The sequence below is a fragment of the Amycolatopsis deserti genome, assembly GCF_014653945.1.
GTDB lineage: Bacteria > Actinomycetota > Actinomycetes > Mycobacteriales > Pseudonocardiaceae > Amycolatopsis_E > Amycolatopsis_E deserti.
In genome coordinates this window covers 966,270-1,346,353 of the sequence record NZ_BNAU01000002.1, presented here as the reverse complement: position 1 = coordinate 1,346,353, position 380,084 = coordinate 966,270, and the positions used below count along the sequence as shown (strand labels likewise).

At 71.6% G+C, this 380,084-nt stretch carries 365 protein-coding genes, 6 tRNA genes, 1 pseudogene and 1 riboswitch (1 of these 373 only partly in view); of the genes and pseudogenes, 230 read left to right on the top strand and 142 right to left on the bottom strand.

Going from position 1 to position 380,084, the window contains the following annotated elements; all coding sequences use genetic code 11:
* Positions 1-148: 148 nt before the first annotated feature.
* A complete protein-coding gene (locus IE290_RS14750) occupies positions 149-3,292 on the bottom strand; it encodes an AfsR/SARP family transcriptional regulator (protein WP_229874484.1) in 3,144 nt (1,047 codons plus the stop codon).
* Positions 3,293-3,369: 77 nt separating this feature from the next.
* Here IE290_RS14750 and IE290_RS14745 point away from each other — a divergent pair, with 77 nt between their 5' ends.
* The 4 genes from IE290_RS14745 to IE290_RS37850 all read left to right on the top strand — a co-directional run bounded on the left by IE290_RS14745 (position 3,370) and on the right by IE290_RS37850 (position 8,051).
* On the top strand, positions 3,370-4,107 hold the full coding sequence (locus IE290_RS14745; RefSeq protein ID WP_191245077.1) for a Stp1/IreP family PP2C-type Ser/Thr phosphatase: 738 nt from the start codon (positions 3,370-3,372) through the stop codon (positions 4,105-4,107).
* Positions 4,108-4,627: 520 nt separating this feature from the next.
* Entirely contained in the window at positions 4,628-5,149 is a 522-nt protein-coding gene (locus IE290_RS14740) for a DUF2087 domain-containing protein (protein WP_191245076.1), read from the top strand.
* A 423-nt stretch (positions 5,150-5,572) separates the two neighbouring features.
* Positions 5,573-7,396: a glycoside hydrolase family 2 protein gene (locus IE290_RS14735; RefSeq protein WP_191245075.1), complete on the top strand. Its 1,824-nt coding sequence runs from the start codon at positions 5,573-5,575 to the stop codon at positions 7,394-7,396.
* Positions 7,397-7,871: 475 nt separating this feature from the next.
* A complete protein-coding gene (locus IE290_RS37850; protein WP_229874483.1) occupies positions 7,872-8,051 on the top strand; it encodes a hypothetical protein in 180 nt (59 codons plus the stop codon).
* Positions 8,052-8,223: 172 nt separating this feature from the next.
* Here the strand turns inward: IE290_RS37850 and IE290_RS14725 are convergent, their stop codons facing one another.
* Both IE290_RS14725 and IE290_RS14720 read right to left on the bottom strand, forming a co-directional pair.
* Positions 8,224-8,604 carry a peptidase inhibitor family I36 protein gene (locus IE290_RS14725; RefSeq protein WP_191245074.1) on the bottom strand — a complete coding sequence of 127 codons (381 nt, stop codon included), beginning with the start codon at positions 8,602-8,604 and terminating at the stop codon, positions 8,224-8,226.
* Between the two features lie 193 nt (positions 8,605-8,797).
* A complete protein-coding gene (locus IE290_RS14720) occupies positions 8,798-9,871 on the bottom strand; it encodes a LacI family DNA-binding transcriptional regulator (RefSeq protein ID WP_191245073.1) in 1,074 nt (357 codons plus the stop codon).
* Between the two features lie 66 nt (positions 9,872-9,937).
* Here IE290_RS14720 and IE290_RS14715 point away from each other — a divergent pair, with 66 nt between their 5' ends.
* The 9 genes from IE290_RS14715 to IE290_RS14675 all read left to right on the top strand — a co-directional run bounded on the left by IE290_RS14715 (position 9,938) and on the right by IE290_RS14675 (position 25,974).
* Entirely contained in the window at positions 9,938-11,125 is a 1,188-nt protein-coding gene (locus IE290_RS14715) for an MFS transporter (RefSeq protein WP_191245072.1), read from the top strand.
* A gap of 20 nt (positions 11,126-11,145) precedes the next feature.
* Entirely contained in the window at positions 11,146-13,155 is a 2,010-nt protein-coding gene (locus tag IE290_RS14710) for a bifunctional copper resistance protein CopD/cytochrome c oxidase assembly protein (protein WP_191245071.1), read from the top strand.
* 170 nt (positions 13,156-13,325) lie between these two features.
* Complete coding sequence (locus IE290_RS14705; protein WP_191245070.1) at positions 13,326-13,823, top strand: single-stranded DNA-binding protein; 498 nt, start codon at positions 13,326-13,328, stop codon at positions 13,821-13,823.
* A gap of 98 nt (positions 13,824-13,921) precedes the next feature.
* Positions 13,922-15,598, top strand: coding sequence for an energy-dependent translational throttle protein EttA (gene ettA / locus IE290_RS14700; protein ID WP_191245069.1), 1,677 nt, complete (start codon positions 13,922-13,924; stop codon positions 15,596-15,598).
* Between the two features lie 52 nt (positions 15,599-15,650).
* On the top strand, positions 15,651-18,443 hold the full coding sequence (locus IE290_RS14695) for a hypothetical protein (RefSeq protein ID WP_191245068.1): 2,793 nt from the start codon (positions 15,651-15,653) through the stop codon (positions 18,441-18,443).
* A gap of 631 nt (positions 18,444-19,074) precedes the next feature.
* Positions 19,075-24,024, top strand: coding sequence for an NAD-glutamate dehydrogenase (locus IE290_RS14690; protein ID WP_191245067.1), 4,950 nt, complete (start codon positions 19,075-19,077; stop codon positions 24,022-24,024).
* A 10-nt stretch (positions 24,025-24,034) separates the two neighbouring features.
* Complete coding sequence (locus IE290_RS14685; RefSeq protein WP_229874482.1) at positions 24,035-24,457, top strand: acyl-CoA thioesterase; 423 nt, start codon at positions 24,035-24,037, stop codon at positions 24,455-24,457.
* Complete coding sequence (locus IE290_RS14680) at positions 24,454-25,098, top strand: DUF8010 domain-containing protein (protein WP_191245066.1); 645 nt, start codon at positions 24,454-24,456, stop codon at positions 25,096-25,098. The genes IE290_RS14685 and IE290_RS14680 overlap by 4 nt, the downstream gene beginning before the upstream one ends.
* 39 nt (positions 25,099-25,137) lie before the next feature.
* On the top strand, positions 25,138-25,974 hold the full coding sequence (locus IE290_RS14675; RefSeq protein ID WP_191245065.1) for an LLM class F420-dependent oxidoreductase: 837 nt from the start codon (positions 25,138-25,140) through the stop codon (positions 25,972-25,974).
* A 41-nt stretch (positions 25,975-26,015) separates the two neighbouring features.
* On the opposite strand, the gene IE290_RS14670 is transcribed toward IE290_RS14675, so the two are convergent.
* On the bottom strand, positions 26,016-26,399 hold the full coding sequence (locus IE290_RS14670) for a globin (RefSeq protein WP_191245064.1): 384 nt from the start codon (positions 26,397-26,399) through the stop codon (positions 26,016-26,018).
* 16 nt (positions 26,400-26,415) lie between these two features.
* A complete protein-coding gene (locus IE290_RS14665; protein ID WP_191245063.1) occupies positions 26,416-27,372 on the bottom strand; it encodes a mechanosensitive ion channel family protein in 957 nt (318 codons plus the stop codon).
* Between the two features lie 373 nt (positions 27,373-27,745).
* On the opposite strand from IE290_RS14665, the gene IE290_RS14660 reads away from it, so the two are divergent.
* The 3 genes from IE290_RS14660 to IE290_RS14650 all read left to right on the top strand — a co-directional run bounded on the left by IE290_RS14660 (position 27,746) and on the right by IE290_RS14650 (position 29,646).
* A complete protein-coding gene (locus tag IE290_RS14660) occupies positions 27,746-28,243 on the top strand; it encodes an HNH endonuclease (protein WP_191245187.1) in 498 nt (165 codons plus the stop codon).
* Positions 28,244-28,904: 661 nt separating this feature from the next.
* Complete coding sequence (gene ctaJ, locus IE290_RS14655; RefSeq protein ID WP_017987644.1) at positions 28,905-29,174, top strand: aa3-type cytochrome oxidase subunit CtaJ; 270 nt, start codon at positions 28,905-28,907, stop codon at positions 29,172-29,174.
* Positions 29,161-29,646, top strand: coding sequence for a DUF5130 family protein (locus IE290_RS14650; RefSeq protein ID WP_191245062.1), 486 nt, complete (start codon positions 29,161-29,163; stop codon positions 29,644-29,646). Before ctaJ ends, IE290_RS14650 begins: the two co-directional genes overlap by 14 nt.
* A 625-nt stretch (positions 29,647-30,271) precedes the next feature.
* On the opposite strand, the gene pepN is transcribed toward IE290_RS14650, so the two are convergent.
* Positions 30,272-32,833 (bottom strand): aminopeptidase N, encoded by a 2,562-nt coding sequence (gene pepN, locus IE290_RS14645; RefSeq protein WP_191245186.1) that lies wholly within the window; start codon positions 32,831-32,833, stop codon positions 30,272-30,274.
* A gap of 132 nt (positions 32,834-32,965) precedes the next feature.
* Here pepN and IE290_RS14640 point away from each other — a divergent pair, with 132 nt between their 5' ends.
* Positions 32,966-33,577, top strand: coding sequence for a mycothiol-dependent nitroreductase Rv2466c family protein (locus IE290_RS14640; RefSeq protein WP_191245061.1), 612 nt, complete (start codon positions 32,966-32,968; stop codon positions 33,575-33,577).
* On the opposite strand, the gene IE290_RS14635 is transcribed toward IE290_RS14640, so the two are convergent.
* Positions 33,564-34,241, bottom strand: a complete 678-nt coding sequence (locus IE290_RS14635; protein ID WP_191245060.1) for an MBL fold metallo-hydrolase — start codon at positions 34,239-34,241, stop codon at positions 33,564-33,566. The genes IE290_RS14640 and IE290_RS14635 overlap by 14 nt on opposite strands.
* A complete protein-coding gene (locus tag IE290_RS14630; RefSeq protein WP_191245059.1) occupies positions 34,238-34,915 on the bottom strand; it encodes a 2-phosphosulfolactate phosphatase in 678 nt (225 codons plus the stop codon). The genes IE290_RS14635 and IE290_RS14630 overlap by 4 nt, the downstream gene beginning before the upstream one ends.
* 46 nt (positions 34,916-34,961) lie before the next feature.
* Here IE290_RS14630 and IE290_RS14625 point away from each other — a divergent pair, with 46 nt between their 5' ends.
* Together IE290_RS14625 and IE290_RS14620 are read left to right on the top strand one after the other, a co-directional pair.
* Positions 34,962-35,432 (top strand): ribose-5-phosphate isomerase, encoded by a 471-nt coding sequence (locus tag IE290_RS14625; RefSeq protein ID WP_191245058.1) that lies wholly within the window; start codon positions 34,962-34,964, stop codon positions 35,430-35,432.
* A complete protein-coding gene (locus tag IE290_RS14620) occupies positions 35,432-36,241 on the top strand; it encodes an Fpg/Nei family DNA glycosylase (RefSeq protein WP_191245057.1) in 810 nt (269 codons plus the stop codon). Before IE290_RS14625 ends, IE290_RS14620 begins: the two co-directional genes overlap by 1 nt.
* A 42-nt stretch (positions 36,242-36,283) precedes the next feature.
* Here IE290_RS14620 and IE290_RS14615 read toward each other — a convergent pair whose 3' ends face one another.
* Both IE290_RS14615 and IE290_RS14610 read right to left on the bottom strand, forming a co-directional pair.
* Complete coding sequence (locus IE290_RS14615) at positions 36,284-37,075, bottom strand: hypothetical protein (RefSeq protein WP_191245056.1); 792 nt, start codon at positions 37,073-37,075, stop codon at positions 36,284-36,286.
* Between the two features lie 46 nt (positions 37,076-37,121).
* Positions 37,122-37,907: a class I SAM-dependent methyltransferase gene (locus tag IE290_RS14610; protein WP_191245055.1), complete on the bottom strand. Its 786-nt coding sequence runs from the start codon at positions 37,905-37,907 to the stop codon at positions 37,122-37,124.
* An 84-nt stretch (positions 37,908-37,991) separates the two neighbouring features.
* Here IE290_RS14610 and IE290_RS14605 point away from each other — a divergent pair, with 84 nt between their 5' ends.
* Both IE290_RS14605 and IE290_RS14600 read left to right on the top strand, forming a co-directional pair.
* A complete protein-coding gene (locus IE290_RS14605) occupies positions 37,992-38,861 on the top strand; it encodes an LLM class F420-dependent oxidoreductase (protein WP_191245054.1) in 870 nt (289 codons plus the stop codon).
* A gap of 11 nt (positions 38,862-38,872) precedes the next feature.
* On the top strand, positions 38,873-39,319 hold the full coding sequence (locus tag IE290_RS14600; RefSeq protein ID WP_191245053.1) for a nuclear transport factor 2 family protein: 447 nt from the start codon (positions 38,873-38,875) through the stop codon (positions 39,317-39,319).
* 332 nt (positions 39,320-39,651) lie between these two features.
* Here the strand turns inward: IE290_RS14600 and IE290_RS14595 are convergent, their stop codons facing one another.
* The 3 genes from IE290_RS14595 to IE290_RS14585 all read right to left on the bottom strand — a co-directional run bounded on the left by IE290_RS14595 (position 39,652) and on the right by IE290_RS14585 (position 40,837).
* Positions 39,652-40,191, bottom strand: a complete 540-nt coding sequence (locus tag IE290_RS14595; protein WP_229874481.1) for a YdcF family protein — start codon at positions 40,189-40,191, stop codon at positions 39,652-39,654.
* Complete coding sequence (locus tag IE290_RS14590; protein ID WP_191245052.1) at positions 40,184-40,732, bottom strand: AAA family ATPase; 549 nt, start codon at positions 40,730-40,732, stop codon at positions 40,184-40,186. Before IE290_RS14590 ends, IE290_RS14595 begins: the two co-directional genes overlap by 8 nt.
* Before the next feature lie 34 nt (positions 40,733-40,766).
* Positions 40,767-40,837 (bottom strand) — tRNA-Gly (locus IE290_RS14585).
* Between the two features lie 82 nt (positions 40,838-40,919).
* Between IE290_RS14585 and IE290_RS14580 the strand changes: the two genes are divergently transcribed.
* Both IE290_RS14580 and IE290_RS14575 read left to right on the top strand, forming a co-directional pair.
* Positions 40,920-40,996 (top strand) — tRNA-Pro (locus IE290_RS14580).
* Between the two features lie 72 nt (positions 40,997-41,068).
* Positions 41,069-41,689, top strand: a complete 621-nt coding sequence (locus tag IE290_RS14575; protein WP_191245051.1) for a flavin reductase family protein — start codon at positions 41,069-41,071, stop codon at positions 41,687-41,689.
* Positions 41,690-41,814: 125 nt separating this feature from the next.
* Here the strand turns inward: IE290_RS14575 and IE290_RS14570 are convergent, their stop codons facing one another.
* Entirely contained in the window at positions 41,815-42,774 is a 960-nt protein-coding gene (locus IE290_RS14570; RefSeq protein ID WP_191245050.1) for a DNA polymerase domain-containing protein, read from the bottom strand.
* An 87-nt stretch (positions 42,775-42,861) separates the two neighbouring features.
* Here IE290_RS14570 and IE290_RS14565 point away from each other — a divergent pair, with 87 nt between their 5' ends.
* The gene (locus IE290_RS14565; RefSeq protein ID WP_191245184.1) at positions 42,862-43,953 is read left to right on the top strand and encodes a serine/threonine-protein kinase; all 1,092 of its coding nucleotides are present in this window, start codon (positions 42,862-42,864) and stop codon (positions 43,951-43,953) included.
* Here the strand turns inward: IE290_RS14565 and IE290_RS14560 are convergent, their stop codons facing one another.
* Positions 43,954-44,412, bottom strand: coding sequence for a GNAT family N-acetyltransferase (locus IE290_RS14560; protein WP_191245049.1), 459 nt, complete (start codon positions 44,410-44,412; stop codon positions 43,954-43,956).
* 85 nt (positions 44,413-44,497) lie between these two features.
* Between IE290_RS14560 and IE290_RS14555 the strand changes: the two genes are divergently transcribed.
* Both IE290_RS14555 and IE290_RS14550 read left to right on the top strand, forming a co-directional pair.
* A complete protein-coding gene (locus tag IE290_RS14555) occupies positions 44,498-45,031 on the top strand; it encodes a DUF1360 domain-containing protein (RefSeq protein ID WP_191245048.1) in 534 nt (177 codons plus the stop codon).
* Positions 45,032-45,090: 59 nt separating this feature from the next.
* On the top strand, positions 45,091-46,473 hold the full coding sequence (locus IE290_RS14550; protein WP_191245047.1) for an aldehyde dehydrogenase family protein: 1,383 nt from the start codon (positions 45,091-45,093) through the stop codon (positions 46,471-46,473).
* 41 nt (positions 46,474-46,514) lie between these two features.
* Here IE290_RS14550 and IE290_RS14545 read toward each other — a convergent pair whose 3' ends face one another.
* Complete coding sequence (locus IE290_RS14545) at positions 46,515-47,534, bottom strand: esterase/lipase family protein (RefSeq protein ID WP_229874479.1); 1,020 nt, start codon at positions 47,532-47,534, stop codon at positions 46,515-46,517.
* A 121-nt stretch (positions 47,535-47,655) separates the two neighbouring features.
* On the opposite strand from IE290_RS14545, the gene IE290_RS14540 reads away from it, so the two are divergent.
* Positions 47,656-48,324, top strand: coding sequence for a QsdR family transcriptional regulator (locus IE290_RS14540; RefSeq protein WP_229874478.1), 669 nt, complete (start codon positions 47,656-47,658; stop codon positions 48,322-48,324).
* 12 nt (positions 48,325-48,336) lie between these two features.
* Here the strand turns inward: IE290_RS14540 and IE290_RS14535 are convergent, their stop codons facing one another.
* A complete protein-coding gene (locus tag IE290_RS14535; RefSeq protein ID WP_191245181.1) occupies positions 48,337-49,332 on the bottom strand; it encodes a LacI family DNA-binding transcriptional regulator in 996 nt (331 codons plus the stop codon).
* A 178-nt stretch (positions 49,333-49,510) separates the two neighbouring features.
* Between IE290_RS14535 and IE290_RS14530 the strand changes: the two genes are divergently transcribed.
* From IE290_RS14530 to IE290_RS14515, 4 genes are read left to right on the top strand one after another with little or no spacing between them, the layout of a single operon-like run.
* Positions 49,511-50,800, top strand: coding sequence for an ABC transporter substrate-binding protein (locus IE290_RS14530; RefSeq protein ID WP_191245046.1), 1,290 nt, complete (start codon positions 49,511-49,513; stop codon positions 50,798-50,800).
* Positions 50,801-50,819: 19 nt separating this feature from the next.
* Positions 50,820-51,800, top strand: a complete 981-nt coding sequence (locus IE290_RS14525) for a carbohydrate ABC transporter permease (protein WP_191245045.1) — start codon at positions 50,820-50,822, stop codon at positions 51,798-51,800.
* Positions 51,797-52,639: a carbohydrate ABC transporter permease gene (locus IE290_RS14520; RefSeq protein ID WP_191245044.1), complete on the top strand. Its 843-nt coding sequence runs from the start codon at positions 51,797-51,799 to the stop codon at positions 52,637-52,639. The genes IE290_RS14525 and IE290_RS14520 overlap by 4 nt, the downstream gene beginning before the upstream one ends.
* Positions 52,636-54,045, top strand: coding sequence for a GH1 family beta-glucosidase (locus IE290_RS14515; RefSeq protein ID WP_373300452.1), 1,410 nt, complete (start codon positions 52,636-52,638; stop codon positions 54,043-54,045). The genes IE290_RS14520 and IE290_RS14515 overlap by 4 nt, the downstream gene beginning before the upstream one ends.
* Positions 54,046-54,052: 7 nt before the next feature.
* Here IE290_RS14515 and IE290_RS14510 read toward each other — a convergent pair whose 3' ends face one another.
* From IE290_RS14510 to IE290_RS14495, 4 genes are all read right to left on the bottom strand, one after another.
* Positions 54,053-54,538, bottom strand: a complete 486-nt coding sequence (locus IE290_RS14510) for a type III secretion system chaperone family protein (protein ID WP_191245042.1) — start codon at positions 54,536-54,538, stop codon at positions 54,053-54,055.
* Positions 54,539-54,566: 28 nt separating this feature from the next.
* Positions 54,567-55,286: a PP2C family protein-serine/threonine phosphatase gene (locus IE290_RS14505; RefSeq protein ID WP_191245041.1), complete on the bottom strand. Its 720-nt coding sequence runs from the start codon at positions 55,284-55,286 to the stop codon at positions 54,567-54,569.
* A gap of 85 nt (positions 55,287-55,371) precedes the next feature.
* The gene (locus IE290_RS14500) at positions 55,372-57,189 is read right to left on the bottom strand and encodes an ArnT family glycosyltransferase (protein WP_191245040.1); all 1,818 of its coding nucleotides are present in this window, start codon (positions 57,187-57,189) and stop codon (positions 55,372-55,374) included.
* Positions 57,186-58,679 (bottom strand): sensor histidine kinase, encoded by a 1,494-nt coding sequence (locus IE290_RS14495; RefSeq protein WP_229874477.1) that lies wholly within the window; start codon positions 58,677-58,679, stop codon positions 57,186-57,188. The genes IE290_RS14500 and IE290_RS14495 overlap by 4 nt, the downstream gene beginning before the upstream one ends.
* A 156-nt stretch (positions 58,680-58,835) precedes the next feature.
* Between IE290_RS14495 and IE290_RS14490 the strand changes: the two genes are divergently transcribed.
* Complete coding sequence (locus tag IE290_RS14490) at positions 58,836-59,414, top strand: hypothetical protein (RefSeq protein WP_191245039.1); 579 nt, start codon at positions 58,836-58,838, stop codon at positions 59,412-59,414.
* Positions 59,415-59,545: 131 nt separating this feature from the next.
* On the opposite strand, the gene IE290_RS14485 is transcribed toward IE290_RS14490, so the two are convergent.
* Positions 59,546-60,124: a helix-turn-helix domain-containing protein gene (locus IE290_RS14485; protein WP_191245038.1), complete on the bottom strand. Its 579-nt coding sequence runs from the start codon at positions 60,122-60,124 to the stop codon at positions 59,546-59,548.
* Between the two features lie 78 nt (positions 60,125-60,202).
* On the opposite strand from IE290_RS14485, the gene IE290_RS14480 reads away from it, so the two are divergent.
* Complete coding sequence (locus IE290_RS14480) at positions 60,203-61,396, top strand: MFS transporter (RefSeq protein ID WP_373300451.1); 1,194 nt, start codon at positions 60,203-60,205, stop codon at positions 61,394-61,396.
* On the opposite strand, the gene IE290_RS14475 is transcribed toward IE290_RS14480, so the two are convergent.
* Complete coding sequence (locus IE290_RS14475) at positions 61,354-61,761, bottom strand: MarR family winged helix-turn-helix transcriptional regulator (protein ID WP_229874476.1); 408 nt, start codon at positions 61,759-61,761, stop codon at positions 61,354-61,356. The genes IE290_RS14480 and IE290_RS14475 overlap by 43 nt on opposite strands.
* A gap of 51 nt (positions 61,762-61,812) precedes the next feature.
* Between IE290_RS14475 and IE290_RS14470 the strand changes: the two genes are divergently transcribed.
* Complete coding sequence (locus IE290_RS14470) at positions 61,813-62,142, top strand: SRPBCC family protein (protein ID WP_191245037.1); 330 nt, start codon at positions 61,813-61,815, stop codon at positions 62,140-62,142.
* Between the two features lie 4 nt (positions 62,143-62,146).
* Here IE290_RS14470 and IE290_RS14465 read toward each other — a convergent pair whose 3' ends face one another.
* Positions 62,147-63,694: an FAD-binding oxidoreductase gene (locus IE290_RS14465; RefSeq protein WP_191245036.1), complete on the bottom strand. Its 1,548-nt coding sequence runs from the start codon at positions 63,692-63,694 to the stop codon at positions 62,147-62,149.
* 219 nt (positions 63,695-63,913) lie between these two features.
* On the opposite strand from IE290_RS14465, the gene tig reads away from it, so the two are divergent.
* From tig to IE290_RS14440, 5 genes are all read left to right on the top strand, one after another.
* On the top strand, positions 63,914-65,302 hold the full coding sequence (gene tig, locus IE290_RS14460; RefSeq protein ID WP_191245035.1) for a trigger factor: 1,389 nt from the start codon (positions 63,914-63,916) through the stop codon (positions 65,300-65,302).
* Between the two features lie 142 nt (positions 65,303-65,444).
* Entirely contained in the window at positions 65,445-66,059 is a 615-nt protein-coding gene (locus tag IE290_RS14455; RefSeq protein WP_167098251.1) for an ATP-dependent Clp protease proteolytic subunit, read from the top strand.
* A 26-nt stretch (positions 66,060-66,085) separates the two neighbouring features.
* A complete protein-coding gene (locus IE290_RS14450) occupies positions 66,086-66,715 on the top strand; it encodes an ATP-dependent Clp protease proteolytic subunit (protein ID WP_094007766.1) in 630 nt (209 codons plus the stop codon).
* 227 nt (positions 66,716-66,942) lie between these two features.
* On the top strand, positions 66,943-68,238 hold the full coding sequence (gene clpX / locus IE290_RS14445) for an ATP-dependent Clp protease ATP-binding subunit ClpX (protein ID WP_191245034.1): 1,296 nt from the start codon (positions 66,943-66,945) through the stop codon (positions 68,236-68,238).
* A 42-nt stretch (positions 68,239-68,280) separates the two neighbouring features.
* Entirely contained in the window at positions 68,281-68,682 is a 402-nt protein-coding gene (locus tag IE290_RS14440) for a hypothetical protein (RefSeq protein ID WP_191245033.1), read from the top strand.
* A gap of 592 nt (positions 68,683-69,274) precedes the next feature.
* On the opposite strand, the gene IE290_RS14435 is transcribed toward IE290_RS14440, so the two are convergent.
* Entirely contained in the window at positions 69,275-70,207 is a 933-nt protein-coding gene (locus tag IE290_RS14435; protein WP_191245032.1) for an alpha/beta hydrolase, read from the bottom strand.
* A 74-nt stretch (positions 70,208-70,281) separates the two neighbouring features.
* Between IE290_RS14435 and IE290_RS14430 the strand changes: the two genes are divergently transcribed.
* Entirely contained in the window at positions 70,282-71,178 is an 897-nt protein-coding gene (locus IE290_RS14430; RefSeq protein WP_191245031.1) for an LLM class flavin-dependent oxidoreductase, read from the top strand.
* A gap of 3 nt (positions 71,179-71,181) precedes the next feature.
* Here the strand turns inward: IE290_RS14430 and fdhD are convergent, their stop codons facing one another.
* On the bottom strand, positions 71,182-72,018 hold the full coding sequence (gene fdhD, locus IE290_RS14425; protein WP_191245030.1) for a formate dehydrogenase accessory sulfurtransferase FdhD: 837 nt from the start codon (positions 72,016-72,018) through the stop codon (positions 71,182-71,184).
* A 99-nt stretch (positions 72,019-72,117) separates the two neighbouring features.
* Here fdhD and IE290_RS14420 point away from each other — a divergent pair, with 99 nt between their 5' ends.
* Together IE290_RS14420 and IE290_RS38225 are read left to right on the top strand one after the other, a co-directional pair.
* Positions 72,118-73,476 carry an L-lactate MFS transporter gene (locus IE290_RS14420; protein WP_191245029.1) on the top strand — a complete coding sequence of 453 codons (1,359 nt, stop codon included), beginning with the start codon at positions 72,118-72,120 and terminating at the stop codon, positions 73,474-73,476.
* Positions 73,473-73,607 carry an MFS transporter small subunit gene (locus tag IE290_RS38225; RefSeq protein ID WP_268246345.1) on the top strand — a complete coding sequence of 45 codons (135 nt, stop codon included), beginning with the start codon at positions 73,473-73,475 and terminating at the stop codon, positions 73,605-73,607. The genes IE290_RS14420 and IE290_RS38225 overlap by 4 nt, the downstream gene beginning before the upstream one ends.
* Here IE290_RS38225 and IE290_RS14415 read toward each other — a convergent pair.
* On the bottom strand, positions 73,604-74,338 hold the full coding sequence (locus tag IE290_RS14415) for an SDR family oxidoreductase (RefSeq protein WP_229874475.1): 735 nt from the start codon (positions 74,336-74,338) through the stop codon (positions 73,604-73,606). The two genes, IE290_RS38225 and IE290_RS14415, sit on opposite strands and share 4 nt — an antisense overlap.
* 70 nt (positions 74,339-74,408) lie before the next feature.
* Between IE290_RS14415 and IE290_RS14410 the strand changes: the two genes are divergently transcribed.
* Positions 74,409-74,804: a MarR family winged helix-turn-helix transcriptional regulator gene (locus tag IE290_RS14410; RefSeq protein WP_191245027.1), complete on the top strand. Its 396-nt coding sequence runs from the start codon at positions 74,409-74,411 to the stop codon at positions 74,802-74,804.
* Between the two features lie 82 nt (positions 74,805-74,886).
* Here the strand turns inward: IE290_RS14410 and IE290_RS14405 are convergent, their stop codons facing one another.
* A complete protein-coding gene (locus IE290_RS14405; RefSeq protein WP_191245026.1) occupies positions 74,887-75,546 on the bottom strand; it encodes a GntR family transcriptional regulator in 660 nt (219 codons plus the stop codon).
* 66 nt (positions 75,547-75,612) lie between these two features.
* On the opposite strand from IE290_RS14405, the gene IE290_RS14400 reads away from it, so the two are divergent.
* A complete protein-coding gene (locus tag IE290_RS14400) occupies positions 75,613-76,032 on the top strand; it encodes a VOC family protein (RefSeq protein WP_020420765.1) in 420 nt (139 codons plus the stop codon).
* Complete coding sequence (locus IE290_RS14395) at positions 76,029-76,784, top strand: SDR family NAD(P)-dependent oxidoreductase (RefSeq protein ID WP_191245025.1); 756 nt, start codon at positions 76,029-76,031, stop codon at positions 76,782-76,784. Before IE290_RS14400 ends, IE290_RS14395 begins: the two co-directional genes overlap by 4 nt.
* Here the strand turns inward: IE290_RS14395 and IE290_RS14390 are convergent.
* Complete coding sequence (locus IE290_RS14390; protein WP_191245024.1) at positions 76,781-77,242, bottom strand: MarR family winged helix-turn-helix transcriptional regulator; 462 nt, start codon at positions 77,240-77,242, stop codon at positions 76,781-76,783. The two genes, IE290_RS14395 and IE290_RS14390, sit on opposite strands and share 4 nt — an antisense overlap.
* A 94-nt stretch (positions 77,243-77,336) precedes the next feature.
* Between IE290_RS14390 and IE290_RS14385 the strand changes: the two genes are divergently transcribed.
* Together IE290_RS14385 and IE290_RS14380 are read left to right on the top strand one after the other, a co-directional pair.
* Positions 77,337-77,894, top strand: a complete 558-nt coding sequence (locus IE290_RS14385; protein WP_191245023.1) for a YceI family protein — start codon at positions 77,337-77,339, stop codon at positions 77,892-77,894.
* A 70-nt stretch (positions 77,895-77,964) separates the two neighbouring features.
* Positions 77,965-78,462 carry a VOC family protein gene (locus IE290_RS14380; protein WP_191245022.1) on the top strand — a complete coding sequence of 166 codons (498 nt, stop codon included), beginning with the start codon at positions 77,965-77,967 and terminating at the stop codon, positions 78,460-78,462.
* On the opposite strand, the gene IE290_RS14375 is transcribed toward IE290_RS14380, so the two are convergent.
* The 4 genes from IE290_RS14375 to IE290_RS14360 are packed head-to-tail and all read right to left on the bottom strand — an operon-like array spanning position 78,459 to position 83,643.
* Positions 78,459-80,765, bottom strand: a complete 2,307-nt coding sequence (locus IE290_RS14375) for an FdhF/YdeP family oxidoreductase (protein ID WP_191245021.1) — start codon at positions 80,763-80,765, stop codon at positions 78,459-78,461. The two genes, IE290_RS14380 and IE290_RS14375, sit on opposite strands and share 4 nt — an antisense overlap.
* Positions 80,766-80,770: 5 nt before the next feature.
* Positions 80,771-82,174 carry an MFS transporter gene (locus IE290_RS14370; RefSeq protein WP_229874474.1) on the bottom strand — a complete coding sequence of 468 codons (1,404 nt, stop codon included), beginning with the start codon at positions 82,172-82,174 and terminating at the stop codon, positions 80,771-80,773.
* A gap of 4 nt (positions 82,175-82,178) precedes the next feature.
* Complete coding sequence (locus tag IE290_RS14365; protein ID WP_191245020.1) at positions 82,179-82,616, bottom strand: MarR family winged helix-turn-helix transcriptional regulator; 438 nt, start codon at positions 82,614-82,616, stop codon at positions 82,179-82,181.
* Between the two features lie 40 nt (positions 82,617-82,656).
* Complete coding sequence (locus IE290_RS14360) at positions 82,657-83,643, bottom strand: hypothetical protein (protein ID WP_191245019.1); 987 nt, start codon at positions 83,641-83,643, stop codon at positions 82,657-82,659.
* Between the two features lie 251 nt (positions 83,644-83,894).
* Here IE290_RS14360 and IE290_RS14355 point away from each other — a divergent pair, with 251 nt between their 5' ends.
* Positions 83,895-86,519, top strand: coding sequence for a valine--tRNA ligase (locus IE290_RS14355; RefSeq protein WP_191245018.1), 2,625 nt, complete (start codon positions 83,895-83,897; stop codon positions 86,517-86,519).
* Between the two features lie 339 nt (positions 86,520-86,858).
* Here IE290_RS14355 and IE290_RS14350 read toward each other — a convergent pair whose 3' ends face one another.
* The 4 genes from IE290_RS14350 to IE290_RS14335 all read right to left on the bottom strand — a co-directional run bounded on the left by IE290_RS14350 (position 86,859) and on the right by IE290_RS14335 (position 90,093).
* Positions 86,859-87,350, bottom strand: a complete 492-nt coding sequence (locus IE290_RS14350) for a DinB family protein (RefSeq protein ID WP_191245017.1) — start codon at positions 87,348-87,350, stop codon at positions 86,859-86,861.
* 10 nt (positions 87,351-87,360) lie between these two features.
* Positions 87,361-88,410 carry an SMP-30/gluconolactonase/LRE family protein gene (locus IE290_RS14345; protein ID WP_229874473.1) on the bottom strand — a complete coding sequence of 350 codons (1,050 nt, stop codon included), beginning with the start codon at positions 88,408-88,410 and terminating at the stop codon, positions 87,361-87,363.
* Positions 88,411-88,570: 160 nt separating this feature from the next.
* Positions 88,571-88,900: a DUF4180 domain-containing protein gene (locus tag IE290_RS14340; RefSeq protein WP_191245016.1), complete on the bottom strand. Its 330-nt coding sequence runs from the start codon at positions 88,898-88,900 to the stop codon at positions 88,571-88,573.
* A gap of 26 nt (positions 88,901-88,926) precedes the next feature.
* Positions 88,927-90,093, bottom strand: coding sequence for a PucR family transcriptional regulator (locus tag IE290_RS14335; protein WP_229874472.1), 1,167 nt, complete (start codon positions 90,091-90,093; stop codon positions 88,927-88,929).
* Positions 90,094-90,208: 115 nt separating this feature from the next.
* Here IE290_RS14335 and IE290_RS14330 point away from each other — a divergent pair, with 115 nt between their 5' ends.
* Both IE290_RS14330 and IE290_RS14325 read left to right on the top strand, forming a co-directional pair.
* Entirely contained in the window at positions 90,209-91,738 is a 1,530-nt protein-coding gene (locus IE290_RS14330) for a long-chain-fatty-acid--CoA ligase (protein ID WP_191245014.1), read from the top strand.
* Between the two features lie 39 nt (positions 91,739-91,777).
* Complete coding sequence (locus tag IE290_RS14325) at positions 91,778-92,215, top strand: ATP-binding protein (RefSeq protein ID WP_191245013.1); 438 nt, start codon at positions 91,778-91,780, stop codon at positions 92,213-92,215.
* On the opposite strand, the gene IE290_RS14320 is transcribed toward IE290_RS14325, so the two are convergent.
* Positions 92,204-93,070, bottom strand: coding sequence for an SGNH/GDSL hydrolase family protein (locus tag IE290_RS14320; RefSeq protein ID WP_191245012.1), 867 nt, complete (start codon positions 93,068-93,070; stop codon positions 92,204-92,206). The genes IE290_RS14325 and IE290_RS14320 overlap by 12 nt on opposite strands.
* Before the next feature lie 88 nt (positions 93,071-93,158).
* Between IE290_RS14320 and IE290_RS14315 the strand changes: the two genes are divergently transcribed.
* From IE290_RS14315 to IE290_RS14300, 4 genes are read left to right on the top strand one after another with little or no spacing between them, the layout of a single operon-like run.
* Positions 93,159-93,875: a GntR family transcriptional regulator gene (locus IE290_RS14315; protein ID WP_191245011.1), complete on the top strand. Its 717-nt coding sequence runs from the start codon at positions 93,159-93,161 to the stop codon at positions 93,873-93,875.
* A complete protein-coding gene (locus IE290_RS14310) occupies positions 93,872-94,867 on the top strand; it encodes an ADP-ribosylglycohydrolase family protein (protein ID WP_191245010.1) in 996 nt (331 codons plus the stop codon). Before IE290_RS14315 ends, IE290_RS14310 begins: the two co-directional genes overlap by 4 nt.
* A gap of 1 nt (position 94,868) precedes the next feature.
* Entirely contained in the window at positions 94,869-96,311 is a 1,443-nt protein-coding gene (locus IE290_RS14305) for a purine-cytosine permease family protein (RefSeq protein ID WP_191245009.1), read from the top strand.
* Positions 96,308-97,198 carry a PfkB family carbohydrate kinase gene (locus IE290_RS14300; RefSeq protein WP_191245008.1) on the top strand — a complete coding sequence of 297 codons (891 nt, stop codon included), beginning with the start codon at positions 96,308-96,310 and terminating at the stop codon, positions 97,196-97,198. Before IE290_RS14305 ends, IE290_RS14300 begins: the two co-directional genes overlap by 4 nt.
* Here IE290_RS14300 and IE290_RS14295 read toward each other — a convergent pair.
* Both IE290_RS14295 and IE290_RS14290 read right to left on the bottom strand, forming a co-directional pair.
* Positions 97,189-98,355: an acyl-CoA dehydrogenase family protein gene (locus IE290_RS14295; RefSeq protein WP_191245007.1), complete on the bottom strand. Its 1,167-nt coding sequence runs from the start codon at positions 98,353-98,355 to the stop codon at positions 97,189-97,191. The two genes, IE290_RS14300 and IE290_RS14295, sit on opposite strands and share 10 nt — an antisense overlap.
* Positions 98,352-99,572 carry an amidase gene (locus IE290_RS14290; RefSeq protein WP_191245006.1) on the bottom strand — a complete coding sequence of 407 codons (1,221 nt, stop codon included), beginning with the start codon at positions 99,570-99,572 and terminating at the stop codon, positions 98,352-98,354. Before IE290_RS14290 ends, IE290_RS14295 begins: the two co-directional genes overlap by 4 nt.
* Positions 99,573-99,644: 72 nt before the next feature.
* Between IE290_RS14290 and IE290_RS14285 the strand changes: the two genes are divergently transcribed.
* Positions 99,645-99,920 carry a DUF2277 domain-containing protein gene (locus IE290_RS14285; RefSeq protein ID WP_094007741.1) on the top strand — a complete coding sequence of 92 codons (276 nt, stop codon included), beginning with the start codon at positions 99,645-99,647 and terminating at the stop codon, positions 99,918-99,920.
* Here IE290_RS14285 and IE290_RS14280 read toward each other — a convergent pair.
* Positions 99,908-100,504 carry a class I SAM-dependent methyltransferase gene (locus IE290_RS14280; protein ID WP_191245005.1) on the bottom strand — a complete coding sequence of 199 codons (597 nt, stop codon included), beginning with the start codon at positions 100,502-100,504 and terminating at the stop codon, positions 99,908-99,910. The genes IE290_RS14285 and IE290_RS14280 overlap by 13 nt on opposite strands.
* A 74-nt stretch (positions 100,505-100,578) precedes the next feature.
* On the opposite strand from IE290_RS14280, the gene folC reads away from it, so the two are divergent.
* The 9 genes from folC to IE290_RS14235 all read left to right on the top strand — a co-directional run bounded on the left by folC (position 100,579) and on the right by IE290_RS14235 (position 108,651).
* Positions 100,579-102,048: a bifunctional tetrahydrofolate synthase/dihydrofolate synthase gene (gene folC, locus IE290_RS14275; protein ID WP_191245004.1), complete on the top strand. Its 1,470-nt coding sequence runs from the start codon at positions 100,579-100,581 to the stop codon at positions 102,046-102,048.
* Complete coding sequence (locus tag IE290_RS14270) at positions 102,045-102,437, top strand: DUF4233 domain-containing protein (protein ID WP_229874471.1); 393 nt, start codon at positions 102,045-102,047, stop codon at positions 102,435-102,437. Before folC ends, IE290_RS14270 begins: the two co-directional genes overlap by 4 nt.
* A 113-nt stretch (positions 102,438-102,550) precedes the next feature.
* On the top strand, positions 102,551-102,916 hold the full coding sequence (locus IE290_RS14265) for a DUF4260 family protein (protein WP_191245003.1): 366 nt from the start codon (positions 102,551-102,553) through the stop codon (positions 102,914-102,916).
* Between the two features lie 61 nt (positions 102,917-102,977).
* On the top strand, positions 102,978-104,519 hold the full coding sequence (locus tag IE290_RS14260; RefSeq protein WP_191245002.1) for an alkaline phosphatase D family protein: 1,542 nt from the start codon (positions 102,978-102,980) through the stop codon (positions 104,517-104,519).
* 53 nt (positions 104,520-104,572) lie between these two features.
* A complete protein-coding gene (gene ndk, locus IE290_RS14255) occupies positions 104,573-104,983 on the top strand; it encodes a nucleoside-diphosphate kinase (protein ID WP_017987723.1) in 411 nt (136 codons plus the stop codon).
* 68 nt (positions 104,984-105,051) lie between these two features.
* Positions 105,052-105,807: an IclR family transcriptional regulator gene (locus tag IE290_RS14250; RefSeq protein WP_191245001.1), complete on the top strand. Its 756-nt coding sequence runs from the start codon at positions 105,052-105,054 to the stop codon at positions 105,805-105,807.
* 57 nt (positions 105,808-105,864) lie between these two features.
* A complete protein-coding gene (locus tag IE290_RS14245) occupies positions 105,865-106,776 on the top strand; it encodes an ABC transporter ATP-binding protein (protein ID WP_191245175.1) in 912 nt (303 codons plus the stop codon).
* Positions 106,776-107,579, top strand: a complete 804-nt coding sequence (locus IE290_RS14240) for an ABC transporter permease (RefSeq protein ID WP_191245000.1) — start codon at positions 106,776-106,778, stop codon at positions 107,577-107,579. Before IE290_RS14245 ends, IE290_RS14240 begins: the two co-directional genes overlap by 1 nt.
* A gap of 244 nt (positions 107,580-107,823) precedes the next feature.
* Positions 107,824-108,651, top strand: a complete 828-nt coding sequence (locus tag IE290_RS14235; RefSeq protein ID WP_191244999.1) for an ABC transporter permease — start codon at positions 107,824-107,826, stop codon at positions 108,649-108,651.
* Between the two features lie 286 nt (positions 108,652-108,937).
* Here IE290_RS14235 and IE290_RS14230 read toward each other — a convergent pair whose 3' ends face one another.
* Positions 108,938-110,248, bottom strand: a complete 1,311-nt coding sequence (locus IE290_RS14230) for a S8 family peptidase (RefSeq protein WP_229874470.1) — start codon at positions 110,246-110,248, stop codon at positions 108,938-108,940.
* A gap of 524 nt (positions 110,249-110,772) precedes the next feature.
* Here IE290_RS14230 and IE290_RS14225 point away from each other — a divergent pair.
* The 5 genes from IE290_RS14225 (at position 110,773) to proB (ending at position 117,545) form a co-directional block, all read left to right on the top strand.
* Positions 110,773-114,120 (top strand): ribonuclease E/G, encoded by a 3,348-nt coding sequence (locus IE290_RS14225; RefSeq protein ID WP_191244998.1) that lies wholly within the window; start codon positions 110,773-110,775, stop codon positions 114,118-114,120.
* 155 nt (positions 114,121-114,275) lie between these two features.
* Positions 114,276-114,590, top strand: coding sequence for a 50S ribosomal protein L21 (gene rplU / locus IE290_RS14220; RefSeq protein WP_094007728.1), 315 nt, complete (start codon positions 114,276-114,278; stop codon positions 114,588-114,590).
* A gap of 15 nt (positions 114,591-114,605) precedes the next feature.
* A complete protein-coding gene (gene rpmA / locus IE290_RS14215; RefSeq protein ID WP_094007727.1) occupies positions 114,606-114,863 on the top strand; it encodes a 50S ribosomal protein L27 in 258 nt (85 codons plus the stop codon).
* A 118-nt stretch (positions 114,864-114,981) separates the two neighbouring features.
* Positions 114,982-116,439: a GTPase ObgE gene (gene obgE / locus IE290_RS14210; RefSeq protein ID WP_191244997.1), complete on the top strand. Its 1,458-nt coding sequence runs from the start codon at positions 114,982-114,984 to the stop codon at positions 116,437-116,439.
* On the top strand, positions 116,436-117,545 hold the full coding sequence (gene proB / locus IE290_RS14205) for a glutamate 5-kinase (protein ID WP_191244996.1): 1,110 nt from the start codon (positions 116,436-116,438) through the stop codon (positions 117,543-117,545). The genes obgE and proB overlap by 4 nt, the downstream gene beginning before the upstream one ends.
* On the opposite strand, the gene IE290_RS14200 is transcribed toward proB, so the two are convergent.
* Together IE290_RS14200 and IE290_RS14195 are read right to left on the bottom strand one after the other, a co-directional pair.
* Positions 117,542-118,831 carry an MFS transporter gene (locus IE290_RS14200; RefSeq protein WP_191244995.1) on the bottom strand — a complete coding sequence of 430 codons (1,290 nt, stop codon included), beginning with the start codon at positions 118,829-118,831 and terminating at the stop codon, positions 117,542-117,544. The two genes, proB and IE290_RS14200, sit on opposite strands and share 4 nt — an antisense overlap.
* Positions 118,832-119,738: 907 nt before the next feature.
* A complete protein-coding gene (locus tag IE290_RS14195) occupies positions 119,739-121,844 on the bottom strand; it encodes a RecQ family ATP-dependent DNA helicase (RefSeq protein WP_191244994.1) in 2,106 nt (701 codons plus the stop codon).
* A gap of 242 nt (positions 121,845-122,086) precedes the next feature.
* Here IE290_RS14195 and nadD point away from each other — a divergent pair, with 242 nt between their 5' ends.
* The 7 genes from nadD (at position 122,087) to IE290_RS14160 (ending at position 128,938) form a co-directional block, all read left to right on the top strand.
* Positions 122,087-122,680: a nicotinate-nucleotide adenylyltransferase gene (gene nadD, locus IE290_RS14190; protein ID WP_191244993.1), complete on the top strand. Its 594-nt coding sequence runs from the start codon at positions 122,087-122,089 to the stop codon at positions 122,678-122,680.
* A gap of 73 nt (positions 122,681-122,753) precedes the next feature.
* Positions 122,754-123,143 carry a ribosome silencing factor gene (gene rsfS / locus IE290_RS14185; protein WP_191244992.1) on the top strand — a complete coding sequence of 130 codons (390 nt, stop codon included), beginning with the start codon at positions 122,754-122,756 and terminating at the stop codon, positions 123,141-123,143.
* Positions 123,140-123,751, top strand: coding sequence for a histidine phosphatase family protein (locus IE290_RS14180; RefSeq protein WP_191244991.1), 612 nt, complete (start codon positions 123,140-123,142; stop codon positions 123,749-123,751). Before rsfS ends, IE290_RS14180 begins: the two co-directional genes overlap by 4 nt.
* Before the next feature lies 1 nt (position 123,752).
* The gene (gene octT / locus IE290_RS14175; RefSeq protein ID WP_191244990.1) at positions 123,753-124,487 is read left to right on the top strand and encodes a diglucosylglycerate octanoyltransferase; all 735 of its coding nucleotides are present in this window, start codon (positions 123,753-123,755) and stop codon (positions 124,485-124,487) included.
* A gap of 10 nt (positions 124,488-124,497) precedes the next feature.
* Entirely contained in the window at positions 124,498-125,361 is an 864-nt protein-coding gene (locus IE290_RS14170) for a DegV family protein (RefSeq protein WP_191244989.1), read from the top strand.
* A 473-nt stretch (positions 125,362-125,834) separates the two neighbouring features.
* A complete protein-coding gene (locus IE290_RS14165) occupies positions 125,835-126,590 on the top strand; it encodes a ComEA family DNA-binding protein (protein WP_191244988.1) in 756 nt (251 codons plus the stop codon).
* On the top strand, positions 126,587-128,938 hold the full coding sequence (locus IE290_RS14160) for a ComEC/Rec2 family competence protein (protein ID WP_229874469.1): 2,352 nt from the start codon (positions 126,587-126,589) through the stop codon (positions 128,936-128,938). The genes IE290_RS14165 and IE290_RS14160 overlap by 4 nt, the downstream gene beginning before the upstream one ends.
* Before the next feature lie 13 nt (positions 128,939-128,951).
* Here IE290_RS14160 and thrC read toward each other — a convergent pair whose 3' ends face one another.
* Positions 128,952-130,217, bottom strand: a complete 1,266-nt coding sequence (gene thrC, locus IE290_RS14155) for a threonine synthase (RefSeq protein WP_191244987.1) — start codon at positions 130,215-130,217, stop codon at positions 128,952-128,954.
* A 13-nt stretch (positions 130,218-130,230) separates the two neighbouring features.
* Positions 130,231-130,363, bottom strand: a riboswitch (SAM riboswitch).
* Between the two features lie 136 nt (positions 130,364-130,499).
* Here thrC and holA point away from each other — a divergent pair.
* Positions 130,500-131,480, top strand: coding sequence for a DNA polymerase III subunit delta (holA, locus tag IE290_RS14150; RefSeq protein ID WP_191244986.1), 981 nt, complete (start codon positions 130,500-130,502; stop codon positions 131,478-131,480).
* A gap of 329 nt (positions 131,481-131,809) precedes the next feature.
* Here holA and rpsT read toward each other — a convergent pair whose 3' ends face one another.
* Positions 131,810-132,070, bottom strand: a complete 261-nt coding sequence (rpsT, locus tag IE290_RS14145) for a 30S ribosomal protein S20 (protein WP_191244985.1) — start codon at positions 132,068-132,070, stop codon at positions 131,810-131,812.
* 151 nt (positions 132,071-132,221) lie between these two features.
* On the opposite strand from rpsT, the gene IE290_RS14140 reads away from it, so the two are divergent.
* Both IE290_RS14140 and IE290_RS14135 read left to right on the top strand, forming a co-directional pair.
* On the top strand, positions 132,222-133,085 hold the full coding sequence (locus IE290_RS14140) for an EamA family transporter (protein ID WP_191245172.1): 864 nt from the start codon (positions 132,222-132,224) through the stop codon (positions 133,083-133,085).
* Between the two features lie 22 nt (positions 133,086-133,107).
* Complete coding sequence (locus IE290_RS14135) at positions 133,108-133,488, top strand: VOC family protein (RefSeq protein WP_191244984.1); 381 nt, start codon at positions 133,108-133,110, stop codon at positions 133,486-133,488.
* A 342-nt stretch (positions 133,489-133,830) separates the two neighbouring features.
* Here the strand turns inward: IE290_RS14135 and IE290_RS14130 are convergent, their stop codons facing one another.
* The gene (locus tag IE290_RS14130) at positions 133,831-134,430 is read right to left on the bottom strand and encodes a class I SAM-dependent methyltransferase (RefSeq protein ID WP_191244983.1); all 600 of its coding nucleotides are present in this window, start codon (positions 134,428-134,430) and stop codon (positions 133,831-133,833) included.
* A 102-nt stretch (positions 134,431-134,532) separates the two neighbouring features.
* Between IE290_RS14130 and lepA the strand changes: the two genes are divergently transcribed.
* Positions 134,533-136,383, top strand: a complete 1,851-nt coding sequence (lepA, locus tag IE290_RS14125; RefSeq protein WP_191244982.1) for a translation elongation factor 4 — start codon at positions 134,533-134,535, stop codon at positions 136,381-136,383.
* Between the two features lie 6 nt (positions 136,384-136,389).
* Here the strand turns inward: lepA and IE290_RS14120 are convergent, their stop codons facing one another.
* Together IE290_RS14120 and IE290_RS14115 are read right to left on the bottom strand one after the other, a co-directional pair.
* The gene (locus tag IE290_RS14120; RefSeq protein WP_191244981.1) at positions 136,390-136,833 is read right to left on the bottom strand and encodes a pyridoxamine 5'-phosphate oxidase family protein; all 444 of its coding nucleotides are present in this window, start codon (positions 136,831-136,833) and stop codon (positions 136,390-136,392) included.
* Between the two features lie 327 nt (positions 136,834-137,160).
* Positions 137,161-137,700, bottom strand: coding sequence for a TetR/AcrR family transcriptional regulator (locus IE290_RS14115; protein ID WP_191244980.1), 540 nt, complete (start codon positions 137,698-137,700; stop codon positions 137,161-137,163).
* Between the two features lie 155 nt (positions 137,701-137,855).
* Here IE290_RS14115 and IE290_RS14110 point away from each other — a divergent pair, with 155 nt between their 5' ends.
* From IE290_RS14110 to IE290_RS14100, 3 genes are all read left to right on the top strand, one after another.
* Entirely contained in the window at positions 137,856-138,239 is a 384-nt protein-coding gene (locus IE290_RS14110; protein WP_191244979.1) for a DUF5360 family protein, read from the top strand.
* 101 nt (positions 138,240-138,340) lie between these two features.
* Complete coding sequence (locus IE290_RS14105; protein ID WP_191244978.1) at positions 138,341-139,393, top strand: nitronate monooxygenase; 1,053 nt, start codon at positions 138,341-138,343, stop codon at positions 139,391-139,393.
* Positions 139,394-139,450: 57 nt separating this feature from the next.
* Positions 139,451-139,522: transfer RNA gene (locus IE290_RS14100), tRNA-Val, on the top strand.
* A gap of 157 nt (positions 139,523-139,679) precedes the next feature.
* Here IE290_RS14100 and IE290_RS14095 read toward each other — a convergent pair.
* Positions 139,680-140,129, bottom strand: coding sequence for a hypothetical protein (locus IE290_RS14095; RefSeq protein ID WP_191244977.1), 450 nt, complete (start codon positions 140,127-140,129; stop codon positions 139,680-139,682).
* A gap of 379 nt (positions 140,130-140,508) precedes the next feature.
* Between IE290_RS14095 and IE290_RS14090 the strand changes: the two genes are divergently transcribed.
* Together IE290_RS14090 and IE290_RS14085 are read left to right on the top strand one after the other, a co-directional pair.
* Positions 140,509-141,330, top strand: coding sequence for an HTD2 family dehydratase (locus IE290_RS14090; protein WP_191244976.1), 822 nt, complete (start codon positions 140,509-140,511; stop codon positions 141,328-141,330).
* Entirely contained in the window at positions 141,330-142,118 is a 789-nt protein-coding gene (locus IE290_RS14085) for an HpcH/HpaI aldolase/citrate lyase family protein (protein ID WP_191244975.1), read from the top strand. The genes IE290_RS14090 and IE290_RS14085 overlap by 1 nt, the downstream gene beginning before the upstream one ends.
* Positions 142,119-142,163: 45 nt before the next feature.
* Here the strand turns inward: IE290_RS14085 and IE290_RS14080 are convergent, their stop codons facing one another.
* Positions 142,164-143,336, bottom strand: a complete 1,173-nt coding sequence (locus tag IE290_RS14080) for a CaiB/BaiF CoA transferase family protein (protein ID WP_191244974.1) — start codon at positions 143,334-143,336, stop codon at positions 142,164-142,166.
* 427 nt (positions 143,337-143,763) lie between these two features.
* Here IE290_RS14080 and IE290_RS14075 point away from each other — a divergent pair, with 427 nt between their 5' ends.
* Both IE290_RS14075 and IE290_RS14070 read left to right on the top strand, forming a co-directional pair.
* Complete coding sequence (locus IE290_RS14075; RefSeq protein ID WP_191244973.1) at positions 143,764-145,188, top strand: MmgE/PrpD family protein; 1,425 nt, start codon at positions 143,764-143,766, stop codon at positions 145,186-145,188.
* A 66-nt stretch (positions 145,189-145,254) separates the two neighbouring features.
* Positions 145,255-146,649 (top strand): MmgE/PrpD family protein, encoded by a 1,395-nt coding sequence (locus tag IE290_RS14070; RefSeq protein ID WP_191244972.1) that lies wholly within the window; start codon positions 145,255-145,257, stop codon positions 146,647-146,649.
* A gap of 48 nt (positions 146,650-146,697) precedes the next feature.
* On the opposite strand, the gene IE290_RS14065 is transcribed toward IE290_RS14070, so the two are convergent.
* Both IE290_RS14065 and IE290_RS14060 read right to left on the bottom strand, forming a co-directional pair.
* Positions 146,698-147,921: a CoA transferase gene (locus IE290_RS14065; RefSeq protein WP_229874468.1), complete on the bottom strand. Its 1,224-nt coding sequence runs from the start codon at positions 147,919-147,921 to the stop codon at positions 146,698-146,700.
* Between the two features lie 88 nt (positions 147,922-148,009).
* Entirely contained in the window at positions 148,010-148,873 is an 864-nt protein-coding gene (locus IE290_RS14060; protein WP_191244971.1) for an alpha/beta fold hydrolase, read from the bottom strand.
* Between the two features lie 137 nt (positions 148,874-149,010).
* On the opposite strand from IE290_RS14060, the gene IE290_RS14055 reads away from it, so the two are divergent.
* A complete protein-coding gene (locus IE290_RS14055) occupies positions 149,011-149,877 on the top strand; it encodes a helix-turn-helix domain-containing protein (protein ID WP_191244970.1) in 867 nt (288 codons plus the stop codon).
* 34 nt (positions 149,878-149,911) lie between these two features.
* On the opposite strand, the gene IE290_RS14050 is transcribed toward IE290_RS14055, so the two are convergent.
* Complete coding sequence (locus tag IE290_RS14050) at positions 149,912-150,613, bottom strand: GntR family transcriptional regulator (RefSeq protein WP_191244969.1); 702 nt, start codon at positions 150,611-150,613, stop codon at positions 149,912-149,914.
* A gap of 235 nt (positions 150,614-150,848) precedes the next feature.
* On the opposite strand from IE290_RS14050, the gene IE290_RS14045 reads away from it, so the two are divergent.
* Both IE290_RS14045 and IE290_RS14040 read left to right on the top strand, forming a co-directional pair.
* Positions 150,849-151,745 carry an alpha/beta hydrolase gene (locus IE290_RS14045; protein ID WP_191244968.1) on the top strand — a complete coding sequence of 299 codons (897 nt, stop codon included), beginning with the start codon at positions 150,849-150,851 and terminating at the stop codon, positions 151,743-151,745.
* Between the two features lie 150 nt (positions 151,746-151,895).
* Positions 151,896-152,168: a hypothetical protein gene (locus IE290_RS14040; protein WP_167115482.1), complete on the top strand. Its 273-nt coding sequence runs from the start codon at positions 151,896-151,898 to the stop codon at positions 152,166-152,168.
* A gap of 242 nt (positions 152,169-152,410) precedes the next feature.
* Here IE290_RS14040 and IE290_RS14035 read toward each other — a convergent pair whose 3' ends face one another.
* Complete coding sequence (locus IE290_RS14035) at positions 152,411-153,727, bottom strand: MFS transporter (RefSeq protein ID WP_191244967.1); 1,317 nt, start codon at positions 153,725-153,727, stop codon at positions 152,411-152,413.
* A 489-nt stretch (positions 153,728-154,216) separates the two neighbouring features.
* Between IE290_RS14035 and IE290_RS14030 the strand changes: the two genes are divergently transcribed.
* A complete protein-coding gene (locus IE290_RS14030) occupies positions 154,217-155,359 on the top strand; it encodes a CaiB/BaiF CoA transferase family protein (RefSeq protein WP_191244966.1) in 1,143 nt (380 codons plus the stop codon).
* 242 nt (positions 155,360-155,601) lie between these two features.
* Here IE290_RS14030 and IE290_RS14025 read toward each other — a convergent pair whose 3' ends face one another.
* Positions 155,602-156,573 carry an AraC family transcriptional regulator gene (locus tag IE290_RS14025; protein ID WP_191244965.1) on the bottom strand — a complete coding sequence of 324 codons (972 nt, stop codon included), beginning with the start codon at positions 156,571-156,573 and terminating at the stop codon, positions 155,602-155,604.
* Between the two features lie 190 nt (positions 156,574-156,763).
* On the opposite strand from IE290_RS14025, the gene IE290_RS14020 reads away from it, so the two are divergent.
* The 12 genes from IE290_RS14020 to IE290_RS13965 all read left to right on the top strand — a co-directional run bounded on the left by IE290_RS14020 (position 156,764) and on the right by IE290_RS13965 (position 171,030).
* Positions 156,764-156,973: a hypothetical protein gene (locus IE290_RS14020; RefSeq protein ID WP_191244964.1), complete on the top strand. Its 210-nt coding sequence runs from the start codon at positions 156,764-156,766 to the stop codon at positions 156,971-156,973.
* Between the two features lie 14 nt (positions 156,974-156,987).
* A complete protein-coding gene (locus IE290_RS14015; RefSeq protein ID WP_191244963.1) occupies positions 156,988-159,027 on the top strand; it encodes a hydantoinase/oxoprolinase family protein in 2,040 nt (679 codons plus the stop codon).
* Between the two features lie 5 nt (positions 159,028-159,032).
* Positions 159,033-160,949: a hydantoinase B/oxoprolinase family protein gene (locus IE290_RS14010; protein ID WP_191244962.1), complete on the top strand. Its 1,917-nt coding sequence runs from the start codon at positions 159,033-159,035 to the stop codon at positions 160,947-160,949.
* Between the two features lie 35 nt (positions 160,950-160,984).
* The gene (locus tag IE290_RS14005) at positions 160,985-161,713 is read left to right on the top strand and encodes a hypothetical protein (RefSeq protein WP_191244961.1); all 729 of its coding nucleotides are present in this window, start codon (positions 160,985-160,987) and stop codon (positions 161,711-161,713) included.
* Positions 161,713-163,185, top strand: coding sequence for an aldehyde dehydrogenase family protein (locus tag IE290_RS14000; RefSeq protein WP_191244960.1), 1,473 nt, complete (start codon positions 161,713-161,715; stop codon positions 163,183-163,185). The genes IE290_RS14005 and IE290_RS14000 overlap by 1 nt, the downstream gene beginning before the upstream one ends.
* Positions 163,182-164,768: a class I adenylate-forming enzyme family protein gene (locus IE290_RS13995; protein ID WP_191244959.1), complete on the top strand. Its 1,587-nt coding sequence runs from the start codon at positions 163,182-163,184 to the stop codon at positions 164,766-164,768. The genes IE290_RS14000 and IE290_RS13995 overlap by 4 nt, the downstream gene beginning before the upstream one ends.
* Entirely contained in the window at positions 164,765-165,556 is a 792-nt protein-coding gene (locus IE290_RS13990) for an SDR family NAD(P)-dependent oxidoreductase (protein ID WP_191244958.1), read from the top strand. The genes IE290_RS13995 and IE290_RS13990 overlap by 4 nt, the downstream gene beginning before the upstream one ends.
* A 123-nt stretch (positions 165,557-165,679) precedes the next feature.
* Positions 165,680-166,207, top strand: coding sequence for a cupin domain-containing protein (locus tag IE290_RS13985; protein WP_191244957.1), 528 nt, complete (start codon positions 165,680-165,682; stop codon positions 166,205-166,207).
* Positions 166,208-166,221: 14 nt separating this feature from the next.
* The gene (locus IE290_RS13980) at positions 166,222-167,592 is read left to right on the top strand and encodes a phenylacetate--CoA ligase family protein (RefSeq protein ID WP_191244956.1); all 1,371 of its coding nucleotides are present in this window, start codon (positions 166,222-166,224) and stop codon (positions 167,590-167,592) included.
* Between the two features lie 2 nt (positions 167,593-167,594).
* Entirely contained in the window at positions 167,595-168,638 is a 1,044-nt protein-coding gene (locus IE290_RS13975; RefSeq protein ID WP_191244955.1) for a zinc-dependent alcohol dehydrogenase family protein, read from the top strand.
* A gap of 40 nt (positions 168,639-168,678) precedes the next feature.
* Positions 168,679-169,887 (top strand): acetyl-CoA C-acetyltransferase, encoded by a 1,209-nt coding sequence (locus tag IE290_RS13970; RefSeq protein WP_191244954.1) that lies wholly within the window; start codon positions 168,679-168,681, stop codon positions 169,885-169,887.
* A 24-nt stretch (positions 169,888-169,911) separates the two neighbouring features.
* Positions 169,912-171,030: an NDMA-dependent alcohol dehydrogenase gene (locus IE290_RS13965; RefSeq protein WP_191244953.1), complete on the top strand. Its 1,119-nt coding sequence runs from the start codon at positions 169,912-169,914 to the stop codon at positions 171,028-171,030.
* 53 nt (positions 171,031-171,083) lie between these two features.
* Here the strand turns inward: IE290_RS13965 and IE290_RS13960 are convergent, their stop codons facing one another.
* The 4 genes from IE290_RS13960 to IE290_RS13945 are packed head-to-tail and all read right to left on the bottom strand — an operon-like array spanning position 171,084 to position 174,600.
* Entirely contained in the window at positions 171,084-171,533 is a 450-nt protein-coding gene (locus tag IE290_RS13960; protein WP_191244952.1) for a MaoC family dehydratase, read from the bottom strand.
* On the bottom strand, positions 171,533-172,273 hold the full coding sequence (gene fabG / locus IE290_RS13955; RefSeq protein ID WP_191244951.1) for a 3-oxoacyl-ACP reductase FabG: 741 nt from the start codon (positions 172,271-172,273) through the stop codon (positions 171,533-171,535). Before fabG ends, IE290_RS13960 begins: the two co-directional genes overlap by 1 nt.
* Before the next feature lie 9 nt (positions 172,274-172,282).
* Positions 172,283-173,431: an acyl-CoA dehydrogenase family protein gene (locus tag IE290_RS13950; RefSeq protein ID WP_191244950.1), complete on the bottom strand. Its 1,149-nt coding sequence runs from the start codon at positions 173,429-173,431 to the stop codon at positions 172,283-172,285.
* Entirely contained in the window at positions 173,428-174,600 is a 1,173-nt protein-coding gene (locus IE290_RS13945; protein ID WP_191244949.1) for an acyl-CoA dehydrogenase family protein, read from the bottom strand. The genes IE290_RS13950 and IE290_RS13945 overlap by 4 nt, the downstream gene beginning before the upstream one ends.
* A 128-nt stretch (positions 174,601-174,728) precedes the next feature.
* Between IE290_RS13945 and IE290_RS13940 the strand changes: the two genes are divergently transcribed.
* The 5 genes from IE290_RS13940 to IE290_RS13920 all read left to right on the top strand — a co-directional run bounded on the left by IE290_RS13940 (position 174,729) and on the right by IE290_RS13920 (position 180,376).
* A complete protein-coding gene (locus tag IE290_RS13940) occupies positions 174,729-175,385 on the top strand; it encodes a GntR family transcriptional regulator (RefSeq protein WP_229874467.1) in 657 nt (218 codons plus the stop codon).
* 87 nt (positions 175,386-175,472) lie between these two features.
* Positions 175,473-177,170 (top strand): CoA-transferase, encoded by a 1,698-nt coding sequence (locus IE290_RS13935; RefSeq protein ID WP_191244947.1) that lies wholly within the window; start codon positions 175,473-175,475, stop codon positions 177,168-177,170.
* A complete protein-coding gene (locus tag IE290_RS13930) occupies positions 177,167-177,988 on the top strand; it encodes an enoyl-CoA hydratase/isomerase family protein (RefSeq protein ID WP_191244946.1) in 822 nt (273 codons plus the stop codon). Before IE290_RS13935 ends, IE290_RS13930 begins: the two co-directional genes overlap by 4 nt.
* Entirely contained in the window at positions 177,985-178,875 is an 891-nt protein-coding gene (locus IE290_RS13925; protein WP_191244945.1) for an HpcH/HpaI aldolase/citrate lyase family protein, read from the top strand. Before IE290_RS13930 ends, IE290_RS13925 begins: the two co-directional genes overlap by 4 nt.
* A gap of 31 nt (positions 178,876-178,906) precedes the next feature.
* Positions 178,907-180,376, top strand: coding sequence for an aldehyde dehydrogenase (locus IE290_RS13920; RefSeq protein ID WP_191244944.1), 1,470 nt, complete (start codon positions 178,907-178,909; stop codon positions 180,374-180,376).
* Between the two features lie 60 nt (positions 180,377-180,436).
* Here IE290_RS13920 and IE290_RS13915 read toward each other — a convergent pair whose 3' ends face one another.
* From IE290_RS13915 to IE290_RS13895, 5 genes are read right to left on the bottom strand one after another with little or no spacing between them, the layout of a single operon-like run.
* Positions 180,437-180,967 carry a nuclear transport factor 2 family protein gene (locus IE290_RS13915; RefSeq protein WP_167115410.1) on the bottom strand — a complete coding sequence of 177 codons (531 nt, stop codon included), beginning with the start codon at positions 180,965-180,967 and terminating at the stop codon, positions 180,437-180,439.
* 1 nt (position 180,968) lies between these two features.
* Positions 180,969-181,748 (bottom strand): SDR family NAD(P)-dependent oxidoreductase, encoded by a 780-nt coding sequence (locus tag IE290_RS13910; RefSeq protein WP_191244943.1) that lies wholly within the window; start codon positions 181,746-181,748, stop codon positions 180,969-180,971.
* A complete protein-coding gene (locus tag IE290_RS13905; RefSeq protein ID WP_191244942.1) occupies positions 181,745-182,494 on the bottom strand; it encodes an SDR family NAD(P)-dependent oxidoreductase in 750 nt (249 codons plus the stop codon). Before IE290_RS13905 ends, IE290_RS13910 begins: the two co-directional genes overlap by 4 nt.
* Positions 182,491-184,416, bottom strand: a complete 1,926-nt coding sequence (locus tag IE290_RS13900) for a flavin-containing monooxygenase (RefSeq protein WP_229874466.1) — start codon at positions 184,414-184,416, stop codon at positions 182,491-182,493. The genes IE290_RS13905 and IE290_RS13900 overlap by 4 nt, the downstream gene beginning before the upstream one ends.
* A gap of 11 nt (positions 184,417-184,427) precedes the next feature.
* Complete coding sequence (locus IE290_RS13895) at positions 184,428-185,981, bottom strand: class I adenylate-forming enzyme family protein (protein ID WP_191244940.1); 1,554 nt, start codon at positions 185,979-185,981, stop codon at positions 184,428-184,430.
* Positions 185,982-186,188: 207 nt separating this feature from the next.
* Between IE290_RS13895 and IE290_RS13890 the strand changes: the two genes are divergently transcribed.
* The 18 genes from IE290_RS13890 (at position 186,189) to IE290_RS13805 (ending at position 209,264) form a co-directional block, all read left to right on the top strand.
* Entirely contained in the window at positions 186,189-186,668 is a 480-nt protein-coding gene (locus IE290_RS13890) for a MaoC family dehydratase (protein ID WP_167115395.1), read from the top strand.
* A gap of 28 nt (positions 186,669-186,696) precedes the next feature.
* Positions 186,697-188,640 carry an AMP-binding protein gene (locus tag IE290_RS13885; protein ID WP_229874465.1) on the top strand — a complete coding sequence of 648 codons (1,944 nt, stop codon included), beginning with the start codon at positions 186,697-186,699 and terminating at the stop codon, positions 188,638-188,640.
* Positions 188,637-189,797, top strand: coding sequence for an acyl-CoA dehydrogenase family protein (locus IE290_RS13880; protein WP_191244938.1), 1,161 nt, complete (start codon positions 188,637-188,639; stop codon positions 189,795-189,797). The genes IE290_RS13885 and IE290_RS13880 overlap by 4 nt, the downstream gene beginning before the upstream one ends.
* Positions 189,797-190,915, top strand: coding sequence for a zinc-dependent alcohol dehydrogenase (locus IE290_RS13875; protein ID WP_191244937.1), 1,119 nt, complete (start codon positions 189,797-189,799; stop codon positions 190,913-190,915). Before IE290_RS13880 ends, IE290_RS13875 begins: the two co-directional genes overlap by 1 nt.
* On the top strand, positions 190,912-191,808 hold the full coding sequence (locus IE290_RS13870) for an alpha/beta hydrolase (RefSeq protein WP_191244936.1): 897 nt from the start codon (positions 190,912-190,914) through the stop codon (positions 191,806-191,808). The genes IE290_RS13875 and IE290_RS13870 overlap by 4 nt, the downstream gene beginning before the upstream one ends.
* A 233-nt stretch (positions 191,809-192,041) precedes the next feature.
* On the top strand, positions 192,042-193,052 hold the full coding sequence (locus tag IE290_RS13865) for an ABC transporter permease (RefSeq protein ID WP_191244935.1): 1,011 nt from the start codon (positions 192,042-192,044) through the stop codon (positions 193,050-193,052).
* Between the two features lie 30 nt (positions 193,053-193,082).
* Positions 193,083-194,156: a sugar ABC transporter substrate-binding protein gene (locus IE290_RS13860; RefSeq protein ID WP_191244934.1), complete on the top strand. Its 1,074-nt coding sequence runs from the start codon at positions 193,083-193,085 to the stop codon at positions 194,154-194,156.
* 22 nt (positions 194,157-194,178) lie between these two features.
* Positions 194,179-196,344: an ABC transporter permease gene (locus tag IE290_RS13855; RefSeq protein ID WP_191244933.1), complete on the top strand. Its 2,166-nt coding sequence runs from the start codon at positions 194,179-194,181 to the stop codon at positions 196,342-196,344.
* On the top strand, positions 196,341-197,420 hold the full coding sequence (locus IE290_RS13850) for a hypothetical protein (RefSeq protein WP_191244932.1): 1,080 nt from the start codon (positions 196,341-196,343) through the stop codon (positions 197,418-197,420). Before IE290_RS13855 ends, IE290_RS13850 begins: the two co-directional genes overlap by 4 nt.
* 4 nt (positions 197,421-197,424) lie before the next feature.
* On the top strand, positions 197,425-198,912 hold the full coding sequence (locus IE290_RS13845) for a sugar ABC transporter ATP-binding protein (protein WP_191244931.1): 1,488 nt from the start codon (positions 197,425-197,427) through the stop codon (positions 198,910-198,912).
* 1 nt (position 198,913) lies between these two features.
* Positions 198,914-200,392 carry an aldehyde dehydrogenase family protein gene (locus tag IE290_RS13840; protein ID WP_191244930.1) on the top strand — a complete coding sequence of 493 codons (1,479 nt, stop codon included), beginning with the start codon at positions 198,914-198,916 and terminating at the stop codon, positions 200,390-200,392.
* Positions 200,393-200,405: 13 nt separating this feature from the next.
* The gene (locus IE290_RS13835) at positions 200,406-201,524 is read left to right on the top strand and encodes an NDMA-dependent alcohol dehydrogenase (RefSeq protein WP_191244929.1); all 1,119 of its coding nucleotides are present in this window, start codon (positions 200,406-200,408) and stop codon (positions 201,522-201,524) included.
* 39 nt (positions 201,525-201,563) lie between these two features.
* Positions 201,564-202,139, top strand: a complete 576-nt coding sequence (locus IE290_RS13830) for a hypothetical protein (protein WP_191244928.1) — start codon at positions 201,564-201,566, stop codon at positions 202,137-202,139.
* 114 nt (positions 202,140-202,253) lie between these two features.
* Complete coding sequence (locus IE290_RS13825) at positions 202,254-203,339, top strand: helix-turn-helix transcriptional regulator (protein WP_191244927.1); 1,086 nt, start codon at positions 202,254-202,256, stop codon at positions 203,337-203,339.
* 87 nt (positions 203,340-203,426) lie between these two features.
* The gene (locus IE290_RS13820) at positions 203,427-205,493 is read left to right on the top strand and encodes a hydantoinase/oxoprolinase family protein (protein ID WP_191244926.1); all 2,067 of its coding nucleotides are present in this window, start codon (positions 203,427-203,429) and stop codon (positions 205,491-205,493) included.
* 14 nt (positions 205,494-205,507) lie between these two features.
* The gene (locus tag IE290_RS13815) at positions 205,508-207,421 is read left to right on the top strand and encodes a hydantoinase B/oxoprolinase family protein (protein WP_191244925.1); all 1,914 of its coding nucleotides are present in this window, start codon (positions 205,508-205,510) and stop codon (positions 207,419-207,421) included.
* A 12-nt stretch (positions 207,422-207,433) separates the two neighbouring features.
* Positions 207,434-207,694 carry a hypothetical protein gene (locus IE290_RS13810; RefSeq protein ID WP_191244924.1) on the top strand — a complete coding sequence of 87 codons (261 nt, stop codon included), beginning with the start codon at positions 207,434-207,436 and terminating at the stop codon, positions 207,692-207,694.
* A 4-nt stretch (positions 207,695-207,698) separates the two neighbouring features.
* Positions 207,699-209,264 carry a class I adenylate-forming enzyme family protein gene (locus tag IE290_RS13805; protein ID WP_191244923.1) on the top strand — a complete coding sequence of 522 codons (1,566 nt, stop codon included), beginning with the start codon at positions 207,699-207,701 and terminating at the stop codon, positions 209,262-209,264.
* 1 nt (position 209,265) lies between these two features.
* On the opposite strand, the gene IE290_RS13800 is transcribed toward IE290_RS13805, so the two are convergent.
* Together IE290_RS13800 and IE290_RS37845 are read right to left on the bottom strand one after the other, a co-directional pair.
* The gene (locus IE290_RS13800) at positions 209,266-210,393 is read right to left on the bottom strand and encodes a low temperature requirement protein A (protein ID WP_191244922.1); all 1,128 of its coding nucleotides are present in this window, start codon (positions 210,391-210,393) and stop codon (positions 209,266-209,268) included.
* Positions 210,394-210,407: 14 nt separating this feature from the next.
* Positions 210,408-210,626, bottom strand: coding sequence for an MmyB family transcriptional regulator (locus tag IE290_RS37845; RefSeq protein ID WP_229874464.1), 219 nt, complete (start codon positions 210,624-210,626; stop codon positions 210,408-210,410).
* Here IE290_RS37845 and IE290_RS38545 point away from each other — a divergent pair.
* Both IE290_RS38545 and IE290_RS13785 read left to right on the top strand, forming a co-directional pair.
* Complete coding sequence (locus tag IE290_RS38545) at positions 210,588-211,319, top strand: alpha/beta hydrolase (RefSeq protein ID WP_373300450.1); 732 nt, start codon at positions 210,588-210,590, stop codon at positions 211,317-211,319. The genes IE290_RS37845 and IE290_RS38545 overlap by 39 nt on opposite strands.
* Positions 211,320-211,368: 49 nt before the next feature.
* Positions 211,369-212,055: a nitroreductase gene (locus IE290_RS13785; protein ID WP_229874462.1), complete on the top strand. Its 687-nt coding sequence runs from the start codon at positions 211,369-211,371 to the stop codon at positions 212,053-212,055.
* Positions 212,056-212,066: 11 nt separating this feature from the next.
* On the opposite strand, the gene IE290_RS13780 is transcribed toward IE290_RS13785, so the two are convergent.
* From IE290_RS13780 to IE290_RS13765, 4 genes are read right to left on the bottom strand one after another with little or no spacing between them, the layout of a single operon-like run.
* Positions 212,067-213,380 (bottom strand): PucR family transcriptional regulator, encoded by a 1,314-nt coding sequence (locus IE290_RS13780; RefSeq protein ID WP_191244921.1) that lies wholly within the window; start codon positions 213,378-213,380, stop codon positions 212,067-212,069.
* A gap of 34 nt (positions 213,381-213,414) precedes the next feature.
* Complete coding sequence (locus tag IE290_RS13775) at positions 213,415-214,848, bottom strand: phytoene desaturase family protein (RefSeq protein WP_191244920.1); 1,434 nt, start codon at positions 214,846-214,848, stop codon at positions 213,415-213,417.
* Complete coding sequence (locus tag IE290_RS13770; protein WP_191244919.1) at positions 214,845-216,671, bottom strand: DUF3556 domain-containing protein; 1,827 nt, start codon at positions 216,669-216,671, stop codon at positions 214,845-214,847. The genes IE290_RS13775 and IE290_RS13770 overlap by 4 nt, the downstream gene beginning before the upstream one ends.
* Positions 216,672-216,696: 25 nt before the next feature.
* On the bottom strand, positions 216,697-218,154 hold the full coding sequence (locus IE290_RS13765) for a class I adenylate-forming enzyme family protein (RefSeq protein ID WP_191244918.1): 1,458 nt from the start codon (positions 218,152-218,154) through the stop codon (positions 216,697-216,699).
* Positions 218,155-218,445: 291 nt separating this feature from the next.
* Here IE290_RS13765 and IE290_RS13760 point away from each other — a divergent pair, with 291 nt between their 5' ends.
* The gene (locus tag IE290_RS13760; protein WP_229874502.1) at positions 218,446-219,255 is read left to right on the top strand and encodes an SDR family oxidoreductase; all 810 of its coding nucleotides are present in this window, start codon (positions 218,446-218,448) and stop codon (positions 219,253-219,255) included.
* Between the two features lie 172 nt (positions 219,256-219,427).
* Here IE290_RS13760 and IE290_RS13755 read toward each other — a convergent pair whose 3' ends face one another.
* The 3 genes from IE290_RS13755 to IE290_RS13745 are packed head-to-tail and all read right to left on the bottom strand — an operon-like array spanning position 219,428 to position 221,321.
* Entirely contained in the window at positions 219,428-220,129 is a 702-nt protein-coding gene (locus IE290_RS13755; protein ID WP_191244917.1) for a DsbA family oxidoreductase, read from the bottom strand.
* Positions 220,126-220,602, bottom strand: a complete 477-nt coding sequence (locus IE290_RS13750; protein ID WP_373300449.1) for a TIGR03618 family F420-dependent PPOX class oxidoreductase — start codon at positions 220,600-220,602, stop codon at positions 220,126-220,128. The genes IE290_RS13755 and IE290_RS13750 overlap by 4 nt, the downstream gene beginning before the upstream one ends.
* Positions 220,599-221,321 carry a DsbA family oxidoreductase gene (locus IE290_RS13745; protein WP_191244916.1) on the bottom strand — a complete coding sequence of 241 codons (723 nt, stop codon included), beginning with the start codon at positions 221,319-221,321 and terminating at the stop codon, positions 220,599-220,601. The genes IE290_RS13750 and IE290_RS13745 overlap by 4 nt, the downstream gene beginning before the upstream one ends.
* Positions 221,322-221,455: 134 nt before the next feature.
* Here IE290_RS13745 and IE290_RS13740 point away from each other — a divergent pair, with 134 nt between their 5' ends.
* Positions 221,456-222,034 (top strand): glycine-rich domain-containing protein, encoded by a 579-nt coding sequence (locus tag IE290_RS13740; protein WP_191244915.1) that lies wholly within the window; start codon positions 221,456-221,458, stop codon positions 222,032-222,034.
* On the opposite strand, the gene IE290_RS13735 is transcribed toward IE290_RS13740, so the two are convergent.
* From IE290_RS13735 to IE290_RS13720, 4 genes are all read right to left on the bottom strand, one after another.
* A complete protein-coding gene (locus tag IE290_RS13735; protein ID WP_191244914.1) occupies positions 222,019-223,437 on the bottom strand; it encodes an amino acid permease in 1,419 nt (472 codons plus the stop codon). The two genes, IE290_RS13740 and IE290_RS13735, sit on opposite strands and share 16 nt — an antisense overlap.
* A 97-nt stretch (positions 223,438-223,534) precedes the next feature.
* Positions 223,535-224,008 (bottom strand): carboxymuconolactone decarboxylase family protein, encoded by a 474-nt coding sequence (locus IE290_RS13730; protein WP_191244913.1) that lies wholly within the window; start codon positions 224,006-224,008, stop codon positions 223,535-223,537.
* A gap of 65 nt (positions 224,009-224,073) precedes the next feature.
* Positions 224,074-225,045, bottom strand: a complete 972-nt coding sequence (locus IE290_RS13725; RefSeq protein WP_191244912.1) for an alpha/beta fold hydrolase — start codon at positions 225,043-225,045, stop codon at positions 224,074-224,076.
* 103 nt (positions 225,046-225,148) lie between these two features.
* Complete coding sequence (locus IE290_RS13720) at positions 225,149-226,114, bottom strand: quinone oxidoreductase family protein (protein ID WP_191244911.1); 966 nt, start codon at positions 226,112-226,114, stop codon at positions 225,149-225,151.
* A gap of 44 nt (positions 226,115-226,158) precedes the next feature.
* Between IE290_RS13720 and IE290_RS13715 the strand changes: the two genes are divergently transcribed.
* From IE290_RS13715 to IE290_RS13705, 3 genes are read left to right on the top strand one after another with little or no spacing between them, the layout of a single operon-like run.
* A complete protein-coding gene (locus tag IE290_RS13715; RefSeq protein WP_191244910.1) occupies positions 226,159-226,359 on the top strand; it encodes a hypothetical protein in 201 nt (66 codons plus the stop codon).
* Between the two features lie 10 nt (positions 226,360-226,369).
* Entirely contained in the window at positions 226,370-226,753 is a 384-nt protein-coding gene (locus tag IE290_RS13710; RefSeq protein WP_191244909.1) for a guanyl-specific ribonuclease, read from the top strand.
* A gap of 10 nt (positions 226,754-226,763) precedes the next feature.
* Complete coding sequence (locus IE290_RS13705) at positions 226,764-227,120, top strand: barstar family protein (protein ID WP_094008780.1); 357 nt, start codon at positions 226,764-226,766, stop codon at positions 227,118-227,120.
* Here IE290_RS13705 and IE290_RS13700 read toward each other — a convergent pair.
* Positions 227,117-227,890 (bottom strand): enoyl-CoA hydratase-related protein, encoded by a 774-nt coding sequence (locus tag IE290_RS13700; RefSeq protein ID WP_191244908.1) that lies wholly within the window; start codon positions 227,888-227,890, stop codon positions 227,117-227,119. The two genes, IE290_RS13705 and IE290_RS13700, sit on opposite strands and share 4 nt — an antisense overlap.
* A 120-nt stretch (positions 227,891-228,010) precedes the next feature.
* Between IE290_RS13700 and IE290_RS13695 the strand changes: the two genes are divergently transcribed.
* The 3 genes from IE290_RS13695 to IE290_RS13685 all read left to right on the top strand — a co-directional run bounded on the left by IE290_RS13695 (position 228,011) and on the right by IE290_RS13685 (position 229,669).
* Positions 228,011-228,457, top strand: coding sequence for a hypothetical protein (locus tag IE290_RS13695; protein ID WP_191244907.1), 447 nt, complete (start codon positions 228,011-228,013; stop codon positions 228,455-228,457).
* Complete coding sequence (locus IE290_RS13690) at positions 228,454-228,975, top strand: DUF3558 family protein (RefSeq protein ID WP_191244906.1); 522 nt, start codon at positions 228,454-228,456, stop codon at positions 228,973-228,975. The genes IE290_RS13695 and IE290_RS13690 overlap by 4 nt, the downstream gene beginning before the upstream one ends.
* 175 nt (positions 228,976-229,150) lie before the next feature.
* Positions 229,151-229,669 (top strand): DUF3558 family protein, encoded by a 519-nt coding sequence (locus IE290_RS13685; protein WP_191244905.1) that lies wholly within the window; start codon positions 229,151-229,153, stop codon positions 229,667-229,669.
* Positions 229,670-229,672: 3 nt separating this feature from the next.
* Here IE290_RS13685 and IE290_RS13680 read toward each other — a convergent pair whose 3' ends face one another.
* From IE290_RS13680 to IE290_RS38540, 11 genes are all read right to left on the bottom strand, one after another.
* Entirely contained in the window at positions 229,673-230,551 is an 879-nt protein-coding gene (locus IE290_RS13680) for a TIGR03854 family LLM class F420-dependent oxidoreductase (RefSeq protein WP_191244904.1), read from the bottom strand.
* Between the two features lie 181 nt (positions 230,552-230,732).
* A complete protein-coding gene (locus IE290_RS13675) occupies positions 230,733-231,452 on the bottom strand; it encodes a sirohydrochlorin chelatase (RefSeq protein ID WP_191244903.1) in 720 nt (239 codons plus the stop codon).
* Positions 231,449-232,336, bottom strand: a complete 888-nt coding sequence (locus IE290_RS13670; protein ID WP_191244902.1) for an ABC transporter permease — start codon at positions 232,334-232,336, stop codon at positions 231,449-231,451. Before IE290_RS13670 ends, IE290_RS13675 begins: the two co-directional genes overlap by 4 nt.
* Positions 232,323-233,123, bottom strand: a complete 801-nt coding sequence (locus IE290_RS13665) for an ABC transporter ATP-binding protein (protein WP_094008786.1) — start codon at positions 233,121-233,123, stop codon at positions 232,323-232,325. The genes IE290_RS13670 and IE290_RS13665 overlap by 14 nt, the downstream gene beginning before the upstream one ends.
* A gap of 10 nt (positions 233,124-233,133) precedes the next feature.
* Positions 233,134-234,138, bottom strand: a complete 1,005-nt coding sequence (locus IE290_RS13660) for an ABC transporter substrate-binding protein (protein WP_191244901.1) — start codon at positions 234,136-234,138, stop codon at positions 233,134-233,136.
* Between the two features lie 81 nt (positions 234,139-234,219).
* Positions 234,220-235,521 (bottom strand): sulfate adenylyltransferase subunit 1, encoded by a 1,302-nt coding sequence (locus IE290_RS13655; protein ID WP_191244900.1) that lies wholly within the window; start codon positions 235,519-235,521, stop codon positions 234,220-234,222.
* On the bottom strand, positions 235,521-236,435 hold the full coding sequence (cysD, locus tag IE290_RS13650; RefSeq protein WP_191244899.1) for a sulfate adenylyltransferase subunit CysD: 915 nt from the start codon (positions 236,433-236,435) through the stop codon (positions 235,521-235,523). Before cysD ends, IE290_RS13655 begins: the two co-directional genes overlap by 1 nt.
* A 9-nt stretch (positions 236,436-236,444) precedes the next feature.
* Positions 236,445-237,149 (bottom strand): phosphoadenylyl-sulfate reductase, encoded by a 705-nt coding sequence (locus IE290_RS13645; RefSeq protein ID WP_191244898.1) that lies wholly within the window; start codon positions 237,147-237,149, stop codon positions 236,445-236,447.
* Complete coding sequence (locus IE290_RS13640) at positions 237,146-237,316, bottom strand: Insertion element protein (RefSeq protein ID WP_191244897.1); 171 nt, start codon at positions 237,314-237,316, stop codon at positions 237,146-237,148. The genes IE290_RS13645 and IE290_RS13640 overlap by 4 nt, the downstream gene beginning before the upstream one ends.
* On the bottom strand, positions 237,313-239,013 hold the full coding sequence (locus IE290_RS13635; protein WP_191244896.1) for a nitrite/sulfite reductase: 1,701 nt from the start codon (positions 239,011-239,013) through the stop codon (positions 237,313-237,315). The genes IE290_RS13640 and IE290_RS13635 overlap by 4 nt, the downstream gene beginning before the upstream one ends.
* A gap of 132 nt (positions 239,014-239,145) precedes the next feature.
* Positions 239,146-239,217 (bottom strand): putative leader peptide, encoded by a 72-nt coding sequence (locus IE290_RS38540; protein WP_354708697.1) that lies wholly within the window; start codon positions 239,215-239,217, stop codon positions 239,146-239,148.
* A gap of 157 nt (positions 239,218-239,374) precedes the next feature.
* Between IE290_RS38540 and hemW the strand changes: the two genes are divergently transcribed.
* Positions 239,375-240,559, top strand: coding sequence for a radical SAM family heme chaperone HemW (gene hemW / locus IE290_RS13630; protein ID WP_191245166.1), 1,185 nt, complete (start codon positions 239,375-239,377; stop codon positions 240,557-240,559).
* 128 nt (positions 240,560-240,687) lie between these two features.
* The gene (locus IE290_RS13625; protein WP_229874460.1) at positions 240,688-241,158 is read left to right on the top strand and encodes a GNAT family N-acetyltransferase; all 471 of its coding nucleotides are present in this window, start codon (positions 240,688-240,690) and stop codon (positions 241,156-241,158) included.
* Here IE290_RS13625 and IE290_RS13620 read toward each other — a convergent pair.
* A complete protein-coding gene (locus tag IE290_RS13620) occupies positions 241,142-241,612 on the bottom strand; it encodes a MarR family winged helix-turn-helix transcriptional regulator (protein ID WP_191244895.1) in 471 nt (156 codons plus the stop codon). The two genes, IE290_RS13625 and IE290_RS13620, sit on opposite strands and share 17 nt — an antisense overlap.
* Before the next feature lie 86 nt (positions 241,613-241,698).
* Here IE290_RS13620 and IE290_RS13615 point away from each other — a divergent pair, with 86 nt between their 5' ends.
* From IE290_RS13615 to IE290_RS13585, 7 genes are all read left to right on the top strand, one after another.
* Positions 241,699-242,340: an FMN-dependent NADH-azoreductase gene (locus IE290_RS13615; protein ID WP_191244894.1), complete on the top strand. Its 642-nt coding sequence runs from the start codon at positions 241,699-241,701 to the stop codon at positions 242,338-242,340.
* A gap of 79 nt (positions 242,341-242,419) precedes the next feature.
* Positions 242,420-242,914, top strand: a complete 495-nt coding sequence (locus IE290_RS13610; RefSeq protein ID WP_191244893.1) for a SigE family RNA polymerase sigma factor — start codon at positions 242,420-242,422, stop codon at positions 242,912-242,914.
* An 11-nt stretch (positions 242,915-242,925) separates the two neighbouring features.
* Entirely contained in the window at positions 242,926-243,804 is an 879-nt protein-coding gene (locus IE290_RS13605; RefSeq protein ID WP_191244892.1) for a hypothetical protein, read from the top strand.
* A 340-nt stretch (positions 243,805-244,144) separates the two neighbouring features.
* Positions 244,145-244,957, top strand: coding sequence for a siderophore-interacting protein (locus tag IE290_RS13600; protein WP_191244891.1), 813 nt, complete (start codon positions 244,145-244,147; stop codon positions 244,955-244,957).
* Between the two features lie 1,064 nt (positions 244,958-246,021).
* Positions 246,022-246,097, top strand: a tRNA-Gly gene (locus IE290_RS13595).
* A gap of 1 nt (position 246,098) precedes the next feature.
* Positions 246,099-246,173: transfer RNA gene (locus tag IE290_RS13590), tRNA-Val, on the top strand.
* A 59-nt stretch (positions 246,174-246,232) separates the two neighbouring features.
* Positions 246,233-247,423 carry a cytochrome P450 gene (locus tag IE290_RS13585; RefSeq protein WP_191244890.1) on the top strand — a complete coding sequence of 397 codons (1,191 nt, stop codon included), beginning with the start codon at positions 246,233-246,235 and terminating at the stop codon, positions 247,421-247,423.
* 590 nt (positions 247,424-248,013) lie between these two features.
* Here IE290_RS13585 and IE290_RS13580 read toward each other — a convergent pair.
* Genes IE290_RS13580 through IE290_RS13560 form a run of 5 tightly spaced genes read right to left on the bottom strand, consistent with a single transcriptional unit; the run spans position 248,014 to position 253,581 of the window.
* A complete protein-coding gene (locus tag IE290_RS13580) occupies positions 248,014-249,555 on the bottom strand; it encodes an FAD-dependent oxidoreductase (RefSeq protein WP_191244889.1) in 1,542 nt (513 codons plus the stop codon).
* Positions 249,556-249,566: 11 nt separating this feature from the next.
* Positions 249,567-250,388 (bottom strand): carbohydrate ABC transporter permease, encoded by an 822-nt coding sequence (locus IE290_RS13575; protein WP_191244888.1) that lies wholly within the window; start codon positions 250,386-250,388, stop codon positions 249,567-249,569.
* Positions 250,381-251,268 (bottom strand): carbohydrate ABC transporter permease, encoded by an 888-nt coding sequence (locus tag IE290_RS13570; RefSeq protein ID WP_229874459.1) that lies wholly within the window; start codon positions 251,266-251,268, stop codon positions 250,381-250,383. The genes IE290_RS13575 and IE290_RS13570 overlap by 8 nt, the downstream gene beginning before the upstream one ends.
* Before the next feature lie 9 nt (positions 251,269-251,277).
* Positions 251,278-252,561: an ABC transporter substrate-binding protein gene (locus IE290_RS13565; RefSeq protein ID WP_191244887.1), complete on the bottom strand. Its 1,284-nt coding sequence runs from the start codon at positions 252,559-252,561 to the stop codon at positions 251,278-251,280.
* Positions 252,562-252,588: 27 nt separating this feature from the next.
* Positions 252,589-253,581, bottom strand: a complete 993-nt coding sequence (locus tag IE290_RS13560; protein ID WP_191244886.1) for a LacI family DNA-binding transcriptional regulator — start codon at positions 253,579-253,581, stop codon at positions 252,589-252,591.
* 60 nt (positions 253,582-253,641) lie between these two features.
* Here IE290_RS13560 and IE290_RS13555 point away from each other — a divergent pair, with 60 nt between their 5' ends.
* Positions 253,642-254,874, top strand: a complete 1,233-nt coding sequence (locus IE290_RS13555; RefSeq protein ID WP_191244885.1) for a serine hydrolase domain-containing protein — start codon at positions 253,642-253,644, stop codon at positions 254,872-254,874.
* On the opposite strand, the gene IE290_RS13550 is transcribed toward IE290_RS13555, so the two are convergent.
* The 8 genes from IE290_RS13550 to IE290_RS13515 all read right to left on the bottom strand — a co-directional run bounded on the left by IE290_RS13550 (position 254,856) and on the right by IE290_RS13515 (position 263,808).
* Positions 254,856-255,791, bottom strand: a complete 936-nt coding sequence (locus tag IE290_RS13550; protein ID WP_191244884.1) for a helix-turn-helix domain-containing protein — start codon at positions 255,789-255,791, stop codon at positions 254,856-254,858. The two genes, IE290_RS13555 and IE290_RS13550, sit on opposite strands and share 19 nt — an antisense overlap.
* Positions 255,792-255,803: 12 nt before the next feature.
* The gene (locus tag IE290_RS13545) at positions 255,804-256,772 is read right to left on the bottom strand and encodes an alpha/beta hydrolase (protein WP_191244883.1); all 969 of its coding nucleotides are present in this window, start codon (positions 256,770-256,772) and stop codon (positions 255,804-255,806) included.
* A 92-nt stretch (positions 256,773-256,864) separates the two neighbouring features.
* On the bottom strand, positions 256,865-257,860 hold the full coding sequence (locus tag IE290_RS13540) for a TIGR03842 family LLM class F420-dependent oxidoreductase (protein ID WP_191244882.1): 996 nt from the start codon (positions 257,858-257,860) through the stop codon (positions 256,865-256,867).
* Positions 257,861-257,870: 10 nt separating this feature from the next.
* Positions 257,871-259,256 carry a dihydropyrimidinase gene (gene hydA, locus IE290_RS13535; protein ID WP_191244881.1) on the bottom strand — a complete coding sequence of 462 codons (1,386 nt, stop codon included), beginning with the start codon at positions 259,254-259,256 and terminating at the stop codon, positions 257,871-257,873.
* A gap of 10 nt (positions 259,257-259,266) precedes the next feature.
* A complete protein-coding gene (locus IE290_RS13530; RefSeq protein ID WP_094008853.1) occupies positions 259,267-260,109 on the bottom strand; it encodes a nitrilase-related carbon-nitrogen hydrolase in 843 nt (280 codons plus the stop codon).
* The gene (locus IE290_RS13525; protein ID WP_191244880.1) at positions 260,060-261,625 is read right to left on the bottom strand and encodes an NCS1 family nucleobase:cation symporter-1; all 1,566 of its coding nucleotides are present in this window, start codon (positions 261,623-261,625) and stop codon (positions 260,060-260,062) included. The genes IE290_RS13530 and IE290_RS13525 overlap by 50 nt, the downstream gene beginning before the upstream one ends.
* Positions 261,626-261,787: 162 nt before the next feature.
* Entirely contained in the window at positions 261,788-262,156 is a 369-nt protein-coding gene (locus IE290_RS13520) for an SSI family serine proteinase inhibitor (RefSeq protein ID WP_191244879.1), read from the bottom strand.
* A 35-nt stretch (positions 262,157-262,191) separates the two neighbouring features.
* Positions 262,192-263,808: a PucR family transcriptional regulator gene (locus tag IE290_RS13515; RefSeq protein ID WP_191244878.1), complete on the bottom strand. Its 1,617-nt coding sequence runs from the start codon at positions 263,806-263,808 to the stop codon at positions 262,192-262,194.
* 101 nt (positions 263,809-263,909) lie between these two features.
* Here IE290_RS13515 and IE290_RS13510 point away from each other — a divergent pair, with 101 nt between their 5' ends.
* The 19 genes from IE290_RS13510 (at position 263,910) to IE290_RS13420 (ending at position 280,864) form a co-directional block, all read left to right on the top strand.
* Complete coding sequence (locus tag IE290_RS13510) at positions 263,910-265,208, top strand: aspartate aminotransferase family protein (protein WP_191244877.1); 1,299 nt, start codon at positions 263,910-263,912, stop codon at positions 265,206-265,208.
* Positions 265,205-266,695: a CoA-acylating methylmalonate-semialdehyde dehydrogenase gene (locus IE290_RS13505; RefSeq protein ID WP_191244876.1), complete on the top strand. Its 1,491-nt coding sequence runs from the start codon at positions 265,205-265,207 to the stop codon at positions 266,693-266,695. Before IE290_RS13510 ends, IE290_RS13505 begins: the two co-directional genes overlap by 4 nt.
* An 87-nt stretch (positions 266,696-266,782) precedes the next feature.
* Positions 266,783-267,808: a heat-inducible transcriptional repressor HrcA gene (gene hrcA / locus IE290_RS13500; protein ID WP_191244875.1), complete on the top strand. Its 1,026-nt coding sequence runs from the start codon at positions 266,783-266,785 to the stop codon at positions 267,806-267,808.
* Between the two features lie 36 nt (positions 267,809-267,844).
* Positions 267,845-269,005 (top strand): molecular chaperone DnaJ, encoded by a 1,161-nt coding sequence (gene dnaJ / locus IE290_RS13495; RefSeq protein ID WP_191244874.1) that lies wholly within the window; start codon positions 267,845-267,847, stop codon positions 269,003-269,005.
* Positions 269,005-269,757 (top strand): 16S rRNA (uracil(1498)-N(3))-methyltransferase, encoded by a 753-nt coding sequence (locus tag IE290_RS13490; protein WP_191244873.1) that lies wholly within the window; start codon positions 269,005-269,007, stop codon positions 269,755-269,757. The genes dnaJ and IE290_RS13490 overlap by 1 nt, the downstream gene beginning before the upstream one ends.
* Before the next feature lie 537 nt (positions 269,758-270,294).
* The gene (locus tag IE290_RS13485; protein WP_094008862.1) at positions 270,295-270,654 is read left to right on the top strand and encodes a histidine triad nucleotide-binding protein; all 360 of its coding nucleotides are present in this window, start codon (positions 270,295-270,297) and stop codon (positions 270,652-270,654) included.
* Between the two features lie 90 nt (positions 270,655-270,744).
* On the top strand, positions 270,745-271,839 hold the full coding sequence (locus IE290_RS13480) for a PhoH family protein (RefSeq protein ID WP_094008863.1): 1,095 nt from the start codon (positions 270,745-270,747) through the stop codon (positions 271,837-271,839).
* A 2-nt stretch (positions 271,840-271,841) separates the two neighbouring features.
* Positions 271,842-272,390 (top strand): rRNA maturation RNase YbeY, encoded by a 549-nt coding sequence (gene ybeY, locus IE290_RS13475; RefSeq protein ID WP_191244872.1) that lies wholly within the window; start codon positions 271,842-271,844, stop codon positions 272,388-272,390.
* A gap of 11 nt (positions 272,391-272,401) precedes the next feature.
* The gene (locus IE290_RS13470; RefSeq protein ID WP_191244871.1) at positions 272,402-273,739 is read left to right on the top strand and encodes a hemolysin family protein; all 1,338 of its coding nucleotides are present in this window, start codon (positions 272,402-272,404) and stop codon (positions 273,737-273,739) included.
* Positions 273,732-274,064: a cytidine deaminase-like protein gene (locus tag IE290_RS13465; RefSeq protein ID WP_191244870.1), complete on the top strand. Its 333-nt coding sequence runs from the start codon at positions 273,732-273,734 to the stop codon at positions 274,062-274,064. The genes IE290_RS13470 and IE290_RS13465 overlap by 8 nt, the downstream gene beginning before the upstream one ends.
* Positions 274,061-274,954: a GTPase Era gene (gene era / locus IE290_RS13460; RefSeq protein ID WP_191244869.1), complete on the top strand. Its 894-nt coding sequence runs from the start codon at positions 274,061-274,063 to the stop codon at positions 274,952-274,954. The genes IE290_RS13465 and era overlap by 4 nt, the downstream gene beginning before the upstream one ends.
* Positions 274,955-275,025: 71 nt before the next feature.
* Positions 275,026-275,772 carry an RDD family protein gene (locus IE290_RS13455; protein WP_191244868.1) on the top strand — a complete coding sequence of 249 codons (747 nt, stop codon included), beginning with the start codon at positions 275,026-275,028 and terminating at the stop codon, positions 275,770-275,772.
* 4 nt (positions 275,773-275,776) lie between these two features.
* Positions 275,777-276,193, top strand: coding sequence for a DUF2752 domain-containing protein (locus tag IE290_RS13450; RefSeq protein ID WP_191244867.1), 417 nt, complete (start codon positions 275,777-275,779; stop codon positions 276,191-276,193).
* Positions 276,194-276,205: 12 nt separating this feature from the next.
* Positions 276,206-276,961 carry a DNA repair protein RecO gene (gene recO, locus IE290_RS13445; protein ID WP_191244866.1) on the top strand — a complete coding sequence of 252 codons (756 nt, stop codon included), beginning with the start codon at positions 276,206-276,208 and terminating at the stop codon, positions 276,959-276,961.
* A 37-nt stretch (positions 276,962-276,998) separates the two neighbouring features.
* A complete protein-coding gene (locus IE290_RS13440; protein ID WP_191244865.1) occupies positions 276,999-277,817 on the top strand; it encodes an isoprenyl transferase in 819 nt (272 codons plus the stop codon).
* Positions 277,814-278,218 carry a hypothetical protein gene (locus IE290_RS13435; RefSeq protein WP_191244864.1) on the top strand — a complete coding sequence of 135 codons (405 nt, stop codon included), beginning with the start codon at positions 277,814-277,816 and terminating at the stop codon, positions 278,216-278,218. The genes IE290_RS13440 and IE290_RS13435 overlap by 4 nt, the downstream gene beginning before the upstream one ends.
* Before the next feature lie 544 nt (positions 278,219-278,762).
* A complete protein-coding gene (locus tag IE290_RS13430) occupies positions 278,763-279,773 on the top strand; it encodes a permease (protein ID WP_191244863.1) in 1,011 nt (336 codons plus the stop codon).
* Complete coding sequence (locus IE290_RS13425; protein WP_191244862.1) at positions 279,770-280,129, top strand: hypothetical protein; 360 nt, start codon at positions 279,770-279,772, stop codon at positions 280,127-280,129. Before IE290_RS13430 ends, IE290_RS13425 begins: the two co-directional genes overlap by 4 nt.
* Positions 280,130-280,141: 12 nt before the next feature.
* The gene (locus IE290_RS13420; protein ID WP_191244861.1) at positions 280,142-280,864 is read left to right on the top strand and encodes a TIGR03943 family putative permease subunit; all 723 of its coding nucleotides are present in this window, start codon (positions 280,142-280,144) and stop codon (positions 280,862-280,864) included.
* On the opposite strand, the gene IE290_RS13415 is transcribed toward IE290_RS13420, so the two are convergent.
* The 3 genes from IE290_RS13415 to IE290_RS13405 form a co-directional block, all read right to left on the bottom strand.
* On the bottom strand, positions 280,861-281,277 hold the full coding sequence (locus IE290_RS13415; RefSeq protein ID WP_191244860.1) for a nuclear transport factor 2 family protein: 417 nt from the start codon (positions 281,275-281,277) through the stop codon (positions 280,861-280,863). The two genes, IE290_RS13420 and IE290_RS13415, sit on opposite strands and share 4 nt — an antisense overlap.
* A 70-nt stretch (positions 281,278-281,347) precedes the next feature.
* Positions 281,348-281,776, bottom strand: a complete 429-nt coding sequence (locus tag IE290_RS13410) for a Fur family transcriptional regulator (protein WP_191244859.1) — start codon at positions 281,774-281,776, stop codon at positions 281,348-281,350.
* Entirely contained in the window at positions 281,773-282,156 is a 384-nt protein-coding gene (locus IE290_RS13405; protein WP_094008877.1) for an ArsR/SmtB family transcription factor, read from the bottom strand. The genes IE290_RS13410 and IE290_RS13405 overlap by 4 nt, the downstream gene beginning before the upstream one ends.
* A 172-nt stretch (positions 282,157-282,328) precedes the next feature.
* Here IE290_RS13405 and IE290_RS13400 point away from each other — a divergent pair, with 172 nt between their 5' ends.
* Positions 282,329-283,714 (top strand): glycine--tRNA ligase, encoded by a 1,386-nt coding sequence (locus IE290_RS13400; protein ID WP_094008878.1) that lies wholly within the window; start codon positions 282,329-282,331, stop codon positions 283,712-283,714.
* 336 nt (positions 283,715-284,050) lie between these two features.
* Here the strand turns inward: IE290_RS13400 and IE290_RS13395 are convergent, their stop codons facing one another.
* Together IE290_RS13395 and IE290_RS13390 are read right to left on the bottom strand one after the other, a co-directional pair.
* The gene (locus IE290_RS13395) at positions 284,051-284,560 is read right to left on the bottom strand and encodes a GNAT family N-acetyltransferase (RefSeq protein WP_191244858.1); all 510 of its coding nucleotides are present in this window, start codon (positions 284,558-284,560) and stop codon (positions 284,051-284,053) included.
* Positions 284,557-285,105 (bottom strand): helix-turn-helix domain-containing protein, encoded by a 549-nt coding sequence (locus tag IE290_RS13390; RefSeq protein ID WP_191245163.1) that lies wholly within the window; start codon positions 285,103-285,105, stop codon positions 284,557-284,559. Before IE290_RS13390 ends, IE290_RS13395 begins: the two co-directional genes overlap by 4 nt.
* A gap of 116 nt (positions 285,106-285,221) precedes the next feature.
* Here IE290_RS13390 and IE290_RS13385 point away from each other — a divergent pair, with 116 nt between their 5' ends.
* From IE290_RS13385 to IE290_RS13345, 9 genes are all read left to right on the top strand, one after another.
* On the top strand, positions 285,222-286,139 hold the full coding sequence (locus IE290_RS13385) for an ABC transporter ATP-binding protein (RefSeq protein ID WP_191244857.1): 918 nt from the start codon (positions 285,222-285,224) through the stop codon (positions 286,137-286,139).
* On the top strand, positions 286,136-286,864 hold the full coding sequence (locus IE290_RS13380) for an ABC transporter permease (protein WP_191244856.1): 729 nt from the start codon (positions 286,136-286,138) through the stop codon (positions 286,862-286,864). Before IE290_RS13385 ends, IE290_RS13380 begins: the two co-directional genes overlap by 4 nt.
* 14 nt (positions 286,865-286,878) lie before the next feature.
* The gene (locus IE290_RS13375) at positions 286,879-287,994 is read left to right on the top strand and encodes a sensor histidine kinase (protein WP_191244855.1); all 1,116 of its coding nucleotides are present in this window, start codon (positions 286,879-286,881) and stop codon (positions 287,992-287,994) included.
* Complete coding sequence (locus IE290_RS13370) at positions 287,991-288,596, top strand: response regulator transcription factor (RefSeq protein WP_191244854.1); 606 nt, start codon at positions 287,991-287,993, stop codon at positions 288,594-288,596. Before IE290_RS13375 ends, IE290_RS13370 begins: the two co-directional genes overlap by 4 nt.
* Before the next feature lie 25 nt (positions 288,597-288,621).
* Positions 288,622-289,254 (top strand): YdcF family protein, encoded by a 633-nt coding sequence (locus IE290_RS13365; RefSeq protein ID WP_191244853.1) that lies wholly within the window; start codon positions 288,622-288,624, stop codon positions 289,252-289,254.
* Positions 289,255-289,919: 665 nt separating this feature from the next.
* Positions 289,920-291,170, top strand: a complete 1,251-nt coding sequence (locus tag IE290_RS13360; RefSeq protein ID WP_191244852.1) for a deoxyguanosinetriphosphate triphosphohydrolase — start codon at positions 289,920-289,922, stop codon at positions 291,168-291,170.
* Entirely contained in the window at positions 291,170-292,063 is an 894-nt protein-coding gene (locus IE290_RS13355; protein ID WP_191244851.1) for a YwqG family protein, read from the top strand. Before IE290_RS13360 ends, IE290_RS13355 begins: the two co-directional genes overlap by 1 nt.
* Before the next feature lie 69 nt (positions 292,064-292,132).
* Positions 292,133-293,245 (top strand): serpin family protein, encoded by a 1,113-nt coding sequence (locus IE290_RS13350; RefSeq protein ID WP_191244850.1) that lies wholly within the window; start codon positions 292,133-292,135, stop codon positions 293,243-293,245.
* Between the two features lie 10 nt (positions 293,246-293,255).
* Positions 293,256-295,040, top strand: a complete 1,785-nt coding sequence (locus IE290_RS13345) for a glycosyl transferase (protein ID WP_191244849.1) — start codon at positions 293,256-293,258, stop codon at positions 295,038-295,040.
* Here IE290_RS13345 and IE290_RS13340 read toward each other — a convergent pair.
* A complete protein-coding gene (locus tag IE290_RS13340; protein ID WP_191244848.1) occupies positions 295,037-295,480 on the bottom strand; it encodes a MarR family winged helix-turn-helix transcriptional regulator in 444 nt (147 codons plus the stop codon). The two genes, IE290_RS13345 and IE290_RS13340, sit on opposite strands and share 4 nt — an antisense overlap.
* Positions 295,481-295,545: 65 nt before the next feature.
* On the opposite strand from IE290_RS13340, the gene IE290_RS13335 reads away from it, so the two are divergent.
* On the top strand, positions 295,546-296,715 hold the full coding sequence (locus tag IE290_RS13335; RefSeq protein ID WP_191244847.1) for an MFS transporter: 1,170 nt from the start codon (positions 295,546-295,548) through the stop codon (positions 296,713-296,715).
* Here IE290_RS13335 and IE290_RS13330 read toward each other — a convergent pair.
* Positions 296,696-297,358, bottom strand: a complete 663-nt coding sequence (locus tag IE290_RS13330; protein ID WP_229874458.1) for an imine reductase family protein — start codon at positions 297,356-297,358, stop codon at positions 296,696-296,698. The genes IE290_RS13335 and IE290_RS13330 overlap by 20 nt on opposite strands.
* A 131-nt stretch (positions 297,359-297,489) precedes the next feature.
* Between IE290_RS13330 and IE290_RS13325 the strand changes: the two genes are divergently transcribed.
* Positions 297,490-297,777, top strand: a complete 288-nt coding sequence (locus tag IE290_RS13325) for a MerR family transcriptional regulator (RefSeq protein WP_229874457.1) — start codon at positions 297,490-297,492, stop codon at positions 297,775-297,777.
* A 71-nt stretch (positions 297,778-297,848) separates the two neighbouring features.
* On the top strand, positions 297,849-298,418 hold the full coding sequence (locus IE290_RS13320; protein ID WP_191244846.1) for a carboxymuconolactone decarboxylase family protein: 570 nt from the start codon (positions 297,849-297,851) through the stop codon (positions 298,416-298,418).
* Here IE290_RS13320 and IE290_RS13315 read toward each other — a convergent pair.
* Positions 298,378-299,322 carry a sigma-70 family RNA polymerase sigma factor gene (locus IE290_RS13315; RefSeq protein WP_191244845.1) on the bottom strand — a complete coding sequence of 315 codons (945 nt, stop codon included), beginning with the start codon at positions 299,320-299,322 and terminating at the stop codon, positions 298,378-298,380. The two genes, IE290_RS13320 and IE290_RS13315, sit on opposite strands and share 41 nt — an antisense overlap.
* Positions 299,323-299,373: 51 nt before the next feature.
* Here IE290_RS13315 and dnaG point away from each other — a divergent pair, with 51 nt between their 5' ends.
* From dnaG to IE290_RS13280, 7 genes are all read left to right on the top strand, one after another.
* Entirely contained in the window at positions 299,374-301,260 is a 1,887-nt protein-coding gene (gene dnaG, locus IE290_RS13310) for a DNA primase (RefSeq protein WP_191244844.1), read from the top strand.
* Between the two features lie 3 nt (positions 301,261-301,263).
* Entirely contained in the window at positions 301,264-301,785 is a 522-nt protein-coding gene (locus IE290_RS13305) for a hypothetical protein (protein WP_191244843.1), read from the top strand.
* Between the two features lie 15 nt (positions 301,786-301,800).
* Positions 301,801-302,556 carry a trans-aconitate 2-methyltransferase gene (locus IE290_RS13300; protein WP_191244842.1) on the top strand — a complete coding sequence of 252 codons (756 nt, stop codon included), beginning with the start codon at positions 301,801-301,803 and terminating at the stop codon, positions 302,554-302,556.
* A gap of 17 nt (positions 302,557-302,573) precedes the next feature.
* Complete coding sequence (gene lexA, locus IE290_RS13295) at positions 302,574-303,230, top strand: transcriptional repressor LexA (protein ID WP_191244841.1); 657 nt, start codon at positions 302,574-302,576, stop codon at positions 303,228-303,230.
* A gap of 833 nt (positions 303,231-304,063) precedes the next feature.
* Positions 304,064-305,809, top strand: coding sequence for an HsdM family class I SAM-dependent methyltransferase (locus IE290_RS13290; protein WP_191244840.1), 1,746 nt, complete (start codon positions 304,064-304,066; stop codon positions 305,807-305,809).
* A gap of 272 nt (positions 305,810-306,081) precedes the next feature.
* On the top strand, positions 306,082-306,942 hold the full coding sequence (locus IE290_RS13285) for a restriction endonuclease subunit S domain-containing protein (RefSeq protein WP_191244839.1): 861 nt from the start codon (positions 306,082-306,084) through the stop codon (positions 306,940-306,942).
* Positions 306,942-310,073 carry a type I restriction endonuclease subunit R gene (locus IE290_RS13280; protein WP_191244838.1) on the top strand — a complete coding sequence of 1,044 codons (3,132 nt, stop codon included), beginning with the start codon at positions 306,942-306,944 and terminating at the stop codon, positions 310,071-310,073. Before IE290_RS13285 ends, IE290_RS13280 begins: the two co-directional genes overlap by 1 nt.
* A 245-nt stretch (positions 310,074-310,318) precedes the next feature.
* Here IE290_RS13280 and IE290_RS13275 read toward each other — a convergent pair.
* Positions 310,319-310,391 (bottom strand) — tRNA-Asn (locus IE290_RS13275).
* A 143-nt stretch (positions 310,392-310,534) separates the two neighbouring features.
* Here IE290_RS13275 and IE290_RS13270 point away from each other — a divergent pair.
* The 3 genes from IE290_RS13270 to IE290_RS13260 all read left to right on the top strand — a co-directional run bounded on the left by IE290_RS13270 (position 310,535) and on the right by IE290_RS13260 (position 312,154).
* Positions 310,535-310,777 carry a hypothetical protein gene (locus tag IE290_RS13270; RefSeq protein ID WP_191244837.1) on the top strand — a complete coding sequence of 81 codons (243 nt, stop codon included), beginning with the start codon at positions 310,535-310,537 and terminating at the stop codon, positions 310,775-310,777.
* A gap of 674 nt (positions 310,778-311,451) precedes the next feature.
* Complete coding sequence (locus tag IE290_RS13265; protein WP_191244836.1) at positions 311,452-311,892, top strand: hypothetical protein; 441 nt, start codon at positions 311,452-311,454, stop codon at positions 311,890-311,892.
* A 58-nt stretch (positions 311,893-311,950) separates the two neighbouring features.
* Positions 311,951-312,154: a helix-turn-helix domain-containing protein gene (locus IE290_RS13260; protein ID WP_191244835.1), complete on the top strand. Its 204-nt coding sequence runs from the start codon at positions 311,951-311,953 to the stop codon at positions 312,152-312,154.
* 175 nt (positions 312,155-312,329) lie between these two features.
* Here the strand turns inward: IE290_RS13260 and IE290_RS13255 are convergent, their stop codons facing one another.
* The 8 genes from IE290_RS13255 to IE290_RS13220 form a co-directional block, all read right to left on the bottom strand.
* Entirely contained in the window at positions 312,330-313,232 is a 903-nt protein-coding gene (locus tag IE290_RS13255) for a sugar phosphate isomerase/epimerase family protein (RefSeq protein WP_191244834.1), read from the bottom strand.
* A gap of 21 nt (positions 313,233-313,253) precedes the next feature.
* A complete protein-coding gene (locus IE290_RS13250) occupies positions 313,254-314,174 on the bottom strand; it encodes a multicopper oxidase domain-containing protein (RefSeq protein WP_191244833.1) in 921 nt (306 codons plus the stop codon).
* 27 nt (positions 314,175-314,201) lie between these two features.
* Complete coding sequence (locus IE290_RS13245) at positions 314,202-315,797, bottom strand: OmpL47-type beta-barrel domain-containing protein (protein WP_229874456.1); 1,596 nt, start codon at positions 315,795-315,797, stop codon at positions 314,202-314,204.
* 68 nt (positions 315,798-315,865) lie between these two features.
* Positions 315,866-319,420, bottom strand: a complete 3,555-nt coding sequence (locus IE290_RS13240) for a ThuA domain-containing protein (RefSeq protein ID WP_191244832.1) — start codon at positions 319,418-319,420, stop codon at positions 315,866-315,868.
* Between the two features lie 41 nt (positions 319,421-319,461).
* Positions 319,462-319,686: a response regulator transcription factor gene (locus IE290_RS13235; protein ID WP_191244831.1), complete on the bottom strand. Its 225-nt coding sequence runs from the start codon at positions 319,684-319,686 to the stop codon at positions 319,462-319,464.
* A 213-nt stretch (positions 319,687-319,899) separates the two neighbouring features.
* Positions 319,900-320,592 carry a hypothetical protein gene (locus IE290_RS13230; protein WP_191244830.1) on the bottom strand — a complete coding sequence of 231 codons (693 nt, stop codon included), beginning with the start codon at positions 320,590-320,592 and terminating at the stop codon, positions 319,900-319,902.
* Positions 320,589-321,389 (bottom strand): ATP-binding cassette domain-containing protein, encoded by an 801-nt coding sequence (locus IE290_RS13225; RefSeq protein ID WP_191244829.1) that lies wholly within the window; start codon positions 321,387-321,389, stop codon positions 320,589-320,591. Before IE290_RS13225 ends, IE290_RS13230 begins: the two co-directional genes overlap by 4 nt.
* Entirely contained in the window at positions 321,386-321,724 is a 339-nt protein-coding gene (locus IE290_RS13220) for a PadR family transcriptional regulator (protein WP_191244828.1), read from the bottom strand. Before IE290_RS13220 ends, IE290_RS13225 begins: the two co-directional genes overlap by 4 nt.
* Positions 321,725-321,790: 66 nt before the next feature.
* Between IE290_RS13220 and IE290_RS13215 the strand changes: the two genes are divergently transcribed.
* A complete protein-coding gene (locus IE290_RS13215; protein WP_191244827.1) occupies positions 321,791-322,411 on the top strand; it encodes a hypothetical protein in 621 nt (206 codons plus the stop codon).
* Positions 322,412-322,427: 16 nt separating this feature from the next.
* On the opposite strand, the gene IE290_RS13210 is transcribed toward IE290_RS13215, so the two are convergent.
* Genes IE290_RS13210 through IE290_RS13200 form a run of 3 tightly spaced genes read right to left on the bottom strand, consistent with a single transcriptional unit; the run spans position 322,428 to position 325,494 of the window.
* Positions 322,428-323,450 (bottom strand): FecCD family ABC transporter permease, encoded by a 1,023-nt coding sequence (locus IE290_RS13210; protein WP_191244826.1) that lies wholly within the window; start codon positions 323,448-323,450, stop codon positions 322,428-322,430.
* Entirely contained in the window at positions 323,447-324,478 is a 1,032-nt protein-coding gene (locus IE290_RS13205; protein ID WP_191244825.1) for a FecCD family ABC transporter permease, read from the bottom strand. Before IE290_RS13205 ends, IE290_RS13210 begins: the two co-directional genes overlap by 4 nt.
* Positions 324,479-324,483: 5 nt before the next feature.
* The gene (locus IE290_RS13200) at positions 324,484-325,494 is read right to left on the bottom strand and encodes an iron-siderophore ABC transporter substrate-binding protein (protein ID WP_191244824.1); all 1,011 of its coding nucleotides are present in this window, start codon (positions 325,492-325,494) and stop codon (positions 324,484-324,486) included.
* Positions 325,495-325,667: 173 nt separating this feature from the next.
* On the opposite strand from IE290_RS13200, the gene IE290_RS13195 reads away from it, so the two are divergent.
* From IE290_RS13195 to IE290_RS13185, 3 genes are read left to right on the top strand one after another with little or no spacing between them, the layout of a single operon-like run.
* Complete coding sequence (locus IE290_RS13195; RefSeq protein WP_191244823.1) at positions 325,668-326,270, top strand: hypothetical protein; 603 nt, start codon at positions 325,668-325,670, stop codon at positions 326,268-326,270.
* Between the two features lie 21 nt (positions 326,271-326,291).
* Positions 326,292-326,624 (top strand): roadblock/LC7 domain-containing protein, encoded by a 333-nt coding sequence (locus IE290_RS13190; RefSeq protein ID WP_191244822.1) that lies wholly within the window; start codon positions 326,292-326,294, stop codon positions 326,622-326,624.
* Positions 326,625-326,657: 33 nt separating this feature from the next.
* Positions 326,658-327,062, top strand: coding sequence for a hypothetical protein (locus IE290_RS13185; protein WP_191244821.1), 405 nt, complete (start codon positions 326,658-326,660; stop codon positions 327,060-327,062).
* Between the two features lie 239 nt (positions 327,063-327,301).
* On the opposite strand, the gene IE290_RS13180 is transcribed toward IE290_RS13185, so the two are convergent.
* The gene (locus IE290_RS13180) at positions 327,302-328,504 is read right to left on the bottom strand and encodes an FAD-binding protein (RefSeq protein ID WP_191244820.1); all 1,203 of its coding nucleotides are present in this window, start codon (positions 328,502-328,504) and stop codon (positions 327,302-327,304) included.
* Positions 328,505-330,547, bottom strand: a complete 2,043-nt coding sequence (locus tag IE290_RS13175; protein WP_191244819.1) for a DUF6351 family protein — start codon at positions 330,545-330,547, stop codon at positions 328,505-328,507.
* 219 nt (positions 330,548-330,766) lie between these two features.
* Between IE290_RS13175 and IE290_RS13170 the strand changes: the two genes are divergently transcribed.
* From IE290_RS13170 to IE290_RS13140, 7 genes are all read left to right on the top strand, one after another.
* Positions 330,767-331,546 (top strand): ABC transporter ATP-binding protein, encoded by a 780-nt coding sequence (locus IE290_RS13170; RefSeq protein ID WP_191244818.1) that lies wholly within the window; start codon positions 330,767-330,769, stop codon positions 331,544-331,546.
* Positions 331,539-332,246 carry an ABC transporter ATP-binding protein gene (locus IE290_RS13165; protein WP_191244817.1) on the top strand — a complete coding sequence of 236 codons (708 nt, stop codon included), beginning with the start codon at positions 331,539-331,541 and terminating at the stop codon, positions 332,244-332,246. The genes IE290_RS13170 and IE290_RS13165 overlap by 8 nt, the downstream gene beginning before the upstream one ends.
* Entirely contained in the window at positions 332,246-333,124 is an 879-nt protein-coding gene (locus IE290_RS13160) for a branched-chain amino acid ABC transporter permease (protein ID WP_191244816.1), read from the top strand. Before IE290_RS13165 ends, IE290_RS13160 begins: the two co-directional genes overlap by 1 nt.
* A 2-nt stretch (positions 333,125-333,126) precedes the next feature.
* Positions 333,127-334,179 carry a branched-chain amino acid ABC transporter permease gene (locus tag IE290_RS13155; RefSeq protein WP_229874455.1) on the top strand — a complete coding sequence of 351 codons (1,053 nt, stop codon included), beginning with the start codon at positions 333,127-333,129 and terminating at the stop codon, positions 334,177-334,179.
* A 10-nt stretch (positions 334,180-334,189) separates the two neighbouring features.
* Positions 334,190-335,494, top strand: a complete 1,305-nt coding sequence (locus tag IE290_RS13150) for an ABC transporter substrate-binding protein (RefSeq protein WP_191244814.1) — start codon at positions 334,190-334,192, stop codon at positions 335,492-335,494.
* 76 nt (positions 335,495-335,570) lie between these two features.
* Entirely contained in the window at positions 335,571-336,164 is a 594-nt protein-coding gene (locus tag IE290_RS13145; RefSeq protein WP_191244813.1) for a TetR/AcrR family transcriptional regulator, read from the top strand.
* 167 nt (positions 336,165-336,331) lie between these two features.
* Positions 336,332-336,736, top strand: coding sequence for a hypothetical protein (locus IE290_RS13140; RefSeq protein WP_191244812.1), 405 nt, complete (start codon positions 336,332-336,334; stop codon positions 336,734-336,736).
* 33 nt (positions 336,737-336,769) lie between these two features.
* Here the strand turns inward: IE290_RS13140 and IE290_RS13135 are convergent, their stop codons facing one another.
* Complete coding sequence (locus IE290_RS13135; RefSeq protein ID WP_191244811.1) at positions 336,770-337,156, bottom strand: MerR family transcriptional regulator; 387 nt, start codon at positions 337,154-337,156, stop codon at positions 336,770-336,772.
* A gap of 50 nt (positions 337,157-337,206) precedes the next feature.
* On the opposite strand from IE290_RS13135, the gene IE290_RS13130 reads away from it, so the two are divergent.
* A complete protein-coding gene (locus IE290_RS13130; RefSeq protein ID WP_191244810.1) occupies positions 337,207-338,079 on the top strand; it encodes an NAD(P)-dependent oxidoreductase in 873 nt (290 codons plus the stop codon).
* Entirely contained in the window at positions 338,076-338,498 is a 423-nt protein-coding gene (locus IE290_RS13125; protein ID WP_191244809.1) for a PPOX class F420-dependent oxidoreductase, read from the top strand. Before IE290_RS13130 ends, IE290_RS13125 begins: the two co-directional genes overlap by 4 nt.
* 3 nt (positions 338,499-338,501) lie before the next feature.
* Here IE290_RS13125 and IE290_RS13120 read toward each other — a convergent pair whose 3' ends face one another.
* Positions 338,502-339,422 (bottom strand): MBL fold metallo-hydrolase, encoded by a 921-nt coding sequence (locus IE290_RS13120; RefSeq protein WP_191244808.1) that lies wholly within the window; start codon positions 339,420-339,422, stop codon positions 338,502-338,504.
* A 141-nt stretch (positions 339,423-339,563) separates the two neighbouring features.
* Here IE290_RS13120 and IE290_RS13115 point away from each other — a divergent pair, with 141 nt between their 5' ends.
* Positions 339,564-340,133, top strand: coding sequence for a CGNR zinc finger domain-containing protein (locus IE290_RS13115; protein WP_191244807.1), 570 nt, complete (start codon positions 339,564-339,566; stop codon positions 340,131-340,133).
* 73 nt (positions 340,134-340,206) lie between these two features.
* Positions 340,207-341,073, top strand: coding sequence for an NAD(P)-dependent oxidoreductase (locus tag IE290_RS13110; protein ID WP_191244806.1), 867 nt, complete (start codon positions 340,207-340,209; stop codon positions 341,071-341,073).
* Positions 341,074-341,121: 48 nt separating this feature from the next.
* Here the strand turns inward: IE290_RS13110 and IE290_RS13105 are convergent, their stop codons facing one another.
* A complete protein-coding gene (locus IE290_RS13105) occupies positions 341,122-341,307 on the bottom strand; it encodes an antitoxin (protein WP_191244805.1) in 186 nt (61 codons plus the stop codon).
* 153 nt (positions 341,308-341,460) lie between these two features.
* On the opposite strand from IE290_RS13105, the gene IE290_RS13100 reads away from it, so the two are divergent.
* The 9 genes from IE290_RS13100 (at position 341,461) to IE290_RS13060 (ending at position 348,309) form a co-directional block, all read left to right on the top strand.
* The gene (locus IE290_RS13100; protein WP_191244804.1) at positions 341,461-342,285 is read left to right on the top strand and encodes an isocitrate lyase/PEP mutase family protein; all 825 of its coding nucleotides are present in this window, start codon (positions 341,461-341,463) and stop codon (positions 342,283-342,285) included.
* A 34-nt stretch (positions 342,286-342,319) separates the two neighbouring features.
* Positions 342,320-342,964, top strand: a complete 645-nt coding sequence (locus tag IE290_RS13095; RefSeq protein ID WP_191244803.1) for an SDR family NAD(P)-dependent oxidoreductase — start codon at positions 342,320-342,322, stop codon at positions 342,962-342,964.
* 225 nt (positions 342,965-343,189) lie between these two features.
* On the top strand, positions 343,190-344,287 hold the full coding sequence (locus tag IE290_RS13090) for an alpha/beta hydrolase family protein (protein ID WP_229874454.1): 1,098 nt from the start codon (positions 343,190-343,192) through the stop codon (positions 344,285-344,287).
* 14 nt (positions 344,288-344,301) lie between these two features.
* Complete coding sequence (locus IE290_RS13085) at positions 344,302-344,937, top strand: GNAT family N-acetyltransferase (protein WP_191244801.1); 636 nt, start codon at positions 344,302-344,304, stop codon at positions 344,935-344,937.
* Between the two features lie 9 nt (positions 344,938-344,946).
* On the top strand, positions 344,947-345,327 hold the full coding sequence (locus tag IE290_RS13080; protein ID WP_229874453.1) for a DoxX-like family protein: 381 nt from the start codon (positions 344,947-344,949) through the stop codon (positions 345,325-345,327).
* Positions 345,324-346,124 carry a BtaA family protein gene (locus tag IE290_RS13075; RefSeq protein WP_191244800.1) on the top strand — a complete coding sequence of 267 codons (801 nt, stop codon included), beginning with the start codon at positions 345,324-345,326 and terminating at the stop codon, positions 346,122-346,124. Before IE290_RS13080 ends, IE290_RS13075 begins: the two co-directional genes overlap by 4 nt.
* Complete coding sequence (locus IE290_RS13070; RefSeq protein WP_229874452.1) at positions 346,121-346,852, top strand: DUF2071 domain-containing protein; 732 nt, start codon at positions 346,121-346,123, stop codon at positions 346,850-346,852. The genes IE290_RS13075 and IE290_RS13070 overlap by 4 nt, the downstream gene beginning before the upstream one ends.
* The gene (locus IE290_RS13065) at positions 346,852-347,538 is read left to right on the top strand and encodes a class I SAM-dependent methyltransferase (protein WP_229874501.1); all 687 of its coding nucleotides are present in this window, start codon (positions 346,852-346,854) and stop codon (positions 347,536-347,538) included. The genes IE290_RS13070 and IE290_RS13065 overlap by 1 nt, the downstream gene beginning before the upstream one ends.
* Positions 347,539-347,907: 369 nt before the next feature.
* The gene (locus IE290_RS13060) at positions 347,908-348,309 is read left to right on the top strand and encodes a hypothetical protein (protein WP_191244799.1); all 402 of its coding nucleotides are present in this window, start codon (positions 347,908-347,910) and stop codon (positions 348,307-348,309) included.
* Here the strand turns inward: IE290_RS13060 and IE290_RS13055 are convergent.
* Positions 348,272-348,958 (bottom strand): response regulator, encoded by a 687-nt coding sequence (locus IE290_RS13055; RefSeq protein ID WP_191244798.1) that lies wholly within the window; start codon positions 348,956-348,958, stop codon positions 348,272-348,274. The genes IE290_RS13060 and IE290_RS13055 overlap by 38 nt on opposite strands.
* A complete protein-coding gene (locus tag IE290_RS13050; RefSeq protein WP_191244797.1) occupies positions 348,951-350,027 on the bottom strand; it encodes a sensor histidine kinase in 1,077 nt (358 codons plus the stop codon). The genes IE290_RS13055 and IE290_RS13050 overlap by 8 nt, the downstream gene beginning before the upstream one ends.
* A 130-nt stretch (positions 350,028-350,157) precedes the next feature.
* Between IE290_RS13050 and IE290_RS13045 the strand changes: the two genes are divergently transcribed.
* Both IE290_RS13045 and IE290_RS13040 read left to right on the top strand, forming a co-directional pair.
* The gene (locus tag IE290_RS13045) at positions 350,158-350,835 is read left to right on the top strand and encodes a hypothetical protein (protein ID WP_191244796.1); all 678 of its coding nucleotides are present in this window, start codon (positions 350,158-350,160) and stop codon (positions 350,833-350,835) included.
* Between the two features lie 38 nt (positions 350,836-350,873).
* Complete coding sequence (locus IE290_RS13040; RefSeq protein WP_191244795.1) at positions 350,874-351,536, top strand: HAD family hydrolase; 663 nt, start codon at positions 350,874-350,876, stop codon at positions 351,534-351,536.
* Between the two features lie 2 nt (positions 351,537-351,538).
* Here the strand turns inward: IE290_RS13040 and hisS are convergent, their stop codons facing one another.
* Positions 351,539-352,825: a histidine--tRNA ligase gene (gene hisS / locus IE290_RS13035; RefSeq protein WP_191244794.1), complete on the bottom strand. Its 1,287-nt coding sequence runs from the start codon at positions 352,823-352,825 to the stop codon at positions 351,539-351,541.
* Between the two features lie 257 nt (positions 352,826-353,082).
* Here hisS and IE290_RS13030 point away from each other — a divergent pair, with 257 nt between their 5' ends.
* Positions 353,083-353,349, top strand: a complete 267-nt coding sequence (locus IE290_RS13030) for a hypothetical protein (protein WP_191244793.1) — start codon at positions 353,083-353,085, stop codon at positions 353,347-353,349.
* Between the two features lie 29 nt (positions 353,350-353,378).
* Complete coding sequence (locus IE290_RS38405; RefSeq protein WP_308431346.1) at positions 353,379-354,284, top strand: hypothetical protein; 906 nt, start codon at positions 353,379-353,381, stop codon at positions 354,282-354,284.
* Positions 354,285-355,032: 748 nt separating this feature from the next.
* Here the strand turns inward: IE290_RS38405 and IE290_RS13020 are convergent.
* From IE290_RS13020 to IE290_RS13005, 4 genes are read right to left on the bottom strand one after another with little or no spacing between them, the layout of a single operon-like run.
* Positions 355,033-356,169 (bottom strand): epoxide hydrolase family protein, encoded by a 1,137-nt coding sequence (locus tag IE290_RS13020; RefSeq protein ID WP_191244792.1) that lies wholly within the window; start codon positions 356,167-356,169, stop codon positions 355,033-355,035.
* Positions 356,170-356,199: 30 nt separating this feature from the next.
* Positions 356,200-358,272: a xanthine dehydrogenase family protein molybdopterin-binding subunit gene (locus tag IE290_RS13015; protein WP_191244791.1), complete on the bottom strand. Its 2,073-nt coding sequence runs from the start codon at positions 358,270-358,272 to the stop codon at positions 356,200-356,202.
* Positions 358,269-359,240 (bottom strand): FAD binding domain-containing protein, encoded by a 972-nt coding sequence (locus tag IE290_RS13010; RefSeq protein ID WP_191244790.1) that lies wholly within the window; start codon positions 359,238-359,240, stop codon positions 358,269-358,271. Before IE290_RS13010 ends, IE290_RS13015 begins: the two co-directional genes overlap by 4 nt.
* On the bottom strand, positions 359,237-359,740 hold the full coding sequence (locus IE290_RS13005; protein WP_191244789.1) for a 2Fe-2S iron-sulfur cluster-binding protein: 504 nt from the start codon (positions 359,738-359,740) through the stop codon (positions 359,237-359,239). The genes IE290_RS13010 and IE290_RS13005 overlap by 4 nt, the downstream gene beginning before the upstream one ends.
* Before the next feature lie 86 nt (positions 359,741-359,826).
* Between IE290_RS13005 and IE290_RS13000 the strand changes: the two genes are divergently transcribed.
* The 6 genes from IE290_RS13000 to IE290_RS12975 all read left to right on the top strand — a co-directional run bounded on the left by IE290_RS13000 (position 359,827) and on the right by IE290_RS12975 (position 366,913).
* On the top strand, positions 359,827-360,537 hold the full coding sequence (locus IE290_RS13000) for a GntR family transcriptional regulator (RefSeq protein WP_191244788.1): 711 nt from the start codon (positions 359,827-359,829) through the stop codon (positions 360,535-360,537).
* Between the two features lie 61 nt (positions 360,538-360,598).
* A complete protein-coding gene (locus IE290_RS12995; protein WP_191244787.1) occupies positions 360,599-361,405 on the top strand; it encodes an N-acyl homoserine lactonase family protein in 807 nt (268 codons plus the stop codon).
* Between the two features lie 11 nt (positions 361,406-361,416).
* Positions 361,417-362,694 carry a hydroxyacid-oxoacid transhydrogenase gene (locus tag IE290_RS12990; RefSeq protein WP_191244786.1) on the top strand — a complete coding sequence of 426 codons (1,278 nt, stop codon included), beginning with the start codon at positions 361,417-361,419 and terminating at the stop codon, positions 362,692-362,694.
* Positions 362,695-362,698: 4 nt separating this feature from the next.
* Positions 362,699-363,067 (top strand): FmdB family zinc ribbon protein, encoded by a 369-nt coding sequence (locus IE290_RS12985; RefSeq protein WP_191244785.1) that lies wholly within the window; start codon positions 362,699-362,701, stop codon positions 363,065-363,067.
* Positions 363,064-365,889, top strand: a complete 2,826-nt coding sequence (locus IE290_RS12980) for an FAD-binding and (Fe-S)-binding domain-containing protein (RefSeq protein ID WP_191244784.1) — start codon at positions 363,064-363,066, stop codon at positions 365,887-365,889. The genes IE290_RS12985 and IE290_RS12980 overlap by 4 nt, the downstream gene beginning before the upstream one ends.
* A gap of 523 nt (positions 365,890-366,412) precedes the next feature.
* Complete coding sequence (locus IE290_RS12975) at positions 366,413-366,913, top strand: DinB family protein (RefSeq protein WP_191244783.1); 501 nt, start codon at positions 366,413-366,415, stop codon at positions 366,911-366,913.
* Here IE290_RS12975 and IE290_RS12970 read toward each other — a convergent pair.
* Both IE290_RS12970 and IE290_RS12965 read right to left on the bottom strand, forming a co-directional pair.
* Complete coding sequence (locus IE290_RS12970; protein ID WP_191244782.1) at positions 366,886-367,212, bottom strand: DMT family transporter; 327 nt, start codon at positions 367,210-367,212, stop codon at positions 366,886-366,888. The two genes, IE290_RS12975 and IE290_RS12970, sit on opposite strands and share 28 nt — an antisense overlap.
* Positions 367,209-367,862, bottom strand: a complete 654-nt coding sequence (locus IE290_RS12965; RefSeq protein WP_191244781.1) for an FMN-dependent NADH-azoreductase — start codon at positions 367,860-367,862, stop codon at positions 367,209-367,211. Before IE290_RS12965 ends, IE290_RS12970 begins: the two co-directional genes overlap by 4 nt.
* Positions 367,863-367,952: 90 nt before the next feature.
* Between IE290_RS12965 and IE290_RS12960 the strand changes: the two genes are divergently transcribed.
* Together IE290_RS12960 and IE290_RS12955 are read left to right on the top strand one after the other, a co-directional pair.
* Entirely contained in the window at positions 367,953-368,570 is a 618-nt protein-coding gene (locus IE290_RS12960; protein ID WP_229874451.1) for a TetR/AcrR family transcriptional regulator, read from the top strand.
* Positions 368,571-368,613: 43 nt separating this feature from the next.
* A complete protein-coding gene (locus IE290_RS12955; RefSeq protein WP_191244779.1) occupies positions 368,614-370,221 on the top strand; it encodes a sigma-54-dependent Fis family transcriptional regulator in 1,608 nt (535 codons plus the stop codon).
* Positions 370,222-370,223: 2 nt separating this feature from the next.
* On the opposite strand, the gene IE290_RS12950 is transcribed toward IE290_RS12955, so the two are convergent.
* A complete protein-coding gene (locus IE290_RS12950) occupies positions 370,224-370,568 on the bottom strand; it encodes a DoxX family protein (protein ID WP_191244778.1) in 345 nt (114 codons plus the stop codon).
* Between the two features lie 114 nt (positions 370,569-370,682).
* Between IE290_RS12950 and IE290_RS12945 the strand changes: the two genes are divergently transcribed.
* The 3 genes from IE290_RS12945 to IE290_RS12935 all read left to right on the top strand — a co-directional run bounded on the left by IE290_RS12945 (position 370,683) and on the right by IE290_RS12935 (position 374,655).
* Positions 370,683-372,182, top strand: coding sequence for an aldehyde dehydrogenase family protein (locus IE290_RS12945; RefSeq protein ID WP_191244777.1), 1,500 nt, complete (start codon positions 370,683-370,685; stop codon positions 372,180-372,182).
* 11 nt (positions 372,183-372,193) lie between these two features.
* Complete coding sequence (locus IE290_RS12940; RefSeq protein WP_191244776.1) at positions 372,194-373,309, top strand: NDMA-dependent alcohol dehydrogenase; 1,116 nt, start codon at positions 372,194-372,196, stop codon at positions 373,307-373,309.
* Positions 373,310-373,716: 407 nt separating this feature from the next.
* Positions 373,717-374,655: a hydroxymethylglutaryl-CoA lyase gene (locus IE290_RS12935; protein WP_191244775.1), complete on the top strand. Its 939-nt coding sequence runs from the start codon at positions 373,717-373,719 to the stop codon at positions 374,653-374,655.
* A 38-nt stretch (positions 374,656-374,693) separates the two neighbouring features.
* Here IE290_RS12935 and IE290_RS12930 read toward each other — a convergent pair whose 3' ends face one another.
* Entirely contained in the window at positions 374,694-375,335 is a 642-nt protein-coding gene (locus tag IE290_RS12930; protein ID WP_191244774.1) for a TetR/AcrR family transcriptional regulator, read from the bottom strand.
* Between the two features lie 64 nt (positions 375,336-375,399).
* On the opposite strand from IE290_RS12930, the gene IE290_RS12925 reads away from it, so the two are divergent.
* Both IE290_RS12925 and IE290_RS12920 read left to right on the top strand, forming a co-directional pair.
* A complete protein-coding gene (locus tag IE290_RS12925; RefSeq protein WP_229874450.1) occupies positions 375,400-376,620 on the top strand; it encodes an alcohol dehydrogenase catalytic domain-containing protein in 1,221 nt (406 codons plus the stop codon).
* Positions 376,621-376,651: 31 nt separating this feature from the next.
* A pseudogene (locus IE290_RS12920) lies at positions 376,652-376,777 on the top strand (transposase); the annotation flags it as partial.
* Between the two features lie 11 nt (positions 376,778-376,788).
* Here the strand turns inward: IE290_RS12920 and IE290_RS12915 are convergent.
* Positions 376,789-378,381, bottom strand: coding sequence for a long-chain-fatty-acid--CoA ligase (locus IE290_RS12915; RefSeq protein WP_229874449.1), 1,593 nt, complete (start codon positions 378,379-378,381; stop codon positions 376,789-376,791).
* Positions 378,382-378,443: 62 nt separating this feature from the next.
* Entirely contained in the window at positions 378,444-379,073 is a 630-nt protein-coding gene (locus IE290_RS12910) for a TetR/AcrR family transcriptional regulator (protein ID WP_229874448.1), read from the bottom strand.
* A gap of 93 nt (positions 379,074-379,166) precedes the next feature.
* On the opposite strand from IE290_RS12910, the gene IE290_RS12905 reads away from it, so the two are divergent.
* On the top strand, positions 379,167-380,084 hold the 5' portion of the coding sequence (locus IE290_RS12905) for an acyl-CoA synthetase (protein ID WP_191244772.1). Its footprint extends 657 nt past the window's final position; 918 of the gene's 1,575 nt are visible here — the first part of the coding sequence; the start codon lies at positions 379,167-379,169; its stop codon lies off the right edge, out of view.

Here is a 380,084-nt window from a genome sequence, read left to right as displayed (position 1 = left end):
TCCGGCAACTCCCCGCCGGGCTGCGCTTCCGCCCTGTCCTTGCTGGCCGCGCGGCTAGCCCGCCCCCTTGCTTCCGCCGGGCTCTGCTCCCGCGCATCCTGCCGCCGGGCTACGCCCGCCGGACCGGCTCCATCGCGGCCCGGCCAGGTCATCCCGCCCGGTCGTCCTGTCCATGGCCGGTCCGAGCGAGCCGCGCGATGATCTCCTCGTAGGGCCGCGCCGCGCCGCGGTCGTAGGCGATCGCGAACGCGTCGGCGCCCAGCAGCTTCTGGCACCCGGCCGCGACGCCCGCCACGTCCTGATCGCCCGGTCGCGTCGCGCCGCGCAGCGCTACCGCCATCCCCAGCTGCTCGGCGGCCCCCTCGGCGTCGCCGTCGAGCAGGGTCGTCCCGGCCTGCCCCTCCAGCGCGTCGGCGATGCTGGAGCGGAAGTGCTGCGTCAGCGTCATGTCCAGCGCCTGCCGGTGCCGCGCACGCGCCTCGGCCAGGTCGCCCGTCGCCTCCGCGAGCCGGCCCAGCGCGGTGAAGGTCTGCGCGCTCGCCGCGTCGCTCTGCCAGTCCGCGCCCACCGTCTCCAGCGCCCGCTCGTAGTGCTCCCGCGCCCGCGCGAAGTCCCCGCGGTGCCGAGCCAGTTCGCCGAACCCGCGTTCGGTGAGGGCCAGCACGGTCGACGCCCCCGCGCGCCGCGCCAGGTCCGCCGCGCGGTGGTAGCCGGCTTCGGCGTCGGTCAGGTCGCCGTCGCGCAGCAGCCGGTCCGACCGCCGCGCCCCCAGTTCGGCCAGCTCCTCGGTCGCGTTGAGCTGCCCGAGCAAGGCCATCGCCTCGTCGGTGAGCGCCAGCGACCGCTCCCGGTCACCCCGCAGGTCCGCGAGCTCGGCCAGCCCGTCGAGCACCTGCGCGGTGCCCCAGCGGTCGCCGATTTCGCGGAACAACTCGAGTGACCGGCCGAACGTCTCCTCCGCGCCCGGGGTGTCGCCGTTCAACAGCCGGATGTAGCTCGCCGAGAAGTGGTGCAGCGCCTGGAACCACGGATCGTCGTCGTCGAACATGGCCTGTTCCAGCGCGTTCGGTTGCCTCGCCGGCTCCGGCGGCCCGGCGAACAGCGCCCAGTAGACGAGCAGGTACGGCTGGCGCAGCGGCCAGACCGGCGACGCCATGATCGATTCCACGCGCCGCAAGTGCTCGTCCAGCCCGGGCGGTTCCGCGGGTGCGGCGTTGAGCACGCACAACGCGTACTCCTCAGCCAGATCGCCGGGCGGTTCCGCGCCGAGGTTGACCAGCAGGCGCGCGGCCAGGGGTGCGATCTCCGTGCGCACGCCCAGCAGCCGCCAGTACGACGACAGCGCGCCGACGAGCCGCAGCGCCAGGCCGGTGTCTTCGTCGACCGCCCAGCGCAGCGCGCCATGCAGGTTCGCTCGTTCGGCGGTCAGGCGGGCGAGCCACTCGATCTGCTCGGTCCGGCGCAGGTGCGGGTCGGCGGTCTGGGCTAGAGCGAGGAAGTGCTCGGCGTGCGCGCGAGCCACCGCGTCCCGTTCACCCGATTCGTCCAGTCTCTCGACGCTGAACGCCCGGATCGTCTCCAGCATCCGGTACCGGTCGCCGGACATCTCGAGAAGTGACTTGTCGACAAGGCTGTCGAGGAGGTCTTCGGTGTCCGCTTCGGACAGTCCACACACGTTCGCGACCGCGTCCGTCGTGGCACCGCCGGCGAAGATCGCGAAGCGCCGCACCAGGTCCTGCTCGGCCGCTTCGAGGAGGTCCCAGCTCCAGCCGACGACCGCGCGCAACGTCTGGTGCCGGGGCGCGGCGGTGCGGCTTCCCCTGGACAGCAGGCGGAACCGGTCGTCGAGACGCGCCTCGAGCTGGTCCAGGGGCAGATTCCGCAGACGCGCCGCGGCTAGTTCGATGGCCAGGGGCAGCCCGTCGAGAGCGGCGCAGATCCGCAGCACCCGCTCGGCCGAGTCGTCGTCGAGCCGGAAGCCGGGGCGCACGGCGGCGGCCCGTTCGGTGAACAGCCGCACCGACTCGTAGCGGGTGGCCTCGGCCGCGCTGGTCCCCGGTGGTGGGGAAGCGAGCGGCGGCACGGCGCACAGGGCCTCGCCGGTGATGCCCAGCGGTTCGCGGCTGGTGGCGAGCACGCGCAGTCCGGGAGCCGACGAGAGGAGCCGGTGGACGAGCTTCGCGGCGTCGGCGATGACGTGCTCGCAGTTGTCGAGGATCAACAGCATGCGGCGGTCGGTCAGCGCCACCTCGATGCGCGCGACCGGGTCCGGCGCGACGCCGGCGGCGGGGAACAAACCGGTCTCCCGCAGGCCGAGCGCGGTGAGGACGGCTTGGGCGACGTCGGTGCCACTGGTGACGGGTGACAGGTCCACGAAGCAGACTTCGCCGTCGGCGCGGGCACCGGCCTCGATGGACAGACGGGTCTTCCCCGCACCGCCGGGGCCGGTGAGGGTGACCAGCCGGCCGCCGGCGAGCAGGCCGGCGATGCGGTCCAGTTCCGGTTCGCGGCCGATGAAGCTGGTGAGCTGGGCGGGGAGCTTCGGCGGTTCGGGCACCGGCTCGGCGCGCAGCACGGCGACGTGGGCGGCGGCGAGTTCCGGGGACGGGTCGGCGCCGAGTTCGTCGGCGAGCGTGCGGCGGGCGTCCTCGAAGACGGTGAGCGCTTCGGCGTGACGGCCGTTGGCGGCGAGCGCGCGCATGAGCAGGACGCGGGGCCGTTCGCGGAGGGGGTGGGCGGCGCACAGCTGGGTGAGTTCGTCGATCACCGCGCGGGACTGGCCGAGGGCGAGGTCGGCTTCCGCGCGGTCCTCGAGCGCGGTGGTGCGCAGCTCGTCCAGGCGCGTGGCCTGCGCTTCGGCGAAGGGGGCGTCGCGGATGTCGGCCAGCGCCGGGCCGCGCCAGAGGTCCAGTGCTTCGCGAAGCAGCTTCGCCGCGCGGGCGGGTTCGTTGCCGGTGAGGGCTTGACGGCCGTCGCGGGCGAGCCGGGTGAAGCGGTGCAGGTCGACGCGATCGGGTTCGACCGCGAGCCGGTAGCCGGCGGGCTGGGACTCGATGCGGGCCTCGGCGCCGAGCTTGCGGCGCAGGCGGGACACCTGGGCCTGCAGCGCGTTGGCCGCGTCGCCCGGCGGGTCGTCGCCGTAGAGGCCGTCGATGAGCCGGTCGGTGCCGACGACGCGACCGGCGTCGAGCAGCAGGAGCGCGAGGAGGGAGCGTGGGCGTGGCCCGCCGAGGGGCACCGGGTCGCCGGCCGCGGAGCGCGCCTCGACAGGACCCAGGACGGCGAACCACACCCCGTGATTGTGGCGCATGGCGCCTCGGACGGGGTGAGGCTGTGCCGCGGTTCGCGGGCCGCTGCTTTACTTCACGTATGGAACCTGGGCCGCTGACGATTTCCTACGCCGTGGCTTCCGACGTCGGACAGCGACGCGAAGCGAACGAGGACTCGGTCTACACCAGTCCGCGTCTGCTCGCCGTCGCCGACGGGATGGGTGGTCACGTCGCCGGTGAGGTCGCCAGTTCGGGCGCGGTCGCCGCGATCGCCGCCCTGGACGAGCGCCTTGAGGCCGAGTCCGCGAAGGCTGACGTGGAGGCGCTGGCGGAAGCCGTGTCCGACGCGGGGCGGCGTCTGCGGGCGCTGGTCGAGGAGGACAGCCGGCTGCAGGGCATGGGGACCACGCTGACGGTCCTGGCGTGGGACGGGGCGTCGTTCGCGGTGGCCCACGTGGGTGACTCGCGGGCGTACCGGCTGCGCGAGGGCGAGCTGGTGCAGGTGACGCGGGACCACACCGTGGTGCAGGAGCTGGTGGACCAGGGGCGGATCTCGCCGGAGATGGCGATGAGCCACCCGCAGCGTTCGGTGCTCACCAGGGCGCTGCAGGGCGCCGGCGAGCCCGAGCCGGACCTCTTCGTGTTGGACACCCGAGCCGGCGACCGATACCTCATCTGCTCCGACGGCCTCTCGGACGTGGCCACGCCGGAGCAGCTGACGGAGGTGCTGACGGCGGTCACGGACCCGGAGGAGGCCGTGCAGAGGCTGGTCGAGCTGGCCAACGCCGGCGGCGGCCCCGACAACATCAGCTGCATCGTGGCGGACGTCGCCGCCTGACGGCGGTCTGGTCTTCCGGGTTGCGCTCGGACGGTGCTGCTCGTGGGCAGCCGGTTGGCGTGAGGTACTGGAGCGGCTCGGGGGTCGCTCGACTGCTTCGAGCCTGGACGCCGCGTGATCGGGGGATGTCGGGGCCTTGGCTAGCCCGCCATGGTTGCAGTCGCGTCGCGCTCCCGCCCGGACGGCGGTGAGTCAGCGGCGAGCGCACGCGAGATCCGTGGCCCCGCGGTGCCGCGCTCCGTGCGGCCCGGGCCCGGCTCCACTGGAACCCCGACGGACGACCCCGCGGCTCCAGTGGAGCCCGATGGGACTGTGGCCCGGCTGACGCGGCGACCGCTGCCGCCCGAGCATGGTGGCGTGTCGCATCAGCTCCTGCGTGAGCCCAGGTGGCTGCGGCTGTCGCTGCCTCTGAGGCCGATGGTGGGCGGCGTTGCCAGCCGGTAAGTAGGCGGCAGGTGGGGCCGGATCTGGATCTTGAAAACCGGTTCGCACGTCGGGTGGACGCAGGTACGGTCGGGCCATGGCCTCACCCGAAGCGCTGGTCTCCGCGCTGGCGGACCCCGAACGCCTGATGCTCTTCGCCCGGATCTGCACCGCCCCCGACGGGCTGCCGGCTGCCGAGGACCGGCACACCGCGAAACTCGCGAAGCGCCTCATCTCGGCGGGGATCGTCACCGTCGCCGAGAACCGCTACCGGGCCGTACCGGAAGCCTTCCGCGACTCGCTCGCCAAGCCCGCGTCCGATCCGCTCGAAGCGCTGTTCAGGCACGGCAGGCTCACCGCGATCCCTCGTCCGGGCAAGCTTCGCCAGGCACTGCTCGCGAAACTCGCGGAGCGGTTCGAGCCGGGACGTGTCTACACCGAGCCGGAGGTACGCGAAAAACTCGCCGCGATCCACGACGATCACGCCGCGCTTCGCCGCTATCTCGTCGACGAAGGCTTCCTCGAGCGCAGCAACGACGGCCGCGCGTACGGCCGCCCAGCCGAAGCCCGACCGGACGCGAAGGCCGACACCCGACGCACCCGCGCAGCCGGAGCCTGACCGGACGCGGAGGCCGAGGGCGAGCGTGCCTGCGCAGCCGGAGCCTGACCCGGCGTGGGGGCCGACGGCCGGCGTGCCCGCGCAGCCGGAGCCTGACCCCACGCAGAGCCTTGCGGCCGGCGCGCCCCTGCCTGAGCGCAGCGGTCAGGCGCGGCTAGCGTCGTGTCGGCCCAGGGACGGCGTGGCGCGGGTCGCGTTGTCCAAGGGGAGGGGGCGCGGGGCCCGGTCGTCTCAAGGACGGGGTGGCGCTGGTCGCGTTGCTGCCAGGGGTGGCGCGGGCAGGGTGCGCGCCCGCCCGGTGTTCATGGCGTGGCCGGGCGTCCGGCCTGTGCGCGGCGCGAAGCCGCCCCGGTTGTCGCGGCGTGGAGGCGGTCAGATCGTGGTGCGATGCTCGATCCTCCTTCCTGTCGTAGGGTTTTCGCCATGATCGCCGCCGACCCGGACCGTCTCTGCCCACGACCGCAACTCGTCCGGCCCGAGTGGTTCGACCTGGGCGGCCCGTGGGGCTTCGCCTTCGACGACGACGATCGCGGCCTCGACGGCGACTGGTTCGCCTCGGCCGATCCCTTCGATCGGACGATCACGGTTCCGTACCCGCCGGAGTCGGAACTTTCCGGCGTGCGCGCGACGGAACCGCACACCGTCGTCTGGTACCGGCGCGAGTTCGATGCCCCGCCGATCCCCGACGGTCACCGGCTGATCCTGCACTTCGCCGCCGTGGACTACGCGGCTTCGGTGTGGATCAACGGAATCCTCCTGGGCAGCCACGAAGGCGGGCAGACGCCGTTCTCCTTCGACATCACCTCGGCTCTGCGGGCCAGCGGTCCACAAGTCATCGTTCTCCGGGCAGAAGACCGGCCGGACGAAGGCACCCAGCCCCGGGGCAAGCAGGACTGGCACCACGATCCGCACGACATCTGGTACCACCGCACCACGGGCATCTGGCAGCCGGTGTGGGCGGAGGTCGTGCCGGCCCTCCACCTCCGCGAACTGCACTGGACGCCGGACCTCACCCGGGCTTCGGTCTCCTGCGAGGGCGAGCTTTCCGCGGCCCCCGGCGAGGCCGTCACAGTCCGCGTGGTGCTGCGGCACCGTGACGAGATCCTGGCCGAGCAGTCCGTGCGCGTCGACCGGCGACGGTTCCGGTTCGACGTCGCCGTGCCAGCGCTGCGGCACGGTCAGGACCGGTCCCGCCTGTTGTGGTCTCCGGAGAACCCGGTACTGATCGACGCCGCGGTGGAGCTGCACGCCGCCGAAGCGCCGACCGACGCCGTGTCGAGCTACCTGGGCCTGCGCGAGGTCGGCGTGGCCGACGGTCGCTTCCTCCTCAATCACCTCCCGTACTACCCGCGAATGGTTCTGGAACAGGGCTACTGGCCGCAGTCACACCTCGCCGCGCCGGACGCCGTCGCACTGCGCCGGGAAGTCGAGCTCATCAAGGAACTCGGTTTCACCGGCGTCCGGGTGCACCAGAAGGCCGAGGATCCGCGGTTCCTCTTCTGGTGCGACCGGCTCGGCCTGCTCGTCTGGGGCGAGACCGCGAACGCCTACGAGTTCGCGCCCGAAGCCGTCGAACGGCTGACCCGGGAATGGCTGGAGATCCTGCGCCGGGACCGCAGCCACCCCTGCATCGTCACGTGGGTGCCGGTCAACGAAAGCTGGGGCGTTCCGGACATCGCCACGGCACCCGCTCAAGCCCACTTCGTGCGATCTCTCTATCACCTCACCAAGAGTGTCGATCCCAGCCGGCCCGTCATCGGCAACGACGGCTGGGAGATTCCGGAAGCCGACATCCTCGGCGTGCACGACTACGCCCCGACGGGCGAGGCGTTGTCCACTCGCTACGGCGACACCGACACGTGGCGCCGCACCCTGGCCGAGCGCCGGCCCGGTGGTCGCCGCCTCCTGCTCGGCGACCTGGCTCCGGGCCGACCGGTCATGCTCACCGAGTTCGGCGGTCTCTCCTACGTTCCCGCCGAAGACGAGAAGTGGTTCGGCTACTCCACCGTGGCTGACGACGAGGAGCTGGTCGCCCGGCTGGACCAGCTCGTCACCGCCGTCCTCTCGTCCCCGGCACTCGCCGGTTTCTGCTATACCCAGCTGACCGACACCGAGCAGGAACGCAACGGCCTCCTCACCGCCGACCGCACACCGAAGGTCGATCCGGCCCGGATTCGGGCCATCCTCACCCGTCCCGCGGCGGCCGTGCCTCCGGAGGAGCTGAACCCCTACCGGGAGCGCGGCTGACCGAGGAGGTCCTTGGTCCTCGGCCATGGGCTAGGAGTGTGCCAACCTGGGCCTGCCGTCGATCACGATGATCCTCCTCACCTACTGAACCAACTGTTGAACATGTGCCATTCGAGGGCAGCAAAACCGAGCGCCGGAAGTGCTGCCGCGGCCGGCATCGAGAACGTGGAGGAGTCGGTCACGGAGCCCCACCAAGCGGCCGTTGGCGGAAACCTTCGTCGGTCCCGTCGTTTCCCGATCAGTGGTAGGGCCAACTCGCCGCCGTGTTGGCGAACGCCGCCACAGGGTGCGTACCAGCGATCGTCGTATCTCAGGTTCCGCAGGTGTCTCGGTGTGCCTTCGACGCCGTGCCCGCCGGAGATCCCTCGACCTCGCTCTACGTCAGTTGTTCCTCGCTGCCCCAGCAGGGCACCGGCTACCTGGACCGCCCCGCTGCCGACGTGCCGGCACAGGTCGACTAAGCGACGGCCAGCAGTTGACAAGCACCCGTCCGGCCGGCGCCGAGGCCGCGCGCGACTGGTGGGACGACACCACCTGCACGCTGCTGCTGGCCGGCGGGCACGTGCTGTCCGGCCTCCAAGTCACGGCAACCACGCAGACGCGGGTGGCGGACGCGGTGAAGGGCCAGGCCGCGGAGAAGCCGCCGTCCAGCTGAGGTCGGCCCGAGAGATGCCCCAGCCGCGACTTGGGTGACCCGCGGGCGCGCCGTGTGCCTGCGCCGCGCCCGCGGGCGGGAACCGCGGGGTGCGGGTCCCGGACCGGCGTCCGCTCGGACTCACGTCCCCAGGAGCGAGCGGACACCGGTCCCGTCTGCGGGGGAATGCGGCCTAGTAGTCCCAGATCTGGATGGCCCGCACGACGAACGGCGCGTGCGGCACGAACGTCCCGCCACCCGGGTACGTCGTGAAGTCGCCTTCGGTGGAGCAGTCTTCGCCCTGGTACACCGTCACTTCGCGGTCCAGCCGGTTCACGAAGGAACGCGCGTCACCGTTGAGCGGGATGCATTCGCCCGGGTTGGCTGTGCGCAGGTCGAGGAACTGCACCGCCCCGCCGTAGAACTCCTCCGACCACGCGCAGAACTCACCCTGCTCGCAGCCATACCCCACGGGCGGAGCGGTTTCCGCCTCGGCGATACCTCCCGCGGTCAGCAGTCCCAGTGCGGCCAGCACGAGCACTCTGGGCAGGTACGCGCGAACTTTCCCGAACATTTCTCATCTCCCCTGTGAGTCGGTTTCCCGCATTGCGCGGTTCCGGGATCCACAATGGCCGGTGTGGGAAAGCTTGTCAGCAGGGATTTCTACTTCTGTGGATAAGTAGGTTCCGTTAACTCGATCGAGACCACCGAACCGCGGTTGTCCACAGGTTCGCCAACTCGTCCTTGCCGAGCGGGCGAATTTTCTGCTATTTGGCGGGACCCGTGGAACCACGCACCACGAGTTCGACGTCCAATGTGGTCGCCTTCGGCGCGCGGTGCCCGGCGAGCAGGTGCAACGCGAGTTCCCCGGCGAGCTGTCCCTTGCGCACGAGGTCCTGCCGCACCGTCGTCAACGGCGGATCCGACCACGCCGCCGGCGGTGTGTCGTCGAACCCCACGATCGACAGGTCCTCGGGCACGCACAGACCACGCTGCCGCGCCACCGCCAGCGCCGCCAGGGCCAGCTCGTCCGACATGCACAACAGCGCGGTCGGTTCGCGGTCGAGCAGGCGCGCCGCACCGGGCATCGCCTCCTCCCGGGACAGCCCCGACACCTCCCAGATCGGCACCGGGTCCGGGTCGATCCCGGCCCCCGCCAACGTTTCCAGGTATCCCGCGAGCCGCTCCCGGTTGTCCAGGAACCGGCTCTTCGCCGCCTCGGCCGCGCTCAGGGGACCACCCCGCGGCTCGGACAGGCACTGCGCGGACAGGATCGCGAACCGCCGGTGTCCCAGTTCCAGCAGATGCCGTGCCGCGGCCGTCGCGCCCCCGCGGTCGTCCGTCGAGACCCGCGCCGATCCGGGCACGATCGGCTGGTCGATCACCACCAGCGGCAACCCACGTTGCTTGACCGCCCGCAGCGCCGGCGCGTTGTCCGCCAGCGAGTAGGCCACCGCGAGGTCCGCCTGCGCCGCCAGCACCCGGTCCGCCCGCGGTCCGCCGTCGTGTCCACCGGGCAGGAGCAGCAGCGCGTGACCCTCCGGATCCACCCGGCTCGCGAGCGCGTCGAGCGTGATCGACAACGCCGGATCGGAGAACGCCGCCGACAACCCGGTGTCGAGCATGAAGGCGATCGCGCCCGACCGCTGGGTGGCGAGGCTGCGGGCGGTCGGGTTGGGGCCTGCGTAGCCGAGCCGCTTCGCCACGCGCAGCACTTCGTCGCGCAGGTCGGCCGAGAGCTGGTCGGGGCGGTTGTACGCGTTGGACACCGTCGCCCGCGACACGCCCACCGCGCTGGCGACGTCGTCGAGCGTCGGGCGGCGCCGACGGGTACCGGTCATCGCCGCAGTCTAGACCGAGGCGGAAACCGGTTGACCTTCTGAAGCGCTTAAGTCATTGTGGGACGGGTGATTCGGGTCAGCGATCGAGTAGCGGTGTTCGTGGTCTTCGCGCTCAACGGCGCGGTGTACGGGTCGTGGGCGCCGCGTGTGCCCGCCCTCGCCGAGCAGGTCGGCGCCAGTCCGGGCGCGCTGGGCCTGGCGTTGCTCGGCGGCACCGCGGGGCTCCTCCTGGCGGCTCCGCTGTCCGGCCGGCTGTCGGAGCGCTTCGGGGCGCGCGCCGTCATGCTCACCGCGACGCTGGTGTCCTGCGTCGTGCTGCCGCTGACCGGGCTCGCCGGTTCGGTGCTGTGGCTCGCGGTCGCCCTGTTCGGCCTCGGGTTCGCCAACGGCGGGCTGGACGTGGCGATGAACATCGGCGGTGTCAGCGTCGAGCGGCGCACCGGCAAGGCGATCATGCCGGTCTTCCACGCGGGGTTCAGCTTCGGCGGCCTGGTCGCGTCGGCGGCGGCCGGGCTCGCCGCGGCACAGCACTGGTCGCCGGAGCGGCACTTCCTCGTGGCCGCCATCGTGACCGCGGCCGTGATGCTGGTCGTCTACCCCGGCCTGCCGCGGGCGGTGCCCCGGTCCGAGCGGCCCGCACGCGCGGCGACCACGGCGCCCACCCGCCGGCCGGTGCTGTGGCTGCTGGCCGCGGTGCCGTTGTGTTCCGCGATGGCCGAAGGCGCCAGCTCCGACTGGTCCGCGCTGCTGCTGGTCACCGAGCACGGCGCGGGTCAGGGCGCCGCGGCGCTGGCCTTCACCGCGTTCTCGCTGGCCATGGCTGTGACCCGGCTGGCAAGCGCGTGGGTGCAGCGCCGACTCGGGGCCACCCGCACCCTCGCGATCGGCGCGGTCGTGGCCGGAGCGGGACTGCTGATGTCCGCGCTGGTCCCGGTCGCCACGCTGGCGTTCGCCGGGTTCGTCCTGGCCGGAATGGGTCTGGCCGCCGCCTTCCCGGTCGCGCTCAGCCTGGCCGGTGAGGCGGGCAAGCGAGCGGACGGCAGCGGCGGGGAACGGGAGATCGCGTTCGTCACCACCGTCGCTTATACCGGGTTCCTGGCCGGTCCGCCGCTGATCGGCGGCATCGCCCAGCTGACCTCCCTGTCCGCTTCGTTCGTGCTGGTAGCGGTTCTCGCGGCGCTCATCGCCCCGGCCGCGGCCGGCGCGAGTCGCGCAGGTCACCGTGAACGGACCGCTGCCGAACTCCCCGTTTGAGCCGGGCCTACCCTCGACGTGTGCCCTCCGAAGTTTCCGAGCCCGCGACCCGGCGCCGGGTGAGCGTCCTCCCGCTGCTCCTGGTGTGCGGGTTGCTGGCGGCGGTGGTGGCCGTCGCGCTGCTCGCGCTGTCGGGCGGGGCCACCTACCAGATCGCCGGCCTGCCCGAGCCCGGCCTTGTCACCCAGTACGGCGTCGGCGTGGTCCGGGTGCTCGCCGACGCGGCGTCGGTCGTGTGCGTGGGGTCCCTGCTGCTCGCGACGTTCCTGGTGCCGCCGCAGAAGTCCGGCGTGCTGGCCCGAGACGGGTACGCGGCTCTGCGTGCCGCGGGGATCGCCGCGTGGGTGTGGTTCTTCGCCGCGCTCGCTTCGGTCCTGTTCAGTGCGGCGGACGCGGCGGGCAAGCCGGTCACCGAGTTGTTCTCACCGCAGGTCCTGCTGGACCTGGTGGATGCGATCGAGCAGCCCAAGGCTTGGCTGTGGACGGCGGCGATCGCGCTCGTGCTGGTCCTCGGCTGCCGTCTCGCGCTGTCCTGGGGCTGGACCGCGGTGCTGTTCGGGCTGTCCGTCATCGGGCTCGTCCCGGTCGCCGTGACCGGCCACTCGGCCAGCGGCGGCTCGCACGACCTCGCCACGAACAGCCTGCTCTACCACCTGATCGCCGCGTCACTGTGGGTCGGCGGCCTGGTGGCGCTGCTCGCGCTCGGCTGGCGGCGCGGCGAGCACCTCTCGCTCGCGGCGAGGCGTTTCTCCCGGCTCGCGCTGGTCTGCTGGATCGTGATGGCCCTCTCCGGCGTGATCAACGCGCTGGTCCGGCTGCCCCTGTCCGACCTGCTCACCACCGAGTACGGCCTGCTCGTCGTGGCGAAGATCGTCGCGTTGCTGGTGCTCGGCGTGTTCGGCCAGCAGCAGCGCAGCCGCGGGGTGCGCGCAGTGGTCGACGGCCAGGGTGGGGGGCAGTTGCTGCGACTGGCCGCGGTCGAGGTGCTGATCATGTTCGTCACGATCGGCATCGCCACCGCGCTGGGGCGCACCCCGCCGCCGCAGGAAGCCGTACAGCCGTCGACGACCGAACTGCTCATCGGCTACGACCTGCCCGGCGCGCCGACCCTGCCGCGGCTGCTGTTCGACTGGCGCTTCGACCTGGTCTACGGCACGGCGGCGATCGTGCTGGCCGCGCTGTACCTGGCGGGTCTGCGGCGGCTGCGGCGCAACGGCGTCGAGTGGCCGGTGGGGCGGACGGTGGCGTGGCTCGCCGGGTGCTTCGTGCTGCTGATCGCCACGTCGTCGGGCATCGGGCGCTACTCGCCGGCGATGTTCAGCGTGCACATGGGCAGTCACATGCTCCTGTCGATGATCGCCCCGGTGCTGTTCGTCCTGGGCGGGCCGGTGACGCTCGCGATGCGGGCGTTGCCGGTGGCGGGCCGGGACGCCCCGCCGGGGCCGCGCGAGTGGCTGCTGGCTGCGGTGCACTCACCGGTGGCGCGCGTGCTCACCCATCCGATCGTCGCGCTGGCCTTGTTCGTCGGCTCGTTCTACGCGCTGTACTTCTCCGGCCTGTTCGACGCGGCGCTGAACTACCACTGGGCACACCTTCTGATGAACGCCCACTTCCTCCTCGCCGGGTACGTCTTCTACTGGCCGGTGATCGGCGTCGACCAGGCTCCGCGGCGGCTGCCGCACCTCGGCCGCCTCGGGATGATGTTCGCCGCCATGCCGTTCCACGCCTTCTTCGGCGTGATCCTGATGTCGAAGCAGACGATCATCGGCGACAACTTCTACCGCGCGCTGCACCTGCCGTGGGTGTCCGACCTGCTGGCGGACCAGCGGCTCGGCGGCGGTATCGCGTGGGCCTCCGGCGAGGTTCCGGTGCTGCTGGTGCTGATCGCGTTGCTCGTGCAGTGGTCGCGGGCGGACGCGCGTGAGGCGAAGCGGAAGGACCGCCGGGAGGAGGCCAGCGGCGACCAGGAGCTGGCGGCCTACAACGCGATGCTCAAGCAGATGGCAGAACAGGGCAAGCCCCGCCCCTAGCACACGGCACCGACAGTTTCGGGGCCACGACCGGTTTTCGCCACGAGTTGTCCACACGGCCCGAATTCATCCACAGATTTCGGCCGATTTCGCCTTCGCTCTCCCAACCGCTCGTTCCCGGGGCCACTCTGGTGTCAGGCCGGTGACGACGAGCGAGAAGGAGAGCGGCGATGGCGATCGGGGAGACGATGGTGACCCTGGTGGGCACGATCACCAGCGACATCACGGTCAAGCGGGTCGGGCAGGACCGGCACGAACTGGCGATCTTCTGGGTGCGCAGCGACGAGCGCCGGTTCGACCGGCACAGACAGGAGTGGGTGCCGGGCAGGCGGTTCTCGGTGCGGGTGGTGTGCCGCCGCGCGCTGGCGGCTTCGGCGGCGGAGGCGTTGCGCCGGGGGGATCCGGTCGTGGTCAACGGGCGGCTGCACACCGGCGATCCGGACATCGACGGGTCTCGTGCTCAACTTGAACTCGAGGCTTTCGCGCTCGGGCCCAACCTCGCCCAGTGCAGCGTCTCGCTAAGGCGGGGTCTGCGGGCCGAACCCGATGTGCCGTCCCAGATCCCGTTGTGGGACTCTGCCGGCCTCGCCGCCGAAGCCCTGGAGAACCGGCCCGTCGGAGCACGCGCGCCGGCGCTGGCCGGGCCGACGGGAGGGCAGGGCCCGTGACGCGCCGGACGTTCTCCACGGTGACGGGGGGTTGACTGTCCGTCGCGGGATGGTGACCGGCGTTCGGCCGCGCGTGACACGGCTCTACGATCGTGGGCATGGCCGAGTTCATCTACACCATGAAAAAGGTGCGCAAGACCGTCGGGGACAAGGTCATCCTCGACGATGTCAGCACCGCGTTCTACCCAGGCGCCAAGATCGGCGTCGTGGGTCCGAACGGTGCCGGCAAGTCCACCGTGCTGAAGATCATGGCGGGACTCGATCAGCCGAGCAACGGCGAGGCCTTCCTCCAGCCGGGCGCGAGCGTCGGGATCCTCCAGCAGGAGCCGCCCCTCAACGAGGACAAGACCGTCCGCGGCAACGTCGAGGAGGGCCTCGGCGAGATCAAGGTGAAGCTCGACCGCTTCAACGAGATCGCCGAACTGCTGGCCACCGACTACAGCGACGAGCTGATGGAGGAGATGGGCCGGCTGCAGGAGGAGCTCGACCACGCCGACGCCTGGGAGCTGGACTCCCAGCTCGAGCAGGCGATGGACGCGTTGCGCTGCCCGCCGCCGGACGAGCCGGTCACCCACCTCTCTGGTGGTGAGCGGCGCCGGGTGGCGCTGTGCAAGCTGCTGCTGTCGAAGCCCGACCTGCTGCTGCTCGACGAGCCCACCAACCACCTGGACGCGGAGAGCGTGCTGTGGCTGGAGCAGTTCCTCGCCAGCTACCCGGGCGCCGTCCTCGCGGTCACCCACGACCGGTACTTCCTGGACAACGTCGCCCAGTGGATCATGGAGCTCGACCGCGGCCGGGTCGTCGGCTACGAGGGCAACTACTCCACGTACCTGGAGAAGAAGCGCGAACGCCTCGAGGTCCAGGGCAAGAAGGACGCCAAGCTCGCGAAGCGCCTGAAGAACGAGCTGGACTGGGTGCGGTCCAACGCCAAGGCGCGCCAGACCAAATCGCGGGCCCGGCTCGACCGCTACGAGGAGATGGCCGCGGAGGCCGAGCGCACCCGCAAGCTGGACTTCGAGGAGATCCAGATCCCGCCGGGGCCGCGGCTGGGCAGCGTGGTCGTCGAGGTCTCGCACCTGAAGAAGGGCTTCGAGGACCGCGTCCTGATCGACGACCTGTCGTTCACGCTGCCGCGCAACGGCATCGTCGGCGTGATCGGCCCGAACGGTGTCGGTAAGACGACCCTGTTCAAGACCATCGTCGGGCTGGAGAAGCCGGACGACGGCGAAGTCAAGATCGGCGAGACGGTCAAGCTGTCCTATGTGGACCAGAATCGGGCCGGCATCGACCCGAAGAAGACGGTGTGGGAGGTGGTGTCCGACGGGCTCGACTACATCAACGTCGGGCAGACCGAGATGCCGTCGCGCGCCTACGTCAGCGCGTTCGGGTTCAAGGGCCCGGACCAGCAGAAGCCGTCGGGCGTGCTCTCCGGTGGCGAGCGCAACCGGCTGAACCTGGCTCTGACCCTCAAGCAGGGCGGGAACCTGATCCTGCTGGACGAGCCGACCAACGACCTGGACGTCGAGACGCTGGGCTCGCTGGAGAACGCGCTGGAGCAGTTCCCCGGCTGTGCCGTGGTCATCTCGCACGACCGGTGGTTCCTGGACCGCGTCGCGACGCACATCCTCGCGTGGGAGGGCACCGACGAGAACCCGGCCAAGTGGTTCTGGTTCGAGGGCAACTTCGAGGGCTACGAGAAGAACAAGGTGGAGCGGCTCGGACCGGACGCGGCCCGGCCGCACCGGGTGACACACCGCAAGCTCACGCGCGACTGAGCGGGGAAGCCCCGTGCTAGCACGCTCGAGCCGACACGGAAGCGGAGTCCCCTTGGTAGCCACCCAGCACAGCCGATCCGGTTCCCGTTCGCAGGACGGCGGCCGGAGCGCGGAGATCGCGGCGGTCGAGCGGCTGCTCGGCCAGGCGGCCGACTTCGAGCTGCGCGCGCCCGAGCTGGCGCTCGTGCTCGGTGAGCGGGCCGCTGCCCTGGCCGAGGCGGCCGGTGCGGAGGAGCTGTGGGTCCGTGGCGAGGGGCTCGCGGTGTCGGCGCGGGTTCGTCTCGGTCTGCGGGCGCCGACGGTGGGCCGTGCCGTGGCTGCGCTGCGTGCCGCGGAGGACACGGGGCAGACGACGCTCGCGGCCCAGTTGCGCACCGACCTCGCCGTGTGTGCGCGCAGTGTCGGCGCGCCCCTGACCGGGCTCGCGGCGCTGCGGCCGGTGCTGGACGCGGCTGGTTTCGGCGGTGCGCGCAAGGCGGCGGCGCTCAGCCAGCTGGTCGGGTGCCTGGCGCAGTTCGGGCGCAAGCTGGAGCTCGACCGGACCCTCGCCGAGGCCGACCGGCTGTGCGGGGCGGACGACGACCTCGACGGTGACGGACGGCTGCTGGCGCGGTCGCTGCTGCGGGTCGCGGTGTCGGCGCACCGGCGTCGTCACGGGGACGTCATCGGCGCGGCCGACGCGGCGCGGACGGGGCTGGGATTCCTCGAGCAGTTGGAGGACGCGCAGCACGACGGCGGTGTGGTGCGGATCCGGCTGGTGCTCCAGCTCGTCTGCTCGCTGCTCGACCGCGGGGACGGCACCAACGCGCTGGACTTGGCGCAGCCGGTGCTGGACGAGCCGGCCCGTGCGGCGTCCGTCGCGCCGGCCGGGTGGCTCCGGATGGCGATCGCCACGCGGGTCCTGCTGCCCTCCGGCAGCGTGGAGGCGGCCGCTCGGATGTTGCGTGACGCCGTGCACGCCACCGAGCGGCACGAGCTGCACGCGCTGACCGCGCGCCTGTGGACCGAGCTGGCGCACGTGGAGGAGCGCCTCGGCCGCTACGCCGAGGCGATCGAGTGCCTGCAGCTGGCGCGCGCCGCCGAGCACATCCACGCGCGGGCCCGGCGTCAGGCGATCGGTCTGCTGGCGGGCGAGTTCGGTGGCGACGGGCACGCCGATGTCGATCTCGACCACGTCCTGGGGTCGGTGCCGGCGAGCGAGGTCGCGACGGCTTCGGTGGCGGTCGCGCCGTTGTCGGTGCCTGAGCCGACGGTGCCGGCGAGCCGGGAGCCGAGCACCGAGGCTTCGAGCGAGGAAGCGGAGACGCCCCGGCCGCGTGAGGCGGCGGAGCAGGCACGGCCGCAGAGCGCTCGGCCGAGCTGGTCGCTGGCGCCCGAACCCGTCGACGAGCGGCCGGCGGAGGTCGCGAAGACCGCGCCTGTGGAAGACGTACGGGCTTCACGGTCGAACGACACCGGTCCGGCATCCCGGTCGCAGGAGCCGGGTAGGGCTTCGCGTTCGGACGAAGTCGCGACGGCTTCACGGCCCGAGCAGCGGGAATCCGCGAAGCCGGCGGACGAGAGCGTGGCGTCACGGTCCGAGCGGGCGAATGCCGCGACGGGGTCGCCGTCCGACGTGGTGCGGTACCGGCGGTCCGAACCGGTCGCGGACGTGGTTCTGAAGGCGCTGTCGGATCGATCTCGTGCGGGATCGGCGGGGCGTCGGCGGGCCGAAGACAAGGCAGACGAGGTTTCGTCGCGCGACGAAGTGTCGTCGGAGGCCGTGGCGGTTTCGCGCTCGGAGCGCGCCGATACGCGGGCGTCCCGGAAGACGCGGCACGATTCGGAGCACGGATCGGTCGCGGCGCGAAGCGTGCTGGACAGGCTGGGCGTCAGCACCGGCGCGAGCGGCGGTCGCCGCCGCGCGCCCGGAACAGGCGAGCCGGGACGTCCCGAGGCCGGCGGACGCCGCCGCGCGGAGGACGACACGCCTCACGACAGCGCGACGCGCGCGGAGACGAGCGGCGAGTCCGTGCCCGAGGACGTGGGCAGGGACTTCGCCGGACAGGACTCCGCTGGCCGCGACGACACGAGCCGGGAATCCATCTCGCGTGACGCTGCCGGTCGGGAGTCTGCTGCCCGCGAGTTCGCCGGGCGCGCGGATGCCGACCAGGGTTCTGCTGCCCCCGAGGACGCCAGCCGTGAGCTTGCCGGGCGCGGGGGCGCGAGCCGTGAGTTCGACGGGCGTGAGGAAGCGGGTCGGGAGTTCGGCGGGCGCGGGGATGCGGGCCGGGAGTTTCGCGAGCGCGAGGAGGCGAGCCGTGAGTTCGCCGCCCGGGACGACGGTGGCTCCTCCGGTGAGTCGTGGTTGAGCGCGGAGGCGGAGCCGGTCAGCCGTGCCGACGCCGCTCCGGCTGCGCGGGCGGACAGCGCTTCCGAGCCCGACGTTCGCGGGGAGAACGGGTCTGCGCCGAGCATGCCGGTCATCGACAACTGGCTGCCTCGACTGCGGCTGCCACCGTCGCTGGCGCCGTGGGATGACTTTTCGGACACGGACAGCGAACCGGCCACCGGCACCAGCACGTCGGAGACGCCGTTCACGACCGCGCCCGTGCTGCAGGACGACGACCTCGGCGAGCCGTTCCGCACCGAGCTGACCGGCGTGCCGGACGACGACCTGCCCGAGGACGCCGGACTCGCCGACCTGCTCGCCCGCGCGCTCGCCGAGCACCAGGCGGGCACCGCGAGCGCGGCGGCCCTCGTGAAGCGGCTCGGCAACCAATCGTCGTCCGAGCCGCGGCCGGTCAACGGCCACGGGCGCAACGGCAGCGAGCCAGGCAACGGCCGCCACCGCGGCGACGGCTGACCTCCGCCGACGCGCCGCGGCGGTGAAGGTCAGCCGCGATGGCGGTGCGTCCGGGCGACTTGGCGACGGGGGCGTTGAGGTCGCAGGGTTTGGGCCGGCGGGGATGCGGTGGCGGCTGAACTTCTGCGTGGCATTGCGGTGATGGTTGGCCGCCGCGACGGGCGAGGGCTGGCGGCGTTGGGGCAGTTGTGCTCGCTGCGGCTGGTCGGTGGGCGGTCATAGGCCGGGGGAGACTTCGCCGCCGCGGCGACCGGCTCAACGGTCCATGCGGTTGGCGGTAGTGGCGCAACGGACGTGCACGGCTGGGCACGCGACCACAGTCGGGACGGCTGGGTTGTCGAGCCCGGGCCGTGGCCGCTTGATCGATGCTGTAGCGCTCGTCGGGGTACGGTTGTCGCCGCGAGGGGCCGAGTTGAGCTTTGATTCACCGGGCGCCAAAACGCGTTTCGGGACCCCCGCCGGAGGCGATCCCCCCGGTGTGGAACGCCACTCCACCACCCCGCGGCTCCGCCTCGATTGTGCATCGATTCTACGATCCGGCAGTCGGGCGTCAGCAGGTTTTTCGAGCTGGTTATGGTGGTGTTCGTTCAGCGTCACGCGCGCGATCAGACTCGGTGGAGAGTTGCCTGAGATGAGCTCGACAAGAGTGTCCGTCCGCCCCGGAACCACGCCCGGAACCGACCGCCTACGACCTGCCAGCCCGGAGCAGATCCGGGACGAGCTGATCGAAGCCGCGGCCCGGCACGCGCCGGACATCGCCGACCTCATCCGCCTCTACTACCGCCACATCCCGGCCGACGAGATCCTCGGCGACGACCCCGTCGACCTCGTCGGCGCCGTTCGGTCCCACCAGGAGTTCGCGCGCAACCGCGTGCCGGGCGCCCCCGCGGTCCGGCTCCTCAACCCGACCACCGCCGAGGACGGCTGGACCCGCGACGCCACCGTGGTCCAGATCGTCACCGACGACATGCCCTACCTGGTCGACTCGATCACCGCCAAGCTCGCCCGCGACGGCGTCCAGGTCCAGCGCCTCGTCCACCCCATCGTCGCCGTCACACGGGACATCACCGGCGAGCTCAGCAAGGTCCACCCGGCCGCCGACGTCGCCGACCCGCCCGAGGGCGCGATGGTCGAATCCTGGATGTACGTCGAGATCGACCTGATCACCGACCCCAACCGCGGCCGCGAGCTGAGCACCCACCTCGCCTCCGTGCTCGGCGACGTCCGCGAGGTCGTCGAGGACACCGACAAGATGATCCAGGCCGCGGAAAGCCTGGCCGCCGAGCTCGACGCCACCCCGCCGCCCCTGCCCGCCGACGAGGTCGCCGAGGGCGCCAACCTCCTCCGCTGGCTCGCCGACGGCCACTTCATGTTCCTCGGCTACCGCCGCTACGAACTGGTCGAGGACCCCGACCCGGGCACCGACGAACCCGCCCTGCGCGCCGTCCTCGCCTCCGGCCTCGGCGTGCTGCGCCAGGACAGCCTCGCCGCCCGCAGCCTCACCGCCGGCCCGGACACGGCCGCCACCGCGCTCGCCCCGCACCTGCTCGTCCTCACGCAGGCCAGCGCACCGTCCACAGTGAACCGTCCGGTCTACCCGTACTACGTGGGCGTCAAGACGTTCGACGAGCGCGGCAACGTCACCGGCGAGCACCGGTTCCTCGGCATGTTCACCACCTCCGCGCTGCACGAGGACGTCCTCGACGTCCCGGTCGTCTCGCGCAAGGTGTGCGAGGTCATCCACCGCGCCGGCTTCCCCATGGAGTCCTACTCCGGCCAGCGCATGCTGGAGGTCCTGCAGAACTGGCCGCGCGCCGACCTGTTCTCCGCCGACCTCGACTCGCTCTACTCGACCGCCATCGGCGCCATCACCCTGTCCGACCGGCGCCGCCTGCGGCTGTTCCTGCGCCGCGACACCTTCGGCCGCTTCTACTCGTGCCTGGTGTTCCTGCCGCGCGACCGCTACACCACCCGCTCGCGCCTGGCGATGCAGGAGGTCCTGCTCGCCGAACTCGAAGGCACCCACCTCGAGTACGGCACCCGCGTCGGCGAGACCGCGCTCGCCCAGGTGCACTTCATCGTCCACACCGACCCGGCCACGCGCGTCGAGCCGGACGTCCTGCGCATCCAGGAGCGGCTCAACGCCGCGGTGCGCAACTGGGACGACCTGATGGTCGAGGCGATCCTCGCGGAACGGCGGGAAAACGCCCGCACCACCGCGGTCCTCGGCGAGGAGTCGGCCGGTGAGCTGGGCCAGCGCTACTCGGGCATCTTCCCCGAGGCGTACAAGGAGGACTTCACCGCCACCGAGGCGCTGGCCGACCTGCGCAAGCTGGAGAGCCTGACCGGCCAGGACGACCTGGCGATGTCGTTCTACACGCCCGAGGGCGCCGAGCCGGGGGAGCGGCGGTTCAAGCTCTACCTGCTCGGCGAGGGCGTCACGCTGTCGGCCGTGCTGCCGGTGCTGCAGCGGATGGGCCTGGAGGTCGTCGACGAGCGGCCCTACGAGCTGCGCCGCTGGGACGGCACCCGGTCCTGGGTCTACGACTTCGGACTGCGCATCGGCCTGACCGACCTCGGCGACGCCGAACACGACCTGCGCGAGCGCTTCCAGGACGCCTTCGCCGCCGCGTGGCGGGGCGACTGCGAGGTCGACGACTTCAACGCCCTCGTGCTGCGCGCCGGGCTGTCCTGGCGCCAGGCCGCGGTGCTGCGCGCCTACTCGCGCTACCTGCGCCAGGCCGGCACGCCGTACTCGCAGGAGTACATCCAGCGCGCCGTCCTCGCGCACACCGACATCGCCAAGATGCTGGTCAAGCTGTTCGAGCACCGCTTCGACCTGACCACGGACCCGGCCGCGGACGAGCAGACCGAAGCCCTGGTCGGTGAGATCTCGGCGATGATCGACGCCGTCACCAGCCTGGACGAGGACCGCATCCTCCGCCGCCTGCTGTCGGTCATCTGCGCCACGCTGCGCACCAACTACCGGGTCACCGACGCCGACGGCCGCCCCCGCCCGTACCTGGCGCTCAAGCTGGACCCGCAGAGCGTGCCGGACCTGCCGGAGCCGCGGCCGCGGTTCGAGATCTTCGTGTACTCGCCGCGCGTCGAGGGTGTGCACCTGCGCTTCGGCTCGGTCGCCCGCGGTGGCCTGCGCTGGTCGGACCGCCGGGAGGACTTCCGCACCGAGATCCTGGGCCTGGTCAAGGCGCAGGCGGTGAAGAACGCCGTGATCGTGCCGGTGGGCGCGAAGGGCGGGTTCGTCGTCAAGCGCCCGCCTGTCCCGACCGGCGATCCGGGCGTGGACCGCGACGCGCAGCTGACCGAGGGCATCGCCTGCTACCGCATGTTCATCTCCGGCCTGCTCGACCTGACCGACAACCTCGTCGAGGGCCGCACGGTCCCGGCCAAGGACGTCGTGCGCTACGACGGCGACGACAACTACCTCGTGGTGGCGGCCGACAAGGGCACCGCGACCTTCTCCGACATCGCCAACGAGGTGTCCGCGGACTACGGCTTCTGGCTGGGTGACGCGTTCGCCTCCGGCGGGTCGGTCGGCTACGACCACAAGGCCATGGGCATCACCGCCCGCGGCGCTTGGGAGAGCGTCAAGCGGCACTTCCGCGAGCTGGGCGTGGACACCCAGACCCAGGACTTCACGGTCGTCGGCATCGGCGACATGGCCGGGGACGTGTTCGGCAACGGGATGCTGCTGTCCGAGCACATCCGGCTGGTGGCCGCGTTCAACCACCTGCACGTCTTCCTCGACCCGAACCCGGACGCGGCGGCGTCGTTCCGCGAGCGCAAGCGTCTGTTCGAGCTGCCGCGCTCGTCGTGGGAGGACTACGACCGCTCGCTGATCAGCGAGGGCGGTGGCGTTTTCTCCCGCAGCGCCAAGACGATCCCGGTGTCGCCGCAGGTGCGTCAGGCGCTCGGCCTGGCCGACGATGTCACCCAGCTCGCCCCGGCCGACCTGATCCGCGCGATCCTGCTGGCCCCGGTGGACCTGCTGTGGAACGGCGGCATCGGCACCTACGTCAAGGCCGAGACCGAAACCCACGCCGACGCCGGGGACAAGGCCAACGACGCGGTGCGCGTCGACGGCAACCAGCTGCGGGTGAAGGTGGTCGGCGAGGGCGGCAACCTGGGCCTGACCCAGCGCGGCCGCATCGAGTTCGCCCGCGCCGGCGGCAAGATCAACACCGACGCGCTGGACAACTCGGCCGGGGTGGACTGCTCCGACCACGAGGTCAACATCAAGATCCTGCTCGACCACCTGGTCAGCAGCGGCGCACTGGACCGCGAGCAGCGCAACGAGCTGCTGCACGAGATGACCGACGAGGTCGGCCGCCTGGTGCTCGCGGACAACTACCACCAGAACGCGGTGCTCGGCGTGAGCCGGGCCCACGCGGTGCCGATGCTCCCGGTGCACGCCCGGCTGGTGGCGAACCTGGAGAAGGCCGGGGCACTGGACCGCAAGCTCGAGGCGCTGCCGAGCAAGCAGCAGTTCCAGGCGCTGGAGAAGGCCGGGCAGGGCCTCACCTCGCCGGAGCTGGCGACCCTGCTCGCGCACGTGAAGCTGGAGCTGAAGGACGAGCTGCTGGCCAGCGACCTGCCGGACGCGGAGGTGTTCGCCCGGCGGCTGCCCGAGTACTTCCCGAAACCGCTGCGCGAGCGGTTCGCCGACCGCATCGGCGAGCACCCGCTGCGCCGCCAGATCATCACGACGCTGCTGGTCAACGAGGTCGTCGACGGGGCGGGCGTGTCCTACGCCTACCGCCTGGCCGAGGAGATGAACGCGACCGCCACCGACGCGGTGCGCGCGTACACGATCGTCACGCGCGTGTTCAACCTCAACGCCCTGTGGGCCGACATCAACGCGCTCGACAACGCGGTGCCCACCGAGGTGCAGGACGAGATGATGCTGGAGTCGCGGCGGCTGCTGGACCGCGCCGCGCGCTGGTTCCTCGCCAACCGGCCGCAGCCGCTGGCCGTCGGCGCGGAGATCTCCCGCTTCGGTCCGGTCATCGCCGAGCTGGCGCCGAAGGTCGACGCGCTCCTGCGCGGCCGCGAAGCCGAGGCCGTGCGCGAGCAGGCCGACCGCTACGCCGAGGCCGGGGTGCCGCGTGAGCTGGCGCTGCGCGTCGCGGTCCTGCTGGACGCCTACGGTCTGCTCGACGTCGTCGAGGTGGCCGAGCTGGCGGTGCGCGAGGCCGGGGTGGACGCGGAGAGCAGCCCGGAGGAGGCGTCGCGGCTGTACTACGCGCTGTCCGCCCACTTGGACGTCGACCGGCTGCTCACCTCGATCAGCGCGCTGGAGCGCGGGAACCGGTGGCACGCCCTGGCCCGGCTTGCCCTGCGCGACGACGTGTACTCGTCGCTGCGGGCGATCACGCTGGACGCGTTGCGGCACAGCGATCCCGAGGACGAGACGGACTCCAAGATCGCGCAGTGGGAGAAGGCGAACGCCTCCCGGCTGGCGCGGGCGCGGGTGTCGCTCGACGAGATCAACCAGTCGGGACGGCTCGACCTCGCGACGCTGTCGGTCGCCGCGCGACAGCTGCGGAGCACGGTGAGGTAGGAATATCGGGGTGTACGTAGCGAAGGTGCGGCCCCGCTGGTCGGACATGGACGTGTTCGGGCACGTCAACCACGCGAACATGGTGACGTTGCTCGAAGAGGCACGCGTGCCGTTGTTGTTCGACGAAGCGGGCCGCGCCGGGCTCGCGGAGTTCGCGAAGGGCATGGTCGTGGTCAAGCTGGCCGTGCACTACCGCGCCCCGGTCGTGGTGGACGGGCAGGAGATCCGGGTGGAGATCTCGCTGAAGGACCTCAAGTTCGCGTCGCTGACCCTGGACTACCGGGTGCACGACGGTCCGGACGCCGAGTCGCCGGTCGCGGTAACCGCCGAGACCGTCCTCGCGCCCTACGACGTCACCACCAACCGCCCGCGCCGGCTGACCGCGGAGGAGCGGGCGTTCCTGCAGAGCCGGCTTACGGAGGCGGGCGCGTGACCGAGCTGCGCGTCCCCGACCGGGGCGACCGCGAGACGCTCGGGGCCTTCGTGGCCCGGGCGGTGCGGCTGGACGGCCAGGCCGCGGTGCGGCTGCGCAACCGCGGCGGTGCTGTCCCGGGCATCGTGGAGGCCTGGGTGTCCACCCCGTTCGATTGCCTGGCCACCCGCGCGGTGCACGGCGAGGTCGAACCGGGCGACGTGACGGTGTCCGGCAACGAGCTGCTGGCCGCCCTCACGGTCGCCGGTGGCGAGCGGATGGACCCGGGGCCGCCGCGGGACCTGCTGTGGCACAGCGAACTGCCGGCCACCGGCCAGTGGCAGCTGGTCGACGAGCTGCCCACGAAGGTCATCAGCGACCTCACCGACCGCGGGGTCGCGCTGGCCCGGGAGAACGCCGGCCCGCACGGCACCCCGCCGGCGTCGCTGATGGACCAGGCCGTGCTGACCGTCAGCGAGGGCGACCTCGAGGTGAAGGTCCAGATGCGCTGCCTGTTCGCCCTGTCCGGAATGGGGTTCTTCGATTCGTCCATTCCGGACGACATCATCCGGGTGACGGCGACGAACTCGTGGATGCGCCTGGACGCCCGTTACGGCGCGGTGGTCCGGCGGCGGCACGCGCTGCTTCCGCTGCTGTTCTGACTTGCGCTGGAGCTGCTCCAGGTCGCTAGGGTCACGGCTATGCGCTTCGCGTTCAAGACCTCACCGCAGAACACCGAATGGTCCGACATGCTCGCCGTGTGGCAAGCGGCCGACGACATCGAGATCTTCGAGTCCGGCTGGACCTTCGACCACTTCTACCCGATCTTCTCCGACCCGACCGGCCCGTGCCTGGAGGGCTGGGTCACGCTGACCGCGCTGGCGCAGGCGACCAAGCGGCTGCGCTTGGGCACGCTGGTCAGCGGCATCCACTACCGGCACCCGGCGCTGCTGGCGAACATGGCCGCGACGCTCGACATCGTGTCGAACGGGCGGCTGGAGATCGGCATCGGCGCGGGCTGGAACGAGGAGGAGTCCGGCGCCTACGGCATGGAACTCGGCACGGTCAAGCAGCGCAGCGACCGCTTCGAGGAAGCCTGCGAGGTGCTGGTCGGCCTGCTCACGCAGGAGACGACGACCTTCCAGGGCGAGTACTACCAGCTCACCGACGCCCGCAACGAGCCGAAGCCGATCCAGCGCCCGCACCCGCCGATCGTGATCGGCGGCAGCGGCGAGAAGCGCACCCTGCGCACCGCGGCGCGCTTCGCCCAGCACTGGAACTTCGTCGGCGGCACGCCGGAGGAGTTCGCCCGCAAGCGGGACGTGCTGCACCAGCACTGCGCCGACATCGGCCGCGACCCGAAGGAGATCATGCTGTCCAGCCACGTGCGGCTGGGCACCGACCTCGACTACGCCAAGGTCGCCGACGAAGCCGCCGCGCTCGGCGAGCAGGGTCTGGACCTCGCGATCGTCTACCTGCCGCCGCCGCACACCCCGGACGTGCTGGAGCCGCTCGCGAACGCGCTGGCCAAGCTCTGAGGCCGACGGCCCCGTGCCCGCTCAGGCGGGCGCGGGGCCGGTCAGACCCAGCTGTTCATCATGCTGTGGGCGGCCATCTCGAGGTAGTTCCACAGCTGGGTCTCCAGCGGCTCCGGCAGCCCGGCCTCGTCGACCGCGATCCGCATCGCGCGCAGCCAGGCGTCGCGCTCGATGGGGCCGATCTTGAACGGCGCGTGCCGCATCCGCAGCCGCGGGTGTCCGCGCTGGTCGGAGTAGGTGTGGGGGCCACCCCAGTACTGCATCAGGAACAGCCGCAGCCGGTCCTCGGCCGGCCCGAGGTCCTCCTCGGGGTACATCGGCCGCAGCACCTCGTCCTTCGCCACCTCGGCGTAGAACCGCGCGACGATCTTGCGGAAGGTCGGTTCCCCGCCGACGGCTTCGAAGAAGGACTGGGGGTCGCTCATACCGGTCACCCTTCCATCATGCCGTGGTCGCGGTGGAGAGGAAGCCGGCTTCCTCCAGTGCCGTGAGGCAGGCCGCACGCAGCTGCCGCTGCACGGCCCACTGCCGGCCCGGCCGCACCTTGACCGTCAGCCGCAGCTCGATGCTCTCCGGGGTGACCTTCTCCACACCGAGCACCTCGGGCTCTTCCAGCAGGTCGACCGACAGCGGCTCGGTCGCGGCCGCGGTGTGGGCGGCCTCGGTGAGCACGGCGGTGGCGCGCTCGACGTCGGCGTTGTAGCTCAGCGGCACGTCCACGAGGGCGATCGCGTAGCCCTGGCTGGAGTTGCCGACCCGGGTCACCTCGCCGTTGCGGACGTACCAGACGGTGCCCTTGACGTCGCGGATCGTGGTGATGCGCAGGCCGACCGACTCGACCGTGCCGGTGGCCGGCCCGATGTCCACGACATCGCCGACACCGTACTGGTCCTCCAGCATCATGAACATCCCGGACAGGAAGTCCTTGACCAGGTTCTGGGCGCCGAACGCGAGCGCGATGCCGACCACACCGGCCGAGGCGAGCAGCGGCCCGAGGTTGATGCCCAGCTCGCCGAGGATGTAGATCGCGGCGAGCCCGAGCACGACGAACGAGGTCAGCGACTTGAGCACCGACCCGATCGTCTTGGCCCGCTGGCGGCGCCGCTCGGCCACGACCGGGCCGAGGATGTCGGGGGCGCGCTCGCGCAGGGGACGCAGGATGGTGGGCAGCTTGCCGCCGTTGCCGCGCGGCATGGTGGTGACCCGGTCGATCAGCTTGTGCAGCAGGAACCGGATGATCATCGCGACGAGCAGGATCAGGATGATCCGCAGCGGCTTGGCGATCAGCCAGTTGGCGGAGGCCGCCAGCCACTCGTTGTGCGTGATCTGGAACACTTGATAGCACCAGGTGCCCGGTTGGTCGATGCACTCGGGTGCTTCGTTGAGCAGCGGCGTCACGGGGCTCGGGGATCCCTTTCTGGCCGTTTTCGCCCGTCGTCACGCAGACGTCGAACGAATTTCACAGGACACGTCTTCTAACACAGGTGCGCATCGGGTGTGATCTGTGGTCGACTATGGCTGCACCGGTGGAGGTGGTCGAGTGCCAGACCGACAACCGATCCCCCTCGGCGCCCCCGACCAAGCGGTGGGCGGGCAGGCGCCGGAGGTAGCCCTGTGTGCTCATCAGGGTCAGGGGCCGCCCGGCGGCGGACCTCAGCCCAGTGGGCCACCCCCAAGAGGCGGCCGCGTGAGCCGACCCTCGGGTCAGCGTAGAGGGCGGGATCCGGCCGGTCCGACCACCCCCGGGGCTTTTTCCATGGGCCGCAGGCGCGTGCTGCTGCTCAACGCCACGTTCGAACCGCTGACCGCGCTCCCGCTGCGGCGGGCTGTGGTGCTGGTCATGTGCGGGAAGGCGGAGGTCGTGCACGGCGACCCGGGTGGCCTGACGTTGCACGCGGCGACGCTGTCGCTGCCGGTGCCGTCGGTGATCCGGTTGTCGACCTACGTGCGGGTGCCCTACCGGGCGCAGGTGCCGCTGACGCGGGCCGGGCTGATGCACCGGGACCGCTACAAGTGCGCGTACTGCGGCGGGCGGGCCGAGACGATCGACCACGTGCTGCCGCGCAGCAAGGGCGGTCCGCACAGCTGGCAGAACTGCGTGGCGTGTTGCGCGAAGTGCAACCGCCGCAAGGCCGACCGGCTCCTGGAGGAGCTGGGCTGGCAGTTGCGGGTGGTGCCGACGGCGCCGCGGGGCCCGCACTGGCGGTTGCTCGTGCACTCCGGGGACGCGGATCCGCTGTGGAAGCCCTACCTCGGCGTGGCGGCCTGATCGCGCGCACACCGGCGCCCCGGCTGTGGTGGTGAGCCGGGGCGTTCCGACGTCTTCGTCTTGGTGGTGGTTCGGGGTCAGTTCCGGGCGGGGACGGGTCTCAGGCGGCGGTGACGCGCGTGCCGCGGGTGACTCGGGTGCCCCGCGTGACGCGGGTGCCCATCGTGACTCGCGTGCCACGGGTGACTCGCGTGCCGCGGGTCACGCGGGTGCCGGCGGTGACGCGGGTTCCCCTGGTGACGCGGGTACCGCGGGTGACTCGGGTACCGGCAGTGACCCTTGTGCCACGCGTCACACGCGTGCCCCGCGTGGAGCAGCCGTTCGCCGTGTCGATCAGTGACGGAGCGTGGTCGTCGTTGGTCTGAGCGAGGGTACGGAGCAGGTACATGATCTGTCCTCCAGGGACCTGTGCGTTACTCATTGGGAAGGGGAGCGGGGCGCAAGGCCCGTACAGGTGAAAAAGCTACGAGGAACTGGGCCACCGGACAAGGCAATCGCGCCGGGTGCGGCCGGCTGTACGTTGAGTTGCAACCTTTCGTCCGACCGCTCTTCAGCCCATCGCGCCAACGGCGTCGCTACGCTCGGCGGACGGCGGCCCCCACGCGACGAGCGGTCGCGACCGGCTTCGGCGGTCCAGGGCTCGTCGGGCTACTCTTCACGCGTGAACATCGGAGAGACGATCCTGATCTTCGCGCTGATCCCGGCCGCGATCTACGGGGTGATCAGCGTGCTCACCCTGCGGTCGAAGCTGACCGGCACGCCGCGCTACCGGCCCGGCCAGGCCTGGGAGTACCCGCCGATGTGGTGGAGCGGCAACCCGGAAGGTATCGGGACCGTGCACGACACGCACTCCGGCGAACCGGTGGAGAACAGGGACGCGAGCGGGAACGCGCGCGTGACGGCGGCAGGAGGAGCCCGTGGCAGCTGGTGAGCTGACCCGACAGCCAGGATCGGACGAGGAGCTGGAGATCGGGGTCGCCATTACGGCGACCGGTCGCCGCTCGGTGGCCCGGATGTACGAGCCCGCTGCTCCATCCAGCCCATTCAGCACCGTCCAGTTGGCCCGTCTGGACGAAGCCTTGACGCTGGCGAGCCGGGAGACCGGGCTCGACTTCAGCGTGTACCTCGGCGAGCTGGGCTCCGAGAGCCGGGCCCGCGCGGAAGAGCTGCACGCGCGGATCGAGCCGAACTCCGCCAACGCCGTGCTGATCGCGGTGTCCCCGGGCGAGCGGGTGGTGGAGATCGTGACGGGCTCCGACGCGATCCGCCGCTTGCCCGACCGCGGCGCGAAGCTGGCCGTGATGAGCATGGTGGCGTCCTTCAAGGAGGGCGACCTCATCGGCGGGCTCGTCTCGGGCTTGCGCATGCTGGCCGACCAGGCCGGCTCCGCACCCAAGCACTAGGGCAACAACAAGGGGGCGGTCGCGCAGCGGCCGCCCCCCTTTTTTTTGCGCCGCGAGGCGCTTTGAACACAAAGCGGAGCTGGGTGTTCATCCCGTCGCCTGACACCGGAACGATCACCTTGAGCCAGGGCCGCAACCCAGGCACCCGCCGGCGGCCGAACATGCCAACCTTGCGGCCCTGGCTCAAGGTGATATGCACAAACCGCAGGCGACGGGATGACCACCCGGCTCCCACCCACCCGAGGTGAGACGACAACGGTCCCCGTCATCCCGGAGCCTGCCCGTCCGGCGAGGACATCCCTTGATCTTTAAACCGGCGCCTTGAGCAGGCGAAGAGCCCGCCCTGCGGGCGGGTTCCAAAGAGCGCCTTACGGCGCCGAAAGGTCACCTTACGACCACCCCCGCCCCCGATGCCTGATTGTGTTTCGGTCGCCGAGCAGGCGTGTCAAGGCGGGAAAGAGTACCTTGACACGCCTGATCGGCGACCAAAAGCAGGCTGTGGATCGGGGGCGGGGGAGGTCTGGTTGGGGTAGTCGGTCTTCTTGCGTTGCCGGCTTGCGGTGTCGAAAGCAGAAAAAGAACTAGGGCGCCGAGCCATGTCGGCCCGGCGCCCTTCTCCCTTTTCTCAGCCCTCGTCGAATTCCCGTGCCGCCAGTGCTCGCACGATGCCGGCCCGGCCCTCCGAAACCAACCGCCTCAGTGCGGCCGGGTGCTCGCCCGCCAGCCACTCGTCCGCGGCCTGCACCGTCGCATGCTCAACAGCCCAAGCCGGGAACAGCCCGACCACCGTCGGCTGGGCCCGTTCGCTCGACCGGCGCGACCAGACCTCGTCGATGGCGGCGAAGTACGTGCTCACGTAGCCCGTCAGCAGGTCCTTCTGCCCGGGGTGGGAGAAGCCGCCGATGATGGCGTTGCTCGTCGCGTTCGGGAGGTCGTCGTCGTAGACCGCGCGTTGCCAGGCTTCCGCCTTCGCCTCGGGGGTGGGCCGCAGGGCGCGGGCGTGTTCGGCGTGGCGGCGGCCCGTCGCCGTGTCGTCGCGGGCCAGTTCGGCGTCGATCTCCTCGTCGGCGGCCCGGCCGTGGGCCACCAGCGCGTTCAGCAGGCGCCAGCGCAGGTCCGCGTCGACCACCAGGCCCTCCAGCGGCTCCGAACCGTCGAGCCAGCCGGCCAGCACGTCGAGCGTCGCGTCGTCCAGGACCGAACCGGTCAGCGAGTTGACGAACGCGAGCTGGTGGTCCGAGCCCGGCTCGGCGCTGCGGGCCAGCTCCAGCAGCCTGCGCGTGAACTGCGGCCAGCCCTCGGCCGCCGCCCACGACGGCTGCGCGTAGGAGTTCAGCGCGGTCTGCGCCTGCAGCAGCAGCCGCTGCACGACGCCGACCTCGGTCTCCGCGTGGATGCCGTGCAGCACGATCTGCAGGAAGTCCCGCGCCTTCAGCTCGGCCTCGCGGGTCATCTCCCACGCCGCCGACCAGCACAGCGTGCGCGGCAGCGGCTCGGTGATGTCGGCGATCCGGTCGACCAGCGTGGTCAGCGAACCGGCGTCCAGGCGCATCGTGCAGTAGGTCAGGTCGTCGTCGTTGACCAGCACCAGCCTGCCCGCCGGCTGGCCCACCAGGTCCGGCACCTCGGTGCGCTCGCCCTCGACATCCAGCTCCACCCGCTGCTTGCGCACGAGCTTGCCGTTCTTGTCGTCGTAGATGCCGACCGCGATGCGGTGCGTGCGCAGCTCACCGGCGCCCGGCTTGGCGCCGGTCTGCAGCACCGCGAACGACGTGAACCGGCCCTCGGCGTCGGTCTCGAACTTCGGCCGCAGCGAGTTCAGGCCGGTGGTCTCCAGCCACTGCGCGCTCCAGCCGGACAGGTCGCGGCCGGAGGCCTCCTCCAGCGCGCTGAGCAGGTCGGCCAGCGTCGCGTTGCCCCACGCGTGCTTGCCGAAGTACACCCGCAGCCCGGCCAGGAAGTGGTCCAGCCCGACGTAGGCGACCAGCTGCTTGAGCACGCTGGCGCCCTTGGCGTAGGTGATGCCGTCGAAGTTCACCTCGACGGCCTGCAGGTCCACGATGTCGGCCGCGATCGGGTGCGTCGAGGGCAGCTGGTCCTGCCGGTAGGCCCAGGACTTCTCGATGTTGGCGAAGCTGGTCCAGGCGTGCACGTACTCGGTCGCCTCGGCCTGCGCCAGCACGCTGGCGAACGTGGCGAACGACTCGTTCAGCCACAGGTCGTCCCACCAGCGCATGGTGACCAGGTCGCCGAACCACATGTGCGCCATCTCGTGCAGCAGCGTCTCGGCGCGCCGCTCGTAGGCGTAGCGGGTGACCCGGCTGCGGAAGACGTAGTCCTCCAGGAACGTCACCGCGCCCGCGTTCTCCATCGCGCCCGCGTTGAACTCCGGCACGAACAGCTGGTCGTACTTGCGGAACGGGTACGGCGTGTCGAACGCCTTGTGGTAGAAGCCGAAACCCTGCTTGGTCTCGGTGAACAGCCGCTCGGCGTCCATGTGCTCGGCCAGCGACGCGCGGCAGTAGATGCCCAGCGGGATCGTGCCGTGCTCGTCGGTGTACTGGTCGTGCCACTCCGCGTACGGGCCGGCGATCAGCGCCACCAGGTAGGTGGAGATGCGCTCCGAGGTCGCGAAGACCGTGCGGGTGGCGCCCTCGGCGGTCTTCTCGGTGCTCTCCACCGGCGCGTTGGACACGACCTTCCAGTCGCTGGGCGCGGTGACCGTGAGCCGGTAGGTGGCCTTGAGGTCGGGCTGGTCGAAGCAGGCGAACATGCGCTTGGCGTCGGCCGTCTCGAACTGCGTGTACAGGTACACGGCGTCGTCGACCGGGTCGACGAACCGGTGCAGGCCCTCGCCGGTGTTCATGTAGCGGCAGTCGGCCTCGACGACCAGCTCGTTGGTCGCGGCCAGGTCCGGCAGCTCGACGCCGTTCTCCTCGGTGTAGCCGGAGACGTCCAGCGCCCGGCCGTTCAGCGTCGCCGAGCGGACGGAGCCGGCGACGATGTCGACGAACGTGCTCGCGCCCGGCTTGGTGGCGGCGAACCGGATGGTGGTCTTCGAGTCGAAGCTTCTCTCGCCCGGGCCGCCGTTACCGTCCGTGAGGTCGAGGGCGATGTCGTAGGACTCGACCTCGAGCAGCTCGGCACGCTGTTTGGCTTGGTCACGGGTCAGGTTAGGGGCGGGCACAGGCACCTCGGAAACGCTCGCGGTTGTCATTCTCGGTGATCCCGCTATCCAATCATGTCCGGGCGGGGAACAAGTGCACTCCGCGCGCTGTTGGCCGGATTGACAGCCCCGGCATCCACAGGGAGAACACCCATGACCGCAGAGCGCACACGCGTGGACTTCTACTTCGACCCCGTCTGCCCGTTCGCCTGGATCAGCTCACGCTGGATCCTCGAGGTGGAGAAGCAGCGCGACCTCGACCTGAACTTCCGCGTCATGAGCCTCGCGGTCCTCAACAGCGGGCGCGACCTCCCGGCGGAGTACAAGGAGCTGCTCGAGAAGGCGTGGGGCCCGGTGCGCGTGGCCACGGCGCTCGCGCAGGAGAAGGGCGAGGCGATCCTGCGCGACTTCTACACCGAGTTCGGCACCCGCTACCACAACCAGGGCAACAAGGACATCCCCGAGGTCATCCGCCAGGCGCTGGAGGCCGTGGGCGCTCCCGCCGACCTCGCCTCGGCGGCCGACTCCGCCGAGTACGACGACGCGCTGAAGAAGAGCCACCACGAGGGCATGGACCCGGTCGGCATGGACGTCGGCACGCCGACCATCCACATCGACGGGGTCGCGTTCTTCGGGCCGGTGCTCAGCTCGATCCCGCGCGGCGAGGACGCCGTGAAGGTGTTCGACGGTGCCCGGCTGCTGGCGAGCTACCCCGACTTCTACGAGCTGAAGCGCACCCGCACCGGCGAGCTCAACTTCGACTGAGCTCGTCCCGCTGGGCGGCCACGAAATCCGGGCCCACCGGGTCGCCGTGCCCCGGCACGATCGTGGCGGGGCGCAGGGCGAGCAGCCGGTCCAGCGCTGCGGGCCAGCTCGCCGGGTGCGCGTCCGGCCCAACCGACGGCGGCGCGCCCTGCTCGACCAGGTCACCGGCGAAGAGGATCCCGGCGTCCGGCACGTGCACGGCCACGTCGTGGTCGGTGTGCGCCACGCCGGGGTGGACCAGCTGGACGACCCGGCCGCCGAGGTCGAGCTGGACGCGGTCGGTGACCAGGTGGTCCGGCAGCACCAGGCGGGCCGCGGCGAGCCGGTCGGCTTCGGGTTTGCCCGCGAACCGGCGCACCCACTCGGTCCGGTCCGACTCGCCCTCGCGTTCCAGGGCGTCGCGGCAGCGTTCGTGCGCCCACACCGGGCAGGGCAGGAACGCCGCGGTGCCGAAGTGGTGGTCGAAGTGGGCGTGGGTGATCACCACCGTCCACGGCAGGGCGGTGATCTCACGGATCTCGGCCGCGAAGGCCGCGCCCTGCACCTCGTCGCCGCCGGTGTCGATCACCAGGCACCGCTCGGTGCCGACGACCAGCCCGAGCGTCTGGTCCAGGTGCTCGTAGCGCCGGGCGTGCACGCCGTCGGCGAGTTCGAGCCAGGTCACGCGGCCTCCAGCAGGTCGTCGACGAGGACGGGGACCGTCGCGCTGACGTCCACCGCGGCGGCGAGCTCGACGTCCCGCCGGTGGCCGTTGCAGGCGAGTTCCCGGCCGGAAGCACATCCTCGCAGGGCTTCGCCGATGTCGGTGCCGCGGTAGGCGGTGGCGGCCAGCAGAGCCTCGGGGGAGGCGGAGCGGCCGGACAGGGCGGCGGCGATCGCGCCCGCGCCGAGCAGGTCCTCCACGCACGGGCGCAGCGGCCCGGCGGACGCGGTCGTCGTGATGTTGATGCCCCAGCGTTCGCCGGCCGGGATGATGCCGATCGGGCGCGCGCCGGCCAGCCGGTCCGCGGCGGCCGCGACCGCGGTGGCGTTGCGCAGGCAGCCCACGAGCACCGTCGCGCCCGTCTCGGCGACCGCGGCGCACAGGGTCGCGCCGTTCGGGGACGGCAGGTCGAGCAGTCCCGGATCCGGCCCGACCGCGGCCGGCCGCGGCACCCGGCCGCCGCGCCACCGCAGCGGGCGCACCCGGCCACCCCGGCCCGTCACGAGGTCCACCGTCGTGCTGAACGACAGGACGTCCACGACGACCAGCACCGCGCACTCCCGCCCCAGCCCGGCGACCCCCTCCGCGCCCCACTCCACCCGCAGGTCATGCCCGTCCTGGGCGAACACGTCCACACCCCCCAGCATGCCCGGCTGCGGCCCGGATGCGAGACTCCAACCCGTGCGCGTCTACTTGGGATCAGACCACGCCGGCTTCGAGCTGAAGAACCACCTGGTCGAGTACTTGAAGGGCCAGGGCCACGAGGTCACCGACATCGGCCCGGCCGTCTACGACGCCGCCGACGACTACCCGGCCTTCTGCATCGAGACCGCCCGCCGAGTGGTGGCGGACGAGGGCAGCCTGGGCATCGTCATCGGCGGTTCGGGCAACGGTGAGCAGATCGCCGCGAACAAGGTGAAGGGCGCCCGGGCCGCGCTGGCCTGGAAGCCGGAGATCGCCGCGCTCGCCCGCGAGCACAACCACGCGCAGCTGATCGGCATCGGCGCCCGCATGCACACGGTCGAAGAGGCCACCGCGATCGTCGACACGTTCCTGAACACCCCGCCGTCGGAGGACGCGCGGCACGGCCGTCGCGTGCAGCAGATGCTCGACTACGAGCGCACCGGCACGCCGCCGCCGCTGCCTGCCTGATGCCCGAAGGGCACACCCTCCACCGGCTCGCCCGCCTGCACCAGCGGCGCTACGCGGGCGCGCCGGTGGGCGTCTCCAGTCCGCAGGGCCGCTTCGCGAGCGAGGCGGCCCTTTTGGACGGTCAGGTGATGCTCAAGGCGGAGGCCTACGGCAAGCACCTGTTCCACGACTTCGGCCCGCTCGGGTCCGTGCACGTCCACTTGGGACTCTACGGCACGTTCACCGAGGCCAAGCTGCCGGAAACCCCGCCGGTCGGGCAGGTCCGGTTGAGGCTCACCGGCCGGACACATTGGACGGACCTGCGCGGACCGACCCGGTGCGAGCTGCTGACCCCGGACGAGGTCGACGCGATCAAGGCGCGCCTCGGCCCGGACCCGCTGCGCCGCGACGCCCGCCCGGACGAGGCGTGGCGGCGGATCTCGGCGTCCCGCACGTCGATCGCCGCGCTGCTGATGGACCAGAGCGTCGTTTCCGGAGTCGGCAACGTCTACCGGGCCGAGGTGCTGTTCCGGCACCGGATCAACCCGATGGTGCCCGGCCGGGCGCTGGACCAGGTGCAGTGGAAGGAGATGTGGACCGACCTCGTGACGCTGATGCGCAAGGGCGTGCGGATCGGCCGCATCGACACCGTGGACGACGAGCACCTGCCCGAGGTCACCGGCCGCGCGCCGCGGCAGGACCGGCACGGCGGCGAGGTCTACGTCTACCGGCGCACCGGGCAGCCGTGCCTGGTCTGCGGCTCGCCGGTCGCGCACACCGAGCTGGCCGGGCGGAACCTCTACTGGTGCCCGGTCTGCCAGGCGGCGTAGAAAAGCGGGCCGGACTGCGCGTCCGGCCCGCTGTGCGGTGAATCAGAAGTCGCCGAAGCCGCCGAAGTCCCCGCCACCGAAATCGCCACCGCCGAAGTCGCCGCCCATGTCTCCGCCGAAGTCTCCGCCCGCGTCGCCACCGGCGTCACCCATGTCACCGCCGGCGTCGCCGATGGCGTCTTCCTGGCCGGCGTCGTAGCCGGACTCCCACGCCTCGGCGCTGGCGATGCCCGCCATGCCGCTGAACATCGCGCTGAACAGGAACATCGAGCCCAGGCCCCACGCGCCGGCCACGAGCGCCGGCTTCCACCACGGCTCGCTGTACCAGCCCTGCGGCACCGGGCGCCCGGCCACGCGGCCGCCGGGGTAGTAGTACGGCGTGTTGTCGCCCGGGTTCGGCGAGGCCTCGTAGTGCCTGCCCTCGACGTCGACGCTGCGGTGCTCGGTGACCTTGCCGGCGCGCTCGCGCTCGGTCTCCTCGGGCAGCTTGGGGCCCGGGTCCATGCCCATCGCCTCGCGGGCCGCGCGCACGTAGTAGAGGCCCTCCAGGGCGGTCTCCTTGACGAGCTTGGCCTGCTCGGCCGTCTGCGCCTGCTCCAGTTGCGAGCCCGCCGCGTTGTAGCGCTCGGACGCGTCGGCCAGCGCCTGCTTCGCCGGCTCGTTCGAACCCACGAGGTTCAGCACCTGCCCGCCCAGGCGCTCGACCAGGCGCCGCGCGTCGGCCTTGGCGTCGTCGAGCTGGCGCCGCCGGGTGGCGGCCTGAGCCTTCGCGAAGTAGGCGATGCCGCCCACGATGAGGACGAGGAGCACGATCACGGTGATCGTGGTGCCCATGGCTTACTCCCGGAAGTTCGGTGTCTTGAACCGGACAACGCGGACGCTACGCCGTTGGTTCCCAGGTTCCGCACAGCACGCGCACGGGCACTTCCTCCCTGAACACGCCCCCGGGTTCGGCGGCCAGCAGCTCAGCCCGCAGATCGGCGTCGAAACCGCGCCGACCTGCGGCGTCGAGCTTCTCCAGAGCCCTGGCGGAGTAGAAGGCGCCGACCACTTCGTCGAGGCTCAGCCGTTCGGTGTGATCAAGACGATGTTCCCGCACCCGGCTGAACCCGGCCCGGTCGAGCAGCTCGCGGTAGTGCGCGCGCTCGTCCTCGCTGCTGCCGCACGCCGGGAACTCCAGCGCGCCCAGCCAGCGGCCGGACACCTGCCGGATCGCCGTCGCCCACCGGCTGTGCTGCGTCCACACCGGCGTGCCGTTGGCGATCACCGCGACCCCGCCGCCGGGCCGCAGCAGCCGGGTCAGCGCGGCGAACAGCGGGCCGGGATCCATCCAGTGCAGCGCCTGGCCGATGGTGACCAGGTCGAGGCTGCCCGGGCCGAGCAGCGGCTCCAGGGCCGGCACGTCGGTGTCCGCGCCGACCACCCAGACGACGTTGGGGATCTCCGCCGCGCGGGCCTGCGCGAGCATGTCGGGCGAGGGGTCCATGCCGATCACCGCGCCGGCCCGGGCGGCCATCGGCGCGGTCAGCTGGCCGGTGCCACAACCCAGGTCGAGCACCCGGCCGAGCGGGAACTCCGCCGCCAGCAGGTCGAAGACCTCCGGCCGGTACCCGCGGCGGAACCTCGCGTAGTTCGACGCCACCTCGCCGGCGAATTCCTGGATCATCCGCCCAGTCTGTGACCTGCGGGAATCGCGGGGCAAGCGGTTCCGCTCTCGACGAAAACTAGAACACGTTATAGTCTCGGGCGCATGAAGTTCACCCTCTCGGTCGCGATGAACCCCCTGGACCAGTTCACCGAGTTGGCGCGCACCGCCGAGGAGTGCGGCTTCTCCTCGATCGCACTGCCGGACTCGCTGTTCTACTCCGAGCACGTGTCCGCCGAGTACCCGTACACGCCGGACGGCAGCCGGTTCTGGACCGCGGACACGCCGTGGGCGGACCCGCTGGTGGCGGTCGCGACGATGGCCGCGGTGACCGAGCGGATCGAGTTCTACACGTCGGTGCTCAAGCTCGGCTCGCGCAACCCGGTGCTGCTCGCGCGGCAGGTCGGGTCGGTCGCGGTGCTGTCCGGCAACCGGTTCGGGCTCGGGCTCGGGGTGGGCTGGTCGCCGGAGGAGTTCGAGTGGTGCGGCGCGCCGTACGCCAACCGCGGCAAGCGCGTGGACGAGGCGATCGAGGTGCTGCGGCTGATCCTGGACGGCGGGATGGTCGAGTACCACGGCGAGTACTTCGACTTCGACAAGCTTCAGATGAGCCCGGCGCCGTCGGAGCACGTGCCGTTCTACATCGGCGGGCACACCGAAGTGGCGTTGAAGCGCGCCGCGCGGGTGGGCGACGGCTGGTCCTCGGCGATGATGAAGTTCGACGACCTGCGCTCGACGATCGCGCGGCTGGCGGAGTTGCGCGCCGAGTACGGGCGGGCCGACGTGCCGTTCGAGATCCAGGCGGTGTGCATCGACCGGTTCGGGCTGGACGGCTACCGCGCGCAGGCCGAGATCGGCGTGACCGACATCGTGACGCAGCCGTGGGTGTTCGAGGGTGTCGGGTTCGGCGATCCGATCGGCCCGAAGAAGGACGCGATCCGCAAGTTCGCCGACGAGATCATTTCCCGGTTCTGAAGGGGTGTGCCATGGGTGTTCAGGTGTGCTGGGACGTCGATGCCGAGCAACCGCCGGCGCGGGTCGCGTCGTGGAAGTCGATGAACGCGACCTGCCGCGGCGCCAAGGACGAGTGGCTGGCGTTGTTCGCTGCAGACGCGGTGGTCGAGGACCCGGTCGGCAAGTCGATGTTCGACGAGGAGGGCCGCGGGCACCACGGGCACGAGGGGATCGCGGCGTTCTGGGAGCTGACGATCGCGAAGGTCGAGCGGTTCGAGTTCGTGATCAAGGATTCCTTCGCGGCGGGTGACGAGGTGGCGAACGTCGGCACGATCACGACATACCTGCCCGGCGGGTACCGGGTGGATACCGAGGGCGTGTTCGTGTACCGGGTGGGTGCCGACGGTCTGGTCCGGTCGATGCGGGCGTTCTGGGAGACCGAGCGCGCGATGGCGACGGCGCGGCAGGTGTCCGGGTAAACAGTGGGGGCGCCTGCGTAAGCGGTGCGTTACCGGCGGTGTGGCTGTGGTTCGTTGTGCTGACGCCCGGCGAGGATGCCGCGCATGCACGGCAGATCGCCTTTGGAACTGTGCGTCTACTGGGGCTGGCTCCCCGACAGCGAGGCCGGGGCCACCCACTGGGTCTCCCCAGCGCGCGACTACCACCCGAGGACGGGGCTGAGGTCCAACTGCGGGAGGCGCTGCATCCCGTCCGACCGGACCCACGCGTGGCGCAAACTGCCGCGGTGCCGGGAGTGCGTGTCGTCACTGGCTGTCCCGGGCTGACCGGCTGGGCGCATCCCGGGGAACCGCTAGACCAGGCGCTTGGTGAAGCCGGCGTCGATGAGGCGTTGCAGGGCGGCCCGGACGGTCGCGGGGAGGGGTTGCGGGATGGCGAAGCCGCGCTCGGCGTAGACGGTGATGCATTGTGCGGGCTTCGCGGCGCAGACGATGTCGACCTCGGGCCAGAGCCTGCGGCAGGTCGCGTAGGCGCGGCGTTGCTGGTAAGGGCGCGAGATGAGCGTGACATCGCGGATGTCTTGATCGCGGAGCAGTTCGCGGGTGAAGGTGATGTTCTCGCGGGCCGGCACCCCTCGGGCGCACGCGTGCTCGGCGAAGTGGACGGCTTCCCCACGCGGGAACAGGTCGACGGTGGTGGGCGCGTTGGCCCCGGTGAAGACGACCAGCGGAAACCGCCCCGCGTGGTAAAGCTCCGCGGTATAGCCGGCGACGCCGAGATCATGACTCCCGAGCCCGATGCCGACGTCGGCCCGCCGGGGCTCGTGGTCCAGGTGGTGGTAGCGCCAGAGGATCTCGACGTCGGCGCGCAGCTGTTCGTCTGCCTCACTCAAGGTTGCGCAGCAAGGCTTGGTAGGTCCGGTCCACCTGACCTTCCTCGATGTGGACGATCCGCGCTGCCGGCCGTGCGGCGATCACCGCCATCAACCGGTCGTACATCACCGGCAAGTCGTCGAACCCGCCACCGCGCTCGATCATCTCCTGGGCCTCGACGTGCAGTGGATCCGCCGCCGCCCGCGTGCGCTCCGCGAAGCGCCTCAGCGTGTTCTCCTTGCTGTCGAGCAGCACGATCTCGTGGAACGTGGCGTCCACCTCGCGCGCCAAGCCGTCGAGCTGTTCGATGAACGTCGTCCGGCCCAGGAACTGCGGAACCACCACATCGTGGCCGGATGTCAGGTGGGCGCGTGCGGCAGCGAGCGCGACGTCGCGAGCAAGCCGGCCGGCGGTACGCGGGTCGTCGCGCCAGCGGCTGATCAGGCTCCGCAGACGGTCGTCGTCGAGGTTCAGCGCCAGCGGGTGCTCGTCCACATACCGCCCGGCGAGGGTCGACTTGCCACACGCGGGTGGCCCGTTGAGCAAGATCAGCCGCGGCACCTGGCGACCGTACCAACGAACAGAAGACACCGAGAGCGGGCGACGGGAATCGAACCCGCACCACCAGTTTGGAAGACTGGGGCTCTACCATTGAGCTACGCCCGCATGCACCCGCATCGCACGGGCGCGTCTGCGAGTCTAGCGGCTCACGCTAGAGTGATCGCACCGCCCCGGCCTCTGGGGCGACCGGGATGTGGCGCAGCTTGGTAGCGCATCCGCTTTGGGAGCGGAGGGTCGCAGGTTCAAATCCTGTCATCCCGACCACACGGTCGGCCGGTTCTCGTGGCAGGACCGGTTCGGCCGCGGCCGACACGTTTCGTTCCTAGCGTGGGCGGCATGAAGGCTTTGACGGACGGGCACGTCGTGATCAGCCCGAAGATCCTGTACTTCGGCACCCCGGTGGTGCTGCTGTCCACCGAGAACGCCGACGGCAGCGCCAACCTCGCACCCATGTCCTCGGCCTGGGCGCTCGGCCAGGTGGTCGTCCTCGGGCTGGCCGCGGCGTCGCACACGGTGGCCAACCTCCGGGCACGTCCGGACCTGGTGATCAACCTGCCGGGGCCGGACCAGTGGCGGGCGGTGGAGCGGCTCGCCCCGCTCACCGGGGCGGACCCGGTGCCGGACCACAAGCGCGGCGCGTTCCGGCACGAGGCGGACAAGTTCGGGGCGGCCGGGCTGCGGCCGGTGGACTCCGACCTGGTCCGGCCGCCGCGGGTGGCGGACTGCCCGATCGCGATGGAAGCGCGCGCGGTCGAGGTGGGCGAAGGGTGCACGGGCGGTTTCGTCGTGGTGCAGGCGGAGGTGCTGCGCGTGCACTGCGAGTCGCGGCTGGTGGTGCCGGGGACGCAGCACATCGATCCGGGGGAGTGGAGCCCGCTGATCTACAACTTCCGGCACTACTTCGGCCTCGGGCCGGAGCTGGGGCACAGCTTCCGCTCGGAGACCCCGCGCGGCTAGGAGCACTGGCCGGGCAGACGTGGGCCGGACCAGTGGCGGGCGGTGGAGCGGCTCGCCCCGCTCACCGGGGCGGACCCGGTGCCGGAGCACAAGCGTGGCACGGCACGAGGCGGACTCCGGCCTGGTCAGGAGCCCTGCTCGCGGCGGGCGCGGGCCCGGCGTTTGCCCTCGTGCATCGCCTGGACGCGGGCGATCGGGATGGTCCGGCCGTGCTCCACCAGCTCCTCCGGCAGCTCCTGCGGCTCCGGCAGCGACTCGGTCCACGGGTCACCCGAACCGAGCAGCCGGAGGGCCTCGCGCAGGGTGAAGTCCCTCGGGTGCACGTTGTCGAGGTCCTCCCACGGCACGGGGAACGACACGGGCAGTCCGGGGCGCACCCGCGGGCTGTACACCGCCACGACCGTCGCGCCGCCGGCGCGCGTCGAGTCGAGGAAGACCTTGCCCCCGCGGTCCTCGCGGATGAACGCCGTCGTCGCCAGGTCCGGGTCGAGCTTCTCGGCGCGGGCGGCCAGCGCCCGGGTCGCCGCGGCGGCCTGCTCCGCGTCGGCGCCGCGCACCGGCACGAAGATGTGCACGCCCTTGGACCCGCTCGTCTTCACCGCGCCCGCCAGCCCGCAGTCGGCCAAGGCCTGGCGCACCAGGTGCGCCGCGCGCACGGCCAGCCCGAAGGCGTCCGACCCCTCCGGCGGGTCCAGGTCCAGCACCAGGTGCGTGGGCCGCTCCAGGTGCCCCGCGGTGCCCAGCGTCGGGTGGTACTCGATCGCCCGCTGGTTGCCGAACCACAGCAGCGTCCGGCGGTCGTTGCACAGCGCGTACGACACCTGCCGGTGCGAACTCTCCGCCCACATGCTCACCCGCGGCACCCACTCCGGCGTGTACTTCGGCAGGTTCTTCTGCATGAACGGGTCCTGGGCGCGCAGCAGCCGGACCACCGACAGCGGCCGGTCCCGCAGGGCGGCGATCATCCGGTCGGCGACCGCGTCCAGGTAGTCCACCAGGTCGCGCTTCGTGGCGCCGGCGTCGGCGAACAGTGACTGGTCCAGGTTCGTCAACGACACGCCGTCCCGCACCTCTGCGCTGCTCATCGCCCCACTCTTGCCGATCGGTGTCGTCCAGGCCACTCCTGGCGGGGTTTGCCCGTACCCGCGCAGGGGTAGCGATTCCTCGTGGACATGGGCGAGCGGTACCGGCTCGAGGAGCGGATCGGTGGCGGTGGCAGTGCCGACGTGCACCGCGCGTGGGACCGCGTCGCCGAACGCGAGGTCGCGGTCAAGCTCTTCCACGCCGGCCCGACGCCCGCCCAGCAGCGGAGGCAGGCGCAGGAGTTCCGCATCCTGGACCGGCTGCGGCACCCGGCGCTGGTGCCGCTCTACGACTCCGGCGTCCGCGACGGGCGCGTCTTCTTCGTGATGCGCCTGGTCGACGGCCCGACGCTGGCGGACCGCATCGCCGAGGGACCGCTCAGCGTGGACGAGACGATCGAGCTGGGCGCGCGCCTGGCGGACGCCCTGGCTTACGTCCACCGCGCCGGCATCACGCACCGTGACGTCAAGCCGGCCAACATCCTGCTCGCGTCGGACGGGGCCGTGCTCGGCGACTTCGGCATCGCGCAGGGCCATGACAGCACCCGCTTCACCACGACCGGCACCGTCGTCGGCACCGCCGCCTACATGGCGCCCGAGCAGGTCCGCGGGGAACCGGTCGGACCGTCCGCGGACGTCTACTCGCTGGCACTGGTGCTGCTGGAGTGCCTGTCCGGGCGGCGCGAGTACCCGGGCTCGCTCACCGAGTCCGCGGTGGCGCGGTTGCTCCGCCCGCCCGCGGTGCCGGACGGCCTGCCGCCGCACCTCGCGGACCTGTTGCGGCGCATGGGAGATCGCGACCCGGACGCACGGCCGCCGGCGCGGGAAGTGGCGGCCGTGCTCGGCGGGGTGACGCGGCCGCTGGCCGTGGTGAGGCCGCGTCGCCGGCTGGCGGTGGCCGCCGGGTCCGCGGTGACGGCCGCCGCGGCCGCTCTCGCGTTCACGCTCCTCAACGGCTCCACCGCGGAGGTCCCCGCCGCCTCCGTTCCGGCGCCCGCACCGGTTTCGGTGGCCCCGCCGCCGGTGACGAGCGACGCGCCGGCGCCGGTGGCGAAGACGGCCCCGGTCACCCAGGCCGAGGAGACGCCGGCCGGGCCGGACAGCCGGGGCAACGGCAAGGGCAAGGGTCAGGACAAGAACGAGGGCAAGGGGCCGCAGAAGAAGCCGCACAAGGACAAGTGATCAGACCGCCTTGCTCATGTGCACCAGAGCCCCGTCGAGGAACGGCTCCTCGCGGTCGACCCGGTAGCCCAGCCGCCGGTAGAAGCGGATGTTCTCGGTGAACAGCGCGTTGGTGTAGAGCCGCACGCCGTGCAGGCCCATCGACTGGGCCAGCAGGTCCGCGTGCCGCATCAGGAGCCGCCCGTATCCCGCGCCCTGCGCCGCGGGCCGGACGGCGACGTTCTCGATCAGCAGGTGGTCCACCGCCGGGATCATCTCGATCAGCGCGACCAGCTGGTCGTCGTCGTAGAGCAGATCGATCTGGTGCGCGGTCACGGCCTGCCGGTAGTCGGTCTGCATCGGCAGGGGTTCGCGCCGGATGAGGTCCACCCACTTCGCGTACGCGGCGTGGACCAGATCCCGGATCGCGTCGGCGTCCTCGGGCGTCGCGCGTCGGAAGAGGTATTTGTGTTGCGGCATTTCTCCTCCTTCGCGGCCGGGCGGTTGCCCGCGCACCCCGGGGGTACCCGGTGGCCGCACGAACAGCCGAGCATCAGGAGAGCGTATGGCGCAACACGCGGTACTTCGGGACCTCGCCGCCGCGGGTCGCACCGAGGCCGACGCCTACCGGGGGAACCACGACCGCCCGCTGGGCGGCTATCTGGTCGTCATGCTCGTCTACGCCTCGCTCGTGGCGGCGGCGGCGCTCGCGGCCGTGCTCACCGGCCGGAAACTGCCCCGTGACCTGCGGGTGTCCGACATCGCCCTGATGGCGATGGGTACCCACAAGCTGGCCCGCACCATCAGCAAGGACGCTGTCACCAGCCCCCTGCGCGCCCCGTTCACCCGATACGCTGACACCGGCGGCCCCGCCGAGGTGATGGAGGAGGTGCGCAAGCCCTCCGGGCTCCGGCACAGCATCGGCGAACTGCTCAGCTGCCCGTTCTGCCTCGACATGTGGGTGGTGACCGGGTTCACCGTCGGCCACGTCTTCGCACCCCGCCTCACGCGCCTGGTCGCGGCCGCGCTGGCCGCGCTGACCGGCGCCGACTTCCTGCAGCTGGCCTACGCGAAGGCGCAGCAGATCGCCGAGGGCTGACCGCACCCGGGTGTCGCGGGGGAAGAGCAGGGGTACTCGCACCGCGGACAGGAGGTGCGATGACTGAGCTGATGACCCGGGAAGACCCGGCCATCGAGGTCCACGACCCCGCGACCGGTGAGCTGGTGGGACGCGTGCGGAGCGCGACCGAGCAGCAGGCCGCCGAGGCGGTGCGCGCGGCGCGATCGGCGTTCGCGGCCTGGGCGCGGACGGCGGCGGGGGAGCGGGCCGCCGCGCTGAAGGCCGCGGCGGCCGAGCTGCGTGAGCGGGCGGACGAGCTGGCCGCGATGAACCACCGTGAGACCGGCAAGCTGCTCGACGAGGCGCGCGAGGGCGTGCTCGCCGGAGCGGGCACCCTGGAGCAGTACGCCGAGCTGGGCCCGGCCCACCGCGGGCGCAGCCTGCAGGGCGGCTGGGACGCGACCGACCTGATGGTGCCCGAGCCGCGCGGGGTCGTGGTGGCGCTGACGCCGTGGAACGACCCGGTCGCGGTCGCTTGCGGGCTGCTCGGCGCGGCCCTGGCGACCGGGAACGTGGTGGTGCACAAGCCGAGCGAGCGGTGCCCGCACGTGGGCCGGATGCTGACCGAGCTGCTCGCGCGGCACCTGCCGGCGGACGTGCTGACCTGCCTGGACGGTGACGGCCGGGTCGGGGCGTGGCTCGCGGAGTCCGCGGACGTGGACGTGATCGCGCACGTCGGCAGCACCGCGACCGGCCGGTCGGTGGCGGTGGCCGCGGCGCGGACCGGGGCGAAGGTGCTGCTGGAGAACGGCGGCAACGACGCGCTCATCGTCGACGCCGGGGTCGATCCGGCGTGGGCGGCCGCGCAGGCCGCGCTGGGGGCGTTCGCGAACGCCGGGCAGATCTGCGTGTCGGTCGAGCGGATCTACGTGCACCGCGCGATCGCCGACGAGTTCCTGGACGCGCTCGTGGCCGAGGCGCGGAAGCGTCCGGCGGAGGTGCCGATGGCGCCGCTGGTGGACGAGCGTCAGCGCGAGCACGTGCACTCGCACGTCGAGGACGCGGTCTCGCAGGGCGCTTCGCTGCTGGCCGGCGGGACGGTGCCGGACGGGCCGGGCGCGCACTACCCGGCGACCGTGCTGAGCGGGTGCACGCCGTCCATGCGGGTGCTGACGGAGGAGACGTTCGGGCCGGTCGCGCCGGTGCGCGTGGTCGACAGCTTCGACCAGGCGCTCGAGGAGGCGGCCGACGACCGGTACGGCCTGACGGCGACGGTGCTGACCGAGTCGATGGCGCACGCGCAGCGCGCGTGGCGGGAGCTGCCGGTGGGGACGGTGAAGGTGAACAACGTCTTCGGCGGCGCGCCCGCCGGGGCGGCCCATCCACGCAAGGCCAGCGGCGAGGGATTCGGTTACGGGCCCGAACTGCTGGACGAGATGACCGTCACGAAGGTCGTCCACATCGGACCGGTGGGCGGTTAGGCGGGGGTCCGGCCCCGCCCTGGGGCGGGACCGGACGCGCGTCAGCGGGTGGCGAAGACGTACGGCTTGAGCGGCGGCTCCGCGGGCACCCGGCTGTGCAGGGCGAGCTGCTCGGCGATCACACCGGTCAGCGCCGCGTAGTCGGTCGCGAACCGCGCCGGATCGACTCCGGGCATGAACAGCTGTCCGCACGCTTCGCGGGGCACGCGGCCGGGGTCGGCCGGACCGGGATGCGTCAGGGCGTCCATCGCGATCGCGTACGCGGCCGGGTCGTAGGTGCCGACGGCGAGGTGCTCCCCGGCCACGTTCGCCGGGCACACGTCCTGAACGGCCACGTTGGTGATCCGCCCGCCCCCGCCGCGGAGGCTGGTGGTGCCGCTGTCGTCCAGGTTGGGCTGCACGAACTCGTCGGTGCGGGTGTAGACCGCCGTGTAGGAGATGCCCGGGAAGGTTTCCTGACCGGAGTTCATCGCCCTGGTGTATGCCGAGTTCAGCGTCTGCTGCCACAGCGCGGGTGCGCACCCGAGGACCGGCGGGCACATCGCGTTGATCACGACGCTGCCGTGGTTGGTCGCCCCGAGTCCGACGTAGTCGTCGACCATCGGGCGCAGGTCCGGCCAGAACCGCAGCGCGAAGCGGGGTTCGGTGCCGCCCTGGCTGTGGCCGACGACGTCCACCTGGCGTCCGCTGATCCGGTGCACGTGCCGGATCGCGTTGACCACGTACTCGGCGGAGACCTGGGCGTCGGACATCGCCTGGTCCGGCAGGGTCACCGCGCAGTAGGGCCGGCCGAGCTGGTCCAGCGCCCGGAACCAGTTCCAGCCGAAGTCCTGCTGGGGGGTCAGGGTCGTGCCGGGCACGAACAGCACCACGTCTTCGGTCGCCGCGGCCGCGTTCGCCGTGCAGGTGATGCTCTTCGCCAGCTCCGCGGCGGGCACGGTGAGCACCGGTCCGGGGCGGTCCACCGGCGCAAAGGACGGTGCGGCGGCCGCGGGCGCCGGCACGGCGACGGCTACGGCGATCAGGGCTGCCGCCGCGAGAACACGGTGAAGGCGCATCATCGCTGCCTTTCTGTCCACATCGGATCCACTTCGGGTGCCGGGAACGATAACCGCGCACCGGCGTCCGTGCAACACATTCGAAAATGTTGCAGGAGACGTCCTGTCGCCGTAGAGTGCCGTTGTGAGCACAGACGTGTCCTGGAGCAGGCTGGCGTCGGACGCTGCGGTGGAGTCCGCGCGCCGGGAGCCGTTCACCAGGCTGTCCCGCGAGCTCTACGCGGGACAGGAGAGTCGCCACGCCGGGCCGCGCCAAGCCCTGCGGGCGGCGCGGCGCACCTTCCTCGCCGGTGAGCGGGTCGACATGGGGACGCTGGCCGCGGAACTCGGGGTCGACCGGGCGACCCTGTTCCGCTGGGTGGGCAACCGCGACGAGTTGCTGTCCGAGGTGATCTGGTCGCTGTGCCTGCCGACCTGGCAGGGCGCCGTCCGCGGCGCCGAGGGGACCGGGGTGACGCGGGTCGTGTCGGTGTTCCACGCCTTCAGCGCCGCCATCATCGACGCCGGGTTCTTCCGGGCCTACCTCCGCCGGGAGCGGGACCGCGCGCTGCGGCTGCTCACCACCCGGGCCGGTGTGCACCAGACCCGCGTGATCGCGCTGTTCGAAGGACTGCTCCAGGCCGAAGAGGCCGATTCCGGTCTCCGGTTGCCGCTTCCCGCGCGCGACACGGCGTACGTGATGACCCGCATCGCGGAGTCGTTCATCTACGCCGATCTGATCGTCGGGGAGGAACCCGACGCGGCGAAGGCGGCCGCCGCCGTCGCGGCTCTGCTCGGCCCAGCCCAGTCCTGAGTGGACACCGATCTACGCCGATTCGCGCAGGGTCAGCGACACCGGCAGCACCTGCCGCCGCGGGGGGAGCGTTTCGCCGGCCAGCAACGAAGTCAGCGTCGCCACCATCTGGCGCACCTGGGCGGCCGGGTCCTGGTGCACCGTGGTCAGCGGGGGGTTCATCGCGGCGGCCAGGGCCGGGTGGTCGTCGAAACCGACGACCGCGACGTCGGACGGGACGCGGCGGCCCGCGGCGCCCAGTGACTGCAGCACCCCAGCGGCCATCACGTCGCTGGCGACGAACACCGCGTCCAGCTCAGGCTCCCGCGCCAGCAGGCGGTCCATCGCCTCCCGGCCGCCGTCCAGGGTGAAGTCGGCCTCCTCGGCCAGGCCCGCCGACTCCAGGCCCGCGTCGGCGAGGGTCTTGCGCCACCCGGACAACCGGTGGACCGCCGCGGTCTGGTCCTGCGGGCCGGCGACCGTCGCGATGCGACGGCGGCCCCGCGAAACCAGGTGCTTCACCGCGAGCCGCGCGCCGGACTCGTTGTCGAAGTCGATCACGTGCACCCCGCGTGCCACCCCGCCGGCCGGACCGCCGAACACCACCGGCAACCGCAGCAGCCGCAGCGCTCGCGGCAACGGGTCCGCCTGGTGCGGCGCGAACACCAGCGCGCCGTCGACGTGCCCGCCTTCCAGGAAGCGCATCGTCCGCGTCAAATCGTCGCGCCCGTCGCAGAACATCAACACCATCTGGATCCCGGTCGCGGCCAGCTCCTGGTAGCCGGCGCGCATCACCGCCGTCCGGTACGGGTCCCCGAGCAGGACCTCCTCCGGCTCGGACAGCACCACCGCCACCGCGCCCGTCCGCCGCGTCACCAGCGACCGCGCCGCCTGGTTCGGCGAATAGCCCAGATCGGCCGCCGCCGCGCGCACCGCCTCCCGGGCACGCGCGCTGACGTTCGGGTCGTCGTTCAGCGCCCGGGACGCCGTCGAGCGGGAGACCCCGGCGAACGCGGCGACGTCCTCCAGCGTCGGACGGCCCTCGTGGTTGCCGTGTGCGGTCACCGGGTCACCTTCCGCCAATGATGGGAGCGCTTCCAAGGATAACCTATCTTGACACCGCTCGTGACTAGGGACACACTCAACCCCGTTCTGGGAGCGCTCCCAAAATCTCCCTCCCTGGAACCCCACGAGTTAGGGAAACGACGTGCGACATCTTCACAAGGGCGTGAGCTTCGCGATCGGCCTGGCGGTGCTCGGCGCGAGCCTGGCCGCCTGTGGCGGCGGCTCGTCCGGAACCTCCGGCGACGGGCGGATCGAGCTGTCCATCGGCACCTTCACCGAGTTCGGGTACGAGGACCTGATCCCCGAGTACGAACGCCTGCACCCCAACATCAAGATCACCCACCACAAGACCGGCGAGGGTGGCCCCTACCACCAGAACCTGATCACCAAGCTGGCCGCGGGCAACGGGCTGGAGGACGTGGTCGCGGTCGAGGAGGGCCACTTCTCCGACATCATCGACAAGTCGTCCAAGTTCAACGACCTCACCGAGATCGGTCCCAAGGACGTGACCGCCGACCGGTGGCTGAACTGGAAGTACGAGGCCGGCAAGGACAAAGACGGCAGGCTGATCGGCTACGGCACCGACATCGGCCCGCTGGCCCTGTGCTACCGCAAGGACCTGCTGCAGGCCGCCGGGCTGCCGTCCGACCCCGAGGGCGTCAAGTCGCTGTTCGCGACCTGGGAGTCCTACTTCGCGGCCGGCGACCAGTACGTGGCGCGCACCGGCGGCAAGGCGTGGTTCGACGCCTCCTCGCAGCTGTACAACTCGATGGTCAACCAGCTCGAGACCGGCTACCTGGACCGCAACGACAACCTCACCATCGAGACGAACCCGGGCATCAAGGCGGCCTGGGACCGCATCACCGGCGCGATCCAGCGCGGCCAGTCCGCCAAGCTCATCGCGTTCGGCAACGAGTGGAAGACCGGGTTCCAGCAGGGATCCTTCGCCACCACCGTGTGCCCGTCGTGGATGCTCGGCGTGGTCGAGGAGAACGCCGGCCCGGGCAACGCGGGCAAGTGGGCGGTCACCGACGCCTTCCCCAACGGCGGCGGCAACTGGGGCGGGTCCTACCTGACCGTGCCCAAGCAGAGCCAGCACCCGAAGGAGGCCGCGGAGTTCGCGGCGTGGCTGACCGCGCCGGAGCAGCAGCTCAAGGCGTTCCAGGCGCGCGGCAACTTCCCCAGCCAGACGCAGGCGCTGTCCTCGCCGCAGCTGCTGCAGCAGACCGAGCCGTACTTCGGCGACACCAAGATCGGCCAGCTCTACTCCGAGCAGGCCAGGAAGGTGACCCGCGCGCAGTACAAGGGCCCGGGTGACGGCCAGATCCAGGAGAACGTCACCAGCCCGGCCCTGCAGGCGGTCGAACAGGGGACACCGCCCGACCAGGCCTGGCGGCAGGTGGTCGACGAAGCCAAGAAGATCGTGAAGTGAGCCGAGGGGGAACGGGCCGATGACCACCGTGGCCGAGAAACCGCCGAGGCAGGACGTGCCGCCGGAACCGGCGAAACCGACGCTGCGGCAACGCCTCTCGCGCTGGGACGTCAAGTTCTCGCCGTACCTCTACATCACGCCGTTCTTCGTGGTGTTCGGCCTGACCGGCCTGTTCCCCCTGCTCTACACGGGCTACGTGTCGCTGTTCGACTGGGAGATCGGCGACGACGACCCGAAGTTCGTCGGGCTGCGGAACTTCGCGACGCTGCTCGGCGACCCGCAGTTCTGGAACGCGGTCGTCAACACGATCTCGATCTTCGTGCTCTCCAGCGGGCCGCAGCTGGTGATCGCGGTCCTGCTCGCGGCGCTGCTGTCGCTGCGGCTGCGCTTCCCGGCGAGCTGGCGGGTCGGGATCCTGCTGCCGTACTCGGCCAGCCTGGTCGCGCTCGGCATCATCTTCGCGAACCTGTTCGGCCCGCGGTACGGGCTGGTCAACGCGATGCTGGAGGCGTTCGGGCTGGACCGGGTGGAGTGGCAGGCCAACCGGTTCGCCAGCCACCTGGCGATCGCCACGATGGTCAACTGGCGCTGGACCGGCTACAACGCGCTGATCGTGCTGGCGGCGATGCAGGCGCTGCCGCGGGACGTGTACGAGGCGGCGGTGGTCGACGGCGCCGGCGCGGTCCGCCGGTTCTTCTCGATCACGTTGCCGATGCTGAAACCCACGCTGATCTTCGTGGTGATCACCTCGACCATCGGCGGGCTGCAGATCTTCACCGAGCCCAAGCTGTTCGACGCGATGCCCGGGTCGAACAACGGCGGTTCGCAGCACCAGTTCCAGACGCTGACGCTGTACCTGTACCAGTCCGCGTTCGAGGGCTTCGACCTCGGCTACGCGTCGGCGATCGCGTGGCTGCTGTTCCTGCTGATCGTCCTCATCGCGCTGGTCAACTTCCTGATCACCCGGCGGGTCGCCGCGACGACGGGACTGAAACGATGACCGTACTCCGACTTCCCCGGCGGCGGGGCGGATCGCACTTCTTCGTCTACGCCACGCTGATCGCGTTCGTCGCCGGTTCGTTGTTCCCGTTCTACTGGTCGTTCCTGGTGGCCAGCCGCGACACCGGCATGCTGTCGGACCACCTGCCGCCGCTGCTGCCGGGGGGCAACTTCTGGGCCAACGCCGGCCGCGTGTTCGACGCGGTGCCGTTCTGGAAGGCGCTGGGCAACAGCCTGATCGTGGCGGGCACGGTGACGCTCACGACGGTGCTGTTCTCCGCGCTGGCCGGGTTCGCCTTCGCCAAGATGCGCTTCCGCGGGTCCAACGGGCTGTTCGTGTTCATCGTGGTGACGCTCGCGGTGCCCACGCAGCTGGGCGTGATCCCGCTGTTCATCATGATGTCGGAGCTCGGCTGGGCCGGGCACCTGCAGGCGGTGATCGTGCCGAACCTGGTCACCGCGTTCGGGGTGTTCTGGATGCGGCAGTACATCGTGGACGCCGTGCCGTACGAGCTGATCGAGGCGGCGCGGGTGGACGGGTGCAGCGTGTTCGGCACCTTCGTGCACGTCTGCCTGCCCGCGATCCGCCCGGCGGCCGCGGTGCTCGCGATGTTCACGTTCATGATGTCGTGGAACGACTTCCTGTGGCCGCTGATCGTGCTCGACGCCGGCAACCCCACCGTGCAGGTGGCGCTGGAGAAGCTGCAGAGCGGCCACTACGTCGACTATTCGCTGGTGCTGGCCGGGACCACGCTGGCGACCATTCCGGTTCTGATCGTCTTCCTGCTGCTCGGGCGCCAGATCGTGTCCGGGATCATGCAGGGTGCGGTGAAAGGGTGAGCATGTCGGTTCTGGGTGAAGAGGTCACCGCCGGGCTGGAGTTCCCGCCCGGGTTCGCGTGGGGGGCCAGCACGGCGGCCTTCCAGATCGAGGGGGCGACCACTGTGGACGGTCGCACCGACTCGATCTGGGACGCGTTCTGCCGCCGTCCGGGCGCGGTCGCGGGCGGTGACACCGGGGAACCGGCGGCCGACCACTACCACCGGTTCCGCGACGACGTCGAGTTGATGGCCGAACTCGGGCTCGGGGTGTACCGGTTTTCGCTGGCCTGGTCGCGCGTGCGGCCGGACGGCGGCGCGGTCAACCCGAAGGGGCTGGACTTCTACGAGCGGCTGGTGGACGCGTTGCTGGAACGGGGGATCACGCCCTGGGCCACGCTGTACCACTTCGACCTGCCGCAGGCGCTGGAGGAGCGCGGAGGCTGGGCCACGCGCGACACGGCCTACCGCTTCGCCGAGTTCGCCTCGTCGGCGGCGGAGCGGCTGGGGGATCGCGTCCCGTTCTGGTCCACGTTGAACGAGCCGTGGTGCTCGGCGTTCCTGGGCTACGCCAAGGGGATCCACGCACCGGGGCGGCAGGAGCCGCGGGCGGCGGTCGCGGCCGCGCACCACCTGCTGCTCGCGCACGGCCTCGGGCTCGCCGAGATCCGGCGCGCGGCGGACGTCCAGGCCGGCATCACGCTGAACCTGTACCCGGTGCGGGCGGCTTCGGATTCGGCGGCGGACCTCGACGCGGCGCGGCGCGTGGACGGGTTGCAGAACCGGTTGTTCCTCGACCCCGTCCTGCGCGGCCGGTACCCGGAGGACCTGCTGGCGGACCTGGAGCCGTTCGGCCTCGGTTCCTGTGTCCGCGACGGCGATCTGGCGCTGATCGGGGCGCCGATCGACCAGATGGGGATCAACTACTACCGCGGCTACGAGGTGACCGGCACGCTGCGGCCGGGTGTCGAGCCGGGCGGGCTGGAGTGGGTGGGCGCGGACGGGATCGGCTTCGTGCCCGACGCCGCGGCCTCGGTGACGCACTCGGGCTGGTCCGTGCAGCCGGAGGGGCTGACCGAGACGCTGGTGCGGGTGCACCGCGAGTACCCGGCGGTGCCGTTGTACGTCACGGAGAACGGCGCGGCCTACGACGACTCCGTGCGGCCGGACGGCTGGATCGACGACGTCGACCGGGTCGAGTTCCTGGCCGCGCACCTGCGGGCGGCGCACGCGGCGCTCGCGCAGGGGGTGGACCTGCGGGGGTTCTCGTACTGGTCGCTGCTGGACAACTTCGAGTGGGCGGAAGGCTATTCGAAGCGGTTCGGCCTGGTGCACGTGGACTACCGGACGCAGGTCCGCACGCTGAAGCGCAGCGCCCACTACTACGCAGACGTGATCCGCGACAACGCGGTGCCGGTCACCTCGTGACGGCGCCTCATCGCTCGTCGTCGGGCTTCGTGTCGCCGTCGAGGTCGGCTGCCAGACCGAGGTGTTCGACGAGCCACTTGTCGAACTCCATCGACGCGCGGATCCAGCTGACGGTGCTGTTGACGAAGTGTTCCAGCGCGACGCCGGTGCCGATCAGCATCGACTCCTCGCCGATCAGGCGCACCGTCCCGTCGTCGTCGGTGTGGGTGTAGACCTTGGGGAACAGCGTGCGGCGGTTCCAGTCGTCGATCGCCTCCAGCAGCATCGGCTTGAGCTCGATGGGATGGGGGCGGTCGTAGAAGGTGCGAACGGAGTAGGTCTGCTGCTCCTGCTCGCCCCGGAAGAGGAAGTAGATGCGGTAGTGCTCCCACGGGGCGCCGAGGTCGCCGTCTTCGTCGACGGCGTGCTTCAGCTCGATCTGGTCCAGGAGCTGCTCCACCAGGCCCTGGTCGGGCACGACGAGGTCCGGGGCCGGGGACGGATCGTTGGTCATCGTGCGGATCCTTCCGCATGCCGCTGCCTCACGCCGGGGTGGCCGTCGGCAGCGGGGTGGTCGTCAGGTCGGGCAGGGCGGGCGCCAGGTCGGCCATCAGGGCGGTCGCGTTGTCCAGGCCGCCCGCGGCCAGTGCGGCATCCACCAGGGCCCGCGCGCTGTTCGACGGCACCCGCAGCAGCTCGGCCATAGCGGCGCGGGTGAGCGGCTTGTGGACGCCGTCGCTGGTCAGGAGGAGTCCCGCCGGGCCGAAGACCTCGGCGTGGCCGAACTCCGCCGGCCGCGCCGTCCGCACGCTGGTCGTGACCAGGTGCTCCATCCTGGGGGTGGGCACCTGGCCACGATCGCGGAAGTACTGGGCCAGCGTGTGGTCCCTGGTCAGCTGCCGCAGCGAGTCGCCGTTCCAGGCGTAGGCCCGCACGTCGCCGACCCACCCCACCCGGTAACCACCGCCGAACGGGGTCGCGACCACCAGCACGCAGTCGCCGGCCGCCTCCGCCCGCACGGCCCGCTGGGCGGCGGCCAGCGCGGCCGCGGGGCCCTGCGACGCCGGCACCTGGACGGCGGTGGACACCGCGACCTGGGCGGCCCGCGCGGCGGACCGCTCGTCGCCGACACCGTCGGCCAGGGCGAACACGACCTCCCCGGTGCTCGGGTCGGTGTAGGCCGCGGTGGCGTCGGCGTTCACCGAACGCGGGCCGCGGGCGGTCGCGGTGGCCCACACGGGGCTGGAGGCGAGGCGGTACATGGTGACCTCCTTCGTGCTGTTATACCTCCACTGTCCGCACCGCGCCTGAGGTCAGCCTGTGATCGGTGTGAACCCGGGCTGTGAGTCAGCTCAGCACGTACACGGTCACCCCGTCCACAGTGGTCGCCGCATAGTTGGTCGCCACCCACTCGGCGATCTTCTCGGCCTCGTCGCTACCGCCGGTGCTGTTGATTTCCCGGGGTTCGCCGAGGAAGTAGTGGATCCGTCCGCTCGCGACGTACCGCTGGAACTGCTCCAGGGTGGGCGACGGGTCGGTGCCGTTGAACCCGCCCAGCGCCATCACCGGGAAGCCGGACGCCAGCTGGTAGCTCGCCGCGGGGTTGGAGCCCACCGTGGCCGCCACCCACGTGTAGTTCTCCGCGTCGGCCTGCAGCAGTGCGGTGATCTCCGCTCCCGGTGTCGTCGTGGTGAGCAGGCTGCCGCCGCGCGGACCGCCGAACCTGCCGCTGCCCGGGCCGGCTGAGGGGATCGCCCCGGAGTGCGGCGTGGCCGCGGTCGCGACGGTGTACGCGCCGGACCCGAGCAGTGAAGCGATCAGCGCCAGCACCGCGACCCCGCGCGCACCGGCGCGCGACAGCCGGTCGGACACCAGGATCAGTACCGCGTCCGTCAGCCCGAGCACCAGCACCACGTACCGCAGCCACGTGGATTCCGAGCTCAGCAACAGATACGCGGTCAGTGCCGTGAGGACCACACCGCTGGACAACAACCCGGACGCGATCGGATGCGCCCGCGCCCGCCACAACCGCACGCCGCCGGTGCCGACGAGCGCGGCGACCGCCGGGGCCAGCGCGACCGTGTAGTACGGGTGGATGATCCCGTTCATGAAGCTGAACACGCCGCCGGTGACGGCCAGCCATCCGCCCCACAGGATCGTCGCGGCGCGCGTGCGGTCCGTGCGTGGCGCGCGCCAGGTCAGCCAGACCAGCGCGCCGGTGGCGATCGCGGCCGCGGGGAGCAGCCAGGCGATCCCGCCGGCCATCTCGCTGCCCAGCAGCCGCGCCCAGCTGCCGCTGCTCTGCGCGCCACCGAGACTGCCGACCTCGTTCCCGGTGATCCGGCCGACGCCGTTGTAGCCCAGGGTCAGTTCGAGGATGCTGTTGGTCTGCGAACCGCCGATGTAGGGCCGCGCCGACGCCGGCCACAGCTCGACGACCGCGAGGTACCAGCCGGCCGAAACCACCAGCGCGCCCAGCGCGCCGAGCAGGTGCAGCAGCCGCCTGCCCATCGACGTGGGCGCCGCGAGCAGGTAGGCGATGCCGAACGCGGGCAGCACCAGGAACGCCTGCAACATCTTCGCCAGGAACCCGAACCCGACCGCGACCCCGGCCAGCGCGAGCCACTTCGGGCTCGCCTTCTCCAGCGCCCGCACCACGCAGTACGCGCCGAGCACGAGCAGCAGCACCAGCAGCGCGTCCGGGTTGTTGAACCGGAACATCAGCGCAGCCACCGGGGTCAGCGCGAGCACTGCACCGGCCAGCAGACCCGCGGCCGGCCCGGACACCCGCCGCACGGCCGCGAACAGCGCCCACACCGAGCCGACCCCCATCAGCGCCTGCGGCACCAGCACGCTCCACGAGCTGAGCCCGAACAGCCGCACCGACAGGCCCATCACCCACAGGGCGGCGGGCGTCTTGTCGACGGTGATGGCGTTGGCCGCGTCGCTGGAGCCGAAGAACCAGGCCTGCCAGCTCTGCCCACCGGCCTGCGCGGCGGCCGAGTAGAACGCGTTGGCCCAGCCGGACGCGCTCAGTCCCCACAGGTAGAGCACGGCGGTGCCCAGCAGCAGCCCGGCCAGCGCCGGACGCACCCAGACCGGCAGGGGCGGGCGCGGACTGGCGGGGGTCGGGGGCGCGGAGTCACGCTCGGCGAGGGCCGTCATGAGTTCACCTTCACCGGCCGAGCTGGGCGGTCGTTGTGGCGTTCCTGTGGGAAACCTGTGCGCGGCAGCCGCACCTCGAACTCGGTGCGACCGGGTCTGCTCTGGACGCCGACCGTGCCGTGGTGCGCGTGCACCACCGCGGCGACGATCGCCATGCCGAGACCGGTGCTGCCGGCCGCGCGGGAACGCGACGAGTCGCCGCGTGCGAAGCGTTCGAAGACGTGCGGCAACAGGCCGGGTGCGATGCCCGGGCCGTCGTCGGTGACGGTCAGGACCGCGCCGCCGTCCGCGGACACGGCCAGCCGCGTGGTCACGGTCGTGCCGGGCGGGGTGTGGGTGCGGCCGTTTGCGAGCAGGTTGCCGAGCACCTGGTGCAGGCGCTGGGCGTCGCCGGTCACCACGACCGGGTCCGGCGGCAGTTCGAGCCGCCACCGGTGCCGCGGTCCGGTGATGTGCGCGTCGCCGACCGCGTCGGCCACCAGGCGGGTCAGGTCGACCTCGGCCACGTCGAGCGGGCGGCCCGCGTCCAGGCGGGCGAGCAGCAGCAGGTCGTCGACCAGCGTCGTCATGCGGTCGGCCTCGGACTCGACCCGGCTCATCGCGTGCGCGATCTCCGGCGGCACGCGCCCGCCGCCGCGCCGGGTCAGCTCGGCGTACCCGCGGATCGCGGCCAGCGGCGTGCGCAGCTCGTGGCTGGCGTCGGCGACGAACTGGCGCACCCGCATTTCGCTGTTCGCGCGGGCGTCGAGCGCGTTGTCGATGTGCACGAGCATCCGGTTCAGCGCGTAGCCGACCTGCCCGACCTCGGTCGACGGATCGGTGTCGGTCACCGGGACGCGCACCGACAACGCGACGTCTCGGCGGTCCAGCGGCAGCTCGGTCACCTGCGACGCCGCCGCGGCCACGCGGTCCAGCGGGCGCAGGGTCCGGCGTACGACGAACGCGCCCACGAACCCCGCGCCCACGACGGCGATCGCGGCGACCGCGGCGAGGATGATCCCGACGGTCAGCAGCGTGTCCTCGGCCTGGTCCATCGGCAGGCCGAGGATCAGCACGACGCCGTCGTCGATCGTCGCGATCACCCGGTAGTCGCCGCCGGACAGCGAGATCGTGTGCGCGTGACCGTCGACCGGAATCGCCAGCAGGGCCGCGGCGTCGGCGGCCGGCAGAGCCTGGGCTTCGTTCTCCGGCGAACCCGGGATCTGGGCGAGGGTGGCCGCCACCCGGACCTGACCACCGGCGACCTGCGCGTACAGCGTGCCCTCCGCCGTGCCCGGGATGTGCAGCGGATCGTCACCGGCCGGCCCGTCGAAGTGCCGGGTCCGCTCGACCGCCTCACGCACCTGAGCGTCGACCTGCTGGGTGAGGAACCGGCTCAGCGCGAACTCGCTGATCACGCCGACCACCAGGCACACCACGGCGAGCAGCGCGACGAGCGCCGCGATCAGCTTGGTCCGCAGCGGGCGGACGCGCCGCGGTCGCGTGTTCATCCCACGACGATCCGTCCGGATCGTGTGGAGTCCTTGTGGGGTTCCTGTGCGGCGGCTGTATCCGGCCGGGCACAGAAATCCTTGGGCGCTCACACAGTCCGCGCACAGCGGAGCCGCTGAAGCTGGTCATCGACCCACCAGCGGAAGGAACCCACGATGACCACCGAACAGCAGACCGCCCCGCAGTCCCGGGAATGGGGCGCCCAGCAGCCGCCGCGGAAGTGGTCGGCGCGCCGGACCGTCGCCGCGGCCGCCATCGCGGTCGGCGTCGCGAGCGCGGGCGGCGTGGCGATCTACGCGGCGAGCGGGTCTTCCGGCTCCTCGACCACCGGCCAGGGCGGGCCCGGCGGCATGGGGATGCCCGGCGGCTCGCCGGGCGGGTTGGGGAACGCGCTGCACGGCGAGTACGTCGTCTCCGACGGCAACGGCGGCTACACCACCGAGCTGATGCAGACCGGCACCGTCACCGAGATCAGCGCGACCTCACTGACCGCCAAGAGCGACGACGGCTACACCAAGACCTACAGCATCGACAGCGGCACCGCCGTCGGCGGCAACGCCGATCTCAGCAGCATCGCCAGCGGCGACACGGTCACCGTCGTCGCGTCGCTCTCCGGTGACACGGCCACCGCGGACACGCTGACCGAGGGCGACCAGGCCGGCACGGGCGGCCCCGGCGCCCAGCAGGGCGTCCTCCCACGCCGCGACGACAGCACGGAGTCAGGTTCGAACTGACCGGGGCGTGCGGCGCGGCAGGTGTGCTGTTACGTCGCACCGCGCAGCGTGATGGCCGTGGCCGCCCGGATCGGTCACCCACGCGAACGAGCGGCCCGCCTCTGCCCGACATCGGCCTTGCGGTTGCGCCGCTAACGCGCCCGTGTGCGCAGGTGGATGCGTTCGCCCTGGCGGCCGAACAGGCTGAGCACCTCGACGCCGCCCCGGCCGGCCGCGCCGAACCAGTGCGGGATCTGGCAGTCGAACTCGGCCGCCTCGCCGGCGCCCATCACGAAGTCGTGCTCGCCCAGCCGGACGCGCAGCCGCCCGCGCAGGACGTAGAGCCACTCGTAGCCCGCGTGCGTGCGCAGGTGCGGCTCCTCGTCGTGCGCGGGGATGATCATCTTGTACGCCCGCGGCTCACCCTGGTGCCGCGACAACGGGATCAGCACCCGGCCGTCCTTCCGCGTCGGTTCCTGCGGCACGCGCGGATCGACGATCCGGGGCGCGGCGACGATCTCGTCGAGCGGGATGCCCAGTGCGGCGGTGACCGGCAGCAGCAGTTCGAGGCTCGGCTTGCGCTGCCCCGATTCCAGCCGGGACAGGGTGCTCGTGGAGATCCCGGTGGTCCGCGCGAGATCGGTCAGGCTGACGCCCTTCCGTTCGCGGGCGCGCCGCAACCGCGGAGCGATCTGCTCGATGACGGCGCCGACGGCCGGTTGTGAGTCCACGGCACGCAGTGAACCAAGGCTTCCCGGTTTCGGCAACGCCGGTTGTCGAAACCGGCCGGATCTCCGGATGCTCGCGACATGGAGACGATGCTTGCCACACGCACCCGGAACCGCCTGCCCGCCGGGGTCCACCTGCTGGGGTTCAGCCTCTTCGCGATGGGCACCGCGGAGTTCCTGCTGGCCGGGGTGCTGCCCGCGGTGGCCGCCGACCTGGACGTCCCGCTGTCGGCTGCCGGGTTCCTGATCACCGCGTTCGCGCTCGGGGTGGTGCTCGGCGGGCCGCCGTTCGCCGTGCTCAGCCTGCGCTGGCCCCGCCGCACCACGCTGGTGCTGACCCAGGCCGTCTTCGCCGGCAGCGTCGCCGCCGGGCTGCTCGGCGGCTACCCCGTGCTGCTGGTCAGCCGGGCGATCGCCGGCGTCGCCTACGCCGGCTTCTTCGCGGTGGCCTCGGTGACCGCGATCAGCCTGGTGACACCGGACCGGACCGCCCGCGCCTCCGGCGTCGTGGTGAGCGGGCTCAGCGTCGCGATGGTCGCCGGCGGGCCCGCGGGCACGCTGCTGAGCCACTTCACCGACTGGCGCGGCGGCTTCTGGGCGGTGGTGGCGCTGACCGTCGCCGGGATCGGCGGGTGCCTGCTCGGCATCCCCGCGGCGCCGAACCGGGTCACCCGGCCGAGCGTCTCGCGGGAACTGGCGACCATGCGGAAACCGGCGCTGTGGGGCCTGTTCGCGATCACGATCCTGACCACGGCCGCCTACATGATCACGTTCAACTACCTGGCGGCCATGCTCACCGTGCCCGAGGTGTGGATCCCGGCGATCCTCGCGCTCTTCGGGGCCGGGGCGTTCGCCGGGCTGTCGATCGGCGGCCGGGTGTCAGACCGGCGTCCGCACCTCGCGCTGCTGACCGGGGCCGCCGCGATCGTGGTCCTGTCGGTCGTGATGGCCGCCGTGGTCGGGCACGGATGGCTGGTGGTGCCGGTGGTCTTCCTGCTGGGCGTGGCGGCGTTCGTGCTGAACCCGGCCGTCTACGGGCGCGTCTTCGCGGTGGCGGCGGACGCGCCGACCCTCGCCGGCGCGACCACCGTGTCGGCGTTCCAGCTGGGCATCAGCATCACCCCGGTCCTGGCGGCCGCGGCACTCACCCGCGGCGCCCCGCTCACCGCGGTGTGCTTGATCGGTGCCGCGCTCGCGGCGGCCGCGGTGCCGCTGATCCTGCTCGACCGGCGTCAGGACTCGTCCGCGAGCCGGGCCAGCATCGCGCGGAACTGACGCTGCTCCGTGGGGCTGAGCGCGCCGAGCAGGTCGTCCTCCAGAGCGCGGATGTCGGCCCGCGCGGCGGCGTGCCGGGACTCGCCGGCCGGTGTCAGCCGCACGATGTGCGAGCGCCGGTCGGCCGGGTCCCGTTCGCGGACGACCAGTCCCGCCTCGGCGAGCTCGTCCAGCAGGCCGATCAGGCGGGTCTTGTCGTAGCCGATCGCCTTCGCCAGCGCGAGCTGCGACGTCGCCGGGCGTTCGGCCAGGCTCGACAGCGCCGCGTAGGCCCACATCGAGAGCCCGTGCGCACGCAGCACCGGCTCTTCCGCCTTCATCAACCGCCGCACGATGCGCGCCAGCGAAGCGCCGAGATCCGTCACGCCCAGAATCGTAGAGTGACAAAACAATACGCAAGAGCGTACGATCTGCTAATGCAGACAATCACCGAGTCCATCTCGATCGCCGCCACGCCGCACACCGTCTTCGATCTCGTGTCCGACCCCGGCCAGCTGCCCAAGTGGGCGCCCGGGGTGGACGCCACGCGCGTCGACGTCCGCGCCTCCCGCGAGCACGGCACCGTCGACTTCTTCGCCACCGACAACCCGAGCCTGGGCGTCTACACCCGCGTGCTGCCCAACGGCACGGGTGCCGAGTACCAGTTCACGATGTTCTTCCCGGACGGCACGCCGGAGACCGCGATCACCGAGCAGGCGTCGGTCGTGCGAGGTGAGCTGGAGACCGTCCGCGCGCTCTGCGAATGACCGCTCAGGGCCGGTGGAAGTGCTCCACGTGCACGACGTCGTCCGGCACCCCGTGCTCGGTCAGCGCGTCCCGCACCGGCCCGGCCACCTCGGACGGCGCGCACAGCAGCCACTCGTCCACCTTCGCCGGGTGCAGGCGCGCCTCCAGCAGCCCCCGGATGCGCCCCGGGTCCAGCCCGCCCGGCACGTACCGCTCGTACGAGATCGCCAGCGCCTGCCCGATGCTGTCGAACGGCCGCGACCCCCGCGAGTACCGCAGCGACGGGTCGCGCTCGTCGGTCCGGTAGTGGGTCACCCGCAGCCGCCCCTCGAAGCGGCGCGTGTACTCCGACAGCTCGGCCGAAAACAGCGTGTCGTCGCCGGACCGGTTCACGTACAGCAGCGTCACCCGGCTGCGGGGCGAGGTCTCGAGCAGGTGCACCACCACCGGCAGCACCGGGGCGATCCCGGAACCCGCCGCCACGGCCACCACGTGCCGCGGCTGTGAGCGCAGCACGAACGTCCCGGACGGCGGCCGCGCCAGGACCCGGTCGCCGAGCCGCAACCCCATCGCGTACTCGGAGAACCGCCCGCCCGGCACCCGCTTGATCGCCACCAGCAGCTCCGGCTCGTCCGGGCACGCGCAGATCGCGTAGCTGCGCTCCACCGGCTCGCCGTCGATCTCGGCCCGCAGCACCAGGTGCTGTCCCGGCGCGAACCGGAACACCTCGCGCAGCCCGTCCGGCACCGCGAGGGTGACCGCGACGGCCTCCCCGGTCAGCCACCGCACGCCGGTGACGGTCAGCGGGTGGAACTCCGCGGGCGCGGCCTCGGCGGCCGAGGCCGGCGGCTCCGGCGCACGCGGCGCGGGGATCGCGGCGTAGCGGTAGAACGGCTGGCTGGGCCGCTCGGCGTGCATCTGGTGGTAGCCGGTCGGCCGCCGCCGGGGGCGCCAGTCGTGGCACCACGAGACGAGCGTGAGCGCGAGCCGCTGCGGCACCAGGTAGACCACCGCCAGCTCCCAGCCGTGCCCGGTGCCCACCACCGCGGCCAGCACGCACGGCAGGAACACGAGCATCCCGAGCATCTCGGCGCTCTCCGCGGTCGGCCGCCCCGGCGTGGACAGGTAGCGCCACGCGTACCAGAGGTCGACGGTCGCCCAGCGCGCCGGCAGCGTCCAGGCCGGGCCGCGCGTGTTCCACGGCGTGAGGTGTTCCGGCGAGCCGGACCGGTGCTGGGTCAGGTGCACGTACCGGGCCGCGGGGAAGCCGCCGAACGGCGACACGAACGGCAGCGTCAGACGGCCGAGCACCTCGTTCACCGACGTGAGGCTGCCCGCCGCGTGGTGCGCGGCCTCGTGCAGCACGGTGAAGAGGGTGACCACGGCGAGCGTGTGCAGCGGGACGGTCACCCACGCCGGTGAGTGCCAGACGAGCGCGAGCAGGGTCGCCCAGCCCCACAACGCGAGCCCGGCGACCAGCAGACCGACGGTCGGCACCACCACCGGCGGCAGGCGCGTCCGGGACTCCGCCAGAGCCTGCGGAACGCCCTGGACCTGGGCATCGGCTGTCACTGACCGGGCTCCTGGGGACGGCGGGACGGCTGGACCACGACGGTAGACAAAGCGTGTGGAAATGTAAACGGAGAGTCCGCGACCGGACCGCGCGGGCGGGGAAGCAGGGTCCGGCCGGTGCTGTCAAGTCGCTGGCCTAGACTCGGCCTTTGGGCACCGCCGTGCCCGCTTGTCGGCTACCACCCGAAAACCAGGTTTTCACGGCTCGAGGAGAACACGTTGAAGAGCACCGTCGAGCAGCTCAGCCCGACGCGAGTCAAGATCAATGTCGAGGTGCCGTTCGACGAACTCAAACCGAACTTCGACCGCGCCTACTCCAAGATCGCCCAGCAGGTCCGCATCCCGGGCTTCCGCCCCGGCAAGGTGCCCGCTCGCGTCCTGGAGAGCCGGATCGGCCGCGCGCCGGTGCTCGATGAGGTCGTCAACGAGGCCATCCCGGCGAAGTACCTGGAGGCGGTCCGGGCGGGCGAGGTGCGCACCCTCGGCCAGCCCGACTTCGAGGTGACCAAGCTCGAGGACCGTGAGGTGCTGGAGTTCACCGCCGAGGTGGACATCCGCCCGGAGATCACCCTCCCCGACTTCAGTGGCCTCTCGGTCAGCGTCGACGACGTCGAGGTGACCGACGAGGAGGTCGAGGCCGAGCTGGACAACCTCCGCGCCCGCTTCGGCACCCTCAAGGGCGTCGAGCGCCCCGCCCAGGACGGCGACTTCGTGTCGATCGACCTGTCGGCGACGGTCGACGGCCAGGAGGTCGAGGAGGCCGCCACCAGCGGCCTGTCCTACGAGATCGGTTCCGGTCAGCTGGTCGACGGCATCGACGAGGCCATCATCGGCGCGAACGAGGGCGAGACCAAGACCTTCACCACCAAGCTGGTGGCGGGTGAGTACGCCGGCCGCGACGCCGAGGTGTCGGTGACCGTGCAGAGCGTCAAGGAGCGCGAGCTCCCCGAGGCCGACGACGAGTTCGCCCAGCTGGCGAGCGAGTTCGACACCATCGACGAGCTCAAGGCCGACCTGCGCGAGCGGCTGGCCAAGATGAAGAAGGTCCAGCAGGGCGTGCAGGCCCGGGACAAGATCCTGGACGAGCTGCTGGAGACCGTCGACGTCCCGCTGCCGGAGAAGGTCGTCGAGGCCGAGGTCGAGAACCGCAAGCACGACGCGATCCACGACCTGGACCACAGCGAGGAGAACCTCGCCAAGGTGCTGGAGACCCAGGGCAAGACCCTCGAGGAGTTCCACGCCGAGCTGCAGACCGAGGCCGAGAAGGCGGTGCGCACCCAGCTGCTGCTCGACACCGTCGCCGACGCCGAGCAGGTCCAGGTGGGCGACGCCGAGCTGACCGAGCGGATCATCTACCAGGCCCAGCGCTTCGGCATCAGCCCGGACGAGTACGTGCAGCGGGCCCAGCAGTCCGGCCAGCTGTCCGCGATCTTCGCCGACGTCCGCCGCGGCAAGGCGCTGGCCTCGATCGTGCGCAAGGCGACGGTCACCGACGCCTCCGGCGCCGAGATCGACCTGAGCGACCTCTTCGGCGACGAGGAGGAGGCCCCCGCGGCCACCACTGAGACCGAGGTCACCGAGGAACCCGCGGCTGCTTCCGAGAAATAAAGCTGTCAGCGAACTTGGGCGGTACCGGGCATGCCGGGCCGCCCGAGTTCGTTAGGGTCGGTTACAAGATCTCAGCATCTTCGACAGTGCACAGTGGATCTCCCTCCCCGGGAGAGCCACAGCGGTGAAAAGGCAGGCAGACGTGACGCAGCACAAGGCAGAGGCACGCAGCTCGACCGCGGGCCTCAATCTGACCGACTCGGTGTACGAGCGGCTGCTCCAGGAGCGCATCGTCGTCCTCGGTTCCGAGGTCAACGACGAGGTGGCGAACCGGATCACCGCGCAGCTCCTGCTGCTGTCCGCGGAGGACTCCGAGTCGGACATCCGCTTCTACATCAACTCGCCGGGCGGCTCGGTGACCGCCGGGTTCGCCATCTACGACACGATGCAGCTCATCGAGCCGGACGTGGCGACCTACGCGATGGGCCTGGCCGCCTCGATGGGGCAGTTCCTGCTGTCCTCGGGCGCCCCCGGGAAGCGTTACTCGCTCCCGCACGCGCGCATCCTGATGCACCAGCCGTCGGCCGGTGTCGGCGGCACCGCGTCCGACATCGCGATCCAGGCCGAGGTGTTCGGCAAGTGGAAGCAGGAGCTGGCCCGGATCACCGCCGAGCAGACCGGCCAGACGGTCGAGCAGATCATCGCCGACGGCGACCGGGACCGCTGGTTCACCGCCGAGGAGGCGCGGGAGTACGGCTTCGTCGACCACGTCCTCACCCGGGAGAACCAGCTCCCGTCCAGCAACGGCAGCCGCTGACCGGGCCTGACGAGGAGAAAGCTCTCATGAACAACTTCCAGCTTCCGCAGTCCCGGTACATCCTGCCGTCGTACGTGGAGCGCACCAGCTACGGCGTCAAGGAATCGAACCCGTACAACAAGCTGTACGAGGAGCGGGTCATCTTCCTCGGCGTGCAGGTGGACGACGCGTCGGCCAACGACGTGATGGCCCAGCTGCTGCACCTCGAGCACGAGGACCCGGACCGCGACATCACGATCTACATCAACTCGCCGGGTGGCTCGTTCACCTCGCTGATGGCGATCTACGACACCATGCAGTTCGTGCGCCCGGACATCCAGACCGTCGCGCTGGGCCAGGCCGCCTCCGCGGCCGCGGTCCTGCTGGCGGCCGGCACCAAGGGCAAGCGGCTCGCGCTGCCCAACGCCCGCGTGCTGATCCACCAGCCGGCCACCGAGGGCACCTACGGGCAGGTCTCGGACCTGGAGATCCAGGCCAACGAGATCCAGCGCGTGCGCCGCCTGATGGAGACCACGCTGTCCAAGCACACGAACAAGACCGCCGACGAGGTCCGCGCGGACATCGAGCGGGACAAGATCCTCACGGCCGAGCAGGCCAAGGAGTACGGCATTATCGACGAGGTGCTGCCGTACCGCAAGGCGTCGCAGATCGGCTGAGTCCTGGCCCCGGGACTCTGACCCGGGCCGGTGCGTGTCCTACCCGGCACGTCCCGTCCCCCGGTTTAGGGTCTCGGGGCGCCCGGCGCCCGCTGGTCCTCCCACGCGGGGCTCCGGGCGGGTACCGTCTAGGGGCAGCGGCCATTTTTCCCGCTGGCTCGGCGGTGAGGGCAGGAACACGATCAGGTGTGCCGGCAGGTGCACCGGAGGGGAACAGGTCAACGGTCATGGCACGGATCGGCGACGGCGGGGACCTGCTGAAGTGTTCTTTCTGCGGGAAGAGCCAGAAACAGGTGAAGAAGCTCATCGCCGGACCTGGCGTCTACATCTGCGATGAGTGCATCGACCTGTGCAACGAGATCATCGAGGAAGAGCTGGCCGAGGCCGGCGACGTCAAGCTCGACGAGCTGCCCAAGCCGCTCGACATCCACGAGTTCCTCGACCAGTACATCATCGGCCAGAGCGACGCGAAGCGGACGCTCGCCGTGGCGGTGTACAACCACTACAAGCGCATCCAGTCCGAGGACAAGACCGGTCCGAAGGACGCCAAGGACGAGCCGGTCGAGCTGGCGAAGTCGAACATCCTGTTGCTCGGGCCCACTGGCTGCGGCAAGACCTACCTCGCGCAGACCCTGGCCAAGATGCTCAACGTGCCGTTCGCGATCGCGGACGCCACGGCCCTGACCGAGGCCGGGTACGTCGGCGAGGACGTCGAGAACATCCTGCTGAAGCTGATCCAGGCGGCCGACTACGACGTCAAGCGCGCCGAGACGGGCATCATCTACATCGACGAGGTCGACAAGATCGCCCGCAAGTCGGAGAACCCGTCGATCACCCGGGACGTGTCCGGCGAGGGTGTGCAGCAGGCGCTGCTGAAGATCCTGGAGGGCACGACGGCGTCGGTGCCGCCGCAGGGCGGGCGCAAGCACCCGCACCAGGAGTTCATCCAGATCGACACCACGAACGTGCTGTTCATCGTGGCGGGCGCGTTCGCGGGCCTGGAGAAGATCATCAACGAGCGGGTCGGCAAGCGCGGCCTGGGCTTCGGCGCCGAGATCCGCACGAAGGCCGAGATCGACGAGAGCGACGTCTTCTCCGACACGATGCCCGAGGATTTGATCAAGTTCGGGCTGATCCCGGAGTTCATCGGCCGTCTCCCGGTCGTGGCGAACGTGACGCACCTGGACAAGCACTCGCTGGTCCGCATCCTCACCGAGCCGCGCAACGCCCTGGTGAAGCAGTACAAGAAGCTCTTCGAGATGGACAACGTCGAGCTGGAGTTCACCAAGACGGCGCTCGAGGCCATCGCCGACCAGGCTGTGCTGCGCGGCACGGGTGCCCGCGGGCTGCGTGCGATCATGGAGGAGGTGCTGCAGCCGGTGATGTACGACATCCCGAGCCGCACCGACGTCGCCAAGGTCGTCATCACCGAGCAGACGGTCCGGGAGAACGTCAATCCCACGATCGTGTCGCGTCAGCCGTCGCGCCGCCGCAGCAGCGAACGTGGCGAGAAAACGGCCTGATCTGCGTGAAGGTGGCCCCTCCGCGCTCGCTAAGCTAGTCCGATGACCGTGGAGGGGGCTGGTCCCCGTTCGGGTGCCGGCGAGGGCACCGCTCCGGCCGAGGCCGGGGACACCGTCGTCCCGGAGGGGCGGGACGACGTGCGTGGCATCAGTGATCTGACTTTCCGGATCATCGCGCCGTACCTGAGCAGTGCCGTGCTGTACAAGGTCATGCTGGTACTGCTCGGGCTGATGACGGCGGCCTGCGTGATCGCCGCCCCGGTGCGACTCTCGGCGCTGCCGCTCATCCCGCTCCCGGTGCTCGGGGTGGGCTTCTACGCGCTGCGCCAGGTACGCGCCGCAGGCGGCGAGTACCGCCCCCTGTTGCGCTGGTCATGCCTACTCTTCGCGGCAACGCTGTTCGGGCTGTGGCTGCTCTCGGTGGTGGGCCGCTGGGTCAGCTGACCCAGAACGACCGGCAACGAACCGCGAGCCGGCAACGGGAGTGGGCCAGCCCCCAACCAGGGGCCGCACCACCAACGAACCGCCGGCCGGCAACGCAAGAAGGCCGACTACCCCAACCAGACCTCCCCCGCCCCCGATCCACAGCCGATCTTTGGTCGCCGATCAGGCGTGTCAAGGTACTCTTTCCCGCCTTGACACGCCTGCTCGGCGACCGAAACACAATCAGGCATCGGGGGCGGGGGTGGTCGTAAGGTGACCGTTCGGCGCCGTAAGGCGCTCTTTGGAACCCGCCCGCAGGGCGGGCTCTTCGCCTGCCTCAAGTCACTTCTAAAGATCAAGAGATGTCCTCGCCGGACGGGCAGGCTCCGGGATGACGGGGAATGCAGGCACGTCACCTCGGGTGGGTGGGAGCTGGGTGGTCATCCCGTCGCCTTCCGGTTTGTGCGTATCACCTTGAGCCAGGGCCGCAAGGTTGGCATGTCATCTCGCGCTGGCAGCGGATGTTGCGGCCCTGGCTCAAGGTGATCGTTCCGGTGTCAGGCGACGGGATGACCACCCAGCTCCGGGTGGGTTCAAAGATCAAAAGATGGCGCTATGCGCCTGGGTGGTGCCTTCCCAGGAAGCTCACCATGCTCGGCACCACGGTGCGGTTGAACGAGTCGCCGTGTTTGCCCTTCGCCGTGTAGCCGATCTCCGGCTTCGTCTCCGCGATGAAGCGCCGTGCGCCGCTGATGAACGCGTCTTCCGTGCCGCACCACACCGCCGTCGGAATGCCGGCCGTGGCGTTCAGGTTCTTCAGCGGGTCCATCGACGCCCAGTCGGCCTCGTCGTGGAATGCGTTGCGCTTCGCCATCTCCGGCCACGACAGGATCAGCGCCGGCGCCAGCAGGGCCAGCGCCCCCACCGGCTGGCGCCGCTCCGCCCGGCGGCGCGCGTACAGCAGCGAGCCGAAACCGCCCATCGACATCCCGGTGCACGCGAACGGCTGCCCGTCGACGCCGCCGAGACCGCGTTCCCGCAGCCACTGCGGGACCTCCTCCAGCAGCATCCCCATCGGATCGTCGCCGGGGGTGTTCTCGTGCCAGTAGTTGTCGCCGCCGTCGACCGCGACGAACCCGAACGGCCGGACCCGCTTCCGGGCGACCTGGCTGGCCAGCTCGGCGAGCGTCCCGGTCGGGGCCGCCGTCCGGGCCCGTCCATGCAGGCCGTGCAGCAGGAGCGACATCGGCAGGTTCCGCGGCGGCGACTTCGACGGCAGCAGGATCACCAGGTCGACCATCCGGTTCCGGTACCGCGACCACACCCGCTCGACCTTCGCGACCCCGATCTGCGTCGCCGGCGAGGACGACGCCACACCCAGCGCCCGCTGCAGCGCCTCGCTCACCGGCAGCACCCCGGTGGCGGTGCCGGCGGCGAACGCGGCGATCCCCAGGCCCGAAGCGCCCGCGATCAGCACCGAACGGCGGCTGGGCCGCCTGCGCGGTTCGGTCGCTTCGTCCTCGTTCACCTGGCCTCCCGGCGCCATTGAACATCAGTCCCGCTACCCATGTCGTGGGAAGTGCCGGAACCGATACACCAGACGGGACTAGTCTCGTGATCATGCGGTTCGCGATTTCCATTCCCCAGTTCGTGGCGGACGGGACCTTCGACCCGGACGCCTTCCGCGCCTACCTCCGGCGGGCCGAGGACCTGGGCTTCGAGAGCGGCTGGACCCAGGAACAGGTCCTCGGCAAGTTCCCGCACCTCTCCGCGAACGAGACCATGGCCTACGCCTTCGCGTGCACCGAGCGCCTGCGCCTGGGCTGCGCCGTCTACGTGACCCCGCTGCACGTCCCCGCGCACCTGGCCAAGAGCCTCGCCACGCTCGACCAGCTCAGCCGCGGGCGCCTCGAGGTCGGCGTCGGCAGCGGCGGGCGCAACCGGCCGTTCGCCGCGTTCGGCCTCGACGGTGAGGCGCACGTCGCCCGGTTCACCGAGGGCATCCGCCTGCTCAAGGCCCTGTGGACCGAAGACGAGGTCGACTTCGACGGCCGTTTCTGGCAGCTCGAAGGCGCCGCGATGGAGCCCAAGCCGTTCCAGAAGCCCGGCCCGCCGCTGTGGTTCGGCGGCAGCCACCCGAACGCCCTCGCGCGCGCCGTGAAGCACGGCGACGGGTTCTTCGGCGCCGGCTCCTCGACCACCGCGGCCTTCGCCGAGCAGGTCAAGACGCTGCGCGAGCTGCTCGACGGGCGCGAGGACTTCCAGATCGCCAAGCGCGTCTACATCTCGATCGACGACGACGGGGACGCCGCCCGGCGCCGCGCCGCCGACGGTCTCGCCGGCATCTACGGCAAGCGCGGCCTCGAGGCCGTCGCCGTGGCCGGGACGCCCGAGGAGTGCGTGGCCGGGGTCCAGGAGGTCGCCGCCGCGGGCGCGGAGCTGATCCTGTTCACCCCGTTCGCCGACCAGGCCGAGCAGATGGAACGCGTGGCCGCGGAGGTCATGCCGCGGATCTGACGCTCACACCCCGGCCGGCTCCAGCACCCGCTGGTCACCGGTGTAGAGGTTCATGCTGGTACCGCGCAGGAAACCGACGAGGGTCATCCCGTTCTCCTCGGCCAGCTCCACCGCCAGCGACGACGGCGCGGACACGGCCGCGAGGAACGGGATCCCGGCCATCGCGGCCTTCTGCACCAGCTCGAACGACGCCCGCCCGGACACGAGCAGCCCGCAGTCCGACAACGGCACCCGGCCCTCCAGCAGCGCCCAGCCCAGCACCTTGTCGACCGCGTTGTGCCTGCCCACGTCCTCCCGCACGGCCAGCAGCGACCCGTCCGCCCGGAACAACCCGGCCGCGTGCAGGCCGCCCGTGCTGGCGAACACGCGTTGCTGCGCGCGCAACGCCTCCGGGAGCCCCGCGAGCACCTCAGTGGTCACGGCGAACGCCGACTCCCCGGGCGCGAAGCGGGTCTTGAGCTTCACCGCGTCCAGGGCGGCCTTGCCGCACACCCCGCACGACGACGTCGTGTAGAAGTTGCGCTCCACGCCCGTCTCCGGCGGCGCGACGCCCTCGGCCAGGGTGAGGTCGAGGACGTTGTAGGTGTTGCGGCCCTGGTCGTCGACGCCGTCGCAGTACCGGGCCGTGAACACGTCGTCCCGCGAAGCGATCACGCCTTCGGACAGCAGGAAACCGTGCGCCAGCTCGACGTCGTGGCCGGGCGTGCGCATCGTGACGGCCAGGGCCTTGCCGCCGACCCGCAGCTCCAGCGGCTCCTCGGCCGCCAGCAGGTCGGCGCGCCGCGTCCGCCCGCCGTCGGTCAGCTTCCGCACCGGTCGTCGCACCGTCACGCGCCCCATCGGGCACTCCATTCCACTCATCGACGACAGGAGCTTGCCGTGCCGTCGCGCATCTAGTAAGAAATTGCAGGCTCAATCACCAGCGTAGGGGAGCCCGCCGTGGCCGTCACTTTCCTCGACCGTTCGCACAGCATCGCGCCACCGGACTGGAGCCGGTGGCTGATCCCGCCGGCCGCCCTGTCGGTGCACCTCGCGATCGGCCAGGCGTACGCGTGGAGCGTGTTCAAGCCGCCGCTGGAGAAGGCGCTGGGCCTGTCCGGCACGCTGAGCGCGCTGCCGTTCCAGCTCGGCATCGTCATGCTCGGGCTGTCCGCGGCCTTCGGCGGCACGCTGGTGGAGCGCAACGGGCCGCGCTGGGCCATGTTCGTGTCGATGACCTGCTTCTCCACCGGCTTTCTGGTGTCCGCGCTGGGCGCCTTCACCTCCCAGTACTGGCTGGTGGTGCTCGGCTACGGCCTGATCGGCGGCGTCGGCCTCGGCATCGGCTACATCTCGCCGGTGTCGACGCTGATGAAGTGGTTCCCGGACCGGCCGGGCATGGCGACCGGGATCGCGATCATGGGTTTCGGCGGGGGAGCTCTCATCGCCTCGCCGTGGTCGAGCCAGATGCTGGAGTCGTTCGGGTCCACGCCCAGCGGCATCGGCACCTCGTTCCTGATCCACGGCGTGGTGTACGCGGTGTTCATGTCGCTCGGGGTGTTCCTGGTGCGGGTGCCCGCCGAGGGCTGGAAACCGAAGGGCTGGGACCCGGCGGCGGCGAAGGCCCGCTCGATGATCACCACCGCGAACGTGTCGGCGGCCAACGCCATCAAGACGCCCCAGTTCTGGTGCCTGTGGGTCGTGCTGTGCTTCAACGTGACCGCGGGCATCGGCATCCTGGAGAAGGCCTCGCCGATGATCACCGACTTCTTCCGCGGCACCTCGGTGCCGGTCGGCGCGACCGCGGCCGCCGGGTTCGTCGCGCTGCTGTCGCTGACCAACATGCTCGGCCGGTTCGTGTGGTCGTCCACTTCGGACATCGTCGGGCGGAAGAACATCTACCGGTGCTACCTCGGCGTCGGCGCGCTGCTGTACCTGGTGATCGCCCTGGCCGGCAACTCGTCCAAAGTGGTCTTCATCCTCGCGGCCATGGTGATCCTGTCCTTCTACGGCGCGGGTTTCGCCACGATCCCGGCGTACCTGAAGGACATGTTCGGCACCTACCAGGTAGGCGCCATCCACGGCCGCCTGCTCACCGCGTGGTCGGTCGCCGGCGTGCTCGGCCCGCTGATCGTCAACGCGATCGCCGACAGCCAGAAGCGCGCCGGCAAGCAGGGGCCGGACCTGTACACCACGTCGTTCTACATCATGATCGCGCTGCTGGTGGTCGGCTTCATCGCCAACGAGCTGGTGCGCCCGGTGAACGCGAAGTACCACGAGCCGGAGAGCGCGGACGCCGCGCGCGAGGAGGCGAAATGAGCACGCCGGAGCAGAGCCCCGCGCGCCGCCGGGTGTGGCTGTTGACGCTGGCCTGGCTGTGGGTGGGCGTGCCGTTCCTCTACGGGCTCTACGAGCTGATCCTCAAGGTGATCAAGCTGTTCGGCGGCTAGAACAGCCCGCCGCCGGCGTGGATCGTCTGGCCGGTGATCCACCCGCCGTCCGCCGAGGCGAGGAACGCCACGACCGACGCGATGTCCGACGGCTCGCCCAGCCGCCCCAGCGGGGTCTGTGCGACCGTCGCGGCGAGACGGTCCGCGCTCATGCCCGCTTCCAGCGCGTCGCTGCGGGTGGCGCCGGGCAGCACGCTGTTCGCGGTGATCCCGCGTGGGCCGAGTTCCTTGGCGGCCGCCTGCACCAGCTGGTCCCCGGCCGCCTTGCTGGCCGCGTAGACGCCCGAGTGCGGCCGTGTCGTCACCACGGTCCCGCTGGAGATCACGATGATGCGGCCGCCGTCCCGGAGCCGGCGGGCGGCTTCGCGCAGCGCCGTGAAGGTCGCGCGGGTGTTGGTGGCGAAGACCAGCTCGAAGTCCTCGTCGGTGGCCTCGGCGAGCGGCGCGAACCGCGCGATGCCGGCGTTGGCGACCAGGATGTCCAGCCCGCCGTAGATCTCCTCGGCGGCGTCGAAGAGCCGCACGACCTGGGCCGGGTCGGCGACGTCGGCCTGGACCGCCGTCGCGTGGCCGCCGTTGTTCTCGATGGTGGCGACCACCTTGGCCGCCGCGTCGGCGTCCGAGCGGTAGTTCACCACTACGCGGGCGCCCTCCTCGCCCAGCCGCTCGGCGATGCCCCGCCCGATTCCCCGCGAACCGCCCGTCACCAGGGCCACCTTGTCCGTCAGCACAGTTCCTCCAGATGCTCGATAGTCGAGATGCTCGACTAATTGGTCGAGGATGTCAACTATGCTGGGCGGCATGGAGGGTCTGGCCGGCGCGGTCGCCGCGCTGCACCGCGAGGCGGCGGTGCTCTACGCGGGCATCGCGCGCGAGTTCGACCTGACGAGCCAGCAGACGCAGCTCCTGTGCGCCCTGTCGAGGCGCCCGTCGTTCGGCGACCTGGCGGCGCTGCTGGGCTGCGACAAGACGAACGTGACCGGGATGGTCGACCGGCTCGGCAAGCGGGGCCTGCTGGCGCGCGAGCCCGACGAGAAGGACCGGCGCATCAGCCGCGTCGTGCTGACCCCCGCGGGGGAGGAGCTGCGGGCCCAGATCCGGCGGCGGTTCGCGGACCTGGTGGGGGAGCGTTTCGCGGCGTTGACGGCCGAGGAACGGGCGCGGTACGCGAGCTTGGTCGAGGTGCTCGCTGGTTGAGCACCCGGACCGGCGGGCTGGTCGCGCGGCCGGCGAGCGCGGCCACCGGCAGGCGCTCCGCCGAGCCGCCAAGCGCGGCCGGTCAGGTGCGCAGGCTTTCGATCAGTCCGCGGCACGCTGACTGCACGTGCTCCTCCGCCAGGTCGCCCAGCCCCTCGGTCCGGCCGGCGCGTAGCAGCGTCGCCAGTTCGCGGTGCTCCTCCACCACCCGGGTCCGGTAGTGCTCGTGCGACAGGCGCACCCGGTGGGCCTGGAACAGGTGCACCTGCGACCGCACCGCCTCCCACGCGCTGGTCAGCCTCCCGTTGCCCGCCATCGCGTACACGCAGTCGTGGAACTCGATGTCCAGCGCCACCAGCCGGTCGCCGTCCGCCGCGCCGCGCACCTCCCGCTCCATCGCCGCGACCAGGCGGTCCAGCTCGTCGAACTGCTCCGGCCGTCCGCGCGCCGCCGCGGTCAGCGTCGCCAGCCGGTCCAGTGCCGCGCGCACCGCGTAGACCTCGGTGATGTCGGTCTCGCTCAGCTCGATGATCCGCGTTCCCCGGTGCCACTCGCTGTGCACCAGCCCCTCGCGCTCCAGGATCGCCAGCCCCTCGCGCACCGACCCGCGGCTGACCTGCAGCGACGCGGCCAGTTCGACCTCCCGCAGGGCGCTTCCGGGCGCGAAGCGGCCGGACAGGATCTCGTCGCGGATGCGGTCGGCGGCCTCCTCGGCCAGACCGCGCCGCCGGGCGGGTTGCATGTTCGAATGTTGACATTACGACATGTGCCAGGTCAAGCTGGTGCCACCGACGAAGAAGGAGGCCACATGACCCGCCCCGCGTTCCACCTCGCGATCCCGGTCGACGACCTCGGCCGCGCCCGGGAGTTCTACGGCGGGGTGCTCGGCCTGTCCGAGGGCCGCTCCGACACCAAGTGGGTGGACTGGAACTTCCACGGCCACCAGGTGGTCACCCACGTGGTGGAAGGTGCCCGCAACGAGGCCGGCCGCAACCCGGTCGACGGCCACGACGTCCCGGTGCCGCATTTCGGCCTGGTCCTGACCGTCGAGGCCTTCCACGAGCTGGCCGGCCGCCTCAAGGACGCCGGCACGCAGTTCGTCATCGAGCCGTACCAGCGCTTCGCGGGCGAGCCGGGGGAGCAGTGGACCATGTTCCTGCACGACCCGGCCGGCAACGCGCTGGAGTTCAAGGCCTTCCGCGACGAGTCCCAGCTGTTCGCCAAGTGAGCCGCGGCGTTCTCGTCACCGGCGCGTCGGCGGGCCTGGGCCGCGCGATCGCCACGGCCTTCGCCGAGCGCGGAGACCGTGTGGCGGTGCACTACAACTCCAACCAGGCCGCCGCGGAAGCCACGCTAGTGGCACTGCCCGGCGACGGCCACGCGCTGGTCCAAGGCGACATCCGCGAGGCCGAGCGCATCGCCGAAGCCGCCGAAGACGCGCTCGACGGGGTCGACGTCCTGGTCAACAACGCCGCCGTGGTGACCACCACCGAGACCGCGCACCCGCTCGCGGACACCACGTTCGAGCACTGGCGCGAGGTGTGGCGCCAGTCGGTCGAGGTGAACCTGCTCGGCGCCGCCGACATCACGTTCTGCGTCGCCCGGCGCATGATCGCCCGCGGCGCGGCCGGACGGGTGGTCAACGTCGGTTCGCGCGGCGCCTTCCGCGGCGAGCCGGACCACCCCGCCTACGGTGCGACCAAGGCCGCGCTGCACTCGCTCGGGCAGTCGCTCGCGGTGCACCTCGCGCCGCACGGCATCGCGGTCAGCACGGTCGCGCCGGGGTTCATCGCGACCGAGCGGGTCGCGGACTGGCTGACCGGCGAGCGCGGCGACGCGCTGCGAGCCCAGTCACCGTTCGGCCGGGTCGCCCAGCCGGAGGAGATCGCCGCGGCCGTGGTCTACCTCGCCTCGGCCGAGGCCGAGTGGGCCTCCGGCGCCATCCTCGACCTCAACGGTGCCTCCTACCTGCGGTCCTAGGAACAGCCCTCCGGGCGAACCGCCTTCAGGATCCGCTCCGAGATCGCCCGGAGGGCTTCCACCTGCTCGCGGGTGAGCACGTCGAACACCAGCTCCCGCACGCTGTCCACGTGGTGCGGCGCGGCCTGCTCGATCGCCTCCCGGCCCTCCCGCGTCAGCACGATGACCGCGCCGCGCGCGTCGTCCGGACACTCCTCGCGCGCCACCAGCCCGCGGTTCTGCATGCGCCGCAGGTGGTGTGACAGCCTGCTCTTCTCCCAGTCCAGCGCCCTGGCCAGTTCGAATACCCGCACCCGTCCCTCTGGCGTGTCCGTGAGCTGGACCAAAACCTCGAAGTCGGGCAGCGACAGCTGGGAGTCCGCCTGCAGACGGCGGCCCAGCGCGGCGTTCAGGTGACTCTGCATCTTGACGTACGCGCGCCACGCCTGCTGTTCGCCGTCGTCGAGCCATCGGGTCATGCCATCGAGTATAGCGGGAATAGTTGACGCGTCATCTAAGTTGTGCCAGTGTGTCGATGACACGTCAACCAGACCTTCGCGGGAGGAACCCGAAATGAGCACCCAGACCAGCTACGCGAACCTGACCGGCGAGTACACCCTGGACCCGACGCACACGCGGATCGGCTTCGTCGCCCGCCACGCGATGGTCACCAAGGTGCGCGGCGCGTTCAACGAGTTCACCGGCACCGCCCACATCGACGGGGACGACCCGGCCAAGTCGTCGGTGACGGTCGCCATCAAGGCGAACAGCATCGACACCCGCAACGCCGACCGCGACGCGCACCTGCGTAGCAACGACTTCCTGTCGATGGACGAGCACCCGGAGATCACCTTCGTGTCCACCTCGATCCGGCAGACCGGCGACGCGAGCTTCGACGTGACCGGTGACCTGACCATCAAGGGCGTCACCAAGTCCGTCACCGTCCCGTTCGAGTTCGAGGGCACCGCCCAGGACCCGTTCGGCAACACCCGGATCGGCTTCGAGGGCTCGACCACCATCAACCGCAAGGACTTCGGCGTCACCTGGAACGCCGCGCTGGAGACCGGCGGCGTCCTGGTGAGCGACAAGGTCACCCTCGAGTTCGAGATCTCGGCGATCAAGGCCGCCTGACGCGGATGCCGGTGGTGCCCGGCGGGTACGCCGGGCACACCACCTCCGCCACGAGAAAGGAACGCAGGCCATGACCTCCGTCGACCTCGACGCGGTCCGCCGGGAGCGCGACCGCATCCGCGACGCCCACCTCAAGCCGGCCGGGCAGCGGCCGCCCTCGTCCGCCCGCGGCCTGCACCACACGGCGCTGATCAGCAGCGACGTGGAGCGGACCGTCCGCTTCTACCAGGACCTGCTGGAGTTCCCGCTCACCGAGCTGATCGAGAACCGCGACTACCCCGGGTCGTCGCACTTCTTCTTCGACATCGGCAACGGCAACCTGCTGGCGTTCTTCGACTTCCCGGGCCTGGACGTCGGGCCCTACGCCGAGGTGCTCGGCGGGCTGCACCACATCGCCATCTCGGTCGACCCGCGGCGCTGGCAGCGGCTGGTCAGCAAGCTCGAGGAGGCCGGCGTGGAGCACGCGGTGCACAGCGACGTCTCGGTGTACTTCCGCGACCCGGACGGCGCCCGCGTCGAGCTGATCGCCGACCCGCTCGGCGAGATGTACGGCAGCCAGGTCCTCTAGGACGCGGCCTCCAACCGGAGCACGATCGCCTTCGAGACCGGCGTGTTGGACTTCTTCGCCACCGAGTCCAGCGGCACCAGCGCGTTGGCCTCCGGGAAGTAGGCCGCCGCGCAGCCGCGGGCCGTCGGGTACGCCACGGTCCGGAAGTGCTCCGCCCGCCGCTCGCTGCCGTCCTCCCACTCCGACACCAGGTCGACCAGCTGCCCGTCGGCGAAGCCCAGTTCGGCCAGGTCGTCGGGGTGCACCAGCACCACCCGGCGCGCGTCCTCGATGCCGCGGTAGCGGTCGGACAGGCCGTAGATCGTGGTGTTGTACTGGTCGTGGCTGCGCAGCGTCTGCAGCAGCAGCCGGCCCGCCGGCACCCGCGGGAACTCCAGCTCGCTCGTGGTGAAGTTCGCCTTGCCCGTCGAGGTCTGGAACGACCGCGAATCCCGCGGGGGGTGCGGCAGGACGAACCCGTCCGGCTGCCGCACCCGCGCGTTGTAGTCCTCGCACCCGGGCACGACGGCCGCGATCCGGTCGCGGATCAGGTCGTAGTTCCCCTCGAAGTCCCGCCACGGCACGGCGTGGTCGTCGCCGAACAGCTCGCGCGCCAGCCGGCAGATGATCGCCACCTCGGACAGCAGGTGCTCGCTCGCCGGCTTCAGCCGCCCGCGCGAGACGTGCACGCACGACATCGAGTCCTCGACCGTGACGAACTGCTCGCCCGCGGCCTGCGTGTCCCGCTCGGTGCGGCCCAGCGTGGGCAGGATCAGCGCGGTCCGGCCCGGCACCACGTGCGACCGGTTGAGCTTGGTCGACACGTGCACCGTCAGCTCGCACGAGCGCAGCGCGCGCTCGGTCAGCTCCGAATCCGGCGTCGCGGCGGCGAAGTTGCCGCCCATGCCGAGGAACACCTTGCCGCGGCCGTCGCGCATCGCGCGGATCGCGTCCACCGTGTCGAACCCGTGCTTGCGCGGCACCGGGATGCCGAACTCCTCCTCCAGGCTGCGGAGGAACTCCTCGGGCATCTTCTCCCAGACACCCATCGTGCGGTCGCCCTGCACGTTGGAGTGCCCGCGCACCGGGCACAGACCCGCGCCCGGCTTGCCGATCATGCCGCGCGCGAACGCCAGGTTGCTGATCTCCTGGATCGTCGCGACCGCGTGCCGGTGCTGCGTCACGCCCATCGCCCAGCAGTAGACGGTGCGCTCGGACGCGGCGATCATCCGCGCGATCCGCTCGATCTGGCCGCGGTCCAGGCCGGTGGCCTCGTCGATCGCCGCCCAGTCGATCTCGCGCAGGTTCTTGGCCCAGTCGTCGAAGCCGTGCGTCGAGGAGTCGACGAAGGCGCGGTCGACGATCGTGCCCGGCGCCTCCTCCTCCCACGACAGCAGCAGGTGCCCGATCGCCTGGAACAGCGCCAGGTCGCCGCCGAGCCGGATCTGCGCGAACTCGTCCGCCAGCGGCGTGCCCTTGCCGACCACGCCACGCGGGTTCTGCGGGTTCTTGAACCGCATCAACCCGGCCTCGGGCAGCGGGTTGACCGCGACCACCTTCGCGCCGCGGCCCTTGGCCTCCTCCAGCGCGGACAGCATGCGCGGGTGGTTGGTGCCCGGGTTCTGGCCGACGACGACGATCAGGTCGGCGTGGTGGATGTCGGCCAGGCTGACCGAACCCTTGCCGATCCCGTAGGCCTCCGACAGCGCCGCACCGGACGACTCGTGGCACATGTTGCTGCAGTCCGGCAGGTTGTTCGTGCCGAACGAGCGCACCAGCAGCTGGTACAGGAACGCGGCCTCGTTGCTGGTGCGGCCCGAGGTGTAGAAGATCGCCTCGTCCGGGTTGTCCAGGCCCTTGAGCGCGCTCGCGATCAGCCGGAACGCGTCGTCCCAGCCGATCGGCTCGTAGTGCGTCCCGCCCTCGCGCAGCACCATCGGCTCGGTGAGCCGGCCCTGCTGCCCGAGCCAGTAGTCGGTACGGCCGTGCAGCTCCTCGACAGAGTGCTGGGCGAAGAACTCCCGGCCGATGCGGCGTTTCGTGGCCTCCTCGGCGACCGCCTTCGCGCCGTTCTCGCAGAACTCGGCGAACTTGCGGTGCTCACCGTCCTCGGCGCGGGGCTCCGGCCAGGCGCAGCCGGGGCAGTCGAAGCCGTCGCGCTGGTTGAGCAGGCGCAGGGTCTTCACCGTGCGGCCGGTGCCCATCTGCTCGACACCGCGCAGGAGTGACACCGCCACTCCCGGGATGCCGGCCGCCCACTCCTTGGGCTTGTGCACTTCGAGGGCGGCTTCGTCGATGTCGGCGCGAGGAGCGTTGCGTGTCACGTCCACTATCTTGCGTGAGCGGCCGCCGCGGGTCGAGTACCGGATTTCGGAAGTTTCCGGTCGGCCAGCGTCACGGCGGACAGCACGACCCCGATCACGATGAGCGCCGTCGCCAGTTCGTGCAGGCCACGCGAGGTGGCCTCGTCGCCGAAGCACAGGGCGATCAGCGTGGACGAGGCGATCGCGCCCAGGTACTGCGCGGTGCGGAACAGGCCGCTCGCGGTGCCGATCACCTCGGGCGGCGCCTGGCCGTAGAGGACGGTCTGGTTGGTCACGCTCGTCAGGCCCTGGCCGAGCCCGAACACCGCGGCGAGCACGACCAGCGCGCCGATCCAGGTCCCGTCGTCGACGAACAGCAGCAGCACCGACCCGGCGAGCAGGGCCAGCGAGTTGACGATCAGGCGGCCCTTGAGCCGCGTCGGCTTGCCCGCGAAGGCGGCCGCCAGCACGGCGACGACCGACATCGGTGTCAGCAGCGCGCCCGCGGCCGACTCGGTGAGCCCGCGCGCCGACTCCAGCCACTGCACGTAGCCGAACATGATCGAGTAGACGATGAGGAACGCCAGCGACTGGCGCAGGTAGGTGCGCAGCAGCGGGCCGTTCCCGGCGAGCATCCGCAGGTCGACGAACGGTCGGCGGGCGCGCAGCTCGACCCGCACGAACAGGGCGCCCAGCACCAGCGCGACGCCGAGCAGGTACAGGTCGGACACCGCGGGCGCCATCACGTAGAGGAGCACGGCGAGCAGGGTCGCGGAGAACAGGGCGATGCCGGCGGCGTCGATCGGCTCGCGCGGGCCGGTGCGCGGCGGGTCCTTGGGCACCCAGACCAGCGCGAGCACGAACGCGACCGCGGCGAGCGGGATGTTGGCCGCGAAGATCGCCGGCCAGCCGGCCAGGCCGATCAGAGCGCCGCCCAGCGTCGGGCCGACGACCATGACGGTCTGCGCGGACATCGCGAGGATCGACAGGACGCGGCTCGGCACGCCGCCGCCGGTGGCGTCCGCGCGTTTGCGCAGCACCGCCATCGCGGCCGGGAAGCCGGCGCAGGTGCCGATCCCGAGCACCACCCGGACCGCGACCAGCCAGCCCAGCGAGAACGCGAGCAGCCCGCCGACGCCGGCCGCCATCACGGTCAGGGCGCCGGCCAGCAGCACGCGCCGCGCCCCGAACCGGTCGACGAACAGCCCGACCACCGGCTGCCCGACGGCCGTGGCCAGGTACAGCGAGGTGATCAGCCAGGCGGTCTGCCCCGGCCCGGCGCCGAACGCCTGGCCGATGGGCACCAGCGCCACGGCGATCAGGGTGGAGTTGATCGGGTTGAGCAGCGCGCTGGCCACCAGGGGCAGGACCAGGCGCGGCGGGTAGGAGGTGCGCGTGGGCTGTTTCGTCCGCGGGGCCGTCGTCACCACTTCCTCATCGCTGCGCCAGCTTCGCGAGCAGGGGCAGCGCTTCGTCGATCGTGCGGCGTTCCTCGGCCGTGAGGTCGTCGGTCAGGGCGCGGGCCAGCCACTCCTCGCGGTGCTGGTGCACGCCCCGCACGGTCTTCTCGCCCAGCTCCGACAGGGCGACCAGCACGCGGCGCCCGTCGTGCGGGTCGCGGGTGCGGCTGAGGTAGCCCAGCTCGTCCAGGGCGCCCAGCGTGGCGGCCATGGACTGCTGCCGGACGTGCTCGGCCGCCGCGAGCTGCGCCTGGGTGGCCGGACCGTCCCGGTGCAGGCGCGCGAGCACCGCCGACTGGGAGGGCGTGAGGACACCCGCGTTGTCCACCTGGCGCAACCGCCGGTGCAACTGCCCGACGACGGCGCGCACCGCTCCAGCCAGGCGCGCCGCGTCGTTCGGTACCCGGGTCATATGGACAGGCTAGACTGTTGAGTCTGAGCTGTCGAACCGGCTACTCGCAGCCGCCGGTGAACTCGGGCATCGGCTTCGTCACGTCGTACATCGCGGTCTCGTCGAAGCCGACGGCCTCCGGGGCGTCCGGATACGGCTCGCTGTACGCCGGCGCCAGGAAACCGCGCTTCGACGGCTCGCAGGCCATCGAGTAGACGACGCCCTGCGTGCTGGTCACCCACAGACCGCGGTCGTTCTTCTGGTGGGTGGTTCCCCGGACCAGTTCGAAGTCCGCCTCGTAGCGGAGGAACACGTCGATGTCGCTGGGGCTCAGGATCGGGGCGTGGCTGCCGGGGTCGAACGCGTAGGCGACCGAGTAGTCGGCGTGCAGGGCCAGGGTGTTCGCGTCGCGTCCGGGAGCCGCGGTGATGGTGCCGGTGATCCGCGGGCCGGCCGGGAGCAGCCGGTAGCCGTCCTCGGCGAAGCTGACCACCTCCCGGAGACCTTCGGTGCGGTCGTCGATCGCCTTGGCGAAATCCGGCCGGGCGTTCGGGGCCAGCAGGTTCAGCAGCAGCGATCCGTCGTGACCTTCGATGGTGCGGCGGTCGAGACGGCCCGCGCGGATGACATCCTTCACCTGGCCGACGGCGTTCTGCACCTCGCCGGCGGAGAACTTGCCGACCGGGCCGGGCGGTGGGGTCACCAGGCCGTCGACCGACTCGCTCCAGGTTTCGGCCGGCGTGCCGTCGAAGGGGCGCTCCAGGTTTACCCGGGCGAGGTCCGGCAGCACGCTCGGCGCCGTCGGGCGCAGTTCGGCCGGTGGGGGAGCGCTGCCGTCGTAGTGGGCGGACGTCGAGCGGCCCCACTGGACGAACCCGAACACGGCCCCGGCCACGACCACGAGCGACACGCCGGTCCAGGCGAGCCGCTTGCCCATGCGGGCCCGGCGGCGCTGCCTGCGCAGGTCGACCCACGCCTCCTTCACCGCGTGCCGCTGCCAGTCCGGATCCCGCAGATCCGGGTGCTGCCCGATGTCGTAGTCGTCCACTTCGGACCCGCCCTTCCGGTTCGATCTCGCCTTGTGATCGACCGGCGCCGGAGATCGTTACCGGGTCCGCGGCAGTCGTGACGCAGATCGTCGACCGGCGCGAGCTTGCGGTGCCCGGGGGGCCGGCTCGCACGTGCGGCAACGGCGGCTTCCGGTGCGTGATCGCCGCGGACGCCCGCTGAGGCCGGCGCCCCGCGCCGGGAGGCGATGCGAATGCGGCGCTGAATACCCGGTTCGTACACTTACCGGTTGTGACGGAGAACGCCCCTGACCAGCAGCCCGCCCTCCCGGCCGCGTGGAACCCGGCCGACGAAGAAGCCGCCCTCTACCAGCGGTGGGTAGACGCGGGCTACTTCACGGCCGACGCCGGGTCGGACAAGCCTCCGTTCACCATCGTGCTGCCGCCGCCGAACGTGACCGGCAGCCTGCACATGGGGCACGCGCTCAACCACACCCTCATGGACGTGATGACGCGCCGCCGCCGCATGCAGGGCTACGAGGTGCTCTGGCTGCCGGGCATGGACCACGCGGGCATCGCGACCCAGAACGTCGTCGAGCGCGAGCTGGCCAAGTCCGGTAAGTCCCGCCACGACCTGGGCCGCGAGAAGTTCGTCGAGCGCGTCTGGGAGTGGAAGGCCGAGTACGGCGGCAAGATCCTCGGCCAGATGCGCCGCCTCGGCGACGGTGTGGACTGGTCGCGTGAGCGCTTCACCATGGACGAGGGCCTGTCCCGCGCCGTCCAGACCATGTTCAAGCGCCTCTACGACGACGGCCTGATCTACCGCGCCGAGCGCATCATCAACTGGTGCCCGCGCTGCCTGACCGCGCTGTCGGACATCGAGGTCGAGCACTCCGAGGACGAGGGCGAGCTCGTCTCGATCCGCTACGGCGAGGGCGAGAACTCGATCGTCGTGGCCACCACACGCGCCGAGACGATGCTCGGCGACACCGCGGTCGCCGTCCACCCGGACGACGAGCGGTACAAGCACCTGGTCGGTACCGAGGTGGAGCTGCCGCTGACCGGCCGCCGCATTCCGATCATCGCCGACGAGCACGTCGACCCGGAGTTCGGCACCGGCGCGGTCAAGGTCACCCCGGCGCACGACCCGAACGACTTCGAGATCGGCCGCAGGCACAACCTGCCGATGCCGACGATCATGGACGAGCGTGCCACGATCACCGCGCCGGGCCCGTTCCAGGGTCTCGACCGGTTCGAGGCGCGCCCGGCGATCGTCGCCGCGCTGCGCGAGCAGGGCCGGATCGTCGCGGAGAAGCGGCCGTACCTGCACGCGGTCGGGCACTGTTCGCGGTGCGACACGGTCGTCGAGCCGCGGCTGTCGCTGCAGTGGTGGGTCAAGGTCGAGCCGCTGGCCCGCGCGGCCGGTGACGCGGTCCGCGACGGGCGCACCAAGATCCACCCGCCGGAGCTGGAGAAGCGCTACTTCGACTGGGTCGACAACATGCACGACTGGACGATTTCGCGCCAGTTGTGGTGGGGCCACCGCATCCCGGTCTGGTACGGCCCGAACGGCGAGACCGTGTGCGTCGGCCCGGACGAGCAGCCGCCCACGGGCGAGGGCTGGACCCAGGACCCGGACGTCCTGGACACCTGGTTCTCCTCGGGCCTGTGGCCGCTGTCCACGCTGGGCTGGCCGGAGCAGACGCCGGACCTGGCGAAGTTCTACCCGACCACCGTGCTGTCCACCGGCTACGACATCCTGTTCTTCTGGGTCGCCCGGATGATGATGTTCGGTCTGTACGCGGGCGAGGACGTCCAGCCGTTCGACCACGTCTACCTGCACGGGCTGATCCGCGACGCGCAGGGCAAGAAGATGTCGAAGTCGCGCGGCAACGTCATCGACCCGCTGGACTGGATGGACAGCTACGGCGCCGACGCCACCCGCTTCACCCTCGCCCGCGGTGCGAACCCCGGCGCGGACATGGCGCTAGCCGAGGAGTGGGCCGCCGGCTCGCGCAACTTCTGCACGAAGCTGTGGAACGCCACCAAGTTCGCGCTGATGAACGGCGCGACGGTGGCGACCCCGCTGCCGCCGGCCGCCGAGCTGTCCGAGGCCGACCGCTGGATCCTCGGCCGCCTCGCCACCACGGTGTCCGAAGTGGACGACCTGCTGGAGGACTTCCAGTTCGCCAAGGCCATCGACCGGCTCTACCACTTCACCTGGGACGAGCTGTGCGACTGGTACCTGGAGCTGGCGAAGGTCCAGATCGCGGGTGACCGGGCCGAGAGCACGCGCGCCGTGCTCGGGCACGTGTTCGACACCGTGCTGCGGCTGCTGCACCCGGTGATCCCGTTCATCACCGAGAAGCTGTGGCAGGCGCTGACCGGCGGCGAGTCGATCGTGATCGCGTCCTGGCCGAAGCCGGACACCTCCTACGCCGACGCCGCGGCCGACGCCCGGATCGCCGACGTGCAGAAGCTGATCACCGAGATCCGCCGGTTCCGGTCCGACCAGGGCCTCAAGCCCGGCCAGCGCGTCGCGGCGCGGGTGAACGGCGAGGGCTTCGGCGACGTGTCCGGGCACGAGGAGGCGGTGCGGGCGCTGGCGCGGCTGACCGCCCCCGAGGACGGGTTCACGGCGTCGGCCTCGGTCGAGGTGAGCCTGTCCACCGGGAACGTGCACGTCGAGCTGGACCTGTCCGGCGCGGTCGACGTGGCGGCCGAGCGCAAGCGGCTGGAGAAGGACCTGGCCGCGGCGCAGAAGGAGCTCAAGCAGACCGAGGGCAAGCTCGGCAACCAGGCGTTCCTGGACAAGGCGCCGGCCGAGGTGGTCGAGAAGATCAAGGTGCGCCGCGACGCCGCGGCGGCCGACATCGAGCGCCTGACCGCGCGGCTGGGTTCCCTGCCCGCGGCGTGAGTCGCACGGGCCGTCCGCGGGCGGCCCGTGCGCTCTTCGGGGGCTGGGTGATCCGGTCGAGAAGTCGGCGATGGTCTCCGGGCGCGAGACGTGCGGGGAGTGCTCGCTTTCGATCTCGACCGGTTCGGTGCCGAGGCGTTCGCGCGCCGCGCGGCGCATCCAGCCGCCACCGCCGACGTCCGGCACGGCCGCGCCGATCCAGACGAGGTGGCGGGTCTCCAGCCCGGCGGCGATCGCCGGGAGCAGCAGACCGGGCCCGGCGCCGGTAGCGCCGCGTTCGCGGTGGGCGGAACGATCAGCGCGCCGCTTCCCACCCGGACGGCCTCGGCTCGCCCCCCGTCAGCGGCCGGTGGAGCCGTCGATCTGCTCGCGCAGGATGTCGGCGTGGCCGGCGTGCCGGGCGGTCTCCTCGATCATGTGCACGAGCACCCAGCGCATCGACGGTGGCTCGGTCTCCCGCAGCGAACGGACGCCCGGCCGGTCCAGGTCGGCGCACCCGGCGACGATCTCGTTGCAGCGCTTCACCATCGCGCGGTACTCGGCGACCAGTGAGTCCGTCGTGTCGGCCGCGGCGGGCAAGGCGTCGTCGTCCCACAGCTCGACCTCTTCGCCCGCGTAGGCCCACACGAACCAGTTGTGCTCGACCGCCGTCAGGTGCTTCACCAGCCGCAGCAGGCTCGTGCCGGAGGGGACCCCCGCGGCGCGCGCGGCCTCGTCCGGCACACCGGTGGCCTTGGCGATGATCGCTTCGCGCAGGTAATCGAGGAAGGCCACCAGTGTGGTCTGCTCGTCCGCGTTCAGGCTCGGGGGACGAAAGTCGCCGCGTGTCATGGCACTCACCCTAGGCGGGCGGGAAGACGAGGATGCTCTCGCCACCGTTGGTGGCGGTGCCCAGGTACGCCGACCCTGCCGCGACACCGTCGGGGATCGTCGTGCCGTCCGGCAGCGGCGTCGCGCGGCCGGTGCTCAGCGAAACGCTCACCGGCGTGTCTTCGCTGCCCGCCGTGCCGTACGCGGTGCCGTCCGCGGCGACCGCGGTCAATTCGATCGCCCGCCGGCCCGCGGTCTCGGCGAAGCACTGGCCCTGCCCGGTCCGCAGGTCGAACGCCGCGAACCCGGCGACCAGGAATCGGCCGGACACCACCGGGGTGAGGCCGGACGGGCCGTGCGCCGCCGAGTCGAGGTCGCACACCACGGAGCCGCGGACCCGCCCGGTGGCGCCGTCGTGCAGCGCCCACAGCCACTCCGTGGGGTCCTCGGTCGGCCAGCCGGCGAGGATCGCCTCGCCGTCCGGGGACGCGACGATCTCGACGTTGCGGAACCCCTCGTTCGGACTCGCGCCGGCCGGCACCACGTCGTCGCTGATCCACCCGCCCGGAACCCAGAACGCCTGGAAACCCTGCACCAGCGGGCCGTTCGCGGTCATCGCGACCACGTTCACCCGGTCGGTGCACGACCCGATGGCATGCGGGCAGTCCTTCGGCGGCCGCAGTTCGCCGTCGTCCTCCGGGTAGCTCGTCATGCTGCCGTCCGCGACGCGCACCACCGTGACGCCGTCGCCGTTCTCGAGGAAGACCCGGCCGTCGGACTGGGCCCAGTAGTCACCGACCGCGACGGGCAGGCTGATCTCCCGTTCGGCCGTGACCGGACCGGACGAGTCGGTGCCGTAGACGTAGAGGTGCGTGCTCCGCGCGGGTTTGTCCACGCCGTTGTCCTCGCCCGCGCCGGTGGTGGCCAGTACCGCGTACTCGCGGCCCCCGTCAGTGGTCACGAACACCGTCGAGTCGAGATCGCCCTCGGGTTCCGGCACCGGCGCGCTGCTCCACCGGATCGCCCCGGTGACGGCGTCGTGCGCGACCACGTGCACCCCGTCCGGGCCACTCGCGCGCACGAGCAGCAGCCCGGCCCGCGGCGCACCCGTGGGGTGGGCGAACTCGACGTCCTGGTCCGCGCTGATCGACCAGCCCCGGGCGCTGTCGAAGGCCGCGTCGTCACTCCCAGTTGATCATCGGAAACCGCGGGTGAGACGTCGATGTGGCGGAAACGGTTCCTCAGGCGGCGGGCCGGAGCCGGGCCTCCAGCGCGTCCACATCGGACAGGAACCACACCTGCCTGCCCCGGTTCGACTCCCGCACGTACGCGGCCAGCGCCTCGCTCGCCGCGGTGAACCGCTCGATGTCGCCGACGATCGCCAGCCGGAACCCGTAGTTGAGGAACTTCTGGGTGACCGCGCCGGCGATGCCCGTGCTCAGGTCGAAGAACCCCGGGTCCAGCTGCTCCACCGGCAGGACGACCATCTCGACCTCCTGGCCGTAGAGCTGCCCCATCGCCTCGATCGCATCGGCCTCGGACGCGATCCGGCTCTCAATCACCTTGTACATACGTTCAAGGTAGCAGATAGGGAAGATTAGGGAAGCATGCGTAAGGCTTGCAGGGCTGCGGACAGCTCCGCGACCGCCGCGGGGTCCGCCAGCTTCCGCCCGGTCAGCTCCTCGATCCGCCGCAGCCGGTACCGCACGGTGTTGGGGTGGCAGAACAGCCGCCGCGCCGCCTCACCCGCCGATCCACCCGAGCCGAACCAGCACTCCAGCGTGTCCAGCAGCGTCGCGCCGTCACCCAGCTCCAGCACCGGGCCGAGCACACGGGCGGCGACCTGCCCGGCTTCAGCGGGCGCCGCGGCCATCAGCACCGCGAGCGGTGTGTCGGCGAACTGCGCGACCTCGCCCTCGCCGAGCCCGCGCAGCGCCAGCCGCGCGAACTGCAGCGCCTGCGGTGTCTCCCGCAGCGCGGAGTACAGCGGGCTGACCCCCGCGCGCGCGTTCGCCCGGCGCAGCAACGCGAGCACACCGTCCACAGTGGCCGATGCGGGTAGCGACAGCACGCCGATCTGCTGGTTCGGCTGCAACCGCCAGGCCGACCGGATGTCGGAGGCGTCCAGCCGGGAGGCGATCTCCGGCAGGGCTTCCCGGCCGGGTGCGGGCGTCGCCGCCGCCACGACCAGGAACCGTCCTTCCACCGGTAGCCGCAGCGCGTGCGCGGTTTCCCACAGCGACCGCTGGTCGGCGATCTCCCCGGACAGCAGCGCTTCGACGAGCACCGACCGGCGGTGCTCGTCGCGCAGCATCATCTCCGCGACGGCGTCGCGGTAGGCCGCGGTCATCGCGTCGGCGACGTCCCCGGCCAGTTGCCACACCTCGGCGACCATGTCGACCAGGGCCGCGTCGTCGATCGCCCCCGTCGCGCGGGCCTCGGCGGCGATCGCGGCCCACAGCGCGCCGAACCCGACCCGGAAGGCGGCCAGCACCTCGGGCAGCGGCGCGGCCTGCCAGGCCCGCTCGCGCCCGGTGGCGTGCGCGGCGGCCAGGTCCGGCGGCTCGCCCGCGATCAGGGCGTGCAGGATCAGCCGGAGGTTGTCCTGCACGGACGCGGCCAGCGAGCTGTCCGGCACGTCGTCGCTGACCACGTAGAAGTCGATCTCGTCCCGGATCCGGGCGGTCATCTCGGCGGCGAACGAGTCCAGCCGTGCCAGCAGGGTCGCCGCCACGGTCGGCAGGCCGGGGGCGGTGCGCGACACGTCCCCCATTGTTCCCCATGACAACGAGGAAGGGGTGCTGGTTGTCCGCGCGGACATGGGCCGGGCGGGCGGTGGGCACGCACGATGGTCGGAACGAGCTAGCGGAGGACATTCGATGACGAATCTCGCGCACATCCTGGCCAACACCGCGCGGCGGCAGCCGGACGCGCCCGCCCAGCGCCTCGGCGAGACGGTGCTGACCTACGCCGGTCTGGACGAGGCCGCCGCCAAGGTCGCCGCCCAGCTGCGGGCCGACGGGCTCCAGTCCGGTGAGCGGGTGTGCGTGATGCTGCCGAACGTCCTGCCCTTCGCCGCCCTCTACTACGGCATCCTGCGTGCCGGCGGCGTGGTCGTGCCGATGAACCCGCTGCTCAAGGCCCGCGAGGTGGAGCACTACCTGACCGACTCCGGCGCCGTGCGGCTGTTCGTGTTCACCGGGGTCGCCGAGGAGGCGGGCAAGGCCGCCGCCGCGGCCGGGGTGCCGTGCACGGTCGTCGACCCGGCGGCGTTCCTGACCGGGTTGACCGCCGAACCGCAGCCGGAGATCGCGCCGCGCGAGGACGACGACCCGGCGGTCATCCTCTACACCTCGGGCACCACCGGGCGGCCCAAGGGCGCCGTGCTCACCCACGCCAACCTGCGCAGCAACATCACCACCGTCGCGAGCACCCTGATCGACCTGCGGCCGTCCGACGTGGTCATGGGCTGCCTGCCGCTGTTCCACACGTTCGGGCAGGCCTGCGCGCTCAACGCGGCGGTCTACCGCGGCTCGTGCCTGGTCTTGGTGCCGCGGTTCGAGCCGGCCGCCGTGCTCGACGCGATCGAGCGGTTCGCCGTCACCGTCTTCGAAGGCGTGCCGACCATGTACGGCGCGCTGCTGCAGCACCCCCGCGCGGCCGAGATCGACGCGAGCGCGCTGCGGGTGTGCGTGTCCGGTGGCGCCGCGCTGCCGGTCGAGGTCCTGCACGGGTTCGAGAAGGCTTTCGGGTGCGCGATCCTGGAGGGCTACGGGCTGTCGGAGACCTCGCCGGTGGTCACCTTCAACCACCCGGACCGGCCGCGCAAGGCCGGGTCGATCGGCACCCCCATCGACGGCGTGCGGGTGCGGCTGCTGGGCGCCGACGGGGCGGAGGTCGCGCCCGGCGAGATCGGGGAGATCGCCGTGCAGGGCCCGAACGTGATGCGGGGTTACTGGAACCTGCCGGAGGCCACAGCAGAGGCGATCCCGGACGGCTGGCTGCGCACCGGTGACCTGGCCCGGCAGGACGAGGACGGCTACTACTTCATCGTCGACCGGAAGAAGGACCTCATCATCCGCGGCGGCTACAACGTGTATCCGCGGGAAATCGAAGAGGTCCTCTACGAACACCCGGCGGTCGCGGAGGCCGCGGTTGTCGGCGTGCCGCACCCCACCCACGGCGAGGAGGTCGCGGCGGCCGTCGCGCTCAAGTCCGGGGCCGCCGCGACAGCCGATGAGCTGCGGGAATACGTCAAGGAGCGGGTCGCCGCCTACAAGTACCCGCGCCAGGTGTGGCTGGTTCCGGAACTGCCGAAGGGGCCGACCGGAAAGATCCTGAAACGGCAGATCGGCGCGATTCTCCCGGAAAGGCCCAAGGACCCTTCAGCGGTTCCCACGCAAGTGTGAAGATGGGCGGACCTGTAGGTGCTCGAGTGGGGAAAGCCGATGGACACCACGCCCAGGCCGTCGGGGTGCACCGAGACCAGCCTGCACTGCCGCTGGCCCGCCTCACCGCGTGACATCACCGCGCTGCGGTACGAGCTCGTGCGGTGGGCACACGACCTCGACCTCCCGGGCCACCTCGCGCACGCGATCGGTCTCGCCGGCTACGAGGCGCTGGCGAACTCGGTGACCCACGCCTACCCGGAGGGCATCGACGGGCCGGTGGAGCTGCACGCGAGCCGGGACCACGACCTGATCGCGGTCACCGTCATCGACCGCGGCCGCTGGAAGATGCCGCCGCGGGGACGCTCGATGTCCGACGGTCGCGGCCTCCAACTGATCCGCGGCCTGGCCGGGCACGTCGAGGTCAAGGCGACCGACGAGGGCACCACGGTGTCGATGACGTGGCAGCTCCCGCACGCCGAGCGGTCAATCGCGTAGCTGCGCGTACGTCACCGCGGCGACGCCCTGCATCCCGGTGAAGAACGGGTGGTAGTTCGCGGCCCACGGCTTGAGGTCCTTGCCGTTGATCCACGCCTGCCCGGGCGGGGCGCACGCGTCGTGGCCCAGCGACGGGGCGAAGGTGTCCACATAGGACGCGTCACCGTCGTCGGCGACCGCCTTTTCCAGCGCCGCGTTGAGTTCTTCCTCGACGCTGTTGAGCCACGGGTAGTCGCCGTCGGCGAAGGGCAGGACGTCCGGGCAGGTGCCGGTCGGCGGCGCGATGCGCGGGTAGCCGATCACCAGCACCTCGGCGTTCGGCGCGCGGTCGTGGATCTCGCCGAGCACCGCGGTCACGTTGGCCTGGGTCTGCGGCAGCCGGGCCTTGATCGTGTCGACCCCGTTGACGGTGAAGTGGCGCTCGCACGGGTTGCCGGCCGGATCGGAGGCGCGCAGGCCCGGGCAGGTGTCGATGATCGTGCCGAACACGCCGTAGTCGTTGCCGCCGATGCCGAGCGTGACCAGGTCGGTGTCCGGCCGCAGGGCGTCCAGCTGCGGCGGGTTCGGGCCGAGCAGCACGTCCTGCGGGGCGACCATGTCGTGGGTGTCCGCGCCGCTGCACGAGACGTCGGTGAACGAGCCGACCCGCAGCGCGACCGCCAGCAGCGACGGGTAGTTGCCGGTGGAGCGGAAGCAGCCGACCGGGTCGAGGCGCTGCAGCGGGATCAGCGGGCCGGCCGTGTAGGAGTCACCGAGGGCGACGTAGTGCCGGTACCGGGGCGCGGCGGAGGCTGTGAGCGTCGAGGCGAGCAACGTGCAGGCGGCGACCAGGAGAACGAGCATGCTGCGGCGCATGACTTCTTCTTAACCCCTGCCGCAGCGCGCTGCCGCCGCCATTCGGGTGGGCTCGCGCGCGGCCACCTGTCCGGGGTAATGTACAGGTATGGACAGGACTGAACAGGTCGGCTTCTCGAAGCGGCATCGGCTGGTCGCCGATCTCGCGGAGCAGATCAGGTCGGGCCGGCTGGCGCGCGGCGAGCGGCTGCCCGGCGAGCACCAGCTGGCGGAGCGCTACCAGGTCAGCCGGGGCACGGTCCGCAGCGCCCTGTCCGAGCTGCAGCGGCGCGAGCTGATCGCCACCGAGAGCGGTGTCGGCTCGTTCGTCACCTTCGACGGCGTCGAGCTGGACCAAGCCGTGGGCTGGGCCACCGCACTGGCCCGGTCCGGCTTCGAGATCACCACCGACCTGCTGGCGATCGAGCACGTGCGAGATGACACGCTCGCCGAGCGCTTCGGGGTCGAGTCGTTCGTCTCCGTCCGCCGGTTGCGCCGCGACCAGGCCGCCGGCCCGGTGTCGCTGGAGGTCGCGCTCGTGCCCGGCACCGGCGCGCTCGCCGGGCTGCCCGAACGGGGCCTGGTGCGCGGTTCGCTGACCGCCACGCTCGCCGACGCCGGTCTGCGTGCCGAGGGCGGTGAGCAGTGGATCGGCACCGAGGCGCTCACCCCGGAGACCGCGGCGCTGCTGGAGCGGCCGGCCGGCACGCTGTTCCTGCGTGCGGTCCGCACGAGCACCGACGCGGCGGGCGGTCTCGTCGAGCACGTCGTCAGCCTCCTGGACCCGGCGCGGTTCCAGTTCCATCTCACGTTCGGCCGCCGGTGAGCGCGCGGGACCGGGCACTCGGTGCGTTCGCCGGGCTCGCCCTCGGTGATGCGCTGGGCATGCCGACGCAGTCGATGTCCCGCACCGAGATCGCCCGCCGCTACGGACGGATCGACAGTCTGGTGGATGCCGTCCACGACCAGCCGATCGCGCCCGGCATGCCCGCCGGATCGATCACCGACGACACCGAACAGGCCCTGCTGCTGGCGCGGCTGCTCGTCGACGGCGGCGGCCGCGTCGAACCGCTCGTGTTCGCCCGCGCGCTGCTCGACTGGGAAGCGGACATGATCCGGCGCGGCTCGGCCGACCTGCTCGGCCCGTCCACGAAACGGGCCCTGGACCTGCTGCAGTCCGGCGCCGACCCGGCCGAGGCCGGGCGCGGGGGAAGCACGAACGGCGCGGCCATGCGCATCACGCCGGTGGCGATCGCGACTCCGCCGGACCTGGACCGCCTGCTCGACGCGGTCACCGAAGCCAGCCTCGTCACGCACAACTCGAGCCTCGGCATCGCCGCGGCCGCGGCCGTCGCGGCGGCCGTCTCAGCGGGGGTGGACGGCGCGTCCCTGCCCGAGTCGCTCGACCACGCCGAAGCGGCTGCGGACCTGGGCGCCCACCGAGGCGCCTGGAGCGCGGGCGGAGACATCGCGGCCCGCATCCGCTGGGCCCGCGGCTGGGTGTCCGGAATGGACTCCACGGCCCTCGCCGACGCGGTCTACCAGGTGATCGGCACCTCGGTCGCGGCCCAGGAGTCGGTCGTCGCCGCCATCGCGCTGGCACACGCACTGGGCGACCGGCCCGCCGACGCCCTCACCCTCGCCGCCGGTCTCGGCGGCGACACCGACACCGTCGCCGCGATGTGCGGCGCGATCCTCGGCGCGCAGCACGGCTTTGACGGGCTGCCCGCCGAACCGGTCGGCACCGTCCTCACGGTCAACCGGCTGGACCTCGGCCCCGTCGTCGACGGGCTGCTGGAACTTCGTGGAAGGAAGTGACATGGCGACTGACACCGCTGTCGAGTCCCGCGCGGGCGCACTGGAGACCCGGGGCATCGAACCGGTCCCCGAAGCCGAACGCACCGGCAGGCCGGGGCAGCTGTTCTGGGTGTGGTTCGCCGCGAACATCTCCATCCTCGGGCTGCCGCTGGGCGCCACGCTGGTCGCGATCCAGGGACTCACGTTCTGGCAGGCCGCGATCGTCGCGTTGATCGGATCGGTCGGCTCGTTCGCGATCGTCGGCGCGGTGTCCATCGCTGGTCGCCGCGGGGGAGCGCCGGGCCTGACGTTGTCCCGCGCGGTGTTCGGGGTACACGGCAACGCGGGGCCGACCGTGGTGTCGCTGCTGTCGCGGCTGGGCTGGGAGACGGTCAACACCACGACCGCCGCGTTCGCCCTGTTGTCCTTGTGCGCCATCGTGTTCGGCACGGATTCGGACGCGAAAGCCGCACCGGTGCTGACCATCGTGTGCATCGCGGTGTTCGTCGCCTGCACCGTGGTGGTGTCCGGGCTCGGGCACGCGGTGCTGGTCGCCGTGCAGCGCTGGGCGACCTGGATCTTCGGCGCGCTCAACATCGTCGTCGCGGTGAACCTGGTCGCCACCATCGACTGGAGCGCGGTCGCCGCCGCGGAGCCCGCCTCGGTCGGCGCCATGATCGCGGGGGTCGGCACCATCGCGGCCGGCACCGGCATCGGCTGGGCGAACGCCTCGGCCGACATGTCGCGCTACCAGTCGCCCGCGGTGCGGGGCGGGTCGCTCGTGATGTCCGCCGCGACGGGCGCGGGGATCCCGCTGGTGCTCCTGATCGGCCTGGGCAGCCTGCTCTCCGCCGGCGACCCCACGCTCGCGCAGGCCGACGACCCGGTCGCCGCGATCCGGTCGATGCTGCCCGCGTGGATGGCGGTGCCGTACCTGCTGGCCGCGTTCGGCGGACTCCTGCTGTCCAACCACCTGTCGGTGTACTCGGCGGGACTGACCACCCTGACCCTGGGCATTCGCATCAAGCGGGTGTACGCGGTGGTGGTCGACGTGATCGTCACCTTCGCCGGGGCCGCCTACTTCATGCTGGTCGCGGACAACTTCTACGGGCCGTTCATCGCGTTCATCAGCCTGCTCGCGGTGCCGATCACCGCATGGGTCGGCGTGTTCGGCGTGGACATGCTGCGCCGTCGCCACTACGACCCGGCGGGGCTGATGGACCTGCGCCGCACCAGCGTGTACTGGTACCGCGCCGGAATCGAGCCGCGCGCGGTGGCGGCCTGGGCCGCCGGGATCGTGGCCGGGTACCTGTTCACCACGGCCGGCACCGGCGAGGACGTGTGGTTCACCGGGCCGTTCGCCAACACCTGGCCCGGGCAGAACGGGCTGGGCTGGCTGATCACGCTCGTCGTCGCCGGTGGCCTCTACGCGCTGCTCGGCGGCGCGCGGACGGCGTCGCGATGAGCAGGCTCGTCCACACCGGCCAGGTCGTCGTCGACCTCGTACTGCGCGTACCGGAGCTGCCGCGGCGCGGCGGTGACGTGCTTGCCTCCGCGATGGACTTGACTCCCGGTGGCGGTTTCAACGTGATGGCCGCCGCCGCGCGCTCCGGGGCCGACGTGGTCTACGCCGGCGCCCACGGGACGGGGCGGTTCGGGGACGCGGTTCGCGCGGCACTGGCGGCGGAGGGCATCGCGGCGGCCCAGGTTCCGATGTCCGGCGTGGACACGGGGGTGTGCGTGGTGTTGGTCGATTCCGGCGGTGAGCGGACGTTCGTGACCGGGACCGGCGCGGAGGGCATGCTCGCGCCCGGTCGCCTCGACGACGTGACGGTGGCGGCGGACGACCTGGTCTACGTCAGCGGATATTCGCTGGCTCACGCGACGAACCGGGCGGCGCTGGCCGCGTGGTTGCCGTCCGTGCCGGGCCGGGTGCTGCTCGACCCCGGCCCGCTCGCCGCCGACCTGCCTCTCGACGTCGTGCTGCCGCACGTGGACATCCTGAGCTGCAACGCCGCCGAGGCGCGAGTACTGACCGGAAACGACTCGCCGGCGGAGGCCGCGCGGGCGCTCGGTGGAACCGTCATCGTCCGCGACGGCCCCGCCGGGTGTCTGCTCGCCGTGGACGGCGAGGTGCGGGTGATCCCAGGGTTCCCGGTCGACCCGGTGGACACCAACGGCGCCGGCGACGCGCACTGCGGGGTCCTCGCGGCGGAGCTGCTGGCGGGCGCGGACCTGCACACCGCGGCGCGGCGGGCCAACGCGGCCGCGGCGATGGCCGTGCGCCGCCGGGGCCCCGCGACGGCCCCCCGCCGCTCGGAGATCGACGAGTTCCTCGCGGCTCAGCGGTAGGCGCTTTGCCCGGTCAGCAGCTGCCCCAGCACCAGCGTGTGGATCTCCTCCGTGCCTTCGTAGGTCAGCACGCTCTCCAGGTTGTTGGCGTGCCGCAGCACCGGGTACTCCAGGCTGATCCCGTTCGCCGCCAGGATCGTGCGCGCCGTGCGGGCGATGTCGATCGCCGTGCGCACGTTGTTCAGCTTGCCGAAGCTGACCAGCTCGGGCGGCAGTTCGCCGGCGTCCTTGCGGCGGCCCAGGTGCACCGCGAGCAGCATGGCCTTGTTCAGCTCCAGCGCCATCCCGACGAGTTTCTGCTGCGTCAGCTGGAAACCGCCGATCGGGCGGCCGAACTGCTCGCGCGTCGCGGCGTAGTCCAGGGCGCTCTCGTAGCACGTCCGGGCCGCGCCGAGGGCGCCGAACAGGATGCCGAACCGCGCCTCGGACAGGCAGGACAGCGGGCCCTTCAGCCCGGTCACGCCGGGCAGCACCGCGTCACCGGGCAGGCGCAGGTCGTCGAACGACAGCTCGGCCGTCGCGGACATCCGCAGCGACAGCTTGTGCTTGATCTCCCGCGCGGTGAACCCCGGCGTGTCCGTGGGCACCACGAACCCGCGCACGCCCTCGTCCGTGCGCGCCCAGACCACAGCGACGTCGGCGAGGGTGCCGTTGGTGATCCACATCTTGGAGCCGTTGAGGATCCAGTCGCCGCCGTCGCGCTTGGCGAACGTGCGCATGTCGCCCGGATCGGACCCGCGGTCGGGCTCGGTCAGGCCGAAGCAGCCGATCGCCTCGCCGCGCGCCATCGACGGCAGCCAGCGGTCCTTCTGCTCGTCCGACCCGTACTTCCAGATCGGGAACATCGCCAGCGAGCCCTGCACGGACACGAAACTGCGCAACCCGCTGTCGCCGGCCTCCAGCTCCAGGCACGCCAGGCCGTAGGCGGTGGCGCTGGTGCCCGCGCAGCCGTAGCCGGTCAGGTGCATGCCGAGCAGGCCCATCTCGCCGAGCTGCCCCACCAGGTGCCTCGGGAACGTCGCGTCCTCGAACCACTGGCCGGCGTGGTCGGCGACCTCCTTGCGGACGAAGGTCCGCACCGTGTCCGCGATCTCGCGCTCCTCCTCGTTCAGCAGGTCGCGGATGCCGAGCAGGTCACGGGGGTCGGGCTTCGTCATGAGGGCGTTCTTCCTGTGCGGGCCCGGGCCAGGGCACGGGCGGGTGGACCGGCTTCGATCGCTCCGCCGAGCAGGCAGAGCAGGGCCTCCTGCCGCCGGGGTCCGACGAGCTGGGCGCCGACCGGGAGACCGTCGCCGGTCAGCCCCGCCGGGACCGTCAGCGCGGGATGCCCGCTCACGGAGGCTAGTGCGGTGAGCCGGTAGTAGGCGTTTTCGAGTGACTCCGCTCGCCCGCCGAGTTCGACCGTGTCGGTGTCGGCGGGCGCGGCGGTGACCGGCAGGGTCGGCATCAGCAGGGCGTCGACCTCGGTGAACACGGCGTCCACCTCGGCGGCGATCTCGGCGGCGCGGGCACGGGCGGCGTCGTAGTCGTCCCGGCTCACCTCGGTGCCGGCCTTGAGCTGCCCGATCGCGCGGCCGCGCAGCCCGGACGGGTCGTCCTGATAGGCCTGCCACCACAGCTGGGCGGACTCGTAGAGCATCGTGGTGAACCCGGTGGTGCGGGCGTGCCGGTGGCCCAGCGGCAGCTCGACCGGCACGATCACCGCGCCCGCCTCACGCAGCGTGTCCGCGGCCGACTCGACGACCCGCAGCACCTCGGGGTCGATCTTGGTGCCCCACAGGTGTTCCGGCCAGCCCAGGCGCAGCCCGTCGACGGTGTCCGGCGCGGGTTCGGCGGTCCCGGCGAGGATGCGGTGGACCCGCAGGCAGTCGGCCGCGGTCCGCGCGATCGGGCCGACCGTGTCCATCGACGGCACCAGCGCCGTGACGCCGCGCATCGGCACCGTGCCGTGCGTCGGGCGCAGCCCGGCGACCCCGCAGAGCGCGGCCGGGATGCGGATCGAGCCGCCGGTGTCGGTGCCCAGCGCCACCGGCACGTCCCCGGCGGCGACCGCGACCGCCGAACCGCCGCTGGACCCGCCCGCGTCCCGGTCCGGGGCCCACGGGTTGCGGCAGCCGGGCGTGCGGACCGACCAGGCGAGTTCCGGCACCGTGGTTCGGGCGACCGGGACGTACCCGGCGGCGCGCAGCCGGGCGACCGGCTCGGCGTCCTCGGTCGCGTCGTGGTGCCCCAGGCCGGGCGTGCCGTTGCGCGTCGTCTGGCCGGCCACGTCCAGGAAGTCCTTGACGGCGAAGGGGATTCCGGTTTCCGGTAGGGGAAAGCGTTCGACGTAGGCGCCGAAGTCGGTCGACAGCGCGTACACCTCCTCGTGCACGGGGGACTTTCCCGAGAGCTTGCCCGATCAGTGTGACCCCGTCGAGAGCGCGGCGCGCGTAGTCTCGGCCACATGTGCCGAAACATCACCGTGCTCCGCGGGCTGGAGCCGTCGGCGACGGCGGAGGAGATCGAGGCCGCCGCGCGCCAGTACGTGCGCAAGGTGAGCGGGGTGCAGACCCTGTCCGACGCCACGCGCGAACCGTTCGAACGGGCCGTCGCGGAGATCGCCGAGATCACCACGCGGCTGCTCGGCGAGCTGCCCGCGCGCCGCCAGCCCCCGGCGACGGTGCCCCCGCTGCGGCGGCCCGAGGTGCGCGCCCGGATCGCCGCCCGTCAGGCCCGGTAGAGCAGCAGGTAGCGGAAGAACAGCAGCGGCCGCACGCTCGATCCGGGCAGCAGCCGCGCCGAGTCGCGGCGCACCTGGGTCATCGTGGTGTCCCAGTCCTTGACGGGCGCCGTCGCGACCGGGTCCGGGCCGCCGTTGAGCCGGTCCCCGGCGGCGACCACCAGCCTGGCCGCCAGGTTGACCGGCGGCGCGAGCAGGCCCCACTTCACCCAGTCGGCGGCCGAGCGCGGCTTGGCCAGGCCGAGCACCGCCAGGACCCCGCCCGGGTTCAGCGCCGCACGCAGCTTCGTCACGGTCTCGAACGGCATGTGGTGCAGCGACGCCAGGCACGAGACGAAGTCGTAGCGCCCCAGCTCCGCCGTCGTGACGTCCTCGTGCCGGTAGGTGATGGTCTCCGGCCCCAGCGCCCGCGCGGCCGCGATCATCTCGCCGGACGGGTCGATGCCCTCCACCGTCAGCCCGGCCGCGGTGAGCCTGCGGGCGAAGCGCCCGGCGCCGCAGCCCACGTCGAGCGCCATGCGCGCCCCGGCGGGGACCTGCCGCAGCAGCAACCGGTGGTAGGCGTGGTTGTGGTCGAACGGCATGCAGCCCAACCTGCCAGGACCCGCGAAAGTAGACTCGGCGGGGTAGTCAACCCCCGGCCGAAAAGGGAGAACGCGTGACATCGGGCGAGGACGAGGAGTACCCGGCGGAGCTGTCCAGCGGTGGCAACTTCGTCGCCGGGCCCCTGCCCGACGACCCGGCCGAGATCGACCCGGTCGACCTCGAGGAGATCGAGCGTCAGGCCCGCCGCGAGCTGCTGCGGGTCGAGGCCGAGCTGAACCAGCGCTGGCCGGAGACGAAGATCGAGCCCTCGCTCGACCGCATCGCCGCGCTGATGACCGTGCTGGGCGACCCGCAGAAGACCTACCCCGTCATCCACGTGGCCGGCACCAACGGCAAGGGCTCGGTCACCCGCATGATCGATGCGCTGCTGTCCCGGCTCGGCCTGCGCGTCGGCCGCTACACCAGCCCGCACCTGCAGCTGGTCACCGAGCGGATCGCGGTCGACGGCGCCCCGATCGCCGCGTCGAAGTACGTCGACATCTACCGCGACATCCAGCCCTACATCGGCATGGTGGACAACGCGGGCGGCCCGAAGATGAGCAAGTTCGAGGTGCTCACCGGCATGGCGTTCGCCGCGTTCGCCGACGCCCCGGTCGACGCCGCAGTCGTCGAGACCGGCATGGGCGGCACCTGGGACGCCACCAACGTCGCCGACGGCCAGGTCGCCGTCATCACCCCGATCGGCCTCGACCACACCGACTACCTGGGCGACGACCTGGGCAAGATCGCGGGCGAGAAGGCCGGGATCATCAAGCCGGGCAGCGTCGCGATCCTCGCCGAGCAGGAGCCCGAGGCGCAGCGCGTCCTGCTGGAGCGCACCGTCGAAGTGGACGCCACCGTCGCCCGCGCGGGCAGCGAGTTCGGCGTGCTGCGGCGCGAGATCGCGGTCGGCGGTCAGATGCTGAGCCTGCAGGGCCTCGGCGGCGTCTACGACGAGATCTTCCTGCCCCTGCACGGCGCCCACCAGGCGAACAACGCGCTGCTGGCGCTGGCCGCGGTCGAGGCGTTCTTCGGCGCGGGCAAGGACCGGCGGCTGGACCTCGACGCCGTGCGCGAGGCGTTCGCGGCGGTGGAGAACCCCGGCCGCCTGGAGCCGGTCCGCGCCGCGCCGACCGTGCTGCTCGACGCGGCCCACAACCCGCACGGCGCGCGGGCGCTGGCCACCGCGATCGAGGAGGAGTTCGCGTTCCGCAGGCTCACCGCGGTGATCGGCGTGCTCGAGGACAAGGACGTGCGCGGGGTGCTGGAGGCGCTCGAGCCCGTCGTGTCCGACGTGGTGGTCACCAAGAACAGCTCGCCACGCGCGATGCCGCTGGACGAGCTGAACGAGCTGGCCCTGGCGGTCTTCGGGGAGGACCGGGTGGTCGCCGAACCCAGCCTGGACGCGGCGGTGGAGACCGCGGTAGCGCTGGTCGAGGAGAGCGACGGCGGCGAGCCGCTGGCCGGCGGCGGGGTGCTGATCACGGGTTCGGTCGTCACCGTCGGGGACGCGCGGACGTTGTTCGGGAAGGAGCCCGCGTGAGCGAGGAGAAGACGGTCCGGCCCCCGGCGAAGGACCCGATGAAGTCGTTCCGCGGCGTGATGGCGGGCACCCTGATCTGCGAGGCCATCACGGTCGGCCTGGCGCTGCCGGTGATCGCCAACCTGGGCGGCGGCGTGGGCACCCTCGCCGGCTGGGGCGTCATCGTGATCGCCGTCCTGCACGTGCTGCTGTGCGGCGTGCTCAAGCGGCGCTGGGCGGTGCCGGCCATCCTGGTCCTGCAGGTCGCGCTGGTCGCGTACTTCGTCGACCAGGTGGCGATCGGCATCATCGGCCTGCTGTTCCTGGCGTTCTGGCTGTGGGCGCTGTGGCTGCGCAACGACGTGGCGCGCCGCATGGCCGAGGGCCGTCTGCCCAGCCAGCAGCAGTAGCAGCGATCCGAACCGAGAGCGGTGCTCTTGACAAGGGTGCTCCGCTGAGTCACGCTGGTCTTCGTGAGAGCACTGCTCTCGAAATGGACAACTGATCTCGGAGGAGTGTTCCCATGAAGCGCATCGCCTGGGCCGTCGCCGCGGTGTTCCTGCTCGCGTTCGCCGTGTTCGAGGTCGTCAAGCACGGCGGCTGGACGGTCGGGGCCCTGCTGCTCGGGCTGATCGGGCCGGACCTGACGTTCCTCACCGGCATCGGTGCCGAGCAGGTCGAGCGCGGTGTGCTGCCGCGGCGGGTCGTGCCGTTCTACAACGCGGCGCACCACTGGGCGGGGCCGGCGGTACTGCTGGCGGTCTGCACCTTCGTGACGAGCCCCGCCGCCTTCACCCTCGGCCTGGCCTGGCTGGCGCACATCGCGGTGGACCGCGTCTTCGGTTACGGTCTGCGCACGGCGGATGGCCGTCAGCGCGCCACCGCGTGAGTTCACCGTCCGGACAGCCGGAGTTGGCCCGTCGGCCCCCGGGCCCGCATAGAACTCCGGCATGACCGAACAGACTCGCCGCTCCGCCCTCCGAACCGGCCTCGTCGGCGCCGGTGTCCTCGCCGCCGGGGTCCTGGGCAGCCCCCTCGCCGGCGCGGCCCTCGTCCGCAAGGACCGCCCGGTGCTGACGCACGGCATCCAGTCCGGCGACGTGACTCCGGACTCGGCACTGGTCTGGACCCGTGCCGACCGGCCGTCCCGGATGATCGTCGAAGTATCCCGCGACCCGTCCTTCCGGCACGCCCGGACCGTCCGCGGCCCGCTGCTGACCCCGGACACCGGCGGCACCGGCAAACTGCGGATCTCCTCGCTCGCGCCGGGCACCGAGCTGCACTACCGCGTCACCGCCGAATCGCTCGACGGCCGGGCGAGCAGCGAGCCGCTGACCGGCACCTTCAAGACCGCGCCCGTGGGCCGCAGCGACGTCCGACTGACGTGGTCCGGCGACGTGGCGGGTCAGGGCTGGGGCATCAACCCCGACATCGGCGGCATGACCGCCTACGCCGCGATGCTCGCCCGCAATCCGGACCTGTTCCTGCACAGCGGCGACACGGTCTACGCCGACGGCCCGCTCACCGAGACGGTGACGCTGCCCGACGGCCGCGTGTGGCGCAACATCGTCACCCCGGAAAAGACGAAGGTCGCCGAGACGCTCGACGAGTACCGCGGGCAGTTCGCCTACAACATGCTCGACGAAAATGTGCGCGCGTTCACCGCCGCCGTCCCCAGCTACGTCCAGTGGGACGACCACGAGGTGACCAACAACTGGTACCCCGGCGAGATCCTGGACTTGCCGCAGTACACCGAAAAGCGCGTCGACGTGCTCGCGGCGCGGGCGTTCCAGGCCTTCCACGAATGGCAGCCGATCGACCCGAAGCGCGCCGTGGACGGCCGCGTGTACCGCAGCTTCACCTACGGTTCGCGGCTGGAGGTGTTCGTGCTGGACATGCGCACCTACAAGGACGCGAACACCTCCGATCCGCGTAAGCCCGGTCAGATCCTCGGCGAGAAGCAGGCGAAGTGGCTCGTCGACGGCCTGTCCCGCAGCCGCGCGACGTGGAAGATCGTGCAGGCCGACCTGCCGATCGGGCTCGCCGTGCTGGACGGCTCGACCGGCATCGAGGGCGTGGCGAACAACCTGCCCGGCGCGCCCGCCGGCCGCGAGAGCGAGATCGCGTGGGTGCTGCGTGAGCTGGCGAAGCGGAAGGTGCGCAACACCGTGTGGCTCACCGCGGACGTGCACTACACCGCGGCGCACCACTATTCGCCGGACCGCGCCGCCGTGGGAGATTTCGACCCGTTCTGGGAATTCGTTTCCGGCCCGCTGCACGCCGGCGCGTTCGGCCCGAACACGCTCGATCCGACTTTCGGCCCGCAGGCCGTTTTCGTGCACGCCCCGCCCGCCGCGAACACCTCGCCGATGGCCGGTTTCCAGCATTTCGGCGAAATCAACATCGACGGCGGTTCCGGGGGACTGCGTGTCGATCTTCGCGACGGCACGGGCGCCTCGCTGTGGTCGACCACCCTGGAACCGCAGCGCTGACCAGGCCAGTAGGCTTCGGGCAATCGTGCACGTGATGAAGGAGAAACACAGTCGTGAGTGAACGCACGCTGGTTCTGGTCAAGCCCGACGGCGTACAGCGCGGCCTCGTCGGCGAGGTCATCTCGCGCATCGAGCGCAAGGGGCTGAAGCTGGCCGCGCTGGAGCTGCGCACCGTCGAGCGTTCGGTCGCCGAGGAGCACTACGCCGAGCACAAGGACAAGCCGTTCTTCGGTGACCTGCTGGAGTTCATCACCTCCGGCCCGGTCGTCGCGATCGCGGTCGAGGGCGTGCGGGCCATCGCGGCCTTCCGCCAGCTCGCCGGCGGCACCGACCCGGTGGAGAAGGCCACCCCCGGCACGCTGCGCGGGGACTACGGCCTGGAGACCCAGTTCAACCTGGTGCACGGTTCGGACTCGCCGGAGTCGGCCGAGCGCGAGCTGAAGCTCTGGTTCCCCGACCTGTGAGTGACGGCGGGGGCTTCCGGTGGGGTTGATCCTTACCGGAAGCCCCTCCGGGGATTTACCATCTCCGGATGCCCGCCAACGAAGGCGATGTCCCGAAGTCGGTGCTGGCGCGCGGCCTGATGCTGCTGGACGCGTTCGAACCCGCCGACGCGTCTCTCTCCCTGGCCGAACTGTCCGCCCGCACCGGCCTGCCGAAGGCCACCGCGCACCGGCTGGCCGCCGAACTCGTCCGCTGGGGCGGGCTGGAACGCGTCGGCGCCGGCTACCGGCTGAGCATGAAGCTGTTCGAACTCGGCCAGCGCGTGCCGCGGCGCCGTGAACTGCGCGAAGCGGCCCTGCCGTACCTCCAGGACCTGTACGAGGCCACGCACGAGAACATCCACCTCGCGGTGCCGGACGGCGGGCACACGCTGTTCCTGGAGAAGGTCACCGGCCACCGCTCGACGCGCATCGGATCGCGCGTCGGCGGCCGGATGCCGGTCCACTGCACCGCGACCGGCAAGGTGTTCCTCGCCCTCGGACCGCCGGAGTACTTCCGCCGCGTGACCGCGGCCGGGCTGGCGCGCAAGACGCCGCGCACGATCGTCGCGCCGGGGCTGTTGCGCCGCGATCTGGACCGCGCCGTGGAGCGCGGGTACGGGGTCAACCACGAGGAAGCCGAGGTCGGGGTCGCCGCGGTGGCCGCGCCGGTGTACGACCGGCGGCGACGGCTGATCGCCGCCGTGTCGATCACCGGCAGCGCCGAGCGCCTCGACGTGGAACGGCTGGCGCCCGCGGTGCGCACCGCCGCGTCCGCGCTGACGCGGGAGCTGGCCGCGTCGTAAAGCGATCGAAAACTGTCGGTGGTCGGTCGTACTGTGCTGGGTGTGGACGAACCGAGCATGGTGCAGGCCAAGGCACTGGTGAAGCGCTTCGGCGACTTCGAGGCGGTGCGGGGGATCGACGTCGAGGTCCGGCGCGGGGAGGCGTTCGGCTTCCTCGGGCCCAACGGTGCCGGCAAGTCGTCGACGATGCGGATGATCGCGTCGGTGTCCCCGCGCTCCGACGGCGATCTGACGGTGCTCGGCATGGATCCGAACGTCGACGGCCCGCGCATCCGCGCCCGGCTCGGGGTGGTGCCGCAGCAGGACAACCTCGACAACGAGCTGACCGTGCGGCAGAACCTGCAGGTGTACGGCCGCTACTTCGGGCTGTCCCGGGCGCACGTGCGGCGCAAGGCGGTCGAGCTGATGGAGTTCGCCCAGCTCTCCGACCGGGCCGAGGACGAGGTCGAGCCGCTGTCCGGCGGCATGAAACGGCGGCTGACCATCGCCCGCGCGCTGGTCAACGATCCGGAACTGCTGCTGCTCGACGAGCCGACCACCGGTCTCGATCCCCAGGCGCGGCACCTGTTGTGGGACAGGCTGTTCCGGCTCAAGGCGCAAGGCGTCACGCTCATCATCACCACGCACTACATGGACGAGGCCGAGCAGCTGTGCGACCGGCTCGTGGTCATGGACGGCGGGCGGATCGTGGCCGAGGGGTCGCCGACCGAGCTGATCCGGCGCTACTCCACGCGCGAGGTGGTGGAGCTGCGGTTCGCGCCGGGGGAGGAGGTGCCGGCGGATCGCGTGGCGGATCTGGCCGACCGCGTCGAGGTGCTGCCCGATCGGCTGCTGCTCTACACCGCGGCCGGGGAGGCGGCGCTGGAGCAGGTGCACCAGCGGGGCGTGCGGCCGCTGGCGTCGCTGGTGCGGCGGAGCTCGCTGGAGGACGTGTTCCTGCGCCTGACCGGACGGACGCTGGTGGACTGATGAGCATTTCGTCGACGGGCCGGGTGGTGCCGGCGTGGCAGGGCGCGTGGCTTCGCGTCGAGGGATACTGGGCGTGGTACCGCCGGTACTGGAAGTCCAATGTGTACTCGACCGGCCTGCAACCGCTGCTGTTCCTGCTGGCGATGGGGCTGGGCTTCGGATCGCAGGTGCAGGCCGGTCCGGCCACCGGCGGACTGTCCTATGTGCACTACATCGCGCCCGCGCTGCTGGTGTCGGCGGCGCTGCAGAACGCGGTGGGGGAGTCGACGTACCCGGTGCTGTCCGGGTTCAAGTGGCAGAAGGACTACCTGGCCGTCACGGCCACGCCGGTCACGCCGGGGCAGGTGCTGGGCGGGCACCTGATCTGGGTGACGCTGAGGCTGCTGCTGGCCGGCGCGGTGTACGCGGTGATCGCGGTGCCGTTCGGGGCGTGGCTGAACGCGGGCGCGGTGCTGGTGGTGCTCGTCGGCGCGGTCACCGGCCTGGCGTGCGCGGCCCCGGTGACAGCCCTGGCGGCGACGACCTACGACGAGGGCGTCCGGTTCAACGCCGTGTTCCGGTTCGTGGTGATGCCGATGACGTTGTTCGCGGGCACGTTCTTCCCGATCGAGCAGATCCCGCCGGCGCTGCGCTGGCTGGCGTGGATATCCCCGCTGTGGCACGGAAACGAACTGGCCCGCGGCGTGACGCTGGGCGGCCTGGGGTGGCTGCCCGCGCTCGGGCACCTGGCGTTCCTGGCGGCCCTGTTCACCGTCGGAGCGCTCCTGGCACGCCGTTACTTCTACCGGCGCCTGGTGGTGTGACGATGCGCGCCTGCTCCCCACGGACCACCCCCGCCCGAACCACGCGAGAGCCCCGGGCGGCCTGCTGCCGTCCGGCTCCCGGCCGTGCGATCCCTCCAGCGCGGCTCATCGCCCGGCCGGGGCCGCAGCCGGCCGGCCACCTCCCAGCGGAGGCCCGTGCCCCGGTGATCCTCCAGCCTCGACCTTCGCCGCGGCCTTCCCGGACGACCACCGCCCGACTCCGCCCAACGACGCGAGAGCACCGATGACGACCCTGACCCGAACCCACCGCCGCGGCCTCCTGCTCCGCGTCCTGCCGCCCGGCCTGTACGCCGGCCGCGCCAGCAAGCTCGTCGAGCGCTCGGTCCTCGCCTACTCGCGCATGTGGCTGGTCTTCGCCTCCGGCGTGCTCGAGCCGCTCTTCTACCTCGTCGCCTTCCAGATCGGCTTCGGCAGGCTCGTCGGCGACGCCACCGGCCCGGACGGGCAGCCGATGAGCTACGTCGCGTTCGTCGCGCCCGCCCTGCTGGCCTCGTCCGCCATGAACGGCGCCATCTTCGACAGCACGTTCAACGTGTTCTTCAAGTTCCGCTACGCCAAGACCTACGACGCGATGCTGGCCACCCCGATCGGCCCGCTGGACATCGCGATCGGCGAGATCTCCTGGGCCGTCCTGCGCGGCGGCCTCTACTCGGTCGCGTTCTTCGCCGTGATGGCCGTGATGGGCCTGGTCACCTCACCGTGGGCGCTGCTGCTGATCCCGGTCGCGCTGCTGATCGCGCTCGCCTTCGCCGCGATCGGCATGACCTGCGCGACCTTCCTCCGCTCGACGTCCCAGTTCGACTACATCCAGCTGGCCGTCGTCCCGATGTTCCTGTTCTCCACCACGTTCTACCCGCTGTCGGTCTACCCCGGCGCGGTGCAGGTCGTCGTGCAGTGCTCCCCGCTCTACCACGGCATCCAGCTGATGCGCGAGCTCGCCGTCGGCGCCCTGCACCCGGGCATGATCGGCCACGTCGCCTACCTCGTGGCGCTGGCGGCCCTCGGCATCTGGGGCGCGGCGCGCCGCCTCAGCGGACTGCTCCTGCGTTGAGACCCGGTCCGCTGTCGCGCGGAAGCGCTGGACCACCTTGCACCCCGGCATGGTCGGCCACGTCGCCTACCTCGTCGCACTGGCTGTCCTGGGCATCTGGAGCGCAGCTCGCCGAGTCAGTGGGCTGCTCCTGCGCTGAGCCGTGCTGGGTGAGGGGTAGCCCGCCGGGCGTGGCACTGGCCGCGCCCGTTGCCGCGCGGTCGCCTCGGGTCGCCCTGCGCCCGGCATGGCCGGTCAGGTCGCCTACTTGGTGGCGCGGTCCTGGCCATCCGGGGCGCGGCCACCGTCAGCCGGCGCTGACGCGCACCATTCCGTGCCCGTAGAACCCGTTGTAGCCGGTGTACCCGGCGCAGAACGCGTCCTGCCGCCCGTCCCCGGTGAGGTCGTAGTCCGCGGGGCACGGCACCGGCCGCGCCCGTTCCGCCAGCGCCCGTCGCAGCTGCCGGGCCGTCGACCCGGGCCGCTCGGCCGCGAGCACCGCCGCCGCGCCGGCCACGTGCGGCGCCGCCATCGACGTGCCGCACAGTTCGCCGTACCCGCCGGGCGTCGTGGACAGCACGCACGAGCCGCCGTCGCCGCCTGGCGCGGTCAGGTCCACCACCCCGAGCCCGTACGAGCTGTACCGGGCCTTCACCTCGTCCGGCCCGACCGCGGACACGGTCACCACGTCCCGCACCGCCGCCGGGAGCGCGTCGCATCCGCCCGCTCGGGACGCCGGCGTCAGTTCCACGGCGTCGTTCGTCGCGGCGGCCACGTTCACCGTGCCCCGCGAAGCCGAGTACGCCACCGCCCGGCTGATCGCTTCGCGCACCACCTCGCGCGCCGGTGACCAGGTGCACGACGGGCCCCACGTGTTGATCGCGAAGCTGCTGTTGGTGACCGCCATCCGGTGCTCGGCCGCCCACATCAGCCCGCACACCACGGCCTCCGGCGTGACCAGCCCGCGGTCGTCGATGACCTTCACCGACGCCACCCGCGTCCCCGGCGCCACCCCGGTGATGCCCCGGCCGTCGTCGGCCGCCGCGATGATCCCGGCGACGTGCGTGCCGTGTCCCGACGTCGTGGCCCGCCACGCGCGCTCGTTCGGGTCGGCGACCCCGCCGACGCAGCCCGCCGAGTCGTCCCGGTCCACCGCGGCCGCGAGATCGGGGTGGTCCGGATCGATCCCGGAGTCCAGGACACCGACCACGACGTCCGGGCTGCCGGCGCCGGGACCGCCCACCGCGGCCAGGTTCCACTGCTCACCGGAGCGGTCGGCGGCCGGCACGTCCGACGGCGTGGTTGCCCGCAGCCCCGGCCGCACCGACCGCTGCCCGGTCCGCCGCTCGTCCTGCGCGCTGTAGACCCGGCCCGGCCCCATCCGCGGCGCGAAACCCGGGTCGCCGGAGGTGGCGACACCCACCCCGATCTGCGGGTAGTAGCCGGTCAGGTCCCCGCACGCGGCGCTCACCTGGTCGCGGGCCGCCGCCGACGGCGTGTCCCGGTCGAAGACGACCAGGTAGCGCACGTCGCGCCCGCTGTCCGCGCACGCCCGCTCCGGCTCCGCCGCCGCGGTCCGGACCGGCGTCATCACCAGGACGGCGCACGCCGCTGCCACCAGTGATCGTCCGAAGCCGGGCAACGGGGACCTCCAACAGGGCGAACAGCGGCCGGGGGCCGTCGGCTTCCTGCCGCACGCTAAGCCACCCCGCGCGGCGCCGACAAGCGCGACGCGCAAGTTCGCCCGGCCGTGGTCACGCGCGTGTTGGCACCGAGTACGCCGCACCGGACGCACCGTGTGGGATACTCGGCTTGGCTGCTTCCGCCGACACGCCCGCGACCTGCGGTCCGTCCGGGGGTTGCGGTCCGGAGACAGGCTGGAAGAGCGCCAGGTCGTCGCCGCCAGGAACCACCTGGGTGGCTCGACGAGCAGGCAGGCGGGCGGGAACCGCCGGCTCGGACGGCCCGTCACCGAGCGGACCTGCCATCGGCGGGTGCCGGACCCCGGCACCGTCGGGGCGAGACGAGGCACAGGATTCCCGCCGGCGGTGACCACCCCGGCGGACCAGACAGGAAGGGCCCCTGTGCGGCCGCGTCCGCCAGCCCAAGCGGCTGGGACGCGCCCGGGGGCGGAGGAGATGTATGTCGAACGCGGACACACCCGCCGAGAACACCGGCGGGAACACCGCCCTACCCGCAACCGGCCCGCTGGGCGAGTTGCCGCCCCGCGTCCGGGTGCACGCCCTGGCGAAGCTGCTCGGCTCCAACAGCCGGGCCGTGCTGGCGAAGCTCACCGAGCTGGGTGAGACGGCGCGCAGCGCCCAGTCGAGCGTGCCGCGGGAGGTCGCGGTCAAGGTCGCCGAGGCGCTCGCCCCGGCCGAGGAGCAGGCGGCCGAGCAGGCGGCCGCCCCGGAGGCGGTCGCCCCCGCCGAGGACGCCGTCCCGGAGAGCACGCCCGAGCCGGTCGTCGAGACGCCGGCCACCCCCGAGCCCGCCACCCAGGCGACGCCGGAGCCCGAACCCGAGACCACACCCGCCGCCGCGGCGCCCGAGCCGGTCGCCGAGCCCGAGCCCGCGCGGCAGCCGAAGCGCCCGCCGCACATGCCGGTCTTCGCGGCCCCGTCTCCGGTGTTCCTGCCGCCGGAGGCCGGTGCCATCGAGGAGCCCGCGCCCAAGGCCGAGCCGGTCGCCGAGGCCAAGCCGGACGAGGACGCCGACGAGGGCGAGGACGGCGCGGGCCGCCGTCGCCGCCGCCGGGGCCGTCGCGGCCGTGGCCGGGGCAAGGGCGGCGACGAGAACGCCACCGAGACCGGCGAGATCACCGAGGCCGAGGAGCCCAGGCCGGCCGAGGAGGCCGCCAAGGCCGAGGACGAGGACACCGCCGACGAGGGCGAGCCGTCCGAGGACACCGACGAGACCGAGGGCTCGAGCCGGCGCCGTCGCCGCCGTCGCCGCCGGAAGGGTTCGGACGGCGACGCCGCCGAGTCCACCACCCCCGACGACCCGCCGAACACCGTCGTCCACGTTCGCGAGGCCAAGGCCGAGGACAAGAACGGCAGCAGCTCGGACGGGGTGCGCAGCGTCCGCGGCTCGACCCGCCTGGAGGCCAAGCGCCAGCGCCGCCGCGACGGCCGCGAGGCGGGCCGCCGCCGCGCGCCGATCCTGTCCGAGGCCGAGTTCCTGGCCCGCCGCGAGTCGGTCGAGCGCACCATGGTCGTCGCCGAGCGCGGCGAGCACACCCAGATCGGCGTGCTCGAGGACGGTGTCCTGGTCGAGCACTTCGTGACCTCCCAGGGCAGCGGCTCGATCGTCGGCAACGTCTACCTGGGCCGCGTGCAGAACGTGCTGCCCTCGATGGAGGCCGCGTTCGTCGACATCGGCCGCGGCCGCAACGCCGTGCTCTACGCCGGCGAGGTCGACTGGGACGCCGCCGGCCTGGAGGGCAAGTCCCGCAAGATCGAGCAGGCCCTGTCCACCGGCGACAACGTGCTGGTGCAGGTCACCAAGGACCCGGTCGGGCACAAGGGCGCCCGGCTGACCACCCAGATCTCGCTGCCCGGCCGCTTCCTGGTCTACATGCCCTCGGGCGGCGCCACGGGCATCTCGCGCAAGCTGCCGGAGAACGAGCGGCGGCGGCTCAAGGACATCCTCAAGCGGATCGTCCCCGAGGACGCCGGCGTGATCATCCGCACCGCGTCGGAGGGCATCAGCGAGGAGGAGCTGGAGCGCGACGTCCGGCGGCTGAAGGCCCAGTGGGAGGTCGTCAAGGAGAAGGCCGACGCGGCGTCCTCCGGCAAGAAGTCCTCCGCCCCGGTGATGCTGTACGAGGAGCCGGACCTGCTGGTCAAGGTGGTCCGCGACCTGTTCACCGAGGACTTCGTCTCGCTCGAGGTCCAGGGCGACACCGCGTGGGAGACCATCCGCGCCTACGTCGAGCACGTCGCGCCGGACCTCACCCCGCGGCTCAAGCGCTACGTCGGCACCGGTGACGTGCTGGCCGAGCACCGCATCGACGAGCAGCTCACCAAGGCGCTGGACCGCAAGGTGTGGCTGCCCTCGGGCGGTTACCTGGTCATCGACCGCACCGAGGCGATGACGGTGATCGACGTCAACACCGGCAAGTTCACCGGTTCGGGCGGCAACCTCGAGGAGACGGTCACCCGCAACAACCTGGAGTCGGCCGAGGAGATCGTGCGGCAGCTGCGGCTGCGCGACATCGGCGGCATCATCGTGATCGACTTCATCGACATGGTGCTGGAGTCCAACCGCGAGCTGGTGCTCAAGCGGCTGACCGAGTGCCTGGGCCGGGACCGCACCCGTCACCAGGTCGCCGAGGTCACGTCGCTGGGCCTGGTGCAGATGACGCGGAAGAAGATCGGCACCGGCCTGCTCGAGGCGTTCTCCACGACGTGCGAGCACTGCAAGGGCCGCGGCGTCATCGTCTCCACCGAGCCGGTCAAGTCGGGCAACGGCGGCAACGGCGGCGGTCACCAGCACGGCGGCGGTGGCGGTGGTTCGCGCCGGTCGCGGGGCCGGGCCAAGGCCGAGGAGCCGCAGGCGGAGAAGACGCCCGAGCCGTCGCCGGTGCAGCGGGAGAGCACGATCTCGGCCGTCGAGGCGATGGCCAAGGCCGCGAAGATCGCCTCGACGAAGACCGAGGGCGGCGAGAAGACGGACACGAGCGCCGAGAACGGCGCGGCTCCGGCCGACGTGGCCCCCGCCGAGGCCGCCGTGCCGTCCACCTCGTCCCGGCGCCGGTCCGGGTCGAGGGCACGCCGCGAGGCCGCGGCCGAGCCCGAGGTGACGACAGGAGCCGAGGCGGCCCAGCCCGAGGCCCGGACCCAGCCGACCGCGACGGTCCAGCCCGAGACGGCGCCCCAGCCCGAGCGGGAGACCGAGCCCGAGAGCGCTGCTCGGCGCACCGGGCAGGCCGCGACCGCCGCGCAGGCTCAGCCTGCGACAGCGGGTCAGCCCGCGGCCCAGGCCGGACCGGGGGAGACGGCGGAGCCCACGGCGCACGCCCGCGCCGAGGCGCAGCCGCAGCCCGAGGCCGAGCCCGCTGCACAGGCCGGCACCGCGGCGCAGGCCCGGCCCGAGGCCGCGGCCCAGCAGTCCGCGGGCGCGCCCGACTCCACGGCGCAGGCTCAGCCCGAGCCGCAGGCCGAGCCCGCGGCCCAGGCCGAGGCGCACCCCGGTCAGCCGTCCACCGGCGAGCAGGCGAAGCCCGCCCGCTCCCGGACGCGACGCGTCGCCCGCAGGCCCGCGGCGCCGCCGGAGCCCGTCCAGACGTCCGCCGAGCCGGCTCAGCCCGTCACCGTCCCGGCCGGCCCCGTGGCGACCACCACGGCCGCCACCGGACCGGACGACGCGACCGAGGCGTCTCCGGAGGTCAGCGTGCCCACCCCGGCCACCCGGACGGCCAGCAGGCGCCCGCGCCGCGCGGCGTCCCGCCCGGCCGGCCCGCCGGTGCACGCGTCGGACCAGAGCTGATCCACCTTCGTGAGCCCCGGTGTCAACCGGCACCGGGGCGTCACGTAACCTGTAAGACGGCCCGTCCCCGGACGGGCTATGGCGCGATCACCGGACCGCACACAGCGGGACGTGGCGCAAGCCCTCACCCATTGTCGAGTTAGCAGGAGACTTCCGTGTCGGCGTACGCGATCGTCAAGACCGGCGGCAAGCAGTACAAGGTGGCCGTCGGCGACGTCGTCGAGGTCGAGAAGCTCGAGGGCAAGCCGGGCACCGAGCACTCTTTCCCCGCCGTGCTGTACGTCGACGGCAGCGATGTCACGGCGGATGCCGAAGCACTCGCGAAGATCTCGGTCACCGGCAAGGTCGTCGAGCAGACCAAGGGTCCCAAGATCCGCATCCACAAGTTCAAGAACAAGACCGGGTACCACAAGCGGCAGGGTCACCGTCAGCAGCTGACCCGCGTCGAGGTCACCGGAATCACGAAGTAAGGAGCTGCAGGAGCCATGGCACACAAGAAGGGTGCGTCCAGCTCCCGCAACGGGCGCGACTCCAACCCCCAGTACCTCGGCGTCAAGCGCTACGGTGGTCAGCTCGTGAACGCCGGTGAGATCCTGGTCCGCCAGCGCGGCACCAAGTTCCACCCCGGCCTGAACGTCGGCCGCGGCGGCGACGACACGCTGTTCGCCCTCTCGGCGGGCACCGTGGAGTTCGGCTCGAAGCGTGGCCGCAAGACGGTCAACATCGTCCCGGCCGAGGCCTGAGGGTCCGGCTAGACAACCCAGCACCTTCAGCGAGGGGCGGGCCCGGAACAGATCCGGTCCCGCCCCTTGTTGCTGAAGATGGCTGATATCCCTCCGAAAAACGAGAAGAGGCTTCACGATGGCGTCCCGGTTCGTTGACCGCGCGGTGATCCACGTCGCCGCGGGCGACGGCGGGCACGGCTGTGCCTCGATCCACCGCGAGAAGTTCAAGCCGCTCGGCGGCCCCGACGGGGGCAACGGCGGAAACGGCGGCGACGTACGGCTCGTCGTCGACCCGAACGTGCACACGCTGCTCGACTTCCACTTCCACCCGCACGCGAAGGCCACCAACGGCCGCCAGGGCCAGGGCAGCCACCGCGCCGGCGCGGCCGGCGAGACCCTGGAACTCAAGGTGCCCGACGGCACGGTCGTGATGTCCGAGGACGGCGAGGTCCTCGCGGACCTGGTCGGCCCGGGCACGACGTTCGTCGCCGCCCAGGGCGGGCGCGGCGGCCTCGGCAACGCGGCGCTGGCGTCCAAAGCCCGCAAGGCGCCCGGCTTCGCCCTCCTCGGCGAGCCCGGCGAGCAGCGCAGCCTGGTGCTGGAGCTGCGCTCGGTCGCCGACGCGGGCCTGCTCGGTTTCCCGTCCGCGGGCAAGTCGTCGCTGATCTCGGTGCTGTCCGCGGCCAAGCCGAAGATCGCCGACTACCCGTTCACCACGCTCGTGCCGAACCTCGGCGTGGTCAACGCGGGCGACACCGTGTTCACCATGGCGGACGTGCCGGGCCTGATCCCCGGCGCCAGCGAGGGCAAGGGCCTCGGCCTGGACTTCCTCCGCCACATCGAGCGCTGTGCCGTGCTGGTGCACGTCGTCGACTGCGCCACCTACGACCCGGGCCGCGACCCGGTGTCCGACGTGGACGCCCTCGAGGCCGAGCTGGCGCGCTACACCCCGGCACTGGGCGGCGACCTGGACTCGCGGCCGCGGGTCGTGGTGCTCAACAAGATCGACGTGCCCGACGCCGCCGAGCTGGCCGAGATGGTGCGCCCCGAGTTCGAGTCGCGGGGTCTGCCGGTGTTCGAGGTCTCCACGGTGACCCGCCAGGGCCTGCGCGAGCTGACGTACGCGCTGGCCAGGGAGGTCGAGAAGTACCGGGCCGCGCAGCCGGCGGCGGAGCCGACGCGGATCGTGCTGCGGCCGGTGGCGGTCGACGACTCCGGCTTCACCATCGAGGAGGACCCCGAGGAGCCGGGCGGCTTCATCGTGCGGGGCGCGCGTCCCGAGCGGTGGATCCGGCAGACCGACTTCGGCAACGATGAAGCCGTGGGCTACCTCGCCGACCGGCTCAACCGGCTGGGCGTCGAGGACGCGCTAGCCAAGCGCGGCGCGGAGCCGGGCTGCCCGGTGACGATCGGCGACATCACGTTCGAGTGGGAGCCGTCCACGCCGGGCGTGGCGGCGCACATGACCGGCCGGGGCACCGACGTGCGGCTGGAGCAGAACAACCGCGTGTCGGCCGCCGAGCGCAAGGAAGCCCGGCGCATCCGGCGCGACGGGCCGGACCAGCCCGAGGACGAGGACGCGACAGCACGATGAGCGTGGCCCGCAAAGCCGTCGCGGCGGCCGAACGGCTGGTCGTCAAGGTCGGTTCGTCGGCGCTGACCACCGCAGGCGACGGGCTCGACGTGACGCGGCTGAACGCGCTGGTCGACGCCATCGCGGCGCGGATCGCGCGGGGCAGCCAGATCGTGCTGGTGTCCTCCGGCGCGATCGGCGCCGGGCTGGCGCCGCTAGCGCTCGGCAAGCGCCCGCGGGACCTCGCCACCCAGCAGGCCGCCGCGAGCGTCGGTCAGCTGCAGCTCGCGCACGCCTACGCGGAGTCGTTCGGGCGGTACGCGCTGACCGTGGGCCAGGTGCTGCTCACGTCCGACGATGTGGTGCGGCGCGCGCACTACCGCAACGCGCAGCGGACGTTCTCCCGCCTGCTCGCGCTGGGCGCGGTGCCGGTGGTCAACGAGAACGACACGGTGGCCACCGAGGAGATCAAGTTCGGCGACAACGACCGGCTGGCCGCGCTGGTGGCACACCTGATCGGCGCCGACGCGCTGGTCCTGCTGTCCGATGTGGACGGCCTGTACGACGGGGATCCGCGGTCCGGCTCGACGCGGCGCATCCCCGAGGTCACCGGGCCCGCGGACCTGGAGGGCATCGCCGTCGGCATGTCCAGCTCGGGCCTCGGCACCGGCGGCATGGTGTCCAAGCTGGCGGCGGCGCGCACGGCGGCGTCGGCGGGAATTCCGGTGCTGCTGGCCGCGGCTTCCGACGCTGCCCGGGCGTTGTCCACCGCCGAGGTCGGCACCGCGTTCCGGGCGGCCGACAGCCGGCTGTCCGCGCGCCGTTTCTGGCTCGGCCACGCGGCCGGGACCCGCGGTCGCCTGCATCTCGACGACGGTGCGGTGGCCGCCGTCGTGCGGCGCCGCCGGTCGCTGCTGGCCGCCGGAATCACCGGTGTGGACGGTGACTTCGAGGCGGGCGACGTGGTGGAGCTGGTCGACCCGGCGCAGCGTGTGGTCGCGCGCGGCGTCGTGGCGTTCGACGCGGGGGAGCTGCCCGAGCTGATCGGCCGGTCCAGCCACGAGCTGCCGGAGGAGCAGCGCCGCGAGGTCGTGCACGCCGACGATCTGGTGCCCTTCCGCCGTTAGCGCAGTTCGGAGCCCTTCGTCTCGGGCAGGGTGAGGAGCACCAGGAACGCGATCACCGCGCCGGCCGCGACGTACCAGAAGAACAGGATCGACGCCCCGGCGGCGGAGAGCGCGCTGATGACCAGGGGAGCGGTGCCGCCGAACACGGCGACGGTGAGGTTGTACCAGGCGCCGATGCCGAGGCCGCGCAGCTCGGTGGGGAACAGCTCGCTCATGATCGCCGGGGCGAGGCTGGACAGCGCCGCGTAGAGCCCGAGGCCGACGCAGAAGACGACGAGCAGGTTGCCCAGGCCGGGTTTGACCAGTGTGGACAGCGGCACGATGAGGATCGCGGTGGCCGCGGACCAGACGAACAGCTGGGGCTTGCGCCCGATGCGGTCGGAGAGCGCGCCGAAGGGGTACTGGAGCGCGACGAACAGCGCGGTGCCGATGGACAGGGCGAGGAAGACGTCGACGTCGTTGACGTGGCGGGTCTTGACCGCGAACGGCGTGAGGGCGCTGAAGAACGTGTAGTAGCACAGCGTCGAGAGCATGCTGATGCCGACGAGCTGGACAACGGCCTTGGGGTGTTCGCGCAGGGTGGTGAGCAGGGGGCGGCGGACGCGCTGGGCGCGGCTCTTGTTCTGCTCGAACTGTTCGGTCTCGGACAGGCTGCGGCGCAGCCACAGGCCGACGATGCCGAGGACGCCGCCGAGCAGGAACGGGATGCGCCAGCCCCAGGAGCTCATGTCGGCCTTGTCCACGGTGCGGGCGAGGACGAAACCGAGCACCGAGGCGAGGAGCACGGCGGAGCCGGTGGAGATGTAGAAGAAGGACGAGTAGCGGCCGCGCCACTTCGGGGGCGCGATCTCGCCGAGGTAGGCGGAGGCGTTGGAGACTTCGCCGCCGAGGGAGAGCCCCTGCGCGATGCGGGCGAGGAGCAGCAGGATCGGGGCCAGCCAGCCGACCTGTTGGAAGGTCGGCAGGATCGCGATGACGATGGAGCCGCCCGCCATGAGCGTGATGGTGAGGATCATGGCCGGCTTGCGGCCGCGGACGTCGGCGAACCGGCCGAGCAACAGGCCGCCGAGGGGCCGGAAGAAGAAGGCGAGCGCGTAGGTGGCGAAGGTGTTGATCTGGGCGAGCAGGTCGTTGCCCGCGGGGAAGAACGCGGTGGCGAAGTAGATGCTGAACGTCGCGTAGATCGTCCAGTCGAACCACTCCAGCGCGTTGCCGACGCTGGCCGCGAACAACTTCCGGACGGGCAGCCGGTGCCGGACTTGCGTGCCCACCTTCGACTCAACCACGGCGTACCTCCACGTTCACCCGATGGGGTGGGACAATGCCACACCTCGGCCCAGACCGAAAGATCGCTTTCCGCCCGGAAGGGGCTGAGCTGCACTTTTCTGCATGGGCGTGCGCGAGTGACACCCACGCGGCGGATGCATCACACCCCCGCCCGGGGCGCTCGCCGCGCGCTGCCGGAATGATGCCGGCGCCGGTGAGCGTGCCGCCCGCGGCGGGCTGGGGGAGGCGCTGTGCGGCCTGGCGCAGGTCGCGGGCGCACCGCGCCCTGCGGTGGGTGCGCACCGCGCGTTGCTCGGACGATGTTGGCGCTGGTGAGCGTGCCGCCGGCGGCGCGGCTGGGGGAGGCGCTGTGCGGCCGGGCGGAGGTGGCGGGCGCACCGCGCCCCGCCGTGAACGCTCGCCCCACGCTGCCCGGACCACTCAGTCGCCGATTACCGCGCCGCTGCGGCGCGGTCGAGGAGGCGCCGTGCAGCCCGGCGCAGGCGGTCGTGACACGCTGGGCGCCTAACACGGCTGGCCTACACGCTGCCCGCCTGGCGCGGGTGGTCTCACCCAGCGCCCCGGCCGGCGCCGATGGCGATCAGACCGCCCCGGCCGTCCCCGGTCGGCCCAGCCGGCGTTGACCCGTTGCCTCTTGGCGCGGGCGGCCTCCACATCGTGCCTGCCTAGCGTGGGTGACTATCGCGGCGCCCGGCCGCATCGCCGGCCTGTAGCCTAGCGAACCCGAATTGCCACGGCCGCTCGCGGCCGCGATGTGCGGACGCCCGGGAGGCTGGCACACCACGCACCGCACCGAAGGTGCACGGGTGGCCGGGCGGAAGCCCACCACCGCCCTCCAGTTCCGGGATCCCTGCCATGCCTGCGAAACAGCCGATTACCGATATCTCATCAATCCCATTCCTCCCCTCAGTTCGTGCTCGCCAGTGCGAACGGCAGCACGGCCGGCGCCCCGCCCTGGCGCAGCAGCCGCGCGGCCAGCGTCATCGTCCAGCCGGTGTCCACCAGATCGTCCACAAGCAACACCGGACCATCCACAGCGGACAACTCGGCGGCCACATCACCCGGCACCGCAAGCAATTGCCACAGATCCGCCACCCGTTGCGCGCTGTTCGCCCGTCGAGGTCGGCCACCCCGGCTTTCCAGCGCGCCGAGGAAGCGCAGCCGCCCGATGTGCGCTAGCCGGGTCGCGAGGTCGTGCACCAGACGCGGCCTGGTCGCGGACGGCAGCGCTACCACGGCCACCGGTCGCTGCTCCCACCGCCAGGCCGCCAGAACCTGAACACACGCCTGGAAAACCGCCTCCGGAACCGCACCGTCCGTCGCCCGCTCGCCGACCAGCTCCCGCAACGGGCCGCCCCACCCGACGTCCGTCAGCCGGCCCAGCGTCCGCCCCGGCTCGGCCAGCTCGCCCTTCCCGATCCGTCCGGACAGCGGCACGTCGAGCGACCCCATGCCCGTCGGCCACTGGCGGCGCGGGCTCACCTCGACCCCCGGCCGCCGGAGCCGCTCATCGGTCTTCTCGACCGCCTCCGCCGATACCGTCAGGTCCCGGTGCTCGCCGGTGCAGTTGTCGCACCGCCCACACGGCTCGGCGAACGGGTCGTCGAGCTGGCGGCGCAGGAACTCCATCCGGCACGACGTGGTGTCCTGGTACTCCAGCATCGCCTGTTGCTCCGCCCGCCGCGCCTGGGCGACGCGCTCGTACCGTTCGCGCTCGTAGTGCCAGTCCTGCCCGGTCGCCTCCCAGCCGCCCTTCACGCGCCGCACCGCGCCGTCCACGTCGAGCACCTTCAGCACCATCTCCAGCCGCGACCGGGACAGTTCGACCATCGGCTCGAGCGCCACCGTCGACAATGGCCGGTCGGCGTACGCGAGCGCGTTGAGCACCTGGTTGACCCTCTGCTCGTCCGGGAAGGCGAGCGAGGAGAAGTACCGCCAGATCTCGGCGTCCTCCTGACCCGGCAGCAGGATCACCTCGGCCCGGCGCACGCCACGCCCGGCGCGCCCGACCTGCTGGTAGTAGGCGATCGGCGAGGACGGCGCTCCGACATGGACGACGAACCCCAGATCCGGCTTGTCGAAACCCATGCCCAGCGCGGAAGTCGCCACCAGCGCCTTGACCCGGTTGGCGAGCAGGTCGTCCTCCGCCGCCTCGCGTTCGGCCGGATCGGTCTTGCCCGTGTACGCCGCGACCGGGAACCCGCGCTCGCGCAGCATCTCCGCGATGTCGTGCGCAGCCGCGACGGTGAGCGTGTAGATGATGCCGGACCCCGGCAGCTCGCCGAGCCGGTCCGCGAGCCAGGCCAGCCGTGCCTGCGGGGTGGGCAGCTTCGCCACCGACAGGTGCAGGCTCTCCCGGTCGAGCGGCCCGCGCAGCACCAGCGTGTCGCCGCCCTGCCCGAGCCCGAGTTGCTCGGCGACGTCGGTGACCACCCGGTCGTTGGCGGTCGCGGTGGTCGCCAGCACGGGCACCCCCTCCGGCAGCCCCGCCAGCAGGGTGCGCAGGCGCCGGTAGTCGGGCCGGAAGTCGTGGCCCCAGTCGGAGATGCAGTGCGCCTCGTCGACCACCAGCAACCCGGCCGTCGTGGTCAACTTGGGCAGCACCGTGTCGCGGAAGTCCGGGTTGTTCAGCCGCTCCGGGCTCACCAGCAGCACGTCGATCTCGCCGGCCGCGATGCGCGCCTGCACGTCGTCCCACTCCTGCTGGTTGGCCGAGTTCATCGTCGCCGCGTGGATGCCGGCTCGCCCGGCGGCGGCGATCTGGTTGCGCATCAGCGCCAGCAGCGGCGAGATGATCACCGTCGGGCCCGCTCCGCGCTCGCGCAGCAGGGCGGTGGCCAGGAAGTACACGGCCGACTTGCCCCAGCCGGTGCGCTGCACGACGAGGGCGCGCCTGCGGTGGGCGACCAGCGCTTCGATGGCTGTCCACTGGTCGTCGCGCAGGGTCGCGCCGTCCCCGGCCAATGCCCGGAGCAGCGTTTCGGCTCGTTCGCGCAGGAGGTGAAGGTCCACGGGTCCACGTCTACCCCAAGGCTCCGACGAAACCGAGCCGAGTACCGCACGAGTGGACCAGTCGTCGAGTAATGTGACGCAGAACACAACGAATGCTCGCATCAGGACACCCGAACGGCGGAGTCTCCTGGCTGTCGGGGCCTCCGGAGGTTCCCCTCGAACCGCCGGCGGAGCGAAGTGCGCGGGTGCTGTTACCGGGGAGCGGGGCAGTACCCGCGCACTCGCGCTTCTACGATCCGTTCATGTCACCACGCCGAATCGGGGTCATGGGCGGCACTTTCGACCCCGTCCACCACGGCCACCTCGTCGCGGCCAGTGAGGTGCAGTCCCGGTTCGACCTCGACGAAGTGATCTTCGTGCCGACCGGCCAGCCGTGGCAGAAGTCCGGCAGGCAGGTCACCCGGGCCGAGGACCGCTACCTCATGACGGTCATCGCCACCGCCTCGAACCCGGTCTTCTCGGTGAGCCGGGTGGACATCGACCGCGGCGGCGAGACCTACACCGTCGACACCCTGCGCGACCTGAAGGCCGAGTACCCCGAGGACGAGCTCTTCTTCATCACCGGCGCCGACGCGCTCGAACAGATCCTGACCTGGCACAACGCCGACGAGCTGTTCACGCTGGCGCATTTCATCGGCGTCACCAGGCCCGGGTACAAGCTCAACGACCACCACCTGCCCAGCGGCAAGGTGAGCCTGGTCGAGGTCACCGCGATGGCGATCTCGTCGACCGGCTGCCGGGACCGCGTCGAGCACGGCGAACCGATCTGGTACCTGGTGCCCGACGGCGTGGTCCGGTACATCGACAAGCGGGGGCTGTACCGCAAGCCCGCCTGACACGCCGCCGGGGCCGTGGACGGCGGCAGGTACCCTCGGTGGACCGACGGTCTCAGGATGAGGGAGCACAGGAGTGGCAGCGACGTCCCAGGCACGAGACATCGCGACCGTGGCGGCACACGCCGCCGCGGACAAGAAGGCCACCGACGTGGTGGTGCTGGACGTCTCCGAGCAACTCGTCATCACCGACGTGTTCGTCATCGCCTCGGCGCCCAACGAGCGCCAGGTGGGGGCCATCGTGGACAACGTCGAGGAGAAGCTGCGGGAGGCCGGGCACAAGCCGGTCCGCCGCGAGGGCGCGCGCGAGGGCCGCTGGGTCCTGCTCGACTTCGTCGACGTCGTGGTCCACGTGCAGCACGACGAGGAGCGCTCCTTCTACGGCATCGAGCGGCTCTGGAAGGACTGCCCGCGCATCGAGGTCGACGGGCTCACCGAGGCCGTCGACGCCGGGGACGCCTCGTGAGCTTCCGCCGCCTCGTGATGTGGCGGCACGGGGAGACCGACTACAACGCCGCCGGGCGCATGCAGGGCCACCTGGACTCGGCGCTGACCGAGGTGGGCTGGAACCAGGCCCGCTTCGCCGCGCCCGCGCTCGCGCGTTTCCAGCCCGACCTGGTCATCTCGTCCGACCTGCACCGGGCCATGGACACCGCGACCGTGCTCACCGAGGCGATCGGGGTGCCGCTGCGCATCGACAAGCGCCTGCGGGAGACCCACCTGGGTGAATGGCAGGGCCTGACCGGCGCCGAGGTCGACGAGGGCTGGCCCGGCGACCGCGCCATCTGGCGCGTGGACGCCACCTGGGCGCCCCCGGGCGGCGAATCCCGCGTCGAGGTCGCAGAGCGCGCCTCCGAGGTCGTCAACGACCTGCTGGCCGGCGACGACCCGGGTGAGACGGTGCTGCTGGCCGCGCACGGCGGCTTGATCACCGCCCTCACCGGCAAGCTCCTGGACCTGCCGGTGGAGGCGTGGCCGCAGCTCGGTGGGATCGGCAACTGCCACTGGGTCGAGCTGGGCCTGCGCGACGACCGCTGGCGGCTGCACGCCTACAACGCCGGAATGCTCGGCTGAGATGCCGCGGCTGCTGGTCTTCGGTGACTCGCTGAGTTTCCAGGGCCCGGAGAGCCCCTGCGCGGCCGACGAGCCGCGTCTGTGGCCGAACATCGCCGCCGCGGCTCTCGGCGGGACCGCGGACCTCGTGGCGTCCGCGGGCTGGACCGCGCGCGACGCGTGGTGGGCGATGATCGGCGACCCCCGGGTGTGGGCCGATCTGAAGCACGCCGACGCCGTGGTGCTGGCCGTCGGTAGCATGGACACGCTGCCTTCGCCGTTGCCGACCTACCTGCGCGGTGGCCTGCGGTACCTGCGGCCGGCGCGGTTCCGGCGCACCGTCCGGAAGGCGTACCTGGCGGCCCAGCCTCGGCTGGCGGTCGCGTTGCGCGGACGCCCGCGGGTCCTGCCGGCGAAGCTGACGGTGCACTACCTCGACCGGGCGGTCTACGCGCTGCGCATCCTGCGGCCGGAGATGCCGATCGTGGCCGTCCTGCCCAGCGTCCACCGTGCCTCGTCCTACGGCAACGTGCACACCGGGCGGGAAGAGACGGCCGCCGCCATCGCCGCCTGGTCGCGGCGGGTGGGCGTACCGCTGCTGAACCTGGCCGAGGTGGTGGGGGAGCACGTCCTGAGCGGGCGCGGCAACCCGGACGGCATGCACTGGGGCTGGGAGGGGCACGCGCTCGTCGGCAAGGCGATGGCAGGGTTGATCGGTCCGCTCCTGGCCCCCGGCGGATCGCCGGCCGGCACGTAGGCTGGCGGTCGTGCCGGTCGCCGTCATCACGGATTCCACCGCCCATCTGCCTGAGGGCTTCGCCGAGCGCTACGCCCTGCGCGTCGTCCCGCTGCACGTGCTCATCGACGGGCTCGCGGCACTGGACGGCGTCGAGGTGGGGGCGTCGGCGCTCGCCGAGGCGCTGGGGCAGCGCCGGATCGTGACCACGTCCCGGCCGACGCCCGGCGAGTTCGCCGCGGCGTTCCGGGAAGCGCTGGAGGAGGGCGCGGACTCGGTCGTCTCGATCCACCTGTCCAGCGAGATCTCCGGGACCTGGGAGTCCGCGGTGCTGGCGGCGCAGGAGGTGGGGCCGGACCGCGTGCGGGTCGTCGATTCGCGCGGGACGGCGATGGGCCTCGGGTTCGCGGCGTTGCACGCGGCGCGCGCGGCGTCGGCCGGCGCTTCGGCGAAGGAGGTCGAAGCGGCCGCGACGGCGGCGGTGCGTTGCTCGGAGACGCTGTTCGTGGTCGAGACCCTGGAGTACCTGCGGCGCGGCGGGCGGATCGGCGCGGCGGCGGCGCTGCTGGGCACCGCGCTGGCCATGAAGCCGGTACTGCACCTCGACGACGGCCGGATCAAACCGCTGGAGAAGGTGCGGACGATGAACCGCGCCATCGCGCGCCTGGTCGAACTCGCCGAGGAGGCCGCCCGCGGGGAACCGGTGGAGGTCGCCGTGCACCACCTCGCGTCACCGGAGCGCGCGGTCGAGCTGGCGAACCGCATCGAAGAGCGGCTGAGCGTCACCGAGGGCTGCGTGGTGTCCGAACTGGGCGCGGTGATCGGTGCGCACACCGGGCCTGGTGTGGTCGGCGTTGTGGTGCAACGAAATCCGGGTGGACCGGGAACTACTTGACGAGGAACGTGGCAGTCGCCATCAGGGCGGAAACGGCTGTCCTTCAAATCCCACAAGTGGGAAAAACTGAAGATGCTCGTCAAAAGGCAGAGGACGACCAAGGTGGTTTCCGTTCTGGGGTGACCCGGAACAATCTCCTAGTTGCAGCCCATCAACAGACCGTTCGCGTTGTTCCGGCAAGGCGTTCTTCTGCGTGATCTCCCCATGAGAAGCAAGAGCAGGAATGGACGGAGATCAGATCCGGGTTCTTTCGTGTTGTGCTGATCCTCTTCCGCGCTACCTCTCGTGCTCTCGGGGAAGTTGGCTGCGCGGTCGGAGTAGCCGAGACGCAAACGTTCCAGCCTGCCACGTGTCACCGACAGAAAGCCGCGCCACCGCGGCGGAACGCGCCACTTGTCCACAGACCCCCACTTGTCCACAGCCTCCTCGATTCCCGCTTCTCCCTCCTTCCCGCGCCCCCTAGCGTCGAATGCGTGTTCGAACGATCAGCCCCGGAATCGCCGGGCATTCCCGTCAACCGCAGGCTCGAGCAGCTCGCCGGTCACGCCCTCACGGCCGACCAGGACACCGGGCCACCGGGCGCCGTCGGACGGCTGGTCGAGCGCTGGGTGCCGTCCTCGCTCACCGGCAGCCCGCAGCGGCGTCGCCTGACCACGGTCCTCCTGGCGCTCGTCGCGGTCCTGGTGCTCGTCGGCACCTCGATCGCGCTCCTCGGTGGCAGTCCGCCGGTCGAACACGCGCCGGTGCTGCCCGCGGCTCCGGACCGGCCCCCGCCGGTCGCCGCGTCCGCGAGCCGGGTCGCCGAAAGTTCGCTGGTGATCAGCGTCGTGGGCAAGGTGCGCAATCCGGGATTGGTCACCGTCCCCGGCGGCGCACGCGTCGCGGACGCCCTGCGCGCGGCCGGAGGCGCGATCGAGGGCACCGACGTCACGGCGCTGAACCTCGCGCGGAAGCTGACCGATGGCGAGCAGATCTACGTCGGCGTGCCGCCACCACCCGGCGCGTCGCAACCGGCCGCGGCCGGCGGCGCCCCGGCGCTCGTGGACCTGAACACGGCCACGGCGGAACAACTCGACGCGCTGCCGGGGATCGGTGAGGTCACCGCCCAGCGCATCATCGACTGGCGCACCCAGCACGGCACCTTCCGATCCGTCGACGAGCTGCGCGAGGTCGAGGGCATCGGCGAGACGCGGCTGTCCAGGCTGCGGGACCAGGTGACGGTGTCGTGATCACCGAACCCGTTGTGCGGCACGACTTCCGTCTGGTACCAGCCGCGCTGACGCTGTGGCTCGGGGCGTTGCTCGGTCTGTTGTGGACGTGGTGGCTGGCCCTGGCAAGCGGCGTCGCGGCAGTGCTGGTGTCCGTGGTGCTGCTGATCAGGCTGCGTCCGGGCCGGTCGCGCTGGTGGCCGGGTGCGGCTGCGCTGCTCGTGGCCGGTCTCCTGCTGGCCGGGCCGCTCGGCCTCCGCCTGAGCCGGGCGGAGCACGATCCCCTCCGCGGCCTCGCGCAGCGCGGCACCGAGGTGACCCTGCACGTGCTGGTGACCGAACGACCGAAACCGGTCCGTTCGGCCGGATACGCGGATCAGCAGGCGGGGCCGAGGTCGGTGGTGATCGCGGCTGAGGTCCTGCACGCGGAACGCGGCGCGCAGCCGGTGGTTTCCTCCGGCAGGGTCGCGCTCCTCGCGCCGTTCGCGACCTGGAGCGAGGTCATCCCCGGCCAGGAGATCACCGCGAGCGGTGAGCTGGCGCCGCCTCGGGACGCCGATCTGACCGTGGCCGCGATCTATGTGCGCGGACCGCCTGCGGAGGCCACGGAGGCCCCTTGGTGGCAGCGGGCCGCCGAGTCGATGCGGGACGCGCTCCGGCAGGCGTGCGCCGTCCTGCCGGAGGAGCAGGCCGGGCTGGTGCCGGGTCTCGTCGTGGGCGATACGAGCGGGCTGTCCGAACGGCTCGACCGCGAGTTCACCGACGCCGGGCTGACGCACCTCATGGCCGTCAGCGGGTCCAACGTCGCGATCGTGTGCGGCGCCGTCCTCCTGCTGTTGCGGCTGCTGCGAGCGGGGCCACGGCTGTCAGCGGCATTGTCCGGGTTGGCGCTGGCCGGGTTCGTGGTCCTGGCGGGCGGCGAGCCGAGCGTTCTGCGGGCCGGGGTCATGGGCGGGATCGCCCTGCTGGCGCTGGCGTTGGGGCGGGAGCGATCGGTCGTGCCCGCACTGGCCGCGGCGACGTGCGTGCTCGTGGCGTGGGATCCGGCGATGGCTGTGAGCTTCGGATTCGCGCTCTCGGTGATCGCGACGGCCGGGCTGGTGCTCCTCGCGCCGCGGTGGGCGGAAGTCCTCCAGCGACGTGGCGTTCCGCCGGGTTTCGCGGAGGGGCTGGCCGTGCCCGCGGCGGCGTTCGTGGTGACCGCCCCCGTCGTGGCCGGGATGGCCGGACAGCTGAGCCTGGTCAGCGTGGCGGCGAACGTGCTGGCCGCGCCGGTCGTCGCCCCGGCGACGGTGTTCGGAGCGCTCGCGACGGTCGTCGCCACCGCGTGGCCTGCCGGTGGCGAAGTGGTCGTCCGGCTGGCCGGGCCGGAGGCGGGCTGGTTGATCCTCGTGGCGCGGCGGGCGTCGGAGGTGCCCGGGGCGGTGCTGGCGTGGCCCAGCGGCTGGTGGGGCGGGTTCCTCGCGCTGGTGATCGCCGTCGCCGTGGTGCTGGCGCTGCGCCGGCGGCGGTTGCGGGTGTTGCTGGCGCTGGTGCTCGCCGGGGTGCTGCTGGTCGTCGTCCCGGGCAGGGTGATCACGCCCGGCTGGCCGCCGCCGGGTTGGGCGGTCGTCGCGTGCGACGTCGGTCAGGGCGACAGCCTCGTGCTGGCCACCGGGGAGCCCGGACGGGCGATCGTGGTGGACGCCGGGCCCGAGCCGGGGCCGGCGGACCGGTGCCTGGACCGGCTGGGCGTCGAGCGGGTGCCGCTGGTGGTGCTGAGCCACCTGCACGCCGACCACATCGGCGGGCTGGACTCGGTGTTCGAGGGGCGCTCGGTGGGCGCCATCGCGGTGGGGCCCGGGCGGCAGCCCGACTGGGCGTGGCGGCAGGCCGGCCGGATCGCCGCGCGGCACGGGGTGCCGCTGCTCGAACTGGACCTGGGGCGGCGGCTCGAGTGGCCGGCGCTGAGCCTCGAGGTGCTGGGTCCCCGATACGTGTCGGAAGGAGAGGACGACGACGGAACACAGATCAACAACGGCTCGGTCGTGCTACGGGCGCACACGGCGGCGGGCGGAGTGCTGCTGACGGGTGATGTAGAACTGGCCGCCCAGGCCGACCTGCTGGCCGCCGGAACGGATCTGCACGCCGAGATCCTGAAGGTGCCGCACCACGGCAGCAGGTTCTCACTGCCCCAGTTCCTGGCCGCGGTGTCCGCGCGGCTGGCGCTGGTGAGCGTCGGCCCGGGCAACCGTTACGGCCACCCGAACCGCACGACACTCGACACCCTGACCACGGACGGCGCGCTCGTCGCCCGCACGGACACCGACGGCGATACCGCGGTGATCCCCGATCAGTCCGGTCCGGCGCTGGTGCGCCGGGGGAAGTGAGGTGGAACTTTGATCAGAGACCCAGCGCCGCGTGCACGGCCGCCGCCGACGGCGGGACCGTCGCCTTCGGGCCGACCTCGTTCTCGATCGCGTCCAGGGTCTTCAGGCCGTCGCCGGTGATGAGGAGGACGGTCTCGGCGTCCGGGTCGATCTTACCGGCCTCGATGAGCTTCTTCGCCGTCGCGACGGTGACACCACCGGCGGTCTCGGTGAAGATGCCCTCGGTGCGGGCCAGCAGGCGGATGCCCTCGACGACCTCTTCGTCGGTCACGTCCTCGATCGCGCCGCCGGTGCGGCGGACGGTGTCGAGCACGTACGGGCCGTCGGCGGGGTTGCCGATCGCCAGCGAGCGGGCGATGGTGTCCGGCTTGACCGGCTGGACGACGTCGTGGCCGTTGCGGAAGGCCGTGGAGACCGGCGAGCAGCCGGCCGCCTGAGCGCCGAAGACCTTGTACGGGGTGTCGTCGACCAGGCCGAGCTTGGCGAACTCGCGGAAGCCCTTGTCCACCTTGGTCAGCTGCGAGCCCGAGGCGATCGGCACGACGATCTGCTCGGGGATCCGCCAGCCGAGCTGCTCGGCGACCTCGTAGGCCAGCGTCTTCGAGCCCTCGGAGTAGTAGGGGCGCACGTTGACGTTCACGAACGCCCAGTTCTCGTGCTCGGCGGCCAGCTCGGTGGCCAGGCGGTTCACGTCGTCGTAGTTGCCGTCGACGGCGATGAGGTTGCCGTCGTACACCGCGGTGGTCAGCACCTTCGCGCGCTCGAGCGAGGACGGGATCAGCACCACGGACTGCCAGCCGGCGCGGGCGGCGGCCGCGGCGACGGCGTTGGCCAGGTTGCCGGTGGACGGGCAGGCCAGGGTGTCGAAGCCGAACTCGCGAGCCGCGGCCAGGGCGACGGCGACGACGCGGTCCTTGAACGAGTGGGTGGGGTTGCCGGTGTCGTCCTTGACCCACAGGCTCTTCACGCCGAGAGCCTTGGCGAGCCGGTCGGCCTTCACCAGCCTGGTACAGCCGGGCTCGGTGTTCGGGATCTCCTCGACGTTCGAGGGCACCGGGAGCAGCTTCTTGTAGCGCCAGATGTTGCGCGGGCCGGCCTGGATGTCCTCGCGGCGCACGCGGCCGAAGTCGTAGGCGACCTCGAGCGGCGAGAAGTCCTCGGCGGAGACGAACTCCGGGGCGAGCGGCTGGCGGTGCCCCTCTTCCTTGGAGACCAGTTCCACGGCCGGGCCGAGGTCGACGGTGCGGCGGGTGGTGGCCGAATCGAGGGCTGCAGTCATCGCGAGGTTCCTTTCCTCATCTGTCCCGCTGACGCGGGCCGGAATTGGCACCGTGATCGTCAGCTACCTCGCGGAATCGAGATGACAGGCTGACGCCGGTTGCCGGGGCTTCGTCGGGCCGTTCCCTCTGCCCCTCTGGATGAGCGGTATTCGATTGTGGTGGCTCACGCGCTCGCGCGATGCCTGGTTGACAACATACGGCACACCGCGCGGGCCACGCCATGCCCCTGCGGGTTTCATCACGCTCCGGAGCTGTCGGTGGGCCGTGGGAGGATCTGAACCGTGACCGCGCCGGCAACCACCTCCGCCCCCCTGCAGCTCGTGCTCGGCGAAGAGGAGCTGCTCGTCGAACGCGCCGTCCGGGGCGCGCTGGAGCAGGCCCGCCGGGAGGACCCGACGGCCGAGATGACGAAGGTCCGGGTGCCCGACCTCACGCCGCCCGCCCTCGCCGAGCTGGTCAGCCCGTCGCTGTTCAGCGAGGGGCGGGTCATCGTGCTGGAGGGCGCGCAGGACATCGGCCAGGAGCTGGCCGACGCGGTGCTGGCCTACGCGAAGATGCCGGCCGACGGCGTCGTCCTCGTCGTCGTGCACACCGGTGGCGGGCGCAGCAAGGCGGCCAAGTCGCTGCCCGCGGCGTTGCGCAAGGCTGGCGCCCAGGTCACCGAGTGCCCGAAGATCACCCGGCCGGCGGATCGGGAGTCGTTCGTCCGCAACGAGGTCCGGCAGGCCGGCGGCAAGATCGACCCGGCGGGTGTGGCGGCGCTGATCGACGCCGTCGGGTCCGACCTGCGCGAGCTGGCCGCGGCGGCGTCGCAGCTGGTGGCCGACTCCGGCGGGCGGGTCGACGAGGAGGCCGTGCGCCGCTACCACCGCGGCCGCGCGGACGTGACCGGCTTCGCCGTGGCGGAGAAGGCCGTCGCGGGGGAGCGTGGCGCGGCGCTTGAGGCGATGCGGTGGGCGCTGCAGATCGGCGTGGCGCACGTCCTGATCGCCGACGCCCTCGCCGACGCGGTGCGCACCATCGCCCGGGTGTCGGCGGCGGGGCGCGGCAACCCGAACCAGATGGCCGGTGAGCTGGGAATGCCGCCGTGGAAGATCCGCAAGGCGCAGGGCCAGTCCCGCGGCTGGACGCAAGCCGGCCTCGCCGAGGCGATGGCCGTGGTGGCGAGGGTGAACGCCGAGGTCAAGGGCCAGGCCGCGGACCCGGCCTACGCGCTGGAGCGAGCGGTGCTGGAGCTCGCCGCTGCCCGCGACAAGCGCTGAGCCGGACCGTCACCGCGGTTTCGAGCGCTAAGTGGCGGCCCCGGGGCAACGTGCGAGCAGGGCGAACCCGGCGGGGTTCGAGTCCGGTCACCGTGGCTTCGAGTGTTGGTGCGGCGCCCTGCGATTCCACCTTGCACGGGGGCTGCGCCGGAAGAGCGAGAGGTCCGTCACGTGCCCGGACAGCCGCAAACGGCGGCGAGCCTAGGTGGAAGCAGCGGGCGTTACTGCGTGGGCCTGCGGGCAGTGGGGATGGCGGCCGCACGAACGGCGATAACCAGCAAAAAAGGGCGGGCACCCTGCCGGATGCCCGTCCCTCGGAAAGATCAAGCTCAGAGCTGGTTGACGCGCTTGGCCATCGCCGACTTCTTGTTGGCGGCCTGGTTCGCGTGGATGACGCCCTTGCTGGCGGCCTTGTCCAGGGCGCGAGCGGCCACCTGCTGCAGCTCGACGGCCTTGGCCTTGTCGCCCGACTCGGCGGCCTCGCGGAACTTGCGGATCGCGGTCTTCACCGAGGACTTGACCGACTGGTTGCGCAGGCGCGCCTTCTCGTTGGTCTTGATGCGCTTGATCTGGGACTTGATGTTGGCCATGAAGGCGCTCCTTCGATCTGTCGGTGGGTTCGCTGCCGCGCTGTACCGGCCCCGGCGTGCGGGTTTCCTCCCTGGCGGAATGCCACACGGCAACGACCGTCAAGGTTAGCAGGGCGCTACCGTGGCACTCGCACTGGCTGGGAGGGGGCAGGTGAACGGCACCGCGCTCGGGTTCGTCCTCGTCGCCGCCGTGGTGCACGCCGGGTGGAACCTCGCCGCCAAACGGGTCGATGCCGGGGCCCGCTTCGTGTTCCTCTACTACACCGTCTCGGCGGTGATCTGCGCCCCCGTCGCGGTCGTCGCACTGGTGGCCGAGGGGCAGCGTCCACAGTGGACCTGGTTGCCCGCGGCGCTGGTCACCGCGGTCTTCCACATCGCCTACGGCGTCGTGCTGCAGCGGGGTTACCGGGTCGGTGACCTGTCCGTCGTCTACCCGCTGGCGCGGGGGAGCGGTCCGCTGCTGTCCGTGCTCGCGGCCGTCGTCCTGCTCGGCGAGCGGCCGGGGTGGCTCGGGCTCACCGGGGCGTTCCTGGTCGTGGCCGGGGTGCTGGTGATCGGGCTCGGCGCGCGCTCGGCGGGGGACGCGCGTGCCCGCCGGGCCGGGGTCTGCTACGGGCTGCTCACCGGCGTCACCATCGCCGCCTACACGCTCTGGGACGACCACGCCGTCAACGCCGTCGCCGTCCCGCCGCTGCCCTACTTCGCCGCCGGGGCGGTGCTGCAGAGCCTGCTGCTCGCGCCCGCAGCCCTGCGAGCGGGCGGCCGGATCGGGGCGCTGTGGCGGTCGCACTGGCGGGAGGCGGTGCTCGTGGGGGTGCTGTCGCCGGTCGCCTACGTGCTGGTGCTGTACGCGATGCGCATGGCGCCGATCAGCCTGGTCGCACCCGCGCGGGAGGTGAGCATCGTGCTGGGCGGGCTCGCCGCCTGGCTCGTGCTGGACGAGCCGCACCCGGTCCGCCGCCTGGTCGGCTCGGTCGTGGTCCTGGCCGGGATCGCCGCGATTGCGGCTTCCTGACCGGGTGGGGTAGGGAGGAGGTATGGACGTGCTGAGCAGCCGCGTGCTGATCCACCCCCGCGACCCCGAGAAGACCACGGCGTTCTACCGGGACGTGCTCGGCCTGGCGATCTACCGCACGTTCCCCGGCGGCACCGTGTTCTTCACCGGCCAGGGCTACCTGGAGGTCGTCGGCCGCGGCGAGAAGGGCACCAGCCCGGACGTCGAGCTGTGGTTCCAGGTCCGCGACCTCAAGGCCACGCTCGCCGAGCTGGCCGAGCGGGGGGTCCAACCGGACCGCGAGGCCCGCCGGGAACCGTGGGGCCTGGACGAGGCGCGCATCTCCGACCCGGACGGCACGTCGATCGTGCTGGTGGAGATCCCGCCGGACCATCCACTGCGGACGGACATCCGCGCGCAGTGACTCCCGCGGAGGGTGCCGGGAGGGCAATTCGGGGGCTCCTGTTGCCGGTCGGGGGAGGGGAGTGGCTGCGTGGGGTGACGGGAGGGCCCTTCGGGGCTCCTGCTGACGGTCGGGGGGCGTGGCGGCCGGATCCGCTGCGGTGACGGTGGGCGGCCGACCGACGTCCCTAGGGGCTCCTTCCGCCGATCGCGGGGGAGGAGCACCGCGCCGGGTGTCGAAATGTGGTGGCGGGGCAGATGGGTGCTGTGAGTGGCTGGAGTTGGCTCGGCTGGAACGGTGTGTGCGGAGTGGTGGCGCGGCCCCTGCAGGGCTCTGGCCGGCGTCGGTTCTCAGTGAGCCCGGTCAGTCCGGGCGTCGTGCGCGGAGTTGGGCTGCCAGGGGCGCGGTGACGCCCGGGGGTTGCCACACCCACGTCTGCAGGTCGGTGAACCCCGCCGCCACCAGCTCCGCCGCCAGCGCGTGCCTCGGCACCGGCAGCCACTTCTCGTGCGCGGACAGGATCAGCCGGCCACCCGGGCGCAGCACCCGGAGCGACTCCAGAAAGCCGGCGTGCCGGTCGTCCCACAGTTGGACGTTGTTCACGCTCATCACGACGTCCACGGAAGCCGGCTCCAGGCCCGTCCGCTCCGCCGAGCCGCGCGCCAGCCGGACGCGGCCGGCCTCGATCTCCGCCGCGCAGCGGGCCTGGGCCAGCGCCAGCATGTCCGGCGACGGATCGACCCCGTGGGCCACCGCGGCCCGCTGGCCGGCCAGCCGCAAACCCACCCCGGGACCCGGCCCGACCACCAGCACCGTCTCGTCCGGGGTGAGCCTCGCCACGTCCACCACGTGCCGTTCCGTCGCGCCGTTCGCGTGCGCCATCACCGTCCCGCCGATGCGGCCCAGCAGGCCACGGGGGTGACCGAAGGCCCGGTCGAGGATCTGCTCGAAGGTTGTGCTCATACCTCCAGGTCAGCACTCGCCACCGCTCACCGGCATCGGGGATGACCCGGAAATCGGGCATGGGAACATGGAGGTGTACCCCACGACGAGCCGAGGACCCGAGTGAGCACGTTCGCCGACCAGACCTTCACGCCGCCGGAGCAGATCCGGAACTTCTGCATCATCGCCCACATCGACCACGGCAAGTCCACCCTGGCCGACCGGATGCTGCAGCTCACCGGCGTGGTCGAGGAGCGGGCCATGCGCGCGCAGTACCTCGACCGGATGGACATCGAGCGCGAGCGCGGCATCACGATCAAGGCCCAGAACGTCCGCCTGCCCTGGCAGGTCGACGGCCGCGACCACGTCCTGCACCTCATCGACACCCCCGGCCACGTGGACTTCACCTACGAGGTTTCCCGGGCGCTGGAGGCGTGCGAGGGCGCGATCCTGCTGGTCGACGCCGCCCAGGGCATCGAGGCCCAGACCCTGGCCAACCTGTACCTGGCGCTGGAGAAGGACCTGCACATCATCCCGGTCCTGAACAAGATCGACCTCCCCGCGGCCGACCCCGACAAGTACGCCGCCGAGCTGGCGCACATCATCGGCTGCGACCCGTCCGAGGTGCTGCGCGTCTCGGCGAAGACCGGCATGGGCGTGCCGGACCTCCTGGACGAGGTCGTCCGCCAGGTGCCGCCGCCGGTGGGCGACGCCGACGCCCCGGCCCGCGCGATGATCTTCGACTCGGTCTACGACACCTACCGCGGCGTCGTCACCTACATCCGCGTCGTGGACGGCAAGATCACGCCGCGCGAGCGGATCCGGATGATGTCCACCGGCGCCACCCACGAGCTGCTCGAGGTCGGCATCATCTCGCCCGAGCCGAAGCCCAGCGCGGGCCTCGGCGTGGGCGAGGTCGGCTACCTGATCACCGGTGTGAAGGACGTCCGCCAGTCCCGGGTCGGTGACACCGTCACCTCCGAGCGCAAGGGCGCCACCGAGCCGCTGGCCGGCTACCGCGATCCCAAGCCGATGGTGTTCTCCGGCCTCTACCCGGTCGACGGCTCGGACTACCCGGAGCTGCGCGAGGCGCTGGAGAAGCTGCAGCTCAACGACGCCGCTCTGACCTACGAGCCGGAGACCTCGGTCGCCCTGGGCTTCGGCTTCCGCTGCGGCTTCCTCGGCCTGCTGCACCTGGAGATCACCCGCGACCGGCTGGAGCGCGAGTTCGGCCTGGACCTGATCGCCACCGCGCCCAACGTGGAGTACCGAGTCATCCAGGACGACGGCACCGAGGTGCACGTCACCAACCCGTCCGACTGGCCGACCGGCGTGAAGATCGCCGAGGTGCACGAGCCGCTGTCGAAGGTCACGGTGATCGCGCCGTCGGAGTTCATCGGCGCGATCATGGAGCTGTGCCAGAGCAAGCGCGGCAACCTGCTCGGCATGGACTACCTGTCGGAGGACCGCGTCGAGCTGCGCTACAACCTGCCGCTCGCCGAGATCATCTTCGACTTCTTCGACTCGCTGAAGTCCCGCACCCGCGGGTACGCGTCGCTGGACTACGAGGAGGCCGGCACGCAGGTCGCCGACCTGGTGAAGGTCGACATCCTGCTGCAGGGCGAGCCGGTCGACGCGTTCTCCGCGATCGTGCACAAGGACGCCGCCTACGGCTACGGCAACAAGATGGCGGGCCGGCTGCGCGAGCTGATCCCGCGGCAGCAGTTCGAGGTGCCGATCCAGGCCGCGGTGGGGTCGCGGATCATCGCGCGCGAGACGATCCGCGCCATCCGCAAGGACGTGCTGTCCAAGTGCTACGGCGGTGACATTTCGCGGAAGCGCAAGCTGCTGGAGAAGCAGAAGGAAGGCAAGAAGCGGATGAAGAACATCGGCCGGGTCGAGGTTCCGCAGGAGGCCTTCGTCGCCGCGCTGTCCACCGACGAGCCCTCGGGCGACAAGGGCAAGAAGAAGTAGCGCCGGTCAGGCGGTGCCGGTGATCCGGGCCGCCTCGACGAACACCGCGCACCGCCGCTCTTCGGCCATCACCCGGTCGTAGGTGTCCCAGTCGTCGTGGGTGCCGCCGGCCGCGGTGAAGATGTCGCGCAGCAGGCGGGGCAGGCCGGCCGGGTCGAAGCCCGCGTCCGGGTGGTCCGGGCCGATCAGCCGCGCCGGGCCCTGCACCGCGGCCCACACCCAGCCGCGGCGGAACACGATCGTGGCGTTGCCGCGGTCGCGCAGCAGCTCCAGCTTCTTCGCCCTGCCGTGCGCCACGAACGCGACCGCCGGACGGCCGGACACCGGATCGTCGAGGACCCCGGCGTTGACGACCGAAGCGTGCACCGTGCCGTCCGCCCGCGCGACCGCGACGGTGGCGAGACCGGTTTCCTGGGCGGCGAGCGAGCGGACGGCGTCGAGGTTCGTCATGGGGTCAAGCTAGCGCCGCGCGCGCCGCCGGAACAGCGCGCCGGCGATCGGCACCGCGACCAGGGTGATCCCACCCGACCACACCAGCGCCGGCCACACCGAGTACTCGGCGGGGCGCCCCGCAGCAGGTTCCGGACGCTGTCCACCACCAGCGTCGCCGGCTGGTGCTCCACGACCGCGCGCAGCCCGCCCGGCATCGAGCTCGGCGGCACGAACGCGCTGCTCAGGTACGGCACGAAGACCAGTGCCATGCGCGCGGCATGTGATCACCGAGCGAACGGCGCCCCACGGAGTCGTGAAGGGTCTGCCTTGTCAGTTCTTCATCGTTCAGGTGTCGTGGTTTTGGATCAGTGTTCGAAGGCGCTCTATGACCTGCTGGCGGGCTTTGCCCCGCGCGGGCGCAAGGTCGAGGGTGTCGGCAAGCCAGAGGCCGTCGACGGCGAAGCGTATGGTCGTGGCGACGTCGCTCGCCAGGCCGTCATCGTTCAGCCGGTGCTGCCAGCGTTGGTAGCGATCGCGGAGCGTTTCGAGTGCTCGTGGGTTGACGACTGCGGCCGCCAGTAGCGCGATCACGGGCTGTGAGGCCGGCCCTCCCTGCTGTTCGGCTGAACGCAGATAGGCCAGTGTCGCCGCTCCTGGCTCATCCCCAGCGGTGGCGATCAACTCGTCGAACGAGGCAACGTACCGCGCGATCAGCCCCTCGATGAGCAGTTCCTTGGACGCGAAGTGGTAGAAGAGGCCGCCCTTGCTCACGCCGGCCTCGCGAGCGACCGCCGCGATCGTCACCGCGTCTCCGCCATCACGTACCAGCACGCGCTCGGTCGCGTCCAGCACGCGATCGCGTGCGGATCGGGCTTGATCGACCACTGCGTCACCTCTCCGATCGACTCTCCCACTACTGTACCGGACGTCCGGTACAGTACGGTGGTCAGCGTGCACGGGGGGTTCTCATTCGACGTGATCAGGTGCCGAGGTCTTCGCCGGGCTCTCCAGATCAACGAACGCCTCATCGGAGGGACACCGTGAAAACTCGCAAGGTCTTTCTCGTCATCACGGATCTCGGTCTCGTCGTCTATTGGACGCTCACCGCTTGCGGCATCATCTCGGTCGGTGAGGGAGAGTGGCTCAAGGCGTGGAACTGGTCGTTCTTCCCGCTCGACCTGTTGGCGATCATCGCCGGACTGACATGGTCACTCCTGCCGAAGCAGCACAAATGGGCGACCCCGACGTACGCGACCGCACTCGCGTTCACCCACGCGGCGGGACTCATGGCGATCAGCTTCTTCGTCCTCTACGCCACCTGGGATGCCTCGTGGTGGCTGGTCAACCTCTGGCTCGTACTCATGCCCCTCGGCCTCGCGATCGCCTCCATGCGAAAGCGGGCAGGGCAGCCAACTACCGCCTGAGCGAAGCCAAGGCCTCTTCGGTCCGGCCTCAGTTCGGGGTGCAGCGCCTGCTGGACGGGCTCGAGGCGTACGCGCGCGGCCGGAAACCCTAGGGTGGGGGCATGTTCGAAGAGTTGCGTGTCCCCGTCCTGGTGGCGCCGATGGCCGGTGGGCCGACGACGCCGGAACTGGTCGCCGCGGTGGCCGAGGCCGGCGGCTCCGGGTTCCTCGCTGCCGGGTACCTGACCGCGGACGCGCTCCGTGAGCGGATCACCCGGACGCGGGAGCTGACGGACCGGCCGTTCGGGGTCAACCTGTTCGTGCCCGGTGCGGAGTCCGGTGTGGACCTCGCGCCCTACGTGCGGCGGATCGAGGAGGAGGCGCGGCACTACGAGGTCGAGCCCGGCGACCCGCGCTGGGAGGACGACGACTACCCGGCGAAAGTCGATCTCCTGGTGATGCAGGGGATCCCGTTCGTGTCGTTCACGTTCGGGCTTCCGTCCACTGAGGACGTGCGGCGGCTGCAGGGGGCTGGCTCGCGAGTGATCGTGACGGTCACCACTCCGGAGGAGGCCGTGCGGGCGGCCGAGATCGGTGCGGACGCGCTGTGCGTGCAGGGGTTCGAGGCGGGCGCGCACCGCGGGTTGTTCGTCGACGACCCGGAGCACCCGGCCGGGGGAGAGGTGTACGGGCTGCTGGCGTTGCTGCGGCTGGTCGGGACCGCGGTCGACCTGCCGCTGATCGCCGCGGGCGGTCTGGTGCACGGCGCGGACGTGGCCGCCGTGCTGGCCGCCGGGGCCGACGCGGCGCAGCTGGGCACCGCGTTCCTGCGCGCCGACGAGGCCGGGACGCAGCTCGCGCACCGCAAGGCGCTGGCCGAGGGCGGGCGGGTCACCGCGATCACGCGGGCGTTCAGCGGCCGCCCGGCGCGGGGCCTGGTGAACCGGTTCCTGACCGAGCACTCGCCGTACGCGCCGTCGGCGTATCCCCAGGTGCACCACCTGACCAAGCCGGTGCGGGCGGCCGCGCACGCCGCCGGCGATCCGGAGGGCGTGAACCTGTGGGGCGGGCAGACGTACTCGGTCGCGCCGGAGGGCCCGGCGGCGGAGATCGTGGCCCGCCTGCAGGCCGAAGCGAACGCGGCGCGGGACCGCGTGACCCGGCGACTGGGGTAGGTGCACTGGGGTAGGTGCACGGGGGCCGGCCGGGATCCGCTAGGATTTCGGCACACCGGGCGATTAGCTCAGGGGGAGAGCGCTTCGTTCACACCGAAGAGGTCACTGGTTCGATCCCAGTATCGCCCACCGGATGTTTCAGCTGTTCAGACGGCCTGTCGACGATCATCGTCGGCGGGCCGTCGGTGTTTGCGGGGAGCAGGTGGGAGCCTGGCGAAGGGGTGACCCGCGGCCTGCTCCCAGCGTCGTTGCAGAGCGGTCAGCGTCGACTCGACCATGACGTCAGTCAGAGGTCATCTGTGACCGGCGAGTTCCAGCTGCCCCGCACTTCGTGCAGGGCGCCGAAGTCGGGGTCGATTTCGATGCGCGGGTCCTCGTCGGGGTAGGTGCAGCTCCACTGCAGCCCGGCCCAGCGCATCGACTTCGTCGGTGCCGGCGTGGGTTCGTCCGCGCCGATCAACGCGTTTCTCGTCCCCGCGGATCGTCGTGGCTGAGCCGGTCGGTGAGGAAGGTCGCCCAGGAGCGCCATCACGCTCGATGCGCTCGCGCACCATCGCGTCGTCCCCGTCGCTGATTTCCAGTCCGGCGGGTCGTCCAGCGGCAGCGAGGGATGGTTGACCACAGGCGCGATGACGGCCGGTTCGAATGTCATGGGGAGCGCGAAGTGGCCGGTGAAACACAGCCCGATCGCTCCCACGCCAGGCCCGCCGCACTCGGCCAGCGCCGTCCTGGCCAAGCCTCGAAGCCAGGTTGTGGGCGGATCCACGCTCCACTAGCGAGGGTATAAAATATTTCTAAAGGGATGAGGCAAGCGAGGGGCAAACCCGCCGACGCGGCCGGAGCCGAACTCCCACCGGTTGACGCAGTAATCGTGGACGAGTGCGCCGGCGGGCCCGCGACCCGGGCGTCCGAGACCACTTGTGACGGGTCTAACTACTCCACCTGAATTCCGGAGAATAGGGTTGAGCCACCGAGACGCGACAGCGAGCGTGCCGTGAGTGGCTCCGACACGACCGATGTGGACTCCGCTCGGCGGCGCTCGGGAACGATCCGGCCGGGACACGCCGTCGTCCGCCATCTCTCGTCAACTGTCACAAGATCCGATGAGGAAGGTCATGTCGTCAGCAGACATCGTCGAACGCACCGAGCTCCTGCTACCCGGGCCCGCATTGGCGCTGGGCGCGCTGCTCGACGTCCCGGTTCCCGACCTCGACGGCGGTGAGGGGTTGCCGCCGCTGTGGCACTGGCTGTACCTGCTGGAACGGCCCGCGCAGGCCGATCTGGGACCGGACGGGCACCCGGCGCGCAACTGTGTCCCGGCGCCCCCCGGGCCGGGTCGCCGCCGGATGTGGGCCGGTGGCCGGGTTCGTACTCGAGGGGCACTGCGGTGCGGCGTGCCCGCGACGCGGCGCACCCGGGTGCTGTCGGTTCAGGACAAGCAGGGCCGGACGGGGCCGCTCACGTTCGTCGTCGTCGAGCACCTGATCGAGCAGGACGGCCGGATCGTGGTGGACGAGCAGCAGGACATCGTCTATCGGCCGGCGACCTCGGGTGCCGCGTCCGAGACGGAAGAGGGGGAGGTGGTTCCTCCCGGGCCCGGTGAGTGGGCGATCGAGGTGTCGCCGACGTTGCTGTTCCGCTTCTCGGCGCTGACCTACAACGCGCACCGCATCCACTACGACCGGGACTACGCCCGCGACACCGAGGGCTATCCCGGGCTGCTGACCCACGGCCCGCTCCAGGCGCTGGCGATGGCCGAAGTCGCGCGTGCCGCCGGCTGCGGCGGCGACCTGGTGTTCGACTACCGTCTGGTCTCGCCCCTGTTCGACCACCAGGGGATGGTGGCCGGCGCGGTGCCGGAGGGGGACCGGACCACCACTTCGGTGCGGGACATCTACGGCCGCCGGACGGCGACTGGAACGGTCCGGAGCGCCTGATGCTGACAAGTGCGAGGAGTTTCCTGTTCGTGCCCGGCCACCGGCCGGACCGGTTCGCCAAGGCTGCCGCCTCCGGTGCCGACGTGGTCGTGCTGGACCTGGAGGACGCCGTCGGTCCCGAGAGCAAGGCGGAAGCCCGGGAGCACGTCCGGTCCTGGCTGGCGGATGGGCATGAGGCCGTGGTCCGGATCAACGGATCCGGAACGCCGTGGTTCTCCGACGACCTCACCGCGGTCGCGGGGCGGGCTCGCGCCGTGATGGTGCCCAAGGCCGAGGACCGGGCGGTGCTGAACCTGGTCGCGGACCGGTCGGGTACCGAAGTGATCCCGCTGATCGAGACGGCGACGGGGGTGTTGCTCGCCGCCGAGGTGTGTGCCGCGGACCCGGTCGTGCGGCCCGCGTTCGGCAGCATCGATCTGGCGGCGCAGATCGGTGTCGACCACCGCTCGCACGCCGCGCTGCGGCACGCGCGGTCGGCGGTGGTGCTCGCCGCCGCGGCGGCCGGACGCGGCGCCCCGATCGACGGGGTCACCACCGCCCTGGACGACGAGGCAGTGCTGCGCGCCGACCTGGAGCACGCGATCGAGCTCGGGTTCACCGGCAAGCTCTGCATCCACCCCCGCCAGGCGGGCCCGGTGAACGCCGCCTTCACCCCGACGGAAGCCGAGATCCGGTGGGCCGAGGAGGTGCTGGCTTCGGTGACCGACGGGTCGGTCGCCGTCCACAACGGTCAGATGGTGGACCGTCCGGTGATCCTGCGCGCCCAGGCGATCCTGGCCCGGGCGTAGCCGCAGGGGCGAGCATCGAGGAAGCCCTCGATGCTCGCCCCGCCCTCAGGACTCCACGTACAACACGCCGGCCGCGACGAGCTCGTCGATCTCGGCGTCGTCACAGATCTCGGACGCGACCTCGCGGCTGTGCTGCCCGACGCGGGGGGCGTCGCCACCACGCTCCGGGCGGGCCCCCTCGAACCGCCAGGGAGGCCGGACCAGCGATACGCCGTTCCGCTCCGGCTCGATCAGATCGAGCCATTTCACCTGCGGGTGCTCGATGTAGCCGGACATGGTCAGCACCGGCGCGAACGGGACGTCGTACTCGGTGAGCCGCTTCTCCCACTCGTCCTTCGGTTTCGTGGCGAACTCGGCCTCCACGATCTTCACCAGCTCGAAGTAGTTCCGCTCGCGGTGGCGGAACTCGGCGAACCGCGGGTCCTCGGGGAGGTCCGGCCGGCTCATCGCGGCGCACAGCGACCGCCAGAACTTCTGCGACGACGACAGGTGGAGCGCGAGGAACTCGCCCGAGGCGGTCTTGACGCAGAAGTTCTGGGCCTGCGGATGCCTGCTCTGCCGGTCCGGGTCGGTCCCGGTCTCGAAGTACTGCGTGATGGCGTCGGTGGTCAGCGTGCTGACCGCCTCCATGATCGAGGTCTCGACGTGTTGTCCGGTGCCCGATGAAGCGCGACCGACCAGGGCGGCGAGCACGCCGGTCGCGGTGGCGAGGCCGGTGACGAGGTCGGCGCAGAGCCCGCCCGCGAGCTGGTAGTTCCCGGCATCGCTGAACAGGGAGTAGAGGCCCCCGAAGGCGTGGCCGATCGTGTCGTAGGCCGGGCGTGAGGCGAGCGGCCCGCCGCTGCCGAACCCGGTCACCGATCCGTAGACCAGGTCCGGCCGCAGGGCGCGGCAGTCGTCCGGCCCGAGCCCGAGCGCGGCCAGCTTGCCGGGCCGCATGTTCTCCAGGACCACGTCGAACCGTGGGATCAGCTTCTTCACCAGCGCCACACCCTCCGGGCGCTTCAGGTCGACGGCCAGGCTGCGCTTGCCCGCGTTCACCTGGATGAAGTACACGCTGCGGTTGTTGTCCCGGCGCCGGAAGTCCTCACCGTCTCCCGGTTTCTCGACCTTGACGACCTCGGCTCCCAGCGCGCACAGGAGTGAGGTGCCGTAGGGAAGGGAGATGTACCCGCCGATCTCCAGGATCCTGATGCCCGTGAGCGGCTTGTGCTGCATGGTGGACCTCGCTCCGATGAGAAGTACGCTCGTCAGCAATACTAAGTAAAATATATTTCAGCGACAAGGGTGGCCACCCTGCGCCGCCGCCGCGGTGTGCGACGCGGGTCGTCGGCGAGCTCCCGTGGGGAAGCCCTGCCGGGGATCCCTGCCGGGGAGCCCCACCGGGAAGTCCCACTGGGAGCCCCACCGGGTAGTCCCGCTGGGGAGCCCCGCTGGGGAGCCCTGTCGGGGAGCCCTGCCGGGGAGCCCTGCCGGGGAGCCCTGCGGGGGCCTTGGCGTCATCCTGAGTCGTCCCGGGCGAGCTCCGCCGGGGAACTTCTCGCCATCGTGAGCCGGCTCGTGGATCCGCCGGCGGCCGCCATCCCTTGACAGTCACCCCGGGTTGAGTTTACATAAAATATATTAATGTGAGAACGGAGAAGCGATGTCCCAGACCCTCGTCGAGCGCCTGGCCGAGTTCAGCAGCCGCAGCGGGTTCGCGGCCCTGCCGGACGACGTGGTCGAGGAGTGCAAGCGGATCCTGCTGGACTCGCTCGGATGCGCGCTGGCCGCGGTGGCCGAACCCGGTGCGCGCAAGGCCATCGAGTTCGCGTCGCTGCTCGGCGGCGCGAGCGGCGACGCCACGCTGATCGGTACCGCCGACAAGGTCTCGATCTTCGGCGCCGCGTTCGCCAACGCCGACCTCGTCAACGCCCTCGACATGGACGCCGTCGTCCCGCCGGGTCACGTCACCCCGTACGTGGTGCCCGGTGCCCTGGCCGTGGCCGAAGCGGGCCACCGGCCGGGGAAGGACCTGATCGCGGCACTGGCTGTGGCGCACGAGATGTCGTACCGGATCGGCAAGGCGACCGACTACCTGCGCGACATCAAGGACGGCGAGGTCACGATCCCGCCGGTCTACGGGTACAGCAGCACGGTGTTCGGCGCGACCGCCGCGGTCGCGATGGTGAAGGGACTGTCCGAGGAGACGCTGGCCCACGCACTGGGCATCGCGGCCAGCACCGCCCCGGTCAACGCCATGCGGGCGTGGATGATGCACACGCCGAGCACGACGATCAAGTACATGCTCGCGGGGACCCTCCCGCAGACGGCGCTGACCGCCGCGCACCTGGCCGAGTTCGGGCACCGCGGCGATCTGCGGATCCTCGACGACGCGGAGTTCGGCTGGCCGCGCTTCATCGGCACCACCCGCTGGGAACCCGAGCGGATCACTGCCGATCTGGGCAGCGACTGGAAGTTCGTCACCGAACAGGCCTACAAACCGTACCCGCACTGCCGGATCCTGCACGCCCCGCTCGACGCGCTGCGCGAGATCGTCGAGACCCACGACCTCGCGCCGGAGGAGATCGACTCCATCAAGACGTGGGGGGAGCCGTTCGTGCAGCAGCCCGTGTGGCTCAACCGCACGATCGCCGAACCCCGGGACGCCGAGTTCAGCATCGCGCACGGGCTCGCGGTGGGGGCGCACCGGGTACCGCCGGGCAGGGACTGGCTGGACCCGGAACTGGTGCACAGCCGGTCGGTCCTCGAGCTGATGGAGAAGGTGTCCTACGAGCCGCACGCGGACTACGTGTCGGCGATCAGCGGCCACCCCGCGGCGCGCCCGTCCCGGGTCGAGGTGACCGCGCGCGGGAAGACGTTCGTCGGGGAGCGCAGCTACCCCAAGGGCGTGCCGTCGCCCGACCCCGCCACGCGGATGACGACCGAGGACCTGGTCGCCAAGTTCCGGCACAACGCCGACGGCGTCCTGCCCGAATCGAACGTGGCGGCCGTGGTCGACGCGGTCCTCGGACTGGAGGCGGTGGCGGACGTCAGCACGCTCATGGACTGCGTGCGCCCGCCCCGGTAGCTGTTCCACACATCGGTACGTCACCGCACCAGCGCGTGGTGCGTTGCGAAGGAAAGTGAGAAGCCCATGCCGGAAGCCCCGCCGCTCGAAGCAGCCGTGGTGCACCTGGTCGACGAGCTGCGCTACGAAACACTCCCGGCCGAAGTGGTCCGCGGCGCGCGGCGGCTCCTGCAGGACCAGCTGGCTGTTCAGGTGGGTTGCGCCGCGTTGCCCTGGAGCCAGACGGTCCTGCGGCTCACGCGGGCGTCGCACGCGCCCGGGTCGGCCCGGGTGACCGTCGCCGGTGACCGGATGAGTGCCGCCGACGCGGCGTTCGTCAACGCCTCGTTCGGCCACGGCTTCGAGTACGACGACGCCCACCGCGCGAGCTCGAGCCACCCCGGCAGCTGCGTGGTCCCCACCGCGCTGGCCGTGGGGGAGGAGATCGGCGCGACGATGCGCGAGGTGCTGCTGGGCATCGTCGCCGGGTACGAGGTCTACACCCGGCTCGGTGTGCTCGCCGCGCCGGATCTGCTGGAGCGCGGGTTCCACCCGCACGCGGTGCTCTCCGCGTTCGGTGCCGCCGCCGTGGTCGCGAAGATGCGCGGTTTCGACCGCGAACGGATCCACCACGCGTTGTCGATCGCGATGAGCCACTGCGCCGGAACCACCGAATACACCTCGTCCGGTGGGTCCGTGAAGCGGGTGCACGCCGGCATCGGTACCCGCAACGGCATCCGCTCGGCGGAGATGGCCGAGGCGGGCATCACCGGTCCCGCGGAGTTCCTCAGCGGTGGCAAGGGCTTCTACCGCACTTTCCTCGGGCGTTCCGCGGGGGAGGACGCCGCCGCCGCGTTCGCCCCGGGCCGGCCGTTCGAGATCACCCGCATCTGGATCAAGCCGTACTGCTGCTGCGGCATCAACCACGCCTACATCGACGGCGCGCGCCGGCTGGCGGACCGCGCCGCGGAGATCGACACCGTCGAACTGGGGATCCAAGCCGGCGGGAACATCATCGTCGGCAACCGCAACGCGCACGCGTACTCCCCGCAGTCGATCGAGAACCTGCAGTACAGCCTGCCGTTCCAGTTCGCCCTCGCGGTGCTCGGCCGGGGCAACGGCTTCACCACCCACCACGACTTCCTGGCCGGACGACTCGACCTGTCCGACGGCAGCGAGGTGGACAAGCTCGCCCGGCGCGTCCACATCACCCCGCGGCCGGAGCTCGATGCGGCCCACCGCGGCAAGTGGGTCGCCGACATCACCGTCACCTACACCGACGGCACCCGGGAGAACCTGTTCGTCGACAGCCCGCTCGGCACGGCCGAGAACCCGATGTCGCAGCACGACCTCGACGCCAAGTTCCGGGATCTCACGCTGTCGGCCCTGGGAGCTGAGCGCAGCGCAGCGCTGCTGCGGGCCATCGTCGAGGACGATCCGGCGATGCCCGCGGCGACGCTGGCCGCACTGTTGATCGCCTGACCCGCCCGGCCGGGGCCCGTCCTCACGCCGGGCCGGGCCCCGGCCGTCTCAGGCGCCGCGCGGTTCGATGACGCCTTCGCGGACCAGCCGGTCGATGTCGCGCTCGTCCAGCCCGATCTCCTCGCGCAGCAGCTCGTGGGTGTGCTCGCCGACCGCGGGCGCGGGCACCGCCGGCGCCCGGTTGTCACCGACGACCAGCGGCGATCCAGGAGCGAGGTGGCGCCCCACGCCCGGCTGGTCCAGCTCGTTGAACAGGGGGTTGTCGCGCAGGAGGCCGGAGGAGGCGAGTTCGGTGAAGGTGCGGAACCGCGACCAGACGACGCGGGTCTCGCTCAAGGCGGCTGCCACCTCCGCGTAGGGGCGCGTCGCGAACCAGTCGCCCAGCACCGCCGCCAGGAGGTGCCGATGGCGGTACCGGTCGCCCTCGTCGTCGAAATCGGCCGACCGAGAGGTCTCGATCGCCTTGATCACCTCGGCGGATTCGGTCATGGCGACCAGGTCGCGCCAGTGCCGCGGGGTGAGCGCGACGACCATGACCCGGATGCCGTCCGCGGTGAGGAAGTCCTTGCCGAAGGTGCCGTAGACGAAGTTGCCGTCCGGCTCGCGTGCTTCGCCGGTGATCTGGGCCTGGGCGAGGTAACCCAGGTTGCCCGTGACGCCGAGGGCGACGTCTTCCAGCGCGACGCGCACGTTCTGCGGCCGGCCGGTCCGCGCGTGTTCGCGGACCGCGCTGAGCAGGCCGACCGCCAGGTACAGCCCGGCCGCGACGTCCCAGGCCGGCAGCAGGTGGTTCACCGGCGAGTCGCCGCCCGCGGGGCCGGTGGCCAGCGGGAACCCGCACTCGGCGTTCACGGTGTAGTCGACGGCCGAACCACCGTCCTGGCGACCGGTGAGCAGGACGTGGATGAGATCGGGACGTCGCGCGCGCAGATCCGCCGGTGACACGACCCGTTCGGAGTTCGTGAGCACGATTCCACGTTCGGCCGCCAGACGGGCGACGAGATCCTTGCCTGCCGGTGCGGACAGGTTCACCGCGATCGCCCGCTTGCCCTTGTTCAGGCCCGTCCAGTAGAGGCTCGTGCCGGTCGGCGCCAACGGCAGCCGGGTCCGGTCGGCCGCACCGCCGAGCGGCTCCACCCGGATCACGTCGGCGCCCAGCTGGGCGAGCGTCATCCCGCACAGGGGCGTCGCCACGTAGCTCGACAGTTCCACTATCCGCAGTCCGGCGAGCGGGGCGGGGTTCGGGGTGCTGCTCGGGTTCGCTGCGCTCACTGCGGTGACCTCGCGTTCGGGTGCAGGACTGAGGGTGACGGCCTGCCATACTATATATTATGTATCAAAGCGCGGAAAGGTCGGCCGACTACGGCACCCGCTTGGCGAGGAATTCGCACAGGCGCGCGGTGAAGACGTCGTTGTCGTCGCCCGCGATCATGTGTCCCGCGGCGACCTCGACGAGCTCGGCCGAGGGGATCAGCTCGAGCAGTTCGGCCGCCGCGGCCGGCGGCACGATGTCCGAGTGCCGGCCCCGGACGAGGAGTGTGGGGATGGTGACGTGCCGGGCGGCCTGCGTCAGGCGCGTTTCGTCGGAGTTGCGGGCGTCCGCGGCGAAGGTGAGGAAACCGGGATCCCAGTGCCAGTACCAGCGGCCGTCCGCGCGCCGGCGGAGGTTCTTCCGGAGGCCGTCGAGATTGCGGCGGGTGCCCCGGCGTGGCCGGTACGCGTCGACCGCGGCCGCGGCCTCGTCGAGCGAGCCGAACCCGTTCGGCGCGCTCTCCAGGAACCTGCGCACTCGTGCCTGGCCGGTCCGGTCGACCCGGTGGGTGATGTCCACCAGCACCAGGCCGGCGAGCAACCCGGGGCTTTCGCCCTCGGCCGCCAGCGCGGTCCGGCCACCCAGCGAGGCGCCGACGACCACCGGCGGCGCGCCCAGCTGGTCCACGACGGCGTGCAGATCGGCGACGAAATCGTCCAGCCCGTACGCGCCGGCGGGGGACCATTCGCTGTCGCCGTGGCCGCGTGCGTCCATGGCGATGGCCGGCCAGCCCTCGGCGGCGAGTCGCTCCGCCGTCCGGCTCCAGGACCGCCGGGTCTGTCCGCCGCCGGGCAGCAGGAGCACCGTCCGCCGCTCGGCACCCGAGGGCGCCCAGCGATCGGCGGCCAGCGTGACGCCCTGGTGTCCGGCGAACCGCACGTGCTCGCGTCGAACGGTTTCCCCTGGTGTCACCGCCGCCTCCCGTGTGTCGACTTCACTCGGATGATACCAAAAATATTAAGTATTCCTGGGTCTGTTGAGTGTGACAGTCGAACGGGGGAGAGGTTCTTCCCTCCCGTGGCGCCCTGGCATCCGCCACACTGGACGACATGCCACGGAATCCTCGGGCGAGCCAGCTGGGCGAGTTCCTCAAAGCGCGCCGTGCGGACCTGACGCCGCGGGCGGTGGGGCTGCCCGCCGGCGGCAACCGCCGGGTGCGGGGACTGCGCCGTGAGGAGGTCGCACACCTGGCGTCGATCAGCGTCGACTACTACAGCCGGCTCGAGCAGGGCCGGATACAGGCTTCGGTGCCGGTGCTGGACGCCCTCGGGCGCGTACTGCAGCTGGGTGACGACGAGCGCGCCTACATGTTCGAACTCGCCGGCAAGGAAGCGGCCCGGCCGCGCCGCCGCAGTGCGCAGAAGGTGGAGCCCCAGCTGCGGCGCCTGCTCGAGGACCTGCCCACCACGCCGGCGGTGGTCCTCGGTCGCCGGATGGACATCCTGGCCTGGAACCCGATGGCGGCCGCCCTGGTCATGGACTTCTCGAGCATCCCCGCGAAACGGCGCAACTACCTGCGCCTGGTGTTCACCGAACCGTCCCTGCGGGCGCTGTACCCGCGGTGGGAGGACGTCGCGTCCATGTGCGTCGCACAGGTGCGCATGGAGGCCGCGCGGCATCCGAACGACCCGCAGCTCGCCGAGCTCGTCGGTGAACTCGCGGTGCGGGACGAACAGTTCCGCCGGTGGTGGGCCGGGCACCACGTGACCACGCGGACGGTGGGCACGAAGCTCATGCGCCACCCGGTGGCCGGTGAGCTCACCCTGGACTGGGACACGCTGACCTGCACGACCGACCCCGACCAGCAACTCGTCGTCTGGACGGCCGAACCCGGCACACCGTCACACGACGGCTTGCGGATCCTGGCGTCCTGGGCCGCGGACGCGCGGCACCTCACGGCCGGGCGTCCGGAGTGACCCACCGGCCCGGGCCGGTGCTGTCGTGGCCGGATCAGGCGCTGGAGGTCTCGGCCCACACCCCGCGCTTGCGCAACATCTCGACCAGGTGTTCGCCGCTGTCGAGGATGTGCTCGGCCATCAGCGACTGCGCCTTCCGCGCGGCACGCTTGCGAATGGCCTCGAGGATGAGCGGATGGGCCTCCTGGCTGCCCGTCACGGTGCCTTCGATCTCGGCGTAGAAGCGGTTCGGCAGGTGCTTGACCACGGAGTTCAGCAACCTGGCCAGTCGGTGCGAGTCGGCTGCGAGGTTGATCTCCCGGTGGAACTGGTGACCGATTTCGGCCACCCGGTCCTCGCGTCCCTCGGCGAGCGCCTTCATGAACTCGTCGACGTTGGCCTCCAGGCGCGCCAGCCCGTCCGCGGTGATCTTGCGAGCGGCGCGGGCGGTCAGCTCGCCGGCGAGCTGAGCCTGCGTCCAGAACAGGTCCCGCACGTCCTGTTCGCTGAACGGCGCGACCACGAACCCGCGGCGCGGGACCAGTTCGACGAACCCCTCGCTGCGCAGTGACAGCAGACCCTCGCGCACCGGGGTGTTGCTCACTCCGACGGCTTCCGCGATGGGCTCGAGCCGGAGGAACTCGCCCGGCCGCACCTCGCCCGAGATGATCAGCTCCCGCACGTACGAAGCCACTTCCTCGGGCAGTTGCTGCCTGGCCGGCCCTCGTCCGCGCATCGGCATCACGTTCTCCGTCATCGTCACTCCCGTCCGGCCACCGGAACCCGCACCTGGTCGATGGTAACGCACCGGCGATACATCATACTCAATACGCGATGTTGGCCGGCCTCCCGCCGCTGAGGGGGACGGTTCTGTCCTGGGATGACGTTGGTCCTTCTCCCGTCCGGCCGGATCGGAGACCGTGGAACCACGGGTGCTGCGAACCGGCACCCGCACGAGATCCCAGACCCGTCACCCGGAGGTGACTTCAGCCATGAAGACCGACGTGCGTTTTCCCAGCAACGGCCTGATGGTGGCCGGGCACGTCTACACGCCGGACACCGCGACGCCGGAGCGGCGGCCGGCCGTCGTGGTCGGTCACCCGACCACAGGGGTCAAGGAACAGGCCGCCGGGCTCTACGCCCGCCGCCTGGCCGAGCGCGGCTTCGTGACCCTGGCGTTCGACGCGGCGTACCAGGGGGAGAGCGAGGGGGAGCCGCACGGCCTGGAAGACCCCATCCAGCGCGCGGACGACTTCCGCAACGCGGTGTCGTACCTGACCACCCGGGACGACGTCGACCCGGCGCGGATCGGCATCCTGGGCATCTGCGGTTCGGGTGGTTACGTGGTGTACAGCGCCCAGACCGACCGCCGCATGCAGGCGGTGGCCACGGTCAGCGCCGCCGATGTGCCGGCCTGGCTCACGGGCGGGGACGACAAGGCCTTCGACCAGTTGCTGGACGCGGCCGCGGAGGCCCGGAACGTGGAGGCCGCCGGTGGCGAGGCGCCGACGATCTCGCTGCTGCCCGAGGCGCCCGACGAGTCGACGCCCGAGGCGATCGCCGAGTTCGTCGACTACTACAAGACCCCTCGTGCCCAGCACCCGCGGGCGACGAACAAGATCGCGGTCCGCAGCGCCGACAAGCTGGCGCAGTTCGCGGCGTACCGCGATGTGGACAAGATCGCGCCGCGCCCGCTGCTGATGATCGCCGGCACCAGGGCGATGACGCTGCCGGTCAGCCAGGACGCGGTGTCGCGGGCGGGTGACAACGCGGAGCTCGTCCAGATCGAGGGCGCCAGCCACGTCGATCTGTACGACAAGGAACCGTACGTCACCCAGGCGATCGAGAAGCTGGACGAGTTCTTCACCAAGAACTTGAGCAAGGGCTGAGCGGGTCACGAACCGCGACCGTGATCACGGCGACCGGGGCGACTGCGCCGCGGTCGCCGTGAACCACGTCTGGCCGGGGTTGACCCTTACCGCTTACCTCCATAAAATATAAAAAATTCTGCTGCGGCTGCGATCGAGGCGGAGGCGAGCATGAGCCCGGGAACACGCCAGGACGAGGCCCTGAGCCGCCGGGCGCTCGCCATGCTGCGGGCGGCCGCCACCGGCCGGGCCGAGATGGTCCTGAGCAGTGAACCCGACATGTTCTTCGACGGGCTGCCGTGCTGCGATCAGTACACCGCGCACCTGCTGGCCCGGCGCGGTCTGGTGGCACCGGCGCACCCGGGGCGTGTCGGGCAGCGGGTCCGCGCCCTCGTGACTTCGGCGGGCATCGCCGCGCTGGAGTCCGTGCGCGACGCCGCTTGACGCGGGTCGCCGACCAGGGGCAGTGGGGCTTGATGGCGCTGAGCGCGGCCCTGGGCTCGCCACCCGCCGCCACCAACGTCCTGGCCGAGTAGAGGCGGGCGCACCGAACCAGATGAACAGTCTCGGCCGGGCCGCGGTTGCAGGTTCCGCGGCCCGGCCGAGACTGGGTTCCAGTGATGAACGGCGGCCGGGGCGACCCGGTGGATCCACTCACCGAGCCGGCCCCGCCATCGCCGCCGGGACTACTTCAGGGCCACCTTCTCGGCCGGCTGGTCCATCTCGGCGTGCCGGGTCTCGCGCAGGGCGAGGGTGCATCCCAGGCTGATCAGGCAGAGCACGGCGAGGAACAGGCCGAACGCCCATCCGCCGAAGGACGCCGTGATGGCGGCCGCGACCAGCGGGGGCACTGCGCCGCCGAGGACGCCGGCCACGTTGTAGGTGAAGCCGGTCGCGCTGTAGCGGTACCGCGTGCGGAAGAGCTCCGGCATGAACGCCCCCACCGGGCCGTAGGCGAACCCGGCGATGAAGGTGGTCACGCACGAACCCACGGCGAACGTGACCGCCGAAGCGTTGTCCAGTATGGGGAACAGCACGAGGGCCCACACCAGCGCGACGGCGTTGCCGGCCAGGATGATGCGCCGTCGGCCGACCCGGTCCGAGATCGCCGCGCCCAGCACGATCGCGATCCCGAACACCGCGCCGGAGAGGATGCCGATCGACAGGACCGTGGGGCGGCTCAGCTTCAGCACGTGGGTGCCGTAGTTGATGAGGTACCCGACGGCCAGGTAGTAGAACGCGAACACCATCACCAGGACGCCCGAGGCGAAGACGATCTCGCGGGGCTGGCTCTTGAGGGCCTCCACGAACGGGGCGCCGGAGGTGCCGCCCCGCGCGACCTCGCCCTTGAACACCGGCGTCTCGTCCACCGCGAGCCGGACGAACAGCCCGACCGCCACCAGGATGAAACTCGCCAGGAACGGGATGCGCCAGCCGTAACTGGCGAACGCGTGCTCGCTCATGGTCGCCCCGGTCAGCAGGAACGTCGCGCTCGCCAGGACGAAACCGATCGAGCCGCCCAGTGAGCCGAACATCGACCAGAAACCGCGCCGCGACCGCGGAGCGCTCTCCGCCGCCATCAGCGTCGCGCCCGTCCACTCGCCGCCGAGCGCGAGTCCCTGCAGGACCCGCAGCACCACGACGAGGATCGGGGCCGCCACCCCGATCTGGTTCGCCGTCGGCATCAGCCCGACCAGCGCGGTCGCCAGTCCCATGATGAGCAGCGTGGTGACCAGGGTCCGCTTGCGGCCGAGCCGGTCGCCGAAGTGTCCGAAGAGGATCGACCCGAGCGGGCGGGCCACGAACGCGACGCCGAGCGTGGCGAACGAGGCGACGGTGCCGGCGGCCGAGCCCAGGGCGGGGAAGAACACCTTGGGGAAGACCAGGGCAGCCGCGGTCGCGAAGATGAAGAAGTCGTAGTACTCGATGACCGTGCCGGTACCGCTGGCGATCGCGATACGCCGCATCGTCCGGGCCGGCACGCTGCCTTCGGTGGCCGTCATTGGACACCTCTCTCACGGTGTTGGGGGTGGGGAGCGGGCGGAGCCGCCCGATAGAAGGAACGATCGTGCATGAAATTTCATATGTCAAGGCTGGAAGCCCTGGTACATCGGTTGACAATATTATATTTCGTGCACGAGCATGGCGCTTTGACGCAGGACGACACCGCGAGGGAGCAGACGATGACGCCCGAACCGCACGCCCGTCGCGAGGGGGGCGCCAGCTGCGAGGATGCTCCGGTGGGCGGGTCGTACGCCGGTGGTGAGGGCGCTCCGGTGGGTGGGCTGCACGCTGGCCGTGAGGACGCCCCGGTGGGTGGGCTGCACGCTGGCCGTGAGGACGCCCCGGTGGGTGGGCTGCACGCTGGCCGTGAGGACGGCCCGGTGGGTGGGCTGCACGCTGGCCGCGAGGACGCCCCGGTGGGTGGGCTGCACGCTGGCCGTGAGGACGGCCCGGTGGGCGGGCCGCACCCAGGTCGTGAGGAAGCGCCCGTGGGCGGGCCCTTGTCCGGGGTGCGGGTCGTCGCGTTGGCGGGGATGGGTCCGACGCCCTTCGCGAGCATGCTCCTGGCGGACATGGGCGCGGAGGTCGTGCGGGTCACGCGTCCGCCGAACCGGCGCGCCCGCGCCCTCGGCCAGACCGACGGGCTGCGCCCCGAGCACGACCTCGCCAACCGGGGCGTCGGGGCCGTCGCGGCGGATCTGAAGAGTGCCGAGGGCGTCGAGGACGTGCTGCGCCTGGCCGGCGCCGCGGACGTGTTCATCGAGGGCTACCGGCCCGGGGTGGCCGAACGCCTCGGGCTCGGACCGGAGGTGCTGCTGCGGCGCAATCCGGCGATCGTCTACGCGCGGCTGACCGGCTACGGCCAGACCGGTCCGCTCGCGCGCGAGGCGGGTCACGACATCAACTACGTGGCGCAGACCGGTGCGCTGCACGCGATGGCGCGGGCCGGCGAGGCTCCGCGGCCGCCGATCAACCTGCTCGGCGACTACGCGGGCGGGGCGCTGGTCGCGGCGTACGGCATCGTGTGCGCGGTGCTGGAGGCGCGGTCCTCGGGGCGTGGCCAGGTGGTCGACGCCGCGATGGTCGACGGGGTCGCGCTGCTGACGGCGAAGATCCAGGGCCTGCGGGCGGCCGGACGCTACAGCGACGACCCGGGCACCAACTACCTGGACTCGGGCGCGCCGTTCTACGACACCTACCGGTGCGCCGACGGGCGTTACCTGGCGGTCGGGGCTCTCGAACCCGACTTCTACCGGGAGTTCGTGGCCCGGCTCGGCGTCGGCACGGAGGACTGGCCCGCACAGGACGACCGGGACGCCTGGCCCCGGTTGCGGCAGCTGATCGCCGCCGCCCTGGCGCGCAAGTCCCGCGACGAATGGGTGGAGATCTACGCGGGCACCGACGCGTGCGTGACCCCGGTGCTGACCTTCGACGAGGCGGCCGACCACCCGCACAACGCCGGGCGCGGGGTGTTCACCCGGGTCGGCGACGTGCTGCACCCGCGCCCGGCGCCCCGGTTCAGCCGGACACCGGCCCGCGAGCCCCAGGCGCCGTCGGCGGACGAGCTGGACCTGCGCAAGCTGGTCCACGAGTGGTCGGAGGCGCGGGGGCTGGGGGACCGCTCGGCCTGACCGCGGGTCATCGGGCGGGTGGTGTCCGAGTGGCCGGGTGGAGGTCCTACTGCGTTCCAGAGTGGTCGGCTGCGGTGCGTGGGCTGGGGGCCGCTCGGTCTGAGCGTGCGTGATCGTCGGGTGGTGTGGGAGGGCAGTTGCCCGAAGCGTTCCCGGTGGAGTGGCCGGGTGGAGGTCCTACTGCGTTCCAGAGTGGTCGGCCGCGGCGCGGGGGCTGGGGGACCGCTCGGCCTGACCGCCGGTTATCGCCGGGCGGTGTCGGAGGGTAGTTGCCCGAAGCGCTCCCGGTATTGGCGGGCGAACCGGCCGGGGTGGAAGAAGCCCCACCGCGCCGCGATCTCGGTGACCGTGCCGGGAGCGCCGCCGAGCAGCTCCAGGTGCACCCGGTCCAGGCGGACGCCGCGCAGGTACGCGGTCGGGGACATGCCGACCACCTCCTGGAACCCGGCCTGCAGGGCGCGGGCGCTGACCCCGGCCATCGCGGCGAGGTCGGCCGTGGTGATCTCGTCCCCGGGGTGGTTGTCGATGTAGTCCACGACCTCGCGGATCTTCGACAGCCGGGTGTGCGCGGGCTTGCTGTGCAGGGCCGGGCTGATCTGGCTGGGCAGCGTCATCAGCAGCTGGGTCATCAACGCGGACTCCAGCTCGTGGCACGCGGCCGGGATCGTCCCGATCCCACCCGGACGGGTGAGTTCGGCGTACAGAAAGCCCGCGGTGGCGACGAGGGCCTGGCCGGGACCGGAACCGAGCCCGAACGTGAGGTCGAAGCGGATCTCGCCCCCCGCCGTGTGCCCGGTGAGCTTGGCGGCGTGCGCCTCGAGGAGGTCCTTGGGCAGCTTGACGTGGTACTGCCAGGAATCGGCGCTCCACTGCACCATCACCGGCGCCTGGGGGACGAACGCCACGCCGGCCTCACCGGCGACGAAGCTCCGGCGAACGCCGTTCTGCTCGACCGTGCTCCGGCCCGTCACCGGCAGGTTGACGTGGTAGCAGAGCCGCATCGGCGGCCCGAGGATCGTGGTGTCGGCGCCGTAGGACATCCGCCCGATGGTCAGACGCGGAGACGGCGCGAGCTCGAGCCGGAAGTTCAGGTCCCGGCTGTTCGCCACGTGGACGTCGTGGCTGGCGAAGGTCCGGCTCACCTGCTCACGCGCGATGTCGAGGTCGTCCGTGTGGAAGGTGAGGGGAGCCTGGCCGTCCTGGGTGTCGGGCATGGTTGCCTCCTCGCACTCCGTCGTGCCGGCGTTGAATATATCATATTCTCCGCCTCCTGCCGACGGCTTCGGAAAGTGGATGCCCGCCTTCGCGCAGGGGATGGTGGTCCGCGTCACCCCGGTCCTACGTTCTCCAACGAGCGCGAGGACGCGCGGTCACCACCGAGCACACCAGTGGAGTTGTGCGGATATGAACGAAATTCGAGAGAACCCGGTTCTCGAGCGGATCCCGGTCGACGGTCCCTGTCCCCGGTGCGGAGCTGAGGAGCTGCGGCGCTATCCCGTGGTGTCCGAGGGCGGCTGGTTCCAGGTCGTCAAGTGCCAGAGCTGCCTGTATTCGGTCGATCGCGAGCCGTGGTCACGCCTCGGTCCGATCCAGCTGCTGTCCGATTCGCTGTAACGGAGGAGCCGACGATGATCGCAGTGGATGTGGGCGGCACGTTCACCGACGTGGTGGCCCTGCAGGACGGACGGATCCGGACCGCGAAGGTGTCCACCGACTACACCGACGTCTCCGGGCCCGTTCTGGCCGGCGCGGCGACGCTCGGCGTCGAGGGCGCCACGGTGTTCAACCACGCCAGCACGCACGGCCTGAACGCCGTGATCACCCGGCGCCTGCCCAAGATCGGGTTCCTCACCACCGAGGGGCACCGGGACATCCTCGACATGGGACGGGTGTGGCGGCCGGCGGCGGCCATCCTGGACCCGCGCTGGCGCCGCAGCTTCGGCGACGCCGGCCGGCCCCTGGTCCAGCGGTACCTGCGCCGGGGCATCCGCGAGCGCATCACCGCCGACGGCGGGGTGCTGTTCGAACTGGACGAAGCCCAGGCGCGCACCGAGCTGGACGTGCTGCGGCGCTGCGGCGTCACGGGCGTGGCGATCTGCCTGATCAACGCCTACGTCAACCCGGCGCACGAGGTGCGCCTGCGGGAGCTCGTGCGCGAGGTCCTCGGTGATGTCCCGTGCTCGATCTCCAGTGACGTCTCCCCGCTGGCCAAGGAATACGCGCGGGCGTCCACGACGGTGATCGACACCTTCATGAAGATCATCTACTCGGATTACACGGCACGACTGGAGAAGGGGCTCGCCGAACTCGGCTTCACCGGGCAGCTCAACTTCGCCGACTGCGCGGCCACCCTCGTCCCCTCCGGACGGGCGATGGAGCACCCGTTCCGCATCGTCTTCTCCGGTCCGGCGGCGGGCACCGTCGCGTGCGCGCACTTCGGCGAGCTGATCGGGGAGAAGGACCTGCTCTGCGCCGACGTCGGCGGCACCTCGTGCGACATCAGCGTCGTGACGGGCGGGGAACCGTTCGTCAACACGACCTTCGAGCTCGAACACGACCTCGTCGTCAACGCGCTGGCCAACGACATCTCCAGCATCGGCGCCGGCGGCGGCAGCATCGTCGCGATCGGACCGGCCGGCGAGATCCAGGTGGGGCCGGACAGCGCGGGAGCCGCGCCCGGCCCGGCGTGCTACGGCCGCGGCGGCACCCTGCCGACCACCACCGACACCTGCCTGATGATCGGCATCATCGACCCGCAGGGGTTCGCCGGCGGCGAGATGACGCTGGACCCCGCGTTGTCCCGCCAGGCGTTCGAGGCGCTGGACTCGGAGTTCACGCTCGCGCAGCGCGTCCGCTACGCCTACGAGATGGCCGTGAACAACATGGCCGAAGGCGTGTTCAACATCGCCATCAAGAACGGCGTCGACCCGCGCGACTACAGCCTCGTCGCCTACGGGGCGGCCGGCCCGATGCTGCTGCCCGCGGTGCTCGACACGGTGCACTGCAAGCAGGTGATCGTGCCGCCCAACCCGGGCCTGTTCTCGGCTCTCGGCCTGCTCTCCGCCGACCAGGTCTTCACCGCCAACCGGAGCGCCTACCTGGTGCTGACCCCGGAGGCCGCGCCGCGGATCGACGCCCTCTTCGCCGAGATGGAGGCGCAGCTGGCCGAACGCCTCGACCCCGGGACCCGGGTGACGTTCCACCGCAGCATGGACGCCCACCTGGTCGGCCAGAGCTGGGAGACGCCGTTCGTCCCGGTGCCGGCGGGCACCATCGACGGTGCCGCGATCGGCACCATGATCTCCTCGTTCCACGACACCTACGAGGCCCGGTCGGGCAACCGGTTCGAGATGCTGCCGGTCGAGGGAGTGACCTTCCGCGTGCGGGCGGTGCTGGACACCCCGAAGGTGACCTACCCGGAGATCCCCGGACGCGACGGCGAACCGCTCGTTCCGGCCCGCACGACCGTGCTGCGCTACCTCGGCGACCTCGACGCCGACGGCGAGGGCGCGCAGGAGGCCGCGGTGTACGACCGGGCGGCGTTGCGCGCCGGTGACGTGCTCGACGGTCCGGCGGTCGTCCACGAAGGACTGTCCACGACGCACGTGGGCGCGGGTCAGCGGGCCACCGTGGGCCGGTACGGCGAACTGATCATCCGGAGGAAGTGAGTCCCATGACCGAGCCCGCGCGCCTGCGTGAAATCTCCGACGACGAGTTCACCGCCGCCTACGGCAGTGACCGCTTCACCTCGGCGGTGATCCTCAACCGCCTGCGGTACGCGGTCGAGCACATGTCCACCGGCTTCATGCGGGAGGCGTTCTCGCCGATCATCCGCGACTGGTACGACTTCGCCTGCACCATCAGCGGTCCGCCGGAACGCGGTTACCCGATGGCCGTGGTCAGCAACAGCCTGGTGGTGTTCCTCGGCACGCTGGGCGACGCCGTGCGCAACGCCGTCGAGGAGTTCGGCCCGGAGAACCTGTCCCCGGGCGACGTGCTGATCTGCAACGACCCCTACCGCGGCGGCACCCACGTCAACGACGTCTGCTTCATCCGCCCGGTGTTCGCCGGCGGGAAGATCGTCTCGTTCGTGAACATGCGCGCCCACCAGCTGGACATGGGCGGCACCGTGCCCGGCGGGTTCTCCGCCACCAAGTCCAATGTGTACGAAAACGGGCTCGTCATCCCGCCCGTGCTGCTGTGGTCGCGGGACCAGCCGGTGCGCTCGACGTTCAGCCTGATCTTCGACAACACCCGCTGGGGCGGCATGCTGCTGCCCGACTTCAAGAGCATCCACCAGCAGCTCAAGCTCGGTGAACAGCTGGTGCTGGAGAACATCGAGCGGTACGGGCTGGACGCCTACCTGGGCACGCTGACCTACGCCTGTGACACCTCGGCCGAGCGGATGCGCGACGCGATCGCGCTCGTGCCCGACGGCGACTACACCGGCTCGGCCCTGATCGACGCCGACGGCCTGGACGACACCGTCGACTACACGGTGCGGGTGACCCTGCGCAAGCGCGGGCAGCACATCGAGGTGGACCTGTCCGGCACCTCGCCGCAGGCGCGCACCTGCATCAACTGCGGGGTGCTGGACGCCAAGACCGCCGTCGGCGTGGCGCTGACCATGCTGCTGGACCCCGAGGTGCCGTTCACGTCGGGCACCTGGCGCACCATCGACCTCGCCACGCCACCCGGCACGCTGGTGTCGTCCCTGCCCCCGGACGGCGGGATCATGATGTTCTGGGAGGCCTCCGGCGCCGTGGTGTCGGCGATCTTCGACGCGCTCAACCCGGTGCTCGGCGAGAAGGGCGTGGCCGGCGACTACGGCTCGACCAACACCCACAACGCCTCCGGGGTGACGGCCGGCGGAACCCCGTGGACGAGCGCCACCCAGTGCGGCGGCGAGCACGGCCCGTGGGGCGCGACGAAGGAAGGCGACGGCGACAGCTACACCGTCCTGTTCTTCCTGAACAACCTCGACCCGGCCACCGAGACCATCGAGCACGACGCACCGGTGGTCATGCTCCGCAAGGAACACGCGATCGACACCGGCGGGGCCGGTGAGTTCCGCGGCGGCGCCGCCAACCTCAAGGACACGTTGTGGCTGTCCGAGGCGAGCCACTACCTGTCGCCGTTCCGGACGAAGGTGCCCAGCGGGGTGGGTGCGAACGGCGGCAAGGCCGGACCGAACGGCGCCATGTGGTTCTTCCCGCCGCGCGAGGACGCACGGGAGCTGCTCGGCACCTCCGCCGAGGTGTACGCCGGGAGCATCCCGGTCGCCGGGGTGCTCGATCCGGACAGCAAGGCACCGGACCCGGAGGGCGTCTACCACTACTTCGCCAGCCGGCCGGTGTGGCGGACCGAACCCGGCACGGTCCTGCGCTGCCTGACCAACGGCGGTGGCGGGTGGGGCGACCCGCTCGCCCGCGACCCGGAACGCGTGCTCGCCGACGTGCGCAACGCCTACGTCAGCGTCGAAGGCGCGGCACGCGACTACGGCGTCGTGGTCGTCGGCGACCCCCACCACGACCCGGAGGGCCTGCGCATCGACGAGCAGGCCACCGCGGAACTGCGCGCCCGGCGCTGAAACCCGGTGCACCCCAACGACGACGAGGATCGACGATGACTGCAACTGTCCCTGCTTTCGACGACCGGAACCTGTTCTTCGCCTTCTCCACCTTCACCGGCGAGCGCGCCACCTTCGACAAGTGGTACGACGAGGAGCACATCCCGCAGGTGATGGACTCGCCGGGGATGGTCGGCGCCCAGCGGTTCGTGGTCGCGGACACCAAACCGCTGCCCGGCACCGAGCCGGTCGACTTCGGGCACGCCGCCCTGTACGAACTCGACGGCAGCCCGGCGCGCTTCCGCGAGGAGGTGAAGCGGATGCTGATGTCGGGGGAGATGGTGCTGCCGGACTTCATGGTCCAGCCGTTCACGGCGCTGTTCCTGCGCCCGGTCAGCGAACCGCACCACTCGGAGCGCCACGCGGCGCTGGACAGCCTCGACGACCGGCACCTGTGGCTGGTGTTCAGCCACCGGCCGGAGGATGCCGCCGCCTACGACAAGTGGTACGACGAGGAGCACATCCCGCAGATCCTGTCCGCGCCCGGTTTCGTGCGCGCCCAGCGGTTCGTGCTCTCCGACGTCAAGCCGCTGCCCGGGGTGGTGACCCCCGAGGTCAGCCACCTGGCGATCTACGAGACCACCGGCCCGCTGGACCCCATGCGGGAGTCGGTCAAGCGGCAGCTGATCTCCGGCGAGATGGTGCTCCCGGAGTTCATGCGGCCGCCGTTCGGCTCGATGTTCCTGCGCCCGGTGAGCCCGTTCTTCCCGGCGGCGGGTGCGTGATGGACGTCGCCGGGGTGACCGTCCCGCACGCCGACGAGGTGTTCGTGGCGGGGGAGTGGGTGCCTGCCGACGGCGAGTACCGGATCGTCTCGCCGAGCACCGGGCGGCCGGTCGCGACGGTCGGCCTGCCCTCGGTCAAGCACGCGCAGGCCGCGGTCGAGGCCGCCCGCACTGACGGGCTGGCGTCGTGGGCGGAGATGCCCGTGGCCGGCCGGGTCGAGATCTGCGCCCGGTTCTGCGCGGCCATGGAGGCGCGCCTGGACGACATGGGCACGGTCTGGGCGGTCGAGTCCGGGATGCCGGTCCGCTACAGCCGCACCCTGCACCGCTTCGCCGCGGTGGGGGCGTGGCGGACCCTGCTGGACAGCGCCGAGGACATCCTGCGCGACACGGTCCGCGGATCGGCGCTCGGCGACGTCGTGGTCCGCCGCGAGCCGGCGGGCGTGGTGGCCGCCATCATGGCCTACAACGGGCCGCTGGTGACGATGGCGAGCAAGGCGCTGCCCGCGCTGCTCGCGGGCTGCCCGGTGGTGGTGAAGGCGGCGGTCGAGTCGCAGCTGATCATGCGGATCATCGCCGAGTGCGCGGCCGGCGCCGGGTTCCCGGCCGGCGCGCTGAGCATCCTCTGCGGCGATGTGGAGATCGGCCGTGAGCTGAGCGCGAACCCGCACGTCGACATGGTGTCGCTCACCGGCGGCCGGGCCGCCGCCCAGCAGATCATCGAGTCCACGCGCCACCGGTTCGCCCGCACGCACCTGGAGCTGGGCGGGAAGTCCCCGGCGCTGATCCTCGACGACGCCGACCTCACGGTCGTGCTGAAGACGCTGGTGCCCGGCGCGACCAGCGGCGCCGGCCAGATCTGCGCCGCGCTGTCCCGGATCCTCGTGCCGGAGCGGCGCCACGACGAGGTCGTCGAGCTGCTGCGGCAGGCGTGGGAGGGGCTGCGCATCGGGGACCCGCTGGACCCGCGCACGCAGATCGGCCCGGTGGCGGCGCCCTCGGTGGTCGAGCGTGCCGAGGGGTTCGTGGCGCGGGCCGTGGCCGACGGCGCGCGCGTGGTGGCGGGTGGCCGGCGGCCTGCCGGGTTCGACGCCGGGTGGTACTTCGAGCCGACGCTCGTGACCGACGTGGCGCGGGACTCCGACCTGGCCCGCAACGAGGTGTTCGGGCCGGTGACGGCGGTGCTGACCTACCGCGACGACGAGGACGGCCTGCGCCTTGCGAACGACACCAGCTACGGCCTCGCCGCGAGCGTCTACACGGCGGATCGTGACAAGGGCGTCGCCTACGCCCGCCGGATCCGGGCCGGCTCGGTCGCGGTCAACGCGTTCGGCCCGGCGCTCACCGCCCCGTTCGGCGGGATGAAGGGGTCGGGCTGGGGACGCGAGGCCGGGCCGGAGGGGATCTGCGAGTTCACCGAGCTCAAGCAGATCCTGCTCGGCCCCTCCGGCGGAACGGGGAGTGCGGGATGAACTTCAGCTGGATCCTGGACTCGGTGATCGCCCGGGTGCCGGCGGCGGGCCCGGACCGGATCGCGTTCAGCTTCGACGGCCGGGACCGGATCACCTACGGCGAACTGCACGACAAGACGCTGCGGTACGCGCGGGCGCTGCGGGAACTGGGCCTGCGCAAGGGCGACCGGCTCGGTCTGCTGCTGTTCAACGACGCGGAGTACCCGCCGCTGTTCCTGGCGGCCGCGCGCCTGGGCGTGATCACCGTCCGGCTGAACTTCCGGCTCGCTCCGGCGGAGCTGGCGTTCGTCCTGGCCGATTCCGGGACCTCCGTGGTCGTCGTCCACAGCAGCCTGACCGGCCGCCTCGACCCGGTGCGCGACCAGGCGGGCGTGGGCACGTACGTGGTGCTGCCCGACTCGGGCGACCCGGTGCCGGACTGGGCGCGGCCGTTCGAGGTGTTCCGCGAGGCGGAGCCGCTCACCCCGGACGAGCTGCCCGAGGTGACCGGGGACGACCCGATGAGCCTGCTCTACACGTCGGGCACGACCGGCAGCCCGAAAGGTGCGGTGTGGACTCACGGCAACACCGTGGCCATCGCGACGGCGCAGGCGCTGCGGTGGCAGTTCGGCGAGGAGACCGTCTCGCTCGTGCCGGGTCCGCTGTACCACGCCGGCGGGTTCGAGGCGTTCGTCGCACCGGCGCTGCTGATGCACGGCACGGCGGTCTTCCTGCCCTCCGGGAACTTCACCGTCGACCGGCTGCTGGCGGTGTTGCGGGCGGAGCGGGTGACCGACTGCCTGCTGTTCCCGTTCATGCTCAACGAGCTGCTGCACCGGGACGACCTGGAACGGGTGCTGCCGCCGTCGCTGCGCCGGTTCATCCTCGGCGGCGACATGGTCATGCCCTCGGTCGCCGAGGAGGTCAAGCGCCGGCTGCCGGAGGTAAAGCTCACCCAGGTCTACGGGCTCACCGAGGGCGGCGCCATCGCCACCACGCTGGAGGACCGGGACTTCCTCGCCCAGCCGAAGAGCATCGGCCGCCCGCTGCCGCTCGCCCAGGCGCGGGTCGTCACGCCGGAGGGCCGGGAGGCCGCGGCGGGCGAGGTCGGCGAGATCGAGGTCCGGTCCCCGGCGGTGAGCCAGGGGTACTGGAACCGCCCGGACGCCACCCGCGCCACCTTCCACGACGGGTGGTGCCGCACGGGCGACCTCGGGTACGTCAACGCCGACGGTTTCCTGCACCTGTCCGGCCGCGCCAAGGACATGATCCGCAGCGGCGGGGAGAACATCTACCCGGCCGAGGTGGAGAAGGTCCTGGCGGCCCACCCGCAGGTGCTGGAGACGGCGGTCGTCGCGGTCCCGGACTCCCGCTACGGCGAGGTCGGGTGCGCGATCGTGGTGCCCGAGGCCGGGCAGCTGCCGGAACCGGACGCGCTGCGCGCCTTCTGCCGGGAACGGCTGGCCGGCTACAAGGTCCCCAAGTACTTCCTCATCTCGGACGAGCTACCCCGCAACGCCTCCGGCAAGATCCTCAAGTACCGGTTGCGCGAGGCGTTCGCCCACATCGAATCCGAATTGAACGGAGAGAAGACGCCGACATGAGCAGGAAACCGGAACTGGTCCTGGTGAGCGGAGCCGCCGGGGGCGTGGGTTCGGCGACGGCCCGCCGCTTCGCCGCGGACGGGGCCAAGGTCGCCCTCACCGACATCAACGCCGACCGGCTCAAGGAGGTGGCCGACGAAATCGGCGGCCTCGCACTGCCCGCCGACGGCACCCAGCGCGACGCCGTGCACGAGGTGGTGCAGCAGGCCGTCGCGGAACTGGGCGGGCTGGACGCGGTCGTGGCCGCGCAGGGCGCCGCGATCTCCGGCGGGGCGAGCCCGAAGGGCGACCCGGCGTGGTTCTCGGCGTTCGACGTGAACCTGCACGGCGGTTTCTTCCTGGCCGGCGAGGTCATGCCGCACCTGGTGCGGCGCCGCGGATCGCTGGTGATGATCGCCTCCACGGCGGGGCTGTTGTCCGGCCCGCCCGGCACCGCCGGTTACAGCGCCGCCAAGGCCGGGGTGATCGGGCTGGTGCGGTGGCTGGCCCGCGAGTACGGGCCCAAGGGCGTGCGCGTGAACGGGGTGTGCCCCGGCTGGGTGCGCACCCCGCTCGGTGAGGGAGCGATGACCTACCTCGCCCAGCGCGAGGGGATCACCCTGGAGCAGGCCTACGAGCGCGTCGCCGCGCACGTGCCGCTGCGCCGGGTCGCCGAGCCGGCGGAGATCGCGTCGGTGTGCGCGTTCCTCGCTTCACCGGACGCCTCGATCGTGACCGGGCACGTGCTCGTCGCCGACGGCGGGGGAGCGGTGGTCGACCCGGCGACGATTGAGTTCGACCCCGCCTGAGCGGCGCCGGCGGCAGCAGTTCGCCGAGTTCGACGGGCGGCGTGCCGTCGGCTGGTGACGTTGACATGCGCTCGCAGGACATAATATATTTAATTTCAAGACAGCGGCACAAAGGAGTGGGCGATGGCTGGTGAACACACGAACGTGCGGGCGCGCCGGGTCGTGACCGGGGTCGACGAGAACGGCCGGTCGGCCATCCTGGTGGACGAGGACACCGCCACCCGCGTGGCGCTGCCCGGGTTCACCGTGAACGACGTGTGGCGGGTGGACCGCCTGCCGTCCCATGTGGACGACGGCGACACGCTGACCGGGGAGGTGGAGCTGGACCCGCCGGCGAACGGCCTGGTGGTGCGGCTGGCCACGTTCCCGCCGGACAGCGAGATCGACCCGGAAACCTACAGCGCTTCCATCGACGCGCTGCACGGTGAGGACGCCAACGCCGGCGACGCGGAGGTCATGGGTATGCACGCCACCGAGACGGTCGACGTGGTCACGGTGGTGTCGGGTGAGCTGTACGCGGTGTTCGAAACCGGCGAGACGCTGTTGCGGCCCGGTGACACGATCATCAACCGGGGCAACAAGCACTCCTGGAGCAACCGCGGTGACCAGCCGGCCACCGTCGTGACCACCATGCTCCCGGCCAAGCGCTGACCAGGGGCGGCGCAGTGCACACCTTCCCCCGCCAGCCGCACTCCGGCGAGCACTGGAGCGCGGCCGAGACACTCCCCGCGGAGCAGGCGCGGCGCGTGCAGGACGAGCGGCTCCGCGAGCAGATCGCCTACCTGGCCGCGCACAGCGAGTTCTACCGGGCCAAGTTCGCCGAACACGGCGTCGATCCGGGCGGCATCACCACCGTCGACGATCTCCAGGGCCTGCCCTTCACCGAGAAGCAGGAGCTGCGCGACAGCCTGGCGGCCGCACCCCCGCTGGGCCGGCACGTGGCCGCGCCCGCCGCGGAGATCGTGCAGATCCAGGCGTCCTCGGGCACCACGGGCAGCCCGTCCTACGTCGGGCTGACCGCGAGCGACGTGGGCACGTGGTGCGAGCTGGGGGCGCGCGCCCTGTACGCCAACGGGTTCCGGCCCGGCGACCGGGTCCTGCACGCCTTCGGGATGAGCAAGGGGTTCGTCGGGGGCCTGCCGATCGTGCAGATCCTGCAGTACATGGGTGTCGTCGACATCCCGATCGGGGCGGAGGCCGGCGCCGAGCGGCTGCTGCGCGTGCAGGCCGACCAGCGCCCGTCCGGGATCATCGGCACGCCTTACTTCCTGGCCCACCTCGCCGAACAGGCACCCGGCGTCGTCGGCCGCCCGGCCACCGAACTCGGCGTCCGCACGATCAGCGTCGGCGGTGAACCCGGTGGCGGGCTGCCGAGTGTGCGCGGCAACCTGGAACGCCTCTGGGGCGCCACCGTGCGCGAGATGCTCGGCGGCACCGACATCGCCTGCACCTACTGGGGCGAGTGCGAGGCCGGGGACGGCATGCACTTCCTGTCCCCGGACCTGATGATCGCCGAGCTGATCGACCCGGACACCGGACAGCGCGTCGAACCCGTCGAAGGGGCCACCGGCGAGCTGGTCTACACCGCGCTGCGGCGGCGGGCCTCGCCGTTGCTGCGCTTCCGCACCCGCGACCACGTGGTCGTCACCGGGACCGGCTGCTCGTGCGGCCGCACCGGCTACAAGGTGCGCTGCGTCGGCCGCACCGACGACATGCTGATCGTGCGCGGCATCAACGTGTTCCCCTCGGCCGTCAAGGACCTGGTGCAGCGGTTCGTCCCGGCGGCGACGGGCGAGATGCGCATCCGCGCGGACTTCCCCGGGCACACCACGCAGCGGCCGCTGCCGCTGGTGGTCGAGCACGCCGCGGACCTGCCGCCGGCGCGTCAGGAGGACCTGCGCGCGGACCTGGAAGCCCGCCTCCGCTCGGCGCTGAACGTCAAGTGCCTCGTCGAGCTGGTGCCCGAGGGCTCACTGAAACGACCGGACCACGTCAAGGTCGCCCTCGTCGAACGCGTGGCGACCCGGAAGGACTGAAGATGCGCGGAGTGGTGTTCAACGGTGAACGCGAGCTGGAGATCGCCTCGTTCGACGACCCGGTCCCCGGGCCCGGCGAGGTCGTCCTGGAGATGAAGGCCTCCGGGATGTGCGGCAGCGACCTCAAGTTCTACCGCGCGCCCGCGGGCGAGGCGCTCGCGGCGTTCGGGCTCTCCGGCGACGGGGCCCGGATCATCGCCGGCCACGAGCCGTGCGGGGTCGTCGCGGCGGCCGGCCCGGACGTCACGCGCTTCCGCGAAGGCGACCGGGTCATGGTCTTCCACTACGACGGGTGCGGTTTCTGCGACCTGTGCCGCACCGGCTGGACGCAGATGTGCGAGCGGGGTGCGGCGATCTTCGGCGCGACCGCGCACGGCGGCCACGCCGACTACCTGAAGGTCCCGGCGCGCACGCTCGTCCCGCTCCCGGACGAACTGAGCTTCACCGCCGGCGCCGCCATCTCCTGCGGGACCGGCACCGCCTTCGGTGCACTGGTCCGGCTGGACCTCACCGCGCGCGACACCATCGCGATCTTCGGCCAGGGCCCGGTCGGGCAGTCCGCGGTGCAACTGGCCGCCGCGATGGGGGCCGAGGTGATCGCGGTGGACATCGCCGCGGAGCGGGTGGCCAAGGCGACGGAGTTCGGCGCGGCCCACGCCATCGACTCCAGCGCGAGCGACCCCGTCGAAGCCATCCGCGAACTCACCGGCGGCAAGGGCGTGACCCGCGCACTGGACTGTTCGGGCGCGCCGGCGGCCCGCGCCGCCGCGGTCCGCGCCGCCGCGCGGTGGGGCCGGGTCGCGTTCGTCGGGGAAGGCGGTGAGGTGACGCTGAACGTCAGCCCCGAGGTCATCCGCAAGCAGCTGACCATCCTCGGCTCCTACACCTTCTCCATCGCCGGGCAGGCGGACTGCGCGCGGTTCGTCGCCCGGCACGGCGTCGAGGTGGACAAGCTGTTCACCGACCGGTGGCAGCTCGCCGACGCCGAGCGCGCCTACCGGGAGTTCGACAAGCAGACCGGCGGCAAGGCGGTCTTCGAGATCTGACCCGCCCACCACCCCATCCGGACACCATCGAGGAGAACCCGTGCGACGCGCCGCGATCGTCAGCCCTCTGCGCACCCCCGTCGGCTCGTTCGGCGGAGCGCTGCGCGACCTGCCCGTCGAAGACCTCGCGGCCGCCGTGGTCCGCGAGGTGGTCGCCACCTCGGGCGTCGATCCGGAGCGGATCGACGACGTGGTCTTCGCCCAGTCCTACGCCAACTCCGAGGTGCCGTGCGTGGGCCGCTGGGTGGCCCTGCACGCCGGGCTGCCGATCGGCGTGCCCGGCATGCAGCTCGACCGCCGCTGCGGCGGGGGACTGCAGGCGCTGGTGACGGCGTCGATGATGGTCCAGACCGGTGCGGCGGACGTGGTCCTCGCCGGCGGTGTCGAGTCGATGAGCCGGATCGAGTACTACTCGACCGCGACCCGGTGGGGCGCCAGGGCGGGCACGGTGCAGCTCTACGACCGGCTCGACCGGGGCCGGGAGCGGTCGCAGCCGGAGGCGAGGTTCGGCCGGATCTCCGGGATGATCGAGACGGCGGAGAACCTGGCCGCGGACTACGGCATCGACCGGGACCGGGCCGACGCCTACGCCGCGCGCAGCCATCAGCGCGCCGCGGCCGCCTGGAAGGACGGCCGGTTCGACGCGGAGGTGGTGCCGGTCGAGGTGCCGCGGCGCAAGGGCGACCCGCTGCTGGTCACCACCGACGAGGGCGTGCGCCCCGACGCCACGCCGGAGTCGCTGGCCCGGCTCCGCCCGGTGACCCCCGGCGGCACCGTCACCGCGGGCAACGCCAGCCAGCAGAACGACGCGGCCGCCGCGTGCCTGGTCGTCGCCGAGGACCGGCTGGAGGCGCTCGGCCTGGAACCACTGGGATACCTGGACGCGTGGGCGGCGGCGGGCTGCGATCCCGCCCGGATGGGCATCGGGCCCGTCCCCGCGGTCGCCAAGCTGGCGGCGCGCACCGGCACCGGCACCGCGGCCCTGCTCGACGGCGTGGACCTGGTGGAGCTCAACGAAGCGTTCGCGGTGCAGGTGCTGGCCGTCCTGGAGGGCTGGGGCTGGCACGACCACGACCGGCTCAACGTCAACGGCTCGGGCATCTCGCTCGGCCACCCGATCGGCGCGACCGGCATGCGCATGGTCACCACGCTGCTGCACGAGCTGCGCCGCCGTGGCGGCCGCCGCGGCCTGGCGACGATGTGCATCGGCGGTGGGCAAGGTCTGGCGGCGACGCTCGTCGCCGCCTGAACGACGACCGAAGGAGACCAGACTGTGCTGACCCGTGGGGCGATCGTGCGCGAGGCGCCGGGCGAGTACGAGGTCGTCGACCTCGAACTGGACGACCCGCAGCCGGACGAGGTCCAGGTGAAGGTGGTGGCGTCGGGGCTGTGCCACTCCGACGACCACATCGCGACGGGGGACATCCCCGTCGGCACGTACCCGTTCGCCGGCGGCCACGAGGGCGCTGGTGTGGTGACCAAGGCGCACCCGAACCGCAAGGGGATCAAGGAGGGCGACCACGTCGTCTTCCTCGCGGTGCCGGTGTGCGGGCACTGCCGGTTCTGCGCCTCGGGGCGGCAGGCCCTGTGCGACCTGGGGGCGGGAATCCTCGCCGGCCCGCGCTGGACGGACGGCACCTACCGGCTGCACACCGCGGACGGCACGCCGGTGGGGCAGATGTGCGGCATCTCCACGTTCGTCTCCACGACCACGGTGTCGCTGGACTCGGTGGTCAAGATCGACGACGACATCCCGCTCGACAAGGCCTGCCTGGTCGGCTGCGGCGTCGGGACGGGGTGGGGGTCGGCGGTCAACGCCGCCGCGGTGCAGCCGGGCGACACGGTGATCGTGATGGGCGCCGGCGGCATCGGCGTCAACGCGCTGCAGGGCGCGGCGCACGCGGGCGCGACGACGATCATCGCCGTGGACCCGGTCCCGTTCAAGCGGGAGAGCGCGCCGACCTTCGGCGCCACCCACGCGGTGGAGACGATGGACGAGGCGGCCGAGCTGGCCCGCCAGTTCACCAACGGGCAGGGCGCCGATTCGGCGATCCTCACCGTGGGCGTGCTCACCGCCGAGCACGTGGGGCAGGGGCTCGCCGCGATCCGCAAGGACGGCACGTGCGTGGTGACCGCGATGGCCCCGCTGGCCGAGGTCGGCGCGCAGGTGGCGCTCGGCGATCTCGCCCTGTCGCAGAAACGCCTGCAGGGCACGCTGTTCGGCCACTCGAACCCGACCTGGGACATCCGCCGCCAGCTGCAGCTGTACCGGGACGGCGCGCTCAAGCTGGACGAGCTGGTGACCCGGACCTACACCCTCGACGAGGTGACCCAGGGCTACCGGGACATGCACGAGGGCAAGAACATCCGGGGCGTCATCCGGCACGACTGACGGCGCGGGAGAACGGGCCGGGACACCTCGCGCGTCCCGGCCCGTTCGCGTGTTCAGACCACCAGCAGGAGCATTTCGGCCACGCACGCCGGCTTGGCCGCGCCCTCGGCGGTGACCGCGTACCGCACCGTGAGGGTGGCACCGGCCGGGCCCTCGCGGACGTCGGTGAACGTCGCCGTCGCGGTCAGGCGCGATCCCACGGGCACCGGCGTGGGGAAGCGGACCTTGTTCAGGCCGTAGTTGATCCGCGTGGTGCCGAAGTCCAGCCGGAACAGCCGCTGCCCGAACCACGGGAGCAGCGACAGCGTGAGGAACCCGTGCGCGATGGTGGTGCCGAAGGGGCCGTTCGCGGCACGCTCGGGATCGACGTGGATCCACTGGTGGTCGCCCGTGGCGCCGGCGAACGCGCCGATCCGGTCCTGGTCGATCTCCAGCGGCTCGCTGGGGCCGAGCTCCTCGCCGAGCGCGGCCTTCACCTCGTCGATCCCGGCGAACACGCGCATCACATGAACCGTCCGCCGGTCACTTCCAGCACCGTGCCGGTCATGTAGGAGGACAGGTCGCTGGCGAGGAACAGGGCGACGGAGGCCACTTCGGACACCTCGCCGGCACGCCGCATCGGGATCTCGGCCATCTTCTGGTCCCACACCTTCTGCGGCATGGCCTCGGTCATCGCGGTGCGGATCAGGCCGGGCTGGATCGCGTTGACCCGGACCCCGTGGTGGGCGAGTTCCTTGGCCGCGGCCTTGGTCAGGCCGACGATCCCGGCCTTGGCCGCCGAGTAGTTCGTCTGGCCGGCCATCCCGACCTTGCCGGACAGGGAGGAGATGTTGACGATCGCGCCGCGCTTGCGTTCCCGCATGATCGCGGCGGCCTTGCGGGTGCCGTTCCAGCTGCCCTTGAGGTGCACGTCGATCACCTGGTCGAACTGTTCCTCGGTCATGGTCCGCATCGTCGCGTCGCGGGTGATGCCGGCGTTGTTGACCATGACGTCGACGGGCCCGAACGCCGACTCCGCGGCCGCCAGCAGGGCGTCCACGTCGTCGGCCACGGTCACGTCGCAACGGACGCCGCGCGCGACGTCCGGGCCCCCGATGCGCTTGGCGGCGAGGACGGCCGCGTCGCCGTCGAGGTCGCCGATCACCACGCGGGCCCCGTGGGCGGCGAACAGCTCGGCGATGGCGAACCCGATGCCCTGGGCGGCGCCGGTGACGACGGCGGTCCGGTCGGTCAGCAAGGACATGTCTCTCCCTCAGATCCGGTTGCGGGCGATGAGCTGGGCGGCGATGACGTTGCGCTGGATCTCGTTGGTGCCCTCGCCGACGATCATCAGCGGAGCGTCGCGGAAGTAGCGTTCGACGTCGTATTCCTTGGAGTAGCCGTACCCGCCGTGCACGCGGATGGCGTCGAGCGCGACCTGCATGGCCGCTTCCGAGGCGAACAGCTTCGCCATGCCGGCCTCCATGTCGGCCCGCTCGCCGGCGTCGAGCCGCTCCGCGGCGTCCAGGGTCAGCAGCCGGGCCGCGCGCATGCGGGTGGCCATGTCGGCGAGCAGGTTGCCCACGGACTGGTGCTTCCAGATCGGCTTGCCGAAGGACTCCCGCTCCTGGGCGTAGCGGACCGCCGCGTCGAGCGCCGCCTGTCCCACGCCGAGGGCGCGCGCGGCGACCTGGATGCGGCCGACCTCCAGGCCGCGCATCATCTGCGCCCAGCCCTGGTGCGGGGTGCCGCCCAGGACCGCTTCCTCCGGCACCGTGCGGCCGTCGAACACCAGCTCGCACGCCTCCACGCCGCGGTAGCCGAGCTTGGGCAGCTTCTTGGAGATGGTCAGGCCCTCGCCCGGCTCGACCAGCAGCACGCTCATCCCGCGGTGGGCCGGCTTCGCCTCGCGATCGGTGATGCACAGCAGCCCGATCAGGCCGGAGTGGGCGGCGTTGGAGATCCACGTCTTCGACCCGGTGATCGACCACCCGCCGTCGACCGCGACGGCGTGGGTGCGCATCGCCTGCAGGTCGCTGCCGCCGCCGGGTTCGGTGAGCGCCATCGTCGCGCGGATGGTCCCCTCGGCCATCTTCGGCAGGTACTTCTCGCGCTGCTCCGGGGTGCCGAACGTCTTGATCAGGTAGGTGATGACGGAGTGCCCGCCGATGGCGCCGGCCAGGCTCATCCAGCCGCGGGCCAGCTCCTCGGTCACGCGCGCGAAACAGGCGGTGGAGACGTCCACGCCGCCGTACTCGGCGGGCGCCAGGAGCCCGAAGAACCCCAGCTTCTTCATCTCGTCGATGAACTCGCCGGGGTAGATGTCGTCCTCCTCGAACTCGCGCACCCGCGGGCGCACCCGCTCGTCGACGAACTCCGAGACGAGAGCGACCATCTGCTCCTCGTCCTCGTTGAGCTTCATCGTCCCGTCCTTTCGTTGCGGATGAGGGCGCCACCGATGATGAGGCGCTGGATCTCGCTGGTGCCTTCGTAGAGGCGCAGCAGACGCACGTCGCGGTAGATGCGCTCGACCGGCACCTCGCGCATGTACCCGGTGCCGCCGTGGATCTGCACCGCCAGGTCGGCCACCCTGCCCGCCATCTCGGTGCAGAACAGCTTCGCCGCGGAGGGGCCGACACGGCGGTCCTCCCCGGAAACGTAACGCCGCGCGGTGTCCCGCACCAGGGCGCGGCCGGCCATCACGCCGGTCTGCTGGTCCGCGATCATCGCCTGGACCAGCTGGAAGTCGCCGATCGGGGTGCCGCCCTGGGTGGCCGAGGCGGCGTAGGCGACGGATTCGTCGAGCGCGCGCTGAGCGGTGCCGACGGCCAGCGCGGCGATGTGCACACGTCCCCGCGCCAGCGAGGTCATCGCCGCCCGGTAGCCGGCCGCCTCGTCCCCGCCCACCAGGGCCGAACCGGGCACCCGGACGCCGGAGAACACCACGTCCGCCGTCCAGGCGCCCTCCTGGCCCATCTTGCGGTCCTTGACGCCGACCTCGACCCCCGGCGTGCCGGCCGGCACCAGGAACACGGCGATGCCGGGCCCCGTCTCGTCGGCCGGACGGGTGCGGGCGAACACGACGAACAGATCGGCGATCGGGGCGTTGGTGATGAAGCGTTTCTGCCCGTCGATGACCCAGTCGTCCCCGTCGCGGGCGGCCCGGGTGCGCAGGCCGGCCGGGTTGGACCCGGCGCCCGGCTCGGTCAGGGCGAAGGAGGCCACCACCTCGCCGGAGGCGATGCGCTCCAGCCACTCCGCCTTCTGCCCGGCGGTGCCGAAGTTCACCAGCACCTGCCCGGCGATGCCGTTGTTGGTGCCGAACATCGACCGCAGTGACAGCGACGTGTAGCCGAACTCCATGGCCAGTTCGACGTCCTGGGTCAGGTCCAGGCCCAGGCCACCCCACTCCTGGGGGATGGCGTAGCCGAACAGGCCCATTTCCGCGACTTGTTTGCGCAGGTCGTCCGGTATCGCATCGGTTTCGGCGATCTCCTGCTCGCGGGGCACGACCTTCGTCCGGACGAAGTCGCGCACCAGCTCCAGGATCGGTCGGAAGTCCTCGTGGCTCACGGCCGGGGGAGTGGTCATGGAAAATATTTTATCACGTCGCTCGGTGCTGCTGAAGTAAAATATATTATGATGTGTATCCGCGGTGGTCGACGGAAGGCAGGGCGGACATGGTACTGGACAACTCGGTCTTCCCGAGGTCGCGGCGGGTGGCTCTCCCGGCCAGTCTCAAGGAAGCCGCCGCCCAGGAGATCCGCCGGCAGGTCTTCGCCGGGGTGCTGCGCCCGGGGGTCCGGATCGACCAGGACGCGGTGGCGGAGCGGCTCGGGATCAGCAAGCTCCCGGTCCGGGAGGCGCTGATCGCGCTCGAGGTCGAGGGGATCATCGAGGTCGTGCCACGCCGCGGGGCGTTCGTCGCCAGGCTGTCCCGGGAGGACGTCCGCGACCAGTACTGGATGCTCGGCGTGATCTCCGGCCTCGCGGCCGAGCGGGCGGCCGCGCGGATGTCGCCGGCCAGCCTGGAGGCGCTCGACGAGATCGCCGCGCGGATGGAGACGGAGGTGTCGAGCGAGCGGCTGGACTTGCTCAACTTCGAGTTCCACCGGGTGATCAACCGGGCCTCGCGCTCGCGCCGGCTCGTTTCGGAGCTGAAGGTGCTGGGCAGCGCGATCCCGCACGGGTTCTACGAATCGCACGCCCAGTGGTCGGCCGCGGCGCACGCCGACCACCGGGAGATCATCGACGCGCTGCGGGCGGGGGCCGGGGACGTGGCCCGCAAGCTCACCGAGGACCACTTCCTGCGCGGCGGGAACCGCGCGGTGGCGCTGCTCGAGGAGCGCGGGTTCTGGGACGACGCGGCCGGGTGAGCCGGAGTGTGGCCCAGCGCACTCGTCGAAACGTAAAATATATTATATGGTCAGGCGGCGAACGTGGCGAGGAACGGGGGTGCCGGCTTGGCGACCGACTTCTGCCGGCTGGACGAGGCGGTGGCCCGCCACGTCCGGCCGGGCGACGCGATCCACGTGATGATGGGCCACTCCCGGTGGAGCGCCCTGGTCCGGGAGATCGCGCGGCAGCACTGGGGCAGGCCGTCGGCCTTCACCCTGATCATGGCGAGCCTGTCCTCGCTCGGGGCCGTGCTGTTCCGCGCCGGCTGCCTGGAGCGGGTCGTCACCGTCTACTCGGGAGACTCGTTCCCCGTGTTCACGCCCAACCCGGTCTTCCAGCAGGCCTACGGCTCTGGCGCGGTGCAGGTGGAGAACTGGTCGTTCCTGAGCTTCATCCAGCGGCTGCGGGCCGCCGCCACCGGGGTGCCCGCGGTGGTGACCGGTTCGGTGCGCGGCTCGTCGATGGCCGCCAACGACGCCTACGACGAAGTGGACACCCGGTTCGGCCGGGTCGGCCTGGTCGCGCCCCTGGCCCCCGACATCGCGGTGGTGCACGCCGCGGTGGCCGACCGGCAGGGCAACCTGGCGATCGCCCCGCCGATGTTCGAAGGCTCGATCGGTGCGTTCGCCGCCCGGCGCGGGGTGCTCGCCACCGTGGAGAAGGTGGTCGACGATCTGCGTGCCTGGTCGCCGCTGGTGCGGATCCCCGCCCACCGGGTGCTCGCCGTCGTGGAGGCGCCGTTCGGTGCCCACCCGGGCGGCGTGTTCGCCGGTCCGGCGGGGGCCGCGCTGCCGGTGCGGGGCTACGCCGAGGACGTCCCCTTCTGGATCGATGTGCGCACCGCCACCCGCTCCGAGCGGTTCGACGACTGGATCCGCGAGTGGATCCTCGAACCCGCCGATCACGAGGCATACCTGGCGAAACTCGGCGGCGACCGGCTGGCGGAGCTGGTGCGAGCGGCCGGCGGGCCGTCGCTGGTGCCGCGCGGCGACGGCCACGGCGGACCGCCGACCCCCGCCGAGCGCGCGGCGGTCTGGCTCGCCGACCTGCTGGGCGAGCGCATCGCGGCCACCGGCGCGGCCGCCGTGCTGGCCGGGGCCGGGCTGGCCAACCTCGCGGCGTGGGTCGGCGTCGCGCGGGCGAAAGCCGCCGGTCACGAGGTCGCGCTGGCCGCCGAACTCGGGCTGTGGGACTACACCCCCACCCCCGGCGACCCGTTCATCTTCAGCTTCGCCAACTTCCCGACCGCCTCGATGCTGCTGGACACCGAGCAGGTGCTGGGCACCCTGGTCAACGGGCCGCGCACCCGCTCGATCGCGTGCGTCGGCGCGGCCGAGATCGACCGCCACGGCAACATCAACACCACCAAGATCGCCGGCGGCCCCCACCTCGTCGGGTCCGGCGGCGCGAACGACGTCGTCACCAACGCCGACGAAACCCTCGTCGTCGGCACGCTGAGTCCCCGCCGGTTCATCGAGCAGTGCGACTACGTCACCAGCCCCGGCGCGCGCGTCCGCGCCGTGGTCACCGACGCCGGCACGCTGACCATGCGCGACGGCGACCTGGTCCTCACCCACATCGCCCCCGGGCCGGAGCCGCTCGCCGAGCGGATCGCCGCCGTGCGCACTCGCTGCGGCTGGGACCTGAAGGTGGCCGAGGACGTCCGCGAGCTGCGGCCGGTGACCGCCGAGGACGTCGCCGAGCTGCGCGACTACGACCGGGAGGGGCTCTTCCTCGGCCGCGACAGGAAAGGAAGCACATGAGCCGCTACGCACGTTTCCCCCACCTGCGGGTGGAGGGCCCCGACGAACACGGGGTCATCGAGCTGGTCCTCGACGCCCCCAATCTCAACGCGGTGAGCGAAGCCGCCCACGCGGACCTCGCCGACATCTGGCGCGAGTTCGACCGCGACCCCGACGTGGCCGCCGTCCTGCTCCGCGGCGAGGGCAAGGCGTTCTCCGCCGGCGGCTCGTTCGACCTGGTCGAGAAGCTGTCCACCGACTACGACACCCGCACGCGCACCATGCGCGAGGCGCGGGACCTGGTCTACAACGTCATCGACTGCTCGAAGCCGACGGTCTCGGCCATCCACGGTCCCGCCGTGGGAGCCGGGCTGGTCGCCGGGGTGCTGGCCGACGTGTCCGTGGTCGCCCGGAGCGCGAAGATCGTCGACGGCCACACCCGCCTCGGCGTCGCCGCCGGTGACCACGCCGCCGTGTGCTGGCCGCTGCTGTGCGGCATGGCCAAGGCCAAGTACTACCTCATGACCTGCCGGCCCCTCACCGGCCAGGAAGCCGAGCGCATCGGCCTGGTCTCGCTCTGCGTCGACGAGGAGTCCGACCTCCTGCCCACCGCCAGGGAGATCGCCCGCGAGCTGGCCACCGGGGCGCCCACCGCGATCCGCTGGACCAAGCAGTCCCTCAACGCCTGGTACCGGCAGATCGCCGGGGCCATCTTCGACTCCTCGCTCGCGCTGGAGTTCTACGGCTTCGCCGGGCCCGAGGTGCGCGAAGGCCTCGCGTCCCACCGCGAGCGCCGCAAGCCCGACTTCTCCCGTCCCGTCAAGGAGGACATCCGATGAAGCCCTACCGTTCCCTGCTGTTCGTCCCCGGCCACAAGCCCACTTGGGCCGACAAGGCGCTCGCCTCGGGTACCGACGCGGTGATCCTCGACCTCGAGGACTCGGTGCCCGCCGGGGACAAGGCGGACGCCCGCAAGACCGTCGCGGAGACGCTGGACCGGCTGGCCGACGCCGCCCGGGCCGACCTGTGGGTCCGGCCCAACAGCTCCGTCAGCGGCCTGCTCGGGGCCGACCTGGAGGCCGTGGTGCGACCGGGGCTGGCGGGGCTGTTCCTGCCGAAGGTGTTCGACGCGCAGGAGATCGTGCGGATCGACGCCGTGGTGTCGCACCTGGAGGAGCGGGAGGGGCTCGCGCCGGGCTCGGTCGGGCTGATCGTGAGCTACGAGACCGCGGTGTCGATGGCCCACTGCGAGGAGATCGCCACCGCCAGCCCGCGGGTGGCCAGCCTGCTCGGCGCGACCGGTCCCAACGCCGACGTCGGGCGTGAGCTCGGGTTCGAGTTCACCCCAGCCGGGCTGGAGACCCTGTACCTGCGCAGCCGCATCGTCCTCGCCGCCCGCGCGGCCGGCCTGCACCACCCGCTCGCCGGCGTGTGGCAGGACATCCGGGACCTCGACGGGTTCCGCCGCTTCTGCGAGGACAACCGCGGGCTCGGCTACCGCGGGATGGTCTGCATCCACCCCTCCCACGTCGCGGTGGCCAACGAGGTCTTCACGCCGTCGCCGGAGAAGGTGGAGTTCTACCGGCGCATGATCGACGCGTTCCGCAAGGCCGAGGCCGAAGGCAGCGCGGCGGTGGACTTCGAAGGCCAGCACATCGACCTCGCCCACGTGAAGACGGCCGAAGGCGTCATCGAGCTCGCCGAAGCCGTGGCGCGGCACGGCTGATCCCACTCCCCACCGTTCAAAGGAGAACGACATGGTCTGGCAAGGAAACTACGCGAAGCTGTTCATCGGCGGCCGGTGGGTGGACCCGGCGACCGACGAGAAGATCGAGGTGATCTCCCCGTTCACCGAAGAGGTCGTGGCGCGCGTGCCCGCGGGGTCGAGGTCCGATGTGGACCGTGCGGTGGCCGCGGCGCGGGAGGCGTTCGACCGCGGCCCGTGGCCCGGCATGAGCCTGGCGGAGCGCAGTGACGTGCTCCGGCGGGTCAGCGCCGCGCTGGCCGAGCAGCAGGACACCGTGGCCGCGCTGGTCAGCGACGAGATGGGCTGCCCCATCAGCCTCTCCCGGACCATGCAGTCCGCCGGCGCGCGGCTGCTGCTGGACAGCTTCCTCGAGCTGGCGCCGCGGTACGAGTGGACCACGGTGCGGCGCTCGGCCACCGGCAACGCGCTGGTGACGCGCGAACCGGTCGGCGTGGTGGGAGCGGTGATCCCGTGGAACGCGCCGCTGCTGGTGACGATGCTGAAGCTGGGGCCCGCGCTGCTGTCCGGGTGCACGGTCGTGCTGAAGCCGTCGCCGGAGGCGCCGCTGGACTCCTACCTGTTCGCGGAGATGCTGCAGTCGGCCGGGCTGCCGGACGGGGTGGTCAACATCGTGCCCGCGCACCGCGACGTGAGCGAGTACCTCGTCACCCACCCCGGCGTGGACAAGGTGTCCTTCACCGGCTCCACGGCCGCGGGGCGGCGGATCGCGGCACTGTGCGGGCAGGACCTGCGGCGGGTGACGCTGGAGCTGGGCGGCAAGTCCGCCGCGGTCATCCTCGACGACGCCGACCTCGACCTGGCCGTGCAGCAGATCCGGGCGCTGTCGTTGCGCAACACCGGCCAGGCGTGCAGCAACAAGACCCGGATCGTGGTCTCGCGCACCCGGGAGCGGGAGCTGCTGGAGCGGCTGACCGCGATGGTCGCGGAGATGCCGATCGGGGACCCCGCCGATCCGGTCACCCAGGTCGGCCCCCTGGTGAGCGCGCGGCAGCGGTCCACTGTGGAGAGCTACTTCGAGATCGGCCGCGGCGAGGGCGCCAAGGTGCTGGTCGGCGGTGGCCGCCCGGCGGGACTGGAGCGCGGCTGGTTCGTCGAACCGACCATCTTCACCGACGTCGCCCCGGACATGCGCATCGCGCAGGAGGAGATTTTCGGCCCGGTGCTGTCCGTGCTGTCCTTCGACACCGAGGACGAGGCCGCCGCCATCGCGAACAACTCCACCTACGGGCTCAACGGCTCGGTGTTCACCGCCGACCCCGAGCACGCCCTGGCGTTCGCCCGCCGGATCCGCACCGGCACGGTCGAACTGAACGGCAACGTCGTCGGGTTCCACGCGCCCATCGGCGGGTTCAAGTGCAGCGGGATCGGGCGTGAGGCCGGTCTGGAGGGCTTCGACGCCTACGTCGAGATCAAGTCCTACGGCCTGCCGCCGGAGATGGCCGAGGCGCTGGCGTCCTGAGCTACGGGAAAGGGGCGGAACGGCCGTGGGCCGTTCCGCCCCTTTCCCGTGCCCGTCGGGTCAGTCGTGCATCAGCGCGTCGCGGCCCGCGCCGGTGACGAAGTCGCCGTCACGCCGGCCGCCCTGGACGAAGGCGCCACTGGCCACACCGGACAGCGCCCACGGTTCGAGCACGGTCGAGCCGCTCCAGTCGTGGATCATCTGGCGGTAGGCGATGCGCCAGGTCCCGTCCCGCCGCTCGACGCGGTCGACGTACCGGCCGCAGAACACGTTGACCTGGTCGCTGCCGGTCTGCTTCTGGAAGGTCAGCACGATGGCCTCGGAGAACGCGCGGTCGCCGTCGACCTCGACGAGGTGGTTGGTGACCGCGTGCGTGGTCCACTCGGTCGTGGCGAGCTTCGCCGCGACGATCCGGTCGGCGAACTCCCACGCCGGGCCGGCGTCCGCGCCGTGGTTGTCGTAGGCGTCCGGCCAGAACGCCTCCTTGACGAGCGCGGCGTCGCACCGGTCGATGCCGCGGCAGTAGGTCAGCAGCAGGTCGGCGATCGCCTGCTTGGCCGACAGCTCCTCCAGTCGCGCGTTGGAGATCACGTCATGCCTCCTCGGGCCGGGGGGACAGCTCCGCCCCGTAGTAACCGGCGGTCCAGCCGCCGTCGACCGGGACGACCGTCCCGTTGACGAAGTCCGAGTCCGGACCGCTCAGGAACACCACCGGCCGGGCGATCTCCTCGGGCCGCGACCAGCGCCGCATCGGCGTGTTCGCGCGGATCGAGGAGGTCATGCCGGGGCTGGCGAAGAAGAAGCTCGTCATCGGGGTCTCCACGACGCCGGGGGCGACGGCGTTGCACCAGATGCCCCGGTCGCCGAACTCCACCGTGATGTTCTTCGTGAGCATGATCAGGCCGGCCTTGGCGGCGCTGTAGGCCGCGCGGTCGCGGAACGCGGCGAGCCCGGCCATCGAGGCGATGTTGACGATCTTGCCCCGGCCCTGCTCGGCCATCAGCGGGATCGCGGCCCGGCACAGCACGAACGGGGCGACCAGGTCGACGTCCAGCGTGCGCCGCCACTGCGCCGGCGTGAGCTCGAGCATCGGGGCGACCTGGCGGACCCCGGCGTTGTTGACCAGGATGTCCAGCGACCCGAACTCGTCCCGCACCCGCGCCGGCAGGGCCGCCGCGGCGTCGTCGTCGGCGAGATCGGTGACGAAGGTGGCCGCGCCGTCGCCGAGGCCGCTCGCAACCTCGTCCAGCGCGGACCCGTCGACGTCGGTGAGCGCGACCCGCGCCCCGGCCTCCCGCAGCGCGCGGCAGATCGCCACGCCGACACCGCCGGCGGACCCGGTGACGAGCGCGACCTTTCCCTCCAGTGTCATGACGCCACCCGCAGCGCCTGGCCGGTGACGTGCCGGCTGTCGCCGGAGGCGAGGAACAGGATCACGTCGGCGACCTCGTCCGGCTCGCCGTCCCGGCCCAGCGGCCGCCGCGCGCGGTAGGCGTCGACGTACTCGGCGGCGACCCCGGCGGTGAGGCGCTCGTTCCAGATCAGGCCCGGGATGACCGCGTTGCAGCGGATCCCCCACTGGGCGCCCTCCACCGCCAGTGCGCGGGTCAGCCCGAGCACACCGGCCTTCGCCGCGGCGTAGGCGACCTCACCGAAGGGCACCGGGGCTTCGGCCGCGAGCGAGGAAATGTTGACGATGGCCGGGGCGGCCGATTTCCGCAGCAGCGGCCAGGCCGCGCGGGCGTGCAGGAAGTGCGAGGTCAGCGACGTGTCCAGGACCCGGCGCCAGGTGTCCAGGCCGGTGCCGGGGAACTCCGCCAGCAGGTTGAGCCCGACGCTGTTGACCAGGACGTCCAGCCGCCCGTGGACGTCGGCGACCTCGGCGAGCAGCGCGTCGACCGCGTGCTCGTCGGCCGCGTCGGCGACGCGGGCGAGCACCCGGTCGCCGTGGCCGGACTGGGCCAGCTCCGCCTGGAACTTCGCCAGCCGCCGCTCGCTCACGTCGGTGATCACCACGGTGGCGTCCTCGGCCAGCAGGCGCCGGGTGACGGCCGCGCCGATCCCCGCCCCCGCGGCGGCGTTGACCAGCGCGACCGTGCCGGTGAACCGGTTCGTCATCGCGGACCTCCTGCTCCGGGGCCGTCGAGGTGGTAGTCCGACAGCACGGCCTCCTTCGTCATCTGCCACCAGTCGATGACCCGCCACGGGTTGGCCACCACCACGCGGCCGCGGGAGTTGCGGTAGTAGGTGGTGAACCCGGGCTGGGTCCAGATCATCCGCTCGTGCGCGGCGTCCACGTCCTCGTTGTACTTGTCGCTGACCTCGGCGCGGACCTCGGCGACCGTGGCGCCCGCGTCGAACATCTGCCCGAGCAGGCTCAGCACGTACCGCATCTGGCACTCGAGGTAGAAGATCAGGCTGCCGCCGTGACCGGCCTGGGTGTTGGGGCCGTAGAGGCAGAACAGGTTCGGGAAGCCCGGCACCGTCGTGCCCAGGTAGGCACGCGCGTCGTCGCCGTGCCAGACGTCGCCGAGGGTGCGGCCGCCGCGCCCGGTCAGCTCCACCGACGACAGGAAGCGCACCACGTCGAACCCGGTGGCGAACACGATGACGTCCAGCTCGACCTCGCGTCCGGACACCAGCCGGATGCCGTGCTCGGTGATCTCGGCGATCGAGTCGGTCACCAGCTCGACTTCGTCCCGCTTCAGCGTGCGGTACCAGCCGTTGTCCAGCAGGATGCGCTTGCCGAACGGCGGGTAGGACGGGGTGACCTTCTCGACCAGGTCGGGACGGCCCGCCAGTTCGGCGGAGATGTACCGGGTGAAGAACCGGCGGTGGCCCTCGTTGATCGCGTTGATGGACCGGTCCTGGTGCGGCCAGTCCGGGTCCTTCTGCAACGCCTGGTAGAGGGTGTCGTTGAGCACCCAGGCCAGCCGCTGCCGGTACCAGGACCGGTACAGCGGGACCTCGCGGAGCAGGAACCGGACCGGATCCGGGACCGGCACCCGGAACTTCTCGAACGGCGCCACCCAGTGGGCCGACCGCTGGAACACGGTGAGGAACTCCGCGGTACCGGCGATCGCGGGGACGACCTGCATCGCGCTCGCGCCGTTGCCGATCACGCCGACGCGCTTGCCGGCCAGGTCCAGGCCCTCGGGCCAGGTCGCGGTGTGGCACCACGTGCCGGCGAACCGGTCGAGCCCCGGCACGTCCGGCAGCTTCGGCTTGCCGAACGCGCCGACCCCGCTGATCAGGATGTCGGCCCGCAGCACCTCGCGGGTGCCGTCCGGGCCGGTGATCTCGACCGACCACTGCCGGCCGGCTTCGTCCCACCGGGCCGCGGTGGCCCGGGTGGAGAAGCGGGTGCAGCCGGGGATGTCCCATTCGGCGGCGACCGATTCCAGGTAGGCGTGGATCTCGTCGCGGGTGGCGTAGTAGTACGGCCAGTCGGCGACGACGCCGGAGAAGGAGTAGAGGTGGCTCGGCACGTCCACGCCGCAGCCCGGATACCGGTTGTGCCACCAGGTCCCGCCGACGCGTTCGCCGCTCTCGATGATCGTGCAGGCGATGCCGGCCTGCCGCAGGTGGTGCGCGGCGAGCATGCCCGAGATGCCCGCGCCGATGACGATCGCGGAGAACCCGTCGGGGGGCCGCGGCACGTCCGGCAGGGCGGGCGCGGCGTTCAGGGCGGTGCGCAGGTCGTCGGCGATCATCGGACCGTATTCGGCGGGGATCTCCTCGCCCATCGCCACGGACAGCATCCGGGTCAGCAGGGACTCGTCCGGCTCCGGGATCGCCATCGGGCGTCCGTCGTGCCAGGCGATGATCGCGTCCGCTGCGGCGTGCCGGATCTCTTCCTGCACGTCCCCGGGGAGGCCGCCGGAGTCGTTTTCGCTCAGCCCGCGGCCCCGCGTGGGCCGGTAGGGGTCCGCCAGCCACCGCGTGTCCCCGGTCAGCTGGACCAGGACCATCAGCAGCGTCGGCACGTTCGCGTCGCGGACGGCTCGCCGGACCAGGTCCGCGAAGTCCTCCTGCGGCATGCGGTGCTCCTTCATCCGTTGACCAGCCGGGCCCGGCCCTGCCAGTACCGTTCCTTCACCGCGCGGCGCATGATCTTGCCGGTGCCCGTCTTCGGCAGTTCGCTGACGAACTCGACGCTGCGCGGGCGCTTGTAGGCGGCGATCGCGCGCAGGCAGGCCCGGTCGATCTCGTCCTGGGTCACCGTGGCCCCGCCGCGCGGGACGACCACCGCGTGCACGGTTTCGCCCCACCGCTCGTCGGGGATGCCGACCACGGCGACCTCCGCCACGCCGGGCACCGTGTAGATGGCGTTCTCGACCTCGGCGGGGTAGACGTTGAACCCGCCGGAGACGATCATGTCCTTCTTGCGGTCCACGACGTGCAGGTAGCCCTCGGACAAGCGCCCGACGTCGCCGGTGGCGACCCACCCGCCATCGAGGATGGCGGCCGCCGTCTCGTCCGGGAGGTTCCAGTACCCGGCCATGCGGGCGTCGCCGCGCAGCTGGATCTCGCCCTCCTCGCCGTCCTCGGCGAGACGGCCACCGGGGGTGACCAGGCGCATCTCGATGAACGGGCTCACCCGGCCCGCCGACCCGAGGCGGGCGGGCAGCTCGCCGTCCGGGTCGAACACGTGGTCCGGTTTGGACAGCCAGGACGACCACGGCATCTCGGTGAGCCCGTAGGACTGGACGAAGACCGGGCCGAACAGCTTGATCGCCCGCGCCAGCCGGTCCGGCGCGATGGGGGAGCCGCCGTAGAGCACGGTGTGCACGCTGGAGACGTCGGCCTCGCCCGCCTCCAGGACCGGCAGCAGCATGTTGATCATCGTCGGGACCAGGGGCAGGACCGTCGCGCGGTGCTTCTCGACGACGCGGAGGTACTCCGCCGGCTCGAACCGGCCGAGGGCGATCTGGCGGGCGCCGCGCGTGAACCCGGCCAGCATCGCGTATCCGCTGAGGTGCGTGAGCGGGGCGGTGTGCACGAGGACGTCGCGATCGCCCAGCCCCGGCAGCTCGACCAGCACGTTCCGGATGATCGACAGCAGGCTGTGGTGGGTGTGGATGACGCCCTTGGGGCGCCCGCTGGTGCCGGACGTGTAGGGCATCCACGCGATGTCGGCGGGGGAGACCTCGGCGGGTTCGGCTTCCTCGCCGCCGAACAGCGAGCCGTAGGGGACGCCCGGCCCGTCGCCGTCGAAGTTCACCAGCGTGACGTCCGCGCCCACCGCGCCGGCGATTTCACCGGCGCGTTCACCGTCCACGACGACGATGCGCGCCCCGGCGTCGGCGACGATGTCGGCGATCTCCTTCGGGTGCAGCCGGTAGCTGAGCGCGACGCGCACGAACCCGCCGATCGCCAGCGCGTGGTCCAGGGTGAAGCACTCCGGCCGGTTCTTGGTCAGGACGACGATGCGGTCCCCCTGGACGGCACCCAGGTTTCGCAGGCCGGTCACCAGGAGCCGCGCGTCCCGGCCCAGCTCCGCGTAGGTGGTGGTCGTCCCGGACGCGTCGACGACGGCGGGCAAGTGGGCGAATTCGGTGTAGCCGCGGCGCAGCACCGAGGCGACGGTGGGGCCGGAGTCCATCCGGGCACCTCCTGTGTGTGAACGGGTTCTCCGGGCGTGGTGGGCCGTCCGCGGGGGAGCCGTGCCGGAATGGCAAGATACTATATTTAATACTTTGTTAGAGCAAGGTGATCGGGCGGTTGCCGGGCTCCCGGGCCGCCGGGGTTGACCCAGGCTGCGCCGACATGTAAACATAAAATATATTTTCCGTAAGGAGTGGAGGCTAGCATGCCCGGCCTGTATTTCGAGGAGTTCGAGCCCGGCGCGGTGATCGAGCACGCGACCCGGCGGACGGTCACCGAGGCGGACAACGTGCTGTTCAGCACGCTGACGCTGAACCTCGCCCCGCTGCACCTCGACGCGGAGTACAGCAAGAACACCATCTTCGGCCAGCGGCTGGTCAACAGCCTGTTCATCCTGGGCCTGGTCTCCGGCGTCACGGTTCCGGACACCACGCAGGGCACGACGCTGGGCAACCTCGGCTTCCAAGAGGTCAAGTTCCCGAACCCGGTGTTCCACGGCGACACCATCCGCGCGCGCACCGAGATCGTGAGCAAGCGCGAGTCCAAGAGTCGCGGTGACTCGGGCATCGTCGTCTTCCGGCACCTGGGCATCAACCAGCGTGACGAGATCGTCTGCGACGCCACCCGCGTCGGCCTGATGCTCAAGCGGTCGGCCGCGGATCAGGCCGCCACCGCCGCGTCGTGACCGGCGCCCGACGAGGAGAACCATGCCAGTGACCGAAGACACGGGCACCGCGTACGCCTGGGTGCCCGGCGCGGCGGAACGCGAGCGCAGCCGCCTCTTGGCGGCGATGCGGCGCTGGGGATACGACAGCGTCGAGGAGTTGCACCGGGCGTCGGTCGAGGACCCCGAGTGGTTCTGGCGCGCGGTGGTCGAGGATCTCGGCGTCGCCTTCGACGAGCCGTTCGAGCGGGTCCGCGACGACAGCGAGGGCAAGCCCTTCCCGCGCTGGTTCCCCGGCGGCCGGGTCAACGCCGCGGAGCTCTGCGCGCACCGCCACGCGGTGGGCGAGCGGGCCGGCAAGACCGCCGTGGTCTACGAGGGCGACAGCGGGCAGCGACGCTCGCTGACCTACGCCCAGCTGTCCCAGCAGGTGTGCCGGTTCGCCGCGAACCTGGCGCGTCTCGGCGTCCGGGCGGGCGACCGGGTGGTGCTCTACGTGCCGGTCGTGCCGGAGTCGGTGGTGGCGTTCCTGGGCATCGCGATGATCGGCGCGGTGGCCGTTCCGGCCTTCACCGGTTACGGCGCCGAGGCGCTGGCCACGCGCCTGCGGGACTCCGAGGCGGTTCTCCTGGTCACCGCCGACGGCACCACCCGGCGCGGCAAGCGCGTGCCGCTGAAGGAGGTCGCCGACGAGGCGCTGGAATCGGCGCCCTCGGTCCGGCACGTGGTGGTGGTCCGCCACCTCGCGCACGGCGTGGAGATGCGTGCCGGGCGCGACGTCTACTGGGACGAGCTCGAGGCCGATCCGGAGCCGGTCGGCACGGCCGCCACGGAGTCCAACGACCCGCTCGCGATCGTCTACACCTCCGGCACCACCGGCAAGCCGAAGGGGATCGTGCACTCCCACGCCGGCCTGGCGGTGAAGGCCGCGGTCGACTTCGCCTACGGCTTCGACGTGCACGACGACGACGTGGTCTCCTGGATCACCGACATGGGGTGGCTCGTGGGCCCGCTGCTCATCATGGGGCCGCTCCAGCTCGGGGCCACGATCGTGATGATCGAGGGCGTGCCGGTCCACCCGCACCCCGGCCGGATGTGGGACATCGTCGAGCGCAACGGCGTCACCGTGCAGGGCATCGCGCCCACCGCCGCACGGGCGATCATGGCGAGCGGCGACGGGTCCTTCGCCGATCTGGGCACGCTGCGCTCCTTCGTGTCCACCGGGGAGGCGTGGGACGAACCGACCTGGTGGTGGTTGTTCAAGGAGGTCGGGCTGTCCACCCGCCCGATCATCAACTACAGCGGCGGTACCGAGGTCGGCGGCGGGCTGCTCGTCGGCTACCCGTTCCTGCCGATGAAACCGGCCTCGTTCAACGGGCCGCTGCCGGGCGTCGACGCGGCCGTCCTGGACGCCGACGGCGCCCCGGTGGTGGGTGAGGTCGGGGAGCTGACCGTGCGCAACACGTTCCCCGGCATGACGCACGCCTTCTGGCGCGATCGCGACCGGTACCTGGAGACGTACTGGAGCCGCTGGGACGGCGTCTGGGTGCACGGTGATCTGGCCAGTGTGGACGGTGACGGCACCTGGCGCATCCACGGCCGCTCCGACGACACGATCAAGCTCTCCGGACGCCGGGTCGGCCCGGCGGAGATCGAGACGGCGTTGCTGAAGGACAGCCGCATCGCCGAGGCGGCGGTCATCGGCGTGCCGGACCAGCAGCGCGGCCAGCGGGCCGTCGCGTTCGTGGTGCTGCGCGAGCGCGCCGTCGACCAGGCCGATCTGGAGGCGACCGCGCTGCGCAACGCGGGCCGCTCCTTCGCGCCCGTGCTGCACGTCGTGCCGACGCTGCCGAAGACCAAGAACGGCAAGATCATGCGCCGCGCCATCCGGGCCCGGCACCTGGGCGAGCCGGTGGGCGACCTGTCCTCGCTCGACCCGGCCACGCCGCTGACCGACATCCCCGTTTCCGCCGAGCAGGAGGACCACCGATGACCGCGGAAGAGAGCAGCGTCGACATCGTCCGGAAGGCCACGCGTGAGCTGGCGCGGAAGTTCGACAACGACTACTGGCTGGAGAAGGACCGCAAGCACGAGTACCCGTGGGAGTTCGTCAAGACCTTCGCCGAAGGCGGCTGGCTGGGCGCGATGATCCCCGAGGAGTACGGCGGGATCGGGCTCGGGCTGACCGAGGCCGGCGTGATGATGTCCGAGATCGCCGCGTCCGGTGCCGGCATGAGCGGCGGCTCGGCGATCCACTTCTACGTCTTCCCGCCGGCGCCCATCGTGCGGCACGGCTCGGAGGAGATGAAGCGGGAGTGGCTGCCGAAGCTCGCCAGGGGTGAGATCCTGATGGCCTTCGGTGTCACCGAGCCGACCGCCGGGGTGGACACCTCGCGCATCAAGACCAAGGCCACCAAGATCGACGGTGGCTGGGTGGTCAACGGCCAGAAGGTGTGGATCACCAACGCGCAGAACGCGCACAAGATCCTGCTGCTGGCCCGCACCTCGCCGCGCCGCGAGGACAAACCGCTGCACGGGATGACGCTGTTCTTCACCGACCTGAACCGCGAGCGGATCACCGTGCGGGAGATCGAGAAGCTCGGCCGTGCCGCGATCGACTCCAACGAGCTGTTCATCGACAACCTCGAAGTCGGCGACGACGAGGTGGTCGGCGAGGTCGACAAGGGCTTCTACTACCTGCTCGACGGCCTGAACCCGGAGCGCACGGTGGTCGGGCTCGAGGGCATCGGCCTCGGCCGGGCGGCGCTGGAGCTGGCCACCAAGTACGCCAACGACCGCGTGGTGTTCGACCGGCCGATCGGCAAGAACCAGGCGGTGGCGCACCCGCTGGCCGACGCGTGGATCCGGCTGGAGGCGGCCGAGCTGATGTGCATGAAGGCGGCCGAGCTGTTCGACGCGCACCAGCCCTGCGGCCCCGAGTCGGCGGCGGCGAAGTTCCTCGGCGCGGAGGCGGGCTGGCAGGCGTGCGACCGGGCGCTGTCCACGCACGGCGGCTTCGGGTACGCGAAGGAGTACCACATCGAGCGGCTGTGGCGGGAGGTGCGGTTGCTGCGCAACGCGCCGTTCTCGCAGGAGATGGTGCTGAACTACATCTCGACGCAGGTCCTCGGCCTGCCGCGGGCCTACTGATGACCACGGCGCGGGCCGCGGTCCAGGTGGCCGACCGCCGCTACGAGATCCAGGAGTTCCCCCTGCCGCGGATCGGGCCGGACGAGGCGCTGCTGCGGGTCGACGCCTGCGGCATGTGCGGCAGCGACGTCGAGCAGTACGACGGCGGGTTCGCCGCGCTCGGTGTCGCCTACCCGCTGATCCCCGGCCACGAACCGGTCGGGACGATCGCCGAGATCGGGGCCGAGGCGGCGCGGCGGTGGCGGGTGCGGGTGGGCGACCGGGTCGCGGTCGAACCGGTCCTGGGCTGCGGTTCCTGCCGCGCCTGCCTGACCGGGAACTACCGCCGCTGCGTCAGTTCGCGTCACGGCGCCGCGATCAACGCCTACGGCTACCTGCCCACGAGCGCCGGACCGGGCCTGTGGGGTGGCTACGCGGAGTACCTGTACCTCGACCCGCGGACCGTGCTGCACAAACTGGACCCGGACCTCCCGCTCGAGCTGGCCGCGCTCTACCAGCCGATGGCCGCCGGCCTGCGGTGGTTCGCGTACGACTCCGGCCTGCGGGCCGGGGACACGGTCGTGGTCCTGGGCTGCGGGCAGCGCGGCCTGGCCGGCGTGGTCGCCGCACGGGAGGCCGGCGCGGGCCGCGTCATCGTGACCGGGCTCGCCCGGGACGCGCACAAACTCGAGCTCGCCCGCACGCTCGGCGCGGACGTCACCGTCGTCGCCGACACCGAGGACACCGTCGCCGCGGTCGCCGAGGCCACCGGCGGCGAGGGGGCGGACGTCGTCGTGGACGTGACCGCGGTGGCGACCCAGCCGATCGTGGACGCCGTCGAGATCGCCAAGCCGGGGGCGACGGTCGTGCTGGCGGGGGTGAAGGGGTCGGGCGCGACGGTGAGCGGGCTGGCCCCGGATCGGATCGTGACGAAGGAGCTGACCGTGAAGGGCCTGTGGTCACAGGACATCCGCGCGTTCGAGCCCGCGCTGCGGCTGATCGAGTCGCGGCGGTACCCGCTGGAATTGCTGCACACGCACACGTTCGGTCTGGAGCAGGTGCCGCTGGCCGTCGAGACCCTCGCCGGCCGCGTGCCAGGGGAGGACGCTGTGCACGTGATGATCGCGCCGGGCGCGTGACCACGGTGGACGGCGTGCCGGCACGCCTGCTGGAGTTCCAGCGCACGCTCAAGGTGCGCGACGGGGAAACGGTCCGTGACCTGCTGGCGTCCTTCGACGGCTACACCAACGCCGACGGGCCCCGGGTCGCGGCCGTCACGCATGGCGTTCCCCTGCGGGAGATCGCCGGCTGGCGGGTGACCGCCGACGTGTACCTGCCGTTCGGGGATCCGCCGTTTCCCACGCTGCTGTTCCTGCACGGCGGCGCTTGGGTGCTCGGCGCGCCGGCCAGTCACCGCAGGCTGGCGGCCGATCTCGCCGCGCTGGGCCTGCTCACCGTCGTCCTCGACTACCGGCGTGCGCCGCGGCACCGGTTCCCGGCGGCGGTCGAGGACACCGTGCACGCCCTGGGCTGGGTGCGGGAGCACGCCGCCGGTCTCGGCGGCGATCCGGCACGGGTGCTCGTCGGGGGCGATTCCGCGGGGGCGAACCTGGCCGCCGCCGCACTGGCGTCCGGCCACGGGGCGGGGGTCGCGGCGGCCCTGCTGTGCTACGGCATCTACGACGTCCACCGCGCGCTGCCCGTGCTGGCCGACCTCCTCGGCGGTGCCGAGGTGGACACGCAGCAGTACCTGGAACCGGCCGACGCGCGGCGGCTGACCGACGATCCGCGCCTGCACCCCGAGCGGTACTGCGCGGATTTCCCGCCGTCGCTGGTGCTGGCCGGGGAGGACGATCCGCTCTTCGGCGAGTCGGTCGCGCTCACCGACCGGCTGGCCGCGGCCGCCGTCCCGCACCGGTTCGTCCCGGTGCCGGGCGCGCCCCACGGGTTCCTGCAGCTGCCCACCCACCCCGGGCACCGTCGCGGGCTGCGCGCCGTCGCCGGCTTCCTCCGGGAGCACGTCGAGCGGTGACGCGCAGTCACCGCCGGAATCCCCGCGATCGCGGGGATTCCGGCGGTGTCCACAATGGAACAGCGCGCGGCCGAGGTCCCACGTTCGGGTGTACCGCGCAGGGGCCACTCCGACGGCCTTGACCATAAAATATTTTCCATATACCTTTCCCGGCAATCCGGCAGCGGCGACCGCGCCGCGAGTCCCCTCATCCGGAAACTCCACGCGACACGATTGGCAGGTCCACAATGGCAGTGGCTGCGGCGGACGCGAGGCCCGGCCTGTCCCTCCGTGACCGGCTCGCCCGCGCCGAACAGGGGTTCTTCGTCCTCGTCATCACGGTGGTGCTGTGCGTGGCCGGCGCGCTGACCACGGAGGGTTTCCTCACCGGCGGCAACTTCGCGAGCCTGCTTCGGTTGTCGGCCGCGTTCGGGATCCTGGCGATCGGCCTGGCCATCGTGATCCTCGGCAAGGGCATCGACCTGTCGGTCGCCGGTGTCGCACTCGGGTGCGCGCAGGCCACGCTCGCGTTCATGTCCGGCGGTATGTCCGAATGGCAGGCGATCCTGCTGATGGCCGGGCTCGCGCTGGTGATCGGCGTCGTCAACGGTCTCCTGGTCGCCTACCTCGAGGTGCCCGCGCTGTTCGCGACGCTGGCCACGGGCCTGCTGACGATCGGCGGCGTCGACATCTTCCTGCTCGACCAGAACTTCTACGCGCTGCCACCGGGATCGGCGATCTCCGCGCTCAGCAACGGTTCGGTTCTGGGCGTGCCCCGGCCGGTGCTGATCGCCGCGGCCGTCTTCCTGCTCGCGTGGTTGTTCGTGACCTTCACCGCGCCGGGCCGCCTGATCCGCGCGATGGGGGACAACTTCGCCACCGCGCGCTCGACGGGCGCGCCCGTCCGGCCGCTCCAGATGCTCACCTACGTGCTCTCCGCGCTGCTGGCCCTGCTGGCCGGGTACGTGACGGTGTCCATCCAGGGCAGTGTCCAGACCACGGTCACCTCGTTCGATCCGCTGTTGTTCACCGCGCTCACCGTGACCGTGATCGGCGGGGTCTCGCTGTCCGGCGGGCGCGGCACGATCCTCGGCGTCCTGGCCGGCGCGTTGTTCGTGGGCGTGCTCAACAACCTGCTGATCCTGCACGGCCTGAGCACCGCCATGCAGGACCTCGTCCGCGGCGGCGTGCTGATCGCCGCGATCGCGCTGGACGCCTGGCTGCACCCGCGGGACGAGGAGACCGCGAAGACCGACGAACTGTGAACCACCACCGATGATCAAGGAGCTTCAACGATGAAGAGGAAGATCACCGCCCTGCTGGCCGCGGCCGCCGCGGCCGTCGCGATGACGGCGTGCACCACCGGCAGCAGCGGTTCGTCCGGGAGCGCGCCGGGCGGCGGCAACCAGGCCTTCGGCGACAGCGCCCAGCTCTTCGACGCGAACCAGAAGGCGCACGACGTCATGAAGGGCAAGCGGGTCGCGTTCGTGCCGATCCTGTACAAGGGCTACAACCTGACGCAGAACTGGGGCGCGTCGATGCAGCGCGCGTTCGACAACCTCGGCGCGCAGTTCCAGGTCTACGACGCCAACTTCGACCCCGACAAGATGGTCAAGATCGTCAACGACCTGATCTCGCGGAAGGAAGCCGACGTCCTGATCCTGCACAACACCGACGTCGGCGTGCTCACCAAGCAGATCGAGGACGCGCGCAAGGCGGGCATCTACACCATCGTCGTCAACATGATGTCCAGCCAGCTCGGTGACGCGTTCATCGGCGTCGACGTGGTGCACGCGGCGCAGGACATCACCAAGCGGGCCATCGCCGACTGCGACCAGCGCGGCGGTGCCAAGCGCCTGGCGATCATCGACGGCCCGGGCAACGACGCGGCGTCGCTGCAGTGGTCCAAGGGCGTGCACGACGTGGCCGACCCGGCCGGCTACGAGGTGGTCGCCACCGCCCACACCCAGTGGCAGAACGCGGCCGCGCAACAGGCGGCGGCGTCGATCACGCAGCAGCAGAAGGACAACCTGTGCGCCTACATGGTGACCTACGACCTCAACTCGGTGGCCGTCGGTGACGCCGTGTCCGAGGCGGCGGCCCGCGGCGTGATCCGGCCGAACTCCATCGGCGTCTACACGATGGCCGCCGACACGCTGTGGTGCGACGCGCTGCGGGCGGGCAAGGTGACCGCCTCGGTCGCCTACGACGTCCAGGGCGTTGGCGCGGCGGCGGTGGTGACGGCGCAGCAGCTGATCCAGACCGGTGTGGCGCCGGGCAGCACGCACAGCGTCGCCTACGTCTCGCACGCGGTGGTGGACCGCTCGAACGTCGACAACACGACCATCGCCTGCTACAAGGGCCAGTGATCCGGGGACGAGGACCAGGCCGATGAAGATCAAATCCCGCTCGGGCGTGGACGCGTTCGCGCTCACCGGACAGGGCCCCGGTGCCCGGTTCGCGCCGCTGCGCACCCTGTCCGACCTGTTCGGAAAACGCTGGATGGAAGGCGCGGTCCCGCTGACCCTGGCCGTGGTGCTCAGCGTCATCGTGTGGGGGACCACGCCCGTGGGCGGGGTGGACGTCCCGCTCATCCTCGACGAGGCGACGGAGAAGGGGCTGCTCGCCATCGGGCTCACCGTCGTGCTCGTGGGCGGCGGGATCGACCTGTCGGTCGGCTCGATCGTCGGCCTCGCCTCCCTGGGCGCGATGGTCGCCTCGCGGGCCTGGAACTGGCCGATGGCGCTGGTGGTGCCCGCGACGATCGTGGCCGGGGCCGGGCTGGGCGCGGTGAACGGGTTCCTGATCGCCCGGCTCAAGATGCGGCCGTTCATCACCACCCTGGTGACACTGGTGGCCTTCGGCGGTGCGGCGGCGGCGCTGCAGAGCTCCTACAGCTTCGAGCTCGGCCTGCCCAAGGACGACCTCGTGTGGGACTTCCTGGGCGAGGGCACGGTGGCCGGCATCCCGACCGGGTGGTTCATCTTCCTCGTCGTGCTGGTCGTCGTCCACGTGGGACTGACCCGGTCGCGCTGGGGCTGGTGGGTGATGGCGGTCGGCTCCGACCGGCGCTCCGCCCGCCGCAACGGGATCCCGGTGGACCGGGTCACGTTCTGCGTCTACCTCCTGTCCGGGGCGCTCGCCGGCACGGCCGGGCTGCTCACCGCCGCCCGCCTGGGCCGGACCGACGCCGACGTCGGGCAGGGCTGGGAACTGGTGGCGCTGACCGCGGTCGTGCTCGGCGGGGTCAGCCTCAAGGGCGGCCGCGGCTCGGTGCTGCGAGCGACCGTCGGCATCCTCGTCGTCGGCGTCATCCTGCAGGCCACCGTGGCGCTGGGGCTCGAAGGCTCCTACTACACCGCGATCCTCGCGGCCGTGCTGCTGCTGTTCGCGATCCTCGACCTGAAGTGGGGCAAGTACCGCGAGCGCACCGCGGAGAAACTCAAGATCGACCCGGGCCGGATCACGCTGGGACCGCTGGTGGACGTCACCGAGCCGGGCACCGTGTGGACGATCAACAACCGCCTCACGGACGCGCCGACCATCGGCCTTGGCAAGATCGAGGGCGCCGAGGACTGCGCGGTGGACCCCGCCGGCAACCTCTACTGCGGTGACCGCCGCGGCTGGATCTGGCGGTTCCCCGGCCCGGACCACGCCGAAGGCGAGATCTTCGCCCGCACCGGCGGGCTCCCGCTCGGCCACGCGTGGGACCGCGAAGGCCGCCTCGTGGTGGCGGTCGGCGGGATGGGCGTCTACCGGATCCACCCGGACGGCGAGACGGAACTGGTCGCCAACAAGGTCCGCCGGAGCCGCCTGTCGCTGCTCGACGATTCGGGTCTGCGAGCGGTCGACGACCTCGACGTGGCCCCGGACGGCTCCCTGTACGTGTCGGACTTCTCGGCCCGGTACAACGCCGCCGAGTACATGGTCGAACTGGTGGAGTCCCGGCCGAACGGGCGTGTGGTGCGCGTCGACCCGGACGGCGGCACCGAGGTGGTCGCCTCCAACCTGGTGTTCCCCAACGGGATCTGCACCGCCCACGACGGACAGTCGGTGCTGATCGCCAGCACCACGCTGTGCCGGGTGGACCGGCTGTGGATCGCCGGCCCGAAGCAGGGACAGCTCGAGCCGGTGCTGGAGAACCTGCCCGGCCACCCGGACAACATCAACCGGGCCTCCGACGGCAACTACTGGATGGCCTTCGTGTCGATGCGCACCCCGATGTCGGACCTGCTGGTGAAGTACCCCGCGTTCCGGCGCCGGATGACGCAGGAGGTGCCGCTGGACAGCTGGGTGGTCCCGCAGCTCAACGTGTCGTGCGTGCTGAAGTTCGACGAGCGCGGACAGGTGCTGAAGGTCCTGTGGGACTCGACGCTGGCGAACTACCCGATGGTCACCTCGATCAACGAGCGCGCCGGGCGGCTGTACCTGTGCGGGGTCAACAACAACCGGGTCGGCCGCCTCACCCTCGACCCCGAGGACGTCGGGCCGATCGACCCGGCCGCGGTGCCCGGCACGGCCGGTGCCGCCCGGCCCCTGGCGGAGGTGGAGCGGTGAACCGGACGGTCGCGGCGATCAAGGAATGGATCAACCCGGCGTGGGCGCGGCACCGCACGGTGCCGCCGATGGAGGCTGGGCTGCGCCCCAACAGCCGCCTGGACGAGAGCAGGGTGCTGCTGCCGGACGGCGCCTACGAGCCGGACGACGTGGTGCCCGCCTGGGGAGCGCTCGTGTTCTCCAGCGGCAACCGGGTCTGCGCCCTGCGGGACGGGCAGGTGCGGACGGTGGCCGAGTTCGGCGGCGCGGCCGGCAGCCTAGCCGCGGTGGGCGAGGCGGTCGTGGTCGCGGTCGAGGGCACCGGACTGGTCGCGCTGGACGCGTCCGGCTCCGCCGAGGAGCTGTGCACGGACGACGCGGTGTCGTCGTGCGTCACGGACATCGCCGCGCTGCCGGACGGTTCCCTGCTGCTGACGGTCGGTTCGATCCAGGAGCGGGCCGACGGGTGGGCGCGGGCCCTCGTGCGCGGCGACCGGTCGGGCCGGATCGTGCGGGTGGACGGTGCGGCGGCGCGGGTCGAGGCCGAGGGCCTGGCCTGGCCGTCCGGGATCGAGCCGGCACCCGGTGGCGACGTGCTGGTGTCGCTGAGCCTGGACCACCGGATCGAACGGCGGGCCGTGGCGTCCCTGTCCGGCCGGGCGCGCCCGTTCGTGGCGAACCTGCCGGTCTACCCAGGCCGCCTGGTGGCGGCGGGTGACGGCTGGTGGGCGGCCGCGCCCTACGTGCGCAACCGCATCACCGAGCTGCTGCTGGACGAACCCGAGGTCCTGGCGGACATGACGGCGACCGTCGCGCCGCGCGACTGGTTCGTGCCGCGGCTGCGCAGCACCAATCCCTACACGGACACGCCGCAGATGGGGCAGCTGCGGGTGCTCGGCGTGCTCAAGCCGTGGGCGCCGGCCCGCTCTTACGGGCTGGTGTTCCGGATGGACGCCGGCGGCCGCGTCGCGGAGAGCCTGCAGTCCCGGGTGGACGGTGAGCGGCACGGGGTCACCGGAGTGGCGGTGCGTGGCGGGGAACTGGTGGTCGCGGCTCGCGGCTACCGGAACCTGCTGGCGGTCGACGATGAGGAGTGACGAGATGGAGCCGGTCATCAGGCTCGACGGCGTGAGCAAGCGCTACAGCGGCACCTACGCGCTGCGTGACGTGAGCTTCGACGTCCGCCCCGGGGAAATCCACGCTCTGCTGGGCGAGAACGGCGCGGGCAAGTCCACCCTGGTGAAGATCATCTCCGGCGCGATCACGCACGACGCCGGCACCCTCTCCGTCGACGGGGTGGAGCGGCGGTTCGCGACGCCGAAGGACTCCGCCGCGGCCGGGATCGCCATGGTCTACCAGGAGGGGTCGCTGGTCGAGTCGATGACCGTGGCCCAGAACCTGTTCCTGGGCCAGGAGAAGGTGTTCAACAACCTCTCGCACCTCAACATCGTGGCGCGCGAGCTGCTGGAATCGCACAACTTCCACATCCGGCCGGAAGTGACCGTCGGCGCGCTGGGTGTGGCCCAGAAGCAGATGGTGGAGATCGCGCGCGCGGTGCACCGCAGGGCCAAGGTCGTCATCCTGGACGAGCCGACCTCGTCGGTGACGCCGGAGGAGCGGCTGCAGCTGTTCCTGTCGATGCAGCGGCTCAAGCGGGACGGCATCGGGGTCATCTTCATCACCCACATGCTCGACGAGGCGTTCAGCGAGGCCGACCGGATCACGGTGCTGCGCGACGGCGCGGTGCAGGGCACGCTGTCCAAACCGGAGTTCGACCGGGAAGAGGTCGTCCGGATGATGGTGGGACGCGACGTCGAGTACGGCCGCGTGCCGCCGGGCCGGGCGCCGGACCCCACGCCGGTGCTCGAGGTGGAGGACGTCACCCTGCTGCCGGTGGTGCGCAACATGTCGTTCTCGGCCTGCCCCGGTGAGATCGTCGGGATCTACGGGCTGGTCGGCGCGGGGCGCAGCGAGGTCGCGATGATCGTCAGCGGCATCATGAAGCGGCGGCGGCTGCGCGGTGGCAAGGTCCGGGTCGCCGGGCGCGAGGTCCGGTTCCGCACGCCGCGGCAGGCCCGCAAGGCCGGCGTCGTCTACATCACCGAGGACCGCAAGGCGTCCGGGTTCTTCAGCCACTTCAGCATCGCGGACAACATCCACCTGGGCCACATCTGCGGCTCGGCGCGCCTGCCGTTCCTGTTGCGGCCGGGGGAGCGCAAGTCCCTCGCGAAGCGGTTCGTGGAACGGTTCCAGGTGCGCACCCTGCAGCCCGACCGGGCGAAGCTCGTCGAGCTGTCGGGCGGCAACCAGCAGAAGGTGGTCCTGGCGAAGGGCCTGACGCGCAAGCCGCTGGTGGCGATCATCGACGAGCCGACCCGCGGCGTGGACCTCGGCACGATCGTGGAGATCCACGCGATGATCCGGGCGCTCGCCGACGAGGGCGTGGCCGTGGTGGTGATTTCGTCCTACCTGCCGGAGATCCGCGCGCTGTCCGACCGCATCCTGGTGGCGCGGCAGGGCAGCATCGCGGCCGAGTTCGACCCTGCCGAGGCCGACGACCAGCGGCTGATGTTCGCGGCGGTGCACTGACATGACGCGTACCGGTACGCACCCCGTCCGGCTGGTCGACCCGGGACGGATGCTCATCGGCGGATCCTGGGTTCCGGCGGCTTCCGGGAAGACCTTCCCGGTCCTCGACCCCGGCACCGGTGAGGTCGTCGCGGAAGCCGGCGAGGGCGACCTCGCGGACGTCGACGCGGCGGTGCGAGCGGCCCGCGGGTCGTTCGAGGACGAGCGCTGGCTGCGGTTGTCCGGCGCCCAGCGGGCGGTGGTCCTGTGGCGCGTCGCCGACCTGATCGAGGCGAGCGCCGACGAGCTGGCCCGGCTGGAGAGCCTGGACGTGGGCATGCCGGTGTCCCAGGCGCGGATCATGGCCGGTGAAGCGGCCAACCAGTTCCGGTACTTCGCCGGCTGGGCGGACAAGATCGACGGCCGGAGCGTCCAGGTCGGCACGGCCGAGCGGCGCCTGCACGGGTACACGCTGCGTGAGCCCGTCGGCGTCGCCGGTCTGATCGTCCCGTGGAACGCGCCGATGATCGCGGTGTCGCAGAAGCTGGCCCCGGCTCTGGCCGCCGGGTGTTCGTGCGTGCTGAAGCCCTCGGAGGAGGCGCCGCTCACCACGCTCGCGCTCGGACGGATCCTGCTCGAGGCCGGCGTGCCGGACGGCGTGGTCAACATCGTCACCGGGTACGGGCTGCCGGTCGGGGCGGCGATGGCCGCCCACGACGGCATCGACAAGGTGAGCTTCACCGGTTCGACGGAGGTCGGCAGGCAGATCGTGCGCGCCGCCACCGGCAACCTCAAGAAGGTCTCCCTCGAGCTGGGCGGCAAGTCCCCGGTCGTCGTGCTGCCCGACGCGGACCTGGCCGCGGCGGTTCCCGGCATCGCCATGGGCGTGTTCTGGAACTCCGGGCAGATCTGCACGTCCGGCACCCGGCTGTTCGCCCATCGGGACGTGTTCGACGAACTCGTGCACGGGATCGCGGAGTACGCGGGCGGTCTCAAAGTCGGGTACGGCACGGAGCCGTCCGTGGATCTGGGGCCGCTGATCTCGCAGCGACAGCTCGCCCGCGTCAGCCGGTACGTCGAAGGCGGGATCGAGGCGGGCGCACGGGTGCTGACCGGCGGATCCCGCATCGGGGACAAGGGTTTCTTCTTCCAGCCCACGGTGGTCGCCGGCGTCGACCAGTCGATGCGCATGGTGCGCGAGGAGATCTTCGGGCCGGTGCTCGGCGCGATGGCGTTCGACGACGTCGACGCGGCGGTCGCCGCGGCCAACGACAGCGACTACGGGCTGGCCGCCAGCGTGTGGACACGGGACGTCGCGCGCGCCCATTCGATCGCGCGCCGGCTGCGGGCCGGCCGGGTCGGCATCAACGTCCACCGCGCCGGCGGGGTGCAGATGCCCGTCGGGGGCTACAAGCAGTCCGGCTGGGGCCGGGAGAACGGACCCGAGGCGATCGGGGAATACCTCGAGACCAAGTCCGTGGTCACGCTGCTCGACGCATGAAGGAGGTCAACGGGTGTACACACGTGGAGCGGTGATCCGGCAGGCGCCCGGTGAGCTGGAGGTGGTCGACCTGGAGCTGGACGACCCCTATCCGGACGAGGTGCAGGTGCGGCTCGTCGCCTCGGGGCTGTGCCACTCGGACGACCACCACGCCACGGGGGACATCCCGGTCGGCACCTACCCCTTCGCGCTGGGGCACGAAGGTGCGGGCGTCGTGACGAAGGTGGGGCCGAACACCAAGGGCATCGAGGAAGGCGATCACGTCATCTTCTCCGCGATTCCCTCGTGCGGGCACTGCCGGTGGTGCGCCGCCGGAGCGTCGAACCTGTGCGACCTGGCGGCGGGCATCCTGGCCGGCCCCCGGTTCACCGACGGCACCTACCGCCTGCACACCACCGATGGCACGCCGGTCGGCCAGATGTGCGGTATCTCCACCTTCACCGAGACGACGACGGTGTCGCTGGCGTCGGTGGTGAAGATCGACCCGGACATCCCGCTGGACAAGGCGTGTCTGGTCGGGTGCGGGGTCAGCACCGGCTGGGGCTCGGCGGTCAACTCCGCCCGCGTCCAGCCGGGGGACACGGTGATCGTGATGGGCATCGGCGGGATCGGCGCGAGCGCGCTGCAAGGTGCCGTCCACGCGGGTGCGTCGAACGTCATCGCGGTGGATCCGGTGGCCTTCAAGCGGGAACAGGCGCCGGTGTTCGGGGCCACCCACGCGGTCGAGTCGATGGCGGAGGCCACGGAGCTCGCCAAGCAGTTCACCAACGGGCAGGGTGCCGACGCCGCCGTCATCACGGTCGGGGTCATGCGGCCGGAGTACGTCGGCCAGGCGCTCGGGGCGGTCCGCAAGGCGGGCATCGTGGTGACCACGGCGGTCGGGCCGCACCGGGTCAGCGACGTGCCGCTCGACCTGTTCGAGTTGACGCTCTTCCAGAAGCGACTGGAGGGCACGTGTTTCGGTGCCACGAGCGGGAACCGGGACGTCCACCGGCTGCTCCGGCTCTACCAGGAGGGCACGCTGAAACTCGACGAGATGATCACCCGGACGTACACACTGGACGACATCGCGCAGGGGTACCGGGACATGCACGAGGGCAAGAACATCCGGGGAGTCGTGCTGTTCGACTGAGGGCCCGGCGCGTGGCGCTGCGAAGGGAAACGCTGTCCGATGGCACCGGACCACCGACGACTGCGGGACAAGCTGGCCATCCTGGGTGAGGTCGTCCTCCCCGGGCTGGCGGCCGACGTCCCCGGCGAGGACGTGATCGCGGCGATGCTCGCGCGCTCGCCGCGCATCGTGGAGTCCGCCCTGCGAGCGGTTCCCGCCGAGGACACCGGGGCCTACCTGGCCACGCTGCGGGAGGCGCGCCCCGAGGAGTTCGACGTGCTGCGCTCGTTCGTGCTCGGCACCTACCTGACCTGCCCGTCGGCCTGGCGGGTGCCGCCCCGCCCGGCCGTGCCGACGGCGCGGCACCCGCATCGGAGGGCAGCGGAGAAGCCGGTGAAGCCTCCGGTGCCGCGGCGACGGGTCGGTGTCGAGCGGTGCCAGTGCTTGTGCGCGCCGCTGGGGCACGACTCGTCGGAGTGCCGCGGGATCGCCGCGGACGGCTTCCGGCTGCCGTTGCCGGGCACGCGGGGCGCCGTGGTGCCGGCGTGCCCGGCCTGCTGGGCAGCCGCTTCCCGCTCCGCACGGGGAGAGCCGGCTTCGCCGGCCGGTCGTTCCGCGTGGCGGCGGAGACGGTGATCGCCGGGGAACAACCGGCGTGCCCGCGGCCCGCGTTTCCCGGGTCTGTCGGCCGTGACCCATGACATATATTATATGGTCGGCAAGGGTGCCGAACGTCGAGGTGGGCCCACCATGGATGCGAACACGGCTGTCCAGGCGGCGGAGCGAACGGGCGTCGCGGAACGGTACCGCGATCTGTGCGCCGACGCCTCCGCGGCGCTCGGCATCGACGTCCCGTCGCCCCGGTTCGACCTGCCGTGGGAGAACCACGCGAGACCGGTCCTGAGCAGGATCTGGAACGCCGCGATGGGGGAGACCCTGCGGTCCCTGGACGGTACCGGGTCGGCGCGGCAGCGGGAGCTCGTCGACCTGCTCGGCCGGATCCGCGAGGTCGAGGCCGAGTTGGCCGAGGCCCGGCTCGCCGAACGGCACGTGCTGCTGCGGCGCGTGGCCGGGGCGCTGGCGTCCGTCCGCGACGCGCGCACCGTGGACGAGCTCCTCGGCCGGGTCCCGGAGGCCGGCTGCCGCCTGGGCTTCGACCGCGTCCTCGTGTCGCGGGTGGAGGATTCGGTGTGGCGGCTGCACACGATGTGCGTCGTGCGCGAGCCGCGCTGGGCGGACGAGATCGTGGCCGTCGGCAAGGCCTCCCCACCGCAGCTCGACGGCCGGCTCGTCGAAGCGGACGTGGTCCGCCGGGCCGAACCGCGCCTGATCTTCGACGCGCAGCACAGCGACCGGGTCGACCGCGACCTCATCCGGGTCACCAGGTCCACCTCCTACGGTGTCGCGCCGCTGACCGTCCACGGCGAGGTCGCCGGACTGCTGCACGGCGACTGCTACCACCAGCGCCGCGACGTCGACGCCACCGACCAGGCGCTGCTGTCCGTCATGGCGGAGGCGCTCAGCCACTCGCTCGGACGGCTGATGCTGATGGACGGCGTGGCCGTCCTGCGGGGCGCCGCGGAGGCGCTCATGACCAACCCGGCCGCGGTGCGCGGGCCGGTGCCGCCCGCGCCACCCGCCGCGGCGGATCTGACCGCGCGCGAGGTCCAGGTGATGGAGCTGCTCGCCGCCGGGCACTCCAACCGGCACATCGCCCGGCAGCTGGTGATCTCCGAGCGCACGGCGAAGACCCACGTCACCCACATCCTCCGCAAGCTCGGCGTCACCAGCCGGGCCGAGGCCATCGCCTGCTGGCTGACTGCCCGAAGGTCGTAGGAAACCTCCGCCCCCCGGACGATGCCCCCGGTGTGATCCCGGTCGCAGACTGGGCGCCTCGGATCGGACGAGGCCTGGAGGCAAGACGTGACCGAGCAACGAAGCTCAGCCGACTGGCTGGTCGGGATCGACGTCGGGGGAACCTTCACCGACATCGTCGGGCTCAACCGGAACACCGGCGAGATCCGCGACGGCAAGGTGCTTTCGACGCCGGAGCAGGAGAAGGGCGTGCTGCGGGCGCTCGCCGCGATCGACGTGGACGTCCCGGGTGTGGCGGAGATCGTGCACGGGCACACCGTCGGCATCAACGCCCTGCTCAGCCGTGCGGGAGCGCGGACCGGCCTGCTCGCCACCCGGGGACACCGCGATCTGCTCGACATCGGGCGGATGCACCGCGAGTTCGGGGACCGGTTCTACGACCCCACCTGGCTGCGGCCGCACCAGGAACGCCCCGTCGTCGAGCGGCACAACCGGATCGGCATCCCGGAGCGGATCGCCTACGACGGCACGGAACTGCTCGCATTGGACGAGGACGCGGTGCGGGAGGCGGCCCGCGCGCTCGCCGCCCGGGGTGTCGAGGCGGTCGGCGTGTGCTTCCTGAACTCCTACCGCGACCGCGGGCACGAGCGCCGCGCCGCCGAGATCCTCGCCGAGGAGATGCCGCACGCCTACGTCCAGACCTCGGACCTGTACCCGGTGACCAAGGAGCACGAGCGGACCACGACGGTCGCTCTGGACGCCTACGTCGGGCCCGCCGTCGTCGGGTACCTGCGGCGCCTCACGGTGGCGCTGGCGGAGCGCGCGTTCGGCGGGACGTTGTGGATCATGATGACCAACGGCGGTGTCGCCACGGTCGCCGACGCCGGCCGGGCACCGGTCTTCCAGCTGGTGTCCGGGCCGGTGGGCGGCGTGACCGGCAGCATCCGGCTGGCGCGGGACGCCGGCCGCGGGAACCTGCTGACCATGGACGTCGGCGGGACCAGCACGGACGTGGCCGCCATCGTGGACGCGCGGACCCCGCTGACCGACCTGTGGACGCTGGAGACCGGCCTGACGCTCACCATGCCGCTGGTCGACGTAGAAAGCGTCGGCTCGGGCGCGGGCAGCATCATCGGTCCCAACGCTCTCGGCCGGATCGCGGTCGGCCCCGCCTCGGCCGGCTCGAACCCCGGCCCCGCCTGCTACGGGCGCGGCGGCACCGAGGCCACGCTCACCGACGCCTGCCTGGTGCTGGGGGTCCTGCAACCCGACCTGTTCGCCGGCGGCCGGATCACGCTCGACGTCGAAGCCGCCCGCGCGGCGCTGGCGCGCACCGGCGAACGGTGGAACCTCTCCGCCGAGGACCTGGCCGAGGCCGCCTACCGGGTCGCGTGCGAGGACATCGCCGCCAAGATCCGGACCATCTCCGTCTACCGTGGACTGGACGTGCGCGACTTCGCCCTGCTGCCGTTCGGGTCGGCCGGGCCGATGCTCGCCGACCGCGTGGCGCGGATCCTCGGCGTGGACACCGTCGTCGTCCCCACCACGCCGGGGCAGTTCTCGGCACTCGGGCTGCTGCAGAGCGACCTGCGCACGACGCGGGCGCAGTCGCTGATGATCCCGCTCTCCCCGGACAACGCCGCGGTGATGGAGGACGGGTTCGCCGCGATGGAACGCGCCCTCACCGAGGAGCTGACCGCGCAGGGGGTGGACATCGAGGGCCTGACCTTCGACCGCGCCCTCTTCGGCATGTACCGCGGGCAGACGTGGGACAACCGGCTCCCGCTGCGGCGGGACCGGGTGACCGCCGCGGGCGTGCCGGAGATCGTCGCCGACTTCCACGCCTTCTACCAGGAGTCCTACGGGTTCTCCGCCACCGAGATCCCGGTCGTCGTGTCGACCCTGGAGGTGACCGCGGTGATCCCGCGGCCGCACAAGGTCCCGCCGTCGGCCGCCGAGGACGGCGAATCCCTGCTGGGACACCGGGATCTGCGGATCCCCGGCGCGGGGGACACCGTGCGCGTGCCCGTCCACGTCCGCGAACGCCTCCAGCCCGGAGAGGTCGTGGCGGGCCCGGCGATCGTGTCCGAGAAGTTCGCCACGACCGTCGTCCTGCCCGGCCGCCGCGCCCGCATCGACGACGACCGCCTGCTGATCATCGAGAACCACGGCTGAGGAGCGCGACGAGCATGACCACCACCACGGAACCGGCGGCCGAGTTCGAACTGGACATCCTGCGGTACGGCCTGATCGAGGTCGCCCGCGAGATGAACGAGGCCCTGATGCGCAGCGCCTTCTCGCCCGTGTGCCGGGACATCCTGGACTGCACCACCGCGATCCACATCCGCAGCGGTGACGCGTGGGAGACGGCGGCGCAGTGGGAGGGCTGCATGCAGCACGCCTTCACCTCGCCGCACATCGTGAACTTCGTGATGGACGAGTTCGACCTCGACACACTGCAGCCCGGCGACGTCATCTTCGTCAACGACCCGTGGCGCGGGACGATCCACCAGTCCGACGTGAACCTGCTCCGCCCCGTCTTCGTCGACGGCCGCGTCGAGTTCATCCTGCACTCGACCTCCCACCTGGTCGACCTCGGCGGGCCCATCCCCGGCGGGTTCTCCAACGGCACGCAGACCGCGTTCGAGGAGCAGATCAAGCTCCCGCCGTCGCTGCTCTACGCCAACGACGTCCCGGTGCGGCCGTTGTTCAACTACATCCTGGAGAACAACCGGGTGCCCCAGCTGGTCCTGGGCGACCTGCGGGCCCTGCACGGCTGCCTGGTGGTGGGGGAGCGGCAGCTCCAGGCGCTCGTCGCCCGCGGCGGCCTGGACCGGGTCAAGGCCGCCGGCCGGTACGCGATCGAGGCGACCGAGGCGAGCATGCGCCGCGGTATCGCCGGCATCCCGGACGGTGACTACACCGTCGAGGACTTCCTCGACGAGGACGGCGTGACCGACGAGCCCATCCCGGTGCGGGTCACCGTGAAGGTCCGCGGGGACAGCATGGAGATCGACTTCTCCGGCTCGGGACGGCAGCCGCTGGGCAACTGCGGGACCGCGTGGTGCGAGGCGGTCCGCTGCATCGAGGCCGTCAAGCTCATGGCCGATCCGGGCACGCCGGTCAACAGCGGCACGCTGCGGCCGATCGAAACGCTGCTGCCCCAGGGCAGCGTGGTCTGCGTGCTCCCGCCGTCCAGCTGCTCCAACCACGCCGACATCGGGGCCCGGTGCATCAACGCCGTCGCCGGCGCGCTCAGCGAGGCCATCGGCGACCGCTCGATCGCCTGCGACACCGGCACCGCGCTGGTCATCAGCCTGGGCGGCATCGACACCCGGCCCGGTCACGGCGGCACGCCGTGGGGCGCGTTCGCCCTCACCGGCGGTGGCTGGGGCGGCACGTGGAAGGAGGACGGGATCTCCTTCTGCGTCACGCCGATCGGCAACTGCCGCACCTCGGTGCAGGAGCACGTGGAGATCGAGAGCCCGCTGATCGTCGCCCAGCACGAGATGGTCGCCGACACCGCGGGCGCCGGGCGGTACCGGGGCGGTCTGGGCTCGGTGTACACCCTGACCGCCCAGGCCGACACGATCGTCACGGTCACCTGCGACCGGGTCCGGGTCGGCGCGCCGGGCGCGGCCGGCGCGGGTGCCGGCGCACCCGCGTTCGGGTGGTACATCAAGGACTTCGACCTCGCGCGGCACGCCGACCCGCTCGACCTCCGCCCCGCGGAGCCGCTGTTCGGCATGTTCGACGCCGACGGCAGGCCCGATCCCAACCACGGCGGGTTCTGCCGCGGCGCGCGGTACTCCACCGGCAAGTTCTCCGGGCTCGTGCTCAAGGCCGGCGACGCGATCCGCTTCCTCATCGGCGGCGGCGGTGGCTGGGGCGATCCCCTCGCCCGCGACCTCGGCCGGCTCGAACGCGACCTCCGCGACGGTCTCTACAGCCCGGAGTTCGCCGTTCTCGCCTTCGGTGCCGTCCTCGACGGCGAGCGGATCGACCGCGACGCGACCGCCCGGCGCCGGGCCGAACTGGCGGCGCTGCGCGCGGCGGGCACCTGGAGCGTGCCCGTCGCCACCCCCCTGAACTGGATCCTCTAGGAGGCACCGCACATGTCCGTCGACCGACTCCTCTTCCCGCGCCCGGAGACCGAGCGGGTCTCCGTGGCACGGCAGCCCGTGGACGCCACCTGCCCGTCGTGCGGGAGCGGCGACGTCGCCCGCTACCCCGTGGCCAACTACCTCGGACCGCGCATGGTGGTGAAGTGCCAGGACTGCTTCACCCACCTGTCGGTGACCCGGCCCGAGCCGGAGGACCACTGGCCGGCCTGGCGGTCGCCGACGCGCGACTGGGCGCCCTCGCGGCTGGGGTGACCCGATGTCCCCTACCCCACTGGCCCAGGTCTACGCGCGCGCCTACCGCGAGCACGCGGACCGCCCGGCGATCCGCGACGAGCGCCGGACGCTGACCTACGGAGAACTGGGCGCCCGGGCCCGGCGGATCGCCCGGGCGTTCCGCCGGCTCGGCGCGGCCCCCGGTTCGCGCGTGGTCATCGTGTCGCCGAACCGTTGCGAATGGACCGAGGCCTACCACGGGATCGCGCTCGGCGGGTACGTGCGGACCGGGCTGCTGACCCGCCTGCACCCGGCCGAACTGGCCCGCATCGCCGCCGACGCCGAACCGGTGGCCGTCCTCGTGGACGGCGAATGGCTGTCCCGCAACGGCACGGACTGGGTGCCGCCCGGCGTGCGGGACGTCGTGGTGCTGGGGGAGGGCGACGTTCCCCCGGGGTGCATCCCGTTCGAGGAGTTCGTCGCGTCCGGCACCGACGACGAACTGCCGCTCCCGGAACCGGAATCCGACGCCTGGCTGCTCTACACGTCCGGCTCGACCGGGCAGCCGAAGGGGGTGCGGGTCCCGCATCGGGCGGTGGGCGCGTTGATCCGCAACGCCCGCGAGGTCCTGCCCGGCCTGGGACCCGGGGACGCGGCTCTGCACACCGCGCCGGTGAGCCACTTCAGCGGCGGTATCGCCGACGTCGTCACCGCCTGTGGCGGGCTGAACATCCACGAGCGGGGGTTCGACGCGGCCCGGGTCGCCGACGCGGCGCTGGGCGGCGAGGTCACCGTGCTGCCGCTCGTGCCCACGATGATCACGATGCTGGTGGAGGAGCTGTCGGCCCGGGACGCGCCGCGCGGCCGCGTCGGCGGCGTCCGGGTCCTGCCCTACGCCGGCTCGGCCATCCAGCCCGGCGTCGCGGCGCGGGCCCGCGCCTGGTTCGGCGACGCGATGCAGCAGCTCTACGGCGCCAGCGAGGCGCAGCTGCCCATCACGACCTTGCGGCCGGAGGACCACGTGGAGACCCGCAACGCGCGGGGCCTGCCGCGGCTGGCGTCGGCCGGCCGGGTCACGCCGCACGTCGAGCTGGAGATCGTCGACGCGGCGCGGCGGCCGGTGCCGCCCGGCGAGACGGGGGAGATCCGCACCCGTGGCGAGCACGTCAGCGCCGGTTACTGGCGCCGGCCCGAGGAGACGGCGGAGACCTTCGCGGGTGGGTGGGCGCACACCGGTGACGTCGGGTACCTCGACGAGGACGGGTTCCTGTTCATCCTCGACCGCCGCAAGGACATGATCATCACCGGCGGGTTCAACGTGTACCCGCGGGAGATCGAAACCGTCATCTCCGACCTGCCCGGGGTGCGGGAGGTCGCGGTGGTCGGCGCTCCCGACGACCGGTGGGGTGAGGCCATCACCGCCTTCGTGTCCCCCGGGAGCGCCCTGTCCGCGGCGGAGGTGCTGACCCACTGCCGGGCCCGGCTGGGCGGGTACAAGGTCCCGAAGTCGGTGATCTTCCTCGACGAACTGCCCAAGACCGGCACGGGGAAGATCGAGAAGCGCCTGCTGCGGGAGCAGCTGTGGCGCGGCCGGGAGCGGCGGGTCTGACTCACCTCGCCCGGGCCCGCACGAGGTGGGCGGCCGGTACGACGAGGACGACGACCAGGAGCGTCACTACCCCGAACGCCGGCAGCCAGTACGCGGCCGCGGCGACGATTCCCAGGGCGGCGGCGCCGAGGGCGCGGGGCAGCCACCCGGTGCCCGGTTCGGCCCGGAAGTAGACGGCCTGCGCCGCGAGGTAGACGAGCGGGCCGACGGCCACCAGCACACCGGCGATCCCGGCGGCCGGGTCGTGGGCGTGGACGAGGACCAGCTCCATCCCCGCGGCGAACACGACCAGCCCGGCGACCACCCCGTAGACCACGTTGATGCCCAGGTGCACCGACCGGATCGGGTCGGCGCTCTCGGCCGCGTGGCTGACGACCTCCTGCTCGGACCGTCCGAAGTAGATCGCCCAGAGGCAGACCAGCGCGACGAAACCGCCCAGGGCCAGCAGCGGGGTCAGGGCGTCCTGGGCGTGGTCGGCGAGCACCCGTCCGAGGGTGAGCACGGTTTCACCCAGCAGGATGATGAGGAACAGCCGCAGCCGTTCGAGCATGTGCTTGGCGTCGAACGGGAGGCGTTCGGTCCGGGTCGTGCGACCGGGCATCGGGTGCGCGGTCCAGGTGCCGAGCAGATCGATGAGCGCGCCGGCGGCCCACCACCAGATCCGGGACTCGGGGCCCGACACCGCTCCGGCCACCCAGAAGGGCGCGGACGCGCCGATCCAGATCAGCACGCGCACGAAGTGCCGGCGCAGTTCGGGCGCGGGCGAGGTCGCCGCGGCGTAGGCACCCGGGCCGGCGAGCGCGAGCAGCATCGGCACGACGAAGACCCACGGCCCGGAGTCGAACGCGTGTTTGATCCCGGCGTTCATGAACAGGCCGAGACCCATCACCAGGAGGGTGATCGCGCGGGTGGCCGCGCGCTCGATGTCGAGCAGGGTGACCTCGAAGGACGTGAACGCCCAGACCCCGCACACGGCGACGAGGGCGATCAGCGTCTCGCCGGCGCCCCGCCAGGTCAGGTGCTCGATCAGGTGGTGCGTGAGCTGGCCGATGGCCAGGACGAACACCAGGTCGAAGAAGAGCTCCAGTGGTGAGACGTCCCGGTGGACCCGTGCGTTCGGCGCCGGCATCCGGTCATTGTCGGTCAGTCGGCGCGGGCGCGCTCGCCTGGCGGTGACGGCGCGGTCGCGATCCAGCTCGCGAGGAGCTGCAGCGCCTCGGCCGAGGGGGACCCGGGCTCCGCGGTGTAGCCGATCAGCGTCAGGTTGGCCGCGCTGGTGATCTCGAGCGCTTCGAAGCGCAGGGTGAGGTCGCCCACCACCGGGTGGTGGAACTGCTTCGTGCCGCGCCGGTGGGCCCGCACGTCGTGGGCGGCCCACCGCGTCCGGAACTCCGCGCTGCGCCCGCCCCAGCGCGTTGGCGCCGACGAGGTCGAGGTGGCCGTTCTGGACGATCGCCGGGGCGCCGGCCATCGAGTCCATCAGCGCCTGCACGCCGTCGGGGACCCGTTGCCGCGCGGCGCGCGGCTTCACCGTGCGCGCCCCGGCGCGGCGGGTGGCGGCGCACACCAGGTCGAACAGGTGGGCCGTCTCGATGTCGTCGAGCTGCAGCGCCCTGGCGATGGCGTGCAGGACCTCGTCGGACACGCCGGAGATCGGGAACCGCCGGGCGGAACCGAATCCAGGGAGTGTCCAGTGCAGACGATCACCTTCCCCAACGGCCCGATCGGCATGGCGGGCAACCTGTACCTGCCGCCCGCGTGGAGGACGTGCGCGCCGCGGTCGACCACCTGCAGACCGTCGATTACGTCGCCGCCGGGCGCATCGGTGTGCTGGGCGTCTGCGCCGGCGGCGGGTACGCCGTCACCGCGGCGATGACCGACCACGCGGCCGGCTCCCTGTGGCACACCACGGAGCTGCACTCGCGGGTGCGGTCGGCGGAGAAGCTGGTGGTCGTCGAGGGCGGCACCCACATGGACTTCTACGACGTACCGGAGTACGTCAAGCGCGCCGTCGAGGAGGCCACGCCGTTCTTCGAGGAGAACCTGGCCGGGTAGTGGCGGCGGTCACGGGACGAAGTGGCAAGTATAATATATTGTGTTGCTGGTGAGGAGTTCCCTGACCACCACCGGGTTCGACCGGCTGCTCGGGCAGCGCTGGAGTTGCCGTGCCTTCCTGCCGGATCCGGTGCCGGACGCGGTGATGCGCGAGATGTTCGGGACCGCCCAGCGGACCGCGTCGTGGTGCAACACCCAGCCGTGGCAGGTGTACGTCACCTCGGGCGAGGCGACCCGGCGATTCGCGCGCGGTCTGACCGAGCACGCGAAGACCCACGAGCCCGCGCCGGACCTGCCGATGCCCGCCGGATACCACGGGGTGTACCAGGAGCGCCGGCGCGGCGCGGGGTACGCGCTCTACCGGAGCCTCGGGATCCGGCGGGAGGACCGCGACGCGCGGGAGGCGCAGCGCCTGAGGAACTTCGAGTTCTTCGGCGCCCCGCACGTCGCGGTCGTCACCACCGACCGCGAGCAGGGCGTCTACGGCGCGATCGATTGCGGCGGCTACGTGGCGAACCTCCTCAACGCCGCCACCGCGCTCGGCGTCGCCACGATCCCGCAGGCCGCGATCGCGATGCACGCCGACCACGTCCACCGGTGCCTGCGGATCCCGGCCGAACGGCTGGTGGTCTGCGCGGTCTCCTTCGGCTACGCCGACACCGAGCACCCGGTCAACGGGTTCCGCACCGACCGCGCCCAGCTCGACGACGCGGTGGTCTTCCTCGGCGGCGACTGACCGGGCGGTCGTCAGCCGCCGCGCGCCGGGGAGCCGGCGGGAATCAGCAGTGACGGGCCGAGCCAATGGCATGCCGTCAGGGCGAGTTCGACGTCGAGCCGGTCGTCGCCGATGGGGGCGCCCCGTTCTTCTTCGGCCTTCAGCACGCGGTACTTCACCGAGTTCTTGTGCAACGTCAGGCGTTCGGCGGCCGCGGTGTAGCTGGATCCCGCGGTCATGAAGCTGAGCAGGGTCTCGCGGAGGCGAGCGTGGTAGGGGTCGTCGAGGGCGAGCTTGCCGAGGGTGGCGTGCACCAGGGTCCGGGCCTGGTCCAGGTCGGCGCACATCAGCGCGGCCGCCCGCACCCCGGGATCGCCGTAGGAGGTCACGGTGTGCGCCGCGGGGCCGGCGACCAGCGCCACCCGCTGCGCCAGCAGCGCCTGCCGGTGCGTCTCGCGAAAGCCGTTCACGTCCGCTGCCGGCTTGCCGAGCGCCGCCGCCACTCCCGGCGCCGTCCCGCGCAGGATGCCGGCGACGGTGGCCGGATCGACCGCGGGCACCGGGCCGTCGAACGGCAGCCAGCCCCAGCCGCTGGTGCGGTCGCAGGCGGCGAACAGGGGGCGCCCGGTACAGCGCAGCGCCCGGCCCACCGCGCTCACCGTGCGCTCGAGCCCGGACAGGTCGTTGTCGCCGCTCTCGCTCTCGCCCCGGCGCCAGACGACGACTCCGAGGTGGTGCTGGCGCAGCGGGTGCCCGATCGCGGCTTCGGCGGATTCGAGGTCGAAGTCGCGGCCGTCGAGCAGCTCGCGGATCCGCACCGCCCGCAGCGTGCTGCGGTTCTCCAGCCACCGTTCCCGCTCGTCCTCGTAGACGGTGGTGACCTGCTGGGAGATCCAGTCGATGTAGCTGAAGGTCACCTCCACGAAACGCTGGGACACGCGGAACGCGATGCCGGTGTCGGCGATGCGGCGCTCGATCTCGGCGAAGCACAGCTTGAGCAGGTGATCCTGGCCGAGCCGGTAGGCCCGGACCAGGGCGTAGACCGGCACGCCGCGCTGCGCGAGGCGGCGCGCGTACTCCACCGCGGCCGACGGCGGTTCGACGTTGGCGACGGGGATGTCGTGCTGCAGGATGTGCAGGATCGTGTCGACGTTGCTCTCGATGCTGGCCCGGAGCAGGTCGACCAGGCGCTGATCACCGCGCAGGGCGTCGATCCGCTCGGCCAGCTGCACCCGGATGCTGTCGGTGATGTCACCGAGCCGCGGGTTGAGGTCCGTGGCGACGGTGACCACCCACCGCGCGACGTCCCCGTCGGCGGTCCCGTTACCCGACGGCCCGGACCTCACCGCATACCTTCCTCCCAGGTGGTGGGAGACCCCATTATGCGGCAACGCGGCCGTCCCCGCGGCGCAGGTCGCGCAGCGCACGCGCCGCGGCGTGGGCACCGCACATGCCGTGCGCACCCGGACCGGGCGGAGTCGCGGCGGAGCAGACGTACACGCCCGGGACGCCCGTCGCGTAGGGGTCGAGGCCGATCCGGGGACCGAAGACCAGCTGCCGGACGTCCTTGCTGCCGGTGATGATGTCACCGCCCACGTAGTTGGGGTTGTACGCGGCGAACCCGGTCGCCGACCGCACCGCCGTGCCGACGATCCGCTCGCGGAACCCCGGCGCGAACCGCTCGATCTGCGCGACGATGGCCTCGGTCGCGTCACCGGTGTACCCGTGCGGCACGTGCGCGTAGGTCCACACCGGATGGACGTCCCCCGCCGACCGCGCCGGGTCCGCCAGGTACTGCTGCCCCACCAGGACGAACGGGCGCTCGGGCATCCGTCCCGCGTGGATCTCGCGTTCGGTGGCGGCGATCTCGCGGTACTCCCCGCCGAGGTGGACGGTGCCGGCCCGTCGGGCGTCCGGATTGGTCCAGGGCACCCCGCCCGCGACGGCGAAGTCGGCCTTGAACGCGCCCGGCCCGTGCCGGAACCGCCGGTAGGACCGGGCGACACCGGGCGGGAGGCGGTCGCCGAGGATGTCGGCGACCGCACCCGGTGCCAGGTCGAAAACCGTGATGTCGGCGGGCGGCAGATCACTGGCCGCGGACACCCGGACGCCCGTCTCGATCTTGCCGCCGAGGTCGGCCAGCAGCGCGGCCATGGCCGCGGTGATCGACCGCGACCCGCCCGCCGCCACCGGCCAGCCGTACCGGTGCCCCGCGGTGATGATCCCCACCCCGATCGCCGAGGTGAGCGGGAGGTGCAGCGGCCGGAACGCGTGCGCCGCCACCCCGCCGAACAGCGCCCGGGCCCGTTCGGTGCGGAACACCCGCGCGAGCAGGGAGGCGGGGAGCAGGGTCGGCGCGCCGAACCGCGCCATCCGCAGCGGGTGCTCGGGCAGCCGGACCAGCGGCCCCATGATGTCGGAGGACCAGTCGTCGAACGTCTCGGACGGCCGGAACAGCACCCGCCACCGCGGCCCGTCGGCGCCCAGACCCTCGGCCGTGCGCTCCAGCGAGGTGTGCAGGACGCCGGCGTCGCCGTTGTCCAGCGGGTGCACGCAGTCGATCTCCGGCCACCGCCACTCCAGCCCGTACCGCTCGAGGCCGAGCTCCCGCAGGAACGGCGAGCCGGCTGCCATGGGGTGGAACGCCGAGCAGTGGTCGTGCAGCAGACCGGGCAGGATGGCCTCACTCGACCGGGTACCACCGCCGATCTCCGCCGCGGCTTCCAGCACGGTGACGTCCACACCCGCCCGCGCGAGGGCGGTGGCGGCAGCGAGCCCGTTGGGCCCGCTGCCGACCACGACGGCGGTGGTCATGCCGGCGTCCCAGTGCGGTGCTGCGGGGTGCGGCGCTGCGGGGTGGCCTGCGCCGTCTGGTCGCCGTCCGCGGCCCGTGACCACTCCACCTGCAGCGGGATGGGCCCGTTCGGCAGCCAGGGCTGCTCGGCGACGGCGTCGGCGACCTTCCACGTGCCGCGCTCGATCACGCCGACGGCGACGTCGATGACCTTGTAGTGCTGGACCCGGCTGTGGATGGCCTGGGATTCCACCCACACCACGAGGAACTCGCCGGGTTCGAACCCGCACCGCCGTTGCAACGCGGCCAGCATGTCCTCGTTGTGCATGTGACCGTCGCCGAAGTTGAAGCCGAGCAGCGAGTTGCACGCGAATTCGGCCTCCCGGATCGTCCACCGGTCGATGTCGGGCAGGTGCTTGTACAGCAGGGAGAACAGGCCGCGTCCCTGGCTGTGCATCGAGCGCCACGCGATGGTCTGCTGCATCGTGATCTCGGCGATGGCGGGGGCGTAACCCATGCCCTTGAGCTGGTCGATCTGGTTCCGCGTCGGACGGCGCACGGCGTCGAGCTTCTCCTCGGCGCCCGGAGCGAACGCCCACAGCGCCGACGCCCAGTTGCCCGCGTACTGCCGCATCGACGGCAGGAACGAGACGAGGTCGGGCCGCAGGTTGCCCAGAACCGGGAAGAACAGCAGGCCGGCGGCGATCGCGGCGGTCAGCCAGGGCGAGGACATGTCGCCGATCCCGTAGCCGGCCTCGTTGGGGAAGCCCCAGAACAGGAAGATCGCGGCGAAGGCGAACAGGATGTTCCACTCCAGCGGGACCGCCAGCGGGAACGTCGAGGTGATGAACAGGTGGAACAGCACCATCATCGCGACCGCGGCGAGCGTCAGGACCCGGTTGGTCGACAGCAGCAGGATCAGCGGCGTGATGATCTCGACGCAGGTGCCGCCGACGTGGGCCAGCAAACCGGCCACTTTGGACGGACGGATGTCGCGCGGGAAGTCCCGGTAGTGCGCGCGCTTGAACCACTTCGCCGGGATGCACGGGCTGTTGCTCACCATCGGCGGGACGACGTTGGAGAAGTGCTTGCCGAACTTCGACACCCCGGCGCCGATCCACACGACCACGATCAGCAGCTTCAGCGCGACGATCATGTCCACGAAGGGCAGGGCGACGAAGAACACCATCGCGGGCAGGTACTGCTCACCCCGGGCCGCCAGGAAGATCACCTTGTCCCGCAGGCCGAGCAACACCAGCGCGGCGATCGCGACGGCGACCGGCACCGGGTTCACCAGGCCGGACGTGTTGCCGGGCAGAGCGGCCGACAGCGTCGCGCTGGGCCGCCCGGGGGTGAGGATGGCGGCCAGCAGCGCCCCGAGCACCGTGAGGTAGAGCAGCACGTCGAACACGGTGCGGCGATCGCCGGAGGTGAACGGCACTCGGCGCCAGGGGCGGACGCGGATCGTGCCGGGGCGGGTCCAGAACAGCACGCCACCGGTCATCGGCTTGAACTTGCCCGCGAGCGGCCCCCACGAGCCGGCCACGCCGACGGTCTCCAGCAGCACCGTCCACAGGATCAGCTTCTGGTACACGATGGGCTCGTTCCACCAGGTCGCGACGTCCCAGAACGGACCGAGACCGGACGACCAGGTCGCCGCCGCCGCGCCGGCGACCACGTGCAGCACGAGCACCTTCACGGCGTAGATCAGGTGGAACAGCTTGGGGGAGCCGAAGCCGTACTCGACCCAGTGCAGTGACAGCGCCTTGATGCGCTCCCGCAACGGTTGGCCGAGAAAAGTCTCGACATCGACCGGCGGGAAGTCCGGTTTGGTGAGTCCCACGTTTCTCTCTCCTTTGAGCGAATTCTTATCGGGCGACCGGAAGTGCGCTGCGCAGCGCGGGTTTGTCGATCTTTCCGACCGGGTTCCTCGGCAGGGCGTCGACGATCGAGATGCGCGCCGGGAGCTTGACCTTCGTGAGGTCGCGCCGGCAGTGCTCGAGCAGTTCCTCCGCGGTGGCGGTCGCGCCGGGGTAACGGACGACGAAGGCCACCGGCACCTCGCCGTAGACCGGGTGTGGTTCGCCGATGACGGCGGCTTCCAGCACGGCGTCGTGGCGGCACAACGCCGCCTCGATCTCCTTGGGGTAGATGTTCTCGCCACCCCGGATGATCATGTCCTTGATGCGGTCGACCAGGACGAGGTAGCCGTCCTCGTCGAGGTATCCGACGTCTCCGGTGTGCAGCAGGCCGCCGCGCACGGTTTCCGCGGTGGCCTCCGGCCGGTTTAGGTAGCCGCGCATGACGTTGGGTCCCGCGATGACGACCTCGCCGGCCTGTCCGGTGGCGCACTCGCGGCCCGCCTCGTCGACGATCTTCACCTGCTGCCCGGGCAACGGCGGGCCGACCGTGCCCAGCTTGCGGGGACCGTCGAGGGGGTTGCAGGTCGACGCGCACGTGCCCTCGGTGAGCCCGTAGCCCTCGACGATGACGATGCCGAACCGGTCGGCGCACCGTTCGAGCAGCTCGCGTGGCATCGGCGCGGCTCCGCACACGGCGAAGCGCACCGACGTCAGGTCCGCCCGGACGTGGTCCGGGAGTTCGGCCAGCCGCGCGTAGATGGTCGGCACGGCGGAGAAGTAGGTCGGCCGGTGCTCTCGCACGGCCGCCAGGAAGGTGTCCGGCGCGAACCGGGGCAGGATCGTGATCTGGGCGCCGACGAGCATGGGCGCCAGGAAGCTCACGCACAGCGAGTTGACGTGGAACAGGGGCAGCACGAGCAGGCAGTGGTCGTCGGCGCCCAGGTGCAGGTGGCCGGCCAGCATCGACGTCATGGCCCGCAGGTTGGCGTGGTCGAGCATGACGCCCTTCGGACGGCCGGTCGACCCGCTGGTGTAGATCAGCAGCGCGATGTCCGCGGGATCGGAGCGCGCCGGCGACCCGGTGCCGGCCGGGAGGGTGGCCAGATCCCGCACGTCCAGGACCGGCACGTGGTAGCCGGCCGGGTCCCGGTCCGTCACCAGCAGGGCGGCCCTGGAATCGTCGAGCTGGTACCGCGCTTCGGTCACCGTGAACGCGGGGTTCAGCGGAGTGGCGACCGCCCCGATCTTCCAGGCCGCGAGGATGACGAGGAGCAGTTCGACCCGGTTGGGGAGCATGATCGCGACGACGTCCCCGTTCCCGATGCCGCGCTCCGCCAGTTGTTCGGTGATCGCCTCGACCCGGAGGTTCACCTGGCCGTAGGTCAGTTCCGTCTGGGGATCGCGCAGGCACGGCCGGTCCGCCGCGGCCGCAGGCCGGTTCCACGGGAAGTAGCCGATGCTCATCGAAACACCTCACAGTCACGTCTTCGTGTGAGGCAAGACACTAGGAGCGGATCCGAGCCGCACGACATGGCTCGTGCCGACCAAGTTGCCCGCGGCCTTTGTCGATCAGAACCAAAACTGCCCGTCGCGGAGGGCCCGGGCCGCGGCGAGGTGGCCGCGACCGACAACGGCGGGCCGCGGCGTTGTCGGTTCGAACCGTGGAGGCGGACCGGCGGCGGCCGCATGATGGGGGAATCGCCGAGGAGAAGGAGGAATTCCGTGCCGCGTGACTTGTCGGGCCAGACGGTGATCATGTCCGGTGGCAGCCGGGGCATCGGCCTCGCGATCGCGGTCCGGGCCGGGCGGGACGGCGCGAACGTCGCACTGCTGGCGAAAACCGGTCAGCCGCACCCCAAGCTGCCGGGCACGGTCCACACGGCCGCCCGGGAGATCGAGCGGGCGGGCGGCAACGCGCTGCCGATCGTCGGAGACGTCCGGGACGACGACGCCGTGCTCGAGGCGGTGGAACGCACGGCGCTCGCATTCGGCTCGATCGACGTGTGCGTCAACAACGCGAGCGCGATCGACCTGTCGGCGACCACCGATCTGACGATGAAGCGGTACGACCTCATGCAGGACGTCAACGCGCGGGGAACCTTCTTGCTCAGCAAGGCGTGCCTGCCGCACCTGCGCAAGTCGGCGAACCCGCACATCCTGAACCTGTCGCCGCCACTGAACCTGTCGCCGCGGTGGGCGGGCCGCCACCTCGGGTACACCATCGCGAAGTACGGCATGAGCCTGTGCACCCTGGGACTGGCCCACGAGCTGGCGGGCGAGGGCATCGCGGTGAACTCCCTGTGGCCGCGCACGACGATAGCCACCGCGGCGGTCGAGCACGTCGTGGGCGACAACGCGATGCTGGAGCGATCACGTTCCCCGCGGATCATGGCCGACGCCGCCCACGCGATCCTCACCCGCGACGCGCGGAGCTGCACGGGGAACTTCTACCTGGACGACGCCGTCCTCGAACAAGAGGGCATCACCGACTTCTCCCGCTACGCGCTCGGCCCGGGCGAGGATCTGGAGCCCGACCTGTTCCTCGATTGGACGAGGGCCGGATGACTCCCCACTTGGCTCCCGGTCCGCGATCGAGCAGCCACCTGGGGTTGACCGCAGGCGCACGGCCGGAGTCGGTCCATCAGGAGGTTCAGCAGGCGAGCCGCCATCGCTTCGTGCCCGGGCGATTCGACCCGCTCCTGGTCGCGAGCCACTCTCCGAAGCGGGAGTGAAGTGGTCACCCCATGGCCTTCTTCAGCAGCGTTTCCGTCCAGTCCGAGTCGTGCTCGTCCACGACGGGGAAGCCGGACGCCCACGGGCCTTCCCAGTGCACGGTGATGCCCGGGTTGTGCACACCCGTGCCGTCCGGCGTGAACAGGTGCGGGCTGCCGGTCACCTCGTCGGTCCGCGCGATGGCGTAGTCGGTCATCACGTCCGCCCGGTGCCGGCCGGAGTCGAGCGCCTCGGTCAGCGCGCCGACGTCGACCGTGCCGGTCTCGGCGGCGACCTCCAGGATGACGGTGCGATGGCCGATGGTGCGGTTGTCCACCCAGAACGCCCGGCGCAGCGCGCGGTCCAGGTCCTCGGCCGGCCCCAGGCCCTGCGCCTTGGCCGCGGCCACCGCCTCGTTGGCGAGCAGCACGGTGTTCGGGTACAGCCAGTCCGCCGCGGTCCACAGGCGGAACCCGGCCGCCGGTTCGATCGCGCCGAGACCCACGGCCTCGCTGTCGGTACCCGGCCTCGGGTGCGGACCGTTGAACAGTTCCAGCGGGAACGCGTGGTGGTCGATCCGGACCCGGTCCTGCAGCCCCAGCCGCTCCCGGGCCACCCGGAGGCGGTGCAGGGCCACGTGCGCGAACGGGCAGAGCAGGTCCGACCAGACCTGGATGGTCCCCGCGGCGGCCGCGGGACGGTGGACGGTCGACGGTGCGTCGGTCATTCGGCTTCCTCGTGTTCGGTTCCAGGTGGGTTGGTGGTGAAGCGCGCCGGCCGCAGGAGCACCGCGGTGCGGCGGTCCTCGGCCATCGCGCGGTCGTATTCGTCCAGGTCCGGGTGCACCCCGCCGGCGGCGGTGTAGATGTCGCGGAGCAGGAGGCGTGGGTCCGGCAGGCCGGGCAGAACGTCGTCGGGGCCGGCCAGCTCCACCGGGCCGGACACCGACACCCACTCCCAGCCGGACCGGAACACCAGCGTCGCATGTGGACGTTCGCGCAGGTTGGCGAGCTTCGCGGTACGGCCGCGGGAAACGAACGCGACCACGGTCTCACCGGTCACCGGGTGCGGCAGGATTCCCGCGTTCACCACGGAAACACCGGGCCGGCCGTCGGCCCGGGCGGTCACGAGCACGGCGAGCCAGCGCTCCGGACGGGCGAGTTCCGCCACCATCCGGAGGCCGTCAGCAGTGGTGATCACGCCAGGCTCGCCGCCTTCTCCAGCAGTACCCGGTAGATGTCCGGCTCGTCCGAGTCGATCACCGGGAACCCGACGCCGAAGCCACCGTTCACCCAGCGCGCCGAGACGCCGGGATTGGCCGCGTTGGTGCCGTCGGCCAGGAACAGGTGGGGGCTGCACACGACCCGGTCGTCGCGCGCCGACTCGAACTGCTCGATGACGGCGGCGCGCGCCTCGCCCCGGTCGAGCCGTCCGGCCAGGTCCGGCACGTCGACCACACCGGTCTCGGCCGCCACGTCCAGGATCACGTCGCGCAGTGAGATGCACCGGCTCTGCGCCCAGAACGCCTTCCGCAGCGCGCGATCGAGCTGCTCCGAGACGTGCAGGCCCTGCTGCTTCGCGGCCTGCACGGCTTCCAGCGCCGGCAGCATGGTCACCGGGTACCGCCAGTCCTTCTCCTGCCACAGCTGCCAGCCGGCGTCCGGCTCCAGCGCGCCGAGCACGGCGACCTCCGAGTCGACCCCGGGCCGCTCGTTGACCCCGCGGTTGAACAGTTCGAGCGGGAAGGCCCGGTGGTCGAAGCGCACCTGGCCGGTCAGGCCGAGCCGTTCCCGCGTCTCGTGCAGCCGGTGCACCGCGACGTGGGCGAACGAGCAGTTCAGGTCCGAATAGACCACAATCACGTCCGGCGAGGCGGGCAATCGGGGATCGCCGGGCGGGACGTCGACCGAGGGGATCATCGTGTGCTCCTTCCGTCGTGTCGCAGCGTACCGCATTTACGTGCGTGCGCACACAAATATATTGACGGCCGACGGGTTCACCCCATCGGCTGAAAGAAGTGCGCCAGTCCGCCGGAGAGCGCACCCTTTCGAGCATGGCGTTCGGAAAAGCCGTTGCCGTGGCGGCTGTCCTGATCACGGCGGCCGCGCCGGTGGACGGGGCCGAACCCGCCCACGGGGAGCAGGCCTTCACCGTCAGCGGCACGTTCACCGCGCCCGAGGGCGTCACCTCGGTGTTCGTCGCCCTGTGGGGCGCGGGCGGTGGTGGGGAGAAGCTCCCGGAAGCCACGACGGAAACGCCGGGAAGCGCCGGTGGTGGTGGCGGGGGAGCGGCGTGGTGCTCCGTCGCGGTCACCCCGGCCACCGAGTACACCGTGACCGTCGGCGTAGGCGGGCCGGCCGGGGCGGCGGGCAGTGACTCCAGCCTGGGCGTCGCCGGCAGCCCGCCGCTCGTCGTGGCCCGTGGCGGCACGCCCGGGACCGCCGAGGCGCCCGGCCGGGGAGGCACCGCCGACTGCGGCACCTCGCCCGGCCTCGCGGCGCCCGGCAGTGACGCGACCGCGGAGCGGCCCGGCGCGGCGGGGGTGATCCCGAGCGCCCCGCCGGGCGGGATCGGCGCGGGGGGCGCCGCCGGCATGCCCGGCGCGCCCGGGTACGTCTACCTCTGGTGGTGATCCGCCAGCTTCGAATGCCGCCGGCCGTAGGCGAAGTACACCACCAGCCCGATGACGAACCACACCGCGAAGCGCAGCCACGTCTCCGGCTTCAGGAACGTGATCAGCCAGATCGAGAACGCCACGCCGATCGCCGGCACCACCGGCATCCCGGGGCAGCGGAACGTGCGCGGCAGGTCCGGGCGGCGGTACCGCAGCACCACGACCGCCACGCACACCACCACGAACGCCAGCAGGATCCCGATGTTCGTCAGCTCCGCGGCCTCGCCGATCGGCAGCAGCCCGGCGATCACCGCCGCAGCGGCGCCGAGGATCCACGTCATCCGGCTCGGCACCTTCTTCACCGGGTGCGTGCCGGAGAACCACTTGGGCAGCAACCCGTCGCGGCTCATCGCGAACCCGACGCGCGTCGCGCCCAGCAGGAACGTGAACAACACGGTCAGGATGCCGAGGATCGCGCCGACCGCGATCACCCCGCCGAGCCAGCGCAGCCCCACCGACTCGAACGCGCTGGAGAACGCGGCTTCCGAGTCGATGTCGGTGTAGGGCACCATCCCGGTCAGCACCAGGCACGCCAGCACGTACAGCACCATCGAGATCGCGAGCGAGTACAGGATCGCCTTGGGCATGTGCTTCTGCGAGTCACGCGACTCCTCGGCCGCGGTGGACATGGCGTCGTAGCCGAACACCGCGAAGAACACCGTCGCCGCACCGGTGAACGCGCCGCCGACGCCGAACGGGAAGAAGTCGGACCAGTTGCCGGTGTTGACGTGGAACGCGCCGACCACGATCACCAGCACCACGAGCGCGACCTTGAGGTACACCAGCAGCGTCTCGAACCGCGCGGCCGAGCGCATGCCCTGATTCAGCACGAACGCGATCAGCAGGCACAGCAGCACCGCGAACAGGTTCACCTTGTACGAACCCGCCGCCACGCCCTCCGGCTCGGTGCCCGGCGCGCCGGACATCCACAGCGGCAGGTGGATGTCCAGGAAGCCGAGCAGATCGTTGAAATAGCCGGAGATGCCGATCGCGACCACGGCGACGATCGCGGTGTACTCCAGCAGCAGGTCCCAGCCGATTAACCAGCCGACCAGCTCGCCGAGCACCGCGTATCCGTAGGTGTAGGCCGATCCGGCGCGCGGGATCAGCCCGGCGAACTCGGCGTAGGAGAACGCCGCCGCCGCGCTGGCGATCCCGGCCACCAGGAACGAAATGAGCACGGCCGGCCCGGCCGTCTGGTTCGCCACCGCGCCCGCGAGCGAAAAGATGCCCGCGCCGATGATCCCGCCCACGCCGATCGCGGTCAGCTGCCACAGGCCCAGGGTCCGCTGGAGCCCGCCGCCCTCCACGGCCTCGATCTGTTCGACGGGTTTGCGCCGGAACAGCTCGTGTACGGCCACCGATGTCCCCAATCACTCGTCCGGGTAATGACCGGATCACGTTACTAGGGCGGGGCCCGCCCCGGGACCTCCGAAGGTCCCGGGGCTTTGCGCCGGCTCAGTGGAACTGGCCGGGGCGGTAGTCGCCGGCGGGGTTCTGGACGATGACGTTGATGCGGTTCCACGCGTTGATGAGGGCGATGGCGGCGACCAGGGCGGCGAGCTGCTCCTCGTCGTAGTGCTTGGCCGCGTTGGCCCACACCTCGTCGCTGACACCGCCGGCCGCGTCGGCGAGGCGGGTGCCCTCCTCGGTCAGCTCCAGGGCGGCGCGCTCGGCCTCGGTGAACACGGTGGCGTCGCGCCAGGCCGCCACCAGGTTGAGGCGCGTCGGCTCCTCGCCCGCCGCCACGGCGTCCTTGAAGTGCATGTCCGTGCAGTAGCCGCAGCCGTTGATCTGGCTGGCGCGCAGCGTCAGCAGATTCCGCGTGCTCTCGGGCACGGTCGATCCCTCGAGCACCTTGCCGGCGGCGAAGATGTGCTTCAGGAACTTGCCGGCGGTCGGGCTGGCGAAGAGGTTCAGACGAGCGTCCACGATGAACTCCTGTTCCGGTTGGGGTTTCTATCTCCCTGACGGAACGGCGCGAGCGGATGTGACAGCTAGCCCGCGGCGGCCTTCTGCGTGAGCCCGGTGGTGCGGCGGCGCGATTTCTTGTGCACCGCACCGGCCCGGAAGTAGCTCAGCAGCTCGGCGATCGCGACCGGGTCGTCCAGCTGCGGGCAGTGCCCCCACTCCTCGCGCAGCATCAGCCGGCTGTGCGGCACCAGCGCGTGCAGCCGGCGGCCCGCGGCGGCCGTCACCAGCCGGTCCTTGCCGCACGCGACCACCAGCAGCGGGACCTTGATCGATTCCAGCCCGTCATAGGCCTCGGCCAGCTCGGCGACCAGCTGGCGGGCCTGGTCCAGACGAGTGGTCGTCGAGCGGAAGTCCGGGAACAGCCCGGTGAACCGCGACACGTGGGCGATGTCCGCGGCCGACCGGTCGGCGTAGAGCAGCCACGGCACCACGAGACCGGCGATCGTCCGCACCACGAAGCCGGGCACCGGCAACGGCAGCGACGCCGCCAGCCGCAACGGCAGCGGGTACTTCCCGACGGTCCGGACCAGCCAGGAGTCGACGAACCCGGGCGCGGCGATGGACACCACCCCGGCGATCGGCAGCTGCTCGCGGCAGGCCGCGCGCAGGCTCATCGTCCCGCCGAGCGAGTTGCCACCCAGCACGACCTTGCCGCGGTCGGCGTAGAACCGCACGACCTCGGCGACGAACGCGTCCAGCTGGGCGAGCATCGCGCCGGGGCGCAGGGGGTCGGCTTCACCGAAGCCGGGCAGGTCGACCGCCACCGCGGGGACCCCGGCGGCGGCCAGTTCGGTCAGCGCCGGGCGCCAGGTGTCGGCGCTGTCGCAGTAGCCGTGCAGCAGGACGAGTCTTCCGGTGCCCCGCTTGGGTTTGGGACCCACTTCCAGCACCCTGGTGCGCACGCCGGCGAAACTCCGGTGGCCGGCCCGGATGTCCTCCGGGCCGGCGAGCCGTGAGCCCGGCGCCGCCTCGATTTCCCGCTGCACTGCGGTCATGTACCCAGGTTAGCGAGTAAATCTCGGGTTCCGCTCAGTAGACGTGGGTCACAAACCGGTATCGGCGCCATGTCAACAAGGCGTCTTCGCAGGTCAGAGCGATTCAGCGGGTGAAAACGATCTTCCCCGCGGTGGCGCCCTCCTGCATCAGCCGGAAGCCTTCGGCGGCCTCCGCCATCGGCAGCTCCTTGCCGATCTGCGGCTTGATGCCGGTCAGGTCGAGGTAGCGGAGCATGTCCTCCAGCTCGTCGCGGGTGCCCATGGTGGACCCCACGACCCGCAGCTGCAGGAAGAACACCCGCTGCAGGTCGGCGCTGGGGTCCGGGCCGCTGGTCGACCCGGACACCACGACGATCCCGCCCGGCTTCAGCGACTTCAGCGAGTGGCCCCAGGTCGCCTTGCCGACGGTCTCGAACACGCCGTCCACCCGCTCGGGCAGCCGCGCGCCGGTCTCGAACGTCTGGTGCGCGCCGAGCTGCTCGGCCAGCGCGCGCTTCTCCTCGGACCGGCCGGTCACCCACACCCGCAGGCCCGCGGCCCGGCCGAGCTGGATCAGCGCGGTCGACACGCCACCGGACGCGCCCTGCACGAGCATCGTCTGCCCGGGACGCAGACCCGACTTCACGAACAGCATCCGGTACGCGGTCAGCCACGCGGTGCCCATCGTGGCGGCCTCGGCGAAGGACAACCCTGCCGGCTTCGGCACCGCGTTGCGGGCCGGGACGATCACGTAGTCGGCGAAGGTGCCCTGGTGCTTCTCGGTGAGCAGCGTGCGCTTCGGGTCGAGGGTGTCGTCACCCTGCCAGCCCGGCGCGTTGACCACGGAGTGCAGGACGACCTCCGTGCCGTCCTCCAGCACGCCGGCCCCGTCGCAGCCGAGGATCATCGGGAACTGGTCCGGCTTGATCCCGACCCCGCGCAGGGTCCAGATGTCGTGCATGTTGAGGCTGGCGGCCTTGACGGCGACCTTCACCCAGCCGGACGGCACCTCCGGGTCCGGCCGCTCGCCGACGGTCAGCGCGTCGAGCGGGTTTTCCGGGTTCGGTTCACGAGCGTAGACGGCGAACATGCCTGCAACGTACCTCGCCGGGGCCGCTGGCGTACCCTGGTCAGGTGTTCGACGGCCTGGCCACCTGGTGGGACAACGCGGAACTGTGGCTCGCGCAGCTGTGGTTCCCGCTGCAGTTCCTGCTGGTCATCGCGGTTCTGGCGCCGCTGTGCGTCGGTGTGGCGTGGCTGATCGACCGGATCGTCGACCGGGTGGCCGCGTGGTTGCGGCCGGGCCGCGACGAGGACGTTTCGAGCCGGTCCTAAGGTGTCGCTGGTGTCAAGCAGGAGGCGGATCACCGTCGCGCTCGTCGGGCTCATCGTGCTCGTGTTCGGTGGGTGGATCGTGCGCGAGACCACCACGTCGACCGAGCCCGCGACCGGGCTCACCGCGCTGTCCAGCCTGCCCCCGGAAGCCGGCCAGACCTGGCGCCTCATCCAGGCGGGCGGGCCGTTCCCGTACCGCAGTGACGGAACCGTGTTCGAGAACCGGGAAAAGCGGCTCCCCGCCAGGGAGAGCGGTTACTACCATGAGTACACGGTGCCCACGCCCGGGAGCCCGGACCGCGGGGCCCGGCGGTTGATCACCGGGGCTCAGACCGAGCTGTACTACACCGGTGATCACTACGCTTCCTTCGTCCAGGTCGACCCGTCGAAGTAGCGAGAACCCCATGTCCTCTTCCCAGACGATCGTCGAGCAGGCCCGTGCCCGCGGCGCCTACTCGCACCTCATCGGCAGCCGGCCGGCGGACAAGATGTCCGCCCTCGACGCGATCGCGTCCGCGTTGTCCTTTCCGGACTGGTTCGGCCGCAACCTGGACGCGCTGTACGACTGCCTGACCGATTTGTCGTGGTTGCCCTACGGGGAGCACGTCCTGGTGTGGGCGGGGTCGGACCTGCTCAAGGAGGCCGATCCCAAGGCGTACCTGGCGATCCGCAGCGTGCTGTCGGACGCCGAGCGCGCGCTGGCGCCGGGCGGCGACCGGGCCGACAGCCGCCGGCTCACGGTCGCCCTCACCGACGACTAGTCCTGCGGGACCCAGTTCGGCTTGCGCTTCTCGGCGAAGGCGCGGATGCCTTCCTGGCCCTCCTCGCTCGCGAAGAACCGGGCGGAGAGCTTGAGCATGTCCGGGAAGCCGTCGGCCGGGGTGGCCGGGCGCGGGCTGGCGAGCAGCTCCTTGGTGGCGGCGAGCGCGGCCGGGCCGCCGAGGGCCAGGGAGCGGACGTAGCGGTCGGTCGTCTCGTCGAGGTCGGCCGGGTCGACGGCCTTGTTGATCAGGCCGATCTCGGCGGCGCGCGCGGCGTCGAACACGTCACCGGTGAGGAAGAGTTCCTGCGCGGCGCGCGGGTTGACCCGGGGCAGGACGGTGAGCGAGATGACGGCCGGCACGACGCCGATGCGGACCTCGGAGAACGCGAAGGTGACGTCCGTGGTGGCGACGACGATGTCCGCGGCGGCGACCATGCCGACCCCACCGGCGCGCGCGACGCCGGACAGCTTGGCGACGACCGGTTTCGGGCTCGTCCAGATCTGCTCGAGGATCCGCGGGAACTCGTTGACGCCCTGATCACCGGCCCCGGCGCCGCGCGCCTCCTTGAGGTCCATGCCGGCGCAGAACACTTTGCCCGTGTGGGTGAGAACGATCACGCGGACGGCGTCGTCGTCCTTGGCCTTGGCCAGCGAGCCGGACAGTTCGCGGCGCAGCTGGGCGGACAGGGCGTTCCGGTTGTGCGGCGAGTCGAGGGTGATGGTCGCGACACCACTCCGCACTGAGTAATGCACCAGTTCATCAGTCACGGGCTCACCATAGTTGGGGTGATGCCGCCGGGGAGCCCGGTTGTGAGCGGGTGCGCACCGGGACGGTGACAGTCGGTCAGGGGCGCGCTACCGTGCTCCGGGAACGGGGAGGGATCGGTTTTGGCGGAGAACGGGGCGCCGGCGGGGGCCGCGCAGATCGCCGGCGTGTTCGGCGGCGAGGAAAACCTGAACAACATGCACGCCGACGCAAAGCGCATGCTCGCCGACGCGAAGGCAGGCCGCTGGGCGGTGGACGAGGAGACAGGCACCCACCTGCGGCGCGCGGTTGAGCAGATGGAAGACCGGATGAACACGCTCAGCCAGCGGATCTACCGGCTGCAGATCGCGCCGAAGTTCGGCAACGACGACTACGCCAAGCGAGCGGCGGCACACTTTCTCGCGGCGATGGACTCCGACGAGCAATCTCTCGTCCGGGTCTTCCAGGCTGCGAAAGAAATGCTCGGCGACCTTCGTCAGGCCATCGAGATCGCGATCAGCAAATACGACGCTTCGGACGAGACGGCCAGGCAAGCGCTCAACACCTTCAAGGACCAGGACTCGCGGTGAGTATCAGGACTCGTATCGCCCATGCTGTGACAGGTGTTGCCTGTCTGATTCTTGTCGCCACCGGATGTACCACCACAGTCCCCGGTACAGCATCGCCGGCGTCCGTCACGAACACCACTTCAGGCGCGGATGTGTTTGCCGGGCTCGACGCTTGCCGAGTGCTGGATCAGCTCAACTCCGGACAGGGCTTCGAGCCGGGCGAGAACAAGAGCAGGCGCAACGAGTGCACCGCCTCGAAACCCGGTTCCGCAGCGAACAGCCTCGTGTTGGATCCGGTTCAGGGCCTGAGCGAGTTCGCGCAGTCCAACAAGACGGTCGTGGAAACCTCGATCAACGGACGTGCCGCGATGCAGGCCGACATTCCGACTGGCGGATGCGCAATCGCGATCGAGGTGGCGGAACACGCGCGCGCTGTCGTGCTCTTCACCCTGTCGAGTGGTACGAGAGACCCGCAAGCCTGTGTCGACGCTCGGGCTTTCGCCGAGCGGCTTGAGCCACTCTTGCCCAAGGTGCCGTGAGTATCAGTTCTGGCGGGTTATCAGCTCATCCGCGAAGCGGCGCCTGATCGCACTGGAGCTTGATAATGACGTATAAGCTCGGCAGGTTGCGGCGCATTCCTGAACGCGATGGACTCAGACGATCGCTGTGAGGCTATCGAGAAATGCGATCAGCAAGCAAGGAACAGGATGTCCGGTGACCATCAACGTTCGCATCGTTCAGGCTGTCACGGGCGCGTGTCTGGCATTGGCCACGGCTGCTTGCACCAGCACGGTCACCGGCACGCCGTCGCCCGCTGCAGGCGCGAGCCCGACCGTGCACGCCGACGTGTTCGCCGGTCTCAACGCGTGCCGAGTCCTGGAGCAACTCACCGCGGGGCAGGGCTTCGGTCCGGGAGAGAACATCAGCCGACGCAACGAGTGTGACGTTTCCAAGTCCAGGTTTGGGACGTACGGTCTCGCCCTGGATCCGGTGCAGGGGCTTCGCGAGTACCGCGAGGCGAACGATGCTGTGACGGAGACCTCGGTCAACGGGCGGGATGCCCTGCAGGCCGCCATCCCCACAGGTGGATGCTCCCTCGCGGTGGAGGTGGGTGAGCATGCTCGTGCCATGGTGCAGGTCGCGCTGATCAGCAGCCCCCGTGATCCGCAGGCCTGCGTCGACGCTCAAGCTCTCGCTGAGAAGCTCGAACCTCTGCTGCCCAAGGTGCCGTGAGCGTCAGTTCTGCCGGGGCATCAGCTCCTCGGCGAAGCGGTCCACGAAGGCCTCATACGGCGAACTCCCGCGGTGGTAGATGACGAACTTCGTCAGGCCGGCTTCCAGGTGCGCGTCCAGCAGGCGGTGCAGCTCCGCCCAGCTCGAGGCGATCACGTCGGCCGGGTTGGTGTCCGGGCGGCGTTGGCGCACCGCGGCGGCCAGATCGGGCGTGATGCCGTTCTCGGCGAGGAGCAGGCTCATTCCGTAGTGGTCCGGCTCGATCGAACGGCCCGCCGACGCCGCGGCGGATTCGATCGCCTCCCGGGCGCGGCGGGCGTCCGCCGGGGACAGGAAACTGCCCAGCCACCCGTCGGCGTACTGGCCGATCCTGCGGTACGCCGCGGGCGCGCTGCCGCCGAGCCAGATGTCCACCGGTCGCTCCAGCCGCGGGCCCAGCGCGACCTCCGACAGCTTCCAGAACTCGCCGGCGAACTCGCCTTCACCGGACAACGCCGCGCGCAACAGCCTCAGCGACTCGTCGAACACCGCGGCCCTCGCACCGGCCGGGACTTCGAACAGGTCCCACTCGCTGCGGCGCGCCGGGCGCAGGCCGAACACCGGCAGCACCCGCTTGGGCGCCAGCGCGGCCAGCGACGCGATCTGCTTCGCCACCAGCACCGGGTGCCGGCCGGGCAGCACCGCCACCGACGTGCCCGCCTTGAGCCGCGACGTGCGGGCCAGCGCGTGCGCCATCCCGACGAACGGGTCCACCGCGTCGGAGTACACCTGCTCGGAGAACCACACCGAGTCGACCCCGGCGGCCTCCAGACGGTCCACGACTTCCGGGAGCCGCGCGGGCGGCATCTCCGCCCCGAGCCCCACCCCGATCCGGATCTTCACACCACCACGTTACGGGTCGCGTCGCTCGGGTGGCAGCGGTCCAGGTGGTGGAATGCCGCGCCGGTTCTGCCTGGGGGCGGCCAACGTGGTGGATGCTGCTGTGGCAGAGGGTGCGCGACGGCGGGGTGAGGTCGGGAATCGGGTGGTGGCGTGGGGCAGGGGAACCGGGCGCGGCCGTCAGTCAGGCGGAGCGCGCCATGCCGGCCAGTGCGGTGGCGTACCGCTCCAGCACCAGCGACGCCACCCGCGGATCACCGGCCAGGCAGTCGGCCAGCACCACCGACGGCTCGGCCTCCCGCGCCAGCGCGGCGATCCGGTCGGGCAGCAACCCGGGCGCGAGGAACCACGACGCCACCGCGATCCGCGTCGCTCCGCGGGCCCGCAGTTTCGCCACCGCCGCGGGAACATCCGGCTTCGCGGCGCTCGCGAATGCCGCCACCGCCCGGAACCCGTGCCGGGACTGCCAGCGGCGGGCCAGCGCCGAGACCGCCTCGTTCGCCGCGGGGCGGGAGGAACCGACCGCCGCCAGCACGACCCCCAAACCGGGGTCCGTCACGTCGGCCACCGCAGCCAGCCGGTCGAACGCCACCGCCTCCAGGTCCGCCCCCAGCACGTCCGCGATCGTGACCCGCAGCCCCGGCACCTGCGCCACCAGCGCCGGCAGGTCGACCCGCGCGTGGAAAGCACTGCCCAGCAACAACGGCACCACGACCGCCGACCGGTGACCCGAACGCACCAGGTCCCGCAGCACGTCCGTCACCAGCGGCTCGGACAGGTCCAGGAACGACACCCGCACGTCCACCGAGGGCGCCGCGGCCGCGACGCGGTCAACCAGCGCCCGCACGGTCGCCGCCGACCGCGGGTCCCGGCTGCCGTGCGCGACGGCGACCAGCGGGATCACAGCGACCCCAGCCCTCGCGCCCGCAGCACGGTCCGCTCCAGCGGCCGGAACACCAGCAGCTCGATCCCGACGCCGACCAGCAGGATCAGGAAGATCGCCGCGATCACGGTCGACATGTCGTTGAGGAACCGGCCATCGTCGAGGTAGGCGCCGAGTCCCTTGCCCAACAGCGGCGACGTCGCGATGATCTCCGCCGCCATCAGCGACCGCCACGAGAACGCCCAGCCCTGCTTCAACCCGGCCAGGTACCCCGGCAGCGCCGCGGGCAGCAGGATGTGCCGCGCCGTCGCGAGCCGCCCCGCGCCCAGCACCTTGCCCACGCGCGGCAGGATCGGCGGGATCTGGTCGATGCCCGCCACCAGGCCGTTCGCGATCGACGGCACGCTGCCCAGCAGCAGCACCACGTACATCGCGGCCGGCTCGACACCGAACCACAGCACCGCCGCCGGCACCCAAGCCACCGACGGCAGGCTCTGCAGACCGGACAGGAACGGCCCGATCCCGGCCCGCACGATCTTGACCTTCGCGACCAGCAACCCGAGCGGCGTGGCGATCACGATCGCGACCAGGAACCCGAGCACCGCGCGGTGCACCGACGTCCACACGAACCCGAACGCGTCCCCGCTGGTGAACCGGCTCCACAGCTCGTCCCACACGGCCACCGGCGCCGGCAGCTGGTACTCCGGCCAGAACGCGGCCGCCCACAGCGCCTGCCAGATCGCGATCACCAGGACCAGGAACGCCACCGGCGGCAGCGCCGACCGGACGAACCGCCGCCAGCCGCCCTTCTTCGCGGCCGGCTGGACCGGCGTGTCGAGGGCGTCCAGACCCGCTTCGACCGCCGCGGCGTCCGGTTCGGCGGTCGAGCCCTCAAGCGGCGGCATGGCTGCTGATCACCTCACGCAGGCGTCGGTTGATCACGTCGACCGCGTTGACCTCGTCCTGCCCGGCCAGCCCGTCGACGCGCCACTGCTGCACGACCTTGCCCGGCCGCGACGACAGCAGGACCACCCGCTGCCCGAGCCGCACCGCCTCGCGCACGTCGTGGGTCACGAACACCACCGCGCTGCCGGTCGCCTCCCAGATGCGCAGCAGCTCGGCCTGCAGCACGTCGCGGGTGATGGCGTCCAGCGCGGAGAACGGCTCGTCCATCAGCAGCAGCGACGGCCGCTCCTCGCCGTCCTCGGTGTAGGTGGCCGAGGCCAGCGCGCGGGCCAGTGCCACGCGCTGGCGCATGCCACCGGACAACTCGTGCGGCCGCTTGGCGCCGGCCCCGGACAGCCGCACCAGCTCCAGCAGCTCGCCGGTGCGGGTGCGGCGTTCGGCGCGGCCCATGCCGGCCAGCTTCAGCGGCAGCTCGACGTTCGCCGCGGCGGTCAGCCACGGCATGAGCGCCGCTTCCTGGAACATGACCGCCGGCCGGGACGTCGTCAGCTCGATCTCACCCGCGGTCGGCCGATCCAGGTTCGCGATCAGGTTCAGCAGGGTGGTCTTGCCGCAGCCCGAGGCGCCGAGCAGGCAGACGAACTCGCCCGGCGCGACGTCGAGGTCGACCCCGGCGAGCGCGGTCACGGCGTCGCGGCCCTGCCCGAAGCTCTTGTGCACCCCGGACAGCCGCACGGCGTGCCCGGTCGCGGGCTCCACCGGCGGACGTCCCAGCGTGGCGGTCATGAACAACCTCCTACTTCTTGTCCAGGCCGGACGCGCTGACGGCCGGCTTCCCGGCCTGGGCGAGCACGGTGTTGAGCAGGGTCAGATCGGCGAACCCGGCGACGTCGGGGGCCTTGTCCTTGACGCCGGCGGTCACCTGGTCCTGGGCCAGCTGCGGGAACTGCCCGGCCAGCGGGTCGGTGGTCAGCTGGATGCCCTGCCACGCGCGGTCCAGCACCGGGCCGGCCAGCGCCTTGCCGGTGAGCTGCTGCAGCTGGTTGTTCACCGCGGTCTTCGCCTTGGCCGGATCGGACGCGGCGAGCGCGTTCGCGTCGAGCAGGCCCTGCAGGATCGCGGTCACGGTCGCCGGGTGCTCCTGCAGGAACTGGGTGCGCACGATCAGCACGGTGGTCGGGAACTGCCCGCCCGGCCACAGGTCCTTCTCGTCGACCAGGACCTTCGCGCCCGCCTCGAGCACCAGGCGCGACGCCCACGGCTCGGGCAGCCACGCGCCCTGGATCGCGCCGGACTTGAACTGGTCCAGCGTCAGGGCGTTGTCGATGTTCTGGACCTTGACGTCGCTGAGCTTCTGGTCGGAGATCCACTTCTTCAGCGCGACGTCCTGCGTGTTGCCCAGCTGCGGCGAGGCCACGGTCTTGCCCTGCAGGTCCTGCGGCGTGCCGATCTCCGGCTTGACGACCAGTTGCGCGCCGCCCGAGGTGGCGCCCGCGATCAGCCGCACGGCCTCACCGCCGGACTGCGCGTAGGCGTTGATCGCCGGGCCGGAGCCGATGAAGCCGATGTCCAGCGAACCGCCCAGCAGGGCGTTGACCTCTTCCGGGCCCGCGTTGAACTTCGTCGGCACCAGCTTGGTGTTCCCGAGGTGCTGGGCGAACAGGTTCTGGTCGAGCCCGATCAGGGCCGACGCGTGCGTGACGTTCGGGAAGTACCCCAGGCGCACCTCAGTGGCCGGGCCCTGGTCGGCCGCCGGCGTGGTCGCTTCCGAACGGTCCGCCCGTGAACACCCGCTCACCACTGCCAATGCGGACAACGCCACTGCTGCCAGAGCCAGAACACGAGTTTTCACGGGCGGACCTTTCGGTTGGGGGATGGGGAGTTACGGGCCGGGGGAGACCACGTCCCGGTCGCTGCGCAGCACGGGAAGCGGCGCACCGACCATCCCGGCCGCCAGCGTGGTGCCGTCGGCCGGGTCGATCACCAGGAAGGCGCCGGTACGCCGGCTGACCTCGTATTCGTCGACCGGGAGCGGTTCCGCGACGCGGACCTTCGCGCGGCCGATCTCGTTGAGCTGCAGCGTCTCCGGGTAGTCCACTGTGGACAGCTTCTGCTCGTCGAAGCGGGAGACCAGCTCGTCCACGAACGCCTGCACCGTGCGCGCGCCGTGCTTGACCAGCACGCGGGCGCCCGGGCGCAGCGGCTTCTCCGACAGCCAGGCCAGCGTCGCGTCCAGCTCGTCGGTGGGCACCGGGGCGGTCGCGGCGGCCGCGATCACGTCGCCGCGCGCGATGTCCAGGTCGTCGGCCAGCACCAGCGTCACCGAGCGGCCGGCGGCGGCCTCGGCCAGCTCGCCGTCCGGGGTGTCGATCCGCTCGACCTTGGTGCGCAGGCCCGCGGGCAGGACCACGACCTCGTCACCGGGACGCACCGTTCCCGCCGCGACCTGGCCCGCGTAGCCGCGGTAGTCCGGGTACTCGGGCGTGCGCGGCCGGATGACGTACTGCACCGGGAAGCGGAACGGGGCGTCGTGCGGATCCGGCGCGACCGGCACGGTCTCCAGGTGCTCCAGCAGCGTCGGGCCGGAGTACCACGGGGTGTGCGCCGAACGCTCGACCACGTTGTCACCCACCAGGGCGGACACCGGGATCGACAGCACCGATCCGTCGGCGTAGCCCAGTGACGTGGCGTGGTCGGTGAACTCCTTCGCGATGACCCGGAAGGTCTCCTCGTCGTAGTCCACCAGGTCGATCTTGTTGACCGCGAGCACCAGGCGCGGCACGCCGAGCAGCGCGAGCACCGCGGCGTGGCGGCGGGTCTGCTCGATCACGCCCTTGCGCGCGTCCACCAGCAGCACGGCCAGCTGCGCCGTGGAGGCGCCGGTGACCGTGTTGCGGGTGTACTGCACGTGCCCCGGGGTGTCGGCGAGCACGAACGACCGCTTCGGCGTCGCGAAGTAGCGGTAGGCGACGTCGATCGTGATGCCCTGCTCACGCTCCGAGCGCAGGCCGTCCACCAGCAGCGACAGGTCCGGAGTGGACAGACCGCGGTCGACGCTGGCGCGGGTGACCGCGTCCAGCTGGTCGGCCAGCACCGACTTGGTGTCGTAGAGCAGACGGCCGACGAGCGTCGACTTGCCGTCGTCGACGCTCCCGGCTGTGGCGAGCCGCAGCAACGAGCTCATCAGAAGTACCCCTCCCGCTTGCGGTCCTCCATGGCGGCCTCCGACAGGCGGTCGTCGGCCCGGGTGGCGCCGCGCTCGGTGAGCCGGCTCGCCATCACCTCGGCGATCACTTCTTCCACGGTGGACGCCGTGCTTTCCACCGCGCCCGTGCACGAGCCGTCGCCGACCGTGCGGTAGCGCACCGTCAGCTCCTTGACCTCTTCGCCGTCACGCGGACCGCCCCACGGTCCCTCGGTCAGCCACATGCCGTCGCGCTTGTACACCTTGCGCTGGTGGGCGTAGTAGATCGAGGGCAGCTCCACCTTCTCGCGCGCGATGTAGTTCCACACATCGGCTTCGGTCCAGTTGGAGAGCGGGAACACCCGCACATGTTCCCCCGGACGGTGCCGTCCGTTGTAGAGGTTCCACAATTCGGGACGCTGACGGCGCGGGTCCCACTGGCCGAACGCGTTGCGCAGGCTGAAGATCCGCTCCTTGGCCCGCGCGCGCTCCTCGTCGCGGCGCCCGCCGCCGAACACCGCGTCGAACTTGTGCTCGGCGATGGTGTCCAGCAGCGGCTGCGTCTGCAGCGGGTTGCGGGTGCCGTCGGGACGTTCGGTCAGGCGGCCGTCGTCGATCCAGTCCTGCACGTTCGCGACGATCAGCCGCAGGCCGTACTTCTCCACGACGTGGTCGCGGAACGCGATGACCTCGTCGAAGTTGTGGCCGGTGTCCACGTGCAACAGCGGGAACGGCACCGGCGCCGGCCAGAACGCCTTGATCGCCAGGTGCAGCAGCAGGGTCGAGTCCTTGCCGCCGGAGAACAGGATCACCGGCCGGTCGAACTCGCCCGCCACCTCCCGGAAGATGTGGATGGCCTCGGATTCCAGTGCCGCCAGGTTGTCGGTCGCGGCGTCGGTCGCGGCTGTCGTCATTTCCTCTCCCTACGCGTGCAGGCCGCACTCGGTCTTGGACTTGCCGGCCCAGCGGCCGCTGCGCGGATCGGCGCCCGGCGCCACCTTCGCGGTGCACGGGGCGCAGCCGATCGACAGGTAGCCCTCGCCCACCAGCGGGTTCTGCAGGATGCCGTGCTCGTCGATGTAGGCGTTGAACTCCTCGTCGGTCCACGGCGCGATCGGGTTCACCTTGACCAGGCCGTTGCGGTCGTCCCAGGTGACGATCGGGGTGTTCGCCCGCGTCGGGGCGTCCACCCGGCGCACGCCGGTGACCCACGCGGAGTAGTTCGACAGCGTCTTGCGCAGCGGCACCACCTTGCGCAGGTGGCAGCACAGGTTCGGGTCCCGCTCGTGCAGCTTGGGGCCGTACTCGGCGTCCTGCTGCGCCACGGTCTGCTCGGCGGCCGCGTTGACGATCCGCACGTCCGGGTACACGGTCGCGACCGCGTCCCGGGTGCCGATCGTCTCGGCGAAGTGGTAGCCGGTCTCCAGGAACAGGACGTCCACATCGGACTTCACCTTCGTGGCGAGGTCGATGAGCACCGCGTCCTGCATGTTGGAGGCGACGATGAAGTCGTCGCCGAAGGTCTCCGCGGTCCAGCGCAGGGCCTCCAGCGCGGTCGCGTCGGCCAGCTCGGCGGACGCCTTCTCCGCCAGTGCCTTCAGTTCCTCGGTCCTCGTCGCGGTGGTCACTTGCTCGCTCCTTCCGGAAAGCGCAGCCCGATGAACTTGACGGTGAAGACCCGGCGGCACGCGCCGCACAGCCAGGCCCCTTGTTCCTCGGGACGGAGGTCCTCGTCCCCGCAGTACGGGCAGTGGAACGGGGTGGCCCGTTCCGACTGCGGTGACTCCGCTGTCATCGGAGATCGGCCTCGTCCGCGCGGGCCACCCACTGGGCGAACCGTTCGCCCTCTTCCCGCTGGCTCAGGTAGTTGCGCACGACCCGCTCGACGTAGCCGACCAGCTCGTCGCCGGTCACCTTGTGGCCACGCAGCTTCCGGCCGAACCCGGCGTCCAGGCCCAGCCCGCCGCCCAGGTGCACCTGGAAACCCTCGACCTGGTTGCCGTCGTCGTCGGTCACGATCTGGCCCTTGAGGCCGATGTCCGCGGTCTGGATGCGGGCGCACGAGTTCGGGCAGCCGTTGAGGTGCACCGAGACCGGGTTCTCCACCTGGTCCTGGATGTCGGCCAGCCGCTCCTCGAGCGCGGTCACCAGATCCTTGGCGCGCTGCTTGGTCTCGACGATCGCGAGCTTGCAGAACTCGATGCCGGTGCAGGCCATCACGCCGCGCCGCCACGGGCTCGGCTGCGTGGGCAGGCCCAGCTCGGCCAGCTCCGCCTGCAGGCCCGGCACGTCCTCCTCGGCCACATCGAGCACGAGCAGCTTCTGCAGCGGGGTGAGCCGCACGCGGTTGGAACCGGCGCGCTCGGCTGCCTTGGCCACCTTGACCAGGGTCGAGCCGGACACCCGGCCACCGACCGGCGCGGCGCCGACGTAGAACTTGCCGTCCTTCTGCTTGTGCACGCCCACGTGGTCGCGCTGCACCGCGGGAGCCTCGGGCGCGGGGCCGTCGATCAGCTTCCGCTTCAGGTACTCGGATTCGAGAACATCCCGGAATTTTTCCGCACCCCAGTCCTTGACCAGGAACTTCAGCCGGGCCCGCGAGCGCAGCCGCCGGTAACCGTAGTCGCGGAAGATGCTGATGACGCCTTCCCAGACCTCGGGCACCTCGTCGAGCGGCACCCAGGCGCCCAGCCGCTGGGCGATCATCGGGTTGGTGGACAGGCCGCCGCCGACCTGCACGTCGAACCCGGGGCCGTGTTCGGGGTGCACGACGCCGACGAAGGCGACGTCGTGGATCTCGTGGGCCACGTCCGGCAGACCGGACACCGCGGTCTTGAACTTGCGCGGCAGGTTCGCGTACTCCGGCTTGCCGAGGTAGCGGCGCTTGATCTCGTCGAGCGCCGGGGTGCCGTCGATGACCTCGTCCTCGGCGATCCCGGCGACCGGGGAGCCGAGCATGACGCGCGGGCTGTCGCCGCACGCGGTCATCGTGGTCAGGCCGACGCCCTCGAGCTTCTCCCAGATCGTGGGCATGTCCTCGATCCGGATCCAGTGGTACTGGACGTTCTGCCGGTCGGTGATGTCGGCGGTGTCGCGCGCGTAGGTCTGCGAGATCTCGCCGATGACCGCGAGCTGCTCGGTGGTCAGGGCGCCGCCGTCGATGCGGACGCGGAGCATGAAGTACTCGTCGTCCAGCTCCTCCGGCTCCAGCGTCGCCGTGCGGCCGCCGTCGATCCCGGGCTTGCGCTGGGTGTAGAGGCCGTACCAGCGGAACCGGCCGCGCAGGTCGCCCGGGTCGATCGAGTCGAAGCCGCCGCGCGCGTAGATGTTTTCGATGCGCGATCGAACGTTGAGCGGGTGGTCGTCCTTCTTCGAGCGCTCGTTCGGGTTCAGCGGCTCCCGGTAGCCGAGGGCCCACTGGCCCTCACCACGACGCTGCCGGGCGCGCGGGGTTCGGGCGGCGGCAGGGTTGTCGCGCGTCGGCGAAGCCATGTTCGAGTCCTTCCGGGGCTCTCGCGAAGGCGCCGCGCACACGGATATGCCCTGGTCAAGCCCATGGTGAGGGGATTGGCAGTCCGCGGCGTGACGGCGCCCGCTGGTCCTAGCTGGGTGGCGGTGGCGGCGTCAGTTCGTCTCGCGGCACAGGGCACTGGCGACACGCCGGAAGTCGACGTGGCGACGCACCACGAGGAGCACTCCGGCATAAGTCACCACAACAGCGTGCCACGCTGCTCACGATGTGGTCCAGCCCGCACCGGATGCTGGGATACGCATCACGCTGAAAAAATCTACGGCACGCCGGCGCGCGGAGTGGATCAGGGACACTGGAGTCGTGAGTGAGACTTCCGCGCCGGTGGCGTTCGCGCTGCCGGAGCACGCGCTGGCCGGGCTGGGGACGCGGCCCTTCGGCGTCTACGTGCACGTGCCCTTCTGCGCGACCCGTTGCGGGTACTGCGACTTCAACACCTACACCGCCGGTGAGCTGGGCACGAGCGCCTCGCCCGAGTCGTGGCTGGAGGGCCTGCGGCGCGAGCTGGACCTGGGCGCGCGGGCGCTGGGGAACGCGCCGGCGGCCGAGACGGTGTTCGTCGGCGGCGGCACCCCGTCGCTGCTGGGCGCCTCCGGGCTGGCCGACGTGCTCGACGCGGTGCGCGACGCGTTCGGCCTGGCACCGGGAGCCGAGGTCACGACGGAGTCGAACCCGGAGTCGACCTCCCCGGAGTTCTTTTCGGGCATTCGCGAGGCCGGGTACACGCGCATCTCGCTGGGGATGCAGTCGGCGGCCCCGCACGTGCTGCGGATCCTCGACCGCACCCACACGCCCGGCCGCCCGGTGGCCGCCGCCAAGGAGGCGCGGGCCTCGGGGTTCGAGCACGTGAACCTGGACGTCATCTACGGCACGCCGGGGGAGCGGACCGCCGACCTGCGTGCCTCGCTGGACGCGGTGCTCGAGGCCGGGGTCGACCACGTGTCCGCGTACTCGCTGATCGTCGAGGACGGCACCGCGCTGGCCCGGCGTGTGCGGCGCGGTGAGCTGCCCGCGCCGGACGAGGACGTGCTGGCGGCGGACTACGAGCTGATCGACTCGGTCCTCTCGGCGGCGGGGCTGGCCTGGTACGAGGTGTCGAACTGGGCGGCGTCGGAGGCGGCCGCGTGCCGGCACAACCTGGGCTACTGGCGCGGCGGCAACTGGTGGGGCGCGGGGCCGGGGGCGCACAGCCACGTCGGCGGGGTGCGGTGGTGGAACGTGAAGCACCCGGCCAAGTACGCCTCGGCGCTGGCCGCCGGAGGTTCGCCCGAGGCCGATCGCGAAGTGCTCACGCCCGAGGAGCAGGCGTTCGAGCGGATCATGCTCGAGCTGCGGCTGGCCGAGGGGCTCCCGCTGTCCGCGCTGGACGCCGCCGGGGTGCGCGAGGCCGAGGCCGCGGTGGCGGAGGGGCTGCTGGACGCCGTCGCGTTCGCGGACAAGGGGCGCTGCGTGCTCACCTTCCCGGGACGCCTGCTGGCCGACGGGCTCGTGCGGCGCCTGGCTTCCTGAAAATTCGCTCGCCGAGATCATCGCGGCGCTGCTAGCTTTCGCGGCACCTGGTGACTTCGGGAGGTCGAGGGATATGGCTGTCAGCGGCCGACCTTCGCCTGCCCGTTTCCTCTCACCAGGAGTTCCCCTTGTTCTCGAGTACTGATCGTCTGCTGCTGCGCCCGTGGACTTCCGCCGAGGCCGCCGCCGTCCGCGCGGGTGACCGCCGGCCGGACTGGGCCGCCGACTTCCCCGCCGAAGGGGACGTCGTGATCGCCGGGCTGCTCGCCGAACGCCCGGACTGGCTCACCGAGTTCGGGCACCACCTGATCGTCGAACGGGCCAGTGGGCTCGTCGTGGGTTCGATCGGCCTGTTCTGGCCGCCCGAGGACGGCGTCGTGGAGATCGGCTACGGCATCGTGCCCAGCCGCCGCGGACGCCGCTACGCCGCGGAGGCGACGGTGGCGCTGACCCGGTTCGCGCTCACCTCGCCGGCGGTGCGCAGCGTGTCCGCCCAGGTGGAGCACACCAACCCGGCGTCGGTGCGGGTGCTGGAAGCGGCCGGCTTCACGTGCGTCTCCGACGACGGGGACGTGCTCCGCTTCAGCAGTCGCGCGTGACCTCGGTGCAGATCGGCTCCTCGCCGTTGCTCGCGGTCTGCAGCAGGCGGTAGAGGGTCTCGCGCTGGTCGTGGTCGAGGGCGCAGAACACCTCGTCCTCCACCGCGGCCAGCGCGAACTCCGCGTTGGCCAGCGTCTTCGCGCCGGCCTCGGTCAGGGAGACCGTGTGCCGCCTGCGGTCTTCCGGTGACCGCCGCCGCTCGACCAGCTGCTCCCGCTCCAGGTCGTTGAGCAGGCCGACGACGTTCGTCCCGTCCATCTCCAGCGTGCTCGCGAGCGTCTGCTGGGAAATCCCGCCCCGGTCTCGCACGAGGGTCAGCACCAGCAGGTGCCGCGGCCGCAGGCCCAGCGGTTCCAGCACCGTCTCCGAGCGCAGCCGCAACCGGCGCGCCAGGTGGTCGATCAACGCGCCGACCCGGTGCGTGGGCTGGTTCACAACCGGCAGGGAGGCCACCTCCCCACTGTACCCACCTGCGTCGGCAATCGGTGTGCTATAGATAGTTTGCGTAGCATAAATCGATTTTGAAGGGTCAATCACTGATGACGCATCTACTGCACATCGACTCGAGCATCCGCGGCGAGGAGTCCGTCAGCCGGAAGCTGACCGCGCGAGCGGCGGCGGCCTGGCGCGCCGCGCACCCGGGCGGCACGGTCACCTACCGCGACCTGGCGAGGAACCCGGTGCCGCACCTCGGCGAAGCCGGCAACACGGCGCGGGTGCTGCCCCGCGAGCAGCACACGGCGGCCCAGGCCGAGTCCTGGGCGCTGATGGAGGAGGTGATCGGCGAGATCAAGGCCGCCGACACCGTCCTGCTGGGCCTGCCGCTCTACAACTACGGCGCGCCGAGCGAGGTGAAGGCCTGGGTCGACCACCTGGTCGTGCCGGGGCTGGCGTTCGACCTGGAGACGCACGAGGGGCTGCTCGGCGGCCGCGACTTCGTGGTGATCGCCAGCCGCGGCGGTGGCTACGGCCCGGGGACGCCGCGCGAGGGCTGGGACCATGCCGAGGCGTGGCTGCCGCACGGTCTGTCCCTGACCGGTCTCCAGCCGCGTGTGATCACGGCCGAGCTGACGCTGGCACCGGAGAACCCGGCCATGGCCGAGCTGATCCCGCTGTTCGAGCAGAGCGTCGCCGCCGCCGAGGAGGAGATCGACGCCCTGTGGGTGCGTGCCGCGGCCTGAGGGTGTGACCCGGATCGCACTACGGCGAAAAGTGCGATCCGGGTGCAACCGCCGCGCGGGGTGCGGGCATCTGCTGTTCGTGCACTTCGACGACTTCGCCCGCGAGCAGCTGCCGGGGCTGGTGCGGTTCGCGGCGGTCCTGACCGGGGACCCGGACCTGGCGCAGGACCTCGTGCAGGAGGCGCTGGTGCGGGCCCACGAGAAGTGGGCCAGGGTCGCCGAGACCGACCGGCCGGACCTGTACCTGCGGAAGATGGTCGTCAACGGGCACCTGTCGTGGCGGCGCCGGTGGTACCAGCGGGCGGTGCGGCCGGTGGCGGACCCGACGTGGTTCCGTGAACCGCACGCCGCCGACCCGGCCGGCCGGATCGCCGACGGCGCGCAGCTGAAGGAGCTGCTGTCGGGGCTGAGCCGGTCGCAGCAGGCCGCCATCGTGCTCCGGTTCTACGAAGACCGGGACGACGACGAGATCGCCGCGGTCCTGGGGTGCGCGGTGGGAACCGTGCGCAGCCACATCTCCCGCGGCCTGTCCGTGCTGCGGGTCCGCCTTGGCGACGAGATGGAGGTGGCCTGACCATGTCCGACATGCGGAAACTGAGGGAAGCGCTGAAGACGCGGGAAGCGCTCGCCCCCGATCCGGACGCCGTGCTCACCGGGGCGCACGGCCGGATCCGGCGACGGCGCACCCAGCGGCGGGTGGCCGGCGCGGCGGCCGTGGTGGCGGTGGTGATCGCCGGGGCCGGCGCCGGGATGAGCCTGTTGCGCCCCTCCGACGAGCCGGCGTCGATCGAAGCCGCGGCCGGGGCGGCCGACCTTCCGGTGCCGGCGCCGGCGCTGCCGTTCACGGTGGACGAGCTGCCCGCCGGGCTCGAACTGAGCAGCTGGACCGTCTCCGGCACCACGGCGAGCGGCCGCTACGAGGGGTACTACGGCGCGTTCATGGAAATCATGGTCACCGACGCCACGCCGGACACCGCCGCGACGGGCACCGTGACGTACTTGAGCGGCGACGCGATGCAGACCCAGCTCGGGATCGCGCCCGGCAAAGTGGTCACGGTCCTGACGGGGAAAGGTGAGTTCCCGGATGAGCGGCTGCTGGAGGTCGCGAAAACGGTCCGGCTGGTGCCGACGCCGGTGCGTTCGATGCTGCGCACGCTGCGGGCGCCGGCGGGGGTGACGGTGCGGCAGTGGAGTCGCAGCGCGGATTCGGAGTACCTGATGCTGTGCCCGGCCGAGGTGCCGGTGAAGTTGCCGGCCCGTGTGGACGGGCGGTGCTACCAGGTCTCGGTGACCGCCGGCAGGCCGGTCGCGCCCACCACGACCAGGGCGCCGCAGTCGGTGCCGCTGCCGCTGAACAGGACGGTGCGGCGGCTCCTCAACGGCGGCACGGTGCTCACGGTGAGCACGGAGCTGGGCGCGGAGGCGGTGCTCGAGGCGATCTCCGAATCCGCGGTGGGCAGCTGACCGGTGCGGTGGTCCGCACCAGATCGTGACGTACAGCGGCGGGCGGAAGCGCGGTGCGTTCGCCGCGGTGGATCCGTTGTGCGGCAAGGTGGTCAGGGGCCAGTACGCCGTCCGCGGAGTGACTGGCGTTGGCAGCGAGCTCGTGCCGGCGCCGCGAGGCGCTCGAAGGTCAGCCTCACCCCGCTGCCGCGAACCTGGGGCTGTGCAGTGCGATTCGCGGGGCGCCTTCCTGGATACCCCGGGTGGGATCGCCGGTCCGGCCGAAGACGATCGCCGGTTACTCCGGTTGGGATTAGGGTAGCCTAACCGCACACGTGCCGAACGGAGTGAGGAGCGGCGTATGGCAGGCAAGTCCCGGCCGGCGGTCCGGTTGCGGGTGCTGCGCACCCAGCGGCTGACGCCGCACATGATCCGCATCGTCGCCGGCGGGCCCGGGTTGGCCGGCTTCCAGCCGAACGAGTTCGCCGACGCGTATGTGAAGATGCTGTTCCCGCGGGAGGGTGTGGAGTACCCGGCGCCGTTCGACATGGGTGTCATCCGCGCCGAGATGCCGCGCGAGCAGTGGCCGGTGATGCGGACCTACACCGTGCGCTACTACGACCCGCGCGCCGGGGAGCTGGCGCTGGATTTCGTGCACCACGGCGACGAGGGACTCGGCGGCCCGTGGGCGGCGGCCGCGCAGCCGGGGGACGAGCTGCTGCTGACCGGGCCGGGCGGGGCCTACGCGCCGGGCGAGGAGGCGGACTGGCACCTGCTGGTCGGCGACGAGAGCGCCCTGCCGGCGATCGCGGTGGCGCTGGAGATGATGCCGGCGGGCGTGCCGGTGCGGGTGTTCATCGAGGTGGCGGACCCGGCGGAGGAGCAGCCACTCGCCACCAAGGGCGACGCGCAGATCCGGTGGCTGCACCGCTCCGCCGGAGACGATTTGGTAGCCGCGGTGCGTGGCCTGGAGTTCCTGCCCGGGACGGTGCAGGCCTTCGTCCACGGCGAGGCCGGTTTCGTGAAGGAGCTGCGCCGGTACCTGCTCGGTGAGCGCGGCGTGCGGAAGGACCTGCTGTCGATCTCGGGCTACTGGCGCCGGGGCAAGACGGACGAGGAGTGGCGAGCCGAAAAGGCGGCGGAGCGCGCGGCCGAGGAGGCTGCGGCGCGCTGAGCGCCGGTGGGGAGGCTGCGGCGCTGGGGAGGCTGTGGCGGGCGCTGAGGTGCGGCGCGCTGAGGTGCGGCGCGCTGAGGGCGCCGCCGGGGAGGGCGCCGCGCGCTGCGCGCCGTTGGGGAAGCTGCGGCGTGCTGAGGGCGCGGTGCGCTGAGGGCGGCGGCTCGCGCGCTGCGCGCCGCTGGCGGGCTGCGCACGCTGAGGTGCCGCTGGGAGGCTGCCGTGTGCTGAGGGCGCCGCCGGGGAGGGCGCCGCGCTCTGCGCGCCGGTGGGGAAGCTGCGGCGCGCTGAGGCCGCGGCGTGCTGAGGGCGCGGTGCTGGGGAGGGCACGGTGCTGGGGAGGGCACGGCTCGCGCGCTGCGCGCCGCTGGCGGGCTGCCCACGCTGAGGTGCCGCTGGAGCTTGCGGTGCGCTGAGGGCGCCGCCGGGGAGGGCGCCGCGCTCTGCGCGCCGGTGGGGAAGTTGCGGCGCGCTCTGAGCGCCGGTGGGGAAGTTGCGGCGCGCTCTGAACGCCGGTGGGGAGCTGCCGTGCGCTGAGGCTGCGGTGCGCTGAGGGTGCGGCGCTGGGGAGGGCGCGGCTCGCGCGCTGCGCGCCGCTGGCGGGCTGCGCACGCTGAGGGTGCCGCTGGGGAGGCTGCGGTGCGCTGAGCGGGCCGCGGGCCGGGCAGCTTGTGCTGCAGGCGCCCTGAGTGTCGCGGGGCGTTGGTGCTGCGGGCATCAGGGGTGCCGTGAGGCGCGCCGCGGAGGCGCGGGTGCTGCGACCCGTCCCGCCCACTGCTGGGGCGCGCGGCTGCGCCGCGGATGTTGGGGGGCGCGGGGCGTTGTGCCGCGGGTGGTGGAGTGCCGCGGGTGCTGGAGTGCCGCGGGTGGTGGAGTGCCGCAGGTGCTGGAAGTGCCGCGAGGTGCGGAGTTGTGTGGCGGGGGCCGGCGAACGGGTGTGTGCGCCCGTTCGATTCCTTGTACCCGAGGTGACCGCTGGTTGCGAGTCGTTACGGCGGGTGGTTGCGGAGCCGTTCGGGGCATCGGTTATTGTCTTTTCGGTGGCGGGCCACGGCGCGCCCCACGCGGACGTAGCGCAGCTGGTAGCGCATCACCTTGCCAAGGTGAGGGTCGCGGGTTCGAATCCCGTCGTCCGCTCCATGCGCGATTAGCTCAGCGGGAGAGCGCTACCTTGACACGGTAGAGGTCACTGGTTCAATCCCAGTATCGCGCACCACCTCCTCCTCGAAACCGTCCTGAACGCGCCCTGAAACCGGCCCTCCGCAGGCTGTCCTCATGCGACAGGACGAACTCACCTCGATGCCCACCGCACGCCCGGCGGGCTGCCCCTTCGATCCGCCCGCGGAACTCGGCGAAATCCGGTCCCGGCAACCGCTGGTGCGCATGGACTACCCGGACGGCCACCGCGGCTGGCTGGTCACCGGGCACGCCCAGGCCCGCGCCGTGCTGGGGGACTCCCGGTTCAGCTCCCGGTACGAGCTCATGCACTACCCGCTCCCGGGCCTGACCGGCGACGTGCCGCCGGCGCCGGTCGGCGACCTCACCGGCATTGACGCGCCCGAGCACACCCGCTACCGCAAACTGCTCGCCGGGAAGTTCACCGTCCGCCGGATGCGGCTGCTCACCGCGCGCGTCGAAGAAGTCGCCGCGGAGCACCTGGACGCCATGGCGCAGCACGGGCCATCGGTGGACCTGGTCGAGGCGTACGCGCATCCCGTGCCGGCGGTGATGATCTGCGAGCTGCTCGGCGTGCCCTACACCGACCGCGAGTTCTTCCAGCGTCAGGTCGCCGCGTTCATGGACGCGAAGACCCCGCCCGAGGAGCAGTACGCCGCCTACGGCGCCCTGCACAACTACCTGCGCGACCTGGTGCGGGCCAAACGCGCCGAGCCCACCGACGACGTGCTCGGCGACCTGACCACGAGCGACCTCACCGACGACGAGCTGTCCGGCATCGGCGCGTTCCTGCTGGGCGCCGGTCTGGACACCACCGCCAACATGATCGCGTTGGGTGCGTTCGCCCTGCTGAGCCACCCCGGCCAGCTCGCCGCGCTCCGCGACGATCCGGGCCTGGCGGACAGCGCGGTCGAGGAGCTGCTCCGCTACCTGACCATCGCCCACACCGGGGTGCGCGCGGCTCTGGAGGACGTCGAGCTGGACGGTCAGGTGATCAAGGCGGGCGAGTCGGTCACCATCGCCGCGCACGCGGCCAACCGCGACCCGGAGCGGTTCCCTGACCCGGACTCGCTCGACCTGCGCCGTCACGCCGCCGGGCACCTCGCGTTCGGGCACGGCATCCACCAATGCCTGGGACAGCAGCTCGCGCGTGTCGAGATGCGGGTCGCGATCCCGGCGCTGTTCGCCCGGTTCCCGACGTTGCGCCTGGCCATCCCGGCGGAGGAGGTGCCGTTGCGGCACGACATGACCATCTACGGCGTGCACCGGCTCCCGGTCGCGTGGCACTGAGCAGCGGCACCGTGGTCGGCCACGGGTGCGTCGCTGTTGGCTGCACTCGATAGGCGCCTCCTAGCGGTGGGGGGTGGGTTGGTGGTGGCGGGGTTGGGTGGTGCGGTGGGCGGCGGGCGGATCGTGGTGGTGTCGGTCGGATGGCATGGGAGTGGGCGGGGGCCGGTGGCGGCGCAGGGTCGGTGCGGTGGACGGCGGGTGGATGGTGGTGTGGGTGGGATGGCGTAGGGGTGGGTCCGGTGGCGGTGCAGGGGTTGGTGAGGTGGTGTCGCAGGGGTGGGTGCGGGGTTGGGTCTGGTGGCGGTGGGGTTGGTGAGGGGTGCCGCAGGGGGAGGTGCGGGGTTGGGTCGGTCGTGATTCAGAAGTAGGTGAGGGGTGGCGGGGTTGCCGTCGGTTTGGGTGTGGGGTGCGGCCCGCGTATCGGGCGGTCCGCGCGGCGGGGACGGGTTGTGAGTTCGCCCGGGGCGCCGGATCTGCTCGGTGGGTCTGGCGAGTGAGCCTTTCTGTCCTTTGTGGCTTCGTTCTGCCGACCAGTCTAGGAGCCCGAAACCCGCCCCACATCTACCGAAAGACAGATTTTCGAGAAACCCCTACCGCACCACCCCGCGCACCAGTTCCGGCCACTCCAGCGGCACTCCGAGCTTCGCCAGCAGGGCCTGGAAATCCGCGAACAAACTAGACCGCGCCCGCACCGCTCGCGGGGGCACCCCTCGCTCCAGTGCGAACGCCGCCAGCGCTCCCGCGGCCTCGCCGGTGTTCCACTCCACCGGGTGCAGCCGGTAGCACCCGTTGGTCACGTGGGTCACCCCGAGGCACTTGCCGCCGGCCAGCAGGTTCTCCAGCCGCACCGGCAACAGCGCGCCGAGCGGGATCTGGAACGGGTGGCAGGCGATGTCCAGATACCCCCGGCCGCCGGTGCTCGGGTGCAGGTCGATCCGGTAGCAGCCCACCCCGACGCTGTCGGCGAACTGCTCGGCCTGCCCGATCCCGGCACGTGCCTCCACGCCGACGTGCTGCTCCAGCACCGTGAACTCGGCCCGGATGCGGCGGCTCTCCCGCACGTACGGGGCGAGCGCCAACCCATCCGCCGTGCCCAGCGGCTCCCCGGCCAGCCGCAGACCCGGATAACCCGCCTCGGTCTGCAGCCAGTGCACGAAGGACAATGTCAGCGACCGCGCTTGCGCCAGCCGCGCCGCCCGCTCCTCCGGCGCCACCCCGGTCACCGGCGCCAGCCAGTAGTCGATCTGCGGCCAGTTCACCAGCGTCACATCCGGCCGCGGCGGGTCCCACAACCGTCCACTCCGGATCCGCCGGAACCGCCACAGGTCCTGCCCCTCACCGAACAACGGACGGCGCAGCGGCTCGCCCGTCTCCGGCTCCTGCGTCGTCCACCCCAGCTGCGGCCCCGGCCAGAACGGCGCCCGGTAATCCCGCCAGAAGTCGTAGTCGTCGGGCCGCGGCACGACGTGCGAGCCGTCCGGGTCCCACTCCAGCGCCGCGCACCAGGTCAGCGCCTGCTGGTCGAACGGATCAGCCGGGCCGTCCAGCGCGTGCGGCTCACCCGTCTCGTCCGCGCTCTCCGAGCCGAGCACGTGCTCACACCCGGCCAGCGGCAGCACGTCGCCCTCTTCGGTCGCGTCGATCACGTACGACGCGCTCAGCGACACCACACCTTCCGCCGACGCGAACGCCACCGCGTCCACCCGGTCGCCCGTCGTGGCCGCGCCCACCGGCGTGTGGTGGTACCGGATCTCCAGATTTCCCGCGCGCACCAGCGGCGCCAGCAACTCGTCCAGCACCTCGGCGACGACCACCGGCTCCGCGCACAACGCGCTCACCCAGCCCTCGCCCGGGTTCAGCTCCCGCACCGCACGCGCCGAAGCACTCAGCCGGGGGTCCGCGCGGTACCGGTCACGCACCCGCGACCGCATCAGCCGGTAGGACCGCGTGCTGCCGAACGTCTCGACCCACGCGTTTTCGTCCGGTGGCACCGCCTGCGTGGTCAGCTGGCCGCCGAGCCGCCCGGTCGCCTCGGTCAGCACCACCCGGCGGCCGAGCATCGCCGCCGACAGGGCCGCGGCCACCCCGCCGCAGCCGCCACCGACCACCAGCACGTCGCAGTCGGAACCCATCGCCCTCCCTCTCACTTCACGCCCGTCTGGGCGAGGCTCTCGGTGATCTGCCGCCGCGCCACCAGGTACGCGATCACCAGCGGCACGGTCGAGATCGCCGTCGCGGCCATCTGCGGTCCCCACAACGGGTTGCCGCTGGTGTCGGTGAGCGCCGTCAGCGCGAGCGGCACCGTGTACAGCTCGCTGCGGTTGACGAACACCAGCGGCTCCAGGAACGAGTTCCAGCTGTACAGGAACGCGATGATGCCGATCGTGCCGAGCATCGGACGGGTCAACGGCAGGATCAGGATCAGGAGGATCCGCGCCCGGCCCATCCCGTCGATCATCGCCGCCTCCTCCAGCTCGACCGGGATCGACTGGATGAACTGGCGCATCAGGAAGATCCCGGTGACCCCGGTCGCGCCGAACACCGGCAGCGCCAGCAGCGGGACGTGCGTGTCGGCCAGCCCGAGGTCCTTCATCAGCGTGAAGTTCGGGATCAGCGTGACCTCGACCGGCAGCATCAGCGCGCTCAGGAACAGGAAGAAGATCACGTTGCGCCCGGGGAACCGCAGCCGCGCGAACGCGTAGCCGGACAGCAGCGACAGCGCGCACGTGAAGAGCGCGACCAGCACGGCGATGTACAGGCTGTTGTAGATCTGCCGCGCGAACGGCTGGAACGTGAAGACGTCCCGGATGTTGTCCAACGTGACGTCGCGGGGGATGAGCTGGGGCGGGGACGCGAGCACGTCGCCGGGCAGCTTCAGCGCGCTGGCGATCATCCACAGGAACGGGAAAACCAGCGGCACCGACAGGACCACGAGGAACGCGTACCGCAGGACACGACTATTCACTGTGCACCCACTTCCTCCGCGCCCACCACTGCGCCGCCACCAGGAGCAGCGTCAGTCCGAAGAGGACGACGGCGATCGCGCTCGCGTATCCGGTCCGGAACAGCTGGAACGCCTGCTCGTACAGGTAGTAGGCGAGCACCGACGTCGCGTGTGCCGGGCCGCCGTGCGTCATCAGCTGGATGTAGTCGAAGACCTGGAACGACCCGATGAACGTGATCAGCACGACCACCAGCGTCGTCGGCGCGATCAGCGGCAGCACGATGTGGCGAGTCACCCGCCATTCGCTCGCGCCGTCCAGCCGCGCGGCCTCCAGGGTCTCCGACGGCATGTTCCGCAGCGCGGCGAGGAAGATCACCGCCTTCAGCCCGACCGTCTTCAACGCCGCCACCACGGTCACCGCCACCAGCGACGGCTGGGCCTCGAACAGCCAGTTGGGCCCGGTGATCCCGAACACCGACAGGACTTCGTTGACGCCGCCGCCCTTGCCCTGCAACAGGAACCGCCACACCAGCGCCCACGCCGCCTGCGAGGTGATCACGGACAGGAAGGCGAGCGTGAGGAACACCTCGGCCCCCGGCGGGCGCCGGTACAGCACGAGCGCGAGCCCGAGCGACAACCCGACGTTGATCGCCACGAGCCCGAGGGCGAACACCCCGGTGACCGCCAGCGAATGCCAGAACGTGGCGTCCTCGGTGAGCAGCTCGCGGTAGTTCTCCCATCCGGCGGGTTTCGACACGCCGGAGCGCAGGTCCGTGTGCGTGAACGACAGGACCACGATGGACACCAGCGGGACCAGCACGAACAGGATGAACCCGATCATCTGCGGGGTGATGAGCAGGTAACCGGTCAGCGTCTCGCGGACGCGGCGCCGTGCGACCACGACCTCCCCCTAACTCTTCTCGCGCAGCAACGGGCCGACTTCGCCGCACAGTTCGGACAGGGCCGCCGGCACGTTCGCGCCGGGTGACCACAGCTCGTCGAACACCGGTTGCGCCGCGGTCTTGATCTCCGGCCACGTCCGCGGGTACTGGAACGCCTGTCCCTCGGTGATGCCCGGCACCAGGATGTTCGTGACGGCCTCCGGCGGCAGCGCGTTCCCGGCGTAGACCCGCGTGGCGTCGGCGAGCACGGACTGGCGCGGGGGCGGGAAGAACCGGGCCAGGTCACGCATCGAACGTTCGCTGGTGAGGAACTTCAGGAACTCGATCGCCAGGTCCCGGTGCGGCGCCTGCTGGAACACCACCAGCCCGGCCTGCCCGGTCACCTGCGGCTGCCCACCGGGGCCGGCGGGCAGCGGCGCGAAGCCGTACTGGAACTTCGCGCCCTTCAGCTGCGACAACCGGGAGAGCTGGGTGATCGTCACGGCCGCGTTGCCGGCGTAGAAATCGGCCTGCGCGCCCGGTGGTACTGCGGTGCCGTCGGTGAAGGCCATGCGGTGCAGCGTTTCGATGGCCCGCGCGGCCTCCGGCGAGTCCATTGTGCACTCCTCGCTGGAAGCGAACCGCGCGCCGTAGGCCCGCAGCAGCGGGTCCAGCGTCGGCCACGACACCGGCAGCGGCCCGTACAGGCTCCCTTCGTTGCTCTGGAACACATAGCTGCCACCCGGCAACGTCGGCTGCAGCTCGCGCGCGAGGCCGGCCAGCCGGTCCCACGTCCACTCACCGCGCGCGGCCAGTGCCGCGGGATCCGGCAGACCGGCCCTGGCGAAGAAGTCCCGGTTGTAGACGACGAAGAACGGGCTGGTGGAGAACGGCACCCCGTACACCGCGTCCCCGTTCTGCCAGTTCGTGAACGCGCTCGGCACGAAGTCGCCCAGCCGGTAGGCGGGGTCGGCGCGCAGGGCGGGCCCGACGTCGGCGAGCACCTCGGTGGCGGCCATGCCGACCGCGTCCGGCGCGCCCAGCCAGCCGAGGTCCGGCGGGTCACCACCGGCCAGGCGGACGGACACCTTCGTCGTGTAGTCGGCCTGCGGCACGGTCTGGATCCGCACCGGCGTGCCGCCGTGCTGGGCGGAGAACTCCCCGGCGAGCCGGTTGAGCAGGCCGAGCTGTTCCTGGTTGGACGTCCAGACGGTCATGGTGACCGTGTCGGCGCCGGCGCGGTCGCCGATCCCGCAGGCCGCGGTCAGCGCGACCGCGGAGACGGCGAACAGGCGCCCCCATCGCTTTCTCATGCAACCTCTCCGTTGGGGTCGGCAGGGTCAGGCGCGGGTGAGCGTGGTCCCCTCGTGCTGGGGGCAGTCGACGGTGCTGATCGTGTCGCCGTCGCCTTCCACCGCGGCCAGCAGCTGCTCCAGCGCGCGGCGCCCGACCAGGCGGCCGGGAATGCCGTAGCCCGACCAGTGCTCGTCCGCGTCCTCCTCGGAGATCCCGGCGACGGCGATCGGCAGGTCGGCGGCCACGTTCCGCATCGCCTCGGCGTAGTCGACGTTCTCGGCGACCACGGCGGTGACCCCGCTTTCGCGCAGTTCCCGCACGAACGCGGGGGAGATCTCGTCGAGCTTGGGGAAGGACGACGACACCACGAGATCACCGTCGCGCAGCCCGGCGAGCCGGTCGGCCGTCGCGGGCAGACCGGAATTGGCGCCCACGTACCGCACCTCGCGGTGACCGAGCGCGGCGATCCGGCCGGCCAGCACGCGCCCCGCGCCCCGGTAGTCCGGCGACACGTTGGGCACCTCGCGCCCGTCGTCGAGGAACCGCCGCCCGATGAACACGAACGGGTACCGCTCGTCCACCAGCTGCTCCAGGTCGGCGGGGATCTCGTCGCGCCCGAGCAGCACGGCGCCGTCCACCAAGCGCAGCTTGTTCTCGCCGCCGGCGTAGATGCTGCGCACCGGCCCGGACATCGCGGCGCTGGTGAACAGCAGCAGGTCGTTGCCGGACTCCTCGGCGGCTTCCTCGATGCCCAGCAGGAACGGGTGGTAGAGGCTGCGCTGCGCGGTGCCGAACACGCGCTCGTAGGTGAAGATCCCGAGCAGCTGGCTGCGCCCCTTCGCCAGGCGCCGCGCGAGCGGATCGGCGCGGTAGCCCATCTCCCGGGCGATGTCGAGCACCCGCCGCCGGGTCTCCTCCGGGATGGTCGTCGCCTTGTCGCGCAGGATCAGCGACACCGCCGCCTGGGTGACCCCGGCGCGGCGCGCGATGTCCGCCTGCGAGACCCGGCGTGGCCTGCCGGGCTCAGTTATGCGCATAACTAAACGATGTCAGCCGTGGATCTGGTCTGTCAAGCCCGGCTGGAGTAGAACCAGATCATGGCAACGGAGCTGAAGGTGGACACCGACCCCGCCGAGGTGGGGTTCGACGCGCGGCGGCTGGACCGCATCGACGAGCACTTCGCCCGGTACGTCGACGACGGGTTGCTGCCCGGGTACCTGACCGTCGTCGCGCGGCGGGGGAAGGTCGCCTACCTCGCGCGGCGCGGCCACCGGGACGTCGAAGCGGGCCTGCCGGTCGAGGTGGACACGCGCTGGCGCATCTTCTCGATGACCAAGCCGATCACGTCCGTCGCCGCGATGATCCTGTACGAGGAGGGCGCGTTCGAGCTGACCGACCCGATCGCGCGCTGGCTGCCGGAGTTCGCCGAGCCGCGCGTGTACGTCAAGGGCTCGGCGCTCAAGCCGGTCACCGAACCGGCCACCGAGCCGATCCGCGTGTGGCACCTGCTCACCCACACCGCCGGGCTCACGTACGGGTTCCACCACGCGCATCCGGTCGACGCGATCTACCGCGCGCACGGCTTCGAGTGGGGGACCCCGCCCGGCGCCGACCTCGCCGAGTGCACGCGGCGGTGGGCCGAGCTGCCGCTGGTCTTCCAGCCGGGCGCGGAGTGGAACTACTCGGTCGCCACTGACGTTCTCGGCCGGCTCGTCGAAGTCGTGTCCGGGCAGCCCCTCGACGAGTTCTTCGCTCAGCGCATTTTCGAGCCGCTGGGCATGGGCAGCACCGGCTTCGCCACCGACTCCACCGAGAAGTTCGCGGCGCTGTACGTGCCGGATCCCAGCACGCGCAAGGCCGTCCGCAACGACGCTTTCGGCCGGAGTGGATTGGCGAAACCCGCGTGCCTGTCCGGTGGCGGCGGGCTGGTGTCCACCGCGGCCGACTACCACCGGTTCACCCAGTTCCTGCTGGGCGGCGGCGAACTCGACGGCGTCCGGCTGCTCGGCCCGCGCACGGTCGGCCTGATGGCGAGCAACCACCTGCCCGGCGGCGTGGACCTGGAGGCCTACGGCCGTCCGCTGTTCGCTGAAATGCCCTTCCACGGCTTCGGGTTCGGGCTCGGGTTCTCCGTCCTGGAGGATCCGGTGAAGGCGAAAACCCTGTCCAGCAAGGGCGAATACGCCTGGGGTGGCGCGGCGAGCACGGCGTTCTGGGTCGATCTGGCCGAGGAGATCACGGCGCTGTTCTTCACGCAGCTGCTGCCGTCGAACACCCACCCGCTCCGGCAGTACCTGCGGCAGTTGGTGTATCAGGCGGTCGTCGGCTGACGGTGCAGCCGCCGCAGCGCCAGCGCGAGCTGCAACCGCAGGCGTCCGGACGGCTCGTGCACCGACCAGCCCAGCAGCGTTTTCGCGTGGGCCAGCCGGTCCTGCAACGTCGAGTGGTGCACGGTCAGCGCGGCGGCCGCCGCGCGCAGGCTCGCGCTGGTGGCGACGGCGTCGAGCGTGGCGAGCATCCAGGGGGCCGACGCGGCCGCGCGCTCCAGGGCCCGCACGTCCGGCACGGGTTCACTGCCCGGCCCGACGGCCTCGGCGAGCACCGCCAGCCCGCCCAGTTCGTCGAACCGGACCACGCGCGGGCCCGGATCCTCCGACGTGCCTTCGGCGGTGAAGCGCAACGCCGTCCGTGCCGCGGCCAGCGACGCGGGCAGGTCCAGTACGGGCACCACGGGGCCGATTCCCGCGCGGGCACCGGCCGGCGCGGTGATCATCACGCCCGTGGTCCCGTCGGCGTAGGCGATGGCGCGGGCGGTCTTCGACAGGCCCAGCCGGCGCGCCGCCTTCTGCCGCGCCTCCGGTGACGCCGTGTCGTCCAGCACGATCTCGACCGGCTCGGGCACGCGGTCGCGCTCCAGCACGAGCCGGATCGCGGCGGCGGCGCGTTCCAGGATCATCGCGTCCACGGCGGAGGGCGGGCCCGGCCGTTCCAGCCACAACCCGCCCATCCCGGGCCAGTCCGGGTCGAGCGCACCGTCCGCGGCCGTCCGCCGTCCGTCCGCCGTCACCCGCACCCAGTGCCCGGGCACGTCCAGCCGGGCGGGGCAGGACGCGAGCGTCGCCGCTCCGCGGACCAGCGCTTCCAGCCCCGCGTGCCCGTCGACGAGGCGGTCGAAGTAGGCGATCACCTTGACCGCGGCGCCCGCCTCCGGGTCGAGTGCGGCCAGCCGCCCTGCCAGCTCTCTCACGCGTCCATGGTGTCACTCCGCGAGGATCCGGCGCAGCCACCGGAGCCGGGTGGCGCGGGCCTCCTGGGAGAGCACGGCCTGCGGCGCGAACGCGTCGAAACCGTGGTAGCCGCCCGGCCACACGTGCAGCTCGGCCGCGCCGCCCGCGAGCCAGATGCGCTGGGCGTAGTCGACGTCCTCGTCGCGGAACGACTCGGCCGAGCCGACGTCGATGTACGCCGGCGGGAGCCCGGACAGGTCGCTGGCGCGCGCGGGCGCGGCGTAGGGGGAGACGTCCGGGCCGCCGCGCGCCTCACCCAGCAGGGCCGTCCAGCCGGTCTCGTTCGACGTGCGGTCCCACACGCCGAGCCCCTTCATCTGGTGGGTGGACGGGGTCTCGTTGCGGTCGTCGAGCATGGGCGCGATCAGCAGCTGACCCGCCAGCCGCGGTCCGCCGCGGTCCCGGGCCATCAGGGCGACGGCCGCGCCCAGGCCACCGCCCGCGCTGCCGCCGGCCACGACCAGCCGCGCCGGGTCGATGCCCAGCTCTTCGGCGTGCTCGTGGGTCCACCGCAGCCCGGCGTAGCAGTCCTCGACCGGCACCGGATGCGGGTGCTCGGGCGCCAGCCGGTACTCCACCGACACCACGACGAGCCCCAGCTCGACCGCCCAGTCCAGCGGCTCCTCGATCCCGACCCGGTTGGTGCCCACGATCATGCCGCCGCCGTGGATCCAGAAGATCCCCGGGGCCGGCGTCCGCAGGCCCACGGGCCGGGCGACCAGCACGGACACCTCGTCCGAAACCCGCCGGTCCACCATCTCGAGCAGCCCGTCCCGGCTCAGCTCCTCGTCGGAGAGCAGGCGCGCGCTCCTGGCCTCGCGCAGCGCGGGGATCATGTCCGCGGTGATCGCCGGCGGGACCTCCTCGGCGATGACGGCGAGCATGGCCGCGGCTTCGGGGTCGAACGCGGGCGGCGGGCCGTACGGGGTGCTGGTGGTCATCGGGCCTCCTGGAATCACCACAGTGTGGACCCCCATGGTCACCCGCCAGGCAGGCGCCGGGTGGCGGATGTTGCCCGCCACCCGGCGGGTGCCTACCCGAGCTTGCCGATGATCTCCTCGCCGTAGGCGTGCAGGGTCTGTTCGCGCTGGTCGTGCATCAGGTACACGGCGAACTGGTCGACCCCCAGCGCGGCCAGTTCCTGCAGCCGGGCGACGTGCGCACCGGGTGGTCCGGTCAGGCAGAACCGGTCGACGATCTCGTCCGGGACGAAGTCGGTCGACGGGTTGCCCGCCTTGCCGTGGTGGGCGTAGTCGTAGCCCTGCCGCTCGCGGATGTAGTCGGTCAGCTCGTGCGGCACCGGGCCGGACTCGCCGTAGCGGGCGACCAGGTCGGCGACGTGGTTGCCGACCATCCCGCCGAACCACCGCAGCTGGTCCCGCTGGTGCGGCAGGTCGTCCCCGACGTAGGCGGGTGCGGCGACGCAGATCGTGATGCCCGCCGGGTCCCGTCCCGCCGCCCGCGCCGCCTCCCGGACCGAGCCGATGGTCCACTCCGCGATCGCCGGGTCGGCGCACTGCAGGATGAACCCGTCGGCGTGCTCGCCGGCCAGCCGCAGCGCCTTCGGCCCGTAGCCCGCCATCCACATCTCCAGCCGCCCGCCGCGCACCCACGGGATCCGCACCGGGGTGTCGCCGAGCACGACCTCCCGGCCCTCGGCCAGCTCCTTGATCGCGTGCATCGCCTCCCGGACCGTGGCCAAAGTGGACGGACGCTTGCCGATCACCCGGTGCGCCGAGTCGCCGCGCCCGATCCCGCACACCGTGCGGTTGCCGAACATGTCGTTCAGCGTGGCGAACAGCGACGCGAGCACCGACCAGTCCCGGGTGCCCGGGCTGGTCACCATCGGCCCGACCGTCATCGCCGAGGTGGCGGCCAGGATCTGCGAGTAGATGACGAACGGCTCCTGCCACAGCACCACGGAGTCGAAGGTCCAGCCGTAGCCGAACCCGCAGTCCTCCGCGGCCTTCATCAGCCGGATCACCTCGCGCGCGGGCGGATCCGTCTGCAGCACCACACCGAAGTCCATGACCGGCTCCCTAGTTCAGGTACTGGCACAGGTCGCGGGAGAGGAACTTCCCGTGCCCGGCGCTGCCGGAGAACCCGGACGGCGACACGATCACCTTGCCGCGCGAGAGCACGGTCTCGACCTTGCCGGTGATCTCGAAGCCCTCGTACGCCGAGTAGTCCACGTTCATGTGGTGCGTCTCGACGGACAGCGTCTGCTTCGCCGCCGGGTCGTAGACCACGATGTCGGCGTCCGAGCCGGGCGCGATCACACCCTTGCGCGGGTACAGGCCGAACATCCGCGCCGGGGTCGTCGAGCAAGCCTCGACCCACCGGCCGAGTGAGATCTCGCCGGCCACCACTCCCTGGTGCAGCAGGTCCATCCGGTGCTCGACCCCCGGCATCCCGTTGGGGATCTTGGAGAAGTCCCCGCGGCCGAGTTCCTTCTGGTCCTTGAAGCAGAACGGGCAGTGGTCGGTCGACACCACGCTCAGATCGTTCGTGCGCAGGCCCCGCCACAGGTCGCCCTGGTGCCACTTCTCCCGCAGCGGCGGGGAAGCCACGTACTTCGCGCCCTCGAAGTCCGGCTTGGCGAGGTCCTCGATGGACAGGTACAGGTACTGCGGGCAGGTCTCGGCGAACACGTTCTGGCCCGTGTTCCGCGCTTCCGCGACCGCCGCAAGCGCTTGCGACGCCGACAGGTGCACGATGTAGAGCGGCGCGCCGGTCACCTGCGCGAGCCGGATCGCCCGCGAGGTCGCCTCGCCCTCCAGCTCCGGCGGCCGGGTCAGCCCGTGCTGCACCGGATCACCCTTGCCCGCGGCGAGAGCCTGCGCGACCAGCTGGTCGATCGCGATGCCGTTCTCCGCGTGCATCATGATCGTGGCGCCGGTCTCGGTTGCCTGCTGCATCGCGCGCAGGATTTCGCCGTCGGTGGAGTAGAACACGCCCGGGTAGGCCATGAACATCTTGAAGCTGGACACCCCGGCGTCGATGCAGGTCTGCATCTCCTTGAGCGTGGTGTCGTTGACGTCGGACAGGATCATGTGGAACCCGTAGTCGACGGCGCAGTTGCCGTCGGCCTTCTCGTGCCACTTGTCCAGCGTCGGCTGCAGCGTCGATCCCTTGGGCTGCACCGCGAAATCGATGATCGTGGTGGTGCCGCCCCACGCCGCGGCGATGGTTCCGGTTTCGAAGGTGTCGTGGGAGAACGTGCCGCCGAACGGCATCTCCATGTGGGTGTGGGCGTCGATGCCGCCGGGCATGACGTACTTCCCGGTCGCGTCGATCACCTCGTCCGCGGTGTCGAACAGCCCGGGCGCGGCGACGGCGGCGATCGTCTCGCCCTCGACGAGCACGTCCGCGCGGCTCGCCCCGGTGGTGGACAGCACGGTGCCGCCCTTGATCAGCGTGCGCATGCGTTCTCCCTCAGGGCGCCACGAGCGGGTCGTAGGAGTCGGGGCGGCGGTCGCGGTAGAACTGCCAGAGGTTGCGCACCTCGGACAGCTTGTCCATGTCCAGGTCCCGCACCACGACCTCGTCCTCGGTGTCGGAGGCGGCGTCGCCGACCAGCTCGCCGCGCGGGTCCACGAAGTAGGTCTGGCCGTAGAAGTCGTTGTCACCCAGCGGTTCCACGCCGACCCGGTTGATCGCGCCGACGTAGTACTCGTTCGCCACAGCCGCGGCCGGCTGCTCGAGCCGCCACAGGTACTGCGACAGGCCGCGGCTGGTCGCCGACGGGTTGAACACGATCTTCGCCCCGGCCAGGCCGAGCGCGCGCCAGCCCTCCGGGAAGTGCCGGTCGTAGCAGATGTAGACGCCGATCCTGCCGACCGCGGTGTCGAACACCGGGTAGCCGGTGTTACCGGGCCGGAAGTAGAACTTCTCCCAGAAGCCCTTGACCTGCGGGATGTGGTTCTTCCGGTACTTGCCCAGGTAGCGGCCGTCGGCGTCGATCACCGCGGCGGTGTTGTAGTAGACGCCGGCCTGCTCCTCCTCGTACATCGGCGCGACGATCACGATGCCGTGCCGCTCGGCGACCTCCTGCAGCAGCTTGGTCGTCGGGCCGTCCGGGATGCCCTCGGTGTAGGAGTAGTAGTCGGCGTCCTGCACCTGGCAGAAGTACGGGCCGTAGAACAGCTCCTGCAGGCACACCACCTGCGCGCCCTGCGAGGCGGCCGTGCCGATCGCCTCGACCGCGCCGGCGATCATCGAATCCTTGTCACCCGTCCACCGCTGCTGTACCAACGCGGCTCGGACCAGACTGCTCACGGGTTTCCTCCTTCGGTTGACGGTGCGCCCACGACAGCGCGAGGTAGACGACGAAGGCGCCGACCAGACCGGCGACCCAGCTGTAGTCGTAGACGGGCTTGAGGAACGGGATCAGCCCGTCGGCGGGGAACGGGCCCTGCGAACCGGGCGCGGTGTAGGCGCCGCCGACCGCCAGCAGCCCACCCACGGCGGTGGCGACCAGCGCCCGCCAGTTCCAGCCGGCGCGGAACCAGTACCGCCCGCCCTCGGCGTAGAGCCCGGCCAGGTCCAGGTTGGTGCGCTTGACGACCCAGTACCCGGCCACCAGCACCCCGGCGACCGCGCCGAGCACGCCGCCGTAGAAACCCAGCCAGGCGAAGATGTAGATGTCGGGGTCGGAGTAGAGCTTCCACGGCATGATCACCACGCCGATCACGCCGGTGATCAGGCCGCCGACGGCGAAGGTGATCCGCTTGGGGAAGGCGTTGGAGAAGTCGTAGGACGGGCTGACCACGTTCGCCGCGAGGTTCGCCGAGATCGTGGCGAGCACCAGCGCGACCAGCGCGACCACCACCAGCGCCGGGCTGGAGAACCGGTCGGCCAGCTGCGCCGGGTCCCAGATCGCCTCGCCGTAGAGCACCTGGCCGCCGGAGGTGGTCAGGATCGCCACGATCGCGATGAACGTCATCGTGGTCGGCAGGCCGAGGACCTGGCCGCGGGCCTGTTTGCGCTGGCTGCCGCCGAAGCGGGTGAAGTCCGGCATGTTCAGCGACAGCGTCGACCAGAACGCGATCATCGCCATCAGCGACGGCGCGAAGATCTTCCAGAAGCCGGTGCCCCAGCCGAGCTTCGCGGGTTCGGACAGGATCGGGCCGAGGCCGCCCGCCTTGATGAGCACGTAGGCGAGCAGGATCAGGAACCCGGCCGACACCAGAGGCGCGGTCCAGTTCTCGAACCGCCGCACCGCCTCCATCCCGCGCCAGATGATCAGCATCTGGACCACCCAGAAGACGCCGAACGACAGCCACAGCGTCCACGGCTGGCCGCCCACCTCGGCCGCATCGCGCCACCCGGACCCGGTCAGCTTGCCGACCAGGATGTAGATCGCCTCGCCGCCGACCCAGGTCTGGATGCCGAACCAGCCGCAGGCGATGAACGCCCGCAGCAGCGCCGCGAGGTTCGCGCCCCGGATCCCGTAGAAGGCACGCGCGAACACCGGGAACGGGATCCCGTACTTGGTGCCGGCGTGGCTGTTGAGCAGCATCGGGACGAGCACGATCAGGTTGCCCAGGGTGATCGTGATCAGCGCCTGGAGCCAGTTCATCCCCAGCGCGATCAACGACGCGGCGAGCGCGTAGCTGGGAATGTTGTGCGCCATTCCCATCCACAGGGCGAAATAGTTGTAGGTGCTCCAGGTGCGCTTTTCCACCGGCACCGGAGCCAGCTCGTCGTTGTAGAACCGGCTACCACGGATCGGCGCGGTGTCGCTGAGATCCACCCGGCCGTCGGGTCGCGTGATCTGCGAGGTGGGTTCCATTGCGGAATCCTGCTCGTCCCCGGCGCGGGGGAGGCACTGTCAGAGTGTTCACCGTTGCCCGCGTCGGAACGCATTGTGTCGATTGCGCCCGGCGCGGGCCGGTGCATCACCCGGACGTGCAAGCCATTCGTGACAGCCGGTCAATCTGGCTGAAACACGGACTCAGAATTCGAAGACCCCGGCGGACTCCGCGGCCGCGGCGCACTTGTTGCCGAAGGTGTGGGTGTAGACCACCGGTTTGCCGCGCCAGTGGCCCCTGGCGGTGGCCGTGACCGGGCTGTAGATCATCGGGCACACCGTCGCCTCGCCGGGGATGCGGTCGATGTCGCCGTCCACAGTGGTCAGCGTCGTGCAGGCCTTGACCTTGCCGGGGTGGCTGCCGCCGGCCGGGTGGCAGTCCAGGCTCACGGTGACGACCCGGCCCGCGGCGTCCTGCAGGGAGAGCATGAGGCTGGCCGCGGGTGCCTGGGCCGGCGGCGCGGCCAGGGCCAGGACCGACGCGGCGGCGGGGAGTAGGGCGGAAAGAGGCATATCGGGGCTATCGGCTGCTCGGGGGCGGATCTGTGTTACCGGTTCGGGTGATCGTCGGACAGATCATGGGCCAGCAGCGCGAGGTAGAGCGACAGCATCGATTCAGGGTCCTCCAGCGGCACGCCGAGCACCTGCTCGATGCGGGCGAGCTGCTGGTAGTAGGCGGTGCGGGAGGTGTGCGCCGCCGCGGCCGCCGCGGACTTGTTGCCGCCGTGCTCGCAGTAGTGCCGCAGGGCCTGGACCAGCCGCGTGCCCGACGCCGCGTCCCTCGACAGCAGGGGGCCCAGCTCGCGCTCGGCGAACGCGCGCACCCGCTCGTCGTCGGCGAGCAGGTGCAGCAGCCCGCGCAACCGGACGTCCTGCAGGCGGTGCACCTCGCGGTCGGTGTCCGAGCGCAGCGCCGCCGCGGCGACGTGCGCGGCCTCTACCAGGCTCCGGCGGGCGTCGGCCCCGGCGTCGACCACGGTGCCGGCGGCCAGCACCACCGGCACCGACGTGGGCCGCGCGCGCAGCTCCGCGGACAGCCGGCTCAGCACCGCGTCGACGTTGGCCTGCGGCGACAGCGACAGCAGCGCACGCACGCTGACGTCGTCGACGACCGCCACGAGCGCGGACACCTTCGCCCGGCGGGTGGCCAGGGAGACGGTCTCGGCGAGGTCGCGCAGCACGGTCGGCGCGGACGCCGCCTGGCGCTGCGACGCGGTCATCCGCGGCCGGACCGCGACGCCGACCAGCCGACCGGACAACGGCGAACCCAGCGCGGCCGCGCGGGCCAGCAGCTCGGTGGACGGGGCGGGCGAGGTCATCAGCTCGGCGAGCACCGCGCGGTGCGCCTGCCGCTCCAGGCTGTCGGCCTCGCGCGCGACCAGCCGGTGCACCGCGAGCGCGGACGCCGCCCGCTCGGCGACCACCACGTGCCGGTCCGGCGGCGGGTCGTCGCACACGATCACCAGCCGTCCCCAGTCGTGCCCGCGCGCGCCGACGACGGTGACCAGCCAGCCCGCGTCGGCGTGGTAGCCGGTGCGCTCGCCCAGGTGCACGGTGCGGGAGCGGGCCGGCCACCCGGTCAGCAGCTCGGCCGGATCGCTGCCCGCCGAGTCGTAGGCGAGCACCTCGTGCGCCAGGGTCTCCAGCACGACCGGTGACTCGGTCATGCGCGCGACCTCGCGCAGCACCTCGGCCGGTTCCGCGCCCGCGACGGTGAGTTGCGTGAACACCTGGTGCACGTGCTCGGCGGCCCGCAGCTCGGCGACCTGGGCGTCCACGATCAGCCCGTTCACCGCCTCGGTGACCGCGACGTAGCGGGTCTCGCGGGACAGCGTGATCAGCGGTAGCTCGTGCCGCGCGGCGGCGTCGACCAGGGCGCGGGGCAGGGCATCGCTCCAGTGCCGGACCAGCTCGACGACCAGCCCGGCGGCTCCGGCCTCGGCGAGCCCGTCCACGTACTTGGTCAGCTCGGCGGCGTCGTCCGGCAGCGCGATCCCGGTGGTCAGGACCAGTTCCCCGCCCTTGAGCAGGTGCCCGATGTCGGCGACCTCGGCGACGTGCACCCACCGCACGCGGGTGTCCAGCTTCCGCCCGCCCGCGACGACCTTCGGACGGCCGTGCCGCAGCACCGGCAGGGCCAGCACGTCCGCGACCGTGGGGTACAAGCGCCACCTCCTCCGCCGAAAGCAGACTGTACGGCCGATCCGGCCATTGGGTACATGTTGTGTGTGGTGGCCGGGCGCGACGGCCACCGAGACTGGCGGGCATGAGCGAATCGGAGCTGCTGGCCCGGCACCGGGCGGTCCTGCCGAACTGGCTGGCCCTGTACTACGACGAGCCCCTGGAGATCGTGCGAGCGCAGGGGAGGCGGGTCACCGATTCCTCCGGAACCACCTATCTGGACTTCTTCGCGGGCATCCTCACGAACGCCATCGGCTACGACATCGCCGAGATCTCCGACGCCATCCGCGCCCAGGTCGACTCCGGCGTCCTGCACACCTCGACGCTGTACCTGATCCGCAAGCAGGTCGAGCTGGCCGAGCAGATCGCGCAGCTGTCCGGCATCCCGGACGCGAAGGTGTTCTTCACCAACTCCGGCACCGAGGCCAACGAGACCGCGCTGATGCTCGCGACGCAGTACCGCCGCTCCAACCAGGTGCTCGCGATGCGCAACAGCTACCACGGCCGGGCGTTCGCCACGATCGGCATCACTGGCAACCGCGGCTGGTCGGCCAGCTCGCTGTCCCCGGTCAAGGTCAGCTACGTGCACGGCGGCTACCGCTACCGGGACGCGTTCCGGAACCTCTCCGACGCCGACTACGTGCGTGCCTGCACCGACGACCTCCGCGACGTCCTGGAGACCACCACCTCGGGCGACGTGGCCGCGTTGATCGCCGAGCCGATCCAGGGCGTCGGCGGGTTCAACGTGCCGCCGGACGGGTTGTTCGCCGCGTTCAAGGAAGTTCTCGACTCCTACGGGATCCTGCTGATCTCGGACGAGGTCCAGACCGGCTGGGGCCGCACCGGCGAGCACTTCTGGGGCATCCAGGCGCACGGCGTGACCCCGGACGCGATGACGTTCGCCAAGGGACTGGGCAACGGGCTGGCGATCGGCGGGGTCGTCGCGCGGGGCGACCTGATGGACTCGATCACCGCCAACTCGATCTCGACCTTCGGCGGCAACCCCGTGTCGACCGCGGGCGCGAAGGCGACGCTGGACTACCTGCTCAGCCACGACCTGCAGGGCAACGCGGCGAAGCAGGGCGCGCGGCTGCTGACCGGGTTGCGCGACATCGCCGAGCACTACGACGTCGTCGGCGACGTGCGCGGCAAGGGCCTGATGATCGGCGTCGAGCTGGACGAGCCGGACGGGTCGCCGAGCCCGGAGTCCGCCCGCCTGGTGCTGGAGGAGACCCGCGCCCGTGGTCTGCTGGTGGGCAAGGGCGGGCTGCACGGCAACGTGATCCGATTGGCGCCGCCGATGACCCTGACCGACGATGAAACCGGCGAAGCGCTCGAAATCCTCCGGGAGTCGATCGCCGCCGTGCAGGAGGCGCGGAAGTGACGCAGCGGATCAGCCACTGGATCGACGGCAAGACGTGGGCTGGGGTAGCGGACCGGACCGGGGAGGTGTTCGACCCCGCCACCGGTGAAGTGCGCGCTCGCGTGGACTTCGCCGGTGGCGGGCAGGTGGAGGAGGCCGTCGCGGCGGCCGCGCGTGCCTTCCCCGGCTGGCGGGACACCTCGCTGGCGGCGCGGTCGCGGGTGCTGTTCTCCTTCCGCGAGCTGCTCACCGAGCGGAAGGACGAGCTGGCCGCGATCATCACCGCCGAGCACGGCAAGGTCTTGTCGGACGCGGCCGGGGAGATCGCCCGCGCCATCGAGAACGTCGAGTACGCCTGCGGCGCGCCGCAGATGCTCAAGGGCGGGTTCAGCGAGAACGCCTCCACCGGCGTGGACGTGTACTCGATCGCGCAGCCGCTCGGCGTGGTCGGGGTGATCTCGCCGTTCAACTTCCCGGCGATGGTGCCCCTGTGGTTCGTGCCCAACGCGCTGGCCTGCGGCAACACGGTCGTGCTCAAGCCGAGCGAGAAGGACCCGTCGGCGTCGCTGTTCATCGCCGAGCTGTTCGCCGAGGCCGGGTTGCCCGACGGTGTGCTCAACGTGCTGCAGGGGGACAAGGTCGCGGTCGACGGACTGCTGACGCATCCGACGGTGAAGGCGATCTCGTTCGTCGGCTCGACGCCGATCGCGCGGTACGTCTACGAGACGGCCACTTCGCACGGCAAGCGGGTGCAGGCGCTGGGCGGGGCGAAGAACCACATGGTCGTGCTGCCCGACGCCGACCTCGACCTGGCCGCCGACGCCGCGGTGTCGGCCGGGTTCGGGTCGGCGGGGGAGCGCTGCATGGCAGTGTCCGTGGTCGTCGCGGTGGATCCGATCGCGGACGAACTGGTCGCCAAGATCGCGTCGCGGATGGGTTCGCTGACGGTCGGCGACGGCCGTTCGCCGGAGTCGGAGATGGGCCCGCTGGTCACCGCAGCGCACCGGGACCGGGTGCGGTCCTATGTGGAGGCCGGCGTGGCGGCGGGCGCGTCGCTGGTCGTGGACGGCCGGTCGGTTTCGGTGTCCGGCGGCGGGTTCTGGCTCGGCCCGACGCTGTTCGACCGGGTGCGCACCGACATGTCGATCTACACCGACGAGATCTTCGGCCCGGTGCTGTCGGTGGTCCGCGCCGGCAGCTACGACGACGCGCTGGCGCTGGTGAACGCGAACGCCTACGGCAACGGCACGGCGATCTTCACCAACGACGGCCGGGCGGCGCGGCGGTTCCAGAACGAGGTCGAAGTCGGGATGGTCGGGCTCAACGTGCCCATCCCGGTGCCCGTCGGGTACTACTCCTTCGGCGGCTGGAAGGACTCCCTCTTCGGCGACAGCCACGCCTACGGGCCGGAGGGGTTCCACTTCTTCACCCGGACCAAGGTCGTCACCTCGCGCTGGCCGGACCCCTCCCAGGGCGGGGTGAACCTGGGCTTCCCGCGCAACTCCTGAGCGCCCGCTCACCGAGCTGGGACACGCCGCCCCCGCCTTCCGTAAACTCGTGGTGAGATACCGCCCGGAGGAGTTCGGAGGTGAGGCGTGCCCAGCTCGGAGGAGCGTCGCTTCGAGGTCCTGCGCGCCATCGTCGCGGACTACGTGTCGACCCATGAACCGGTCGGCTCGAAGGCTCTCGTGGACCGGCACAGCCTCGGCGTGTCCAGCGCGACGGTGCGCAACGACATGGCCGTGCTGGAGGAGGAGGGGTACATCACCCAGCCCCACACCAGCGCCGGCCGCATCCCCACGGACAAGGGGTACCGGCTGTTCGTCGACAAGTTGTCCGAGGTCAAGCCGCTGAGCCCGGCCGAGCGGCGCGCCATCATCAGCTTCCTGGACGGGGCGCTGGACCTGGACGACGTGTTGCGCCGGTCGGTGCGGCTGCTCGCGCAGCTGACCCGGCAGGTCGCGGTCATCCAGTACCCGACGATGTCGAACTCGAGCCTGCGCCACCTGGAAGTGGTGCCGCTCACACCGGCGCGCCTGATGCTGGTGATCATCACCGACGCCGGGCGGGTGGACCAGCGCACGGTGGACCTCGGCGACGTGATGACCGAGGAGAACGTCGCCCGCATCCGCGAGATGCTCAACGCCGCACTGGCCGGCCGCCGCCTCACCGACGCCGCCTCGCGGGTCACCGAGCTGCCCGACCAGGCGCCCGGCGAGCTGCGCGACGCGCTGGTGCGGATCTGCACGTTGCTGGTCGAGCACCTGGTCGAGCACCCCGAGGAACGCCTGGTCCTGGGCGGCACGGCCAACCTCACCCGCAGCGTCGCCGACTTCCCCGGATCGCTGCGCCAGGTGCTCGAGGCCCTCGAGGAACAGGTCGTGGTGCTCAAGCTGCTCGCCGCGGCGCGCAACCCCGGTGCGGTGACCGTGCGCATCGGTGAAGAGAATGAGGACGAGCAGATGCGCAGCACCTCGGTCGTGTCGATCGGCTACGGCAAGAACGACATGCTGCTCGGCGGTATGGGTGTGGTCGGTCCGACCCGGATGGACTACCCCGGCACGATCGCCGCGGTGCGCGCGGTGGCCAACTACGTGGGGCAGATCCTGGCCGGAGGCTAGCCAGGGTGATGCTTGTCTAGGAGGACGGTTCAGAAGGTGGCCAGGGACTACTACGGCATCCTCGGGGTGCCCAAGAACGCGAGTGATCAGGAGATCAAGCGCGCCTACCGCAAGCTCGCCCGCGAGCTGCACCCCGACGTCAACCCGTCCGAGGACGCCCAGCACAAGTTCAGCGAGGTCACCACGGCCTACGAGGTCCTGTCGGACCCGCAGAAGCGCAAGATCGTGGACCTCGGCGGCGACCCGCTGGACAACGGCGCGCGCGCCGGTGGTGCCGGCGACCCGTTCGGCGGGTTCGGTGGTCTCGGCGACATCATGGACGCCTTCTTCGGTGCGGCCACCGGTGGCGGCCGCGGACGCGGCCCGCGCAGCCGGGTCCAGCCGGGCTCGGACGCGCTGATCCGGATCAGCCTGAGCCTCGAGGAGTGCGCGACCGGGGTCGACAAGGAGATCACGGTCGACACGGCGGTGCTGTGCGACCAGTGCCACGGCAACGGCACGGCGCCCGGTGGCACGGTCAAGACCTGCGACACGTGTGGCGGGCAGGGCGAGATCCAGTCGGTGCAGCGGTCGTTCCTCGGCCAGGTCGTCACGTCGCGGCCGTGCCCGGTGTGCCGCGGCTTCGGCGAGGTCATCACCGACCCGTGCCGCCAGTGCGGTGGCGACGGCCGGGTGCGCGCGCGTCGTTCGGTGACGGCGAAGATCCCGGCCGGGGTGGGCGACGGGATGCGGATCCGGTTGTCGGCGCAGGGTGAGGTCGGTCCCGGTGGTGGCCCGGCCGGCGACCTCTACATCGAGGTCGACGAGGAGCCGCACGAGGTGTTCGTGCGCGAGGGCCACGACCTGCACTGCAACCTGCGCATCCCGATGACCGCGGCCGCGCTGGGCGCGACGGTGCCGCTGGAGACGCTGATCGACGGCGAGTACGAGCTGTCGGTCGACCCGGGCACCCAGGCGGGCACCGAGCTGGTGCTGGCCGGGATGGGCATGCCGCGGCTGCGGTCGTCCGGGCGGGTCGACGGGCGCGGTGACCTGCACGTCCACGTGGACGTCACGGTGCCCACCAAGCTCGACGACGCCCAGCGCGAGCTGCTGCAGCAGCTGGCCCAGCTGCGCGGCGAGGAGTCCGGGATGACGTCCAACGGGCGGCACCAGGGCGGGCTGTTCTCGAAGCTGCGCGCCAAGAGCCACAAGTAATGCCGTCCACCACGCCGCCGGTGTTCCTCGTGACGGAGCTTCCGGCGGGTCCGTCGCTGGTGCTGGACGGCGAGGAGGCCCGGCACGCGGCGACCGTGCGGCGCATGCGGGCGGGGGAGCGGCTGGTCGTGTCGGACGGCCGGGGCTCCGCCGCGGAGTGCGTGATCGCGGAGGTCCGGCCCGGCCGCGAGCCGGTGCTGGACCTGTCGGTGTCGCGGCGGTGGACCGAGCCGGAGCCCGCGGTGCGGGTCGTCGTGGCGCAGGCGCTGGCCAAGGGCGACCGCGGTGAGCTGGCGGTGGAGCTCGCGACGGAGGCCGGGGCGGACGAGATCCTGCCGTGGCGCGCCGAGCGGAGCGTGGTGCGCTGGGAGGAGGGCCCGCGCGGGGCGAAGGCGCTGGCCCGCTGGCAGAACACGGCCCGCGCGGCGGCCAAACAGGCCCGGCGGGCGTGGGTGCCGCCGGTGCGCGAGCCGGTGACCACGGCCGAGCTGGCGGCGGTGGCCGCGCGGGCGGCCTGCGCGGTGGTGCTGGAGGGCAGCGCCTCGCAGCGGCTGACCGAGCTGACGCTGCCCGACGCCGGTGACGTGTTGCTGGTGGTGGGCCCGGAGGGCGGCATCACGGACGGCGAGCTGGAGGCGCTGACCGCGGAGGGCGCCCTCGCGGTCCGCCTGGGCCCGACGGTGCTGCGCACCTCGACCGCGGCGGCGGTGGCGCTGGGCGCCCTGGGCGCGATGACGTCCCGCTGGGCCTGATCGCCCAGGTGGCGCCGGCGGGCCGCCACGGGCCGCGCTGACCGCCCGCTGGTCCTACCCCCCGCCCGCGGTGCCGGGCTGGGCCGTGGCGGCCGCGTCCCTCTGGGGACCCTGGGCGCGGCGGCCCCCCCCGATCGCCGTCCCGCCCAACCCCCGAACCCCGTCCGCCGCCCCGGACGCCCCGCGATCGTCACGCACCGTGACCGCCGCCTCGAGCACACCACCCCGGGCGGAGCAGCCGCGAACCCTCGCTCCGACCGGCGCGAACCCGCATTCGCGTACCGCCCGTCTTCGGAACCTGGAAAAAATTGGGTGTCGACTGTGGCGCATGGGGCGCCGCACCCATTACCCTGACCCACACGACACCTGGGGTCGCCCCCGGGTGCCCAAAGCCCCGCCGGACACCTCCCCCCTCGGTCCGGCGGAGCCGCGGAGGCGGTGGAGCGACCCCCAGGCTCCACCGCCCCGCGGCGTCTCCCGCGATCCGCGACTTCCCTTGTCCCACCGGGCATCCCGGCACGCGATAGGGTTCGCCCCATGAGTGATGCCGAGACGTTGTTCGAGCGGATCATCGCGGGCGAGATTCCGAGCGACAAGGTGTACGAAACCGAAACAACTTTCGCGTTTCGCGATATCCAGCCGCAGGCTCGCGTGCACGTGCTCGTCGTGCCGAAGAAGCGTTACCGCAATGTCGCCGAGCTGGCCGCGGCCGATCCGCAACTGCTGTCCGACGTGCTGACCACCGCCGCGAAGGTCGCCGAACTGGAGGGCATCGCCGAGTCGGGCTACCGCGTGGTCTTCAACACGGAGGGTGACGCCGGCCAGACCGTGTTCCACGTGCACGCGCACGTCCTGGGCGGGGAGCAGCTCGGGTTCTTCGGGCGACTCGCGAAGTAACCGACTGCGCGTCCCCTGCCCGGCCCGCTAGCATCGATGGGGTAAGCAGGAAGCGAGCAGCGGACACGCAGAAGGCAGGCCCGAGGACACTTGGCCGGAACCGCACAGGGTGGAGCCGCCCGATCGGACGTTCCCGACAGCGCCGGGGACGTCACTGAGACCACCGGAACCGCACGGAGCACACGCAGCGCCCAGTCCCGGTTCCCCATCCCGGACGGCGCCGTGCTGACGCTGCTCGGATCCCGCGACGAGAACCTGCGGGTCGCCGAGGAACTGCTGGCCGCCGACGTGCACGTCCGGGGCAACGAGGTCACCCTCACCGGGGAGCCCGCGGACGTCGCGTTCGGCGAGCGCGTGTTCGCCGAGCTGGTCGCCCTGGCCGGGCGCGGCCAGCAGGTCGGCCCGGACACCGTCCGCCGCACCGTCGGCATGCTCTCGGCGGGCGGCACGGAGTCGCCGGCCGAGGTGCTCAGCATGGACATCCTGTCCCGGCGCGGCCGCACCATCCGCCCCAAGACGCTGAACCAGAAGCGCTACGTCGACGCCATCGACAAGCACACGATCGTGTTCGGGGTCGGCCCGGCCGGCACCGGCAAGACGTACCTGGCGATGGCGAAGGCCGTGCAGGCGCTGCAGGCCAAGCAGATCACCCGGATCATCCTCACCCGCCCCGCGGTCGAGGCCGGGGAGCGGCTCGGCTTCCTGCCGGGCACGCTGTCCGAGAAGATCGACCCGTACCTGCGGCCGCTCTACGACGCGCTGCACGACATGGTCGACCCGGACTCGATCCCGCGCCTGATCCAGGCCGGCACGATTGAGATCGCGCCGCTGGCCTACATGCGCGGCCGCACCCTCAACGACGCGTTCATCATCCTCGACGAGGCGCAGAACACCACGCCCGAGCAGATGAAGATGTTCCTCACCCGGCTCGGCTTCGGCTCGAAGATCGTGGTGACCGGCGACATCACGCAGGTCGACCTGCCGACCGGGCAGAAGTCGGGGCTGCGGGTGGTGCGTGACATCCTGGAAGGCGTGGAAGACTTGCATTTCGCCACGCTGACCAGCTCCGACGTGGTGCGCCACCGGCTGGTCGGGGACATCGTGGACGCCTACGAGAAGTGGCAGGCCGAGCAGGACGCCGAACGCGGCACCGGGACCGGCAACGGCTGGCGGGGCCGGCACTGAGCATGACCATCGAGATCGCGAACGAGTCCGGTGTCGCGGTGGACGAGACGTCGATCGTCTCCGCCGCGCGCTTCGCGCTGGACCGCATGGAGGTCAGCCCGCTCGCCGAGCTGTCGGTGGTGCTGGTGACCCTCGACGTCATGTCCGACCTGCACGAACGCTGGATGGACCTGCCCGGTCCCACCGACGTCATGGCCTTCCCGATGGACGAGCTGGACGCCGCCCGCCGCCCGGACGCCGGTGACCCGTCGCCGGCGCTGCTCGGCGACATCGTGCTGTGCCCGGCCTTCGCCAGGGACCAGGCCCGCACCGCCGGCCACTCGCTGCTCGACGAGCTGCACCTGCTCACCGTGCACGGCGTGCTGCACCTGCTCGGCTACGACCACGCCGAACCCGCCGAGGGGCGCGAGATGTTCGGGCTGCAGAAGCGGATCCTCGCCGACTTCCAGGCCGCGGTCGCCGAGGCCAAGCGGCGCGACGCGCAGCGCACGGCCGACGACCGGCTGCTGGGGGCCGCGGGCCTGGACGGCCCGGCCGACACCGAGAGCTGAGGCCGCCGGAGATGGCGAGTTCGGCCGCTCTCCTGGTCATCGCCGTGGCGCTGGTACTGCTCGGCGGCGTGCTCGCGGCCGCCGACGCGGCGGTCAGCAGCGTGTCGAAGGCCCGCGCCGAGGGGCTGATCCGGATGGGCCGCCCCGGCGCCCGCCAGCTGGCCATGGTGATCGACGAGCGGCGACGGCACATCAACCTGCTCGTGCTGCTGCGGCTGGGCTGCGAGCTCACCGCGACGGTGCTGGTCACCGTGGTGTTCCTGCGGTGGATCAAGCCGGAGGCGCTGGCGGTGGTGGTGGCCGCGCTGGTGATGCTGCTGGTCAGCTACGTCCTCATCGGCGTCGGGCCGCGCACGATCGGCCGCCAGCACCCCTACCGCGTCGGCACGCTGGTGGCCTGGCCGGTGCGGGTGCTCGGGTCGATCCTCGGGCCGCTGTCCCGGTTGCTGATCATCATCGGCAACGCGATCACGCCCGGCCAGGGCTTCCGCGAGGGCCCGTTCACCACGGAAATCGAGCTGCGCGAGCTGGTCGACCTGGCCGAGGAGCGCGGGGTGGTGGAGCCGGGCGAGCGGCAGATGATCCACTCGGTGTTCGAGCTGGGCGACACGGTCGCGCGCGAGGTCATGGTGCCGCGCACCGAGATCATCTGGATCGAACAGACCAAGAGCGTCCGGCAGGCGCTGGCCCTGTCGCTGCGCACCGGCTTCACGCGGCTGCCGGTGATCGGTGAGTCGGTGGACGACATCGTCGGCGTGGTCAACATCAAGGACCTGGTGCGCGCGCAGCTCGAGGGCGGCGAGGCCAAGCCGGTGGCGGACCTGATGTACCCGGCGAGCTTCGTGCCCGACTCCAAGCGCCTGGACGACCTGCTGCGCGAGATGCAGGTGTCGCACAACCACCTGGCCGTCGCGGTCGACGAGTACGGCGGCACCGCGGGCCTGCTGACCATCGAGGACATCCTGGAGGAGATCGTCGGTGAGATCACCGACGAGTCCGACCTGGAGGAGCGGCCACCGGTCGAGCACCTCGACGACCGCACGGTGCGGGTGTCCGCGCGGCTGGGCGTCGGCGACCTGGGCGAACTGTTCGGGCTGGAGCTGGAGGACCACGACGTGGAGACCGTCGGCGGCCTGCTCGCGCAGCGGCTCGGCCGGGTGCCGCTGCCCGGCGCCGAGGCCGAGGTGGACGGGCTGCGGCTGCACGCCGAGGGCGGCAAGGACCGCCGCGGCCGGATGCGGATCACGACCGTGGTGGTGCAGGCGGAGAGCGACGAGCTGGCCGGACGTAGGGTGCGTACCGGAAACGGTGACCACGACGAGGCCGACAGGAGTGTGGACCATGCCTGAGCTGGACCCGGAGGACGAGAAGATCGTCATCCTCGCCCGATCCGCGCGGGCGCGGAACAACTCCGCCGAGGGCGCCGCGGTGCGCGACACCGACGGCCGCACCTACGCGGCCACCACGGTCGACCTGCCCTCGTTCAAGATCACCGCGCTGCAGGCGGCGGTCGCGGCCGCAGTGTCCAGCGGGGCGGAGGGCCTGGAGGCGGCCGCGGTCGTCACGGCCGAGCCGTTCGTGGCCGAGGCGTCCGTGCAGGCCGTGCGCGACCTGGCGAAGACGGCGACGATCCTGCGGGCCGACCCGTCCGGAACCGTGCAGGAAGTGCTGTGACCCACCGCTCCGGCTTCGCCTGCTTCGTCGGCCGTCCCAACGCCGGCAAGTCGACCCTGACCAACTCGCTGGTCGGCACCAAGGTCGCGATCACCTCGAGCAAGCCGCAGACCACCCGGCACGCCATCCGCGGCATCGTCCACCGCGACGACGCCCAGCTGGTCATCGTGGACACGCCGGGCGTGCACAAGCCGCGGACGCTGCTCGGGCAGCGGCTCAACGACGTCGTGCGCGAAACCTGGTCCGAAGTGGACGTCGTCGGGTTCTGCGTGCCGGCCGACGAGAAGGTCGGCCCCGGCGACCGCTACATCGCCAGCGAGCTGCGCAAGGTCGCCCAGCGCACGCCGGTGATCGGGATCGTCACCAAGACCGACCTGGCCAAGCCGGAGCAGATCGCCGAGCAGCTGCTGGCGCTGCAGGACGTGCTGGACTTCGAGGAGCTGATCCCGGTGTCCGCCGTGGACGGTTTCCAGGTCAAGCAGCTGGAGGACCTGCTCGTCGCGCGGCTGCCGGAGGGCCCGCAGCTCTACCCGGACGGCGACCTGACCGACGAACCCGAGCAGACGCTGGTGGCGGAGCTGATCCGGGAAGCGGCGCTGGAAGGCGTGCGCGACGAGCTGCCGCACTCCATCGCGGTGACCGTGGAGGAGATGCTGCCGCGCGAGGACAAGCGGGACCTGCTCGACATCTACGCGACGGTGTACGTCGAGCGACCCAGCCAGAAGGGCATCATCCTGGGCCACCAGGGCGAGCGCATGAAGGCGGTGGGCGCGCAGGCGCGGCAGCAGATCCAGAAGCTGCTGGGCACGAAGGTCTACCTCAACCTGCACGTGAAGGTCGCGAAGGACTGGCAGCGCGACCCGAAGCAGTTGCGCCGCCTGGGGTTCTAGCCGGTTCCCCGCCCGCTCCGGATCACCGGGTACGCTGCCGCCCGACGTGATCCACTCCGAGGGGGAATCCAGTGACCAATCCCTACGATCAGCAGCCGGGCCAGCAGCCCTACGGGCAGTACCCGCAGACCGGTCAGCAGCCCTACGGCCAGCCCTCGGGCGGGTTCCAGCAGCCGTATCCGCAGCCCGGGTACCCCCAGTCCGGTTACCCCCAGCCCGGTTATCCGCAGAGCCCGGCGTACGGGATGCCGCAGGGGCATCCCGGGCAGCCGCCGTACGGCCGCGTCCCGCCCATGCCGGGACAGGCGCACATCGTCGTGCCGGGTTCGCAGATCCAGTTCCGGCACACGCCGCCGCTCGTGCTCGCCACGATGGGCAGCCGCTTCCTCGCGCGGGTCGTGGACGGCCTGATCATCGGGGTGCCGCTGACGATCCTGGTGCTGATCCTGCAGCTCGCGGTGCTCGCCGGTGACCCGGACACGTGGTGGATCTTCTTCCTGTTCCTGCCGCTGACGTCGCTGTCGGTGCTGGTGTACGAGGGCACGATGCTCGCCACGCGCGGCGCGACGGTGGGCAAGAACGTGGCCGGCATCCGGGTAGTCACCGAGCAGTCGGCGGGGCAGCCGGGCGCCGGGATCGGCGGTGGGCCGGCGTTCACCCGGCTGGCCACGATGGTGCTGCCGGGCCTCATCCCGTGCATCGGTGGGCTGGTGGAGCTGCTGGTGGTCCTCTCGCCGTTCTTCGACGAGCAGGCGCGGCAGGGCTGGCACGACAAGGCCGCGAAGACTTACGCCATCTCGACGAAGGCGATGTACTGAGGTCATGACGGTGCGGCGGTCGTGGCGGAGCGTGCGGGTCACGCCCGCCGTGGCCGTCGCCGGTCTCGCGGCCGGAGCGGCGCTCGGCACGGGGGTGCTCCGGATCCCGTGCTGGTTCCACGCCCTGACCGGTCTGGACTGCCCGTTCTGCGGGGGCAGCCGGGCACTGGGTGCGTTGTTGCACGGCGACGTGGTCGCGGCCCTGTCGTACAACGCGTTCGCGCTGGTGGTGCTCTTTCCGCTGGCGGTGGTCACGCTGGTCGCGGCGGTCCGGTGGGAGGCGGGCCGGGCCCGGCGGTGGTGGCCGGCCGGTGCCCGGGGACGGTGGCTCACGCTGGGCGTCGCCGGTCTCGCGCTCGTGTGGTGGGTCGCGCGAAACCTGCCGTTCGCGCCGTTCACCGGCTTGTCCGCGTACGCGTGAGACCATGGAGACGTGAGTCTTTATCGCGACACCGGCGTGGTGCTGCGGGTCCACAAGCTGGGTGAGGCGGACCGCATCATCACCTTCCTCACGCGGCGCTACGGCAAGGTCCGGGCCGTCGCGAAGGGGGTGCGCCGCACGACGTCGCGGTTCGGGGCGCGGCTGGAGCCGTTCGGGCACGTCGACGTGCAGTTCTACACCGGCCGCTCGCTGGACGTGATCACGCAGGTCCAGACGGTCGACGCGTTCGCGCTGCCGCTCGTGGGCGACTACCAGCGCTACACGGCGGCCAGCGCGATCGCCGAGACCGCCGACCGGCTCACCGTCGAGGAGGGTGAGCCGGCGATGCGGCTGTACCTGCTGGTCGTCGGGGCGCTGCGGGCGCTGGCCGACGGTCAGCGGGACCCTTCGCTGGTCCTGGACGCGTTCCTGCTGCGCGCGATGTCCTTCGCCGGGTGGGCGCCCGCCATCACCGAGTGCGCCCGCTGCGGCCTGCCCGGCCCGCACGCCGCGTTCAACGTGCAGGCCGGCGGCTCGCTGTGCGGCGACTGCCGGGTGGCGGGTTCGGTGCACCCGGCGCCGGAGGTGCTGGTGCTGCTGGAGTCGCTGCTGCACGGCGACTGGGACGTCGCGGAGGCGTCGGTCCAGGCGACCCGCCGGGACGCGAGCGGCATCGTGGCCGCTCACCTGCAGTGGCACCTGGAACGGCAGCTGAAGTCGTTGCCGCTCGTCGAGAGGCGTGCCAGGGAGCTCCAGCCGGGCAAGTAGGGTCGGAAGCCGCAACCCGAGGCAGTGGGAGGATCAGGTGCGGCTCAAGGCACGTGCGGCGAGTTCGGCTGCGGTGGAACTGCGGGCGCCGGACCCGCACCCGTCCGGCGCGAAGCCGCCGGCGATCCCGCGCGAGCTGGTGCCCAACCACGTCGCCCTGGTGATGGACGGCAACGGCCGCTGGGCCAACCAGCGGGGCCTGCCGCGGATCGAGGGGCACAAGCGCGGTGAGGCCGTGATGATCGATGTCGCCAGCGGGGCGGTCGAGCTCGGCGTCAAGTGGCTCTCGGTGTACGCGTTCTCGACGGAGAACTGGAAGCGCAGCCCCGACGAGGTGCGGTTCCTGATGGGCTTCAACCGCGACACGATCCGCCGTCAGGTCGACTACCTGGGCTCGATCGGTGTGCGGATCCGGTGGGCCGGGCGCGCGCCGCGGCTGTGGCGCAGCGTCATCAAGGAGCTGCAGGCCGCCGAGGAGAAGACCAAGCACAACACGCTGATGAACATGACGATGTGCGTGAACTACGGCGGGCGCGCGGAGATCGCCGACGCGGCTCGCCGGGTCGCGAAGCTCGCCGCCGAGGGTAAGATCAACCCGGACAAGGTGGACGAGCGGATGCTCGCGAAGTACATGTACCAGCCGGACATGCCGGACGTGGACCTGTTCCTGCGGCCCTCCGGTGAGCTGCGGACGTCGAACTTCATGCTCTGGCAGTCGGCCTACGCGGAGTTCGTCTTCCAGGACACGCTCTTCCCGGACTTCGACCGCCGTCAGCTGTGGGCCGCGTGCGAGGAGTACGCGCGCCGGGACCGCCGGTTCGGGGCCGCGGTGGACGCGGCGAAGGGGGCGTCGTGAACACGGAGGCGGCGGACACGGCGGAGCTGCTGAGCCGGGCCCGGGAAGCGCTCGAGACGTACCTGGAAGTCCACGTCGACGACGACGGCGCGTTGACGTTCTCCCACAACGGTGTCCCTTGCGTGGTGCAGTCGACGCAGCTCGCGGAGGGCCTGACGGTGCTCAGCCTGACCTGCGTGGTCGGCTGGGACCTGCCCGACGACCCGGCCTTCGCGGCGAAGGCGGCCGAACGGGCGGGGCAGGGCCTGTTCGGAACGCTGGGGGTGCAGCACGCGGAGCGCGGGCTGGACCTGACGCTGCGGTACGCCTTTCCGGCGCAGGGGCTGGAGATCCCCGCGCTGGGAACGCTGCTGATGCTGGTGGTCTCCACGGCTTCGCAGCTACGCGCCGAACTGACCTGACCCGCCACGGCCGGTTTGCGGGGTATTGGGCTCGCGACTGCCAGTGTTGCCGCCGGTGATCCACCGGCCACACTGCCTTGCCCCCTCGCGTTGCCTGCTGCCCTGACTGCCCGCAGCCCACGGGTGTGAACCAGGTTCCTCTTCAGGCACCGCTGCCCTGCGTCGCCTGGGACTGCCTGCGGCCCACCTGTCCGAACCAGGCCCGTCCTCGGACCCAGCCAAGCGGCTGCCCGTTGCCTGGCCGCGCCCCAGCCGACCACCACATTCGGCATCCCGCAGCCGGGCCAGCCCAACCGGCCCGGCCCAGCCCAACCCAACCCGGCCCGGCCCAGTCCCGCCCAACCCGGCCCACCAGCTGAACCCCCTCCCCGCCACCCCAGCGCGTCCCCCGACCACCTCCCACCAGTCGCACGCGCACGAACTGTCCACTCGTGCACCGAACCTCTCCACGAAATGACCATCTCGTACCCCTCAGCGCACGAGATGGTCCACTCGTCGACCCGGCTCGCCGTTCCGGTCGCCCCTCCCTGGCAGTATCGGCCCGGTGAGCGAAGTACTGGACCGAACCGAGCCCGAGGGCAAGCGGCGCCGGGGGCGGGTCACCTCCATCGAGGTGCTCTGCGCCCTCCTGGTCGTCGCCGTCCTCGGGCAGGGCTGGCTGCGCGACGTGCTCGACGTGCCGGCCCTGCGGACCGGCTCCACGGTGTTCGTCGCGGTGTGTGTGCAGGCCCTGCCGTTCCTCGTGCTCGGCGTGCTGATCAGCGGGGCGATCGCGGGGTTCGTCCCGGCGCGCGTCCTGCGCCGGGTCATCCCGCGGAACCAGGCCGGCGCCGTGGGCGTCGCGGGCCTGGCCGGGGTCGCCCTGCCCGGCTGCGAGTGCGCGTCGGTGCCGGTGGCGCGCCGCCTGATCGGCCAGGGCGTCGCCCCGGCCGCCGCGCTCACCTTCCTGCTCGCGGCCCCGGCGGTGAACCCGGTGGTGCTCGTCGCCACCGCGGTCGCCTTCCCCGGGCAGCCGGAGATGGTGCTCGCCCGATTCCTCGGCTCGTTCGCGACCGCCGTCGTCATGGGCCTGCTCTGGGCGCGGTGGGGCAAGCTCGACTGGATCGTCCAGCGCGCCCTGGAACGGCTGCCCGAGGGCGGCGGCAAGTGGCGCACCTTCGCCGAGACGGCACGCGCCGACCTGGTCGAGTCGGCCGGATTCCTGGTGCTCGGCGCGCTCATCGCCGCCGCCATGAACGTCCTCGTGCCCGCCGCCTGGTTCGAGGTGCTCAGCAACCAGATCGTGCTGGGCGTGCTGGTGATGGCCGTCCTCGCGGTCGTGCTCGCCCTGTGCAGCGAGGCCGACGCGTTCGTGGCCGCCTCGCTCACCGCGCTCCCGCTGCTGCCACGGCTGGTGTTCCTGGTGGTCGGCCCGGCGATCGACGTGAAGCTGTTCGCGCTGCAGGCGGGCACCTTCGGACGTTCGTTCGCGGTACGGTTCGCCCCGGTGACGTTCGTCGTGGCGACCGCCTGCGCGGTGATCGTCGGGGTCCTCGTCCTGGGAGGTGCCAGATGATCCAGCAACAGCCGCGGGCCGGGCTCGCCGTGGCGTCGGCCGCGCTCGGCGCCGTCGGGATCGTGATGGCGATGTCGGTGTGGGTGACCTGGGCGTTCGTCCGGCCGCGCGCCGGGGACGCGCTGCCGTCACCGCTGGCCGTCGTGCTCACGCTGGTGCTCGGCGCGCTGTGGGTCCTGATCCTCGTGTTGGCGGTGCTGGCGGTCCTGTTCGGCGTCCTCAGCCGCAACGCCCCGGGTGGGCTGGCGCGCTCCGGGATCGCGTTCGGGGCGGTCGCCGCACTGCTCGCGATGGCCGGTGCCGTCGCGTTCGTGGTGTCCGCGGCCGACTGGCTGACCATCGTGCCGGCACGGTAGGGGAGGGACCTGGTGCGTCGCGAAACGCAGAACATCCTGCTGGTGCTGCTCGGCGGGGCGCTGCTCAAGATCGGCGTCAACGGCGACTACCTGCGCTACGTCAAACCCGCGCAGCAGCCGTGGGTGGTTGCCGGGGGAGCGGTGATCCTGTTGCTCGGCGCGGTCGCGATCGTGCGGGACGTGCTGGCCGCCCGCCAGGCCACGGCGGTCACCGCCGGGCACGACCACCACCATCCGGCGCGGTCGGCGTGGCTGCTCGTCGTCCCGGTGCTGGCGGTGTTCCTGGTCGCCCCGCCCGCGCTCGGCTCGGACTCGGTCATCCGCACCTCGGCGGGCGCGCCCCGCTCGGCGGTCGCCCAGGACGCGGCCGCCTTCCCGCCGCTGCCGGCCGGGGACGTGGTGCCACTGACCCTCACCGAGTTCGTCACCCGCGCCGGCTGGGACTCCCGCGACTCGCTCAACGGCCGCACCGTCCGGCTGAGCGGTTTCGTCGTGCACGCCAAGGAGGGGGTGCTGCTGGCGCGGATGGTGATCCGGTGCTGCGCGGCCGACGCCTCCCCGATGACGGTCCGCCTGACCGGCCCGCAGGCGGCCCGCTTCCCGGACGACAGCTGGCTGGAGGTGACGGGCCGGCTCGTCCCCGGCACGGCGACCGCCGCGAACGGCTACACCCCGGACGTCACGGTCACCGCACTGCAGCCGATCCCCGCACCCCAGGACGCCTATGAGTACTAGCCCAGCTCCGGCGGTTCGCCCCCGGTGTGCGCGAACAACTTGTTCACGATCTTCCAGGTCCCGCTGATGCGCGCCAGGGACAGGTAGTCGAGGAAGGAGACCGTTCCCCAATAGCCTTCCTCGGCCACGGTCACGAACGCCGCGTCGCCGGTCTGCTGCACCGAGAGGATGCGCGCTCGGTAGTTCCCGGTGTCCGCCGGAGCACTCGCGACCATCTCGGCCAGATCCGAGATCGGCACGTCGTACCGTTCACCGGCCAGTGAGCCGAACATGCGGGCGTCCTGGTGGAACGCCTCCCGCACCTTGCCGGCGTCGCCGGTCGCCTCGCCGTCGAGGCACAGCTGAACGGCCCGGCAGATCGCGTCGTAGTCGTCGACCGTGGTCGTGGTGGATTCGCTGATTGCGTGAGCCATGCGTCGTCCTCCTCACCCGAGACACCAGGAGGCGCAATAGGACGACGTTACGCTTCAGCGCGCGGACGCACTAGCTCCCCAACCGCTTCGCGCACTCCGCGCACGTCCCGACGATCTCGACGGTGTGCCGGATGTCCGAGAAGCCGTTGCCGGACGCCACCTTCTCCGCCCAGCGCTCCACCGCCGGACCCTCCACCTCCACGGTGAAGCCGCAGTGCCGGCACACCAGGTGATGGTGGTGGTGCGTCGAGCAGCGGCGGTAGATCGCCTCGCCGGACTCGGTCCGCAGCACGTCCACCTCGCCGGCCTCGGACAGCGACTGCAGCGTCCGGTACACCGTGGTCAGGCCGATGCCGTCGCCGCGTTTGCGCAGCTCGTCGTGCAGCTCCTGCGCCGACCGGAAGTCGTCGACCTCCGACAGCAGGTCGACCACGGCCGCGCGCTGCTTCGTCGACCGGCGGCCGGGCACCGGGGCCCGGCGAACCTCGCTACTCGTCATGAACCCTCCTGGACGTGGGCCACCGCGTCCATCACGATGTGCGCAAGATGATCGTCCACGAGCCGGTAGACCACCTCACGGCCCCGGCGCTCACCCCGCACCACCCCGGCCGCCTTGAGCACACGCAGGTGCTGGCTGATCAACGGCTGCGCCACGTCGAGCGCGTCGACCAGCTCGTGCACGCACCGGTCGGCGTCCCGCAGCTGCAGCACGATCGCGATGCGCACCGGCGCCGACAGGGCCCGCAACAGCTCACCGGCCTCGGACAGCGTCGCGGCGGGCTGGGGCGGCGTGCGTGGCTTCAGCTCGTCGGCGGCGTGGACCTGGTCGGCGTCGTCGGGCAACCCGGGCAACGCGGCGTCCGGACGAGCCATCGGCATAGCCATCTCCAGCCTCGTGTCGGTCGGTGTCACCCCATCCTAGTGTTCTCCCGGTAGTGGTTGCCGTTATCGCCTCCCCCTCGCCATGTCAAGCCCCGCGCCGGGCCGCGACGAGGGCCGGATACGCTGGACGGAACCGATAACCGTCCCCGCATCTGATGGAGAGCGTGGAGTGCCCGCCAACATTGAGACCGTCGTCAGCCTGTGCAAGCGTCGTGGCTTCGTCTTCCCGAGCGGGGAGATCTACGGCGGAACCCGGTCGGCGTGGGACTACGGACCGCTCGGCGTCGAGCTCAAGGAGAACATCAAGCGCCAGTGGTGGCGCACGATGGTCCAGAGCCGCGACGACGTCGTCGGCCTCGACTCCTCCGTGATCCTGCCCCGCCAGGTGTGGGTGGCCTCCGGTCACGTCAACGCCTTCCACGACCCGCTCGTCGAGTGCACCGCGTGCCACCGCCGGTTCCGCTCCGACCAGCTGGCCGAGGACTACAGCGCGCGCACCGGCAAGGAGACCTCCGAGGACGACCTGTCCGACGTCCCCTGCCCGAACTGCGGCACCCGCGGCCAGTACACGCCGCCGCGCGAGTTCAACATGATGCTCAAGACCCACCTGGGCCCGGTCGAGTCCGAGGAGGGGCTGCACTACCTCCGCCCGGAGACCGCGCAGGGCATCTTCGTGAACTTCCTCAACGTGCTCACCACGTCGCGGAAGAAGCCGCCGTTCGGCATCGGCCAGATCGGCAAGTCGTTCCGCAACGAGATCACCCCCGGCAACTTCATCTTCCGCACCCGCGAGTTCGAGCAGATGGAGATGGAGTTCTTCGTCGAGCCGGGCGAGGACGAGCGCTGGCACCAGTACTGGATCGACCTGCGCACCGAGTGGTACACCGACCTCGGCATCAACCGCGACAACCTGCGGCACTACGAGCACCCGAAGGAGAAGCTGTCGCACTACTCGAAGCGCACCGTCGACATCGAGTACCGCTTCGGCTTCTCCGCCGGCCAGGAGTGGGGTGAGCTCGAGGGCATCGCGAACCGCACCGACTTCGACCTCACCACGCACTCCAACCACTCCGGTGTCGACCTGGCCTACTTCGACCAGGCCACCAAGGAGCGCTACCGGCCGTTCGTCATCGAGCCGGCCGCCGGTGTGGGCCGCCCGATGATGGCGTTCCTGCTGGACGCCTACCACGAGGACGAGGTGCCCAACGCCAAGGGCGGCGTCGACAAGCGCGTCGTGCTCAAGCTCGACCCGCGCCTGGCGCCGTTCAAGGTCGCGGTGCTGCCGCTGTCCCGCAACGCCGACCTGACGCCGAAGGCGAAGGACCTGGCCGCCCAGCTGCGCCGCAACTGGAACGTCGACTTCGACGACGCCGGCTCGATCGGCAAGCGCTACCGCCGCCAGGAGGAGGTCGGCACCCCGTTCTGCGTCACGGTGGACTTCGACACGCTCGAGGACCAGGCCGTGACGGTGCGGGAGCGCGACAGCATGCAGCAGGAGCGCGTGGCGATCGACAAGGTCGAGGCCTACCTCGCCGCCCGGCTCCCCGGCTGCTGACGAAGCCGCTCGAAAGCCCTGGTCACGCGTGCGTGACCAGGGCTTTTCGGTCTGCGGACGGCCCGAGCACCTGCGCTTCACCGCACCAGGGACCGGACGGTGGCCTTCCCGGACGCGGCGCGGCGCTCAGGGGTTTCAGGGCCTGGCGGTGGTGGTGTTGCCGGGCGTCGTGTCGCGCCCAGGCCTTCAGCGGGCCCCAGCAAGCGGCCCGGCGGCTTGCCCGCCGCGCCCGTGACCTGACGATGACGACTCGGCGGCGTTCCCCAGGCGCCACGCCCTATCCGGGGCCTCCCCTGGCGCCGCCGTGCCTTTCGTCGCCGTCTGTGCCCAGGGCGGTCAGAGCGTCTTGTAGAAGAACGTCGTCGGCTTCAGCGCCCCGCCCGGATCGGCCGCGTAGTCGGGCACCGTCCCGGCCTCCGTCCAGCCCGCCGAGGCGTACAGGCGCGAGGCGGGGCTGCCGGTCTCGGTGTCGAGCACCAGCAGCGTGATCCCGGCTGCCCGAGCGCCGCGTTCGGCCTCGGTCAGCAGCGCCCGGCCCAGCCCGCGCCCCCGCGCGTCGCGGTGGACCAGCAGTTTCGCCAGCTCGGCGCGGTGCGGTGCGTTGGGCAGCCGGGCCGGCCGGAGCTGCACCGTGCCGACCACCCGCGCGCCGTCCCAGGCCGCCCAGATCAGGACCCGGCCCTCGGCCACGTCGCCGGCGAGCCCCTTCCACCACGCCTCGGCCGACGCGGCGTCGAGCGGCGCCAGGAACCCGACGGACGCGCCGCCGTTGGTGCAGTCGGCGAGCACCTCGGCCAGCGCGGGCACGGCACCGGCGAACTCCGCCGCGGACAGTCGCGTGATCACGGCATCACCAGGACCAGCAGGTAGCGGGCCGCGTCCGGACCGGAACACACGAACCGCGTCGGGCCCCACAGCCGGAACCGCAGGCAGTCGCCGGGGCCGAGCGCGTGCGTCTCGCCGTCGATCGTCAGCTCCAGGTTCCCGTCGAGCATCCACACGTGCTGCTCCAGCCCGGCCACGGACGGCGCGTCGTAGCGGATGTCCGCCCCCGGCCGCAGGGTGCCCTCGACGACCTCCGCCCGCAACGCCGGGTGCGGTGGTGACACCGACCGGCGCACGAACCCGCTGTCCTCGTCGGTCCACACGCTCTGCGCCGAAGCCCGCACGACCTGCGCGCCCTCGGCCTCCACCTCGGTCAGCAGGCGCGACATCGGCCGCTCGTACACCGTGCACAGCTTGCCCAGCAGGGACGCGGTCGGGCTGATCTCGCCGCGTTCCACCCGGGACAGCGTCGACCGGCTGATCCCCGAGCGGTCGGCGAGGTCGTCGAGCGACCAGCCCCGCTGCGCCCGCAGCTCCGCCAGGCGCGCGGCCAGGCGATCTTCCATGGTTCTCACATCAGGGATCATATCCCATATCTGGGAGAGTAGCCCTGACACTTGTCACGGTCAGGTCGTGACGCTCGGCCTGCGAACCCAGAGGTCGGCGGCGGCACGCTGAGCACATGGACGGAACACAGACCCTGACCCGGGCCGCGGTGCGGCTGACGGGCCTGCGCAAACACTACGGCGAGGTGCGTGCCGTGGATGGCGTCGACCTCACCATCGCGCCCGGCGAGGTGGTCGCGCTGCTCGGCCCGAACGGCGCCGGCAAGTCCACGACGGTCGACATGCTGCTGGGCCTGACCAGGCCCGATTCCGGCGAGGTATCGATCTTCGGCGCGGCCCCCGCCGAGGCCGTCTCCCGCGGCGCGATCGGCGCCATGCTGCAGGGCGCCGCGCTGCTGGACGACGCCACCGTCGGCGAGATGGTCGGCCTGATCGCGTCGCTGCACCGCAAGCCGATGCCCGTCGCCGAGGCCCTCCGCCGCGCGGGCATCGAAGACCTGGCGAACCGGCGCGGCACCAAGCTCTCCGGCGGTCAGAAGCAGCGCGTGCGGTTCGCCGTGGCCCTGGTCAGCGACCCAGACCTGCTGGTGCTCGACGAGCCGACCGCCGCGATGGACGTGGGCAGCCGCCGCGAGTTCTGGAAGTCCATGCACGCCTACACCGACACCGGCCGCACCGTGCTGTTCGCGACGCACTACCTGGAGGAGGCCGAGGAGTTCGCCGACCGCGTCGTGCTGATGCGCGCCGGGCGGATCGTCGCGGACGGCTCCGTCGCGGAGGTTCGCGCCCTGGCCAGCGGCCGCACCCTGCGGGCCGCCGTGCCGGGCGCCACCGCGGCGGCGGTCGCGGCGCTGCCGGGCGTCACCGAGCACGAGGTGCGCGGCGGCCGGATCGCGGTGTCCACTTCGGACTCCGACGCCACCCTGCGGGCCCTGCTGGCCCGTTTCCCGGACGCGCACGACATCGAGATCACCGCGATCGGGCTGGAAGGCGCCTTCCTGACCCTGACCGCCGACGAGGAGGACCACCGATGAGCCTGAAGTTCCTGACCCTGGAGATCCGCCGCGTGCTGCGCTCGCCGCGGTTCCTGGTCTTCACCGTGGCGTTCCCGGTGCTGATGTTCCTGCTCTACGTCGGCATCTTCGCGCGCGGTGACCAGGACGCCGTCGCGCCGCTGATGGTCGGCATGACGTCCTTCGGCGCCATGTCGGCGGCGCTGTTCATGGGCACGCGGGTGGCCGTGGAACGCAAGGCGGGCTGGCAGCGGCAGCTGCGGCTGACCCCGCTCACCGGCGCCGGCTACCTCACCGCGAAGGCCGCGACGGGCCTGACGCTCGCGCTCGCACCGGTGGTCCTCGTGCCGCTGGTCGGGGCGCTCACGCAGGGCGTGTCCCTCGATGCGGGCAGCTGGCTGCGGGTCACCCTGGGGGTGTGGCTCGCCGCGATCCCGTTCGCGCTGATCGGGCTGCTCATCGGGCAGGTCGGCACGGCCGACTCGGTCCAGCCGATCACGCAGCTGGTGATGCTGCCGATGGCCCTGCTGGGCGGCATCTTCATCCCGGTCGAAGCGATGCCGCACTGGCTGCTGCAGATCTCGCACGTGCTGCCCAGCTACTGGATGGCGCAGGTCGGCCGTGGCGCGGTGACCACCGACCTGAGCACCAGCCTCGGCCAGGACGTGCTGTGGCTGGCGGTGTGGACCGTGGCCGTCGGGATCGCCGTGGTCCGCCGCTACCGTAAGGACTCCGCGCGGGTGTGATGGGGAGAAGCACGGTGGCCGACGACAGGACCCAGTGGTGGAACGAGCACGCTGCCGGACGGCCCAGCCCGCGGTTCGTGCGCCGCTGGCCGCTCGCCGGGACGATCTTCTTCCTGGCCAGTGCCGTGCCGGTCGGCCAGCGCCTGGACCCGCTGCTCATCGTGCTGCTGGTGGCCTACGGCGCGTGCTACGTGAGCTTCCCGTACTTCCTGCTGGCGAACCGCCGGATGCGCGTCCGGTTGCCGTTCGCGGTGCTGATGCTCGTCCTCGGGTGGGCGGTCCTGCTCCAGGGCACCAGCATCTACATGCTCCTCTACGCCACGCTCGCGATCGCGATGAGCATGCCGGCGGGGTGGGTGCTGGTGTTCGACGGCGCCGCGCTCGCCGGGTGCGGGGTGCTGCTGCTCGTCCACAACGACGTGCCGGGCACGCCGTCGGACATCGGCGCGGTCGTCGGCATCACCACGACCGCGTTCTTCATGGGCCGGCTCGCGCAGACCGTGCGGCGGCTCCGGCGGGCCAACGAGGAGATCGCCGTGCTGGCGGTGAGCGCGGAACGGGAACGGCTGGCCCGGGACCTGCACGACATCCTCGGCCACAGCCTCACCACCATCGCGGTCAAGGCCGGCCTGGCGCGGCGGCTGATCGAGACGGCGGCCGACCCCGGCCGGGCGGTCACCGAAATCCGCGAGGTCGAAGGGCTGGCGCGCAGCGCGTTGTCCGACGTGCGCGCGACGGTCTCGGAGTACCGCGAGGTGTCGCTGTCGGCCGAGCTGGTGGGGGCGCGCGCCGCGCTGCGGGCCGCCGAGATCGAGGCGGAGTTGCCGAGCGCGGTCGACAACGTGCGGCCGGAGCTGCAGAGCGCCTTCGGGTACGTGCTGCGGGAAGCGGTGACCAACGTGCTGCGGCATTCCGGCGCGAGCCGCGTCAAGGTGCGGCTGGGGCGGAACTGGATGGAGATCTCCGACAACGGCCGCGGCGGCGAGCCGGGCCGGGCGGGCAACGGGTTGCGCGGGCTGGAAGAGCGGCTCGCCCAGCTCGGTGGCACGCTGCAGGTCCGGGCACGGCCCGGTGAGGGGTTCCAGCTGCGGGCCGAGGTGCCCGTGGCGACGCCGGTGGAGGTCGCGTGATCCGGGTGCTGCTGGCCGACGACCAGGCGATGGTGCGGGGTGCGCTGGCGACCGTGCTCGGCCTGGAGCCGGACATCGAGGTGGTCGGCCAGGTCGGGTCGGGTGACGAGGTGCTGGCCGCGGCGAAGGAGACCACGCCGGACGTGGCGCTGCTCGACGTCCAGATGCCGGGCAAGGACGGCCTGACCGCGGCCGCCGAGCTGCACGCGGCGCTGCCGTCGTGCCGGATCATCGTGTGCACGACGTTCGGCAGGCCCGGTTACCTCGCGCGGGCGATGGCCGCGGGGGCGGCCGGGTTCGTGGTGAAGGACTCCCCGCCGGAGCAGCTCGTCGACGCGGTCCGCCGGGTCCACACCGGACTGCGCGTGGTCGACCCGGCGCTGGCCGCCGAATCGCTGGCGACCGGGGCGAGCCCGCTGACCCCGCGGGAGCACGAGGTGCTGCGGGCGGCCAGCGACGGCGGCACGGTGTCCGACGTGGCCCGGCGCCTGCACCTGTCCGAGGGGACCGTGCGCAACCACCTGTCCGCCGCGATCGGCAAGACCGGCGCCCGCACGCGGGCCGAGGCCGTGCGGCTGGCGGAGGAGCGCGGCTGGCTGTGAGGACCCGTCTGGGAGGATGACCGGGATGGGTGATCGGGTGAGCTGGGTGCGCCGGGCCGTGCTGGGCACGGTGCTGGTGCTGGTGATGGTGGTCGGCGGGACGGCGTTCCGGGTGTGGCAGGTCGCGCGCGAGGACGACCGCACGCACGCCGACGCGATCGTGGTGCTCGGCGCGGCGCAGTACAACGGCAAGCCGTCGCCGATCTTCCAGGCGCGGCTGAAGCACGCGATGGAGCTGTACGAGGACGGGGTGGCGGACCGGATCGTCACTGCGGGCGGCAACAAGGCAGGCGACGCCTACACCGAGGCCTCCGCGGGGGCGAACTGGCTGATCGAGAAGGGCGTGCCCCGCGCGGCGACGCTGGCGGTCGGCGAGGGCAGCGACACGCTCGGCAGCCTGCGCGCGGTGGCCGCCGCGTTCGGCGAGCGGGGCTGGCGGACCGCGGTGCTCGTCAGCGACCCCTGGCACTCCCTGCGAGCCCGCACGATGGCCGACGACGCCGGCCTGGAGACCTGGACCTCGCCGACGCACAGCGGGCCCATCGTGCAGACCCGGGAGACGCAGTTCGCCTACATCTACCGCGAGACGGGCGCGCTGTTGTTCTACCGGCTGACCAAGACACCTGCCGACAACATCGGCGGCACGGGGTTGGGCTGAGGTTTCCGGCCGCCTGGGCTCTGCAGTCCGGGCGGTGGCGGTGAGGTCTGCGCTCGCCGGCTCGGGTTGGTGGCTTCGCCGCGCCCGAGCGGTGGGAGGGGCTGCGGTGCGTCAGCCCGCTCCGACTCATTCCGCCGACTCGGGCCGGCTCCGCCCGAGCCGGCGGAGGGGCCGCGGTGCTTCACCCCGTTCCCGACGACCTCCGCCGGCCCCGGCTGGCCGCTCGGCCCCGCCGATGCCGGCCGCGGGGCTGGGGGCCCGCCGGATCACGACCCCGACCCGCCCGCACGGGGGCCCGGCTGCCGCTCGGGATGCGGTGCAGGCCAAGCCCGATCCGTCTCCTCGAACCCGGCCGGAGATGGTTGTGAGCTCGGCTCCTGGCCGAGCCGCGCGCGGGCCGACCCGCCGACCCTGGCTGGTGCCTCGGCTGCCGCCGGGGGCGCCGACCAAGTCGCCTCGCTCTGTTCCCTCGAACGCTGGCGGCGGGCTCAACTTCAGGCCCTGCACTTCACCGAGCACCCGCGGGCAGGCGCGCAGCCCGGAACTGCCGTCCCGGCTCACCTCATCTACCAGTCGCGCCCGCACGAGTGGGCATCTCGTGTGTCCTGGTCAGAACCCCGCCCGCGAGCCCCGGAATTGTCGGTCGGTGCCCGTAGAGTTGCGGGGTGTACAGCGAGCACGATCAACAACGGTGGCTCGGCGAAGCGCCGAAGCGGGCGGCGCTTCCCGGGTCGCGGCCGGACGGCCGGAGTGCGTTCGCGCGGGACCGGGCCCGCGTCCTGCACTCCGCGGCGCTGCGCCGGCTGGCGGGCAAGACCCAGGTGGTGGGGCCTGGGGAGGGCGCCGAGGTCAGCGGGGTGCCGCGCACGCGGTTGACGCACTCGCTGGAGGTCGCGCAGATCGGGCGCGGCATCGCCGAGGAGCTGGGGGCCGATCCGGACCTGGTGGACACGGCGGGGCTGGCGCACGACATAGGGCACCCGCCGTTCGGGCACAACGGCGAGCGGGCGCTCGACGAGGTGGCGCAGTCGTGCGGCGGGTTCGAGGCGAACGCGCAGACGCTGCGCATCCTCACCCGGCTGGAGCCGAAGGTCGACTCGGCCGGGCTGAACCTGACGCGCGCGTGCCTGGACGCCGCGACGAAGTACCCGTGGCCCCGGCGGGCGGGCACGGCGAAGTTCGGGGTGTACGCGGACGACCGGGAGGTGTTCGACTGGATGCGGCAGGGCGCGCCGGAGGGCCGCACCTGCCTGGAGGCGCAGATCATGGACTGGGCCGACGACGTGGCGTACTCGGTGCACGACGTCGAGGACGGCGTGCTGGCGGGCCGGTTGTCGCTGTCGGTGCTCGCCGACCCGGGGGAGCGGGCGGCGGTGGCCGAGCTGGCGGCCAAGCACTTCTCGCGCCTGTCGGTGTCGGCACTGGAGGGCGCGGCGCGTGACCTGCTCGACCTGCCCGTCGTGGCCGAGCTCGCGCGGCCCGGTTTCGACTCGACGCCGCAGGGCCAGGTCGCGCTGAAGCGGATGACGAGCGAGCTGGTCGGCCGGTTCGCTTCCGCCGCGGTCACCGGAACGCGCGCCGAGTACGGCGACGGCCCCCTCACCCGCTACGAGGCGTGCCTGGTGATGCCCGAACGTGTGGCGGCGGAGGTCGCGCTGCTGAAGGCGCTGGCGCTGCGGTACGTCATGAGCGACCCCCGAAGGCTCGCCATGCAGGCCGGACAGCGCGAAATGCTGGCCGAACTGGTGACGATCCTGGCCGAGCGCGCGCCGGACCCGCTGGAAGCCGCGTTCCACCCCGCGTGGCACGCGGCCTCCGACGACCCCGCGAGGCTCCGCGTGGTGATCGACCAGGTCGCCTCCCTGACGGACGCCCAGGCGCACGCCTGGCACCGCTGGCACACCGGACGCCACTGATGCCCACCCGTGAAGCGCGACTGCTCGCCGTCGCGCGCAAGACACTGCCGCCGGCCATCGCCGAACGCTGGATCTCGCTGATCCGTCCCGCCGTGCGTCTGCGTCCGGCAGGCCGGGGCGACCGCGTGGTCGGCCGGCTCGGCGGTTGTCCTTCGGTGCCCGACGATTTCGAGTGGCCGGTGTGGACGGGCGAGGGCTCGTTGAGCTTCGTCGCGTCCGTCGACTGCGCGAAGCTGCCACGCGAGTCGATCGACCTCGCGCTGCCCACCAGCGGCACGTTGCTGTTCTTCTACTTCGACGACACGCTCGGCTACTTCGACCCGGACCACCCGCCACGCACGGTCGGGAAGTGGGACCCGCAGTCGCTGACGGCGGGATCGCGGGTCATCCACATCCCCGCCGGCGTGCCGGCCGCCGAACGCGAACCACCCGCTGACATCGAGCCCTACGACTGGGTCCCGCTGGCCGCCTCCCCTCGCCTGACCGGCCCGGACTGGTCTCACCCGGCCTTCCGCGCCGCGTGCCGGGACCTGCCGAAGGACGAGCTGTCGTTCTTCGACGACCACGCCAACGGTGACGCGTTCATGGCCGCTCTGGCTGCGACAGTGCCGAGCCCGGCGCACCAGATCGGCGGTTACGCCTTCCCGATCCAGGACGCGGTCGAACTCGATGTCGCATGCGCGCACCTGGGGGTCGACGGGGCCCGCGGCGATCGGGCATCGCCGGCAGTGTGTGAGGAAGCCCGGCGCTGGGTGGTGCTCGCGCAGATCGACTCGGACGACGCGACCGGCATGATGTGGGGCGACGCGGGGCGGCTGCACTGGCTCATCCGGCCGGCGGACCTCGCGGCGGGACGGTTCGGCGCGTCGTCCTTCACGTGGCAATGCGGGTGAGTTGTCACCCACCCACCCCACCACCGCACCCCGCCGGGCCCTGACCTCCGGTCCGGTAGCGTCGGGGGCGTGACCACGCCGGAACGGGAGCATCTGCGCTTCACCCTCGCCGTGCACCGGGTCGCCAACAGCGCTACCGGCGACGCGGTCCTCTCGCCGTACTCCATCGCCAGCGCGCTGGGCCTCGCGAGCCAGGCCGCCCACGGACCGGCCGCCGACGAGCTTCTCGGGCTCCTCACCGGGGGCGACCCGGACATCGCCAAGCAGGCCGACCTCCTCCGCGCCGCCGCCACGCTCGACAACACCACCCGCCAGGAGGACCCGGTCCTCGCCGTCGCCAACACGCTCTGGGCCTGGGACCAGCTGCCCGTCCGCGACACCTTCCTCGCCGACCTCGCCGGCTGGCCGGGCGCGAGCGCCAAGACCGCCCCGTTCGTCGCCGACCCCGACGGCGCCCGCCGCGCCATCAACGCCGACATCGCCGAGACCACCCGCGACCTCATCCCCGAACTGCTGCCCCCGGACTCGGTCGGCCCGGACACCGTCGCCAGCCTGGTCAACGCCCTCTACCTCAAGGCGGCCTGGCAGCACCCGTTCCGCGAAGCCGCCACCCGCGACGAGCAGTTCCACAGCCCGTCCGGCCCCCGGCGCGTCCGCATGATGCGCCAGTCCGAACACCTCGGCTACGCGCACCAGGACGGCTGGCAGGTCGTCGAGCTGCCCGGCGCCGGCGTCACCGCCACCGTCCTGCTGCCCGACGGCGACCTCGCCGACCAGGAACCGGACCTGGACGACGCGAAACTGGCCACCCTGCTCGCCGCCCCCCGGCGCGTGCAGCTCGACCTGCACCTGCCGAAGATCGACCTGGACCGACCCGCCGACCTCACCGGCGCCCTCAAGCGGCTGGGCGTGCGCACGCTGTTCGAGCCCGGCGCGGCCCCCCTCGGCCGCCTGACCCCGGATCCGCGCGCGTTCGTCTCGGCCGTCCAGCACCAGTCCGTCCTCAAGCTCGACGAGCAGGGCCTCGAGGGCGCCGCCGCGACCGCGGTCATGATCCGCACCATGGCGATGGTCAGCCCGGCCGACCCGGTCGAGGTGCGCGTCGACCGGCCTTTCCTGCTCCTCGTGCGGCACGCCCGGACGGGTGTGGTCTACTTTTTCGCCCGCGTAGTCGAGCCCTGAGGGTGAAAGAGTGACCGCTTTGCTGCAGGCGCCCGAGACCGTGCCCGAGGTCGGAGAGGAGCGGCGCCGGTTCGGCCGCGCCGACGCACTGGTCATCGGCATCTACATCGTGGCCGCGTTCATCCTGTACGCCGGGCTGTGGGTGAACCTGGGCAGCGGCGGCTACATGTACAACAGCGGCCAGGACCAGAACATGTGGGAGTGGTTCTTCGCCGTCACCGCCCACGCGGTGTTCCACTGGGAGAACCCGCTCGGCACCACCCTGCAGAACTACCCGGTCGGCGTGAACCTGATGGCCAACACGGCCATGTTCGGGCTCGGCATCCCGCTGTCACCGATCACCCAGCTGTTCGGACCCACCGTGACCTGGGCGATCGCGCTCACCGGCGGCCTGGCCGGCACGTCGATCGCCTGGTACTGGGTGTTCTCGCGCCACCTGGTCACCTCGCGCACGGCCGCGGCGATCGGCGGCGCGTTCTGCGGTTTCGCGCCGGCGATGATCTCGCACGGCAACGCGCACCCCAACTTCGTGGTGCTGTTCCTGATCCCGTTCATCGTGATGCGGCTGATCCGGCTCGCGCAGGGGCAGCGCCCGGTGCGCGACGGCATCATCCTCGGCCTGATGCTCGCCTACCAGGTGTTCCTGGGCGAGGAACCGCTGCTGATCATGATGATGGCGTTCGTGCTGTTCGCCGCGGGCTACGCGGTGTCGCGGCCGCGTGAGGCGCTGCGGATGGTCAAGCCGATGGCCGGCGGCCTGACCGTCGCGGCGGTCGTCGCCGTCGCCATCGCGATCTACCCGCTGTGGTGGCAGTTCTTCGGCCCGCAGAGCTACCGCACCCTCGAGCACGGTCCGGTCGGGAACGACACCGCGGCGTTCACCCGGTTCGCCACCGAGTCGCTCGCCGGGCAGCCCGAGGCGGCCGCGGACGTGTCGATGAACCGCACCGAGGAGAACGCGTTCTTCGGCTGGCCGCTCATCATCCTGATGGTGGTGCTGACGGTCTGGCTGTGGCGCAACGTCGTCGCCCGGGCCATCGCTATCTCGATGTTCCTGATGGCGTGGCTGTCGCTGGGCATCGAGATGATCGTCAACCACGAGGGAACCGGGATCCCCGGCCCGTGGCGTCTGCTGTACGAGCTGCCGCTGTTCGACTCGCTGCTGGAGTCGCGGCTGGCGATCGGGTGCATCCCCGCGGTCGCGGCGCTGCTCGCCATCGCGACCGATCGCGTCTTCGAGGCCGCGCCGGGCTTCCGGGACCGGAACCTGCCGGTGCGGTTCCTGTGGCTGGGGGCGCTGGCCGCGGTGCTGCTGCCGGTCGCGCCGACGCCCTACAAGACCTACATCCGCCCCGAGACGCCGGCCTTCTTCGCCGACGGCACGTGGCGGCAGTACGTCGGGAACGGTTCGGTGGTCGTCGTGCCGCTGCCCAACGGCGGCGACGCGCGGGCGCTGCACTGGCAGGTGGAGGCCGACCTGGGCTTCCCGCTCGCCGACGGGTACTTCGTCGGCCCGAGCGGCCCGGACGACAAGCGCGGCCGCTACGGCGCGGTGAACCGCCCGACGGCCGACCTGCTGGCCGACGTGCGCGACAGCGGCGAGGTGCCGACCGTGACGGTCGCCCAGCGCGCCCAGGCGGTCGAGGACCTGAAGTACTGGAAGGCCGACGCGGTCGTGCTCGCCCCGGTCACCAACGGCAACGCCCTGCACCAGACCGTGGACCAGCTGCTCGGCGGGCAGGCCGTGTATGTCGACGGGGTCTGGGTCTGGGACGTCCGCGCCCTGCGCGGCTAGGAGTCGAGCACCTCACGTGCCAGCCGGTCGAGGTAGCTCGCGAAGCGGCGCCTGTCCTCGGCCGGCCAGTGCGCCACCAGCGCCTCGAACACCTGCTCCTGGTGCGCGTGCGACACCGCGAGGAACGCCTCGCCCTCGGCGGTGAGTGACAGCCGCGCGCGGCGGGCGTCCTCGGCGGAGGTCTGGCGCCGCACGTAGCCGTCGCGCACCGCGTCGGCGATCATCCGGCTCGCGACCGACCGGTCCAGCCCGAGCTGGCGCGCCACGTCGGCGACCGTGACCTCCCCACGCGGCGCGGCGCTGTGCACGGCCTCCACCACGTACAGGTTCTGCACGGTCGCGGTGCGCGGAGCGTCCTCGTCCAGCCGTTGCGCCACCTCCGGCGCCCAGCGCCGCGACCAGAACCGCACCAGCCGGAACAACGCGCGCCCCGCGGCCATCGAGAACTCCCTCCGTCAGCCGCCATCCTTGCATGCGTGCAAAACACACGCATAATATGTGCGAAATGCACGCAAAAAACCTGGCCTTCGCCGCGCTGCTGCTCGGCATGCTGATGGCCCAGCTCGACACCACGGTCGTCGTCGCGGCGCTGCCCGCGCTGCAGTCCGAACTCGCCGCGGGGACGGCCGTCGCCGGGGTCACCACCGCCTACCTGGTCACGGTCACGTTCGCGACCCTCGTCCTCGGCAGGCTCGGCGACCGCTACGGCCGCCGCGCCGTCTTCACCGGATCCGTCGTCGTCTTCGCCGCCGCCTCGGCCGCCTGCGCCGCCGCGCCGGACATCGCCACGCTCGTCGCCGCGCGGGCCGTCCAGGGCATCGGCGGCAGCGGGCTGGTCGTCACGGCGATGAGCGCACTCGGTGAGCTGTTCGACCGCGACCAGCTGATCCGCCGCGCCGGATGGCAGACGGCGGTCTTCGCGCTCGCCTCGGTCGGCGGTCCGCCGCTGGGTGCCCTGCTCGTCGCCGGGCCGGGCTGGCGGGGGATCTTCCTGGTCAACCTCCCGTTGTGCCTGCTCGCGCTCGTCCTCGGGCTGCCCGGCCTGCCCACGCGCACCGGCCGGACACCGCCGCTGCGTCCCGCCGTCCGAGCCATGTTCGACGATCGCACGGTCCGCCGCTCGGTCCTCGTCACCGCCTTGTCGGGGCTCGCGCTGTTCGGCACCTTCACCTACGTCTCCCTGGCCATCGGGCTGGTCGGCGCCACGCCCGCCCTGCTCACCGCCATGACGGCCGGCCAGCTGGTCACCTCGGCATCCTTCGCCGCGTGGGCCCGCCGCCGGCCCGACCTGGCCGCGTGGGGACGGCTCGGTTGCGGCTGCGGCCTCGCCGGGCTCGTCCTGCTGGCCGTCGCGCCGCACGTCGGCGTGGCCGTGCTCGTGCCGGGGCTGTTCCTGACCGGCGCCGCGTTCGGGCTCACGGCGTCGGCGTACACGCTCCTCGTGCAGACCACGGCCGCGAAGGACGTCCTGGGCGCGAGCATGGGTGTGCTGGCCTTCGCGCGGCAGGCCGGGGGAGTGCTCGGCACCGCGGGTCTCGGCGCCATCGCCGTGGGGGTCACCGGCGGTTTCGGCGGCGCCGGGCTGACAACCGCGTTCACCGCCGCCGCGGTCGCGATGGCCGTGGCGCTCGCTGTCACACCCGGGAAGGCGGCGTCTAGCTCGTCGCCTTCTTGAAGACCTCGAACACGGCCAGGTAGCTCTTGCCGCCGTGGCCGTCGGCGATGGCCCGTGCGGCGATCTCCCGCATCAGGCGCGGCTGCTCGGTGTGCACGCCCTGCTCCTCGGCGGTGCGGGCGATGTGCTCCAGCGCGTTCAGGTTCATCTCCAAGGTGGCGAGATCACCCGGGTACTCGCCCTTGTCCAGGACGGGAGCCTCCGCGGCGAGCATCGGGCCCAGCACCGCGGGCAGGAACCAGCCGATGGCCAGTTCGGCGAACTCCACCGGCGGCACCCCGGCCGAACCGGCCAGCGCGGTGGCGTGCAGATATCCGTTGATGGTCGCGTACATCATCTCCAGCAGCGCGGTGTTGTGCAGCACCGCCAGCCCGGGATCGGAGCCGAGGTACCGGGGGTCGCCCAGGCTGGTCAGCGTCGCCCGGAGCTCGGCGAAAACCTCCCCTGAACCGCTGTAGAGGAAGACGGATCCGGGGTCTCCGACCATGGGCGGGGGCACCATGATCGCACCGTCCAGGTAGGACAGACCGCGCTCGGCCGCCCACCCGGCCGCCGCGCGCGCCTCCTCGGGGGTGCCGGAGTTGAGGTTCACCAGCACCCGCCCCCGCAAGGCGTCGCCGGCGGGGTCGAAGACCTCGTACATGGCCCCGAAGCGTCTCGGCGAGGGCGAGGCCCATCGGACCGAGGCCGACGACGGTAACGGGCGCGCTCGCTGATTGATCGTCGTCATGCGAATAGACTGCGGTCTCACACCGATGAGGGAGTCGACCGGACGTGGGGCGTCAAGAGGACATCACCACCGTCCGGGGCATCCGCATGCTGCTCGCTGCCGGTCTCACCACCGCGACCATCGCCGAACTGCTGCCCTGCATGATCGACGACGGCGAGATCCTGGCGCCGGCGTGTTCCGGGATGCTGCCTGACCTGAACCGGGAACGCGAACGCATCGACGAGGCCGTGGCCGGTTTGCTCGCCGCTCGCGACAAGCTGGATGCCATCATCGCCGCCACCGCGCCGGCCGACGATCCGGACGCTTGTTCCGCGGCCGTCGCCGCGAGGTGACCCGTCACGGCTCGCTGTCACACTTCGCGCGGCCGTCTCGTCCCCTCGGTAGGACCACGAAGGAGGACCACATGCCACGCATCCCCGCGGTGACCGAGAAGGACGCCGGACTGCTCACCAAGCTCGTCTACTGGTACGCCCGCAAGCGGTTCGGCGCGGTGCCCGAGCCGTTCGCCGTCGTGGCGCACCGGCCCGCCCTGATGCGCGCCAGCGGAATCCACGAGATGCTCGTCGAGAAGGCGGTCAAGCACCTGCCGGTGAACGTGGCCGAGCTGGCCCAGTACCGGACGGCCGTGCGGCTGGGCTGCTCGTGGTGCGTCGACTTCGGCACGATGCTGCAGAAGCACGCCGGGCTGGACATCGACCGCCTGAAGAACATCGACGACTACGCCACCTCGGACCTGTTCACCCGCCAGGAACGCCTCGCACTGGCCTACGCCGACGCGATGTCGGAGACGCCGGTCGCGGTCACCGACGAGCAGGTCGCCGAGCTGGAGCGGGAGTTCGGCCGCGCCGGGCTGGTGGAGCTGACCTACCTCGTCGGCCTCGAGAACCAGCGCGCCCGCGTCAACAGCGCCCTCGGCATCACCGACCAGGGCTTCACGTCCGGTGAGGCGTGCCGGGTTCCGCAAGCCGGGTGAGCTTGTCCGGGTTGGCCTGGTCGTAGATCGCGGCGATCCGCCCGTCCCGGACGGCGAACGTCTCCAGGTGCGCATCCAGCGGCCGGTAGCCGTCGCCACCCGGGGCGGGCGGCAGGTAAACCCCGAGATCGCCGTTGACCAGCAGCACCCGGCCGGCGGCCATCGCCTCGGGCCGGTAGAACCGCCGCAGCCCCAGGAAGAAGCGGATGACCTTGTCCGCGCCCACCATGACCTGCACCGTGGTCTTGGCCTTGCCGTCGCTGTCGCCGATGAGCACGACGTCGGGGTGCAGCACCTCGGCCACCGCGCGCACGTCGCCCTGCGCCAGCGCCCGCATGAACCGGTCCAGCACCTCCTGCTGCTCGGCCAGGTCGGCGCGCGGTGGCGGCTGCGCGTCGTCCAGCGCACGGCGTCCGCGCGAGGCGTGCTGACGGGCCGTCGCGGTGGTCACGCCGAGGATCTCCGCGATCTCGTCGAACGGCACGGCGAACGCGTCGTGCAGCACGAACGCCACCCGCTGCTCGGGCGTGAGGCGGTCGAGCACGACCATCGCCGCCATGCGGACACCCTCGTCGCGGACCGCGGCTTCCAGCGGATCGTCCCCGGCCGGCGCGCCCAGCGGTGTGACGATCGGCTCCGGCAGCCACTGGCCGACGTACTTCTCACGCCGTGCCGTCGCCGACCGCAGCCGGTCCAGGCAGATCCGCCCGACCACTGTCGTCAGCCACGCCCGCGGCTCCTGGATCCGCGCGCGCTTGTCCTCGCTCAGCGCCGCCAGCCGCAGCCACGACTCCTGCACCGCGTCCTCGGCGTCGCTCACCGAGCCGGTCAGCCGGTAGGCGACGGCCGTCAGGTGCGCGCGCAGCCCGGCGAACTCCGCGGCGAGGGCATCCAGCGTGGTCACGCACCGAGTGTGCCGTACGACCCGGCCCCGCCGGTCACTAGACTGGTCGGCGTGGCAGGCCGGATCCGGGAAAGTGACATCGCGGAGGTTCGCCAGCGCAACCGGATCGACGAGGTCGTGGGCGACTACGTGGCGCTGCGCAACGCCGGCGGGGGAGCGCTGAAGGGGCTGTGCCCGTTCCACGACGAGAAGACCCCGTCGTTCAACGTCCGCCCCACGCACGGCACCTTCCACTGCTTCGGCTGCGGCGAGGGTGGCGACGTCATCAAGTTCCTGATGAAGATCGACCACCTCCCGTTCGTCGAGGCGGTCGAGCGGCTGGCCGACCGAGTCGGGTTCCGGCTCACCTACGAGGGTGGCGGCGGCAGCGTCCAGCGCGACCGCGGCACGCGCTCCCGCATGGTCGAGGCGCACAAGGCGGCCGCCGAGTTCTACGCCGAGCAGCTGCGCACGCCCGAGGCCCAGATCGCCCGCGACTTCCTCGCCGAGCGCGGTTTCGACGAGACCGCGGCCCGCACGTTCACCTGCGGCTACGCCCCGGCGGGCTGGGACAAGCTGACGAAGTACCTGCTCAACCGCGGGTTCGAGTTCAGCGAGCTGCTCAAGGCCCAGCTGGTCAAGGAAGGCCGCCAGGGGCCGATCGACCGGTTCCACCGGCGGCTGGTGTGGCCGATCCGGGACCTGAGCGGGGACGTCGTCGGGTTCGGCGCGCGGCGGCTGCACGACGACGACCCGATCCAGGCCAAGTACCTCAACACCAGCGAGAGCCCGATCTACAAGAAGTCGCAGGTGCTGTTCGGGCTCGACCTGGCCAAGCGCGAGATCGCCAAGCGGCACCAGGTGGTCGTGGTCGAGGGCTACACCGACGTGATGGCGATGCACGCCTCCGGGGTGCCCACCGCGGTCGCGTCCTGCGGCACCGCGTTCGGCGAGGACCACATGAAGGTGCTGCGCCGGCTGCTGATGGACGACGACGCGTTCCGCGGCGAGATCATCTTCACCTTCGACGGCGACGAGGCGGGCCAGAAGGCGGCGCTGAAGGCGTTCGAGGGCGAGCAGACCTTCGCCGGCCAGACCTACATCGCGGTCGCGCCGGACGGCATGGACCCGTGCGACCTGCGCCTGGCCAAGGGGGAGTCCGCGGTGCGCGACCTGGTCGCCCGGCGCACGCCGCTGTTCGAGTTCGCGATCCGCAGCATCCTCAAGGAGTACGACCTCGACTCGGTCGACGGCCAGGTCGCCGCGCTGCAGCGCACCGTGCCGCTGGTCGCGCAGATCAAGGACCGCGCGAAGCGGGACGGCTACGCCACCAAGCTGTCGTGGTGGGTCGGCTGGCAGGACGAGGCCATGGTCGTACGGCGGGTGCGGGAGAGCGCGGGCGGCGCGGTCCGTGGCAACGGACGCCGTCCGGCGCAGCGCGTGAACGGCACGGCGGTGGCGGACGTGCCGCGGCCGGACCCGAACGACCCGCGGCTGATGGCGCAGCGCGAGGTGCTCAAGGCGGCGCTGCAGGAACCGGCGTACGCGGGCCCGGAGTACGACGCGCTGCCCGAAGAAGCCTTCACCCACCCGGCGTACGTGGCGGTGCACCGCGCGGTGCTCAAGGCCGGTGGCGCGAGCAGCGGGCTGTCCGGTCCGGCGTTGATCGACGCGGCCAGCCCGTACACGCCGGAGGGGCCGGTGCGGTCGCTGCTGTCGGAGCTGGCCGTGGAACCGTTGCGCGCCAAGGGCGAGGCCGACGGCCGCTACATCGGCAGCATGATCGCCGCGGTGCAGGAGAACCTGGTGGGGCGGCAGATCGCGGAGATCAAGTCGCGCCTGCAGCGGCTGTCGCCGATCGAGGCGGCCGACGACTACCGCGCGCTGTTCGGGGACCTCGTCGCGCTGGAGGAGTACCGCAAGGCGCTGAAGGTCCAGGCCATCGGCGGGATGGACTAGCGCGTGCGGTGGCTGCGACGGCTGATCGGCGACCCCCTGCCGGAGGATTTCCCCGGCCGGCTGGTGGAGTCGGAGAACGCGGTCGGGTCGGCGCCGGTGCGCGGCGGCGGGCACCTCGTGGTGACCGAGCTGGGGTTGTGGATCCCGGAAGGCGCGGAGGCTCGCCGGATCGGGTGGCACCTGATCAGCAAGGCGACCTGGGGTGACGGGACGCTGACGGTCACCGAGGCCGAGGAGACCGGCACGGCGGGAGCGGCGGTGGTGCTGCGGGACCGCGAGCCGGTGCGGTTCGAGCTGCCGCGGCCGGGCAAGGTGCCGTGGCTGGTGCGCCAGCGCGTGGACGGCTCGATCCGGGGCCGGCACCGGGCGGAGCTGACCAGCGGTGGCGTGTGGTTCGTGCAGCGGAAGCTGCCCGGGCGGGACGGCGTCGTGCTGCAGGCGCGGCCGGATCCCGGGGTGGACCTGGAGGTCGTCGCCGCGATCGCGCGCGAGGCCGCGGAGAAGCTGGCACCGCCCCAGGCTTAGCAGTACGCTCGTACTGTGTGGGATCCGGAGAAGTACCTCGACTACGCCGACCTGCGGGGACGTCCGTTCTACGACCTGATCGGCCGGGTCGGCGCGGCTGATCCGCGGCGGGTCGTCGACCTCGGCTGCGGGCCCGGGAACCTGACGCTGTCGCTGGCCGCACGCTGGCCCGAGGCGAAGCTCGAGGCGCTGGACAGTTCGCCCGAAATGGTCGACGCGGCGCGCGCCGCGGGGCTCGACGCGCGGGTGGCCGACGTGCGCGAGTGGTCGCCATCGCCGGACACGGACGTGGTGGTCACCAACGCGGTGTTGCAGTGGGTGCCGGAGCACCGCGCTTTGCTGCGGCGCTGGGTGGGGGAGCTGCCGTCGGGCGCCTGGTTCGCGATGCAGGTGCCGGGCAATATGGACTCGCCGTCGCACGCGTTGGTGCGTGAGGTGGCGTCCCGGCCGGAGTGGTCCGCGCGGCTGGGCGGGCTGCGGGGCGTGGAGACGGTCGACTCGCCGGTGGAGTACGCGGACTTGTTCGCCGACGCGGGCTGCACGGTGGACGCCTGGGAGACGACGTACGTCCAGCGGCTGAGCGGGCCGGACCCGGTGCTGGAGTGGATCACCGGGACGGCGCTGCGGCCGGTGCGGGCGGCGCTGGACGACGGGGAGTGGCAGCGGTTCCGGGCGGAGCTGGCGCCGCTGCTGAGCGAGGCGTACCCGCCGCGGGCAGACGGGACGACGTGGTTCCCGTTCCGGCGGGTGTTCGCGGTGGCGCGGGTGTGAGCGTCTAACATCCGCGGGTGGCCTCCTACGACGATCTTTTCGAGCACCTGGACGTGGCGTCACTGCCCGAGCGGCAGCAGCGGATCCTGGTCGCGATCCGCGATTGGGTGAACCGGTACGGGTACGCGCCGAACACGCGGGAGATCGGGGAGGCGGTCGGGCTGCGGTCGTCGTCGTCGGTGTCGAAGCACCTGGCGGCGTTGGAGGAGAAGGGTTTCCTGCGCCGCAGCGCGACGATGTCCCGGCCGATCGACGTGCGGGCGTTCCTGTCCGGTTCGTCGTCGCCGGCAGATTCGGGTGATTCGGTGCCGGTGCCCGTGGTGGGTGACATCGCGGCCGGCACGCCCATCTCGGCGATCGAGCAGCTGGACGACACGCTGACCCTGCCGAGGGAGCTGACCGGCCGCGGCACGGTGTTCGGCCTGCGGGTGCGCGGAGACTCGATGATCGACGCAGCGATCTGCGACGGCGACATCGTGGTGGTGCGCCAGCAGTCGGAGGCCCACTCGGGCCAGATCGTCGCGGCGATGATCGACGAAGAGGCCACGGTGAAGGTCTACCGCCGCCGAAACGGCCACGTGTACCTGGAGCCCCGCAACCCGGCGTACGAGGTGATCGACGGCGACCGGGCGGTGATCCTGGGAGCGGTGGTCTCGGTGCTGCGGAGCGTGTGATCTTTTCTCGGCACGGGGCACGTCACACCCGGTGGCGTGCTCCTCTTTCGTTGGCCAAGAAAAAAAACCCCAGGTCGTTGACCTGGGGTGGGAGCTCCCCCGGCTGGACTCGAACCAGCAACCCTTCGGTTAACAGCTACATGTCGAGTAGCGGCGACCTGGCGTTTCGCGGTGTGGGCTGCTGCTGTCGGCCCGCGTTTCGCCACGGCTGTTCGGGCTGGTTCGCGCTCGTTGATGTCACAATTGGATGTCAGCGACCGGGCGGCGGGTGCGCGTATAGACGCTGTTCAAGGTGGGTGCGAGCCAACCGCCTGTCTCCTTTCCGCGATCCAACGCCGCCCATAGCCGGGACGGGCGCCGTCAACCCTGTAACCGATCACGCCGCACAGCCGAAGTACGGGACGTGACTGTGCGTGCACGAGCCGACCACTGCAGGCGTTGTTGGCGTGAAGCAAAGCTGACGGCGCCCGTCCCGGCTTTGACCATCGACGATCACGGAAAGGTGGCGCCTCCCGGCAACCGCCTGCCCGGATTGCCCCGCGCCTCTGTGCCTTCCCCTGACCTACACGCGCCAGCCGACGGCGTTGAGCGCGGCAGTGCGGATCGGAGCGGCCCAGTTCGGCCCGCGCCGCCGCCCGCCACGGCGGCTTGAAGACGTGCCGAAGGTCCTCATCCTGCGACTGGCGGCATCGTGGTACTTAAGGTGCGGTGATGCACAATGATGCTCTTGTGACGCAGGCTGCCGCAGTCTTGCGCTGTCCGTTCGGACGGGCTTGTACGGGCTCGCGCCGACCGTCCAACCTTCATCTTGAGATAGCCTCGTAAGGAGCGTTGTGAGCACGCTGGGTAGTTTCATCTGGTCGATCGCCGACCAGCTTCGGGGCCCCTACCGCCCCAACCAGTACGGCAACGTGATTCTGCCGCTCACGATCCTGCGCCGCCTCGACTGCATCCTCGAGCCTGACCGGGAGACGGTGCGGAAGTTGGCGGCGGAGTACGACAATCCGAACCGGCTCAGGATCGAGGTAAAGAAGGCGACCGGTCGGCCGTTCTACAACACGTCGAACTACTCCTTCGCCAACCTGCTGGCCGATGCCGACGGGCTGGCGGACAACTTGGCCGACTACATCGACCGGTTCTCGCCCGATGTCGACGTCTTCGAGTACTTCGACTTCAAGAAGGAAATTCTCACCTTGGAGAAGGCGGGGCTCCTGCGCGAGGTCGTTACGTCCTTCAAGGCCGTCGACCTGCATCCGGACGTCGTGTCCAACGCCGACATGGGCGACGCGTTCGAGTACATCATCCGCAAGTTCAACGAGGCCGCCAACGAGACCTCCGGTGACCACTACACTCCGCGGGACGCGATCCGGCTGCTGGTCGACCTGCTCTTCGCAGAGAGGGACGCCGTCCTGACTGAGGCCAACATCGTCCGCACCCTGTACGACCCCACCGCGGGCACTGGTGGCATGCTCGCTCTGGCTGAGGAGCACCTGCTCACCCACAACCCTGACGCGAGGCTGAGCCTGTACGGCCAGGAGTACAACCCGCAGTCGTACGCGATCTGCAAGTCTGATCTGCTGGCCAAGGGCCACGACGCGACCAACATCGCCTTTGGCAACACGCTGACCGATGACGCGTTCAAGGGCCGCCAGTTCGACTTCTGCATGTCCAATCCGCCGTACGGCGTCGACTGGAAGCAGTACGCCAAGGCAGTCACGAAGGAGCGTGACGAAGCGGGCCCCTACGGCCGGTTCGCTCCTGGTCTTCCATCGACATCGGATGGGCAGATGCTCTTCCTGCTCCACTTGGCCCACAAGATGCGGGCGCCGGAGGACGGCGGCGGCCGGGCCGGGATCGTCATGAACGGCTCGCCCCTGTTCAACGGGGCTGCCGAGTCCGGTCCCTCCAACATTCGGAAGTGGCTGCTGGAGAACGACCTGGTTGATGCGATTGTGGCGCTCCCGTCGAACATGTTCTTCAACACTGGAATCGCGACCTATATCTGGATTCTCGACAACACCAAGCACCCCGACCGCAAGGGCAAGGTGCAGCTCATCGACGGTTCGTCGTTCTGGACCAAGATGCGCAAGAACCTCGGCTCCAAGGGCCGCGAGATCAGCGACACCGACCGCGCCAAGATCCTGAAGTTGTACGCCGACTTCGAAGATGCGGACCCGGACTTCTCCAAGGTGCTGCGCATCGACGAGTTCGGCTACTGGACCATCACCGTCGAGCGGCCGCTGTTGGACGAGAACGGCAAGCCGGTCGTGGACCGCAAAGGCAAACCCAAACCGGACACGAAGAAGCGCGACACCGAGAACGTGCCGTTCACCTACGGCGGCTCGAACGAGGGCGCGGCCGGCAAGGCCGAGGTCATCCAGGCGTACTTCGACGCCGAGGTGAAGCCACACGTGCCTGACGCCTGGATCGACTGGGCCAAGGTCAAGACCGGTTACGAGATCCCCTTCACCCGCCAGTTCTACAAGTACGTCCCACCCCGCCCCCTCGCCGAGATCGACGCCGACCTGGAAAAGCAGGTCGCCAAGATCCTCGACTTGCTACGGGAGGTTGAACGGTGACACCGCTCAAGTACGTCGCGGACCTTATCGCTGGGCAGTCGCCCTCGTCTGAAGACGTCAATCTTCTGGGGGATGGTCAACCGTTCCTCCAGGGGAATGCCGAGTTCGGTCCGACGCATCCGACTCCACGGTACGAGTGCTCCGTTCCTCCGAAGCAGTGTGAACCAGGCGATATCCTACTTTCAGTACGGGCCCCTGTCGGTGCGGTCAATGTGGCAGATCGTGCGTACGGGATCGGCCGCGGGCTTTGCGCGATCCGTCCGTGCGGAGCTGTGCCGGGCTACGTCAAGTGGTGGCTGCTGCACTCGCGTCCTGAACTCGAGGTTCTGGCGACAGGTTCGACGTTCGCGGCTGTGAGCACGTCCATCGTCGGTGGGCTTGAACTCCCTGTCCTCGCCCCGTCACAGCAACGTGCCATCGCCGACTACCTCGACCGAGAGACCACCCGCATCGACACACTCATCGAGGAGCAGCAGCGCCTGATCGAGATGCTTCGCGAACGACGCGAAGCTGAAGCCGATGAGCTTCTGGGCGCGCCAATCGTCGCTCGCCACACAACGGTCAAGCGGGTGCTTCGGCCGCTCTCCCGCCCTGCCGTGCCGGGCCTTGGTGTTGTCACTGCCTTCCGGGACGGCGTTGTGACCCTCAGAAGCAATCGCCGGGAGGACGGCTACACATTTTCTAATACCGAACATGGGTATCAGGAGATCCGTCCCGGCGACCTCGTGTTCCACGCGCTCGACGGATTCGCCGGTGCCGTCGGAATCTCGGACAGCCATGGAAACGCGACGCCCGTGTATCACGTCTGCGAAGCGGTCGCTGGTGACCACTTGCCCTATGTTGCTCAACTCCTTCGCTACCTCGGGCGCAGCGGATTCCTCGCTACTCAGGCACCGAATGTACGAGAGCGAAGCGTTGACTTTCGCAACTGGTCGACGTTTGGTCGGTTGCCCTTGACGCTGCCTCCAGTCGAGGAACAGCGCCGGATTGCCCAGCACCTTGATGAGCAGACCGTGAAGATCGACACACTGATCGCAGAGACCGAGCGGTTCATCGAGCTCGCCCGTGAGCGCCGAGGGTCGTTGATCACCGCAGCCGTAACTGGTCAGATCGACGTGCAAGAGGCGGCGTGATGGCCGATCACAACGAGATCGTCTTCGAAACCGAGATCTGCGAGTACCTGGCCGAGCATGGCTGGCTGTACTCGGCGAACGACACCGGCTACGACCGTGAGCGCGCCCTGTTTCCCGAGGACCTGTTCGCCTGGCTGGAAGAGACCCAGTCGACGCCGTATAAAAAGGCCTTGAAGGCGGCTGGGTCGGAGGCGAAGTTTCTCGACGTGCTGACCACGGCGCTCGACAAACCTCTCGAACACGGCGGCGGGATGCTGAACATCCTGCGCAACGGGGTGCAGTATATCGGCGGTGGTCGGTTGAAGATGGCGCAGTTCCGCCCCGAGACCAGCCTGAACGCGACCACCAACGAGCAGTACGCGGCGATGCGGGTGCGGGTGATGCGGCAGGTGCATTTCTCCACCGCCGACCATCGCAGCATCGACCTGGTGTTTTTCATCAACGGGCTCCCGGTCGCCACCGTGGAGTTGAAGACCGACTTCACCCAGTCGTTGGATGAGGCGATCAACCAGTATCGCAAGAACCGGCACCCGATGACCAACGGGCGGCCGGAGCCGCTGCTGTCGTTCGGGCACCGGGCGCTGGTGCACTTCGCGGTCTCCAACGACTTGGCCGCGATGACCACCCGACTTGAAGGCGAGAAGACCCACTTCCTGCCGTTCAACATGGGCCATGACGGGGGTGCGGGAAACCCACCAGGTGAAGGCGGACGGTCTGCGACGGCGTACCTGTGGGAGCGGGTCTGGGAGAAGCACACCTGGCTCAACATCATCGGCCGGCTGATGATCGTGGAGACCAAGGAGGAGTGGGATGTCACCACCGGCACCTCGGTGCGGCGTACGACCATGCTCTTCCCGCGGTTCCACCAATGGGAGGCCGTGACGAACATCGTGGACGCGGTTCGCGAGGAGGGGGTGGGGCAGCGCTACCTGATCGAGCACTCCGCAGGGTCGGGGAAGACCAACACCATCGCCTGGACCGCACACCGGCTGGCGCGGCTGCACGTGAACGACGAGAAGGTCTTCGACTCGGTGATCGTGGTCGTGGACCGTACCGTCCTCGACGGGCAGCTCCAGGAGGCGATCCGGCAGATCGACGGGTCGGGGAAGATCGTCGCCACGATCAGCCCGGAGGACGTCCGCAAGGCAGGGGCGAAGTCGAAGTCCGGGTTGCTCGCGACCGCGTTGAAAAACGGTGAATTGATCATCGCAGTGACGGTGCAGACCTTTCCGTTCGCGCTCGATGAGATCCGGGCCGACAAGGGGCTAAAGGGGAAGCGGTTCGCGGTGATCGCGGACGAGGCGCACTCTTCGCAGTCCGGGCAGATCTCCTCCAAACTCAAGGCCGTGCTGACCGCGGAAGAGGTCCAGGAGATCGAGGAAGGCGGCTCCGTCGACGTCGAGTCGATACTGGCCGCGGAGATGACCGAGCGGGCCGAGTCAGAGAACATCTCCTACTTCGCGTTCACCGCGACGCCGAAGAACAAGACCTTGGAACTCTTCGGTCGCAAGGGTCCTGACGGCAAGCCGGTCGAGTTCCACCTCTACTCGATGCGGCAGGCGATCGAGGAGGGCTACATCCTCGACGTGCTCAAGGGCTACCAGTCCTACGACACCGCGCTGAAGATCGCCGGTCAGGTGGAGAGCGGCGACGGCGAGGTCGTGGTGGAGGAGGCCGCAGCGCGGAAAGGGCTGATGCGGTGGGTGAAGCTGCACCCCACCAACATCAGTCAGAAGGTGCAGATCATCGTCGAGCATTTCCACGTGAACGTCGCCCACCTGCTGGAGGGCAAGGCGAAGGCGATGGTCGTGACCGACTCGCGCAAGGCCGCGGTGAAGTACAAGAAGGCGATCGACGCCTACATCACGAAGCGGGCCGCGAAGGACGACTCGTACAACTACCGCACCCTGGTCGCCTTCTCCGGGTCGGTAACGATGGCGGACGACGAGGAGTGGGCTTCGGACTGGGGACCCCAGCCGAGCAAGGACGACGAGTTCAACGAGGCCAACTTGAACCCCGGCGCCGGCTCTGACTTGGCCGCCGCCTTCAAGGGCGCAACGTACAAGATCATGTTGGTCGCCAACAAGTACCAGACGGGGTTCGACCAACCGCTGCTCTCGGCGATGTACGTGGACAAGAAGCTCTCCGGGGTCACGGCAGTGCAGACACTCTCCCGGCTCAACCGCACCCATCGCACGGCGGGCGGGGAGCAGAAGCGCAAGACGTTCGTCATCGACTTCGTGAACAAGCCCGAGGACATTCGGGCTGCGTTCGAGCCCTACTACACCAATGCCAGGCTGGAGACCGAGACCGACCCGTACGTCGTCGTCCACCTCGCGATGAAGCTCGCTCAGGCCGGGATTTACACCCCGGAGCAGGTGCGCGAGGTCGCTGAGCTGTGGGTCACCCGGAAAGGCAACAACGCGCTCTCTGCTGCGATCAGCCCGGCCAAGAACGAGTTCGCCCGCCGCTACGCGAAAGCGATCGAAGCCGACGACAAGGTCACCCTCAACACCCTCGACCTGTTCCGCAAGGACGTCTCCACTTACGTCCGGCTCTACGACTTCATGAGCCAGATCGTCGATTACGGCGACCCGTACATGGAGATGCTGTCGATCTTCCTGCGGCTTTTGGACAAGGTCATCGCAGATTCATCGTGGTCGGCGGAAGTCGACCTCTCCGACGTGGTTCTGGTCGGTGTCAAACACAGCAAGAGAACCGCGGTCGACATCTCGCTGACCGGTGGCGGCGAGCTGAAGGGAATCAGCGCGGCGGGCACCGGGGCACGGAAGGAGCCGAAGTACGTCGCTCTCCAGGTGGTCATCGACAAGATGAACGACCTCTTCGGCGCCGAGTCGTTCACCCAGTCGCAGATCCGGGAGTTCGTGCAGGGGCTGGTTCAGCGACTGCTCGCCTATCCGGAGCTGGTCAACCAGACCAAGGTGAACTCGAAAAAGCAGTTCATGGAGTCGCAGGACTTCCAAGTCGCGGTCACCGAGGCAGTCGTCGAGAACCAGGAAGCCCACAACACCATGGCCGACTACTTCTTCAGCGACGGTCCCGGGATCAGCGCAGTCATCATGGCGCTCGCGGACGCCTTCTACGAGGCCGCGATCGATCAGGCGGTGTGAGTCCCCGTACCGAGAGGTTACGGAGAGCGAGCGTCGGCCAGTGTGTATGACTTGTGCCACATTGGCTCGGGGCGGGGGCAGCGAACCGTGGGGTGCGGAGCAGCTCAGCCATGCCTCGATCACGACCACCTACGGTCACGATTTGCTCTAGGGTCGAGCGGATGAACCAGCTGGCCGCGGGGAACTGATGTCACCCCTGGATGTCAAAAGGGCCCCGGATGATCTCCGGGGCCCTGTTTGCGCTGCTCCCCCGGCTGGACTCGAACCAGCAACCCTTCGGTTAACAGCCGAATGCTCTGCCAATTGAGCTACAGGGGAACGCTCTGGCCTGCCCGGATCGCTCCGGGCTGACGGGAGAGAACTCTAGCTCATGGGCGATCGCGCTCTGCAAGCACCCCCCGGCAGTTTCCCGGGGGTTGGGGGACAATGTGTGATCGAGCCGGAGACACCAGGAGGCGGGCATGAAGACTTTCCTGCTCGGCGCGGCCGTCGGGTACGTGCTCGGGGCGCGGGCGGGCCGTGCGCGGTACGAGCAGATCGTGCGGACCTACCGGGCGGTCGCCGACCACCCGGCTGTCCAGGGCGCGGCCGGCGTCGTACGGGCCAAGGTCGGCGAGAAGGTGGGGGAGCGGCTGCCGTTCGGGCGCTCGCACGGCGGGCCCAACGGGCACCGGGCCCGGGAGCCGAAGGCTACGCAGGCGTAGCTCGGCCGGGGGGCCGGGCGGTTGCGTGCGCGGGGCGTGGAGTTGGCGCCGGTCGGGCTGGGAGGTTGCGGCTGCGCGAGCGTTGGCCGGCCGGGGGGCGGACGGTTGCGTGGGCACGGAGCGCTGGGGCTGGTGCGCCCGGGAGTTTGAGGCTGTGCGAGCGTGGGCCGGTGGGTGGCTGGACGGCGGTGTGGGCGCGGAGCGGTGCGGCTGGCGCCGGTCGGGCTGGGAGGTTGCGGCTGCGCTGGCCGTGGCCGGCCGGGGCGCCGGGCGGTGGCGTGGGCACGGAGCGGTGGGGCTGGCGCGCCGGTCGGGCTGGGAGGTTGCGGCTGCGCTGGCCGTGGCCGGCCGGGGGGGGGCGGACGGTTGCGTGGGCACGGAGCGCTGGGGCTGGCGCGCCGGCGCGCCCGGGAGTTTTGGGGCGGCGTGGGCGCTGGTCGGACGGCGGCGTGGCGCGGTGAAGGCGGTGCGCGGTCGCGTCCGGGAGTTTGAGGCTGTGCGAGCTCGGCGGCGTGGGCGAGTCGGCACGCTGGCCGGGCCGGGAGTCGCGGCAGCGGGGGCGTTCGAGTGACGTGGTGGTTCAGCTGCTCGGCGGTTCCGGGGAATTCCCGGAGGTGCGCGCGGGGTGATCGTGGCTAGCCTGGCTGATCGTGCTCTTGCGTACTTTTCAGCCGTTGTCCCGGGTGACCGGCGACCTTCTCGGCGACTGGGATCGTGTTCCGGCCTCGTTGGTGGTGCCCTACCGGGCGATGGTCGAGGCCATGGCACGCGCGGGGGTGGACACCGGCGGGCGGCCGCCGGTCTGGGCGTGGCGTGGTGAGCTGCGGCTGATCGACGCGATATCCCTCTTCGACGCCGAGCACGAGCTGAGCCGCGGGTTCGCGACGGTCGAGTTCGACGCGCCGGAGCACCTCGCCGTGGCCTCGGACTACGGGCGGTGGAACGACTTCCTCGCCGCGTCGCTGGAGGGCCGCGAGTGCGCGTGGGAGCCGGGGCCCGCCGAGCGCGAGCCGGTGCAGGTGTGCCTGCCTTACCTGCTCGCGGACTGGGTGCGCGACGTCCGGCCGCTGCCGACCGGCGGGTGGGACCGGCTCGACCTCGCGGCCGCGGTCTGAACCAGCTTGTCCTGTTGTGTCATTGACCCACCGTGGCCGCGCGAATGACGATCGCTTGGTGGGAGAGGTGACCGACCTGCCCCGCGGCGACCTGGTGCTGCTGGGGCTGCTCGCGGAGGGGCTGTCGCCGGAGGAGGTGGCCGAGCGGGTGGGCCTGTCCGGGCGAACCGTACGACGACGCATCAGGGCGGTCTGCGACCGCCTCGGCGTGGCGACGCCCATCCAGGCCGTGGTGTGGGCCGTTCGGCGCGGGGCGATTTGACCGCGCGCCCGGGAGGCTGCGCCGCCGGGGCGCATGGGGCGCCGCAGCGGGGGAGTGGTGGGTGGGGAGGCCAAGGGGTGCGTGGGTGGGGTGCTCGCGCACCTGGTGCAGCTGCAAATCCGGGTAGTGGGTGCGGCGGCGCGCGGGTGCTCCCCGCGCGCCGCCGGCCGGCCCCCTACCGCAGCTGTAGCGCGGCCAGGTAGTCGTGCATCCGGTCGGCCCGCGAATCGGTCAGCGGGTTGCTCTGGTCGTCGTTCTCGATGATGAACTCGCGCATTCCCAGCCGCGTCGCGCCGCTGAGGATGGTGCGGTAGTCGACCACCCCGGTGCCCAGGTCCGCCAGGTTGCCGGAAGCGTCCAGGTCCTTCACGTGCGCCAGCAGCATCCGCCCGCGGTTCGCCCGGATCAGCTCGACGTTCTCCTGCGCGCTCAGCCCGGCCGCCGACGACCACCCCATGTCCAGCTCCAGGTACAGCAACTCGGGATCCGAACCGTCCAGCAGGATCTGGTAGAAGCTCCGCCCGTCGGGGCCGTGGCCGGTGAACTCGCTGGTGTGGTTGTGGTACCCCAGCTTCATCCCCGCCCGCCGGATCCGCTCGCCGGCCCGGTTGAACGCCGGACCGGCCTCGGCGAACCCCTCCGCCGTGTCCGGCACCCCGCCGGGGCACACGATGTAGCGCTGCCCCAGGATCCGCGCCATCTCGATCAGCTCACCCAGCCGCGCGTCGTCGAGGAACTCCGCGTACCCGTGGTGACTCGACACCGCCCGCAGGCCGTACTTGTCCAGCAGCGGCCGGACCTCCCGCGCGTGCGCCGGATCGGTTCCGCCCGGGAACCCGGCGAACTCCAGGTTCCGGTACCCGGCCCGGGCCAGCGCCCGCAGCACCGCCTCCGGCTGGGACATGAACGCGTCCCGCACCGAGTACATCTGCAGCCCGATCCGGCTGTTCGGAATCCGCCGCCCCGGCGAGGCGGCCGCCGTCGCGGGCACCCCCACCGCCGCCACCCCGGCCGCTGTCGCCGCCACACCCTTCAGGAACCGCCGCCGGTCGACGACGACGGGCACACCACCACACATGCCGCTCTCCTTCCCAGAAAATCAGTGCTCGTGGACACCGGCCGGCATCGTGCCGTCGGCGTTGCGCACCAGGAACATCCCGGCCATCCCCATGTCCGAGTGGTTCTGGACGTGGCAGTGGTACATCCACATCCCCGGCCCGACCCCCTCACCGGCGATCACCTGGAACCCGAACGACACCCCGGGGTTGAGGTCCTTGATGTCGATCAGCGGGCTCGGGTCGTACTCGCTGGTCCGCGTGCCGGTGCGGTTGTCCAGCCAGCGGTGCCCGTGCAGGTGGAAGGTGTGGAAGTTGCTGCCGTGCCCGATCGCGATCCACTCCACGCGCTCGCCGAGGTTCGCCTCGAACGTCGGCGCGTCGTGGTGCGACCGGTTGTTGATCGTCATGTCGTTGAACACCACGGTGAACTGCCGTTTCGGCAGCAGATCGCCCTGCCGCCGCACCACCAGCGCCCCGTACAGGCCCTTGAGCACACCCTCGGTGCCGTGCTCGGTGCCCATCGCGTGGTCGTGGTAGTGCCAGTAACCGGCCGTGCCCTCGGCCCACGACCCGTCCGCCCGGCGGTAACCCACATGGCTGCGCCAGGTGTAGCGCCGCGTCTGGCCCGGCATCACCGCGGATCCGTTCATCAGCGTGCCGTCGGAGTTCACGTCGTAGTCGACGCCGTGCGGGTGCAGCGACAGCACCCGGTCGGTGGTGTTGACCAGGTCGATCTCGAGGGTGTCGCCCTCCCACATCTCCAGCACCGGTCCCGGCACGGTCGCCCCGCCGGGCGCGAGGCCGTAGCCGTACAGCTCGTCGGAGATCTTCTCGGCGTACATCGTGATCCGCCGGGTCGTGCCCGCCGCCCGCACCGGTGCCGCCGCCGCGACGCCGGGCACCGACGCGGCCAGCCCGGCCGCCGCGGTGCCGAGCACGGCGCGCCGCGTCATCTTGGCCATGAGTGGTCCTTTCGTGAAAGGGAGGAGTCACACCATGCGTTCGAACGCCGGGTTCGGCTGCCGCTCCTGCTTCGAGGGGCCGGTCGACGACACCACGGTGAACGTGACGCTGCCGATCTCGCTGGTGTTGCCGGCCTCGTCGGTGGCGCGGTAGCGGATCGTGTGGGTGCCGACGTGGTCGACGACGAACGGCTTGCGGTAGCGGGTGAACACGTTGCCGTCCAGCGAGTACTGGATGCGCGCGACACCCGAGGCCTCGTCCGTGGCGGACAGCGTGACCGTCACCGGGCCCACGTAGTCCCACGACCAGTTCTGCGCCCCGGACAGCTGCACGGACACCACCGGCGCGGTCACGTCACCGGCTTCGGCGATGGTGAACGACAGCATCTGCACCGCGCTGGTGTTGCCGGCCCGGTCGGTCGCGCGGTAGTGCAGCATGTGCGTGCCGACCGCGGTGATGGTCACCGGCTGGCCGTAGCGGACGAACCCGGCGCCGTCCAGGTCGTACTCGATCGAGGCGATCCCGGATTCGGTGTCGGTGGCGGCCAGGACGAGCGTGGCCTTGCCGGCGTAGGAACCCTCGGTGTTCAGCTCGCCGTCCAGGTCGGCTGTCACGTACGGCGCCGTGACGTCGCCGAGCGGGTCCACCGTCACCGTCACGGTCTTCGGCTCGCTGGTGTTGCCGGCCTTGTCGGTGGCGCGGTAGGTCAGCGTGTGGGTTCCCGTGCCCAGGACGACCGGCTGGCTGTAGGTGGCGTACGCGCCACCATCCATTGTGTACTCGATCTTCGCCACGCCGGATTCGGCGTCGGTCGCGGTGAGCGTCACGGTGGCGCTGCCCGCGTAGTTCCCGGCGTCGTTGCGCTCACCCGCGACGCTCGCGGTCACCTGCGGCGCGGTGGTGTCGTCGTTGGGCTGCACGACGTTGACCACCAGCGTCTTCGGGTCGCTCGCGTTGCCCGCCTTGTCGGTGGCGCGGTAGTGCACGGTGTGCGCGCCCGGCGTGGTGATCGTGACCGGGCCGCTGTAAGGGCGGTAGGTGTCGTCGTCGAGGGTGTACTCGACGGCGTCCACTCCGGAGCTGTCGTCAGTCGCGGTCAGCGTCAGCGTTGCCGTGCCGACGTAGTTGCCGTCGGGGTCGGTGGTGCCGTCGACGGTCGCGGTCACCTCGGGTGGCGTGGTGTCCTGCTCACCGCTCTCGGTGACGATCAGCTCGCCGCTCATCGTGTGCCCGGGCATCGCGCAGTAGTAGCGGTACTTGCCCGGGGTGAGGGTCACCTGCGCCTGGTGCAGCCCGTGCTGGGCGTCCAGCGGGCTCGCGGTGATGTTGAGGTCGACGTCGTGGTTGTAGCCCGGCGTCGAGGTGTCGAAGGTCAGGGTGTGGGTCATGCCGGTGGTGTTGCCGGTCTCCGTGCTGTTTTCGAACACGATGGTCGCCGTGCCCGCCACCGCCGTCGCCGGTGCCGAGGCGTAGGAGGTCATGCTGTCGTCGGCGGTCCAGGTCAGCACCTGCTCCGCCGCCGCGGTGATCGGCACCGGCTCGGCGATCGCGGCGGTGGTCGTGCCGGTGAGCAGGCACAGTCCCGCCGTCGCGGCCACCAGCGCGCCACGCAGAATTCTCATGGGTTTCCTCGCAGGGTGGAGCCCGGTGGCGCCGCACGCGGCGGCGCCACCGGGGAAACGGGAGTTGCTTACAGCTGCCGCACCCGGATGTTGCGGAACTCGATCACGTCGCGGTCGCTGTGGTTCTGCAGCCCGATGAAGCCGGTGAAGAACTGCCGCAGATCGGTCGGCGGGTCACCGGCGCGCGAGGACTGCTTGCCGGGCGTGTTGTCGAACTCGTTGATCACCACGCCGTTGCGGATGATCGTGTAGTGCTGGCCGGTCACCCGCACCTCGTAGTCGTTCCACACGCCCTTCGGCGTCGGCATCGCCCGGTCCAGGCCCACCTGCGAGAAGTTGTAGACCGAACCGGTCTTCTGCACGTCGCCCGCGGTGTTGTCGTTGATCTGGATCTCCTGTCCACAGTAGATCGCGACCCACGCCTGCGAGGTCCGTGCCGAGCCGACCGTGCCGCAGCTGCCCGGCGGGCGTTGCTCCAGCGGGATGCGTGGATCGGGGAACCGCGTGAACACCCCGCTGTTGGCCCGGTCACCGGCCGGTGCCACGTCCCGGAACTGCAGCCGCACCGAGAAGTCGCCGAACGCCTTGCCGGAGTACCACAGCATGCCCATGCCGCCCGCGCTGTGCAGCGTGCCGTCCGGTTGCAGGTCGAACCGGCCGTCCGGGGCCTGGCTCCAGCCGGCCGTCGAGGTGCCGTCGAAGAGCCATTCGTAGGCGGTGGACCGGCCGACCGGGGACGCCGAGGCCGCCCGGGTCAGCTGGTTGGCCTCCTTGTCGGACAGCAGCCCGAAGCCACGCAGCTTCGCCGCCAGATCGGTGACGTAGGTGGTGAAGGCGTCGTGGCTCGCCCACGGCCGCTCGTCGTCCACCAGGTCGTTGATCGTGCAGCCGAGGCCGATGTTGCGGTTGGGCACCGCGGTTTCGCTGTCCAGCAGCCACACCTTCTGCCGGGCGTCGGGCGCCGGGCAGCTGACGGTCACCGGCAGGTTCGCGGTGGCCTTCTCCCCGTCGGCGTAGGTGACCTCGAGGGTCGCGTAGTAGGTGCCGCCGCGCAGGTAGGTGTGCTTCGGGTTGGCCTCGGTGGAGGTGGTGCCGTCACCGAAGTCCCAGCGCCACGCGACACCACCGGCCTTGGCGCCGTTGAACGCCATGGTCATCGGACCGGCCTGCGTGGTGGTCCCGACCGTGGCGGCCGTCGGAGCCGGGGTCGCCGCCCCGCCGTGGTAGGTGATGCGCAGCAGCTTCTGGTTGGGGTCGAGGCTGAAGAAGCCGCCGGCGTAGTCCAGCAGGTACAGCGCGCCGTCCGGGCCGAACTTGGCGTCCATCCAGCTCTGCAGGCCGGTGTCCCCACCGCCGCCCTTGATGATCTGCCGCAGGTCCTCGGCGAACGCGGGCGCGCCCTGGGCAGGCACGCGGGCCGGGTCCAGGGTCACCGCGATCCGGTTGTTGCCGTTGGACTCGTCACCGATGAACCACTTGTCCTCCCAGTACGCCGGCCACGCGACACCGCTGGCGGTGTTCACCTCGGCGCGGTGGTAGGTGGGACCGGACATCACGGCCTGGCCGCCGCCCTTGAGGTAGGGCTCGGTGTAGGTCGCCTCGGACTGCACGTAGGACGGGATACCGCTGCCGTCCGCGCGCGCCGGGTAGACCGGGCCGCCGCCCTGCGGCGAGTACCAGATCGCGTTGTCCCGCGCGGGCGGGATGTCCACCAGGCCGGTGTTGCGCGGCGAGGTGTTCTTCAGGTTGTCGCAGTCGTACCAGCCGGTGAGCACGCTGGCGTCGGTGTTGCTGCGGTCGCGGTAGGGCTGCCGGTTGCCCATGCAGTACGGCCAGCCCTGGTTGCCCGCCGAGGTGATGACGGTGGCCGTCTCGTACTTGGCCGGGCCCAGCTCCGGGTTCGGCGCGCCGGCGTCCGGGCCGACCCAGCCCGCGGTGAGCCAGTCGTGCTGCCTGTCGATGGCCAGCCGGGCGATGTTGCGCACGCCCATCACGTAGATCTCCGGCCGGGTCTTGCCGCCGCCCTCCTCGGCGCCGGTGAACAGGTTGCCCGGCGGGATCGTGTAGGTGCCGTCCGGCTCCGGGTGGATGCGCAGGATCTTGCCGTTGAGGTCGTTGGTGTTGCCCGACGTGCGGCGCGCGTCCTGGAACGAGACGCCCTGGTAGTCGGCCGTCCAGTTGTTGCCGGAGTAGCCGTCGGAGCCGCCGGAGGAGTTGTTGTCGCCGACGCCGATGTAGAGGTTGCCGGCGTCGTCGAACGCCATGCCGCCACCGGCGTGGCAGCAGCTGTGGATCTGCGCCGGCCACTGCAGCAGGTCCTTGCGCGTGGCCTGGTCGATGGTCTGGCGCGCGGCGTCGTAGGTGAAGCGGGACACCGTGCGCTGGCCGATCCGCTTCTCCCGGTCGATGGAGGAGTGCGGCATCCAGTAGACGTAGAACCAGCCGTTGCGCGCGAAGTTCGGGTCGAGCGTCATGCCGACCAGGCCCTCTTCGTTCTTGACCAGTTCGTCACCGCTGCCGCGGTTGCCCATCACCGGCAGCGTGGTGAGCAGCTTGACCTGCTTGGTCTTCGGATCCCACTGGTGAATGGTGCCGCAGCCCAGCCCCACGTTGGGGTCGTTCCAGTCCACGATCGGGCCCGACGGGCAGGCCGCCTTGCCGATGTAGAACACCTTGCCGTCGGGGGTGATCGTCAGGCCGTGCGGCTCGCCGATCTGGTCGAGCTGGCCGGCGGTGTTCGGTTTGGTGAGCCGCTCGACGGTGTAGTTCGAGGCGATCGTGGCCTTGCAGTCGCCGCGCACCATGCCGGTGGTCCACCGGATCGCGCCGAGCAGGTGGCCGCGGAAGAGCTGGTCGGTGGTGTAGCTCTCGACGGTGCGGCCCATGCCGGTGTAGAAGGAGCGGCCGCCGGAGTAGTCGCGGCACCAGGACACCGGGTGGAACGCGCCGTTGGCGCCCTGTCCCGGCTGGTACTTCCACTCCTCGACCTGCGCGATCGTGTGCACCTGGCCGACCGGGTTCGGGCTCCAGTTCAGCCACTGGTCGGAGCGGGTCCAGTTCAGCGGCAGGCCGGCGTTGGCCGGGTGCTGCCGGTCGGTCACGTCGACGACGGCCTGCTGCACGGTGTCCGGGCTGGTGGCCGGCCGGGTGCCGATCAGGCCGGTGAACCAGTCCGAAGTGGACTGTGCGCGGGCGGCGTCGTGGACGCCGACGAACCCGTTGCCCGCGGCGACGAACGCCTTGAGCGCGTCCTCCTGCGCGGCGCTGAGCGTCACCGAGTTGGCGGAGAGGAACACGACGCCGCGGTAGCGCGCGAGGTTGGCCGGGGTGAAGGCGGCCGGGTCGGCGGCCACGTCGGCCTGGAACCCGCCGGTGCGGCCGAGTTCCTGGATGGCCGCGGCGGCGGTGTTCACGGGGTCGGCCTGGCGGTCGGAGGGGCCGTGGAAGACCAGGACCCGGATGGGTTCGGGGGCTTGTTGTTGTTGCTGTGGCACGGGTGCCGGTGCCGCGAGTGCGGGCAGCACGGGCACGGCGGTGAGCAGGACCAGCCCGCACAATTGGGCCAGTACCCGGCGGAACCGGCGTCTTGATCGGTTCGGTTCGAGGACACGTCGGTGGCGCATACCATCCCTCGCTCGGACTGCGCGGGTTTCCCCGCTCGGTTTCAGATGAGCTTGTGCCGCGCGGCCCAGACCACGGCCTGGATCGGGGCGTGCACGTCCAGCCGGTCGCAGATGCGCCGGATCCGGCGCTGCACCGTGCGTTTGGACAGGTTGAGCCGCCGCGCGACCGCGTCGACGGGCAGGCCGTCGGCGAGCAGCGCGAGGACCGCCAGCTCTTCGGCGGTGAGGTGGGCGGCTCTGAGGGGTTGGTCGAGCGTGGCGGTCACTTCACGCCCGCCCGGAGACCGGCCGGCAGCGTGAATCGGGATCGGATCGGCATTGATCTCTGCCCTCCCAGCAGCGGGCTACTGATGCTCTGGGAAACTAACCACTTCTGCGCACGGTAGGAAGATGTCTGTCGCGAACTGGCCACTGGAAGGTCGCAAACAGGAAGAAGTGACTCCGTTCGGACCACAACTTTCGAAGGGAGCGAGGGCGCGTCAGCGGGGTTCGACGAACTTCAGGTGCGTCCGCTGCCGCAACCGCACCGAAGACGCCACCGCGACCGTCGCCAGTAGCACCGCCGCGCAGGCCACCCCGTGCAGCACCCCGCGCACCAGGTAGCCGCTGTCCACGTCGTCAATGGCGTACGTCCCGATTTCCCGGCTGAACCAGAACGGCAGCACCCGGGCCACCGCGCTGCCCGGGTCGGTCATCATCTGCAGCCCGACCACCACCAGCAGCACCAGCGTCCCCTCGAGTTCCCGGGGCAGGATCGCGCTCAGGGCCAGCCCGAACGGCGCCGAGACCGCCACCATGATCGCCATGATCAGCGCCACCGGACCGTGCCGCACCCCGTCCTGGTCGATCAGGATCAGCAGGAAGTAGGGCGCCGCCAGCGCGACCCCGACCGCCCACAGCGCCGCCAGCCGTCCGACGTACAGGTGGTGGCTGCGGTACCCGCTCAGCCGCAACCGCGGCTCGATCTCCCGCGCCGCGCTCCCGGCGAACAACGCGGCCGTGCTCAGCGCCCACCCCAGGCCCAGGCACACGAACCGCACCGACTGGCCCAGGTGGTCACCGCGGCGGCTGAGGTAGAACGCCAGCGGCAGCAGCGCCAGGATGACGAGCACCGACCGGCGCCGCAGCATCTCGCGCAGCGCCATCTCGGCGACGGTGGCGAACCTGGTCATCGGTTCCTCCCGGTCAGGTCGAGCACCAGGTCGACCCGGTCGGCCTGGTTGAGCAGGTGGGTGACCACGACGACGGCCTTCCCGGCGTCGCGCCAGCGCCACGCCTGTTCCCAGAAGTCCAGGTACGTCCCGCGGTCGAACCCCTGGTACGGCTCGTCCAGCAGCAGGACGTCCGGATCACCCAGACCGGCCAGCACCAGGTTCAGCTTCTGCCGCGTCCCGCCGGACAGGTGCCGCGCCTGCCGCGCCTCGGCCGGCCAGTCCAGCACCGCCGCCCGCGACCGTCCGGCCGAGCGCGACTCCTCCCGCGTCAGGCCGCGGCCCGCGCCGATCAGGACGAAGTGCTCGTCCGGGGTCAGGAAATCCGCCGTGCCGCCGGCCTGCGGGCAGTAGCCCAGCGAGCCGTGCACCCGCACCTCACCGCCGTCCGCGCCGGCCAGTCCCGCGCAGATCCGCAGGAACGTGCTCTTCCCGCACCCGTTGGCGCCCACGATGGCGGCGATCTGCCCGGCCCGGACCGTGAGGTCCACATCGGACAGCACGACCCGCTTGCCGTACTTCTTCGTGATTCCGACGGCTTCGAGCAGCACCCGGCCGCCCCGGCGCGGCGCACGGCCGACGCTGTCCACGACCGCCGCCGCGTAGGCCGCGGGCGGGCCGAACACGCGCAGCGGGTCCTCGCCGCTGTCGCGCAGGTGGGTCGCCGCCTCGGCGACCACGTTGCGGCCCACGTCCGGGCTGACACCGTGCCGGTGCAGCTCCCCGGCCAGCGACGCCAGCCAACCGTCGATGTTCATCCCGTCGCTCCTTCCCCCAGCACCGCGGCCACGCCGGCGGTGAACTCGCGCCAGTCGGCCCTGGTCAGGCGCAGCTTCTCGGCGCCAGCCGCCGTGATCCGGTAGTACTTGCGCGCGGGACCGGACGACCCCTCGCGCCAGCTCGCGGTGAGCAGCCCGGTCCGCTGCAGCCGCAGCAGCACCGGGTACAGCGTGCCGCCCTGGATCGGGCCCAGCCCGGCCGCGTCCAGCGCCTGCGCCAGCTCGTACCCGTAGGACTCGCGCCGCGCGACCAGTGCCAGCACGCACGGGTCCAGCACACCGCGCAGCCATTGGGCCCGCCGCTCCTGATCCACAACGACAAGGTAGCAGAGCCATCTAGATGGCGCCGCTACCTACTGCCCTCGGGGGATGATGTCGGGATGACCGCCGATCACTTGGACCACGCGGTGCAGCTCGCGCTCGGTACGTTGCGCGGGGCACTCGATCTGGACTGGGACGCGCGCGCGGGCGATCTGGACTGGAGTTGCTGGGAAACCGCCGAGCACCTCGCCGACGACTTCTTCGGCTACGCGGTCCGGCTGGGACCGCGAACCCCGCCGCGGCACGGCGAGGTGCCCTACCTGTGGCAGCGGCTGCGGCCGGGCGGCCCGTCGAACGCGGTGCACGCCGATCGCTCCGCCGGTCCCGCCGGGTTGCTGCGGGTGGTGGAGGCCAGCGCGGCGCTGTTGACCGCGATGGTGCGCACGACTCCGGCCCACGTGCGTGCCTGGCACGTCTGGGGCGACGCCGACCCGGACGGCTTCGCGGCGATGGGCATCGTGGAAACGCTGGTGCACACCCACGACCTGGCCGCCGGGCTGGGCCTGACCTGGGAGCCGCCTGGGGAGCTGTGCGAGCTGGTGCTGCGGCGGCTCTTCCCGCACGTCACCCCGGAGGCGCCGTGGCCGACTCTGCTGTGGGCCACCGGCCGCGGGGAGCTGCCGGGCCGATCCCGGCTCAGCGATTGGCGCTGGTTCGCCGCGCCGGCCGCCGGCCCCTGAGAGCAGCGGCCGGTGATCACGAACCTGCGCCGCGGTTCGACGTCGCCAGCAGGTACAGCAGGTAGGGCGCACCGACCGCCCCGGTGACGACTCCCACCGGGAGCTGGTGGGCGCCGCTGAACAGGTGCTGCGCGGCGAAGTCCGCGAGGAGCGTGATCAGCGCGCCGACCAGGGCGGACGGGACCAGGCCCGGCCGCCCGGTGCGCAGCACCCGCGTCGCGATCGGGCCGGACAGGAACGCCACGAACGCGATCGGGCCGCCGACCGACGTCGCCACCCCGCACAACGCGGCGGCCAGCGCGAGCAGCCCGAGTCGCACCCGTTCCACGCGCAGGCCCAGTCCCTTGGCGGCGTCGTCGCCGAGCTGCAGCACCGTCAGCGCGCGGCCGAGCAGCAACGCGGCCGGCGCGAGCACGACCAGGAACACCGCGGCCATCCGGACCTCGCCCCACGCGACGCGGCCGAAGCTGCCGGTGATCCACACCAGGGCCTGCGCGGCGATCCGCACGTCGGCGCGGGTCAGCAGGTAGGACATGGCGCTCGCGGCCAGCGCGGCGACCCCGATGCCGACCAGCACGAGCCGGTGCCCGGTGACGCCGCGCCGCCAGGCCAGCACGTAGATCAACACCGACGTGGCCAGACCGCCGGTGAGCGCGGCGGCGGGCACGACCAGCCCGGACAGGCCGAAGGTGATCAGGCACAGCACCGCGGCCAGCGACGAGCCCGCGGTCACGCCGATGACGTCCGGGCTGGCGAGCGGATTGCGCAACAACCGCTGGAACAGGGCGCCGGACAGGCCGAACGCGAACCCGACGAGCAGCCCGGCGAGCGCGCGGGGCAGCCGCAGCCGCAGCACGATGTAGTTGTCCCGCACCGTGCCGCCGCCGAACAGCGTGCGCACCACGTCCGGCAACCCGATCGGGAAGTCCCCGATGGACAGTGCGAGCAGGAAGACCGCGAGCACCGCGACCGCCAGCACGGCGGTGACGATCGCGGTCCGGCGCGCTGTGCGGCGGTGGACCGCCAGGACCGTGCTCATCCGCGCACCCGCTTCCGGCGCACCAGCGCGATGAACACGGGCGCGCCGATCGCGGCCGTGACGATGCCGACCTGCAGCTCGCCGGGCTGCGCGAGCACCCGCCCGAGGACGTCCGCGGTTAGCAGGACCAGCGGCGCCAGCACCATCGAGTAGGGCAGCAACCACCGGTGGTCCGGACCGGTGATCAGCCGCGCGGCGTGCGGCACCATCAGGCCGACGAAGGCGATCGGGCCGGCCATCGCGGTCGCCGTGCCGCACAGGATCACCACGGCCAGCGCGCACAACGCCCGGCCGGCGTTGACGTTCACGCCCAGCCCGCGGGCCACGTCGTCGCCCATCGCCAGGCCGTTGAGGGCGCGGGCGGCGGCCAGGGCCAGCACGAAGCCCACGACCAGGAACGGCAGCGCCTGCGTGACCACCGCGGCGCCGCGGCCGGCCAGCGAGCCGACCTGCCAGAAGCGGAACTGCTCGTAGGTGGCGTTGTCGGTGACCAGGATGCCGGTGGTCAGCGACCGGAACGCGGCCTCGCACGCGGCGCCGGTGAGCGCGATCTTGAGCGGGGTGGCGCGGTCGCGGCCGAGCGAGCCGATGCCGTAGACGAGGACCGCCGCGAGCGCCGCGCCGAGGAACGCGAACCAGACGTAGCCGGTCATGGACTGGATCCCGGCGAGGCTGATCGCGGCGACCACGCACAGCGACGCGCCCGCGTTGACGCCGAGGATGCCGGGATCGGCGAGCGGGTTGCGGGTGACGCCCTGGATGATCGCCCCGGCCAGGCCGAGCGCGGCGCCCGCCAGCACCCCGATCAGGGTGCGCGGGATCCGCACCTCCCACACGATCAGGTGGTCCGGGTTCGCCGGATCGTGGTGCAGCAGGGCGTCGGCGACGACCGACGGTGGCAGCCCCTTGGCCCCCACCGCGACGCTGGCGACCACGGCCAGCCCCAGCGCCACCACGCCCAGGATCAGGCCCAGGCCGAGCGGGGCCCGGCGGCGCTGGGGGAGTTCGGTCGCGGGTTCGCGCAGCACCTCGCTCAGCGTGCCATCGCCTCGGTGATCATCGGCACCACCTCGTCGATCGCGTAGCTCAGGCCCAGCGGGGTGGCGCTGGCGAAGGCGAGCGAGATCGTGTTGTCCGACAGCACGACCACGTGCCCGGCCTGGACCGACGGCACGGCCTGGAACAGCGGGTCGCTGGTGATCTGGCTCGCGTCGATGCCGATCGGCGAGATGACGGTCAGATCGGCGTCGAACAGGTCCATCCGCTCCGGGGAGACGGTGATGTAGAAGTCCTTCCCGGCCTGCGCCTGCACCCGCGGCGACTGCATGAAGCCGAGCCGCTCGAGGAACTCGACGCGGGCGCCGCCGTTGACGTAGGCGCCGTAGGAGGTGGCCATCTTCGCGCCGACGGCGACGGTCTTGCCCTGGAACTCGGGGTGGGCGGTGGCGGCTTGGCTGAACTTGGCGTCCAGGTCGTTCTTCACCTTCTCGGCCTCGGCGGTCCGGCCGAGCGCCTTGCCGATCATGTCGAGCTGCTGCTGCCAGCTGGTCGCGTAGGCCTCGCCGCCGGCCGGGATGCCCAGGACGGGGACGCCGAGTGCGGCCAGCTGGTCGTAGCGGGCCTTGTCGCCGCTGGCGCGGGTGTCCAGGATCAGGTCCGGGTTGAGGGCGGCGACCTGCTCGGCGCTGACCTCCATCGTGCCGAGCATCGTGGGCGCGGTCGTGTAGTGCTTGTCCGGCGGCATCCACGGCGCCACGCCGTCGCCGCCGACCGGCAGCCAGTCCGCGGCGCCCACCGGCTGCACCCCGAGGGTCAGCGCGACCTCCGCGTCACCCCACCCGAGCGCGACGACCCGCTGTGGTTGGCGGTCGATCGTCACGTCGCCGAACGCGGTCGGGATGGTGACCGGGAACTGGCCGCTGGCCGGGGTCGCCGGCTCGGCCGGACCCTGCTCCGCGGACGAGCCGCAACCCGCGAGCACGAGAACGGCGCCCAGGAGGAGAGCCAGGAGGGAACCGCGCGCACGCGGCCGGGGGAAACGCATGGGAAGCCTCTCGTATTAGGTAAGCCGATCCTAAATTAGGAAGGCGGGGGTGCGCAGTCCAGATGGCCGTGGTCACAGGCGGAACCCGTGGAGAGGCGCCGGCTTCGCGCGGGAACCCTGACCCGCGATCGCCGATAGTCTGGCAGCAGCGCCGGTGATCGGGGGTCGTCGCCATGGGGGTACGTCACTACCTGCGGAACGAGCGGCGCATGCTCGCGTCCATCGGGCTCGCGCTGCGCGGGCGGAAAGCGCTTGCGCCCGGCGCGGAGGGGTTCGGCTACTCGCGTTCGCAGCGGCCGTTGCTGGTCGTGTTCGCGGTGCTGACCGTGGCCGAGGGTCTGCTGTTCGCGCTGGTCGGCTTCGGGCTCGTGGTGCACCTCGTCCTGGCGGCTGTCGAGCTGTATTCGCTGCTCCTGCTGCTCGGCCTGCTCAGTTCGATGACCGTCCACCCGCACTCCGTCTCACCGGACGAGGTCCACGTCCGCTACGGCGCCTTCCTCGACGTGCGGGTCCCGGTGAGCGCCATCGCCGCGGTGCGGGCCCGGCGCGAGGACCACTCGGGCAAACCGGCGCTCGCCTTGGCGGACGGGACCTTCACAGTGGCGCTGTCCTGGCAGACGAACGTCGTGCTCGAGCTGCGGCACCCGGTCGCGTTCACCCGCCCCCTGGGCCGCACCGGCGAGGCGCGGGTGCTCAAGTTCTACGCCGACGACCCGCGAGCCGCGACTGCCGCGATAGAGCACGCCATGGCGCGCCCGCGCGACCGCTCATCGTGACGGGCCCAGCACGATCAGCGCATGATCGACTCTCTCGACGAACTCGTCCGTGAGGTGCCGCAGGTCCGGCACGTCGTGTTGCTCTCCGCCGATGGTCTGGTCCTGGACCACTCCGCCGGGCTCGACCCCACCGACGCGGAGTACCTGGCCTCGATGGCCGCGATCCTGCAGAGCCTGGCGCAGCGCACCGGCAACCTCCTGGACGGCGGCGCGTCCCGGCACGTCGCGGTCCAGTGCGATCACGCCGCGCTGCTCGTCGTTGCGTGCAACGCCCACGAGCGGCTCGCCCTGGCCACGGCCGCGGACGCCGATCCCGCCGAGATCGTGGGCAGACTGCCGCGCTGGACGGCTTGACCTTCGAGTCGGTCGAAGGCGCATCCTGGGGGGATGTCCAGAGAAGAGCTGGCCCGGGCGATGACGGTGGAACCGGCGGAGGCGCGGCGGATCCTGTTGCGGTTGTGGGAGGAGGGCTCGGCGGTCGACCGCTGCGCGGCGGCCCACTTCCTCGCCGACCGGCAGGACTCGCCGGAGGAGGAGTTGCTGTGGGACCTGCGTGCGCTGGAGGTGGCGGCGGCCGCTGATCCCGCGGAGGTGCGGGGGTTCTTCCCGTCGCTGCACCTGAACCTGGGCGACGTGTATCGGCGGCTGGGTGATGTGCCGCGGGCGCGCGAGCACCTGGCCGCGGCGCGGGCGGAGATCGGCACCCTGGAGGACGACGGCTACGGCCGCATGATCCGGGGCGGGATCGCGCGCCTGGCGGAACGGCTGGGGATGACGGACACGAACGGCTGACGCGCGCTTGGATGCCGGGGGTGGCTTGCCACTCGCAGGGGCCCGGCACGAGTGGGCGGTGGCGCTGGGCGGAGTGGCGGTGGCAAGCGTTGTGGGGCGGCTGTGGTGGCTGGCGGCTGGGGGTGAAGTGCCGCGCTTTGTGACTGGCAGGGGCCCGGCACGAGTGGCTGGGGTGCCGCGCCTGGGCCTGGCGCGAGCGGCTGGACAGTGGCGTCCGGCACAAGCTGGTTGGCGGCGCCTCAGAAGATCCCGGGTCCCGGCGTCAGCACGCCCGCCGGGTCGTAGCGTGATTTCCACTCCCGCAGGGACGGCCACTGGTCGCCGAAGTGGTGGTGCCAATCCGGTGCCGTGAAGGGGATCGCGCCGATCGGGTACGCCACTCCGCCCCGTTCGCGGGCCTCCTCGTAGAGGTGCCGGTTCGCCGCAACATGCCGGGCCGCCAGGGCGGCGTCGTCCGGTGGGAAGCGCAGGATCGCGACCAGGAAGGCGATCCGCTCGGCCGGAAGGCGCACCAGCGGGGCCCGCACCTGCGCGCTGAACACCGGGTAGAACAGCACGCACCCGGCCTCCCCGAGGTCCTCGGGCGTCAAGCGCTCCACCAACGCGGTCAGAAAATCCACCGCGGTCGACGCGGGCAGCAAGCAGTTCCACCACGGGTGCGGGTGGAACCACGCGCCACTCTCGGTCAGCAGCGCCTCCGCGGCGTCCAACCGGTGCTGGAACTCCAGGAACGGCAGGTCCCCGCCCCCTTCGGAGTACGTCTCCAGGAACACCCGCCGCCCGGACTCGCCAAGACGAACCTGTCCCTGCACGAAATCGAACCGGCCCTCGGAGATGAACCGGACCTGATCGAGCGCCGCCGCGGCCACCGTGTCGTAGTCCAGCTCGAAACGACGCACGTGCGTCGGCGCGCGGACCAGCCGCAGTGTGGCCCGCGTGATGATCCCGCACTGCCCCAGGCCGCCCAGCACCGCCGCGAACAACTCGTCCCCGGGCCCGCACGTCCGCACCACGCCGTCACCCGTGACGACTTCCAGCGCGAGCACCGTGTCGGTCTGCAACCCGTGCCGGAAGCTGGTCCCGCCGATCCCGCCCACCGACAACGTGCCACCCACCGACAACCCCAGGTAGTCGGTCAGCACCGGCGGCGTGCGCCCGCGCTCCCACGCCGCCGCGAGCACCGCGTCCCACCCCGCGCCGGCGTCCACCACGATCCGGTCGTCACCGACGTCGTGCACCGCCGCCAGTGTGGACGTGTCGACCACGACACCGTCCGTCAGCGCCTGCCCGTAGGCCGAGTGGCCACGCCCCCGCGCGGCGACCGGCACACCGTTGGCCGCCGCGTTCCGGACGACGTCGGCGACCTCCCCAGTCGAGCGCGGGCGCACCACGGCGGACGGCCGCCGCCGGACCAAGTGTCCGAAATCGACGGAGGCGTCCACCTAGTACCTCTGCCAGACCCCGGCCGGTTTCCGCGCTCCCACCCCGGGCTTGCTCCAGTCGCACACCCCGTCCGGGAACGCGGCACGCAACCGCCGCTGCTCCTCCCGCGTGAAACCGACCGGGTAGTCCCGGAAGTCGATCGGCTTCAACCGGCACTTCAACGCGTCCATCGCCAGGCCCGAACCAGCCACCAGACGCGGGTTCGCCGCCACCGGGAACAGCTCCCCGCACCGCCCGCTGGACGGGTAGGTCAGCGGCTCAAGCAGCCGCTCGGTCGCCGACACGTAACACCCGTCGCCCAGATCCGCGGGCCGGTTCGCCACCACCTTCTGCTGCGCGCCGCGCGCCGACCGGTCGTTGCCGATCGCCGTCAGCCAGCGGTCCATCGCGTCCAGCTCGTAGCGAGCCGCGACCGCCGCGTCGGCCGGCCGGCTCGCGATGATCACCTGGTTCTCCGCCGCACCGCTGCGCCGCAGCCGCTCGCGCATCACGAACGACCACTCCGTCGTGTGGATGTCGGCCCCGAAACCGGCCAGGTCCAGATCCGTGCGCTGGTCGATGATCGGCGTCGTGCGCAAACCGAGCGACGCCGAGTTGAACAGCCCCGACCGGTAGGCCGCCGACAGCGCCTTCGGGTCGGCCGCGCTCCGCGCCGCCACCGGCGCGCCCGTGTAGTCCAGCCCGCCGATCGAGGCGTTCAGGTCCACGAACTGCGCCGCCGAGATCTGTCCCGACCGCAGCGCCGCGAGACCGTACTGCACCCCGGTGTTGTCCAGCGTGCTCCGCACGAACCCGGTCCGCGGATCGCGCCCGAGCTGGTTCACCAGCTGCTCGTTGGAGTTGCAGATCACACCGTCCGGATTGGACACCGGATCCCACCGCTCCGGCACCGGGATCAGCGGGCTGCAGCTGCCGGTCGCCGTTGCGCGGTTGGCGAACGTCTGCTCCCACGACACGCACGTGCTGTTGGTGTGGAACCCGGCCACCGCGACGCGCTGCTCGGGCGTGAACGAGCTGCCCGCCCCGGCGAAGTACCGGTTGAGCAGGCGGCAGTCCGTAACCGGCCCGGCCGTGCTCAGCGGGTCGGGGTAGGAGATGCCGGGGATGATGCCGTCCAGGATCCCCGGGTAGTTCTCCGCGATGTCGTACTGCTGGATCGCGCCGCCGGACCCGCCCGAGCCGATCGTGTGCCGCACCGGCCCGTACGTCTCGGTGAAGTGCTCCTTGACCATCATCGCCGCCTCCGCGGAGATGATCGGGCTGCAGTTGTTGTCCAGCACGTTCAGACTGGAGGAGGCCACCGCGTAACCCTGCGACAGGAACAGGTCGTTGAGCACGCCGCCGGTCGAGGCGCCCTGGTGGAACCCGGAGTTGCAGCCACCGCCGAAGGTGTAGACGAGCCGCTCGTTCCAGCCACGCTCCACAGTGAACGGTGACGGCGCGGTTCCGTCGGTCAGCGCGGCGATCTCGTAGACTGCGCGGTCGATCGTGCCGCGTTCCACCCGCACGATGTAGGGCATCCCGTTGACCGACGCGAGATCCGCCGGCCGGGACGCGGGGTCGGCCAGCGGCCGGAACTGGCCGCCGGTCGTCCGGTACTGGTAGCTGACCTGCGTCGGCGCGGTGCACGACGGCGGGGCCGCGGCCGGCAGCCCGTAGGCCTGCGTCTCGCAGTAGAACGGCTCCTGCTGCCGCCCGGAGAACACCGGCCCGGTGATCGGGTGGTTGGTGACCCGCAGGCTCGCGCGGCCCCGTCCCGGCGCGCTCGCGACGATCTCGTTGGCCCCGTCGCGCAGGCCGTCGACCAGGCCCAGCAGCGTGTCCCCGGTCTGCTTGAACGCGCCGGTGACATCGCGCCCGTTGGCCGTCACCCGCACGTCCCGCGCGGCTGGCACCCGGACCAGCACCTGCCCGCCGCTGACCAGGTCGGGGTGCGGGTTGGACACGGATTCCACGGTCAGCCCCGGCGGCGCGGCGACCGCCGCCGGAACGGTGAGCAGCGGCGCGGTCAGCGCGGCGGCCAGCACCAGTGCACGCAACACGGGAGCACCCCCAGCCTCGTGCGCCACCTCGTCGTGGCGCCCCGGTCGGGTATAGCACGGTGTCCGGCCAGGGCAAAAGTGCGGAACTGGATTCTGTTCGATCACGCTTGATCGGATTGTCCGAAGGGCTGTGCAAGACAGCGCGATGTGTGTACGGTCCCTCCAAACCGAACCTGATTCTGTTTTCAGGCACCTGCGAAGAGGCGGTGGTCGCGAGAAATGGCACAGCAAGCCCCGTTGCTACGAGTGGACGAGCTGAACGTGTCCTTCGGCGGATTGAAGGTCCTCCAAGCGGTCTCGCTCGAGGTGACCGAAGGCGAGGTGCTCGGCGTCATCGGTCCCAACGGCGCGGGCAAGACGACCCTGTTCAACACGATCTGCGGGTTCGTCCGCCCGGACTCCGGCGCCCTGTCCTTCGACGGGCACCGGCTCGTTCCGCGCCCGCACCGGCTCACCCGGCAGGGGATCGCCCGCACCCTGCAGGGGCTCGGGTTGTTCCCCAACCTCAGCGCGCTGGACAACGTCGCCGCCGGTGCCACGCACCGCTCGCGCACCGGCCCGGTCGGCGCGCTCCTGGCCTCGCCGTGGGCCGAGCGGCACGAGTTGCGGCTGCGGGACCAGGCGATGGGGATGCTCGAGCAGTTCGGCATCGCCGACGCCGCGCACCGCCCGTGCGCGAGCCTGCCCTACGGCATCCGCAAGCGCGTCGCGCTGGCCCGCGCGCTGATCAGCGAACCGCGCCTGCTGCTGCTCGACGAGCCGGCGGCCGGGTTGTCCGCCGCCGAGACCGCCGAGCTGGCCGACATCGTGCGCGGGCTGCGGCAGCGCACCACGGTCATGCTCGTCGAGCACCACATGGAGTTCGTGATGAACCTCTGCGACCGGCTCGTCGTGCTCGACTTCGGCGAGGTGATCGCCACCGGCACGCCCGCACAGGTGCGGGAGGACCCGGCCGTGCAGCGCGCCTACCTCGGCGAGGCGGTGGCGGCCGATGCTTGAGGTGAGCGGCCTGGTCGCCGAGTACGGGCCCGTGCGCGCACTGCACGAGGTCGACATGGCCGTCGAGCGCGGCTCGATCACCGCGGTGCTCGGCGCGAACGGCGCCGGCAAGACGACGCTGCTGCGCACGCTGTCCGGGCTGCTGCGGCCGAAGTCCGGGTCGGTGCGCCTGAACGACCGGGACATCACGCGGCACGGCCCGGAGGACCTGGTCCGGCTGGGTGTGGCGCACGTGCCCGAGGGGCGCGGCGTGATCGTCGAGCTGACCGTCGAGGAGAACCTGCGCCTGGGCGGGCTGTGGCGGCGGGACCGGGCGTGGCTGCGCACCGGCGTGGCCCGGATGTTCGAGCTGTTCCCACCGCTCGAGCAGCGGCGGCACCAGCGCGCGGAGACGCTGTCCGGTGGCGAGCGGCAGATGCTCGCGATCGGCCGCGCGCTGATGAGCCGTCCCGAGCTGTTGCTGCTCGACGAGCCGTCGCTGGGGCTCGCGCCGCGCACCGCCGCGCAGATCGTCGCCACGCTGCGCAGCCTGCGCGCCGAAACCGGACTGACCCTGCTGCTGGTCGAGCAGAACGCGGGCACGGCGCTGTCGGTGGCCGACCGCGCCATCGTGCTCAACGTCGGCCGCAAGGTCGCCGACGACGAAGCCGCCCGGCTGGCCGCCGACGACCGGGTCCGCCGGGCCTACCTGGAGATGTGATGGGACGGTTCCTCGACTTGACGCTCGCCGGGCTGACCAGCGGCGCGGTGTACGCCGCGGTCGCGCTGGCCCTGGTGCTGATCTGGCGCTCCACCCGCATCGTGAACTTCGCGCAGGGCGGGATGATGATGATCACGACGTTCCTCGGCTACACCGTGGTCAGCCACGGCGGGTCCTACTGGCTGGCGCTGGCCGTAGCGATCGCCGCCGGGCTGGTGCTCGGCGCCGTCGTGGAGCGGGTGCTGATCCGGCCGGTCGCCAAGCGGCCGCCGCTGGACGCCGTGGTGGTCACGTTCGGCCTGCTGGTCGGGCTGCAGGGCATCGCCGGGATGGTGTTCGGCGGCACCCCGCAGTCCTACCCGCCCGCGTTCGGCATCGCCGGGTTCCAAGCCGGCGGGCACCAGATCCTGTTCTCGCCCAACGACTTGTGGATCGTCGGTGTGGTGCTGGCCGTGATGGTGGTGCTGGCGGTGGTGTTCCGCCGGACCTCGGTCGGCCTGCGGATGCGGGCCACGGCGTTCGCGCCGGAGGTGGCCCGCCTGCTGGGGGTACGGGTCGGCCGGATGCTGACCGTCGGCTGGGCGCTGGCCGCGGTGGTCGGCGCGATCGCCGGGGTGCTGATCGCGCCGAGCACGTTCGTCAGCCCGACGGCGTTCGACGCGGTGCTGGTGTTCGGGTTCACCGCCGCCGTGATCGGCGGACTGGACAGCCCGCCGGGCGCGGTCGTCGGCGGGGTCGCGCTGGGCCTGGTGCTCAGTTTCGTCTCGGGCTACCTGGGCCCGGACATCGTGACGCTGGGCGCGCTGGTCGTGCTCATCGTGGTGCTGATGGTGCGGCCGCACGGGTTGTTCGGCGCGGGAGCGAGGCGGCGGGTATGACGATGACGGAAACGCAGGCGCCCCAGCGGGAAGCGTCCAGGGCGCCGCTGTGGCGACGGTCCACTTTGCTGCGCCACGGGTTCTGGGCGGTCCTCGGACTGCTCGGGTTCTGGCTGCTGTCGATCGCGCTGGACCCGTTCGCGAACCTGCAGCTGGCCCAGATCGCCTACATGGCCATCGCGGTCGCCGGGCTCACGGTGCTGTCCGGCCTCAGTGGACAGATCTCGCTCGGGCACGGCGCGTTCGTCGCCGTCGGCGCCTACACCTCCGCGCTGCTGCTGGAGAACGCGGAGTGGAGCCTCGCGCCGGTGCTGATCTGCGCGACCGCGGGCACCGCGCTGGTCGGCGCGCTGGTCGGGGTGGCCGCGGCGCGGCTGCGCGGGCCGTACCTGGCGGGCGCGACGCTCGCTCTCGCGGTCGGACTGCCGTCGCTGGCCGACTACCACGGCCTGCGCGACGTCCTCGGCGGCGCGAACGGGCTGATCGTCAGCCCGCCGGTGCCCCCGGCCTCGCTCGGCGAGACGTTCCCGCTGGAGCGGTGGCAGGCCTGGATCTGCGGCATCTGCCTGGTGGTCGTGCTGTTCCTGCTGGCCAACCTCAGCCGCAGCCGGCTCGGCCGGGACATGCGGCTGGTGCGCGAGGACGAGGACGCCGCGGCCCTGTCCGGGGTGCACGTCGCGCGCACCCAGATCCTCGCGTTCTGCGTCAGCGCCGGCTGCGCCGGGCTGGCCGGTGGCCTGTTCGCGATCGTCAACAACCTGGCCGCGCCGGGAGCGTTCACGCTGGCGTTGTCGCTGTCGCTGCTCACCGCGGCGGTGCTCGGCGGGCTCGGCAGCCTCGCCGGCGCGGTGTACGGCGCGGTGATCGTGACGCTGCTGCCGAACTGGTCGACCGATCTCGCGCAGCAGGCCGACCTGCCGCGCGCGATCTACGCCAACATCCCGTTGGTCCTCTATGGACTGGTGCTGATCCTGGTCATCCTGGCCTTCCCCGGCGGCATCCAGTCCGGGGTGCGCCGGATCGGCCGCCTGCTCCGCCGTAACCGCACGAACTGAAGGAGACGAGATGGTCCTGTCCAGACGCCCGCGCGCGGCGGTCGCGCTCACCGCGGCGCTCGCCCTCACGTTGACGGCGTGCGGCGGTGGTGGTGGCGGCGCCGGCAGCACGCCGGGCGTGACCGACACCGAGGTGCTGGTCGGCAGCACCCTGCCGCTGACCGGCAACGCGGCGCCCGGCTACAGCGAGCAGGGGCCCGCGGCGAAGGCGATGTTCGACTACATCAACGCCAACGGCGGCATCCACGGGCGCAAGATCAACCTGAAGTACGTCGACGACGGCTACAACCCGGCGAACACGGTCACCCTGACCAAGCAGCTGGTGCTGGAGGACAAGGTGTTCGCCGTGGTCGGCGCGCTCGGCACGCCGACCCACACCAAGGTCGTGGACTTCCTCAACAGCTCGCGCGTGCCGGACCTGTTCGTCGCGTCCGGGTGCACCTGCTGGGACCAGCCGGACAAGAACCCCTACACCTACGGCTGGCAGCCCGACTACACCGTCGAGGGCAAGATCCTCGGCGACTACGTCGCGAAGAACTTCGCCGGCAAGAAGGTCGCCTACTTCTACCAGGACGACGACTTCGGCGCCGACGGCATGAAGGGGCTGGACAAGTTCATCGACCAGAGCCTGGTCGTGGCGCGGCAGCCCTACCAGCCGGGCAACACCGACGTCGCCGCCCAGGTGTCGGCGATCGCGCGCAGCGGCGCGGAGGTCGTGGTGCTGGAGACGATCCCGGCCTACACCGCGCTGTTCAAGCTGACCGCGTTGAAGCTGGGCTACAACCCGCAGCTGGTCGCGTCCAGCGTCGGCGCGGACCCGGTGACGGTGTCCGGCCTGCTGGAGAACTTCGCCAAGCAGAGCGGCGCCTCGGTCAAGGGCAGCGACCTGGTCGAAGGGCTGGTCAGCAGCGCCTACCTGCCCGCGACCAGCAACGCGCAGAACTCCTGGATCCAGCTGTTCAAGAAGGTGCACGACACCTACATCCCGAACCTGCCGTTCGACGGCAACGTCATCTACGCGATGTCCTACGCCTACACGTTCGCGCAGGTGCTGCAGGCCGCGGGCAAGGACCTGACGCGGCAGGGGCTGATCGACGCGCTGAACAAGGGCGGGTTCACCGGGCCGGGGCTGGTGCCGTTCCGGTACGGGCCGGACTCGCACGCCGGCTACACCGGCGGGCAGATCTCGACCATCCGCGGCGGACAGCAGGTGCTGTCCGGCACGCCGCTGACCACCGACGACGGCGACGGCCCGGTGGTGCCGTACACGCAGCCGCAACCGGCGGCGCCGGCCAACGGCGTCCCGGCGGCGTGAGGTGAGCGCCGCGTCCCGGCGGGGCTCACGTCACGCCGGGACCGGCGCGAGCGGTGCGGTCCGGCACAATCGGGGTATGACCGAGGCCACCACCGGGAGCACGCGGGCGCAGATCACGCGCGCCGCCCTGCTCGACGCTGCCCGCGAGGTGTTCGTCGCCTCCGGTTACGAGGACGCCAAGCTGGTCGACATCGCCGAGCGGGCCGGTGCCAGCATCGGCAGCCTCTACCACCACTTCACCGCCAAATCGGACCTGTGGATCACGCTGTACGACGAGTACACGCGGCGGCAGCAGCACCGGTCGGCGCGCGCGTTCCGGAGCGCGCTGGCGGCGGGGGAGGAGGACGCGCTGCGGCTGTTCATGGCAGGCACCCGGGCGTACCTGGAGGGGTGCTGGGAGGAGCGGCAGCTGGCGCGGATCTTCCTGTCCGGCAGCGGGCCGGCCGGGTTCGGGCTGCTCACGCGGCAGCGGTTCCGGGAGTGGCTGCACGCCAATTCGACGCTGGTCAACGGCCACGAGCGGCCGCTGTCGGACATGCTGGTGCTGTGCCTGACGGCGATGGCGACGGAGGCGGGCCGCGAGGTCGCGGCGGCCCCGTCGAAGGCGAAGGCGCGCAAGATGATCGACGAGGTGCTCGAGCTGATGGGGCACCTGTACCCGGGTTCGTAAGCGCGAGCGGGCGGCCTGCCAGGTGCGGGCCGCCCAGCCAGGCTCACCACCCTTCTGCCGGTAGCACCGGACACCTGCGTCTCCAAAATCGTTGAACAATCCTCTTGTCTCATCGATCAACCAGACGCTAGGGTTCGCCATCGCTTCCGGCAGGAGAGGGAAATTCGATGAAGTCACGCAGGAGCGTCCGCGCCGCGGTCGCCTTGTCATCCGGGGCCCTGGCGATCCTGGCCTTCCACGGCACGGCGTCCGCAGCGCCGGTGCCACCCGGCGACGGCTGGGACCACACCTGGTCGGGCGCGGCCGGTGATTTCCGGGTGTACGTCGAGGAACACGGCGACCTGATCTCGGTGTGCGACACCAAGGCGGACGGCAAGAGCCCGACGGTGTGGGTCGGCCCCGGGAACGGGGACACCACGCGGTATTCGTTCCGGGTGACGGGCGGCAAGGGAAGTTGCGCCTCGAAGAGCGCTTCGCTCGGTGGCGTGTACGACCTGCCCGAGGGGCAGAAGTTCACGGTCACGGCGTGCAGTTACGGCTGTGGTGCGTGGCCGTTCGTCAACGATCACTGAGCCGGAGGAATCCGGCCCGCTCGCCGGCGTCGATCAGGCCGGGGTGCTCTCCCGGGCGTCCCCGGCCCGCCGGCGTTCCGCGGCATCGAGGTAGCCGCGCAGGGTCTGGCGCGCCCGCAGGAGCGTGCCGATGTGGTCGTCCAGCCCCTGCAGCCTGTCGCGCAGGACGGTCAGCAGTTCGTCGCACGGTTCGAGGTCCGGGGCCGCTCCGCTCGCGCACGGCAGCAGCACGCCGATCTCCTCGGTCGACAACCCGGCGTCCAGGAGGTTCCGGATCTGCGTGACGGTCACCACGGCGTCCTCGCCGTACTCGCGGTAGCCGTTGGCGCTCCGGTCCGGTTTCAGCAGGCCCTGGGCCTCGTAGTAGCGCAGCTGGTGGGAGTTGACCCCGGTCCGCCTGCCGAGCTCGCCGATCAGCACGCCGGTGCCTCCTTGACCTTCATACCGGTGTGAACCCCGACCATCGTGCCATGACGAAGAACTCCGTGACCGTTCTCGGCCTGGGGCTGATGGGCCAGGCGCTCGCCGGTGCGCTGGTGCGCGCCGGCCACGCGACGACGGTGTGGAACCGCTCGCCGGCCAAGGCGGACGCCCTGGTCGCGCAGGGGGCGATCCGCGCCGGATCCGTTCGCGAGGCCGTGGCGGCGAGCCCGCTGGTGATCGTGTGCGTCACCGGCTCCGCCGCCGTGCGGCAGATCCTCGACGCGGTGGCCGACGACCTCGACGGCCGCGTGCTGGTGAACCTCAGCTCGGGTACCTCACGCGAGGCGCGGGAGACCGCGGCGCGCCACCCGGGCCGGTACCTGGCCGGTGCGATCATGGCCGCGCCGACCGCCATCGGCACACCGGACGCGGCGATCGTCTACAGCGGAGCGCGCGCGGCCTTCGACGAGCACGAGCAGATCCTGCGTGGCCTCGGCGCGGCGACCTTCCTCGGCGACGATCCCGCCCTGTCGGCGCTGCACGAGACGGCCGTGCTGGGCCTGATGTACGGCATCCTGAACGGTTTCCTGCACAGCGCCGCCTTGCTCGGAGCCGCGGGTGTGCCGGCCGGATCGTTCGTCCCGTTCGCCCGCGCGGGAATCGACACGGTCGCCGGGTGGTTGCCCGGGTATGCGCGCCAGATCGACGAGGGCACCTACCCGGCTCTCGACGCCACTCTCGACACGCATCTGGCCGCCATCGAACACGTCGTCGAGGAGAGCGAGGACGCCGGTGTCGACGCCGCTTTGCCGGTGCTCGTCCGCGAGGCCGCGCGGCGCGCGGTCTCCGCGGGACACGGCGGCGACAGCTACGCCTCGGTGATCGAGCAGTTCCGCCCACGCGACAAGGAGTCCGCATGACCTTCGACCCGCACCAGTTGCTCGCCGAGAGCAGGATCGCCGTCCTGGCGACCATCAAGGCCAACGGCCTGCCGCAGCTTTCGCCCGTCACGCCGTACTACGACCGCGAGGCCGGCGTGATCTACGTGTCCATGACGGAGGGCCGGGCCAAGACGCGCAACCTCCGCCGCGACCCGCGCGCGGCGATCGAGGTCACCAGCGCCGACGGTTGGGCGTGGGCGACCGCGGAGGGCGGCGTCACCCTCACCGGCCCGGGCACCGACCCGCACGGCCCCGAGGTCGAGGCACTGGTGGACTACTACCGCGCGGCGGCCGGCGAGCACCCGGACTGGAACGAGTACCGCGAGGTCATGGTGTCCGACCGCCGCGTGCTGATGGCGCTGAAGGTGGAGCGCGTCTACGGCGAGAAGATCCGCTGACGCTCACAGGTCGAGGCGGATCAGGCCCGCCTCGGTCATCGGTTCGCCATGCGCGGCGGCGCTGGTCAGCAGGTCCTCGACCCCGGCGGCGAAGTCCAGGTCCACGCCGTGCGCCTGTGAGTACGCGATCCGCGCGTTGACCCCGTGCCGCTCGCCGGCGCCCCACTCCGGCCAGCGCGCCCGGGCGGCCGCCTCGATCGCGGCGAAGTCCGCGGACCCGGCGACCGCCTCGCGCAGCCATTCGAAGTACTCCCGCACCTCCGCGACCAGGTCGTCCGCCGCCGCGGTCACCGGGCCGTGGCCGGGCACGTAGGTCGAGGCGCTGAAGGTTTCCAGCCACGTCAGCGCATCGAGCCACCCGGCGATCGATCCGGAGATCGCCAGCGGCGTGACTCCCAGGAACAGCAGGTCGCCGGTGAACAGCGTGCCCGAATCGGCGTGCCACGCCACCAGGTCGCCGTGCGTGTGCGCGGGCCCGGGCACCGGCACGACCGCCACCGAAGTGCCGCCGAGGTCGAGGGTTCGCGGCTCGGTGACCGGGGAGATGTCGGCGGGCGGGTCGATCGCGCCCCAGTCGCAGCTGAACAGGAAGTCGTAGGTGTGCGGTCCGGACAGCACCTCGCCCGCGGCCGGAGGGGTGGCCAGGATCGTCGCACCCGCGGCGGCCAGCCGTCCGGCGCCGTGGGCGTGGTCGCCGTGCGCGTGGGTCAGCGCGACCGTGCGCGGCGTGCCTGGCTCGAGGTAGGCGTCGATCGCGGTCTCCAGCCGCCGGTTCAGCGGTTCGGTCGCGAACGTGTCGATCTGCAGGGCCGCGTCCCGGCCCGCGACGAGACCGGCGTTGCTGACGAACCAGCCACCGGGCGGCTGGTGGAAGGCGATGACGCCGGGGTGCAGCGCCACCGGGTTCAGATCGGGTCTGGACACGCCTGCTCCTCCTTCGAGGTCCGGATGCCCAGAATCCTCCTCCTCCTCCGTCCCGCGGGGTTGGAGAACCGGTTGGAGCGGTTCTGCGACACGTGTTAAACTGGTGCTCCCTGAAGTGGTGTCCGACCCGGGAGTCAGTCGATGGATCAGGCCGATCGTCGTGCCGCGCAGTTCCGGTTGGACAACCCGGTTCTCGCCTTCCGGTTCACGGCCACCCTCACCGACCGATGGGGCGTGACGGTGGAGCGCCTCGCCGCGCCGGGGTCGCTCGCCACCTGGTTCGAGCTGAACGGTTTCGGCACGCCGCCTCGTGACCTCGCCGAAAGTGACTTGTTGCGCGCCCGCGAGCTGCGTGAAGCCATCCAGCGGGCCGGCACGGCGGTGGCGGCGGACGAGGAGCCCGCACTCGCCGATCTCGAGCGGCTCAACGAGTTCTCCGCGGGCGGCGACGGGCACCTGGTGCTGGAATCCGGGCACGCCACCTGGCACCTGCCACGCCGGCGGTGGGTGGACAGCGCCTTCGGTGTCCTCGCCGGCGACGCGATCCGCACCCTCGGTGGCGATTCGCGCTCGCGGGTGCGGGTGTGCGCCAGGCCGGAGTGCCGAGGTCTGTTCGTCGACACCAGCCGGGCCGGTCAACGGCGCTGGTGCTCGATGAACTACTGCGGCAACCGGCAGAAGAAGGAGAACGCGCGCTCGTCCGTGCGCTGACGACCGGTTTGCCGGCACCGTCCTCGTGACACTACGCTAGAACCGGTTGAACCGGTTCCCCAAGGAGGATGGCATGTCTGACAGGCCCGCGGTCGCGGTACTCGGTACGGGCACGATCGGCGCGCCGGTCGCCAGGAATCTCGCCACGGCGGGATATCCGGTGCGGGTGTGGAACAGGACCGCGGCGCGGGCGGAGGCGGCGGTGGCCGGCACCGGCGCCACCGTCTGCGCGAGTCCGGCCGAGGCGGTCCGCGGCGCGGGCATCGTCGTGACGGTGATGACCGACGCTGTGGTCACCGCCCAGGTCATCGCCGAGGCCGCGGAGTTCACCGAAGGCGCCGTGTGGGTGCAACTGGGCACCGTCGGCACCGGCATCGACGATCTCCGGGTACTGGCCGAGAAATCGGGCCTGGTCCTGGTGGACGCTCCGGTGCAGGGCACCCGTCAGCCGGCGGAACAGGGCACGCTGGTGGTGATGGCCGCGGCCGAGCCGGCGGTGCGCCCGACCGTCGAACCGCTCTTCGACGTCCTCGGCAGCCGGACCCTCTGGGTGTCCGACAGCCCCGGGGCGGCCAGCAGGCTCAAGCTCGCCCTCAACGTGTGGGTCGCCGCGCTGACGCACGGAGTGGCCGAATCGCTGGCCGTGGCGCAGGCGCTCGGCCTCGACCCCGCCCTCGTCGTCGACGTCGTCACCGGCGGGCCGATGGACAGCGGGTTCTTCCAGGGCAAGTCGGCGGCGGCGCTCAAGGGCGACTTCACACCGTCGTTCACCGTGACGAACTCGATCAAGGACGCCGAGCTCGTCCTGGCCGCGGCGGGCGGATCCGTTCCCCTCACGCTCACCGCGGCGGCCCTGGACCGCTGGCGCCTCGCGCAGGCGCAGGGCCACGGCGGCAAGGACATGATCGCGTCCTACCTCGCCGAGCCCGAGCGGAACTGAAGCAGACGGACGCACCCGGGTCTTCGCGGACCCGGGTGCGTCCGGACGTCACTGCGGCGGCGGCTGCTCCTGCTGCCCGCGCGCGAAGTCCTTGGCCTTCTGCGATGCCTGGTCGATCTTGTCGGCGTGCTCCCCGAAGCGGTCCTTCGCGGCCTCAGCGGCCTTGTCGATGCCCTGGTCCGCCTTGTCCGGGTTCTTGCTCAGGGCGTCCTTGGCCTTGTCGAACATGTTCATGACTTACCTCCTCGGCGCCCCGGCTACCCGGCGCCCGTCGGCGAAAACGCCACGTCCCCCGCTCGCGGGTCACTCACGTGAGGGGATCGGCCCAGCTCCATCCACCCGGGATTGGCCCTCCCCGGGCGCACCGGAAGTGCCTAGGCTCGGCCGGTGACTTCCGAACTGAACGAACGGGCCGTGCTGCTGCGCTCCCGGCACGACGACCTGCTGGTCCTGCCCAACGCCTGGGACGCCGCGAGCGCGGCCGCTCTCGCCCACGCGGGAGCGGCCGCGATCGGCACCACCAGCGCCGGGATCGCCTGGTCCCTGGGGCTCGCCGATGGTCACGTGATCGACCGGGACACGATGGTCGCCGTGGTCGCGCGCATCGCCGCGGCCGTGGACGTTCCGGTCTCCGCCGACATCGAGAACGGCTACGGCGAAGCCCCCGAGGAGGTCGCCGCGACCGTCACCGCCGTGATCGGCGCGGGCGCGGCCGGGATCAACCTCGAGGACTCACGATCGGCTTCGGCTCCCTTGCACACCCCGCGGGAACAGGCCGAGCGCATCCGCGCCGCCCGGTCGGCGGCGGTCCGGGCGGGTGTGCCGGACCTCGTCATCAACGCCCGCACCGACGTGTTCTTCACCGGTGGCGACGCCCCCGCGGACGAGCGCCTCGCCGAGGTGATCGAGCGCGGCAAGGTCTACGCCGAAGCCGGCGCGGACTGCCTGTTCGTCCCCGGACTGCTCGACCTGACCGCGCTGAAGGCCCTCGTGCCGGCCGTGCCGCTGCCGGTGAACGTCATGGCCGGGCCCGGTGCTCCGGCGATCGCGGAACTCGCCGCGGTGGGGGTGCGCCGGGTCAGCCTCGGCGCCGCGCTGCACCTCGCGACCTACGCCGCGACATACGCGGCGGCGGCGGAGTTGTTCGAGTCCGGGACCTACACCGCCTTCCCGGACGCGTCCCAGGTGGCGGGGGCGATCGTCCGGCGTTGACCTTGTCACCGTGTCAGGCTTTTACCGTCGCCGCATGAGTGGAGTGATCATCATCGGCGCGGGGCCGGGTATCGGGCTGGCCGTGGCACGGCGGTTCGCGCGCGAGGGGCTGCCCGTCGCGCTCGTGGCGCGCACGGAACGGACCATGCCCGGCGCGCGCAGCTTCGTCGCCGACAGCACGGACGAGGACGCCCTTCGAACCGCGTTGGACGCGGCGGCCGCGGAGTTCGGTACGCCGGACGTGCTGGTCTACAACGCGGCGATCATCCAGCCGGACGCGCCGGGTGAGCTTCCCGCGCGGGCGCAGCTGGACGCGTGGGCGGTGAACGTCGTCGGAGCGTTGACCGCCGCGTCGCACGTCGCGCCCGCGATGGCCGCCCGGGGCCGCGGCACGATCCTCATCACCGGTGGGATGCCGGAGCCGAACCCGCGGTACGTGAGCCTGTCGCTGGGCAAGGCCGGGGTCCGCACGCTCGTCGCCCTGCTGGACGCCCAGTACGGGGCCGCCGGGGTGCACGTGGCGTCGGTGACGGTCGCCGGGCCGGTCGCGCCCGGCACCGCCTTCGACCCGGACGACATCGCCGAGCACTACTGGTCCCTGCACACGCAGGAACGGCCGTGGTCGCTCGAGGTGGTCCACGACGGGCGGGAACGGGGGCTGATCGGCGGACGCGGTTGAGCCGATCCTGCAGCTCCCTCGGATCGACGGAGCCCCGATGTGCGGTGCCGCGGCCAGCCGCCGTCTACCTCGGACAGGCGCGGGCGGCGGCGACCGGTTACCGCGGCACGATCATCGAACCCGGCGACCTCGACGTCATTCCACTGTAGACCGGCCGGCGATTCCGGGACCGGTTCAGGGTGTTCCCGGATGCCCGGGCGGCCGGGGCCGAGCAACATCACCGGCATGATCTGGAGATCTCTCGTGCTCGCCGTGACGGTGCTGCTCGCTTCGGCGCTGCCCGTGTCCGCGGCGCCGAAGCTCGTGTTGCCGCAGCCCACCGGTCCGTACCGGGTGGGGCAGGCCGAACTGCACCTGGTCGACCCGGCGCGCACCGACCCGTGGCGCGGGGGCCCGCGCGAGCTGATGGTGAGCCTGCACTACCCGGCGTTGCCCGGCCCGGGGCGCCCGGCGCCGTACATGCTGCCCGGCGCGGCGGCGCACTTCGACGCCGTCAGCGCCAACGGCATGCTGGGACTCGGAGTGCCCGCCACGGACTGGGCATCCGTGCGGACCAACGCGCGCCGCGACGCCGTGCCCCTTCCCGGGCGGCACCCGGTGATCGTGTACTCGCCCGGGCTGGGCGAGCCCCGCACCTGGGGTTCCGCGGCGGCCGAGGACCTCGCCAGTCGCGGGTACGTCGTGGTGAGCATCGACCACACCTGGGAGTCGCCGGAGGTGGAGTTCCCGGACGGCTCGGTGCGGACCATGGTCGACCCCGGCGAGCCGGACGCGTTCCTGCGCAAGGCGCTCGACGTGCGGGTCGCGGACACGCGGTTCGTGCTGGACGCGCTGGCCGGCCGGCTCGACGTGAGCCGGGTCGGCATGATCGGCCACTCGATGGGCGGGGCGGCCGCGGCGCTGACCATGGCGGCCGATCCGCGCGTGGTGGCCGGGGTGAACCTGGACGGGAACCTGACGTGGTTCGACGGCAGCCTGATGCCACCGGCGGCGGACGGCCTGCGCGGACCGTTCCTGCTGGTCGGCAAGGACGGCGAGACCGACACCGGCCCCGGCTGGACGGCCTTCCTCGCCGCGACACCCGGCTGGGCGCGGCAGCTGAAGCTGCTCGGCTCGGAACACGCGTCCTTCACCGACGCCGCGGCGCTGGTGCCGCAGCTGGGCGTGCCGCTGGGCACCCTCGACCCGGCGACGGCCGTGCGCACCCAGCGCGCGTACGTGGCGTCGTTCTTCGACCGGTGGCTGCGCGGCCGGGACGACCACCTGCTGGACGGGCCGTCGCCGCGCTACCCGGAGATGGTGTTCCCGCGCGGCAGCTCCTGAGCCAGGATGGGCCGATGCTGGCCGATCACTTCCCGCTGCTCGCGCTGCGCGTGCGCACCCCGCGGCTCGAACTGCGGCTGCCCGGGTCCGAAGAGCTCGCCGAGCTGGCCGAACTCGCCGCCGAGGGGGTCCACGAGCCGGGGACGATGCCGTTCCTCGTCCCGTGGACCGACCAGGAACCGGGGCTCGTGGCGCGGTCGCTCGTGCAGTTCCACTGGCTCCGGCTGGGCCGCTGGAGCCCGGACGACTGGGGCCTGGATCTGGTCGTCTTCCGCGACGGCGAGGTGGTCGGCCAGCAGAGCGTGAGCGCGAAGCGGTTCGCCATCACCCGCGAGGTGCACACCGGCTCGTGGGTCGGCCGTCGGCACCAGGGCCGGGGCATCGGCACCGAGATGCGCCGCGCGGTGCTGCACCTGGCCTTCGCCGGTCTCGGCGCGGAGGAGGCGGCGTCCGGCGCGTTCGAGGACAACGCCGCCTCGCTCGCGGTGTCCCGCAAGCTCGGCTACCGGCCGGACGGCGTCGCGCGGCACGTGGTCCAGGACGCGCTGGCCGTCGAACACAGACTGCGCCTGGGCCGCGAGGCGTGGCGCGATGAGATCCCGGTGACGATCGAGGGTTTGCCGCCCTGCCTGCCGCTGTTCGGGATCTAGAGTCGACGGGTGCGTGTGGGGGAGTGGGCGGCCCGCTGGGTGCCGCCGGGCGCGGTGGCCGCCGTGTGGGTGTACGAGGGGCTCGTCGCGAAGGTGCTGGGGGCCCGGCCGGACGAGCGGGCGATCGTGGAGTCCGTGCCGGTGCTCGGCGCGGTCGCCGGGGTCGTGCTCGTGCTCATCGGGGTCGCCGAGGTCGCGCTCGGCGCGTGGGTGCTGACCGGCTGGGCGCCGCGCACGGCCGCGGCCGTGCAGACCGCGCTGCTCGCCGGGTTCAACGCCGGGGGCCTCGCCTTCGGTGGCGGGCACATCGCCGAACCGCTGAACCTGGTGCTGCACAACGTCGTCCTGCTCGTCCTGGCCTGGCTCGTTGCGACGCGGCGGCACCGGTGAACCCGTGGGCGGGCCGGCGGAGCCTGCTGTTCGGCTGGGGGTACGAGGACCCGGACGTCGAACTCCGTGCCTTCCCCCGCGGGCGGGTCCTCGCGATCGCGGCCGCCGGGGAAACCGTGGCCGCCCTCGCGCGCGCCGGGTTCGAAGTGACCGGTGTGGACATCAACCCCGTCCAGCTGGCCTACTGCCGGGACCGCCTCGCCGGCGCCCCCGCCCGCCCTGGTCGCGCGGAACGGCTGCTCGCGGCCGGGCGGGCCGTCCTCCGCACGCTCGACTCCCGCTGGCGCCGCATCGATCTCCGTGAGGGCGACCCCGCCGAGCTGCTGGATTCCCGCCGCCTGCGGGGCCTGCTCGCGACCGGGCTCGCGCCGCTGGGTCTCCTGCTGCCCGCCTTCGCCCACGCCATCCCGCCGCGCCTGGACCGCGTGCTGCTCGCCCGCCTGCGCCGGGGCCTCGGGCACCTCCCCGCGGACAACCCGTGGGCATGGCGCCTCCTCACCGGCCGCGACGAACTCGCCCCCGACACCCGCGCTCGCGCGACGCTGATCCACGCCGACGTCGCCGACCACCTCGAACAGGTGCCGCGCGGCTGGTACGACGGCATCTCGCTGTCCAACATCCTCGACGGCCCCGACGCGCGCTACGCCGCCCGCCTCGACGACGCCGTGTGGCACGCGTTGCGGCCCGGGGGAGTGGTGGTGTCGCGCTCGTTCCGCGAACCGCGTCCCGGCGAGGATGCCGGTCCGCGGGACCGCTCGATGCTCTGGGGCGTTGTGGACGTACGGAGGCGATCATGACCGCGTTGAACCGGCATCCCCTGCCCATGCGCACCCGGTTCGACCACTCGCTGGTGCTGACCTACGCGGTCGATGCGGCCCGGCTCGCGGCAATGCTGCCGGAACCGCTGACCCCGGACATCTACCGCGGTCCGGACGGCACCGAGCACGCCTTCGTCGCGGTCGCGCTGGTCGCGCTGCGGCATCTGCGACCGTCGGTCCTGCCCGCGCCGCTCGGGTTCCGCTCGGTGATGACTGGCTACCGGATCCTCGCCCGGTTGCGCACTCCCGGCGGGAAGACCATGCGCGGCCTGAAGATCCTGCGCAGCGACACCGACCGCGCGCTGCTCGCGCTCGGCGGCAACGTCCTCACCGGCTACCGCTACCACCGCAGCGCGGCGCGCGTGTCGCGTCGCGGGGAGACGCTGCGGTTCACGGTGCGGTCGCGCGACGGGGCGGGCGATCTCGATGTGACGGCCGACCTGGCCGACCGGGAACCGTTGTGGGACAAGGTGTTCGCCACCCCGGCCGACGCGCGGCGCTTCGCCGGGCCGCTGCCGTACACGTTCTCGCCGGACCGGGCGGGCATCGTGGTGGTGAAAGCGTTCCGCAGCAGCTGGCGGCCGGAGCCGGTCGGGATCCTGGGGCACGAAGTCGCGTTTCTCGGGCGGTTCGGCGGGGCGGTGCTGGCGAACGCGTTTCACGTGTCCGATGTGGACTACGGCTGGCACCGGGGTGAGCTGCGGTGATGCGCGGGGTGGCGCAGGTGCTGGCGTTCAACTGGCCGAAGGTGCTGGCCGGCGCGGTGGTCGCCTGCGCGCCGGTGCCGAAGCCGGTGCGGGCCGGCGCGGCGTGGTTCACGGTGGCGAGCCTGGCGGCGTCGTGGTGGGTCTACGACCTGTGCGGTCTCTACCGGTGGACGTGGCTGCGGCCGGTGCTGCCCGCGCGGGTACGGCGGCACGTGCTGGTGACCGCGGGGTTCGACGAGGTCTCGCCGACGCTGCCCGCCCTGCTGCCGGGCTCCGTCGGTGTCGTGCTGGACGTGCTCGATCCGCGCGGCCCGGTCGAGGCGTCGATCCGGCGGGCGCGGAAGCGCTACCCGGCGAGGGCGGTGCCGGTGCGGCCGGAGGCGCTCCCGCTGGCGACGGGGGCGGTGGACGTCGTGCTGGCGGTGCTCGCCGCGCACGAGCTGCGCACGCCCGCCGGACGGGAGGCGTTGTTCCGCGAGGCGCGGCGGGTGCTGCGGCCGGGCGGGCGACTGGTGCTGGTGGAGCACCACCGCGACGCGGCGAACGTGGTGGCGTTCGGACCGGGCGCGTGGCACTTCTACCCGCGCGCGGAGTGGGAGCGCGTCGCGGCCCAGGCTGGTTTGCGGCGGGTCGCCCGGGTGCGCCGGACGCCCTTGGTGACAGCGACGGCGTTCGAGGTGGCGTGATGGTCGTGTGGGTGCGCGTGGCGGGCCTGCGGCTGCGCCGGACGCCCCTGGTGATGACGACGGCGTTCGAGGTGGCGTGATGGCAGTGCGGGCAGACCGCGCGGCTGCGGCCGTCGCCCTTGTCACCGCGCCCGCGGTGGAGGCGGCGTGACGTGCGCGTGGCAGTGCCGGCCGGCGCGCGGCTGCGGCCGTCGCCTTTGGTCACTGCGGCCGCGGTGGAGGTGGCGTGCTGGCTGGTCTACTTGCGCGTGGCACCGCGGGCCGCCACGCGGCTGCGGCCGTCGCACTTGGTCACGGCGCCCGCGGTGGAGGTGGCGTGACGGTGGCCTACCGACGCCCACCGCGGGGGCGCCCGGCGGAGGTGGCGTGATGCTGGAGCTGCAGATGCGCCTGGCCGGCACGGTCGCGATCGTGCTGGGGGTCGCCCACCTCGTGCTGCCGCGGCTGCTCGGGTGGCCGGCTGACCTCGTCGCGGCGAGTCCGTTGTCCCGGCTCGTCGTCGGGCTGCACACCGGGTTCATCGGGCTGACCTGCGTGGTCCTCGGCGCGCTGCTGTGGCCGGTCGACGAGCTGCTCGCGCCGGGCGTGCTGCCCGTGATCGTGCTGGCGGCGCAAACCATTTTCTGGGGCGCGCGCTGGCTGTGCGAGCTGCTGCTCGTCGGCCGCGTGGTGCGCGCCGCCCCCGTCGCGTGGCGGGCCGCGCACGTCGTCGGCCTCGGCGGCTGGGCGTGGCTCACCGCGGTTCCGCTGACCGCCCTCCTGACGCGGTGACCAGCCCGCTCTCGTAGGCGATGACCACCAGCTGGGCGCGGTCGCGCGCGGGCAGCTTGGTCAGCAGCCGTCCGATGTAGGTCTTCACCGTCGCCATCGACAGGTGCAGGCGTTCGGCCAGTTCGGCGTTCGACAGGCCGTGCGCGATCAGCGTCAGCACCTCCGTCTCGCGCGGGGTGAGCACGTCGAGGTCGCGGCTCGGCGCCGGGCGGGGCGCGGTCGTGCGGGCGAACTCGGCGATCAGCCGCCGCGTCACGGCGGGGGCCAGCAGCGCGTCCCCGGCGGCGACCACGCGGATGGCGGCGCACAAGTCGACGGGCCGGGTGTCCTTCAGCAGGAACCCGGCCGCACCCGCCCGCAGCGCGTCGAAGACGTGGGAGTCCAGGTCGAACATCGTGAGGATCAGCACCCGCGCCGACGGCACCCGCTCGGTGAGCAGCCGCGTCGCCGCGATGCCGTCCATCCCGGGCATCCGCACGTCCATCAGCACCACGTCCGGCCGCGTCGCCCGCACCACCTCGACCGCCTCCGCGCCGGTCGCCGCCTCGCCGACGACCGTCATGTCCGGTTCGCTGTCCACCAGCAACCGGAAACTGCCGCGCAGCAGCGCCTGGTCGTCGGCGATCACCACCCGCAGCGGCTCAGGCAACGGGCACCTCCGCCGGCTCGTAGCGCAGCGACGCGCGGACCCGGAAACCCTTGTCCGGCAACGGTTCCGCGGTCAGCTCACCGCCATACAATGCGGCGCGTTCGGTCATGCCCACGATGCCGTGGCCCGGCCGCACCGGGCCGCGCGGCCGGGCGCCGTCGTCGGTGACCTCGATCCGGACCTCGCCCGCGTTCGCCCGCACCACCACCCGGCACCGCGCCGGGGCGGCGTGCTTGACCACGTTCGTGACCGCCTCCTGCACGATCCGGAACGCCGCCAGCTCCACCGGCTGCGGCAGATCCGCCGCATCGACGTCCAGCTCCACCGTGACCCCCGCGGGCGCGGTCCGTTCCGCCAGCCGCGGCAGGTCGGCGAGCCCGCCCGGCGGCTCGGTGTCGTCCCGCAGCGCGCTGAGCAACCGCCGCATCTCGCCGAGCGCTTCGCGGCTGGTCTCCTCGATGACCCGAAGCGCTTCGCGGGCCTCCTCCGGCCGGGACCGCGCCACGTGGTTGGCAACGCCGGCCTTCACCGCGATCAGCCCCATGCCGTGGGTGACGACGTCGTGCAGTTCCCGGGCGATCCGCAGGCGTTCGTCGATGCGGATCTGGTGCTGCCGCTGCCGTTCCAGCCGCTCGGCCTGGGCGCGGTGCGCGTGCGCCGCCCGGCCGGCCGCCCACGCGGCGACCAGCAGCGGCACCCCGAGCAGGTACCACCAGGCGGCGAAGCCCGCGACCGCGGCGACCGCGCACGCGCCCAGCAGGGGAAGCAGCCGGTCCCGCCCGAGCGCGACGACGTAGAGCACCAGCGCCGCGGCGGCGAAGGGATCCCAGAGCACCCCGAGGAACGCGGCCGCCGACGACATCGCCAGCACGAACACCAGCACCGGAACCGGCCACCACCGCCGGAGCAGCACGGCGAGCCCGAGCACGCCCGCGACCGCGACCGAGCCGCCCAGTCGCCACCCGCTGTCGTCCCGGAGCAGGTTGCCACCGACCGCGATGTCCACGGCGATCAGGAGGACTGCCGGAAGCGCGGCGGTGGCTCGGGAACGCCACGGGGAAGGGCTCATTTCCGCACGATATCCGGATCGCGGGGCGGGCACGTCCGACCAGTGCGGTCATACCCAGGTCCGACCCCGCGCCGGGAACTGTCCGCCGTGGCCCGATTCGCCGCGGTCCGGGCGCTGGCAGGTTCGCCTCATGACTCGTGACCTGCGCTGGATCGGTGGCCCGGCGATGATCGCCGCCCCGTTGTTGTTGCTCGCCGGGATGCTGCTGCGCTTCCCGGTTCCGTTCTTCTTCCCGCACCAGCTCGCCGCGGCCGTCGAGCACCCGGGCCGGATGAGCGCCGCCTACACCTGCGTCCTCGCCGGGACGGTCCTGCTGTGCCCGGCGGTGCTCGCGCTCGCCGCGCGGGTCGGGACCGGCTGGGGCACGTGCGGCGCGGTTCTCGTCGTGACCGGGCTCTTCGGGCGGGTCTTCCACGCCGGGTTCGACCAGGCCGCCCTCGCCCTCGCCCGCCATCGCGGAGCCGGGTTCGCCACCGCGTTCGTCGGCGACGCCTACGGCGAGCTGCACCTGTTCAGTTACCTGACCTTCACGATCCTGCTCGGCTGGCCGGTGCTCGCGTTCGCCGCCTGGCGGGCGCGCGTGCTGCACCCGGTCCAGGCCCTCGGGTTGGCGGCGACGGCGGCCCTGCCGCTCGGCGTGCTGAAGGGGACGACCGCGCTGTCGCTCGTCGCGGTGGCGGGCCTGGGCGTGGCGCTCGTGCCCGCGGGGGTGCGCCTGCTCCGCACCGCGCCGCGACCGGATTTCCGGCTGGTGGCCGCCGCGGTGCCGGTCGTGGGGCTGCTTGCGTACGTGAGCACGCTCGGGTGAGCGTTTCCCGGCCCGGCGTCGTGGGCAATCCGCCTGGCATGGCCAAGGTTCTCGTGCTCGATGTGGACGGCACGCTCGTGGACACGAACTACCACCACGCGATCGCGTGGTTCCGCGCCTTCCGCAGCTACGGCGTGACCGTGCCGGTGTGGCGCCTGCACCGCGCCATCGGCATGGGCGGTGACCAGCTGGTGCCCGAGGTCGCCGGGCAGGAGGTCGAGGACTCCTGCGGCGACGACCTCCGCGCCAAGTGGAAGGAGCTGGCCGACGGGATGCTGCCCGAGGTGTGCGCGCTCGACGGCGCCCACGAGCTGCTCCAGGCCGCCGACGACGCCGGCTACCGGGTGGTGCTGGCCAGCTCGGGCAAGCCGGACCACGTCGACCACTACCTCGACCTCATCGACGGCCGCGAGCTGGCCGGGGACTGGACCAGCTCGAAGGACGTCGAGGCCACCAAGCCGGAACCGGACCTGCTCGAGGTCGCGCTGGAGAAGGTGCGCGGCGAGGAGGCCGTGGTGATCGGCGACTCGGTCTGGGACTGCGTCGCCGCCGGGCGCATCGGCCTGCCGTCCGTCGGCCTGCTCACCGGCGGGTTCTCCGCCGCCGAGCTGATCGACAACGGGGCCGCCCGCACCTTCGCCGACCTGCACGAACTCCGCGCGAGCCTGGACGACCTGCCGTTCGGATCGACCCCGCGCTGAGGTTACGGCCGCAGGTGGGCGGGCACGTCGTCGATCGGGACGCGGGTCTGCTCGCCCGAGGTCATGTCCCGCACGGTGACCTCGCCGGCCTCCTGCTCGGCCGGGCCGTAGATCAGGACCGTGCGGGCGTGCTGGTCGTTGGCCCACTTCAACTGGCGCGCGAGCTTGCCGGAGGTGCCCAGGTAGACGCCGGTGCGCAGGCCCCGCGCCCGCAGCCGGTTGGCCAGCCGCAGCACCTCGTCCTCGGCGCCGAGGACGGTGAGCGCGACGTCGAGGCCACCGGCCTCGGCGTCGGCCGCGGCCTGCCCGGCGAGGATCCGCTCCAGGCCGATCGACCCGCCGCAGGCCGGCATGTCCGGGCCGCCGAGCTTGGCGACCAGCCCGTCGTAGCGGCCGCCGGAGGAGATCGAACCCGGGTAGCCGGCGGCGCTGACCTCGAAGATCGGGCCGGTGTAGTAGTCCAGGCCGCGCACCATCCGTGGCGTGAACACGACCCGGCCGGACGGCAGCCCAGCGGTGAGTTCCAGGAGCTTGTCGACCTCGGCCAGGCCGGCGCGGCCGCGTTCGGTGGTGTCGAGCTGCTTGCGGATGCGGTCGGTGTCCGTGGCCACCACGTCGCCGACCAGGCTTTCCGCCGTGCCGGTCGCCAGGCCGCGGTCGGCCAGCTCGGCGATCACCGCGTCCGGCGTGGCCTTGTCCAGCTTGTCCAGGCTGCCGAGCACCTTCGCGCCGGCCTCCTCGGGGATGCCGTAGGCCTCCAGCAGGCCGTACAGCGCCTGGCGGCTGTTGACCAGGAAGCGGAAGTCTTCGACGCCCAGCGCGGTGAGGGCGTCGTTGAGCGCCCAGACGGTTTCGGCGTCGGCCAGCGGCGAGGACGAGCCGACGGTGTCGATGTCGCACTGCACGAACTCGCGGAAGCGGCCCTGCGCGGGGCGGTCGGCGCGCCACACCGGGCCGATGGCGTAGCGCTTGTAGGGCGCGGGCAGCTTGCTGCCGTAGGTGCCGATCACCCGGGCGAGCGGCACGGTGTGGTCGTAGCGCAGCGCCAGGTCGGCCTCGCCGGAGGCTTCGTGCACGCCGCGCTTGAGGATCTTGAAGATCAGGGCCGAGGCGTCGTCGCCGAGCTTGCCCGCGAAGACCTCGAGGCGTTCGAAGGCCGGGGTCTCCAGGGGGTCGAAGCCGTAGCGCTCGAAGACGGCGCTGACGGTGTCGAACGCGGCCTTCCGGCGACGCACGTCGTCGGCCAGGAAGTCGCGGGTACCTGAAGGTGGCTCGGCGGCCTTCGCCATGAAATCGGTCCTTTGCTGGTCGGGTGCGCCTGCCATTGTCCCGCGCGGGTGCGGGCGGGTGCGCACGACCCCTGGACAGACGGAAGCCCCGGCCCGCCGAGGGGGAGGTGGGCCGGGGCTTCCTGCTCCATCCGACGGCACCCCTGCGCGACCACCGGATTGCGACTCCGGCGGCTGTCTACCCCGGGCGTCGAGCGGCTAAACCGGGGTTGCGGGAAAAAATCACCGGCGGCCGGGTTCTGGGATGATCGGGTGCCATGACGCCGACGACCCTGTCCGCCGCAGTCATCGAGTCGGAGCGCCTGGTTCTGCGCAAGGCGCGGGACGTCGACCGCGAAGGGTTCGTGGAGGTGTTCCCGGACCCGGAGGTCAGGGCTCACCTGGGTGGTGCGGCCGCGTTGCGCGCTGCCGATCAGCCGGTCGTGGTGGGCCGGTTCGGCTTCGAGGAGGCCGGGACCTTCGAGGCGCACGGTGCGCAGCAGGTGATCGCGGTCGCCGCGCTTCGTGCGTTCGGGGCCTCGTGACCGGGGGACGCGCCGGCCGTCGGATCGACGTGTCGCGCCTGCCCCGGGAGGTCGTGGAACTGATCGACGCCCTGGCGCCGGGCGAGGACCTCCTGCTCACGCGCGACGGCGACGTGATCGCGACGGTCACCAGCACGAGCGGCGAGGCCCGCCCTCGCGGCGAGGCCAGGACCGGTGAGCCCGGCGTTCGCGACGAGGCCGTGGCCGCCGGGCCTGGCGCTCGCGACGGGACGGCGGCCGGCGAGCTCGGCGCTCGCGGCGAGGCCGCGGCACAGCCGGAGCCCGGCGTTCGCGGCGAGGCCAGGACCGGTGAGCCCGGCGTTCGCGACGGGACGACGGCCGGCGAGCTCGGTGTTCGCGGCGAGGCCGTGGCCGCCGGGCCTGGCGCTCGCGACGGGACGGCGGCCGGCGAGCTCGGCGCTCGTGGCGAGGCCGCGGCACAGCCGGAGCCCGGCGTTCGCGGTGAGGCCAGCACCGGCGAGTCCGGCGTTCGCGGCGAGGCCGCGGCACGTCCGGAGATCGCCGGGGACGTCACCGTGGTCGCCACGGCGATGCGGCTGTCGGAGTCGGCGCGGGCGTCGCTGTCGGCCGAGCTCGGCGCGGACTACATCGTGATCGACATGCACGCGGCCCCGCTGACGGCCGATGTGCTGCTGGTGCCACCGGTGAGCCCGCAGCTGATAGGCAACCTGCGGAGGTCGTTCCCGAAGGCGCGTGTGGTCGTGGCCGAGATTGACGACGCGGAGCTCGGCGTCAGCTACGAGGGCCCGGTCCGGCGCATGCTCGACGCCGGCGCGACGACCTACCTCCCGTCGACGACGATCCCACGCCTGGCGCAAGCGCTCGACCGGACGATCACCCAGGGGCGGCAGATCACCGGCGGCCGCCGGGCGTGGCGGGAGATCGAGGCGCCGCCGGGGCACTCGTCGGCTTGAGCTGCTGCCGGGCGCGGCCGGGGGTGATTGCTGCCGGGGCGTCGCGCGTGGGGGCTGTGCCGCCAGTGGGCGGGGTGGTGGTGGCTGCCGCGTTGGCGTGGCTGGGGGCGGCTTTGCCGCCATGGTGTGCCGGGTGTGCGACCTCGCCGCCACAGGCGTGGCGGTGCGGCGGTGGCGCGGCTGGGTGGCCGCCGTGGCGGCACGGCGGGGTGGCGGTAAAGCCGCCAAGGGCGTGGCGGGATGGCGGTTTGCCGTGGTGTGTCGCTGGGTGGCCGCTGTGGCGGCACGGCGGGGTGGCGGTAAAGCCGCCAAGGGCGTGGTGGGATGGCGTTTTGCCGTGGTGGGTGCGGCTGGGTGGCCGCTGTGGCGGCACGGCGCGGTGGATGTAAGCCGTCAAGGGCGTGGCGGTTTGCCGTGGTGGGTGCGGCTGGGTGGTGGCCTTGGCACCGTGGACTGTGCCGCCGTTGGCCAGCCGTGGGGCGTCTTGCCATGGTGGCCCGGCCACGTGGTGGCCGTACTGCCACGGGAGCGGTGGGGTGCCGGCCCGCGACGCCGGGCCCGGGTCGGCCCCCGGCCCGCGGTGGGCTAGGTGGGGTGGCTCCCCGGCGGCGGCGAGCTGGGCGCGGTGCCCCCACCGCGGCCGCCGGCGCGGGGTGCCCCACCGCGGCCGTGGCGGGGTGGCCCCCCGCCGCGGCAAGGTGGCCGAGCGTGCGCCGTGCGAGAAGCCCTCGCCGTCACCCAGGGGTTCTCAGCGCACCAGCCGGAAGAAGTTGCGGATCTCCGCCACCCACACCTCCGGTTCCTCCATCGCCGCGAAGTGGCCGCCGCGGGTGGGCTCGTTCCAGTAGCGGATGTCGGTGTAGCGGCGGGCCGCCCAGCGGCGGGATGGGCGGGGTACCTCGCGGGGGAAGACCGAGCATCCGGTGGGCACCGAAACCGTGTCCGAAGTGGACTTGCTGAACCACTCGGACACCTGCGCGAAGCTCTCCCAGTACAACCGCGCCGACGACGCGCCGCTGCGGGTGAACCAGTACAGGCTCACGTTGTCGAGCAACTGGTCGCGGGTCAGGACGCTGCCGCTGTCCACCCACGAGTGGTACTTCTCCACGATCCACGCGCACAACGCCACCGGCGAGTCCACCAGGCCGTACCCCACGGTCTGCGGCTTCGTCGACTGCTCGGCCGAGTAGCCGGACTCCCGCGACTCCGCCACGGCGAGCGCGTCCAGCGCCTCGCGTTCCCGGGGCGACAGGTCGTCGAACGTGGCCGGGTCGGGTGCGGCGATCGGGGGCTGCACGTGGATCCCCGCCAGCACGTCCGGGTGCTGCTGCCCCAGCGCCGTGGTGACGCTGTTGCCCCAGTCGCTCCCGTGGGCCCCGTAGCGCGTATACCCGAGCGAAGCCATCAGCGAGGCCCACGCGTTCGCGATCCGCTGCACACCCCAGCCGGGCGACGTGGGTTTGTCGCTGAATCCGTACCCGGGCAGCGTCGGCAACACAACGTGGAACGCGTCGGCAGCCGACCCGCCGTGGGCCACCGGATCGGTCAGTGGCCCGATCACGTCCAGGTACTCCACGATCGACCCCGGCCAGCCGTTCGTCAGCACCAGCGGCAGCGCATCGCGATGCGGCGAACGCACGTGCGCGAAGTGGACGCCCACCCCGTCCACTGTGGTCCGGTACTGCGGCAGCTCGTTCACCCGCTTCTCGAACGCCCGCCAGTCGTACCCGTCCGCCCAGTACGCGCACAACGACCGCAGGTATTCCAGCGGCACCCCCTGCGACCAGTCGTCCACCGTCTCGGCGTCCGGCCAGCGCGTGCGCTCCAGCCGGCCCCTCAGGTCCGCCAGTTCACCATCGTCGACCGCGATCCGGAAATCCTCCACGGGCCGACCATAACGACACCCACCGACAATTCACGGCAACGCGGGCAGCACCTTGTCCAACGTGATCGGCAGGTCCCGGATCCGCGCCCCGGTCGCGTGGAACACCGCGTTCGCCACCGCCGCCGCCGTGCCCACGATCCCGATCTCACCGATCCCCTTGACCCCCAGCGCGTTGACGTGCGGGTCGTGCTCGTCGAGCCAGTGCGCCTGGATGTCGTCGACGTCGGCGTTCACCGAGATGTGGTACTCGGCCAGGTCGTGGTTCACCACCTGCCCGAACCGCGGGTCCCACACGCTCTCCTCGTGCAGCGCCATGGACAGCCCCATCGTCATGCCGCCGAGGAACTGCGACCGCGCGGTCCGCGGGTTGACGATCCGCCCGGCGGCGAACACCCCGAGCAGCCGCGGCACCCGGATCTCGCCGGTGTCCGCGTGCACCCGCGCCTCGGCGAACTGCGCGCCGAACGCGTACATCGCGTACTCCTTGCGCGCCGGGGTGTCCCCGGTCGTCGCGTCGGCCTCGTCGCCGTCGGCGGGGTCGCGGCCGAACTTGTCGCGGAACGTGCGTGCCGCCTCGAACACCGCCGAACCCCAGGTCGCGGTGCCCATCGACCCGCCGGCCACCGCCGCGACCGGGTACGCCGTGTCGCCCAGGCGCATGTCGATCTCCTCGACCGGCACGCCGAGGGCCTCCGCGGCGATCTGCGGCAGCACCGTCCACGCGCCAGTCCCCAGGTCCGCGGCGCCGATCTCCACCGCGTACCGGCCGCTCTCGAACCGCACCACCGCGGTCGACCCCGGCCGGGTCGACGACGGGTACACCGACGACGCGACCCCGGTGCCGACCAGCCAGCCGTCCTCCAGACGCACGCCCGGCCGCGGGTCCCGCGAGGCCCAGCCGAACCGCCGGGCGCCCTCGCGCAGGCACTCCACCAGGTGACGGCTGGAGAACGGCCGGCCCGACTCCGGGTCGGCTTCGGGCTCGTTGCGCACCCGCAGCTCCACCGGATCGATGCCCAGCTCGTAGGCCAGCTCGTCCATCGCCACCTCGGGCCCGAACATGCCGGGGCACTCGCCGGGCGCCCGCATCCACGACGGCACCGGCACGTCCAGCGCGGCCAGCCGGTGCGTCGTGCGGCGGTTGGGGGCGGCGTACATCATGCGCGACGGCAACGCGGTCTGTTCCGCGAACTCCTTGATCCGCGAAGTCTGCTCGACCACGTCCAGCCCGATCGCGGTCAGCCTGCCGTCGCGGGTCGCGCCGAGCCGCATCCTCTGGATCGTCGGCGTCCGGTACCCGGCCAGCGAGAACATCTGCTGCCGCGTCAGCGCGAGCTTCACCGGCCGTCCCGGGTGCGCCCGCGCGGCCATCGCGGCCAGTACCACGTTCGCGTGCGGCAGGCCCTTGGACCCGAACCCGCCGCCGACGTACGGGCACACCACCCGCACCCGCTCCTCGGGCAGGCCGAACACCTTCGCGATCGTCTGACGCGACGGGTGCACGCCCTGCGTCGAGTCCCACAGCGTCAGCACGTCGTCTTCCCACAACGCCGTCGTCGCGTGCGGCTCCAGCGGGTTGTTGTGGTACATCGCGGTCCGGTAGGTCTGCTCGACCGTCACGTCCGCGGAGGCCATCGCCGCGTCGAGGTCCCCGGTCGCGGTGTCGGTGGGGAACGCCGGGTTGACCTTGTCCGGTTTGTACAGGTCGTCGCGATCCGCGGCCAGCTCGGTGTCGTGCTCGCGCTGGTCGTAGGTCGCGAACACCAGCTCCGCGCCGTGCCGCGCGATCTCCGAGGTGCGCGCGACCACCAGGCCGATCACCTGACCGCGGAAGGCCACCTCGCGGTCCTGCAGCACGGCCAGCTCGGCGTCCTGTGTGGACGCCAGCCGTTCCGCGGAGCGGTAGGTGATGACGTCCAGCACGCCGTCGAGCATCTCGGCCTCGGCGGTGTGGATCGCGGCGATCCGGCCGCGCGCCACGGTGGCCTGGACGGGGTGGCAGAACACCGGCGCGTCGGCCGGGGTCTCGTAGGCGTAGGTGGCGGTGCCGGTGACCTTGCGCGCACCGTCCCGCCGCACCAGCGGCTCACCGATCGCGGTCATGACAGCTCCCGGAGCACGGAGACGAGGGTTCGGGTCAGCAGCGGGACCTTGAACTCGTTGCCGGGCAACGGCCGGGCCTGCGCCAGCTCTTCGGCGGCGGCCGCGCGGAACGTGTCCTCGGTGGCGGGCGCGCCGCGCAGCACGTCCTCGGCCTGCCAGGCGCGCCACGGTTTGTGCGCGACCCCGCCGAACGCGATCCGCGCGTCGGCGACCACGCCGTCCTCGACCCGCAGCAGCGCGGCCACCGACACCAGCGCGAACGCGTAGGACGCGCGGTCGCGGACCTTGCGGTAGCGCTGCCGGGCCGCGCCCGGGGCCGGCAGGTCGATCGAGGTGATCAGGTCGCCGTGCTCCAGCACGGTGTCCCGCTCCGGCGAGTCGCCGGGCAGGCGGTGCAGTTCGGTGAACGGGATCGTGCGTTCGCCGTCCGGGCCGAGCACGCGCACCTCGGCGTCGAGCGCGGCCAGCGCGACCGCCAGGTCCGAGGGGTGCGTGGCGACGCAGTGCTCGGAGGCGCCGAGGATGGCGTGGTAGCGGGTGTAGCCGCCGATCGCCGAGCAGCCGGAGCCGGGCTCGCGCTTGTTGCACGGCGTCGTGACGTCCTGGAAGTACACGCACCGCGTGCGCTGCAACGGGTTCCCACCGGTGGTGGCCATGTTGCGCAGCTGCCCGGAGGCCCCGGCGAGCAGCGACTCGGCCAGCACCGGGTAGCGCGACCGGATGCGTGGGTCGGCGGCCAGGTCGCTGTTGCGCACCCCGGCGCCGATCGAGAGCACGCCGTCGCGCTCGGTGATCTCGCTCGACGTCAGGTGGGTGACGTCGACGAGCCGTCCCGGGCGGGCGATGCCGAGCTTGAGGTGGTCGACCAGGTTCGTGCCGCCGGCCAGGAACACGGCCGACGGGTCGGCGGCGACGGTGCGGACGGCGGTGGCGGCGTCGGCGGGGGAGTCGTAGGTGAACGGCTTCACTCGGCCGCCTCCTCGATCGCGCCGACGATGCCCGCGTAGGCGGCGCACCGGCACAGGTTGCCGCTCATCCGCTCGGCGATCTCCGCGCGCGTCAGGGCGGGGCGGGCGCTCACGTCCGGGCTCGCGTGGCTGGGCCAGCCCTGCTTGACCTCGTCCAGCATCCCCACGGCGGAACAGATCTGGCCCGGCGTGCAGTAGCCGCACTGGAACCCGTCGTGCTGCAGGAACGCGCGCTGCACCGGGTGCAGTTCGTCGCCGGGCGCGAGCCCCGCGGCGGTGGTGACCTCGGCCCCGTTCTGCGCGACGGCCAGCGACAGGCACGACAGGACCCGGCGGCCGCCGACCAGGACCGTGCAGGCGCCGCACTGGCCGTGGTCGCAGCCCTTCTTGGGGCTGGTGATGCCGAGCCGTTCGCGCAGGGCGTCCAGGAGGGTGGTGCGGCTGTCGAGCGTCAGCCGGTGGGTGGCGCCGTCGACACGCAAGGTGATCTCCGCGTCCATGACGTGGGGCGTACCCGGCGCGGCCGCGCCGAAACCGGAGCACGTCGGCCGGGGCCGGGTTTTCCGGGACATGGGAAAATGCCCGGATGCGGCAGATCGGGAACGACGCCAACCTCGCCGGGAAGATCCTCGACGAGCTCAAGACCGCCATCGTCAACGGCGAGCTCGTCGCGGGCAGCCTGTACTCGGTGCACGACCTCGCCGAGCGGCTCGGCGTGTCGCGGACGCCGGTGCGCGAGGCGCTGATCCAGCTGGCCGAACGCGGCATGGTGCGGTTCGAACGCAACCGGGGCGTGCGGATCCTCCAGACGTCCCTGCACGACCTGGAGGAGGTCTTCGCGATCCGGCTGCTGCTCGAGGTCCCGGCGACCTACCGCGCCGTCACCCAGCGCACCGCGGCCTGGGTGAAGGAGCTGGGCGCCCAGCTCAAGGCGATGCGCGCCGCCGCGGAGAAGCACGACGAGGCCACCTTCATGGCCGCCGACCGGCGCTTCCACGAGATCATCAACGAGGCGTCCGGCAACCTGCGGCTCGCCCGCTACATCGACTCGCTGCGGGACATGGTCCTGCTGCGCGGCACCTCCACCGTCGACACCTCGCGCAGCCTGGACGACATCCTCGCCGAGCACGAGGAGATCTTCACGCTCATCGAGGCGGGCAAGGCCGAAGAGGCGGCCGAATCCATGCGCGCCCACCTGCTGCACACCGGCCGTCTGCTGATCGGGCAGGAGGCCGCGGCCAGCGGAGACCCGGTGCCGCCGGTCTCGTTGGAGTGGACCGGCTACCCCCGCCATTGACGAGTAGCATGCTACATGCCACTCTGTGCTCGGCCCTGCCCTGACGCGCAAGGAGGCGCAGATGACGGCACCGAGCAAGGTCCACCTGCTCAAGACCGGAACCATGGAGTGCGACCAGACCTGGCTGCTTCTCAAGCCGGGTGCGACGATCACCGACCGCTCGAACACCCGCAAGGAAGCGGTGTGGACGACCTGCCCGACCCACGCGGTGCTCATCGAGCACCCGGACGGGCGCATCCTGTGGGACACCGGCGTCCCGCAGGACTGGGAGACCCGCTGGGCGCCGACCGGGCTGCAGGAGTTCTTCCCGGTCCAGGAGGGCACCACCTACCTGCAGGACTCGCTGGCCGCGCTGGAGCTGACGCCGGACGACATCGACGTGCTCGTGCTGTCCCACCTGCACTTCGACCACGCCGCGAACGCGAAGCTGTTCGACAACGGGAAGACGCGGATCATCGTCAACCGCGACGAGCACGAGGGCGCGCTCGGCATCGACGGGCCGTTCAAGGGCGCCCACCTCAAGGTCGACTACGAGGGCATCGACTACGAACTGGTCTCCGGGGACGCCGAAATCGCGCCGGGCGTCAGCGTCATCGAGACACCGGGCCACACCTGGGGGACGATGTCCCTGCGGGTGGACCTGCCGGAGGCGGGCACCAAGATCTTCACCTCCGACGCCGTCTACCTCGGCGAGAGCTGGGGCCCGCCGGCGATCGGCGCCGCGATCGTCTGGGACAGCGTGCGCTGGCTGGAGTCGGTGGAGAAGCTGCGCCGCATCGCCGAGGAAACCAACGCCGAGGTGATCTTCGGGCACGACCCGGACCAGGCCGCCAAACTCCCGTTCGCCCCCGACGGGCACTTCGGCTGAAAGGCACGGGCATGACCGAATACCTCAACGAAACAGTCTTCACCTGGGGCGCCACGCCGCTGAAGTTCGGCGCGGGCGCCGTCGACGAGATCGGCTGGGACCTGGCGCAGATGGGCGCGGAGCGGGTCCTCATCGTCACCGACCCGGGCGTCGCCGCGACCGGCGTGCCGCAGCGGGTCGCCGACGCCGCCAAGGCCGGCGGGCTGACCGTCGAGGTCTACGACCAGGTGCACGTCGAACCGACCGACGTGAGCATCCAGGCCGCGGTGGACTTCGCCAAGCAGTCGGAGTGGGACGGGTTCATCGCCGTCGGCGGCGGCTCGTCGATCGACACCGCCAAGGCCATCAACCTGATGACCACCTACCCGGCCGACCTCTACGACTACGTCAACAAGCCGATCGGGCAGGGCAAGGCGCCTGCCGGGCCGCTCAAGCCGCTGGTCGCGGTGCCGACCACCGCGGGCACCGGCTCGGAGACGACGCCGGTGTGCATCATGGACTTCCTCGACCTGAAGGTGAAGTCCGGTATCAGCCACCCGCGGCTGCGGCCCACGATGGCGGTCGTCGACCCGCTGCTCACGCTGAGCATGCCGCCCGAGGTCACCGCGGCCAGCGGCATGGACGTGCTGTGCCACGCCCTGGAGTCCTACACGGCCAAGCCGTTCGACTCCTTCCCGCGGCACCGCGCGGAAACCCGCGTCGCCTACTGCGGGGCGAACCCGATCTCCGACGCCTGGACCGAGCAGGCGCTGACGTTGCTGGCCCGGTCGTTCCGCAAGGCCGTGCTCAACGGCGGCGACCTCGCGGCGCGCACGGACATGATGCTGGCCGCGACCTTCGCCGGCATGGGCTTCGGCAACGCGGGCGTGCACATCCCGCACGCCTGCGCCTACCCGATCGCCGGGCGGGTCAAGGAGTACCGGCCGAAGAACTACCCGCAGGACGAGGCCATGGTCCCGCACGGCGAGTCGGTGTCGCTGACCGCGCCGGCCGCGTTCCGGTTCACGTTCCCGACGAACCCGGAGAAGCACCTGCGGGCCGCGCGGATCCTCGACCCGCACGCGCCGAAGCAGCACGACGCGGTGGACCAGCTGCCGTTCGTGCTGTCGTCGCTGATGCGCGACATCGGCACGCCGAACGGGATCGGCGGCGTCGGCTACGACGAGAGCGACATCGGGGATCTGGTCGAGGGCACGCTCAAGCAGGAGCGGCTGCTGACGATCTCACCCCGGCCGGTGCGGGCCGAGGACCTCGAGGCGATCTTCGCCCAGTCGATCGAGAACTGGTGAGCCGATGCCGATCTACGACTATTCCTGTGAGTGCGGGAACCGGTTCGAGGCGCTCGTGCCGTCGTTCTCCTCGCCCGCCCCGGCCTGCGGGTGCGGGTCGGTGCCGCACCGGCTGCCGCCCGCGGTGCGGCTCGGCGGGGTCGCCTCGGCCGGTCCCAGCCGGGACGACGCGCCGAAGAGCTGGCGCGGCACCGGCAACGGCGACCGGGAGACGGTGCGGCACTGGCACCGTCAGATGACCCGGCGGGAGAAACTGGAGCAGAAGTACCCGGAGCTGGCCGGCGACCGCCGCCCGGTGCTCGCCCACGAGGGCCGGTTCGCCGCCGCGCCCCTGCGGGCCGGTGACCCGGTACCGGGGGATTCGGCTTCATGACGGTGGTCGCGGACGAGCGGGTGGCCCGGTTCCTGGCGGAGCTGGGCCGCGCGCTCACCGGTGAGGTGGAGTCCGGCACGACGGCACGCGCGACCTACAGCATGGACGCGTCGAACTACCGGCACGTGCCGCTGGCCGTCGTGTTCCCGTCTACTGTGGAGGATCTGGAGGCGACCGTCCGGCTGTGCCGGGAGTTCCGGATCCCCATCACCGCGCGCGGCGCGGGCACCAGCATCGGCGGGCAGGCGCTCGGCGAGGGCGTGGTGATCGACTACACCCGGCACCTGAACCGGGTGCTGGAGATCGATCCGCAGGCGCGCACCGCGCGTGTGCAGCCCGGGGTGGTGCTGGACGCGTTGCGTGCGGCGGCCGCGCCGCACGGTCTGACGTTCGGGCCGGACCCGTCGACCCACAGCCGCTGCACGATCGGCGGCATGGTCGGCAACGACGCGTGCGGCTCGCATTCGGTGGCGTGGGGGCGGACCGCGGACAACGTGGTCGCGCTGGACGTGCTGACCGCGGACGGGACGCGGCTGACGATCGGGGAGTCGCTGCCGGACGATCCGCGCGTGGCCGCGTCGAAGCAGCTCGCGCTGGACCACCTGGCGCTGCTGCGCACGTCGTTCCCGTCGATCCCGCGGCGGGTGTCCGGGTACGCGCTGGACCAGCTGCTGCCGGAGAACGGCACCAACCTGGTGCGCGCGCTGGTCGGCACCGAGGGCACGTGCGTGCTGCTGACCGAGATCACCGTGCGACTGGTGCCCGCTCCCGCGGCTCGTGCGCTGGTCGTCGCGGGCTACGCCGACGACATCGCGGCCGCCGACGCGGTGCCGTCGGTGCTGCCGTTGAAGCCGCTGACCGTCGAGGGCATGGGCCGCGACCTGATCGACTCGCTGCTGACGCGGCGGTCCCACCCGGCGGTCGACCTGCTGCCCGCCGGGCGCGGATGGTTGTTCGTCGAGGTCGGGGGAGCGGATCCGGCCGAGGCGGCGGCGCGGGCGGCCGAGGTCGCGGCTGTCCTGGAGCGGGACACCGGCGCGGCGACCGTGGTGGAGACGCGGCCGGCCGACCAGCGGGTGCTGTGGTCGGTGCGCGAGGCCGCGGCCGGGATCGTGACCCGCATGCCGGACGGGTCCGAGGCGTGGCCGGGGTGGGAGGACTCCGCTGTGCCGCCCGCGAACCTCGGCGTGTACCTCCGGGATTTCCGGACCCTGCTGGGGAAGTACGGGCTGCGGGGTGTCCCGTATGGACACTTCGGCGAGGGCTGCGTGCACGTGCGCATCAACTTCGGCCTGACCACCGAGGACGGCCGGCGGCAGTTCCGGGCGTTCATGGAGGACGCGGCGGATCTCGTGGTGCGGCACGGCGGTTCGCTGTCCGGCGAGCACGGCGACGGGCAGGCGCGTGCCGAGCTGCTGTCCCGGATGTACCCGCCGGAGATCCTGGCGCTGTTCGAGCGGTTCAAGGCGATCTGGGACCCCGGCGACCTGCTCAACCCCGGCAACCTGGTGCGGCCCCGGAAACTCGACGCGGACCTGCGGTTCGACGGGCCGGTGCGGTCGCTGCCGATCACGCTGAAGTACCCGCACGACGGCGGCAGCCTCGCGACCGCGACCCGGCGGTGCGTCGGCGTCGGGGCCTGTGTCGACAAATCGTCCGGCGTGATGTGCCCGAGCTACATGGTCACCGGGCGCGAGGAGCACTCCACGCGCGGGCGGTCGCACCTGTTGTTCGAGATGATGCGCGGGGAGACGGTCACCGACGGGTGGCGGTCGACCGAGGTGCTCGAGGCACTGGATTTGTGCCTGGCGTGCAAGGGATGCCTGTCCGACTGTCCGGTCAATGTGGACATGGCCTCGTACAAGGCGGAGTTCCTGCACCAGCACTACAAGGGACGGCTGCGCCCGGCGAGCCACTACACGCTCGGTTTCCTGCCGGTGCTGGCGCGGCTGGCGTCGGCGGCGCCGCGGCTGGCGAACCGGGTGCTGGGCGGGCGGTTGTCCGGGCTGGTGAAGAAGGCGGGCGGGATCACGCCGGAGCGGTCGCTGCCGCGGTTCGCGCCGCGGACGTTCCGGCGCGGATTCTCTGCGCGGGAGCAGGGGCGGCCGCGCGTGGTGCTGTGGCCGGACACGTTCACGAACTTCCTGTCGCCCGAGGTCGGGCACGACGCGGTGCGGGTGCTGGAGCACGCCGGGTTCGACGTCGTGCTGCCGTCGTCGTCGGTGTGCTGCGGGCTGACCTGGATCTCGACCGGGCAGCTCGACGTGGCGCGGCGGGTGCTGCGGCGGACGTTGCGGGTGCTGCGGCCGGAACTCGAGGCGGGCACGCCGATCGTGGGCCTGGAGCCGAGCTGCCTGGCGGTGTTCCGGCACGACTCGCGGGAGCTGCTGGACGACGGCGAGCTGCACGGGCTGCCGTCGCAGGTGTTCACGCTGGCGGAGTTCCTGGAGAAGTACGCGCCGGATGTGGAGTTCCCGGCGGTCGAGGCGTCGGCGATCACGCAACAGCACTGCCATCAACACGCGGTGATGGGCAATGCGGCGGACGAGCGGTTGTTGCGGCGGGTGGGGGTGGACAACCGGACGCTGGACTCCGGGTGCTGCGGGCTGGCCGGGAACTTCGGCGTGGAGAAGGGGCACTACGAGGTGTCGGTCGCCGCGGCGCGGCGGGTGCTGGTGCCGGAGGTGGAGGCCGCGCCGGAGGACACGATGGTCCTCGCGGACGGCTTCAGCTGCCGCACCCAGATCGACGACCTCACCGGACGGCAGGCGCTGCACCTGGCGCAGGTACTGGCGCGAGCACTGGACGGCGATGACGCCTAAAGCCGACCGGGTTGCCCACCGCACACGCGGGGGTAGCCACTCGCCGATCGCGGCGGTCAGGTCGGCGCGCCCCCACGGCCGGCCTGCGGGCATCGTCCGAGCTGCCGGCTTTGAAACACGCCCGGGGCCCCGTTCGGCCGTGTCCGCGGCGGTCCTCCGGCCAGACACGGCACGGACAGGTGGCGCATCAGGGGCAGGAACATCGGCGAGTCCCCGGCCTGTCCCGCGGTCAGCAGCACCACCAGCGGCCGGCCGTGCCCGTCGACGAGCTCATGAGTCTTGGCCGACAGCTCACCCCGTGAGCGGTCCAGCCCGTGGTTCCCCCTGCCGTTTCCGGATGCGCGGGCGATTTGTCAGACAAGCGCTGGGTACGTCCGTGGTACTGCCGGCCCGGGTCAGTACCGCCACCGGCGTCCTGGCCGGGTTCACCTCTCCACGTCGCGCCCGTTCGGCGATCAGCCCGGGCCGCTCGACCGTGTGACATCCCTCTGATGCTCCAGCCTCACGAACGGATCAAACACCCATGCCCGACAACAGAATCACCGATGGCGCCGAACGGGCGATCATCGAGGACATGCTCGACCGCAACCGGGCGGCCCTGATCGTGACCGTGCGCGGCCTTTCCGAAGCCGACGCCCGGCGCCGGCTGGTCGCTTCCCTCACCACACCCCTCTCCCTGATCAAACACGCCGCGGCCGCCGAGCGGATCTGGTTCCAGCGGTTCTGGGCGGGGCTCGACGCGTCCGAATGCGACGGGTACTCGGAACGGGACGAGGGCACCTTCGCCGTCGCGGACGAGGAGTCCGTGGCCGACGTGATCGCCGAGTTCGAACGCGCGAGCCGGCGATCCCGCGAGATCGCCGCCCGCTTCGACCTGGGCGACACCAAGCACAATCCCCGTGAGGGCACGGTCAGCATGCGGTGGACGCTGCTCTCGATGATCGAGGAATTCGCCCGGCACGCGGGGCACGGCGACATCCTCCGCGAACAGATCGATCACGCCCCGCCCGTGTCCGTGGCGTAGGCGAGCACCACGCCACCCAGGATGAGGGCCAGCGCGAGGCCCCGGCCCAGCGTCACGGGATCGCGGTGCACCACCACGCCGAGCACGACGGCCCCGACCGCGCCGATTCCGGTGAACACCGCGTAGGCGGTGCCGACCGGCAGCGTGTTCATCGCCCGGGACAACAGGTACACCGCGGTCGCCGCGAGCAGGAAGCACAGCACGGTCGGCCACGGCCGGGTGAAGTTGTCGGTCGGTTTGATGCTCTGCGACCACGCCACCTCGACCAGCCCGGCGAGCACCAGCAGAACCCAGCTCACAGCGCCAGCTCCTTGCCGAGGTCCGCGGCCGCCCGGAGTGCGTTCGCGGCGGACTCCTCGTGCCGGTCGCGCAGGTGCCGCAGGTGCGGATCCACCGTGGAGTTGACCAGCTCAGCGTTGACGAAGACCGGGTCGTCGACGCCGAAGTGGCCGCTGAAGAAGTCCCGCAGGTACCGCTCGTGGTGGTCGAATGGCGCGCGGGGTGTGCCCGGCGCGTACGAGCCGCCGCGGGCACCCACGACGACGAACCGCTTGCCCCGCAACGACATCCGCGGAAAGGTGATCTGGTCGAGCCACGCCTTCAGCGCCGCCGGGATCGAGAAGTTGTACATCGGCGCCCCGATCAGCACGACGTCGGCGGTGACGACCTCGTCCAGCAGGGGCGCCACGACCGCCCACGCCGCCTCCTGCGCCGGTGTGCGCACCGCCTCCGGGTAGCGGCCGATCTCGGTGATGCCGTCGCGCAGCAGGTTGTCGCAGATTTCCGTCCACGCCTGGCCGATCGGCCGCACCGGAGCCGCGGCGAGGTCGCGGTGGATGTAACGCCCGTCCGGCGCCGCGTCGCGCCAGGCACCGGCGAAGGCCTGGCCCAGCCGGCGTGAGAACGAGTCGCGCCGCGCGCTGGAGTCGACGTGCAGCAACGTGGTCATGGCGATCCTCCCGAATGAACTGGACATCATGTCCACTTATTGCGACGGTACCACAAGCGGACGCCGTGTCCAGTTCGGTAGGCTGGGGTGGTGACGGAACGGAAGGACCTGCTGCGCCCGGACCGGCCGAAGGAACGGGCCGACGCGGCGCGCAACCGGGCCCGCGTGCTCGCCGCCGCGGAGGAGCTGTTCAGCCGCCAGCGGTCGGTCACGATGGAGGACATCGCCCGCGCCGCGGGGGTGGGCCGGGGCACCCTGTACCGCCGGTACCCGGACGTCCCCTCGATCGCGCTCGCCTTGCTCGACGAGCACGAGCGGCGGGTGCAGGAGCAGTTGCTGCGTGGCGAGCCCCCGCTCGGCCCCGGGGCACCGCCGCACGAGCGGCTCGCCGCTTTCTACGGCGCGATGGTCGGCCTGCTGGAGCGGCACGGCCACCTCGCACTCGGCGCGGAGATCGGCCGGGCCCGCTTCACCACCGGCGCCTACGGCTTCTGGCAGGCGCACGTGCGCGCGCTGGTGACCGAAGCCGGCCACGACCCGGACGCCCTGACCGACCTGCTGCTCGCCCCGATCGCCCCGGACGTCTACGACTACCAGCGGCACCAGCTCGGCCTGAGCCCGGAGAAGGTCACCGCCGCGCTCACCCGGATCGCCCACGGCGTGCTGGGCACCCCCGGACGGGGGCAAGTTCTCGACCCACCTCGTTGACCGTTGCTAGCGTGGCTCGGTCATCGGCGCCAAGGGAGGCGGGATGGAGAGCGCAGCGCTGCGGCCCGAGATCGCGTCGTCGTGGCGGCGGGCCGAGCTGTCCGGGCTGCGGCCGGACGCCGCCGTCGACCGGCTGACCGTCGAGGACATCGACCGTCGGAGCAGGCTCGTCCTCGCCGCCGAACCCGTCCTCGACCAGGCCACCCGCGAGCTCGCCGACACCGCGTTCGGCCTCGTCCTGGCCGATCGTGACGCCTGGATCGTCGACCGCCGCTTCGGTGAGCGCCGGCTGGAAGCCACCTTCGACCGCATCGGCGTGGTGCCCGGCACCCGCTTCACCGAGGAGAACACCGGCACCAACTCGATCGCGACCGTGTTCGAGCTGCGCCAGGGCCTGGCCGTGCACGGGCACGAGCACTTCATCGACAGCTTCAAGCCCTTCGCCTGCTACGGCCACCCGATCACCCACCCGGTGACCCGCCGGCTCGAAGGCGTCCTCGACATCACCTGCCTGGCCGATCACGCGAACCCGCTGCTGGGCCCGTTCCTGCGCCGCGCGGTCGCCGACATCGAGCAGCGCCTGCTGGAGGGCTCGCGCGCCGCCGAGCAGCGCATGCTCGCCGCCTACCAGGCCGCCGCCCTCAACCGCCTGCGCCCGGTCCTCGTGCTGGGCGACGACGTCGTGCTCGCCAACGCCGCGGCCACCGACCTGCTCGACGCCGCCGACCACGCCGTGCTGCGCGGGCTCGCGATGGACGCGCCGTTCGGCGTACGGCAGGCGCGCAGCGTGCGGCTGTCCTCCGGCCGGGTCGCGGACGTGTCGTTCGAGCGCATCACCGGCGCCTCCGGCGTGCTGTTCGAGCTGGAACCGCCCGCGGTGCAGGCGATTCCGCGCCGCGTCACCCCGCGCCCGGTGCAGCGCGACTTCGCGACCTACCGCGAGCAGCGCACGCACGTGTTGATCAGCGGCGAACCCGGCACCGGCCGCTCGACCGTGGCCCGCGAGCTCGCCGGCGAGTCGGCACTGGCGGTGCTCGACGCCGTCGACGCCCAGCACTGGGCGCCCACCCTCGACCAGCTCGTCGCCTCCCACACCGGGCTGCTGGTGGTCGAGAACATCGCGCTGCTGCCGCCCGACGCCGCCGCCCGGCTCGCCGCGATCATGGACCGCGGCGACTGCTGGGTCGCGCTCACCGGCCCGTCGCCGCCCGAGCTGACCGGCCCCGCCGCGGACCTCGCCAGCCGCTGCATCGCCCGCCGCGAGCTGCCTCCGCTGCGGTCCCGCCGGGACGAGCTGCCGGCCCTGGTCGCGGCGATGCTGGCGGAGATCGGGTCCACGCTCCGGTTCGTGCCGCGCACGCTGGAGGTGCTGGCCGCGCAGCCGTGGCCGGGCAACCTGCGTGAGCTGAAGGCGCTGCTGCGGCACATCGCGGCCGGCCGGGCCTGTGGTGACGTGCTGCCGCGTGACCTCCCGGAGGCCTACCAGGGCAGCCCGAAAGCACGTCACCTGACGCCGATCGAGCAACTCGAACACGACGCGATCGCCGCCGCGCTGCGGGACTGCGGCGGGAACAAGGCCCACGCCGCGAAGCTGCTCGGCATCAGCCGCTCGACCCTGCACCGCCGGGTGCGCAGCCTCGGGCTGAGCTGAGCTCACGCGAACCGTCCCACGGCGACGACCACGGCCAGCGCCAGCAGGACCAGCGGCACGGGCAGGGTTTTCCACTCGTGGCGGCGCACGTGGAAGACGGCCGCGGCGGCCATCAGCAGCACCAGCCCGGCCGCGGCGAGCGGTGTCAGCACCGGCGCGACGTCCAGCGCGGCGGGCAGGATGAGGCCCGCCGCGGCCAGGACCTCCAGGGCGCCGACCGTCTTGCCCGCGCCGACGGTGAGCCCGGTGGCGGCCAGCTTCTCCGCGGGCTGGGCGAGTTTCTGCGACCCACTGGCGAGGAAGACAGCGGCCAGCAGTCCGGCGATGATCCACAGTGTGATGTTCATGCCCTTCCGACGACGCAGCGCCGCGCGGTGTGAGGCCACTGTGTCAACTTGACACAGTTAGCTCGCTGTTGCGCAGGTCACCATTACCGCCACGTCCACGACGAGGAGGTTGGTGTGACTGCGGTAGCGGAGCAGGCCGTGCATCCGGCGGTGCGGGAGTTCGTGTCCGGGACCAAGCGGCTGCTGATCGGCGGGCAGTGGGTGAACGCGGCGTCGGGCCGGACGTTCCCCACGTTCGACCCCGCCACGGGGGAGAAGATCACCGAGGTGGCGCACGGCGCCGCCGAGGACGTCGACCGCGCGGTGGCCGCGGCGCGGCGCGCGTTCGAGGACGGGCCGTGGTCGCGCACCACCCCGTCGGAGCGGCAGCGCCTGATCTGGCGCGTGGGTGACCTGCTGCTGGAGCGCGCCGAGCAGTTCGCGCAGCTGGAGGCGCTCGACAACGGCAAGTCCGTGGCCGTCGCGCAGGGGGTCGACGTCGCCTGGTCGGCCGACATCTTCCACTACTACGCGGGGTGGGCCACCAAGATCGAGGGCCGCACGATCACCCCTTCGGTGCCGTGGATCCCGGGCAGCCAGTGGCACGCGTACACGCTGCGGGAACCGGTCGGCGTGTGCGCGCAGATCATCCCGTGGAACTTCCCGCTGGTGATGGCCGCGTTCAAGCTCGCGCCCGCGCTCGCGGCCGGCAACACGGTCATCCTCAAGCCGGCCGAGCAGACCCCGCTCACCGCGCTGCTGCTGGGCGAGCTGTTCTGCGAGGCCGGGTTCCCGGACGGCGTGGTCAACATCCTCACCGGGTTCGGTGACGCGGGCGCCGCGCTGGCCGCGCACGACGACGTCGACAAGGTCGCGTTCACCGGCTCCACCGAGGTGGGCAAGAAGATCGTGGACGCGGCCAAGGGCAACCTGAAGAAGGTGTCGCTGGAGCTGGGCGGCAAGAGCCCCAACATCGTGTTCGCCGACGCCGACCTGGAGGCCGCGATCCCCGGCTCGGCCAACGCCTGGCTGTTCAACCACGGCCAGTGCTGTGTGGCCGGCACGCGGTTGTTCGTCGAGGAGTCCATCTTCGACGAGTTCACGCAGGGCGTCGCCGAGTTCGCCAGCCAGGTCAAGATCGGCCCGGGCCTGGACCCGACGACGCAGCTCGGCCCGCTCGTGTCGCAGGAGCAGCTCGACCGCGTCACCAGCTACCTGCGGCAGGGCCTCGCCGACGGCGCCCGTGCCCTGACCGGCGGCGGCCGTCACGGCGACTCCGGCTACTACGTCGAGCCGACGGTGCTGGTGGACGTGCGCGAGGACATGAGCGTGGTGCGCGAGGAGATCTTCGGCCCGGTGGTGGCCGCGATCCCGTTCTCGGCCGAGGACGGTCTCGCCGCGGCGGCGAACGACACCGAGTACGGCCTGGCCGCCGGCATTTGGACGCGGGACATCTCCAAGGCGCACCGGGTGGCCAAGCAGATCAAGGCCGGTTCGGTGTGGGTCAACTGCTACAACGGCTTCGACACCGCGATCCCGTTCGGCGGGTACAAGCAGTCCGGCTGGGGCCGCGAGCTCGGCGCCGAGGCCATCGATCTCTACACCCAGACCAAAGCCGTCAACGTCGCGCTCTGAGGAGAGTTCCCATGAAGGTCAAGGCTGCTGTACTGACTGATTTCAAGACCCCGTTCGAGATCACCGAGCTGGACCTGGACGGCCCGAAGGAGGGCGAGGTCCTCATCCGCTACGTCGCCGCCGGGTTGTGCCACTCGGACCTGCACCTGTCCGACGGTGACCTGCCACCGCGGTTCCCGATCGTCGGCGGGCACGAGGGCGCTGGGATCATCGAGGAGGTCGGGCCGGGGGTGACGAAGGTCAAGCCCGGGGACCACGTGGTGTGCTCGTTCATCCCGAACTGCGGCACCTGCCGCTACTGCGCCACCGGGCACCAGAGCCTGTGCGACATGGGCGCGACGATCCTGGAGGGCAGCTTCCCGGACGGCAGTTTCCGGTTCCACTCCGGTGGCGTGGACTACGGTCAGATGTGCATGCTCGGCACGTTCGCCGAGTACTCCACGATTTCGCAGCACTCGGTGGTCAAAGTGGACGAAAGCGTGCCGCTGGAGACGGCGGTGCTCGTCGGCTGTGGCGTGCCGACCGGGTGGGGCACGGCGGTGTACGCGGGTGACGTGCGGCCGGGCGAAACCGTGGTGATCTACGGGATCGGCGGGATCGGCATCAACTCGGTGCAGGGCGCGGCCCACGCCGGGGCGAAGAACGTCGTGGTGGTCGATCCGTTGGCGTTCAAGCGGGACACCGCGTTGAAGCTGGGCGCCACGCACGCGTTCGCCACCGCGGCCGAGGCGCACGAGGTGGTCACCGAGCTGACCCGGGGGCAGGGTGCCGACAAGGCGCTGGTCACGGTCGGCGTGGTGGACGAGGAGGTCATGTCGGCCGCGTTCGACGTCGTCGGCAAGGGCGGGGTCGTCGTGGTGACGGGCTTGGCGGACCCCGCGAAGGCGACGATCCACGTCTCCGGCGCGGTGCTGACCCTGTGGGAGAAGACGATCAAGGGCAGCCTGTTCGGCAGCGGCAACCCGCAGCGGGACATCCTCAAGATGCTGGACCTGTACCAGGCCGGCAGCCTGAAGCTGGACGAGCTGGTGACCAACCGGTACCGCCTGGAGGATGTGAACCAGGGGTACGAAGACTTGGTGGCGGGCAAGAACATCCGGGGCGTGGTGGTGCACGGCCAAGGTTAGGACAGGTGGCGGGGGAGAGAGAACGGGCAGGCAGCCGGCGACGCAAGGAGACCGACTACGCCCCAGACCTCCCCCGCCCCCGATCCACAGCCTGCTTTTGGTCGCCGATCAGGCGTGTCAAGGTACTCTTTCCCGCCTTGACACGCCTGATCGGCGACCGAAACACAATCAGGAATCGGGGGCGGGGGTGGTCGTAAGGTGACCGTTCGGCGCCGTAAGGCGCCTCCGCCCGTAGGGCGGGCTCTTCGCCTGCCGAAGGCGGCGCCGGTTTAAAGATCAAGAGATGTCCTCGCCGGACGGGCAGGCTCCGGGATGACGGAACAGCACGCCCGTCACCTTGGCGAGGTGGTCGCTGGGTTCAGTGCGCGCCGCTGGACGTCCGCGTTAGTCAGCGTTAACCTGTGGGTGTGGCTAGTGTGCGTGAGCTGGGGCTGCCCCAGCGGGAGGCGTCCCGGAACGAGCTGCCCGATCGAATCACGATCTGGGAGGTCGGGGCGCGTGACGGGCTCCAGAACGAGCAGACCGTGGTCAGCCTGGACACCAAGCTCGAGTTCCTCGACCGGCTCGCCGCGGCGGGCCTGACGACCCTCGAGGCGACCAGTTTCGTCCACCCCAAGTGGGTTCCGCAGCTGGCCGACGCCGACGACCTGCTCGCCAAGCTCGACCGGCGCCCGGGCACGAACTACCCCGTCCTGGTCCCCAACGAGCGCGGCCTGGACCGGGCCCTGGCGCTGGGCGTGGAATCGATCGCGATCTTCGGCAGCGCCACCGAGACCTTCGCGCGCAAGAACCTCAACCGCTCCTTCGACGAGCAGTTCGCGATGTTCGAGCCGGTCGTGCGGCGGGCCCGCCACGAAGGACTGGAGGTGCGCGCCTACCTCTCCATGTGCTTCGGCGACCCGTGGGAGGGCGCCGTGCCCGTCGAGCAGGTCGCGACCGCCGGGCGACGGCTCCTCGACATGGGCTGCTTCCAGCTCTCCCTCGGCGACACGATCGGCGTCGCCACCCCGGGGCACGTCGAGGCGGTCCTCGCAGGCTTCGGCGACGTCTCCCAGCTCGCCGTGCACTTCCACGACACCTACGGCCAGGCGCTGTCCAACACGCTCGCCGCGCTCCGGGCCGGAGTGACCACAGTGGACTCCTCCGCGGGCGGCCTCGGCGGCTGCCCCTACGCCAAGGCCGCCACCGGCAACCTCGCCACCGAGGACCTCGTCTGGATGCTCGACGGCCTGGGCGTCGAGCACGGCGTGGACCTGGACGCGCTGGTGCGCACCAGCGCCTGGATGGCGCAGCAGCTCGGCCGCCCCAGCCCGTCGCGCGTCGTGAAGGCCCTCACCGGCGGCTAGGGCTTCGCGCGCCCTCCCGCGGTCCAAGCGCGGGGTCGTCAAGCGCCCCTGAGGTGATCGAGGACGGCGAGCACCAGCGTCTCGGACGCCGCGACGACGTCACCCAAGGGTGTGCGCCGCCCGGTGAGCAGCCACTGCGTCGCGGTGGTGGTGATCGCGCCGATGATCCCCTGCGCGACGAGGTGCCGCCGGACCGGCGTCAAGCCACTGGCCTGGAACGCTTCGACGGCGAGGAGTTCGACCGAACGGGCGAAGCGTTCGGTCTGGGCCTGGTACGCCGCGTCCACGGCCGGGCTCACGCCCAGGATCTCCAGCAGTGTGAGGCGGGCGAGGCGCTGGTCGTCGGCGATCGCGCCGTAGTACCCGGCCAGCGCGGCGTGCAGCCGGTCCGCGAGCGTGGCCGGCGCCCCGGTCACGGCACCCACCATCGCGGCGTGGATCTGGTCGGCCGCCCGCTCGTAGCAGGCGAGCAGCAGCGCTTCGCTGTCGGCGAAGGACTCGTAGAAGTAGCGCTTGGTCAGCCCCGCCCCGGCGCACACACGCTGCACGGTGGCGGCGCGGTAGCCGATGGTGCCGAAGACGTCGATCCCGGCCTTGATGAGCCGGTCGCGCCGCGCGGTGACGCGGTCCTGCGCCGGGGTGCCCCGGTACGGGCGGGAGGGTGGCTGCACAACCGCCATCTTGACACCCGCCGGTTCCCGTTCAAGACTGGGAACCACATGGTTTCTGTCCTGGGGGAGTGACATGGCCACGGACCGGCCGATCCCGCCGCGGAACGCGCTCGCGCACTACGCCGCGATGCTCACCCCGAACGCGCTGAACGCGGCCGCACTCGCGCTGTGGCGGGACGCCCCGGCCCGGTGGACACGCATCGTCGGCGCGGTGCGCGGGCGGCGACGGGCCTCGATGCGGGGACTGGTGGTCTTGCCCGGCGGCGGTCCGCGCTGGCGATCGGTTCCCGCGCCGTCGCTACCCGGGCCGGCGGGCGCGCTCGTGCGGCCGCTGGCCGTCGCCACCTGCGACCTGGACCGGGCGATGATGCTGGGGCGGACGCCGTTCCCGCTGCCATTGCACCTCGGCCATGAGTGCGTCGCCGAGGTGCTCGAAGTCGGCGACTTCGTGCGGTCGGTGCGGCCGGGGCAGCGCGTGGTGGTGCCGTTCCAGATCAGCTGCGGGGCGTGCCCACCGTGCCGGCACGGTTTCACGGGCAGCTGCACCGCGGTACCGCCGGCGTCGATGTACGGCTTCGGGCTCGCCGGCGGGCTGTGGGGCGGCGCGCTGGCCGACCGGCTCGCGGTTCCGTTCGCCGACGCCATGCTCGTCCCGCTGCCGGAGGGCATCGACCCGGCCGCGGCGGCCGGCGTGGCCGACAGCGTCAGCGACGCGTACCGGCAGGTCGCGCCCCACCTGCCCGCGCTGCTCGCGCGCGAACCCGACGCCGAGGTGCTCATCGTCGGCCGGACCACCCGGCGGGATCCGTTGACCTCCAGCACAGTGCTCTACGCCGGACTCATCGCGCGGGCACTCGGCGCGCGCCGGGTCAGCGTCGCCGACAGCCGGCCCGGCGTGCGCGAGCTGGCAGCCGGGCTCGGGCTCGGTGCGCTCGACGCCCGGCGGCCGCGCGAGTGGCCCACCGCCCCGCTGACCGTCGACGCCACCGGCACGCCGGCCGGGCTGCGCCAGGTTCTCCGGCACACCGCTCCGGACGGCGTGTGCACGTGCGTGTGGTCGTTGCACCGGCGGGCCGCCGTCCCGCTGGCCGCCGCGTACGTCCGGAACGTGACGGTCCACATCGGACGCAGTCACGTGCGCACCCTGATCCCGGAGGTCCTCGCCCTCATGGCCGACGGCCGGCTCCGGCCCGAAGTGGTGACCTCGAACACCGCCCCGTTCAGCGCGGCGCCCGCGGCGCTGCGCGAGCACTGCCACGACGACGCGATCAAGACCGTCCTCGTCGCCGACTAGTGTCTTGTGATTGATCTAGCTGGTAGGGCTGGGTTGGTCTTGGGTTGTGGTGGGCCGGCCGCGGTCCGGGGCGCCATGGCGTGGCTTGCCCGAACGTTACGGTCCTTGGAAGACCGCGCATGAACGGTTGTGGACTGCGGATGGCACCTGGCAGAAGGGGCACGCCGGCTAAGCCGACTCGATCGGCAGCTTGCCCGCCTCCCGGTCCGCGCGCAGCTGGGTCTTCAGCACCTTCCCGCTCGGGTTCCGCGGCAGCGCCGGCACCACCGCGATCCGGCGCGGCCGCTTGTACCGGGCCAACCGGTCGAGGCACCACTCCTCCAGCTCGGCCGCCGTGGGTGCGTCGCCGGGTGTCCGGGGTGAGATCACCGCCAGCGGCGTCTCGCCCCACTTGTCGTCCGGCATGCCGATCAACGCGACCTCACCGATCTTCGGGTGCGCCGCCAGGACGTTCTCCACCTCGGCGCAGTAGATGTTCTCGCCACCGGAGATGATCATGTCCTTCTTGCGGTCCACCACGAAGTAGTAGCCGTCCTCGTCCTGCCGCACCAGGTCACCGGAGTGGAACCAGCCGCCGCGGAACGCCTCCGCCGTCTCGGCCGGCTTGTTCCAGTACTCCTTCATCACCATCGGGCTGCGGTAGACGATCTCGCCCACCTCGCCCCGCGGCACGTCGTTCATGTCGTCGTCGACCACGCGCACCTCGACGTTGAGCATCGGCTTGCCGACCGACCCGATCTTGCGGATCGAGTCCTCGCCACGCAGCAGCGTGGTCACCGGGCTGCACTCGGTCTGCCCGAACGCCGTCGTCACCTCCGCCTGCGGGAACACCTCGATCATCGTGCGCAGCAGGGTCGTCGACGCCGGCGCCGCGCCCCACGAGATCTTCGACAGCGCCGACAGATCCCGCTCGCGGATCCCCGGCACGTTCACGATCGCCTGCCACTGCGCCGGCACCAGGAACACCGACGACACCCGCTCGCGCTCCATCAGATCCACCACCGCCACCGGGTCGAACTGGCCGCTCGGCAGCAGCACCGTCCGCCCGCCGAGCAGCAGGTTCGGCAGCATCCCGGACAGCCCGGCGATGTGGAACAGCGGCGCGGCGGCCAGCCACACCTTGTCCTCCGGCCCGGTGCCCAGCGACGCCATGTTGCTGAACGCGTGCATCAGCAGGTTGTGGTGGGTGAGCACGGCGCCCTTCGGCCGCCCGGTGGTGCCCGAGGTGTACATGATGAACGCCGGGTCCTGCTCGTCCACCGTGATCTCGTCGAACTCCGGCGACGCCGCGGCCAGCGCCTCCTCGTAGTCCGCCATGCCCTCGAACGCGCCGCCGAACACCAGGCACGGGCCCGGGTCGTCGACCTGCTCGCGTGCCTTGGCCAGCGCCGGGGCGAGCGGCGCGTGCACCACGCTGGCCCGGGCCCCGCTGTCGGCGAGCACGTAGGCGATCTCGTCGGCCACGAGCCGGAAGTTCACCGGCACGCAGATCGCGCCAAGGCGCGTCGACGCGAAGTAGGTTTCCAGCACTTCCAGCGTGTTCAGGCCGAGCACGACGACGCGGTCGCCGTAGCCGACGCCCCGCTCGCGCAACGCGTTCGCCAGCCGGCTCACGCGCGTGTCGAACTGGCTGTAGGTGAGGGTGGCGCCCTCGAACGAGAAGGCGGGCCGGCCGCCCTGGGTGCGTGCGTGGCGGGCGAGCTGGTCGCCCATCGTCATCCCGCGCCCGAGCAGGCGCGGTACTTCGACAACTCCGGACATCGGCAACCTCGGCGATCCGGTGGGTCAGGTACCGCGTTTCTACCGTGCGCGGAGCGAAACAGTCAACACTGACCGTCGGCGAAGAGCAGGCGGTGCGCCAGCGACTTCCACAGCGGGACGTGCGGGTCGTTCGACGGGTCCCGGCGGCGTTCGAAGGTGTAGGGCAGCGCCGCGCCCCGCATGCTCGTGAACAGCAGTTCCCGCAGCTCGGGGTAGTTCGGGTGCGCGCACACCGCCGGTCCCCAGATCCGGTCGCCGACCTCGCGGATCGCGTCCCGCAGCGCCCGCTCCTCCGGCCGCAGCGCTGCCGCGAGCGCCGCGTTGGTCCGCGCCGCGGTCCACAACTCGACCGCGGCCCAGAACGGCGGCTCGTGGAAGGTCGTCCACAGCAGCTCGATGCACCGCTCGACCCGCCGCGGGCCCTCCGGCTCGTCCGCCAGCTGCTCGGCGACCCGCACCTCGGTCTGGGCGAGCCGCGTCGCCGTCAGGTGCTGCGAGGCCGCGACCAGCAGCTCGTCCCGGGACGGGAAGTGGTGCAGCAGCCGGCCCCGCGACACACCGGCCTTGGCCTGGATGGCCAACGTGGACGCGCCCGCGTAGCCCAGCTCGACCAGGCACGCCACGGCGGCGTCCAGGATCAACGTGCGCGTGCCCGCCGCGCGGTCCTGCCGGTTCCGGGTTTCGGTCACCACGCCGATCACCATAACCCGATAACAGTCGGTGTTGACTGTTACGCCGAATCCTTGCACTCTCGCAGGGGAGTCCACGGTTCGAAGAGGAGCCACATGTACCCGGGTACCCACGCCGACGCCGATCCCGAGAAGCCCGCCGTGATCATGGCGGGGTCGGGCGAGCGGCTGACCTACGGCGAGCTCGACGAGCGCTCCACCCGCCTCGCCGACGCCCTGACCCGCGCCGGCCTCGGCCGTGGCGACACCGTCGCCCTGCTCAGCGACAACTCCGTGCGCGCGTACGAGGTCTACTGGGCCGCTCTGCGCTCCGGCCGCTACCTGGCCGCGGTGAACAGCCACCTGTCCCCGGCCGAGGTCGCCTACATCGTCACCGACTCCGGCGCCAAGGCCCTGGTGGTCTCCGCCGCGCTGGGCCCGCTGGCCGCCGAGGTCGCCGAGCTGCTGCCGGATGTGCTGGTCAAGCTCGTCTACGGTGGCGCGGCCGACGGGTACGCCGACTTCGACGCCTTCCTCGCCACCGGCTCGCCCGAGCGCCCGGCGGACCAGCCGGCGGGCGCGGACATGCTCTACTCGTCCGGGACGACCGGCCGTCCGAAGGGCATCAAGGTCGACCTGCCCGACCGCCAGGTGGACGAGCCGGGCGACGTGCTCACCCCCGTGCTGCAGCACATGTACGGCTTCGGCCCGGACACGGTGTACCTGTCCCCGGCGCCGGTCTACCACGCCGCGCCGCTGCGGTTCGGCGCGACCGCGCAGCGTCTCGGCGGCACGGTGGTGATGATGGAGCGCTTCGACGCCGAGGCCGCCCTGCGAGCCATCGAGACCCACCGCGTCACGCACAGCCAGTGGGTGCCGACGATGTTCGTCCGGATGCTCAAGCTGCCGCCAGCGGTGCGCGGCCGCTACGACCTGTCCAGCCACCGCGTCGCGGTGCACGCCGCGGCGCCGTGCCCGGTCGAGGTCAAGCGCGCGATGATCGACTGGTGGGGGCCGGTCCTCTACGAGTACTAC

Coding starts and splice junctions, on each gene's coding strand:
- IE290_RS13050 (WP_191244797.1), bottom strand. CDS start 350,027: ATGAGCCCTTCCCCGTGGCGTTCCCGAGCCACCGCCGCGCTTCCGGCA.
- IE290_RS14085 (WP_191244975.1), top strand. CDS start 141,330: ATGCTGACAAGTGCGAGGAGTTTCCTGTTCGTGCCCGGCCACCGGCCG.
- IE290_RS14430 (WP_191245031.1), top strand. CDS start 70,282: ATGCGGTTCGCGATTTCCATTCCCCAGTTCGTGGCGGACGGGACCTTC.
- IE290_RS13330 (WP_229874458.1), bottom strand. CDS start 297,358: ATGTACGAGGTCTTCGACCCCGCCGGCGACGCCTTGCGGGGGCGGGTG.
- IE290_RS13775 (WP_191244920.1), bottom strand. CDS start 214,848: ATGACCACCGCCGTCGTGGTCGGCAGCGGGCCCAACGGGCTCGCTGCC.
- IE290_RS14070 (WP_191244972.1), top strand. CDS start 145,255: ATGCCGGAAGCCCCGCCGCTCGAAGCAGCCGTGGTGCACCTGGTCGAC.
- IE290_RS13390 (WP_191245163.1), bottom strand. CDS start 285,105: ATGGAAGATCGCCTGGCCGCGCGCCTGGCGGAGCTGCGGGCGCAGCGG.
- IE290_RS13340 (WP_191244848.1), bottom strand. CDS start 295,480: ATGGCCGCGGGGCGCGCGTTGTTCCGGCTGGTGCGGTTCTGGTCGCGG.
- IE290_RS13740 (WP_191244915.1), top strand. CDS start 221,456: ATGGCGTTCGGAAAAGCCGTTGCCGTGGCGGCTGTCCTGATCACGGCG.
- IE290_RS14265 (WP_191245003.1), top strand. CDS start 102,551: ATGAAGCGCATCGCCTGGGCCGTCGCCGCGGTGTTCCTGCTCGCGTTC.
- IE290_RS14490 (WP_191245039.1), top strand. CDS start 58,836: ATGACCACCGAACAGCAGACCGCCCCGCAGTCCCGGGAATGGGGCGCC.
- IE290_RS14510 (WP_191245042.1), bottom strand. CDS start 54,538: ATGACCAACGATCCGTCCCCGGCCCCGGACCTCGTCGTGCCCGACCAG.
- IE290_RS14565 (WP_191245184.1), top strand. CDS start 42,862: ATGGGCGAGCGGTACCGGCTCGAGGAGCGGATCGGTGGCGGTGGCAGT.
- IE290_RS14340 (WP_191245016.1), bottom strand. CDS start 88,900: ATGTACAAGGTGATTGAGAGCCGGATCGCGTCCGAGGCCGATGCGATC.
- IE290_RS14640 (WP_191245061.1), top strand. CDS start 32,966: ATGACCGCAGAGCGCACACGCGTGGACTTCTACTTCGACCCCGTCTGC.
- IE290_RS14735 (WP_191245075.1), top strand. CDS start 5,573: ATGATCGCCGCCGACCCGGACCGTCTCTGCCCACGACCGCAACTCGTC.
- IE290_RS12950 (WP_191244778.1), bottom strand. CDS start 370,568: ATGAACATCACACTGTGGATCATCGCCGGACTGCTGGCCGCTGTCTTC.
- IE290_RS13860 (WP_191244934.1), top strand. CDS start 193,083: ATGAAGAGGAAGATCACCGCCCTGCTGGCCGCGGCCGCCGCGGCCGTC.
- IE290_RS14075 (WP_191244973.1), top strand. CDS start 143,764: ATGTCCCAGACCCTCGTCGAGCGCCTGGCCGAGTTCAGCAGCCGCAGC.
- IE290_RS13895 (WP_191244940.1), bottom strand. CDS start 185,981: ATGGACTCCGGCCCCACCGTCGCCTCGGTGCTGCGCCGCGGCTACACC.
- IE290_RS13985 (WP_191244957.1), top strand. CDS start 165,680: ATGGCTGGTGAACACACGAACGTGCGGGCGCGCCGGGTCGTGACCGGG.
- IE290_RS14325 (WP_191245013.1), top strand. CDS start 91,778: ATGGACACCACGCCCAGGCCGTCGGGGTGCACCGAGACCAGCCTGCAC.
- IE290_RS14120 (WP_191244981.1), bottom strand. CDS start 136,833: ATGACGAACCTCGACGCCGTCCGCTCGCTCGCCGCCCAGGAAACCGGT.
- IE290_RS13555 (WP_191244885.1), top strand. CDS start 253,642: ATGGCAACGGAGCTGAAGGTGGACACCGACCCCGCCGAGGTGGGGTTC.
- IE290_RS13155 (WP_229874455.1), top strand. CDS start 333,127: ATGACGGAAACGCAGGCGCCCCAGCGGGAAGCGTCCAGGGCGCCGCTG.
- IE290_RS14045 (WP_191244968.1), top strand. CDS start 150,849: ATGAAGACCGACGTGCGTTTTCCCAGCAACGGCCTGATGGTGGCCGGG.
- IE290_RS14240 (WP_191245000.1), top strand. CDS start 106,776: ATGAGCATTTCGTCGACGGGCCGGGTGGTGCCGGCGTGGCAGGGCGCG.
- IE290_RS13170 (WP_191244818.1), top strand. CDS start 330,767: ATGGCACAGCAAGCCCCGTTGCTACGAGTGGACGAGCTGAACGTGTCC.
- IE290_RS13365 (WP_191244853.1), top strand. CDS start 288,622: ATGGGTGATCGGGTGAGCTGGGTGCGCCGGGCCGTGCTGGGCACGGTG.
- IE290_RS14605 (WP_191245054.1), top strand. CDS start 37,992: ATGAAGTTCACCCTCTCGGTCGCGATGAACCCCCTGGACCAGTTCACC.
- IE290_RS13990 (WP_191244958.1), top strand. CDS start 164,765: ATGAGCAGGAAACCGGAACTGGTCCTGGTGAGCGGAGCCGCCGGGGGC.
- IE290_RS14480 (WP_373300451.1), top strand. CDS start 60,203: ATGGAGACGATGCTTGCCACACGCACCCGGAACCGCCTGCCCGCCGGG.
- IE290_RS14600 (WP_191245053.1), top strand. CDS start 38,873: ATGGGTGTTCAGGTGTGCTGGGACGTCGATGCCGAGCAACCGCCGGCG.
- IE290_RS14570 (WP_191245050.1), bottom strand. CDS start 42,774: ATGAGCAGCGCAGAGGTGCGGGACGGCGTGTCGTTGACGAACCTGGAC.
- IE290_RS13000 (WP_191244788.1), top strand. CDS start 359,827: ATGCGGCAGATCGGGAACGACGCCAACCTCGCCGGGAAGATCCTCGAC.
- IE290_RS14050 (WP_191244969.1), bottom strand. CDS start 150,613: ATGACGGAGAACGTGATGCCGATGCGCGGACGAGGGCCGGCCAGGCAG.
- IE290_RS14610 (WP_191245055.1), bottom strand. CDS start 37,907: ATGATCCAGGAATTCGCCGGCGAGGTGGCGTCGAACTACGCGAGGTTC.
- IE290_RS13255 (WP_191244834.1), bottom strand. CDS start 313,232: ATGTGTGGTGGTGTGCCCGTCGTCGTCGACCGGCGGCGGTTCCTGAAG.
- IE290_RS14615 (WP_191245056.1), bottom strand. CDS start 37,075: ATGGGCACCACGATCACCGTGATCGTGCTCCTCGTCCTCATCGTGGGC.
- IE290_RS13070 (WP_229874452.1), top strand. CDS start 346,121: ATGACCGCGTTGAACCGGCATCCCCTGCCCATGCGCACCCGGTTCGAC.
- IE290_RS13225 (WP_191244829.1), bottom strand. CDS start 321,389: ATGAACATCGACGGTTGGCTGGCGTCGCTGGCCGGGGAGCTGCACCGG.
- fdhD (WP_191245030.1), bottom strand. CDS start 72,018: ATGGGGCGCGTGACGGTGCGACGACCGGTGCGGAAGCTGACCGACGGC.
- IE290_RS13765 (WP_191244918.1), bottom strand. CDS start 218,154: ATGAGCATCGGCTACTTCCCGTGGAACCGGCCTGCGGCCGCGGCGGAC.
- IE290_RS13825 (WP_191244927.1), top strand. CDS start 202,254: ATGGATGCGAACACGGCTGTCCAGGCGGCGGAGCGAACGGGCGTCGCG.
- IE290_RS13085 (WP_191244801.1), top strand. CDS start 344,302: ATGCTGGCCGATCACTTCCCGCTGCTCGCGCTGCGCGTGCGCACCCCG.
- nadD (WP_191244993.1), top strand. CDS start 122,087: ATGTCACCACGCCGAATCGGGGTCATGGGCGGCACTTTCGACCCCGTC.
- IE290_RS13925 (WP_191244945.1), top strand. CDS start 177,985: ATGAAGCCCTACCGTTCCCTGCTGTTCGTCCCCGGCCACAAGCCCACT.
- IE290_RS13230 (WP_191244830.1), bottom strand. CDS start 320,592: ATGACCAGGTTCGCCACCGTCGCCGAGATGGCGCTGCGCGAGATGCTG.
- IE290_RS13215 (WP_191244827.1), top strand. CDS start 321,791: ATGACCGCCGATCACTTGGACCACGCGGTGCAGCTCGCGCTCGGTACG.
- IE290_RS13880 (WP_191244938.1), top strand. CDS start 188,637: ATGACCGCGGAAGAGAGCAGCGTCGACATCGTCCGGAAGGCCACGCGT.
- IE290_RS13245 (WP_229874456.1), bottom strand. CDS start 315,797: ATGAGAATTCTGCGTGGCGCGCTGGTGGCCGCGACGGCGGGACTGTGC.
- IE290_RS14555 (WP_191245048.1), top strand. CDS start 44,498: ATGGCGCAACACGCGGTACTTCGGGACCTCGCCGCCGCGGGTCGCACC.
- IE290_RS13105 (WP_191244805.1), bottom strand. CDS start 341,307: ATGAACATGTTCGACAAGGCCAAGGACGCCCTGAGCAAGAACCCGGAC.
- IE290_RS14300 (WP_191245008.1), top strand. CDS start 96,308: ATGAGCAGGCTCGTCCACACCGGCCAGGTCGTCGTCGACCTCGTACTG.
- IE290_RS13465 (WP_191244870.1), top strand. CDS start 273,732: ATGCCTGAGCTGGACCCGGAGGACGAGAAGATCGTCATCCTCGCCCGA.
- IE290_RS13960 (WP_191244952.1), bottom strand. CDS start 171,533: ATGCGCGTGTTCGCCGGGATCGACGAGGTGAAGGCCGCGCTCGGCGAG.
- IE290_RS13380 (WP_191244856.1), top strand. CDS start 286,136: ATGAGCCTGAAGTTCCTGACCCTGGAGATCCGCCGCGTGCTGCGCTCG.
- IE290_RS14500 (WP_191245040.1), bottom strand. CDS start 57,189: ATGACGGCCCTCGCCGAGCGTGACTCCGCGCCCCCGACCCCCGCCAGT.
- IE290_RS13355 (WP_191244851.1), top strand. CDS start 291,170: ATGCCCACCCGTGAAGCGCGACTGCTCGCCGTCGCGCGCAAGACACTG.
- IE290_RS14740 (WP_191245076.1), top strand. CDS start 4,628: ATGGCCTCACCCGAAGCGCTGGTCTCCGCGCTGGCGGACCCCGAACGC.
- IE290_RS13250 (WP_191244833.1), bottom strand. CDS start 314,174: ATGGCCAAGATGACGCGGCGCGCCGTGCTCGGCACCGCGGCGGCCGGG.
- IE290_RS14505 (WP_191245041.1), bottom strand. CDS start 55,286: ATGTACCGCCTCGCCTCCAGCCCCGTGTGGGCCACCGCGACCGCCCGC.
- IE290_RS13280 (WP_191244838.1), top strand. CDS start 306,942: ATGGCCGATCACAACGAGATCGTCTTCGAAACCGAGATCTGCGAGTAC.
- IE290_RS14675 (WP_191245065.1), top strand. CDS start 25,138: ATGCGCTTCGCGTTCAAGACCTCACCGCAGAACACCGAATGGTCCGAC.
- IE290_RS13930 (WP_191244946.1), top strand. CDS start 177,167: ATGAGCCGCTACGCACGTTTCCCCCACCTGCGGGTGGAGGGCCCCGAC.
- IE290_RS13585 (WP_191244890.1), top strand. CDS start 246,233: ATGCGACAGGACGAACTCACCTCGATGCCCACCGCACGCCCGGCGGGC.
- IE290_RS14400 (WP_020420765.1), top strand. CDS start 75,613: ATGACCCGCCCCGCGTTCCACCTCGCGATCCCGGTCGACGACCTCGGC.
- fabG (WP_191244951.1), bottom strand. CDS start 172,273: ATGTCCTTGCTGACCGACCGGACCGCCGTCGTCACCGGCGCCGCCCAG.
- IE290_RS12995 (WP_191244787.1), top strand. CDS start 360,599: ATGACGGCACCGAGCAAGGTCCACCTGCTCAAGACCGGAACCATGGAG.
- IE290_RS13195 (WP_191244823.1), top strand. CDS start 325,668: ATGGGGGTACGTCACTACCTGCGGAACGAGCGGCGCATGCTCGCGTCC.
- obgE (WP_191244997.1), top strand. CDS start 114,982: ATGGCGTCCCGGTTCGTTGACCGCGCGGTGATCCACGTCGCCGCGGGC.
- IE290_RS14225 (WP_191244998.1), top strand. CDS start 110,773: ATGTCGAACGCGGACACACCCGCCGAGAACACCGGCGGGAACACCGCC.
- IE290_RS13520 (WP_191244879.1), bottom strand. CDS start 262,156: ATGCCTCTTTCCGCCCTACTCCCCGCCGCCGCGTCGGTCCTGGCCCTG.
- IE290_RS12990 (WP_191244786.1), top strand. CDS start 361,417: ATGACCGAATACCTCAACGAAACAGTCTTCACCTGGGGCGCCACGCCG.
- IE290_RS13725 (WP_191244912.1), bottom strand. CDS start 225,045: ATGACCGCAGTGCAGCGGGAAATCGAGGCGGCGCCGGGCTCACGGCTC.
- IE290_RS12955 (WP_191244779.1), top strand. CDS start 368,614: ATGGAGAGCGCAGCGCTGCGGCCCGAGATCGCGTCGTCGTGGCGGCGG.
- IE290_RS13030 (WP_191244793.1), top strand. CDS start 353,083: ATGACGCCGACGACCCTGTCCGCCGCAGTCATCGAGTCGGAGCGCCTG.
- IE290_RS13545 (WP_191244883.1), bottom strand. CDS start 256,772: ATGACCACCAGCACCCCGTACGGCCCGCCGCCCGCGTTCGACCCCGAA.
- IE290_RS13635 (WP_191244896.1), bottom strand. CDS start 239,013: ATGGCTTCGCCGACGCGCGACAACCCTGCCGCCGCCCGAACCCCGCGC.
- IE290_RS14495 (WP_229874477.1), bottom strand. CDS start 58,679: ATGAACACGCGACCGCGGCGCGTCCGCCCGCTGCGGACCAAGCTGATC.
- IE290_RS12915 (WP_229874449.1), bottom strand. CDS start 378,381: ATGTCCGGAGTTGTCGAAGTACCGCGCCTGCTCGGGCGCGGGATGACG.
- IE290_RS13490 (WP_191244873.1), top strand. CDS start 269,005: ATGCCGTCCACCACGCCGCCGGTGTTCCTCGTGACGGAGCTTCCGGCG.
- IE290_RS13720 (WP_191244911.1), bottom strand. CDS start 226,114: ATGTTCGCCGTCTACGCTCGTGAACCGAACCCGGAAAACCCGCTCGAC.
- IE290_RS38225 (WP_268246345.1), top strand. CDS start 73,473: ATGAGCACGCCGGAGCAGAGCCCCGCGCGCCGCCGGGTGTGGCTGTTG.
- IE290_RS14385 (WP_191245023.1), top strand. CDS start 77,337: ATGAGCACCCAGACCAGCTACGCGAACCTGACCGGCGAGTACACCCTG.
- IE290_RS13810 (WP_191244924.1), top strand. CDS start 207,434: ATGTCCGTCGACCGACTCCTCTTCCCGCGCCCGGAGACCGAGCGGGTC.
- IE290_RS14450 (WP_094007766.1), top strand. CDS start 66,086: ATGAACAACTTCCAGCTTCCGCAGTCCCGGTACATCCTGCCGTCGTAC.
- IE290_RS13840 (WP_191244930.1), top strand. CDS start 198,914: ATGACGCGTACCGGTACGCACCCCGTCCGGCTGGTCGACCCGGGACGG.
- IE290_RS13045 (WP_191244796.1), top strand. CDS start 350,158: ATGACTCGTGACCTGCGCTGGATCGGTGGCCCGGCGATGATCGCCGCC.
- IE290_RS13385 (WP_191244857.1), top strand. CDS start 285,222: ATGGACGGAACACAGACCCTGACCCGGGCCGCGGTGCGGCTGACGGGC.
- IE290_RS13185 (WP_191244821.1), top strand. CDS start 326,658: ATGTCCAGAGAAGAGCTGGCCCGGGCGATGACGGTGGAACCGGCGGAG.
- IE290_RS13040 (WP_191244795.1), top strand. CDS start 350,874: ATGGCCAAGGTTCTCGTGCTCGATGTGGACGGCACGCTCGTGGACACG.
- IE290_RS14725 (WP_191245074.1), bottom strand. CDS start 8,604: ATGTTCGGGAAAGTTCGCGCGTACCTGCCCAGAGTGCTCGTGCTGGCC.
- IE290_RS14250 (WP_191245001.1), top strand. CDS start 105,052: ATGCCCGCCAACGAAGGCGATGTCCCGAAGTCGGTGCTGGCGCGCGGC.
- IE290_RS14435 (WP_191245032.1), bottom strand. CDS start 70,207: ATGGCGCCGGGAGGCCAGGTGAACGAGGACGAAGCGACCGAACCGCGC.
- IE290_RS13165 (WP_191244817.1), top strand. CDS start 331,539: ATGCTTGAGGTGAGCGGCCTGGTCGCCGAGTACGGGCCCGTGCGCGCA.
- IE290_RS14305 (WP_191245009.1), top strand. CDS start 94,869: ATGGCGACTGACACCGCTGTCGAGTCCCGCGCGGGCGCACTGGAGACC.
- IE290_RS14320 (WP_191245012.1), bottom strand. CDS start 93,070: ATGCGCCGCAGCATGCTCGTTCTCCTGGTCGCCGCCTGCACGTTGCTC.
- IE290_RS14350 (WP_191245017.1), bottom strand. CDS start 87,350: ATGACACGCGGCGACTTTCGTCCCCCGAGCCTGAACGCGGACGAGCAG.
- IE290_RS13540 (WP_191244882.1), bottom strand. CDS start 257,860: ATGGACTTCGGTGTGGTGCTGCAGACGGATCCGCCCGCGCGCGAGGTG.
- IE290_RS13145 (WP_191244813.1), top strand. CDS start 335,571: ATGACCGAGGCCACCACCGGGAGCACGCGGGCGCAGATCACGCGCGCC.
- IE290_RS14280 (WP_191245005.1), bottom strand. CDS start 100,504: ATGCCGTTCGACCACAACCACGCCTACCACCGGTTGCTGCTGCGGCAG.
- IE290_RS13415 (WP_191244860.1), bottom strand. CDS start 281,277: ATGGCTCACGCAATCAGCGAATCCACCACGACCACGGTCGACGACTAC.
- IE290_RS13150 (WP_191244814.1), top strand. CDS start 334,190: ATGGTCCTGTCCAGACGCCCGCGCGCGGCGGTCGCGCTCACCGCGGCG.
- IE290_RS13335 (WP_191244847.1), top strand. CDS start 295,546: ATGCACGCAAAAAACCTGGCCTTCGCCGCGCTGCTGCTCGGCATGCTG.
- IE290_RS12975 (WP_191244783.1), top strand. CDS start 366,413: ATGCCCGACAACAGAATCACCGATGGCGCCGAACGGGCGATCATCGAG.
- IE290_RS13830 (WP_191244928.1), top strand. CDS start 201,564: ATGGCACCGGACCACCGACGACTGCGGGACAAGCTGGCCATCCTGGGT.
- rpmA (WP_094007727.1), top strand. CDS start 114,606: ATGGCACACAAGAAGGGTGCGTCCAGCTCCCGCAACGGGCGCGACTCC.
- IE290_RS14390 (WP_191245024.1), bottom strand. CDS start 77,242: ATGACCCGATGGCTCGACGACGGCGAACAGCAGGCGTGGCGCGCGTAC.
- IE290_RS14080 (WP_191244974.1), bottom strand. CDS start 143,336: ATGCAGCACAAGCCGCTCACGGGCATCAGGATCCTGGAGATCGGCGGG.
- IE290_RS13890 (WP_167115395.1), top strand. CDS start 186,189: ATGCCCGGCCTGTATTTCGAGGAGTTCGAGCCCGGCGCGGTGATCGAG.
- IE290_RS13140 (WP_191244812.1), top strand. CDS start 336,332: ATGAAGTCACGCAGGAGCGTCCGCGCCGCGGTCGCCTTGTCATCCGGG.
- IE290_RS13015 (WP_191244791.1), bottom strand. CDS start 358,272: ATGACCGCGATCGGTGAGCCGCTGGTGCGGCGGGACGGTGCGCGCAAG.
- IE290_RS14620 (WP_191245057.1), top strand. CDS start 35,432: ATGCCCGAAGGGCACACCCTCCACCGGCTCGCCCGCCTGCACCAGCGG.
- IE290_RS12930 (WP_191244774.1), bottom strand. CDS start 375,335: ATGGCGGTTGTGCAGCCACCCTCCCGCCCGTACCGGGGCACCCCGGCG.
- IE290_RS14705 (WP_191245070.1), top strand. CDS start 13,326: ATGGCGATCGGGGAGACGATGGTGACCCTGGTGGGCACGATCACCAGC.
- IE290_RS13665 (WP_094008786.1), bottom strand. CDS start 233,123: ATGACCGCCACGCTGGGACGTCCGCCGGTGGAGCCCGCGACCGGGCAC.
- IE290_RS13160 (WP_191244816.1), top strand. CDS start 332,246: ATGGGACGGTTCCTCGACTTGACGCTCGCCGGGCTGACCAGCGGCGCG.
- ettA (WP_191245069.1), top strand. CDS start 13,922: ATGGCCGAGTTCATCTACACCATGAAAAAGGTGCGCAAGACCGTCGGG.
- IE290_RS13115 (WP_191244807.1), top strand. CDS start 339,564: ATGGATCAGGCCGATCGTCGTGCCGCGCAGTTCCGGTTGGACAACCCG.
- IE290_RS12980 (WP_191244784.1), top strand. CDS start 363,064: ATGACGGTGGTCGCGGACGAGCGGGTGGCCCGGTTCCTGGCGGAGCTG.
- IE290_RS13270 (WP_191244837.1), top strand. CDS start 310,535: ATGAAGACTTTCCTGCTCGGCGCGGCCGTCGGGTACGTGCTCGGGGCG.
- IE290_RS14010 (WP_191244962.1), top strand. CDS start 159,033: ATGACCGAGCCCGCGCGCCTGCGTGAAATCTCCGACGACGAGTTCACC.
- IE290_RS13755 (WP_191244917.1), bottom strand. CDS start 220,129: ATGACCGACGCACCGTCGACCGTCCACCGTCCCGCGGCCGCCGCGGGG.
- IE290_RS14575 (WP_191245051.1), top strand. CDS start 41,069: ATGAAGGCTTTGACGGACGGGCACGTCGTGATCAGCCCGAAGATCCTG.
- hisS (WP_191244794.1), bottom strand. CDS start 352,825: ATGGCGAAGGCCGCCGAGCCACCTTCAGGTACCCGCGACTTCCTGGCC.
- IE290_RS13565 (WP_191244887.1), bottom strand. CDS start 252,561: ATGAGAAAGCGATGGGGGCGCCTGTTCGCCGTCTCCGCGGTCGCGCTG.
- IE290_RS14135 (WP_191244984.1), top strand. CDS start 133,108: ATGGACGTGCTGAGCAGCCGCGTGCTGATCCACCCCCGCGACCCCGAG.
- IE290_RS14690 (WP_191245067.1), top strand. CDS start 19,075: ATGAGCTCGACAAGAGTGTCCGTCCGCCCCGGAACCACGCCCGGAACC.
- IE290_RS13945 (WP_191244949.1), bottom strand. CDS start 174,600: ATGACCACTCCCCCGGCCGTGAGCCACGAGGACTTCCGACCGATCCTG.
- IE290_RS13525 (WP_191244880.1), bottom strand. CDS start 261,625: ATGGAACCCACCTCGCAGATCACGCGACCCGACGGCCGGGTGGATCTC.
- IE290_RS13065 (WP_229874501.1), top strand. CDS start 346,852: ATGCGCGGGGTGGCGCAGGTGCTGGCGTTCAACTGGCCGAAGGTGCTG.
- thrC (WP_191244987.1), bottom strand. CDS start 130,217: ATGACTGCAGCCCTCGATTCGGCCACCACCCGCCGCACCGTCGACCTC.
- IE290_RS14330 (WP_191245014.1), top strand. CDS start 90,209: ATGACGAATCTCGCGCACATCCTGGCCAACACCGCGCGGCGGCAGCCG.
- IE290_RS13670 (WP_191244902.1), bottom strand. CDS start 232,336: ATGCCGCCGCTTGAGGGCTCGACCGCCGAACCGGACGCCGCGGCGGTC.
- IE290_RS14285 (WP_094007741.1), top strand. CDS start 99,645: ATGTGCCGAAACATCACCGTGCTCCGCGGGCTGGAGCCGTCGGCGACG.
- IE290_RS14020 (WP_191244964.1), top strand. CDS start 156,764: ATGAACGAAATTCGAGAGAACCCGGTTCTCGAGCGGATCCCGGTCGAC.
- IE290_RS14055 (WP_191244970.1), top strand. CDS start 149,011: ATGCCACGGAATCCTCGGGCGAGCCAGCTGGGCGAGTTCCTCAAAGCG.
- IE290_RS14235 (WP_191244999.1), top strand. CDS start 107,824: ATGACGACCCTGACCCGAACCCACCGCCGCGGCCTCCTGCTCCGCGTC.
- octT (WP_191244990.1), top strand. CDS start 123,753: ATGCCGCGGCTGCTGGTCTTCGGTGACTCGCTGAGTTTCCAGGGCCCG.
- IE290_RS13640 (WP_191244897.1), bottom strand. CDS start 237,316: ATGACAGCGGAGTCACCGCAGTCGGAACGGGCCACCCCGTTCCACTGC.
- IE290_RS14090 (WP_191244976.1), top strand. CDS start 140,509: ATGTCGTCAGCAGACATCGTCGAACGCACCGAGCTCCTGCTACCCGGG.
- IE290_RS13240 (WP_191244832.1), bottom strand. CDS start 319,420: ATGCGCCACCGACGTGTCCTCGAACCGAACCGATCAAGACGCCGGTTC.
- IE290_RS13410 (WP_191244859.1), bottom strand. CDS start 281,776: ATGACGAGTAGCGAGGTTCGCCGGGCCCCGGTGCCCGGCCGCCGGTCG.
- IE290_RS13060 (WP_191244799.1), top strand. CDS start 347,908: ATGCTGGAGCTGCAGATGCGCCTGGCCGGCACGGTCGCGATCGTGCTG.
- IE290_RS13005 (WP_191244789.1), bottom strand. CDS start 359,740: ATGGACGCGGAGATCACCTTGCGTGTCGACGGCGCCACCCACCGGCTG.
- IE290_RS13600 (WP_191244891.1), top strand. CDS start 244,145: ATGGCAGGCAAGTCCCGGCCGGCGGTCCGGTTGCGGGTGCTGCGCACC.
- IE290_RS13975 (WP_191244955.1), top strand. CDS start 167,595: ATGCGCGGAGTGGTGTTCAACGGTGAACGCGAGCTGGAGATCGCCTCG.
- IE290_RS12965 (WP_191244781.1), bottom strand. CDS start 367,862: ATGACCACGTTGCTGCACGTCGACTCCAGCGCGCGGCGCGACTCGTTC.
- cysD (WP_191244899.1), bottom strand. CDS start 236,435: ATGACGACAGCCGCGACCGACGCCGCGACCGACAACCTGGCGGCACTG.
- IE290_RS13190 (WP_191244822.1), top strand. CDS start 326,292: ATGATCGACTCTCTCGACGAACTCGTCCGTGAGGTGCCGCAGGTCCGG.
- IE290_RS12925 (WP_229874450.1), top strand. CDS start 375,400: ATGGCCACGGACCGGCCGATCCCGCCGCGGAACGCGCTCGCGCACTAC.
- IE290_RS14035 (WP_191244967.1), bottom strand. CDS start 153,727: ATGACGGCCACCGAAGGCAGCGTGCCGGCCCGGACGATGCGGCGTATC.
- IE290_RS13200 (WP_191244824.1), bottom strand. CDS start 325,494: ATGCGTTTCCCCCGGCCGCGTGCGCGCGGTTCCCTCCTGGCTCTCCTC.
- IE290_RS14380 (WP_191245022.1), top strand. CDS start 77,965: ATGACCTCCGTCGACCTCGACGCGGTCCGCCGGGAGCGCGACCGCATC.
- IE290_RS13210 (WP_191244826.1), bottom strand. CDS start 323,450: ATGAGCACGGTCCTGGCGGTCCACCGCCGCACAGCGCGCCGGACCGCG.
- IE290_RS13800 (WP_191244922.1), bottom strand. CDS start 210,393: ATGCCGGCGCCGAACGCACGGGTCCACCGGGACGTCTCACCACTGGAG.
- IE290_RS13615 (WP_191244894.1), top strand. CDS start 241,699: ATGACGCATCTACTGCACATCGACTCGAGCATCCGCGGCGAGGAGTCC.
- IE290_RS12940 (WP_191244776.1), top strand. CDS start 372,194: ATGAAGGTCAAGGCTGCTGTACTGACTGATTTCAAGACCCCGTTCGAG.
- IE290_RS13510 (WP_191244877.1), top strand. CDS start 263,910: ATGAGCGAATCGGAGCTGCTGGCCCGGCACCGGGCGGTCCTGCCGAAC.
- IE290_RS13855 (WP_191244933.1), top strand. CDS start 194,179: ATGAAGATCAAATCCCGCTCGGGCGTGGACGCGTTCGCGCTCACCGGA.
- IE290_RS13425 (WP_191244862.1), top strand. CDS start 279,770: ATGATCCAGCAACAGCCGCGGGCCGGGCTCGCCGTGGCGTCGGCCGCG.
- IE290_RS13605 (WP_191244892.1), top strand. CDS start 242,926: ATGCGGAAACTGAGGGAAGCGCTGAAGACGCGGGAAGCGCTCGCCCCC.
- IE290_RS13815 (WP_191244925.1), top strand. CDS start 205,508: ATGACCACCACCACGGAACCGGCGGCCGAGTTCGAACTGGACATCCTG.
- IE290_RS13090 (WP_229874454.1), top strand. CDS start 343,190: ATGATCTGGAGATCTCTCGTGCTCGCCGTGACGGTGCTGCTCGCTTCG.
- clpX (WP_191245034.1), top strand. CDS start 66,943: ATGGCACGGATCGGCGACGGCGGGGACCTGCTGAAGTGTTCTTTCTGC.
- IE290_RS14550 (WP_191245047.1), top strand. CDS start 45,091: ATGACTGAGCTGATGACCCGGGAAGACCCGGCCATCGAGGTCCACGAC.
- IE290_RS13125 (WP_191244809.1), top strand. CDS start 338,076: ATGACCTTCGACCCGCACCAGTTGCTCGCCGAGAGCAGGATCGCCGTC.
- IE290_RS12985 (WP_191244785.1), top strand. CDS start 362,699: ATGCCGATCTACGACTATTCCTGTGAGTGCGGGAACCGGTTCGAGGCG.
- IE290_RS13110 (WP_191244806.1), top strand. CDS start 340,207: ATGTCTGACAGGCCCGCGGTCGCGGTACTCGGTACGGGCACGATCGGC.
- IE290_RS13875 (WP_191244937.1), top strand. CDS start 189,797: ATGACCACGGCGCGGGCCGCGGTCCAGGTGGCCGACCGCCGCTACGAG.
- IE290_RS14745 (WP_191245077.1), top strand. CDS start 3,370: ATGGAACCTGGGCCGCTGACGATTTCCTACGCCGTGGCTTCCGACGTC.
- IE290_RS13900 (WP_229874466.1), bottom strand. CDS start 184,416: ATGCCGCAGGAGGACTTCGCGGACCTGGTCCGGCGAGCCGTCCGCGAC.
- IE290_RS13805 (WP_191244923.1), top strand. CDS start 207,699: ATGTCCCCTACCCCACTGGCCCAGGTCTACGCGCGCGCCTACCGCGAG.
- IE290_RS14720 (WP_191245073.1), bottom strand. CDS start 9,871: ATGACCGGTACCCGTCGGCGCCGCCCGACGCTCGACGACGTCGCCAGC.
- IE290_RS14410 (WP_191245027.1), top strand. CDS start 74,409: ATGGAGGGTCTGGCCGGCGCGGTCGCCGCGCTGCACCGCGAGGCGGCG.
- IE290_RS14245 (WP_191245175.1), top strand. CDS start 105,865: ATGGTGCAGGCCAAGGCACTGGTGAAGCGCTTCGGCGACTTCGAGGCG.
- IE290_RS14405 (WP_191245026.1), bottom strand. CDS start 75,546: ATGCAACCCGCCCGGCGGCGCGGTCTGGCCGAGGAGGCCGCCGACCGC.
- proB (WP_191244996.1), top strand. CDS start 116,436: ATGAGCGTGGCCCGCAAAGCCGTCGCGGCGGCCGAACGGCTGGTCGTC.
- IE290_RS13405 (WP_094008877.1), bottom strand. CDS start 282,156: ATGCCGATGGCTCGTCCGGACGCCGCGTTGCCCGGGTTGCCCGACGAC.
- IE290_RS13760 (WP_229874502.1), top strand. CDS start 218,446: ATGTCCGGTGGCAGCCGGGGCATCGGCCTCGCGATCGCGGTCCGGGCC.
- IE290_RS14560 (WP_191245049.1), bottom strand. CDS start 44,412: ATGCCGCAACACAAATACCTCTTCCGACGCGCGACGCCCGAGGACGCC.
- IE290_RS14005 (WP_191244961.1), top strand. CDS start 160,985: ATGACTGCAACTGTCCCTGCTTTCGACGACCGGAACCTGTTCTTCGCC.
- IE290_RS13485 (WP_094008862.1), top strand. CDS start 270,295: ATGAGTGATGCCGAGACGTTGTTCGAGCGGATCATCGCGGGCGAGATT.
- IE290_RS14295 (WP_191245007.1), bottom strand. CDS start 98,355: ATGACGAAGCCCGACCCCCGTGACCTGCTCGGCATCCGCGACCTGCTG.
- IE290_RS14545 (WP_229874479.1), bottom strand. CDS start 47,534: ATGATGCGCCTTCACCGTGTTCTCGCGGCGGCAGCCCTGATCGCCGTA.
- IE290_RS14315 (WP_191245011.1), top strand. CDS start 93,159: ATGGACAGGACTGAACAGGTCGGCTTCTCGAAGCGGCATCGGCTGGTC.
- IE290_RS13705 (WP_094008780.1), top strand. CDS start 226,764: ATGTCCTCTTCCCAGACGATCGTCGAGCAGGCCCGTGCCCGCGGCGCC.
- IE290_RS13130 (WP_191244810.1), top strand. CDS start 337,207: ATGACGAAGAACTCCGTGACCGTTCTCGGCCTGGGGCTGATGGGCCAG.
- IE290_RS14520 (WP_191245044.1), top strand. CDS start 51,797: ATGACCGTACTCCGACTTCCCCGGCGGCGGGGCGGATCGCACTTCTTC.
- IE290_RS14260 (WP_191245002.1), top strand. CDS start 102,978: ATGACCGAACAGACTCGCCGCTCCGCCCTCCGAACCGGCCTCGTCGGC.
- IE290_RS14440 (WP_191245033.1), top strand. CDS start 68,281: ATGACCGTGGAGGGGGCTGGTCCCCGTTCGGGTGCCGGCGAGGGCACC.
- IE290_RS13560 (WP_191244886.1), bottom strand. CDS start 253,581: ATGCGCATAACTGAGCCCGGCAGGCCACGCCGGGTCTCGCAGGCGGAC.
- IE290_RS13745 (WP_191244916.1), bottom strand. CDS start 221,321: ATGATCCCCTCGGTCGACGTCCCGCCCGGCGATCCCCGATTGCCCGCC.
- IE290_RS14015 (WP_191244963.1), top strand. CDS start 156,988: ATGATCGCAGTGGATGTGGGCGGCACGTTCACCGACGTGGTGGCCCTG.
- IE290_RS13580 (WP_191244889.1), bottom strand. CDS start 249,555: ATGGGTTCCGACTGCGACGTGCTGGTGGTCGGTGGCGGCTGCGGCGGG.
- IE290_RS13095 (WP_191244803.1), top strand. CDS start 342,320: ATGAGTGGAGTGATCATCATCGGCGCGGGGCCGGGTATCGGGCTGGCC.
- IE290_RS13470 (WP_191244871.1), top strand. CDS start 272,402: ATGGCGAGTTCGGCCGCTCTCCTGGTCATCGCCGTGGCGCTGGTACTG.
- IE290_RS14525 (WP_191245045.1), top strand. CDS start 50,820: ATGACCACCGTGGCCGAGAAACCGCCGAGGCAGGACGTGCCGCCGGAA.
- IE290_RS13320 (WP_191244846.1), top strand. CDS start 297,849: ATGCCACGCATCCCCGCGGTGACCGAGAAGGACGCCGGACTGCTCACC.
- IE290_RS14040 (WP_167115482.1), top strand. CDS start 151,896: ATGAGCCCGGGAACACGCCAGGACGAGGCCCTGAGCCGCCGGGCGCTC.
- IE290_RS13995 (WP_191244959.1), top strand. CDS start 163,182: ATGAACTTCAGCTGGATCCTGGACTCGGTGATCGCCCGGGTGCCGGCG.
- IE290_RS14670 (WP_191245064.1), bottom strand. CDS start 26,399: ATGAGCGACCCCCAGTCCTTCTTCGAAGCCGTCGGCGGGGAACCGACC.
- ybeY (WP_191244872.1), top strand. CDS start 271,842: ATGACCATCGAGATCGCGAACGAGTCCGGTGTCGCGGTGGACGAGACG.
- IE290_RS14130 (WP_191244983.1), bottom strand. CDS start 134,430: ATGAGCACAACCTTCGAGCAGATCCTCGACCGGGCCTTCGGTCACCCC.
- IE290_RS14000 (WP_191244960.1), top strand. CDS start 161,713: ATGGACGTCGCCGGGGTGACCGTCCCGCACGCCGACGAGGTGTTCGTG.
- rpsT (WP_191244985.1), bottom strand. CDS start 132,070: ATGGCCAACATCAAGTCCCAGATCAAGCGCATCAAGACCAACGAGAAG.
- IE290_RS13655 (WP_191244900.1), bottom strand. CDS start 235,521: ATGAGCTCGTTGCTGCGGCTCGCCACAGCCGGGAGCGTCGACGACGGC.
- IE290_RS14025 (WP_191244965.1), bottom strand. CDS start 156,573: ATGCCCGACACCCAGGACGGCCAGGCTCCCCTCACCTTCCACACGGAC.
- hydA (WP_191244881.1), bottom strand. CDS start 259,256: ATGCGCACGCTGATCAAGGGCGGCACCGTGCTGTCCACCACCGGGGCG.
- IE290_RS14105 (WP_191244978.1), top strand. CDS start 138,341: ATGTTCGAAGAGTTGCGTGTCCCCGTCCTGGTGGCGCCGATGGCCGGT.
- IE290_RS13450 (WP_191244867.1), top strand. CDS start 275,777: ATGACGGTGCGGCGGTCGTGGCGGAGCGTGCGGGTCACGCCCGCCGTG.
- IE290_RS14365 (WP_191245020.1), bottom strand. CDS start 82,616: ATGACCCGGGTACCGAACGACGCGGCGCGCCTGGCTGGAGCGGTGCGC.
- IE290_RS14470 (WP_191245037.1), top strand. CDS start 61,813: ATGCAGACAATCACCGAGTCCATCTCGATCGCCGCCACGCCGCACACC.
- IE290_RS13910 (WP_191244943.1), bottom strand. CDS start 181,748: ATGACACTGGAGGGAAAGGTCGCGCTCGTCACCGGGTCCGCCGGCGGT.
- IE290_RS13845 (WP_191244931.1), top strand. CDS start 197,425: ATGGAGCCGGTCATCAGGCTCGACGGCGTGAGCAAGCGCTACAGCGGC.
- IE290_RS13920 (WP_191244944.1), top strand. CDS start 178,907: ATGGTCTGGCAAGGAAACTACGCGAAGCTGTTCATCGGCGGCCGGTGG.
- IE290_RS13950 (WP_191244950.1), bottom strand. CDS start 173,431: ATGAAGCTCAACGAGGACGAGGAGCAGATGGTCGCTCTCGTCTCGGAG.
- IE290_RS13905 (WP_191244942.1), bottom strand. CDS start 182,494: ATGACGAACCGGTTCACCGGCACGGTCGCGCTGGTCAACGCCGCCGCG.